Source organism: Mesorhizobium sp. ISC15 (assembly GCF_037162615.1).
GTDB lineage: Bacteria > Pseudomonadota > Alphaproteobacteria > Rhizobiales > Rhizobiaceae > Mesorhizobium > Mesorhizobium mediterraneum.
In genome coordinates, this window is record NZ_JAVSPX010000001.1 from 3088234 (window position 1) to 3542689 (window position 454456).

At 62.1% G+C, this 454456-nt stretch carries 438 protein-coding genes, 5 tRNA genes and 4 pseudogenes (2 of these 447 running past the window's edge); 225 read left to right on the forward strand and 222 right to left on the reverse strand.

Annotated features, from left to right (window positions below; translation table 11 throughout):
- A protein-coding gene (locus RPG13_RS14770; protein WP_337125391.1) for an NAD-dependent epimerase/dehydratase family protein crosses the window boundary here: on the forward strand, nt 1–1847 show its 3' portion. 700 nt of this gene lie to the left of the window's left edge; 1847 of the gene's 2547 nt are visible here — the last part of the coding sequence; its start codon lies off the left edge, out of view; it ends in the stop codon at nt 1845–1847.
- A 64-nt stretch (nt 1848–1911) separates the two neighbouring features.
- Here the strand turns inward: RPG13_RS14770 and RPG13_RS14775 are convergent, their stop codons facing one another.
- Nucleotides 1912–2235 carry a hypothetical protein gene (locus RPG13_RS14775; protein ID WP_095486598.1) on the reverse strand — a complete coding sequence of 108 codons (324 nt, stop codon included), beginning with the start codon at nt 2233–2235 and terminating at the stop codon, nt 1912–1914.
- A 267-nt stretch (nt 2236–2502) separates the two neighbouring features.
- Between RPG13_RS14775 and RPG13_RS14780 the strand changes: the two genes are divergently transcribed.
- Entirely contained in the window at nt 2503–2814 is a 312-nt protein-coding gene (locus tag RPG13_RS14780) for a hypothetical protein (RefSeq protein WP_158302613.1), read from the forward strand.
- 10 nt (nt 2815–2824) lie between these two features.
- Here the strand turns inward: RPG13_RS14780 and RPG13_RS14785 are convergent, their stop codons facing one another.
- Entirely contained in the window at nt 2825–3079 is a 255-nt protein-coding gene (locus RPG13_RS14785; RefSeq protein WP_095486599.1) for a DUF982 domain-containing protein, read from the reverse strand.
- Between the two features lie 251 nt (nt 3080–3330).
- On the opposite strand from RPG13_RS14785, the gene RPG13_RS14790 reads away from it, so the two are divergent.
- Both RPG13_RS14790 and RPG13_RS14795 read left to right on the forward strand, forming a co-directional pair.
- Entirely contained in the window at nt 3331–3774 is a 444-nt protein-coding gene (locus RPG13_RS14790) for a hypothetical protein (protein WP_158302614.1), read from the forward strand.
- A 69-nt stretch (nt 3775–3843) separates the two neighbouring features.
- The gene (locus RPG13_RS14795; RefSeq protein ID WP_095486600.1) at nt 3844–4368 is read left to right on the forward strand and encodes a metallophosphoesterase; all 525 of its coding nucleotides are present in this window, start codon (nt 3844–3846) and stop codon (nt 4366–4368) included.
- Nucleotides 4369–4396: 28 nt separating this feature from the next.
- Here RPG13_RS14795 and RPG13_RS14800 read toward each other — a convergent pair whose 3' ends face one another.
- On the reverse strand, nt 4397–5425 hold the full coding sequence (locus tag RPG13_RS14800; protein WP_206072972.1) for a ribonuclease Z: 1029 nt from the start codon (nt 5423–5425) through the stop codon (nt 4397–4399).
- A 265-nt stretch (nt 5426–5690) separates the two neighbouring features.
- Here RPG13_RS14800 and RPG13_RS14805 point away from each other — a divergent pair, with 265 nt between their 5' ends.
- The 6 genes from RPG13_RS14805 (at nt 5691) to RPG13_RS14830 (ending at nt 9632) form a co-directional block, all read left to right on the forward strand.
- Nucleotides 5691–6845: a DUF3182 family protein gene (locus RPG13_RS14805; protein ID WP_095486375.1), complete on the forward strand. Its 1155-nt coding sequence runs from the start codon at nt 5691–5693 to the stop codon at nt 6843–6845.
- Between the two features lie 99 nt (nt 6846–6944).
- Nucleotides 6945–7316 carry an STAS/SEC14 domain-containing protein gene (locus RPG13_RS14810; protein ID WP_158302615.1) on the forward strand — a complete coding sequence of 124 codons (372 nt, stop codon included), beginning with the start codon at nt 6945–6947 and terminating at the stop codon, nt 7314–7316.
- Nucleotides 7317–7356: 40 nt separating this feature from the next.
- Nucleotides 7357–7578 carry a hypothetical protein gene (locus RPG13_RS14815; RefSeq protein WP_095486377.1) on the forward strand — a complete coding sequence of 74 codons (222 nt, stop codon included), beginning with the start codon at nt 7357–7359 and terminating at the stop codon, nt 7576–7578.
- Nucleotides 7579–7893: 315 nt separating this feature from the next.
- Entirely contained in the window at nt 7894–8112 is a 219-nt protein-coding gene (locus RPG13_RS14820) for a hypothetical protein (RefSeq protein ID WP_095486378.1), read from the forward strand.
- A gap of 195 nt (nt 8113–8307) precedes the next feature.
- Nucleotides 8308–8835: a YciE/YciF ferroxidase family protein gene (locus RPG13_RS14825; RefSeq protein WP_095486379.1), complete on the forward strand. Its 528-nt coding sequence runs from the start codon at nt 8308–8310 to the stop codon at nt 8833–8835.
- Nucleotides 8836–9041: 206 nt separating this feature from the next.
- Entirely contained in the window at nt 9042–9632 is a 591-nt protein-coding gene (locus RPG13_RS14830; protein ID WP_095486601.1) for a LysE family translocator, read from the forward strand.
- An 84-nt stretch (nt 9633–9716) separates the two neighbouring features.
- Here RPG13_RS14830 and RPG13_RS14835 read toward each other — a convergent pair whose 3' ends face one another.
- A complete protein-coding gene (locus RPG13_RS14835; protein ID WP_095486380.1) occupies nt 9717–10031 on the reverse strand; it encodes a hypothetical protein in 315 nt (104 codons plus the stop codon).
- A gap of 327 nt (nt 10032–10358) precedes the next feature.
- On the opposite strand from RPG13_RS14835, the gene RPG13_RS14840 reads away from it, so the two are divergent.
- The 4 genes from RPG13_RS14840 to RPG13_RS14855 all read left to right on the forward strand — a co-directional run bounded on the left by RPG13_RS14840 (nt 10359) and on the right by RPG13_RS14855 (nt 13509).
- Nucleotides 10359–11657, forward strand: coding sequence for an Nramp family divalent metal transporter (locus tag RPG13_RS14840; RefSeq protein ID WP_126103042.1), 1299 nt, complete (start codon nt 10359–10361; stop codon nt 11655–11657).
- 159 nt (nt 11658–11816) lie between these two features.
- Nucleotides 11817–12425: a gamma carbonic anhydrase family protein gene (locus RPG13_RS14845; protein WP_337125392.1), complete on the forward strand. Its 609-nt coding sequence runs from the start codon at nt 11817–11819 to the stop codon at nt 12423–12425.
- Between the two features lie 283 nt (nt 12426–12708).
- On the forward strand, nt 12709–12984 hold the full coding sequence (locus RPG13_RS14850) for a hypothetical protein (RefSeq protein ID WP_206437525.1): 276 nt from the start codon (nt 12709–12711) through the stop codon (nt 12982–12984).
- A gap of 27 nt (nt 12985–13011) precedes the next feature.
- On the forward strand, nt 13012–13509 hold the full coding sequence (locus tag RPG13_RS14855; protein WP_337125393.1) for a hypothetical protein: 498 nt from the start codon (nt 13012–13014) through the stop codon (nt 13507–13509).
- Between the two features lie 88 nt (nt 13510–13597).
- On the opposite strand, the pseudogene RPG13_RS14860 reads toward RPG13_RS14855, so the two are convergent.
- Nucleotides 13598–15646, reverse strand: a pseudogene (locus RPG13_RS14860) (catalase); the annotation flags it as partial.
- A gap of 415 nt (nt 15647–16061) precedes the next feature.
- On the opposite strand from RPG13_RS14860, the gene RPG13_RS14865 reads away from it, so the two are divergent.
- Complete coding sequence (locus RPG13_RS14865) at nt 16062–16625, forward strand: sigma-70 family RNA polymerase sigma factor (protein ID WP_095486602.1); 564 nt, start codon at nt 16062–16064, stop codon at nt 16623–16625.
- 681 nt (nt 16626–17306) lie between these two features.
- Here RPG13_RS14865 and RPG13_RS14870 read toward each other — a convergent pair.
- The 19 genes and pseudogenes from RPG13_RS14870 to RPG13_RS14960 all read right to left on the reverse strand — a co-directional run bounded on the left by RPG13_RS14870 (nt 17307) and on the right by RPG13_RS14960 (nt 35903).
- Nucleotides 17307–18263, reverse strand: coding sequence for a class I SAM-dependent methyltransferase (locus RPG13_RS14870; protein ID WP_337125395.1), 957 nt, complete (start codon nt 18261–18263; stop codon nt 17307–17309).
- Nucleotides 18260–19249, reverse strand: coding sequence for a GNAT family N-acetyltransferase (locus RPG13_RS14875; RefSeq protein WP_095486385.1), 990 nt, complete (start codon nt 19247–19249; stop codon nt 18260–18262). The genes RPG13_RS14870 and RPG13_RS14875 overlap by 4 nt, the downstream gene beginning before the upstream one ends.
- An 8-nt stretch (nt 19250–19257) precedes the next feature.
- Complete coding sequence (locus tag RPG13_RS14880; RefSeq protein WP_095486386.1) at nt 19258–20322, reverse strand: glycosyltransferase; 1065 nt, start codon at nt 20320–20322, stop codon at nt 19258–19260.
- A complete protein-coding gene (locus RPG13_RS14885; protein ID WP_337125396.1) occupies nt 20319–21170 on the reverse strand; it encodes a PIG-L deacetylase family protein in 852 nt (283 codons plus the stop codon). The genes RPG13_RS14880 and RPG13_RS14885 overlap by 4 nt, the downstream gene beginning before the upstream one ends.
- Before the next feature lie 7 nt (nt 21171–21177).
- Complete coding sequence (locus RPG13_RS14890; RefSeq protein WP_337125397.1) at nt 21178–22110, reverse strand: beta-xylosidase; 933 nt, start codon at nt 22108–22110, stop codon at nt 21178–21180.
- Nucleotides 22103–22863: pseudogene (locus RPG13_RS14895) on the reverse strand (TIGR04290 family methyltransferase). Before RPG13_RS14895 ends, RPG13_RS14890 begins: the two are co-directional and overlap by 8 nt.
- A gap of 2 nt (nt 22864–22865) precedes the next feature.
- Nucleotides 22866–23672, reverse strand: a complete 807-nt coding sequence (locus RPG13_RS14900) for a sugar phosphate nucleotidyltransferase (protein WP_337125398.1) — start codon at nt 23670–23672, stop codon at nt 22866–22868.
- Nucleotides 23672–24769 carry a CgeB family protein gene (locus tag RPG13_RS14905; protein WP_337125399.1) on the reverse strand — a complete coding sequence of 366 codons (1098 nt, stop codon included), beginning with the start codon at nt 24767–24769 and terminating at the stop codon, nt 23672–23674. The genes RPG13_RS14900 and RPG13_RS14905 overlap by 1 nt, the downstream gene beginning before the upstream one ends.
- 13 nt (nt 24770–24782) lie before the next feature.
- Entirely contained in the window at nt 24783–25379 is a 597-nt protein-coding gene (locus RPG13_RS14910) for a histidine phosphatase family protein (RefSeq protein ID WP_292217398.1), read from the reverse strand.
- Entirely contained in the window at nt 25376–26479 is a 1104-nt protein-coding gene (locus RPG13_RS14915; protein WP_126107195.1) for an inositol-3-phosphate synthase, read from the reverse strand. Before RPG13_RS14915 ends, RPG13_RS14910 begins: the two co-directional genes overlap by 4 nt.
- A gap of 160 nt (nt 26480–26639) precedes the next feature.
- Nucleotides 26640–26858: a hypothetical protein gene (locus RPG13_RS14920; protein WP_164759012.1), complete on the reverse strand. Its 219-nt coding sequence runs from the start codon at nt 26856–26858 to the stop codon at nt 26640–26642.
- 100 nt (nt 26859–26958) lie between these two features.
- Entirely contained in the window at nt 26959–28005 is a 1047-nt protein-coding gene (locus RPG13_RS14925; protein ID WP_095486606.1) for a UDP-glucuronic acid decarboxylase family protein, read from the reverse strand.
- A 23-nt stretch (nt 28006–28028) separates the two neighbouring features.
- Nucleotides 28029–29138: a CgeB family protein gene (locus RPG13_RS14930; RefSeq protein WP_126103028.1), complete on the reverse strand. Its 1110-nt coding sequence runs from the start codon at nt 29136–29138 to the stop codon at nt 28029–28031.
- Nucleotides 29135–30229 carry a CgeB family protein gene (locus RPG13_RS14935; RefSeq protein ID WP_337125400.1) on the reverse strand — a complete coding sequence of 365 codons (1095 nt, stop codon included), beginning with the start codon at nt 30227–30229 and terminating at the stop codon, nt 29135–29137. The genes RPG13_RS14930 and RPG13_RS14935 overlap by 4 nt, the downstream gene beginning before the upstream one ends.
- Nucleotides 30226–31356 carry a CgeB family protein gene (locus RPG13_RS14940; RefSeq protein WP_095486608.1) on the reverse strand — a complete coding sequence of 377 codons (1131 nt, stop codon included), beginning with the start codon at nt 31354–31356 and terminating at the stop codon, nt 30226–30228. Before RPG13_RS14940 ends, RPG13_RS14935 begins: the two co-directional genes overlap by 4 nt.
- A gap of 2 nt (nt 31357–31358) precedes the next feature.
- Entirely contained in the window at nt 31359–32459 is a 1101-nt protein-coding gene (locus RPG13_RS14945) for a glycosyltransferase family 4 protein (protein WP_126103027.1), read from the reverse strand.
- Nucleotides 32444–33736: a TIGR04295 family B12-binding domain-containing radical SAM protein gene (locus RPG13_RS14950; RefSeq protein WP_095486396.1), complete on the reverse strand. Its 1293-nt coding sequence runs from the start codon at nt 33734–33736 to the stop codon at nt 32444–32446. The genes RPG13_RS14945 and RPG13_RS14950 overlap by 16 nt, the downstream gene beginning before the upstream one ends.
- Complete coding sequence (locus RPG13_RS14955; RefSeq protein ID WP_337125401.1) at nt 33733–34800, reverse strand: NAD-dependent epimerase/dehydratase family protein; 1068 nt, start codon at nt 34798–34800, stop codon at nt 33733–33735. The genes RPG13_RS14950 and RPG13_RS14955 overlap by 4 nt, the downstream gene beginning before the upstream one ends.
- On the reverse strand, nt 34797–35903 hold the full coding sequence (locus RPG13_RS14960; protein WP_095486398.1) for an NAD-dependent epimerase/dehydratase family protein: 1107 nt from the start codon (nt 35901–35903) through the stop codon (nt 34797–34799). The genes RPG13_RS14955 and RPG13_RS14960 overlap by 4 nt, the downstream gene beginning before the upstream one ends.
- Nucleotides 35904–36180: 277 nt before the next feature.
- On the opposite strand from RPG13_RS14960, the gene RPG13_RS14965 reads away from it, so the two are divergent.
- Nucleotides 36181–36453, forward strand: a complete 273-nt coding sequence (locus RPG13_RS14965; RefSeq protein ID WP_095486399.1) for a hypothetical protein — start codon at nt 36181–36183, stop codon at nt 36451–36453.
- A 190-nt stretch (nt 36454–36643) separates the two neighbouring features.
- Here RPG13_RS14965 and RPG13_RS14970 read toward each other — a convergent pair whose 3' ends face one another.
- The gene (locus tag RPG13_RS14970) at nt 36644–37240 is read right to left on the reverse strand and encodes a response regulator (protein WP_164759014.1); all 597 of its coding nucleotides are present in this window, start codon (nt 37238–37240) and stop codon (nt 36644–36646) included.
- A gap of 1 nt (nt 37241) precedes the next feature.
- Complete coding sequence (locus tag RPG13_RS14975; RefSeq protein WP_126103023.1) at nt 37242–37439, reverse strand: hypothetical protein; 198 nt, start codon at nt 37437–37439, stop codon at nt 37242–37244.
- A 161-nt stretch (nt 37440–37600) separates the two neighbouring features.
- Here RPG13_RS14975 and RPG13_RS14980 point away from each other — a divergent pair, with 161 nt between their 5' ends.
- Nucleotides 37601–40702 carry a CheR family methyltransferase gene (locus RPG13_RS14980; protein ID WP_337125402.1) on the forward strand — a complete coding sequence of 1034 codons (3102 nt, stop codon included), beginning with the start codon at nt 37601–37603 and terminating at the stop codon, nt 40700–40702.
- Nucleotides 40699–41058, forward strand: coding sequence for a response regulator (locus RPG13_RS14985; protein WP_127203692.1), 360 nt, complete (start codon nt 40699–40701; stop codon nt 41056–41058). Before RPG13_RS14980 ends, RPG13_RS14985 begins: the two co-directional genes overlap by 4 nt.
- Nucleotides 41059–41076: 18 nt before the next feature.
- Here the strand turns inward: RPG13_RS14985 and RPG13_RS14990 are convergent, their stop codons facing one another.
- Nucleotides 41077–41472, reverse strand: a complete 396-nt coding sequence (locus RPG13_RS14990) for a GFA family protein (RefSeq protein ID WP_127203693.1) — start codon at nt 41470–41472, stop codon at nt 41077–41079.
- A gap of 5 nt (nt 41473–41477) precedes the next feature.
- Complete coding sequence (locus RPG13_RS14995) at nt 41478–41711, reverse strand: hypothetical protein (protein WP_095486403.1); 234 nt, start codon at nt 41709–41711, stop codon at nt 41478–41480.
- A gap of 451 nt (nt 41712–42162) precedes the next feature.
- Between RPG13_RS14995 and RPG13_RS15000 the strand changes: the two genes are divergently transcribed.
- Together RPG13_RS15000 and RPG13_RS15005 are read left to right on the forward strand one after the other, a co-directional pair.
- On the forward strand, nt 42163–42381 hold the full coding sequence (locus RPG13_RS15000; protein ID WP_095486404.1) for a hypothetical protein: 219 nt from the start codon (nt 42163–42165) through the stop codon (nt 42379–42381).
- A gap of 874 nt (nt 42382–43255) precedes the next feature.
- Nucleotides 43256–45775 (forward strand): caspase family protein, encoded by a 2520-nt coding sequence (locus RPG13_RS15005; RefSeq protein ID WP_245465499.1) that lies wholly within the window; start codon nt 43256–43258, stop codon nt 45773–45775.
- Nucleotides 45776–46254: 479 nt separating this feature from the next.
- Here RPG13_RS15005 and RPG13_RS15010 read toward each other — a convergent pair whose 3' ends face one another.
- Nucleotides 46255–46833, reverse strand: a complete 579-nt coding sequence (locus RPG13_RS15010) for a DUF6931 family protein (RefSeq protein WP_127288957.1) — start codon at nt 46831–46833, stop codon at nt 46255–46257.
- Nucleotides 46834–47028: 195 nt separating this feature from the next.
- Here RPG13_RS15010 and RPG13_RS15015 point away from each other — a divergent pair, with 195 nt between their 5' ends.
- A complete protein-coding gene (locus RPG13_RS15015) occupies nt 47029–47559 on the forward strand; it encodes an OmpA family protein (protein WP_127288959.1) in 531 nt (176 codons plus the stop codon).
- 54 nt (nt 47560–47613) lie between these two features.
- Here the strand turns inward: RPG13_RS15015 and RPG13_RS15020 are convergent, their stop codons facing one another.
- The 8 genes from RPG13_RS15020 to tagH (RPG13_RS15055) form a co-directional block, all read right to left on the reverse strand.
- Nucleotides 47614–49266 (reverse strand): caspase family protein, encoded by a 1653-nt coding sequence (locus RPG13_RS15020; RefSeq protein WP_337125403.1) that lies wholly within the window; start codon nt 49264–49266, stop codon nt 47614–47616.
- A 216-nt stretch (nt 49267–49482) separates the two neighbouring features.
- Nucleotides 49483–51816 carry a M23 family metallopeptidase gene (locus tag RPG13_RS15025; protein WP_337125404.1) on the reverse strand — a complete coding sequence of 778 codons (2334 nt, stop codon included), beginning with the start codon at nt 51814–51816 and terminating at the stop codon, nt 49483–49485.
- Nucleotides 51813–52319, reverse strand: coding sequence for a DUF1036 domain-containing protein (locus tag RPG13_RS15030; RefSeq protein WP_337125405.1), 507 nt, complete (start codon nt 52317–52319; stop codon nt 51813–51815). The genes RPG13_RS15025 and RPG13_RS15030 overlap by 4 nt, the downstream gene beginning before the upstream one ends.
- 11 nt (nt 52320–52330) lie before the next feature.
- A complete protein-coding gene (locus RPG13_RS15035) occupies nt 52331–54865 on the reverse strand; it encodes a serine/threonine-protein kinase (RefSeq protein WP_337127020.1) in 2535 nt (844 codons plus the stop codon).
- Between the two features lie 10 nt (nt 54866–54875).
- On the reverse strand, nt 54876–55637 hold the full coding sequence (locus RPG13_RS15040) for a PP2C family protein-serine/threonine phosphatase (protein WP_337125406.1): 762 nt from the start codon (nt 55635–55637) through the stop codon (nt 54876–54878).
- 158 nt (nt 55638–55795) lie between these two features.
- Nucleotides 55796–59359: a type VI secretion system membrane subunit TssM gene (tssM, locus tag RPG13_RS15045; RefSeq protein WP_337125407.1), complete on the reverse strand. Its 3564-nt coding sequence runs from the start codon at nt 59357–59359 to the stop codon at nt 55796–55798.
- A 22-nt stretch (nt 59360–59381) separates the two neighbouring features.
- Nucleotides 59382–60896 (reverse strand): type VI secretion system protein TssL, long form, encoded by a 1515-nt coding sequence (tssL, locus tag RPG13_RS15050; protein ID WP_337125408.1) that lies wholly within the window; start codon nt 60894–60896, stop codon nt 59382–59384.
- 410 nt (nt 60897–61306) lie between these two features.
- Nucleotides 61307–62365 (reverse strand): type VI secretion system-associated FHA domain protein TagH, encoded by a 1059-nt coding sequence (gene tagH, locus RPG13_RS15055; RefSeq protein ID WP_292671234.1) that lies wholly within the window; start codon nt 62363–62365, stop codon nt 61307–61309.
- Between the two features lie 201 nt (nt 62366–62566).
- Here tagH (RPG13_RS15055) and RPG13_RS15060 point away from each other — a divergent pair, with 201 nt between their 5' ends.
- From RPG13_RS15060 to RPG13_RS15070, 3 genes are read left to right on the forward strand one after another with little or no spacing between them, the layout of a single operon-like run.
- Entirely contained in the window at nt 62567–64894 is a 2328-nt protein-coding gene (locus tag RPG13_RS15060) for a type VI secretion system Vgr family protein (protein WP_292503583.1), read from the forward strand.
- Between the two features lie 9 nt (nt 64895–64903).
- Nucleotides 64904–65329, forward strand: coding sequence for a DUF6484 domain-containing protein (locus tag RPG13_RS15065; protein ID WP_128284646.1), 426 nt, complete (start codon nt 64904–64906; stop codon nt 65327–65329).
- Nucleotides 65329–65670: a hypothetical protein gene (locus RPG13_RS15070; protein ID WP_128284645.1), complete on the forward strand. Its 342-nt coding sequence runs from the start codon at nt 65329–65331 to the stop codon at nt 65668–65670. The genes RPG13_RS15065 and RPG13_RS15070 overlap by 1 nt, the downstream gene beginning before the upstream one ends.
- 59 nt (nt 65671–65729) lie before the next feature.
- Here the strand turns inward: RPG13_RS15070 and RPG13_RS15075 are convergent, their stop codons facing one another.
- Genes RPG13_RS15075 through tssA form a run of 17 tightly spaced genes read right to left on the reverse strand, consistent with a single transcriptional unit; the run spans nt 65730 to nt 85691 of the window.
- The gene (locus RPG13_RS15075; protein ID WP_128284644.1) at nt 65730–66569 is read right to left on the reverse strand and encodes a hypothetical protein; all 840 of its coding nucleotides are present in this window, start codon (nt 66567–66569) and stop codon (nt 65730–65732) included.
- Between the two features lie 3 nt (nt 66570–66572).
- On the reverse strand, nt 66573–67508 hold the full coding sequence (locus RPG13_RS15080) for a DUF4150 domain-containing protein (protein WP_128284643.1): 936 nt from the start codon (nt 67506–67508) through the stop codon (nt 66573–66575).
- Nucleotides 67508–68530 carry a 3-oxoacyl-ACP synthase gene (locus RPG13_RS15085; protein ID WP_128284642.1) on the reverse strand — a complete coding sequence of 341 codons (1023 nt, stop codon included), beginning with the start codon at nt 68528–68530 and terminating at the stop codon, nt 67508–67510. The genes RPG13_RS15080 and RPG13_RS15085 overlap by 1 nt, the downstream gene beginning before the upstream one ends.
- Entirely contained in the window at nt 68527–69630 is a 1104-nt protein-coding gene (locus RPG13_RS15090) for a DUF2169 family type VI secretion system accessory protein (protein ID WP_128284641.1), read from the reverse strand. Before RPG13_RS15090 ends, RPG13_RS15085 begins: the two co-directional genes overlap by 4 nt.
- A complete protein-coding gene (tagF, locus tag RPG13_RS15095) occupies nt 69630–70172 on the reverse strand; it encodes a type VI secretion system-associated protein TagF (RefSeq protein ID WP_245467675.1) in 543 nt (180 codons plus the stop codon). The genes RPG13_RS15090 and tagF overlap by 1 nt, the downstream gene beginning before the upstream one ends.
- A complete protein-coding gene (gene tssM / locus RPG13_RS15100) occupies nt 70154–73690 on the reverse strand; it encodes a type VI secretion system membrane subunit TssM (RefSeq protein ID WP_337125409.1) in 3537 nt (1178 codons plus the stop codon). Before tssM (RPG13_RS15100) ends, tagF begins: the two co-directional genes overlap by 19 nt.
- Nucleotide 73691: 1 nt before the next feature.
- A complete protein-coding gene (gene icmH, locus RPG13_RS15105) occupies nt 73692–75014 on the reverse strand; it encodes a type IVB secretion system protein IcmH/DotU (RefSeq protein WP_128284639.1) in 1323 nt (440 codons plus the stop codon).
- Nucleotides 75015–75018: 4 nt separating this feature from the next.
- A complete protein-coding gene (tssK, locus tag RPG13_RS15110; RefSeq protein WP_337125410.1) occupies nt 75019–76353 on the reverse strand; it encodes a type VI secretion system baseplate subunit TssK in 1335 nt (444 codons plus the stop codon).
- 39 nt (nt 76354–76392) lie between these two features.
- The gene (gene tssJ / locus RPG13_RS15115) at nt 76393–76845 is read right to left on the reverse strand and encodes a type VI secretion system lipoprotein TssJ (protein ID WP_023801306.1); all 453 of its coding nucleotides are present in this window, start codon (nt 76843–76845) and stop codon (nt 76393–76395) included.
- Between the two features lie 3 nt (nt 76846–76848).
- Nucleotides 76849–78306: a type VI secretion system-associated FHA domain protein TagH gene (gene tagH / locus RPG13_RS15120; RefSeq protein WP_337125411.1), complete on the reverse strand. Its 1458-nt coding sequence runs from the start codon at nt 78304–78306 to the stop codon at nt 76849–76851.
- Entirely contained in the window at nt 78303–79370 is a 1068-nt protein-coding gene (gene tssG, locus RPG13_RS15125; RefSeq protein ID WP_337125412.1) for a type VI secretion system baseplate subunit TssG, read from the reverse strand. The genes tagH (RPG13_RS15120) and tssG overlap by 4 nt, the downstream gene beginning before the upstream one ends.
- Nucleotides 79334–81208, reverse strand: a complete 1875-nt coding sequence (gene tssF, locus RPG13_RS15130; protein WP_127203712.1) for a type VI secretion system baseplate subunit TssF — start codon at nt 81206–81208, stop codon at nt 79334–79336. Before tssF ends, tssG begins: the two co-directional genes overlap by 37 nt.
- A gap of 1 nt (nt 81209) precedes the next feature.
- Entirely contained in the window at nt 81210–81965 is a 756-nt protein-coding gene (tssE, locus tag RPG13_RS15135; RefSeq protein ID WP_337127021.1) for a type VI secretion system baseplate subunit TssE, read from the reverse strand.
- Nucleotides 81952–82413, reverse strand: coding sequence for an Hcp family type VI secretion system effector (locus RPG13_RS15140; RefSeq protein WP_127203713.1), 462 nt, complete (start codon nt 82411–82413; stop codon nt 81952–81954). Before RPG13_RS15140 ends, tssE begins: the two co-directional genes overlap by 14 nt.
- A 47-nt stretch (nt 82414–82460) precedes the next feature.
- A complete protein-coding gene (gene tssC, locus RPG13_RS15145) occupies nt 82461–83966 on the reverse strand; it encodes a type VI secretion system contractile sheath large subunit (protein WP_095486432.1) in 1506 nt (501 codons plus the stop codon).
- Between the two features lie 3 nt (nt 83967–83969).
- On the reverse strand, nt 83970–84509 hold the full coding sequence (gene tssB / locus RPG13_RS15150) for a type VI secretion system contractile sheath small subunit (protein ID WP_095486433.1): 540 nt from the start codon (nt 84507–84509) through the stop codon (nt 83970–83972).
- Between the two features lie 6 nt (nt 84510–84515).
- A complete protein-coding gene (gene tssA, locus RPG13_RS15155; protein WP_337125413.1) occupies nt 84516–85691 on the reverse strand; it encodes a type VI secretion system protein TssA in 1176 nt (391 codons plus the stop codon).
- 334 nt (nt 85692–86025) lie between these two features.
- On the opposite strand from tssA, the gene tssH reads away from it, so the two are divergent.
- Nucleotides 86026–88788 carry a type VI secretion system ATPase TssH gene (gene tssH, locus RPG13_RS15160; protein WP_337125414.1) on the forward strand — a complete coding sequence of 921 codons (2763 nt, stop codon included), beginning with the start codon at nt 86026–86028 and terminating at the stop codon, nt 88786–88788.
- 126 nt (nt 88789–88914) lie between these two features.
- Nucleotides 88915–89133, forward strand: a complete 219-nt coding sequence (locus tag RPG13_RS15165) for a hypothetical protein (RefSeq protein WP_292644887.1) — start codon at nt 88915–88917, stop codon at nt 89131–89133.
- Between the two features lie 220 nt (nt 89134–89353).
- On the opposite strand, the gene RPG13_RS15170 is transcribed toward RPG13_RS15165, so the two are convergent.
- Nucleotides 89354–89581 (reverse strand): DUF2934 domain-containing protein, encoded by a 228-nt coding sequence (locus tag RPG13_RS15170; protein WP_337125415.1) that lies wholly within the window; start codon nt 89579–89581, stop codon nt 89354–89356.
- 144 nt (nt 89582–89725) lie between these two features.
- Between RPG13_RS15170 and RPG13_RS15175 the strand changes: the two genes are divergently transcribed.
- The 3 genes from RPG13_RS15175 (at nt 89726) to RPG13_RS15185 (ending at nt 92497) form a co-directional block, all read left to right on the forward strand.
- Nucleotides 89726–91012 (forward strand): SDR family oxidoreductase, encoded by a 1287-nt coding sequence (locus tag RPG13_RS15175; RefSeq protein WP_337125416.1) that lies wholly within the window; start codon nt 89726–89728, stop codon nt 91010–91012.
- Nucleotides 91012–91485: a DUF2269 family protein gene (locus tag RPG13_RS15180; RefSeq protein WP_337125417.1), complete on the forward strand. Its 474-nt coding sequence runs from the start codon at nt 91012–91014 to the stop codon at nt 91483–91485. The genes RPG13_RS15175 and RPG13_RS15180 overlap by 1 nt, the downstream gene beginning before the upstream one ends.
- A 76-nt stretch (nt 91486–91561) precedes the next feature.
- Nucleotides 91562–92497 carry an NAD(P)/FAD-dependent oxidoreductase gene (locus RPG13_RS15185; protein ID WP_337125418.1) on the forward strand — a complete coding sequence of 312 codons (936 nt, stop codon included), beginning with the start codon at nt 91562–91564 and terminating at the stop codon, nt 92495–92497.
- 31 nt (nt 92498–92528) lie between these two features.
- Here RPG13_RS15185 and RPG13_RS15190 read toward each other — a convergent pair whose 3' ends face one another.
- Nucleotides 92529–93140, reverse strand: coding sequence for a TetR/AcrR family transcriptional regulator (locus RPG13_RS15190; protein WP_292503538.1), 612 nt, complete (start codon nt 93138–93140; stop codon nt 92529–92531).
- A gap of 97 nt (nt 93141–93237) precedes the next feature.
- Between RPG13_RS15190 and RPG13_RS15195 the strand changes: the two genes are divergently transcribed.
- Both RPG13_RS15195 and RPG13_RS15200 read left to right on the forward strand, forming a co-directional pair.
- Entirely contained in the window at nt 93238–94665 is a 1428-nt protein-coding gene (locus RPG13_RS15195) for a coniferyl aldehyde dehydrogenase (protein WP_292644899.1), read from the forward strand.
- Nucleotides 94666–94706: 41 nt separating this feature from the next.
- On the forward strand, nt 94707–95168 hold the full coding sequence (locus RPG13_RS15200) for a GFA family protein (protein ID WP_126107191.1): 462 nt from the start codon (nt 94707–94709) through the stop codon (nt 95166–95168).
- An 85-nt stretch (nt 95169–95253) separates the two neighbouring features.
- On the opposite strand, the gene RPG13_RS15205 is transcribed toward RPG13_RS15200, so the two are convergent.
- Nucleotides 95254–95577 carry a hypothetical protein gene (locus tag RPG13_RS15205; protein ID WP_128242032.1) on the reverse strand — a complete coding sequence of 108 codons (324 nt, stop codon included), beginning with the start codon at nt 95575–95577 and terminating at the stop codon, nt 95254–95256.
- A gap of 170 nt (nt 95578–95747) precedes the next feature.
- On the opposite strand from RPG13_RS15205, the gene RPG13_RS15210 reads away from it, so the two are divergent.
- From RPG13_RS15210 to RPG13_RS15220, 3 genes are all read left to right on the forward strand, one after another.
- Entirely contained in the window at nt 95748–96569 is an 822-nt protein-coding gene (locus tag RPG13_RS15210) for an SIR2 family NAD-dependent protein deacylase (RefSeq protein ID WP_128242031.1), read from the forward strand.
- Nucleotides 96570–96744: 175 nt separating this feature from the next.
- A complete protein-coding gene (locus RPG13_RS15215) occupies nt 96745–96993 on the forward strand; it encodes a hypothetical protein (protein ID WP_126107189.1) in 249 nt (82 codons plus the stop codon).
- 166 nt (nt 96994–97159) lie between these two features.
- The gene (locus RPG13_RS15220) at nt 97160–97474 is read left to right on the forward strand and encodes a hypothetical protein (RefSeq protein ID WP_095486444.1); all 315 of its coding nucleotides are present in this window, start codon (nt 97160–97162) and stop codon (nt 97472–97474) included.
- A 19-nt stretch (nt 97475–97493) separates the two neighbouring features.
- Here the strand turns inward: RPG13_RS15220 and RPG13_RS15225 are convergent, their stop codons facing one another.
- A complete protein-coding gene (locus RPG13_RS15225) occupies nt 97494–99239 on the reverse strand; it encodes a thiamine pyrophosphate-dependent enzyme (protein ID WP_337125419.1) in 1746 nt (581 codons plus the stop codon).
- A gap of 523 nt (nt 99240–99762) precedes the next feature.
- Between RPG13_RS15225 and RPG13_RS15230 the strand changes: the two genes are divergently transcribed.
- Both RPG13_RS15230 and RPG13_RS15235 read left to right on the forward strand, forming a co-directional pair.
- Nucleotides 99763–99924, forward strand: a complete 162-nt coding sequence (locus RPG13_RS15230) for a hypothetical protein (protein ID WP_095486446.1) — start codon at nt 99763–99765, stop codon at nt 99922–99924.
- A gap of 242 nt (nt 99925–100166) precedes the next feature.
- Nucleotides 100167–100412, forward strand: coding sequence for a hypothetical protein (locus RPG13_RS15235; protein WP_292503526.1), 246 nt, complete (start codon nt 100167–100169; stop codon nt 100410–100412).
- A 341-nt stretch (nt 100413–100753) separates the two neighbouring features.
- Here the strand turns inward: RPG13_RS15235 and RPG13_RS15245 are convergent, their stop codons facing one another.
- The 3 genes from RPG13_RS15245 to RPG13_RS15255 all read right to left on the reverse strand — a co-directional run bounded on the left by RPG13_RS15245 (nt 100754) and on the right by RPG13_RS15255 (nt 103621).
- Entirely contained in the window at nt 100754–101518 is a 765-nt protein-coding gene (locus tag RPG13_RS15245) for a hypothetical protein (protein ID WP_337125420.1), read from the reverse strand.
- Nucleotides 101519–101623: 105 nt separating this feature from the next.
- Complete coding sequence (locus RPG13_RS15250) at nt 101624–102313, reverse strand: phosphoribosyltransferase (protein WP_095486450.1); 690 nt, start codon at nt 102311–102313, stop codon at nt 101624–101626.
- A gap of 207 nt (nt 102314–102520) precedes the next feature.
- Entirely contained in the window at nt 102521–103621 is a 1101-nt protein-coding gene (locus RPG13_RS15255; protein WP_292710663.1) for a branched-chain amino acid ABC transporter substrate-binding protein, read from the reverse strand.
- 189 nt (nt 103622–103810) lie between these two features.
- On the opposite strand from RPG13_RS15255, the gene ku (RPG13_RS15260) reads away from it, so the two are divergent.
- Both ku (RPG13_RS15260) and RPG13_RS15265 read left to right on the forward strand, forming a co-directional pair.
- Nucleotides 103811–104611 carry a non-homologous end joining protein Ku gene (gene ku / locus RPG13_RS15260; protein WP_126102992.1) on the forward strand — a complete coding sequence of 267 codons (801 nt, stop codon included), beginning with the start codon at nt 103811–103813 and terminating at the stop codon, nt 104609–104611.
- 84 nt (nt 104612–104695) lie between these two features.
- Complete coding sequence (locus tag RPG13_RS15265; protein ID WP_337125421.1) at nt 104696–105694, forward strand: ATP-dependent DNA ligase; 999 nt, start codon at nt 104696–104698, stop codon at nt 105692–105694.
- 33 nt (nt 105695–105727) lie between these two features.
- On the opposite strand, the gene ligD is transcribed toward RPG13_RS15265, so the two are convergent.
- Both ligD and ku (RPG13_RS15275) read right to left on the reverse strand, forming a co-directional pair.
- On the reverse strand, nt 105728–108274 hold the full coding sequence (ligD, locus tag RPG13_RS15270) for a DNA ligase D (protein WP_095486454.1): 2547 nt from the start codon (nt 108272–108274) through the stop codon (nt 105728–105730).
- Nucleotides 108275–108277: 3 nt separating this feature from the next.
- The gene (gene ku, locus RPG13_RS15275; protein ID WP_095486455.1) at nt 108278–109147 is read right to left on the reverse strand and encodes a non-homologous end joining protein Ku; all 870 of its coding nucleotides are present in this window, start codon (nt 109145–109147) and stop codon (nt 108278–108280) included.
- A gap of 173 nt (nt 109148–109320) precedes the next feature.
- Here ku (RPG13_RS15275) and RPG13_RS15280 point away from each other — a divergent pair, with 173 nt between their 5' ends.
- Nucleotides 109321–109548, forward strand: a complete 228-nt coding sequence (locus tag RPG13_RS15280) for a hypothetical protein (protein ID WP_095486617.1) — start codon at nt 109321–109323, stop codon at nt 109546–109548.
- Nucleotides 109549–109622: 74 nt separating this feature from the next.
- On the opposite strand, the gene RPG13_RS15285 is transcribed toward RPG13_RS15280, so the two are convergent.
- Nucleotides 109623–109838 carry a KTSC domain-containing protein gene (locus RPG13_RS15285; RefSeq protein ID WP_095486456.1) on the reverse strand — a complete coding sequence of 72 codons (216 nt, stop codon included), beginning with the start codon at nt 109836–109838 and terminating at the stop codon, nt 109623–109625.
- Between the two features lie 140 nt (nt 109839–109978).
- Here RPG13_RS15285 and RPG13_RS15290 point away from each other — a divergent pair, with 140 nt between their 5' ends.
- From RPG13_RS15290 to RPG13_RS15305, 4 genes are all read left to right on the forward strand, one after another.
- Complete coding sequence (locus RPG13_RS15290; protein ID WP_337125422.1) at nt 109979–110626, forward strand: alpha-ketoglutarate-dependent dioxygenase AlkB; 648 nt, start codon at nt 109979–109981, stop codon at nt 110624–110626.
- Entirely contained in the window at nt 110623–111060 is a 438-nt protein-coding gene (locus tag RPG13_RS15295; protein WP_126102989.1) for a GFA family protein, read from the forward strand. Before RPG13_RS15290 ends, RPG13_RS15295 begins: the two co-directional genes overlap by 4 nt.
- A 135-nt stretch (nt 111061–111195) precedes the next feature.
- Nucleotides 111196–111855, forward strand: a complete 660-nt coding sequence (locus RPG13_RS15300) for an MgtC/SapB family protein (protein ID WP_441338310.1) — start codon at nt 111196–111198, stop codon at nt 111853–111855.
- Between the two features lie 155 nt (nt 111856–112010).
- Nucleotides 112011–113285 carry a DUF763 domain-containing protein gene (locus RPG13_RS15305; protein ID WP_126102988.1) on the forward strand — a complete coding sequence of 425 codons (1275 nt, stop codon included), beginning with the start codon at nt 112011–112013 and terminating at the stop codon, nt 113283–113285.
- Nucleotides 113286–113333: 48 nt separating this feature from the next.
- Here the strand turns inward: RPG13_RS15305 and RPG13_RS15310 are convergent, their stop codons facing one another.
- Complete coding sequence (locus tag RPG13_RS15310; protein ID WP_095486461.1) at nt 113334–113777, reverse strand: PPC domain-containing DNA-binding protein; 444 nt, start codon at nt 113775–113777, stop codon at nt 113334–113336.
- Between the two features lie 217 nt (nt 113778–113994).
- On the opposite strand from RPG13_RS15310, the gene RPG13_RS15315 reads away from it, so the two are divergent.
- Genes RPG13_RS15315 through RPG13_RS15325 form a run of 3 tightly spaced genes read left to right on the forward strand, consistent with a single transcriptional unit; the run spans nt 113995 to nt 117933 of the window.
- On the forward strand, nt 113995–114627 hold the full coding sequence (locus RPG13_RS15315; RefSeq protein WP_337125423.1) for a (2Fe-2S)-binding protein: 633 nt from the start codon (nt 113995–113997) through the stop codon (nt 114625–114627).
- Nucleotide 114628: 1 nt separating this feature from the next.
- Entirely contained in the window at nt 114629–115657 is a 1029-nt protein-coding gene (locus tag RPG13_RS15320) for an FAD binding domain-containing protein (protein ID WP_095486463.1), read from the forward strand.
- The gene (locus RPG13_RS15325) at nt 115654–117933 is read left to right on the forward strand and encodes a xanthine dehydrogenase family protein molybdopterin-binding subunit (RefSeq protein ID WP_337125424.1); all 2280 of its coding nucleotides are present in this window, start codon (nt 115654–115656) and stop codon (nt 117931–117933) included. Before RPG13_RS15320 ends, RPG13_RS15325 begins: the two co-directional genes overlap by 4 nt.
- A 54-nt stretch (nt 117934–117987) precedes the next feature.
- Here RPG13_RS15325 and RPG13_RS15330 read toward each other — a convergent pair whose 3' ends face one another.
- The 3 genes from RPG13_RS15330 to RPG13_RS15340 all read right to left on the reverse strand — a co-directional run bounded on the left by RPG13_RS15330 (nt 117988) and on the right by RPG13_RS15340 (nt 121676).
- Nucleotides 117988–118848: an NmrA family NAD(P)-binding protein gene (locus RPG13_RS15330; RefSeq protein WP_126102986.1), complete on the reverse strand. Its 861-nt coding sequence runs from the start codon at nt 118846–118848 to the stop codon at nt 117988–117990.
- An 18-nt stretch (nt 118849–118866) separates the two neighbouring features.
- A complete protein-coding gene (locus tag RPG13_RS15335; RefSeq protein WP_128284619.1) occupies nt 118867–120579 on the reverse strand; it encodes an HAD family hydrolase in 1713 nt (570 codons plus the stop codon).
- A gap of 125 nt (nt 120580–120704) precedes the next feature.
- Nucleotides 120705–121676 carry an SDR family oxidoreductase gene (locus tag RPG13_RS15340; protein WP_095486618.1) on the reverse strand — a complete coding sequence of 324 codons (972 nt, stop codon included), beginning with the start codon at nt 121674–121676 and terminating at the stop codon, nt 120705–120707.
- Between the two features lie 405 nt (nt 121677–122081).
- On the opposite strand from RPG13_RS15340, the gene RPG13_RS15345 reads away from it, so the two are divergent.
- Nucleotides 122082–123614, forward strand: coding sequence for an FAD-dependent oxidoreductase (locus tag RPG13_RS15345; RefSeq protein WP_292625980.1), 1533 nt, complete (start codon nt 122082–122084; stop codon nt 123612–123614).
- A 12-nt stretch (nt 123615–123626) separates the two neighbouring features.
- Here the strand turns inward: RPG13_RS15345 and RPG13_RS15350 are convergent, their stop codons facing one another.
- The 4 genes from RPG13_RS15350 to RPG13_RS15365 all read right to left on the reverse strand — a co-directional run bounded on the left by RPG13_RS15350 (nt 123627) and on the right by RPG13_RS15365 (nt 127400).
- Nucleotides 123627–124397, reverse strand: coding sequence for a TIGR01458 family HAD-type hydrolase (locus RPG13_RS15350; RefSeq protein WP_337125425.1), 771 nt, complete (start codon nt 124395–124397; stop codon nt 123627–123629).
- 99 nt (nt 124398–124496) lie between these two features.
- On the reverse strand, nt 124497–125447 hold the full coding sequence (locus RPG13_RS15355; RefSeq protein WP_337125426.1) for a dihydrodipicolinate synthase family protein: 951 nt from the start codon (nt 125445–125447) through the stop codon (nt 124497–124499).
- Nucleotides 125437–126432, reverse strand: a complete 996-nt coding sequence (locus RPG13_RS15360) for a Gfo/Idh/MocA family protein (protein WP_292625983.1) — start codon at nt 126430–126432, stop codon at nt 125437–125439. Before RPG13_RS15360 ends, RPG13_RS15355 begins: the two co-directional genes overlap by 11 nt.
- Nucleotides 126429–127400 (reverse strand): Gfo/Idh/MocA family protein, encoded by a 972-nt coding sequence (locus RPG13_RS15365; RefSeq protein WP_292625985.1) that lies wholly within the window; start codon nt 127398–127400, stop codon nt 126429–126431. Before RPG13_RS15365 ends, RPG13_RS15360 begins: the two co-directional genes overlap by 4 nt.
- 129 nt (nt 127401–127529) lie before the next feature.
- Between RPG13_RS15365 and RPG13_RS15370 the strand changes: the two genes are divergently transcribed.
- From RPG13_RS15370 to RPG13_RS15410, 9 genes are all read left to right on the forward strand, one after another.
- Nucleotides 127530–128261 (forward strand): FadR/GntR family transcriptional regulator, encoded by a 732-nt coding sequence (locus tag RPG13_RS15370; protein ID WP_245329942.1) that lies wholly within the window; start codon nt 127530–127532, stop codon nt 128259–128261.
- A 40-nt stretch (nt 128262–128301) separates the two neighbouring features.
- Nucleotides 128302–129888 (forward strand): ABC transporter substrate-binding protein, encoded by a 1587-nt coding sequence (locus RPG13_RS15375; protein ID WP_442921340.1) that lies wholly within the window; start codon nt 128302–128304, stop codon nt 129886–129888.
- An 86-nt stretch (nt 129889–129974) separates the two neighbouring features.
- A complete protein-coding gene (locus RPG13_RS15380) occupies nt 129975–130934 on the forward strand; it encodes an ABC transporter permease (protein WP_126102977.1) in 960 nt (319 codons plus the stop codon).
- Nucleotides 130934–131824 (forward strand): ABC transporter permease, encoded by an 891-nt coding sequence (locus RPG13_RS15385; RefSeq protein WP_095486474.1) that lies wholly within the window; start codon nt 130934–130936, stop codon nt 131822–131824. The genes RPG13_RS15380 and RPG13_RS15385 overlap by 1 nt, the downstream gene beginning before the upstream one ends.
- Nucleotides 131825–131841: 17 nt before the next feature.
- Nucleotides 131842–132759, forward strand: coding sequence for a dihydrodipicolinate synthase family protein (locus RPG13_RS15390; protein ID WP_126102976.1), 918 nt, complete (start codon nt 131842–131844; stop codon nt 132757–132759).
- 2 nt (nt 132760–132761) lie between these two features.
- The gene (locus tag RPG13_RS15395) at nt 132762–133769 is read left to right on the forward strand and encodes an ABC transporter ATP-binding protein (RefSeq protein ID WP_292710724.1); all 1008 of its coding nucleotides are present in this window, start codon (nt 132762–132764) and stop codon (nt 133767–133769) included.
- A 2-nt stretch (nt 133770–133771) separates the two neighbouring features.
- Nucleotides 133772–134737, forward strand: a complete 966-nt coding sequence (locus RPG13_RS15400; RefSeq protein ID WP_337125427.1) for an ABC transporter ATP-binding protein — start codon at nt 133772–133774, stop codon at nt 134735–134737.
- Nucleotides 134738–134870: 133 nt separating this feature from the next.
- Nucleotides 134871–135314 carry a type II RES/Xre toxin-antitoxin system antitoxin gene (gene parS, locus RPG13_RS15405; protein WP_245458070.1) on the forward strand — a complete coding sequence of 148 codons (444 nt, stop codon included), beginning with the start codon at nt 134871–134873 and terminating at the stop codon, nt 135312–135314.
- A complete protein-coding gene (locus tag RPG13_RS15410) occupies nt 135314–135781 on the forward strand; it encodes an RES family NAD+ phosphorylase (protein ID WP_126102973.1) in 468 nt (155 codons plus the stop codon). The genes parS and RPG13_RS15410 overlap by 1 nt, the downstream gene beginning before the upstream one ends.
- A 44-nt stretch (nt 135782–135825) precedes the next feature.
- On the opposite strand, the gene RPG13_RS15415 is transcribed toward RPG13_RS15410, so the two are convergent.
- From RPG13_RS15415 to RPG13_RS15450, 8 genes are all read right to left on the reverse strand, one after another.
- Complete coding sequence (locus RPG13_RS15415; protein ID WP_337125428.1) at nt 135826–137472, reverse strand: ABC transporter ATP-binding protein; 1647 nt, start codon at nt 137470–137472, stop codon at nt 135826–135828.
- Nucleotides 137469–138392: an ABC transporter permease gene (locus RPG13_RS15420; RefSeq protein ID WP_126102971.1), complete on the reverse strand. Its 924-nt coding sequence runs from the start codon at nt 138390–138392 to the stop codon at nt 137469–137471. The genes RPG13_RS15415 and RPG13_RS15420 overlap by 4 nt, the downstream gene beginning before the upstream one ends.
- A gap of 3 nt (nt 138393–138395) precedes the next feature.
- Nucleotides 138396–139310: an ABC transporter permease gene (locus RPG13_RS15425; protein ID WP_126102970.1), complete on the reverse strand. Its 915-nt coding sequence runs from the start codon at nt 139308–139310 to the stop codon at nt 138396–138398.
- An 83-nt stretch (nt 139311–139393) separates the two neighbouring features.
- Nucleotides 139394–140905 (reverse strand): ABC transporter substrate-binding protein, encoded by a 1512-nt coding sequence (locus tag RPG13_RS15430; RefSeq protein ID WP_127203742.1) that lies wholly within the window; start codon nt 140903–140905, stop codon nt 139394–139396.
- A 93-nt stretch (nt 140906–140998) separates the two neighbouring features.
- A complete protein-coding gene (gene kdgD / locus RPG13_RS15435; RefSeq protein WP_126102968.1) occupies nt 140999–141904 on the reverse strand; it encodes a 5-dehydro-4-deoxyglucarate dehydratase in 906 nt (301 codons plus the stop codon).
- Between the two features lie 62 nt (nt 141905–141966).
- Nucleotides 141967–142719: a FadR/GntR family transcriptional regulator gene (locus tag RPG13_RS15440; RefSeq protein ID WP_126102967.1), complete on the reverse strand. Its 753-nt coding sequence runs from the start codon at nt 142717–142719 to the stop codon at nt 141967–141969.
- Nucleotides 142720–142940: 221 nt separating this feature from the next.
- Nucleotides 142941–143390: a thioredoxin TrxC gene (gene trxC, locus RPG13_RS15445; protein ID WP_337125429.1), complete on the reverse strand. Its 450-nt coding sequence runs from the start codon at nt 143388–143390 to the stop codon at nt 142941–142943.
- A gap of 32 nt (nt 143391–143422) precedes the next feature.
- Nucleotides 143423–144985 (reverse strand): bifunctional aminoglycoside phosphotransferase/ATP-binding protein, encoded by a 1563-nt coding sequence (locus RPG13_RS15450; protein WP_442921341.1) that lies wholly within the window; start codon nt 144983–144985, stop codon nt 143423–143425.
- Nucleotides 144986–145273: 288 nt separating this feature from the next.
- Here RPG13_RS15450 and RPG13_RS15455 point away from each other — a divergent pair, with 288 nt between their 5' ends.
- Nucleotides 145274–146110: a universal stress protein gene (locus RPG13_RS15455; RefSeq protein ID WP_337125430.1), complete on the forward strand. Its 837-nt coding sequence runs from the start codon at nt 145274–145276 to the stop codon at nt 146108–146110.
- Between the two features lie 224 nt (nt 146111–146334).
- Here the strand turns inward: RPG13_RS15455 and RPG13_RS15460 are convergent, their stop codons facing one another.
- Both RPG13_RS15460 and RPG13_RS15465 read right to left on the reverse strand, forming a co-directional pair.
- Nucleotides 146335–146592 carry a hypothetical protein gene (locus RPG13_RS15460; RefSeq protein ID WP_095486487.1) on the reverse strand — a complete coding sequence of 86 codons (258 nt, stop codon included), beginning with the start codon at nt 146590–146592 and terminating at the stop codon, nt 146335–146337.
- 420 nt (nt 146593–147012) lie between these two features.
- The gene (locus RPG13_RS15465; RefSeq protein ID WP_095486488.1) at nt 147013–148587 is read right to left on the reverse strand and encodes a family 16 glycosylhydrolase; all 1575 of its coding nucleotides are present in this window, start codon (nt 148585–148587) and stop codon (nt 147013–147015) included.
- Between the two features lie 1446 nt (nt 148588–150033).
- On the opposite strand from RPG13_RS15465, the gene RPG13_RS15470 reads away from it, so the two are divergent.
- Nucleotides 150034–150762, forward strand: a complete 729-nt coding sequence (locus tag RPG13_RS15470) for a class I SAM-dependent methyltransferase (RefSeq protein ID WP_095486490.1) — start codon at nt 150034–150036, stop codon at nt 150760–150762.
- A gap of 413 nt (nt 150763–151175) precedes the next feature.
- Here RPG13_RS15470 and RPG13_RS15475 read toward each other — a convergent pair whose 3' ends face one another.
- From RPG13_RS15475 to RPG13_RS15495, 5 genes are read right to left on the reverse strand one after another with little or no spacing between them, the layout of a single operon-like run.
- Entirely contained in the window at nt 151176–152057 is an 882-nt protein-coding gene (locus RPG13_RS15475; protein ID WP_126102962.1) for an NAD-dependent epimerase/dehydratase family protein, read from the reverse strand.
- A gap of 7 nt (nt 152058–152064) precedes the next feature.
- Nucleotides 152065–153681 (reverse strand): GMC family oxidoreductase, encoded by a 1617-nt coding sequence (locus RPG13_RS15480; RefSeq protein ID WP_126102961.1) that lies wholly within the window; start codon nt 153679–153681, stop codon nt 152065–152067.
- Entirely contained in the window at nt 153666–154859 is a 1194-nt protein-coding gene (locus tag RPG13_RS15485) for a glycosyltransferase (protein WP_206072975.1), read from the reverse strand. Before RPG13_RS15485 ends, RPG13_RS15480 begins: the two co-directional genes overlap by 16 nt.
- Nucleotides 154847–155383 carry a glycosyltransferase family 2 protein gene (locus RPG13_RS15490; protein ID WP_128284077.1) on the reverse strand — a complete coding sequence of 179 codons (537 nt, stop codon included), beginning with the start codon at nt 155381–155383 and terminating at the stop codon, nt 154847–154849. The genes RPG13_RS15485 and RPG13_RS15490 overlap by 13 nt, the downstream gene beginning before the upstream one ends.
- The gene (locus RPG13_RS15495) at nt 155380–156648 is read right to left on the reverse strand and encodes a glycoside hydrolase 5 family protein (RefSeq protein ID WP_095486494.1); all 1269 of its coding nucleotides are present in this window, start codon (nt 156646–156648) and stop codon (nt 155380–155382) included. Before RPG13_RS15495 ends, RPG13_RS15490 begins: the two co-directional genes overlap by 4 nt.
- A 379-nt stretch (nt 156649–157027) precedes the next feature.
- Between RPG13_RS15495 and RPG13_RS15500 the strand changes: the two genes are divergently transcribed.
- From RPG13_RS15500 to RPG13_RS15550, 11 genes are all read left to right on the forward strand, one after another.
- A complete protein-coding gene (locus RPG13_RS15500) occupies nt 157028–158599 on the forward strand; it encodes a glucosamine inositolphosphorylceramide transferase family protein (RefSeq protein ID WP_095486495.1) in 1572 nt (523 codons plus the stop codon).
- Between the two features lie 747 nt (nt 158600–159346).
- Complete coding sequence (locus tag RPG13_RS15505) at nt 159347–160153, forward strand: glycosyltransferase family 2 protein (RefSeq protein ID WP_095486496.1); 807 nt, start codon at nt 159347–159349, stop codon at nt 160151–160153.
- Nucleotides 160153–161298, forward strand: a complete 1146-nt coding sequence (locus RPG13_RS15510; protein WP_126102958.1) for a glycosyltransferase family 4 protein — start codon at nt 160153–160155, stop codon at nt 161296–161298. The genes RPG13_RS15505 and RPG13_RS15510 overlap by 1 nt, the downstream gene beginning before the upstream one ends.
- 8 nt (nt 161299–161306) lie before the next feature.
- A complete protein-coding gene (locus RPG13_RS15515; RefSeq protein WP_337125431.1) occupies nt 161307–163271 on the forward strand; it encodes a hypothetical protein in 1965 nt (654 codons plus the stop codon).
- Nucleotides 163264–164016 (forward strand): hypothetical protein, encoded by a 753-nt coding sequence (locus tag RPG13_RS15520; RefSeq protein WP_337125432.1) that lies wholly within the window; start codon nt 163264–163266, stop codon nt 164014–164016. Before RPG13_RS15515 ends, RPG13_RS15520 begins: the two co-directional genes overlap by 8 nt.
- 14 nt (nt 164017–164030) lie before the next feature.
- Nucleotides 164031–165308 carry a glycosyltransferase family 4 protein gene (locus tag RPG13_RS15525; protein WP_337125433.1) on the forward strand — a complete coding sequence of 426 codons (1278 nt, stop codon included), beginning with the start codon at nt 164031–164033 and terminating at the stop codon, nt 165306–165308.
- Nucleotides 165299–166633, forward strand: coding sequence for a lipopolysaccharide biosynthesis protein (locus RPG13_RS15530; RefSeq protein ID WP_095486501.1), 1335 nt, complete (start codon nt 165299–165301; stop codon nt 166631–166633). Before RPG13_RS15525 ends, RPG13_RS15530 begins: the two co-directional genes overlap by 10 nt.
- A gap of 13 nt (nt 166634–166646) precedes the next feature.
- Nucleotides 166647–166970: an acyltransferase family protein gene (locus tag RPG13_RS15535; protein ID WP_095486502.1), complete on the forward strand. Its 324-nt coding sequence runs from the start codon at nt 166647–166649 to the stop codon at nt 166968–166970.
- Nucleotides 166971–166979: 9 nt separating this feature from the next.
- Nucleotides 166980–168161 (forward strand): GNAT family N-acetyltransferase, encoded by a 1182-nt coding sequence (locus RPG13_RS15540; protein WP_095486503.1) that lies wholly within the window; start codon nt 166980–166982, stop codon nt 168159–168161.
- A 96-nt stretch (nt 168162–168257) separates the two neighbouring features.
- Nucleotides 168258–168587, forward strand: a complete 330-nt coding sequence (locus RPG13_RS15545; RefSeq protein ID WP_095486621.1) for an NAD(P)-binding protein — start codon at nt 168258–168260, stop codon at nt 168585–168587.
- Nucleotides 168580–169749 (forward strand): FAD-dependent oxidoreductase, encoded by a 1170-nt coding sequence (locus RPG13_RS15550; protein WP_158302621.1) that lies wholly within the window; start codon nt 168580–168582, stop codon nt 169747–169749. Before RPG13_RS15545 ends, RPG13_RS15550 begins: the two co-directional genes overlap by 8 nt.
- A 183-nt stretch (nt 169750–169932) precedes the next feature.
- Here the strand turns inward: RPG13_RS15550 and RPG13_RS15555 are convergent, their stop codons facing one another.
- The 4 genes from RPG13_RS15555 to RPG13_RS15570 all read right to left on the reverse strand — a co-directional run bounded on the left by RPG13_RS15555 (nt 169933) and on the right by RPG13_RS15570 (nt 175897).
- Nucleotides 169933–171768, reverse strand: a complete 1836-nt coding sequence (locus RPG13_RS15555) for a polysaccharide biosynthesis/export family protein (RefSeq protein ID WP_158302622.1) — start codon at nt 171766–171768, stop codon at nt 169933–169935.
- Nucleotides 171769–172462: 694 nt separating this feature from the next.
- Nucleotides 172463–173302 carry a LuxR C-terminal-related transcriptional regulator gene (locus tag RPG13_RS15560; RefSeq protein WP_292621769.1) on the reverse strand — a complete coding sequence of 280 codons (840 nt, stop codon included), beginning with the start codon at nt 173300–173302 and terminating at the stop codon, nt 172463–172465.
- A 723-nt stretch (nt 173303–174025) separates the two neighbouring features.
- The gene (locus RPG13_RS15565) at nt 174026–174682 is read right to left on the reverse strand and encodes a Crp/Fnr family transcriptional regulator (protein WP_337125434.1); all 657 of its coding nucleotides are present in this window, start codon (nt 174680–174682) and stop codon (nt 174026–174028) included.
- 1138 nt (nt 174683–175820) lie between these two features.
- A tRNA-Pro gene (locus RPG13_RS15570) sits at nt 175821–175897 on the reverse strand.
- A 204-nt stretch (nt 175898–176101) separates the two neighbouring features.
- Here RPG13_RS15570 and RPG13_RS15575 point away from each other — a divergent pair.
- Entirely contained in the window at nt 176102–177622 is a 1521-nt protein-coding gene (locus tag RPG13_RS15575) for a phosphomannomutase/phosphoglucomutase (RefSeq protein WP_127289068.1), read from the forward strand.
- Nucleotides 177623–177730: 108 nt separating this feature from the next.
- On the opposite strand, the gene RPG13_RS15580 is transcribed toward RPG13_RS15575, so the two are convergent.
- The gene (locus RPG13_RS15580) at nt 177731–178609 is read right to left on the reverse strand and encodes an NmrA/HSCARG family protein (RefSeq protein ID WP_337125435.1); all 879 of its coding nucleotides are present in this window, start codon (nt 178607–178609) and stop codon (nt 177731–177733) included.
- Between the two features lie 97 nt (nt 178610–178706).
- Here RPG13_RS15580 and RPG13_RS15585 point away from each other — a divergent pair, with 97 nt between their 5' ends.
- The gene (locus RPG13_RS15585) at nt 178707–179618 is read left to right on the forward strand and encodes a LysR family transcriptional regulator (protein WP_292645028.1); all 912 of its coding nucleotides are present in this window, start codon (nt 178707–178709) and stop codon (nt 179616–179618) included.
- A gap of 9 nt (nt 179619–179627) precedes the next feature.
- Here RPG13_RS15585 and betB read toward each other — a convergent pair whose 3' ends face one another.
- The 4 genes from betB to betI are packed head-to-tail and all read right to left on the reverse strand — an operon-like array spanning nt 179628 to nt 184944.
- Nucleotides 179628–181091, reverse strand: a complete 1464-nt coding sequence (gene betB, locus RPG13_RS15590; RefSeq protein WP_337125436.1) for a betaine-aldehyde dehydrogenase — start codon at nt 181089–181091, stop codon at nt 179628–179630.
- Between the two features lie 52 nt (nt 181092–181143).
- Nucleotides 181144–182796: a choline dehydrogenase gene (gene betA, locus RPG13_RS15595; RefSeq protein ID WP_337125437.1), complete on the reverse strand. Its 1653-nt coding sequence runs from the start codon at nt 182794–182796 to the stop codon at nt 181144–181146.
- On the reverse strand, nt 182789–184357 hold the full coding sequence (betC, locus tag RPG13_RS15600; protein WP_337125438.1) for a choline-sulfatase: 1569 nt from the start codon (nt 184355–184357) through the stop codon (nt 182789–182791). The genes betA and betC overlap by 8 nt, the downstream gene beginning before the upstream one ends.
- The gene (gene betI, locus RPG13_RS15605; protein WP_337125439.1) at nt 184354–184944 is read right to left on the reverse strand and encodes a choline-binding transcriptional repressor BetI; all 591 of its coding nucleotides are present in this window, start codon (nt 184942–184944) and stop codon (nt 184354–184356) included. Before betI ends, betC begins: the two co-directional genes overlap by 4 nt.
- A gap of 225 nt (nt 184945–185169) precedes the next feature.
- Here betI and RPG13_RS15610 point away from each other — a divergent pair, with 225 nt between their 5' ends.
- Both RPG13_RS15610 and RPG13_RS15615 read left to right on the forward strand, forming a co-directional pair.
- A complete protein-coding gene (locus RPG13_RS15610) occupies nt 185170–186336 on the forward strand; it encodes an acetyl-CoA acetyltransferase (protein ID WP_337125440.1) in 1167 nt (388 codons plus the stop codon).
- Between the two features lie 130 nt (nt 186337–186466).
- On the forward strand, nt 186467–187471 hold the full coding sequence (locus RPG13_RS15615; protein WP_095486515.1) for an asparaginase: 1005 nt from the start codon (nt 186467–186469) through the stop codon (nt 187469–187471).
- 9 nt (nt 187472–187480) lie between these two features.
- Here the strand turns inward: RPG13_RS15615 and RPG13_RS15620 are convergent, their stop codons facing one another.
- Nucleotides 187481–188857: a TIGR03808 family TAT-translocated repetitive protein gene (locus RPG13_RS15620; RefSeq protein WP_337125441.1), complete on the reverse strand. Its 1377-nt coding sequence runs from the start codon at nt 188855–188857 to the stop codon at nt 187481–187483.
- A 119-nt stretch (nt 188858–188976) separates the two neighbouring features.
- On the opposite strand from RPG13_RS15620, the gene RPG13_RS15625 reads away from it, so the two are divergent.
- Nucleotides 188977–189450: a GreA/GreB family elongation factor gene (locus RPG13_RS15625; protein ID WP_095486516.1), complete on the forward strand. Its 474-nt coding sequence runs from the start codon at nt 188977–188979 to the stop codon at nt 189448–189450.
- Here RPG13_RS15625 and RPG13_RS15630 read toward each other — a convergent pair.
- From RPG13_RS15630 to RPG13_RS15645, 4 genes are all read right to left on the reverse strand, one after another.
- The gene (locus tag RPG13_RS15630; RefSeq protein WP_337125442.1) at nt 189447–189836 is read right to left on the reverse strand and encodes a type II toxin-antitoxin system death-on-curing family toxin; all 390 of its coding nucleotides are present in this window, start codon (nt 189834–189836) and stop codon (nt 189447–189449) included. The genes RPG13_RS15625 and RPG13_RS15630 overlap by 4 nt on opposite strands.
- Entirely contained in the window at nt 189833–190054 is a 222-nt protein-coding gene (locus RPG13_RS15635; protein ID WP_292621793.1) for an AbrB/MazE/SpoVT family DNA-binding domain-containing protein, read from the reverse strand. Before RPG13_RS15635 ends, RPG13_RS15630 begins: the two co-directional genes overlap by 4 nt.
- A gap of 71 nt (nt 190055–190125) precedes the next feature.
- Nucleotides 190126–192249, reverse strand: a complete 2124-nt coding sequence (gene scpA / locus RPG13_RS15640; protein WP_292621794.1) for a methylmalonyl-CoA mutase — start codon at nt 192247–192249, stop codon at nt 190126–190128.
- Entirely contained in the window at nt 192246–193688 is a 1443-nt protein-coding gene (locus RPG13_RS15645; protein ID WP_337125443.1) for a methylmalonyl-CoA mutase subunit beta, read from the reverse strand. Before RPG13_RS15645 ends, scpA begins: the two co-directional genes overlap by 4 nt.
- A gap of 261 nt (nt 193689–193949) precedes the next feature.
- Here RPG13_RS15645 and RPG13_RS15650 point away from each other — a divergent pair, with 261 nt between their 5' ends.
- The 5 genes from RPG13_RS15650 (at nt 193950) to RPG13_RS15670 (ending at nt 199513) form a co-directional block, all read left to right on the forward strand.
- A complete protein-coding gene (locus RPG13_RS15650; protein ID WP_337125444.1) occupies nt 193950–195488 on the forward strand; it encodes a helicase HerA-like C-terminal domain-containing protein in 1539 nt (512 codons plus the stop codon).
- A 176-nt stretch (nt 195489–195664) separates the two neighbouring features.
- Complete coding sequence (locus RPG13_RS15655) at nt 195665–196525, forward strand: FAD binding domain-containing protein (RefSeq protein WP_337125445.1); 861 nt, start codon at nt 195665–195667, stop codon at nt 196523–196525.
- On the forward strand, nt 196525–197001 hold the full coding sequence (locus tag RPG13_RS15660; protein WP_126107184.1) for a (2Fe-2S)-binding protein: 477 nt from the start codon (nt 196525–196527) through the stop codon (nt 196999–197001). The genes RPG13_RS15655 and RPG13_RS15660 overlap by 1 nt, the downstream gene beginning before the upstream one ends.
- Nucleotides 197002–197003: 2 nt before the next feature.
- Nucleotides 197004–199268 carry a xanthine dehydrogenase family protein molybdopterin-binding subunit gene (locus RPG13_RS15665; RefSeq protein WP_337125446.1) on the forward strand — a complete coding sequence of 755 codons (2265 nt, stop codon included), beginning with the start codon at nt 197004–197006 and terminating at the stop codon, nt 199266–199268.
- Nucleotides 199268–199513: a MoaD/ThiS family protein gene (locus RPG13_RS15670; RefSeq protein ID WP_095486524.1), complete on the forward strand. Its 246-nt coding sequence runs from the start codon at nt 199268–199270 to the stop codon at nt 199511–199513. The genes RPG13_RS15665 and RPG13_RS15670 overlap by 1 nt, the downstream gene beginning before the upstream one ends.
- Nucleotides 199514–199824: 311 nt before the next feature.
- Here RPG13_RS15670 and RPG13_RS15675 read toward each other — a convergent pair whose 3' ends face one another.
- Complete coding sequence (locus tag RPG13_RS15675) at nt 199825–200415, reverse strand: CGNR zinc finger domain-containing protein (RefSeq protein WP_095486525.1); 591 nt, start codon at nt 200413–200415, stop codon at nt 199825–199827.
- A gap of 118 nt (nt 200416–200533) precedes the next feature.
- Between RPG13_RS15675 and RPG13_RS15680 the strand changes: the two genes are divergently transcribed.
- Entirely contained in the window at nt 200534–201439 is a 906-nt protein-coding gene (locus RPG13_RS15680; RefSeq protein ID WP_337125447.1) for an alpha/beta fold hydrolase, read from the forward strand.
- Between the two features lie 98 nt (nt 201440–201537).
- Here RPG13_RS15680 and RPG13_RS15685 read toward each other — a convergent pair whose 3' ends face one another.
- The 3 genes from RPG13_RS15685 to RPG13_RS15695 form a co-directional block, all read right to left on the reverse strand.
- Complete coding sequence (locus tag RPG13_RS15685; RefSeq protein WP_095486527.1) at nt 201538–202362, reverse strand: L,D-transpeptidase; 825 nt, start codon at nt 202360–202362, stop codon at nt 201538–201540.
- 271 nt (nt 202363–202633) lie between these two features.
- Complete coding sequence (locus tag RPG13_RS15690; RefSeq protein WP_164547004.1) at nt 202634–202933, reverse strand: HAD-IA family hydrolase; 300 nt, start codon at nt 202931–202933, stop codon at nt 202634–202636.
- Nucleotides 202896–202974: transfer RNA gene (locus tag RPG13_RS15695), tRNA-Phe, on the reverse strand. Before RPG13_RS15695 ends, RPG13_RS15690 begins: the two co-directional genes overlap by 38 nt.
- A 268-nt stretch (nt 202975–203242) precedes the next feature.
- Between RPG13_RS15695 and RPG13_RS15700 the strand changes: the two genes are divergently transcribed.
- From RPG13_RS15700 to RPG13_RS15720, 5 genes are all read left to right on the forward strand, one after another.
- On the forward strand, nt 203243–203389 hold the full coding sequence (locus tag RPG13_RS15700) for a hypothetical protein (RefSeq protein ID WP_164547003.1): 147 nt from the start codon (nt 203243–203245) through the stop codon (nt 203387–203389).
- 61 nt (nt 203390–203450) lie between these two features.
- A complete protein-coding gene (locus RPG13_RS15705) occupies nt 203451–204329 on the forward strand; it encodes a branched-chain amino acid aminotransferase (protein WP_337125448.1) in 879 nt (292 codons plus the stop codon).
- A 121-nt stretch (nt 204330–204450) separates the two neighbouring features.
- Complete coding sequence (locus tag RPG13_RS15710; RefSeq protein WP_095486529.1) at nt 204451–205047, forward strand: superoxide dismutase; 597 nt, start codon at nt 204451–204453, stop codon at nt 205045–205047.
- Nucleotides 205048–205246: 199 nt separating this feature from the next.
- The gene (locus RPG13_RS15715; protein ID WP_292503309.1) at nt 205247–205690 is read left to right on the forward strand and encodes a c-type cytochrome; all 444 of its coding nucleotides are present in this window, start codon (nt 205247–205249) and stop codon (nt 205688–205690) included.
- 9 nt (nt 205691–205699) lie between these two features.
- Nucleotides 205700–206650: a cytochrome c gene (locus RPG13_RS15720; protein ID WP_337125449.1), complete on the forward strand. Its 951-nt coding sequence runs from the start codon at nt 205700–205702 to the stop codon at nt 206648–206650.
- Between the two features lie 7 nt (nt 206651–206657).
- Here RPG13_RS15720 and RPG13_RS15725 read toward each other — a convergent pair whose 3' ends face one another.
- The gene (locus tag RPG13_RS15725) at nt 206658–207047 is read right to left on the reverse strand and encodes an SET domain-containing protein (RefSeq protein ID WP_095486532.1); all 390 of its coding nucleotides are present in this window, start codon (nt 207045–207047) and stop codon (nt 206658–206660) included.
- Between the two features lie 162 nt (nt 207048–207209).
- On the reverse strand, nt 207210–209351 hold the full coding sequence (locus RPG13_RS15730; protein WP_337125450.1) for a S9 family peptidase: 2142 nt from the start codon (nt 209349–209351) through the stop codon (nt 207210–207212).
- 120 nt (nt 209352–209471) lie between these two features.
- On the opposite strand from RPG13_RS15730, the gene RPG13_RS15735 reads away from it, so the two are divergent.
- Nucleotides 209472–209840, forward strand: coding sequence for a hypothetical protein (locus RPG13_RS15735; protein WP_095486534.1), 369 nt, complete (start codon nt 209472–209474; stop codon nt 209838–209840).
- Between the two features lie 434 nt (nt 209841–210274).
- Nucleotides 210275–210700 carry a MucR family transcriptional regulator gene (locus RPG13_RS15740; RefSeq protein WP_023800837.1) on the forward strand — a complete coding sequence of 142 codons (426 nt, stop codon included), beginning with the start codon at nt 210275–210277 and terminating at the stop codon, nt 210698–210700.
- A 149-nt stretch (nt 210701–210849) separates the two neighbouring features.
- Here RPG13_RS15740 and RPG13_RS15745 read toward each other — a convergent pair whose 3' ends face one another.
- Both RPG13_RS15745 and RPG13_RS15750 read right to left on the reverse strand, forming a co-directional pair.
- Nucleotides 210850–211278 carry a SufE family protein gene (locus RPG13_RS15745; RefSeq protein ID WP_095496748.1) on the reverse strand — a complete coding sequence of 143 codons (429 nt, stop codon included), beginning with the start codon at nt 211276–211278 and terminating at the stop codon, nt 210850–210852.
- Nucleotides 211279–211391: 113 nt separating this feature from the next.
- On the reverse strand, nt 211392–211760 hold the full coding sequence (locus RPG13_RS15750) for a DUF5330 domain-containing protein (RefSeq protein WP_128241967.1): 369 nt from the start codon (nt 211758–211760) through the stop codon (nt 211392–211394).
- A 533-nt stretch (nt 211761–212293) separates the two neighbouring features.
- On the opposite strand from RPG13_RS15750, the gene RPG13_RS15755 reads away from it, so the two are divergent.
- The 3 genes from RPG13_RS15755 to RPG13_RS15765 all read left to right on the forward strand — a co-directional run bounded on the left by RPG13_RS15755 (nt 212294) and on the right by RPG13_RS15765 (nt 215237).
- Nucleotides 212294–214033, forward strand: coding sequence for a sensor histidine kinase (locus RPG13_RS15755; RefSeq protein WP_337125451.1), 1740 nt, complete (start codon nt 212294–212296; stop codon nt 214031–214033).
- Nucleotides 214008–214781, forward strand: coding sequence for a peptidoglycan-binding domain-containing protein (locus RPG13_RS15760; protein WP_128241965.1), 774 nt, complete (start codon nt 214008–214010; stop codon nt 214779–214781). Before RPG13_RS15755 ends, RPG13_RS15760 begins: the two co-directional genes overlap by 26 nt.
- Before the next feature lie 108 nt (nt 214782–214889).
- Complete coding sequence (locus tag RPG13_RS15765; protein WP_128241964.1) at nt 214890–215237, forward strand: DUF1491 family protein; 348 nt, start codon at nt 214890–214892, stop codon at nt 215235–215237.
- Nucleotides 215238–215388: 151 nt separating this feature from the next.
- Here RPG13_RS15765 and RPG13_RS15770 read toward each other — a convergent pair whose 3' ends face one another.
- From RPG13_RS15770 to RPG13_RS15790, 5 genes are all read right to left on the reverse strand, one after another.
- On the reverse strand, nt 215389–216405 hold the full coding sequence (locus tag RPG13_RS15770; protein ID WP_128241963.1) for a hypothetical protein: 1017 nt from the start codon (nt 216403–216405) through the stop codon (nt 215389–215391).
- 409 nt (nt 216406–216814) lie between these two features.
- Nucleotides 216815–217363, reverse strand: coding sequence for a DUF1254 domain-containing protein (locus RPG13_RS15775; RefSeq protein WP_095486540.1), 549 nt, complete (start codon nt 217361–217363; stop codon nt 216815–216817).
- Entirely contained in the window at nt 217356–217940 is a 585-nt protein-coding gene (locus tag RPG13_RS15780; RefSeq protein ID WP_095486541.1) for a DUF1214 domain-containing protein, read from the reverse strand. Before RPG13_RS15780 ends, RPG13_RS15775 begins: the two co-directional genes overlap by 8 nt.
- 112 nt (nt 217941–218052) lie before the next feature.
- Nucleotides 218053–220212, reverse strand: a complete 2160-nt coding sequence (locus tag RPG13_RS15785) for a transglycosylase domain-containing protein (protein WP_337125452.1) — start codon at nt 220210–220212, stop codon at nt 218053–218055.
- 195 nt (nt 220213–220407) lie between these two features.
- Nucleotides 220408–221046: a TetR/AcrR family transcriptional regulator gene (locus RPG13_RS15790; RefSeq protein WP_128284095.1), complete on the reverse strand. Its 639-nt coding sequence runs from the start codon at nt 221044–221046 to the stop codon at nt 220408–220410.
- Nucleotides 221047–221207: 161 nt separating this feature from the next.
- On the opposite strand from RPG13_RS15790, the gene RPG13_RS15795 reads away from it, so the two are divergent.
- Nucleotides 221208–222761 carry a trimethylamine methyltransferase family protein gene (locus RPG13_RS15795; RefSeq protein ID WP_292722128.1) on the forward strand — a complete coding sequence of 518 codons (1554 nt, stop codon included), beginning with the start codon at nt 221208–221210 and terminating at the stop codon, nt 222759–222761.
- Between the two features lie 17 nt (nt 222762–222778).
- Here RPG13_RS15795 and RPG13_RS15800 read toward each other — a convergent pair whose 3' ends face one another.
- From RPG13_RS15800 to RPG13_RS15815, 4 genes are all read right to left on the reverse strand, one after another.
- A complete protein-coding gene (locus RPG13_RS15800; RefSeq protein ID WP_292722125.1) occupies nt 222779–222943 on the reverse strand; it encodes a hypothetical protein in 165 nt (54 codons plus the stop codon).
- Nucleotides 222944–223044: 101 nt separating this feature from the next.
- Nucleotides 223045–223434, reverse strand: coding sequence for a hypothetical protein (locus tag RPG13_RS15805; RefSeq protein ID WP_337125453.1), 390 nt, complete (start codon nt 223432–223434; stop codon nt 223045–223047).
- Between the two features lie 84 nt (nt 223435–223518).
- A complete protein-coding gene (gene groL / locus RPG13_RS15810; protein ID WP_292722122.1) occupies nt 223519–225132 on the reverse strand; it encodes a chaperonin GroEL in 1614 nt (537 codons plus the stop codon).
- Between the two features lie 107 nt (nt 225133–225239).
- Complete coding sequence (locus RPG13_RS15815) at nt 225240–225578, reverse strand: co-chaperone GroES (protein ID WP_095486547.1); 339 nt, start codon at nt 225576–225578, stop codon at nt 225240–225242.
- Between the two features lie 246 nt (nt 225579–225824).
- Between RPG13_RS15815 and RPG13_RS15820 the strand changes: the two genes are divergently transcribed.
- The 15 genes from RPG13_RS15820 (at nt 225825) to RPG13_RS15890 (ending at nt 241418) form a co-directional block, all read left to right on the forward strand.
- Nucleotides 225825–226073 carry a hypothetical protein gene (locus RPG13_RS15820; RefSeq protein WP_095486548.1) on the forward strand — a complete coding sequence of 83 codons (249 nt, stop codon included), beginning with the start codon at nt 225825–225827 and terminating at the stop codon, nt 226071–226073.
- A 12-nt stretch (nt 226074–226085) separates the two neighbouring features.
- Nucleotides 226086–226352, forward strand: coding sequence for a DUF1488 domain-containing protein (locus RPG13_RS15825; protein WP_095486549.1), 267 nt, complete (start codon nt 226086–226088; stop codon nt 226350–226352).
- Between the two features lie 109 nt (nt 226353–226461).
- The gene (locus RPG13_RS15830) at nt 226462–226872 is read left to right on the forward strand and encodes a DUF3168 domain-containing protein (RefSeq protein ID WP_095486550.1); all 411 of its coding nucleotides are present in this window, start codon (nt 226462–226464) and stop codon (nt 226870–226872) included.
- Nucleotides 226873–227047: 175 nt separating this feature from the next.
- Nucleotides 227048–227347: a hypothetical protein gene (locus RPG13_RS15835; protein WP_095486551.1), complete on the forward strand. Its 300-nt coding sequence runs from the start codon at nt 227048–227050 to the stop codon at nt 227345–227347.
- A gap of 69 nt (nt 227348–227416) precedes the next feature.
- On the forward strand, nt 227417–228082 hold the full coding sequence (locus RPG13_RS15840; RefSeq protein ID WP_023800820.1) for a response regulator transcription factor: 666 nt from the start codon (nt 227417–227419) through the stop codon (nt 228080–228082).
- A complete protein-coding gene (locus tag RPG13_RS15845; protein WP_337125454.1) occupies nt 228066–229517 on the forward strand; it encodes an ATP-binding protein in 1452 nt (483 codons plus the stop codon). Before RPG13_RS15840 ends, RPG13_RS15845 begins: the two co-directional genes overlap by 17 nt.
- A gap of 153 nt (nt 229518–229670) precedes the next feature.
- Nucleotides 229671–230111 carry a hypothetical protein gene (locus RPG13_RS15850; protein ID WP_337125455.1) on the forward strand — a complete coding sequence of 147 codons (441 nt, stop codon included), beginning with the start codon at nt 229671–229673 and terminating at the stop codon, nt 230109–230111.
- A 116-nt stretch (nt 230112–230227) separates the two neighbouring features.
- Nucleotides 230228–231379, forward strand: a complete 1152-nt coding sequence (ccmI, locus tag RPG13_RS15855) for a c-type cytochrome biogenesis protein CcmI (protein WP_337125456.1) — start codon at nt 230228–230230, stop codon at nt 231377–231379.
- Between the two features lie 3 nt (nt 231380–231382).
- Nucleotides 231383–231826 carry a cytochrome c maturation protein CcmE gene (gene ccmE / locus RPG13_RS15860; protein ID WP_095486555.1) on the forward strand — a complete coding sequence of 148 codons (444 nt, stop codon included), beginning with the start codon at nt 231383–231385 and terminating at the stop codon, nt 231824–231826.
- A 5-nt stretch (nt 231827–231831) separates the two neighbouring features.
- Nucleotides 231832–233823 carry a heme lyase CcmF/NrfE family subunit gene (locus RPG13_RS15865; protein WP_337125457.1) on the forward strand — a complete coding sequence of 664 codons (1992 nt, stop codon included), beginning with the start codon at nt 231832–231834 and terminating at the stop codon, nt 233821–233823.
- A complete protein-coding gene (locus tag RPG13_RS15870; protein ID WP_292706422.1) occupies nt 233820–234287 on the forward strand; it encodes a cytochrome c-type biogenesis protein in 468 nt (155 codons plus the stop codon). The genes RPG13_RS15865 and RPG13_RS15870 overlap by 4 nt, the downstream gene beginning before the upstream one ends.
- A gap of 128 nt (nt 234288–234415) precedes the next feature.
- Nucleotides 234416–235951 (forward strand): Do family serine endopeptidase, encoded by a 1536-nt coding sequence (locus RPG13_RS15875; protein WP_337125458.1) that lies wholly within the window; start codon nt 234416–234418, stop codon nt 235949–235951.
- Between the two features lie 355 nt (nt 235952–236306).
- A complete protein-coding gene (locus RPG13_RS15880) occupies nt 236307–236981 on the forward strand; it encodes a response regulator transcription factor (RefSeq protein ID WP_164547000.1) in 675 nt (224 codons plus the stop codon).
- Nucleotide 236982: 1 nt separating this feature from the next.
- A complete protein-coding gene (locus RPG13_RS15885; protein WP_292621857.1) occupies nt 236983–238458 on the forward strand; it encodes a sensor histidine kinase in 1476 nt (491 codons plus the stop codon).
- A complete protein-coding gene (locus RPG13_RS15890) occupies nt 238458–241418 on the forward strand; it encodes a bifunctional [glutamine synthetase] adenylyltransferase/[glutamine synthetase]-adenylyl-L-tyrosine phosphorylase (RefSeq protein ID WP_337125459.1) in 2961 nt (986 codons plus the stop codon). The genes RPG13_RS15885 and RPG13_RS15890 overlap by 1 nt, the downstream gene beginning before the upstream one ends.
- 95 nt (nt 241419–241513) lie before the next feature.
- Here RPG13_RS15890 and RPG13_RS15895 read toward each other — a convergent pair whose 3' ends face one another.
- Together RPG13_RS15895 and pepN are read right to left on the reverse strand one after the other, a co-directional pair.
- Nucleotides 241514–243835 (reverse strand): PAS domain-containing sensor histidine kinase, encoded by a 2322-nt coding sequence (locus RPG13_RS15895; RefSeq protein ID WP_337125460.1) that lies wholly within the window; start codon nt 243833–243835, stop codon nt 241514–241516.
- A gap of 330 nt (nt 243836–244165) precedes the next feature.
- Nucleotides 244166–246811, reverse strand: coding sequence for an aminopeptidase N (pepN, locus tag RPG13_RS15900; RefSeq protein ID WP_337125461.1), 2646 nt, complete (start codon nt 246809–246811; stop codon nt 244166–244168).
- Between the two features lie 152 nt (nt 246812–246963).
- Here pepN and RPG13_RS15905 point away from each other — a divergent pair, with 152 nt between their 5' ends.
- Together RPG13_RS15905 and RPG13_RS15910 are read left to right on the forward strand one after the other, a co-directional pair.
- Nucleotides 246964–249270 carry a xanthine dehydrogenase family protein molybdopterin-binding subunit gene (locus RPG13_RS15905; protein ID WP_337125462.1) on the forward strand — a complete coding sequence of 769 codons (2307 nt, stop codon included), beginning with the start codon at nt 246964–246966 and terminating at the stop codon, nt 249268–249270.
- A 44-nt stretch (nt 249271–249314) separates the two neighbouring features.
- Nucleotides 249315–250217, forward strand: a complete 903-nt coding sequence (locus tag RPG13_RS15910; protein ID WP_128242049.1) for a DMT family transporter — start codon at nt 249315–249317, stop codon at nt 250215–250217.
- Here the strand turns inward: RPG13_RS15910 and RPG13_RS15915 are convergent, their stop codons facing one another.
- The 3 genes from RPG13_RS15915 to RPG13_RS15925 all read right to left on the reverse strand — a co-directional run bounded on the left by RPG13_RS15915 (nt 250218) and on the right by RPG13_RS15925 (nt 252696).
- The gene (locus RPG13_RS15915) at nt 250218–251030 is read right to left on the reverse strand and encodes a helix-turn-helix domain-containing protein (protein WP_128241948.1); all 813 of its coding nucleotides are present in this window, start codon (nt 251028–251030) and stop codon (nt 250218–250220) included.
- A 93-nt stretch (nt 251031–251123) separates the two neighbouring features.
- Complete coding sequence (locus tag RPG13_RS15920; RefSeq protein ID WP_337125463.1) at nt 251124–252014, reverse strand: uracil-DNA glycosylase; 891 nt, start codon at nt 252012–252014, stop codon at nt 251124–251126.
- Between the two features lie 37 nt (nt 252015–252051).
- On the reverse strand, nt 252052–252696 hold the full coding sequence (locus RPG13_RS15925) for a hypothetical protein (RefSeq protein ID WP_127205172.1): 645 nt from the start codon (nt 252694–252696) through the stop codon (nt 252052–252054).
- Between the two features lie 349 nt (nt 252697–253045).
- Between RPG13_RS15925 and RPG13_RS15930 the strand changes: the two genes are divergently transcribed.
- Together RPG13_RS15930 and RPG13_RS15935 are read left to right on the forward strand one after the other, a co-directional pair.
- Nucleotides 253046–254725: an electron transfer flavoprotein-ubiquinone oxidoreductase gene (locus RPG13_RS15930; protein ID WP_337125464.1), complete on the forward strand. Its 1680-nt coding sequence runs from the start codon at nt 253046–253048 to the stop codon at nt 254723–254725.
- Nucleotides 254726–254867: 142 nt separating this feature from the next.
- Complete coding sequence (locus RPG13_RS15935) at nt 254868–255470, forward strand: DUF922 domain-containing protein (protein ID WP_128284099.1); 603 nt, start codon at nt 254868–254870, stop codon at nt 255468–255470.
- 4 nt (nt 255471–255474) lie between these two features.
- Here the strand turns inward: RPG13_RS15935 and RPG13_RS15940 are convergent, their stop codons facing one another.
- The 5 genes from RPG13_RS15940 to RPG13_RS15960 form a co-directional block, all read right to left on the reverse strand.
- Nucleotides 255475–256533 carry an endonuclease/exonuclease/phosphatase family protein gene (locus tag RPG13_RS15940; RefSeq protein ID WP_128284100.1) on the reverse strand — a complete coding sequence of 353 codons (1059 nt, stop codon included), beginning with the start codon at nt 256531–256533 and terminating at the stop codon, nt 255475–255477.
- A 102-nt stretch (nt 256534–256635) separates the two neighbouring features.
- The gene (locus RPG13_RS15945; RefSeq protein ID WP_245329932.1) at nt 256636–258096 is read right to left on the reverse strand and encodes an AMP nucleosidase; all 1461 of its coding nucleotides are present in this window, start codon (nt 258094–258096) and stop codon (nt 256636–256638) included.
- A 171-nt stretch (nt 258097–258267) separates the two neighbouring features.
- The gene (locus tag RPG13_RS15950) at nt 258268–258462 is read right to left on the reverse strand and encodes a hypothetical protein (protein WP_095486571.1); all 195 of its coding nucleotides are present in this window, start codon (nt 258460–258462) and stop codon (nt 258268–258270) included.
- A gap of 35 nt (nt 258463–258497) precedes the next feature.
- Complete coding sequence (locus tag RPG13_RS15955; protein WP_164759165.1) at nt 258498–258650, reverse strand: hypothetical protein; 153 nt, start codon at nt 258648–258650, stop codon at nt 258498–258500.
- Between the two features lie 318 nt (nt 258651–258968).
- Entirely contained in the window at nt 258969–259313 is a 345-nt protein-coding gene (locus RPG13_RS15960; RefSeq protein ID WP_127289149.1) for a DUF2147 domain-containing protein, read from the reverse strand.
- A gap of 468 nt (nt 259314–259781) precedes the next feature.
- Here RPG13_RS15960 and RPG13_RS15965 point away from each other — a divergent pair, with 468 nt between their 5' ends.
- On the forward strand, nt 259782–260048 hold the full coding sequence (locus RPG13_RS15965) for an SEL1-like repeat protein (RefSeq protein ID WP_027152750.1): 267 nt from the start codon (nt 259782–259784) through the stop codon (nt 260046–260048).
- Nucleotides 260049–260093: 45 nt separating this feature from the next.
- On the opposite strand, the gene RPG13_RS15970 is transcribed toward RPG13_RS15965, so the two are convergent.
- Nucleotides 260094–260543 carry a hypothetical protein gene (locus RPG13_RS15970; RefSeq protein WP_127289151.1) on the reverse strand — a complete coding sequence of 150 codons (450 nt, stop codon included), beginning with the start codon at nt 260541–260543 and terminating at the stop codon, nt 260094–260096.
- Between RPG13_RS15970 and RPG13_RS15975 the strand changes: the two genes are divergently transcribed.
- Nucleotides 260512–261633 carry an ABC transporter substrate-binding protein gene (locus tag RPG13_RS15975; RefSeq protein ID WP_292645084.1) on the forward strand — a complete coding sequence of 374 codons (1122 nt, stop codon included), beginning with the start codon at nt 260512–260514 and terminating at the stop codon, nt 261631–261633. The genes RPG13_RS15970 and RPG13_RS15975 overlap by 32 nt on opposite strands.
- A gap of 114 nt (nt 261634–261747) precedes the next feature.
- Here the strand turns inward: RPG13_RS15975 and RPG13_RS15980 are convergent, their stop codons facing one another.
- From RPG13_RS15980 to RPG13_RS16020, 9 genes are all read right to left on the reverse strand, one after another.
- Nucleotides 261748–263715 carry an acetyl/propionyl/methylcrotonyl-CoA carboxylase subunit alpha gene (locus RPG13_RS15980; RefSeq protein ID WP_337125465.1) on the reverse strand — a complete coding sequence of 656 codons (1968 nt, stop codon included), beginning with the start codon at nt 263713–263715 and terminating at the stop codon, nt 261748–261750.
- Nucleotides 263716–264242: 527 nt separating this feature from the next.
- Nucleotides 264243–264611, reverse strand: coding sequence for a hypothetical protein (locus tag RPG13_RS15985; protein ID WP_337125466.1), 369 nt, complete (start codon nt 264609–264611; stop codon nt 264243–264245).
- A 119-nt stretch (nt 264612–264730) separates the two neighbouring features.
- Nucleotides 264731–265258 (reverse strand): O-acetyl-ADP-ribose deacetylase, encoded by a 528-nt coding sequence (locus RPG13_RS15990; RefSeq protein WP_292216942.1) that lies wholly within the window; start codon nt 265256–265258, stop codon nt 264731–264733.
- A gap of 2 nt (nt 265259–265260) precedes the next feature.
- Nucleotides 265261–266868, reverse strand: coding sequence for a carboxyl transferase domain-containing protein (locus tag RPG13_RS15995; protein WP_095486577.1), 1608 nt, complete (start codon nt 266866–266868; stop codon nt 265261–265263).
- Between the two features lie 4 nt (nt 266869–266872).
- Complete coding sequence (locus RPG13_RS16000; protein WP_095486578.1) at nt 266873–267256, reverse strand: type II toxin-antitoxin system VapC family toxin; 384 nt, start codon at nt 267254–267256, stop codon at nt 266873–266875.
- The gene (locus RPG13_RS16005) at nt 267253–267540 is read right to left on the reverse strand and encodes an AbrB/MazE/SpoVT family DNA-binding domain-containing protein (protein ID WP_245329935.1); all 288 of its coding nucleotides are present in this window, start codon (nt 267538–267540) and stop codon (nt 267253–267255) included. The genes RPG13_RS16000 and RPG13_RS16005 overlap by 4 nt, the downstream gene beginning before the upstream one ends.
- A 187-nt stretch (nt 267541–267727) precedes the next feature.
- Nucleotides 267728–268891, reverse strand: coding sequence for an isovaleryl-CoA dehydrogenase (locus RPG13_RS16010; RefSeq protein ID WP_292621887.1), 1164 nt, complete (start codon nt 268889–268891; stop codon nt 267728–267730).
- 77 nt (nt 268892–268968) lie between these two features.
- Complete coding sequence (locus tag RPG13_RS16015) at nt 268969–269619, reverse strand: TetR/AcrR family transcriptional regulator (protein ID WP_337125467.1); 651 nt, start codon at nt 269617–269619, stop codon at nt 268969–268971.
- A gap of 697 nt (nt 269620–270316) precedes the next feature.
- Nucleotides 270317–271429, reverse strand: a complete 1113-nt coding sequence (locus RPG13_RS16020) for a pyridoxal phosphate-dependent aminotransferase (protein ID WP_337125468.1) — start codon at nt 271427–271429, stop codon at nt 270317–270319.
- A 144-nt stretch (nt 271430–271573) separates the two neighbouring features.
- Here RPG13_RS16020 and RPG13_RS16025 point away from each other — a divergent pair, with 144 nt between their 5' ends.
- Complete coding sequence (locus RPG13_RS16025) at nt 271574–273253, forward strand: tetratricopeptide repeat-containing sulfotransferase family protein (RefSeq protein WP_337125469.1); 1680 nt, start codon at nt 271574–271576, stop codon at nt 273251–273253.
- Between the two features lie 555 nt (nt 273254–273808).
- On the opposite strand, the gene RPG13_RS16030 is transcribed toward RPG13_RS16025, so the two are convergent.
- The gene (locus RPG13_RS16030; protein WP_285804286.1) at nt 273809–274984 is read right to left on the reverse strand and encodes a porin; all 1176 of its coding nucleotides are present in this window, start codon (nt 274982–274984) and stop codon (nt 273809–273811) included.
- Between the two features lie 311 nt (nt 274985–275295).
- On the opposite strand from RPG13_RS16030, the gene RPG13_RS16035 reads away from it, so the two are divergent.
- The 4 genes from RPG13_RS16035 to RPG13_RS16050 all read left to right on the forward strand — a co-directional run bounded on the left by RPG13_RS16035 (nt 275296) and on the right by RPG13_RS16050 (nt 278597).
- Nucleotides 275296–275475 (forward strand): hypothetical protein, encoded by a 180-nt coding sequence (locus RPG13_RS16035; RefSeq protein ID WP_095483127.1) that lies wholly within the window; start codon nt 275296–275298, stop codon nt 275473–275475.
- Nucleotides 275437–275527: transfer RNA gene (locus RPG13_RS16040), tRNA-Ser, on the forward strand. The genes RPG13_RS16035 and RPG13_RS16040 overlap by 39 nt, the downstream gene beginning before the upstream one ends.
- Before the next feature lie 589 nt (nt 275528–276116).
- Complete coding sequence (locus RPG13_RS16045) at nt 276117–277301, forward strand: porin (protein WP_337125470.1); 1185 nt, start codon at nt 276117–276119, stop codon at nt 277299–277301.
- A gap of 240 nt (nt 277302–277541) precedes the next feature.
- Nucleotides 277542–278597, forward strand: coding sequence for a tyrosine-type recombinase/integrase (locus RPG13_RS16050; protein ID WP_337125471.1), 1056 nt, complete (start codon nt 277542–277544; stop codon nt 278595–278597).
- A gap of 269 nt (nt 278598–278866) precedes the next feature.
- Here the strand turns inward: RPG13_RS16050 and RPG13_RS16055 are convergent, their stop codons facing one another.
- Together RPG13_RS16055 and RPG13_RS16060 are read right to left on the reverse strand one after the other, a co-directional pair.
- Nucleotides 278867–279760, reverse strand: a complete 894-nt coding sequence (locus tag RPG13_RS16055; protein WP_337125472.1) for an alpha/beta fold hydrolase — start codon at nt 279758–279760, stop codon at nt 278867–278869.
- Between the two features lie 271 nt (nt 279761–280031).
- The gene (locus RPG13_RS16060; RefSeq protein ID WP_337125473.1) at nt 280032–282071 is read right to left on the reverse strand and encodes a lytic transglycosylase domain-containing protein; all 2040 of its coding nucleotides are present in this window, start codon (nt 282069–282071) and stop codon (nt 280032–280034) included.
- 246 nt (nt 282072–282317) lie between these two features.
- Between RPG13_RS16060 and dapA the strand changes: the two genes are divergently transcribed.
- Genes dapA through RPG13_RS16075 form a run of 3 tightly spaced genes read left to right on the forward strand, consistent with a single transcriptional unit; the run spans nt 282318 to nt 284464 of the window.
- Entirely contained in the window at nt 282318–283199 is an 882-nt protein-coding gene (gene dapA, locus RPG13_RS16065) for a 4-hydroxy-tetrahydrodipicolinate synthase (RefSeq protein WP_127295277.1), read from the forward strand.
- Between the two features lie 25 nt (nt 283200–283224).
- Nucleotides 283225–283704 carry an SsrA-binding protein SmpB gene (gene smpB, locus RPG13_RS16070; protein ID WP_023719895.1) on the forward strand — a complete coding sequence of 160 codons (480 nt, stop codon included), beginning with the start codon at nt 283225–283227 and terminating at the stop codon, nt 283702–283704.
- 16 nt (nt 283705–283720) lie between these two features.
- A complete protein-coding gene (locus RPG13_RS16075) occupies nt 283721–284464 on the forward strand; it encodes a glycoside hydrolase family 25 protein (protein WP_337125474.1) in 744 nt (247 codons plus the stop codon).
- Here RPG13_RS16075 and RPG13_RS16080 read toward each other — a convergent pair.
- Together RPG13_RS16080 and RPG13_RS16085 are read right to left on the reverse strand one after the other, a co-directional pair.
- A complete protein-coding gene (locus tag RPG13_RS16080) occupies nt 284433–285110 on the reverse strand; it encodes a uracil-DNA glycosylase (RefSeq protein WP_442921342.1) in 678 nt (225 codons plus the stop codon). The two genes, RPG13_RS16075 and RPG13_RS16080, sit on opposite strands and share 32 nt — an antisense overlap.
- A complete protein-coding gene (locus tag RPG13_RS16085) occupies nt 285107–285688 on the reverse strand; it encodes a LabA-like NYN domain-containing protein (RefSeq protein ID WP_095483134.1) in 582 nt (193 codons plus the stop codon). Before RPG13_RS16085 ends, RPG13_RS16080 begins: the two co-directional genes overlap by 4 nt.
- 320 nt (nt 285689–286008) lie before the next feature.
- Between RPG13_RS16085 and rpoZ the strand changes: the two genes are divergently transcribed.
- From rpoZ to RPG13_RS16150, 13 genes and pseudogenes are all read left to right on the forward strand, one after another.
- Nucleotides 286009–286410 carry a DNA-directed RNA polymerase subunit omega gene (gene rpoZ / locus RPG13_RS16090; RefSeq protein ID WP_095483135.1) on the forward strand — a complete coding sequence of 134 codons (402 nt, stop codon included), beginning with the start codon at nt 286009–286011 and terminating at the stop codon, nt 286408–286410.
- Between the two features lie 111 nt (nt 286411–286521).
- Nucleotides 286522–288750: a RelA/SpoT family protein gene (locus tag RPG13_RS16095; RefSeq protein ID WP_095483136.1), complete on the forward strand. Its 2229-nt coding sequence runs from the start codon at nt 286522–286524 to the stop codon at nt 288748–288750.
- Between the two features lie 46 nt (nt 288751–288796).
- A complete protein-coding gene (gene pyrE / locus RPG13_RS16100) occupies nt 288797–289375 on the forward strand; it encodes an orotate phosphoribosyltransferase (RefSeq protein ID WP_095483137.1) in 579 nt (192 codons plus the stop codon).
- Nucleotides 289376–289388: 13 nt separating this feature from the next.
- Nucleotides 289389–289769: a VOC family protein gene (locus tag RPG13_RS16105; protein ID WP_206072912.1), complete on the forward strand. Its 381-nt coding sequence runs from the start codon at nt 289389–289391 to the stop codon at nt 289767–289769.
- Between the two features lie 264 nt (nt 289770–290033).
- Nucleotides 290034–290606, forward strand: a complete 573-nt coding sequence (locus tag RPG13_RS16110) for a DUF2062 domain-containing protein (RefSeq protein ID WP_095483139.1) — start codon at nt 290034–290036, stop codon at nt 290604–290606.
- Nucleotides 290603–291016, forward strand: coding sequence for a holo-ACP synthase (gene acpS / locus RPG13_RS16115; protein ID WP_337125476.1), 414 nt, complete (start codon nt 290603–290605; stop codon nt 291014–291016). The genes RPG13_RS16110 and acpS overlap by 4 nt, the downstream gene beginning before the upstream one ends.
- A gap of 77 nt (nt 291017–291093) precedes the next feature.
- Nucleotides 291094–291843 carry a signal peptidase I gene (gene lepB / locus RPG13_RS16120; RefSeq protein WP_095483289.1) on the forward strand — a complete coding sequence of 250 codons (750 nt, stop codon included), beginning with the start codon at nt 291094–291096 and terminating at the stop codon, nt 291841–291843.
- Nucleotides 291844–291847: 4 nt separating this feature from the next.
- The gene (gene rnc / locus RPG13_RS16125; protein ID WP_095483141.1) at nt 291848–292573 is read left to right on the forward strand and encodes a ribonuclease III; all 726 of its coding nucleotides are present in this window, start codon (nt 291848–291850) and stop codon (nt 292571–292573) included.
- On the forward strand, nt 292570–293502 hold the full coding sequence (gene era, locus RPG13_RS16130; RefSeq protein ID WP_095483142.1) for a GTPase Era: 933 nt from the start codon (nt 292570–292572) through the stop codon (nt 293500–293502). The genes rnc and era overlap by 4 nt, the downstream gene beginning before the upstream one ends.
- A gap of 42 nt (nt 293503–293544) precedes the next feature.
- Nucleotides 293545–294466 (forward strand): annotated as a pseudogene (locus RPG13_RS16135) (aminoglycoside phosphotransferase family protein).
- Nucleotides 294467–294507: 41 nt separating this feature from the next.
- Nucleotides 294508–295284, forward strand: coding sequence for a DNA repair protein RecO (recO, locus tag RPG13_RS16140; protein WP_292650312.1), 777 nt, complete (start codon nt 294508–294510; stop codon nt 295282–295284).
- A complete protein-coding gene (locus RPG13_RS16145) occupies nt 295281–295799 on the forward strand; it encodes a PaaI family thioesterase (RefSeq protein WP_292650314.1) in 519 nt (172 codons plus the stop codon). The genes recO and RPG13_RS16145 overlap by 4 nt, the downstream gene beginning before the upstream one ends.
- 63 nt (nt 295800–295862) lie before the next feature.
- A complete protein-coding gene (locus RPG13_RS16150) occupies nt 295863–298601 on the forward strand; it encodes a DUF2339 domain-containing protein (protein WP_337125477.1) in 2739 nt (912 codons plus the stop codon).
- 3 nt (nt 298602–298604) lie between these two features.
- Here the strand turns inward: RPG13_RS16150 and RPG13_RS16155 are convergent, their stop codons facing one another.
- Both RPG13_RS16155 and RPG13_RS16160 read right to left on the reverse strand, forming a co-directional pair.
- Nucleotides 298605–299033, reverse strand: a complete 429-nt coding sequence (locus RPG13_RS16155; RefSeq protein ID WP_292503348.1) for a type II toxin-antitoxin system VapC family toxin — start codon at nt 299031–299033, stop codon at nt 298605–298607.
- A complete protein-coding gene (locus RPG13_RS16160; RefSeq protein WP_292216872.1) occupies nt 299023–299277 on the reverse strand; it encodes a type II toxin-antitoxin system VapB family antitoxin in 255 nt (84 codons plus the stop codon). Before RPG13_RS16160 ends, RPG13_RS16155 begins: the two co-directional genes overlap by 11 nt.
- Before the next feature lie 280 nt (nt 299278–299557).
- On the opposite strand from RPG13_RS16160, the gene RPG13_RS16165 reads away from it, so the two are divergent.
- The 5 genes from RPG13_RS16165 to RPG13_RS16185 all read left to right on the forward strand — a co-directional run bounded on the left by RPG13_RS16165 (nt 299558) and on the right by RPG13_RS16185 (nt 304048).
- Nucleotides 299558–300076, forward strand: a complete 519-nt coding sequence (locus RPG13_RS16165; protein WP_095483148.1) for an RNA polymerase sigma factor — start codon at nt 299558–299560, stop codon at nt 300074–300076.
- Nucleotides 300073–300864, forward strand: coding sequence for an anti-sigma factor family protein (locus tag RPG13_RS16170; protein ID WP_292503349.1), 792 nt, complete (start codon nt 300073–300075; stop codon nt 300862–300864). The genes RPG13_RS16165 and RPG13_RS16170 overlap by 4 nt, the downstream gene beginning before the upstream one ends.
- A gap of 226 nt (nt 300865–301090) precedes the next feature.
- Nucleotides 301091–302197 carry a peptidase C39 family protein gene (locus RPG13_RS16175; protein WP_337125478.1) on the forward strand — a complete coding sequence of 369 codons (1107 nt, stop codon included), beginning with the start codon at nt 301091–301093 and terminating at the stop codon, nt 302195–302197.
- Nucleotides 302194–303657, forward strand: coding sequence for a RimK family protein (locus RPG13_RS16180; protein ID WP_337125479.1), 1464 nt, complete (start codon nt 302194–302196; stop codon nt 303655–303657). Before RPG13_RS16175 ends, RPG13_RS16180 begins: the two co-directional genes overlap by 4 nt.
- Nucleotides 303658–303757: 100 nt before the next feature.
- Nucleotides 303758–304048: a DUF3303 domain-containing protein gene (locus RPG13_RS16185; protein ID WP_245329753.1), complete on the forward strand. Its 291-nt coding sequence runs from the start codon at nt 303758–303760 to the stop codon at nt 304046–304048.
- Nucleotides 304049–304149: 101 nt separating this feature from the next.
- Here the strand turns inward: RPG13_RS16185 and RPG13_RS16190 are convergent, their stop codons facing one another.
- From RPG13_RS16190 to ygfZ, 3 genes are all read right to left on the reverse strand, one after another.
- Nucleotides 304150–306282, reverse strand: coding sequence for a putative bifunctional diguanylate cyclase/phosphodiesterase (locus tag RPG13_RS16190; protein ID WP_337125480.1), 2133 nt, complete (start codon nt 306280–306282; stop codon nt 304150–304152).
- Nucleotides 306283–306347: 65 nt separating this feature from the next.
- Complete coding sequence (locus RPG13_RS16195; RefSeq protein WP_337125481.1) at nt 306348–306980, reverse strand: HD family hydrolase; 633 nt, start codon at nt 306978–306980, stop codon at nt 306348–306350.
- Complete coding sequence (ygfZ, locus tag RPG13_RS16200) at nt 306980–307840, reverse strand: CAF17-like 4Fe-4S cluster assembly/insertion protein YgfZ (protein ID WP_337125482.1); 861 nt, start codon at nt 307838–307840, stop codon at nt 306980–306982. The genes RPG13_RS16195 and ygfZ overlap by 1 nt, the downstream gene beginning before the upstream one ends.
- 82 nt (nt 307841–307922) lie before the next feature.
- On the opposite strand from ygfZ, the gene RPG13_RS16205 reads away from it, so the two are divergent.
- Nucleotides 307923–309254 carry a dihydroorotase gene (locus RPG13_RS16205; RefSeq protein WP_337125483.1) on the forward strand — a complete coding sequence of 444 codons (1332 nt, stop codon included), beginning with the start codon at nt 307923–307925 and terminating at the stop codon, nt 309252–309254.
- Nucleotides 309255–309285: 31 nt separating this feature from the next.
- Here the strand turns inward: RPG13_RS16205 and RPG13_RS16210 are convergent, their stop codons facing one another.
- From RPG13_RS16210 to RPG13_RS16225, 4 genes are all read right to left on the reverse strand, one after another.
- Complete coding sequence (locus RPG13_RS16210) at nt 309286–310089, reverse strand: hypothetical protein (RefSeq protein WP_164759169.1); 804 nt, start codon at nt 310087–310089, stop codon at nt 309286–309288.
- A gap of 130 nt (nt 310090–310219) precedes the next feature.
- Nucleotides 310220–310477 (reverse strand): hypothetical protein, encoded by a 258-nt coding sequence (locus RPG13_RS16215; RefSeq protein WP_077381793.1) that lies wholly within the window; start codon nt 310475–310477, stop codon nt 310220–310222.
- A 332-nt stretch (nt 310478–310809) separates the two neighbouring features.
- Nucleotides 310810–311187 (reverse strand): TIGR02301 family protein, encoded by a 378-nt coding sequence (locus tag RPG13_RS16220; RefSeq protein ID WP_127205193.1) that lies wholly within the window; start codon nt 311185–311187, stop codon nt 310810–310812.
- Nucleotides 311188–311235: 48 nt separating this feature from the next.
- The gene (locus tag RPG13_RS16225; RefSeq protein ID WP_095483156.1) at nt 311236–311655 is read right to left on the reverse strand and encodes an NUDIX hydrolase; all 420 of its coding nucleotides are present in this window, start codon (nt 311653–311655) and stop codon (nt 311236–311238) included.
- 124 nt (nt 311656–311779) lie between these two features.
- Between RPG13_RS16225 and RPG13_RS16230 the strand changes: the two genes are divergently transcribed.
- Nucleotides 311780–312541 (forward strand): SOS response-associated peptidase, encoded by a 762-nt coding sequence (locus RPG13_RS16230; protein WP_127205192.1) that lies wholly within the window; start codon nt 311780–311782, stop codon nt 312539–312541.
- Between the two features lie 64 nt (nt 312542–312605).
- Here the strand turns inward: RPG13_RS16230 and RPG13_RS16235 are convergent, their stop codons facing one another.
- Entirely contained in the window at nt 312606–312761 is a 156-nt protein-coding gene (locus RPG13_RS16235; RefSeq protein WP_095483158.1) for a hypothetical protein, read from the reverse strand.
- Between the two features lie 395 nt (nt 312762–313156).
- On the opposite strand from RPG13_RS16235, the gene cysS reads away from it, so the two are divergent.
- The 9 genes from cysS to RPG13_RS16280 all read left to right on the forward strand — a co-directional run bounded on the left by cysS (nt 313157) and on the right by RPG13_RS16280 (nt 321045).
- On the forward strand, nt 313157–314629 hold the full coding sequence (cysS, locus tag RPG13_RS16240) for a cysteine--tRNA ligase (RefSeq protein WP_292712310.1): 1473 nt from the start codon (nt 313157–313159) through the stop codon (nt 314627–314629).
- A gap of 178 nt (nt 314630–314807) precedes the next feature.
- Nucleotides 314808–315215, forward strand: a complete 408-nt coding sequence (locus RPG13_RS16245; protein ID WP_095483161.1) for an endonuclease domain-containing protein — start codon at nt 314808–314810, stop codon at nt 315213–315215.
- A complete protein-coding gene (locus RPG13_RS16250) occupies nt 315212–315598 on the forward strand; it encodes a VOC family protein (RefSeq protein WP_292712311.1) in 387 nt (128 codons plus the stop codon). The genes RPG13_RS16245 and RPG13_RS16250 overlap by 4 nt, the downstream gene beginning before the upstream one ends.
- Before the next feature lie 6 nt (nt 315599–315604).
- Nucleotides 315605–316096, forward strand: a complete 492-nt coding sequence (locus RPG13_RS16255; RefSeq protein ID WP_128244193.1) for a GFA family protein — start codon at nt 315605–315607, stop codon at nt 316094–316096.
- Nucleotides 316093–316569: a GFA family protein gene (locus tag RPG13_RS16260; protein WP_095483292.1), complete on the forward strand. Its 477-nt coding sequence runs from the start codon at nt 316093–316095 to the stop codon at nt 316567–316569. Before RPG13_RS16255 ends, RPG13_RS16260 begins: the two co-directional genes overlap by 4 nt.
- Complete coding sequence (gene pip, locus RPG13_RS16265; RefSeq protein WP_337125484.1) at nt 316566–317522, forward strand: prolyl aminopeptidase; 957 nt, start codon at nt 316566–316568, stop codon at nt 317520–317522. Before RPG13_RS16260 ends, pip begins: the two co-directional genes overlap by 4 nt.
- Nucleotides 317523–317721: 199 nt before the next feature.
- The gene (gene cimA / locus RPG13_RS16270; RefSeq protein ID WP_292712314.1) at nt 317722–319338 is read left to right on the forward strand and encodes a citramalate synthase; all 1617 of its coding nucleotides are present in this window, start codon (nt 317722–317724) and stop codon (nt 319336–319338) included.
- 83 nt (nt 319339–319421) lie between these two features.
- Complete coding sequence (gene rarD, locus RPG13_RS16275) at nt 319422–320342, forward strand: EamA family transporter RarD (protein ID WP_292712316.1); 921 nt, start codon at nt 319422–319424, stop codon at nt 320340–320342.
- A gap of 16 nt (nt 320343–320358) precedes the next feature.
- Nucleotides 320359–321045, forward strand: a complete 687-nt coding sequence (locus RPG13_RS16280) for a glutathione S-transferase family protein (protein WP_292712317.1) — start codon at nt 320359–320361, stop codon at nt 321043–321045.
- A 9-nt stretch (nt 321046–321054) separates the two neighbouring features.
- On the opposite strand, the pseudogene RPG13_RS16285 reads toward RPG13_RS16280, so the two are convergent.
- Nucleotides 321055–322055, reverse strand: a pseudogene (locus RPG13_RS16285) (transporter).
- A 219-nt stretch (nt 322056–322274) separates the two neighbouring features.
- Here RPG13_RS16285 and RPG13_RS16290 point away from each other — a divergent pair.
- Nucleotides 322275–323627, forward strand: coding sequence for a PQQ-dependent sugar dehydrogenase (locus RPG13_RS16290; protein WP_337125485.1), 1353 nt, complete (start codon nt 322275–322277; stop codon nt 323625–323627).
- Between the two features lie 103 nt (nt 323628–323730).
- Here RPG13_RS16290 and RPG13_RS16295 read toward each other — a convergent pair whose 3' ends face one another.
- The 4 genes from RPG13_RS16295 to RPG13_RS16305 form a co-directional block, all read right to left on the reverse strand.
- Nucleotides 323731–324576 carry a hypothetical protein gene (locus tag RPG13_RS16295; RefSeq protein ID WP_128244184.1) on the reverse strand — a complete coding sequence of 282 codons (846 nt, stop codon included), beginning with the start codon at nt 324574–324576 and terminating at the stop codon, nt 323731–323733.
- Nucleotides 324537–324626 carry a DUF6471 domain-containing protein gene (locus RPG13_RS34970; protein WP_245493167.1) on the reverse strand — a complete coding sequence of 30 codons (90 nt, stop codon included), beginning with the start codon at nt 324624–324626 and terminating at the stop codon, nt 324537–324539. Before RPG13_RS34970 ends, RPG13_RS16295 begins: the two co-directional genes overlap by 40 nt.
- Before the next feature lie 24 nt (nt 324627–324650).
- Nucleotides 324651–324968 carry a hypothetical protein gene (locus RPG13_RS16300; RefSeq protein ID WP_128244185.1) on the reverse strand — a complete coding sequence of 106 codons (318 nt, stop codon included), beginning with the start codon at nt 324966–324968 and terminating at the stop codon, nt 324651–324653.
- Nucleotides 324969–325158: 190 nt separating this feature from the next.
- A complete protein-coding gene (locus tag RPG13_RS16305; RefSeq protein WP_292650336.1) occupies nt 325159–325770 on the reverse strand; it encodes a TIGR00730 family Rossman fold protein in 612 nt (203 codons plus the stop codon).
- A gap of 157 nt (nt 325771–325927) precedes the next feature.
- Here RPG13_RS16305 and RPG13_RS16310 point away from each other — a divergent pair, with 157 nt between their 5' ends.
- The 4 genes from RPG13_RS16310 (at nt 325928) to RPG13_RS16325 (ending at nt 330089) form a co-directional block, all read left to right on the forward strand.
- A complete protein-coding gene (locus RPG13_RS16310; protein WP_337125486.1) occupies nt 325928–327337 on the forward strand; it encodes an Ig-like domain-containing protein in 1410 nt (469 codons plus the stop codon).
- A 63-nt stretch (nt 327338–327400) separates the two neighbouring features.
- Nucleotides 327401–327727 (forward strand): ArsR/SmtB family transcription factor, encoded by a 327-nt coding sequence (locus tag RPG13_RS16315; RefSeq protein WP_127292570.1) that lies wholly within the window; start codon nt 327401–327403, stop codon nt 327725–327727.
- A 21-nt stretch (nt 327728–327748) separates the two neighbouring features.
- On the forward strand, nt 327749–329635 hold the full coding sequence (locus tag RPG13_RS16320; RefSeq protein WP_337125487.1) for an ABCB family ABC transporter ATP-binding protein/permease: 1887 nt from the start codon (nt 327749–327751) through the stop codon (nt 329633–329635).
- 106 nt (nt 329636–329741) lie between these two features.
- Nucleotides 329742–330089, forward strand: coding sequence for an antibiotic biosynthesis monooxygenase (locus RPG13_RS16325; RefSeq protein ID WP_095483173.1), 348 nt, complete (start codon nt 329742–329744; stop codon nt 330087–330089).
- Nucleotides 330090–330092: 3 nt separating this feature from the next.
- Here the strand turns inward: RPG13_RS16325 and RPG13_RS16330 are convergent, their stop codons facing one another.
- Nucleotides 330093–330965, reverse strand: a complete 873-nt coding sequence (locus RPG13_RS16330; RefSeq protein WP_337125488.1) for an SMP-30/gluconolactonase/LRE family protein — start codon at nt 330963–330965, stop codon at nt 330093–330095.
- Nucleotides 330966–331213: 248 nt separating this feature from the next.
- On the opposite strand from RPG13_RS16330, the gene RPG13_RS16335 reads away from it, so the two are divergent.
- The 3 genes from RPG13_RS16335 (at nt 331214) to RPG13_RS16345 (ending at nt 333261) form a co-directional block, all read left to right on the forward strand.
- Nucleotides 331214–331912, forward strand: coding sequence for a phosphatidylserine decarboxylase (locus RPG13_RS16335; RefSeq protein WP_337125489.1), 699 nt, complete (start codon nt 331214–331216; stop codon nt 331910–331912).
- A gap of 3 nt (nt 331913–331915) precedes the next feature.
- Nucleotides 331916–332731: a CDP-diacylglycerol--serine O-phosphatidyltransferase gene (gene pssA, locus RPG13_RS16340; RefSeq protein ID WP_095483176.1), complete on the forward strand. Its 816-nt coding sequence runs from the start codon at nt 331916–331918 to the stop codon at nt 332729–332731.
- Nucleotides 332732–332997: 266 nt separating this feature from the next.
- Nucleotides 332998–333261, forward strand: a complete 264-nt coding sequence (locus RPG13_RS16345) for a hypothetical protein (protein ID WP_095483177.1) — start codon at nt 332998–333000, stop codon at nt 333259–333261.
- A gap of 3 nt (nt 333262–333264) precedes the next feature.
- Here the strand turns inward: RPG13_RS16345 and RPG13_RS16350 are convergent, their stop codons facing one another.
- On the reverse strand, nt 333265–335487 hold the full coding sequence (locus RPG13_RS16350) for an AMP-binding protein (protein ID WP_128244190.1): 2223 nt from the start codon (nt 335485–335487) through the stop codon (nt 333265–333267).
- 230 nt (nt 335488–335717) lie between these two features.
- Here RPG13_RS16350 and RPG13_RS16355 point away from each other — a divergent pair, with 230 nt between their 5' ends.
- Nucleotides 335718–337493 carry a tetratricopeptide repeat protein gene (locus RPG13_RS16355; RefSeq protein ID WP_337125490.1) on the forward strand — a complete coding sequence of 592 codons (1776 nt, stop codon included), beginning with the start codon at nt 335718–335720 and terminating at the stop codon, nt 337491–337493.
- Here the strand turns inward: RPG13_RS16355 and RPG13_RS16360 are convergent.
- Nucleotides 337468–337875: a tautomerase family protein gene (locus tag RPG13_RS16360; RefSeq protein WP_095483179.1), complete on the reverse strand. Its 408-nt coding sequence runs from the start codon at nt 337873–337875 to the stop codon at nt 337468–337470. The genes RPG13_RS16355 and RPG13_RS16360 overlap by 26 nt on opposite strands.
- 106 nt (nt 337876–337981) lie before the next feature.
- On the opposite strand from RPG13_RS16360, the gene RPG13_RS16365 reads away from it, so the two are divergent.
- Complete coding sequence (locus tag RPG13_RS16365; protein WP_095483180.1) at nt 337982–338845, forward strand: LysR substrate-binding domain-containing protein; 864 nt, start codon at nt 337982–337984, stop codon at nt 338843–338845.
- Nucleotides 338846–338975: 130 nt separating this feature from the next.
- Here RPG13_RS16365 and RPG13_RS16370 read toward each other — a convergent pair whose 3' ends face one another.
- Nucleotides 338976–339881 carry a DMT family transporter gene (locus RPG13_RS16370; protein ID WP_095483181.1) on the reverse strand — a complete coding sequence of 302 codons (906 nt, stop codon included), beginning with the start codon at nt 339879–339881 and terminating at the stop codon, nt 338976–338978.
- Between the two features lie 617 nt (nt 339882–340498).
- On the opposite strand from RPG13_RS16370, the gene RPG13_RS16375 reads away from it, so the two are divergent.
- Complete coding sequence (locus tag RPG13_RS16375; RefSeq protein WP_095483182.1) at nt 340499–341005, forward strand: OsmC family protein; 507 nt, start codon at nt 340499–340501, stop codon at nt 341003–341005.
- Between the two features lie 15 nt (nt 341006–341020).
- Here the strand turns inward: RPG13_RS16375 and RPG13_RS16380 are convergent, their stop codons facing one another.
- From RPG13_RS16380 to RPG13_RS16445, 14 genes are all read right to left on the reverse strand, one after another.
- Nucleotides 341021–341227, reverse strand: a complete 207-nt coding sequence (locus tag RPG13_RS16380; protein ID WP_095483183.1) for a hypothetical protein — start codon at nt 341225–341227, stop codon at nt 341021–341023.
- 126 nt (nt 341228–341353) lie between these two features.
- On the reverse strand, nt 341354–341983 hold the full coding sequence (locus tag RPG13_RS16385) for a hypothetical protein (RefSeq protein WP_095483184.1): 630 nt from the start codon (nt 341981–341983) through the stop codon (nt 341354–341356).
- Nucleotides 341984–342065: 82 nt separating this feature from the next.
- Nucleotides 342066–342818, reverse strand: a complete 753-nt coding sequence (locus RPG13_RS16390) for an SDR family NAD(P)-dependent oxidoreductase (RefSeq protein ID WP_095483295.1) — start codon at nt 342816–342818, stop codon at nt 342066–342068.
- A 220-nt stretch (nt 342819–343038) separates the two neighbouring features.
- A complete protein-coding gene (gene purF / locus RPG13_RS16395) occupies nt 343039–344508 on the reverse strand; it encodes an amidophosphoribosyltransferase (protein WP_095483185.1) in 1470 nt (489 codons plus the stop codon).
- A gap of 79 nt (nt 344509–344587) precedes the next feature.
- On the reverse strand, nt 344588–345256 hold the full coding sequence (locus RPG13_RS16400) for a CvpA family protein (RefSeq protein WP_095483186.1): 669 nt from the start codon (nt 345254–345256) through the stop codon (nt 344588–344590).
- Nucleotides 345257–345283: 27 nt separating this feature from the next.
- Nucleotides 345284–346687 carry a DNA repair protein RadA gene (gene radA, locus RPG13_RS16405; RefSeq protein WP_127205922.1) on the reverse strand — a complete coding sequence of 468 codons (1404 nt, stop codon included), beginning with the start codon at nt 346685–346687 and terminating at the stop codon, nt 345284–345286.
- 250 nt (nt 346688–346937) lie between these two features.
- The gene (locus RPG13_RS16410) at nt 346938–348428 is read right to left on the reverse strand and encodes a replicative DNA helicase (RefSeq protein WP_095483188.1); all 1491 of its coding nucleotides are present in this window, start codon (nt 348426–348428) and stop codon (nt 346938–346940) included.
- A 206-nt stretch (nt 348429–348634) separates the two neighbouring features.
- The gene (locus tag RPG13_RS16415; RefSeq protein WP_337125491.1) at nt 348635–349606 is read right to left on the reverse strand and encodes a small ribosomal subunit Rsm22 family protein; all 972 of its coding nucleotides are present in this window, start codon (nt 349604–349606) and stop codon (nt 348635–348637) included.
- Between the two features lie 3 nt (nt 349607–349609).
- Entirely contained in the window at nt 349610–349933 is a 324-nt protein-coding gene (locus RPG13_RS16420) for a YnfA family protein (protein WP_095483296.1), read from the reverse strand.
- 85 nt (nt 349934–350018) lie between these two features.
- A complete protein-coding gene (locus RPG13_RS16425; protein WP_095483190.1) occupies nt 350019–351308 on the reverse strand; it encodes an SAM-dependent methyltransferase in 1290 nt (429 codons plus the stop codon).
- A gap of 177 nt (nt 351309–351485) precedes the next feature.
- Nucleotides 351486–352070, reverse strand: a complete 585-nt coding sequence (gene rplI, locus RPG13_RS16430; RefSeq protein ID WP_095483191.1) for a 50S ribosomal protein L9 — start codon at nt 352068–352070, stop codon at nt 351486–351488.
- A gap of 213 nt (nt 352071–352283) precedes the next feature.
- Nucleotides 352284–352532: a 30S ribosomal protein S18 gene (gene rpsR / locus RPG13_RS16435; RefSeq protein ID WP_006203718.1), complete on the reverse strand. Its 249-nt coding sequence runs from the start codon at nt 352530–352532 to the stop codon at nt 352284–352286.
- Nucleotides 352532–353026, reverse strand: a complete 495-nt coding sequence (gene rpsF / locus RPG13_RS16440; protein ID WP_029354402.1) for a 30S ribosomal protein S6 — start codon at nt 353024–353026, stop codon at nt 352532–352534. Before rpsF ends, rpsR begins: the two co-directional genes overlap by 1 nt.
- Nucleotides 353027–353330: 304 nt before the next feature.
- Entirely contained in the window at nt 353331–355256 is a 1926-nt protein-coding gene (locus RPG13_RS16445) for an LTA synthase family protein (protein ID WP_292216769.1), read from the reverse strand.
- Nucleotides 355257–355523: 267 nt separating this feature from the next.
- On the opposite strand from RPG13_RS16445, the gene fabD reads away from it, so the two are divergent.
- The 7 genes from fabD to gmk all read left to right on the forward strand — a co-directional run bounded on the left by fabD (nt 355524) and on the right by gmk (nt 362062).
- Nucleotides 355524–356465 carry an ACP S-malonyltransferase gene (gene fabD, locus RPG13_RS16450; protein WP_095483193.1) on the forward strand — a complete coding sequence of 314 codons (942 nt, stop codon included), beginning with the start codon at nt 355524–355526 and terminating at the stop codon, nt 356463–356465.
- A gap of 59 nt (nt 356466–356524) precedes the next feature.
- Nucleotides 356525–357262: a 3-oxoacyl-[acyl-carrier-protein] reductase gene (gene fabG / locus RPG13_RS16455; RefSeq protein WP_095483194.1), complete on the forward strand. Its 738-nt coding sequence runs from the start codon at nt 356525–356527 to the stop codon at nt 357260–357262.
- 189 nt (nt 357263–357451) lie between these two features.
- Entirely contained in the window at nt 357452–357688 is a 237-nt protein-coding gene (locus tag RPG13_RS16460; protein ID WP_006203723.1) for an acyl carrier protein, read from the forward strand.
- A 34-nt stretch (nt 357689–357722) separates the two neighbouring features.
- The gene (gene fabF / locus RPG13_RS16465; RefSeq protein ID WP_126107137.1) at nt 357723–358985 is read left to right on the forward strand and encodes a beta-ketoacyl-ACP synthase II; all 1263 of its coding nucleotides are present in this window, start codon (nt 357723–357725) and stop codon (nt 358983–358985) included.
- Nucleotides 358986–359087: 102 nt separating this feature from the next.
- On the forward strand, nt 359088–360314 hold the full coding sequence (gene mltG / locus RPG13_RS16470; protein ID WP_126107136.1) for an endolytic transglycosylase MltG: 1227 nt from the start codon (nt 359088–359090) through the stop codon (nt 360312–360314).
- 177 nt (nt 360315–360491) lie between these two features.
- Nucleotides 360492–361382, forward strand: coding sequence for a YicC/YloC family endoribonuclease (locus RPG13_RS16475; protein WP_095483201.1), 891 nt, complete (start codon nt 360492–360494; stop codon nt 361380–361382).
- Between the two features lie 5 nt (nt 361383–361387).
- Nucleotides 361388–362062, forward strand: coding sequence for a guanylate kinase (gene gmk, locus RPG13_RS16480; protein WP_164759298.1), 675 nt, complete (start codon nt 361388–361390; stop codon nt 362060–362062).
- Between the two features lie 36 nt (nt 362063–362098).
- On the opposite strand, the gene rsmA is transcribed toward gmk, so the two are convergent.
- The 7 genes from rsmA to RPG13_RS16515 form a co-directional block, all read right to left on the reverse strand.
- Nucleotides 362099–362938, reverse strand: coding sequence for a 16S rRNA (adenine(1518)-N(6)/adenine(1519)-N(6))-dimethyltransferase RsmA (gene rsmA, locus RPG13_RS16485; RefSeq protein WP_337125492.1), 840 nt, complete (start codon nt 362936–362938; stop codon nt 362099–362101).
- 22 nt (nt 362939–362960) lie between these two features.
- Nucleotides 362961–363989: a 4-hydroxythreonine-4-phosphate dehydrogenase PdxA gene (pdxA, locus tag RPG13_RS16490; protein WP_127292620.1), complete on the reverse strand. Its 1029-nt coding sequence runs from the start codon at nt 363987–363989 to the stop codon at nt 362961–362963.
- A gap of 12 nt (nt 363990–364001) precedes the next feature.
- Nucleotides 364002–364937 (reverse strand): peptidylprolyl isomerase, encoded by a 936-nt coding sequence (locus tag RPG13_RS16495; protein ID WP_337125493.1) that lies wholly within the window; start codon nt 364935–364937, stop codon nt 364002–364004.
- 250 nt (nt 364938–365187) lie between these two features.
- Nucleotides 365188–367482 (reverse strand): LPS-assembly protein LptD, encoded by a 2295-nt coding sequence (locus RPG13_RS16500; protein WP_442921343.1) that lies wholly within the window; start codon nt 367480–367482, stop codon nt 365188–365190.
- A 128-nt stretch (nt 367483–367610) separates the two neighbouring features.
- Nucleotides 367611–368693, reverse strand: coding sequence for an LPS export ABC transporter permease LptG (lptG, locus tag RPG13_RS16505; protein ID WP_095483301.1), 1083 nt, complete (start codon nt 368691–368693; stop codon nt 367611–367613).
- 16 nt (nt 368694–368709) lie between these two features.
- Nucleotides 368710–369912, reverse strand: coding sequence for an LPS export ABC transporter permease LptF (gene lptF / locus RPG13_RS16510; RefSeq protein ID WP_095483204.1), 1203 nt, complete (start codon nt 369910–369912; stop codon nt 368710–368712).
- Nucleotides 369909–370226 (reverse strand): hypothetical protein, encoded by a 318-nt coding sequence (locus RPG13_RS16515; protein ID WP_126107128.1) that lies wholly within the window; start codon nt 370224–370226, stop codon nt 369909–369911. The genes lptF and RPG13_RS16515 overlap by 4 nt, the downstream gene beginning before the upstream one ends.
- A 28-nt stretch (nt 370227–370254) precedes the next feature.
- On the opposite strand from RPG13_RS16515, the gene RPG13_RS16520 reads away from it, so the two are divergent.
- The 3 genes from RPG13_RS16520 to RPG13_RS16530 all read left to right on the forward strand — a co-directional run bounded on the left by RPG13_RS16520 (nt 370255) and on the right by RPG13_RS16530 (nt 373512).
- Entirely contained in the window at nt 370255–371430 is a 1176-nt protein-coding gene (locus RPG13_RS16520; RefSeq protein ID WP_337125494.1) for a flavin-containing monooxygenase, read from the forward strand.
- A gap of 101 nt (nt 371431–371531) precedes the next feature.
- Nucleotides 371532–373043 (forward strand): leucyl aminopeptidase, encoded by a 1512-nt coding sequence (locus tag RPG13_RS16525; RefSeq protein WP_337125495.1) that lies wholly within the window; start codon nt 371532–371534, stop codon nt 373041–373043.
- Between the two features lie 19 nt (nt 373044–373062).
- Nucleotides 373063–373512 carry a DNA polymerase III subunit chi gene (locus tag RPG13_RS16530; RefSeq protein ID WP_292216748.1) on the forward strand — a complete coding sequence of 150 codons (450 nt, stop codon included), beginning with the start codon at nt 373063–373065 and terminating at the stop codon, nt 373510–373512.
- Nucleotides 373513–373641: 129 nt separating this feature from the next.
- Here the strand turns inward: RPG13_RS16530 and RPG13_RS16535 are convergent, their stop codons facing one another.
- Nucleotides 373642–374478 (reverse strand): haloacid dehalogenase type II, encoded by an 837-nt coding sequence (locus RPG13_RS16535; RefSeq protein ID WP_337125496.1) that lies wholly within the window; start codon nt 374476–374478, stop codon nt 373642–373644.
- 154 nt (nt 374479–374632) lie between these two features.
- Between RPG13_RS16535 and RPG13_RS16540 the strand changes: the two genes are divergently transcribed.
- From RPG13_RS16540 to RPG13_RS16590, 11 genes are all read left to right on the forward strand, one after another.
- Nucleotides 374633–376129, forward strand: a complete 1497-nt coding sequence (locus RPG13_RS16540) for an SLC13 family permease (protein WP_158302505.1) — start codon at nt 374633–374635, stop codon at nt 376127–376129.
- 32 nt (nt 376130–376161) lie between these two features.
- Nucleotides 376162–377406 carry a glycerate kinase family protein gene (locus tag RPG13_RS16545; protein WP_095483305.1) on the forward strand — a complete coding sequence of 415 codons (1245 nt, stop codon included), beginning with the start codon at nt 376162–376164 and terminating at the stop codon, nt 377404–377406.
- Between the two features lie 287 nt (nt 377407–377693).
- Nucleotides 377694–378434, forward strand: a complete 741-nt coding sequence (locus RPG13_RS16550; protein ID WP_095483207.1) for a FadR/GntR family transcriptional regulator — start codon at nt 377694–377696, stop codon at nt 378432–378434.
- Complete coding sequence (locus tag RPG13_RS16555; protein ID WP_095483208.1) at nt 378431–379606, forward strand: PLP-dependent transferase; 1176 nt, start codon at nt 378431–378433, stop codon at nt 379604–379606. The genes RPG13_RS16550 and RPG13_RS16555 overlap by 4 nt, the downstream gene beginning before the upstream one ends.
- Nucleotides 379607–379633: 27 nt before the next feature.
- Nucleotides 379634–380893 carry an ABC transporter substrate-binding protein gene (locus RPG13_RS16560; RefSeq protein ID WP_292216737.1) on the forward strand — a complete coding sequence of 420 codons (1260 nt, stop codon included), beginning with the start codon at nt 379634–379636 and terminating at the stop codon, nt 380891–380893.
- Nucleotides 380894–380996: 103 nt separating this feature from the next.
- The gene (locus RPG13_RS16565) at nt 380997–381932 is read left to right on the forward strand and encodes a carbohydrate ABC transporter permease (protein WP_095483210.1); all 936 of its coding nucleotides are present in this window, start codon (nt 380997–380999) and stop codon (nt 381930–381932) included.
- A gap of 18 nt (nt 381933–381950) precedes the next feature.
- The gene (locus tag RPG13_RS16570) at nt 381951–382784 is read left to right on the forward strand and encodes a carbohydrate ABC transporter permease (RefSeq protein ID WP_292216732.1); all 834 of its coding nucleotides are present in this window, start codon (nt 381951–381953) and stop codon (nt 382782–382784) included.
- Nucleotides 382785–382794: 10 nt separating this feature from the next.
- Nucleotides 382795–383895, forward strand: coding sequence for an ABC transporter ATP-binding protein (locus tag RPG13_RS16575; RefSeq protein ID WP_337125497.1), 1101 nt, complete (start codon nt 382795–382797; stop codon nt 383893–383895).
- 260 nt (nt 383896–384155) lie between these two features.
- Nucleotides 384156–384773 carry a hypothetical protein gene (locus tag RPG13_RS16580; RefSeq protein ID WP_337125498.1) on the forward strand — a complete coding sequence of 206 codons (618 nt, stop codon included), beginning with the start codon at nt 384156–384158 and terminating at the stop codon, nt 384771–384773.
- A 3-nt stretch (nt 384774–384776) separates the two neighbouring features.
- A complete protein-coding gene (locus RPG13_RS16585; RefSeq protein ID WP_095483214.1) occupies nt 384777–385622 on the forward strand; it encodes a 23S rRNA (adenine(2030)-N(6))-methyltransferase RlmJ in 846 nt (281 codons plus the stop codon).
- Nucleotides 385623–385754: 132 nt separating this feature from the next.
- Entirely contained in the window at nt 385755–386207 is a 453-nt protein-coding gene (locus RPG13_RS16590; RefSeq protein ID WP_095483215.1) for a hypothetical protein, read from the forward strand.
- Here the strand turns inward: RPG13_RS16590 and RPG13_RS16595 are convergent.
- Nucleotides 386177–386518 (reverse strand): transcriptional regulator, encoded by a 342-nt coding sequence (locus tag RPG13_RS16595; RefSeq protein WP_167391031.1) that lies wholly within the window; start codon nt 386516–386518, stop codon nt 386177–386179. The genes RPG13_RS16590 and RPG13_RS16595 overlap by 31 nt on opposite strands.
- A 261-nt stretch (nt 386519–386779) precedes the next feature.
- Between RPG13_RS16595 and RPG13_RS16600 the strand changes: the two genes are divergently transcribed.
- On the forward strand, nt 386780–386965 hold the full coding sequence (locus RPG13_RS16600; protein WP_126107113.1) for a hypothetical protein: 186 nt from the start codon (nt 386780–386782) through the stop codon (nt 386963–386965).
- Nucleotides 386966–387047: 82 nt separating this feature from the next.
- Here RPG13_RS16600 and RPG13_RS16605 read toward each other — a convergent pair whose 3' ends face one another.
- Nucleotides 387048–387866 carry a hypothetical protein gene (locus tag RPG13_RS16605; protein WP_337125499.1) on the reverse strand — a complete coding sequence of 273 codons (819 nt, stop codon included), beginning with the start codon at nt 387864–387866 and terminating at the stop codon, nt 387048–387050.
- Between the two features lie 30 nt (nt 387867–387896).
- Between RPG13_RS16605 and RPG13_RS16610 the strand changes: the two genes are divergently transcribed.
- Nucleotides 387897–388493: a glutathione S-transferase gene (locus RPG13_RS16610; protein WP_095483306.1), complete on the forward strand. Its 597-nt coding sequence runs from the start codon at nt 387897–387899 to the stop codon at nt 388491–388493.
- 25 nt (nt 388494–388518) lie between these two features.
- Nucleotides 388519–389121 carry a Pr6Pr family membrane protein gene (locus RPG13_RS16615; RefSeq protein ID WP_337125500.1) on the forward strand — a complete coding sequence of 201 codons (603 nt, stop codon included), beginning with the start codon at nt 388519–388521 and terminating at the stop codon, nt 389119–389121.
- Nucleotides 389122–389258: 137 nt separating this feature from the next.
- Here the strand turns inward: RPG13_RS16615 and RPG13_RS16620 are convergent, their stop codons facing one another.
- Entirely contained in the window at nt 389259–389909 is a 651-nt protein-coding gene (locus tag RPG13_RS16620) for an outer membrane protein (RefSeq protein WP_126107111.1), read from the reverse strand.
- Between the two features lie 407 nt (nt 389910–390316).
- Between RPG13_RS16620 and RPG13_RS16625 the strand changes: the two genes are divergently transcribed.
- The 5 genes from RPG13_RS16625 (at nt 390317) to RPG13_RS16645 (ending at nt 394623) form a co-directional block, all read left to right on the forward strand.
- Nucleotides 390317–391093, forward strand: coding sequence for an SDR family oxidoreductase (locus tag RPG13_RS16625; RefSeq protein WP_337125501.1), 777 nt, complete (start codon nt 390317–390319; stop codon nt 391091–391093).
- Nucleotides 391090–393180, forward strand: coding sequence for an excinuclease ABC subunit UvrC (gene uvrC, locus RPG13_RS16630; protein WP_337125502.1), 2091 nt, complete (start codon nt 391090–391092; stop codon nt 393178–393180). The genes RPG13_RS16625 and uvrC overlap by 4 nt, the downstream gene beginning before the upstream one ends.
- Before the next feature lie 97 nt (nt 393181–393277).
- Nucleotides 393278–393874 (forward strand): CDP-diacylglycerol--glycerol-3-phosphate 3-phosphatidyltransferase, encoded by a 597-nt coding sequence (pgsA, locus tag RPG13_RS16635; protein ID WP_126107108.1) that lies wholly within the window; start codon nt 393278–393280, stop codon nt 393872–393874.
- A gap of 1 nt (nt 393875) precedes the next feature.
- The gene (gene moaD, locus RPG13_RS16640) at nt 393876–394133 is read left to right on the forward strand and encodes a molybdopterin converting factor subunit 1 (protein WP_127292655.1); all 258 of its coding nucleotides are present in this window, start codon (nt 393876–393878) and stop codon (nt 394131–394133) included.
- A 1-nt stretch (nt 394134) separates the two neighbouring features.
- Nucleotides 394135–394623, forward strand: a complete 489-nt coding sequence (locus tag RPG13_RS16645; RefSeq protein WP_337127025.1) for a molybdenum cofactor biosynthesis protein MoaE — start codon at nt 394135–394137, stop codon at nt 394621–394623.
- A 34-nt stretch (nt 394624–394657) separates the two neighbouring features.
- Here the strand turns inward: RPG13_RS16645 and RPG13_RS16650 are convergent, their stop codons facing one another.
- Genes RPG13_RS16650 through RPG13_RS16665 form a run of 4 tightly spaced genes read right to left on the reverse strand, consistent with a single transcriptional unit; the run spans nt 394658 to nt 397231 of the window.
- A complete protein-coding gene (locus RPG13_RS16650) occupies nt 394658–395155 on the reverse strand; it encodes a DoxX family protein (RefSeq protein ID WP_337125503.1) in 498 nt (165 codons plus the stop codon).
- A 2-nt stretch (nt 395156–395157) separates the two neighbouring features.
- Nucleotides 395158–395958 (reverse strand): HvfC/BufC N-terminal domain-containing protein, encoded by an 801-nt coding sequence (locus tag RPG13_RS16655; RefSeq protein WP_337125505.1) that lies wholly within the window; start codon nt 395956–395958, stop codon nt 395158–395160.
- Nucleotides 395945–396874: an MNIO family bufferin maturase gene (gene bufB / locus RPG13_RS16660; RefSeq protein WP_337125506.1), complete on the reverse strand. Its 930-nt coding sequence runs from the start codon at nt 396872–396874 to the stop codon at nt 395945–395947. The genes RPG13_RS16655 and bufB overlap by 14 nt, the downstream gene beginning before the upstream one ends.
- Nucleotides 396875–396907: 33 nt before the next feature.
- On the reverse strand, nt 396908–397231 hold the full coding sequence (locus RPG13_RS16665; protein WP_337125507.1) for a BufA1 family periplasmic bufferin-type metallophore: 324 nt from the start codon (nt 397229–397231) through the stop codon (nt 396908–396910).
- A gap of 282 nt (nt 397232–397513) precedes the next feature.
- Between RPG13_RS16665 and RPG13_RS16670 the strand changes: the two genes are divergently transcribed.
- Complete coding sequence (locus RPG13_RS16670; RefSeq protein ID WP_337125509.1) at nt 397514–398275, forward strand: YbaY family lipoprotein; 762 nt, start codon at nt 397514–397516, stop codon at nt 398273–398275.
- Nucleotides 398276–398337: 62 nt separating this feature from the next.
- Here the strand turns inward: RPG13_RS16670 and ndk are convergent, their stop codons facing one another.
- The 3 genes from ndk to RPG13_RS16685 all read right to left on the reverse strand — a co-directional run bounded on the left by ndk (nt 398338) and on the right by RPG13_RS16685 (nt 400410).
- Nucleotides 398338–398760 carry a nucleoside-diphosphate kinase gene (ndk, locus tag RPG13_RS16675; protein WP_337125510.1) on the reverse strand — a complete coding sequence of 141 codons (423 nt, stop codon included), beginning with the start codon at nt 398758–398760 and terminating at the stop codon, nt 398338–398340.
- 85 nt (nt 398761–398845) lie between these two features.
- The gene (gene bluB, locus RPG13_RS16680; protein ID WP_337125511.1) at nt 398846–399481 is read right to left on the reverse strand and encodes a 5,6-dimethylbenzimidazole synthase; all 636 of its coding nucleotides are present in this window, start codon (nt 399479–399481) and stop codon (nt 398846–398848) included.
- A 236-nt stretch (nt 399482–399717) separates the two neighbouring features.
- Nucleotides 399718–400410, reverse strand: coding sequence for a glutathione S-transferase family protein (locus RPG13_RS16685; RefSeq protein ID WP_337125512.1), 693 nt, complete (start codon nt 400408–400410; stop codon nt 399718–399720).
- A 165-nt stretch (nt 400411–400575) separates the two neighbouring features.
- Between RPG13_RS16685 and RPG13_RS16690 the strand changes: the two genes are divergently transcribed.
- On the forward strand, nt 400576–401088 hold the full coding sequence (locus RPG13_RS16690; RefSeq protein WP_337125513.1) for a DinB family protein: 513 nt from the start codon (nt 400576–400578) through the stop codon (nt 401086–401088).
- Nucleotides 401089–401189: 101 nt separating this feature from the next.
- Here RPG13_RS16690 and RPG13_RS16695 read toward each other — a convergent pair whose 3' ends face one another.
- The 3 genes from RPG13_RS16695 to RPG13_RS16705 all read right to left on the reverse strand — a co-directional run bounded on the left by RPG13_RS16695 (nt 401190) and on the right by RPG13_RS16705 (nt 403994).
- Nucleotides 401190–401492: a DUF982 domain-containing protein gene (locus RPG13_RS16695; protein ID WP_337125514.1), complete on the reverse strand. Its 303-nt coding sequence runs from the start codon at nt 401490–401492 to the stop codon at nt 401190–401192.
- 155 nt (nt 401493–401647) lie between these two features.
- A complete protein-coding gene (locus tag RPG13_RS16700) occupies nt 401648–403729 on the reverse strand; it encodes an ATP-dependent helicase (protein WP_337125515.1) in 2082 nt (693 codons plus the stop codon).
- Between the two features lie 94 nt (nt 403730–403823).
- The gene (locus RPG13_RS16705) at nt 403824–403994 is read right to left on the reverse strand and encodes a hypothetical protein (protein ID WP_337125516.1); all 171 of its coding nucleotides are present in this window, start codon (nt 403992–403994) and stop codon (nt 403824–403826) included.
- Nucleotides 403995–404125: 131 nt separating this feature from the next.
- Between RPG13_RS16705 and RPG13_RS16710 the strand changes: the two genes are divergently transcribed.
- From RPG13_RS16710 to RPG13_RS16730, 5 genes are all read left to right on the forward strand, one after another.
- The gene (locus RPG13_RS16710) at nt 404126–404314 is read left to right on the forward strand and encodes a hypothetical protein (protein WP_337125517.1); all 189 of its coding nucleotides are present in this window, start codon (nt 404126–404128) and stop codon (nt 404312–404314) included.
- A gap of 360 nt (nt 404315–404674) precedes the next feature.
- Complete coding sequence (locus RPG13_RS16715) at nt 404675–406552, forward strand: ABC-F family ATP-binding cassette domain-containing protein (protein ID WP_337125518.1); 1878 nt, start codon at nt 404675–404677, stop codon at nt 406550–406552.
- Between the two features lie 48 nt (nt 406553–406600).
- Nucleotides 406601–408709, forward strand: a complete 2109-nt coding sequence (locus tag RPG13_RS16720; RefSeq protein ID WP_337125519.1) for a molybdopterin-containing oxidoreductase family protein — start codon at nt 406601–406603, stop codon at nt 408707–408709.
- A 57-nt stretch (nt 408710–408766) separates the two neighbouring features.
- A complete protein-coding gene (locus RPG13_RS16725) occupies nt 408767–409465 on the forward strand; it encodes a DUF2270 domain-containing protein (protein WP_127295481.1) in 699 nt (232 codons plus the stop codon).
- A 370-nt stretch (nt 409466–409835) separates the two neighbouring features.
- Complete coding sequence (locus RPG13_RS16730) at nt 409836–410108, forward strand: DUF680 domain-containing protein (protein WP_095483239.1); 273 nt, start codon at nt 409836–409838, stop codon at nt 410106–410108.
- A 186-nt stretch (nt 410109–410294) separates the two neighbouring features.
- On the opposite strand, the gene RPG13_RS16735 is transcribed toward RPG13_RS16730, so the two are convergent.
- From RPG13_RS16735 to purM, 5 genes are all read right to left on the reverse strand, one after another.
- Nucleotides 410295–410810 carry a SixA phosphatase family protein gene (locus RPG13_RS16735; RefSeq protein ID WP_126107539.1) on the reverse strand — a complete coding sequence of 172 codons (516 nt, stop codon included), beginning with the start codon at nt 410808–410810 and terminating at the stop codon, nt 410295–410297.
- A gap of 71 nt (nt 410811–410881) precedes the next feature.
- A complete protein-coding gene (locus tag RPG13_RS16740; RefSeq protein ID WP_127206489.1) occupies nt 410882–411175 on the reverse strand; it encodes a type II toxin-antitoxin system RelE/ParE family toxin in 294 nt (97 codons plus the stop codon).
- Nucleotides 411168–411458 carry a type II toxin-antitoxin system ParD family antitoxin gene (locus RPG13_RS16745; protein WP_095483242.1) on the reverse strand — a complete coding sequence of 97 codons (291 nt, stop codon included), beginning with the start codon at nt 411456–411458 and terminating at the stop codon, nt 411168–411170. Before RPG13_RS16745 ends, RPG13_RS16740 begins: the two co-directional genes overlap by 8 nt.
- Before the next feature lie 58 nt (nt 411459–411516).
- Nucleotides 411517–412227: a phosphoribosylglycinamide formyltransferase gene (purN, locus tag RPG13_RS16750; protein ID WP_337125520.1), complete on the reverse strand. Its 711-nt coding sequence runs from the start codon at nt 412225–412227 to the stop codon at nt 411517–411519.
- Nucleotides 412224–413288 (reverse strand): phosphoribosylformylglycinamidine cyclo-ligase, encoded by a 1065-nt coding sequence (gene purM / locus RPG13_RS16755; RefSeq protein WP_127206491.1) that lies wholly within the window; start codon nt 413286–413288, stop codon nt 412224–412226. Before purM ends, purN begins: the two co-directional genes overlap by 4 nt.
- A gap of 622 nt (nt 413289–413910) precedes the next feature.
- On the opposite strand from purM, the gene RPG13_RS16760 reads away from it, so the two are divergent.
- The 5 genes from RPG13_RS16760 (at nt 413911) to RPG13_RS16780 (ending at nt 417228) form a co-directional block, all read left to right on the forward strand.
- Nucleotides 413911–414468 carry a CDP-alcohol phosphatidyltransferase family protein gene (locus RPG13_RS16760; RefSeq protein ID WP_127295487.1) on the forward strand — a complete coding sequence of 186 codons (558 nt, stop codon included), beginning with the start codon at nt 413911–413913 and terminating at the stop codon, nt 414466–414468.
- Nucleotides 414440–415639, forward strand: coding sequence for an AI-2E family transporter (locus RPG13_RS16765; RefSeq protein ID WP_095483246.1), 1200 nt, complete (start codon nt 414440–414442; stop codon nt 415637–415639). The genes RPG13_RS16760 and RPG13_RS16765 overlap by 29 nt, the downstream gene beginning before the upstream one ends.
- Before the next feature lie 5 nt (nt 415640–415644).
- Nucleotides 415645–416349 (forward strand): DnaA regulatory inactivator HdaA, encoded by a 705-nt coding sequence (gene hdaA / locus RPG13_RS16770; RefSeq protein WP_292505181.1) that lies wholly within the window; start codon nt 415645–415647, stop codon nt 416347–416349.
- A 241-nt stretch (nt 416350–416590) separates the two neighbouring features.
- Complete coding sequence (locus RPG13_RS16775) at nt 416591–416848, forward strand: type II toxin-antitoxin system Phd/YefM family antitoxin (RefSeq protein ID WP_095483249.1); 258 nt, start codon at nt 416591–416593, stop codon at nt 416846–416848.
- On the forward strand, nt 416845–417228 hold the full coding sequence (locus tag RPG13_RS16780) for a type II toxin-antitoxin system VapC family toxin (protein ID WP_337125522.1): 384 nt from the start codon (nt 416845–416847) through the stop codon (nt 417226–417228). Before RPG13_RS16775 ends, RPG13_RS16780 begins: the two co-directional genes overlap by 4 nt.
- A 267-nt stretch (nt 417229–417495) precedes the next feature.
- On the opposite strand, the gene RPG13_RS16785 is transcribed toward RPG13_RS16780, so the two are convergent.
- Both RPG13_RS16785 and RPG13_RS16790 read right to left on the reverse strand, forming a co-directional pair.
- Nucleotides 417496–417624: a hypothetical protein gene (locus RPG13_RS16785; protein WP_280953346.1), complete on the reverse strand. Its 129-nt coding sequence runs from the start codon at nt 417622–417624 to the stop codon at nt 417496–417498.
- Nucleotides 417625–417675: 51 nt separating this feature from the next.
- Nucleotides 417676–418677 carry a GlxA family transcriptional regulator gene (locus tag RPG13_RS16790; protein WP_292216649.1) on the reverse strand — a complete coding sequence of 334 codons (1002 nt, stop codon included), beginning with the start codon at nt 418675–418677 and terminating at the stop codon, nt 417676–417678.
- 128 nt (nt 418678–418805) lie between these two features.
- Here RPG13_RS16790 and RPG13_RS16795 point away from each other — a divergent pair, with 128 nt between their 5' ends.
- Entirely contained in the window at nt 418806–419633 is an 828-nt protein-coding gene (locus RPG13_RS16795) for an alpha/beta fold hydrolase (RefSeq protein ID WP_127206505.1), read from the forward strand.
- 131 nt (nt 419634–419764) lie between these two features.
- Here the strand turns inward: RPG13_RS16795 and RPG13_RS16800 are convergent.
- The 3 genes from RPG13_RS16800 to RPG13_RS16810 all read right to left on the reverse strand — a co-directional run bounded on the left by RPG13_RS16800 (nt 419765) and on the right by RPG13_RS16810 (nt 422325).
- Nucleotides 419765–419841 (reverse strand) — tRNA-Pro (locus tag RPG13_RS16800).
- A 166-nt stretch (nt 419842–420007) separates the two neighbouring features.
- The gene (locus RPG13_RS16805) at nt 420008–421195 is read right to left on the reverse strand and encodes a ZIP family metal transporter (protein ID WP_292216645.1); all 1188 of its coding nucleotides are present in this window, start codon (nt 421193–421195) and stop codon (nt 420008–420010) included.
- On the reverse strand, nt 421192–422325 hold the full coding sequence (locus tag RPG13_RS16810) for a multicopper oxidase domain-containing protein (protein WP_292216641.1): 1134 nt from the start codon (nt 422323–422325) through the stop codon (nt 421192–421194). Before RPG13_RS16810 ends, RPG13_RS16805 begins: the two co-directional genes overlap by 4 nt.
- Nucleotides 422326–422624: 299 nt before the next feature.
- Between RPG13_RS16810 and RPG13_RS16815 the strand changes: the two genes are divergently transcribed.
- From RPG13_RS16815 to RPG13_RS16845, 7 genes are all read left to right on the forward strand, one after another.
- On the forward strand, nt 422625–422930 hold the full coding sequence (locus tag RPG13_RS16815; RefSeq protein WP_015318428.1) for an ETC complex I subunit: 306 nt from the start codon (nt 422625–422627) through the stop codon (nt 422928–422930).
- A 49-nt stretch (nt 422931–422979) separates the two neighbouring features.
- Nucleotides 422980–423056 (forward strand) — tRNA-Arg (locus tag RPG13_RS16820).
- Nucleotides 423057–423330: 274 nt separating this feature from the next.
- A complete protein-coding gene (locus tag RPG13_RS16825; protein ID WP_095489320.1) occupies nt 423331–423870 on the forward strand; it encodes a YybH family protein in 540 nt (179 codons plus the stop codon).
- Between the two features lie 371 nt (nt 423871–424241).
- Entirely contained in the window at nt 424242–424526 is a 285-nt protein-coding gene (locus RPG13_RS16830; RefSeq protein ID WP_095489319.1) for a DUF982 domain-containing protein, read from the forward strand.
- Between the two features lie 130 nt (nt 424527–424656).
- The gene (locus RPG13_RS16835) at nt 424657–424866 is read left to right on the forward strand and encodes a hypothetical protein (protein ID WP_095489318.1); all 210 of its coding nucleotides are present in this window, start codon (nt 424657–424659) and stop codon (nt 424864–424866) included.
- Between the two features lie 487 nt (nt 424867–425353).
- Complete coding sequence (locus RPG13_RS16840) at nt 425354–425653, forward strand: DUF1236 domain-containing protein (protein ID WP_095489317.1); 300 nt, start codon at nt 425354–425356, stop codon at nt 425651–425653.
- A 47-nt stretch (nt 425654–425700) separates the two neighbouring features.
- Nucleotides 425701–425901 carry a hypothetical protein gene (locus tag RPG13_RS16845; RefSeq protein ID WP_095489328.1) on the forward strand — a complete coding sequence of 67 codons (201 nt, stop codon included), beginning with the start codon at nt 425701–425703 and terminating at the stop codon, nt 425899–425901.
- Between the two features lie 58 nt (nt 425902–425959).
- On the opposite strand, the gene RPG13_RS16850 is transcribed toward RPG13_RS16845, so the two are convergent.
- The gene (locus RPG13_RS16850; protein WP_158302709.1) at nt 425960–426124 is read right to left on the reverse strand and encodes a hypothetical protein; all 165 of its coding nucleotides are present in this window, start codon (nt 426122–426124) and stop codon (nt 425960–425962) included.
- Nucleotides 426125–426555: 431 nt separating this feature from the next.
- Here RPG13_RS16850 and RPG13_RS16855 point away from each other — a divergent pair, with 431 nt between their 5' ends.
- Nucleotides 426556–426765 (forward strand): hypothetical protein, encoded by a 210-nt coding sequence (locus tag RPG13_RS16855; RefSeq protein WP_095489315.1) that lies wholly within the window; start codon nt 426556–426558, stop codon nt 426763–426765.
- A 293-nt stretch (nt 426766–427058) separates the two neighbouring features.
- On the opposite strand, the gene RPG13_RS16860 is transcribed toward RPG13_RS16855, so the two are convergent.
- Entirely contained in the window at nt 427059–427295 is a 237-nt protein-coding gene (locus RPG13_RS16860; protein ID WP_126107085.1) for a hypothetical protein, read from the reverse strand.
- A gap of 266 nt (nt 427296–427561) precedes the next feature.
- On the opposite strand from RPG13_RS16860, the gene RPG13_RS16865 reads away from it, so the two are divergent.
- The 3 genes from RPG13_RS16865 to RPG13_RS16875 all read left to right on the forward strand — a co-directional run bounded on the left by RPG13_RS16865 (nt 427562) and on the right by RPG13_RS16875 (nt 429974).
- Complete coding sequence (locus RPG13_RS16865; RefSeq protein WP_095489314.1) at nt 427562–427867, forward strand: hypothetical protein; 306 nt, start codon at nt 427562–427564, stop codon at nt 427865–427867.
- A 156-nt stretch (nt 427868–428023) separates the two neighbouring features.
- On the forward strand, nt 428024–428314 hold the full coding sequence (locus RPG13_RS16870) for a hypothetical protein (RefSeq protein ID WP_095489313.1): 291 nt from the start codon (nt 428024–428026) through the stop codon (nt 428312–428314).
- 433 nt (nt 428315–428747) lie between these two features.
- Nucleotides 428748–429974, forward strand: a complete 1227-nt coding sequence (locus tag RPG13_RS16875) for an anion transporter (RefSeq protein ID WP_337127026.1) — start codon at nt 428748–428750, stop codon at nt 429972–429974.
- A 32-nt stretch (nt 429975–430006) separates the two neighbouring features.
- Here the strand turns inward: RPG13_RS16875 and RPG13_RS16880 are convergent, their stop codons facing one another.
- A complete protein-coding gene (locus RPG13_RS16880) occupies nt 430007–430591 on the reverse strand; it encodes a TetR/AcrR family transcriptional regulator (RefSeq protein ID WP_095489311.1) in 585 nt (194 codons plus the stop codon).
- A gap of 90 nt (nt 430592–430681) precedes the next feature.
- Here RPG13_RS16880 and RPG13_RS16885 point away from each other — a divergent pair, with 90 nt between their 5' ends.
- Nucleotides 430682–431497, forward strand: coding sequence for a crotonase/enoyl-CoA hydratase family protein (locus tag RPG13_RS16885; RefSeq protein ID WP_127205420.1), 816 nt, complete (start codon nt 430682–430684; stop codon nt 431495–431497).
- Nucleotides 431498–431573: 76 nt separating this feature from the next.
- Here RPG13_RS16885 and RPG13_RS16890 read toward each other — a convergent pair whose 3' ends face one another.
- Nucleotides 431574–431963, reverse strand: coding sequence for a YkvA family protein (locus RPG13_RS16890; protein WP_095489309.1), 390 nt, complete (start codon nt 431961–431963; stop codon nt 431574–431576).
- Between the two features lie 106 nt (nt 431964–432069).
- The gene (locus RPG13_RS16895; RefSeq protein WP_337125528.1) at nt 432070–432567 is read right to left on the reverse strand and encodes a MarR family winged helix-turn-helix transcriptional regulator; all 498 of its coding nucleotides are present in this window, start codon (nt 432565–432567) and stop codon (nt 432070–432072) included.
- A gap of 169 nt (nt 432568–432736) precedes the next feature.
- Here RPG13_RS16895 and RPG13_RS16900 point away from each other — a divergent pair, with 169 nt between their 5' ends.
- The gene (locus RPG13_RS16900; protein ID WP_292506265.1) at nt 432737–433537 is read left to right on the forward strand and encodes an SDR family NAD(P)-dependent oxidoreductase; all 801 of its coding nucleotides are present in this window, start codon (nt 432737–432739) and stop codon (nt 433535–433537) included.
- A 45-nt stretch (nt 433538–433582) separates the two neighbouring features.
- Here RPG13_RS16900 and RPG13_RS16905 read toward each other — a convergent pair whose 3' ends face one another.
- The 5 genes from RPG13_RS16905 to RPG13_RS16925 all read right to left on the reverse strand — a co-directional run bounded on the left by RPG13_RS16905 (nt 433583) and on the right by RPG13_RS16925 (nt 437771).
- Nucleotides 433583–433912: a cupredoxin domain-containing protein gene (locus RPG13_RS16905; RefSeq protein WP_292506264.1), complete on the reverse strand. Its 330-nt coding sequence runs from the start codon at nt 433910–433912 to the stop codon at nt 433583–433585.
- Nucleotides 433909–434433, reverse strand: coding sequence for a DUF4142 domain-containing protein (locus tag RPG13_RS16910; protein ID WP_127295199.1), 525 nt, complete (start codon nt 434431–434433; stop codon nt 433909–433911). The genes RPG13_RS16905 and RPG13_RS16910 overlap by 4 nt, the downstream gene beginning before the upstream one ends.
- Before the next feature lie 98 nt (nt 434434–434531).
- Complete coding sequence (locus RPG13_RS16915; protein ID WP_292506262.1) at nt 434532–435203, reverse strand: RNA polymerase sigma factor; 672 nt, start codon at nt 435201–435203, stop codon at nt 434532–434534.
- Between the two features lie 121 nt (nt 435204–435324).
- On the reverse strand, nt 435325–436413 hold the full coding sequence (locus tag RPG13_RS16920) for an HPP family protein (RefSeq protein ID WP_095489304.1): 1089 nt from the start codon (nt 436411–436413) through the stop codon (nt 435325–435327).
- Between the two features lie 188 nt (nt 436414–436601).
- On the reverse strand, nt 436602–437771 hold the full coding sequence (locus RPG13_RS16925) for a cystathionine beta-lyase (protein WP_292224737.1): 1170 nt from the start codon (nt 437769–437771) through the stop codon (nt 436602–436604).
- 443 nt (nt 437772–438214) lie between these two features.
- Here RPG13_RS16925 and RPG13_RS16930 point away from each other — a divergent pair, with 443 nt between their 5' ends.
- The 5 genes from RPG13_RS16930 to RPG13_RS16950 all read left to right on the forward strand — a co-directional run bounded on the left by RPG13_RS16930 (nt 438215) and on the right by RPG13_RS16950 (nt 443262).
- Nucleotides 438215–439243 (forward strand): amino acid ABC transporter substrate-binding protein, encoded by a 1029-nt coding sequence (locus tag RPG13_RS16930; protein WP_095489302.1) that lies wholly within the window; start codon nt 438215–438217, stop codon nt 439241–439243.
- A gap of 63 nt (nt 439244–439306) precedes the next feature.
- Complete coding sequence (locus RPG13_RS16935) at nt 439307–440494, forward strand: amino acid ABC transporter permease (RefSeq protein ID WP_128286258.1); 1188 nt, start codon at nt 439307–439309, stop codon at nt 440492–440494.
- Nucleotides 440495–440498: 4 nt separating this feature from the next.
- Nucleotides 440499–441656, forward strand: coding sequence for an amino acid ABC transporter permease (locus RPG13_RS16940; protein ID WP_126107075.1), 1158 nt, complete (start codon nt 440499–440501; stop codon nt 441654–441656).
- A 21-nt stretch (nt 441657–441677) separates the two neighbouring features.
- Nucleotides 441678–442481, forward strand: a complete 804-nt coding sequence (locus RPG13_RS16945) for an amino acid ABC transporter ATP-binding protein (RefSeq protein WP_095489299.1) — start codon at nt 441678–441680, stop codon at nt 442479–442481.
- A gap of 103 nt (nt 442482–442584) precedes the next feature.
- Complete coding sequence (locus RPG13_RS16950; protein ID WP_126107074.1) at nt 442585–443262, forward strand: TIGR02117 family protein; 678 nt, start codon at nt 442585–442587, stop codon at nt 443260–443262.
- 246 nt (nt 443263–443508) lie between these two features.
- On the opposite strand, the gene RPG13_RS16955 is transcribed toward RPG13_RS16950, so the two are convergent.
- The gene (locus tag RPG13_RS16955; protein ID WP_126107073.1) at nt 443509–444738 is read right to left on the reverse strand and encodes an FAD-dependent monooxygenase; all 1230 of its coding nucleotides are present in this window, start codon (nt 444736–444738) and stop codon (nt 443509–443511) included.
- Nucleotides 444739–444754: 16 nt separating this feature from the next.
- Nucleotides 444755–445000, reverse strand: a complete 246-nt coding sequence (locus RPG13_RS16960; protein WP_029354249.1) for a zinc-finger domain-containing protein — start codon at nt 444998–445000, stop codon at nt 444755–444757.
- Between the two features lie 319 nt (nt 445001–445319).
- On the opposite strand from RPG13_RS16960, the gene RPG13_RS16965 reads away from it, so the two are divergent.
- From RPG13_RS16965 to RPG13_RS16975, 3 genes are read left to right on the forward strand one after another with little or no spacing between them, the layout of a single operon-like run.
- A complete protein-coding gene (locus RPG13_RS16965) occupies nt 445320–447521 on the forward strand; it encodes an RNA degradosome polyphosphate kinase (protein WP_126107072.1) in 2202 nt (733 codons plus the stop codon).
- On the forward strand, nt 447521–449053 hold the full coding sequence (gene ppx, locus RPG13_RS16970; protein WP_126107071.1) for an exopolyphosphatase: 1533 nt from the start codon (nt 447521–447523) through the stop codon (nt 449051–449053). Before RPG13_RS16965 ends, ppx begins: the two co-directional genes overlap by 1 nt.
- Before the next feature lie 48 nt (nt 449054–449101).
- The gene (locus tag RPG13_RS16975) at nt 449102–449689 is read left to right on the forward strand and encodes a hypothetical protein (protein WP_126107070.1); all 588 of its coding nucleotides are present in this window, start codon (nt 449102–449104) and stop codon (nt 449687–449689) included.
- A 53-nt stretch (nt 449690–449742) separates the two neighbouring features.
- Here RPG13_RS16975 and RPG13_RS16980 read toward each other — a convergent pair whose 3' ends face one another.
- From RPG13_RS16980 to fumC, 3 genes are all read right to left on the reverse strand, one after another.
- The gene (locus RPG13_RS16980; protein WP_126107069.1) at nt 449743–450156 is read right to left on the reverse strand and encodes a DoxX family protein; all 414 of its coding nucleotides are present in this window, start codon (nt 450154–450156) and stop codon (nt 449743–449745) included.
- 175 nt (nt 450157–450331) lie between these two features.
- Nucleotides 450332–450754: a DoxX family protein gene (locus tag RPG13_RS16985; RefSeq protein WP_126107068.1), complete on the reverse strand. Its 423-nt coding sequence runs from the start codon at nt 450752–450754 to the stop codon at nt 450332–450334.
- 141 nt (nt 450755–450895) lie between these two features.
- Nucleotides 450896–452293, reverse strand: a complete 1398-nt coding sequence (gene fumC / locus RPG13_RS16990) for a class II fumarate hydratase (protein ID WP_126107067.1) — start codon at nt 452291–452293, stop codon at nt 450896–450898.
- Nucleotides 452294–452638: 345 nt separating this feature from the next.
- On the opposite strand from fumC, the gene RPG13_RS16995 reads away from it, so the two are divergent.
- Both RPG13_RS16995 and RPG13_RS17000 read left to right on the forward strand, forming a co-directional pair.
- Nucleotides 452639–453646, forward strand: a complete 1008-nt coding sequence (locus RPG13_RS16995; protein ID WP_126107066.1) for an NAD-dependent epimerase/dehydratase family protein — start codon at nt 452639–452641, stop codon at nt 453644–453646.
- A 163-nt stretch (nt 453647–453809) separates the two neighbouring features.
- On the forward strand, nt 453810–454456 hold the 5' portion of the coding sequence (locus tag RPG13_RS17000) for a hypothetical protein (RefSeq protein WP_292224763.1). The gene runs 286 nt beyond the window's last position; only the first 647 of its 933 coding nucleotides appear in the window; it begins with the start codon at nt 453810–453812; its stop codon lies beyond the right edge, outside the window.

The window sequence follows — 454456 nt, forward strand, 5'->3', positions numbered from 1 at the left end:
CCGAACTTCCGGCCGAGACCGTGCTTCTGATCGGCGAAGAAGACACACCGTCATACGAGGAGATGCAGAAGCGCATCGGCCGGCTCATCCACGGCGAGGACTGGCGAACCTTGGCGCTGCCGAAGGAGCTGACGAAGCTGGGTGCCTGGTTGCAGACGGAGGTGCTCGATCAAGACACCGACATCAAGCCATGGATGATCGAGAACTCGGACGATCATTACGAGATCGACATCTCGCGGGCCAAAGCTCTGTTGGGCTGGGCGCCCAGACATAGCTTGCTGGCTACATTGCCGGAGATGATCCGCCGGCTGAAACAGGACCCAACGGATTGGTACGCGGCCAACAAGCTCAATCCGCCCGTTGTCGCGGCTTCGGGTCCCGAGATCGAGCAGGCCAAAAGGCGGCTCAAGGGACCGCTCGAACGAAGCAAGCAAGACGTAGAAGCGGCGACAAAACGGCATCGGTTCAGGACGCTCTGGGCGCCGATGACCAACGCTGCTCTCGGATTGTGGCTGGTCACGTCGCCCATAACGGTTGGCCTGTTCGATCCCGGCGCAGCCGCAATACCTCCCGCTCTGGGACATGCTGTTGCGGAGCCCGAATTCCGCAACGCCGGTCTGGGTGTCAGCGAAATCGTTTCCGGCCTGCTCGTGACGGTCTTTGCGCTGCTGGGCATGTTCCAACGCTGGCGCTGGGTGCAGTGGATCACCGCGTTGCTCGGTCTCTGGGTGATGCTTGCGCCGTTGCTGTTCTGGACGACCAGCGCCGCCGCCTATGCCGTCGACACGCTTGTCGGCATGCTGATCGTCGCCTTCGCGGTGATGATCCCGCCGACCCCAGGTATCAGCCGTCGCGCGCTGGCGGCCGACGACGACCGCCCGCTGGGCTGGACCTATTCGCCATCCACCTTCACGCAGCGGATCCCCATCGTGGCGCTGGCCTTCGTCGGCCTATTCGTTTCGCGCTATCTCGCCGCCTACCAGATGGGCCACATAGATGGGCTATGGGATCCGTTCTTCGGCCCCGGCGGCGCACCGGTGCGCAACGGCAGCGAAGCGGTGGTGACGTCATGGGTCTCGCAAGGTTTCCCAATAGCCGATGCCGGGCTCGGCGCCTTTGCCTATTGCCTCGATATCCTCGCCGGCGCGATCGGCGACCGCCGGCGCTGGCGCACCATGCCGTGGATGGTGCTCCTCTTCGGCTTGCTGATCGTTCCGCTCGGCGTGGTCAGCGTCTCCTTCATCATCATCCAGCCACCGCTGATTGGTGCGCTGTGCACGCTCTGCATCCTCCAGGCCGCCGTCACGGTGGTGCTGATCCCCTACTCGGTCGATGAGGTGCTGGCGACCATCCAGTATCTCTGGGGCGCCACGAGGGCGGGCGAGCCGTTCTGGCGTACCTTCTGGAGGGGCGGACCTGCGCTGTCGGAGAACCAGACGCCTGACACCGACCTAGACCGTCCGGCTTCCGCGTTGCTGAAGGAATTTGTCACCGGCGGCGTGAACTTCCCGTGGACGCTGGTTGCGAGCACGCTGCTCGGCGCCTTGCTGATGACAACGCCATTGATCTTTGGCACGCAACCGCCGCTCTATTTCAGCGATCACGTCGTCGGCTGTCTCATTGTCATGGTCGCAGTCACGGCCATGGCCGAAATTGTCCGGCCGCTGCGCTTCCTCAATGTAGTGCTTGGTGCATGGATCGCGGTGTCACCCTTCGTGTTTGCCGGCGGTGGAACCATCGCGATCGCGGCGGACGTTGTGATCGGTCTGGCGCTGATCGTGCTCAGCTTGCCGCGCGGCACGCGCAGCGACCAACATTATGGCGGTTGGGATCGAGCGATTGTGTGAGCAATTCGACTTCAGCACCTGGCGATCTGAGCCGATATCGTCACGGGTGCAGTGACCAGGTCCGTCACGACGAGGCTTTGACCCCGAGCTTGCGAGCCTTATCTTCGAAGTCATCTTTGATGTCCTCGATTGTCGGCAGATGCAGGCGCCGCAGCTGAGAGTGCACCTTCTTGGCGGCGTCGGAGCTCAGGTCGCGTTTGAAATTGACGACGACCTGCTGAGCGGAGTCGTAATTGCGATAGCGCTCGATCTCGGCCTTGGTCGCCTGCTGCACGTGCTCCAAGGTTTTGCGATCGGCATCGGATTTTCCACCCGGTTTCGCTCGCATGACCGGATTGAAGGCCTTGCTGATGACGAATTCGGCCAGTTCCTGCTGGGCGTTAGCCATGATCATTTCTCCCTCGAAATTGGCTGTTTGGCCTTAACCCACGCGGAAATTGAAAGTTCCCTCAGGGACGGTTTTGTCGCGGCCGGGCGCTACATTAATCGCAGGCTTGGAAGCGCTTGGTTCAGCCGATATCTGGTGGCTGTTAGTCCGCAGCAGGTTGGATGGAACCAAGCTGCAAATCTGCCGTTGGCCTCATCAACGAAACACGTGCAGAAGGCGAGACGCACTACGCAAGGTTTCGCGCAACCAAAATCGGGGAGCCGGAGTATGACCAACATGCCAGACGAAACAATTGGCGGAGATCGGATAGGCTCAAGCACAGACAATACCGAGCACGCCGATGAGCGCAGTCCCGATGGTCATCAGGGCAGAAAGGACAAGCGACAAGATCAAGCCGCCGAGCGGGACAAAAACCCTCCGCAAGAGGATCCGGCAGAAGGTTCGCGCGACACGGTGGAGCACGAACTGGACAGACAGAAACAATCGGAGGCACCTCGCGGCGAGGTGAAGCGCGCGCGTGACGATCTGCAGCAGCAGGTCGAGGAAGAGATCGAGCTGCCTCAACGAGGCTCTGCCTGACGGCGCCCATCTAGATTTGTTCGCCGAGCAGGATTCTCGCATCCTTGGCCGCGACGATGAACGCCTGGCGCGCGACCCTCGGCGGCTTTTCGCCGCGAATAACGGCAAGGCAGGCTTCGATTGCAGCGAGTCGCGTCTTGGAGGCCGGCGCCGGCCAGTCCCTCAGCAGCACTTCAGCCGCGTCGGAGACCGACAAAACAACCCTGTCGCGATCGATCCGGCCAGGTTGAACAACAATCGGCTTTCTGAAACGTCTCGTACGCACGACACTCTCCAAAGTGGCAATATGTTAGCCGCGTCTGATCTTCTTGGCCACCTCAAATGTTGATTGCTGTCGGACTTGCTGCTGCCCTGTCCATGCGAGGCTTTGCGACCTCACCACGCCGCGCAGTTTGGCGTAATACAAGGTCACCCCGCGAAGGTGATCTCCCAGCCATATTGTCGGCTGGATTTGGCTATCAGTTGCCAGCTTAGGAGCAGACCCGACGCTGTGCTTCAAGGGGGCCAGGCAGTGTTATGAAATCATTGACTGCAATTGGGGGCTGCTTGGCTCTGTTCGTGTCGGCATGTACCTCATCCGATGAACAACAACTGGGTATCTCGAGCCCGCCGGTGAAATTGGCGGAGCCGCGGGTCGTGATCGAGGCCGACCCTGCGCCTCCGTTCACATATTGGGCACCGGAAGGCTCCACGATACGCAACCATCCGCGAAATCCCGCGATTTGGGTCGCGCAAGTCGCCGGCCAGCCGCAGCGATACTATTACGGAGATCAGTGTCAGGCGTCCCGTTACCAGCATCTTCTGGGTCGACCGCTCACTGAAATGCCGGATCCGCCGAAGGAAGCTGTCTGGAGCACCCACTGCTCGACATGCGCCCGCACCTCCGATCTCGGCTGGGCCCGGATGAACATCAGCTACGATGAGGACACTCGGATAATTGTCGAGATTGCCTGCGGGTGACCGACGATCTTTAGCTTGCCCATCGTCGCGTCGCGTTGGGGAAGACAGGCTTAAGCCATGAGCTGCTCGATGATCTATTTCACGGCCGACACACATTTCAGCGATCCCCGCATATTGCGTATCGATCGTCGCCCGTTCGGCTCGCTGGCAGAACACGATCGAACGCTGATCTCGCTCTGGAACGAAACCGTCAGCCCGGACGACGAGATCTGGCATCTCGGCGATTTCGCGAAGGGATCGGCCGAATTCGTTTCATCGCTCCTGTCGTCTCTTCATGGCCGGAAGCACTTGATCATAGGCAACAACGATGGCGCAGCGACTATCGGCGCCGCAGGTTGGGCCAGCACACAACATTATAAGGAGCTGACGATAGACGGCAGGTTGCTGATCCTTTGCCACTATCCTTTTCGCACCTGGAATCAGATCGGCAAGAAATCGATCGATCTGCATGGCCATTCCCACGGCAAATTGACCCCGGTTACACGCCAGTACGACGCCGGCGTCGACAGCTGGGATTTTCGACCGGTCACCCTTTCCGTCATCCTTGCCCGCAGGCGTCGGCGAACGGCCCGCCGCGATATTCAACGCAAGTGATCAAAAACGCGGATCATCCGGCTGTTGCTTACATGTTGGTATTCATTGTCCCCGAGTGAGGAATGCTTCCGGCGGCTAGATTTGCTGCGAACTCCGCATGCAGTTCATCTTCGTGTCCGAGATAACGAGGAGAAAAGTGCATCGGCACAGCATGTTCAACACCCGCAAGCCGGGCGATAGTGCCGGCTTCGGCCGCCGTGAGGTGCCGCTTCGCGGCGGCCAGCCGCCGATCTTCCTGCAGGAAGCCCGCTTCGATAAACAGTTGGTTCGCGCCGTGCGCAAGCGCAACGACAGGCGCGAGATTTGCCTCGTTGAATGCGAGATCGGTCGCATAGACAATCCTCTGTCCGGGACCGGTTCTCAGGGCTCCGGCACCGAGGAGTTCGCCGACCGAGATATGCCGATCCGCGGTCGGGGCGAGTATCGTTTCGGGATCAGCTCCGCGCCGGACCGCACGCTTGGCTTCGTTCAACCAAGCTCCGACAGGCAAACCCAACGCTTCCAGTTGTGGTTTTTGCACATTGACCTGGATCTTTTCCTGAAACGCGAATGCAAGGCACGGAACGCCGTGGTCGAGCATTGCTGCTTCGACACGGAAATCGGGATCATCGAGCAGGATATTTCCCTCAGCTGGGGTTGAGGCCGTATCCTGCCGTGCGAAGCCCGATCGCGCCCGAAAGAGGCGGGAATGACGAAATCCGGCCGGCGTCCAGTCGCAGGCCGCTATCATGAAGTCGTGGGACTGTTCGTCGAGGAGATTCCACGTGTATGCGTTGAGCTTGGCTTGCACGGCCTCGGTCAACCCAGGCGGGCCGAAGAAATGCACTGTTCTATTCCTGTATAGAAATAACCGCAGGAGCCGATCGAAGCCGGCGAAGTGATCCATGTGCATGTGTGATACGAATACGTGGCTGACGCGCAGGATTTCGCGCGGCGAAAGTGGCGACAGATCACCAATGTCGAAGAGCATCGCCCGGTTGCCGAATCGGAAATCCAGAAGAAGCCCCGCATCCGAGAAGGGATCGTTGACCAGGCGCGGCTGAACCAGCAACGTCACGGAATTCACCCGATACCGTTTTCGAATTTCGCCACTAGGCGCTCACCTTCAGACACGACCTGAACCTGAGGTCTATCCTCTCTAATCGTGCGCTCTGGGTAGCGGTTCCCATGGATATCGTTCGAAATGATGCAGAAGGCGGCGAGCCGGCCAAATCAGACTGAACGTTTTTGCCACCTTCTGCGTTGTCTCGGTTCGGAGCGAGGAGCAGACCGCAACGCGGGCAACCCGCGGTCACAACGAGGTAGCACCAAGAACGAGCGACATGACCGAGCACAAAGGCACTCAGCCGAGCGAGGCAAAGGGGACGGTGATCGCATTCTCAGCGCCGGGCTGCGAGCCCCTCTACGCTCACGAACGGGAAGCCGTGGCTGCCGTTGCCCGCACGATTGCGACCCTCAAGGGATTTGCCTTCCGGCGGGGCCTAGGCAACAGCATCGGCAATGGCGGCGGCTTGTATTTCGTGCCCGACGACAGCTTGCTTGTCACCGATGCGGCACGGCTGGGTATCGGCGGACCGCAAGACCTCTTCGGCGGCGTGGTGCCTTGGCGTTTCGCAATGACCAAGGCCATAACCCATGAACTGGTGGACGGCTTGGCCGAACGACCGAAAGCATGGTCAACCGGCTTCGGCAGAACTGTCAGCGCAGCAGTATTGCCTGGCTACACGGTGTTTTCGCGGCACGATGCGCTGCGGGCGGCCGAACGTCTGCTGAGGCTCGGGGTTGCCCGGCTTAAGCCGCCGCTTTCCTCGCGAGGCCAAGACCAACACATTGTTCTGACGGTTGCTGACGTCGAGAGGCTGCTTGAGCGGTACCGCTCCTCCGACTTGGACGAGTGCGGTCTGGTGCTCGAAGCGGACCTCCGCGACATCGTCACGCTGAGCGTCGGCAGAACGGAAATCGATGAGATCATTGTCGCCTATTACGGCACTCAAAGGACGACCACCGATAATGCGGGACAATCCGTTTATGGCGGATCCGATCTCATTGTAGTGCGCGGCGGATGGGAAGCGCTCGAAGACCTTCAGCTTCCTCGCGCACTGGCTTTGGCAACGGTGCAGGCGAGGGCCTATGACACGGCGATGGCTGACTATCCTGGATTTTTCGCCTCGCGGCGCAACTACGATATCGGCCAGGGCGTCGATTCGTCGGGCATCTGGCGATCCGGTGTGCTCGAAGCCAGCTGGCGCATTGGCGGCGGCAGTACTGCCGAGCTTGCAGCAATAAAGATCATGAAGCAGGACCCGGACATCCAACTCGTCCGTGCGTCCGCAGTTAAGGAGTTCGGCAACAACAGCCGGCCACCGGTGAACGCGGACGTTCACTTTCACGGAGAAGATCCCGATGAGGGCCCCATCACGCGCTATACTGTCATCACGCAAGCGATCCGGGAGCCGGCCAATTGCGCCGGCTCATGAGTGTCAAATTAGATCGCAAAACGCTTAAATCAGGGAACATCCATGGGCGGCTTGAGTTGTTCGGGATAACCCGTGAAGCCAATTCGAAAGGAGGAAAAAGTGATCGAGGTTATTTCTGCTCCTGAGAACGTCGCCGCATTTCGCGTTGCCGGTACCGTGACCGCGCAGGACTACGACAAAGTCATCCCGGCCATCGAGGAGAAGCTGAGCGAACATGAGGAGATCGGCGTCCTGGCGGACCTTACGGATTTGGAGGACATGACGGGCGACGCTTTGCGCCGCGATCTGCAGTACGGCTTGAGCAAACTTGGCGAATTCCACCGCTTCCAGCGTGCCGCAGTGGTGTCCGAAAAACAGTGGATCAAGGCAGCTACGGAGATGACGGGCGCGCTTTTCCCGCAGATCGAGGCGAGGGTGTTCCCGAAGGACGAAAAGGCCCAGGCTCTGGAGTGGGTAGCAGGTGTCCAATAGCAGCATCTAGCTGATCTTCAGACCGCCTTAGGGAGTCGCCATGCCAACCACCTACAACAAGCGGCAGGATTCGGAAGGCCTGTGGGAAGTCTATGACGGCGAGAGCGAGGAAGCCGTCATAGTTGACGGCATGCCGCTTTCCGGGCTGGATGAAGTTGAAGCCAACGAAGCCATTAGAAGGCTCAAGCGGGGCGAACTGACGTCCGACAATATTCCCCCGACGGCTCAGTCCGGGTGGCCTCCGGCTAAAGACGGCATATAATGGGTTCAGGTGTCTTGATCCCTCCGTCGTCTTCGAACAGAGAGCGGACCGATTCAGTGTTGCAAAATCGCGAACCGCGTAAGCCGTTGTCCAGAACCGCACTGGCAGCAATCGCACTTATCTGCGCGCTAATTCTTGCTGCGTTTTTCATAGGCTTTGAATATTCGGCTCCTAATGCAGGCGCGCTCGTTATTCCCGGAGGATCGCAACAATCGCCGTAATGCCCCCATCGCTGTACGTTGCTTGCCGAGTTCGTCGGGCCAGCACGAGCGAGGTTGCAGGGACCACATTTCCAGTGCATTCTCGCCATCGTCCATGACCAAGCAGTATCTCAACCATCAGTTGGAGTGCCCTTATTGCCTGACAATAAGGCTGAGGATTCCGGCCGACGCCGGTCCTGACGACCGGATCTTTTGCGACGACTGTGGCGAGTTCCTGGGAACCTGGGACGATCTGCTTACCGATTTTGAGAGGCAGGGCGGGCAGGATGGGGTATTCCGTCTCGACAAGGGCCGCATCAGGCGGATCGATTGAGCCGCAAGCGAGGCAACCATCGCCTCGGCGGCCTCTGCTCACCAGCGTAACGCTTGCAGCGCCTGACCATGCGACGCGAGTCGCCGGAAAATTTCTGGCGATGCTGAATTGATGTGGAACTTGTTGCTGGCCGGTGGGGTTATCGGACGCCTTCACGTTTAGGAAGGCTAGCTCCAACCCCAGCGGGAGAAGACCATGGCCACTGCGAAGAAATCCACGAAAGCGACAACCAAGGGTCTTGAGGACCTGTTCCTCGACGGGCTCAAAGATCTTTACTATGCCGAAAAGAAGATACTAAGGGCCCTGCCGAAAATGGCGAAAGGTGCTGAGTCGGAAAAGGTGACTGCCGCCTTCGAAAAACATCGCATGGAAACGGAAGGTCACGTCGACCGCCTCGAGGAAGTGTTCGAGAAATTCGGCAAGGCAGCACGCGGCAAGACCTGCCCGGCGATCGACGGCATCATTGAAGAGGGCTCCGAGATCCTCGAAGACTATGAAGGTGCTCCTGCGCTCGACGCCGGACTGGTCGCAGCGGCGCAAGCCGTCGAGCATTACGAGATCGCCCGGTACGGCACTCTGATCGCCTGGGCAGAACAGATGGGAAAGGCCGACGTTGCCGCCCTTCTCAAAGCGACGCTCAAGGAAGAGGTCGCAACGGACGAAGCGCTGACGGGTCTAGGCGAGGGGGGTGTCAACCAACGCGCTCTTCAAGCGGCCGCATAATTGCTTGTGCCACCGGGTTGCGGAGCCCCGGCAGGGATCGCCAGGGCTCCGCTCCGAAGAGGCGGGTATCGGGCTTGCCATCCGGAATTCTTGAACCGGCCTGACTGACCGTCAGTTGCAGGAAAGGCACTGCGCAGTTGTCAGGCGGAGAGAGCAGGATCATGGATCCCGTGTTGTGGATAGCTTTCCTGGGGACCGTAATCTCGATGCAGGCCCCGCCCGGCCCCGACAGCATGCTTGTGACAGCACGCGGAATTGCTCACGGACGAAGTACGGCGTTTTTCACGGTGCTGGGCATGACCGTCGGAGCGGGGCTTGTTCAATTGCCTCTCCTCGCGTTAGGCGTGTCTTCATTGGTTGGGGCGTCGCCCCTCGCATTCAGTCTGCTCCTATGGTCCGGCGCCGCTTACCTGTGTTGGCTCGGAATAAGCCTATTGCTCTCGTCAGCCACGGAAGTTGCCATCGAAGAGCATAGAAATCTTGGTCCGCTAGCGGCTGCACGAGAAGGAATGATCGCCAACCTCATAAATCCCTGGCCAATGATGTTCATGGTTGCGTTCCTGCCGCAATTCGTTGACCCGGCTCGAGGATCGGTGACGCTGCAATTGCTGTTGCTGGGTGGGACACAGAAAATCACAGGTGTATTGGTGCTGGGCGCGTACGCGCTCGCGTCCGGTGCGGTTGGCGAGTGGATCCTGAAGCAGCCAAAGATACGGCTCTGGCAGCAGCGCATCGCCGGCTGTTTTATCATTGGCCTGGGCATTCGCATGGCCGTGAGTGGCGGAGCGACCCGTTAAACTAGCCGACCCCGCGGCTATCGTATCCCTCTTGCCTTCACAGTCGCTAACCAAAAGGCGGGCGATTGCCCGCCTTCCCATGGTTCAGTTCTTCGACTCGCCGCCGAGCTTTTTGACATTGCTGCAGAATTCAGGGTGGGTGTTGGCGGCGTTGGGGTTTGCCATCTCCTCATCGCAGACTTTTGTCATTGCCATGCGGTCCTCGTCCGTCAGCGCTTTCCACGCCGTCGTGAACGCGTCGTCCGACCGCAGAGTCTTCATGCTGGAGTCCGTGTAGAACGGCTCCATCTTTGCAGGGTCATCCAAGGCAGACGTGCCTGTGTCGGCGCCTGCCGCAAGAGAAACGCCGCTTACCAAAGAAAGCGCCATCGCGCCTAAACAGATCATCTTGTAGTTCATGGCAAGACCCTTTCCGTTGTTTAAAGGTCGCTAATGCAACCGCCTGCTGGCAAACGGCGTGTTTCAGAAAAGGTTCCTATCCCACCTGCTGGCAGGCCGCCCGATCGGCGCTTTCTACAATCAGCGAGGCGTCCTGTGCATCCGGCTCTGCCCGCCACCATTAATGCGGCATGCCTGCCAACGGAACAAAGCGCCTGCTTGACTGTTCGATTCCAAACACGAGAGCCGTCCGATGATCGCCTGCTGCAGCTTGTTGCCATAGAGGATGATTAATCCGATGGATGTCTCCATTGGCCTCCACGTCACGCCAGCGGCAGTGCGTGCCCAATGAGCGAACTGGCTCGCAAGGACCCCGGCCGAAAAAAGCCGCGACGGGAGGGTAGCGGCATCGGCCGGGCCCTTGGGCTCGGGCTGATCACCGGCGCGGCCGACGACGACTGCTCGGCCATCGGAACCTACGCCAGCGCCGGGGCCAGGTTCGGTCCCGACCTGCTCTGGACCGCGCCACTTACCCTGCCGATGATGTACACTGTCGTGTATCTCTCATCGAAGCTGGGCCAGGTCTCCGGACGCGGGCTCTTCCAGGTCATTTCCGACTTTTACCCGCGATGGCTCTTGTGGTCGGTGTTGGTGGGCGTGCTGATCGGCAACACCATCGAGGCTGCCGCGGATCTCGGGGCGATGTCTGCGGCTCTCAATCTGTTCGTCCCGCTGCCGGTTCCGTTGATCGTGGTTGGCGTCGCCGCCATTATTTTCGCTCTGCAGGTTTTCGGCTCCTACAAACTGATCCGAAACGCCTTCCGGTGGCTGGCGCTGACGCTGCTTGCCTATGTGGTTTCCGCCGTCCTCGCGAAACCGGACGCATTGTCTGTTCTGTACGGCACTCTGATCCCAAAAATCGAGTTCAGCCGTGAGTACCTGTCCATCCTCGTTGCCATCATCGGCACGACGCTCTCGGCATATCTCTATACCTGGCAGTCCAACCAGGAGGTCGAGGAAGAGATTGCAGAGGGCAGGACGACTCTCAAAGAGCGGAAGGGAGCGACGGAAGGCGAACTTCGCCGGTCTCGCCGCGACATCTTGATCGGTATGACGTTTTCCAATTTGATCATGTATTTCATCATTCTTTCGACGGGATCAACCCTCTATGAGGCAGGTCAGACCCAGATTGAGACAGCCGCCCAGGCAGCCGAAGCGCTGCGGCCGCTTGCCGGTGATGCGGCAGGAATTGTCTTCGCAGCCGGCGTGATCGGCGTCGGCTTTCTGGCCGTTCCAGTCATGACGACCGGCGCCGCCTTTGATCTTGCGCAGGCGATGGGTTGGAAGCACGGCATGAACGACAAACCTCGCCAGGCTCCCAAATTCTACATCGCGACCGGAGTGATCACACTGTTGGCGGTGGGGCTCAATTTCATCGGCTTCAACCCGATGAAAGCCCTGGTCTGGTCCGGTATTGTGCAGGGTTTTTCTACTCCGCCTCTGTTGCTGCTGATCCTCATCATGACCAACAACCGCAAGATCATGGGCGACAAGGTGAACAGCCCCGGCACAAACGTCCTTGGCGGCGTGACGACATTGGCGACCTTTGCTGCGTCAGTCGGGCTAGTGGCGACCTGGTTCATCTAGCGATACGCCGGCATCGCGCGATCTGTTGAAGAAGCGCTCGACCAAGTTTCGCAATCAGCAAACCCAACGGCTGAAGCAGATCGGCTGGGCGCAGCGGAACTCGCGCTGCTCTCGCCCGTTAGCTTTTTTCAGTCGACATCCTTCGCACAGGAGCCCGCCATGCTTATCGAGCACCAGAGCAAGCGGCCGAACATCGATCCAACCGCCTATGTGGCTCCGACAGCGGTGATCTGCGGAGACGTGGCGATCGGTCCACACACGCACGTCTCGTTCGGGGCGGTGATCGAGGCGCATGGCGCGCCGGTACGGATCGGCGCCCAGTGCGTCGTCCGCGAGAACCTCAACATCCGCAGCACGAGCCGGAACGCCGTCGAGATCGGCGATAATGTCCTGATCGGGCCGCTCTGTTCACTCAAGGGCTGTATCGTCGCGGACGAGTGCTTCCTGGCAACGGGCGTCAAAATCTATCAGGGCTCGGTCATTGGGCGACGCACAGAGGTTCGCATCGACGGCGTGGTCCACGTGCGCAGCGTCCTGCCGCCGAACTCGCTCGTCCCGATCAAATGGGTGGCGGTCGGCGATCCCGCTGAGATGTTCCCGCCCGACAAGCACGAGAAGATCGACGCCGTCCTCGCCAAGATGAACTTTGCCGAAGAGGTCTACGGGCTGCAGCGACAGTCCGGCATCGGCGTCGACATGGACATGAAGAAGGTCACCCAGCGCGAGGCGAGCGGGCTCGCCGATCATCGCGACGACCGGGAGCTATAGCCAGGAGCAAGGATCACGACGGAGCTTCCGCCGTTCCTTCACCTCGGCTCCGCCGCCCTGCCAGCAACGGCAACAGCCCGGCCAGCGCCGATCCAGACGATCGAGGAAAGGAGTCTGAATATGCGCCCAGCGACCCGTCAACGATTTCGCCTCTCCGGCGGCACGGAGTTGTCCTTTATCACGGCCGGTGACGCGTCGACGCCGGCGGTGCTGCTCCTGCACGGCTTTCCGGGCTCGGCAGGCTATTTCGTGGGGTCCTCCCCAACTGTCGCAGGCCGCATACGTGATCGCCGCGGATCTACCTGGCTTCGGCGAAGGCGAAAGTGCAGGCGAGCGTGAGTGCCGCTACCCCCTAGATCTTTGTGATGTCGAAGTGATCGGCGTCCGTCTCGCCTACGAAGACCTGGGCGATGGCCCGGCGATATTGTTCATCGATGGCTTCGACGACGTGGCTCGACATTCGACCGCACGATGTGGCTCGCGCGATAGGCGGCGGTTTACTGACGAGAGCGATGCATCGGAGCCGGTGAATGGAACATCTGCCGACAATTGCCGTTGATATGCTCATCAGGCGAAAGGGCTGCATATGTCAAAACTTCAGGCGGCAACTCCAGAGGATTTGCAACGGCTCAAGCTCGAGGCGTCGGCCCATTTTGGCCCGAAAATGCTCAAAGACGCATTATTGCGGCTTTGCCAGGCTTGCGGAAGCGATAGCCTTGATCGGTTCGAGAAAACAATGATCGATCAGATCGAGGCAATGCAAGATGATGATAAAGCCAACTTCGAAACACTGAAGGAATTTGCTATCGAACAGCTTTATGCCTGTGTTCGAGAAGTCAAGTCTTCACCTGACATGAAACAGCCACTGGAGGAAGCAGAAACCCGACGGACATCTGGTCGGTCGCAAAAGCCGGAAACCCTGGAAGACCAGCTGCAGGCCGGCCTCGAGGATTCTTTCCCCGCAAGCGACCCGCCTGCTGTGGTGTCTACAGCGATCCCCGGCGGATCGAAGAAGCTGGTCGGGACTGACGAAGTCCTGAAAAAGCAGCGAGAGGAGGCGGCTAAGAACAACAGCCGCTCATAGACAGTCGGTCCTAGTGACGGATGCTTTCGCCCACTTGGTTCTACGGCTCCAGTCAAGCATGCGAACAGACGGCCAGCATGCACCGGCGTCAGAGCTTGACGGCCGCCTCCCGCGCCCACAGCCGCAACTTCCGGCAGGCTTGGACGAACTTCTCAGCCGTCTTGTTTGATTCCAGCCTTATCAGCCCTTCATCCGCATCCGCATCGACGCCTGCCTTGGCCAGCAGCGCCTCGGCTCCCGATGTGAAACCGATGAATTTGCAATGAGCGAACGCATCGGAAACGAAGTCCTTTGCGGCGGCTTCCTTGGCCAGCAGTTCGGCGCCCGGCTCCGAGAGCATAAGCACGACCGCGTCGAACAGGACCGACGGACCGCCGTCGATCATGTGTCTCGCTTCGATCTGCGTGCCATCGGCCGCATCTACGCCGCCGACCTTTGCGGCGACGACCTCCATCACCGCGCCTTCCTTTTCGACCGCGGTTCGGAGTTGCTCGAACAGCGCAGCATCCACGCCGTCGCTGACCAGCACGCCGACCTTACGGCCTCCGAAGCTCTCCGGCCCGTTATTGATGATGCTGAGCGCCGGCGAGGGCTCCAGGTCGTCTCGCGGCGGCACCGCAGCGTCCGCCGGACTTGGCATCTTTCGTATGCCAAGCTTGTCGGCAACGGTGGCCGCCAGCGCCTCGTCGATGTTCAGCAGATGGGAAACCATTCGCTCGCGGATTGCCGGTGTCTGGACCTTGCTCAATTCGAATGTCAAAGCCATGACGATGTGGCGTTGTTCCGGAGGCGTCTGGCTGTTGAAGAACAGCCGCGCCTGGCTGTAGTGGTCGGCGAAGCTTTCCGCCCGCAGCCGCACTTTCTGGCCCTGCTCGGCATCGGCAAAGGAACGGTAGCCGCGCTGGGGATCCTCGCGCGGACCCATGCCCCACGAATTTGGCTCATAATTTGCACGGCCTACCGGATTGCGCATAGCCATGTGTCCGTCCTGCTGAAAATGAGCAAACGGGCACTTCGGTGCGTTGATTGGAAGGTGGGTAAAATTCGGGCTGCCGAGCCGCTTCAGCTGGGTGTCGAGATAGGAAAAGTTGCGTCCCTGCAGCAGCGGGTCATTGGAAAAATCAATGCCGGGCGGCACGTTTTGCGTCATGAACGCCACTTGTTCGGTCTCGGCGAAGAAATTGTCGGGCATACGATCCAGGACCAATCGTCCCACCGGGATCGGCTTGAGGATTTCTTCGGGAATGATCTTCGTGGCGTCGAGGACATCGAAATCGAAGCTGTCCGCAAAGTCCTGATCGAAGAGCTGCACGGTAAGTTCCCATTCCGGGAAGTTGCCGGACTGGATCGCCTCCCACAGGTCGCGGCGATGAAAATCCGGATCGGCACCATTGATCTTGACTGCCTCGTTCCAGACCACCGACTGCATGCCGAGCTTTGGTTTCCAGATGAATTTGACGAAGGTGGATTCGTCGTCGGCGCTGACGAAGCGGAAGGTGTGGACGCCGAAGCCCTGCATGAAGCGGAAGGAGCGCGGGATCGCACGATCCGACATGATCCACATGATCATGTGCATCGATTCCGGCATCAGGCTGATGAAATCCCAGAAATTGTCATGCGCGGTCTGGGCCTGCGGGAAGTCGCGGTCCGGTTCCTGCTTGGCGGCATGGATCAGATCGGGAAACTTGATCGCGTCCTGGATGAAGAAAACCGGGATGTTGTTGCCGACCAGATCCCAATTGCCTTCCTTGGTGTAAAGCTTGACGGCGAAACCGCGCACGTCGCGGGCCAGGTCGAACGAGCCCTTGTTGCCGGCGACTGTCGAGAAGCGCACGAAAACCGGCGTCTTTTCGCCAGCACGCTGGAAAATGTCGGCGCGCGTGTATTTGGCTAGCGATTCATAGGTTTCGAAATAGCCGTGTGCGCCGTAGCCGCGAGCATGAACGACCCGTTCGGGAATCCGCTCGTGATCGAAATGGAAAATCTTGTCACGAAAGTGGGAATCCTCGATCAGCGACGGGCCACGCTCGCCGATCTTCAGAGTGTTCTGATCGTCGGAGACAGGCGTTCCGAGCGCAGTGGTGAGGACAGGCGTCTCGCCTTCCGCCAGTTGGTGAAGCTCACCGCCGTTTCGCCGCTCGACATTCTGGTTGCGACCGTTTGCGGGCCGTCTTTCTGAACGCTGCCGGGACTGCGCCATGACTGTTGCTCCTCGATGAATGAAGGCCGGAACCACCGGCTCAGGGCGTCGAACTTCCGGCGCGCCGCTTTGTTCCCGCAAAAGGACTGGCGCCTTTGCTTGCGGAACAATGGCGAATTGACGTCGCTGTCTGTCCAATGGAGCGACCTTGGCCGTGTTCCGGGCGGGCGGCACTCACCCGCAACAGGAGTTCAGCCGCGCAGTTACGCGATGTGCGTCCGCGCAATCCGAGATTTTCTAGCGACTCATTTCGATGTCCGGAACGATCCAAACCTTCATGCATTTAGCTAGGTCTTTGTTCATCAACTCGTTCTTGCTGGGAGCTGGACCATTGTCCTCCAGGGGCTATGCCTTGGCCAACCAGGAAACGGATGAAGTTTCCATCGTTGACCTGATACCTGCCTTGCGAGCCTTCGCCCGCACCTTCTGCCGTGTTCCTGACGATGCCGATGACCTGGTCCAGGAGACGTTGACCAAAGGGCTCGCCAACATCGACAAGTTCGAGCCTGGGACACGCATGAAGTCATGGCTCTTCACCATCATGCGCAACACCCACTACACGCGCGTCAAGGCCGCCGACAGGGAAAAACCCGGCCTGCTCGACTGTGCCTCTCTGATCCCGATTTCGGAAGCTACACAGGAGTGGTCCGTTCAGAGCAAGGAAGTCTATGGCGCGGTCCAGAAACTGCCGGAACATCAGCGCGAGGTCCTGATGCTGATCGGGGTTCTTGGCGTCAGCTATGAAGAAACTGCCGAAATATGCGGTTGCGCGGTGGGGACGGTAAAGAGCCGCCTTAACCGAGCGCGCGCCAGCGCGCTGGAATATCTCGGCGAAAGTTCGTTGCAGACATTGGTAGAAAGACGCAATCACCTGTCCGAGGTACAAGGAAACTTGGCAGTCGACAGGCGTCGATAGCTAGTCCTCTTTCTTTGCTTTGCATCGACGCTTCTCGACAAGCGCGTTCTGCAATTGAACCGCAAGGTTGGTCAACCGCTCGGGGACCTTCTCCTGCTCGATGGCAATCAGCAGAGATGCGATCTTCCGGTCTATTGCCAGCCGGAGTCGCGGGCTGATCGTATCGTCGCTCGAGCGAGACATCGTGTTCTCTTAACGAATTGATCCCTTCACCAGTGTGGTGTCAGCAATCAGAGTTTGCAAGGATTCACGCGCCGTTCTCACAGTCAGCGCTGACCCTTGCACAGCATTGTTTCGAAGCCGCTGGTATCGTCGGGAAAGCCTGTGCGTTCCCTTCGATCCTCCCCGGCAATAAGCCCAGGCGCGCTCGACAAATTCGACTCTCGCGACCTCAGCTGGTCGCTGGTCATAATCGCGTCTGCGATTGCAACATTCGGCCTTACGCGAGCCGATCCGCGGCATGATACTGATCGGAGTTGATCCGATTGCCATCGAGCCTGCGTTGCTCGGTGTGCTGCTTCTAGGCTCTGGTGGATGCAACCGCTTTCCTCGGCCTAGTCTTGAGCAAACCGGTCATCGCGCCGTCGCCGGAGCCTTTGTTCTGACGGCCGAGGTGATGTCCCTTGCCGCCGTATGCCACCTAGTCCTCCTTAGGATTGTGGGCACTTACAGGCGCCTTTTCTATGTGACGCCCGAACAGTTATTGAGCCGTAATGTTCCCTCGGATGCAGCAAGAAGAAAGGCATTGCCATCCCACAGCCGGAACGGCTTCTCGCTGTCAACGACGACCTGCATGCCGTGGGCTCCGGCGAGGCGGTGAACATCGGCACGATCCAGCGCCGGCGATCCGCGATAGGAGTAATTCAGAAGTGCTGCCATGCCCGACGTCTTCAGAACACGCGCGATTTCCTTGAAATACCGCTCCGCCAAGCCTGCTAGCGCCAGGTAGGGGAAGCTGTCGACAGCCAGCACGCAATCGAAGCTTGCATTGCCGAAGTCCGCAAGATCGAGACCGGAGGTCGGCCGCACTTCCACATTGCGCAGGCTGGCACATCGCTGACGAGCGATCGAAATCATCTTTGAGGATATGTCGATGCCGACGATCCGGTGCGCCGAGCTCGAAAGCGCGCTTTCGAAACGCCCGATGCCACAACCAATGTCCAATATGTCCCGGTCGGCGCCAGTGAAGCCTTGTGTTTCCAGCCATGCGACGATCTCGTCGGTAGTGGCGGTGAGCTTCTCCTCGTCACCCAACGAAGACAGCTGAACGCTCGCCGCCAGGGAAATCGCCGCTGCGGCATCGAAGCCGGCGGCCAGCCGCCTGACGACAGCGGCATCCGTTTCCCATTCACCGCGTTCGTGGCGAACGGCCGCGCCTGTTTCGCGCAGCATGGCAAAGATGTCAGGCCTGCGACGAAGCAGCTCGGCGATCCGCTCCAGTCTGTCCCCGTTCCGCAGGTCGGCTGAACACATATCCAGCGCCACATCAGCGAGTTCCGCAGCATCGAGCCCGGTTTCAAAGCGAAGCGCCAGTCTGGCAACGACGGCTTCGACGCAGGCGCCGTCGGCCATGCACTCTTCGAACACCATTCTTGCCGTCGACGCCTGTAACGACGGTTTTCGTCCAGTCGTGCTCATTGAGCCATGCTCCGCGTCCAGACCTTTCGCATCGTCCATTGGTCGACGGCACCCCAGCCATATTTGTAGGTCTCCTGGCCGCGCAGGAAATCGAACTCCCGCGCCCCTTCGCGGGCCGCCTCGGAAATCGCGTGACCGATCAGGATTGCGCCGGGACTTTCCTCGGCATAGGCCGGATCAAAACCGCCAAGGTAGGCGTAGGCGCGGTGGCGATGGTGAAATCCATAGTAGGCGCCGACGACCGCGTCATCGATAGCAACAAGCCAGCATCGCACAAGACCCTGTGCGGCAAGCAGGGCAAGCGCCTGCCGATGGAATTCTTCCGCAGCCGGATCGGCCAGCACGCCGTCACCATGCCCGGCCCAACGTGCGCCATGAAGGCGGATCAGGTGCTCGAAGAATGCTTTGGGACTATCTTGCACCGGCATGACGGAGACGCAGCCGCGCCTGCCTGCGGCTCTATGCGCGCGGCGCAGCTGGCGCCTTCGCCGCGCCGGAACGCAGACCGCAAGCGCATCGGCTCCAATGATCGAGAGCACGGGACAAGCGGCGTGATCGACGAGTTGACCCGCCTCCAGCGCAGGGTGCGTAATAGTGAGACCCGCAGCACCCGCCGGCAAATCCGGCAAAATCCATTGCGACCAATTGATCGCGAGAGCCTGGTCGGCGATTTCGGCGGCGACAGTCGCTTCGATGCCGGGGAAACACAGGACATCCAGATAATCGCTCAACGAAATCCCGACCGGAAGCAGTCTCGGCCCGGAAGGTGTGTGTTCCAGATAAAACGGCGCCAATCCCACCAGATCGTCGCCACGCCAGACGGCGATCGTAGCCAGCTCTCCGGGCGCAAACGTGCGCCACCACGGCACGAGCCAGGCGGGGCATTGGAACGGCGTCGCCGTCCGGCTATGCGCCCAGAGTTCCCACCAGCGCGGCGCCAGGGCCTCAAGGGCGGCCGCATCGTCGATGATCTCCGAGCGGAGCATGGATGCACTCACTGCGCCGCCGCGAGGCGCCTGCGGCCGCCACCAAGCCCCGCCAGCGCATGGTAGGCGTCCATGTAAGACGAAATCATGCGGTCGAGCGAAAAGCGCCGCCGCGCCTCGGCCCGGCATGTCTCGGCATCCAGGCCGGATGCTGCGATAATGGCCTCCGCCATCTCGTCGACGTCATTCACCAGAAAGCCCGTCTTGCCGTGCTCGACCACGTCCGGCAGCGCGCCGTTTGGAAAGGCGACAACCGGTGTGCCGCAGGCGAGGGCCTCCATCGCGACAAGCGAGCTGGTCTCCGCGGCAAGGCTGGGAATGACCAGGCAACGGGCGGCGTTGAGAAAGCGCCGTTTGGCGGTGAAGCCGAGCGGACCGAGGAAGCGGCGGTGCTTGTCAAGGCGAGGCTGGACTTCGTGACGAAGGTACAGCGTATGCGTTTCATAGGGGTAGACCTTGCCGCCGATGACCAGCGGCACGCCAGCCTGCTTGGCGGCGTCCAGCGCCAGATGGATGCCCTTTTCCGGGCAGATGCGGCTGAGAACCAATGCAAAGTTGCGCTTGGACTGCGGGCCGCTCAGCGCATCGATATCGACGCCGTTTGGAATGGGTGCAACGAGCTTGGTGCCCGGCGGTGCTGTCTTCTGCTGCGCCACTGAGACGGCGTGGAGCCATAGATCGTTGCGCACCGGGCGCAGAGCATCGGCCGGATACCAATCCAGCGGCAGGTGCAGGCTTACCAGTGTCGGGCCATGGTCAGGCAGATAGGCATGAAAATCGATGCCGTGCAGATGAATCACGTCGATCGACCAACGGGAGCGTGCCGCGTCTATCGCGGCGCGGTGGGAGCGCTGTGCCCGTGTTTTCGCCGCATCGTCGAGCACACCTGGTTCAGCAGGTGTCTCGATGAGGACGCCCGACGCTCTGGAGCCCTGGCAGCCGATCACGATGGAAATGTGCCCCGCGCGCACCAGTGCCTGGTCGAGCATCGATAGCACCTGCTCGGCACCGCCAACCGCATCCAGGCCGACTGGCGCGAGAGGGTAGGCGACGTTCAGGACGGTAAGGGTCATGGCCGGTCGAGCCGAAGCTCCTGATACGCAGCCGCCGCGGCGTGAAGCCAAACCGCCGGCTCGAAGCCGAGCGGCAGCGCCTCGTAATAGAGCTTGCCGTTGTTCGGCAGGGCCAGGAAATCATAGGCGGGCGCCACCCGGAAACGTTCGGCGCGCGCCGTAAACGGCGCCAGCGTCCGTTGCTGTGTCCGGTGGCAGGCCAGCATGCACTGCTTTCGTTCGAAAGCCGCTTCCGTAAGGTGCAGTTCGATGCACTCACTGCCGGGTCGGCTGTTGAAATCCTGAAGGACCACGCCCTCAGGTCCGGCGCAATAGAACGCCATTTCGACGATGGCCGGCGCCTGGCGTCCGTCGCGGCGCAGCAAATGGCAGGCCGCATGGACCGCAAAGGCGGTCGCGTCGTGATCGGGGTGACCGCCTTCATAAGGATGCGTGCAGACGAAGCTGATGTCGCAATCGGCCAGCAGGCAGGTCAGTTCCCGTGCGAGCGAGCTAAGGTTTCCGGCGGCTTGCTTGTCGGGATAACCGAGGCTGATCAATCCGGTCGGCGGAAAGCCCGCCGCCGAGAGCGCCGTCTCCAACTCCCTGTGGCGAGCTGCGGCGTAGTCCTGCCAAGTCTCGAAGCCGTACGCCCGCGCGTCGTCAAGATCTCGCGGCGCCCCGTCGGTGACATGAACGATGCGAGACCCGCGCAATCCGGCAAGATGCCCGCCGATGCCGATGCTCTCGTCGTCAGGATGCGCGACGACGATCATGATTTCAGCACCGTCCGATGAGTATGGTGCGGTACCTAGCAACAGGGCCGCGAATTCGGCAAGCGTTCCGGACCCGTCAGGTTGGTGTTGCATGACACACTCATGCTGCCGAAGCTCGCACGGACCTGACCGGCGAGACGGCCATGCCGGGAGCATAGCGACGGATCATCGTCGCACAAAACTCCGCGAACTCCTCCGGCACCAGCGGCGGACTGGTGTGATGCGGCATAACTCCGCGATGCTCTGGAGTGAAGCAGAAGGTGACGGTCACGTCGAAATCGGCCAGTGCTCCCATCTGCCGGTCGTACCAATCCAGCGCATTCGGCCTGAAACTGTCGGCCCAGGAAAGCCCGGTGCGCAGACTGGTGACGCCCAGCCGCTTCATCCAGGCGACGGCGTCGTCCAGCCGGGGATCTTCAAAATGGAACCACTGCGCCAGTCCCATGGCCGGGGCATAATGCAGGAATTCCTCGAGCGCGGGTTTGGGCGTGCCGTCTTCGCGTAGCAGGCCCATGTAGAAGTGGCGATAGTAGGAGGAGCCTTCCGCCTCGCGATGACGCGTCGTTGCCCCCCATTCGCGCGGAAGATCGTAGAGGCTGTACCATTGTACGCGCGAGGCATTGCCGAGCAGCAGTTCGGCGCTCCTACGCAAACCCCACCGCTGTACCTCCTCGGCCCCGAAACTCGACACACCAACTTCGCTGACCCACACGGGAAGATCGGTGACGGTCGAAATCTCACCGATCTTCTGCGGCCATTCCTGGATCTGCCAGAGGTTCCAGTCGAGCGGGAAACCGTGCACGCCGACGGCATCGACGTGATCGAGCACGCCATACTGCTTCATGAGCGCCATGAAATCGGCATCGATCGGCGAAATGCCGCCCAGGATCTTGGTCACGGCGGGGTTTTCCGATGCGATCGCATCGGCGGCCAGTGTTGCCATATTGGCGAAGCGGCTCCAGTCGGGGTCGAGTTCGGGATCCCAATGGGACTTGTTGTTCGGCTCGTTCCAGATCATCGCAGCTTCAATCATGAAGTTGTCCTTTCGACGGGTAAACGGCGCCGCCACCGGCTGGCTCATCGGCGGCGCGGCAGAAATAAACCTCCTGCTCCGGGTGCAGCACGATCTCGAAACCGGCGCTGCGCAGCATCGCTTCGGTGCAGGCGCGATTGGGAATCCACCAGTTGGTCGGGTCGTCGGCGTAGCGGTGCTCGACGAAATGCAGCTTCGGAAACTCCGGTCGGTCGAACAGATCGTGTGTCCAGAAGGATAATTCTCATCGAGTGCAGGCACTTCGATGCTGCCGCGCTGCATGGACTGGAAGATCATCAGGTCGCCGGCAACGTGCTGCCGGATCAGATCGAGAGCGAGCAGGGGGTGGCGCAGGTGATACAGCACGCCCATGAACAGGACGATGTCGAATTTCTCTCGCAGGGCGCCGACGTCGTAGACCGACAGCTGCTGGAATTCGATGTCACAGTCCGCGATTTCGGCGGCGAAGCGCGCCTGCGCCAGATAGGCTTCATCGAAATCGATGCCGAGGACACGGCCCGCGCCGCGTCGCTTCATCTCGATCGAGTAGAAGCCGGCGTTGCAGCCTATGTCGAGCACGGCCTTGCCGGACAGATCGGCAGGAATGGCGTCGGCGAACTTGCGCCATTTGATCAGCGGGTAGTTGCCGAGGAAATGGTCGGGGGCGGTTTCGACGCCCGCCAACTCCATGTTGTGGAACCAGGGGCCAAGGGCATCGATGCGGCGGCGGATTTCGGCGTTCGAATGCAGCATGGCTAGCCTCCTTCGCCTGGATGGCTTGGTATTTGCGACTGCCCTGGCAGCACGAACATGAGGTCTTTCGGATCCTCCAACGTGGGGTTGTTGTTCTCAAGCAGCCGAAGTGCCGTGCGGTAGCCGTTGAATGTGCCGACGTCGACATAAGCGGTGCCTGCCTTGACGCCGTAAGCCTCGCCGCCGGCCGCCAGATAGGCGTTGATCAGCGTGCCGACGTATTCGTCATGGCGATCCCGCTCGCGCCAGAGCATCGCAAGCTGATGAAAGATGCGGCCAGGCATCTTGAACGCACCCCAAATCCAGTTCGTTTCGGCGTCTTGTTGCTTGACCTGGATTTCATTCACCCGGCTGTCGTTGTCGAGAATGACGGCATCGAAAAATTCCGGACGGTCGACTGGGAACAGCAGGAAAGACAGGCAATCGTTCCGCAGGGCGCAGAAACCGTCCTCGGGAAGCCAGATCGTATCGGGCAGACCGATCAGGACCGTCTCGTCCGGCGCGACGAGCGGCGCAGCGCGGAAGATCGCATCGCAAAGACCGACAGGGGTGGGCTGCACGACAAACAGTGCTGCGGCATCGCCATAGCCGGCGGCATAATATTCGAGGATGTCCGATTTTCCCGATCCGATGACGAAGCAGATCTTGTCGACGCCGTTGCGCACCATGCGACGCACCAGATATTCGCTCACCGCGCAGGGACGCTCGGTTTGGCCGTCGATGCGGCTGCCGACCGGCAGGAGTTCCTTCGAGAAGCCGAGTGGCTGAATGCGGCTGCCGCGGCCGGCAGCAGGCACGATGCCCAACATCAGATTGCTTCCTTCAACGGCTCGCCCGCCGTCTGCAATGAATCTGACAGGAGGCGGTCCAGTTCCCTGGCGCGCTGCGCAGAGGTGTGCTCGTCCAACACCCGCTCGCGCGCACGGCGCCGGATTGCGTCAACTTCGCTATCGGACAAGCAGACTGCCGCGACCACTTCGTCGGTGGTGTCCGCCAGGATGATCTCGCTGCCGGGTTGGAAAAAGCTGCTCAGGCCGGGCCAGGTGTCACTCACCATAGCTGCGCCGCAGGCCGCCGCCTCGAACAGCCTGCCCGAAGGACACCAGCCCCTCTTGGCCATTGCCTCGCGGGTCACGTTCAGCGTCAGACGCGAGGAGGAGAAGAAAGCCGGATGATCCGCAGGCGGAAGGTGCCTGACAAAAAAGATGTTTTCGCCCCACGGAAATTCGTGCGGGTATTGGGCGCCGCCGATGACGAAGCGATGGTCCGGCAGGCCCGCTGCCGTGCGCACCAGCAGCTTTTCGACGCCGGCCTGGCGATCTGCGGCATAAGTTCCGAGATAGGACAGGTCCCCGGCAAATTCGGCCCGGGGCTGTGCCGGTCGGTGTCGCTCGGGATCGACATGGCCGTAGAGAGGCAGGACACGGCGGGCACCCAACAACGTTTTGAGCGCGTCGATTGCGGTTCCCCCGGTATAGCTCAGGACAAGATCGAAATCGCGAAGGCCTTCGGGCCCGTAATATGCCGGCCGTTGACCTTGCTCGATCCGGGCGAGTGTGACCGGGGTGTCCAGATCGTAGAAAACCCTCAGTCCGCGAGAGGCCTGCTGCGCCAGGCGCGATGCCTCCACGGCGTCGGGGCAATAAGATGTGACGATGACGACGTCCGATTGCCCGATCGCCTGTTCCGCGACATGGCGGATGTCTTCCCAGTCCGGATAGAGAACGACATTGCCGCCATCGAGATGGTCAAGGTCGCGCGCCCCGGCATAATAGGGAGTGTTGCGTTCGAAGAAGGTGACGGACCAGCCCAGCCCGCCGAGCGCCCGGATAAGCCCACGCCACAGAGTCGCGTGTCCGTTTCCCCACGAGGAGGTGACGGTGAGACCGAAAATGACCATTCGCATCCGGCAGTCCTCGTCAGGCGGCTTCGTTTAATCGGATCAGCTTGGAGCCCCAGTCACCGGATACGATCGTGGTGATCGAAGCGGGGTCGATGTCGAAGCGAAAACAATCTCCCAGCGGCAAGCCGAGCACCTTGCAGACGGCGGCCTTGATCACGTCGGCATGGCTGACCAGCGCCACGGACTGGTTCTGGTAACGTTTGCGAAGCTGCTGCATCAGCGAGAAGACACGTTGCTGGACGTCCAGCATGGTCTCGCCACCGGGCGTCCTCGCCTGCTGACGTCGGCTGTTCCACACCCGCCAGTCGGCGTCCTGGCTCAACTCTTCGAAGGTCTTTCCCGACCACGCGCCGAAGTCGATCTCATCGAGCTCTTGGCAGATTGTGATCTTGTCGGGACTGCAGGCGATTGCGATCGGTTTTGCGGTTTCCAGTGTTCGTTCGCGCGGGCTGCAACAGATGGCTGCGAGTGGCTCTGACGCCATATGGCTGGCCAGGCGCGAGGCTTGTGCCTTGCCGGTTTCGCCAAGGCAAACTCCGGCCATACGTCCGGCAAGATAGTCGCCGACATTGTCGTGCGCCGCATGGCGGATCAAGAAGAACGTCGTCGTCATTCCGCGGCATCGAGCATCGGCTCGTCCCTTCCGGCGATGAAAGAGAGCGTGCGCAGGCGTGCCTCGGCATCGGTGAATTGCTCGGGCGGCGACTTCATGAAATAGCTGCAGGGGCCGGTCAGCGCTCCCGCGATGCCGCGGTCAAGCGCCAGCTTGGCGCAGCGCACAGCGTCGATCACGACTCCGGCCGAGTTGGGCGAATCCCACACTTCCAGCTTGAGCTCTGCATTCAGCGGCACGCCGCCGAACGTCGTGCCTTCGACGCGGATGTAGGCCCATTTTCGATCGGTGAGCCAAGGCACATGGTCGCTGGGGCCGACATGGATGTTGCCGGCCTCCAGGGGAACGTCGAGCTGGCTGGTTACGGATTGTGTCTTCGAGATCTTCTTCGATTCCAGCCGCTCGCGTTCCAGCATGTTGAGGAAGTCGGTGTTGCCGCCGAAATTCAGCTGATAGGTGCGGTCGATGCGGACGCCGCGCTCGCGGAACAGATTGGCGAGCAACCGGTGCACGATTGTCGCGCCGACCTGGCTTTTGATGTCGTCGCCGATCAATGGCAGGCCACGCTGTTCGAAGAGTTGGCGCCATTCCGGCCGCGACGCAATAAAAACCGGTATGCAGTTGACGAAGGCGCAGCCGGCCTCGAGCGCGCACTCGGCATAAAAACGCGTAGCCTCTTCCGAGCCGACCGGCAGATATGAGACCAATACGTCAGCGCCGCTTTCCCGAAGCAGCGCGCTGATATTCGCGACCGGCTCTTCTGCCTCCTCGATCTCATCGCGCAGATACTTGCCGATGCCGTCGAGCGTTGGTCCGCGCTCGACGCGAACGCCGGTTGCTGCGACATCGGCAAAGCGGAAGGTATTATTGGGTGGATTGTATATGGCTTCCGCCACATCTCGCCCAACTTTGCCCTTAGCGACGTCGAAAGCACAGACCACTTCGATGTCATCGACGTGATAGCCGCCGAGATCGGCATGCATAAGGCCGGGTATCGGCTCATTACCTCTGGCGTCCCGATAATATGAGAGGCCCTGGACAAGGGAAGACGCGCAATTGCCGACGCCGGCTATTCCAATCCGTACCTTTTTCGATCCCACGAAACTGCCGCCATCGCTGTTGAAGGTAAGTTCCTCGCGCCGAACTGCCAGTTGCCAGGAATGTTCCTTGCGACCTGGAAAAATCACGAACGTCACGGCGAGATGACAACTGCGCGCTGTGTTTGAGGCTGAGCCGATCGATGCCTGGGCGCCGCAAACCTCAGTCGAGCCTTCGCAGCATATCCGCTTCTTTTTCCAGGATGGTGACCACCTCCTCGCGTTCAAGATGCGTCATCATCAGGCTCACACAGCATTCAAGGTAGGTGATTGAGGCACGTCTCAGAAAGGCAGCCGTTTCCCTTGCGGCCATTTGCTCGATGTCCTTGGCGGATCGTTTTCGATGCACGGGTCCGTTCTCCATGCCGGTATCATCGCCCAACGGCGAGCTCGGCTGGATGTTCCCCCAATGAGAAAAAATGAAGCCCGTGTTGGTCGCGGTATCACCACGACCATACCCGAGCGCACAGCCCTTCCTGACTTCAGGCGGGCAGGTTTTGCAGTCGGCCCGAAGCGGACCTCACGCTTGTTGCAATCGGGGAAATTCGATCCTCGCTCCGGCTGGCTTCAAGCTCCGTAAAGTAGCTGATCGTCTGCATCAGGCCTTGCCTGAGCGGCACCTTTGGCGACCAATTGAGAAGGGTTTCTGCTCGGGAAATGTCCGGTTGCCGCCGGCGAGGGTCGTCTTGCGGCAGTGGCAGGAATTTGAAGGCCGACTTGCTATGGGTCATATCTCTCACCAATCCGGCCAGTTGAAGGACGGTGAATTCCCCGGGATTGCCCAAATTGACCGGTTGGCGCGGATTCGAATCGATATTCATAAGGCGGACCAGACCGTCAACCAGATCGGAGACGTAGCAGAACGATCTGGTCTGCAGCCCGTCGCCGAATATCGTCAGTGGTCTCCTCTCGAGGGCCTGCATCACCAGGTTCGAGACGATCCGGCCGTCGGCAGGATCCATCCGCGGACCATAGGTGTTGAAGATGCGGGCGACCCGGATGTCGGCCATTTCGGTTCTCAAATAGTCGAAGCACAAGGTTTCTGCGGTTCGTTTGCCCTCATCATAACAGGCGCGCGGACCGGTGCAGTTCACGTGACCGACATAGTCTTCCCTTTGCGGGTGCTGTTCGGGATCGCCATACACTTCGCTTGTCGATGCCTGCAGAAAGCGCGCACTGTTTTGGGCGGCGAGCTCAAGCAGATTTAGCGTTCCGATCACGCAGGTTCGGGTGGTGTGAACCGGATCGGCTTGGTAGCGCGGCGGTGACGCGGCGCACGCAAGGTTGAAAATGCGGTCCACAGGCTCAGTAAGATCCAATGGTCGGCAGATATCCTGCTCGATCAAGCGGAAACGAGGACGGTCCACGATCGAGATGATGTTTTCCATCCGACCGGTAAGGAAATTGTCCACACAGATCACACGATACCCGGCCTGAAGCAGTGTTTCGCAAAGATGCGAACCGAGGAAACCCGCGCCGCCGGCGACAAGCGCCGTCCTGGTCCGTTGCGTCCTTCTTGATTGCCGCATCTCTATTTTCTCCTGTCTGCCAGTCATGCTGCACTTTCAATGTCCAGATCGAGGGCCGGACGTGCCGATCTTGGCCGCGCCAGCAGCGAAACGAATTCACGGGCTCTCGCGGCGCCGGTATGTGCTGCCAGGATCGTTTCGCGTGCCCGCTTGGCCATAGCCAGCCTGGCGCGGTCGGACTGCCTGGATAGGATGTCGATCACGTCTTCGGCTTGGCTGGCCGTGTTGATCGTGGCTGTCGGAAAGAAGCTATCCAGACCTGTCCAGCGATCGCTGATGATGGCCGTGCCACAGGCAGCCGCCTCGAAGAGACGTACGCTGGGAGACCATCCAGCCGCTATCATGGAGCTGCGCGTGACGTTCAACGTGTAGCGCTGGCGGCTGTAGAAGGCGGCGTGGTCCGCCGGCGGCAAGTGCTCGATGCGATCGACATTGCTCGGCCAGACGGTCTCGGACGGGAATTGCGAGCCGGCCACGACGAAGCGGCGGTCCGGCATGCGTCTTGCCGGTTCAAGCAGGAGTGCATCCAGGGTCGCCTGCCGGTCCGAGCTGTAGGTGCCGAGATAACCAAGGTCCCAGCAGATCGGATCGGCCGTTCGGCGATGCCGCTCCGGGTCGACGGAGCAGTAGAGCGGCTCGGCGCGCCGTGCACCGAAGTCCGCCGCCAAACGGGCGAGCGTTGGCCCGCCGGCGAATGAGAAATAGACGTCGAAATACGGAATCTGCCGTCGGCATATGTAGTCGCAATCATCCGCGGCGAGCTTTGCCAACGTGACTGGAGTGTCGATGTCGTAAAAGCAGAACTGGCCCGTGCACAGGGACGCAACGATGTCGACGACTGCGCGCCCCTCCGGGACGAAGGACCCAACCACCACGATATCGGCCTGCTGCAGGCAGCGAGCATAGGTGCGACGAAGATCGTTCGTCGTTTCGTAGTAGCGCAACGTGCAGAAGTCCGGGTCGCGCAGATCGCGATGGCTTGCGTACCACGGTACGTCGCGCTCGAGGAAGGTGACGCGATGGCCGAGCTCGTGCAGGCCCTTCAGCAACCCGCGAAAGGTCGTGGCGTGGCCGTTTCCCCATGAAGAGGACAAAGACAGGCCAAGAAAGACGATATCGAGCCGCTTGGTCATTCCGCTGCCTCCACGGTGGGGCGCTCGAAATGGCGCCTGAAGACAGCGTCGGCCACAGCTGCCCTTAACGCGTAGGTATGCTCGGCGAGAACACGCCGAAGCGCAGCTGCGCCGATCGCCTTTGCCCGCCGGGGTGTGAGGGTCCGCATGATTTCGGCGACATCGTCGCCGTCGCGCGCCACCAGGATCTCTTCGCCAGGGACCAGGAACAATTCGACGCCGAGCCAGGCGTCGGTGATGAGGCATGCGCCGGCACCCGCAGCCTCGAAGACGCGTGTGGCAGGTGAAAAACCATTGGCGGCCATGCTGTCGCGGCTGATGTTCAGCACCGCCTTGGATGTGACGTTGAACGCATTGTGATCGCGCGTGCCGACGTGGCCGAGCCATGCAACATTTGCCGGAAGCTGCTTGTCACCCCAACCCGATCCGCCGAGCAGGAAACACTGATCGCGCGAACGGCTGGCCGGATCGAGGAAGAAGGCTTCGACGCGCGCTTCACGGTCCGGCAGGCGGTTGCCGAGAAAGGCGAGGTCGCAAGCGAACCGCCCATCCTTCGCGACAGGATGATGCGTTTCGGGATCGAGCGCATTGTAGATCGGCACGCACTCGGCCGCCCCCAGCGCACGATAGGCCCATACGACCGGATCTCCGCCGCCATAGGTGAGGACAAGGTCGATCTCCCGCAACGCGCGGTGCAGGGGATGGTCCGGCTCGTCGCGCAACTGGCCCAGAGTGGCCGGTGCGTCGACATCCCAGAACACTGTCAGCGCATCGGAGCGGGCATGGTCGAGCACCGCGCGCAGCAGCGCCTCGTCCTCGAAGCCTACCCCGCTCGCCTTGACGACGATGTCGGCTTCGCCGGCGCTTGCTGCCACCTGCATCAGCGCATGCGGGGTCGCCTCGTAGATGACGACATGGCACCAGTCCGGTGCCTCGATATCGCGGTTCTTCTGCCTGTCGTAGACGTCCGGTTCATAGAAGGTGATCTCGTAACCGAGCTGGGAAAGAGCCTTGAGCAATCCGCGATAATAGGTCGCCGCGCCGTTCCAATAGGACGACAGCAGGCTCGATCCATAAAATGCAATCTTCATACGACTGTCTCCTCTACGGCGATGGAATCGATGGCTTGGCGGCTGCCGCATTCGGCGAGTACGTCGAACAACTCGTCCGCCCGGTGCCGGCACGTGTGTCGCGTCCGGATGGTTTCGAGGCCGGATTTCACGAGGGAGGCGGCCAGGTCAGCATCGTCCAGCACGTCGCGAAGATGACGGCCCATCTCGGCTCCGTCGCGCGCGAAAAGGAAGTCGATACCTGGCCTGAAGAGTTGTTCGACGTCGGCCCAAGGCGCCGAAACGAGCGGGATGCCGCAGGCGAGCGCTTCGAACATGCGGATCGTCGGGATTCCGGGCAGGCTCTCCCGATAGGGACGCCGCGGAATATGGACGGTAACGCGATGCGCCGCGAATGCCTTGGGCACGTCGGCATTGGCAATCCAGCCTTCGTAACCCAGGCCGGCGGCGGCAAGATCGGCGAGCGCTTCGCGTGGATAGCGCACGCCATGGACAGTGCCGCTCAGGCCAAGTTGTTCCACCGGATCGATCAGGAATTCCTTGATTTCGGCACTGCGCTCGTCGTCGCCCCAGTTGCCGATCCAGATCACGTCGGATGTAGGGTCGATCTCCGGGTGCGGTTTGAACAGGCATGCATCCGCCGCTTCGTGCCAGGTGAAGGCACGTTTGCCCCAGCCGGCGCGAAGATAGCTTTCCCGCAACGCTTCGCCGAAGGCGAGCACGCCGTCATAATGCTCCAGCCGCAGAGCCGAGATCGCCTGCGTCGCCGAGACGGCGCGATGGTGGGTGTCATGGAACAGAAGCGTGAAGCCGCCTCCGTTGGCCTTGGCCCTGCCGATGCGCGCGACGAGCGCCGGGTCCGTCCATTCGTGCACGATCACCACATCGGCGTCGGCAATCCAGGTTTCATGATCGAAGGAGGCGTCGTAGGTTACCGGCATCAGCTCCGGAAAATCCTTCCTGAAGCGCTCGATCGCGAAGGGCCCTTTCTCTGCCAGCAGGTTCGAACGGCTCCAGCCGTCCGCCGGCTCCAGCGCGATCGCCTGGTGCCCGCGTGCAACGAGCTCCCGCATGATGCCGCGCAGGAAATGTGCGTTGCCGTGGTTCCAGTCGGAAACGACGGAATGGGTATAGAACACAAACCGCATCATCAGCGTTCCGCAACGGCCAGGGCGGCCCGATCGTAGATGTCGTGCATGGCGGCCGCTTGTCTTGCCGGTGAAAACTTGCGCGCCCGGCGTGCGGCGGCTTCGCCGAGCCGGCGCCTATACTGGGCGTCGTATGAGAGATAATCGATGCATCTGGCGAGATCGCGTGGATCGTGGGCGTCGTAGAACATGGCCACGCCGTCCCACAATTCGCGATAGGTTGGGATGTCGGCAAGCACCAGAGGTGTAGCCGATGTGGCTGCCTCCAGCGCGGCAAGGCCGAAGGGTTCGTAGACGGACGGCGACACGAAGATGCCGGCCCGCGCCATCAACAGACGCACCTCATCGTGGCAGACAGAGCCCAGAGGGATGACGCTGCTGAAATTGGCGCGTTGCCCATCGGCGCTCTGCAGCGGCCCGGCAGCGAAGACCGGCCATTTCGTCAGCGATGCCGCTTGGTCAAGCGTAGCTGCGTTCTTTCCTTCATCCCACCAGCGCGCGGCGGCGAGAACCACCGCTTCCCGCCTCTCTGCTTTTGGACCCTGCCGCGTGCCATTGCTGACAACGCTCAGGCCGGCGATCGGCCCGTAGCAGGCTTCGAGCATGTTGGCATGGCTGCGGCTGGGGGCGATTACCGCATTTGCCCAATCGAAACCGCGTCTGTTGCGATCCTTCTGCCAGCCCCATTCGCCGTCCACAGTCTGTCCCCTGACGGCGTGGAGCCACGTCACAACGCATGAATGCGAGACCGCTACGACCGGGCACGGCACATCAAGTCCCACGGCCTGCGTCGGCGCATTGACATGGACGAGGTCGATTGCGTAATCACGAACAAGTGCGCGCAGTTCCTGCGGCAACATTTCCAGATCGTGCTCATTCCGGGTCATCCAATCCGGCGGTGTCTTGAGCCACGCCAGGGCCGCGAAAGCCTGCGCCTCCTTCGCCTGCTCCTCGGACGGCTCCGGGCCTAATCCGGCGAGCACGATGCTGTCGCCGCCGTGGGCCAGCTCCCGCGCCAGATCAAGCGCATAGCGCCAGACACCGCCGACAGCATCGACGGTCATCAGGATTCGCCGCGAGCGCCGGATCAGTGACTGCAACATGTAGCCTCCAACTCGGCCAGTGCACGAGGACGCTTCTCCTGGATGTCGCTGAATGTCCGGAACGAGGCCAGGTAATGCTCATGGGCGCGCTCCCAGGCGAGATCGTCGGGCTCGCCCCAGATCTCGCGATAGCTGGGCGAACTGGGGTAGGGATAGAGCGGCACCGGTTCATTGGCCCACACACCGCGGTCGATGAGGTGCTTGCGCCAGTGATCGACCAGAGCGGGATCATCCTCGACCACGCCGATCAGATTGGCCTGGACGAACGGAACGTGACGTCGTGCGTTGACCAGCAGCGCAGCCAGTTCCTCGGTGCCCAGCCGGCAACGCTTCGCCAGCATGGCCCGGCCCTCCACGGTCAGGCTTTCGAGGCCGGCCTCGATCGAAACACAGCCGGCGGCACCCAGCAATTCGAGGAGCTCCGGCTTCCAAAGATCGATGCGGGTTTGCACGCCGAACTTGACGTTGCGGTCGACCAATGCCTCCAGCAGTGCCTTCTGCGGCAGGAAGATCTCGTCGATGAAGTAGATGTAGCCGACGCCCTGTCCGATCAGGCGGTCGATCTCCGCCATGACCGCATCGTGGTTCCTGCGGCGGTAGGCGTCGCGGAAATCGATCTTGGCGCAGAAGCTGCAATTGTAGGGGCAGCCGCGCGAGGCCTCGACCTCCGCTCCGAAACCCACCTGGTTGTCGTCGAACCGGTGATGGTGGTGCGAATGGGCGGCAATCCAGTCGGACGGCCATTTGAGAGCCGGATGACCGACAAAGGAACTGGCGTGGACGCCGCCATTGCCGACGAGTTTTCCCTCGTGGAGATGAGCGGTGTGGGGCACCGCGCTCCAATCGTCACGGCGGGCGAGTTCCGCGACGATTTCTTCGCATTCGCCGCGCACGACGACGTCGACACCGAGCTTGCGCAGCGTCGGCGCCGGCGTCGCCGAGCCGTGCGGTCCGACAGCGACGGTGCGGCCGCCGCGCCCCGCGAGGCAGTTGAGGAATTCGGCAGGCACGCGCAGCTCGGGCGGCGCGCAACGCCAGAACAGATAGGTCGGCGCCGTGCTGACGACGGTCATGGCCGGTGCGAAGGCGGCGACGCGATCGGCAAGTGCCGCGTTGTCCAGCTTCTGGATTTGCCCGTCCAGCATCAGCACCTTATGGCCGTCGGCCTCCAGCAGGGCTTTCGAGTAGCCCAGTTCCAGCGGCAGATGCGGCTGGCGGCAGCCGAAATAGATACTGTCCTCATATGTCCAGAACGGATTGACCAGGGCGACTTTCATGCCACGTACCTCGCTGCTTCAGGTTCGAGGCGATGATGCTGCAGCCAATCGGCGAGGTCACGGATACCGTCGCGCCACGAGACATGCGCTTTCCAGCCGAGCGTCGCTTCTATCTTGCGGGTATCGGCGACAAAGAAGGGCTGGTCGCCGGTACGTTCCCGGTCGTAGAGGATCGAAAGCTTGCGACCGGTCAGTTCGCCGATCTCCTTGAGCAGCATGCGCAGGCTGACGGCGTTGTTCGGTCCGCCGCCGAGATTGAATGCTTTGCCCCTGATGTCCTCGATCCGGGCAAGTGCCCCGCGATAGGCCGCAACCGCATCGGAGACATGAAGGATGTCGCGCACTTGCTTGCCGTTGCCGTAGATCGTGATCGGCTGGCCGGAAAGCGCGCTGAGCAGAAAATGCGCGACCCAGCCCTGGTCTTCCGTGCCGAACTGGCGCGGTCCATAGATGCAGCTCATGCGCAGGACCGCCGTAGGCAGGTCGTACGACCTGGCATAGTCGAGCACATATTGATCCGCCGCGCCTTTGGAGCAACCATAGGGCGTGCAGAAATCGAGGCCGCAGGTCTCGTCTATGCCGTTGGCTCGGATGCCGACATCGCAGGGCACGCACCGGTCGTCTTCTTCGCGCACGGCGACGTCGGGCAGGCCGCCATAGACCTTGTTGGTGCTGGCGAAGATCACAGGGATGCGCTTGCCGCTCCGGCGGGCCGCTTCCAGGATGTTGAATGTCCCGCGAAGATTGATGTCGAAATCTTCGCTTGGCTGGACGAGGCTCGTGGTGACGGCGGTCTGGGCGGCTAGATGGAATATCGCCCTGGAATGCGCCACAAGCGGCGCCAGAACGTCCGCATTCCGGACATCGGCGGTTTCCACGGCAAGTTGATTCCCGTGCTTCTGGGCCAGCCAAGCCAGATTCTGCTCAACGCCTGGACGGCTGAGATTGTCGATGACCAGTACCGGCATTCCATCCGACAACAGGCTGTCGGCGAGGTTCGAACCGATGAAGCCACTGCCGCCGACGATGGTAACCGGCGCTTCGCGAAAACCATCGGGTCTCATGACACCAGTCCCCGCTCTTCGAGTTCCCGTCTCATGTCGGCGCCGCGGTCGATGGCGACCGTATTGCGCACCCACGCGACGAACTCATCGAGTGAATGCTCCAACAGCTGCCGCGGCTCAAATCCAAGCAATTCACGCGCCTTGGAGATGTCGGCGAAGCAGTTGCGGATATCGCCGGCACGCGCTTTGCCTAGGATTTCAGGCTGACGGTCCGGCACACCCATTGCGTCGGCGAGCAGCCGCGCGACCTCGCTGATGGCATAGGCACGCCCGCTGCCGATGTTGATGACGTGGCCGCGCGCCTGGCGTTGTTCCAATGCCAGGCGGAAGGCGTGGGCAATGTCGCGCACATGGACGAAATCCCGTTTCTGCTCGCCATCTTCGAAGATCATCGGCCTCTGGCCGTTGGCGAGCCGTGAGGCGAAGTTCGCCAAAACGCCGGTATACGGGTTTGAAAGCGCCTGTCCGGCGCCGAAGACGTTGAACAGGCGCAGCGCCACTGCGTCGACGCCATAGGCCTCGCCGAAGATCAGCACGGCGCGCTCCTGGGCATATTTCGTCAGCGCATAGATCGAGGCGAGATCGACCGGCTTTTCCTCGTCCGTCGGCAGCGGCGACAGGCTTTCATTCGCCGCCGACAGCGGGTTCCATTGGCCGCTTTTGATGTCGCTCGGCTGGCGCCGTGCATTGTCGACGCGCCGACCGTCCGGCGTGCCGTAGAGGCCCTCGCCATAGACGCTCATCGATGAGGCGACAACGATCCGCTCAACCGGATGTTTGATCAGTGCTTCAAGCAGTGTGGCGGTGCCGAGGTCGTTTGCGCCGACATAGCGGGCGATCTCGTACATGGACTGGCCGACGCCGACCTCGGCCGCCAGATGGATGACGGCGTCGACGCCCTGGAGCGCCTCGGCGACAGCGTCGCGATCGCGAACATCGCCCTTGATCAGTTCGGCTCCCGCCGGCAGGCTGATCGCCTCGCCGCCGTGCACCTGTTCCAGCAGCGCATCGAGAATGCAGACGGCATAACCATGTTCGACGAGTTCCTGGACGACGTGGCGGCCGATGAAACCGCAGCCCCCGGTAACCAGTATGCGTTCCACGACAACTCCTTGTGCAGATGGCCTTGGCGCCCCGAACTGTTTGACAAAAGGTTTGTTCCCTCTCCTTCAACAAAGATGGTTTGGGGTCCCTCACACCGAGGTGAACGCATCGCGAACAGGCCTTGGGCCTGCGCTGGAACATTGCAGCTCGTTTGGGGTTAGGCGCTCATCTGGCCGTAATCGGAAGCAGCAGACAGGTAGTTAGTTGTCATCGAGCGAGACGCGCACACCAAGCTAGGCCTGGCCGGGACGCCCACAGGATCGAAAGGAGATTTCAATGTCTGAATCGAAGACAACCACCAATCACGACGAGATCCGCCAGTGGGCCCAAGATCGGGGTGGCCGACCTGCGGTTGTACGAACCAGAGGCGAGGGCGGCATCCTGCGGATCGATTTTGGCGAGCCTGAGGAGGAGTTCGAAGCCATCGAATGGGACGAGTTCTTCCGGATTTTCGACCAGAACGATCTGGCCTTCCTCTACCAGGACGAAACCGGCGGCGGAAAAACAAGCCGGTTCAACAAGTTCATCGAGCGTAACCAGAGCGGCTGATAGGGCTTTTACGTCAATGGTCCCTCGGTAGCTCTTAGGTCACCTTGCGTTTTGATGGAGAGGTTCACTCCAGATCATTGTGTTTGCATGCTTTTTCGGAGCCGTTTGTCAAATATGGAGCGGTCTTATTCGGACTCAACAGTACAAATCAGAGAGATCAGGGCCTCGGTCGTTGCCGATCGGTCGCGCTTCAGTGCAACAGGCTCGTTCCGCTCGATCTTGCGACACTTCGCATAATACCGTTCAGCCAATCTTCGGTCGACACGCCGACCCGCCTTCTGTCGATCTCGCCGATGGCGCTCTCCAGCGTTCGCTCGACCAGCCGGTCGGAAGCGCCCACGTCGCCAAGAAGCAGACGCGCCGCGAGCCTGAGCTTCGGCAGAAGTGAAAATACATTGTCGGACAAGTTCACGGGAGGGCGACCCGCCAAGGCGGATCGTTCCGGAGGAAACAAGGCGTCAAAGATTGCGTAGCTATCCGACGATTTTCGAAGATTGCTGGCGTGACGCAGACGTTCCGGAATGACGATGTCCTCGTCACCGCTGAAAAAGACGAAAGGCACGCCGCGGCGCATCAGTTCGTCGGCGATCGGAAACACCCGCCGGCCGTTGAGATTGACGTCAAGGATCGCGGCCTCAGCCGTATCGGTATGCGTAGACGCCTGCTCGACTGTCGCCGCAGGGCCGAGGACGACCGCGCCCATATTGCCGAAGTATCTCGCAAGATCGCCGGCCAATAGCCAATCGTCTTCGACGATCAGGATGTGCAAACCTTGCAGGTCGCGCACCTCATCGACCTTTCTTCGAGCGAGATTTCCGATTGTCAGTGGGGGCTTGTTCAGAATGTTGCTGCAAGGCTGCCTGCAATCGTTTGGCCAAAACCAGCATGCGCGGCGGAATGGATTCGTTTCCCGGCAAACCCAGCAAATCCGAAGAGTGCAACAGCGTTTGTTTTGTCAGCTTTAGGTCAGGTGTGCGTTTTGACATTGAAGTTTCCACAAAAGTCCCGACGTTAACGCCGTCTGCACGGACTTGTTCCGGCCCTCTTGCACGTTGTATGCTGGCGTTCAGCCCGGTTGCGGGTTTTGGGTCGATTGGCGGCTTTGTCGTCTAGGCTGTTCAACCGAGGGCTTGCGGTGACATCCCAGATGAAGAGATTTCCCATTGTGGGCGTCGGCGCGTCAGCCGGCGGCATTCCCGCAATGGAGGGTCTGTTCAAAGGCATCAGCGGCCAGCCCGGCATGGCGTTCGTCATCGTGACCCATCTCAGTCCCGGGCGCGAAAGCCTGCTTCACGAGGTGGTCGGGCGTTATACGCGGCTGCCGGTTGTCGTCGTAGAGGATGGCACCACCGTCCTATCCGACCACATTTACGTGATGCCGCAAAACGTCGTTCTCACGATCGAGAAGGGGGTGCTGCATCTGCGGCCGTCGAACGTGTTCAACCGCGAGCGCAAGCCGATCGACATCTTCTTCAGCGCGCTTGCCGAGGACCAGGGCGAATATGCGGTCGGGGTCATTTTGTCGGGCGGCGATTCGGACGGCACGCTGGGCGCAAAGGCGATCAAGGAACGCGGCGGACTGACGGTCGCCCAGGCCCCCAACGGCTACGGTCCGCGCAACCCCGACATGCCGAAAAGTGCGATTTCCAGCGGACTGATCGATATAGCGGCGCCCGCGGAGCGCATCGGTGCGAAGCTGGAGGGATTCGCCCGCAGCTTCGATCTGCTGAACGGGATTGCCGACGACGGCGGCGAGCACGGCACGGGAGACATCGGTCGGCTGCGCGAGGAAATCTACGGCATTCTGCGCGGTCATTCCGGCCACGACTTCTCCGGGTACAAGTCCAAGACATTCCTGCGTCGCGTAAAACGGCGCATGCAGATCGCACAGCTTCAGTCAATTGCTGACTATGTCGAATGGCTGAAGAAAGACCCTCGCGAGGTGACGGACCTCTTCCGCGATCTTTTGATCAACGTCACCGATTTTTTCCGTGACCCCGACGCTTTCAAGCTGCTTGAGGAGAAGATCGTACCGCAGCTTTTCGAGGGCAAGACTGCCAGCGATGCGGTCAGGATCTGGGTGCCTGGCTGCGCCACCGGCGAGGAGGTGTTCTCCATCGGCATGCTGATGCGCGAACACATGGAGACACTTTCGGTTGTGCCGCGCGTCCAGATATTTGCGACTGATATCGATGAGCCGGCGCTCGCGGTGGCGCGCGCAGCGCGTTACCCGGCGGCATTGCTGCAGGGGCTCTCGCCCGAACGCAAGCAGCGTTTTTTCAGCAGCGACGGCGACAGTTATGTGCTTACCAACGAGGTACGGGAGCTGTGCGTCTTTTCGCCTCACAGCGTCGTCCGCGACCCGCCCTTTTCGCGCATGGACATGGTTTCATGCCGCAACCTCCTGATCTATTTCGGCTCGAACATCCAGAACCGGGTCATTCCGATCTTTCACTACGCGCTGAAGCCGGGCGGTTACCTTTTCCTCGGCACGTCCGAAAGCGTGGGTCAGCACGACAACCTCTTCGCCACGGTCGACAAGAAGCAGCGCATTTTTCAGGCGCGGGAACATGCCTCGCCCCATATAACGCTGCCGACGCTGATCGGCGACGCCCGTTCGGGCGCCTTCCTGGCCGAAGGCACGGGGTCCAAGAAGGGAACCGCCGGCTACCCGCTTCGGCAGGCGGTCGAGGCACAGGTGCTGGAGCGTTTCGCGCCGCCGCACGTCCTGGTCAATGGCGATGGCGACGTCGTCTACTATTCGGCCCGGACAGGCAGATATCTCGAAGCGCCGCAGGGCATTCCGAGCCGGCAAGTGCTGACTTTGGCTCGCCGCGGGCTGAGGCTCGACCTGCGTGCGGCCTTGCGGGAAGCGGCCGCGACGCGCCGCACCGTGGTGCGTGAGAATGTCGTCGTCGATGAGGACGACGAACCGGTCCAGTCGATCAAACTCACTGTCGAGCCCCTGGCGGAACTCGGCAAGCGTGAACAGCTTTATCTTGTCCTGTTCGAACCGTTCGGGCCAGCACAGGCGCGGTCGGATGTGGGGCGCGAAGACCGTGATATCGAAGGTGCTGCCGATCTCGAGCGGGAGCTGCGCGAGACGCGCGAGCGACTGCAATCGACGATCGAGGAGTACGAAACCGCGCTGGAAGAGGTGAAATCGTCGAACGAGGAACTCGTCTCCGTCAATGAGGAGGCGCAGTCGACCAACGAGGAGCTTGAGGCTTCGAAGGAGGAGATGCAGTCGCTCAACGAGGAGCTCAACACCATCAATTCAGAGCTGACCAACAAGATAGAGGAACTCGATCGCGCCAACAGCGATTTGCGGAATCTGTTCGAGAGCACGCAGATCGCAACCATTTTCCTCGACCGCAATCTGGTGGTGCGGACCTTTACTCCGGCGGCCTCACCTTTCTTCAGCCTACGTCCCTCCGACGTCGGCCGGCCACTGACCGAGCTTTCGAGCCAGCTCGACTATCCCGAGCTAAAACAGCACATCGATGCCGTGTTCGAAACCGGAGAGACCCTGAAACATCATCTGGCGCGTGACGACCAGGGCCGGTTTCACATGGTTCGTATCAATCCGTATCGCGACAAGGACAATAGAATCCAGGGCGTCGTGGTCACATTGGTCGACGTCACCACCTTGGCCGAGGCGGAAACGCAAAACCAGGTGCTCATTTCGGAGCTGAATCACCGCGTCAAGAACATGCTGGCGGTCGTCGCCAGCATCGCCAACCGCACCCGCGAAAATTCGGAATCGAAGGAAGAGTTCGCCGAAGCGCTGATCGGTCGCTTGCACGCCATGTCGCGGGCTTACGGTCTGCTGTCGAAGGAGCGCTGGAAAGAAGCCTCGATCAGCGAACTGCTGCGGCAGGAACTCGAACCTTTCGGCAGTGACCGGTTCGAGCTTGACGGCGCTGAAGAGAAACTTAGCCCGCAACAGGGCCTTTCCCTCAGCATGGCCATTCATGAGCTGGCAACCAACGCCGCCAAATATGGCGCGCTGTCGAAGCAGCAGGGCAGGGTGGCGCTGAAGTGGTCGGCAGACGGCGACGTTTTCAGGCTTGCCTGGCGCGAGAAGAACGGGCCGCCCGTCAGAAAGCCAGAAGTAAACGGCTTCGGGCTTTCCCTGTTGCAGGGCGAGATCGGCTACAGGCTAGGCGGAAACGTCGAGACCGCCTTCAATCGTGACGGCCTTGAGGTCCAGATCACATTTCCGATGATGGGCAAAGAGACGCCGTGAGCGATCCGCTGCGCGTTCTGGTGGTCGAGGATGAATGGCTCATCGCCGAGGACATCGCTGCGTGTCTGCGCGCTTCGGGACATCAGGTGATCGGCCCGGCCCCTTCGGTGGCGGCGGCCCTGCGTCTTATCGGCCAAAATCATGTCGACGTGGCGCTGCTGGATGTTCAGCTGCATGGCGAAACAAGCCTGGCGATCGCAGAAGAACTGCAAACCCGCCACATCCCGTTCGCGTGTCTGACCGGATTTGGGCCGCGCGATGTTCCATCAGCCTTCGCCAACTTCAAATTTGTTCGCAAGCCGGCAGATCAGGCTGCCATTCTGGGCGCCTTGGCTGAATTGGTCAGGGTGGCCTAGCTTGTTTCAGGAGACTCGTCATGGATCGAAGGGCGGAAAGCGATCACCGGCAAATTGCTCCGCCCAAGGCAATGCCATGAGCCAGTTCTCACGGCGCGGTACCCACAGTTCGTAGTCGGGAATGAGGTTGCTGGGAGCCATATCGAGCGAGCCGAGCATGATCTCGGCCTCGTTGTCCCGCAGCCAGGCGATGTGCGAACCGCATTGCGGGCAGAAACTGCGTCTGGCGAACGTGTTCATTTGTCCGCTGCCTTCATAGGCTGACATGGGCCAGACGCCAAACGGCGTGAAAAAGCTGCCGCTGGCGCGGCGGCAATCCTGGCAGTGGCAAATTCCGACCCGCAACGGTGGGCCGCTCACCTTGAAGCGAACGGCGCCGCACAGACAACCGCCGTCCCGTTCGACCCCTGCCATCGCCTTCAGTCCAGCGGTTTGTCTGTCGGCCGCGGCGTGGTGCCCGACTGGCGCGGCCCGCCGGCATTGCGGTTCACCACCGGATTATCCAGCGGAGCGGTCGATGGCTTCGATGTTCCCGCGGTTTTTGGCGTCGGCGGTTTCGCTCCCGCGTCCGTTTCGTTGGCATCGCGTCTTGGATGCCGCAAGCCGTCGGCATTCACTTGCCGGATTGCCGGCTTCGATGTGGTGTTTGCCATGGGATCTCCTTCCTGCTGCGGCGGAAAGAACGGATGGTTTCGTTCTTAGCCCACAGCTCGTACATCTCAACCGCCGGCAAGGTGCGAAGTTCCACGGCCTGGAGCTTCAGGTGTCCTCTTCGGTGCCAACGTATGCTGCAGGGTAAGCGGTGTACCGCTCGCACGTTTACAGTAAATCTTAAATTGGATGCTGGCGAGGAATCGCAGCCTTGATGGCACAGCAACTATGCGCCAGACGTGGCGGCCCAAAAGCGGCGGCTGACGATCTGCCGGCCTCTCGCCGCCATCAGTCATTTGCTGTGGTGATCTCATAATCGCCCCCGGCAATCCCGCCATCCCCGCGCAGGATTAAGCCTTGTGCACGGCAATGAGTCCAGCACCGCCGATTTCCACCTGACTGGCCGGAACCATTTTCGCTACTGGCTGTTCGGCTCGCAGGAAGGAGCCGGACATGGAGCGACGTAACGCTATACTTTCGCTGGTGATAGCAGCGGTCATTATCGTCGGCTTTCTCATTGGCTTTCTGTACGCTGATATGGGCTGGCGCACCTCGCCACTCAAAAGAGCGCCTGAGCAAAACCAAGGTGGAAACGCACCAGCCGATACCTCGCCTGCAGCGGGCATCAAGAAGAATCCTCAAGAGAATACCGAGATGCCGGATCAAAAATAACGGGGATCCTTTGGGCGCAGGCAGCGCCGGTTCGATGCGGACTTGAGGTCACTCTCGAACAATCGATCTCAGAACCTGCAGTGTCGGCTCCTTGTCCGCGCGTCCGATCCATACTTTCCGCACCGCGCCTGCAAGGTCACCGAAATAGGATGGCAGATCTCGACGAGCGAACGCTCGGCTGACGCCTGATTTTCCCTTTGGAGAAGGAGCCCGCCAACCGGCGACGCTTTTGCCTATCAGCCATCCGCCTTCAGCGCTTCATCTTGCGGATAGTGCGACCTCAGCGTATCCCTCAAGGAACTGTCAACTGGCCTTGGGAGCGGTGCTCGGGACCAGGAATCCACTCTTTAGCAACTCCAGGGCGTCGAGCGCGTCCTCATCCAGCAAATTTGTCAGAGCCACCCCATCTGAGAAGACAACCTTGTGGTCGTCTATATCGTAGACTTCCCAAAGCCCATCCTTGATTCTTCGAATGGCGTGCCGGTGCTCCATAAGCACACGCTAATTGAGTCTCGGAAATGGTGGGTAGGAAAAATCAGGGATAGGCCAACATTAGTAGTGGAAAACTCAGGCGCGCTCTGCCGCGTGGTGCGTGGACTGAAGGGGGCCGCCGTCGGGCCTGGTAGCGGATCCGAATAGCCAGGTTGAGAAACCGTCTGACAATCATTGCGGACACTCGGCCTCTGATGTAATTTAGAACTTGATCACGTGAGGAATATGCCCGCTGTCGCGACGGCTTTTCTCTCTTTTCTGTCTCGGCAGATAGCATGCTCTCTAACGGACCTTGACACTGCAAGCTGATTCTTGTGGTCGCCAGGTAACAGCGGTTAAGGGATTTGCCATGCTCCGACGTTGCGGATTCGTTGCAGCCGTCATGCTCGCAAGCTTCACGACTTTCGAGGCTTCTGCCGTCGAACGAAGGGTCGCTTTTGTAATCGGCAACTCCGATTACCAGGAAATCTCGGCCCTCAAGAACCCGGCTAAAGATGTGGTGGACGTATCCGATACGTTTCGGCAGGCTGGTTTTGATGTTTTCGTCGCGAGCAATCTTACAAAGCTGCAGTTTGAAGATCAGTTCCGCAACTATCTTGCCGCCGTGGATGGCGCCGATATCGCTGTCGTCTACTATTCCGGCCACGGCTTTCAGATCGGCGGCGAAAATTTCCTGATCCCAGTAGACGCCTCGTTGAAACAGGCGGCCGACGTGGAGGTCCAGGCAATCAAGCTAAACGACGTGCTGCAGCAGATGCGTTCGAAATCGAAGATCCAGGTGATCATCCTCGATGCCTGCCGCAACAATCCATTCCCTCGCAAGGACTATTGGCTCAGAGACCAGCTTCTTGCCGCCAGCGGCACCGGCCTTGCGCAAGTAAGAAGCTCGCTGAACACGCTGATTGCTTTTGCCACCGAACCCGGCGCGGTTGCCTATGACGGCGCCGGCGACCTCAGTCCTTTTTCGTCAGCGTTTTCTCGTCGCGCACTGGCCCCCAACCAGGAGATCCGCACGGTCATGTCGGCCGTCCGCCGGGATGTGGTTGAGGCTACCAAGGGCTTGCAGGTCCCCTGGGAGAACTCTTCGCTTATCGACGAAGTCGTTCTGATGCGTCGCAGCAGCCGCCCATCGCTGCCGCCGGTGCTGGAGAAGGTCGTGCTGTCGGGCGCCGGCCCCGTCGATCTGGATCTTCCGGAACCGGTCGAGGTCGACGGCGGGACAATCACCGTCAGCATCGACAGACCGCCCACCCTGGGGCGCCTGATGCTGGACGGCAAGGTTGTCGAGGCGGGAGAACTGATCCAGGGCAAGGATCTGCCGCGCTTGCAGATGGATGTCCCCAAGGGAATTGGCGAGCCAGAAGAGATGGATATGCTGGCCTACGCCGCACGCGACAATTGGGGCGGCGAAGCCAAGGGCATGCTGGTGTTCCGGGTCAAAAGCGGCGAAGGAACCCAGGGCGAACAGGTGATGGCTTCGCTCGAAGCCGAGCAGAAGCAGCAGGTGCTCCAGCGCGGCATTCATGTCACCGGTGCCGCCGAGGCGATCGAGAGCCGCGAGATCGATGTTCCGGTCGGCGTGGGCGCGGTTGCCCTGAGCCTGGATCTCCCGACAGACGATGCGGCGGTCAGCTTGAGAGTTGCGAACTATCCGGCAACGGGAACGCTCTCCCTGCCGGATCGGGCCCTGTCGCCCGAATCGAGCTTGACCGTCGGTGAAGTCGAGGTGCTGCGCTATGAACCCCAGATCGGAGCCAGCGCGCCGGTCGAGGTCGCCTTCGAAATTCGGGCGGACAGCGGAGCATCCAAACCAGCCAAAATGACACTGTCGCCAAGCGTCGATCCGTGCGACTCGGCTGCCGGCGAACCTCTCGATCTTCAAGGCGTCGTCCCCGGCCTGCTGCCAAATGAAATCGGCGCCGAGGCGGTGAAGCTCTGCGAGGCTGCGGTGAAGGCGTATCCCGATGTCGCGCGCTTCCGCTATGAACTGGGTCGCGCGCTGCTTGCAGCCGGCAAGGTGGACCAGGCGAGGAAAGCCATACAACAGGCCGCCGACAGGGGACATGTGCGCGCTGTGTTCGAGCTCGGCTACCTCTACGCGACGGGAACGGGCGTGGCTGCCGACCGGAAAAAGGCCAACGCCTTCTACGCGGCCGCAGCCGACAAGGGCGATCCTTACGGGATGACGTCATGGGGCCGTGCCTTGTTCCACGGCTACGGCGTCGAGCGCGACACCGGAAAGGGGTTGGACCTGCTGCTCAAGGCGGCATCGATGGGGCACACATATGCCATGAACGATCTCGGCGCGATCTTCACCGAAGGCCGCAACGGCGTGACCGCAGATCAGGCCCGCGCCGTTGCCTTCCTGGAAGCTGGCGTCCAGCGGCAGGACATGTATTCGATGAACTTGCTCGGTCGCAATTACCTCAGCGGCCGGGGCGTCGAGAAGGATCCGAAGGCTGCGCTGGCGCTTTTTCAGAAGGCCATTGACCTCGGCCAGCCCTATGCGCCTGGCAGTCTTGCGCGCATGTACCGTGATGGCGTTGGCGTGGAGCAGAACCTTGATGAAGCCCAACGTCTGTTTGAATTGGCAACCTCGCGCGGCGACCAGTCCGGCGCCTACGATCGCGCGGCTCTCGAGATGCAAAAGGGCGACAAGGCCGACCAGGCCGTCGCCGTGCGTTTCCTGGCATTCACAGTTGCGCTCGATCTTCGCAATGAACTGCCTGACGCCCGGGCGACGTTGGCGCAATTCGGGGCCAAGCCGAAAGCGGCGGCGTTGAAGCAGCTGCGTGGGGAACTCAAGTCGAAGATTCCGTTGAGCGGCTCTGTCGACAAGCAACTGGTCAAAGTGGCAAGGGCGGTCTGGGAACAAGCCAATCCGCGTCGGGATTTGTTCTGATCAACAAGGAGGCAATGGTGGGCAGAAATCGGAAGCAGGCAACAATCGGGATAACTCTGTCCATCGCCTTGGCGGGGGTCATGGGCTGCACATCCTGGCAACCCCTTCAACCGACGCCGCTGGTGGCGACGCCCGCACCGGCGCCGAAGGTCGTTCGCAGAGCCGCGGCGCCGCGGAAGGTCGTCAACCCGGCTCCCAAACCGGTGGCCGCCAAGAAAGTGGTCAAACCGGTCGCGGACGAGCCTGCTGCCGCACCTCCCGTAATCATTCCTTCTTTGGGAGGGAGCGGCGGAGGAGGCGGCGGCGGCTGGTCCGGATAAACATTGAATGGCGGCTGCAGCTAAGCCAAGCAACTGATTCAGAGCATTCTGCACCCAGTGGAATCACTTGGCGCCGCAGGAATGCGGCTTAATCAAACAGATAGAGCCGGATGCTCAGTTCAATTTGAATGTATCCCGCTCGCGGATGCGGGCTAGGGTCTAATTCGCATCCGCTGATTGGCGCGATGCCTCTGTCTGTGCCATCTCGATGCCCATTTCGACAAACGCGGAAAGAACTGAAAAGCGGTCCTCCAAGGCAACACGTGCCAGTCCGGCCAGAACCCCCGCACTCACCGCGCGGGCGGCAGGCGATGGCTGCAAGGCCGATACCGCTGATGCGTCTATAGCCGAACCGTTGCCATGCCGTCCTGCAGCCAGGGCAATCCAGGCAGCCGGCGTTGTTGGCGGCATCGCCGCGGCCTTGCTCACTTCTGGGCGATGGTGAGGGCTATCCGGTTCGCTGACCCAGTCACGAACAAGCGCGAGCAACTCCTGATCCCTGTGGTCGAGCAGAACGGTGAGATGGCTCAGGCACTCGTGGGCCCACCACACCGCAGCCCGCTCGGGAAGCAGATAGGCACAGAACGTAATCGCCTCCTCGGGCACGCGCCCGGCAAGGAGGGCGCGGCAAAATTCGATTGAAGGCTGTTCGGTCGGACGTGCCACCATGTCCCTGGCAACAGCGGGGTAGGCCATGAAAAGGTCCCGTGCCGTTTTGAATCGAAGCTCATTGGCCATGGCCGCCACGCTTTCACTTAGGGAACAATGGACACTGAAGCCCTGGACAGGGCGCGGGTCAAGTCTCAGTCCGTAGCAAGATGGAACTGCCGTCCACTCCCCGTATGCTTGACGTTTATTGACAGACAATCGCTTCGGAATTTGGTATACTCCGCAGCCGAAGAAATCGGATGTTTCAAGACAGGAGTAACCGTTATGCAGTTGGGCAGTTTAGCCTTGGTGTTGACGGTCGCGCTTTTTTCGACCCACGCTTCCGCTGATCCGCTTCAGAAGTCAGAAGACATCGTGAAGTTTTTTTCCGGGGCGAGCGAGTTCGGCCCGGCGCGTGGAATCTGCGTCGGCACCGAAGACGAGTGCAAGAGCAAGAAGAAAGAAGCGCCGGCCGAAAAAACCAGCCTCGATATGCTGATCAATTTCGGCCTGGATTCTGCCGAACTCGACGCGACTGCGCGTGCTGAACTCGACGAGTTCGCCAAGGCGCTGAAGGACAGCCGACTGAGCGCTCTCGACTTCGTTGTTGAAGGTTACACCGATGCGTCCGGCTCGGCTCACTACAACGAGGGACTGTCGGAACGAAGAGCCCGATCGGTAACAACCTTCCTGACCTCCAACGGCATCGACGCTGCCCGCATCAAAGCGACAGGCTTGGGCGAAACGAACCCGCGCAATCCCAACCCATACGATCCGGTAAACCGCCGGGTGGAGATGCGGATAAGGACTGAGTAGGGGGCCGGTACGCCAAGGCACCGCTCACGTCGACAGGCTTGAAACGGTGGCTTGTCAGTTGTTGTTGTTGAGCACACCGCCCACGGCCACACCTGTGCCGAAAATCAGCGCCTTGGTCAGGAAGTCGTTGTTGTCCGGCGGCGGTGGATTGTCCTGTCGAACCACCTCGCGGTTGCGCCTCGTCTGAACGACCTGCTGCCTGCGCGGCTTCTGTGCCACCACCGACTTTTTTGTGCGGGCCTTCTGTGCCACCGGCTTTTGTGTGCGGACCTGCTGCACCTGTTTTTTCGGCTGTGCTGCACGAGCCTGATCGGCAGCGTATCTGGCGCGCACCGACTCCATCATTGGATCCGTCTGGATCACCAGGAACGCCAGTTGCTCGCGTGTCAAAAAATTGGTCTGCAGTAGACCATTTTTCGCTTGCCAGATGCCGATCGCCTGGCGGGTCTTTGGACCTATGTTTCCATCGATGCGGCCAAGTTCGTTGCCCAAGGCTTCGATGCGCAACTGCAGATCGATACGGCCCTGGCGATCGAGACCGATCGCACTTTCCGTCAACTCGGTGCCCGGGGCCCGCTTCACCTCATCCGAAACGCCAACCGAGGTGCGAACGGCTGAACCGGAATTTGCGTTCGCTTCGTCCTCATCGACTGCCGCCACCTGCCGATCTTCGGCTTTCGGTTGGTTCAACTGGTCGATGTTCAGCCGTGCCACCGTGGCGAAGCGGCCATTTGGAAACTGTTCGAGATAGGCTTCGTAGAACGGAATGGTATTGCGCTTCGAGGCTTCATCCCACAGACGCTGCTCCACCTCCCAGGAAGGAGGCTCACTGGTCACCGGGGCAGGAGCCGGTGCGCTGCCGGATGCGCCAGCGACAGGTTTTGTGGCAGGCGCCGCATCCACTGCGGACTGTCCCAGGAAGACCTCGCGTCCCAGTGATGCGTTGTGCCAAGGTCTCTGGCGACCCTGTGTCGTTTCGGTCACCTGGCCGCGCACGCGCGTCAGCGCGCTCTGGATTTCAACGCCGGGTTCGGTCAGGTGCCTGGCGAGCGCGGTGGAGTAAGGACTGTTGACGCCGTTGCCGTCGAAAGCGATGGCGCCTGGATCGGTTGCATACGCAATCAGGATTCCGCCGGTTCCAACGCCGTCCGATTTTGCGTCGATCGGCGCCAGACCGGAGCCAAACGAGGCGGAACGGCTCTTCGGCATAGAGGCGGCCAGCGTCCTTGCCAGTGGATTGTCGCGGCAGGCATCGAGGATAATGACGCCGATCGCCGGCTCGGGCGGTAACGCCGCCATGAAGTCATCGATCTGAATTGTGCGGGTCTTGAGATAAGCGGGCGATGTCAGCTCGGCGTCTACCGGAATCAGAAAATTCCTGCCGTCGACCTGCATGCCGTGGCCGGCATAAAAAATGACGGCGAGGTCGGCGTCGTAGGATTGCTCAGTAAACCGGCTGATGAGGCTGTGCATGCCTGCATTGTCTTGATCGACGCCCTCGATCACTTGGAAGCCGGCATTGCGCAGCGTGGAAGCAATGAGATGCGCATCGTTGGCGGGATTGGGCAATGCAACGGCATGCACGTATTTGCTGTTGCCGATGACCAGCGCCACGCGTTTGGCATCAGGGGCAGCAGCCTCGGCGCCAAGCGACGATGCGATGATAAACAGGATCAACCCGCTCAGAACGACGGCAAATGCTTTCATCGACCAGCCCTCCGCCCCGCCAGGGCGCACCATTGATGTCTGCGTATGCTAAATTCATCAGCGACATAGTCGCTTCTGCCAAATGGCTCTTGGGCGTATGTGATCTCGACCACAGTTTTGGTTCACAAAGGGCCCGAAAAAAGTTGGTTATAGTAACACCTGGCAGCAGGAACGCCAATGGGTCTACGGCGAGCTTGCACACCGCGAGAAGCAGGTTCAAAGGGTATTTTGCGTCGGGCTTATGAGGGCCGTGATCGCTTGCTTGTACTTTTCGAACTCCGGCGATGTCTGCCGGACTTCCGTCGTTGTCGTTGTCTGTTGACTCACCTCGGTCGTCGCCGGGCTTAGCTTCCTGCCCATCTTCCTTTCGGCCCAGCCCACGACATAGCTGGCAGTCTTGCCAGTGAGGAACCGGTTGGCTTGAATGACGGCCGACCCGAGCACCGCGCTCAATTGCGCCGAACCCGGCGACGACAACACTTGATGGGCGCCTTCCATTCCCAGGAAATGACAGAGATAGAGCCGGCCGGCTGTGATCTGGTGGCCGCGCGCCCGAAGATAGGCTTCGCCTTCGCGCGCCAGATTGCTGACCATCTCGCGTGAGATGGTGGCGTCGTAACGCAAAGCGAGCAGGTCGGCGGTTGACAGTGTCCGCGCAAGTTCGGGGCGATAGGTGTTCATCATCCTGATCCAGGTCTTCGTTATGAACTGACCGGCGCCGGTTGCCGAAGAATTTGGGTTCTTGGCGCGGGCGCTGCCGCCACTTTCGACTTGAACGATACGGTCGGTCAGTGTTTCGACAGCGGAAGCGTCCGTTGCGATTGCCGTAACCGTACCCAGGGGATTGATCGCCTCGCCATTGCGATAGAGTTCGAAATGCAGGTGCGGCCCAGTCGAAAGACCAGTCGTGCCGATGTAACCAATGATATCGCCTGCCTTCACCTTCGCGCCGACACCGCCCTTGATCGCGAATTTCTGCATATGCGCATAGCGCGTCTCGCGCGCGCTTCCGTGCGAAATCTTCACTAGATTGCCGTAACCCCCTCCATCGCCCTGAAAGACGATTTCGCCGTCGAAGGCGGCTGCAATAGGCGTACCCAGAGGTGCCGCCCAATCCACACCCTTGTGGATGCGAACGGTGCCGAGGATCGGGTGCTTGCGTGGGCCGAAGGTGGACGTCATGACCCCGTTGACCGGGGTGACCATGCCGTTGGTGACTGTCAGCGAGCGGACCTGATCGTCGCCGCTAACGCAAGCAAACTGGCCGTCGGTCTGCTGGAAGACGAAACAGTCGAGGCTTTTTTCGGTACCCTGGACGCCCACATATAACACCCGCCCGGCCGACTCTTCCTTGCCGCGCGGCCTTTGCGAATAGATCAGGACCAGATGCTGGTCTTCGCTGGCGAAGGCATCCAGATCCTGTCCTCGCGAGAGATACATGATCGCTTCTCCGATCACGCCGGTGGGGACTTTATTGCGTGCTGCTGTCGAGTAGATTGCGTCGAGTAGTCGGTATTGCCTTTTGTGGGTGCCTTGTGCCTGTGCGCCCGAGTAGTTGAACAGATCTTCGCGGACCCAGGGGTCGACACCAGACACAAACGCACCAGCGGCATTGCGCGTCAGCGTACCGACAAATACGTTCTTGGCGTAGATCGAAACCTGCATGAGGGACATGGTTGTCGTCTCGCGCGTCGGCCTGAAACCGCGCATCGCGACGACATAACCTGGCTCAAGGCTTTCCCGATTGAAAAGCGCCTTCAAGGCTTCGCCTGCCAGCTTGGCGTCCTCGGCGGAGAAATGTGCATCCAGGGCAACGCTGTCCAAGCTGCGGTCGTTGAGAATCTTTACGAACGTGTCCTCGGTAGCCTCATATCGCTGATATTCGCTGGTGACATTTGCAACGCTTGTGTTGTTTTCGATCTGGGTTTTCTGGAACGCGGGAAGGGCTGCCTCGCCTGCATCGATTGTTTCGCCCCAACCTGCTTCGGGGTCATCGGCGTCCACCTGCGGGTCCGAAGCAACCGGAGCCTCGTTTAGAACGGGCGGTGGCTGAAGGTCGTTTTGCAGATCGTTGGATGGCGCCGCCGCAGTCTGTCGCTGTGCCTGGAAGAATGCGAAATCTTCTTGTGTGGACGGTATCGTTGTCATGAACTTTTCGCTGGCGCTAAGCATCACGTCGGACAGAATTTCGATCTGGGGAGAAACTCCAGCCTGATCGAGTTCTGCCGGGCGCGGGATAACTTGGCTTTTTGTTGCGGCGCCGGTGTCGGGCGCAAGGGTGATCCACATCGGGTCGCCTGCGAGATCGATAATGGCAGGCACATAGACCGAAGCATCGGCTGGCACATCGTCGGTTCCCTCGACGGCGTGCAACTCCTCATCTTCATCGCCAAACGACCAATAGTCCGCGGTGAGATAGAAGCCGACAGCGATTGACAACAGGACAATCACAGCAAGACCGGCAAGGAGTCTGCGCCAGAGCCTGCGTCTGCGCAGAGCGGCGCGCGCCTGCTTTTTCAACCTGAAGCTTGTGTCGATACTGTGCGTCACGGATTGCTTCCGGTCAGGAAAAAGGTCCACCGCACCTGTTCAAGCGTATCGACTTCGAGGAATCGTGCGGCGATATGGCCGCGCTGCCAGCATTCATCGATGCCACGTATCGAGAAACGCCGCCGGTCGACGCACATTTCGGTAGACCCGGTCAGGGTCGCATGACCAAAAACGTCCGTCGCATAGATGTAAATGTAGCGGTTCGTGAGTTCCTCGCGGATGACGTTCACGCACTGATTTGCGCCGATGGTCCACCAGCCATCGGTCTGGTCCGCATTGTCGACCTTTTGGCCGACAGCGAGATTGACGACGTCGAGCGTCTGATTGCAGACGGTGAATTCGGCGCGCGCTTCGTGAGACGACAGGAGAGCCAGCAAGGTCGCACCCGACATCACCACAAGTTTGATACGGCCTCTCCGGGCAAGCAGGCCGCGAAGCCAGTCACGCTGATTTTGGGGCGGGACAGCGGTCAGGAAGGAAAAACGCGAGCGGCGGAGGTTCATCGGCGTGCATGCTATCCGCCGAGCCGGAAGTACTCTGCAGTCGCGGAGAACTCAGCCCGATTGGTCTCGATCTCTTCGAGAATCTTGGGCAACAGCAGCGCGGCTGGTGTCGGCGTGGAGAACACCGCAGCCTGTATATGCTGTGGACCCGTGATGACCATTATGATCTGCGGCACGACCTTGCCGGCCGCCTTGTCGGCTGCGCCGAGATCGATCGGAATGTTGAAGGTGGCCTTGTCCGCTTGCGCCAAGATACGATCGTCGAGGTTGAATGCCATGCCCCTGTGGTCGATCAGCAGCACGCTGGAAATCAGGCCACCTTGCGTCACCAGCGTGCCGCCGATCGGCGACCCGCTCGGCACCGTCGTTCGATCGAGAACAAGCTGCGGCTTGTCAGCCGGCATCTGGTCCAGAAAGTGCAGAAAGTTGGTGACTTCGCATTGGGCCGGTTCAATGAGGCGGACGCTGATGTCCGGTTCGACATGGAATCTTGCCTGGAAATCGGACAACATTCGTTCGAATGGCTGGACGCCTGTGCCAAACCCTTCGATCGCGGCCGTGGTCTCGGTTGCCGATGTCAGCGTCGCATAGAAACAGTCGCCGCCGTTGAAGTTGCGCACCCAGGAGACCCGTTGCGCCATCGCATCGACGGGAGGGACCGGCGGAGCTTCCGGTTTGGGCAAATTCAAGGCGACGGCGGCGTCACCCGGCGGCTTGCCTGCCCGCGGTTCGGCCTGCTGCGCCGGTGCGTTCGCAGCTTCCGTCTCGCTTTCAGTGGGTTCTGACCCTTGCGCGGCCTTGGACTCTGCCGGCGGGCTGGCCGGTTGCTCGGGCTTCCGGCTCTCCATCACCTCGGGCTGGACCGCTGGGGGCGGCGAGGCTTTCTCGGCCAGCGGCACTGGCACGACCTCGGCGAGCGGCGGGGCCACTTGCTGGCTGTCGCTGATCGCGGTATCCGGCCGAATTGCCGGCGGTGGCTTTTCGAGTGTCGGCTGCGTCTCGGTTGCCGACGGCTCCGGGGTTTGCTTGGTTGGTGAGAGGACTTCGGCGGGCTGTGTCGGCTCCAACCTTTGATTCGCCGCGGCGTCTGCCTGATTTTCAGCTGACGGCTGCGCCTCGGCTGCCGACGGCTCCAGGGTTTCCTCGGTTGGCAAGGGGACCTCGGCGTGCTGCGTCGGCCCCGGCATTCGATCCGCTGCGGTATCAGCCTGATTTTCAGCTGGCGGTGCAGTGGCCTCTGTTTGCGACTGCTGAGGTGGAGCTACGTTTCCCGGTTCATCGCCCGGCGGGTTCGCAGCCTCGTCCCGTGGGGCCGGCTTTGATGTTTTGGGTGCCAAAAGCGATGTGTTGCCGGCGGTTGGCGTGGAAGGCGCCATCAAGCCACTCAGATAAATGCCTGCACCGGACGCTACCGCTAACGTCGCCAAGGCAGCGATCGCGATGGATCGGGTCTTGGCGGACTTTCCATGGACATTAGGCAAAACCGCCCTCGGAGGACCGGCAACTGCCGAAGGCCTCGGTTCGGACAGATGCGCCGGCCGGACATGCGGAACGAAGACCCGCTCGCCGGGAGCCGCCGGAGGCTGACTTTGGACCTTGGGGCCAGGCGCGGCGGTCTCCCCCGTCCGCGGCAAACCAGTTCCGTCGCGAGGGGTGATCGACGTTGGGCGCGTTGTGCCCTCGTTATCCGTGTCGTCACGCGTCATCCTGGCAATGTCCGCCATGCTGATTGGCCGGTCTCCCGGGTCCGGCTGCAGCATGGCTTCAACAATTCCACGAAAATCGGCATCGATGTCTGATAGGTCCGGAACGGTCCGGCGTTTTTCCACGATCTCGAACTGCGAGCCGCCCATGTCGATCGGTTTGCCGCGTAGAGCAGCGGCCAGCACCAACCCCAGGCTGTAGATGTCGGATTGCTCGCTGACATCGCCGCTGTAGAGCCCGAGCTGTTCGGGAGAAACGTAGTTGTACTTCCCCGCGAACTTTCCGCCGATCAGGGTCTCTCCGCCGACGGTCGCCGATCGCGCAATGCCGAAATCGATGATCTTTGCGCGTTCGACCCGGCCTCCTGGCAGGATGATGTTATCCGGGGAGAGGTCGCGGTGTATTGCCCCCGCCTGGTGCACCGCGCTCAAGCCGGAAGCGAGGCGATGGCAGAGCTTGCGCACGTCTTCCGTCGGCATCGGGCCACGTCGCATGATATCGAACAGCGATTGGCCGTCGACGAATTCCATAGCAAGGTAGGGGCGTCCGATCCCCGGATCGATGGTGAAGACGTGATATCGCACGACCGCGTCGTGCGACAGGTGATTGAGGATCGACGCTTCCTTGCGGAACAGGGACAGGATCGTCTGATCGCGGGCGAACTCGGGCAAGACGATCTTGATCGCGACGTGGTCGCCGGTCTGGATGTTATGGCCACGGTAGACCTCGCCCATGCCACCGAATGCGATCCGCTCGTCTAGTTCATAGATCCCGCTGAGTTGCGTTCCTACGGCGGTGTTGGCCACGTTAGGCGATATCCGCGTCTTGTCGTCGGCGCCCATCTGCCTCAACCTACCGCTCTGGAAGGATCGGGACGAGCCCATGGCGCCCGTCTCCGATCTTCACGAGCACGATCGTGACATTGTCTGTTCCCCCGCGCGCCAGTACCGTTTGCAGTAGGTTTTCGCATGCCGCCTGAGGTGTCGCCGACACCGCCGCCGCCTCGATCTCGGCGTCTGTGACATGCGCTGTCAGCCCGTCGGTGCTCAACACAAATATATCCCCCGGCATGATTTCGCCTTGCTGGAAGTCAACGACGATCTCGTCGCTGACACCGACCGCATGCGTGATAACATTGCGGCGCGGCCAGGTGAGCGCTTCGGCTGCGCTGATCATGCCCCTGTCGAGAAGTTCCTGGACTTCGGTGTGGTCCTTCGAAATCTGGGAGATCGACGCGTTGCGGATCAGATAGACGCGGCTGTCGCCCGCCCACAGGCAGGCAAACCGCCCATCCATCGCCAGCAGGGCGGCGACGGTGGAGCCAATGGTTACTCCGCGAGATTCCGATATCCTGCGGATTTCGGCGTTGGCGCGGCTCAGCCGGTCCTCGAAGCGCGCGCGAAGATCCGGTGCAGAGCTTGCAATGCCGATCGTTGCCAGATGATCGACGATGCTGGCCGAAGCGACTTCCCCAGCATCATGTCCACCCATTCCATCGGCCACCACCCACAGGCCAGTTTCCGGCTCGACCAGATAGCTGTCTTCATTGAGCTCACGGACACAGCCTCTGTGGCTGACGCCGAAGCTTTCAAAGGGAAGGGCGACATTGTTCAATTTGCCACCAAGCGCTTCACAAGCGTCCTCTGCGGCGCACTGTCAGGCGCTCGCTCGCGCCAGTTTGCCACAGGCTCGAACATTAAAATATCGAAATCAACGTCCGCGCGTCTGTTGCCGATGGACAGCGCCACCGTATCGGGAAGCTCAATGTCATCTCAAAACGCCTTTGGACAGCTGAACCCCGAAAGCGCAGGAAGGAAGAGAGGGTTGGGGTCCGAATTGGTCTGGATCGTATAGGCGACATCACGTCCGCCGATCACGAAGCGGGCTTCCGTGTTGCCGCCTGTGCTGGTGATATCAGCCTTGTCCAGCAGACGCTTCAGCGCCCACGGACCGTCGAACTTGATCGCAGACTCACGGCCCGGCATTTCCGGCGTAAGACTCAGGCTCGCGGACGCGGAAGCCATGCCGCTCGGCCAGGTCACCGTGCTTGGCGCGTTGCCCGCCTGGTTGCTTTGGACAATCTGGCCATCGACGTCGAGGACCGCCATATCGGCATCGCCATGCAGTGAAAACGGCGTAAAGGTGACGCTGACCGAGGGCACCGAGCCACCTGAAGGAAAGAAGGCGTTGCGGATTTCCGCGGCCAGCTGGAAGTTTTTCAAGGTCGACTTCGACAGGTCGCGCCCGAAGCGCGCATCCTGTTTCCAGCTCCAGTCCTGGCCGGTCATGTCGATTAGCGATGCGAGATTCTGTGCAAAGAACCGGTCCATCAGCCCGCCTGGAGCGAACAGTTTCGCAAAATCCGCCATCGCAATATCCTCCGGGCCATTGCCGGCGAAAGGATAACGGCCCGCAACCACCTCCTCGCAAGTGCGCGTGACCGTCTGGTCGAGCATCTGATTCAAATTTGCTAAGGAGGTTTCTGCGACATTGCCGTCAAACTCGTCGGCGGTCGCAGTGACCATTCGGGCGAGTTGCTTGGGCAGACGCGAGACATTGGCGCGCAGGGTGGATATCTGCAGCTGCAGATTCATGTTGACGCGTTCCGTTTGCGAAGGGACATCGGCCGCCAGTTGCAGGCTCTGGTAGATATCGCGGAAATTCTGGGTCAACGCATCGATTGGGCGGCGTCCGGCGGGACCGTTCACCAAAGCCTGGAATGATCTGAATTGCGCTTCGATATTCGCCCCAGGATTCTGGTTTTGCGCGCTAGCTGTCCCTGTGCCGGCCCGGCTTTGCGATTTGCCGCTGGCGATTTGAAGGCCGATGCGGGCCAATCCCCTGGCGACATCTGCAGCGTTCTGTGGCTGGTTTTGAAGCACGCCAGCTTCGGCCTCGGAGCCAAAGCCGTTGCCGGAACCAGCTTCTCGGGTCAGAGCTGTTTCGTCGGCGATCGCTGTAAAAAGCTGGTCGATTGGCGAGGTCGGTGACGCGGCGGCGGACAGCGCGATATAGCGCGGCTTGTCCTTCAGCATCGCCTTGAACTTCAATTTGTCGAGAACGCCGTTCCACGCCGCGGCGAACTCCCTCCCATAGCGCTCGACAAGTTCGGGACCGAGCTTGAGCAACTCCTGATCGATGCCGCCTTGCTCGCCGCCGCCGCCGAGTACCCACTGGTCGTCGACCAGCATCTGCGCAATGCGCGAGAGTTGTTCGAGATAGAAGTTGTTGAAGCCGCCATAGGTGTAGATACCGGGAACGCGAAGCCCTGACAGATCGCCACCATCGACACGCTCGAACAACAACTGCGCTTCCGGGCCGCCTTTCACGGAGACAGAAAAATCGTCCAGCGCTGCCGCGTATACCGCCGACTTGACCAAAGCCGAGGCACGATCGGCAAGGCTCATGCGTCCGAGCGAGCGTTGAGCGGATTCGACAAGTGGCTGGTTGCGTTCGAAAACCGGATCATAGGCGTCGTCCAAGGCAAGCATGGCCCGCAGATGCTTTTCGAGTTGCGCCCGTCCCTCGCGGTTGTTTTCGCCCGGATACCGGTTCTGCTCCCAATCCTGCCTCATCCAGGAAACGATCAACTCGTCGTCGACCTTCGGCGCCTTGCCGCCCAGCATCAGGTAGATCTTCAGCGGTTCATAGAGCGCGGCGGGATCGGCCATCTTGGCCTGGATCGTCCGTTCGGCCTGAAGCAGCAGGCGCGAGCGGAACATACGTTCCAGCGCCTGCCGGTAAGCTGTTTTTGATGCCGAAAGAAGTCGTTCCCGCTGACTGAGGCCGAATGTCTCCTCGATCGGTGTCGGCAAGCCAATGGTGTCGAACCCAGCCGGCAGATCGCGCAACTGGTCGAGCGGGCCAATGACGTTTTCGAGGTCGATATCGGCGACCGTCGTGCTTTTGAGTAGCGGGTCCGCCGTCTCGCGATACCGGCTTACGGCTTGTGTTGTAGAGGCGATCAGCGACCTGTTGGCCGTAAAGCTCAGGGCCAAGGTGCCCAGAGCCGCGGCAGCGATCAATGCTATTGCGCCAAAGCCACCATATCTGGCGATCGCTGCACGCCTTTCAGCCGATTTGTCGTATGAAACCCACCCGGCTTCCGCGAAAATGACGCCGGTCAGAAGATCATGCAAAAAGAAGCTTTTACCGGTGCCGGAAAGATGGGCTTGAGAAGCGCTGCCGAAACTGCGGCCGATTGCGCCCAGCACCTGATCGATCGGCGTACCCTCCTGCGTGCCTGACGAGAAATAGAGTCCACGCAGGCTGACGTTCACCTGGCTGCGGGCCGGATCGAATATGCTGGCGATGAAACTGGCAATACGGCCTTTCAGCGCGCCAAACTGGGCTGGAAAGCCAAAGATGGATATGCGTACGGCCGGATCGGCCTCTTCCTGCAGGCGGTCTGCCATCTCGTCTGCCAGGCGTGTTGCCAGTGCGTCGAATTCGGCCGGTGCCTCACCGACCATGTTCTTGCTGCGATCGGCGGTCTGGAATGTCGCGCCCCACACTTTGCGGCGGCGCTGCTCGTCGAAATCGCCAAAATAATCCATGAAACCGGAGACAAGGTCGGCTTTGGTGAAGAGCAGGTACACCGGGAACTGGATTTTCAGTGTTTCGTGAATTTCGCGCAGACGGCTGCGTATCTCAACGACATGGACGTCAAGCTGCTGATCATCGAGGCTCATGAGATCGGCAAGGCTGATGGCCAGAATAACGCCGTTTATCGGTTGCCTGGCGCGGTATCTCTTTAGCACCGACAAGAAGGCGAGCCAGCTCTTCTTGTCGCTCTGCGCGTTGGAATCCTGCGTCGTGTAGCGTCCGGCGGTGTCGATCAGCACCGCCTGGTCGGTGAACCACCAGTCGCAGGATCGCGTGCCGCCAACGCCGGCGACCGGCTGGGCGTCCCCCGAACCGGCAAGCGGAAAATTCAGACCCGAATTGACCAACGCCGTTGTTTTGCCGGCACCAGGCGGGCCGATGACGATGTACCAAGGGACCTCGTAGAGGAAATTGCGCTTGCCGCTCGACCGCTTGAGCGCAGCGATGGCCTCATTCATACGAGCCTCGAGCACCTGCGAGTCGTCATCCTTGTCGTCGTTGCGGGCAGCAATAGTCTCGAGCGCTTTTTGCGCCTTTCGCATTTGCCAGAAACGAAATCCATAGAAGAGCGTCAAGGTCGCAACGATCACGCCGATGATCGTCACGCGCAGCCAGACGGGTGCCAGCGGGCGGGTATCGGCAAAGCGGATCAATGGGCCGGCAAACCAGACGGCTGCCGCGAACCCGGCCAACGCGATGACGCTGAATATCCGCAGCAGCCAACGCGTCATGGGCGCTTCCAGATGGCCGTGCTCACAATGTCTCCTCCTTGGGGATCATCACATCGACACGGCGATTCTGGGCGCGGCCTTCCGGCGTCGCATTGTCGGCGATCGGCTCGTCCTCACCCTTGCCCTCGACCGTGATCCGCGAAGGCTTGCTGAACCTCGGCGCCATCATCGCTTCGACAGCCTTCGCCCGGGCGACCGAAAGGTCGAAGTTGGATTTGAACGCGCTCGATTTTCGCGGCTTCACATTGTCCGTATGGCCGACGATCCTGATCGGGCCGGGCTCGGGTTCCAGCGCGGCGGCGATGTCTGCGGCAATCGGCCCAAACTCCGGGTTCACCTCGGCCCTGCCGGACTGGAACAACAGGACGTTGTTGATCTCCACCACAATGAACATGCCCTGCGTGCCGACGGCCAGCCCACCGCGTGCGATATCCTTGGCCAGTGCGGCACGGATGCGATCGATCTGGTTGGTGGCGGCGGGCTGGGTAACTTTCATCGGCTCAGCCAACGGCACCACGCTGGCGCGTTCGATGGCGATCGGCGTCGATGGATTGAGCGCCAGCAACCCGCCGGCAAGGGCGTCGCCCTCGTTGGTGATGAGGACCCGCAAAGCGAAGAATGTCGCTGTCAGCAGCGCCGACGCTGCGGCCGCAATGACCCAGAGCGGCAACCGGGCCGACGACTGTACGCTTGACACCGCCAAGCTCTGCCAGTGGGGCGAGATGTCTTCGTCGGCGCGCGCCCTGAAATAGCGAAGCGTTTCGTATACGTCGCGTCGAACGCGCTCGAGATTGTTGTCCTCGCGTGCGAGGCCCCGATACTGGCCTTCGAACCCAAGCGACAGGCAGGCATGCATCAATTCAAGCAGGTCGTAGTGTGCCTCCGGCGCGGCCAATATCTTGTTCAGTGCTTCGTAGAAGCCCGCGCCGGTGGGCACAGCGTGAAAGAACTGCGACAGCATGCTGTGCTGCTCCCAGGCGTCTCTCTTGGGCCAAGGCAGGTTGCCGATGAGGTCGTCAGCGGTTCCGCAAAGGGCAAATTTTGCGATCCGCGCATCTTCTTCGGGAACGCCGGCTTTCTGCATTGTCCGGTCGAATTTTTCGATCGCCTCGGCGACATGTTCCGCTAGTTGTTCCGCCTGTCTTTCGACGGGCATGAGCCTGAGCTGGCCAAACAGCATCAGCAAAGGCGCGGCCGCGGCGAGGATCTGGTTTGCTGCGGAATATCTGACGCCGTCCGTAGCATTCAGCAGGATTTCCTGCTGGATGGCTGGCTTCGGCATCGCCGCAAAGGAACCGGTTCCGGTCGCGGCGCCGGAATCTGCACCCTGATAAATCACGGTTCCGGATGTCCAGCCCGGCGGCGTGTGCTGACCGACACCCGGATCGAAAACAGTTGAATCCTTAGCCCGCGAGGGACCGGGCTGCCCACTGTCAGGAATAGGCCCCTGAGGAGTTGGCGCTGATCCTTCCGCGCGGCGCGGCGCGCGAATGACGGTCTTGCCCGCTGGACCGAACGGATCGTCCTTCGAGCTCATCGCCAAACGTCCGTCCACACCTGGTTGCTGCGTGTGCGCCAGAACCGGGTAAAACGGTCCCTGGTCAGGCACAGGAAATGCAGGCGCTGCTGATGAGGGCAGTGTCTGGAGGAAGGTCGGCTACAAAAGGCTATCCCGCCGTAACATGACATTTGCCGCAGACCCCCGGGTCAATCAGCCTTACCCGCTGGCGAACTGTCGTATGTGATCGTAATCTCAGAAGCTGTCGATTGGAACAGGATGCAGTGCTGCGAAAGGATTTTTCTTCCGCCAACTACAGCGCCGTGTCCTTTGGGCTCGCAAAGGACGCTCTAATGCTTCCAGTTGGCGTGTGGTCCGCTCCGCAACCGAAGATCAGCATAGCAAACCGACTCAATTTCCGGGAATGCGCCAGGTTCAGTCTTCCCGACCTATTTTTGCTTGTCGGCTTTGGCATAGGCTTCGCTGAAATAGGCCAGGAATATGTCCAGCATTCCGTTTTCGTGTGTTTCTTCCATGGTCCGCCATTTGGCAACGAAGGCGTCCCAAGCCAAGCTCTTCTTCGAAGTGAATGACGCTGGCGGAAGTTTCTTGCCGATCGCCTCGGGAGAGAGGTCGTCAAGCAGTCGGGAGAGCGCAGCTTGCATGGCTGCGTAGGTGGCAAATTCGTGCGTCTTGAGGTCGCGGAATGCATCTTCGATACTATGCTTGGCATCAAGATAGCCGGCTCTGCGTCGTGCAAACATGATTTCAAGGATGTCGTCGGTTCCCGGGACGAACTTCAAGGGATTGTTATCCGCAGCACTTATCATCGTCCGATGTGTGCTCTTGGCCAGTATTTTCGCAGCCGCACGTGCCTTCAGCAACAAGGCCAGTTCCTCGACAACCGTCCGCAGCACCGCGCCGATTTCGGCAGCTACTTCATGCGGATCACGCGATTGAAGCAAGTCCGGCGCGATCCCGGCTCCGATCGCGATTTCCCGCAGCACCTCGTCTCTCGTCGAAGGGAGAGGCGCGGGCGGCGATGACGTCGGCACCGGTGCTCGCTGTCCGGGTCGTTGATCTACCGGATTGAAGAAAGGCTCGCCTCCGAAGTCCAGCGGCCGACCTGACGTGACTGGCATTTCTCGTTGCGTCGAACCGTGCCTGCTTTGAGGATGACCCGCCGTGGTGCGCTCCTCGTCAATCGATACCAAGATGACGTAGCGGCCGATCAGCAACCGGTCTCCATGGTCAAGCCGATGCGGGCCGGCCATGCGATGGGTCGACCCGTTTATGAAGGTTCCATTGCGCGAGACATCGTGCAGCCAAAACGCGCCTGCCTCGTATCGAACGTCGCAGTGTCGGCCGGAGATGAACTTGTCGGGATCGGGCAAGGTCCAGTCGCAGGCCTCGCGCCCGATTTCGAAGCTGCGATCACGAGCTGAGTAGCCGGTCGAAATACCGGCCGGCAGGGAATCGGCATTGTTGATCTGCAGCCTGATGAACATTCAAAAATCGCCGTCGATCGCCTGTCGGGACACTCACCCAGGACTTCCATTATACCAGCAAAATCACGAGCGCGGCGTTACGAAGCTTTCAAGACGATGATTCGAAAGGTACCAAGCCGCAGCACCGGTCCGGTCCCCTTTGGTCGCTGGAAGACATGTGCTAGGCTCAAGCAGAAACGAGCGGCGGGAGGGGCAAGACCCATGCCGAACGAACGTGCCACGGTTGTGCAGACGCCGGTTGGCGCTGAGCTGTTGACCTTCACGCATCTTGTCGGGCGCGATGAGATCAGTCGTTGTCTGGCCTACACGGTCGGGTTCGTGAGCAGCAGCCCCGACATCGATCCGCTGAAGATGCTGGGCGGTGCTGTTTCGATCGAAGGTGAATCCGATCCGAAACGCTGGTTCAGCGGCCTTGTGTCCGAGTTTCGGCTGACCCGGATCGAGGACCGTCTGGCTTACTACGAAGCAGCCGTCAGGCCATGGCTCTGGTTTCTCGGCAATACGACCGACTGCCGCATTTTCCAGAACATGAGCGTCATCGAAATCGTCGAGGAAGTTTTCTCGAAATACAGCACGGCAAAATTCGAGAAGCGCCTGCAAGGGTCCTATCCGCCGCGCGAATACTGCGTCCAGTATGACGAGACCGACCTCGATTTCGTGCAGCGTCTGCTCGAGCACGAAGGCATCCTGTATTTCTTCGAGCATGACGAGGGCAAGCACACGCTTGTACTCGCCGATGCCATGAACAAGCTGAAGCCGGCGCCGGGCTATGAAAAGGTGCCTTATCACTTTGAAGGGCAGGGCTCCCGGCGCGATGTCGAATACATCACGGAATGGATTCCGGGCAGCTCGGTGCGGCCGGGCGCCTATGTCCACACCGACTATGATTTCGAGAAGCCGGGCGCCGACCTGATGGCCAAGTCGGCCCAGCCGTTCGGTCACAAGCTGGCCGCGGGCGAGAATTACCGCCAACCTGGCGCGCATCTTGAAGTCGGTCGCGGCGACAGCCTGGCCGCGATCCGGCGCGAGGAAATCCAGGCCGTGCACCAGCGCATTGCCGCTGTCGGCACCGTGCGCGGGTTGTATTCGGGCTGCACGTTCAAGCTGGACGGTTTTCCGCGCGAAGACCAGAACCAGGAGTATCTGGTGGTCAGCGCCGAATACAGGCTGTTCGATCCGGGTTACAGAGCCCATGCCGACGTCGAGAGCGAGAACTTCAAGGTGATTCTCGGCGTAGCGCCGACCGCCTTGGCCTATCGTCCGCCGCGGATCACGCCACGGCCGATCATGCGCGGCCCCCAGACGGCGACGGTGGTCGGTCCATCAGGCGAGGAGATATTCACCGACAAATATGCACGGGTGAAGGTCCAGTTCCACTGGGACCGTCTGGGCAAGAAGGATCAGAACAGCTCCTGTTTCGTGCGGGTCTCGCAGACCTGGGCCGGCAGCGGCTGGGGCTTCATCCAGATACCGCGCATCGGCCAGGAGGTCATCATCGATTTCATCGAAGGCGACCCGGATCTGCCGATCATCACCGGCAGGGTCTACAATGCCTCCCAGATGCCGCCCTACGGACTGCCGGGCAGCGCCACGCAGTCCGGCTGGAAATCCGACTCCTCCAAAGGAGGCGGCGGTTACAACGAGCTGATGTTCGAGGACAAGGCCGGCTCCGAACTGGTCAACTTCCAGGCGCAGAAAGACCACAACCTTCTGATCAAGAACGACCGCACCAAGCTGGTCCAGCACGACCAGTCGGACCGCATAGACCACGACGCCAAGCACTCCGTCGGCCACAACCTCGACGAGGACGTCGGCAACAACAAGACGGTCAAGGTCGGCGTCGACCAGACCACGGATATCGGCAACAACGACACCGAGACGGTTGGGGTCAACCGCTCGCTGACGGTGGGGTCGAATGAGACGATCGGCATTGGGTCAAACTCCACTGAAACGATCGGCATCGCGCACACACAGACGGTGGGCGCGGTGCAAACGATCACTGTCGGCGCGGCTAGGGTCGACAGTGTCGGGGCATCCGAGACCCGAACCGTGGGTGGCCCGCAATCGAATACAATCGGTGCGACACGGTCGGTGACGGTTGGGGCGGCGCAGGACCACAGTATAGGAGCGAGCGACAGCTGGACGATTGCGGCCGGCCAGAGCGTTCAGATCGGCGCTGATCAGAGTTTCAAGATCGGCGGTGGACAGACTTCAGAAATCGGCAAGGGCCGCAGCACCAAGGTTGCCAAAGATGATGCGACACAGGTGACCGGTTCGCGCGCACTTAAGATCGGCAAAGGCAGCGTCGTCGAAATTGGTGAAGACGGCGCGATGAAAATCGGCAAGGATCTCGTTATCGAGGCCGGCGACTCCATCATCATCAAATGCGGCTCGGCGGCGATCGCGATGAAGAAGGACGGCACGATTGCGATTGAAGGCAAGGACATCACCATCAAGGGTTCTGGCAAGATCAACGTCAAAGCCTCCAGCGACATCACGATGAAGGGCTCGGAGATAAAACAGAACTAAGGACGGGCGATGACAACGACAAAGAAGCGAATTGAAGGAGTTGTGATCGGCATTTTTTTGGGCTTCGGAGAAGATTCACCCCTCGTGGTCTTTCCCGGCAATCCACAGGAAACTGCTGTTTCAGCCCGAAGCCTTGCTGAACTCACTTCGGACATGATCGGCGCCGAAGTGGCGCTTCTTTTTCAGGATGGCGATCCTGGGCGGCCTCTCATTGTCGGCCGTATTGTTGATCCTGCACGCAACTCAAATGTTCCGCAGATTGTTCGGGACGGTGAACAGGTGCGAATTACCGCGAACGAGCGCATCGAGCTTCGCTGCGGCAAGGCCACGATCATCATGGAGAAGGACGGCCGCATCACCATCCGCGGCACCTATCTGACAAGCCATGCCAGCGCTGCCAACCGCATCCGCGGCGGTTCGGTCAACTTGAACTAATGCCCGCGCCCGTTCTCCGTGAAATCATCCGTCAGCACGCTGAGATGGCAGCGTTCCTGTGGACCGTCTATGATCGCCACCTGCTCTATCCGGAAGAAAACCCGGACATGGATGAAGAGCGCGTCGCACGCCTTGTCGAGAGGCTTGAGGCGCATCTTGATGGCTTGAGGGTCGCAGGCAACATCGGACGCGAAATTGCACAAGAGCGTTATGCCGAATATCCGGAACCCGGAGAATTGTTCGTCATACGCATGCTGTCGGCGGCAGACTCGCTGCGGATCGTAAATCTGGACCCTGCGAAAGTTCGGGCGTGGATTTCCGCCAACCAACAGTTGTCTTGAACAAGCAACCCTCAGCTGTTCTGCCTGTCTCCAACGTCCTCGACGGGACTGTCGGCGGCCTACAGAGGCACCAAGCCTGCGAACTGAACCGAGGTCCATCGCTTGCCGTCGAATACGTGTGCGGCTTCATCGTCAAAGGTGACACAGAAATCTTCGTTCGAGGAGAAGTAGTAGCCCGGACGATCGTAGAGAGCAGAGAAAGTGCCATCACCGGCAATCTCGTCGATGGCCTCGGCCTCGAGTGAAGTCAGGAGCCGGCCTTTGAAAGCGTGAGCATCCTGCAGGCTGGGGCGATCTTCGGAAATATCCCTCCAAGCGCCTGAACTGTACAGGAAAGCGACCCCCTCGTCTCCAACGACCACGCCATTCTCCGGGGTGGTGAAGGCGATCCCATGCAGATCTACATTTGTCGGGAGGTGCTCAACGGTGGCTGTGCCGCCGGCATAGGTGATCACCCGGCCGGTAGACGCGGCAAACACATATGTATCCGCCTCCCTGCGCGCGACCGAATATACGTCCTGTTTGCCTCGGAACGGAACCCGCTGCCAGGCGCCACGCCGGTTCTCAAAGATGAGGCCATCCTCGCCCATAATGAACTGTGGTTCGTCCGCGAAACCCGTCAGTTTGATCGTCCCGAGCAGATCGACGCTGCCGAAGGGCTCGACCGTATCGCCGATCGAGAGGATTTGACCATCCCAGACCGCTCCGAAAAGCCGGGCCGCACGGTTGGCCCAAATAGACGCCACCCATTCGCGTATCTCGGCGACCAGGCGTACCTGCGGGGCGCTGCGCCCGCTGAAGTGATAGATGCGGGAAAGGTGGTTGCCGGGTCCATTCTCTTCGTAGAAAAGGCAGTAAAAGCTGTCCCCCACGGCGATCTGAGCGTCGATACATTCCATTTTTCACACCTTTGGTACGTCGCATTGAACTTCATCGAGCCGATCCTGACTGCGCTTCCTGGTGGCCCATTTGAAATAGGTGTCGCAAATGGCCTTGAGGCATTCCTGCGCGTCCGGGCTGGCCGCCAGTTTTGGCAGACTCTCGGCTGTATGTTGGAGTTCGGCGTCGCGGGCGGACGCGTAGCTCTGGGAGCAGGGTCCAGCCTTGCCGGCGCTCACCGCTCGCCGCTGCGCCGTTGCCCGCTTGATCTGTTTGCGCGATTTCTTGCCGTGCTGGGTGGTTTTCTTTTTGCCATCGTTCAAGCAGATACACGGCGCGTCACCTTCGGTGTAACGCGGGAACGCGCCTATCGGCCCGCCACCCCGCACCGGCTCAAAAAAAGCATTCTGGATGACGTGATCTGATTGCTGTTTGCCCTTCGTGCAGTGATTGTCTGCTTCGTCGTAGGGGTGCACATGAATATCGATCGAAGCCAGCAAGGTAAGGCAGTTCTGACCACCAACAGTCAGCGCCGCGATATGGATCCAGGGTGGGGTATTGCCGATAGGGGAGGCGTGGTTGTTGGTAGCGAGATCCGTCATGCGGATGACCGGCTCGCCATCGAATTTCACGTTGTTGGACCAGGAGTTGAAGTACTCCTTGCCGGTGTTCTTCGAAGTAATGACGCCCTTCTTGGCGGCAGCGCCGGCCTCCGTACCGCTCGTTTTGGAAAGGTCGGACTTGTTTTTGATGTTCACCGTCTTGCCGCCGATCTTGACGGTGCCAGTGCCTTGTTCGGTGTCGTCGGCCAGGCCAAAACTAGGATAGGGAATGGGAACGCCCGGCGGTGTGGCCGGGTTCTCCGGTGGCGTAAAGCAAACGTCGGGAAAAGCCGCGATGGTCTTGGCGTTTACGTCCTTGCCTGAAATCTCAAGGCCATTTGCGAAGACATTACCCATCAGGCAACCCTCGCCGCGAGAAGCGCAGCACCGCAGGCACCGGCGTCGTTGGAGGACTCGATGAGAACGGGGTTTCCCGCCGCATAGCCTTTGCGTGCCGCGGTCCAGGCCATGCCGATCATCAACGGAACCACGGCGGCGCCGATATTGCCGAGCGATTCACCCGGCGACCAGATATCCTGAAAATCGTGACGGCCGCGCAAGAGCCGCAGAGCTGCCAGCGCGCTCTGCTTGAACCAGTATTGCTCGCCGATCAGGTCGGCGATGCGGTAGCCGAGCCGGTTCATTTCAATGCCAGTTTCCCGGAAAGCTGTATTGTAGGCCGCTGTCATGCCGTCGCCTCGCAGCGGTAGATCCTGCGTGTTGTAGATCGATGCTGCCTCGCGCGAGAGACCAAGCCCATGCAGGCGAAAACCGCCCCGTTCCGACCGTGTACACAAAACCGCAGCGGCTGCTTCGCCCGGGATAAAGCCGTTCGGATTTTCAAGTGTCAGAAGGCGCTTGTTCTTTTGATAGTGTTCAATTGCCGGTGCCGTCAGATAGCTGTCTACTCCGGCAATCATGACGTAAGGGGCTTCACCCGACCCGATTATCCTGCGTGCCTGGTCCAGCGCGACATGTCCGGAGGGACGATCATGCGCGACCACGCGGGAACGTACATGGGGTTCTATTTCAACGATCTCTGCAATGCGGCGCAGGAGTCTGGGGCTGTCACCCACTGGCCGGCCCGGCCGATCCTCCTCAGCCAGACAAAGGATAAGAGCGGTCTGGCCGCGCGCCTGAGGAATTGCCTCGAAGGCCTCGCAGATTGCGCCGGCTGCGAGATGGGCGATGCGCTTCTCGCCGATCCAGTTTCGCGGCAGCGATACCGGCGCACCTATCAGCCATTCACCGTTTGGCCCGAGGAAACGAGTTTCCTGAAAACCGTCGAGCCGAGCGCGCATTGCCGCACAGGCGGACGGCGCGTCAAGGCCAACGGCGGTTACCATGCCAATCGACGCGATGTCGATCGCTGTGCTCATGCGTCTTCAGCCTCGTCTTGGGGAACAGTCAGGTTGGCCCGGACGAAGGCACGTCCAGTGGCGCGCGCTCGAAGCATCGACTCCGTCGGTGGGCCGATCCAGCATTCGCTGAAATCGAGAATGGTCCGATGGATGCGCTGCGACACGCGCCACACCAGCGAGAAGCGACGGTTCTCCGGGTCGAAGAGGACTGTGTCTGGGTAGATGTTTGCGTCGAAAGACTTTTCTCGCCCTTTGAACAGTGTCATCGGCAATGCAGTCTGTGGCAGACGAAAGCTCACCCGGCCTTCAGGCGTAAGGTTGACCAGTTGCACCTCTTCGACGCCTCTCGGCAGGTCGATCTGCTGGTCGGGCGGCGCCATCTGGAAATAGCGTTCATCAAAATCAGGGGGCAGGAAGGGGAATATGTTCTTCGTCCAGTTGTCGTCATAGGTGCCGCCGTATTCGATCCGGCCGGGCCAACCGCGGCCCATTGGCCCGAAACTCATCGGCTTGTAGTCGCCAAAGGGCGAGCGGATTTCTTCGCCGACAGCTTGCGTATTCGGTAGCCGCAGGCCGGGAATGAGGCGCTGGTTTTTGGTGCGCGACCAGCCGGTTCCGACGGGATTGTATTTATAGCTGGCGGGGAGCTTGTCCTCCGGATCCAGTCGGTCGACGCCACCCCAGGCAACGTCGTAGGAAATCGGCATGCGCAGGAAAGGCTGTGGTGCGGTGGCAGTGAATACTGGCCCGATGGCGCGCCATTCACGCGTGCCCACCACCTCGAAAAGCTTCGACCAATTGCCCACCTTGATGCCGACCGGTACGCGCTCCGCCGGACGTCCTCCGGGCGCGTACGCAAAGCCATTGGCAATCACGTCACAGCGCGGCTTGCGGAAAGCGAAATCTGTTTCCCACAGCGTGGCCGAATAGCCCGGCGCGCCGGTGTGCGTATCGGCCATGACTAGGGGAACCTGTTCCGCCGATTTTTGCACCAGTTCGCCAGGTGTCGCGGGAAAGTCGAACGTGCCTTTGACCACCACGACGATCCACTCATGGCCGGCTTTGTCCATGCCCATGGTGAATTGATGCGGATACCCCATCTGGTTCCAGATCTGCATCAGCTGGTCTCCCAGCTTGCGGCAAAGATCTGCTCCAGTGTCGCTTGCGGCGATAGCGGATCAACATCGAATATGTCCGAGCGGGCGGTCCACATCACCATATCGCTGACGATCTCGTCGCCTGCCTCGACAGGCGGCACCGGCAGTGCGGCCAAAGCGCCATCCAGTTCGTCAGGCGTCAGCTCGCCCTGCTGGGCGGCGATGGCCGCATCTTCGATCCCGGAAAACCACGCATCGGCGCGAGCCAATTGAATAGAAGCGTCAGGAAGCTGCGAAACGACGCTGAGAGGGAACTGCCGGCCGACCCTGTCGGCGCTCTGCAGAATAATGCCTGCCGATGCGCCGAAGGAAGCCGGGCCGGCCAGGAAGCGCAGCGCGGTGGTGCGCGGCCAGGTTTCCGAGCCGATCAGCGGCACGATGTGCTGTGCCAGCCAGCGGTCCCAGACGCGCACAAAATCCCCCGGCAGCCGCCGGCTGACGAAATCGCCGGTTGCAGGCATTTTGCCGTAAAAGCCAGGCAGGATCATATCTGCGGCGGACATGAGAATTTCTTGAACATTTGCAAATTGTAAGGGTTCTCGACGCTCGCGGCCTTGAGCTCGAAGTCGGCGTACATGCCTTTCGTCCCCAGGCGCAGGCTGTAGACATCGGACAGTGAGGTGCCGGTGAAACGGCCGCTGCGCAGCATCCTCAGCCACGCCCAGCTCCCGGTCTCGTTGAGCATGATTTCGGGCGAGCCGTCGATCGGCTGGAAGGCGAGCGAGATGACGCCGGTGCCGTCCTTGCCGGGCCAAGTCATCGGTTGCGGCCGCGTCGCGTTGTTGTAATAGACGAGGGTCTGGCCATCGAGGTTGAGCGTCACGCGCGTGACGTTGGGAGACAGGTCCTTCGGTTCGAGCGTGAAGCTCATCACTGGGCCGGTACCGCCTGGAAAGAGATCGTCTCGGATCCGCCTGGCCTGTTCGAACGCCGCCAGAGCCGCCGCGTCGAGCCCAAAATCGGCGCGCCATTTCCATGGCTGGGTGGCGGTGTCGACATAGCTGATCAGGTGATCGTTGATGAAGGCGTCGATCATCCCGGCCGGCCCGAACAGGCGGGCGAAATCGCGGACATTGACGTCCACGGCGCTTTCGGGGCTGAACGGATAGCGGTCGTTGAGCGCCGCCTGGCAGAATGGCAGGATGTCGGCGCGCCAGATGGCGTTAAGCTCCGAGGTGACCGCCTTCTGGGTCAGGCCGCTGGTGTCGCCGGCGATGCCGCCGAGCCAGTCGTCGACCGGATCGGGCAGGATCTGCGCTTGCCTGGCGACCGCTCCGGTCAGTTCGGCGAGGCCGCCCTGTTTCTTGATGGCGTCCTGAGGGTCGGGATTGGCCGTGACCGTCTGCAGTACGTTCGAAAGTGCGGTCAGCGCCACCACCGCGGCGTCGAGCGCCGGCGGCTGGCCGTCAACCTCGGCGATGGCGCCCTTGAGCGGCTTGAAGTGTTCGGCCACCAGATTGCCGGTAAGGTCCACCTCGTTGGCGGAGCCTGCGCGCGGCAGCAGTTTTGCCCCTGTCTTGGCCAGCTTGCCGAGCTTGCCGAGTTTGCTGAGCAGTTTCGAGCCGCCCTTGGCTGCTGCCTTGTTATCGGCCGGCGCTTCATCGGATCGGGTAAGCTCGGTCTCCTGAACGACCGCCGTAAGCAGGCGCTTCAGCGCGGAATCGGCACTCGAAAGGTCCTTGAGGTTCTCGCTGGCGACATTCAGGTCGGCCAATGGCGCGAGCCTGATATCGCGCAGGATGCTGTCCCAATGTGCGATGTAGTCTTCGTAATAGAGTTTTAGAATATCCTCCGACAGCGCCGAGACCGAGGTTTCGGAATTTTCCGAACAGCCTCCGGCGAAGACCGCGCGATCCAGCGCCGCCTGCGCGGCGACATCCTCGATCCGGTCGAGAATGGCATCGTGGAAGCCGGAATGGGTGAACGCCCCCGAAATGCCGACGCGCAGCGTCTTGTCGGAACGCCGTGCAAAAACCTTGGCGCCATTGGGACCGGCGAAATTCGCCGGGATCCATTCCTTGAGGCTGGCCACCGCCGGATCGGCCAGCAACTGTCTGTAGCCACGCGCCGGCAGCGAAATCGTGCAAACTGTTTTCAGCGCCTCGGCAACCAGCGCCTGATCCGGGGCGATGTAGCTGTCGTCGACCGCCATGCGACGGATCGCGGCAAGCTGGTGCTCTTCCGCGTCGGCGGTCGGAAAGGGTGCCGCCGGTGCGAATTCCGGCAAATCACTGACCCACCAGTTCTGGACAAAATCAGCGTCCATCTGCGACAGGCCCGTCATCATGCGATAGGTCTTTAGCGCCCCCAGCATGAAATCCGGATCGCGGATCTGCCGCCACATGGTCGCCTCGAGCAGAGCGACCATGTGCGGCTCGAGAACGTTGCGCAGAGCGTGGTCGTAAGTGTCGGCCTGCGCCCGCAGCAGTTCAGCCGAGGCCGATGGCCCCAGCAGATCCTGGGCACTGCTCGGCGGTGCCGTACGGGCATTTGCGACCTCGGCCATCGCGTTGAGCGCGCCATCGATGGCGGGCCGCTCCACCGATGCCGGGTTCGCGGCTGCCGCGGTCAGTGGCGCCTGCAGCGCTTCGAACTGGCTCGCCTGCGCTGTGATCGCATTGCGGTTGTCATAGTAGGACCAGGTGAACATCGCACCGGCCAACAAGGCCACGGCGGCACAGGCGGCGGCGGCGCCACGCCAGATCCAGGCGCGGCGGCGCTGCGCCAGCGCATCGAACGTTCCTAGGCCTGCTTCCCGGAAGATGACATCGGTCAGCAGATTCTTCAGGAAAAAGCTGCGTTTTTCAACGCGCGGCGCCGGCATGGCCCGCCGCGGTGGAAGACCGAAGGATGACGACAGCGCCGCGGTCAGCCGGTCGATAGGCGCCCCTTCCTGGGTCGCTGACGTCAGATAGAGGCCGCGCAGCCAGGCAGCTTCTTCGTACCGGCTTTCACCGAACATTGCCTCGATCAGCACCTGGATAGGTTCAGACAGGCTTGTGAGCTGGGCGGGAAATCTGAAGATCTCGGCGCGGGCAGCGAGTTTGTCCTCGTCCTCCAGGCGCGGCACCAGCCGCCGCTCGAGTTGCGTCGCAAGGGTGGCGATTTCCCGCTCTATTGTCTTTGCGTCGACACGCGCATCCAGCGCGAAGGTCGTGCCCCACACCTGCTCGCGCGAGGCCGTCGATAGCCCCCCGAAGAAAGCCTCGAAACCCTTGATCAGATCGGCCTTGGTCAGCATCAGATAGACTGGAAGGCGGATTTCGAGCCGGTCGTTGAGCTCGGCCAGGCGACGGCGGATCTTGCGGCCATGAGCCTTGATGGCTTCGTCGCCCTCTGAAAGCACGTCGATAGACAGCGCGACGATCACGCCGTTGAGGGCACGGCGGCCGCGGTGCTTCTTCAACAGGTCGAGGAAGCCCAGCCATTCAGCCGCATCGACGTCCGGCTGGCTCTCCTGCTGCACATAGCGGCCCGCCGTGTCGATCAGAACCGCGTTTTCGGAGAAAAACCAGTCGCAGTTGCGCGTGCCGCCAACCCCCTGCAGGTCGTCGGTGAGATCGATCGGAAAGTTCAGGCCGGACTGGCGCAAGGCAGTGGTCTTGCCGGTGGCCGGCGGCCCGACGATCACGTACCAGGGCATCTCGCGCAGGAACTTGCGTCCGCCGAGTTTGCGGCGCTTCAATTCGCCCAGAACCTCGGCGAACTTGGCACCGACGGCGGCGACGTTCTCTTCGCCGGGGCTAAGCGGTTTTTCCACCACAGGCGCAGCGATTTCGGCGACGAACATGCGGTTGGCTCGAATCGCCCGGCGCTGCGCGACGATCAGCCAGATCAGCCAGAAGATGACCAGCAGCGCAATGATGACGATGCGCACATTTTCCGAGGCGAAGGGTTCGTAAACGCCAACCCTGACGATCGGGCCGAACACCCAGATGACCAGAGAAAGCAGCGTGATGCCGATCAGCGTCCAGAGCCAGCGCGATGTCAGAACCGCCCAGAGGAAGCGCAGGATGAACATCTCACAGCCTCTTTTCGACCAGCACCTCGACGCGGCGGTTCAAGGCCCGTCCCGCGCGCGTGCTATCGTCGGCCACTGGATTGGTAGCTGCACGTCCTTCGAAGCGAATGCGGTCCTGCGGCACACCGTTCTGGACCAGCATGTCGGCAATCGTCGCTGCACGCGCTTCGGACAACCTCTGGTTGGTGGAAAGCGGATTGGACCGTTGCAAAGGAACACTGTCGGTATGGCCGACCACGGTGATATTTCCGATCAGTTCCTGATTGGCCAAGATCACTTTGGCGATCGAACCAATCAGCGGCTCGAAGCCTTCCGTCAGTGTCGGCCGCGACGACTGGAACAGTTCGGGGTTGGAGGCCTGAATGATCAGCCTGGCCAGCGAAACGCTCTCGGTGCCGCTTAGCGCGGCCCTGAGATTCGCCGGCGCTCCGGCCTGAAACTCCGGCACCAGCGCGAAATCCACGGCCTCCGGCGGCGGCGCTTCGACCTGAGGCGATGTGCGGCTGATATCGCCGCGCGTGGGTGGCGGCAGAGCACGAACGAGCGTAGAAAGCTCGACTGCCTGACTGCTCAGTCCCATCGACAGCCCGAGATAGATTGCCGTGGCGATAACCGCCGCACCGAGCGCCATTACCCAGATCGGAACGATGAAGCGCTGCGGCTCGTCGGATGCGATCACGCCTTTCCAGTTCGGCGACAGTGGCGCGCCGTCGGCGTCGGCATCGCGCAGGAAGCGCGCCGCAGCAACGCGAACGGCATTGAGCGAGCGGTCGCCCGACCGGCCGGGCACACGATATTTGCCGCGGAAGCCGAGCGCCAGGCAATGATATTGCAATTCCAGCAGTTCACGATCCCGGTTCGGGTGGCGCTCCAGTTCGTCGAGACGCGTGAAGAACTGCGTGCCGGCATCGACATCGCCTCGAAGCATCACCACAAGCGGCTGGCGCGGCCATGCGCTGGCACCGCCCCATGGCGTGTTCAAGGCCAGATCATCGAGCAACGCCGCCACCACCCAGGCTGCCTGGTCGGCGCGCTCCAGCGAGGATCCCGCCGACATTGCCGCGTCGCGTGCCCGAACCAGCTCTTCGAGCAACCGGGTGCGCATCGCCTCCGGGTTTTCCGGTGGCAGCGCGCTTTCAAGCTCCGGCGCGAACTCGAGCAAGGGCGCGAATGCGTTGACAAGGGTGTTGGGATGCGTACGCGACCGTTTCATTGGCGCGCCCGACAGGAGTGGCGTCATCGGTCGCGGCATCGGCGCGCCGGTCAGCCGTATGCGAGTGCGTTCGCGATCCTCCGACAGTCCGAAAGGATCATCCCGGCTCATGATCTCACCTGTTTACCGAATAGCAGTCCACCTGCGGCTCGCTCGGCAGCACACCCGACACGCCAATAACGAAGCCGGGGGCATCGAGCAGCGAGGCCCAGTGCTCGCTTTTCTGATCCAGTTCAAGGCACAGCCGATCGCCATCGTAGGGGATTTCGCGGGGCTGGGAATGAAGCGGTTTCAGTGGAATGCCGGGTAGACGGGATTTCCATAGACCCTCGAACTGATCGGCCGAACCGACAGTCGCCTGGTTGACGAAAATCTTACGCAAGGCATCTTCCGACAGCTCGGAACCGACCCGGATAACGATCCGGCTGGCCACCAGCAGCTTCGGGTTGTCGATGCGGATTTTCCAGACGTTGGTCGAATGCCGCATGACCGGCAGTGCGCGGGATTTAGGCTCGATGTAACGCAGGCTCAGGATGAGTGAGCGCAAGGCGTCCGCCAGCGCCGAATATGCGGGGCCGGGCGCCATGTGATCGTAGGCGGGCAACTCGCTCAGCCGTCGCGCGCTCGAGCCATAGGTCGCCATCGAACCGGCAAGACCGGCAAGCTCCAGGTAAAGCTCGGCCGGATGGAAAACATCCTGCGCCAGCATGTGCGCCAGTCGTGGACGCGCCGCATTGGCGAGATTGAGCATCAAGAGGTCTTCGACGCTACGCCCTGGCCCACCCATGACCATTTTGCCATGCGCCTCGGCGATTTGGTCGAGGCCGGTGACGACTTCCAAAAGCAACTGCCGGTACCAGGCCACTGCTCCGGTAACCAGTGTCGGCGGCAGGAACGTCTCATCCAGGGAGACGCCGCCATCGGCTCGAACCCCTTTGATGTCGGCTATGGGCAGGGCGGTGTAGCCACCAACCGATTTTCTGGGTGCAAGCAGCAGCGCCTGCGGACGTGCGATTTCGATTTCTTCAGGATCTGAACCGCCCTGGACGGCGTCGCGGACCGAAACGATCCGCCCATGATAGCGCGCGCCGGTGGATGCGGCGTGTGCCGGATCGAAGCCGACACCGCCAGCAGGCTCGAGCGGCAGCGCGACCAGCACCGGTCCGGCGCCAGTGTCGGCGGTGACCGGCAGCGGTCGTGGCGCGTCCATCATGTCTGGGATGGAGAAGGGGGTTCCATCCGGAAAGATGCCCCGTGCCGACAGGATCGAGACCTGGCCGGCATCGAGCATTGCCTGGTCCAGCGTCAGCTGCTGAAAGCCGAATGTATGGAGCTGCCCGGCCTGCAACGCGCCGCGCACGGTCGCTTCGAAAAAACGATCCTGCTGCTGAAAATGCTGGGTCCGGAGAAACAGGCCTTCGGACCACAGCACTCTGTTTGCATCGCTCATGCCGCTACTTCCTGCATCGAGCACCCCTTGCCCTGGCCGCTAGGCGGAAATGCCGCCGCTGCCAAGCGTGACGTTGACGGTAACTGTTGATCCCGACGACACCGATTTGGTTGTACGCCAGGTCCGGCCGCCGGGCTCGCGAACGAGGGCAACGAAGCCCAGCGCAGCCGCGTCCGGCTCTACGGTGATGGTTTTAGATGCGGTTTTTCCCGGCCCGACGGAGATCTGGTCGGATCCAATGAGATCGCCTGCGAGTGCGGAGCCGGCATCCCCCTGCAGCGCGAAATAATCGGCCGAGTTGAATTTACCGGTGCTGCGCAGCCGCATCACGAGGACCGTCACGGGCCGGTCGCCGCCACCTGGTCCCGGGTTCATGCCGGCCGCGCCGGTCAGGTTGACGGTGACCGCGGATGGTTTTGGCGGACCGCTCTGACAAGCCGCAAGCAGCCCGGTTGCGCCCAGGGCAACGATAAATTCGCGTCGATCGATCATTTTTCACTCCTCCTCATATGCATCCCGAAAATCAGCGCCGATTTCGCCGAGGAAGCTCGATTCCGCACTCTGGGCGATTTCACGATGGCGTTTCTGGTATAGCTCCCACAGCTTGGCGCTGCGCCCGCCAGAAAGCAGGGTGCCGATCGCTGAACTTGATTTGAGCTCTTCCTCGATCGCTGCCGGGTCAAAACGGTCAATCATCCGCCGCAAGGCCGACTGCACGCCTCGCCATGCGCGCACGTGATGTTGCGCGAGATCGCGGACCGCATCCGCGATTGCCGCTTCGCCGGCCAGAAATCCGGGGCTGCGCTCCGCTATGATGGTCACAATGGCGTCGTCGACCGTCGGCAGAAACTTGAGCGGATTGACTTCAGAGGCCCCCACCACCGTCTGGGCGACGCGAGCGTTTCCCTTTTCCTCGGCCCGCTTGCGCAGCAGCTGCATCAGGCCTTCCATCATGAGCCGATACTCGCGACCGAACTTCTCCATTTCCGCGACGCTGTCGCGTCCGGGAAAATCGGCTTCCTCAATGCCCATGCCGCGCAAGAACGCGGTGCGAAGGGCCGTATTCGCCTGTTGTGCCGCTGCCAGGGAGGGGGCGGGTTTGGGAGCAACGCCAGCACGTGGCGGAGAAGGGATATCTGCCGCCTGGCCAGGCAAATCCCAGGGATTGGCCGATTGCGGTCTTCCGGCGAGATGTTTGCGTTGACCGGTCGAGCTGGCGCCGTTTCTCAAATCGGGCGACGCGGCCGGCCCGAAACCGAAATCGTCATCGAATTCGGATGACCTTTTTGAAGCGGCCTCGGTTGCGCCGGACGGCACCGAATCGAGGCTGAATGGGTCTGCGGGGCCTGGCGCACCACTTGGTTCAGAATAGACGGCGCCATTCGGCGCGGGCGTTGATACCGGGTCGAGGCTGAACGGGTCGTCGAAGGCCTGCGAACTGCGCTGGTTGGCGCGCTCAAACGCTCCTGGAATCGGCTGCTCGAACGGGTCCGGCAGATCGGCGGGACGCGGTCGTCGCGGCTCTTCTTCGACCGTGGCTGAAAAGAAATCATCGCGGCCGATGCTTACCGGCGCTCGTGATGCTGGCGGCGACCGTTCCGGGACCGATTGGCTGGTTGCTGGTGCTTGACCGACCGGCGTCTGCAGATCGACGCATACGATGTAATCGCCCAGTCTCAGCCGCATGCCGTTTTGAAGACGGACCGATGTGCCAGCGCCGAGCGGACTGTCAGAGTCGTTTATGAACAACCCGCTGCTTGATGTGTCGGTGACGAAATATCCATCCCGCCCGCCGGTGATCTTGCAATGGGCGCGTGAAACGAACATGTCGGGATCGTCGATCTGCCAGCCTGCGTCCGCGCTGCGGCCGATCACCAGCTCACCCTCGTCCAGTCGGGTCTGCCGTACCGCCTGGGTCCGTGGTCCTTGCTCCAGAGTCAGCAGCAGACTCATGCCGCGACCCCCGCCATTTCCGGCCGCCATCCGACAATTGTCCGCAGCCGCATATCGTCAGCATCGCCCCTTTCAGCAGGCCGCGCAAGCCAGGTGGTTCGGCCGAGCTGTACCGCTCCGATGCGGGGCTGCGGCACGGCTTCACGCGCGAGCACGATCCGCAGATCGACGTCGAGCGATTCCCCAACCATGTCGCGAACGGCCTGTTTGAACATTTTCAGACGTTGACCGCCCGGCAGGAACGTTTTGAACTCCTCATACCCGAGCGGGCCGACGCGGAGTTCGATCCTGCTTTGGCGGCTGAAAACGCGCGGGCCGATCGTCGCCCCGCGACCCAGCACTGCATAAGCTTGTGCAAGGCGGGTCTGGAGCGATGCTGGGATGGTCATCCAGGTGGCAACGAACTCCTTGATCTGCACCGGCACCTTGAACGCTTCCGCCAGGAACAGCGTCAGCCGCTCCGGGCCGTCGACCTGGCCGGCGAGCGATGCTGCCTGGCGAAGCTTCACGGCGTCGAGATCGGGATTGTGGGTGCCGGGCAGTCCGATTCCCGCCATGGCTTCAAGCATGGCCCTTACCCGGCCGCCGACCGCACGTTCGACCTGTACCGCCGGATGCGCATCCGCCCAGGCCCGATAGTACAGGGCGATCATGCGGTGCTGGAGAATATTGACGAAGTCCACGAACGTCGTGTCGCTGGTCTGCCGTGCGTCAGCGCCGGTGAACCAGCGCTGCGACAGACGATCGAGTACCCAGCGTGTCAAATGAAGCGGCATGGGGCCTTCCGGTCCCATCAGCCCGAGATTCGCGATCGTGACCCGGGCCGGCGTCTTGTCCTTCGCTTCGCGGAATTCAACCACGTCCTTGGCGGAAAAGCTCAGACGCACGTGCTGCCCGAGCCTTGCCGGCTCGCGATCCGCGTGGCCGGAATAGCCGAACAGCCCACCCCTGCGTTCGAGCCGGCGCAAAAGCTCGAAAAAGTCGAACGTATCAGACAGCCCCTCGACCCGGTTCAGGTCGAGTTCGCCTAGATCAGGTGGCGATTGCCGGGCGTCATCGGCCATGGCACATCCTCCTGCTTCTGCAGCAGCCGCGTGCGGGTCCGCACAAAGCCGTTTATTCCTGCGTGGCGGGCAAACAGCCGCGCAAGCAAGGCTGAAAGCAGCAATGTGCTTTGCCCTGCCAGGACCGACTGGTCCACATGCAATGTCACTTCCGTGCCCCTTCCGAAGCACATCGGCCCATCGATCTGCAGCCGTTCGATGACGGACCGCGAGTCAATACGAACGATCGAGTGCACATTGCGTGCGAGGCTCGGATCTCCCCGGTCGGCATAAAGATCGAGCAGCGCATGCAGCGGATCGACACCACGACCTTCCTTGGCAAGGCTGAGAAAGTTGAGCGCCAGCTGCGCCACGAGCCGCCAGGCGAGATTGTCGGCTCGGGATTCGCCTTCGGCGCCCGCGGGCAGGGCGGCCGGGATAGCCGGCTGGGGCGGACGCAGCGCACCGAGAAGCCGGACCGTTTCGACCGGATCGCCTGTCTCCAGCGTCAAGGTAGGGTTGTCGTCGAGGATCGGCAGATCGCGGTTGGTGCAAAGCGCCATGATGTCGACACGCTTCAGCGGTCGGTTCGCCGGGCTTCCGACCGGCCGTGAAATCGATAGAAAAACGTCGTCTCCAGTGTATGAGGTGCGGGTCAACCCGTCGCGCCGTTCATCTTCGGTGGCCCGGCGAGGGCGCCGTTCGGTGGAAAAGACCCAGCCATTGTTGCGATTTTGCCCCAGGCTGAAGAGCTCCGGAATTTCGGCGTCGGTGCCCTCGGAATCGGCGTCCTCGACGCGGGTCACCCGATAGATTTCGAAGTCCCGCGCCCGCGTGCGGTCGGCATGCAGCACTTGCCGCGTTCTGCGGGGATCAAGCTCGATGACGTTGCAGTCACGCTCGAAGAGGTTGATGATCGGCGTCGCAAAAAGTTCGAAATCCGCCGGCGTCACATCGGCAAGTTCGGGTGCTGGACGCCGGAACATGAAGATGATTTCGATCCCGGCGTCGCATCTGCGCACGACCGGTTGCAGTCCTGAAACCCGCACGTAGTGAAAGCGCTCGGGCATCATGAAATATTCACGCAGCAGACGGTACCCTTCGAATGTCGGCCGGGTACGAGGCATCAACGCCTCGTCGTCGCTGATGCCGACCATTTCGGGTGCCGGCAACGGCGATAGGGGGTTGGCCTTGCCTTCGGCTCGTGCACCAACGGCCGAGCAGACGCCGAAAATTGCGTCAAACAGCAATGGCGCTTTGGTGCGCCCAGCAAAATAGAAATCGAGCCGGTCAAGCGCCAGTTCGTCGAGCTTGCCTTTTCCGGCCCGACCAAGCGTGATACGCAGCGCCGCCTCGCCGCCTACGCCGCCGATCGGTGTTATGCCGGCCGCTGCCAACCCGCTGCGATCCTGGAAATAACTAACCGACTTGATGGTTATCGGCCACAGCGTCATTTCCTGCGCTGTGGTGAAGGTGCAGCGCGTCGACAGGCCGGGTTGCAGACCGGACACCAGCCGCGTGTTCCGCCTGACGACATGGCCGGCAACCATCGACTGGACCTGCTGTCCGGGTTTCAGCACTGCCATCGCCGTTGCCGGCGCCGGCGTAACCAGATCGGGATAAAGGACATCCAGGACGCTGCGTGAAAACCTCGAGCGCTCGGCATCGACTTTCAACCGGGTGCGCGCAGCGAGAAAGGCGACGCCGTCAAGCAGCCGCTCCACATACGGATCCGGGCAGGGGACCGTATCGAGCGAGAGATTGCGCGCCACCGCCGGATGCATGTCGGCAAATTCTGCCGCGAGTCCGCGAATATGGGACAGTTCCTCCTCGTAATATTCTACGAAGACGCGATCCATCTCAGCTTTCCCTAAATTCGGTCCGGGCCAAGCCGTTATCGAGATTGATTGTGGTGCGCAGGCGCATGCGTTCCGGCGTCGGCGTCATGATCAGCACAGCGTCTATCTCGATCTTCAGGCCCACACTTTTGTCACCAAGGGTCACCGTTACCTTTGTTGCGCTTTCCTTGAGACGTGGCTCGAACGTGGCAAGGATGGAACGGATCTCGCGCGCCAGGGTTTCGCGATCAAAGTCGCGAGACGAACGGCCCGAAAACGAAGGCACGCCGTAATTGACCACACTTCGACGCACCTCCGGAAAATCGGCAAGCGACGGCGGATTTTCCGCGGACTGTTCGTTTTCAAGATCTGAAAGAAGCGGAACGGCTTCGAAGCGCTCGGTATTGAAGAGAGCTTCGATGTCACGTCGCACGGCCTCCCTGAGGACGCGGGCCGACACTACCACGCCGCGGCTTTCGATCTCCGCACGGTGTTGGGTTTGAAAGATCAGGCGGTGCAGACGCCGCTTCTGATCGGATGTGAGCTCGGCGTCGGCGTCGATGATCCGCGTGGTACTTGCGACGAGGATGTCCAGCCGGTCCGCGCCAAGCTCGTCGAGCAAGACCTGGCGCAGCCCGTCTATTTCCGAGGTCACGCCCGGCAGATCATTGACGAGGCGGTCCCAAAAAGAGGGCTGGACCGCTTCGCGTTTCGCTCGCGAACTGCCGGTAACCTGCAGCTTGTCCGCGCCGGGCCGCCGGGCCTCACTTGCCGACATAGACATCCATTTCGATTTCGTCGTCCTTGTCATAGACGAACTTAATCTTCTTGTAGGCGAAGCTGACCTCCTCCTGGATCAGGTCTTCCTCGTCCTCGGCCTGCGACATGTCGTATTCCATGATCGAGGCGTCGGTCAGGGTGACGACCAGGTAGTCGCTGGTCTCGCCATCTATGGTCCGGCGTGCGGAGAACACCACTTCGTCCAGCGCCTTGTTGTCGAACAGCGCCTTTTTCAGATAGGGCGAGGACTTGTCATAGTGCTTGGTGAACTTGATCATGCCGAGGGACACACGACCGCGGCGTGAGAGCGAATTCGGATCGTATGGCGCGACAATCTTGTAATCGACCCCATGGACTTCGATTTCATCTTCGTGGCCGTCTCGAACGCTTGGCCCTTTGATGTCCGGAACCTTTAGAAAGCCGTCGATCTTCACTGATGTTGGCATTGTCTTTCTCCAGCGCTTTCAAACAAAACAGATGATGTTGCTGCAAATTAAGACTTTACGGACGGTAGTTCCGACACCAGCCGGAGCGACGCGTTGATGCCCTCCAGCTGGTAATGCGGGCGCAGATAGAAGCGAGCATTGTAGTAGCCCGGCCTCCCCTCCACGCTGTCCACCTGGACCTCCGCGGCAGCGAGCGGGCGCTTGGCGCGCGCCTTGTCGTCGGCAAAGGCCGGGTTGGCCAACACGTATCGGTTGATCCACTCGGTCAACCAGATCTGCATGTCCGACCGCTCCTTGAACGACCCTATCTTGTCGCGCGCAATGGCCTTGAGGTAATGCGCAAAGCGCGAAACCGGGAAAAGATAGGGCAGGTTGGCGCTTAGCCGCTCGTTTGACTGTGCGTCGGGATCGACCAGCCGCCCGGCACGTGTCTCGTCGTCTTGCAACGAATGCGCGCCGATGAACGCCGCGAGATCCGTGTTCTTCCGGTGCAGGATGGGCATCAGGCCGAGCTTGGCGAGTTCCGCCTCGCGCCGGTCGTCGATGGCGACCTCCGTCGGGCATTTCATCGCGATCGATCCGTCATCGGTCGGGAAGCTGTGCACCGGCAGGTTGAGCACCGTGCCGCCGTTCTCGACGCCGCGGATCTGTGTGCCCCAGCCGTAGAGCTTGTGGCTGCGGTTGATGTTGACGCCCATCGGGAAGGCGGCATTCATCCAGACATATTTGTTGTGATCGCCCTCCACCTCCTCCTCGAAGGTGAAGCCCTTCACCGGAACGGTGTCGGTGCCGTAGGGCAGCCGGGCCAGCACGCGCGGCATGGTGAGGCCGATATAGCGCGCGTCCTCGCTCTCGCGCAGCGATTGCCACGAGGCATAGGCCGGGTTCGATACGATCATCTGCAGGTCCTGCGGGTTCGGCAGTTCCTGCCAGCTGTCCATGCGGAACAGGCGCGGCGAAGCGGCGGCAATGAACGGCGTATGCGCGGAGGCGCAGACACCCGACATATTGCGCAGCAGGCCGACGTCGCGCGGATGGTTCGAGAATTCGTAGGCGCCGACCAGGCAGCCGATCGGCTCGCCGCCCAGCATCGAATACTCGTCCGTGTAGACCTTCTTGAAGATCGGGCTTTGATCCCACATCTGGCCTTCATAGTCTTCCAGCGTGTCGGCGAGCTGCTCTTTGGAAATGTTCATCACCCGGATCTTCAGTTTCTGATCCGTTTCGGTGTTGTTGACGAGATACCACAGGCCGCGCCATGTACCTTCCATTTCGCGCACTTCCGGCGCGTGCAGGATCTCGTTGACCTGCGTCGTCAGCATCTTGTCGATGCCTGCGATCAGCGACTTGATCGACTTGATCGCGTTGGACGAGATGGTCGTGGTGTCGGAACGGGACTGCGCCGCCAGCGCGAGATTGCGGACGAGTTGCTGCAGCTTCTCGCTGTCGTCCTTCTTGACCTTGAAATCCTTCTCGAGGAGCCCGCTGAATTCTCCGAGGTCGATGGCTTCCGCCTCGGCGGTGACGGCTGCGGTCTTTTGCTGTTCGGCCATGACTTACTCCTCAACCTTATCGTCGTCGGATAATGCCTGGTTGGCGATCTTGCCGAGCAGCGGCTCGTTGTTCAGAAGTTGCGCGATGCGCTTTTCGGCGTCGACACGGCCATCCATGAAGCCAAGCAGTTCCTCGAGCTGACGACGCATCTTGAGGATTTCGGCCAATTGCGGAACCTGCTCGGCAATCTTGTCCGGGGCGAAATCGCCCATCTTGGTGAAGGTGAGATCAAGGGCCAGTTCCTCGTCGCGCTCGGCACCCTCTGCCTGCGGCAGCGTGTTCTTCACCCGGGCTTTGACGCGCGGTCCGAGCGCCTCCATGAAACGGGGGAAGCGGTTCGCGTCGGTCTCGACAAAGGAGCGGTCCAGTACCGACTTCATCGCTTCCCTGGTCTGTGAAGCGCCGGAAAGGTCGGCCATCACGCCCATGACGAACGGCAATTCGATCGTCGTCGGGCTGCCGTAGGTTTCCACGTCATAGGCGATCTGCACGCGCGGTGCGCGATTCCGTTCGATGACCTTCGCTTTGCTTTCGGCTGCCATGGCTCGTTACCTTTCATCCTTCTGGGCCGTCTTCTTGGCATCGGGAACGCCGGCAAGAAGCCGGAATTCCTTCAGTCCCGACGGGGCGAGATCTTCCATCAGTTCAACAAAATCCATATGCACCATCCGGCGCACGCGGCGGGCGAGGTGCGGGATCGGGCTCGACGGTTCGGTGCGGTCGTAGAAGGCGACGACGAGGTCGAGGCATTTCACGACGTCGTCGCGTGAGGAAATCCGATCAGGGAGCCCGGTGCTCGGTTCCACGTAACCTGCCATACTTGCCATAGGATCGGCTCCGTGACCGTTTCGAGCAGGCATTTCGGGATCTGCTGTCGTGGGGGCCGGCTTCGCCGCGCCGTTCGTCGCAGCCTCGATTACCGAGTTCCGTTCGAGGGTCGACAGCAAACGCTGCAGAAACCGTTTCAATTCGGGGACAGCGGCGCCGCCGCCCTCTAGACGAGCGTTGAGAGCCGTCTCGACCGCATCAAGAGCCGTGATCGCCGCTTGGGCGTCGGCGATGAGCGCCATCATCTCCGCATTGGCTTGATCGGCCTGTGCCGCGCATCCACTATGCACCCGGTTCAGAAGTTGACCATGCGCGCTGACCAGCGTTGCCTTTTCGGCCGCATTCAATCCTGAAGCCGCTTCCAGAAGCATGACACGTTCGTCGAGCGCGCCTTGTTCCAGATCGTGTCCGCTGATCGGTCCGATAGTGCGCGGGGCAAAGAACGTCATTTGCCGCACGTCCGCCAACAACCCGTCCTGGCCATTCTGGAGGTCGAGCAGCGCGTTGATACGACGCAAGGCGGCGTCACGTGGTGAAGCATTTGGCCGCAGGGCCGGATGCATGGTTTCCCAATGCTGATCCAAGGTCCGCGCAATAAGGATCAGACCATGCGCGAGCCCGGCGAGCCCCTGCTCATTGGCCAGCGCGCGTGTGACAATGACAAGCAGGCGCAAATCCCGGCCACGCGCACGCAATTCCTCCGCCTTGTCGAGGACGGCAGGCCAGTCGACCGGAACGGTGCTCTCCGCCGAGGGCTTGTTGTGCCCGCCGTGGACGACCTTGACCTGGGGCTCGGTGAGACGCTCCAGCTCATGAAAGGCTGGATCGTTGCGCAAATCCTCCCCTGACGGATTTTCACCGTCCAGCGGATTCAGCCAGAGTGCGAGATCAATCACACCAACCCCCAGCAAGCGGCCCCTGAGACCCATGCGTAACCAACGTTATCACACTGCGTCACTTTACCACAATTTAGTTGCTGCTCAAACTTAATGGGAGCTTGCAAGCCAGGCCCCGGAGTCCGAAATCGGTGGCGCAGTTATCGAACCGTTTATGTCAATGCATCGCAAAGAAGTGGGCATTCCATGGCTGTTTGTAGCCGATGGCGTGGGTGTTGCTGGGACGGAAGAAGTCCACTGAATCGAACACCCAGTCGCCCCGTCGATAACGCGCTTTGTCAAGTTGCTGCTTATGTGGCAGGTTATTGACTGGCAGATCGCAGGAGCAAGTTCGATGGAACAGCGCCGGTCGTCGCAGAGCTTTAAACGCAAGGAACTGGTCGGCAAGCTCAACCCCGTCTGTTTGCGCGCCTTCAAGGCTGCGGCCGACACCGCCAAGCTGCGCGGCAATCCTTACGTCGAGCTCGTTCACTTCGTCGAACAACTGGTGCTTTCCGAGCGCTCTGATGTGCGACTGATACTGGCCGACGCCGGGGTGGATGCGAGCCGGCTCACGGCCGATATGACCCGCGCCGTCGACAAGCTGCCTTATGGCGCCACTTCGATCGAGGAATTTTCCGATCATATCTTTCACGCCATCCAGGAAGCCTGGAGCCTGGCGGGGCTGGAATTCAGCGTCGAGGAAGTGCGCAGTGCGCATATCCTGCTCGCCTGCCTGAAGACGCCGGTGCTGGAAGGGCTGCTATCAAAGATCAGCGGCGAATTCGACAAGATCGATGCGCAGGCCGTCATCGCGCGGTTCGCAGATGTCATGGAGGGTTCTCTCGAAGCTGGCGCCTCGACTGCGGTTCCCGCCGCCGAAACACCGCGGCGGGCTCCGGGCGGCGATTCAGCGCTGGCGAAATATGCGACCGACCTGACCCAGCGTGCCCGCGACGGCAAGATCGATCCGGTCGTCGGGCGCGATCCCGAGATCAGGCAGATTGTCGATATCCTGATGCGACGCCGGCAAAACAACCCGATCCTGACCGGCGAGGCCGGGGTCGGCAAAACTGCGGTCGTCGAGGGCTTTGCCTTGCGCATTGCCGAGGGCGACGTGCCGCCGACGCTGCAGGGTGTCAGCGTACGCATGCTCGACGTCGGCCTGATGCAGGCGGGCGCAAGCGTAAAGGGTGAATTCGAAAAACGGCTGAAGGCGGTCATCGACGAGGTCCAATCCTCAGAGACGCCGGTCATCCTCTTCATTGACGAAGCTCACACCTTGATCGGCGCGGGGGGCGCGGCAGGGACCGGTGATGCGGCCAATCTGCTGAAGCCGGCGCTGGCGCGCGGTGAGCTTCGCACGATCGCAGCAACGACCTGGGCCGAATACAAGCAGCACATCGAGAAGGACCCTGCGCTCACTCGTCGCTTCCAGGTCGTCAAGATAGATGAGCCGTCGGAAGCGGTGGCTGTTCTCATGCTGCGTGGTGTAGCCGGTGTCCTCGAGCAGCATCACAAGGTGCAGATCCTCGACGAGGCGATCGAGGCGGCGGTCAGCCTGTCCCACCGCTACATCCCGGCGCGGCAACTGCCCGACAAGGCCGTGAGCCTTCTCGACACCGCCTGCGCCCGTGTCGCCATTTCGCAGCACGCCACCCCTGCCGAGGTGGAGGACATTATGCGCCGCCGCCAAGCGCTGGAGGTCGAGCGCGGCATCATCGGCCGCGAGGCAGCGATCGGAATTGGCGTAGCCGACCGGCAGGCTCGGGTCGAAGCGGGGCTTGCCGAGACCGAACTCACGCTTGCTGCCGCGCAGGAGCGCTGGGATCGGGAAAAGGCGCTGGTTGGCGAGATACTCGAATTGCGCGCCAGGCTGCGCGGCGAGGGTGTGCCGCTCGATGCGGTGGAGACTCCGGAGGCGGTCGAAACAGCAAGTGCGAATGCGCTTGAGATCGAAACGCCTGAAACCGAAACGCCCGAAAGCGATGCGGATGCAACGGCCACTGCCGGTCCTTCTCCACCCGATCCAGCTGCCGATCTCGCGCGGCTGCGGGAACTGATGGCCGAACTGGCCGAAGCGCAGGGTGAGACGCCGCTAATCCTGCCGTCAGTCGACCGCAACGCTGTGGCTGCCGTGGTCCAGGACTGGACTGGCATTCCCACTGGCAGGATGCTGTCGAGCCAGACCGAAAAGGCGCTGCGGCTCGCCGTGACCTTGGCCGAGCGCGTGGTCGGTCAAGATCACGCCATGGAAATGATTGCCAAGCGCGTGCAGACCAGCCGCGCCGGGCTCGGCGCGCCCGAAAAACCAGTGGGGGTCTTTCTGCTCTGCGGTCCATCGGGCGTTGGCAAGACCGAGACCGCGCTGGCCCTGGCCGAGACGCTCTACGGCGGCGAGCAGAACCTCATCTCGATCAATATGTCCGAGTTCCAGGAGGCGCATACGGTCTCTACCTTGAAGGGCGCGCCGCCCGGATATGTCGGCTACGGCAAGGGCGGCATCCTCACCGAGGCGGTCCGGCGAAAGCCTTATTCGGTGATCCTGCTCGACGAGGTCGAAAAGGCGCATCCGGACGTGCACGAGATTTTCTTCCAGGTTTTCGACAAGGGGATGATGGACGACAGCGAGGGCCGACGGATCGATTTCAAAAACACACTGATCCTGCTTACTTCGAATGTCGGCTCCGAAGTCATCATGGACCGGACCAAAAGCGGCACCGTACGGGCGGGGCTCGACGATCTGGACACAGCGTTACGCTCCCCGCTGTTGAAGGTTTTCCCCGCGGCTTTCCTTGGCCGGGTGGTAACCATCCCCTACTACCCGCTCTCGGACACGATGATCGAAGCGATCACCCGCCATCAGTTCGCCAAGATCGCCCGCCGGCTGCGTTCAAGCAACGATGCCGAGTTGGTGATAGGTGACGGTGTCATGGACCTGGTCAAGGCCCGCTGCACCGAGATCGAATCCGGCGGCCGCATGATCGATGCCATTCTGACGAACACGCTTCTACCGGAGTTAAGCCGCGGGGTGCTGAACCGGTCGCTCGAGGGCGAAAAGATGACGAAGGTGACTGTCGGAGCCTCCGAAGGAGGTTTCACCTATTCCTTCGAATAGCTCAGGAGCACTTCTGTCGCTCTAGCCCCAGCATTTCGGTCGGAGAAGCAGCTTTGTTACCGGCCACCCGGGGAACAATTCGTCAGCCTATCGATTGAAGCAGAGAAGCTGGTTTGGAGCAGATGAATGGGCATTTTTTCCGACCTCGACAAAAAGCTGACGGACAATCTTTACGCGCACGGCAACGACCTCATCGATCCTGCTGCGGATCTTCCCGAGAAGATCGAGGAGCGGGTCGAACTCTTGATGCCGTTCGTTCAGCCCGAGGCTCGCGAGTTGGTCCGTTCGCAAATCCTTGGGCTCATTCATGAGTACAGGAGTGAGGATCCGGCGCCCTCGAACTAAGGCGAGGATCGCGTTAATTGCGAACCTAGCAGGTCCTATTCGGAATGGAGTACCGTCGTCATCCGTCTTGGTCTATTGCGTGGGGCGCAGGTTGAGTGCCGTCACTGGTCCGGCCGGTCTGGTCGACCCATAGCCAAACGATGAAGAGTACCGCCAGTACGATCACGCTCAAGGCGATGAGACGAGGCATGGCATTTTCCTTTCCGTGCCGAACAACCGGTCAAGATTTCGGCTTGCCGTCAGCTCCGGGAATTGGCGTCGCCCGTGCAGGATCGGAGCCGGCTCCAGCGGTCGGGTCGGGAACGACCGGGCCACGTTCTGCTTCGGAACCCTCAGCCTCGATCTCTTGCACGGCCTGATCCCAATGCTCGCGCTCCCGACCTTGCGGTCGGCCTTCACGCTCCCAGATTTCATGGGCTCGCCGCCTGATACGCTCTTCCCTGTCCATGATAGGCCTCCTGAAGCTGTCCTAATCCCGCGATCAATGGTTTGTTCCGCGCTGCCGGACAGTTCTCGCGCGAGAGGGCACGTCGAACATTCGCAAGCTAGAGGGTAGAATGAACAATACCCTCCGCACCGGAGATCGGGTCCGATGAGAATTCTCGTTGTTGGCGCTACCGGCCTGATCGGCGCTTCGGTCTGCGCCCGTCTCGTCTCCGAAGGGCATGAGGTGATCGGCATCGTCCGTAGCCCTCGGGCAAATGTGGCCCGCGACTACCAGACATTGGTGCTGGACGTGGCGACCGCGCTCCGTCCTGAAGATTGGCTGCCGCATCTGGCCGGCATCGATGCCGTCGTGAACTGTGCCGGCGTTCTGCAGGACAGCCCTCGCGAAAAGACCGGGCAAGTTCATCGTGATGCGGCGGCGGCTCTTTTTCTCGCCTGCGCGAGGGCCGGTGTTGCCAAGGTGATCCACTTCTCGGCGATGGGTGTGGATCGGGCACAGCCTTCGTCGTTCTCGGCGACGAAATATGCCGGCGATCAAGCCCTCATGGCACTTGACCTGGACTGGATAATCCTTCGCCCTTCCGTGGTGCTCGGCCGGCCCGTGTTTGGGGCCAGTGCATTGTTTCGCGGTCTGGCCTCGCTGCCCGTCCTGCCGTCAATGCCAGATACCGGCCGGCTACAGGTCGTGCAACTCGAGGATGTGGTCTCGACGGTCCTCTTCTTTCTCAATTCCGGCAGTCCGTCTCGTATGGCACTGGAACTTGCAGGTCCCCAACAGCTGACCATGGACGAGATTGTCGGCACTTTCCGCCGCTGGCTCGGCTGGGCTCCGGCAGCCAGGCTTGTGTTGCCGGGGTGGGTTGCGCGGCTTCTATACCGCCTCGGCGATCTTGCCGCGATGCTCGGCTGGCGACCTCCAATGCGCACCAATGCCGCCAGGGAGATCACACGAGGGGCGCTCGGAGATCCCTCGGACTGGATTTCCTTGACCGGCATACAGCCACAGAGCTTGGCGCAATTCCTCGCGCTCAATCCGGCAACGGTACAGGAAAAATGGTTTGCCGGGCTTTATTTTGCCAAGCCTGCGATCTTTGTCGTCCTGCCCTTCTTCTGGATCATGACGGGGATTGTGTCGCTGACCACTGGCTTCGGCAACGGCATCAGCCTCATGCAAAGCACGGGGGCTGGTATGTTGGCGGTGCCGACCGTGGTCGCCGGCGCTCTCGCCGACATCGTCGTCGGCGCACTCATAGCCTGGCGGCCAACGGCGCGAAAAGGCATCTACGCTGGTATTGCGCTCTCGCTGTTCTATCTGATCGTGGGCACTTTCCTGCGCCCGGACCTGTGGAACGAACCGCTTGGGCCATTCCTGAAGGTCTTGCCGATCATCGTCCTTCATTTTGTTGCCCTGGCGATCCTGGAGGAGCGCTGATGCTCTATTTCGTGCTGAAGTACCTGCATGTCATCGGAGCCAGCGTGCTGCTTGGCACCGGCGCCGGCATCGCCTTCTTCATGCTTCTCGCCCACAGGACCGGCAACACGGCAACGATTGCGGCAGTGGCGCGCATTGTGGTGATCGCCGATTTTCTCTTCACGGCGACCGCCGTCGTGGCGCAGCCGATAACCGGCGTGGCGCTCGCCTGGCAGGCGGGTTACCCGCTCTCCGAAGGCTGGATCGTGCTTTCCATCGCGCTCTACATCGTCACCGGTGTGTTCTGGCTGCCGGTGGTATGGATGCAGATGAAGATGCGCGATCTGGCGTCTGAAGCCGCCAAAGCGGGGGCCCCGCTGCCGGCTCAGTATGTCAGGCTTTTCTGGCTGTGGTTCGCCTTTGGCTTTCCCGCCTTTGCTGCCGTCCTCGGGATTTTCTGGCTGATGATCGCGCGGCCGGCTATCGATTGGTAGCGCTTGCCGCGGCAGCTGTCGTGCGGTTTCGATTTTCGGCGCTGGAACATCTTTCCAATGAATACGTTCGGCGCGGATGGATCAAGCCGTACGCAAACGCCGACATTCAGCCTCATCCGCGACTGACGCGGATGTTCTCATCATTGGTGGCGGACCTGCCGGACTGGCGGCCGCGATCTACCTCGGCAGGTTCCGCCATCGGGTCGTCGTGGTGGACGCGAATGAGGCGCGCGCCATGCTGATTGGGGAAAGCCGCAACTGTCCGGGATTTCCGGAAGGCATCAGCGGCGCCGATCTTCTGCACCGGCTTCGTGCGCAGGCCGACAAATACGGAGCGACACTGGTGCAGGGTCAGGTGTCGTCGATCGAGCCGACCGTAGGCGGGTTTGGCGCCGAGACAAACACAGGGCGGATCGTCGCCCGCAAGATATTCCTGGCGACGGGTATCGTCGACCTTGTGCCTGCAATTCCGGGTCTGCGCGAGGCCATCGCCAGAGGCAGCGTACGCCTATGCCCGGTTTGCGACGGCTACGAGGTCATCGATCACCGGATCGCTGTCATCGGAGAGGAGGCGAAGGCACTGCGAGAGGCCATGTTCCTCAAGCAGTATACGCAGCACGTCACAATGCTCGCTCGCTATCTTCCCGATTTTTCCGTCAGCACACGGCGCGTGGCGATGGAAGAAAACATTGCCATTTGCGATGCGTTCGAAAGGTTTGTTCCTGCCGACAGCGGCTACGACGCCCTCCTCGAGGATGGCGAGGTGCGCCATTTTGACGTCATCTATCCGGCGACGGGATGCCAGGTGCGTTCCGAACTCGCGCTGGCAATGGGCGTCAAATGCTGCGACGACGGCTACGTCGTCGTCGACAAGCATCAGCGGACCTCGGTCGAGGGGGTGTATGCCATCGGCGACCTCGTCAAGGCTTTGAACCAGATCGCAGTGGCTTTCGGCCAGGCTGCGATAGCCGCGACCGATGCTCACAATGATTTTGCCCTCGGGTACGAATAAAGGGGCACAGATGTATGGCAGGCGGCTAGTGTCATGTTGCTGGGTTTCCCAGCCCTTCCACCAGCGTGCTCAAGGCCGCATCCAAGGGGGCCGATCCCACCTTCTCGGGCACCAGGAGCCCATCGATCGCAAGCATGGTCATGCCGTGGATGAGCCCCCAGCCGGCTGCCGCCTGACCTTCTATAGGCCGCTTGCGAATGCTCCCCGCGGCCTGGCCGCGCCGGAGGATTTCGAGGAGAATATCGAATACCGCCAGCGCCCGCTCATTGAGATGCATTCCCACCGCTTTCCCCTCCTCCGCGCTAAACATCAGGCGGTAGAGAGCCGGGTTGTCCGTTCCGAACGCGACGTAGGCACGAGCTATCGGAGCAATTTCGTCGGGCAGAGTTTTGGCCGCCTTTGGCGTCGCAGCCGCTAGGGACGCGCGCAACCGGTCGAACCCAATCATGGCGATCTCCGCAAGCAGCGCCGCCTTATCGGGGAAGTGCTTGTAGGGTGCCGCGTGGCTTACGCCAGCCCGGCGGGCGACTTCCCGCAGCGTGAACTGCCAGCCTTTCTCCTCCCGAAGCATATCCAACGCCGTCTCGATAACCGCACGACGGAGATCACCGTGGTGATAGGGGCGGTTGGGTGCATCCTGCATGGTACCTCAAAGTTTCTTGTGAATACATTGTTGACAGTGGCTACTTAAGGGGCTATGTCGAGGGCGTAAGTTTCTCCTGTCTACATCGGAGTGGACCATGAACGCAATCGCAAAAATTACCGACGCTGATCGGCTGGGCAGTCTCCTCGCGGCCCAGCGCGCTGCCTTCCTGCATGACGGAGCGCCTTCGCTGGCGCAGCGACGCGCTGATCTGGCCAAGTTCAGGGCCTCGATAATCGGGCACCGCAAAGCGATCGAAGATGCCATCAATACCGATTTCGGGCATCGCTCGAGGCACGAAACGGCGATCATGGAGGTTGCAGCGGTCGCCGAGGGCACGAAGTATCTGATCCGCAATCTCCGCAAATTCATGGCGCCGACCCGCCGCCACGTTGCTCTGCACATGCGGATCGGCAACGCCCGCATCGAATATCAGCCGCTTGGCGTCGTCGGCGTGATGTCGCCGTGGAACTATCCGATCAACCTCGCGCTGATGCCGGTCGTAACGGCCATCGCCGCCGGAAACCGGGTGATGCTGAAACCTTCGGAGTTTACACCCGTCACCAATTCGCTGCTCGCGAAGATGCTGGCCGAGGTCTTCCCCGAGGACCAGTTCGCGATGGTGACCGGCGATGCGGCCGCAGGGGCGGCATTCTCTGCCTTGCCCTTCGACCATCTCGTCTTCACGGGCAGCACCGCGGTGGGCCGGTCGGTGATGAGGGCCGCTAGCGATAACCTTGTACCGGTCACCCTTGAGCTGGGCGGCAAATCACCGGTCATCGTCGCCAAAGGCCACTCCCTTGACCAGGCGGCGGCGTCCATTGCTTTCGGTAAGCTGCTCAACGCCGGTCAAACGTGCATCGCCCCCGATTACGCACTCGTCCACGAAAACGACGTAGACTCGTTTGTCGGGACGTATGGGCGGAAAGTGGCGTCCTTCTATGCGGACGGGCCGACGAGTGAACACTATACTTCCATCATCAACGAGCGGCACCACGCCCGGCTTCAGGGCCTGATCGAGGATGCTAGTGCCAAGGGAGCGCGGATCATCGAGGTCGGCAATCGGCCCGGTGAGGCGTCTGTGCGCGCCAACACGCTGCCGCCAACCGTCGTCCTCGGCGTCACAGAAGACATGCGCATCGCTTATGAGGAGATCTTCGGCCCGATCCTGCCGATTTTTCCCTACCGCGACATCGAAGAAGCGATCGCCTATGTGAACGTCCGGCCCCGGCCGCTCGCGCTCTACTATTTCGGAGCCGATGATGAAGACCGACGCATGGTGCTGAGCCGAACAACCTCAGGCAACGTCACTATCAACGGGACGATCATGCACATCGCCCAGGATGACTTGCCCTTCGGCGGCGTCGGGGCCAGCGGCATGGGCGCTTACCACGGCGTCGAGGGTTTCCGTACCCTCAGCCATGCCAAGGGGATCTATGAGCAGGGTCGCTGGAACCTCTCCAACCTGCTCCACGCCCCGTTCAGACAGCCGATCGATACCATCCTCAACGTGATGCTCCGGTGATCGGCATGCCGTCATCAAATCCAGCTCAGGAGCATCAGCACATGACCACTGACACGTCGTTGCCGCTACGCGGCTCCTGCGAATGCGGCGCCTGCTCGTTCGAGGTGCATACTGCGCCAAAGGGCAGATTCCGGTGCCACTGTCTGATCTGCCAGGCGTTCAACGGCAAACCGTTCGCGGATGTGGTCGCCGTTCGTGGCAAGGATGTCGTGCTGAAAAACGCCGGCAACATCTCATTCAAGAAATACCGCCCGCCGCCGAACTTCAATCGCGGGGTCTGCCGGACCTGCGGCAAGCCGGTTGTGGAGGTTGCCGGCTTCGGGCCGTTCAAAGTGATGTTCATCCCGGCCAGCAATTTCGAGCCCGAGGCCCGGCTGCCGCCGGTTCGGATCGACATATTCTATCATCGTCGCGTGCTGGACATGCCCGATAGCGTGCCCAAATACAGCGGCTATCTCGCCAGCGAGTTGGCGGTCGGGAAAATGATTATGAGTGGCGTGTGAAGCGCCGAGTCGATTTATTTGAGTGCCATCCATGTGATGGCCTCGGCGCTGTTCGAGGGCCGATAAGCTCTGGAAACGTGCCTCGTTAGCGCAGCATGGCCGCTATCACAAAGACCGCGGCCGCTACGAGAACGACTGCGGCAATCACCAACAGTGGCCAGCTCCTGCGAGGCTGAAGATCAGGCTCGCTTTCTACCGGCCGCATTGCGTCGGCGAAGCTGGCTTCATTCGTGAACTCTGGCTGTCGACGAGAACGAGCCTCGGCGACAGGATTTGGCACATCTGCCGCTTCGGCGTCGGTCTCTTCAGGTGCGGCGGCAGGGTCGAACCCCGGGGTTTTATCCTGCGTCGCCCCGGCCTGGATATCGCCTCTCGCCTTAGCAGGCGTCTGATCTGGTTGTGCGGCCATCACGGGTCTCCCTGGCAACCAAACTTCGATCTGCCTCAGCGGTTCCAGTCTGCGCCCGATTTGTTGAACTCACACCTGATTTGCTGAACACATTTGGCGGTGATCCTGGCCTCTCCGGAACGGAGGACGCTTTTGACAGTTGTGTTGGATCATTGCCTGGTGAGTTGGCCATGCCGTCTGCCCTCGAGCAACTGGCTCAATCCGTGAAAGAGCGACGAGCGATCTTGTTCGTTGGGGCGGGAGTATCGATGAGCGTCGGCCTGCCATCCTGGGAGAAGCTCATCGAACATATGGTGGATGAACTCGGCCTCGACCGCGACACGGTCGACACGCCTGAATCCAGCTACCAGGCGCTTGCCGAATATTACCGGCTAAAGCATGGCAGTCTCGGCCGCTTGCGCAGCTGGATGGATCGCGAATGGAGCGTCTCGCGGGACAAAGTGAAGGGTTCGGCGATCCACAAGCTGATCGTGGCGCTCGATTTCCCGATCATCTACACCACCAATTATGATCGGAATCTTGAGGTGGCGTTCGAAATCCACGACCGCCCGTTCGTAAAAGTGGCCAATGCCAAGGACGTCGCCAAGGCGAGCGACGAGGTGACCCAGATCATCAAATACCACGGCGATTTCGACGACGACGCATCGCTGGTTCTGGCGGAGTCCGAGTATTTCGAGCGGCTGTCGTTCGATTCCCCGCTGGATGTAAAATTTCGCGCTGACGCGCTGGGGCGCACTATCCTGTTCATCGGTTACAGCATGTCGGATATGAACATCCGTCTGTTGCTGTATCGGCTTTGGGAAACCTGGCGCCGGTCCGGCTATGAGAAGAACCGTCCGAAATCGTTCGTGTTCATGCCGCAACCGAGCGTCGTCCAGGAAGCGGTCCTCGGACGCTGGGGCATCGACATGCTGACCGAGCAGGCCGATCGGCCGGAGGATGCCCTGGTGGCATTCCTGAGCAAGCTCAAGGACGGGATAGACCAGATCTAGCGCGTATGCGCGCAACACCGGTGGGCAATTCTGAAAGGCGATGTGATGCACCGCGCTTGAAGCCAAATGGTTGACGGCAAGTTCGGAATGCTCACTCTATTCGGCCCGGCCGGGAACATTGTCGATCGCTGCGGCGTTCATAGCCGGGAAGGGACGCTGTTTGCGGAGGCCTATGATGGGCCACTTCGATATGATCGATCTCATTTCTGTCATCGACGCCTGCACGACCGGCCGCGCCGCAGGGCGATTGGTGTCGATGGCCAAAGCCGTGGAAGAGTTGCGGGTGCTGACCGGTGATTTCATCTCGCCGGACGAAACCGTGGCCAATGCCCTGTCGCCGGTGGCGCTAGGGCGCGGCTGCGCGGTCCTGTTCGACGAGCAGCCGGGCGCCGACATCCTGCACACGCCATGGCAAGAGGCCTGACTGGCGAGACGCCTGAGCGTTGCCGCGCCAGCGGGCGCGGCATCCGTTTGACGGCACGGTGCCGCGCGCGTCGCATATGGCGTCCGTCTGGAGCGCTAGCGGCGGTTGGAACCGGACCGTCGCAGGAATGTTTAACCGCCATGCATGAGGCAATCGGAGAGACGCTATGACTGAAAACGAGACCCGTTATGAACATGGCGCAACCAAGTACCCGGCCAAGAAAGATGCGGACGCGTCGGATCAATTCTCCCAGGAGGCGGCCGGCAACAAGAAACCTGCCGGCGGGATGGGCCTGACACGGTCAAGGGACGAGGTGGAGGACAAAACCCATCAGTCCGAAGGGAAAAATCCGCCCGGACAGTCCACCCCCAGTGCCTCGACAGAAAAGACGTCCGGCGCCGGGCCATCGATCGCCGAGCGTTCCAAGGATGCCAAGGCTCCGAAGAGCGGCCGCCAGCCAGGCGCCTACGTCAAGGACTGACCGGCCAGGGAACCTGCAGTCAGCCCATCATCGTCTTCAGCGGCTCCTGAGCGAGGTTCGCCTCGATCTCCTTGCGGCCCGGCGTTTGCCGCAGCGCTGTGCGCATGTTCTTGCGATATTCGTCCGGCATGCGCGGCGGTAGCATAGGTTCATACGCGTCGACGACCGCCTCTATGATCACCGGACCTTCCGCGGCAAAGGCGGCGTCAAGAACCCCATCGACGTCCTCAGGCCGGGTGACGCTGTAGCCGATGCCTCCCATAGCTTCGGCGGCCATGGCGAAGTCGACTGGCTGGAGCTCGCAGGCAAATTGCGGGTTGCCGAGGAACATCATTTGCTCCCAGGCGATCTGGTTGAGCATGTTGTTCTTGATCACCAGAAGCTTGAGCGGAATCTTGTAACGCACGGCAGTGGAAAATTCGCCAAGCTGCATTGCCAGCCCGCCATCGCCCACCACCGCGAAAACCGGCCGGCCGGGAAAGGCAATCCCGCCGGCAATCGCATAGGGCAGCCCGCAGGCCATCGATGCCAGCGAGCCGGAGACGGCGAAATCCTGCCCTGCCGTGATATTGATATGACGGGCGGCGAGTTCGGTGTTCTGGCCGGAATCGGTAGCCAGGATGGCATTGGCCGGCATTCGGTCGCCGAATGCCTTGACGACGCGTTGCGGCTTGAGCGGCACATCGTCCCTGCTTTCCGCCTCGGCCATCATCTTGCGCCAGCGCTGTAAGCTCTGCTGCGCGCTTTCGAGAAAGGATCTGTCCTGCTTTGGCTTCAGCCTTTCGTTGAGCAATTGCAGCGTGATGGCCGCATCACCGACGAGACCGGCCTCGACGGGATGGCGAAGGCCGATGCGCTGCGCATTGCGGTCGATCTGCACGCCACGTGCCTTGCCGGGCTTGGGGTAGTACTCGATGTAGGGGAAGGTCGAGCCGACGATCAGCAGCGCCTCACATTCCTCCATGATCTCCTGCGAGGCCAGCGTGCCCAATATTCCTATTCCGCCCATGATGTGCGGGTGATCGTCCGGCAGGACGGCTTTGCCGAGCAAGGCCTTGGCAACAGGCGCGGCGAGAAGCTCCGCCGTTCTCTCGAGTTCGGCCTTCGCATGCAGCGCGCCGCGCCCGGCGAGTATCGCCACCTTTGAGGCCGTGTTGAGGATGTCCGCTGCAAGAGCGAGCTGGGCTTCGTCGGGTCGCTTGTCCCCTTCGAACCACCGTTCGGGCGTATGTTTTGGAAGGTTGCGGAGCGAGCGCTTTGCCGACGTCTGCTCCTGCACGTCGCTGGCTATCGAGAGATGGGAAACGCCGCGTCCCGCAAGCGCGGAACGACAGGCGAGGCCGGCAACGTTTTCCATATGCGCTGCGTCGGTCACCTGAGTGTTGAAGATGGCGACGTCGTTGAAAACGCGGGTGAGATCGACATCCTGCTGCGTGAACGTCTCGATCAGGTCGTGGAATTGCATGCCGGTTATGGCAAGGACGGGCGCCTGGTCGAGCTTTGCATCGTAGAGACCGGTGAGCAGGTGCGTGCCTCCTGGCCCAGAGGTGGCGAGGCAGACACCGAGCTTGCCGGTCCACTTGGCATAGGCTGTCGCCATGAAAGCCGCGGATTCCTCGTGCCGCACCTGTACGAAGCGGATCTTGTCCTGCCTTGTGCGCAGCGCCTCCATAATGCCGTTTATGCCGTCCCCCGGCAGGCCGAAGATCACGCGCACGTCCCAGGCGATCAATGTGTCGACAAGGATCTCGGCAGTGTTGGGCATGGTTGCCTCCTGTGTTTGGTATGCTTTTGTCCTGGGCCTGCGGCTTTACGCTCTCGCTGCGGCGTCGGGCGTCAGACGTGGATATTGGCGATCAGTGCCGAACGACGGAGATGTCTTGTTGTTCCATCGGAACGACAGCCGCTGCGAGCCGGGCAGCTGAAGCGGATCGGAAGTTGCCCGGCGAGACCAAGTCGCGCCGTCAACGGCTACTCGCAGACTGTGAGGGATGGCGCCGAAACAAAAAACCCGCCTCGGCGGCGGGTCGCTGGCGCAAATCAGCACCATGGCCAAATTACTAGCATAACTGCCGTCACAAAGCAACGAACCGCGAGCTCGCAACGCAGGCAATCGCTTCGGTTTTGGCCCGTTCCTCATCTTATCCTTGGCCGAATCTTATCCTTGGCCGAGTGCACGTTCTCTGCTTGCGCCTGTCGAGCGTCGTCCGCAGCGAACATCGTGCCATTTCACAGAACCCAGGAACGGTTATGGCGCCTTCTCGGTTGTGAGGGAAAGGAGATGGTCCATGTTTGAGAACAGCATGTGGTTGCTCGTCGTTGCAGGCGGGCCCCTGATACTGGCAATCCTGCTCGCCTACGCACTCGTCACGCGACGCCGCCGCGGTCCCGCAGAACGTAGGGAGAGCAAGCAGGCGACCGAGCGCTTGTACCGCGAGGAGGAAGACTGACGGACCATGGCAGGTGCGGATAAGCAACTGGAGCCGATATGCAATGGACAGTTTTATTTGACCGCCATTTCGGAACGATCCCGCCACCCTGCCATTATCGCCATAAGGACAGGCTCGGATTATGGCGGCCTCCGATTGGTCCGCTTCGGCAAAGACCGTGGCGCCTGTAATCACCAGGAAAGCGACGATTGCCGCCAGCGATCTGGGCATCAAAACGAACGCAAGGCACTTTGGAGGAACCAATGGCTGGACGCAGAACCCATGAGCAGCAATTGCGCATCATTGAAAAGCGGGAGAACACGAAGGGCGCCGGCAAGGATTTCGACGCAGAGGCGGATTTGAAGCGATCAGCAGCGGAACGTGAAGCGCTGCGCAAGGGCTCGGAAATCAGGCCTGAGACACCCGATCTTGTCGATCCTGACGACCGCAACATCCTTCGCGGCGAAAATCAGGAGAGCGTTCATCACAAGAACCGCCCCGACGACTGAGTCCCGAGGACTGACCCCCGACGGCTAGCCACTGCGTCGTCTCACACGAATTGGAGAAAGCCCATGGCAAAAGGTAGCAAGAAGCACATCGGAGTGGGTTCGCAGGGGAAGGGTTCTGGTACAGGTGCCATGACCACGACCCCCAAGGATAAGATCGAGGAAAACCAAGTCCTGTCCAACCGGGACAAGGCCCAGCACCAAAGGAACGCGGTCTGGATTCCAAGCAGGTCGCGACTGAGCAGCGCCAGGATCACGCTGCCAATCGTTTGCGGGACTGACGGCTGATCCGCCGTGTGGCGCGGTCGTCTGCCCTCCAGGGGAGGGCACGGTAACCGTGCGGTTCAGGCCCATTCGCCACTGAAAAGCGGCTCTAGCGGATGGCGAGATTTGGCCATTTTGAGTTCGCGCAGCATCTCTGAATGGCGCTCGTCCTCCTTCTCGACGTCGAGCTCGACATTGTATGCCTTTTCCGGATCGGTTCGCGCGCCGACAAGTATGAATTCGGCGCCCTGCACGTCGAGCAGCGTTATGTCCTCGCGAGCGAATCTGCGGCCGCGGAATTCCCGCTGAAGCCTGTCTGGATAGTCCGGCTCCTGAGCCTGTCCCAATCCAAAACCGGGAGGGCTGGGCTTTTCGGGATTCTTCACCGAAAGCGCGAAGCTTGCCTGCGGTGCGATCTTGAAGGCGCGTTGCACCTTGGATGGTCGCTCTGGAAGCTCGAGTGCGTAGCTGAGATGCAATTGTCCATTGAGCAGCGCGACAAGATAACGGCCTTCGCCCGCCGGGCGTGCTGCGGGCAGGCGCTGGCGGCCGCGCGTCTTGGTGTCATACCTCTCTTCGCGAAGGTCCTTTTCCAACGCGGCGGCGGAACCTGCAATCGCGCCGACGAAACCCCAGTTACGCTCGTGCTCATGCGCATCCGGCAGCCGCTTGCGCCCGACAACGAGAAGCCGCACCTTCGTCGCGTGCTCCGGCCGCAGCATGACGAAGAAGCGCTGCACGTCGGAAAGACTTTCTGGATCGGTTTGGCCCACCCTGGGCCGGTAGAGAAAGAAAATATCGCCGCGCTCGACGATCTCCATCTGTTGTCGGTCCTTGCTGACCATGGCGTGCTCCTTCGGCTGGTGGCGATGAGCTAGGGCTGGCGTCGCAGAAATGCGGCTAAACAAACGGTTAGAGCGGGATGCGCGGTCCAGCTAAGGCATCCCGCTCTAACCGGCTGATCGCATCGACGATTTCCTCTCGAACTGCTCTGCCTGCTGCAGCAGCCGGACCACCTCCACGTCCGTGGTCTGCGCGAAATCCTCATAGTACTGGCTCACGGCGCCGAACGGCTCGGGCGTGGCGAGACAGACCACTTCGTCGACATCGGCATTTATCAGATCCAGCGTGTCCTGGGGTGCTACCGGAACGGCCAAGACAACATGCGCGGCGCGATCCTTCCTTAGCGCCTTGAGCGCCACTCGGACCGTTCCTCCGGTCGCTATGCCGTCATCGACAACGATGACTGTCCGGCCCAGCACCGAAGCCGCGGGCCTGCTGCCGAGATAGAGCTTTCTGCGGCGCTCGATTTCAAGCAGTTGCCGTTGTTTCTCCGCCTCGACGTATTCGTCTGACGGCTGGATCAGAGCCATCGCCTCCTCGTTGAGGACGAGCTGCGGATTCTCCCCGTCGACGACCGCGCCGATGCCATATTCGGAATGGCCCGGCGCGCCGATCTTGCGCACAAGCAGCACGTCGAGCCGGGCACGGAGTGCCTTCGCCACTTCGAAGCCAACCGGCACTCCGCCGCGCGGCAGCGCCAGCACCAGCGGATCGCTTGCCGCAAACCCGGTCAAAGCGGCGGCAAGCTGGCGCCCCGCATCCGTTCGATCCCTGAATTTTGGCGCGTCGAAGATCATTGTCTTCACCTTTCCAAGGACGGGACCTGGGATCAGTGCAGAGCTCGTGTCTAGATGTTCGCGGTCTGCTGCGTCTTGTCGAAAACATCCGGGCCGGTTGCACTCATCATCCTCGCCCAAAATTCACCTTGCTGGCGAAACGGCGATCGGAGGCAATTGTTTCGTCTCACCTTGGTAAAAATTGCCGCGGCCGTCGTGAAGCCGCGTCTATCGGGCCCTTTGCATCTGCGGGATTTCGGCAACTTGTCGAAATCGGCCATTCTCCACCACATGGAGCGCCGTGACGGCGGCCAGGTTGTCGCCTTTTTTGTCCCACTGCACGGGATCGCCATACGCAATGCCTTTGAAGCGTAGCTTTCGCATCGCAGTCAGAACGTCGCGCCGGCTCGGATTTCCTTTGGATTCAGCGATCGCGTTTTTGATTGCGGCGATCAGCACGCGGGCTGAATCGTAGGAATTCACGGCATAGTTGCCGATCGGTCCAAACCGCGCGGCATAGCGCGCGGCGAAATCGCTTGAACCAGCGACCCTACCCACTTCGGGCGTGGCGGACAGCACGAGAACGCCTTCACCCAATGTCGCCGTTTCGCCCGCAGGCTCAAGGAAATTCACCGCGTCCCAACAGCCGTCACCGCTCGCAAAAAGCTGATGGAGACCCGCGCGCCGCATCGCTCGCAGAATGAAAGCACCCTCGAAACTCCCGCCGTAGAACAACAGATCGAAATCGGCCCGCAGGGATGCGACCAGCGGGTCAAAATCGCGACTGCCTTCGCGAACCGTTCGCCGCTCGGCGATGCGGCCTCCGAGCGACAGAAATGCCCGCGAAAAAGCGATGCCCATGCTGTGGCCGTACATGGTTTCGGTTTCGGCCAGGACGGCGCGGCGCTTGCCCAAGACGTCGTAGAGATGACGGGCAATGGCTGCTCCGGTCTGGTCGTCCCGGTTGGTGAAGCGAAAGACATTCGGAAGAGAGCGCTCGGTGAGCGCCGTGTCGGAAGCGATCGGCGTGATCATCGGGAGGTCGTGGGCGGCATAGATCTCCGCTGCAGCGATGGTGACATTGCTGTTGTAGTGACCAACGACGCCAAGCAGATCCGGCTGGTTGCAAAAGTCGTCCGCGACTTGCCGCCCGGTATCGACCTTTCCCTGATCGTCCGCACTCTCAACCATGATGGGAAGGCCTGCAATGCCGCCGTCCGCGTTCTGCTCCTCGACCGCGAGCTCGATCGCCTGCTTCATCTCGGCGCCGAGCGCTGCCGCGTTTCCCGACAATGGGGCGCCGATTGCGATCCGGATCGCTTCCGACATTGAAATGGTCCTTGCTGAGGCCGAGCTGTTTGTCTGTTCCGAACTGCGCTTGCGCTCATCGGTTCCGTCTCGAGCCGGAAAAATGATGGATTCTTGCTGGCGAGTCTTGGGCGCGCGAAAAAAACGCTGCTGGAACAATCGATCGCCCTGGCGCGTTCGACTGTTTTACACCTGCCCCGGGGGTCCTTGATGGCGCCACGTCCTTTTTGGAAAGGCTATCTGAAGCTTTCGCTGGTGACCTGTCCGGTCGCGATGACGCCCGCAACCACCGAGAGCGAAAAGGTCCGGTTCCACACGCTCAATCGCAAGAGCGGGCATCGGGTCGTCAGCCAATATGTCGACGCCGTTAGCGGCAAGCCCGTTGCTGAAGACGACGAGGTGAAGGGGTATCAGCGCGGTGAGGACGAATACGTGCTGCTCGAGGACGATGAGATCGACGCGGTCGGGCTGGAGAGCACGCGCACCATCGACATCGATATGTTCGTCAATGCCGACAGCATCGGCTGGATTTGGTACGACAAGCCCCATTATCTCACTCCTGACGACCCGGTCGGAGAGGAGGCATTCTCGGTCATTCGCGACGCCATGCAGTCGACAGGGACAGTCGGAATATCGCGACTGGTCATGTATCGCCGCGAGCGCGCCGTCATGCTTGAACCACGAGGCAAGGGCATCGTGCTGTGGACACTGCGCTATGGCGACGAGGTTCGCGATCCCGAGGACTATTTTGGCAAGATCAGCGAAGCCAAACCCGACTCGAAAATGATGGATTTGGTCTCGACCCTGATCGATGAGCGAACCAAGCAGTGGGATCCCGCCATGACCGGAGATCCCGTCCAGGCGCGGCTGCTGGAGATCATTGCCTCGAAGAAGAAGGGCAAGAAGCGCCCGGCCAAAGCCAAGGCCGAGCAACCGCCGCCCAGCAACGTGATCAACATCATGGATGCGCTGCGCAAGAGCATCGGCTCGGAGGCCGGAAAGCGAAAATAGGCGTCTGAGAGGAGGCTGGGTCGGGGACAAAGGCAGCACGATGAAGGTCATCCCCCGCAATCCTGCTTTCGACAGCACCCGCCGATGACCCGCGGTTTCCCCCTGCCGCTCGATACGCCTCCGATGGAAGCCAAGGCGGCTGATGCGATTCCCGAAGGAGAGGGATGGCAATACGAGCGCAAATGGGACGGTTTTCGCTGCCTGGCATTCCGGCAGGATGACGCCGTGGAGTTGCGCGCGAAGTCAGGCAAGCCGCTCGGACGCTATTTTCCCGAACTAGTCGCGACATTGAAGGAACTGCCGTCGCGCCGTTTTGTCGTCGACGGTGAAATCGTCATCTCGGTCGACGGCAAGCCATCGTTCGACGCCCTCCAGATGCGGCTTCATCCCGCCGAGAGCCGGATCCGCAAGCTGTCCGCGGAAACCCCGGCGCACATCGTCCTGTTCGACATGCTCTGCGACCAGCACGGAACCGTCTTGTTGGCCCGGACACTGGAAGAACGACGCGCGACGCTTGAAGCTTTCGTCGCCTCGGCAAACCGCGAGAACATCGTGCTCTCACACTGCACGCGCGATGTGAGGGAAGCCCGCTCCTGGCTGGGGGATGCCGGACATGGGGAGACGGACGGGGTGGTCGCCAAGCGGCTGGACGATCCATACCAGCCGGGCGTGCGCGCGATGGTGAAGGTAAAGCGGCTGCGGTCGGCCGATTGCGTGGTCGGCGGCTTTCGCTATCTCAGCAACAGCCGGCAGGTCGGTTCATTGCTGCTGGGCCTGTATAATGAGGCCGGCAAGCTCGACCACGTCGGCTTCACCTCGACCATCGCCAAGGACGACAGGGCTGAGCTTACCCGCAAACTCGAAGCCATGCGCGAGCCACCCGGCTTCACCGGAAAAGCGCCGGGCGGGCCGAGCCGCTGGAGCACCGAGCGCAGCGGCGAATGGGAGCCGGTCCGGCCCGAATTGGTGGTCGAAGTACGCTTCGATCATGTCACCGGCGACCGTTTCCGGCACGGCACCAAGTTCCTGCGCTGGCGGCCGGACAAGGCTCCGGAGCAATGCACGTTTGAGCAGATCGCCTGAGTCCCTGCGGCGCGTGCTCTCCGTATACGGTTTTCAAGCCGCTTTCTTGCGCCGGCTTCCCGGTTCTTCGATCGGCGCTGCTGCTGCTCGAAAATCCTGCCAGGGATCCGACGACAGCGAGGCAAGCCGGGTTGGTGTGTTCTCGACCGTAAAATAGGCCGGTCCGATGCCGGGGCCGAGTTCGTCCCAGGCAAGCGGCATCGACACCGACGCACCCGGTCGTGCTCTTGTCGAATAGGGGGCGACTGCGGTCGCACCGCGCTGGTTGCGCAGATAGTCGACGAGAATTTTTCCGCGTCGTTTGGACTTGGTGATGGTCGAGACGTAACGGCCTGGGCTGTCGGACGCCATGGAGTCGGCAATCGCCTTGGTGAAGGCCTTTACGACAGGCCATTGCGCTTTCGGCTTCACTGGCGCCACGACGTGAAGGCCCTTGCCGCCGGAGGTCTTGATGAAGGGGACAAGCCCTGCATCCTTCAGCCGGTCGCGCGTCTCGACGGCGGCTTCGATCACCGCCTCCCAGCTCACGCCCTCGCCAGGATCGAGGTCCATGATGATCGTGTCTGGACGCTCCCAATCGCTCACCAACGAGCCCCAGGGGTGGATCTCCAGCGCCGCCGACTGGACAAGGCCGATCAGCCCATCGAGATCATTGATGCTGATCAGCCGCTCGTCGGGCGGGTCCTTGGGATCGTGGACCAGCACGATGTTGGGATTGAGACCCTTCCAGGCATGCTTCTGGAAGAACTGCTCGCCCGAAATGCCGCTTGGGCATCGCACCAGCGCTAACGCCCGGCCGACGATGTAGGGCGATGCATGGCGCCAGACTTCGGCATAATAGTCGGCGAGACCTTCCTTGGTCACGCCCTGGTCAGGCCAATAGAGGCGGTCGGGATGGGTGAGCTTGACGGTCCGGCGCTGAGGTTTGGGTGCTGCCTTGTTCGTCTTCGGCGTTTCGCGGATGATCTCCTTCGCCGGTTTGTCTTCTCGCAATCCGCGGAACGAGGCGTGGCGCAGATTGCCGTCGGCGGTCCAGGCCCGGAACTCGACTTCGGCGACGAGTTCAGGCCTGACATAGCGGGCTTGCCGAGCCTCCTCGGCGCTCAGCCGCTCATCGAACGGGCTTGACGGAATGCGTATCCGCTCGAGCTTCTTGAACAGGTCCTGTGCGACTGCTGCCGTGTAGCCGGTGCCGACGCGTCCGACATGATGAAGCTTACCATCGTCATAGACACCCAGGACGAGCGAGCCGATCGCATTGCGCGAGGTTGTCGAGGGGACGTAGCCGGCCACGACAAATTCCTGTCGCGCCGAGCATTTCGATTTCACCCAGTTCTTGCTGCGGCCCGCGCGGTAAGGCGCATCGCGAAGCTTGGAGACAACACCTTCCAGGCTCAGCCGGCAGGCGTGTCGCAGGACCAGCGTGCCATCCTCCTCAAAATGTCCGCTGTAGCTGATGATGCCGTTATCACTACCAATGACCTTTTCCAGCAATTGCTTGCGCGTGATCAACGCAACGTCGCGCAGATCGTACCCGTCGAGATGAAGCAGGTCGAAGACGTAGAAGCGAAAGCGATCGCTGCGGCCCTCGCTGAGGTCGGCTTGCAACGCGGAAAAATCCGACGCGCCGGCGGATGTCTCGACCACGAGTTCACCATCGATCAGCGCCGTCCCGACAGGTATATCGGCCAGCGCCGAAATGACCGCCTTTCCGAACTTCTTCGTCCAGTCGAGACCGCTGCGCGTCAACAGTTTGACGCGCCCGGCTTCGATCCGTGCCTGCAGCCGGTAGCCGTCGAATTTGATTTCGTGCAGCCAGCGTTCTCCGGACGGCGCGGACGAAACGAGGGTCGCCAGCGTCGGCTCGACGAAATCGGGAAGCGCTGCCTTCTTGGCACCCTTGATCTTTGACGGCTCCGGAACGCCAACGGTGGCGGGCTGCTCTTCCGGGGGAGCGGCCCTCGTGCGGCCGCGGTGCTTGCCAATGCGCCCCGTCTTCGACGACCAGCCGGGCGCTTCTCCGGCGACATCCTCGATCTTGCGGCCGGTGGCGACGGATTCCGGCCGCTCGTCCAGAATGTCAGGATCGCCTTCCGTGCGCGCGGCGTCATCGTCGCCCTTGATCAGCAGCCAGTTCTCGCGCTTCTCCCGCGGCTTTCCGGCCATCCGCACAAGATGCCAGCGGCCGCCAAGCTTCTCCCCGTGAAGTTCGAAATCGAGATGGCCTTTTGCATAGCCGCGATGCGCGTCGCCGATCGTCGTCCAGGTGCCTCTGTCCCACAGGATGACGGTGCCGCCGCCATATTCGCCCTTCGGGATGGTGCCTTCGAAACCGCCATATTCCAAGGGATGATCCTCGACATGAACGGCAAGGCGCTTCTCGCCGGGGATCAGGCTCGGCCCTTTGGTGACGGCCCAGCTCTTCAGGACGCCGTCCATTTCCAAACGGAAATCATAGTGGAGCCGCGTCGCATCATGCTTCTGTATGACGAAGCTGTTCCCCGTCCTCGGCGCCTTGCGGCCCTGCGGCTCCGGGGTGACGGAAAAATCGCGCTTCTTGCGGTAGGTCTCGAGCGCCATCGGTCAGCCGGCCTTCCGACGCGGCGCTGTCTGCTTCGGCTTCGCGTGACGAGCCGGCTTTGATTTTGCCGCGGGTTTTCTGGTCGAGGGCGGCTTGCCGCCACCGCCGGCACTCTGGCGCAGCGCGTCCATAAGATCGACGACCTTTTCCCGCTTGGGCTGCTTCGGAACTGCGATCTTCTTGCCTTCGAGCTTTGCCTTCACAAGCTCGGCCAGCGCTGCCTCATAACGGTCGTCGAATTTGGTCGGATCGAATTTGCCCTTCTTGGTCTTGATGATGTGTTCGGCCAGTTCGAGCATCTCACCCGTGATCTTCATGTCGGGCACGTTGTCGAAGGCCTCCTCTGCCGAGCGCACCTCGTAGTCGAAATTCAGCGTCGTTGCGACCAGCCCTTCGTCATAGGCCCGGATGAGCAAGGTCCGGACGCGCCGGAACAGGACGGTCTGGGCGATCGCGGCGACTTTCTTCCTGCGCATGCCTTCGCGGATCAGCCCAAATGCTTCTTCCGCGTGTTTGTCCGGCGGGGCCAGATAATACGGCTTGTCGAAATACACGTCGTCGACATCGGAACAGCCGATGAAGGCCGAGACGGACAACGTTTTGTCGCTCTCGGGGACGGCGGCTGCGACCTCATCGGGTTCGAGCACGACGTAGTCACCCGCGCTGATCTCATAGCCTTTGACCTGATCGTCCTTCTCGACGGATTTGCCGCTATCGCTGTCGACGAACGCGCGATGCACCCTATGTCCCGTGGCGCGGTTTACCGTGTGGAAGGCGATCCGTTCTGAAGTCGAGGCAGCCGTATAGAGCGCCACCGGACAGCTAAGTTCTCCAATTTTCAGGAAGCCCTTCCAATTTGCTCTCGGCGCCAAGACAACAGCCTCACTGTCACAAGCGTTTGCACTGGAAATGCAACGTGGCGGCGCGCAGATTTGTTCCTTGGTGCCTACACGGCGATGATCGGATGCCTGGCCTACAGACAAACCGTTCCGCTGCAACCAAATTCATGACCCGCCGTTGTCGAGCAGGAAGGGAGCGGTTGGCCATGACGAGACTATCATTGACGAGACTGTCGTTTTTGTCGGCTCTGGTTGCGGCTCTGGCTTTAGCGGGCTGCAGCAACGAGGCCGAACCGACACAGGGCAGCACCAGCAGCACTGAACCGACTCAGAGCAACACCAACACCGTCGAGCAAAGTCCCGAGGTCGACAAAGATCCTACGCCCAAGTCGTCGACGGGCGGCGATCAACCCGGTACGCCGCCGGCGCAATGAAACCGGTCAACCGACCGGTTCTACGAGGAAGCCGTCTCTTCCCGGATGCATTCTCGACGCAAGGGCGCCGGGTTTCAACCCGACCGGCTCTGCTCGACCAAATGGTAGCTATACCGATCTCGAATGAACGCGTTGAAGAAGCGGCCTTTTGACGGGGCTTTGCGGAATTCAGTGTAAGTCTGCGGCGGCACGTCGTCGTAATCGTAGCGATTCCCACTTGGAACAAACCATACGGAGAGGGTCCTCGTCGCCGGATCGTAATTGATGCTTTGGATAGCAGTTGAAGGCATTTCCCAACACTCGACGCGTCTGGGCAATAACCCGCCCCGGCGATCCAGGTTCCGCCTCGTAAAGATAGGAGGCGATGATCCGGCCGGCTCGGCGCCTCCAAGACCTTGCCGCCACCGGGCGGCTTCACCAATTAGGATTGATGCCACCGCTCAAAACCAAGCAACCGGAAATCGCCGGCCAAGGCGACCTGTTTGGCGCGCCCGATTTTCGTACGCTCGACGATCTGCCGGAGGGATTTCACTACCAGCCGGAGTTGATCACGGCGGAGGAAGAGGCTGAGCTGGTGCGGCAGCTCGAAAGTCTCGCCTTCCAGCCTTTCGACTTTCATGGCCACCTCGCAAACCGGCGCGTCGCCGGTTTTGGCCTGCGCTACGATTTCGACCAACGCAAAGTCGTCGCGGCGCCGCCGATCCCGGCTTTTCTGATGCCGCTTAGGGAGAAGGCGGCAGCATTTGCGCGGCTGCCCGTCGACGCTTTCGTGCAGGTCTTGATCAACGAGTACCGACCCGGCGCCGGTATCGGATGGCATCGCGACAAGCCGCATTTCGATGCCGTGGCCGGCGTTTCCCTTCTTGCGCCATGCAGCTTTCGGCTGCGCCGGAAGAACGGCACGAGATGGGATCGCGAGACCATCATCGTCGAGCCAAGGTCTGCTTACCTGATGACGGGCCCGGCGCGCACCGAATGGGAGCACAGCATCCCTCCGGTTGCCGCGCACCGCTATTCGATCACCTTGCGGAGCCTGCGGCCGCAACGTTCGCTTCCGTCGAAAGGGGTGGTTCGATGACAAGGATCGAGACCGGCTCCTGTTTTTGCGGTTCGATAACGGCTGAGATGCATGGCGACCCGTTCTGGATTTGCTCCGATCACGACGACGATTGCCGCAAGGCCATAGGGAGCCCGCTGACCGTCTGGGTCGGCTATCGACCGGCGCAATTCAGATTGCTGACCGGCGCGCCGAAGACGTTCTCAAGGACTGAAGGCGTGCTCCGCACCTTCTGCGCCGATTGCGGCACATCCATAGCCTATCTCGACCAAGGGCTTCCCGAAGAACTCTATCTGACGATCGGCTTCTTCGACCACCCCGAACGCTTTGCGCCGCAGGCTCACGCCTATTGGGACATGAAGCTGCCGTGGGTGGAATTTCCCGACGATCTGCCGCGTGTGGAAAGATATTCAAGGCGGCGCGATCCGGCGATCGGAAATCCAGCCGATCGGTAACCGGCAAAACGCCGCCGATGGAACCCGAATGACCCTAGCCGAATTGAATTGCGATCAGCTCGTAATCCAAACACCAGCGGCGATCAGGGTTTACCGATGTCTCTTATCCCAGTTTGGCAAGACATCGCCGCGCGCTTGCTTCTGACCGTGCTCGCCGGTTCATTGATCGGCCTCGACCGGGAGGCGCGCGGACAGGCGGCCGGCCTCAGGACAACGATCCTGGTCGGGCTGGCGGCTGCGATCGCAATGACACAGGCCACTATTCTGCTGGGGGTTGGCGGCAAAGATCCGGATTCCTTTGCCCGGATGGACGTTCTGCGCTTCCCCCTGGGCGTGTTGACAGGCGTCGGCTTCATCGGCGGTGGTGCTATTCTTCGCCGCGGCAGTCTTGTCAGCGGCGTCACCACGGCAGCGACGTTGTGGATGATGACAATGATCGGATTGGCTTTCGGGGGTGGCCAATACGCCTTGGGCGCGGCCGGGACGGCGCCGACGCTGGTCATTCTGCTCGTGTTGAAATGGGTCGATCTGGTGATACCGCGCGAACACCATGCTGTGTTGGCGCTCACCTGGAAGGCGGCGGATCATGAAGAGCTTGACGCAATCGTCGGCCCTTCCGGTTATCGGCCACGCCTGGTTGGAATGGAGCGGCGCCCGGATCGCGACAACCCCGTGATGTCGTTCGAAATCAGTTGGAGGCGGCCTGACAGGGCACCGCCGCCGACGGATTTGTTGGCATTGGTCGGTGAGCATTGCGAGATCGAGAAGTTTGATCTCCTCAGCGAAGCGCGATAACCGCTGCATTGATTGCTAAGTGAGCCGGGATTGCCAGGTGGGCCGGGCACCAAGGCCGGCAGCATCGGCTGCACGAAACGGGCATGATCGCTTCTTCACGCTGCTTTCGATACCTATCTGTCGAGTGCAAGGCGTATATCGGGAATAGGCAAGATTTGGCACAACGATCGGGAAGCGCAGACCTTCCACTTCATGGCGGACGCGTGCCGAAATGGCTTGGCGACCGTATGACGCGCCTTGGCGCGGTCATGTGCGAGGCGATCATTCACCATTACGGTCGCGAGGAGCTGCTGCGCCGGTTGGCGCATCCCTTCTGGTTCCAGTCGTTTGGCGCCGTCATGGGGATGGACTGGCATTCCTCCGGCATCACCACCAGCGTCATCGGCGCCCTGAAACGCGGGTTGGCTCCGCTCTCCGGCGAGCTCGGTATTCACGTGTGCGGCGGCCGCGGCGCGCATTCGCGCAAGACCCCGCACGAGCTTGCGGTCATCGGCGAGCGCGTCGGCCTCGACGGAACAGGCTTGGCAACGGCCAGCCGGCTCGTCGCCAAGGTTGACAGTGCCGCTGTTCAGGACGGCTTCGATCTTTATCTGCACGGCTTCATCGTGACCGATGACGGCGACTGGGTCGTGGTGCAGCAGGGCATGAACGGCGACAGCAAGGTGGCACGCCGCTATCACTGGCTGTCCGAAGGCCTGAAGAGTTTCGTCGACCAGCCGCATGCCGCCATCGAGGGCGCCAACCAGGGCGAGATCGTCAACCTGACCGACCGCCGCGCCGACGCTTCGCGCAAGGGGCAGCTGGAGCTCCTGCAGGATCTTGGACCGGATCGCATCCTGAGGGAATTCGCCGCGCTTGAGCATGACGTGGCTGCCGCGCCGGAGCCCGACCAGCTGATGCTGCCGCACCTGGTCATGCCGGCACACCACGACGTTCGCGAAAGCGATGTCGTCATGCGCCGTCTTCATGGGAACATGGCGGCGGCTGCGGAGCGTGGCCCCGCTGATTTCTCCGAGCTTCTCCTAGTCCCCGGCGTCGGCGCGCGCACGGTGCGGGCGCTGGCGCTGGTGGCCGAGGTTCTGCATGGCGCGCCATGCCGGTTTTCCGATCCCGGCCGCTTCTCGCTGGCGCATGGCGGCAAGGACAGGCATCCGTTTCCTGTGCCGCTGAAGGTCTATGACGAGACGATCGGCGTGCTGAAGTCCGCCGTCCACAAGGCCAGGCTCGGCCGCGACGAAGAAATAGGTGCCTTGAAGCGGCTGGACGACCAATCGCGGCAGGTTGAGCGCTATGTCACGGGCCCCAGCCTGAAGGAAATTATTGCCGGAGAGTTCGACCAATCGCATCTGCTCGGCGGTCGCAGCGTGTTCGGCTGGGAGCCCGCACCCGAGGCGCCCGCGGACGTCAGGCAAGTCAAACAAAAGGGATAATCGGGCCGAATCGCAATTCAGCGGACCTGGCCTGATCCGCATTCGGCTTCAGGCGTCCAGGTCGATCAAGGCGATACCGAGTTCCGGGCGTTTCCTGCGGTGCAGATGCCCAGGCGCTTCCACCAAAGTGACTTCGAGTGTCGGCTGAACGATGCCTTCGAGCAGATGTCCGCCCTTCGTGCTGCCGTCGCGCAACCCGAGCACCGCGTGAACGTGAAGGCTGGGCTTGCCGTCGTCGCCGATCGCAATATCGCCGATCGCGCTGAGCACCTCGCACTGTTCCAGCACCGGGATTTTCCGATAGGTCTTTTCCCTGGGGTCGAACCAGCCGACAGTCGCCCTTTCGAAGGCGCCGAGCGCGGTCAGCGAGGCGCCGCCGATGTCCTGATCGACCGCGAAAGAGGTAAGCGCTGCGAACGCTTCCTCGCCAGGATCAAGCACCACCACGAATGTCCTTTGTCCGGCGCTTTCGGCGACGAGCTGCGATTTCATGGTTTCACTCCAGACGCCATGTCGGCTTTTGCGTTGTCGTCTTTTCAGTCGACTGAGTTTGAACGAAATGACGGCTGGAGAGTTCCGAATGCCAATTCGAAGCTGGCGATTGGACCGCGCGTCTGGAGGAGACGCGATCACAGGCGCGTGAGGGAGGGAACCTTGGCTTCAGCGGATGGTTTGGCCGGCTTGAGACGCAGCCAGCCTGGAGCCAGCCATGTCCGATGCCAAATCCCCCAGCAAACCCACATTGCCCGTCCTCAGCCGACGCGGCTTCATGACCGGATCCGTTTCGGCGGCCGCGGCTGCGCCGCCGCTGGCGAAGTCGGTGAAAGCGGCTGAACAATCAACCGCAAGTTTGGCCGGGCCGCGCGATCTGTCGACGATTTCGATTCGCATCAACAGGCAAGCCTACAATCTCGCCCTCGACAATCGCACGAGCCTGCTTGACGCGCTGCGCGATCATGTCGGCCTGACGGGCACAAAGAAGGGTTGTGACCACGGCCAGTGCGGGGCTTGCACTGTGCTTGTCGATGGCAAGCGTGTGCTTTCCTGCCTGAGCTTCGCCATCATGAATGAAGGTCGTGAAATCACGACCGTGGAGGGGATCGCTTCCGTCGACGGGAGTCTGCACCCGATGCAGCAGGCTTTCATCGACAATGATGCTTTCCAGTGCGGCTACTGCACGCCGGGCCAGATCATGTCAGCCATCGGCTGCGTCAACGAGGGCCACGCCGGTTCGGAAGACGACATCCGCGAATATATGAGCGGTAATCTATGCCGGTGCGCCGCCTATCCGAACATTGTCGCCGCCATTGTCCAGGCGCGAGACGAGACCAGGAGGGCCTGAGATGCGCCCCTTCGCTTACGAAAGACCGACCAACGTTTCCGCGGCCGTCGCCGCCGCCTCGCATTTTACTGATGCGCGCGTTCCCCCGACACAGGCCAACGCCCAATTCATCGCCGGCGGCACCAATATGGCCGATTACATGAAGCTTGGCGTGGCGCAGCCCGAGCGCCTGCTCGATCTCAACGGTCTGGCCGAACCGGCCTTGCGGCAGATCAGGATCAGCGACGACACCATCCGTTTCGGCGCGCTGGTTCGCATGGGCGAGGCGGCAGACAGGGCCGAGATCAAGCGCCGTTGCCCGCTGCTTGCCGAAAGCCTGAAATTGGCGGCCAGCGGCCAGATCCGCAACATGGCCAGCCTGGCCGGCAATGTGCTGCAGCGGACGCGGTGCGAGTATTTTCGCGAGACATCCTGGCCGTGCAACAAGCGCGAGCCGGGATCCGGTTGCGCTGCGCTGGAAGGCTTGAACCGGCAGCATGCGGTCCTCGGCACCAGCGACACCTGTATAGCTACCTATCACGGCGATTTCGCCCAGGCCCTGATCGCGCTCGACGCCGTCATCGAAGCCGAGGGGAGGAAGGGCTTGCGCAGGATACCTTTCGCCAAGCTGCACCACCTGCCCGGCGATACGCCCAACATAGAGACAGATCTGGCAGCCGACGAAGTCATCGTAGCCATCGATGTTCCAATCAGGGCCTGGAGCCACCGCTCGCGCTTCCTGAAGATCCGCGATCGCGAATCCTATGCGTTTGCGCTGGCCTCGGCGGCCGTCGCTCTCGATATGGACGGTGACAAGGTCAGGCAAGCACGCATAGCGCTTGGCGGCGTGGCGACCGTGCCTTGGCGCGCAAGGGCGGCTGAAGAGGCATTGCACGGCAAGGTGCTCGATCGCGATGCAGCCGAGGCCGCCGCCGAGATCGCATTCGCCGAGGCGAAGCCAAGGGAACACAATGCATTCAAGGTGCCACTCGGCAAACGCACTCTGGTGCGAGCCTTGCTCGAAACACGCGACATGAAGGTCCCATCATGAACCAAGCTGCCCCCGCGCCGAAAGAGAATATGGGAAATCCCGTTCCCCGGATCGATGCCCGCCTGAAGGTTACCGGCCAGGCTGGTTACCCAGCCGACCTTGCGACCGCGAATGTCGCCTATGGCGTGCTTGCCACCAGCACCATCGCCAAGGGCAGCATTTCCGCCCTCCGGCTCGAGAGGGCCCGTGCGGTGCCCGGCGTCCTCGATATCGTCAGCGTCGGTGATATGGATGAGGTCGACAAGCCAGAATTCGGCAATGCCGGCGCAAGCTCGATCGCTCCGCTGCACGACAAGACCATCTTCCATGACGGCCAGATCATCGCTCTGGTGGTTGCCGAGACATTCGAGGCGGCGGCGGAGGCAGCTATGCTGATCCGCGCCGACTATGCGCAAGAAACACCCAGCGCCAGCTTCGATTCCCGGGGAACCAGGATCGAGCCTGCCGCCGGCAAAAGTCCGATGTACAAGGAGAACCTTAAAGCCGGCGATTTCGACGCGGCCTATGCTGCGGCTGCGGTGAAGATCGACCAGAAATACTCGACGCCGACCCAGCACCACAATCCGATCGAGCTGTTTTCCACGACGGCGTGGTGGCAGGGCGACCAACTCACCGTGCACGAGCCAAGTCAGAACGTCACCGGCTGGAAGACCGAACTGGCACGGCAACTGAAGATCGACCCGGCCAATGTACGGATCGTCAGTCCCTATATCGGCGGTGCTTTCGGCTCCAAGGGGCCGATGACCGCCCGCACGGCGATCGTGGCGGTCGCGGCCCGCCGGGTCGGCCGGCCGGTGCGCTGCGTGGTCAGCCGCATGCAGGCTTACGACACACAAACCTATAGGGCGGAGACCCGGCACCGCATCCGTATCGGCGCGAACAGGGACGGCCGCATCACCGCCTTCGGTCACGAAGGCTGGGAAGTGACCTCGCGACTCGATCCCTATGTCGTCGGCGGCACCTCGGCGACCAGCCGCATGTACAATTACGGCTCGGTGCTGACCCGCGTCTCTCTTGTGCATGCAGACCGCAACACACCCGGCTACATGCGTTCGCCGCCCGAGACGCCCTACGTCTATGCGCTCGAAAACGCCATGGACGAAATGGCTGTGGAACTCGGCATGGATCCGGTCGAATTCCGCCGCATCAACGAGCCGGAAAAGGAACCGATCGGCGGCAAGCCGTTCTCCAGCAGATCGCTGATCAAGTGCTATGACCAGGCCGCGGAGGCCTTCGGCTGGTCAAAGCGCGAAGCGGCAGTAGGCTCGATGCGTGATGGCGACTGGCTGGTCGGCATGGGCTGTGCGACCGCCATCTACCCGACCGCCGCAGCACCCTGCGCAGCCCGTGTCCGCCTGACCGACGACGGCCATGTTCGTGTCCAATCCGGCTCGCACGAGATCGGCACCGGCGTGCGCACCGTAGCGGGGCAGATGGCGGCCGAACGGCTTGGCGTCGATATCGACAAGGTGAGCGTCGAGATGGGCGACAGCACCTTGCCGCCGGCGCCGGTCTCTGGCGGCTCGATTTCGACCGCAAGTGTCTGCTCGGCGGTTCTGAAAGCCTGCGACGCGATTCGCGAAAAACTCTTCACCGCGGCTGTCGGGGAGGGCGGACCACTGGCGGGGTCCGGCAACGCAATGCTGGAAATGGAAAAGGAGGCCGTCGTCACCGATAGCGGCAAGTCGGCCAGACTGTCCGACGTCTTCAACGCGATGCAGATCGGCGCGCTCGAGGAATATGCCGAGTTTGCGCCGAAAGGCTCGTCGCCGGAGGCCTTGAAGAAGCTCTATGCCGGGCAGGCGGAATTCCACGGCGGCGATCAGGACGAGGATTCGGTGAAATACGCCTATGGCGCAGAATTGGTTGAAGTGCGCATCAACAGCTACACGAGGGAGATCCGGGTACCCCGCATCGTCGGCGCCTTTGCCGCCGGCCGCATCATGAATACGCGCACCGCGCGCAGCCAGTTGATGGGCGGCATGATCTGGGGCATTGGTCAGGCCCTGCACGAGGCGACCGAAATCGACCGGCGCCACGCCCGCTACGTCAACCGCGACCTGCAGGACTATCTGGTGCCGGTCAACGCCGACATAAAGCAGCTTGAGGTGATCCTCGTCCCGGAAGTCGATCACGCGGTCAACCCGGCCGGCGTCAAGGGATTGGGCGAACTCGGCAATGTCGGAACGGCAGCCGCCGTCGCAAGCGCGGTGTATCACGCCACCGGCAGGCGTATCCGCGATCTGCCGATCAGAATAGAGAATTTAATAGTATAGTTTGTTCCGGTAACGGGTTGAAAATACAGAGCTAGTCATTGTTGCTTTGCTGCGCTATTTGCGTCGGGCCACCAAATCGGAAATGTAGCGTTGCAGGGTAACAGTGCCACGCTCGGGATCGGCGGGCAGTTCAAGCTCGTCCAGAGTGAGGGCGGTCATGCGCGCATACGACTCGGCAGCGGCCCTGGAAAAGCCCATGCCCTCAAAGGTCTCTTGCCATTTTTCACGCGGTGCCGTCACGACCTGAATGTCTTTTCGTAACTCGTCGCTCAGACCAGCCGCGACATCGGACGCAGTATAGCGCGCCGGCCCTTCGACATAGTGGGTACCTGTCTGTTCGATCGGCTCTTTCAGCAGGCGGGCAGCGACGCGCCCAAGGTCGTCCGGTGCCACCATTGGCAATCTGAAGTCCGCCGGAAAAAAGGTGTTCACCACACCATCCTGCTCCGCAGTCTCAAGAGAGAAATCCCAGTTGCTCATATAATATGCCGCCCGGATGATGCTGGCAGGGATCGGCTGGGCGCGCAGTTTCTGCTCCAACCCGTAAAGGATGTTCAGGTCGCCACATCGGTCGCCGGGCTGAGCGCCGTAGGTTGATTGCGCGACGATCTTTCGCAATCCAGATCCTTCAAGAGCTGCAGTGATGGCGGCAACGGTCTTGCGCTCTTCAACGTCGGTGTCGGTCGATGGGTCGGCCGACGGATTGAGCAGAAACAGCCGCTCGCCTTGACGAAAGACCTGACGAAGGACCTCGCTGTCGTGGACATCCGCCACTGCGATCTCGGCGCCACGCCGGGTCCAGTCAGCGCCTTTCGATGGGTCGCGAGTTACGATGGTGACCGCTTCGCCCTGCTGTAGCAGCGACATGGCTGCAGCAGAACCAACATGGCCGGTGCCTCCGAGAATGATGTGCATGGCCGATCCTTTCGCTTCCTATTCCTCCGGGGCGGTGGCAGGAGCCGTATACCGGCGACGTACTGCATCCAGAACGTGCTTGCGGCTTTCCTGCGCCGAGAGCATTTCGTCCTTCTCTGCCTCGGCGGCTTCGCGCGCCAGCTCCTTGTCCCTGATCTGATGGCGAAACCATTCGGAATAGTCGCCGGCACGCAGGTGATGCTCCCAAGTCCCGTCGTCGATGCCTTCGGCGATCTGAGCGAAGATCATCAGGTTATGGGCCCGCAGGTTCATCGCGTTGTCGGGACCTCTGAAATAGAAGCTGCCGGCCTCGTCTAGGTGACCTTCTGCATATTTGCGGCTGTGACGCTTGAGTGACTGGCGCGGCTCGATCGCCTTGACCATGGCAATTTTCTTGCGGGTTTGAGGCCGCCAGAACAACACGCGCTCGCCTTTTGGCGACGGAATATCCTTTGGCGGCTTGGTATCCGTCTCATGGCAAAAGGCCTTGATGACATTCTTGGCCTTGGGACCGAGCGCAATGACGGCAGTGACCAGGCGCAGGGCATCGGTCGAAATCGCTTCCGGATGAACGGTGATCAGGACGGTGCCCGGCAATTCCAACGATAGGACGGCGCGTGTGTCGTCGCGCTTCTTGGGCAGAAGATGATGTGCCTCGTCGATGACCAGCCAATGTGGCCTCGCCGTACGGTAGCGGAAACTGCCAAGGCCGGGGAGCAGATCGGCAAAGAAGTCCGGTCGCTCGTTGACCCGTAACGCCAGCCCATTGACGACCACGCTGGTGTCCGGCTTCTCGATCAGGTCGAGCACTTGTGCCTTTGTCGGTGCGCTCGAGCCATCGCCTATCCGGACGGCACCTTCGAGGCCATCATAGTCGCCTTCCGGGTCGAAAATGCAGAACTGAAAGCCGTTCTCGACGAAGCGTTCCGTCAGCGCGGTGGCCAAGGTGGATTTGCCGATGCCGGAGCTTCCGGCGATCAGAACCGTGTCGGTCGGCGTCAGATAGACTTCGTCGCCGCCGACCGAGCCGAGAAGAATGCCGTCGCGGCGTTTTCGGACAAGTTCCCGATCGCGCTTTACCAGTTTCTCGATCAGTTCCTCGACGCCTTTTCCACGCGCGCCGCGCGTCACCAGGTCTGCTGTATCCTTGACCGCCACAAGTGCATTGTCGACGGCGACGCTGCAGCCGCAGGCCTGCAGGAAGGCGTGGTCGTTTTCAGCATCGCCAATACCGACCACATTGTGTGGTGAAAGCCGCAGGTCCTCAAGTGCAGCGGCCAGCCCGGTTGCCTTGTTGATGCCGCTCGGCAGGATCATCACCGCGCCCTTATTGAAGATGATTTCCAGTTCCAGCCCAAGTTTTTTGATCACTTCAAGAACTGTTGCCTGGTGTGGTTCCCAGGTCGCAACGATCGACCGTCCGACTGAAAGCGGCTTGACGCCGTGCTTTTTTAGCTTGGCGACGAACTTGGGCGCCGGTGCCGGTGAAATCACACGTTCTTCCTCGCTGGCAGGCGTGTAGATCAACGCCCCATTTTCGGCGACGACCTTGTCGAACAGGCCGATCTCGGGAAAAACGCGCTTGAGGTCGGGCAGTTCTCGTCCTGTGACGAGAATGAGCTTGCGGCCACTTTTCTTGACCCGTTCGAGAGCCGCAACCGTCTTTTCAGCTACGATCCCCTCGTGCGCCAGCGTGCCGTCATAGTCTGTTGCCAAGGCGATGAAATACATTTGTCGACCATTTCATGTCTGAGATCGCCGCTACCACCGCCACACGCGAGGTCGCACGACGAGATGCCATTCCGCAAAGGCGTGATCGAGCCGAGCGGACAAGTGTTGCGGCGCAGGATACCCACTCAGTAGCCGCCGATAATCGGCAGTATCTCGCCGGTGATGTAGCTCGAGCAGTGCGGCGAGGCGAGGAACACATAGGCGGGCGCGATCTCCTCCGGTTGCGCCGGCCGTTTCATCGGCGTGTCTGCGCCAAATTTCGACACGTCACCGGCCTGCTTGTCCGATGGGTTGAGCGGCGTCCACACCGGGCCCGGCGCCACGGCATTCACCCGAATTCCCTTTTCGATAAGATTGCCCGAAAGCGCGCGCGTGAAGGCATGAATGCCGCCCTTGGTCATCGAATAGTCGACCAGTTGCTTTGAGCCCTCGATGCCGGTTATGGAGCCGCTGTTGATCATCGCCGAGCCGGGCTTCATATGCGGCACGGCCTCCTGCGCCATGTGGAAATAGCCGTAGAGGTTGGTCTTCAGCGTTGTGTCGAAATGCTCTTCGGTCAGCTCGCTGAATTCGCTGGAATGGATCTGGAAAGCGGCGTTGTTGACCAGCACGTCGATCCGGCCGAATTCCTTCACCACTTCAGCCACCGCATTGTGGCAATGGTCGCGTTCGCTGACGTCAGCCTTGATCAGGATGCAGCGCCGGCCTTCGGCTTCGACGGCCCTCTTTGTCTCTTCGGCATCCTTGTCCTCCGACAGATAGACGATCGCTACATCCGCGCCTTCGCGCGCATAGAGCACGGCCACTGCGCGGCCGATGCCGGAATCGCCGCCGGTAATGACAGCCACTTTGCCGTCGAGCTTTTTCGATCCGATATAGAATGGCGCATCGTAAAGCGGCGCTGGCTCGATCGCCCATTCGTGCCCCGGCTTCGGCTGGTGCTGCTCAGGAAAGGGCGGCTCGGGATATTTGCGTGCTCCGGCCTGCATGGCGCCTTGTTGCTTGCCGCTCGATTTCGATTTGTCCTTGGCATCGATCCGACGCTGGATATGGCGCTGCTTGGCGGCCTCGCCGGCGATTTCCGATTTCATCTGCATGGCTGCCTCCTTGGCTTGAAGGATGAACAACGCATGTCCGGCGAAAAAGTTTGCGCGACGGCGTCATTCTTCAGTCCGCGATGCGTTCGACAAGCGACCATTGCAGCCGCGGCAACGAGTGATGAGCGCCACCTTCGACAAACCGCCGATGAGAATCGCCCCCCCCAAATTTGGCAGCAGGCGCCGAATGTTCTTGATCGCAGCGAACCCAAAACGCCAGGAATCGACGGCGCGTACTGCCCAACTGGCAACGAATGATGCGGCCGGACGTTTGGGCACAAGCGGTGTCCGAGAACCTGAAGGCGCTGGCCAAGCAGAAGGTATTCCGAGGCTGGTGACCTGAAGATTTCCCGCTTCTCGGCGTACAGGCGATTTTGTCAGCGGATCGCGCCAAGGGAGAGGAAAATGGCTGAAGGTCATACCAAACCAAACGGGCCGGATCTGGTCGAGGGCATCGCGTTATCCGACCTTCCCGATGGCGGAAAGCTTCTCGGCCATTGCGGCGATGAGCAGGTGCTGCTGGTGCGCCGCGGGGCCGAGGTCTTCGCCATCGGGGCGACATGCACACATTATGGCGGGCCGCTCGTCGACGGTCTGGTGGTGGAAGACACCGTCCGGTGTCCCTGGCATCACGCGTGCTTCGATTTGCGTACAGGCGAGGCCTTGCGTGCCCCTGCTTTCAGTCCACTCGCGTGCTGGTCGGTGGAACAACGCGATGATCGGATATTCGTGGGCGAGAAGCGCAAGCGGACGGTATCCAAGCCGCGCAATGGAAGCTCCGGCCAGGTTCCAGAGAAAATCGTCATTGTCGGCGGCGGCGCGGCCGGTTTCGCGGCGGCAGAAAAACTGCGGCGCGAACACTATCAAGGCAGCATTGTCATGCTCAGCAACGACGAAGCGCCGCCCGTTGATCGGCCCAATCTTTCCAAGGACTACCTCGCCGGCAAAGCACCGGAGAGTTGGATTCCGCTCCGCGGAGAAAGCTTCTACTCGAAGAACGATATCGACCTGCGTCTCAACGCGAACGTCGCCAGCATCGATACACGTTCTGGCGAAATTGTGCTCGCGGACGGGACACGGACTCCTTACGACAGGCTACTCCTTGCGACCGGAGCCGAACCGGTTCGCCTGACCATACAGGGCGCCGACCAACCACACGTTCACACGCTGCGCTCGTTCGCAGATTGCAAGGCGATCATCGAGCGAGCCACGACTGCGCGCCGCGCCGTCGTGCTTGGCGCCAGTTTCATTGGTCTGGAGGTTGCCGCGGCCCTGCGCTCGCGCGAGATCGAAGTTCATGTCGTGGCGCCGGAAAAACGGCCCATGGAACGGATCCTGGGTCCGCAAATGGGCGACTTTATCCGCGCCCTCCATGAGGAGAATGGTGTCGTATTCCATCTCGAGGACACCGCGAGCAGCATCGACGGCAGCAAGGTGAAACTCAGCAGTGGCGATACGTTGGCGGCGGATTTCGTCGTCGCCGGCATCGGCGTGCGACCGCGGACAGGGCTTGCCGAAACGGCGGGGCTCATCCTTGACCGCGGTGTCGTCGTGAACGCCTTTTTGGAGACGAGCGCACCAGGCATCTTCGCGGCCGGCGACATTGCGCGGTGGCCAGATCCTCACAGTGGCGAGAACATTCGGGTCGAGCATTGGGTGGTTGCGGAGAGGCAGGGGCGAACCGCGGCCCTCAACATGCTCGGCCATCGCGAGAAATTCGTCGCCGTTCCGTTCTTCTGGAGCCAGCATTACGACGTTCCCATCAACTACGTCGGCCATGCTGCGCAATGGGACGAGATCGTGGTCGATGGAGACATCATTGCCAAGGATTGCCTGCTCCGCTTCAAGCGCGAAGGGCGCATGCTGGCTGTCGCTTCGATCTTCCGCGACATCGAAAGTCTAGGGGCCGAGGTGGAAATGGAGCGTCAAATGACCTAGCGAAGCGCGCTGTTATCCGCGGTGCGCAATGATCCAGTCGGTTGCCGCCGCGAGATCGGCGACGGTTGCGGTCGGGCGCGGATCAAACCGTTTCTCGTCGCCCTGCCGGTATTTGCCTGTCCGCACCAGCAATGCGCCCGAAACTCCGGCGCGCAGGGCGCCAGCTATATCGGCCTCGGCGTCGTCGCCGACCATGATCGCCTGATCCGGCGGACAGTCCATGCTTGCCAGCGCCGACAGAAAGAATGCCGAAGAGGGCTTGCCGAGGACAGTTGCGCGTTTCAGGGAGGCAAATTCCAATGCCGCGACGAATGGCCCTGCATCGAGGCTGAGCCCGCCGTCGGCGTCCCGAAACGTCCGGTTGGTGGCAAGGGCCAGCAATTCGGCCCCCGCACTCAGTTCGCGAAACGCGTCATTCAACGCCGCATAGGTGAAGGCGTCTCCGGCATCGACGACGATGACGGCGCGCTTGCCGCGATCCGGCAGCTCGTCAAAATCCGGCGCAAGGCCGGGGTGAACCAACAAGTATGGCGCACGGCCATTGCGAAGCAGCCATTCGCGAGCAGCGTGCGCCGGCGTGAAAACATCTGCCTTGGTAACGGTGAGTCCCATCGCCTCCAGACGTTCGAGAACCCCCTGTTTCGACGAGCGCGTGGTATTGCTCACGAAGCGTACGGCCAAACCGGCCTGGCGCAAACGCGCGACAGCGTCGATCCCGCCTGATATGGCGGTCTCGCCATCATAGATGACGCCTGCGAGGTCAAGCAGTACACCTCTTGTCATCGGTCCAGCATGATCACGAGTCCGCCGTGCGTCAAATCCGGAACAAGGCCATGGTTGGTTCCTTTTGGATCAGGGCAGGCGCACTCGATTAACCGCCGCTCACTCCCACCATTCGGGGAAGGCCGTGCGTGCGGCTTCGGCCAATGTCGCGATCGCCTCGTCGGGAACCGAGCTGTAAGGCCAGAGCAGTCGCGAGCCAAGCGGCGCCCAGCCGCCGGCTGCCGCCATCGCTTTGTCGAGCGCCGCATCGCTGACATCGTAGCGAGCGCGAAAAGGCAGAACGTGCGTGGCGAGAAAGGCCTGTATGCGCGTCTCGACCTTGGCAGCGGCTGCCGCATCCGTGCGGATCATCTGCCACCACGTCACCGCGCCCTTCGGGTTGAGGCAGGCGACGTTGGAATAGCTGCCGTGGGCGCCCTGGGCAAATCCCGTCGCCAGCGTATGGCCGGGCACGAAGACCGAAAATCCCGGCAGTTCGCGGCGCATGTCGGCGTACCAGTTGGCGTCGCCGCCCGGCAGCTTGGCGCCGACCAGCGATGGCACGGCTGCATGCAGCCTGGCGATGCCTTCGAGCGTCAGGCGGCGCTTGGCGTGCGGTGGATTGTAGAGCACCGGCGTGTCAGGCGCAGTCTCGCAAAGACCGCCGACGAAGCGCATGACCTCATCGTCGCTGGGCGGCCACCAGTCAGGCAAGGTGAATTGCATCGCCGCCGGGCGGAGCGCCGATGCCCGCGTCAGCCGCTCGCGCGCGACGCGCGGATTGGACTGGCTGATGCCGATCTGGAAGGGCAGGCGCGCGCGAGCCGCTGACGCGGCCACCAGGTCGCAAAGCCGATCGAACTCAGGCTCGGTCTGGCAGTGGAACTCGCCGGCCGTGCCGTTGGAATAGATGCCGTCGACACCGGCCGCGCAAAGCCGCGCGATCGTCTCTTCCGTCGCCTCCCAGTCGATTGCACCGCGGTCGTCGATGGCCAGCATCACCGCGCCCCAGACGCCGCGCGGCGCCTGTGCAGGCAAATGGGTCAGATGGTCGTCCAGCTCAGCGCGCACCGGCGATCTCGTGCTCGCGCCGGGTTTCGTTCGACGAGAAGGCGGCCTCGATGATGCCGATGATCTTGCGTCCATAGGCACCATCGACCGGCACCGGCTTGTCGTTTGCAAGGGCATCGCCCATCGCCGTCCATTCGCGCACCAGCGCGTTGTGCATCCAGTTTGGCTCGAACGAGCCGGGCAGGTCGGTCCAGACCGCATCGCGCCCCAGCATCGTGCCTCGGTCCATGTCGATGCGCAGCGTTCCCTGCTCGCAGACCAGGTCCATGGCGTAGCCGGTCGCGCCATTGCGGTAGCCGATGCTCTGCACCTGGCCGAGCCCGCCGCCGGCGAAACGCAGTCCGAGCAGGGCGGTGTCGTCGGCTTCCTGGTCATGGAACTTGGCGCCGAGCATGGCGCTCACCGACACGACATCGTCATCCATCAGCCAGACCAGGCGGTCGAGCGCATGAATGCCGGCCGTCAACAGCATGCCGCCGCCGGTTGCCTTGCGCAGATGCCAGTCGCGGCGATTGTGCTCCATCCACAGCTTGATGATCCAACTCGATCCGATGAGCGGCCGGCCGAGCGTTCCTTCCTCCAGCATTTGCCTAGCCGCCATGCAGGGCAGGGCGAAATGCATGAGATGGGCCACCATCAGCTTGACGCCGCCGGCGGCCACAGCGGCATTGATCGCATCGCAGGCCGCCGCCGTCGGCGCCATCGGCTTTTCGAGCATGATGTGCTTGCCAGCCTTTGCCGCTCCGATCGCCATTTCGGCATGGAGATGGTGAGGGCTGGCGATCAGGACGGCGTCGACATCCTTATCGTCCAGCAGCTTGCGCCAGTCGGTGTAGCCGCGACCACCATGTTCGGCGGTGAAGCCGGCCAGGGCATCGTTATTCCCGCGGCACGATGCGACGAGGCGCAGGCCGTGCACTTCCTTGATTGCCCTTGCATGGGCCCCGCCGAAATCGCCCGCTCCGATAATGCCTATTCCAATCATCGTCCTGCCTTTTCATATGCGGCGTCGATCAGCGACATCGCCGCAACATAGTCATCGATCGAAATTGCCGGCGGCGCTTTTCGGGCCAGCCGGTCGAGCGTGTCGCCCATGCATAGCCGATACCGCGTCGCCGGCAATTCGATCGGCAAGTCGACGATAACGCCATCGTCGAGCGTCGCACAGATGGCGCGGTCGCCATAGTCGATGAGGGTCGCATTCGCACTGACGATGCGCCATTCAAAGTCGCCGCCGGGGCGCATCGACGCGAAAGTATATCCCGCCTCGACGACGAACAACGCTCCGGCAGCGTCTTCCAGCACAAGCAGCGCATGGTCCTCGACCGGGGCGCGGTGAATGCGGTTCTCTATCGAAACGGCTTTCAGCCTAAGCCCGCCGGTTGCCAGGCTGAGCGCGGCGTCGATGCCGTGTATGCCGAGGTTCCTCAGCGCGCCGCCGCCACCGATCGCCGGATCCACGACCCAGGCGACACCGTCGGCCGCATAGCGCTGCGGCGGGCCATTGACCAGCCGGAACTGGCAATGCGCAACCGCACCGGCGCGGCCTTGCTGGCGAAGCCTTTCAAAGCCAATGACGGCCGGCCCAAAGCGGTTGGGCAGGGGAACACTGACAAAGGCCTGGTGCTGCCTCGCCAGGTCGCGCAGCGCGGCCAACGCCCCGGTGCTGCTCGCCGCCGGCTTTTCCAGGATCAGCGGTATGCCACCTTCGATGACGGCCCGCGCCCGCGCGGGCACCGTCGAAGGATGACCCATCAGCAGGATCACATCAGGCGGGCTGGAGAGGATTTTCGCAAAATCCGCAATGAACGGCAAATGATGACGCGCCGCGAAGGCGCGCGCATGCTCCGCGTCCTCATCCCAAATGCCGGCAATTTCGGCGCCACAAGAGTGTGCGGCGTCGAGATGCATTTCGGCGTGCCAGTGGCTCGATCCGGCCAGGACAATCTTCATTTCAGTGACGAATCCTCTTACTTGCAGGATATCCTACAAGTCGCTATGCTACAAGCATCGACCGCTTTGTGACGCGCCATCGGGCGCAATTGCAGCGGCGCTGGGAGCAAAATGCCGGAACCCAAGTTGATCTCAGAACCCAAGCCGATCTCGGAACCTAAGTCGATCGAGCCGTTGACCAGACCGCCGCTGCTTCACGTCAGCGTGCAGGAGAGCCTCAGGAAATATATCCAGAGCAACAAGCTCAAGGCGGGGGATCCCTTGCCTCCGGAGACCTTCCTGGCGCAGCGGCTCGGCGTCGGCCGCAACTCGGTGCGCGAAGCTATCAAGGCGCTGGAGTCGATCGGCATTCTGGAGACGCGCCGCGGTATCGGCGTGTTCGTCAAGGAATTCTCGTTCAAGCCCTTGCTGGATAATCTGGCATATGGCCTGCAGGATTCGTTGCGCGACGTGGAGGAGCTGCGCGAGATCCGCCGCGTCCTTGAAACCGGCCTCATCGCCAAGACCATCGAGATGATCAGCGCCGAAGACATCGCCGCGCTGCGCCAGCTGACCGAAAGCATGCGGCGGCGCGCCGAGCGCCAGGAGAGCTTTGCCGAAGAGGACCAGCAATTCCATCAGCTGCTGTTCCGCTGCCAGAACAATCACATGCTGAGCGCGCTGATCGACATCTTCTGGGTGGCGTTCAACAAGGCCTCGAACTTCACCAGCCTCGACAATCCGACACCGCTGGCGACGTGGCGCGACCATCACGAGATCGTCGAGGCCGTTGCCGCCAAGGATGTCGACCGGGCGCGTCAGCGCCTCGACGACCACTACAGGGGGATTCAGCAAGTGATCGCCAAAAACCGAACGACCTGACCCAACGCCGAACTACCTGACAATGCCAAGGGAGGAAACCATGCGCATCAAGACTATCGCTCGTCATCTGGCCGTCATCGGGCTGCTGCTCGGCGGCATCGGCCTGCACACCAGCGTCCAGGCACAGGGTGCCAAGACCATAACCGGGGGCTTCGACGTCGGCCCCGGCGGCTTTCCCAAGAACTTCAATCCGCTGGCTGCGACCGGCGGCTTTACCTGGCTCAGCACCTATTTTGAACCGCTGGTCATCTACAACGCCGACCTGACCGAACTCGAAGGCGATCTGGCCAAGGACTACAGGGTCAGCGACGACCAGCTGACCTATACGTTCAACCTCGTCCAAGAGAGCTGGCACGACGGCAAGCCGTTCACATCCAAGGACGTCAAGTTCACGCTTGAGCTCGCCAGGAACAAAGCGTCCGGCAGCCTGTTTGCCGCGCGTCTCGGCGACATCGCGTCGGTCGACGCGCCGGACGATCGCACCGTCGTCGTCAAACTGTCGAAGCCCAACGGCTCGTTCCTGTCCATTCTCTCGCAGGTGATGATCCTGCCGGAGCATGCCCTGGCCGCGATCCCACCGGAAACGCTGGCCACAAGTACTTGGTGGTCCACCACTCCGGTCGGCACCGGCCCCTTCAAATTCAATCGCTATGTCAGCGATCAATATGTCGAGCTGGCCGCGGATGACGACTATCGCGGCGGCAAGCCGAAGGCCGCCGTGCTCATCAACCGGTATTTCGAGAGCCCGGCGGCCGCCGTTGCCGCGCTGCGCGCCGGCGAGATCCAGTTCACCTATGTCGAGCCCGACGACGCGGTATCTTTCAAAAGCGACAGCAATTTCAAGGCGATCGAGGGCGCTTCTTATGTAGTCAACTACATCGGGCTCAACCAGAAGGTCGAGCTCTTCAGGGATGTTCGCGTCCGCCAGGCGATCATGTACGCGATCGATCGCAATGCCATCATCGAGAGCCTCTATGGCGGGGCGGCCAAACCGGCCAATTGCGGCTACGTCGCGCCGCATCTGCTTCCCGAAGGCCTCGAGACCTATGCTTACGATCCGGCAAAGGCCAAGGCTCTGCTTGCTGAGGCGGGCTGGGACAAGATCAACGGCGATAAGCCCATCACCTTGCTGACCTATTACGGCTCGCCGCAAGCGGCCAATGTGATGGCCGCCATACAGTCGATGCTGGCCGAGGTCGGGATCAATGTTGTGCCGCGTGTCGTCGATACGCCGACCTATAACGGCATCGTCTACAAGGAAGGCACGCCGGACTGGAACGCGTTTGCGATGGTCTATGCCGGCCTGCAGAACGGGCCAAATCCGGCTGGCATCAGCCCGGGTCTCAACAAGTCCCAGATTCCGCCGGCAGGCTTCAACACCATGCGCATCGAGTTCGACGACCTGAGCGCTGCATTGGACGCCGCGCTCGGCCAGACCGACCCGGCCAAGATCGATCAATCCTGGCAGGAAGTCTGCAAGGTGATGAACAAGGATCTGCCCTGGGCGACATTATGGGTAGCCAATCGCTATGGCGTCGCCTCCAACAAACTGCGTGACTTTGTCTGGACGCCGGCGCCTGCCGGCGGTCCTTTCGCGGCTCACCCGGAACGCTGGGACATCCAGTAAAAAAACGCCTGGCGGGCCACTCCAGGCCCACCTTTGCAAGGAGCCGGCCTGATGCCGGCTCCGCTCACCATCACCACGGACAGCCAATGCTGAGTTTCATTGCCCGCCGCAGCGCTACAGGACTGCTGATGCTGGTCGCTCTGAGCGTCCTCATCTTCATCCTTTTGCGACTGGCGCCCGGCGATCCGATCGACGCGTATATCAACCCGTCCAGCCCGATGTCTGCTTCCGACCTCGAAGTCCTGCGTGACCGGCTTGGGCTCGACCAGCCGCTTCCCGTGCAATACCTCGCCTGGCTTCGCGCCGCGCTCAGCGGCGACTTCGGCTATTCGATCCAGCGCAGCGGCGTTGCCGTGCTGCCGCTGGTCATGGAGCGCATCGGCCCGACCGCGCTCTTGATGGGCACCGGCCTGGCCATCGCCATCGTGCTCGGCATTTCCGCCGGCATCTTCAGTGCCGTCCGCCGTAACGCGCTGCCCGACATCGCGCTGTCGGTGGTTTCTTTCATCGGCATCTCCAGCCCGGCTTTTCTGACGGCGCTTCTCGGACTGTACTTCTTCTCGGTGTTGCTGCGCTGGGCGCCATCAGGCGGCATGCAGACCGCCGGCGCACCTTTTTCCATATCGGACGTGCTCGCGCACCTCGTCCTGCCCGCCTGCCTGCTGTCCATCGGACACGCCGCGCTGATCATGCGCTACATGCGCGCATCGCTGCTGGAAGTGCTCAACCAGGACTATGTGCGGACCGCGCGCGCCAAGGGAGTGCGCGAGTTCTGGGTGATCATCAAGCACGCGACCCGCAATGCGCTTCTGCCGGTTATCACCCTGATCGGGTCGACGGTCGGCATCGCGATCGGCGGCGCGATCTTCCTCGAAAGCGTGTTCAATTGGCCGGGCATGGGCCTGCTGCTGGTCAACGCCGTAGGCACACGGGATTACCCGGTGATCATGGGCGCCACTCTGGTAATCGGCATTTGCGTCATTCTGGTCAATCTCCTGACCGACATCGTCTATGCCGTCGTCGATCCGCGCATTCAGGTGTCGTGATGACGATCACCGCGCCAGATCCGACAGCTGTGCCGCAAACCAAAGGACCGCTCCGCCGCGCGCTCGACCGCTTCTTTGAAAATCGTGCGGCGCGCGCCGGTCTGTTTATCGTTATCCCTATCCTGCTGGCGGTTTCGACCTATCATTTATGGTGGCCGTTCAGCCCCAACGCGATCGATCTCAGGGCGATCAACAAGGGACCGTCGGCCATTCATTGGCTAGGCAGCGACGGCGTCGGCCGCGACGTCATGGCCCGGTTGCTGCAAGGCGGGCGGATCTCGCTGCTGGTCGCCGTCTGCTCGGTCGCCATCTCGATCGTCATCGGCTTCCTGGTCGGCGCCGTCGCCAGCTTCGGCGGCCGTGTTGTCGACGGCACGGTGATGCGCTTCGTCGATCTCGCAATGACGCTGCCGCCGGTGATCTTCCTGCTCGTGCTCGCTTCGATTGCCGGCACCGGCATCGCGCCGACCATCCTGGTGATCTCGCTGCTCTCATGGCCGGTGCTGTCGCGCATGGTGCGCGCCCGGCTGCTCGAGCTGCGCGAGCGCGACTTCGTCGTCGCCGCCCGTGGCATGGGGGCGGGGCTGCCGCATCTCCTGTTCCGTCACGGCCTGCCGAATTGCATCGACATTCTTGTCGTCTACGCCACTTTGCAGATCGCCAACGCCATTCTGCTCGAAGCCGGCCTCTCTTTCCTCGGCCTCGGCATCGCGCCGCCCGAAGCCAGCTGGGGCAACATGCTCAATCTCGCCCGCTCCACCGTCGTGCTCGAGCAATATCCCTGGCAATGGATGTTTCCCGGCGCCGTGCTCGTGCTCACCGTTCTGGCCATCAACTTCATCGGCGACGGCCTGCGCGATGCATTCGATCCCCGTTCCGATCTCAACTGAACCTGAAGGTTTTCAAAATGCCCCTGTTTACCGGTGTCGTGCCACCTGTCGTCACCCCGCTCCATTCCGATTTCAGTGTCGACTTCCCGTCGTTCACGCGGACCATCGAGAACCTGCTCGCCGGCGGCGTTCACGGGCTGTTCGTGCTCGGCTCGACCAGCGAGGTGGTCTTTTATGACGGGGCCGGCCGCAGGGCCATCATCGAGCACGCCGTCAAGGTCAACAATGGCCGCGTTCCGATCTTCGCCGGGGTCATCGACCCGACGACCGATCGTGTCATCAATCACGCCAAGATAGCCAGATCGGCCGGCGCCGACGCCGTCGTGGTCACCGCGCCCTTTTATGCCCGCACCAGCCAGCCCGAGATCGGCGATCACTTCCGTTATATCAAGGATGCGGTCGACATCCCCATTATCGCCTACGACATTCCGGTCTGCGTCCATGTCAAGCTGGAGCGCAAGACCACCGTCGGCCTGGCCAGCGAGGGGGTTATCGCGGGGATCAAGGATTCCAGCGGCGATGACGGCAATCTGCGTTATGTGCTCAAGGACATGGCCAACGATCCGAATTTCTTCGGCATGACCGGATCCGAGATCCTGGTCGACAGCGTGCTTGCCATGGGCGCGCATGGCGTCGTGCCGGGCCTCGCCAATGTCGATCCGCACGGCTACGTCAAGCTGTGGAACCTGATGCAGGCGGGTCAGCACGTCGAAGCCCGCGTGGAACAGGAGCGGCTGTTGAAGCTGTTCGAGATCGTCTGGATCTCGCTCGGCAGGACAAGCGCCGGCTCGGCCGGCGTAGGCGCCTTCAAGACAGCGATGAAGAGCCTCGGCATCATCGCCTCCAACACCATGGCGCGGCCGCAACGCAGCTTGAACGACGAGGAAACCGCAAAGGTCGAAATCATCCTTCGCGACGTCGGGTTGATGCGCTGACCGTGGACGCTCCGATTCTCTCGATTTCCGGTCTGCGGGCCGTGTTCCGTATCGCCGGACGCGACATCGCCGCCGTGCAGGACGTCGATCTGACGATCGGATCGGGTGAAACGGTCGCGCTCGTCGGCGAATCCGGATCGGGCAAATCCGTCACCAGCCTGTCGATCATCGGCCTGCTGCCGAAGAAGATCGGACACATCGCCGAGGGCTCGATCGCGCTGCGGCGCAGGGATGGCACTGTCACCGAGCTGACCGGCCTCGATCCCGAGTCGCTGCGCAAGGTGCGCGGCAACGACATCGGCATGGTGTTCCAGGAGCCGATGACCAGCCTCAATCCGGTCTACACGATCGGCGAACAGATCGCCGAGCCGATCCGCATCCATCTCGGCAAGTCGCATCGTGATGCGGCCGCCGACGCCGTGCGGCTGCTGGCTCAGGTCGGCATTCCCGATCCCGATCGGCGGGCGCGGCAATACCCGCATGAGCTGTCGGGAGGGATGCGCCAGCGCGCCACCATCGCCATGGCCCTGTCCTGCAATCCGACCTTGCTGATCGCCGACGAGCCGACCACCGCGCTCGACGTCACTATCCAAGCCCAGATTCTCGACCTGCTGGCCGAGCTGCAAGCGCAACGCGGCATGGGCATTCTGTTCGTCACGCACAATCTCGGCGTCGTTGCCGAGATCGCCGACCGGGTCGCGGTGATGTATGCCGGGCGCATCGTGGAATCGGGTCCGGTGAGCGAGGTGTTCACCCGTCCGCGTCATCCCTACACCGCCGGGCTGATGCGTTCGGTGCCACGGCTTGGCCAAGCCACCACGCTGAAGGCAGCAGGAACGCCGCTTCCAACCATCGCCGGCAATGTTCCATCGCTGGCCTTGCTGCCCAAGGGCTGCTCCTTCGCGCCGCGTTGCGCCCTGGCTGTCGATGCCTGCCGCACTGCTGTACCGCCATTGTTCGCGGCGACGTCGACCCAGAAAAGCCGTTGTTTGCGCTGGGAGGATCTCTGACAATGGATGCCCCCTTCCTTTCGGTCAGGAACCTGACCAAGCATTTTGCGCCGACGGCGTTCTCGCGCGGTCCCATCGTCAGGGCGCTGGAAGATATTTCCTTCGATATCGCGCGCGGCCAGGTGGTCGGCCTCGTCGGCGAATCCGGGTCGGGCAAGACCACGATCGGCCGCTCGGTGCTGCGTCTCATCGAGCCGACGTCCGGCGAAATAAGATTTGACGGCGTCGATATCACTAAGTTGAGCGCCGGCCCGCTGGCTCGCCAGCGCCGCAAGATGCAGTATATTTTCCAGGATCCGTTTGCCAGTCTGTCGCCGCGCATGACCATCGGGCAGATCCTGACCGAAGGCCTGGATATTCAGGGCATCGGCAACAGGCGCGAGCGGCGGGCGAGGGCGGAGAAAGCACTTGCTGCGGTCGAGTTGCCAGTCGATGCCTATGACCGCTACGCCCACGAATTTTCGGGCGGGCAGCGTCAGCGCATCGGCATCGCCCGGGCGCTTACGCTCGAACCCGAATTCATCGTCGCCGATGAGCCGGTCTCTGCCCTCGATGTCTCCATTCAGGCGCAAATCATAAATCTTCTGCGCGACCTGCAGATCCGGCTCGGTCTCACCATGCTGTTCATTTCGCATGACTTGGCCGTCGTCGAATATATCTGCGACACGGTGATCGTTCTCTATCTCGGGCGCATCATGGAAGTTGCACCGGCGGCCGCGCTCTATGCTCGGCCACAGCATCCCTATACGCGCGCGCTGCTGTCGGCCATTCCGTCGCTCGACCCGCTGGCCAAGCAGACCCGGCAGGTGCTGAAGGGCGACATCCCAAGCCCCGCAAATCCGCCAACCGGGTGTGTTTTCCGAACCCGTTGCCCGGTCGCCATAGACGCTTGTGCCGGCATCGTCCCGCCGCTGCGGGCAACGTCAGATGGCCATCTGAAGGCCTGCATTCGCGACGACATCGCCTAGGCAAGCTGGCGTGACGTTCCAGCAGTCGGGATCCTCGTTTCCGCGAAGCGGCACCGAAATTACTTTGCGGTCCGGCTTGCAATCGCGGCAATCTGCCCTAACATATCAGGCATGTTGCCGCTGAGCTTTTGCCATGTCCATGCCTGTCACAGTGATTAGCGAAATCGCCCGCAAGCTGGGAGGAGCCCCGGTGCTCGGGACGGAGGTAACTTCCCAGGCAGACCTTGCCATGATCGTGCGACGCCGACTGCCGCTTGCCGCACTGAGAGGACTTTCGCTCGCTGGGCTGAGCGATCAGGAGATCGAAAAGTTTGTCATCCCGCAACGGACCAGGCGCCACCGGGCGGAAAAGGATCAACCGTTGACGGTAGACGAGTCTGATCGGGCGGTGCGGCTCGTACGGATTCAGTCATTTGCCGAAGAGACGTTCGGAGATGCTGAAAAGGCCAACACATGGCTGCGCAGAGGCTTGGCCGAACTTGGCGGTGAAACGCCGTTGACCATCGCGCAGACTGAGGCTGGCGCGCGTGTTATCGAGACCATTCTTGGAAAAATCGCCTGGGGTGCCGCCGCCTGATGCGGCTTTGGCGGCTGTCAGGACTTCGATACGCTACGGCTATCGATGGCGGCTACGGGCTGTTGTTCGATGGAAGATGGAACACAGTCGGTCATCCCGTCACATACAGTGCCACGTCGCCTTCACTTTGCGTGCTGGAGAAGCTGGTGCACGTCGAGGATCCAACGCTGCTTCCGAGACTTGCGATGGTGTCGTACGACGTGCCCGATGATATTGGCGCTGACCGATACGATCTCATTAATCTCCCGGGCGATTGGCGACAACGGGAGGCATTTACGCAACGAGTCGGCGATGAGTGGCTGAACAGCGTCAGCGCTGCTCTGTTCTTTGTTCCGTCAGCCATTGTCCCGATCTCGGACGGACCAGATCACAATGTTCTCATCAATCCTCGTCATCCTGCCGCGGCCCGAATCAAAATCGCACGTGTCGATCCGTTCGAGCTTGACGTTCGGCTATTCAAAGGGTGACTGCGGGTTGGTATCGGCAAGGCGTTGCTCGCGCTAGGCTCGGACTATTGAGCTTGCGTAAGCCATTTGGGTCTGGGAACAGCCTGCAACAGGCTTTGCGTATATTCGTGGCGAGGCGCCCCGAAGAGCGCCGAGGTTTGGCCTTCCTCGACAATCTTTCCATCTTTCATAACCATGATCCGATCGGCGAAATGGCGCACGATCGGCAAATCATGTGTGATGAAAATATATGAGAGGCTGAGCCGCGTCCTAAGGTCGGCCAGAAGGTCGATCACCTGCGCCTGGATAGAGACGTCGAGCGCCGAAACCGCCTCGTCGCAGACGATCAGTTCCGGCTCGCTCGCAAGCGCGCGCGCAATGGCGATGCGCTGTCGCTGGCCGCCGGAAAACTGGTGCGGGTAGCGGTCGGCGTGTTCCGGCAACAGCCCCACCAATTCCAGGAGCTCTGCCACTCGAGCCTTCCACCTGTTCTTCGGCAGAATATCGCGGTGGATCACCCAGGGTTCGGAAATGATGGAGTAAACGCGCATGCGCGGGTTCATCGATCCGTATGGATCCTGGAATACCATCTGCACCTTGCGCCGAAACGCCATAAGACGCTTCTCGTTCATTTCGAAGATGTTCTCGCCGGCGAAGACGGCCTTGCCCGCGCTTGGCGCGTTCAGCCCCAACAGCATGCGTGCGACGCTCGATTTGCCGGAGCCGGACTCGCCGACGATGCCGAGCGTTTCGCCTCTCCTGACCTCGAAGCTTATGTCATCCACCGCCTTGAACGTCCGCTTGCTGCTGAAAGCTCCGGAAGCAAGCACATAGTGCTTGGTGAGATGTTCCACCTTGAGCAGGGTTTTGCCGGCGATCGTCGTCGAACGCCTGTTCGGCGCCTCCGCTGCGTTGCCGTGGGGCAGGGCGGAGATGAGGCGGCGCGTGTAGGCGTGCTGCGGATTGCTGAAGACCTCCTTGGCGATGCCTGTCTCCACCACCTTCCCGCCGTTCATGACGATAATCCGGTCCGCCATGGACGAGGCGAGTTCAAGGTCGTGGGTGATCATGATCAACGCCATGCCGGTCTCACGCTGGAGATCGCGCAGCAGATCGAGGATCTGCGCTTGCACACTGACGTCCAGAGCGGTCGTCGGCTCATCGGCAATCAGGATGTCCGGTTTCAACGCGATCGCCATGGCGATCATCACGCGCTGGCGTTGTCCGCCCGAGAACTGATGTGGATAGAAGTCGACGCGGTTTTCCGGCTCTGGAATGCCCACACGCCGAAGCAGTTCTATCGTCTTGGCGCGTGCGTCCTTGCCGGCTCCCGCGCCGTGGCTCTCATAGACCTCCTCGATCTGGCGCCCCACCGTATAGACGGGGTTCAGGTAGGCGAGCGGATCCTGAAAGATCATCGCAATCCTGCGGCCGTTGATGCTTCTGCGCGCCTCCGCGCCAAGGCCCGAGAGTTCGACGCCATCGAAGAGGCAGGAGCCGGCCACGATATCACCTGGCGGACAGTCGATGAGATCCATCACCGTGCTGGTGCTGACGCTTTTTCCCGAACCGCTTTCGCCGAGGATCACGAGAGTCTCGCCACGGCTGACGTGGAAAGAGACATTGTCGACCGCGCGTACCGGCTCATCGTCCGAAAGGAAATCGACGGTCAGTCCGTCGACTTTGAGAATGGGATTGGTCGCGTTGCTCATCGGGCGGCTTTTCGCAATGTCTGAAGACGCCAGCGTTGCTGCGGATCAGCGACGGTGCGCGCCCAGTTCGAGAGGATGTTGAGCGACAGCGTCGTCAGCATGATTGCAAGACCCGGCCAGAATGCGATCCACCAGGCTGTCGCGAGATAGCCGCGGCCGTTTGCCACCATTGCACCCCAGGTGAAATCCGGCGGCTGAATGCCGAGGCCAAGGAAACTCAGCGCCGATTCCGAGAGAATGACGGTCGCGAAATCAATGGCGGAAATCGTCACCAGTGTCGGCAGGACGAGGGGGGCGATGTGCCGGACGATGATCCGGGCCGGCTTCGCGCCCATGGCTCGCGCCGCGCTCACAAACATGCGCTCGCGCAACTCCAGCACTTCTGCGCGCGCCGTTCTGAGATAGATCGGCATGCGCGTAACGGCGAGAACGATCACCAGGTTGGTGATGCTCGGGCCGAGCGTATAGAGCACGATGAGCGCCAGCAGCAGCGAGGGAAAGCTCATGACGACATCGGCCAGGCGCAGAATGAGATGGCTGTACCAGCGCTCCGAATAGCCCGCTATCAGGCCGAGCGTTCCACCAACCAGCATGGACGCGAATACCGCCGCCGCGGCAATGCCGAACGTATTCTGCGCGCCGACAATCAGCCTGGCCAGGATGGGACGGCCGAGGGTATCGGCGCCGAGGACATAGATCCAGCCGCTGGCCAGCGAGAACGGGGCGAGGTTTCGCTGGCGCAGCCCCAGCCGCGAAGCAGCGTCGCCCACCAGCCACGGGCCGAGGACCGCAGCGAGCACGATGATCGTCAGGAAGATAGCGGCGGCGAGCGCAAGCTTGTCGCGCTTCAGATAGGCGAGAAGCACGCTGCCGCTGCCTGGAACCGCCGCTGGCTTGATGTCGGGGGTGATGATCGTCATGGCTCAGTACCGGATGCGCGGATCGAGAACCGCGTAGAGCAGGTCGATCGCGATGTTCAGGATGAAGATGGCGGTTGCCGTCACCAGAATTGTCGACTGGACGACGGCAAAATCGCGCTGGATGATCGAGTCGATCATCAGCTTGCCGATGCCGGGCCAGCCGAATATCGACTCCACGACGACGGCGCCGTTGACGAGACTGGTCGCCAGGTCGCCGGCGACCGTGACGACGGGCAGCAGCGAGTTGCGAAGCGCATGCCCGAAGATGATCTTCTGTCGGGGCAGGCCTTTGGCCCTTGCGGTCTTGATGTATGGAGAGGCAAGCGCGGACAGCATCGTTCCGCGCACGACCTGCACCAGGAGACCGAAGGGGCGAAGCATCAGCACGAAGACGGGCATGATCCAATGGGCCCAGGTTCCGGTGCCGGATGTCGGCAAAAGCCCGAGCCCCACAGCGAAGACAAGGATGCCGACGATGGCGACCCAAAAATCCGGCGCGCTTGCGCCGGCCAGAGAGACGAGGCTGGCGACACGGTCGAACATGCTGCCCGGTCGCGCGGCCGCAAGAGAGCCGACAAGGATAGCCAAAGCGGTCGACAGCGTGATCGCGACGGCGGCAAGCTTCAGCGTTTCCGGGAACGCCTCAAGCGCGACCTGCATCGCCGAGCGGTTCTGGCGTAGCGATTCACCGAAATCCAGCTGCAGAAGATCGCGCAAATATTCCAGAAACTGCCAATAGATCGGCTGATCGAGGCCGTTCAACCGCGCGAACGCGGCCCGAGCTTCCGCAGTCGAGTCCAGAGGCAGGTACAAGGCGGAAGGGTCGCCGGTGAGCCGTGTCAGGAAAAAGACCAGCGTCAACAGACCTATGACCGACAGGATGCTGTGGAACGCCCGGCGTCCAAGATAGGTAATCATTTGGGATGCCCTTGGACGGATATCGACGGAGGCAACAGGTCAGGGGCGCAGGATCACGATCGGACCCAGCGCCCCCGTATCACTCAGTCTTTTTTGATAGCGATATTGGCCAGCGGTATTTCGCTGTTGGTGGTGATATCGGGCTTCCATTCCAGCCTGGTGCCAACGCGGGTATAGCCGATCATGTGGAACATCGGGATGTCCGCCACCACTTCGTTGCGGGCCTTGCCGAAGATCGCCTTGAAGCTGTTGGTGCGGGCTTCGCCGGTCGCAGCCAGGGCCTCGTCTATCTCCTTGTCGAACGCCGGATCGGCCACGGTCGAGTAGCTCCCGCTCGATCGGTAGAAGATCGGAACCGTGAAGGCCGCATCGCCCTTGTTGTTGTCGTGCATCATCTGCAGGAGATTGGGGCCGCGCTCCGGCGGGAAAGGCTTTTGCAGATAGCGCAGCCAGTCGGCGACATCGAGCATGGTAAGCTTGACGTTGAGGCCGGCATCCTGCCACATCGTCATCATGGCCTCCATCGCTTCCGCGCCGTTTGGATAGATGCCGTTTCGCCCGATGAGCTTGATCTCGGTATCGACCGCGACACCTGCCGCGCGCGCCTCTTCGATGAGCTTTTTCGCCTCTTCCGGATCGTACGGCCAAGGCTCGAGCGCATCGTCATGCCCGTTGATCCCGGAGACGACCATCTGCGACGCACGCTTGACGTCGTCGCCGAACAGCTGCGCAAGGCCTTCCCAGTCGATCGCGAGGTTGAGCCCCTTGCGGACGCGCAGGTCATCGAGCGGCGGCTTGGCGGCATCGATACGGATCGCGGTGGTCTCGGAGTTCAGGTAGGCGAAATCCGTCTCCGGATTGCTGGCGTCCTGGATGGCAATCGACGGCGTCAGGTCGGCTTCCCCGGTTTCCACCATGGCAGCTCTGATCGAGGATTCGGGCCGCCAGACATAGGTTGCCTTCGTGATCTCCGGCTTCTTGCCCCAATAGCCGTCGAACGCGTCAAGCACTACGGTTTGCGGGGAAAAGGTCGACAGCTTGAATGGGCCGGTCCCGACCGGATCGTTCACCGCCTTGTCGACCGGTGTCTTCGGCGAGACGATCATGACCACGCTCAACAGCGTCGGCATGATGGGCTCGGGCCTGTCCGACTTTATCTCGACGGTTAGATCGTCGACCGGCGTCAGCGTTAGCTTGGCATCGCCGAACTTCGCTATGTTGCTGCAAGTGATCTTGCCGCTGATCATCCTGTTGATGGAGAACGCAACCGCATCCGCGTTGAGCTCCGTTCCGTCCTGGAACTTCACGCCCTCGCGCAGCTTGATCCGCCAGGTCGTCGGGTTCACGCTGGTCCACTCGGTCGCCAATTTCGGCTGAGGTTGTCCGGTGATCGGATCGATGACGGTCAACGATTCAACGACGTTTTGGCTGAGTATCTGGCCGACATTTGTGATGATGGTGCCGCAGGGCTCCAGATTGGCCGGCTGCTCCGGCAGGACGATACGGATGTCCTGCGCCGCATCTTGTGCGACAGCCGATGGCGCGGCAGCAGTCATCAATACGACAGCTGCAATCGTATGAGCGCTTCTATTCATGTCTCTCCTCCCTTTGATATTCCGTTTTGGCTGTCGGGCGCAGGGCGAACCTCCTCGTCCCGTTCGCCCGACAATTTGCCGATCTCCCGGCGACTAGGCGGCGATCCTCTCGATCAGTCCGCGCAGCATGTCTTTTTCCTGCGGCTTCAGATCCGTCAGCGGCGGACGGAGCGGGCCGGGGGTCCGTCCTATGAGCTCGACGCCTGCCTTGATGATCGACACTGGATAACCTTGTTCGCGATCGCGCAAAGCCGCGAAGGGGAAGAAGAAGCTGTGCAGGATTTCTTCCATTGCGGCGCGATCGTTTGTCCGCATGGCCCTGTAGAAGCGCTGTGCCAATTCCGGCACGAAGTTGAAGACCGCAGAGGAATAAGTCGTCACTCCGGCGCCGTTGAAGCCTTCGGCAAAGAGCTCATGCGTGGGCATGCCACCGATGTAGCAGAGCCGATCGCCAAGTTTGGCGGTGACGTGGCGGACAAGATCGATCTTGCCCGTGCCGTCCTTGAAGCCGATGAGGTTTGGGCACGCGTCGGCAAGGCGAGCAACCGTGTCGGCATTGGCGACCGAGTTCGCACGGTTGTAGATGATGACGCCGAGGCCGGTGGATTCGCACACGGCTTTGACGTGCCGGAATATCCCTTCTTGGGAGGCTTCCATCAGATAATGAGGCAAAAGCAAAAGACCGTCGGCTCCCGCAGCCTCGGCGCGGCGAGCAATTTCCGTGGCGAGCGCCGTGCCGTAGCCACAGCCGGCGATGATAGGCACATCTCCCGAGGCATCCTTGGCCGCGCGGGTAACGTCGGCGACCTCTTCCGGCGACAGGGAGAAGAACTCGCCCGTGCCCCCGGCCGCGAACAGGGCAGCGGCACCGAACCCCGAGAGCCATGCCACATGCGCGCGATAGCTTTCGAGATTGAGGCTGAAATCCTCGTTGAAATGTGTGACCGGAAACGACAGCAGCCCTGAAGCGACACGCGACTTGATTTCATCTGGCGACAAAAGAACTCATCCCACAATTGATATGATGTCATCTAGATTCATATGATGAGTATCGGGGCGAGTCAACCGCCGGTTTTGTCCTGGTTTGCCGAGCGTCGGACGGTGAGGGCGCGATAGCGCTTTATCCCCGTCACCAGATGGCGGCGCATCGCCTCACGCGCCTTTTCCGGGTCGCGGGCGAGAATCGCATCCGCGATTTCCCTGTGCTCCTCCAGAATCGGATGGTCGCGATTGGGCAAGGGGTCGACGCCGCCCATCATCGTCTTGAACTTCACCCGCGGGATCATCCGCCGGCCGACATGTTCGAGGAATGCCTTGAACCTTGCGTTGTTCGTTGCGGTGGCGATCGCCATGTGGAACTGGAAGTCCGCCTCGTCGGTGGGTTGCCCTTGCGCCATGAGGTCGGCGAATCTTTCGACCTGGGCCTCGATTTCGGCCTCCTGCGCCGGCGAACTGCGGGCTGCGGCAAGGCCGGCTGCCTCGACTTCGATGCCGATGCGAAGCTCGAGCTCTTCGATGATATCCGAGATCTTGTTCGTTTCGTCGGTGAAGAGCTTCAATCCCTCGTCGACAGGTTTCGGGCCGAGAACGAAGACGCCGGCGCCTTGCCGCGATTCCACCAGCCCGTCGGCGCGAAGCGCGGCGATGGCCTCCCGGACCACAGTGCGGCTGAACCCGAACCGGTCAATCAGCGCAGGTTCTGTCGGCAATTTGTCGCCAGGTGCATAAAAGCCGGCTTCGATCTGCCCGCGCAGCGCATCTGCAACCTGAGAGACGAACGACCTGCGGGACGTTCGATGTTCTGCCTGCTGCATGGGTCCTCCAAACTTTTGCCGGGTCGAGACATTGCATACTCCCGGCGCAGGGCAAAAGCGAGGTCATCATATGAAAATTTGCAGTCCGAGGTCGAATGTACTTAGGTCATCATATGGCTTCTGCGCTCCGCATATGGGCCGTCAAGTCGCCTAAAGCGGTTTTCGTCGGCACCTTTGCTGATACGGCCACGGCGATGAGCGGACCCATGGCGTGGCGGCTTTCAGGCTGCGGCCGTCGGCCGGTGATCGCGGACCCACCTGACGATCTGCCCCGCCGTCATCGCGCCGGATGCGCGCGCAACCTCCTGTCCGCCATGGAAGAGGATCATGGTCGGGATGCTGCGAATGCCGAGCCTGGTTGCAACCGCCTGCTCATTGTCGGAATTGAGCTTGATCAGGCGAACATGCGGCTCCAGTTCGTTTGCTGCCGCTTCATATGCCAGCGCCATCATCTTGCAGGGGCCGCACCACGGTGCCCAGATGTCGACGACGACGGGGAGGCTGCTTCGCGTGACCTGGCGATCGAAAGTCGGTGCATCGACGTCTGCCGGGTGACCCGAGAACAGCTTGGAGCCGCACTTTCCGCATTTCGCGTCCCTGGCATTGCGTGCCGGCGGCAGGCGATTGACCCCGCCGCATTTGCCGCAAACCACCAGATTTTCCTGCGCCATGGCCATTCACCTGCTGAAGTCGATCGCCGCCGTCAGGATGCCGTCTTGAGTGAAGCACGCTGCGCAGAAGCTGCCGCGTCCGAAACACTCGCCAACTCTGCGGCGATGTCGGCGAGCTTTCGATCGGCGTCGACCTTGCGCCAGGCGGGCGGGGTGGCATTTCGCTGCAATTGCCGCGACAAGATGTCGACGGTTGCGTCGGAAGGACCGCCCCTGCGTTCGCTCACCCGCTGCCAAAGAACGAGCGGATCCGCCTCCAGCCAGAATCCGGCGAAAGTGACGCCTCTATCACTTGCCGCCTTCTCGATGCGGTCGCGATCGGCCGGCCTGTCAAAGACGGCATCGGCGACCACCGAACCGCCTTCGGAAAGGATCAAGTCGGCGCGCCATGCCATTTCGCGGTAGACGCGGTCGGACACTTCCGGTCGATAGGCCCTGTCCGGCAGTTTCGTCTCGACTGGCACCCCATGCATGGCTTTGCGGATGCGGTCGCTCTCGACAATGCGCGCGCCGGGCGGCGCGCCGACATGTGCGGCGAGGGCTTCGGCAACGGCCGTCTTGCCGGAACCACTCAAGCCGCCGATCGCGATCAGCCGAGGAGGCCTTGCCTGGAGAAGTGTTCGGGCAAGCTCGAAATAAGATCTGGCTTCGGCAATCAGCCCGCCGGAATCGGCACCGCCTTCCTCGATCTGGGTTGCGGTGACATGCGCGCGCACGGCAGCCCGCACCGCCATGAAGAACGGCAAGAGAATGAAGCCGTCCTCGTCGTCTGCTTCGTCGAGATAGCGGTTCACCACCAGGTTGGCGAGTTCCGGAAAGCCGCGATGCCAAAGGTCCATCAGCAGGAAGGCCAGGTCGTAGAGCACATCGATGCTGGCGATCTGGTCGTTGAATTCGATGCAATCGAAGAGGCGGGGCTCTCCATCGAAGAGACAGATGTTGCGCAGATGCAAATCGCCATGGCATCGCCGGATCTTACCTGCGGATTCCCGCCGGTCGAGCAGTTCGCAATGACGGGCGAGGGCGGTGCGGAAAATCCCGGTAAATGTCTTGATCTCGGCTTGTTCGAAAACATTGCTGGTGGCAAAGCCGGCTTCGTTTATGGCGAGCACGCCTGCCAGGTTCGAGGATCCGCTGCCCTTGTGGACCTCCGGCGCCTCGCGATGATAGCGCACGATCATACACGCGACCGCTGTCATCAGCGCAGGCGTCAGCTCGCCACCGACTGCCATTCGATCGAGCAGCTTCGACTGATCGAAGCGGACCATCTCGATCGCCGCATCGACCAGTTTGCCGCTTCCGTCGAAGGCGAGCTTGCCGTCGGTCTCTCGCGTGATGCGCCGCACACCCAGATAGAGGCCGGGCGCGGTCTTGGAGTTGAGCTCCACCTCTTTCTCGCAAGCGGCGAGCCGCAGCACCGGGGTCGAGAAGTCGACATAGGGCAGCTTCACGGCTCGCTTGATCTTGTAGGCGCTCTGGCCAACCAGGAAGATGCGCGAGATGTGGGTTTCGATCGCTTCGACCGGCCCGGTCTCGCCATATGTGGCAGGGTCCATCAAAATCGCGGCCACGGATTCCTGATCCTCGACGATCATCGCATGCCTCTTTGTTTGTATCGAACCTTTGGAATCCGACGAGTGTGTTCGCTGAAATTCCGCACCATCGGGGCCTTGCTGCCGCAGCGTCTGGGTATAACCAGCCAAGTCACGGATGCGTTCCCTAGTGCGACTCTCCCGGCGCCGATCGCATGTTCCGGCACGCGTGGGCGCGTTAATACGGATCGAATGATGCGCGGCGACGTTCTTCACTCAGCGCAAGGAACGCGCCGAGCCGTCTCGCTATTACGACGATTGGACTTTGACGCAAAATCGGGAGCAGCCGCCATGGCTTTCAGGACGATACTTACCGTTATCGGGCCGAACACGGGAGACAACGATCTCAAACTTGCCGCCGACCTGTGCAATGAAATCGGCGCGCATCTTGCTGTTCTCGTCGTTGCCATCGCTGCGCCGCCACCCGTCGGAGAGTATGCCGCAGTGGTTTCAGAAGCCTGGCTCGAGGCACGTCAGGCCGACGAGAATCTGTTGAAGAAGCGAGCCGCTGCCGTGTCGGCTTTTCTCGCCGGCAGGGCGCCTTCGGCCGACGTCTCCAGCGAATATCCGGAAGCCGGCTGGGCTGACGACACCATCGGCCGCCGCGCCCGCTACGCCGACATCACGGTTATTGGACCGGAGTTGCTTGCCAACGAGACGCTGAAGAGCAAAGGGATCGAAGGCGCATTGTTTTCGTCGGGAAAGCCTTTGCTGCTCATCCCCCAGGGATCGCGGCCGACACTGAAGCCGAAACGCGTGCTGGTCGCCTGGGACGCCCGTCTGGAATCATCGCGTGCCGTCCGCGAATCCCTCGACATGCTGGCAGGCGCCGATGAGGTGCACCTCGTCATGGTCGATCCGGTGGAGGACGAATACCACCATGGGGCGGAACCTGGAGCCGACGCCGCTGCCTATCTCGCGCGGCACGGCGTGAATGTCACGGTCGACCGGCTGCCCAGCTTGAACCATTCAGTCGTCGAGGTGCTTCGCAGGCACGCGGTCGACATCGCTGCCGACCTGATGGTGATGGGCGCCTATGGTCATTCCCGGTTGCGCGAGCGCATCTTCGGCGGCGCCACCATCTCGATGCTTGAAGATCCGCCGATGCCGATCCTTATGGCGCATTAGCAATTTAAGGACTGAAGACGGTGGGCCGACGCGATCCGCCGCGGGAAGAATCCGTCACGCCAGCTGCGGAACATTGGTCAGTCCGCCGGCCAGTGGCGAGCGAATCTCGGGAAAACGCTAAGTATTTGTTTTTTCTGGTCGGAGTGGCAGGATTTGAACCTGCGACCCCATCGTCCCGAACGAGTGTGTCGGCCAGCAAAAGCCCGGATTTCCGGCATTCCTCATCACGGCCGGCGGCTCCTGTTCACCTTTGTTTCCGGCTTATCTGTGGGGATGTGAGGAGTGACGGGAGCGTTCGCCTTCTGTGCCCCGGGCATTCGGACGACGTTTTTCGGTAGATTTCGCGAGCGCGCCTTGGAGACGATCGCTTCGGCGGCATCCGCCTGGAAGTCGGGGTGATGGTGGCTATAGGTCTGGATCAGCATCTCGACGGTCATGCCGAGGAAGCCGGCGGCCGCCCAAGGGTCCGAGCCTTGCTGCATCAGCCGGGGTCGCGGCCGTGTGGCGGAAGATGTGCGGGGTGACGCCGGATCGACGCCATCGACCAGCACGCGCCCAGCCGCGGCAGGCCAGCTCGCTTCGACACACCATACGTCAGAGGGGCATTCTTGTGGATGTTCATTCGGACCGTCCGGTGAGTGCTGAAGCTTGGTAACTCCAGTCTCCTCGGTTCGGTCCGAATGGACAACCTACAGAAAGCTCACAACTAGAGCCTGTTCCATCCCTGCATCGGGATGGAACTCCATCTCTTTTATTTGAGCATGATCTCCTCCGAAGACCGGGCTCCCGCTTTTTGCTACCCTGACCTACGGTTCGGGATCATGGCTTTGAGGTGTTGCTTATCCAGTCCTTGTTTGGCCACGGCGAACCCTCGCGGGATGTTGTTTCCCCGTGTAGGTCCTTCAGGTCACAAAGAATGCGCCTGCCGTAAGCGACAGAGCTGGAGAAAGGGTGGCGAACTGTGTTTGAGCTGCGCCGCCGATCCCGTCGCTGTCGAACGAGAGCGCCCCAGTCGAACTGTTGTAGATGATGTGGTCGGAGCTATCATGCGCGGCCTTGCCGGTAAAGAAAGCGTCCGATGAAAGCCCTCCCAACTTAAGCCCGGCAAAAATCGCGTCGTCGAGGTGGACTTTGTCCTGGGACTTGTTGAAGTCGGTGACCCTATCAATATTGCCGGCTCCAAGAGCGGTTTTGAAAACGAACGCATCGTTGCCGCCAAAGCCGCTCAACTTATCGGCACCGCCGCCGCCGTTGATGACGTTGGCGCCGGCATTGCCCTGGATGGTTTGGGCCAACTCGTTGCCGGTCAGGTTGATTGCCGTGGTGCCGGCGTCCCTCGTGGTGCCAAGGACTTCAACCGACGAGCCGGCTGAGAGCGCATAGCTCACAGAGGCCCACACCCTGTCTTGACCTTGGCCAGAGGCCTCGACCACCTTGTCGCCCGCGTTGTCGACATAGTATTCGTCGTTGCCGAGGTAGCCTGTCATCGTGTCGGCACCAGTTCCCTGAAGTACATCGGCGCCGCTGGTGCCGTACAAGGTGCCATCGCCGGTGCCGCCGGAAGGAGGGACAGTCCCAGACCCAGTCTCGGTCCCAGTCCCGGTCCCAGTCCCAGTCTCGGTCGAGCCAGTGGTCGGGGGAGTGACGTTCGCGCCCGTTACAGTGTCGCCGCTACCTGCCTTTTGATAGAGCTGCACCTCGTCGATCTGCATCTGCATCGACGAAGGGGTCGAGCTATCGAGAGTCGTATGCCATCCGGCCGCGTTCGAATTCGCGACCCCATTATTCATGATCAATTCCATCGGTTCATCCGGGATCGGGGCCTGTGCGCTGGTCACTTGCGCCATCTGGTGCCCATCGAGATACCAGGTGATCGATTCACCGGGCACCCAGTTGATCCCATACGTGTGGAAGCCGGCCGTGAGGTCGGTGCCGGTATCGATGCTGTTGCCGACCCACCCTGACGGCGAGTGGAGGTGCCAGGAGAACATCTGGTCTGCCGGCCCCGAACCGGTAAATCCACCCTCCTGTATATCGATCTCGAAATTGTCGCCGCTGCTGCCGGCGCCTTCGCCGGGCAACATCCAGAGGGCCGGCCATGCGCCATCGCCGCTCGGCGCCTTCATGCTGATCTGAAGATAGCCGCCATTGAATTCGAAGTTGCCGTAGCTGCTGACCGCGCCGGACGTGACCGGGTATGTCTGTGTCGTCCCCTGATTTATGCCGCTGATGGGCTGCTTGATCGCCGTGAGATCCAACTGCCCGTTGGTCACGGACACTTGGCTCGGCACATCGTAGTCGGCATAATACTGCGAGCCTGCGTTGCTTCCTCCTGATCCATTGCTATTCCATGGCCAGCCGTTGGCGGCATTGCTGGTGATGTAGGTATTCCAGTCGCTGTCGAGCGCCGTACCGGAGAAGGTTTCCTCGAAGACGAGATCGCTAGAGGCAAAGCCTGCGGGTGCGGAAAGAGTCATTCAGTGATCCTCTGTGGCGTTGAAAACAGCCGCGCATCGCCAAGGCGCACGACATATCGCATGCTCGCAGTTCGGCACCGCGAACGGATTTCAAAGTAGCGGAGATTTGGAAGTCCTCGCCCAGACATTATTGTCGAGCGAACTTAACGTTGAACTCGCCATAGAAGGTGAGTTTTGTCGACGGGAATGCTCATCAGGCCCTCGTCCTCGAAACCATAAACGGTGTCGCTGCAGACGGGCGCAAGGGGGTCAACGGATCGAGCCGTAGCCGGACAAAAGTCGAGCGCAGCTGTTCCGGCAGAAGTATCGCCGGGCTTGCAGTTTAGTATAATCACAGTAGAATCCTTAGTCGTTCCTGTTTTTTGTTTTCATTACGCCCACACCCCTAAGTCAAGCGCTGGTATTTCCGCTTTCTGGCTTACTCACGCACCGTCTTGTATCTACGTGAGTTGATCACTCGAGGACGATGTACGTAACCCAACCTGCCATATGCGGCGAGAATGAGGCTGGGCGAAAACTTATTAACACCTTCTAATGTAGGGGTGTGTCGAACGGCCGCACCGAAACAGCCTTCCGGACGTCCTACGAAAAACCGTGTCCGTCGGCTGAAATGTTGCGCTGGTTTGGGCGCCAGTGGTTCGAGCGGGTCGTTCGCATATGAGATCGTCGAGAAGGACGGCCGGGATGTCTTGCGATGCTGCGTGGCGGACGAGCCGTCGGAGCTATGGCTGGAGCTGCCGATCCCGATGTTCGACCGTGCCGTTTGCGCGGCAGATGCGCTTGGCCGAGGTCCGCCGTTGCGGCGTTGACTACGCTCCAGTCTCTACACGTGTTGCTGAGCGACGTCGCCGGCGGCACGGGGCGGCGATGTCCCGCATCATCCGCTTTCAATGATCGAAGATGGAACCTGGCACCGTTATCGAGCGCAGCCCAATGCAGGCTAGATTGACGCACCCAGAATTGGCCGTTTTCGTTCAGGACGCACAGCGATAATGCGGCATCGCTTGTCCCTGATCGGCGACAACATTCTACCGGCAGCGTCGCTGTGGAGTGAAGAGTTTGGTTCTTTCTTATGAGCTACCTCAGATGGGCCGCGTGCTTGAGGGTGCCTCCCCCGGAAGCTTCGCAGCCGGCGGCTTGACTGGATCGAGGGTGTCGTTACATTTGTTTTGTTTTTATCCGGTTGCGCCCACTTTCTGAGGTGCGCGGTCCCTAACGTGCAGCCCGGGCAAGGGAGGAACTCTAGAACTCTGGAGCGACCTCAATGCCGTCCTAAGATCCGTTCATTCTCAAAATGTGAAATTCGATCAACTGGAGCGACTTAGGATTCCCCTTCTGGAACTGGCATTGGGGCCATGCAGAGATTTCGATCGCTGGTTGTTTTCATTCAAAGCAACAAAGCTATTGTTAGGTCGAAGTATTCGAAGAGGCAACTCAAGCGCACTGATGTGGGCAGAGATGATTTCAAGTAACGATCTCTATACCGGAAAAGACTATGCTGCTGCCAATCCGACTTGGCATGACGAAGATGGCGGTGTTAAGGCCGCGAACATCGCCAAGATCGTGCGCGCCAACAAAATCAGTTGCCAGAAAATCGTCGACACAGGTTGCGGGACGGGAGGCGTTCTGAATGCCCTTCTTCAACACGATATCTTCCGTGACTCAGTGGCTACCGGCTACGACATCGCTCCCTATGCTATAAATTTGGCGAAGCAGCGAGAAAGAAAAAACCTAAGATTTCACTGCGGCGACTTCCTGCAAACCAACGAAAATTACGATCTTCTTTTGTGCATCGATGTTTTCGAGCACATAGATGACTATATGGGCTTTCTTCGGAGGCTCAGAGGACGTTCAAAATACTATGCGTTTCATATTCCTCTCGATATCAGTATTGTCGGCCTTCTGCGCGGTCAGCACCTTAAGCAACGCAAGGAGGTCGGTCACCTGCATTACTTTGATCAGGCAACAGCTCTAGCGACTCTGCGCGACACAGGCTTTAAGATTATTGACGCACAGTACACTAGGACGGAAGATATCTTGCTGATCCATCCCGAATGGCGAACCACGACAGCCATCCTCGGTAACGCCGCACGGCGCATTGTCCGGACTATTGCCGGAGAGGATCTGTCGGTGCGCTTACTCGGCGGCGCCTCACTGATGGTCCTCACTAGCTGAGGTGGTGTTAGGCGTCAGAACAACCGACTCCAAGTGGTGGCAGCAAGGGAGATGGCGAGACTCGAGGGCGAGACGCTGCAGTATCGTATTTTGCTCGACGCCGGCGATCTTCAGCAATGTCGGGTGTTCCCGAGATCGGGTCGGCTTGCTCCTTGCGATCGCGCCGACCGCATGAATTCGCTATTCGCGGAACCTCGCCACGGTGCTTGCGCAGATGCCCATACGACCTCTTGCGCTGATACTTCAGCATGAAGCGACGTGGCAATTTGTAGTCTCGGCTGGTACTCAAACTCGTCCAGCGCGAACTGACCTTTTGTGTGCGTGGAGGCTCACGAAGGCAAAGTTGACAGTGGTCCCCGGAAAACGTCAAACTGCTACGGTCACCCGCAAGGCCGGGCGGATCTCGCATACTTTCAACGTTGATCGCCGTCCAGCGAGAAGCTCCGAAACTCGATTCCGAGTTGCTTGAGCCGCTCTACACCGGGAACCTCTGCCGCCGGGTGCACGAGCCCAAGGATGGAGTCGGATCGGAAGGGGAGGGGGACACGCAGGGCCTCAGCTGCCTTGAGGACGCCACTGACAAGCTGCCAGGGCACTGGGACGGCGCGCAGTGTTCTGCCTTGTGACGCGGCGATCTCTTTCATGAGCCGTCGGAACGGCACCGGTTCGGGGTTGGCCAGCCCTACCGGTTCCGGCAGGGGCATGTCCGACTCGGCAATACGCACCATGGCGGCTGCCAGGTCCGCCTCATGCACAGTGAACTGATGGGAGCGCGCCCCGATGAGAGGTGTGACCGGCAGGTTGGTGAGCTTGCGGAGCGCGCCCGCCATCCCGCCCCAACCGGGGCCGTACACCAGTCCGAGGCGGGTGGAGACACCTCCCAGACTGCTGGCGGTGCGCTCGCAGGCCAGCTTCGCCTGGCCGTACAACTGTCGGGTTCCCTTATAGGCGGACATCGAGGAGATAAAAATAACCCGGCGAACCCCTGCGTCGGCGGCATTGCGGAGGAGCTGCTGCGAGCCGGACACATTGACACCCCACACATCGCCGGCGCTGACGAGAGTCAGGTCCCATGCACCGTGGATGAGCACATCTAGGTCGCTGAATGCGGCCCCCGATGGCGGGCGCTTGATCTCGTATGGGCGCCACTCGGCGATGCCGACCATTGCGGCAGCAGATTCGGAGGTCACCCGGTTCGAACGGGCGAACGCGATGACCTCATGCCCTTCTTCGGCGAAGGCGGCACGCAGGATAGTCCCGACATATCCGTTGGCTCCGGTGATACCGACCCGCATTAAACCCTCACCCCGTCAGCTCCATCGCTTCGCAGGCGATGCGATGAGAATTGGCCATCACAGTCAGGGTAAAGGTAGTAGCTGGAACATTTGGGAAAACCGACCCGTCGATAAGATGGATCCGGTCCCAGCGCGCCAGCCGCCCGAGGCGGTCTGTCGTCGCCCTCCCAGTATTCCGCTCACTGGCGTGGGGAAAGCTGCCGCCAAAGTGGTAGCTCTTGGCCCCGCCCGACCACAACATCTGCGGTGTGACTGGCCACAAATCAAGGTAAGGTGCCGCCCTGCGGATCCGCTTTATTACGTCAGGCAGCATCGGAGGCACGTCTTTGCCCTTGACCTTGGCCTCGCTGAAGCCCTCCGAAGTGAGGGTGATCTGGGGTAGCTCATCAGGAGCTGCGGACATCTGGGCGGTGACCCGGACCTTGGGTGATGCCCAGGACGGCAAGTAGCCCAGGCCTACCGTCAACCGGCTCAGGAGCCGATCCGTCGCGAAGGCGGCGGCGGGATGTTGGAGGAAGCCGGGCAGCGCATCGTAGTATGCCTGGTTGAACGGATAGAAGTGAATTTGTGAGACATCGAAGCCCTCGTCGTCCTCGCCGATGACCATGTTGAACTGGTTGAGTGTGAACTCGCGCCTTGTACGTGGGTCGGGGGTCGGCTTCATGGACATCATTGGAAGGACGAACTGAGCCGATTCCGAAAGATGTACCGGCTGGTCCGATCCGAGCGAGCCCAGGATCAGCCGGGTGGTCCCGATTGGCCCGCAGCCCACGAAGACCCGGTCGGCTGTGAATCGCTGGATCCGGCCGCTGGACAGCTCCCGGGCGTGTACGACGGCCGTGTCGCCCTCCTGGTCGACTCGCACCGCGAGCAGCCCGCTGCGGTAGTCGATCCTCCCGCTGCGCCTGAAGCGATCGAAGCTGTGCGAGGCCGAAAAGATCAGCGACCGCGGGCACCCAGTCATGCATAGGCCGCAGGGCTGGCATCCGGGCGCTGAGAAGGCGAGCCGGGCGCGGCCTATGGTTATTCCCGTGGAGCGCACACGATCGCGGTGCCGGTCGTAATTGGCCAGGACCATCTGCGTCCGCGGTGCCAGGGGCGGAAGCGGGTCCGGGGATCCGATGAGCGGGAACCACTCCTCGAGATCGTCGGACTCTCCAGCGAAAGGAATGTGACCCAGGATCGTCCTGTAGTGCTCTTCCATGTCCGAGAAGTCGAACGGCCATCTTCTGAACGTGGCGGCGCTGAAGGGCATGATCTGGGCCCCCCAGACATTGCTAAACCCCCCGTAGGCGCTTGAGATGACAGCTGAGTTGACTCTACCCTCGCAGTGCACGCCGTCGAGCTGGCCCTTGTTGACAAACGGGAAATCGGATCCGTAGCTTCTTTTTTCTGGCAGCGAATCGGACTGGACCTGCTTGGGTTGCAGGCTGACCCGGCGGACGTCCTCCTCATCCCAGTCGTCGACACGCAGCTTGGACAGCCTGGAGATTACCTCCTGCGTCTCCGCGTCCAGCACGGTGCCCGGATCGAACACGGTTATCTTCTCGTCTGGCTTCTCGGACAGCGCCAACACGGCGGCGGCTGCAGCTGGACCCGAACCAATGATTATCGAAGACGGCATTTACTTCCCTCGCCCACCGGCTGCGCGGCTGTGTCCAGCATCTGCTTGGTTGCCTGTTGGCCCTGCCGGCGCAATCGCCGCGCCAACTCGATCCGGCCGGCGACGTGGCCTGCCGCGGCCAGCCCCACGCCAGCGATTATCGCCGCGGACCGGGCCAGCCCGTGGGCGTCACCCTTGGCCGCTTGCGAAATACCCCGCGGTACGCCCTTGGTCAGCGCGTACCAGACGAAGCGGGCCTCTGCACCCAGTGTGGCGGCGTCGCCCATCTGGGCAAAGGCCTCGACCTTCCCCTTGTTGACGAAGAAGCAGCGGCGCCAGAAGTACTTCCAAGTCGGCCGTGAGGCGGGTACAAAGTGGCGGACGGTCGCCGCCGGTTCGTAGATGACCGCCTCACTGCCCTTGATATGCGCCACGCGGTGGCACATGTCCATGTCGTCGTGATTGTCGGAGTGGAACCCTCCCACCTGCTCGAGGAGGGTCCGCCGCACCGACATGTTGGCTCCTATGAGGTGAGCCAAAGGGCCTCGGCTGGTCGGAAGGCCGTCATAAGCGCATCCGAACACCCAGTCGAACTGCACAGGGAACCAGGCCGGGCGGCCAGCCTTGAAAACCGGTATGGGACGACCGCCGACGGCCCCGATGCGCTCATCCTGATACGGGTCGGTGAGAATCCCGAGCCAGTCCTTGTCGGCCGCTGCATCGTCATCCAAGAACGCCAGAATGTCTCCGGCAGCTATCTCGGCTGCCGTGTTTCGGGCCGAGCCCAGGTGCCCGTCGTACTTGTTCTGGATCACCCGTATCGGAGGGGTGGATGCGGCGAAGTGAGCCCAGTACGCGGCACAACGGTGGAACAGGGTCTCATTATGGTCGATGCAAACGATGATCTCACAGGGTTGCAAGGTCTGCTCCTGAACCGAGGCCACCGACTGAAGCATCAGCTCCCATCTGTCCTCGGTGTAGGCACAGATAATCACCGAGATCGTGGGGGGGCGCGGGACCTGCTGGCGTTCGCTGGTGACGCCATCCTCGGTCTGCCCGGTTTTCGATCCAGGCTGACCGGTTGTGGCAACGGCAACGTCATTACCGCGGCGGGCGAGACCGATACTTAGGTTCCGGACGTGGCCCCGCTGGCCAACGCCAATCGGCGTACAGGATTGCGCAAGCATCAGAATACGCATCTAGGAATTCTCCCGACTTGAGCTGCCAATGTCTGCCCCAAGCTCTTCGATAGACGGTGCGATGGTCTTGGTTTTTGAAAAGCCAGACTTCCACGCGCTGGATTCGGCTTACCCGGAAGCCGGTTCTCAGCATAAAGAAACCACGAGGGCCGAGGTTTGCGCCACAGAGGCTCGAGGCGGCCGCCGACGCCAAGCACGCGCGGGTCGGCGTAGGGCATCAGCAACTCGTCCAGCCAGCGCTCATCGGCGATCGCATCGTCATCGAGAAACGCCATGACCGGCGCGGACGCCAATCCGGCTCCCGTCGTGCGACCGCCGCACAGTCCACGCACGTTGGTATTAGGTGTGACGACGACACCCTCGATCCCGCGCCGGGCGCGCTCCAAGAGCGCCTCATCGTTGTCGACGACGAGGATGATCTCGCGGGCCGGGCAGGTCTGGCGGCGCACCGACGCGATGGCCGCGTTCAAATCGTCCCAGCGATCGAGTGTGTCGGCGCAGATCACGACGGAGGCTTCGGTCATGGCAACTGCCGGCTGGTTTCTGAGGCCGGGCTGGTTTCGCGTGTCTGCGTCGCCCGAGCCGTGGCGGCTTTGAGGATGCTCCAGAGCGGACCTCCGTCGTTGTGAATATCGAACTTGTCATATTCGTCGACGGGATAGCGTCCGCTGTCCTGCCGCGACACCAGCCGCCACACCATCCAGCCGGCGCAGTTGCGCTCGCGCGTCAGCGTGTCGAGCCACATCGCGTAAGCCTGGGCAAAGTTCTGATTGGAGCGGGCATAGCCGAACTCCTCCAGAAGCACCGGCTTTCCGGCGCGAACTGCCAACCGGCAGAACTCGGTGATCAAGCTGTCGAACTGCTGGACGGTGAGCTTGTAGTAGAGCGGGTAGCCGTGCCAGGTCCCGAAATCGAGAGTCGGGATCGTCAGATCCGATAGCTTCGACTCGACGTTAGCGTGCCCTGAGGTGACGAGATGGTTGGGATCGAGCGACTTCACGTAGGCCGTCATTTCGGTGGTCCAAGCCAATCGTAAGGCCTCCGGCTGCGCATTGCCTTCGTTCATTAGCTCCCAGGCCATGATGGTCGGATCATCCCGGTAGGCGAGCCCGGTGAGCGGGTTGACTCGCTGCACGACGTGGCTGACCCAGGTCCTGTAGTCGCGCTTCGTGCGCGGATCCTGGAAGAAAAACTCCGACTTCTCTTTGCTGAGGTCGGTGTTGTACTGGCTCTGCACGCCTGGGGCGTCCCGGCTCCCATACCAGGCCCGCATCTGCTGGGCGCCGCCTGTGAAGGCCCAGAAATCCAGGACGGCGATGATCAGCCTCAGGCGTCGCTTGCCGGCCTCGGCGATGAGGAAATCAACCTTCTGCATGCCGTCGGCGCCGTCATTGACCGCCATCCTGTTTTGGCTCGGGTCCCAGTAGAGCAGGTACGTGCCCTTGACCGCGAGATTGCTGGCTTCGCCTTCAAGCCGCCAATCCCAGATCGTAGGCTTGCTTCCGTCGAGCGACCCGATCACCGGCTGGAGGAAGGTGCGGACCACATTGGCGCCCATCGCCACCGCGTCATCGAGAACGCGGGTGACCTCATCCGGCGACCCGTAGGTCAGATAGTGGTTGTTTACGCCGGTCACGAAGAACGGCCTGCCGTCCAAGGTGAAGTTCGTTCCGGAAGTCTTGATGAAGGACGTTGCCGACGGATCATCCGCGGCGCTCACGACTGCCGGAACGGACAGCAACGCGCACACCAGCACCCGCAGTCCGGCGTTGCGCAGCCTATTTTTCACTCGTTGCCAGCCGACAATCACCCGGGCATGTGGCTCTCGCCGGGCGCCGAGTGCAACAGCCCCGAAGGATTACCTCCTCTGACCTCGCACAGCCCGGGCGTCGTTCGGGCATAGTGGTGCTTGGCCGATTCCGGTCGCTCGAGTATAGACCCGTGCTGTCAGACATCGCTCCCAACCAAGAGTTCGGCTCCTCGTATTGGCGAGTCCCCGCGGTAGTAATAGGTCGGAAGTATTCTCGCGCTGTGGCACGCGCCATCGCTTTCCATCTACCTCCCTGGCCCGCAGGCCCGCGGCGGAGTCTTGGTAAGGCGGATCGCCGCAGGCGGTTCTCGTCAAGCTGTGAGCCGGCGTCCTTTTGAAATCCGCGGTCAGAACAACAATGCGCATTTGCCTGAGTCTCGATCCATCGCGGCTACTTCGGTGGCACCTCTGGCTGGCAGAAGCGCTTGCTGAAGTGCCCGGCAACGAGGTCTCCTGCGCTTTGGCGGCCGGTCGCCGCCCGCTGCCGTTGACCTGCCGTCTGCTGCTCGAACTCGAACGACTGGTCTATGGCTTTCGCGGGAACGGCGCCACTGACTCCGTCGAGGCGGCGCTGCGGTCCCTGCCGCCGCCTCCGTCCGACCAAGTGGACGTGGTGATCGATTTGAGCGGAGAGGAGACGCGCCCGGCGGGGCTGCGCGTGCTGACGCCGCTCTTCAACGGCGTACCCGGCGAGATCGGCGTCATGGCGGCCGTGGCGAATGATCAGGACCTTCTCGTCGACCTGCACGACACGGCGCGCCCGTTGCGGCCGTGGATGGCCCGTCCGGCCAGTGTAGACCGTGGAGTGTTCTCAGCGAGTCTCGACAGCGTCCTCTCCTGCGCTGTGCTGCTGATCCTCAAAGTCTTGCGCGAGGAAACCGGTTCAGCTGCGTCCGGTGTCCCCGGTTCACGGACGGCCGTGCCTTCGCTTGGCGCATTTTCGGCCCTTGCAAGGGCGACCGGCACGGTTGCATCGAAGGCGATCGGGCTTTTGGACGTCCTGGCGAGGGGCGGCAGGATGTGGGGGATTGGCTGGCGCTTCGATGAATCGGCGAGCCTGCTCGACAAAGGCGAAGCGACCTTCCGGGTGCTCACCGGAAATGCCGACAGCTATCTTGCCGACCCGTTCCCGTTCCGGCACCAGGGGCAGGATTTCATCTTTGTCGAACAGTACCTCTACTCGAAGAACCGGGGGTGCATTGCGGTCGTGACAGTGAACCGGGACGGGACCGCCGGCGCATCCCGGATCGTCGTGGAGGAACCGCATCACCTCTCGTACCCGTTCCTGTTCGAGCAGGATGGGCAGATCTGGATGATCCCCGAATCGGGGGCGGCCAGGAATGTCAGCCTCTACCGGGCAGTGGAATTCCCTTACCGGTGGACGCGGGAGGCCTGCCTCATGGAAGGCATTGAGGGCTACGATACCACGCCGCTCTGCCATGCGGGCGGCTTTTGGTTTTTCGTCAGCCCAAGGCTGTGGAGGTCCACGTCCTGGGATGCCCTCAGCCTCTACCGTGCCGAGAGCCTGACCGGGTCTTGGATGCCCCATGCCGCCAACCCCGTCCTGCTCGATGCCAGGCTCAGCCGCCCCGCAGGCGCCGTCATCCGACACGGCGGACGCACGCTACGCCCGGTCCAAGACTGCGCGCGCGGTTATGGCGGCGCGGTGACGTTCTGCCAGATCGATGCGCTCGGCGTGTCGGAGTTTGCCCAGACCCCGGTCGGTCGCATTTGGTCCGGAGCGTTGGGGTGTCACACCTACAACCGCCGGTCTGGCCTGGAGGTGATCGACCTGTTCGGGCATATCCGGGGTTTGCGAGAGGTCACGACCTCCTATCGTTTGCTGGTACCCGACGCGCCGGTCTCGGGACCGCGTGGGGTCTCGGGACCGCGTGGGCAGTCCCTCTCTTGGCCGGTCTCGTCCGGCTAGCTACCCGTAGCCAGGCGGTCGAGCGCAAGGTACCCCGCCTGCGAAGGGCCGGGCGCGCTCGACCCTTCTCGGGCACAGAATAAGCTCGGAAATCACGGCCGAGTGAAGGAGCGAGCCCACCTGCACATCGCAGCTTCTGGCCAGTGGCAATGTCAGCGTTGCGCTGGACGTTCATTTCTTCGCCCCGACGGCTCGCTCAGTAGAAATTGTCGCTTGTGAGCTAGTGCCGGCCGCGGGTCGATGGATGTCCTCGCTGGCGTTGAAGGTGGCCCCAGAGGTCTAAACGGGTTTGGCAACGCTGCCAACACAGCTGCTGAAGATGATCGGTGCCGCTGCCGTGCTATCCGCGCTGGTGGTATGGGCTGGAAATAACCTGAAGGGATACCCCAAGAGAGCTAATCATCTATTGTCTTTTCCTAACCATCCATCGTCCTTCCATTTAAGATATGCATCAGTAATGCTCGCATAACAAACTAAGATTAGGGGGCTGCAAGCGTACCGATCTTCATCTCATCTTCATTTTATTATGGCCGGGAGTCCGCATATGGTTGGATCAAGCACATCCGTGGATGTGGCGGTCATTGGATCTGGCCCCCACGGCTTGTCGCTGGCCGCGCATTTGCGTGCGCGCGATGCGGAGCACCGGACGTATCACCCGGCCCATCATCTCGCCCGATACCTATCGGCAGTCCTGGCGCGCTTCCAGCCCGCCCCCTGGGTCCCATCGTACGACCTCAAAGCGCTGCCATGAACGCCCGTCTTTCCAGCATTGTCGCCCCCATCGGTGCCGCATCGCCGCCTGACCCGATCGATTTCGCGCTGCGGCGATCGTTGACTCTGCCTCGAGTCAGCTTCGTCGTCCCGACGCTCAATGAAGCCGAGAACCTCCCTTGGCTTCTGCCGCGCATCCCCAACTGGGCGCATGAGATCATTATCGTGGATGGTCGTTCGACCGACGACACGGTCGCGGTCGCGCGCCGCCTGCGCGAGGACGTGAAGGTTGTCATGGAGCCCCGTCGGGGCAAGGGCGCTGCACTGCAAGCGGGATTCCTGGCCGCCACAGGCGACATCATCGTCATGCTGGACGCCGACGGCTCCATGGTCCCGGAGGAGGCGATCGTCTTTGTAAGTGCGCTGATGGCCGGCGCGGATCTCGTCAAGGGTTCACGTTTTATCCAGGGCGCCGGCACCGACGATATGTCCCTGGTCCGGATGTTCGGCAACAGGGGGCTGACCCTTTTCGTGCGGCTGCTCTATGGCGGTTGGTACTCCGATCTATGCTACGGATACATAGCCTTCTGGACCAAACACGTCGCCACGCTGGACTGCGATTGCGATGGGTTCGAGATCGAGACGCTCATCAACGTGCGGGCCTTGAAGAACCACCTCAATATCGTAGAGGTGGCGAGCTTCGAGGCTCAGCGCATCAGCGGTGTGAGCCATCTGCGCGCCATGCCGGACGGCTGGCGCGTCCTCAAAACCATCCTGCGCGAGAGGATACACCAACAGCGCAGGCGGAGCGCGACAGCCTGTGTTGTCGGTGGACAGACCTGATGCGAATCCTGATGGTTGCCGCCCGCTGCTACCCCCTCATAGGCGGCATCGAAACTCACATCCAGGAAGTCGGCCCCCGCTTGGTAACGCTGGGCCACGCCGTCGACGTGCTCACCACCGATCCCTCGGGGGAGTTGCCGGTTGAGGAGGAGGTGCGCGGCATGCGCGTCCGGCGCGTGCGGGCCTGGCCGAGGGAGCTGGACCTCTATTTTGCGCCCCGCATTTATACCGCGATCCGGCGCGGGACTTGGGATCTGATCCATTTCCAAGGTTACAACACCTTCGTGGCGCCGATCGGACTGTTCGCGGCCGTGCGCGGGGACCTGCCGTTCATCCTGACCTTCCATAGCGGCGGGCATTCCTCCCGGCTGCGCAACACCGTGCGCGGCACGCAGCACGCGCTGCTCCGGCCTCTGGTGGCCCAGGCCGCGCGGCTGATTGGCGTCTCCGAATTCGAAGCCAGCTTCTTCAGCGGGAGGATGGGCGTGCCACGGGAGCGGTTTGTCGTTATCCCGAACGGCGCCGCGATGCCAGCTCCGAGCCCCGGCATCAAGGTCGATCCGCACCTGATCGTCTCGGGCGGCAGGCTGGAGCGCTACAAGGGCCATCACCGGGTGATTGGGGCCTTGCCCGAACTGATCCGCAGGGTGCCAGACGCGCGACTGCACGTCGTCGGTACAGGCCCGTATGAGAGAGAGTTGCGGCGCCTCGTCGCGATGCTAGGCCTCGAGAAGCGGGTCACCATTGCGGGTATCCCCGGATCCGAGCGGCAGAAAATGGCAGACCTTCTGGCGAGGGCTGCGCTGTTCGTGCTGTTCAGCGACTACGAAGCCCATCCGATCGCCGTAATGGAAGCCCTGTCGCTGCGCCGTCCGGTCCTTGTCAGCGACACGTCCGGTCTGCGGGAGCTGGCCGCCAAGGGCCTGTGCCGGGCGATTCCGCCCAACGCCGGTCCGAAAGAGTTGGCCGCCGCCATGGCCGACGAGCTAAAGGCCCATCGGGAGGTCCCGGATTTGGCGCTACCGGACTGGGATGCCTGCGCTCAAGTGCTGAGCGACGTTTATTGTGATGTCCTGAGCAGCCGATCCGTGGTCCGCTTGCCCCCCGGCGGCGTGATGTCGTGGCCTCCTGCGACGGGGGTATGAGGCTGATGATGCCGGCTCATTTCACCGCGGGAACCAGGATCAACCCGCTCCGGGCCGGGATACGATTCGTCTCGGCCGTTATCGGCCCCGACCTTCGCGACGGCGGCGCCGATGCCCCGTCGCAACGCGCCAATTCCGGGTGGATCGCGGTTCTATGCCTGACGATCGCCACGGCTCTACTCCTGGTCGTGGCCGGGCACGCGGCCGGGCGCCGGGGCTATGACGTGGCGCCGCTGCTCTTCTGGTCCGGTGTCGTCCTCCTGGTCGTTCCGACCAGCCTTCGCATCACCTGGCCGATGGTAGCCCGGGGTGAGCGCTTGTTCCTCCTGTTTCTGCTTGCCGAAGCCCTGTTCTACTACAAGACGGTCTATTCCCCGACGAGCTTCATCAATCACGACGAGTTCTTGCACTGGATCGCAGCCGACGATCTTATGACGGCCCGCCGGCTATTTCTGTCCAACCCGCTTTTCCCAATCGGGCCAACGTATCCCGCCCTGGAAATCCTGACGACGGCGATCGTCAATCTGACGGGCTTGCCATTGTTTGCGGCGGGGACTCTATTGTTGGCCGTCCTCAGGGGCACGTTCATCGGTGCCCTGTTTCTGTTCTTCGAAAGCATCACCGGATCGCCGCGCATCTCGGCCATCGCCTGCCTGGCCTATATGGGCTGCTCAACCTTCGTCCTGTTCGAGTCGATGTTCTCCTACGAGAGCCTCGGCATCGTGCTGTGCGTGCTGGCCTTCGCGGTCGAAGCAGCGTCCAAGGATCTCGTCGGGCGACCGAGACTGAAGGCGCTCGGGCTGATTGCCTTGCTGTTGGCGAGCCTCGCGGTCACGCACCACCTCTCGGCCACTTTCACCGCCACCTACTTCGGAGCGCTGGCGGCCCTCGAGGCTTTGCGCCGGCAGGGGCCCTTGCGGATTGGGGCCAGGACCGCCGCGGGCTTCACGGCGCTTCTGGCTATAGCCCTGCCGTCCCTTTGGGTGCAGGCCCGTGGCATCCCTCTCACAGGCTATCTCGGCCCGATGGTCGAATCCGGCTTCGACACATTGCTCGGGAAGATCCTGGGCGCGCCCACTCCACGGTCGGAGTACCCCGGAGCGCCGGACAAGGCCCTCTACATGCGGCTGACCACCTTGCTGGCGATCCTGCTGTTGGCACTCGGCCTGGCAACGGGATTCTTTCGGTCGCTGGCCATGGCAGCGCCGAGTGGTGCGCGGTCGGGTTGGCGTCCGATCCGGGACATTCTCAAACGCCGCTGGCGCGACAGCCGCCTCGTGCTCCTCGCCTTGCTGGCTTTCGGGCTCCCAGTCTCGGTGGCCTTCCGACTGACCATCGCCGGATGGGAAATCGGCAACCGCATGGGAACGTTCGTGTTCATCGCCGTCGGGCTGGTCGTCGCGGTGAGCATCGTCCACTTCTGGCAGGGCCGCACGCCACGCGGGTGGCGCCGCATCGCACCGGCCGTCGCTCTGGCGGTCATCGTCCTGGGCGGCGTCGCGAGCTCTACGATTAATCCGATCCATGGGCGCTACAGGGTGGCGGCAGATCAGGCATCAATCGAGCCCATGGGGATCGAAACGGCACGCTGGGCCAAGGAATGGCTCGGTGCCGGCAACCGCTTCACCTCCGACCGCATCAACCGCCTTCTGCTTGCGAGCTACGGCCGGCAGGACGTGAGGGTCAGGATCATCGAAGGCGTCTATTCCGCGCGCATATTCGAGGCCGAGACATTGGGGCCCGACGAGTTTTGGGCCTTGGCGCGAAGCGACATCGATTTCCTGATGATTGACCTACGCCTGACGACGGCTCCCCCGGTGCTCGGCTTCTACTTCGAGCCGTGGCAACGGCAGGGAACGCCGCTCTCGGGCGCAGAGCTGCTCAAGTTCAATGACATCAAGGGCGTCACCCGCATCTACGACAACGGCTGGATCGTCATCTATGACGTGAGAGGATTGCATGAGAATGTGTAGCAAGCTGGACCTTCTGGCCGCGTGCCTGTGGGCGGGGGCCGCGGTGGCGGCTGTTGCGGTCAGCGACAGCTTGCTCATCCGTACTGCCCTGGGCGCGCCCATGGTGTTCCTCGTCTCGGGCCACACGGTGCTGCGGGCCATTGGCGTGAGGACCGGCTCCGCGTTGCAACACTTCGTCTACGCGGTCGGAGCAAGCCTCGCCGCCGGCATCGCCGGGGGATTTGCCCTGAACGCCGCGGGCTCCCTTACGCCGCTCGGCTGGGCGCTGTGGTTCTGGGCCGTGACGGCCGCCGCGGCACTGGTGGCCGCCGGCCGCCGCGACACTCCCGATCTGCCAGCCTGGCCGGCTCCGGCGCGGGTCCGGCTCTGGCAGGGGGCCGCGTTCATGCTAGCGCTGCTTGTGGCGACCGGAGCCTATGCGCTGGCCGTCCGGGACGAAGCGGCCTACCGGGAATTCAAATACACCGCGTTCTGGTTGTTGCCGTCGGCAAGTGGCGAGTCCGGCCGGATCACCGTCGGCATCAGGAGCGCCGAGACTCAACCTCAGCTGTTCGACCTGGAAATCACCCTCGACGGGCAACCGTTCGCCATCTTCCGATCGCTCACCATCGCGCCGGGCGAGACCTGGGCGCGGGAGATCCCGGTGCCCGTCTTAGCCACCCCGCAGAAGGCAGATGCCCGGCTCTATCGGCCGGAAGACAACCGACTCTATCGCAGCGTTTCGACGCTGGTGCCGCACATCTGAAACGGAGCCCGACCATGCGCATCCTGCTACTGTCGCAGTTCTATCCTCCGGTGATCGGGGGAGAGGAGCGGCACGTCCGCAACCTCGGCGCGGCGTTGGCGCAGCGGGGCCATCACGTGAGCGTCGGCACCTTTATGCATCCCGGATCGCCCGAAACAGAGCTGGACGGCGCGGTCCGCGTGCACCGCCTGCGCGGCACACTCCAGCGCCTGTCAGACCTCCACAGCGATCCCGAGCGCCGCCACGCACCACCCTTCCCGGATCCCGAACTGGTGCTAGCCCTGAGGCGGCTGGTCGCCCGGGAGGAGCCGGACATCGTCCACGCCCATAACTGGATCTACGCGTCCTTCCTGCCGCTCAAAGTTCTGAGTGGGGCACGCCTCGTGGTTACGCTCCACGATTACGGCCTTGTCTGCGCCAAGAAGAACTTCATGCACTTGGGCACCCATCTCTGCGGTGGCCCAGCACTGGCGAAGTGCCTGCCCTGCACTGCCGGGCATTACGGGGCCGTGAAGGCAGCCGTGACCACGTTTGGCAACTGGGGGTCGAGCTTCGCCGCCCGGCGTGTGGTGGACCGTTTCATCGCGGTGAGCCACGCGGTGGCGCGTCACAACGGCCTGACCCAAGGCCGCGCGCCCTACGAGGTCATCACCAATTTCGTGCCCGACGATGTCGAGGTGCTTGGCCCGGAAGATCCCTGCCTGCGGGAGCTACCCGGGGATGGATTCATCCTGTTCGTCGGCGATATGATGCGCCTCAAGGGCATTGACGCTCTCCTGCAAGCCTATGCCGACCTCGAGCGCGCGCCTCCGCTGGTCCTGATCGGGCGCCCGCTCGCCGATACACCGACTGAGTTTCCGCCGAACGTCCATGTGTTCACCATGTGGCCTCATTCCGCCGTCATGCACGCATGGCGGCGCTCACTGTTCGGCGTGGCGCCATCGGTCGGGCTGGAACCCTGTGCGACCGTCATCATGGAAGCGATGGCGTCCGGCAAGGCCGTCGTCGCAACCGACGTCGGCGGCATGCCCGATATGATCGATCACGGCGAAACGGGGCTTCTCGTGCCGCCCGGTGATGCGTCAGCCTTGGCCCACGCGATGCAGACACTTCTGGAGGACCGCGCCTTGCTTGCCCGACTGGAGGCGACAAGCCTCGCCAGGGTTGGGCGCCTCAAGGCCGGAGCGGTCGTGACCCGGATCGAGCAGGTCTACCGGGACGTCCTGCGCCCAGCCGCCAGCAGGTCCGCGGTGCCGGCGCACCAAGGTTCGGGAGAGCCATCATGCCGGTAGGCCTCGTCGGGACGGCCACTATTCGCGCCCGACGAGAGCTTCGAAAGAGCGCCGCGCTCGTTCTGAATTCCGGCGCTCTGGCGATCGGAACGATTGCAGCGGCCGGTCTTGGGTTTGTCTATTGGTGGCTCGCCGCCCGGCTGTTTCCGCCGGAGGTGATCGGCAAGGCCTCCGCCCTCCTGTCCGTGATGGGCCTCGTCGGTCTGCTGGGGGAGGCCGGGCTGGGGACCTTGCTGATGGGCGAGATCGTCCGGCATCCCGGCAAGGAGCGCGGCCTCGTGGCCGCAGCAGCGTCCGTCGGGGTGGCGCTGACGGTCGGCCTGGCCTTGTTGTTTGTCTTCGAGGAGGCGCACCTCAATAGCTCGACCGGGCTGATCGGCGGCTGGTTCGTGGGCGCTGCGTTCGTCCTCGGCTGCGGCCTGACTGGTCTCAGCATGGTGGGCGATCAGGCGCTCGTCGGCCACTTGCGGAGCAGCGGCAAGATGATCCGGCAGGTGCTGTTCTCCGTGGTCAAGCTGATGCTGATCGCCGCCCTCGCGGCTGCCGGCTACGCCTCCAATGCCGCGATTCTTCTGTCGTGGGTGGCCGCGCTGCCGGCGTCCTGGATCGGCTTTGATCTCCTGACCCGGGGCGGTGCGCGTCGCCTCGTTGGGCGCCCCGATTTCCGGCTGCTCCATACGCTTCGGCGCAAGGTATTCGGTCACTACGCGCTCGATGTGGCCGCACAGGCCCCGGGCGTCATCATGCCCTACCTTGTGCTGGTTCTCCTGTCGCCGACCACCAATGCCGCCTTCGTGCCGTTGTGGATGCTGGTCTCCATGGCCTCATTGATTCCCGCAGCCATGGCCACGGTGCTGTTCCCCGTGGTCAGAGCAAGCCCGAAACAATCCAGGCACGATATCCTTTTGTCGCTGACGGCGTCATTGCTCTTCTCACTGGTCTGCGCCGCCTTCATCTTCACCTATTCGCAGGAGATCCTTGCGGTCTTCAATCCCGTCTATCCTGAGATCGCCGGTTCGAGCCTGCGCTTCCTCGGCTTCAGCCTGTTGGGATCAACGCTCAAATTTCATGCCTGTACGCTGGCGCGGTTGCGCGACAGGATGCGCAAGGCATCTCGCTGGTTCGCGCTTGGCGGATTGCTGGAGCTGTGCTTCGTGGTCGCGGGGGCGAAGCTTGATGGACTTCAAGGCCTGGTCCTAGGCTGGACGCTCGCCGTCAGCATCGAGGGTGCATGTGCGGCCCTGATTTTGGCCTTCGCGATGAAACTGGATTCTGCCGCCGGCCCCGCGCACGAACGACCGACCGCGTCGCCGCTCCAGACTTGAGGAGACACCGATCATGGCGCTGGGTTATCGACCGCAATTAGATGGCCTGCGGGCCATCGCGGCCGGACTCGTCGGCGTCGAGCACTTCGGCGGGCCGCGGGTCAGAACGCACTTCCCCATCGGGGCGGGAGCGCTGGGGGTCCAACTGTTCTTCGTCCTGAGTGGCTTCCTGATCACGCGCAACTTGCTGTTCAGACTGGAGCAAGCCCCTGCGGGCGAAGTCATCCGCAGGTTCTTCCCTATAATTCGATCGGCGACCCGGACAAGGCACGCTAGCTCTTGGGATTTCAACCAGAACATCTCTAGCAGCAGACTGGCTAAAACCTTTGTTACATAGGCACACCCAATGACGACGGCGAATATTGCTCTGCAAATCTTCACCGATATGGACGCGGTGGAAGCTCAGTGGAGAACATTAGAGCAGCATGCGGATTGTACCGTATTCCAATTGTTTGATTGGCAGATGGAATGGTATCGCCACATCGGCTCCAGAGAGAAACTGATTCCGGTGATCGTGCTGGGTCTCGACGATACGGGCGCGGCGATTTTTATTCTGCCATTGGCGATCGAACGCCATGGTCTGATCCGCCGGCTTGTCTGGTTTGGATCGGAATTGTGCGATTATAATTCGCCCATTCTGGCGATAAACTTTAGCGATCACGTGAAACCTGGGCAATTCGGCCGCCTGTGGAAAGACATAATTCGGGCGATTCAAAACTATCCTCAACTTCGTTTCGACGCTGTTGAACTTTACAATATGCCTAGTGTTGTCGGCTCTCAACCTAATCCCTTTCTCGACTTGCCAGTCTTGCTGGCTAATTGCGCCGGACATGTCGCAACCCTCCCGGAAGCGAACTGGGATCGGTTTTATGCGTCAAAGTTTTCGAATTCGACGCTGCATACCCACCGGCGCAAGGCCAAAAACCTCGCCAAGCAAGGTGGCGGGGCGGTTCGCTTTGTAGACGTGCAAGATCAGGCCGAGATCGAGTGCACCATTGCAAAGCTGATCGAACAAAAACGGAGCAGCTATGCCCGAATGGGTGTTCATGATATGTTCGAACGTCCGGGTTTTCGCGAATTTTATTTGGCGATTGTCGCCAATCCTCGGTTGCGCGAGGTCATCCATGTCACGCGGCTGGATTTGGATGGGATTCCGGTGGCGACGGGTCTGGGTCTCCAGTTAAATTCCAGTTATTCACTGGTGATGTCGAGTTATCAGGAGGAGTTCGCCAAATACAGTCCCGGGCGTCAGCATATTCAGGAAATTATGCAATATGCCATTGGCCAAAAGATGCAGAAATTCGATTTTACGATCGGCGACGAGCCTTATAAGCTCTCATGGTCCGATATAAATTCGCTTTTGTTTTTCCATTTTGATAGCAGAACTTTGCGCGGTCGTATTGTCATTGCGATGAAAATGGCAATCAATTATGTGGATACATGGTATAATCAAACGCCGTTATTAAAGCCACCGCTGCGGCAGGTTCTTCGTAAGACGAGACGATCCTTGCATCGCATGTTTCTCTGACCGGGCGATCACGAGTTTTTGATCTCGGCGCGGGATGCAATCATCGAGCTTCGCGAAAGAGTATAGTATAATGCGATTACTTTGTGGGAGACGATGATGTATAGCGCAGATATTGGGATTGTCGGCGGCGGTCTGGAGGGTTCTATCGCCGCCGCGACGCTCGGGCGAGCCGGATTCTCGGTCGTCCTGATCGACGCGCATCATCCCTGTCCGGAGGATTTTCGCTGCGAGAAAATTGGGATTGTTGCCGCGTCAACGCTGTTTACCGAACTGTGGATTGCGCGGTTTGGTCGGGTGATAAACAAGCGCCCCTGGTTTGGTTTTGCAGCAAAAGACGGAGTCTTGAATTTTCTTCGACACCGTTTGGTTCGCCGTCACGATCGTGCTGTCAATGAAGTGGTGGGCGAAGGAGCGGGAATTGAATAATATTGATGTAGCGGTCCTCGGGGGTGGTACCGCCGGCTCGTTAGCCGCTGCGATGCTTGGCCGGATGGAGATTTCGACCATCCTTGTTGATATCCATCAAGTCTATCCAGGGGAGTTTCGCTGCGAAAAACTCGATGACGATCAAGTCGACTTGCTCAAAAAAACCGGGCTGGCGGATGCCGTATTGGCGGCTGCGACACCGATGACTGAGATATGGGTGGCCCGTCACGGTTATGTCATCGGTAAAAAGCATGGGAAACACGGCGAGCCCTGCGAATATGGGGTGGCTTATCAGGATTTGGTAAATGTTATTCGCCGCCAGATTCCAGATAGTGTCCAATTCATCTGCGCCAAAGTGACCAAAATAACGACGAGTTCCGACCGGCAGGAAATTACCCTGTCAAATGGTGACACATGGTCGACCCGATTGATTGTGGTGGCGACCGGCTTAAACAATGTCGTCCGGGGTGCGATCACGCGATCCGAGATCAGCAAATGCCACTCGATCAGTGTTGGTTTTGATCTCACCTCTAAAGCTGGTTTCAAATTTCAAGCTTTAACGTATTTTGCGGAAAAGCCAGGGCCTATGGGTTACGTGAGCATGTTTCCGATTGGTTCAAGAATGCGCGCCAATGTGTTCGTCTACCATGGTGATATACGCCATCCGTGGTGTCAGGAAGTGCGCACATCGCCGTTATCTGCATTGTATGCGGCAATGCCCCGATTGAAGCGTCTCCTCGGTGATGCTGTCGTGTCAAGCGATATTCAAATTCGACCCGTTGATCTTTACGCCGCGCAGAATCACGAACAGCAACCCGGTCTGGTATTGGCCGGTGACAGTTTTGCTACCAGCGATCCGGCGGCGGGTACCGGTCTCAATAAAGTGCTGACCGATGTTGATCGGTTATGCCATCATATTCCGACATGGTTAGCCACGCCCGGAATGGGCGTCGAGAAAATTCAGACGTACTACAGTGATCCCGTCAAAGTTGCCTGTGATGAATGGTCGCTTGCTGAAGCATCTTACAACCGATCACTGGCGTCCGATACAACGCTATTATGGCGTATTCGTCGGATGGGCAGGATTGGTCTCGACATGATGGGAATCTCGATCCCACAACTTCGCTTGGCGGCAAGCGGAGTTCGTTGGGGAGCAGGCTGAACTTGGCGGTATCGACAGCGTTGTTGGTCTTCATGCCGCGTCTGCCGCCTGCGCGGGCCGAAGCCGCTTCGTCGCGGCGAAGGCCCGTCAGGCTGGCGCCGATCAGGGCTTTCGACGTTTCCAAGACCAGGCTTAGAAAGTAGTGACCGCATCAACTGGCACGCATCACTGGCAGAAGCCATATCAATTCGGATCGATCCTCTCCTCCCTCACCACGCGGGCAGGGTCGACGTCGCTTGGGTTGCACGCGGCAGGCAAGCTCTCGCAGGTCGGCGACAAGGTCGGGACCGACGAATCGGCCGGTTCTCTTGGCTCGCTTTCGCCCACGATGATGTTGACGAGGTCGCCTGGCTGCAACAGGGTCATCCCAACGGTCTCGATGCTGACCGGCCCGGCTGCCGATTGCCGCACGATTTGATAAATTACGCTGTTTGCGTCCTTCGCAAATTGGGCGCGGGTCACCGGCAACGTGTAAAGGATGCCTTCGCTGGCGTTCAACTCGCGCACATTGGCCGCGATCTGGCTCTCCGCGGTCTCGATCTCGACCTCCAGATCGTTCCTGAGGTCGGCCCGGGTCCGCAACACCTCAGACTCTAACCAAGCGAGGCGCTGGTTGGCGCTCGCGTACTGGTTAAGGGCGTCCTGCCGACGCTGTTCCGCGTCGGACAACTCACTCTGGATCTGAGCCATCACCGTCATGCTAAGAACTTTGCGGTCCACGAGCGTGCGCATGCTGTTGACGCGCTCCTGGCGCAGCTTGACCAATTCGTCGAGCGACTCCATGCGCCTATAAGCGACAACATCCTGCCTGGCCGCCTCCAGCGCCCGCAGGCTCGCGCGCTCGCGATCCTTGCGGGCCGTGGCGACGGCCTTGCGCCGGTCGCTCTGCTCGTTGACGAGGTTGGCAGCTTCGGTCGCGCCGGCCAGCTCCAGCAACTGGCGCGGGATAGTGGGTGCCGTGCCGTCGCGCTCGGCCTTCAGCACCGCCGCGCGCGCGAGCAACTTCAACATCGCATCGATCGCCGCGCTCCGCTTCTGGGTCTCACGCACGGTTTCGATCTTCTGCCACGGTTCGCTCTCGGCCCGGTCGAGTCCGCCGGCCAGCGCGATCGCATGCAGGATCGTCATGCCGGCCGCATACTTGAACGAGCCTGGATTCTTGACCGGCCCCAGCACGTAAATGGGTGGGCGCTCCAGCGGCAGGATGTTCACCAGTCCCTCGCGGCCCAGCAGTTGATTGAAGGTTTCCACCAGGTCGGCCTGTACCTGTTGCGTCGACCGGTTGGCGACCGGAATGGAGCCAAGCAAGGGCACGGAAATCGTGCCGTCCTCTTGGATAATATATTCGCCGCTCAGTTCCGGACGCTGCAGGATGCCGTGCAAGGCAGAGGACGCGCGCCCCCACTTGTCTTCCTCGACGTCGACGCGCTCGTAGAACGTGACCTTGAGGCGGTCGCCGATGCCAAACAGGGCTCCGGTTGGCACGCCTGGCGCATTGCTGAGGGTTTTGGAGCCCTCGGCACTGGTGGGGACGGCAGGGACGACGCTCCGCTCGACCAACGCCGCGGCGGACGCATCCGGTCCCGTGCTGAGAGTTTTGGGGGGCTCGGCACTGGTGGGGACCGCAGGGACGGCGCTCTGTTCGACCGGCGCCGCCGCAGCCGGTCCCGACACGATCGCGCGAGAGGGTTCGGCCGTGGCTTGGACCGGTTGTCCTTGCCAGCTATCGATAGCAGCAGACACCTTCTGCACCACGGCTCCGGAGGCATCCTCGACCTTCTGCATCACGGCTCCGGAGGCATCCGCGACCTTCTGCACCACGGCTCCGGAGACATCCGCGGCCTTGTGCACCACGGCGCCGGAGACATCCTCGGCCTTCTGCATCACGGCTCCGGAGATATCCTCGATCTTCTGCATCACGGGTCCGGAAACAACCTCGACGGCCGGCCAGTTTCCGATCGCGGCCCCTCCCAGGGCGGCGACCCCGCAGAGCCCAAAGGCAAGCAGGATGGCCTTCATTCCCCTGCGGCGAGCCGCCCGTGACGAAGGAGCGACGGGGTCGGAATTGTATTTTGTATCCATGGCCATGGCGCGTGGCTTTCAATGGCGGCCATCCCGTCCCGAACTGGTCAAGCACGGGTCGACGGGCACGGCTCTGCCTTATCGTGACCCTTCGCCGTTAGCGGCACAACTATCCCTTTGTGGGCACTCCTTCCGGATAGAACTCGTCCAATGGCCAGATTGCTGCGTTGCAGGAGAACTTCTTTGATGGCAAACGGGACAAAAGCGATCGAACGCAACGAAGAGGCGGAAATCTTGGTTTACCGACGCAGCGCCTCGAACCGTCTGCGGCTCCGGCATGCATTGGCAGGATGGTTGCGCTGTTTGCAACTTGATCATAGAGGTGAGGTAACCATAGCGGACCTGGCCCCGCCTCATATTCCTTTCGTCAGCTCTCACGCCCTCGGCCGAAGCCCGTGCCGCTTGGACAACGCTACCGCGTCGCGCACATCCCGCCGACGCAGGAACAGACGACAACGCTTGCCGCATGATTTGAGGAAAACCGATCGGCGACGGCCCGCTTCCAATACAAACGTCGCACCTCCTTCGCTGCCACCGCCGAGGGTGATTTGAACCTGGACGTTCTTGATCGCGGAGCCTCGTATCAGGGTGAGGCTTGGCAAGCGAACGCACCAGCCCGAATGCCGATATATCAAGGCAGGGAAGCCGGTCTCATTGAATGAATATTGTCGAGAAAGTGGTACCCCTTTTGTGCCTTAAGTAGATTTTGCGGATGGTGAGACGGTTGAGTTGCTATCTTTTCGTTCCCTGACGGGCCATTGCCAGACGCGGGAGTAAGCATGCCATGATTCATCGCCCAAACTGCAGCCTGTGTACGGTTGCGGACCCGGATCTTTCGGAGGATGGCCTTGACGTGTACCTTCACCGTAGCTTCGGCAATGTTGATCTCGCGCGCGATGGCTTTGTTAGACTCCCCTTCGATTAAGCGACGTAGAATACAGTTTTCCCGATTCGACAAAATTGATAGTTCTTGATCCTCATGCTCCAATTTAACAACCACCTTTGTTAACTCATCAGCTACCGCGTCAGGTTTCAGATCATGCCTTATATCTTGAATAGCCGTTGAAGTTTCGGCAGGTAACACCGTCTGCCCAAGCATAACCAATTCGAGAGCTTTGATAAAGGTGTCGTAAGCAGCGACTTTTATCAAATACCCGTCTGCCCCCGCACGAAAAGCTGAAACTATATCGGTCGATCGACAGTGATCGGCTAGCGCGACGACATGGCTGGTCGGATAAATCGCTTTGAATTCTGCAATTTGTGCGAATTCAGCGCCCGCATCAGTACCGCCGACATCTATGATGAGCAAGATGGGCCGGTGCTGGGCTAGCGGCTTCTGCAGAAGATCGTGAACACAAGCCGCCGAGAAAAGGACACGAAACTTTGCCGCATTCAGGATTCGACTAAGGCCTTCTCGGAGTAACTCGCTCGGCCCGACAAGTACTGTTATAAAAGATTGTCTTGCCATCATTGCCTCTCAATCCGGCGCGATTGAGGTACACGCGTCGAGTAGGGCACTCCACGCGCCAACCGCACTCGATGCCCCCGGTTTGAGTCTCTTGCAGTTCCTCACTCCCTCCTTGGCGAGAACAGGTTGGGCAGTGTAAGGTCTATTTATAAGCAGTCTCTAACATAGGTTGCTTTTTCGGTAAATTTTGCCGGCAACGGACGCCAAACTGGAACCCTAGGCGCTGCAATCTGCCTGAAGACGCAAGTGTGGGACGGCTTAGCCATCTCAAGCCTTAGGAGTTGAACGAGGATGGTGCCTGCGGCGATTGCAGCGATAGGCGAGGATTCCTGAAGGGGTGGTTGGCATGGTCAGGTCGCAGCGCTTTGATATCGTTGCCCAACGCTTTAGGTGTGAGAACACCCGATGGATCTGCTGCAGTGTGTGAACTTGCACTTATTCGGCGGCACGCTCTCGCCGCGCGATAGGCCGTGTCGCCGTCGGTCATGATGGCCGGGCCTTTTTGCATATTGCTCAACACGAACGAGGTTAGGTTCCGCTCGGCCCGTCCTTCACCGCACGCCGGATGCTGATACCGTGTGGTCGAGATATATCACTGCCCGCCAGGCTGCGCACGACCAGTCGCCCGGAAACATTTGGCTGGAACCGGTCCAGCAACGGCGGAGGGTCGTCTTCCAGCGGAAAACTTGCTAATGGCCCGTGCGCTGCCGCTCTAGGAGATAGCCGTTACCTGAGATACTCGTTGTCGAATCCGGCTATTTCGACCAGCTTCTTGCGGTTGATCACCTGTACATGGCCCGCCTTGAAAGAGACGAGATCGGCCCTGCGGAGTTCCCCCAACGTTCGGTTGACGTGAACGGTGGTCATTCCGAGAATGTCGGCCAAGTCGTATTGCGTAAGGGGACACTCATATCTTCCATGGGCCGACAAGCCAACCATGGAGAGCCTCTCCTCCAACTCGAGCAGGAAATGGGCGGTGCGGCTCATCGCGGTCCGCCGCCCGGTATTCATGAGATGTTCGGCAAGGATGGCGTTCAGGCGGGCCAGGGAGCAGACGATCTTCTTCCCGAGACGGCCTTCCGACAAGACGGCCTCGACAAGTTCCTTACTGGAAATTTCATAAACAGTTAGTTCGGTTATGGACGCCAGCGAGGCTAAACGTGGTCCGTCCACAGAACGGAAACCGACAATGTCCCCCGTGAGGGGAGTGTCGATGATCTGCCGTTCTCCGTCCGGTAGCCCGTGGTAAAGGATGGCCCAACCCGATTTTACGATGAATATCTCATGGTTGTCGTCATCCTGGCGGCCAATCTCCGAATGGGGTTTGTAGATTTTTGCGGTAACACCGAGAAAATCGTCATTTCCCCAATCGTTCTTCGACAATGTCGCCCCTATCGGATGCAAGCGCATGAACTGCCATAGTGTCTGCATGAAGATTCGCGAGTTTGCCCCTGTTTCCGCACAATAATTGCCCCCGGACGAGTTCGACAGAACGATCTCCTACCGTAGGGGCAGGCTGGCCCACTGTCCTCGTCTGTTTGAATGAGGCAAATTGCGCTTAGATCAAGGTGTTGCAAGCATCAGGCGGTTAAGGCTCCCGGCTTGTCTCGGGTTACTCGCTCTTTGCTCGCTCGGCGGCGTGGCGGTTGCCGGCGCGCTCGATGCGGCCGATAATTTTCATCATGAAAACGCTGACGCCGATGCCTGAGTTCAAACGCAGCGTTCATGGCATGCCGCAAGAAAAGCGCACGCTTCTTCGCTGTGCGGTCGATGAACGAATGCGGGAAGAGGAATGCTGACGCTGACGCGTCCGGCCTGACCACTTGCCGCACTACGGGCTACGAGTTCCTGTTCGGGCTCGATCATGTGTTTATCCCCTATCGATTTATTCCATAGGTGGATAAAGCTGAGGCGGCGCACTATCCGGCGACCGTTGCTCGATCTTGTCCTATTCCATTCGCGGTTCCATCGCCTCAGTTCTAAGGAACGGGGCGACGCGAAACGAGACTGGTCCACTCGATGAGAGGGCGGCGGGACTGAGGACGCAGCGGAAACAACGAAACAATCCGCGCTGTAGTCGCGAGGCGGTCATATCGCTGCGATATGGAGGCGCAGAGGGGCAGGCCGTAGCTCGAAGTATGGATGTTGTCTTCGGGTCAGTTCGAGACGTCGGACCCACCGGATTGAATTTTTGCATTCTCGCGCGTCTTACCAGAACCGGTCGGACCGCTTCCTGCCCATTGAAGTCATTCGACAGCTATCGGCGGTTGCGAGCTTTTGGCGCGCAGCAGACTAGTTTGGATGGCGCGGCCTCAGAGAGCACCATCTGCAAAATCGCGAGTGGTTAATGTGGTCTTGGCTTCGGTCGGTGCGGAAACAAGCCGATCCGGGCTGGCGGGTGCAATGGCATAGATAGCGCTTGACAATCATGCGTCTGCCAGCTGCACCGAGGTGCCTAGATGCTGTTTCCGGTTTTCTGTGGGGTAGGCGGTATTCGGGCTGCCTAAGTCATTGTTTTTTCTGGTCGGAGTGGCAGGATTTGAACCTGCGACCCCATCGTCCCGAACGATGTGCGCTACCAGGCTGCGCTACACTCCGTGACCAGACCGCGGGCTTATAGCCGCCGCACTTCGTTCCTGCAAGCGCCAATGGCAGCGCTTCTGTCGCATTTCTTCCGCTTTCGCTTTAACGTCATACAGGTTTCAGTTTCCTGGGGGATAAACACGGCTTAAAGGCTCGTGTTATAGGCATCGGCCACCTGCGTTGAAACCATTCTGATTCCAGCCGCTTGGAGTTGCTGTCTTGCCCCTGAAGATCGTTAGCGAAGCCCGTCCCAACACCTTCGAGTTTGAAACCTCGGCGCTTATCAAGGCGTCCGGCTTTCGTGAGTATGATGCGCGCTGGTGGTTCGGCCATCCGGGCTCTGCGGAGCCGCCGGAGCTCAACCTGATCGGTGTCCAGGCGCTGGGCATGGGGCTCGGCACGCTGATCCGGCGCCTGGGCGCCGGGCCGGATATCGTGACCGGGCATGATTTCCGTTCCTATTCGCTGGCGATAAAGCTGGCGCTGATTTCCGGGCTGATGGCCGCCGGCGCGCGGGTCAGGGATATCGGGCTGGCGCTGTCGCCGATGGCCTATTTCGCCCAGTTCGCGCTCGATACGCCGTCCGTCGCCATGGTCACCGCCTCGCACAACGAAAACGGCTGGAGCGGCGTCAAGATGGGGGCGGCGCGTCCCCTGACCTTCGGTCCGGAAGAAATGAGCGCATTGAAGACGATCGTGCTTGCCGGCGACTTCGACCTTGTCGGCGGCGGCTCCTATGACTTCGTTGCGGATTTCCGCAAAACCTATCTGGACGACCTGACCACTGGGAAACGCATATCACGAAAGCTCAAGGTGGTCGCCGCCTGCGGTAACGGCACCGCCGGCGCCTTCGCGCCTGAAGCGCTGGAGCGGATCGGCTGCGAGGTGATCCCGCTCGATGTCGAGCTCGACCATACATTTCCGAACTACAACCCCAATCCCGAAGACATGAAGATGCTGCACGCGATCCGCGACAAGGTCTTGGAAACGGGAGCCGACGTCGGGCTCGGCTTCGACGGCGATGGCGACCGCTGCGGCGTGGTCGACAATGAAGGCAACGAGATCTTCGCCGATAAGGTCGGCGTCATGCTCGCGCGCGACATCGCGCGACTGCATCCCGGCTCGACCTTCGTCGTCGACGTCAAGTCGACCGGATTGTTCAACACCGACGCCGCCTTGCGCGCCGATGGCGCCGTCACCGATTATTGGAAGACCGGCCACTCCTACATAAAACGGCGCGTGGCTGAGCTTGGCGCCATCGCTGGTTTCGAGAAATCCGGTCATTTCTTCTTCAATCCGCCGATTGGGCGCGGCTATGACGATGGTCTCATCACAGCCATCGCCATCTGCCAGATGCTGGATCGCAGCCCGGGCAGCAGCATGGCCGATCTCTATCGCGCCCTGCCGCTGACCTTCGGCACGCCGACCATGTCGCCACACTGCGCCGACGAGCTGAAATACGGTGTGGTCGAGCGGGTCGTTTCCGATTTCCAGGCCATGAAGCAGGACGGCACTGTCTTCGCCGGCCAGAAGATCGCCGAGCTGATCACAGTCAATGGCGTGCGCGTCGTTGCCGAGGACGGCACCTGGGGCCTGGTGCGGGCGTCATCGAACAAGCCGGAGCTTGTCGTGGTGGTGGAGAGCCCGGTGTCGTCGGAGCGGCGCCGGCAGATGTTCGAAGGCGTCGATGCAGTGCTGCGCCGCAGCCCGGAAGTCGGCGCTTACAATCAGACCTTCTAGGTAGCGCCTCATCGCATCCAGGGTGAGAGGACCATGCAAGGGAAGCGGTCCAGCTTGTCGCTGATCCGCTTCCGCCGGGCATCATCGCAAACGGGAACTCAGTCGGGCTTAAGATGCCTGCTCAAGAGCGTTCCAGTCGAACTTCCGCGCCCAGTCAGCAAAACTGTGCCAGCGGACCTCCGGGAAATCTCGGTGCAAAGCCGCGATATCGACGTCGTAGCCGACGCGGTCGAACCACTCGAACATCAGCGCTACGTCCTCGCTTTGCTGGCGGGCCACCGCGATCGGAATTTCCTGATAGTTGATCGGGCGGCCGATGGCCTGCGAAAGGATCTTGGCCTGGTCTTCGCCGGACAACTCGTCTCCGGCGAAATCGAAACGCTTGCCGAACACGCGCTCGCGCCGCTCGACCAGGGTGGCAACAAAGGCGCCGATGTCCGCCAGGGCGACCAGCTGGAGGGGGCGTTTGGCGGGCACTGCGAAAGCATGCGTGCCTTGGCTGAGCGCGCCGATCGACCACGGCGCGACGAAATTCTCCATGAAAGCAACCGGGGCGCTGATTGTATAGGGAAGGCCGAGCCGTTCGACATGCTGCTCGACGAGATATTTGCTTTCGAAATGCGGGATGCCGGTTTTCTTGTTGGCGTCGGCAACGGACGAATAGATCAGATGCCCGACGCCGGCAGCCTTGGCTGCATCGGCGGCTAGAATCCCCTGGCGGGTCTCCTCTTCCATCCCGGCCTCGTAGCTGTTGCCCATCAAGAACATGGTGTCGACGTCTTTTGCAGCCTTCACAACGGAGGCCGTATCGCCGAGATCGCCGGTCACGATCTCGGCGCCTGCCGACGCCAATTGCCGCGCGGCATCGCTGTCCGGCCTGCGCGTCAATGCCTTGACGCGATGTCCGCTCGACAGCAAGGCACGCGCGACTGCGCCGCCTTGCTGGCCTGTGGCGCCGGTGACTAGAACTCTTCGTTTAGTGGTCATGTGGTTGCTCCTTTTTTGCGGTGGAGCAAAATTAAGGTCTGTCACATTGATGCACAATTGCATATAATTGGAAAACTTTGTCCCATGTGCGGATACAATGATCGATCTCAATGACATCGTGGTGTTCGCTCGCGTCGTCGAAGCTGGCAGCTTCACCGCTGCCGCGCGGCTGCTTGCCATGCCCAAGACGACGGTCAGTCGACGCGTTGCCGCGCTCGAGCGTGAGGTTGGGGTCCGCCTGCTGCAGCGCACCACGCGCAGCCTCAATGTGACGGATGCCGGGCGTCTGTATTATGAGCAGAGCAGTCAGGCGCTGCGGACGATCGAGGAAGCAAATCTGCGCCTTGCGGAAGCGAAGGCGGAGCCATCGGGCACGATTCGCATTTCGGCGCCCGTTGGCTTCGGGAGCCATTTCCTCACAGCTGCCGTGGTCGACTTTCTGGCAATGTATCCGAAGACCAAGGTCGAGCTCCGCCTGACCGACGACAAGCTCAACCTGGTTGAGGACGGTATAGATCTCGCCTTCCGAACCGGCATCCTTCAGGATTCGACGCTGATTGCCCGCAAACTCGGCTCCACGCGCAGGCTGCTCTGCGCCAGCCCGGACTATCTCGCAAGGCACGGGATGCCGAAACGCCTGGCGGATCTTGCGCACCACCAGTGCGTCATCGCAGGCCCTTCGACCTCGGGCAGCCATTGGGTGCTGGACGGGCCACACGGTCAGGAGACGGTCACGGTGGCCGGGCGCTTCGCCGCTAATGAAATGCAGGCGGTCGTTGCGGCCACGCTCGCAGGCTTCGGCATCGCCCAATTGCCGCACAGCATCGCCGAGCCCCTCATCAATGGGGGGCGGCTGAGCCGCGTTCTCCGGGACTACACGACGCCGGCTGGCGGGCTGCATGTCCTATATCCGAGCAGCCGGCATCTTTCGCCCCTGGTCAAGGCATTCATCGAGCTTGCATCCGACCGGATTTCCAGTCTGGCAAATACTGCGGCTGACCAGCAGTAGCCGCGTGCCTCAATACGGGCTCGCCACATCCCCGGTCTCGACATAGACCGACTTCAGCTGCGAATAGAGCGCCAGCGCGGCAAGCGAGTTTTCCCGCCCGATTCCCGACTGCTTGAAGCCGCCGAAGGGAATTTCGACCGGCGTCAGATTGTAGGCGTTGATCCAGCAGGTCCCGGCCTGCAGCTCGGCGATAACGCGGTGGGCGCGCGGCAGGTCGCGCGTGAACACACCCGCGGCAAGGCCGAACTCGGTATCGTTGGCCCGGTCGATCACCTCGTCCTCGCCGTCGAATTTGAGCACGCTCATCACCGGCCCGAAAATCTCCTCGCGCGCGATGCGCATCGTGTCGGTGACGCCGGTGAAAACCGTCGGCTCGACGAAGAAGCCGTCCTGGAAACCCTGCAGCGAAGGCACATTGCCGCCGCAGGCGAGCACAGCGCCATCCTGCTTGCCTGCCTCGATATAGCCGATGACCTTTTCGTGCTGCGCCTTCGAGACCAGCGGTCCCATCTGCGTTTCCGGGTCGAGCGGATCGCCGATGCGGATCTTCTTCGTCCGCTCGACCAGCCGTTCGACGAAACGGTCGTGGATGCCCTTCTGCACGAAGACCCGCGTGCCGTTGGAGCAGATCTGGCCGGTCGAATAGAAATTGCCGAGCATGGCGCCGCCAATGGCGTTTTCGAGATCGGCATCGTCGAAGACAATCAGCGGCGACTTGCCGCCGAGCTCCATGGTGGCGTGCTTCATCTTCGAGCCGGCGAGCGACAGCACCTTGCGCCCAGTCGGCACCGAGCCCGTCACCGAGACTTTGGCGACGACATCATGCCCGACGAGGCCGGCGCCGACATCGCCATAGCCTTGCACCACGTTGAAGAGCCCGTCGGGGAGGCCGGCCTCGGTATAGATTTCGGCGAGCGCCAGCGCCGATAATGGCGTGTTCTCAGACGGCTTGAACACCATGGCGTTGCCCATGGCGAGTGCGGGTGCCGATTTCCAGCCGGCGATCTGGATCGGATAGTTCCAGGCGCCGATGCCGACACAGACGCCCAGCGCTTCGCGCCTCGTATAGGCGAAGGGTCCGCCGAGATCGAAGGACTCGCCATTATAGGCAGCGACCGCGCCACCGAAATATTCGAGGCAGTCGGCTGCCGATGGCGCATCCGCCACCAGCGTCTCCTGGATCGCCTTACCGGTATCAAGCGTCTCGATGCGCGCCAGGTCGGTGTTGCGCGCGCGCAAGATGTCAGCGGCGCGGCGCAGGATGCGTCCGCGCTCGACCGGCTTCAGCCGCGCCCAGGCCGGTTGTGCTGCACGCGCCGCTTCGATCGCGAGTTCCAGCACGTTCGACGTCGCCGAACGCAGCATCGCGATGGTCTCGCCGGTTGCCGGATAGATGACCGGCAGCGGCGCACCCTGCTCGTCGTCGATGTAGCGTCCGTTGACATAGTGCGATGCCGTTGGTTGGGCGCGCATAGCTGTTCTCCAATCGTCTTCGCCAGAGCGGAGCAGTCCGCCGGATCATGGCCTATCTGTCTGACACCTGCCAGCGCGGATTGATCCATGGTTCCTGGTTGGACGGCGCCAGCGGCGTGCGGCCAAGAATGTGGTCGGCGGCCTTTTCGCCTGTCATGATCGACGGCGCGTTGAGATTGCCGTTGGTGACGCGCGGGAAGATCGAGGAATCGGCGACCCGCAACCCTTCGACGCCGATGACACGGCATTCCGAATCGACGACGCTCATCGGATCATCGGCGCGACCCATCTTGCAGGTGCCGCAAGGGTGGTAGGCGCTTTCGGCATGGTCGCGGATGAAGGCATCGAGATCGTCGTCCGACTGCACGTGCGAGCCCGGCGAGAGTTCCTCGCCGCGATAAAGATCGAATGCCGACTGGCCGAAGATCTCACGCGTCAGCCGGATGCAGTGGCGGAACTCGGTCCAGTCGTCCGGATGCGACATATAGTTGAAGCGGATCACCGGCTTCGACCTGGGGTCGGGCGAGCGCAGCGTGACAGAACCGCGCGATTTCGATCGCATCGGCCCGACATGCGCCTGGAAACCGTGCGCCTTCGCCGCCGCCTTGCCGTCATAGCGAACCGCCGCCGGGATGAAATGATACTGGATGTCGGGATAGTCGACGCCGGCGCGCGAGCGCACGAAGGCGGCCGCCTCGAAATGATTGGTTGCGCCGAGACCTGACTTGAAGAACAGCCATTGCGCGCCGATCATTGCCTTGGAGAAGGGGTTCAGCACCGAATTCAGCGTGATCGGCTGCGTCGATTCCTGCTGGATATAGAGCTCCATATGGTCCTGCAGGTTGCGGCCGACGCCGGGCCGGTTAGCCACCACCTGAATGCCGTATTCCCTGAGATGTTCGGCCGGGCCGATGCCGGACAGCATCAGGATCTTGGGCGAATTGATCGAGGAGGCGGCAACGATCACTTCACGTCGCGCCTTGACCACCTGAATCCGTTTGCGCGTTTCGATCTCGACACCAGTGGCGCGTTGATTCTCGATGATCACCCGCCGGGCGAAGCCCTTGACCAAGCTCACATTTTTCCGTCTCAGCGCCGGCCTGAGATAGGCGCTCGCCGCCGACCAGCGGCGGCCGCCGCGAATGGTCTGCTCCATTGGCCCAAAGCCTTCCTGCTTCGCGCCGTTGTAGTCGTCGGTCAGCTCGAAGCCGGCCTGACGGCCTGCCTCGACGAAGGCGCCGTAGAGTGGGTTGGTCCTTGAGCCGCGCTGCACGGACAGCGGGCCGCCGTGGCCGCGCCAGCCATTCTCGCCGCCATTGCTGTCCTCCATGCGCTTGAAGTAGGGGAGCACGTCGGCAAACCCCCAGCCAGCCGCGCCCTGTTCGGCCCAATGGTCGAAATCGCGGGCGTGGCCGCGTACATAGACCATGCCATTGATCGAGGACGAGCCGCCGATGACCTTGCCGCGCGGCGTCGCCAGCACGCGGCCGCCGAGATGCGGCTCCGGCTCGCTGGCAAAGCCCCAGTCGTAGAGGCTCATGTTGAGTGGGATCGACAGCGCCGACGGCATCTGGATCAGCGGCCCGACATCGCTGCCGCCGAACTCGATGACGATCACCGAATGCTTGCCATCCTCCGACAGGCGGTAGGCCATGGCCGAGCCGGCCGAGCCGGAGCCGATGATGACGAAATCCGCCTCAAGCATGGTTCATATGCGCCATGAAATCAGCGAGCGAGGGTTCGCCTCGCGGAAAGCGCTTCTGCTCTTCGAGCAGGTCAAGGTTCATGTGGTTGCGCATGTAGCGTTCCGAAGCTTTCTGCAGCGGCTGGAATTCCCAGGGGTAGTGAGTGCCGTTGCGCAGCGCCGGGTAGACCACCCAGCGGCGCGCCTGGCTGGTGCGCACGGCGGCGTCGAAGGCCGCCATGTCCCAGCGCGCCCGGACCTTTTCGGTGAAACCAGCAACCAAAGCGGCATGTGCCGGGTCGGCGGCGAGATTGGTCAGCTCGAGCGGATCCGATTCAAGATCAAACAGTTGCGGCGGATCGATCTCGCAATGGATGAATTTGTAGCGGCCCTCGCGGATCGCCACCATCGGCGCGTTGGAGCCTTCGGCAGCATACTCCATCAGCACCGGCGCAGTGCGTTCCTTACCGTCGAGCAGCGGCAGCAGCGACTGGCCGTCGGTCCATGGCGCAATCGCGCTCATGTCGATGCCGGCGAGGTCGCAAAGCGTCGGCGTGACATCGAGATTGGAGACTGGGGTCTCGATCAGCTTGGCGTGTATGCCCTTGCCGGCGATCATCAGCGGCACCCGCGCCGAGCCCTCGAAAAAGCACATCTTGAACCACAGGCCGCGCTCGCCGAGCATGTCGCCGTGATCCGAGCAGAACAGGATGATCGTATCGTCGAGCATTCGCGTGCGTTGCAGCACCGACAGCAACTCGCCGACCTTGTCGTCGAGATAGGAGATGTTGGCGAAATAGCCGCGCCGCGCGCGGCGGATCTGCTCCGGCGTGATCTTGAAGCTGTCATGGTCGCTGGCCCGGTAGAGCCGCTGCGAATGCGGATCCTGCCTGTCGTAGGGAATGAAGCCCACCTCGGGCTCAAGCGCCGGGCAGTCCTCGTAGAGATCCCAATAGCGCCGCCGGGCGACATAGGGGTCGTGCGGATGGGTGAAGGAAACCGTCAGGCACCACGGCCGGCGCGAAGCGTCGTCGGAGACGCGGGCGAAATCATAGAGCTTCTGCACCGCGTGGAAAGCGACCTCGTCGTCATACTCCATCTGGTTGGTGATCTCGGCGACACCGGCACCGACCACCGAGCCGAGATTGTGATACCACCAGTCGATCCGTTCACCGGGCTTGCGATAGTCCGGCGTCCAGCCGAAATCGGCCGGATAGATGTCGGTGGTCAGCCGCTCCTCGAAGCCGTGCAACTGGTCCGGCCCAACGAAATGCATCTTGCCGGACAGGCAAGTATGGTAGCCGGCGGCGCGCAGATGATGCGCATAGGTCGGGATCGACGAGACGAATTCGGCAGCGTTGTCATAGACCTCGGTGCGTGACGGCAACTGGCCGCTCATGAACGCGGCCCGGCCCGGTGCGCAGAGCGGCGAGGCGGTGTAGTTATTCTTGAAGCGCGTCGCGTGCGCCGCCAGTAGCTTCAGATGCGGCGCGTGCAGGAAGTCCGCCGGCCCATCCGGGAACAATGTGCCGTTGAGCTGATCGACCATGACGATCAGGAAATTGGGTCGCTTGGACGTCACTGCGCGCTCCGCCGGCTTAGTTTCGTTTCGAGATAATCCTCGATCAGTGCGATCGCAGTCGCGGCATTGGGCACGCCGTCCTTCAGCGCGCGCCTGATATACAGCCCGTCGATCAGCGCAGCGGTCGCCTCGGCGACACGGTCGGCTTCGCTTCTCGGCAGGATGCCGGTCAGCCCGCTCAACAGATTGGAATGCAGGCGCCTCGCATAGACCTTAAGCAGGCGGCGAAGTGCTGCCGATTTCTGCGCCTCGACATAGAAGGCGAGCCAGGCCGCAATCGTCTCCGGCTGGAACTGGGCGTGGGAGAAATTGACGGCGACCACCGCCGAGACGCGCTCGCGTGCCGTGCTGGCCGATCGAAGCGCGCGCCGCATGTCGGCGGTCAGCTCGGCCAGGATATGCCGCATCGTTGCCAGCAAAAGTTCGTCCTTGGCGCCGAAATAGTGATGGGCAAGCGCCGAGGACACGCCGGCGCGCCCGGCGATTTCCGACATCGTCACATCAAGCGAGCCGCGCTCGCCGATCGCTGAGATCGTCGCGTCGATGAGCGCCCTGCGGCGCAACGGCTCCATTCCGACTTTCGGCATTCTTGCTCCGGCCCTGTTGCGACAAGATTATTTTTTATTGACGGATCAATCAACAAAAATCCAGCCTGATTTTGTGGCAAAGGTCAGGCGCTATGACCAGATATCAAGATCAAGCGATTGTGTGGTTCTGGCCCCTTCACGAAGTCGGCGGAACGGTTCATGCTTGAACAATGCTGAGGCGCGCCGTGACATCGCGTAGCCCGGGCCTGCAGGATGGAGATTGCCATGACAGCATGCATCGTCGGCTGGGCGCATTCGCGCTTCGGCAAGCTCGAAGGCGAGACGCTGGAGAGTCTGATCACCAAGGTCGCAACCGAAGCGCTCGATCATGCCGGCATCGGTCCGGACGAGGTCGACGAGATCGTGCTTGGCCACTTCAATGCCGGCTTTTCCGCGCAGGATTTCACCGCAAGCCTGGTCCTGCAGGCCGACGACCGGCTGCGCTTCCAGCCGGCAACCCGCGTCGAGAACGCTTGCGCGACTGGTTCGGCGGCGGTCAGGCAAGGCATCCGCGCCATCGACGCCAATGCGGCCCGTATCGTGCTCGTGGTCGGCGCCGAGCAGATGACGACAACGCCCGGCCCAGAGATCGGCAGGAACCTTCTCAGGGCCTCGTATCTGCCCGAGGAGGGCGACACGCCGGCAGGATTCGCCGGCGTTTTCGGCAAGATCGCGCAAGCCTATTTCCAGCGCTATGGCGACCAGTCGGACGCGCTGGCGATGATCGCCGCCAAGAACCACAAGAACGGCGTCGACAATCCCTATGCGCAGATGCGCAAGGATTTCGGCTATGAGTTCTGCCGGCACGAGAGCGAGAAGAACCCATTCGTTGCCGGTCCCCTGAAGCGTACCGACTGTTCGCTGGTCTCGGACGGCGCCGCAGCCCTTGTCCTTGCCGACACGGCGACGGCGTTGAAGATGCGCCGCGCGGTCGCCTTCCGTGCCAACGAGCATGTGCAGGATTTCCTGCCAATGTCGAAGCGCGACATCCTTGCCTTCGAAGGCTGCGAGCATGCCTGGAACCAGGCGCTGAAGAAGGCGGGCGTGACGCTCGACGATCTGTCCTTCGTCGAGACGCATGACTGCTTCACCATCGCCGAGCTGATCGAATATGAGGCGATGGGCCTGGCGAAACCGGGTGAGGGCGCGAAACTGGCGCTGGATGGCGAGACGGCGAAGGACGGCCGGCTGCCGGTCAATCCGTCCGGCGGGCTGAAGGCCAAGGGTCATCCAATCGGCGCTACCGGCGTGTCGATGCACGTGCTGAGCGCCATGCAGCTCGTCGGCGAAGCCGGCGGCATCCAGGTGCCGGGCGCCAAGCTCGGCGGCATCTTCAACATGGGCGGCGCCGCAGTCGCCAACTACGTTTCCATTCTCGACCGGATCAGATAAAAGCGGCCCGCATTACAGCGCCCCGCGCCCCGTTAGGGCGCGCAAGGGACGCTGTAACACTTTGATTTTACGCGTGATCCTTTTCGAAAATCGATTCCGATTTTCGAGGTCATGCGTTAGCGGGGAAATCATGACAAATCCGGTTCTGGTCGAAGTTTTGCGCGGCGCTGTGGTCGAGAGCGCGCATCGTGGCGCCGTTGCGGTTTTCGATGCCGACGGCAACTCGGTCTGGGAAATCGGCGATACGGCCCGCCCGGTATTTCCGCGCTCAGCGGTCAAGGCTATCCAGGCGCTGCCGCTGGTCGAAAGCGGCGCCGCCGACGCGTTTGGCTTCGGCGACCGCGAACTGGCGCTTGCCTGCGCCTCGCATTCCGGCGAGCCGGCGCATGTCGAACTGGCGCGGGCGATGCTGGCGAAAGCCGGACTGGACGAGGCGGCGCTGGAATGCGGCGCGCATTGGCCGTCCAGCCATGATGCGACGGTTGCGCTGGCCAGCGCCGGCACCTTGCCAAACGCGCTGCACAACAATTGCTCAGGCAAGCATGCGGGCTTCCTCTGCACCTGCGTTCACGCCGGTATCGCCCATCGCGGCTATGTCAAATCAGGCCATGCCTCGCAGGAGATGGTGCGCGATGCGATGCAAGCGGTGACCGGGGCCGCCCATGACATCGATCATTGCGGCACCGACGGCTGCTCGATCCCGACCTATGCCGTGCCGCTACGCAGCTTCGCGCTCGGCTTTGCCCGCATGGCGACCGGCGTCGGCTTTGAACCCGTGCGCGCCAAGGCGGCAAAGCGGCTGCTTTGCGCCTGCATGGCCGAGCCCTTTCTGGTCGCCGGCACGGGCAGGGCTGATGTTGCGCTGATGGAGGCCGCACCCGGCCGGATTTTTGTGAAGGGAGGGGCCGAAGGCGTCTATTGCGCGGCTTTGCCCGAGCTTGGCCTTGGCGTGGCGTTGAAATGCGATGATGGCGCTGGCCGCGCGGCGGAAGTCATGGTCGCGGCATGCATGGCTAGGCTTTTGCACGCCGACAGGGCGCTGGCGGCGAAGCTGATCGAGCAGGCAAATCCACCCATCCAAAGCCGGGTTGGCGCCAAGGTTGGCGCTGTCAGGCCCACCGCCGCATTGAGCTGAGAACGGCATTCAGCTCACCTGATTGCGCTCGATGGTCAGATGCGCATAGCCGGCATTGCCTGATGAGGCGAGGTCGCCGGTCACCGGCTCGGCCCAGCGGTGGCCGACGATCGCGCCGTTTTGGGCGCCGTCGATGACATTGTCGGAGATGACCGCCGTTCCGGCGCCCTCGACCACGGTGACGGCGATGGCGGTTCCGGCCTTGCGGATGACGTTTGCGGTAGCGACCACATTGCGCATGAACGGCCCCCAGCCGATGTGCATGCCGTAGAGCGGCGCATTCTCGACGACGTTGCCGGAGACGGTGGTATCGGCCTCGACGTTGATACCGATGCCGAAACCGGGCGGATCGGCAGGATAGGGGCCGCTGGTCGAGAGATTGCGCACGATGTTTCCTGAACATACGCCCATACGGCCGCCTTCGTTGAAATTGACGATCGAGATGCCGTTGGCGGCGCCGTCGACGATGTTGTTGCTGAGGATCGCCCCCTCGAACGAGAATTCGGAATACACGGCGGTCTCGCCCGACCGCGAGCAGGTGTTGCCGGTGATGTGCAGATTGCTGGCGCTGTTGGCGCGGATCGCCGAAAACGCGCAGTCCGAGACGATATTGCCCGAGATGATGACGTTGCCGGCGCGGAACGCATTGATGCCGTTGCCGTTCTGGCCGGTTCCGCCGCTACGCGCCTGAATACGCTCGACGCGGTTGCCGCTGACGATCGTGCCGTCCTCGGCCGCTTGCCAGCGGTGCACGAGGATGCCGCCATTGGCGCAGTCGGACACAGTGTTGCCTGATATCGCCAAGCCGGTGGCTTCGACCGAATAGATGCCGGCGTCGGCAGCGCCTGATATTTCCGAGCGCTCGATGCGGCCCGAAGCGTGCTCGATCGCCAGGCCGTTCTTGCCGCTGCCTGATATCTGGCAATTGTCGATGACGAGGTGAGCGACGCGGCGCAGGTCGAGCAGTCCTTGCGCGTAGTCGCCCATCCAGCGGTTGGTGCCGTCGAACACCAGCCCGGTGAATTCGATGTGCTCGGCCTGTTCCGCCATGAGCAGATGGCCGTTGCCGCCATAGACGATCCGCGATGCACCCGGCACCCCGGAAAGTCTGATACGGCTAGGCAGCGAAAGGTTGGATACGACATAGGTTCCCGGCGGCAGGAACACCGGCATGTCGCGATCGCTTGCGTCGCGCAGCAGCCTGGTGAAGGCCTTGCTCTGGTCGTCAAGTGCGCCGGGCCGCACGCCGAGGTCGGCAGCGTTGATCGAGCCGCGCATCGAGGCATTGTCGACGGCGGGCAGGCTGGCCGCCGCTGCCTTGCCGAGCGAGAGGCCCATGACGGCAAAGCCGGCGGTCTGCGTAAGCAATTTTCGTCTGTTCAACATCGGCACAGTTTCCCAGCGTTCGGCCATCGCACCGCAGGAATCGTGCCAGGCCGGATCGGCCCCGGCCCGGTTTGCGGCAATGGCTTGTGAAGTCGCCGCGCGAGGCATAAGTTCGATTAATGAGCAGAGCCTTCACGCGCGAAGAGGATAGCGAAAACGCCATTGCCGGCATCGGCGAGCGGCCGATCAGCCATCACCGCAATCTGGTGACGGAACGCGGCCTGGCGATGATCGACTCCGAACTGGCTGCCCTGCGCGATGATTTGGGCAGGGCGGAGAAGAGGGCCGACCGCGAGCGCATCGCGCTCATATCGCGCGACCTGCGCTACTGGACCGCGCGGCGTGAAAGCGCCGAGCTTTCCCTACCGGAACCGGGCAGCGACCTGGTTCGCTTTGGCATGGGCGTCACGCTGGAAGGCGATGACGGCAGGAAGGTACACTGGAAGATCGTCGGCGAGGATGAGGCCGATCCGGCCAAGGGCACAATTTCACATGTTTCACCGATGGCCCTGGCCTTGTACGGCAAGAGGATCGGCGAAATTGCCGTGGTGAACGGCAAGGAATGGGAGATCGTCAAGCTCTCCGACAATTAGTCCTCGACCTTGATGACATGGTCGCGGAAGAATGCCGCCGCGCCGGCCTCGTCGATCTCGCCGGCGGCAACGCCCATGACGAATTCGTAGACCGTGCCGTTGTCGGCCGTCAGCGTATAGCCGTTGACAATCAGGAACGCGCCGGCGGCGACGATGGCCGTGGGCTTGTTGCCGTCGACAAAGGCGTGATTTCTGGCGATGCCGAAGATATAGGCCGCAGCCAGATCCTCGATCGATGGATCACCATAGTTCGCCTTGTTCTCGGCGCGAGCGAGCGCCGATTCAAGAGCATTCTCGTCTCTCAAACCCTGCGCGCCGCCATGCCGACGCAACTGCTCCGCGTGCATCGCTTCCTCGGCGCGCCGGCTCAGGAATTGCCAGCTCATTCAGCGAGCTTCTGAAGCGCGACCTTGTATTTGTCCATCACCTCGCGGGCAGCTTTCATTTGCCGCTCGAAGCTATCGTCCACCGGCTTCAGCGCAAGGCCGTCACCTGTTTCAACGATTTGAAGCTGGTCGCCAGCCTTCAGGTTCAGACGCTCGAGAAGTTCCCTCGGCAGGATCACGCCTTCGGAATTACCGATCTTGCGGATGGTCGTGTTCATAGCGCTGCACCTTGTTGCAACACAAATTATAACGCAATCCGCTCTCAGTTACAACGGATATTATAACAGGCTCAGCCCACTTGCAGAAGCCGATCGATCAGCCGTTCCGCCGCTTCTGGGATGACGGTGCCCGGCGGGAAGATTTCCGCGGCACCCGCCTGCAACACCGCATCGTAATCCTGCGGCGGGATGACGCCGCCGGCGACGATCAGCATGCCGTCGCGCCCGAGCTTCTTCAGCGCACCCTTAAGTTCGGGAATGAGCGTCAGGTGCCCCGCTGCCAGCGACGAGGCGCCAACGATATGCACGTCATGCTCGACCGCGAGCCTGGCGATCTCTTCCGGCGTCTGGAACATCGGCCCGACGGTGACGTCGAAGCCGAGATCGGCAAAGGCGGTGGCGATGACCTTCTGGCCGCGGTCATGGCCGTCCTGTCCCATTTTGGCCACGAGAATGCGCGGCTTGCCGCCGGATTTCTCCTCGAACGCCACGATCTTGTCCTGCAGCCGGTCGACCACCGGATTGTCGCCAAGCGCCTTGCGGTAGATGCCGGAGATCGTCTGGACCGAGGCGACATGGCGGCCGAAGACCTTTTCCAGCGCCAGCGAAATCTCCCCGACCGTGGCGTTGGCGCGCGCGGCGCGGATGGCGAACTCCAGCAGATTTTCGCCGCCCTCCGCAGCGCGGCTCAGCGCATCCAGCGCGCTCTCGACCGCGCCGACGTCGCGCGTGCCTTTCAGCCTTTGCAGCTTCGACAATTGCCGGGCCCTGACTTCGGCATTGTCGATCTTCAGCACGTCGACCTCGATATCAGTCCCGGGGCGGTGGGCGTTGACGCCGACCAGTATCTGCTCACCGGAGTCGATCCGTGCCTGCGTGCGCGCTGCGGCCTCTTCGATGCGCAGCTTGGGTATGCCTTTTTCGGTTGCGGCGGCCATGCCGCCCAGGCTCTCGATCTCTTCGATATGGGCAAGCGCGCGCGCCGCCAGATCATGCGTCAGCCGTTCGAGATAGGCAGAGCCGCCCCACGGGTCGATGACACGGGTGGTGCCGGATTCCTTTTGCAGGATCAGCTGGGTGTTGCGAGCGATGCGAGCCGAATGATCCGTCGGCAGCGCCATCGCCTCGTCGAAGGCGTTGGTGTGCAGCGATTGCGTAAGACCCTGCGTCGCCGCCATTGCCTCGATCATGGTGCGGACGATGTTGTTGTAAGGGTCCTGCGCCGTCAGCGACCAGCCCGAAGTCTGGCAATGGGTGCGCAGCGACAGCGAACGCTCGTCCTTCGGCAAGAAGTTCTTCAGCATCAGGCTCGACCACAAAAGGCGGGCTGCCCTCAACTTGGCGACCTCCATGAAGAAATTCATGCCGATCGCCCAGAAGAATGAAAGGCGCGGCGCGAAGCGGTCGATATCGAGACCCGCCGCGACCCCGGCGCGAGCATATTCGATGCCGTCGGCGATCGTATAGGCGAGCTCGAGATCGGCGGTCGCCCCTGCCTCCTGCATGTGATAGCCGGAGATCGAAATCGAATTGAACTTCGGCATGTGCTGCGACGTGTAGGTGAAGATGTCCGACACTATCCGCATCGAAGGCTTGGGCGGATAAATGTAGGTGTTGCGCACCATGAACTCTTTCAGGATGTCGTTCTGAATGGTTCCGGCGAGGTCCTTCTGCGCAACGCCTTGTTCTTCCGCCGCCACGATGTAGAGTGCCATGATCGGCAGCACCGCGCCGTTCATCGTCATTGACACCGTCATTTCATCAAGCGGAATGCCGTCGAAGAGCTGGCGCATGTCGAGGATGGAATCAATGGCGACGCCGGCCATGCCGACATCGCCGGCAACACGCGGATGATCGCTGTCGTAGCCGCGATGCGTGGCGAGGTCGAAAGCGACCGACAGCCCCTTCTGGCCGGCCGCAAGGTTGCGCCGGTAAAAAGCATTCGACTCTTCCGCCGTCGAGAAGCCGGCATATTGCCGGATCGTCCAGGGCTGCTGGACATACATGGTCGGGTAGGGGCCGCGCACGAATGGCGGCAGGCCCGGATAAGTGTCGAGATGCGGCAATCCCTTGAGGTCGCCCTGGTTGTACAGATGCTTGATGGCCAGTCCTTCCGGCGTCATCCGCTGGCCCTTTACCTCCACCGGCGCCCGGCGCGGCGCCGACCAGCCGATCTGGCTGAAATCCGGGATCATGGCGCTGCTCCGATCGATTGGTCGATGCGGACCGGAAATAGCGGCTCGCACACTGCCACGCCCTCGGTGACGGCGGGCCGCCGCTCCGCCGCCAGCGTTTCGACCGGACGTTCGGTCTTCGACGGGTGAAGCGTGGTGCCGATGATGGCCCGCTCGCCCGCCTGATAGGCAGCATTGCGGCGGGCGGAGGCGGCCTGAACCCGTTTCTGGATGTGTCCTTGCTGCAGGCTGGACAGCACGCCACCTTCCGCCTCGATCCGCTGGAATTCTTCCCAGGCCGCTTCGCAGAGTTCGGCGGTCAGTGCTTCGACGGCGCCCGAACCGCAAGCAGGGTCGACGACATGATCGATATGGCTTTCGTTGGCCATGATCAGTTGCGTATTGCGGGCGACACGGCGGGCAAAGCCCGCCGGCAGGCCATGCGCTATCGTATGCGGCAGGATGGAGATCGAATCCGCCCCGCCGGCCGCCGCGGCAAAACCGGCAATGGTGCTGCGCAGGATGTTTGTCTCCGGGTCTGCCAAAGTCATCATTCGGAAGGACGTCTCGGCATGGATGTTGGCGGTAGAGGCGGAGATCGAGCATGCCTCCTGAACACGCGCCCACAGCCTGCGCAGGGCCCTGACCTTGGCCATCGACACGAACTGGTCCTGGTCGACGCTCAGCGCAAAGCCGATATGGGGCGCCGCATAGACAAGCGGCTGGCGCGCCTCCTCGAACATCCGGAGATAGGAGACCGCCGAAGCCATCATGGTGCCCAGCTCCTGCGCTTCGGTGGCGCCGGCATTGTGGAAGACGCGCCCGTCTGCCTCCAGCAGAACCCCGGGCACGCCCATCGAGAAAAAATGCGCCAGGGACTGCGGCATCGACGCCTGCAGGGCTTCGATCGACATGCGCAACCGGCCGGTTCCGGCAAATATCGCCGCCGGATCGATGCCGAATGAAAGGTTGAGCTTTGCCGGGTCTGACCGGCGCTTGCTCAAAAACGCAACCAGCCAGTCGGCCACGGCGCGGCTCCAGGGATGGGCGTCGATGCGGACCTGAATGCGATTGAGCGGCACGCCGTCCAGCACGGTCTCCAGCGCCTCGGCAGTCCTCGGCAGACCGTAGCCGAACGCATTCGGCGCGCCTTCGAAGACTAGCGACAATCCGGTGGCGCCCTGTGCGACGTCTTCCAGGGCTTGGGCCTTGGCGCGATCGATATCCGGATCGTCGATACGCTGGCTGACGATCCAGGGCGATCTGGGATTTGCCCGCGCGAGAGGCTCTGCGGTGACCGAACGATCATAGAGCGGCTCGATGCGGATCGCATCGTCCGTATGGGACACGAGCTTTTCCTCGAAGGATCCGCCGGCCAGGGCTTTTTCCGCAAGGGCCAGCCACCGCTGCCGGTCAGGGTTCGGAAGTTCGGCATCGTGGTTCAAGGCACCGGCGCCCATCCGCTCTCCTCGTCTTATCGGCCGCATCGGCCTGGAACGTCAGTCTACGGTTCCCAGTCGCAGATCACAATGCAACACGCTTCCTGCGACAGTGAACCGTCAACCGATTGCCAAACATGCGCAAAATCCGCAAGCTCCAAAAAACTCAATTTCGACCATGGCCATTGTCGCTGCGCAATGGCGTCATTATACCTGCGGCGAGCCCGGTTACTTTCAATAGATCAGGGCGTTCAACACTTCAGGTTTGCGGAGACCCGACACATGGCTGACGACACCAGTATTTTCATAGGGGCCAGCCGCAAGCCTGATGACAGCTACCAGCGCGCCGAAAATCTGCTGCTTCAGTATGGCAATCGCCACGGCCTGGTCACCGGTGCGACCGGCACCGGCAAGACCGTGACCTTGCAGATTCTGGCGGAAGGTTTCTCCAATGCCGGCGTGCCGGTCTTCTGCGCCGACATCAAGGGCGACCTGTCCGGTATCACCATGATGGGCACGGCACAGGATTTTCTGGTCAAGCGCGCCGAGCAGGTCAAGCTCGATCCTTATGAATTCCAGGAGTTTCCGGTCATCTTCTGGGATCTGTTCGGCGAGCAGGGCCATCCGATACGCGCCACCGTCTCGGAAATGGGGCCGCTGCTTCTGTCGCGGCTGATGAACCTCTCCGAGGCACAGGAAGGCATCATGAACATCGCCTTCCGTATCGCCGACGAGGAGGGCCTGTTGCTGCTGGATCTGAAGGATCTGCAGGCGCTTCTTGCCAACATTGCCGATCGCGCCCAGGAAATCGGGGCTCGCTATGGCAATGTCACCAAGCCTTCGGTCGGCGCTATCCAGCGCACCTTGCTGGTCCTGGAGCAGCAGGGGGCGACGAATTTCTTCGGCGAGCCGGCGTTGCGGATCGCCGACATCATGCGCACCACCCGCGACGGGCGCGGCGCCATCAGCGTGCTGGCCGCCGACAAGCTGATGGCGAATCCCCGGCTCTATGCGACATTCCTTTTGTGGCTGATGTCGGAGCTGTTCGAGGAACTGCCTGAAGTCGGCGACCCCGACAAGCCAAAGCTGGTCTTCTTCTTCGACGAGGCGCACCTTCTGTTCGACGATGCGCCGAAGGTGCTGATCGACCGGGTCGAGCAGGTGGTCCGCCTGATCCGCTCGAAGGGCGTCGGCGTTTACTTCGTCACCCAGAATCCGCTGGATATCCCTGAAACGGTTCTGGCCCAGCTCGGCAACCGGGTGCAGCACGCGCTTCGCGCCTACACGCCGCGGGAGCAGAAGGCGGTGAGGACGGCCGCCGAGACGTTCAGGCCCAATCCCGACTTCGACTGCGCGACCGTGATCACACAGCTCGGCACTGGCGAGGCGTTGGTCTCGACGCTGGAAGCGAAGGGCGCTCCTTCGATGGTCCAACGGACGCTGGTTCGCCCGCCGTCGTCACGACTTGGTCCGATCACGCCTGACGAGCGCCGCAAGCTGATCACTGAGAGCCCGGTTGCGGGGCAGTACGACCAGACCATCGATCGCGAATCGGCTTTCGAGATGCTGCAGAAAAAAGCCAAGGACGCTCTGGACGCAGAGGCGCAGCAGCAGGAGAGCGGCCGCTCGCGCTGGACCATTCCAGGCTTCGGCAATGACGATCCCGCCCCCCAGACCACCGGCCGAGCACCGGCGCGGCGCGCATCCAATCGCCAGACGGTGGCGGAGGCGGCGATCAAATCGGTGGTTCGTTCGGTCGGCTCGTCCGTGGGACGGGCGATCGTGCGCGGCATTCTCGGCAGTCTCGCCAGGGGGCGCTGAGAGCATCGGACCCAAAAAGGTGGGAATCGGCCGGGCGCCGAGTCTGAAAAATCCCGTCACGGCACACGTCATTTCAGGTTGGCCCTAGCTGAATTGCCGCAAATGCAGAACCGGGTGGCCATTGTGAGGAGACTCCTTATAACGGTTGATGAGATTGCGATAACCAAGGGGAGACGATGCGTTACATACGTCCGCTTTCAATCGAAGACGCCGTTGGCCAGTTGACCGGCTCGTCCGGCACAGCCGCCATTCTCGCCGGAGGCAGCGACCTGCTGGTGAGGATGAAAGGCGGCTTCATCGAACCCGAGCTGATCGTCGACATCAAGGCGATCGATGGGCTCAGCGAAATCAGGGAAACGGCGGAGGGCTTCAGCATTGGTGCCGCGGTCCCCTGCGCTGCATTGGGAGAGAACGCGGCCCTGAAGACAGCATGGCCTGGCGTCGTCGAAGCGGCTAAGCTGATCGGCTCCAAGCAGGTACAGGGGCGCTGCACCATCGTCGGCAATCTCTGCAACGCCTCGCCGGCCGCCGATAGCGTGCCGGCGCTGGTGGCCGCCCACGCCAGGGCGTTGGTTATCGGGCCCGGAGGCAAGCGCACAATCCCAGTGGAAACCGTGCCGACCGGGCCGGGCAAGACGTCGCTCGCCAAGGGAGAGATCATCGAGGCGATCCTGCTCGACAGGCGCGCGCTGCGCTCCGGCGATGCCTATCTGCGTTTCATTCCACGCACGGAGATGGACATCGCCGTGGTCAGCGCCGGCGTGAACCTGACGCTCGATGAGCAAGGTGTCGTCAAGGCGGCCCGCGTGGCCCTGGGCGCCGTGGCCGCGACGGTGCTGCTGGTCGAGGAGGCCGCCGAGGCCCTCATCGGCAGGAAGATGGACGAAGCAGCACTTGAGCGGCTCGCCAAGGTCTGCGCGGGGGCCTGCCGTCCGATCGACGACAAGCGCGGCACCGTCGAATTCAGAAGAAAAGTTGCGGGTGTGCTGGCCAGGCGGGCCGCCATGACCGCCTATGCACGTGCAGGAGGCAAATGATGGCCGGCGTAGCAGTCTCAACGACAATCAACGGCGACAATTTCGAATACCTTTGCCAACCGGACGAGACGCTGCTCGATGTGCTGCGCGACCGCCTCGGCCTGACCGGTGCCAAGGAAGGCTGCGGCACCGGCGATTGCGGCGCCTGCAGCATCATCCTCGACGACCGGCTGGTGTGCTCGTGCCTGGTGCTTGGCGCGGAGGCCGAGGGCCGGCGCGTCGAGACCGTCGAAGGCATGGCGCATGGCGACACGCTGCATCCGCTGCAGCAGAAGTTCCTCGAACACGCAGCACTGCAATGCGGCATCTGCACGCCGGGCTTCCTGATTGCGGCCAAGGACCTTTTGGCCAAGAACCCCGACCCGACCGAGGAGGAAATCCGCTTTGGCCTCGCCGGGAATCTCTGCCGCTGCACCGGCTATGACAAGATCGTGCGCGCCGTCCAGGACGCTGCCAGCGTGATGAAGGGAGCCTGACGATGAATTTCGATCCACGTTTCGCGGGGCGCAATTTCACATCCGTCGGCACTCGCCCCATCCGTCCCGACGGCGTCGACAAGGTGACGGGCCGCGCCCGCTACGGCGCGGATTTCAACATGGCCGGCCAGCTGGTCGGGCGTGTTCTCAGAAGCCCCCACGCGCATGCCACGATCAGGAGGATCGACACGTCGAAGGCGGAGAAGCTCCCCGGCGTCAAGGCGGTGATCACCGCCGCCGACCTGCCTGACCTCACCGATGGCGATGCCGCCATGTACGACATCCTCGACAACTGCATGGCGCGCAAGAAGGCGCTCTATGACGGCCATGCGGTGGCCGCGGTCGCAGCGGTCGACGCCCGCATAGCGAGGCAAGCGCTGAAGCTGATCGAGGTCGACTATGAGGTGCTGCCGCATGTGACCGATGTCGACGAGGCGATGAAGCACACGGCACCCCTGCTCAACGACGCGATCTTCACCGAGGGCCTTGAGGAGAAGCCCGTCAAGCCTTCCAACGTCACCAAGCGCACCCAGTATGGCCATGGCGACATTCATGAGGGTTTCGGCCAGGCCGATTTCGTCGTCGAACGTTCCTTCAAGACCGAGCAGACGCATCAGGGCTATATCGAGCCGCATGCCTGCGTGGCCAATGTCAGCTCCGACGGGACCGCCGACCTCTGGGTCTGCACGCAAGGGCATTTCGTCTATCGCCAGCATTGCGCCCAGTTGCTTGGCATGGAAGCCTCGAAGCTGCGCGTCACCTCGTCGGAGATCGGCGGCGGTTTCGGCGGCAAGACTCATGTCTGGGCCGAGCCGGTGGCGCTGGCGCTGTCGCGCAAGGCTGGCCGGCCGGTTAAGTTGGTCATGACGCGCGACGAGGTGTTCCGCGCCTCTGGGCCGACAAGTGCCACCTCGATCGACGTCAAGATCGGTGCCCGCAAGGACGGCACGATCACCGCAGCCGAGGCGACCTTGCGCTATTCCTGCGGCCCCTATGCCGGCATGTGGGCCGAGATCGGTGCCATGACCGCGTTTGCCTGCTACAGGCTCGAGAACGTCAAGACGGTCGGCTATGAAGTTCTGGTCAACCGGCCGAAGACCGCCGCCTATCGCGCGCCGTCAGCGCCGATGGCTGCCTTCGCGGTGGAGAGCGCAATCGACGAACTGGCCAAGGAGATCGGCATGGACCCGGTCGAATTCCGGATCAGAAACGCCGCGCAGGAGGGCACCAGATCGTCCTACGGCCCGGTATATGGCCCGATCGGCATCGGCCCGACGCTCGAAGCGGCGAAGAACCACCCGCACATGAAGGCTCCGCTCGGCAAGAACCAGGGCCGCGGCATGGCTTGCGGGTTCTGGTTCAACTTCGGCGGCCAGACCTGTACGGACCTCAACATCGGCATGGACGGCTCGGTCTCGCTTGCCGTCGGAACCGTTGACGTCGGCGGCTCGCGCGCTTCGCTGTCGCTGGTGGCCGCGGAAGAACTTGGCATCGCCTATGAGCAGGTCAAGGCGGTGGTCGCCGATACTTCCAGCCTCGGTTACAATGATATGACGGACGGCAGTCGGGGCACCTTCTCGTCCTCTATGGCGACGATCTCGGCCGCCCGCAACGCGATCAAGGTCCTGCGGGAACGCGCCGCGCAGATGTGGGACATTTCCGTCGACGACGTGGCCTGGGAACAGGGCCATGCGGTCGCCAAGGGCGAGAAGCACGGCAACCTCGGAAAGCTGTCGCTGAAGGAGATCGCGGCCGAGTCGGGCAAAACTGGAGGGCCGATTGCCGGCCACAGCGAACTCGTCGCCGATGGCGCGGGCGTCTCCTTCGCCACCCATATCTGCGATATCGAGGTCGATCCCGAGACCGGCGCCACGAAGGTGCTGCGCTACACCGTCGTCCAGGACGCCGGCAAGGCGGTGCACCCGACCTATGTGGAGGGACAGTACCAGGGGGGCGCCGCGCAAGGCATCGGCTGGGCGCTCAACGAGGAGTATATCTACGGCAAGGACGGGCGGCTTCAGAATGCTGGCTTCCTCGACTACCGCATCCCGGTCTGCTCGGACCTGCCGATGATCGACACGCAGATCCTCGAGATCCCCAACCCCAACCACCCTTACGGGGTGCGCGGCGTCGGCGAGACATCGATCGTGCCGCCGCTGGCGGCGATCGCCAATGCGGTGTCGAACGCCGCGGGCGTGCGGATGACGCATATCCCGATGTCGCCGCCGCGCATCCTGGCGGCGATCGAGGCCGAACGGGCAGGCTGATGGTTGAAGTGACGCTCTGGGGATCGCTTGGCGCGGCCGCCGGAGGCAAGAACAAGGTCGACATCGAAGCAAAGGACATAAGGGAGCTGTTCAGGAAGCTGGCTGAACAGTATCCCGGCCTGGAGCCCTTGATCGATCGCGGCATCGCCGTCGCCATAGACGGGACGATCTATCGCGATACCTGGTCGAAGGAATTGCCAGAAGGTGCTGAAATTTTCCTGCTGCCGCGTCTTGCCGGAGGATGACTGGACAACCGTGTTGACCTGCCATGTAGGCTCGAGAAACCTCGGTTATTCACGAGAGTTCTTGGTCAGTTCAGCCGGCGAGTTCGGCTCCTTTTTGATGACTGCTTCTGGGCCGAAGCAGGATTGGCAGCTTTGAGGCTTGATTTCTTGGAAGCGGACCTTCAGCCTTCCGCGGGCCTTGACGTGGTCCGAACCTGAGCAGCCAGAGCGCATTTGCGCAACTGGACGCGGTAGCGCCAAGATAGATGTGGCGGCCGACGGCATCCGCTGTGGTCTTGTCTCTGCCGCGACATCACGATGAAGCCGTTCGGTTAGGCATGCTCCCTGTGGCGCGACACCTTCTCGCGGTTTCCGCAAGTCCGCATGCTGCACCAGCGGCGTTTCCCGCCTCGCGACGTGTCCAGGAAAAGCCAGCCGCAGCGCGGACAGGAGCGCAGCCTTTCCCGCGACAGGGTGAAGAAGGCTTCCACCGACAGCACGGCCAGGAAGGCCGTGACGGCGGCCGGGTTCCGCCACTCGACCAAAGTGAGTTCCGGTCGCGCGTCGGTCGGTAAGATGGACCCGGCGGCAAGCCCGCTTGCCGCACCGGAAAACAGGAAGCTCAGCGCCTCCATCGCGGGGGGCCGGCCCGCGGCGATCGCCCCGAAGACCCGGGCCGACGCCTCCCGCACCGCGTGGACCCGTTCGATGAGCGGTTCGCCCGTTATGCTGGCGACCGCTTCTGCCTGGCGAGCATCTGCAAGCCCCGATGCCTTGAACCAGTTTCCGATGTCCCGGGCGGATTTAAGCAGTTCGTTATCCTGCTCGGGCACCCGCCGATTGAACACGGCGTTCGCCAGGTCGAGGGCGGGATGCCCGCCAATGAAGTGCTCCTGCACCCATTGCGTATGTGCGTTCGCCACGGAACCTAACCTCGTCTGACCTGTTATCCGGTTACAAGCACTGTAACCGCTATAATACGGAAATCCGGTTTCGAGGCCAGGGCGATGTCACGTCCGGCACGAGAAGGAGGAATGAGAGATGCAAAACCATCACCACAAGACCCGCCACGAGACCATCAATGTCAAAGGCCTGGACATCTTCTACCGGCATGCCGGCGACCCGGCGAGGTCGGCGATCCTGCTGCTGCACGGCTATCCGACCTCGTCTTACATGTATCGCAACATCATCGAGCCATTGGCGGAAACCGCCTATGTCCTTGCGCCGGATCTGCCTGGTTTCGGCTACTCCTCCGCGCCATCCGCCGATGCCTACGACTACAGGTTCGAGAACATTGCCGACACGATCGACGCGTTCCTCGCTGCGCTGGACCTCGAGGGATTCTTCCTGTTTATCCACGATTTCGGCACCCCGGTAGGCTATCACCTCGCAACACGCCGGCCGGACCGCATCCGTGGTCTGATCGTCCAGAACGGCAATGCGCATGAGGAGGGGCTGGGGCAGGGATGGGACGCCCCGAAGGCGTTCTTTGCCGACCCGACCGAGGAGAACAGGGCCAAGCTCCCCGACTGGATGAATTTCGAGACGACCCGATACCAGTATGTCGGAGAGCAGCCGGAGCGCCTGGCGTCTCTCTATCCTCCCGAGGGTTGGCATCTCGACTGGGAGCGTCTGTCGCGGCCCGGAATCATCGATATCCAGTTCAAGATCTTCTCCGATTACGGGTCGCACATTGCGCGTTTCCCGACCATCCGGGCCTACCACTCCGAGCATCAGCCGCCGTGCCTTCTGCTTTGGGGTAGGCACGATCCCTTCTTTGATATCAACGAGATCATGGCATACAACCGCATCCTTGATGCGCTGGAGATCCACGTCTTCGAAAGCGGACACCAGCTTTTGGAAACCCATCATAGAGAATGCGCGGCTCTTGTGAGCCGCTTCATGCTCGACGTGGACGCCGGCGTGTTTCGAGATTCCGCCAATTGACGGCGGCAGAGAACTCGGCGGGGTGCGTGAATGCTTTGGCGTGTCCGGATCGACAGTGAGAAGGGCGAATGTCCGCTCCTCCAGCACTTTCGACCAGCTCAGAAAATCGAGTCCGAGATTGTTCTGGCCGCGCCGAGCAGGATCGATCCTTCCGGCACGCCGTCATCGATCGGAATGGCCTTCCGGTTTGCTGGGGCATCCATCGGTTCACCGATACCGGAGGTAACGATCACCGGCGCCTTGCCGGGCACGCGGTCGTAGAGATCGATAATGTCCTGATTTATCAAGCGAACGCAGCCAGATGACACCGATTTACCTATGGAGTTCCACTCCGGCGAGCCGTGCAGGCGGTAAAGTGTGTCCTGGTTGCCCTGGAAGAGATACAGCGCACGCGCGCCGAGCGGGTTCGTGAGGCCGCCGGGCATGCCGCCATTGTCGGCGCTGTATTTTGCGAGCTCAGGCTGCCGGGCAATCATTTCGTCCGGCGGGGTCCATTTCGGCCATTTCTGCTTCCATTGGACGACGGCGTCGCCCGACCATTCGAAACCGGCACGACCCAGTCCGACGCCATAACGGATGGCTTGTCCGCCCGGACGCACGAGATAGAGGTGGTGGCCGGCCGTATCGACGACGATGGTGCCGGGCCGTTGGCCGGTCGGATCGGGAACGATCTGACGCAGAAATTGCTCGTCGATTTTCTCGAACGGTATGCCGGGGAGGTCGAACCCACCGTCGCTGACCGGAGCGTACATTGTTGCATAGTCCAGGAGCGGCGGCTCGACACTGACTGGCGGCGGAGGCTGAACCGGCTGCCCTCCCACCGTGGTGCAGGCGGAAACCGCAATCGAGGCGGCGCCGAGCGCAGCGGCGTTGAGAAAGCCGCGACGGCTCAGGCGATAGGATTCGATTTCGGTTGTGGACATGGTTGCCTTTTTTTAGGTCTCAAATCGAAACAAAACATGAATACGCCGATCACTACGGCGCCAGCCCTACCAATGCCCCGGCGCGATAGGCGGTTCCGATTCTGGCCTGAGGGTGGACAAACAAAGGCAAAGCTGTGACGGCGCCGCCGCTGTTGCACCGAGGCAACAGGCCTACGGCGCCGCGTCCATTTGGACGCGTAAAGGACGCTGTGGCACTTTTACTTTGCCCACGATCCTTTCCAAAAATCGATTCCGACTTTGGGGTCATGCGCTAGCCTCCGGCCAACAGGCCTTCGAGCGAGGGCAGGATCAGGGCCGGCGGAAAGTCCCGGTATTCCTCGGGCTGGTTGGAGCGGTTGATCCAGACTGTCCGGAAGCCGAATTTGGTCGCGCCTGCGACGTCCCAGCGGTTGGATGACTGAAACGACACCGCGCCCGGATAGAGGCGCCAGCCTGTCGTGATCATGTCGTAGACCGACGGATCGGTCTTGAAGCGCCTGACGGCATCGACGGAATAGATGTCGTCTAGAACCTGGTCGAGCGCGGCGGATTTGACCGCCGCTTCCAGCATTTCAGGCGAGCCGTTGGAGAGGATCGCCAGTCTCGCGCCCGATGCCTTGAGCGCCTTGAGCACGGCCGGCACCTCCGGATAGCAGTCGAGCCGCCAATAGGCGTCGAGCAGCTTGGCCCTGAGCCCCTTGTCTGCGGAGGGAACCTTACGCAAGGCGAAATCGAGCGCCTGCTCGGTGAGTTGCCAGAAATCGGCGTAGGCGCCCATCAGCGTCCTCACCCAGGAATATTCCAGCTGCTTGGCGCGCCAGATCTCCGAAAGCAGCTGGCCGTCCGGCCCGATCTGGTCGGCATGACGGCGTACGGCGGCATGCACGTCGAACAGCGTGCCGTAGGCGTCGAAAACGTAAGCCGCATGGTGCATGATGACAGTTTTGCGGCGAGGCAGGGCAAGGCGCAAGCACAGATTGCAGTTCACATAGCGCTGGCCTCAACAAATCTCAGCGATGCCCGTTGACGGCAGACGCCAAAGCATCTTCCATTGGCGACACAGGACAGCTCTGAAACGGAACCAAGCGATGACACTGGCGACTGCGGCGCAATCCGCGACATGGACCTTCGTGGACGGCGACTGGCACGAAGGCAACGTCGCCATTCTGGGGCCGCGCAGCCATGCCATGTGGCTCGGCACCAGCGTGTTCGACGGCGCCCGCTGGTTCGAGGGCGTCGCCCCCGACCTCGATCGCCACGCCGCGAGGGTGAACGCCTCGGCGATCGCGCTCGGCCTCAAACCATCCATGAGCACCGAAAAAATCGTCGGGCTAACCTGGGACGGGCTGAAGAAGTTCGATGGCAAGACGGCGGTCTATATCAGGCCGATGTACTGGGCCGAGCATGGTGGTTACATGGGCGTGCCGGCCGATCCGGCCTCGACCCGTTTCTGCCTTTGCCTCTACGAAGCGCCGATGATCTCGCCAGCGGGCTTTTCGGTCAGCGTCTCGCCGTTCCGGCGCCCGACCATCGAAACCATGCCGACCAATGCCAAGGCCGGTTGCCTCTATCCCAACAACGGCCGTGCCATCCTCGAAGCCAAGATGCGCGGCTTCGACAACGCCTTGGTGCTCGACATGTTGGGCAATGTCGCCGAGACCGGAACCTCGAACATTTTCCTGGTCAAGGACGGCCATGTCCTGACGCCGGCGCCGAATGGCACGTTCCTGTCCGGCATCACCCGCTCGCGGACGATGACGCTGCTTGGCGAGTACGGGTTCAAGACCACCGAGAAGACGCTGTCGGTGCGCGATTTCCTCGAAGCAGACGAGATATTCTCGACGGGAAACCATTCGAAAGTCGTGCCGGTCACCCGCATCGAGGACCGCAATCTACAACCCGGGCCTGTAGCCAAGAAGGCGCGCGAACTCTATTGGGATTGGGCGCATTCGACTTCGGCCGGATGACTGGCTAAAGCTGACTGGCTAAAAAGCGAACCGGCGCTTCATTCCGGAGTTGCTCCACATCAATCCAGACCTATGTTAGTCCGGTATCGACACCGGATTTTTTCCACGAGGAGTACGACCGATGGCTTTTGAACTGCCCGCCTTGCCCTATGACTACGAGGCCTTGCAGCCTTACATGTCGAAGGAGACGCTGGAGTACCATCACGACAAGCACCACAAGGCCTATGTTGACAACGGCAACAAGCTGGCTGCCGAAGCCGGCCTGGGCGATTTGTCGGTCGAAGACGTTGTAAAACAGTCCTTCGGCAAGAATGCCGGGCTCTTCAACAATGCCGCCCAGCACTACAACCACATCCATTTCTGGAAGTGGATGAAGAAGGGCGGCGGCGGCAACAAATTGCCGGGCGCGCTGCAAAAGGCATTCGACAGCGACCTTGGCGGCTACGACAAATTCAAGGCGGACTTCATCGCCGCCGGAACCACTCAGTTCGGTTCGGGCTGGGCCTGGGTTTCGGTCAAGGACGGCAAGCTGGCGATCTCGAAGACCCCGAACGGCGAGAACCCGCTGGTCCATGGCGCGACGCCGATCCTGGGCGTCGATGTCTGGGAGCACTCCTATTACATCGACTATCGCAACGCCCGGCCGAAATATCTCGAAGCTTTCGTCGACAGTCTCATCAACTGGGACTACGTTCTCGAGACATACGAAAAGGCGTAAGCCGTTCGAGTTGCAGAAAAGCCCCGGAAACGGGGCTTTTCTTTTGGCTCGAGATCGGTCGCTCATTTCCACACAAGAACGACTGTCGCAAAAATTCACACAAGCGTGAGGCGAATTTCCGGAATTTTTAAGCCACCTTTGCCGTTATCGATCGGTACCGACCTTTACCCGAAAACGTCTTCACCAAGGAGCCAGTTGAATGAGAAAGCTTATCCTCGCCATCTCGATGCTCGCCTTCGCCGGTTCGGCGGCGTTTGCCGATCCGATCCAGGACCGGCAGGCCCTGATGAAGGAACGTGGAAAGATCGCCGGCCAATTGTCGAAAGTTGTCAAGGGCGAGGCCCCTTACGATGCCGCCGCCGTGCTGACGGCATTGCAGGCGCTGCAGGCCAACGCCGAGAAATTCCATGCCAATGTCGATACTTTTTTCCCGGCGGGCAGCGATACCGGCGACACCACGGCTGCTCCCAAGATCTGGGAAGATATGGCCGGCTTCAAGGCTGTTGAAGATAAATATCTCGCCGACGTCAAGGCTGCGGCTGCCGCCGCCCCTGCCGATGCCGATGCCTTGAAGGCGCAGTTCAACACCATAGGCGGTGATTGCGGCACCTGCCACCAGACTTACAGGATAAAGAAGGGCTGATAGCGGGCGATGCGCCTGCTGAAAAAACTCGTCGGCGCCGCTCTTCTTCTAGGCGCCGCCGGCGCAGTTGCCGGCTGGTTCCTGTCGGCGCCGGTCAGGCTAGACACTGAGACCCTGGCGCAGCTCGGCCCCGGCGATGCCGCCAGGGGCAAGCGTATTTTTTATGCCGGCGGCTGCACGTCCTGTCATGCGAAGCCAGGCTCGCAAGGCGATGCGCGCCTTCAACTGGCCGGCGGTCTCCAACTCAAGACGCCGTTCGGCACTTTCGTGCCGCCAAACATTTCGCAGGATGCCAAGGACGGTATAGGCGCCTGGTCGGTGGAAGACCTCGCCAACGCCATGCTGAAGGGTGTGTCGCCGGGCGGCGAACATTTTTACCCCGCGTTTCCCTATTCATCCTACGCGCGCATGAAGCCGACCGATATTGCCGATCTCCATGCCTTCATGAAGACGCTCCCCGCTGTCACCGGCAAGGCGCCGCCCAATGCGCTAGGATTCCCGTTCAACATCCGTCGCGGCATCGGGCTGTGGAAACGTCTCTATTTGGGCGATCAGCCGGTGGTTTCCTTTCCGGACGGGACGCCGCAGCCGGTGCTGGCAGGTCGCTATCTGGTCGAAGGGGCTGGCCATTGCGGCGAATGTCATACGCCGCGGGATTTCATCGGTGGCAGCAAGAAAAGCCAGTGGCTAGCGGGTGCTGCGGCCGCCGAAGGCAGCGGCATCGTCCCGAACATCACTTCGGGCGAAGGCGGGCTCGGTGACTGGTCAGAGACCGATATCGCCTACTATCTCGAAACCGGCTTCACGCCGGATTTCGATTCCGTGGGTGGCGCTATGGTCGATGTGCAGAGAAACATGGCCGAGCTGACGCCCGAGGACCGCGCGGCGATCGCAGCCTATCTGAAGGCCATACCGCCGCATCCCAACGGCTATCCGGCACGCAAGCAGCCTTCGAGCTAATGTTCGATTACGGGTGGCGATCGCCCAGGAAATCGAAACCGGTTTCGAAGAAATGATTGTAGTCGCAGGTCAATTCCTCGCCGGCCGCGATATCGCGCAACGCATATGTCTCCTCGGGCGAGGCGACGTCGCAATTCGGGTCATCGGCATGGTTCATGTAGCGCGCGTCGTCGGCTTCGAAGACGATGTAGTTGGGGTCGCGCCGGTCGGGATAGGAATAGCGATCGAGATAGGCTTTGATCGGCCCGGTTTCGCGCTCATAGGTCTCGACAGGGATGCGCCGGTCGTAATTGGGATCGAGCTTCCAAAGCAGTGTGCCACGGGGAATGTGGTTCTTGGCAAAAACACCAATGCCTTGGATAGGCGATTTGTCGAGATAGACGTCGACGAGCAACATGGCAGACCCTTTGGAGTGACTGGGTGATTTTGGTTGGCGCGGCCGCGAAAAGCCGCGCATTGGGTAGCGCGCGGCCATCGCAATTGCGAGCAGAAAATCAGTAGCGCATGACCCGGAATCGGAATCGAATTTCCGCTGAGGATCATGCGCAAGATCAAGCTCCTACAGCGCCCTTTGCGCGTCCATAAGGGCGGTCGGCGCTGTGGTGGCCTTGCCCGCTACCTTCAGCGCAAAGGCATAGGTGAAGGCGATTTCCTCGAGCCTGGAAAACCGGCCGGATGCGCCGGCATGGCCGGAGTCCATGTTGATCTTGAACAGCACCGGATTGTCGCCGGTCTTGCGGTCGCGCAGCCGCGCTACCCATTTGGCCGGTTCCCAGTAGGTGACACGCGGGTCGGTGAGGCCGGCAAGCGCCAGGATCGGCGGATAGTCGAGCGCGGCGACATTGTCGTAGGGCGAGTAGGCTGCGATCGTCCGGTAGTCTTCCTCCGAGACGATCGGGTTGCCCCATTCGGGCCATTCCGGTGGCGTCAGCGGCAAGGTCGCGTCGAGCATCGTGGTCAGCACGTCGACGAACGGAACCTCGGCGACGATGCCGCCAAAACATTCCGGCGCCATGTTGGCGATCGCGCCCATCAGCATGCCGCCGGCCGAGCCGCCCTGGGCGACAATGCGGTCATGGGCCGTGTAGCGCTCGGCGACGAGGTGGTGTGCGACTGCGACGAAATCGGTGAACGTGTTCATCTTGTGCGCCCGCTTGCCGTCGTCGTACCAGCCGTAACCCTTTTCCTTGCCGCCGCGGACATGGGCAATTGCGTAGACGAAGCCGCGATCGACCAGTGAAAGGCAGTTGGTGTTGAACGCGGCCGGCACCGTGATGCCGTAGGATCCGTAGCCGTAGAGCAGGCAAGGCGCTGATCCGTCGAGCGGTGTTTCGCGGTGATGGATGAGCGAGACCGGCACCAGTTCGCCGTCGGCGGCGGGCGCCATCAGCCGCCGCGTCACATAATGGTCCGGGTCGTGACCGGACGGAACTTCCTGGGTCTTCAGCAGCACACGTTCGCGGGTGCGCATGTTGTAGTCGAAGACCTGCGCCGGCGTCGTCATCGACGAGTAGGAAAAGCGCATGATCTCGGTGTCGTATTCATAGGATCCCGACAGGCCGAGCGAGAAGGCTTCCTCGTCGAAAGAGATGAGGTGTTCCTCGCCGCTTTTGCGATCGTGCACGACGATGCGCGGAAGGCCTTCCTTGCGTTCAAGCCTGACCATATGGTCCTTGAAGCCGATCACCGAGAGGATCAGCCGGGCCGCTTCGTGCGGCACCAGTTCCTGCCAGTTAGCACGCACCGGGTCGTTCGCCGGCGCCGTCATGATCTTGAAATCCTTGGCGCCGTCGGCGTTGGTGAGAATGAAGAAGATGTCGCCGCCTTCTTCGAGGTCGTATTGCAGGCCGGTCTCGCGCGGCGAAACCAGCTTCGGTTCGGCGAACGGCTCGCTGGCGCTCATCAGTCGGTACTCAGACGTCTCGTGATCGTTGATGCCGATCATGATCCACTCGTTTGAGCGCGTGCCGCCGACATTCATGAAGAAGCCTGGATCGGTTTCCTCATAGATCAGCCGGTCGTTCTCATGACTGTCGCCAAGGGTATGGAACAGCACCTTGGAAGGACGGTGGTTGGGATCGAGACGGGTATAGAAAAATCCGTCGTTGCCTGCGTCCCACACGCCGCCGCCACCTGTGTCCGGGATCCTATCCGGCAACTCTTCGCCGCTGGCGAGATCGCGCACGCGAAGCGTGAAGAATTCAGAGCCCTTGTCGTCGAACGCCCACAGGAGCTTGCCGTGATCGGCCGAATGGTCGACGCCGCCGAGGCGGAAATAGGCCTTGCCCTCGGCCTCGAGGTCGCCGTCGAGCAGGATCTGCTCGTCGCCGCCATCGCGCGGTGTTCGGAAATAACGCGGCTGCTCGCCGCCAAGCTTGAAAGATGACCCGTAGGCGTATGGCCCATCCTTCATCGGCACCGAAGAATCGTCTTCCTTGATGCGGCCCTTCATCTCCTTGAAAAGCTGCGTCCGCAACTGGGCGGTGTCGGCCATCAACGCTGCCTGATAGACGTTCTCGGCGTCGAGATGGGCGCGGATTTGGCCGTCGAGCAGGGACGGGTCCCTGAACATCTCTTGCCAATTGTCGGCTCTCAGCCAGGCATAGTCGTCCGTCCGGTTTACTCCATGATGTATATCGAAGACCGGTCGCTTCTCTGGTTGTGGCGGGCTGACAGTCGGAAATGCTGGGGTTCTGGTCATTGCGTCTCGCTGTGGAAGTTACTTGAATGGAGAATGAACACGCCGATCAGCGCAGGTTCAAGAGCCGGAATATATGTTTTGCGCCGAGCTCCAGAAGATGAGCCGGAGCAGAGAGAAAAAATGAAATTCCGTTTTCACGCTGCCGCGGCTTTCGCCGTCGCCTCGACTGTTTTGGCCTTTACCGGCCAATCTCATGCAACCGTGTTCGCAGCTTGGCAAGTGACCAACGTTCCGTTTGGCGACACACTCAACGTGCGCAAATATCCAGCCGGGTCATCGCAGAAGCAGGCCGCCTATCCCAACGGTGCCGTTTTGCAGATGACCGGCAAATGCACCGGCGGCATAAACCTGCTCGACATCGCCAATCAGCCGGCCTCGCAGCAGGTGGAAAAGGTCCGCTATCGCTGGTGCGAAGTCTGGCACGATCCGGCCCAAAGCGGCAATTTCGTCACCGGCTGGGTCTATGGAAAGTACATCACGCCACAATGAAGGCCCGGTGCCGGTCCGCAGCGCCGATTTCCGGCTTGCTCGCAGACAGCAGGGATAAATCGCAACCTATGGTTTCGTGGACTCTGAAAACAACCAAATAGCTTACGCTACAACCAAGCATAGCCAAGCATTCAGATATTTTTACTGTCCATCACGGATGTAACGGCAGCTTGACGCTGCGTCAGCCGCCACTGGTCTGACCAGAAAATATCGCAAAGTTACAGAGTGCACGAAAGATTGAAGCTGATCGTGGAATATTTTATTAACATCGATGAATATAGCACAAGAAGCGAATTGACTTACTTGGTGCACTGGCTCATTAGAATGCTGCGACGCGAATCGCAGAGGCTCTTTCCTGCAAAAATTTCGCGCGGTGCCCGACCTGCCAAAAATAGGGCGCGGATAGAAACAACTCTCGTTGGGGCCATGAAGCCATGGATATTATCGAAACACCTTCCAGAAATAGTGATGCGCTGATCGAATTGACGGCCGATGTCGTAGCCGCCTATGTCAGCAACAATCCGGTGCCGGTCGGCGAGCTGCCGAGCCTTATCGCCGATGTCCATGCCGCCCTCGGGCGCGTGGGCGGCGCCAGTGAACAGCCTCCTGCCGACAAGCAGAAGCCGGCAGTAAACCCGAAGCGCTCCGTCCATGACGACTACATCGTCTGTCTTGAAGACGGCAAGAAGTTCAAGTCGCTGAAGCGCCATTTGATGACCCACTACGGTCTGACGCCCGACGAGTATCGTGAAAAATGGGGCCTGGACGCAAGCTATCCGATGGTTGCTCCCAACTATGCTGCCGCCCGCTCACAGCTTGCCAAGAAGATGGGTCTCGGCCGCAAGCGCAAGGGGCGCTGATACCGGCTGTCTTTCCCAACCTGGGTTAGACGATCAACGGCGCCTTCGGGCGCCGTTTTGCTTTTGTGGGGCATTGCTGGAGCAATCGATAGGCGTTGCGCCATATGCGAGGGCTCGCCATCATGCAGGCCAATCCCGCTGTGGCCTAATCAGGCGGTCTGCCTCAAGGCCGCCTCGGCGTCGCGCTTGATGCGCTTGACCATAGAACGAAGACCATTGGCGCGTTGCGGCGACAGGTGCTCGTCGAGGCCGAGTGCCTTCAGCGTGGCTTCCGCGTCGGTTTTCTGGATCTCGCTGGCGGGTCGTCTCGAAAACAGCGCCAGCATGATAGCGACGAGGCCGCGCACGATATGGGCGTCCGAATCACCGGCGAAGGTGACGACTGGGTCGGGCCCCGGTCCATATTCAGTGGTCAGCCAGACCTGGCTGACGCAGCCAGGCACCTTGTTGGCGGGGTTGCGTTCCTCATCGGGAAACGGCGGCAGGGCCTCGCCCAGCTCGATCACATAGCGATAGCGGTCTTCCCACTCGTCGAGCAGGGAGAAGTCATCGCGGATCGTTTGGATCGTCGTCGTCATCGCACCGGATATAGTCATCCGGCGACGCTGCGTCACGAAAAAAGAGGAAATACCCTAGGCGTCGAGAGGGCGGAGGGCCTGAGGTGCAGCGACAGATGCGGCTGAAAAATATCTCAGTTTTTCGCCGGCAAGTCGACTTTCATCGGCAAGTCGACTCTCGCGGGCAAGACGATGTCCTCGGGCACGCTGCCGGTCGTTGTCGCCGTGTCGGGTTCGGCGGTCTTGTCGTCCAACATGGCGGCCGCGATCTTGGCGGTCTCCTTGGCTCTGGCGGTGATCGTGTGCATTGCCGACTTCCCGGTCTCGCAAACGTCGGGCTTGCGCTCGCATATGCCGGCAATGTCGCCGACCGCTTCGCGTGCCGCAAACAACGCTTGGATCGGCCCGACGCTTTGGTAGCCTGTCTCGCCGGAGCCGACATTCAGCGGCAGCGCCAGAAGCACCAGCGAAAACCAGAAAGCCATTCTTATCAGAAAGCCCATCTGTATGCCCTCATCCATGACCCGATCATGCATTCGTGCGGCATGACCTCTTTATGGGTACGATAGTGGCATAGACGCGCAAAGGACGGCTTGCCTGGTCAGCGAAAATTTTCCTCAAATTTTAGGCAAATTCGAAACGAAGCATTTTGCAACGCGTTTGCCTCAAATCCCGCCGATTATCTTCACTTAAGGTTAACCATCTATCTGGCTGTTTGCTATCGATATTTCCCAGAAGTGTGGCGTGCCGGCGGCGACTGTCAGAGGCAGAAGGACGATCCGCTCGGATAACGCTCCATTTACTATGGCTGCAATTGCCCAGATTTTGCTGCGACGGTCTCCCAATATTTGCCTCAGGCCGGGCATTGGTCGGTCACGCCTTATCCATTCCTTAAACGCTGGATGCGAGTTTCAGATCAACAAAAGCAACCTGCGAAGCAGGGCTGTTCACGACCGGGTGCGAGTGCGTTGAGTTGAGTTCGATCGGGACCAGATACGTTGAGTTGCCCGGCGCGATGTCAGCCGGTTGCGAACGTATGGTTCATCCGTCCATCCTCGGACAGAACGATCGTCGGTGCCAGCGCCGGTTTATCGGTGTCATGCTGGCCGCTCCGTTCTTCGCCGCAGGTGCAGCAGTCACGCTGGTCACCTCGGGCATGGGCGCGGCCGTGACCATGGCTGCGATCTTTGTGACTTTCGGCCTTTGCTGGTTTGCCGCTTTGCTGGTGGCGGCATCGGGTAAGATGGCGTTCGCCTGCCAGGTCGCCCTGGCTATGGGCAGTCTTGCCCTTGCCGGTGTCATTGCCGCGGCGGGCGGTCTGGCCTCTCCGGTCGCCATGCTTGTCGTGGCGCTGCCGTTCGAAGCCTGGTGGATCGGCGCATCTCGTCGCGCTGCATTGTGGGGTGCCGTATCCGCATTTGTCGCTATCGCGCTGCAGCCTTTTGTCGGTTCTGTCTTCCCGTTCGGCGCGGCAGAAATCGCGGCGTGGCATTGGTTGCTGCCGCTGGCCTGGGCGCTCACTTTCATTCCGCGTATCGCAGCACTTGGCAATCCGGCCAGCGCGCAGCTCGATCCGGCGACCGACGAACGGCTCGAGAACATTATCGACGCCGTTGTCCTGCGGGTCGGCAGGCATGGCGAGATTCTGGATGCGTCGGCAAAAGCGCGCACGATCCTGAAGCTGCAGCCGGAGCTGCTGTTCGGTACCGGTCTGTTCGATCGTATCCATCTGTCCGATCGTGTCGCATACCTCAGCGCGCTGGCCGACATGCGCGATGGCGCGCCGGCGCGCCGGCTCGATCTTCGCGTCCGACTGCCGCAAAACGGCAACGGCCCGACGGCGGACAATTACCGGCCGTTTTCCCTTGAGCTGATGCGGGCGAAAGAGCAGCAGGACGTCTTCACGCTCGTCTTGCGCGAAAACGACGAAGTCGCCGGATTGCGCGAAGAGCTTGCCGCTGCGAACGAGGCGGCCGCGTCTGCCGAAGTGGCGAAGGGACGGTTTCTGGCGGTCGTCAGCCACGAGCTTCGCACGCCGTTGAACGCCATCATCGGTTTCTCCGACATGCTGCTGCATGAGATGTTCGGCATCTTCAAGGATCCGCGCCAGAAGGAATATGTCGGCTTGGTCAAGGAGTCCGGCCAGCATTTGCTTGCCGTCGTCACCTCGATACTCGACGTGTCCAGGATCGAATCGGGCACCTACGCGGCCGAGCCGGAACCGTTCCGGTTCGTGGAAGCGGTCGAAATGTGCCAGTCCATGATGCGGCTGCAGGCCGAGGCTAAGAACATCGATCTGCAGGCTCAGATCGCACCGGATGCCGGCGAGATAAACGCTGACCGTCGTGCCGTGCAGCAGATACTCATCAATCTCGTCTCCAATGCCATCAAGTTCACGCCCGATGGCGGCGATGTCATCGTCGGCGCCAAGCGGATCGGCTCGCGACTGCATTTCTGGGTCAGGGACACCGGCATTGGCATCGCCGAGGAAGACTTTGCCAATCTCGGCAAGCCATTCATGCAGATCCAGAACGACTATACGCGCCGCTTCGAGGGAACCGGGCTCGGCCTGTCGCTGGTGAAAGGCCTGGTGGCGCTGCACGACGGCACGATGTCGATCGAAAGCATGCCGGGCGAGGGTACCACAGTAACGATCAGCTTGCCGGTGAACGGACCGAAGGGACGTTCGACGGACAAGCCCGGCGTGCTGCCGATGCCTGCGGCCAAGGCGGAGACAAAAGGGGACAGGCATGGCTCGCTCCGCAAAACAGCCTAAGGCGGTCAAGCGCCGCGGCAATGCCTTCCAGGGTGGCGCGGTCGCCGTCGGCAGCCTGATCTCGCGCAATCCGATTCTGGTCGGCGGTTCGACCGCCTTCCTGGTGACGCTGTTCTACGTCTCGGCGAATGCACTGTGGTATCAGCCTTTTCCTCATGCCGGCGCGTTTTTCGCGACCAGGAGCATAGAGGGCTTTCCTCGCGCAGACGCCGACGAGCCAGAGACCACCATCAACATCGTGCGGCCGGGCCCGGCTCCGGCACCGATCAAGAGCGATCCGGTCGTCGAGCAGGTCCAGGGAATCTTGAAGGATCTGGATTTCTATTCCGGCACGGTCGACGGCATTTCCGGCCCCAACACGCGCAACGCCATACAAGCCTATCAGCAGAAGGTCGGGCTCAACGCTTCCGGCGAGATCGACAGCGTTCTGCTCGATCAACTAGGCGCCACGCCAACCGCCTCGACGGTCGTGCCGCATCCGGTTCCCCGCCCGCACGACATGGCTGCGATTCCCGTTTCCGCTTCGGCGCCGGCGGATGCGTCGGCGCAGGCACCCGACGCTCGCATTATCAAGATCCAGGCCGGTTTGAAGGCATTTGGCAATGACGACATGCAGCTCGATGGCGTGGTCGGGGCACGCACCAAAGCAGCGATCAAGGAGTTCCAGTCGCTGTTCGGGTTGCCGGAGACCGGCGAGCCCGACGAGGTCGTCTACGTCAAGATGCGCGAGATCGGCCTGACCAACTGACAGTCGACGCCTGACGGTCGAGCCGTTCGCCAACCCGATGGGCAAAAACCGATTTCGGTTTTCGGACCTTTGCTCTAAGTACCGTGCGATGTCGTCCAGAATCCTGCCATGCGCGTAACCACCGATCTGTGGGTGTCTGCCCTGTTGCGCCGGGTTTTCAGCGCCGGGGGCTTCGCCGCCGTGGTCAAGCGCGGCGCGACCGAGGCCGGCGCGGTCTTCGTGCTGGCACGTGGCCGCCAGGGCGAGGTTGCCTTGTTTGGACCGGCGCCGCAGACGAGCTACGATTCGGCCAGACCCGACGACCGTTTCTTCGGTTTGCTCGGCGCCGGCGACGATGCCGCCGTCTTTGACGCACGACTGGAAAGGGAGAAAAAATTCGATCCCGACATCTGGGTGGTCGAGATCGAGGCCGGCGCTGTTCCCGTCGAGGAGCTTATTTCCGTCAAGTCGCTCTAACGATATGCATGAAAGACAAAGGCTTAAAGCGTTCGCTTGAATCTCTTCAGACGCGCCGCGCCTTGATGTATGTCGCCCAAAAGTGCGCAGCGGTTTTGGGATAACGACATGCATAAAAACAAAAAACTTAACGCGCGTCGCATGAATCCCTTCAGACGCGACGCGCCTTAAGGCTGATGGCAGCATTGTCGCTGTCCGCCTTGCGGATGTCGGCGTTTGTCGCGACGGGCCCGGTACTGCGAATGGCCTTCGACAGTGCCTCGGCCTTCCAGCCGCGAACCCTGTCCAGCGCTGCGTCGCGATGCAGCAGGCGGTACCGGTCGAGGAAAATGCGGATGGCCTGCGGATGCGGAAACTCTGTGGGGTAGACGGCGACGGTGATCAGGAACGCCCTATCTTCCCCGAGATCGAGCGCGCGCAGGGCGGCTAGCAACGATGTGTAATTCTGGTTCGCGGTGAGCGACCGCGCCGTTGAAAAACCGATTTCGAGCGCGTCGGCCAGTGCTGTCTGGAAAAATGCGGCGTTCCCGGTTAGCGCCGTCTCGCGCAGTTTGACATAGGTTTCTGAGCCGGTGAACGGATTGATGGTTGCGCCGCTCTCCACGTCGGCACGCATCATCGACCGCAGCCGGCGCCGCGCATTTTCGGCGGCGGGGCCGGGCTCCTGCTGCCTGTCGGCATCAGGCGCGGCGACTTCGGCGCTTTCAGGCGCCGTCTTGGCGATCGTCTCGGGCTGCCGCACGCTCACCAGCGTCGGCTTTTCAAGCGCCTTGATCAGGTGGGCGATGGTCGGGTTCAGGTCCTTGCGGCGCGCAATGGCGCGCGCATGCGGCAGGCCGTGCCGCCCGATCAGCGCGATGAGATCGATGTTGCTGAGCGCGCGCGAGCGGATGAGCAGCGGGGCGGCGATGTCGACCGGCTCCTCGCAAAGCCGCCGGACCAGCGCCGTGGGCGCATATTCGCACTCGGAAAGGGCGGCAGCGACGTAGCGGCGCGATTCGACCGACACATTGGCGAAAAGTGGAAGCGTCAGATCTTCAAGCTGTGCGATCTCCCGGCGCGAAGGGCGGGTGAGCGAACAGAACGCCGACACCGCGGCACGGAACAGCCTTTCAGCCTTTCCCGATTCAGCCCGTATAGCGATTTGCCTGAAATCCGAAGCTGACACGAAGGATACGCCTGACACTCGACACAATCTGGACCATGCTCGACCGGGACTGTGTCGGTTTCGCATTTCCCAAGAACAAAGATCAAGTTAGCGGCGATCCGTTAGCGTTCCGTTAACCTACTGCCGTCCTTAATCAGATTGGAGGCGTTGCGTTGTGCTCCGGGGCAACCGAGAGGAATGCACGAACCATGGGCATGGTACTGTCTTTCGTGCCGCGAACGGCGGCAACCAATCGAGCAGAACGAAACACCGGAATACCGGCGGCGGTGATCATTTTCCCCGGCGTCCGTTATGAGCAACGGCCACTGACGGGCGAGACCCGGACAGGCGCCGGTCTGGACAAGCCGGGCTCGATGCCAGGCTCGTCAGGGACGCTGCCTGTTCCGCACCACTGAGTTTCGGGATCCCTTTAGAAATCCTGTAGCTCGCAGGAACTCTGCTCGAGAAACCGTGACACGACCGGCTTCCAGCTGTCGTCGGGCACGAAGGAGCGGATGACGAACATGCCTTCGTCGATGGGCGCCTCGACGAAGATTGCCCCTTGCAATTCCTCGGGAAGATTCTTGCGGATCTCGATCATCTGCGCCGGCGTCAGCACGATACTGTCCAGCACTCTTCCGGTCGCACTGTGGTCGTTGAAGGAATAGATGTTGTGGCCGCTTCGGTCATAGACCGATACGGACCAGAACGGGACGTTTCCGGGTGCCTTGATCCGCACCATCCCTTCGGACAGATCGAACCGGCAAGCCGCCGCGTAAAACAGTGGATCGACGGATTTTACCACCGGCGTGCCGCCGGCCTCTGCGTCCAGCCTGGTCATCCTATAGAGGTCCGAGGCCATGGCCAGACGCGACCAGGCATCGCGTTCGGAAAATTCCGGGACGAGCAGCAGCACGATGATATGCACGACACCGGCGCCAAGCAGGCCGAGCAAGATCGCGTGCAGCAGCCTACGCATTGCAGCCGACCTTCAGGATCTGCGGTAGCGTGATATCCGAAAGACCCGTGCTGCTGGCGATCGGCGTGTCGTAGAATGTCAGCACGAAATACATCCGACCGGAGCCGTCGGAAGGCAGCCAGTTGCCGGGCGCGGGGCGGTGGCCGACGGAAATCACCACCGAATTGTCGGGCTGGCGCAGCACCTGGTAGGATTGAAGTGCCGCAAGCCTCGGCTTGTCGGTCTCGATCACGCCGAGCGACTGATCGGCGGCATAGAGGGTCCAGAACCGGGCCGTTGGAAATCCGCCTTCGATTTCGTAGGCGCATTGACGTTTCAATTGCTCGCCGCCGGAATCGCGTTCGGCGACAAAAGACAGGCCCTCTGCCTGCCCGAGCGCCAGCACACCCTCGCGCGCCACACGGGCTTTCGAATAGGGGTCCGCCGCCTGCGTGCCGATATCGGGAAACGCCGTCCATGGGCCGATCCGGATCGCGCCGATGCCATCCTGCGTCTTGAGAGCGTGCCAGACGCCGCCGCCGCCGCCGCCGATGGCTATGGCAAGCGCGAGGAGCGTCAGGAATGCGTTTTTGAGCATGAGGAGCCGCGGGAAAGAGGAGTGCCGCTCGGGGATATCGCGGGGCAGGGGGCCATGGCAAGCGGACCTCTGTGGAATTGCCTGCGCGAGCATGACCCGTCGTGTGCGGGCGTCAAAGCGCCGACAGGGTCTCCGGCGTCGCAGGTGCCTTGAGGACGGGCGCCGACTGGAACAGCCTCGTGATGTCCTTGAGCGCCCACGTGGTTTGGCTGGACAGCACCGGCGGGCGCTCGGCGGCGGCGTCCGCCGCTGCCTGCTCGGCGTTCTTCTTTTCCGCGTCCTCGGCCTTGGCGGCAATTTTTTCGTCGACGAAGGGATGATCGAGACCGGGGATCGGCTTGAGATCGATATTCTGGTGCGCATAGACCATAAGCCGCTGCCACACCATCGCCGGCAGCGAGCCGCCGGTCATGTTGTTGGTTGGGGTGAAGTCGTCATTGCCGAGCCACACGGCAGCCGTGTAGTTGCCGGTGAAGCCGACATACCAGGCATCACGGTAAGATTGCGTGGTGCCGGTCTTGCCGGCCGAAACGATGTTGGGAAGGGCAGCGCGCCGCGCCGTGCCCATCACCGGCACCGCCGCCAGCATGGTGTTCATATATTTCAGCGCCTGTTCCGACAGCACACGATGCGGCGGCGGCGCATCCTTGGCGAAATCGTAAACCATCTCGCCGGTATGGGTGACGAGCTGGGTGATGCCATGCCGGGAGCCGACAAAGCCGTTCTGGGCGAAGACGCTATAGCCTGTCGCTTGGTCCATCACGGTCATGCCCGAAGTGCCGAGCACCATCGTCTTGTGCGATTCGAGCGGCGATTCGACGCCCATGGCTTCCGCCATCGCCTTGATCGGCTTGATGCCGAGATAATCTTTGGCCAGCCGCACCGGCACGGTGTTGATCGATTTGGCCATCGCCGTGATCAGCGTGACCTTGCCTGCCGACCCGCCATTGTAATTGTGAGGCGACCAACTGCCCCAGGAGATCGGCCCGCCGGAAACGACGGAGTCCGGAGTGAAGCCGTGCTCCATCGCCGTTGCATAGATATAGGGTTTGAACGATGAGCCGCTCTGGCGCAGCGCCTTGGTGGCGCGGTTGAACTGGCTGGCACCGTAGTCGCGGCCGCCGACGATCGCCCTGACTGCGCCATTGGTTTCGATGACGACCATGGCGCCTTCGGTGACGTTGTATTCCTTGCCGAACTGGCGGAGATGGAACTCCATCGATTCTTCCGCCGCCTTCTGGATGTTGGCGTCGAAAGTGGTGTGAGCGACCAGCGAATGCTGGCCGGACTTCGCCGCGATCTTCTTGACCTCTTCGAATGCCCAGTCGAGGTAGTAATCCGGGCTTTTCTGCTCGCCGCGGTCGACGATCTCGGCCGGATGCAGCCGCGCCTGCAGCACCTGACCCTCGCTCATGAAGCCGGCCTCGACGAGATTGGACAGCACCACATTGGCCCGCGCCCTGGCAGCAGGCAGGTTGATGTGCGGCGCGTATTTGGTCGGTGCTTTGAACAGGCCGGCCAGCATCGCTGCTTCGGCGAGGTTCAGATCCTTGACGCTTTTTCCGAAATAGAAATCAGCGGCCGCTTCGATGCCGAAGGTGCCGCCGCCCATATAGACGCGATCGAGATAGAGCTGCAGGATCTCCTTCTTCGACAGATTGGCCTCGAGCCACAGCGACAGGAAGGCTTCCTTGATCTTGCGTTCCAATGTCCGTTCATTGGTCAGGAACAGGTTCTTGGCCAGCTGCTGGGTGATGCTCGAGCCCCCTTGCACCACGGAATTCGCCCGCACATTTGCGAAGATCGCGCGCGAAAGGCCGAGCGCATCGATGCCGTAGTGATCGAAGAAACGCCGATCCTCGGTGGCCAGCACCGCCTTGATGACCTGGTCGGGCATCTCGTCGACCGGCACCGAATCGCGCTGGATGATGCCGCGCTGGCCGATCTCGTTACCGTAGCGATCGAGGAAGGTGACGGCGAAATCACCCTGGGCCCGCCAGTCGCCGGCGGTCTCCTGGAAGGCTGGCAGCGCAAGCGCCAGCATGACGACGATGCCGCCGGCGCCGAGCGTAAAACCCTCGCTCAACAGTTCGATGATGCCGCGGCGCCAGCCGGAGACGCGGAAGCGCCGGAAAAAAATGGTGGCCGCTTCCCAGAACCGGCGCGCCTTGAAGCCGATCTCGTAGAGCGAGGAATCGAACCACGCATCCGCAGCCAGCAGTCTTGCGGCAATCGGACCTCTTCTCTTGCGTGGTTTCAAAGGACTGGCCATTCCAGGATCCGGCTGCGGCTACGCCTCCCAGTGAGAAACTGCACGGGGGCAATTTCAGGGCGACGCGCCTACCAAGACTATTCGTTCATTTTGGCGCCGCTCACAAGGGCGAGGTAGACTTGCGCGTTACAGTTTTTAGATAGGAGTTTGAGGGGCCACCTCCACCGCTTTGCAGGCGCGCATCCGCTTTCAATATTACCGCGCCGCGATAAAGCGCATGAAATGCGCCACGTCGGCGTCGCTTGGCTCCTGGCCGGTGAAACTGCGCAGGTAGGCGGCGAGATGACTGACCCTCGCCTCGACCGGCTCCTTGAGGTCAAGCACATAATAACCGATCTGCATGTAGTAGAGCACCCGGGCGCGGATGAAGGCATCCTCTTCATCATAGCCATGCCGGCGATACATGTCGCGGATCGCGCCCAGGCGGTCATTGTCGGCCTGGTCGATTGCCCGGCGCACGTCATCGGAGCGACGCGCCCATTCCCGGATGGCGAAGTCAAGCCTAGGATCGAACAGGCGCTCGTCCGCCCAGCATTCGAACACGTTCATGACACCGATGATGATGCTTTCGGCGGGCCGCTGCGCGCGTTCGACGATCGCCTTGGTGTTGGTATCCCGCCAATGGGCAAGCAACTGGTCGAGCAGATCCTGACGGCTATCGAAATACCAGTAGAAGCTTGAGCGCGAAACGCCGAGCTTCTGGCCGAGCGGCAGCACGCGCACGCTTTCGATGCCGTCTGAAATCAATGTCTGGAGCGCAAGACTGATCCAGTCCCAGCGCGTCACCTTGATGTTGCCGGGCGCCGGCTCGTCCCGCGGAGCAATCATGATCATGGCCGCACAATAGGCATGGGGGAGAGCTGCATACAACCATACTAGACACATATGTACAGTGCAAGTATCCTGCCGCCTCTAACGAACGGCCGGCGCGCGTCATCGCGGCCTCTCCCTACGATCCCCAGGGCAAGGCAATACGGCAATGAGGAGTATCCGCCATGGTCGATGACGCCGCACGCAACCTCAGGCGCGAACGCAGGCGCGGACGAACCGGCGAGGCTGGCAGCGAGAGCAGCCGCCGGCCGGACTATCGTTCGCTGAAGAACCCGTTCCTGCCGCAGCCTGTCTTTTCGGCCGACCACCTCGCCGCGATCCACGACACGGCGCTGCGCGTGCTCGAGGAACTCGGTGTCAAGGTGCTGTTGCCGGAAGCGCGTCTCATTCTTGCCCGTGCCGGCGCTTTGGTCGACGAGGACAGTCAGATGGTGCGCCTCGGCCGCGACATCGTCGCGGCGGCGCTGGCCTCGGCGCCGAAATCGATCCGGGCGCACGCCGGCGACCGTGCCCGAGACCTGATGCTCGAGCTCGGCTCGATGACGTTCCTGGCGGGATCCGGCGCGCCGAACGTCACCGATCTAGAGCGCGGCCGGCGGCCGGGGACGCTTGCCGCTTTCGAGGATCTCATTCGGCTGGTGCAGCATTTCGACGTCCTGCATATGCTGGGGCCTTGCATCGAGCCGCAGGACATCGACAACCGTTTGCGCCATTATGCCGTCAACCGGGCTCAGCTGACGCTGTCCGACAAGTTCCCGTTCATTTTCGCGCGCGGCACGCCGCAGGTCGAGGACGGGTTCGAGATGCTGCGGCTGGCGCGCGGCCTGTCCGAGGTCGAATTCCGTTCGGGGGCCTATTGCTACACCGTCATCAACACCAATTCGCCGCGTCAGCTCGACATTCCGATGGCGCAAGGCATCATCGACTTTGCCAAGGCGGGGCAGGTGTTGATCATCACGCCCTTCTGCCTGGCCGGCGCCATGGCGCCGATCACGGTGGCCGGCGCGCTGACGCTGCAGCATGCCGAAGCGCTGGCCGGGCTGACGCTGGCCCAGATCGTGCGGCCAGGCGCGCCGGTCGTCTATGGTTCCTTCTCGTCCAACGTCGACATGAAGTCGGGGGCGCCGGCCTTCGGCACGCCGGAGCACGTCAAGGCGACGCTCGGCGCCGGTCAGCTTGCGCGCTTCACCGGCCTTCCCTGGCGGTCCGGCGGCGGCAGCGCCGCCAACATTTCGGACGCGCAGGCAGCCCACGAGACGCAGTTCGCGCTGTGGGGCTCGGTGCTTGCTGGCGCGACGGTATGCATCCACGCGGCTGGCTGGCTCGAAGGCGGCTTGAGCGTCTCCTTCGAGAAGCTGATCACCGATATCGAGGCGCTGCAGACGGTCGCGGAACTCTGCGCGGCGACGCCGGGCGACGAAGATGCGATCGGCTTCGAGGCCATCGCCGAAGTGCAGCCGGGCGGGCATTTCTTCTCGGCCGGACATACAATGGCGCGCTACCGCACCGCATTCTACGAGCCGCTGGTCGCCGACTGGTCGAATTTCGGCAACTGGACGCAGGCCGGGTCAAGAACCGCCACGGAGCGCGCCACCGGTATCTGGAAACGGTTGCTTGCCGACTTCCGGCCTCCGGCCTCGGCCGCCGCTACATCAGGCGTTCTCGATGAATTCATAGCACGGCGTACCGAAGAGGGCGGCGCGGCACCGGCTTCGTGATGAGTTCAGCACGCGCCTCACATGGGGCGCTTGTCCGCAGTCTTTTTCGGGTCGCGGCGTATCGTGCCGGCATCGGCTTGTCTGTGCTTGTCGGCGGCAAGTCTACGAATGCGATCGAAGCGACTTTCCTCAACCGCTTTGATTGTCGCTACGGCATTTGGCTTCGGGACGAACGCAATCATGGATCGATCTCCTTGCCGGCGGGCCGCGCGCCGGGGAAGATGCCCCGGCGGCTTTCTTTCAGGCTCTCGTGAAGAGCGTATTTCTCGAGAGGTCGACGAGTTTAGGTGGCGAGCGCAACCGCGCAGCTTGCGGCCCCCAGCCTGTCGGGAGAGGTTTTTCCGGGCATGGTCGCCCAGCCGCCTGTCTCAACGAACTGCCGCTTCTTGTAGCTGTCGGTCAGGGCCTTGAACTCTACAAGCTTGGCGGCCGCATCGGGCGCTGCGTTGAAGCGATCGACGCAGACCGCCGAGGCCAGCTCGCCGCGCGCCACGTCGCCGGCGGTTGTCGCCGCCGCGCGCGAGGTGCCACCGGTCACCCAGCCGCCCCAGTTGAAACCGACGATCAGCGTGGCGACGAAGGTTGCCGCGCATGCCCACAAAAGCGTGGATTTGGCCGGCTGGTAATCTTCCCATCGACGCGCGAGAGATGGCTTGCTGCTTTGTATGGCCACGGAACAGTTCCTCCTGGTTGATGTCGGGATCGGTCGCCCGGCCTTTCAGGGCCAGGCCTTGCAGGGCCTATTTCCGGCAGTTGGTCAGTAACCGCCGCCAGCCGGGCTTGCATCCTTTGCCGGGATGTCGGTGATCATCGCTTCCGCGGTGATCAGCAATGCCGCGATCGAACCGGCATCCTGGAGCGCGGTCCGCACCACCTTTGCCGGGTCGACGATGCCGACCTTGATCATGTCGACATAGATCTCGTTCTGGGCATCGAAGCCCTGATTGTGATCCTTGCTGTCCGTGAGCCTGCCGACAACGATCGAACCTTCGACGCCGGAGTTCTCGGCGATCTGGCGGATCGGCGCTTCGAGCGCTCTCGACACGATCGAAATGCCCGCCGTCACATCGGCATTGGCTCCGGTCAGCCCGTTCAGCACGGCCTTGGCGCGCAGCAGAGCGACACCGCCGCCGGGAACGATCCCTTCTTCCACCGCCGCGCGCGTGGCGTTCAGCGCGTCGTCGATACGGTCCTTCTTTTCCTTGACCTCGGACTCGGTCGCACCACCGACGCGAATGACCGCGACGCCGCCGGCGAGCTTGGCTAGCCGCTCCTGCAGCTTCTCCTTATCGTAGTCGGAAGTGGTTTCCTCGATCTGCCCCTTGATCTGCTGGACACGCGCCTGAATCGTGGCCTTCTCGCCTGCACCGTCGATGATCGTCGTCGTGTCCTTCTCGATCAGCACGCGCTTTGCGCGGCCGAGCATGTCGATGGTGATGTTCTCGAGCTTGATGCCAAGGTCTTCCGAGATCATCTGGCCGGCAGTGAGCACGGCGATGTCTTCCAGCATCGCCTTGCGGCGATCACCGAAGCCCGGCGCCTTGACTGCCGCGACCTTGAGGCCACCGCGCAATTTGTTGACGACCAGCGTCGCCAGCGCTTCGCCTTCGACGTCCTCGGAGATGATCACCAGCGGTTTGCCGCTTTGCACCACGGCTTCGAGGATCGGCAGCATCGCCTGCAGATTGCCAAGCTTCTTTTCGTGGATGAGGACATAAGGGTCCTCCAGCTCGACGCGCATCTTCTCGGCATTGGTGACGAAATAGGGGCTGAGATAACCACGGTCGAACTGCATGCCCTCGACGACGTCGAGTTCGGTCTCTGCGGTCTTGGCTTCCTCGACAGTGATGACGCCGTCATTGCCGACCTTGTCCATCGCCTTGGCGATCATGGCGCCGACGGTGGCATCGCCATTGGCGGCAATGGTGCCGACCTGCGCGATTTCACCGGAAGATTTGACCTTCTTGGCGCGTGCCTGGATTTCCTTGACGACGGCGGTGACCGCAAGGTCGATGCCGCGTTTGAGGTCCATCGGGTTCATGCCCGCGGCAACGAATTTGGCGCCCTCGCGCAGGATGGAAGCGGCAAGCACCGTGGCGGTGGTGGTGCCGTCGCCGGCGAGATCGTTGGTCTTCGAGGCCACTTCGCGCACCATCTGGGCGCCCATGTTCTCGAACTTGTCGGCAAGCTCGATTTCCTTGGCCACCGTCACCCCGTCCTTGGTAATGCGCGGCGCGCCATAGGCCTTGTCGATGATGACGTTACGGCCCTTGGGGCCGAGCGTCACCTTGACGGCGTTGTTGAGGATTTCGACACCGCGCAGCATCCGGTCACGCGCATCGGTGGAGAATTTGATTTCCTTGGCAGACATGTTTTTTCGTCCCGTTCAATTGGTTGTGGCAAGGCGCTGGCAGCACCCGCCTGAATCAAAAACTTGGAGCATCTTCTGCGCGTCCAAGAGGACGCGCGGCGCTCCAATCAGGCGGCTTTCTTGGCAGCCACGATCTTGTCGGTGATGCCCATCTCGCTCTTGTCGATGATGCCCATGATGTCGGCCTCCTTCATGATCAGAAGGTCCTCACCGTCTATCTTGACTTCGGTTCCCGACCATTTGCCGAACAGGATGAGGTCGCCGGCCTTGACATCGAGTGCGATCAGCGCGCCGCTTTCGTCCCGCGCGCCTGGCCCGACGGCGATCACTTCGCCTTCCTGCGGCTTTTCCTTGGCATTGTCGGGGATGATGATGCCGCCCTTGGATTTGGTATCGCTTTCGGCGCGCCGAATAACGACGCGATCGTGGAGTGGCCGGAATTTCATGGGAACTTCTTTCTGGGGCCGGCTTAGGCGGCCACGCCCTTGTATAGGCGTTTTGGCACTCGATAGATAGGAGTGCCAAAAAATATTAGTCCTTTATCGGAAACTATTGACAGTATTATTTAGCAGTTTCATTCCCATGAATTCGATGAGCATAAAATAATCCTGGAATTGATTTTTTCTATCCGAGTACCTATTTTAGATGAGAAACTCACTTTCATAATCTCAGTCAAGAAGGAGATTTTATCGATGGCGGAATTCAGTCAGAATATAATGGAAAAAGCTGAGGCGCGCTTCATGGAAAAGCAGAAGAAAACCGCGGAGCGAAACCAGGCAACGGCCGAATATGTTTCGGAAGCCAAGGCCAGGATCATCAAGACGGCAAGGCTGCGGGCGCTGCGGCTGGCCAAGGAAGAGGCCGACCGCGCCGCGGAGGCCCTCAATCCCGTCGCCCCCAAGAAAAAGCGGGCGGCAGTCAAGAAGGCGGGGGCCGCTTAACGGCGTCAAGTCATGAGCCTGACATTTCCAAACCAAAGCCGCAGCTACGACGAAGCGAGCCGACGGATCCGCTTCGTCGGCTATGACGGCATGTCCCAGATTTCTTTCTTTGTCGATGCAGATGCCATCTCGACGGCACCGTCGGGGACGGCGACAGCCGAAGCCACATATCTCGCCGCCTTCGATGCGGCTGTCGGTCCCATACATGACGTCGCAAGGAATGCTTATGCCCGTACCGGCAAGAGCATGTACGTGCTGACCGCAGCCGATTTTCGATAAATCCCGACCGTCCCGTGATCTGGCGCCAGAACGTCAACGCGGCTACGCTGCAAGCAGGAATCGCTGACGGTGAAGGCCTGTTCAGTCGTGACGGGCGAGGGAGAAGACGATGACCGCGCCGGCGGCCGCGCTGCAGAAGGCCTTGTTCGAAACGCTGAACGGTGATGGTTTCCTGTCAGCGGCATTGGGCGGCGCTAAACTGTTCGACCATGCCCCGGAAAATGTCCCGTTTCCCTATGTCACCTTTGGCCGGACCAGCGTCTACGACTGGACAACGGGCATGGAGAACGACGCCGAGCAGCTTTTCACGCTGCATTTCTGGTCGAAGTCCGAGGCCAGGAAAGAAATGCTCGATGTGATGGACATGGTCAGCGCCCGGCTCCAGGATGCGGCGCTCGCGCTCGACGAGCATCACCGACTCAATCTCAGGCTCGAATTCACCGAGGGCCGTTACGACGAGGACCTTTCGGCCTATCACGGGCTGCTGCGTTTTCGCGCCGTGACGGAAGAAAACGCCTGACGCGCTTTCAATATGGCTGCAACACAGTCTAGACTGGCGCTTCGATGAATTTTGCCGGGTTGGGGCGGCGAAATCATAAGGTCGGTTGTCTCGCGTTTCAGGGGTGGGATAGGCATGTGTTGCAGGCGTTCACTGTTCATTTCACGTTCAGCACCGATGCGTTAGAACGCTGACCATGAAAACGCTTCGTTCCCACTTCCGAACCGCGACATTGGCGCTATCAGCGGCCGCTCTGTTCGCATCGCAGGCGACGGCGCTGCCGGTCGTCGTGCCCGAGCAGAACCGGCCGGTCGTCCTGGCTGCCTCCGACTGCTACGCGATCGGTCAGCAGGTCGCCGAGCAGAATGGCGGCACGCTGGCCAAGGCATCACAGTCGACGCGCGGTGGCCAGCCGGTCTGCGTCATCGTCGTGCTGGTTCCAGGCAAGGATGGACAGCGCCCGCGCCGCACAGAGATCGTCGTTCCGCAGAATTGACCCGCCGTTTCCCAGCGTGCCGGAATCGGCCTATATCTGACCAATTCTTCAACAGGTGTTGATCCCAGCATGCGCGTACTGGTCGTCGAAGATGACAAGGATCTCAACCGGCAGATATCAGACGCGTTGGTCGATGCCGGCTATGTCGTCGACCGGGCCTTCGACGGTGAGGAAGGGCATTTCCTTGGCGATACCGAGCCCTATGACGCCGTGGTGCTCGACATCGGCTTGCCGCAGATGGACGGCATCAGTGTGGTTGAGCGCTGGCGACGCGGCGGCCGCAAGATGCCGGTCCTGATTCTGACGGCGCGTGATCGCTGGAGCGACAAGGTATCCGGCATCGACGCCGGCGCCGACGATTACGTCACCAAGCCGTTCCACATCGAAGAGGTGCTGGCCAGGGTTCGCGCGCTCATCCGGCGCGCGGCCGGCCATGCGTCGTCCGAGTTGACCTGCGGGCCGTTGCGGCTCGACACCAAGGCCTCCAAGGCCGATGTCGACGGCGTGCCGCTGAAGCTGACGTCGCACGAATTCCGCCTGCTTGCCTATTTGATGCACCATATGGGCGAGGTCGTGTCCCGCACCGAGCTGGTCGAGCATCTTTACGATCAGGATTTCGACCGCGATTCCAACACAATCGAGGTCTTTGTCGGGCGGCTTCGCAAGAAGATGGGCATCGACATGATAGAAACCGTTCGCGGCATGGGCTATCGAATGCGTGAGCCGGAGGCGTAAGGCGGAACCGCTCAAACAGACTGCAAGAACGCCGCTTTCGCTGCGGTTCTGGCCGCGTTCGCTGGCGTTCCGGGTGATCGCCTTTTCCACGGTCTGGGCGATACTCACCCTGGTCGTCATCTTCACGCTGATCACGACGCTCTATCGCCAGGCGAGCGAGCGCGGTTTCGACAGCTTGCTGTCGGCGCATCTGTTCAATCTGATCGGCTCGGTCGGCGTGTCCGAAGGCGGTTCGCTGACCGGCGCTCCCGACCTTGGCGATCTTCGGTTCTCGGAGCCGAATTCCGGCTGGTACTGGTCGGTGGAGCCTGCGTCGGAAGGCGTGCGCGGCGATCTGCACTCCTCCTCGATGACCAAGACGATCCCGTCGCCAAGCGTCGCCGAGGTTCCCTTCAATGCCAGCTTCCAGCGCAGCTATGCCACCGAAGGCATCAATGGCGAGGAGCTGGAAGTGTTCGAGAGCGAATTCGTTCTCGACGCGAAAAATCGCGCGGCGCGCTTCCGTGTCATGGGCAACCAGACCGAGCTCGAGCAGGAGATAGGCGCCTTCCAGCGTCGCCTTCTGACCTATCTTTCCCTGTTCGGCGTCGGCATGATCGCCATCAACGCCATCGCCATCCTGCTGGGCCTGCAGCCATTGCGCCGGGTCAGGAACGCTCTCGCCATGGTGCGGGAAGGAACCGCGCAAAGGCTAGACGGCCGCTTCCCGGCCGAGATCGAGCCGCTTGCCAACGAGACCAACGCGCTGATCGAAAACAACAAGCGTATCGTCGAGCGCTCGCGCACGCAGGTCGGCAACCTCGCCCATTCGCTGAAGACGCCGCTGGCGGTGCTGATCAACGAGGGGCGGGCGCTTGGCGGCGCCAAGGGCAAGCTCATAGCCGAGCAGGCCGCCTCGATGCAGAAGCAGGTTGACCACTATCTGCAGCGCGCCCGCGTCGCGGCGCAACGCGACAGCGTCGTCTACCGTACGCCGGTGGCGCCGCTGGTCCAGCGCATGGTGCGCGTGCTGCAAAAACTCAACCCGCAGACAGCTCTCTCGCTTTCGCTGCCGGCAGTCGATATCGTCTTTGCCGGCGAACGCGAGGATCTGGAAGAATTGCTTGGCAATTTGCTCGACAACGCCATGAAATGGGCAAAGAGCACGGTCGCCGTGTCGGTGGCACCAATCTCCGACAAGACGAGTGGCGCCGGCAAGGAGGGTGCCGTCAATCTGTTCGAGATCAGTATCGAGGATGACGGCCCGGGCATTCCCGAAGACAAGGCGCGCGAGGCGCTGAGGCGCGGACGGCGGCTCGACGAGACCAAGCCGGGGACCGGGCTTGGACTTGCCATTGTCGCCGACCTCGTCAATGAGTATGGAGGCGTTCTGGCTCTGGAACGGTCCGGCATGGGCGGGTTGAAGGCAGTGGTTCGATTGCGGAGCCTTCAATGATGCTTGATCGCCGGTGCGTGATATGGCGGCATGTCGATTGGTCCCGGAGCGTCGGCCGCGGCCAAATTTCGGACAAACATCAACACTAATGGCCACACCGACTTCCCCGATGGCGCGGCTCCCAGCTCTAACTCAAGAAAACCGGTTGTTGGCATGAAGATTCGCGTCGCGCTCGTTTCCGCACTGCTGGCCGTTTCCGGCTGCACGACGCTGGGCAACAGCCCGGCCCCCACGGTGGCGCCACAGCCTGCCGCCACGCCGCCAACTGACGGCAAGATCGCGACGACGATCATTTCCGCCATGGGCGGCGGCCTCGTCAGCGGATCGATCGGTGCCGGCTTGAAGGATTCCGAGAAGCGCAAGGCGCTGGAGGCGGAATACAAGGCGCTCGAGTACACGGCGAGTGGCCAGAAGGTGACGTGGAAGAGCGATCGGTCGGCGCATTATGGCGAGGTTGTTGCCGCCCAGCCCTATCGTGTCGGCTCGCAGGACTGCCGGCAATACACCCATACGGTCTTTACCGGCGCCGCCGGCGCCACCGCGCGCGGAACCGCTTGCCGCAACGCCGATGGCAGCTGGACGCCGCTGACGTAACGACCGGCCGGATAGGTCCGGTTGGCATCAATCAAGGACATGCGACGCACCTGCCGTCAAAGCGTCGCAGGATGCCTGTGTTGGCAGGGCAGGGCTCTGCCGTTATTGGAAGAAGCATGCTGTTCTGGGTCATAGCTGCCATTCTCACGCTGGGTGCAAGCCTGGCGGTTCTGCTGCCGCTGGCCGGCGGCCCGAAGGATGGTTCGGCGAGCAGCGATCATGACCTTGAAGTTTATCGCGACCAGCTGTCGGAGCTTGACCGAGACGTGGCGCGCGGCCTGATCCAGCCGGCGGAGGCCGAAGAGGCGCGTGCCGAAATCGCTCGCCGCATCCTTCGCCTGGACAATGCCGGGGCCGGGGCCGATCCGGCCGACAAGGCAGCGGCGCGGCAGCCGTCGATGGCGACCAGGCTGGTTGCGACGGCCGCGGTCCTAGTGGTTCCGCTGGTCAGTTGGGGCTTGTACAGCCAGTTGGGCTCGCCCGATCTGCCGTCGCAGCCGCTCAGCGAGCGGCTGGCCAAGAATCCCGCCGACAGTTCGGTGGACGAGCTGGTGGCACGCGCCGAGGCTCACCTTGCCGCCAATCCGTCCGATGGCAGGGGTTGGGACGTTCTGGCGCCCATCTATCTGCGCATGCAGCGCTTCGCCGATGCGGTGACGGCCTATCGCAACGCCATTCGCCTCGACGGTGACAGCGCCGCCCGCCAGGCAGGCCTCGGCGAGGCGATCGCCAATGCAGCGGGCGGCATTGTTTCGTCCGACGCTCAGGTCGCTTTCGAGGCGGCGCTGAAGCTCGATCCGGCAAATCCGAAGGCGAGCTTTTATCTGGCGATGGGCATGGCGCAGGAAGGCCGCATTGAGGAGGCGACAGCTGGCTGGCAGAAAATGCTAGCGGCCTTGCCGCAGGACTCAGCCTGGCGCGGCGCCGTCGAGCAGGCACTGGCCGAATCCGCCAAGCGGAGCGTCGCTTCGGGAGAGCCTGCAAAAGGCCCGGGCGCCGGGGATGTCGATGCCGCCTCGTCGATGTCGCCGCAGGACAGGGAAGCGATGATCAACACCATGGTTGCGGGACTTGATGAAAAACTTCGTCAAAACCCGCGCGATGCGGAAGGATGGATGCAGCTTATTCGTTCCTATGTCGTGCTGGGCAAGGCCGATCAGGCACGCGACGCGCTCAATCGCGGTATCGCCGTTTTTGGCTCCGATAGTGAGGAAGCGAAGAAATTCACCGCCTTTGCCGTCTCGCTTGGTCTGACGGCGACGGAGTAAAACATGACGCGCAAGCAGAAAAGACTGTCGGTGATCGCCGGAGGGTTGGCCTTTCTCGGTGCCGCCACCGGTCTGACCTTCTACGCGCTCGGCCAGAAGGCCTCCTACTTCTACATGCCCGCCGATCTGACCACCGCCAGCCTGCAGCCCGGGCAGCGTATCAGGCTCGGCGGCCTCGTCGAAAAAGGCACGATCGAGCGCGGCCAGGGGGCCACTGTCGCCTTTTCGGTGACCGACAATCAGAAGCAGGTGAAAGTCACCTACACCGGCATTCTTCCCGACCTTTTCCGCGAGGAGCAGGGCGTCATCACTGAAGGCACGTTTCGCCCGGACGGCGTCTTCGTCGCCGACAGCGTGTTGGCCAAGCACGACGAGAACTACATGCCCAAGGAGGTGGCCGACGGTCTCAAGGCCAAGGGCGTGTGGCAGGAGAGCAAGAGTGAGTAACAGCCTTGGTTGAAACCGGACATTTCGCGCTGGTCCTGGCGTTTGCGCTGGCCTTGGTGCAGACGCTGGTACCGCTGTTCGGCGCGCGCATGAACAACCAGAAGATGATGGCCGTCGGCGGTCCGGTCGCGGTGACCGGCTTCGCCTTGACCGCTCTGTCCTTCGCGGCGCTGGCGATAGCCTACGCAACGTCCGATTTTTCGGTGGCCAATGTCTGGGACAACTCGCATTCGCTGCAGCCGCTGATCTACAAGATCACCGGCACCTGGGGCAATCACGAAGGCTCGATGCTGCTCTGGGTGCTGATACTGACCTTCTTCGGCGCACTCGTCGCTGCTTTCGGCAGCAATCTTCCTGCGACGCTTCGAGCCAATGTGCTGGCCGTGCAAGGGGCGATCGGCGCCACTTTCTTCCTGTTCATCCTGGCGACGTCCAACCCGTTCGCCAGGCTCAATCCGGCGCCGATCGAGGGCCGCGATCTCAATCCGATCCTGCAGGATCTCGGTCTCGCCATCCATCCGCCGCTGCTCTATCTCGGCTATGTCGGCTTCTCGATCTGCTTTTCCTTCTCGGTCGCCGCCCTCATCGAAGGCCGCATCGACGCGTCCTGGGCGCGCTGGGTGCGGCCATGGACGCTAGTCGCTTGGATGTTCCTGACAGGCGGCATCGCCATGGGCTCCTACTGGGCCTATTACGAACTTGGCTGGGGTGGCTTCTGGTTCTGGGATCCGGTCGAGAACGCCTCCTTTATGCCATGGCTGGCGGGCACGGCGCTGCTCCACTCGGCGATCGTCATGGAGAAGCGCTCGGCCCTGAAGATCTGGACGCTGCTGCTGGCGATCCTGACCTTCTCGCTGTCGCTGCTCGGCACCTTCCTGGTGCGCTCCGGGGTGCTCACTTCGGTCCACGCCTTCGCCACCGATCCGACGCGCGGCGTGTTCATCCTCTGCATCCTGACACTGTTCATCGGCGGATCGCTGGCGCTGTTCGCCTTTCGCGCGTCGAGGCTGACGGCCGGCGGCCTGTTCCATCCAATCTCGCGCGAAGGGGCGCTGGTCCTCAACAATCTGTTCCTGACCACGGCCACCGCCACCGTGCTGATCGGCACGCTTTATCCGCTGGCGGTCGAGGCCGTTTCAGCCGACAAGATTTCGGTCGGCGCGCCGTTCTTCAACCTGACATTCGGCCCGCTGATGGTGCCGCTTCTGGTCGTGGTCCCGTTCGGGCCGCTGCTGGCCTGGAAGCGCGGCGACATCTTCGCCGTCGCCCAGCGCCTGATGGTCGCCTTCGCCGCAGCGCTTCTGGCCGTGCTGGTGACGGCCTTGTTCATCGACGGCGCGTCGGTGTTCGCAGCACTTGGCGTCGGCCTGGCCTTTTGGCTGATCTGCGGCGCGCTCACCGATATTGCCGTCAAGTCCGGCTTTGGCACTGTCGCGCCCGGCACCATGTTCAGGCGCTTCGCCGGCCTGCCGCGTTCGGTCTTCGGCACCGCGCTCGCCCATCTCGGCCTCGGGCTGACGACGCTCGGCATCGTCGGCACGCTTTGCTTCGGCACCGAGAAGATATTGTCGATGCATGCGGGCGAGACAGTGCAACTGTCCGGCCACACGCTGCGTTTCGAAGGGCTCTATCCGGCCCAGGGGCCTAATTACAGCGAGGATCGTGGCCGCTTTGCCCTGCTCGACGCCGATGGAAGCACAACCGCCGTAATCACCTCGTCCAAGCGCTCCTATCCGGTCCGACAGATGACGACGACCGAGTCCGGTATCAAGACGATTGGGTTCAGCCAGCTCTACCTCTCGCTTGGCGACGAAGGGACCGACGGCTCCGTCGTGGTGCGGCTTTGGTGGAAGCCGCTGGTGACGCTGATCTGGGGGGGCAGCCTGGTCATGATGGCAGGTGCTGCGATGTCGCTCATGGACCGGCGCCTGCGCGTCGGGGCACCGTCGCGCCGCCGCAAGTCGACCGGCGCAGTGCCTTCCGCGAGCCTGCCATGACCGCAAGATTTTCACTGGCCTCGCTGATCCTGTTGCTGACGCTGTTGTTTGCCGGCGCCGCACTCGCGGTGAAGCCCGACGAGGTTCTGGCCGACCCGGCGCTCGAGACGCGGGCGCGGACGCTTTCGGAAGAGCTGCGCTGCATGGTTTGCCAGAACCAGTCGATCGATGAATCCGATGCAGACCTTGCCCGCGATCTGCGCGTGCTGGTGCGCCAGCGCCTCGTCGCCGGCGACACCGACCAGCAGGTGATAGACTATATTGTTTCCCGGTACGGCGAGTTCGTGCTGTTGAAACCGCGCTTCAGCCTGCGCAATGCTTTACTCTGGGGCACGCCGATCCTTCTGCTCCTTGCCGGCGGCGCCGTCATCGTGCTCGGCGCCCGCTCGCGCCGCTCAGCGCCAACCAATGCGTTGACCGCCGAGGAACAGGCGGAGCTGGACACTATTTTGCACCGGGACTGAAGGCGGCGGCCCCCGCAAACATTACGAAAGTTTCATGCACCGGAAATGGCGCCGTAATGTGCGCCCCTCTATTTCTCTTGCCCGAGGATGCCGACCGAAGCGCATCCCTTGAAGAGGATACGAGACCCATGAATATTGCCCCCAGTTCATATCCCCGCACCCGCAAACGCCTGATGGCTGCCGCAGCTTCAGTGGCCATTGCCGGCGCGATAGGCTTCGGCGCGGTTGCCACCGTGACAGCCCCGGTCCTGGCCGAGGCCGTGCGTGTCGAGGCGCCGCAGGTCCCGAGCTTCGCCGATGTGGTCGAGCGCGTTTCGCCGGCGGTCGTCAGTGTACGCGTCAAAGCCAAGATAGAATCGACCGCCGACGACGGCTCCGACCTGCCCGACGGCTTCGGCAATCTTCCCGACGATCCGCAATTGCGCCGCTTCTTCAGGGAGTTCCGTGGCTTTGGCGATCAGGGGGGCCAGGATGGAATGCGGCGCTTCGGACGCCGTGATCAGAACCGCCAGCCGCGGCCGGTCGCCCAGGGGTCCGGTTTTTTCATCTCCGATGATGGTTACCTCGTCACCAACAACCATGTCGTCGGAGATGGCTCGTCCTTCACGGTGGTGATGCATGACGGCAAGGAACTCGACGCCAAGCTGGTCGGCACAGACCCGCGCACCGATCTCGCGGTGCTCAAGGTCGAAGGCGACGGCAAGTTCACCTATGTCGACTTCGCCGATGATTCCAAGGTTCGCGTCGGCGACTGGGTCGTGGCCGTCGGCAATCCGTTCGGCCTCGGCGGCACGGTCACCGCCGGCATCGTCTCGGCCCGTGGCCGCGATATCGGCGCCGGCCCCTATGACGACTTCATCCAGATCGACGCCTCGGTGAACCGCGGCAATTCGGGCGGCCCGACCTTCAACCTCAACGGCCAGGTCGTCGGCATCAACACCGCGATCTTCTCGCCGTCCGGCGGCAGCGTCGGTATCGCCTTCGACATTCCTGCCTCGACGGCAAAGGCTGTCGTGCAGGATCTGATGAAGGACGGCACCGTCCAGCGCGGCTGGCTTGGCGTCGAGATCCAGCCGGTCACCTCCGAAATCGCCGAATCGCTTGGGCTGAAGTCCGATAAGGGCGCGCTCGTCTCCAGCGCCCAGAACGATGGTCCCGGCAAGAAGGCCGGTATCACAGCTGGCGACGTCATCACTCAGGTGGACGGCAAGGACGTCGCTTCGCCGAAGGAGCTCGCCCGCCTGATCGGCGCCTACCAGCCCGGCAAGCCGGTCGACGTCACGGTGTGGCGTGACGGCAAGAGTGCGACCGTCAAGGTCGATCTCGGCACGCTGCCTTCAAGCGACAAGGAGGCTTCGGCCGACCAGCAGCCTTCCGCTCCGCCAAAGGCCGACACGCTGGCCGATCTCGGCCTCACCGTCACCAGATCCGACGATGGCAAAGGGCTTGTGGTGACCGATGTCGACCCCGACAGCGATGCCGCCGATCGCGGCATCCAGCCCGGCGACGTCATCACCTCGGTCAATTCGACGGAGGTCAATGGCACCGACGATGTTGCCAAGGCCATGGCCGACGCGGCGAAGTCTGGTCGCAAGGCGGTGCTGATGCAGATCACCCGCGACGACAGCAACCGCTTCGTCGCGCTGCCCGTCGCCAAGGGCTGACGTCCAGACTTTTCCGATGCGGCGGTTTCAAACACCCCCGAGCCGCCGCACGGGAAAGCACGGGGCTTGAATACGCTAGTCAGTCAGTCATCGTGTTCCGCCCCAGCGGCAGCGGGCTCCCATCGCCCGCTGCCGCTCGAACAGAGCATGACGACATGCTCAAACAACGAAGCATGTCGCCCAAAAGCCCGCCTCGGTCTTGATCCGAGGGTGCCGGTGACTTTGAGACAACGACATTCCAAAACAAAGACTTACGGCGTATCCTTGAATCACTTTGTTCGCGATACGCTCTGGTGAGGCCACGATGCATATGCCGGCCACTCAATCTTCCAGCGAAATCGCGTATAACGGTCCCATGAAGATTCTCGTCATAGAAGACGATCGCGAAGCGGCCGATTACCTCCAGAAAGCCTTCACTGAGGCCGGACACACCGCCCATGTCGCCGGCGACGGCGAAACCGGCTTCGCGCTCGCGGATTCCGGCGACTATGACGTGATGGTCGTCGACCGCATGTTGCCGCGCCGCGACGGCCTGTCGGTCATCGCCGGTCTGAGATCAAGAGGCAACACGACGCCGGTCCTGATCCTGTCGGCACTCGGCGAAGTCGACGACCGGGTCACCGGCTTGCGCGCCGGCGGCGACGACTATCTGACCAAGCCCTATGCCTTTTCCGAGCTTCTGGCCCGGGTCGAGGTGCTGAACCGCCGCGCCAGCGCCAGGGAAGCCGAAACCGTCTACCGGGTTGGCGATCTCGAGCTCGACAGGCTCTCGCATTCGGTGCGGCGCGCGGCGCGCGAGATCACGCTGCAGCCGCGCGAGTTCCGGCTTCTGGAGTATCTGATGCGCCATGCCGGCCAGGTGGTGACGCGCACCATGCTGCTGGAGAATGTCTGGGACTACCATTTCGATCCGCAGACCAACGTCATCGACGTTCACGTCTCGCGGCTGCGCGGCAAGATCGAGAAGGGCTTCGACAAGCCGATCCTGCACACGGTTCGTGGCGCCGGCTATATGCTCAAGAGCGGGTAGCATGGCTCTTTCCATGCCGGCCATCATGAGGACGACGGCAGCGCGGCTTTCGGCGCTCTATCTCCTGCTGTTCGCCATCTGCGCGGTGCTGCTCGTCTTCTACATGACCTCGCTGTCGGCGCGCATGCTGACCGGCCAGACCCAGGACACGATCAACGACGAGGTGCTCGGCCTCGCCCGGGCCTATCAGCGCGGCGGCTTGCCGCTGCTGGTCCGCGTGGTCGAGCAGCGCTCCCGCCAGCCCGGCGCCAATCTCTATTTGATCGCCGACACCAACGGCCAGATCCTGACCGGAAACGTGCAGAGCCTGGAGCCCGGCGTTCTCGAGGCCGAAGGCTGGACGACAGAGCCGTTTTCCTACCGGCGCTTCGGCGAGGCCGAGCTCGAGCGGCAACGCAATCCGGTCGCCGACCCGAACGACACCCAGTCCGGCCAGAACGAAGTGCAAGTGGAGGGCGAGAAGGGGCATAACGCCATTGCGCTGGTGTTGCGCCTGCCGAACCAGATGATCATGCTGGTTGGTCGCGACCTCGGCGAGCCGGAGCGGTTCCGCGCCGTCATCCGCCGCGCGCTGATGCTGGCGCTGGGCATGATGGGGCTTGGCGGGCTTCTGATCTGGTTCTTTGTCGGACGCGCGGCGCTGAAGCGTATCGACTCGGTGTCGGAGGCGAGCCGCCGCATCATGGGCGGCGATCTTTCCGGCCGGCTGCCGGTCACCGGCGCAGGCGACGAGTTCGACCGCCTCTCCGAAAACCTCAATTCCATGCTGGCCAGGATCGCCACGCTCAACGAAGGGCTGAAGCAGGTCTCCGACAACATCGCCCACGATCTGAAGACACCGCTGACCAGGCTGCGCAACCGCGCCGAGGCGACGCTTTCCGGTAAGTACAAGGCCGCCGACTACCGGCAGGCGCTGGAAGGGACCATCGCCGAGTCCGACCAGCTGATAAAAACCTTCAACGCCATCCTGATGATCTCCAGGCTGGAGGCGGGCTATTCCTCCGAAAGCACCAGCCGGGTCGATCTGGCTGCGTCCGTGCGCGATGTCGTCGAGCTCTACGAGCCGGTGGCGGAGGAGGCGGGGGTGACACTTGAGACTTCGGTGCAGGATGCCTTCGCCGTCGAAGGCAATCGCGAGCTGATCGGCCAGGCGCTGTCGAACATCGTCGACAACGCGATCAAATATTCTACCGACTCGACAGCCAAGCCGTCCGTCCGCGTGGCGCTCGATCGCGTCGGCAGGGAAATCAGGCTCTCCGTCACAGACAACGGCCACGGCATCCCCGACGATGCCGATCGCGCCAGGGCGACCGAGCGTTTCGTGCGGTTGGAGAAAAGCCGCTCGCAGCCGGGTTCCGGCCTGGGCCTTAGCCTCGCCAAGGCAATCATGACATTCCACAACGGACGACTTGATCTTCTGCCCGGCGATCCCGGATTGTCCGTCGTTATGAGTTTTCCCGAAAGGGAGGATCGCTGATGGCGGTGAGGGCGGCTGCGGAACAGCCCAACTGGCTCTTGAAGCCGGCGGCAAAGCTCGTTCCTCTGGATCAGAGCCGCGCCCGGCAGGAATTGTCGGGGATCGCTTCCGCCGCGCAGGAAGAGGGACTTACCCGGCTGGCAAAATTCCTGCCCGGTAAGGGCGCCGTCCAGGACTTCCTCGCCGCAGTGTTCGACCTGTCGCCGTTTCTGCGCGACACAGTGCGCCGCCGCCCGCAGATCCTGGATGCACTTTTCGGGGAGACCGTCGAAACCCGACTGGCCTCGATCGGCGCCGCGATCGACAAGGCCGCGCGGGCGGAAGCCATCTCCGAAAGCAGCCTGATGATGGAGCTGCGGCAATGGAAAGCGGAAGCGCATGTCCTGATCGCGCTGGCCGATCTTGCAGGCGAGGCCGAAACCGCCGTCACGGTACGGCGGCTCAGCAGTCTCGCCGACGCCTGCACCCGCGCTGCTGTCGACTTCCTGCTTCGCGACGCGCACGGACAAGGCAAGCTCAAACTGCCGGACCCCGAGGATCCGGCGCGCCGGTCGGGTTGGATCCTGCTCGGCATGGGCAAGCTTGGCGCGCATGAGCTGAACTTCTCCTCCGACATCGACCTCGTCGTTTTCTTCGACCCGCAGGCGCCTGCCGTCGTCGATCCGCTCGATGCGACGGAGCTGTTTTCGCGCCTGACGCGCCGGCTGGTCCGCATTCTCCAGGACCGCACCGAACACGGCTATGTCTTCCGCACCGACCTCAGGCTTCGTCCCGATCCCGGTTCGACGCCGTTGGCGATCCCGGTCGAGGCGGCACTGCGCTACTACGAGGCGCGCGGCCAGAACTGGGAGCGCGCCGCCATGATCAAGGCGCGACCGGTGGCCGGCGATCTCGCAGCCGGTGCTGCGTTCCTGAAGGACCTCCAGCCCTACATCTGGCGCAAATACATGGACTATGCGGCGATTGCCGACGTTCATTCGATCAAGCGCCAGATCCACGCCCACAAGGGCCACGGCGAGATCGCCGTGAAGGGCCACAACGTCAAGCTCGGCCGCGGCGGCATTCGCGAGATCGAATTCTTCGTCCAGACCCAGCAGCTCATCGCCGGCGGCCGCTTCGCCGAGCTGCGCGGCCGCGAGACCGTGCCGATGCTTGGCCAGCTTGCGGCACGCGGCTGGATCACTGCCGATGCGCGCGACGCGCTCGCCCGGCAATACTGGTTCCTGCGCCGCGTCGAGCATGCCATCCAGATGGTCGCCGACGAGCAGATGCATATACTGCCGGAAGATGACGAAGGGCTTGAACGCATTGCGCGTATGCTCGGCTTTGCCGATGCGGCGGCCTTTGCCGGGGCGTTCCGCGCTGCACTCCATCAGGTCGAACGCCACTACGCAGCGCTTTTCGAGACCGCGCCCGAGCTTTCGGCGGGCATCGGCAATCTGGTCTTTACCGGCGATGTCGACGATCCCGACACGTTGCAGACCCTGCAGAGATTGGGATTCCAGCGGGCGAGCGACATCTGCCGCGTTATCCGCGGCTGGCATTTCGGCCGCTATCGCGTCACCCGGTCGGCCGAGGCGCGCGAGCGGTTGACCGAACTGACGCCGGCGCTGCTGCAATCCTTCGGCCAGACGCGCCGGGCGGACGAGGCGTTGATACGCTTCGATGAGTTTCTTGCCGGCCTGCCCGCCGGTATCCAGCTTTTCTCGCTGCTCCAGTCCAATCCCGCTCTGCTGAAGCTGATGGCGACGATCATGGGCGCGGCTCCCCGGCTGGCCGCTATCATCACGCGCCGCCCGCACGTGTTCGATGGCCTGCTGGATCCGGCCCTTTTGACCGAGCTGCCGGACCGCGCCTATCTCTCGGCGCGTCTCGCCGCCTTCCTCGAAGGCGACAGGGCCTATGAGGACGTGCTCGACCGCTTGCGTATCTTTGCTTCCGAGCAAAAATTCCTGATCGGCGTCAGGCTGCTTGCCGGCTCGATCGATCCGGTCCGCGCCGGCCGTGCCTTTTCCGATCTGGCCGATCTTACCATCGACGCGGCGCTGCGGGCGGTCATCGCCGAGTTCGCGCTGCGCCATGGCCGCGTCGCTGGCGGCACTGTTGCGCTGCTCGGCATGGGCAAGCTCGGCAGCCGCGAACTGACGGCCGGCTCCGACGTCGACCTCATCCTGCTCTATGATCACGACACCGATGCCGAAGAATCCGACGGCGACAAGCCGCTCGCCCCGTCCCACTATTACTCCAGGATGACGCAGCGGCTGATATCGGCCGTGTCCGCGCCGACCGCCGAGGGCGTTCTCTACGAGCTCGACCTTCGCCTGCGGCCGTCCGGCAACAAGGGGCCCGTGGCGACCCATGTCGATGCCTTCAAGAAGTACCAGCGCCAGGACGCCTGGACATGGGAACATATGGCGCTGTCCAGGGCTCGCGCGATCGGTGGCGATCATGCGCTGTGCACCGAGGTCGAAGCCGAGGTGGCGGCAGTGCTTGCCCTGCCGCGCGACGGCGCCAAGGTGATGGCCGAGGCGTCCGAGATGCGCGCGATGATCGAGAAGGAGAAGCCGCCGCGCGATCTCTGGGACATAAAGCTGATCCCGGGTGGTCTCATCGACCTCGAATTCATCGCGCAGGTGGCGGTGATCACGGGCAAGGTCGAAGCCGGCCGCCGGGTCATCGGGACAGCGGAAGTCCTGTCGAGGCTGGCGCCGGATTTCGCTGAAGCCCAGGTCAGGCAGGAGCTTTGCGATGCCTATGCGCTCTATCTGGCGCTGACCCAGATGATACGGCTCTGCCTTACTGGCGTGTTCGAACGCGACGACGTTCCGCCGGGGCTTTCGGATCTGCTCCTGGCGGTCACCGACCTGCCGGATTTCGGTGTGCTGGAAGCGCATCTCAAGGAGACGTCGCAAAAGGTCAGGAAGGATTTCGACCTTCTGCTTCGTGCGAAGCGACCATGAGGGCGTAACGCCAAACGGCTGTTTCAGCGAGAGCATCGGGGGTGCTGTCCCCTCCGGCGTTCCCGAAAGTTCCAACGCTTCACGATAACTGAGGGTCAGGCGGCGGCCCTGACCGGCTGCGTCGACTTCTTGATCGGAATGCGCACCGACACGATCGTGCCGGTGCCTTCGGTGGAGCGGATTTTCAAGGCGCCGCCCTGAAGCTCGGCCAGCGAGCGTGAGATGGCGAGGCCAAGGCCGGACCCGGCATGGCTCTTGGAAAACTGGTTCTGCACCTGTTCGAACGGCCGCCCGAGCTTGCTCAGCGCCTCCTTCGGGATGCCGCAGCCATTGTCTTCGATCGTCAGGACCAGAGCGCTGGATGTGTTGCGGGCCCTTACCGCAATGCGGCCGCCCTGGCCGGTGAATTTCACCGCATTCGACAGAAGGTTTATGACGATCTGCTTGATTGCCCGGCGGTCGGCGAAAAGTGTCAGTGAATCGGGGATGCGTGTTTCGACAGTGATCGACTTTTCCGCTGCCTGCAGCGAGATGACGCGCACCGTTTCCCTCATCAGCGGGCAGAGGTCGATTTCCTCCTGATCCATCGAGAATTGGCCGGCCTCGATCTTCGACATGTCGAGGATGTCGTTGATGACGCCCAGAAGATATTTGCCGCTGCCGTTGATGTCGGTGGCATATTCCTCGTAGCGCGGCGAGCCCAAGGGCCCGAACAGCGCCTGTTCCATCAGCTCCGAGAAGCCGATGATCGCGTTGAGCGGCGTGCGCAGTTCGTGCGACATGTTCGCCAGGAACTCGGATTTGGCCCGGTTCGCGGCCTCGGCGCGCTCGGTTTCCTTCATGTATTCGCGATTGAGCTCGACCAGTTCGCGCGACCGCTCTTCCTCCGCCCGGCGGGCAAGGCTGAGGTCGTGGATCGTCGCCATCAGCCGGCGCTCGCTGTCTACCAGCTTCTCCTGGTGCAGCTTGATCTGGGTGATGTCGGAGCCGACCGAGACGGTGCCGCCGTCCCTGGTTCTGAGCTCATTGACCTGCAGCCAGCGGCCATCGGCAAGCTGCCGCTCGAAGGTCACGCCGCCTTGCTGCCCGTTGGTGTTGGCAAGCCGGCGCTCCGAAGCGAAGGCAAGCATGCGTTCTTCCAGAACGGCGCGCGAGGCGCCCGGCATCACGTCGCGATCCGACAGGCCGTTATCCTGCTGGTACTTGGAATTGCACATGATCAGACGCTGGGCGGAATCCCAGAGCACGAAGGATTCGTTGATGTTTTCGATGGCCGTTCGCAGACGAAGATCCGCGGCCTCGGAGCGCAGCGCCAGGTGCCGCTGCTCGGTGACGTCGACGGCGATGCCGATCAGTTGGATCTCCGGCGCTTCCGGGTCGATCACCTGCGCCCTTGCGCGCATCCACACCCATTGTCCGTCGGCATGGCGCATCCGGAACACCTGGTCGATGTGATCGATCTCGCGTGCGACGATCCTGTTGGCAAGCTCGAACAGGTCGCCGTCCTCGGGATGGATGATCTCGTCGACCTCGCCGAACGACAGCATCGTGTCGCAGGGCTCGTAGCCCAGCATGTCGTACATCGAGCGCGACCAGTACATCTTGCCACGCACCATGTCCCAGTCCCACAGGCCGCAGCGGCCGCGCACCAGCGCCATGTCGATGCGCTGGTGCGCTTCGAGATAGATGCGGTCGGCGGCCTGGGCGCGCGCCGCCTGGCCGAAATAAGCGTAGAGGATGATGATCAGCACGCCGGCTGTAAGCACGAAGAGGGTGACGTTGAGCGAAACGGTCTTGCGCCACGTGTCGAAGACCGCTTCCTGCGGAACGAGCGCTGCGGCAGCGCCTTTCCCGCCACTTGCCAGGCTCACTGCCGCATACCAGTCCTGACCGCCGATGCTGACCTCCATGACGCCGGCGCGGTCGCCGAACATGAACAGCGGTTGACCGCCTTGGACGATGCCGTCGAGCGGTCGCCCCTCCCAGCGCGTCGATAGCGGTGTCACGGCAATGATCTTGAGCGCGCCGTCAGTGACCGCAAGCACGTGGCTTCGGCCCATGGCGCCCTGACGGCTAATGCCCTCCAACAGGTCCTGCGTCGCGCCCGGCGCCATCTTCGCATCGACGCTAATCGAACTGGCCAGTTGGCCCGCCGCGAGCGAGAGGATCGCCTTGGCGTCGCGTTCCACGTCGTCGCGCTCGTTCATCAGCGACAGGAACCGCAGCGCCGCGATGACGAGCAGGAAAATGATGATCAGGGCCGGTATCGATCGGCGCAACAATGGCTCGGCTGCCAGGAGCCGTCGGTAGGCGGGTTCGGCGATGAGCCGCGCATTGCCGGCGAGACCATCGCTTCTCGCCTCACGCCGCTCAAAAGCCGTCCCTCCGGGCGCGCCGCACGCGTCCGCCTTCGCCATAAATGGCTCTCCCCGATTTTGAATCTGCTTGACGATCCGGCGACGCCGCACTTCCGAATCTTCAGCTAAAGAATCAAAGGTGATTCGCCTTGTCCAGAGGCGCGGCGAAAAAAGATTAAAAATCGACTAAAATAATGGCTAAAGCCGCCGATCTCCCTCCCCCTTGAGGGGCGGGTGGCCCGTAGGGCCGGTAGGAGTCGTCGGCGAAGCGCTCCATCTTTGAATCAACGGTCGAGGCAGGTGGATCGGTCGAGGCCGCGCACTGCCGCAGCGACCCCACCCGTCCATCCGCCTTCGGCGGCTGTCCAACCTCCCCTCAAGGGGGAGGGATCACGCAAGAGTGCGCTCGACGATGTCCCGCAAATCAGCCGACAGGTTCTCGACATTGGCAATCGATAGCAGCGCTTCCCTTGCCTTGGCCTGCCGGGCAGGTTCGAGCGAGCGCCATGATCTGAGTGCCGTCGCCAGCCTGGCGGCCAACTGCGGGTTGCGCTTTTCGACCTGCAAGACCGTTTCGACGAAAAACCGGTAGCCTTCGCCGTCGGCGCGATGGAAGCCGGTCTGGTTGGCGCTGGAAAACGTGCCGACAAGCGAGCGCACCCGGTTCGGGTTGGCCATAGAGAAGGCCGGGTGGCCGGTCAGGGCGCGCACCGCATGAATGGTTTGCGGGCCTGGCACGCTGGCCTGGATCTGGAACCACTTGTCCATCACCAGAGGATCGGTCGCATATTTCGCTCCAAAGTCAGCCAGTGCCTTGACCGTCTCGGGCGAACCGCTGTGGCGGAGCGCAAGCACGGTCAATGCAGCGGCGCGGTCCGTCATATTGGTCGCGGACTGGAAATGCCGGGCCGCAAGCGCCGCGCTTCCCGGCAGCAGCGAGAGATAGTCGAGCAGGATGTTGCGCAGCGCCCGCCGCCCGGCGCTCGCCGCATCCGGACTGAAAGCGTCCTTGTCGGCCAGTCGATCGTAGAGGCGGGAGAATATCTCGCGGTTGGTCTCGGCGATCGCGGCCGTCAGCGCCTCGCGGGCCGAGAGGATGGCATCGGGGTCGATGTTCTTGCCGATGTCACGGGCGATATCGGCTTCGCTCGGAAGCGCCAGAGCCAGCGCTCGATAGGCCGGCTCAAGTGTCTCGTCGCCGGCTATCTTGCCGGCAAGATCGGTCAGCCGTGATGCGAAATTGGGCTGCTTGCCGCCAAGGACCTGGCGGAAGGCGGATATCAGGGAGTCGGTCAAAAGCGTGTTGAACGCCTGCCAGCGCGAGAAGGTATCGTCGTCATGGCCGGCAAGGAAGAACTGATCGTCGGCCTTCTGCTCGACGGAAAGCGTCACCGGCGCCGAGAAGCCGCGGTTGAGCGACATAGCCGGGCGCTCGGCAACGCCCGAGAAGCGCACCATGTGCCGGCGCTTGCGGATGTGGATAACGCCGTCCTCGACGGAAGCTCCCTCGACGCCGTTATAGGCTATCGGTTTGCCATCGGCGCCGACCAGGCTGAAGGCCAGCGGAATGTGCATCAGCCGCTTGCGGCTTTCGGACGGCGTCGGCGGCACCGACTGCTCGATCTCGAGCGTGAATTCCTGGGCTGCCGCATTGTGCGTCGAACTGATCGTCAGATTGGGCGTGCCCGCCTGATGGTACCAGAGCGAAAATTGCGACAGGTCCCGGCCGGACACATCCTCGAACACCTTGATGAAGTCCTCGATCGTCGCAGCCTCGCCGTCATGGCGCTGGAAATAAAGGTCCATGCCGGCCCGGAACGTCTCGGCGCCGAGAATGGTGCGGATCATGCGCACCACTTCCGAGCCCTTTTCGTAGACCGTCGCCGTGTAGAAATTGTTGATCTCGCGGTAGCGGCGCGGCCGCACCGGATGCGCCAGCGGCCCCTGGTCTTCGGGAAACTGATGCGCCCTGAGCGTGCGCACTTCGGCAATGCGTTTTACCGCTCGCGAGCGTTGGTCGGCCGAGAATTCGTGATCGCGAAAAACCGTCAGCCCTTCCTTCAGGCAAAGCTGGAACCAGTCGCGGCAAGTGATTCTGTTGCCAGTCCAATTGTGGAAATACTCGTGCGCGATGATCGCCTCGATATTGGCGAAATCGGCATCCGTGGCGGTCTCCTGGTCGGCCAGCACATATTTGTCGTTGAAGATGTTGAGGCCCTTGTTCTCCATCGCGCCCATATTGAAGTCGGACACCGCGACGATGTTGAAAATGTCGAGGTCGTATTCGCGGCCGAACGCCTCCTCGTCCCATTTCATCGACCGCTTCAGGGCGTCCATGGCGTAGCCGGCGAGCCGCTCCTTGCCCGGCTCGACATAGATGCCGAGATCGACCTTGCGACCGGATAGCGTGATGAAGCTGTCTGCGACTTTGCCGAGCGCGCCCGCCACCAGTGCGAATAGATAGGACGGCTTGGGGAAGGGGTCGTGCCAGACCGCATAGTGCCAGCCGTCGGCAAGTTCGCCGCTGCCCGCCGGGTTGCCGTTGGAAAGAAGCAGTGGCGCCTCGTGGCGCCGCGCCTCGATGCGCACCGTATAGACGGACAGGATATCGGGGCGATCGAGAAAATAAGTGATGCGCCGAAAGCCCTCGGCCTCGCATTGCGTGCAATAGACGTTGCTGGAGCGATAGAGGCCCATCAGGGCTTCGTTGTGTGCCGGCGCCAGCTCGGTTTCGATCAGGAGCTGGAAGCGGGGTGCTGCGGGCGGCGTGGTGATCGTCAGCTGATCGGGCGTGGCAAAAAAATCCATCGGCGCGAGTGTCCGGCCGTCGATTGCGATGCGGCTGAGCGTCAGGCCGTCGCCATCCAGCACCAGTGGCACTGACGCCGCCACGCCGTCGCGGCGTTCGACCGTCAGTTCGGCGGTGACGCGCGTGGCTTCTGGCGACAGGCGGAAAGTCAGGCTGGTTTCCGGAATGAGATAGTCGTTGGGGCGATAGTCTTCGAGCTTGAAGACCTGGCCGGTGTCAGTGCGCATTCGGTGGGGTTTCCTGTCGATTCCCGCAGCGGCAAGTGGGTCCGCTGGTCTAAAAATTTGAAGCCCGCGCTCTTTACACGAAACCGTCACTCGACAAAACTGGCGCAATGCCTATTTCAGGCACTCGTTCTCCACATCATCGCGAGGTATCCATGACCGTGGTCACACCGAAATTCGGCATGGGCGCATCTGTGCTGCGTCGCGAGGACCAGGCCTTCCTCAAAGGTCTCGGTCGCTATACGGACGACATCCAGCCGGCCGGCCTCCTGCACGGCTACGTCCTGCGCTCGCCGGTGGCCAAGGCAAGCTTCACCATCGGTTCGACCGAGGCGGCCAAGGCGGCACCTGGCGTCCATCTGGTGCTGACTGGTGCGGATATTGCTCATCTCGGCAAGCTGAAATCCGGCGTCATGCAGAGGCAGCCGGACGGCACCAAGGCGCCGACCCGCGACATTCCGGTCCTTTGCCGCGACCGGGTCAATTATGTCGGCGACGCTATTGCCTTCGTCGTCGCCGACAGCCGCGCGCTGGCGCAGGACGCGGCCGAATTGATCGAAGTCGATTACGATGGCGAGGATGCCGCGTCCGGCACCGCCACGGCGCTTGACGAAGGCACGCCGCTGGTCTGGCCGGAACTCGGCTCCAACCGCGCCTTCAGCTACCACATCGGCGACAAGGCGAAGACCGCGGCAGCATTCGCCAGGGCGGCGCATGTCACTCGCATCGAATTCATCAACAACCGGCTGGTCTGCAACTACATGGAGCCGCGCTCGGCGATCGGCGAGTGGAGCACGCAAGAGAACCGCTTCGTGCTGACCACGGGCTCGCAGGGCGTGCATTCGATGCAGTACATCCTGGCCGATGTGTTCAAGATCAAGAAGAACCAGCTGCGCGTCATCACGCCGGATGTCGGCGGCGGCTTCGGACCGAAAAGCTTCGTCTATCGCGAGCATCCGCTGGTGCTCGAGGCTGCCAAGCGTCTTGGCCGCCCGGTCAAATGGGCCGGCGACCGCACCGAGCATTTCCTCACCGATGCGCAAGGCCGCGACAATGTCGTGACCGCCGAGATGGCGATGGACAAGGACGGCCGCTTCCTCGGCATGAGGGTCGATCTCCTCGCCAATATCGGCGCTTACATCTCGCAATACGGCCCGTTCATCCCCTATATCGGCGTCACCATGTCGACCGGCGTCTACGATATCCAGGCGCTCGATGTTTCGGTGACCGGCCTTTACACCAATACCTGCCCGGTCGATGCTTATCGCGGCGCCGGCCGGCCGGAAGCGGCATTCCTGCTGGAAAAGCTCGTCGACGCCTGCGCCCACGATCTCAGCCTTCCCGTCGAAGAGATCCGCCGGCGCAATTTCATTCGGCCTGCGCAGTTTCCCTATCGCACCCAGACCGACCGCCTTTATGATACCGGCGAATTCGCAGGCCATATGGATCGCGCCATCGAGCAGGCGGAGTGGCAGGCGTTCCCGGAACGGCTGGCGCAGTCGAAGGCTGAAGGAAAGATCCGCGGCATCGGCATGGCGACCTATATCGAGGCTTGTGCCTTTCCGGGCTCTGAGCCGGCCTTTGTCGAACTGAACGGCGACGGCACGGTGACGCTGAAGATCGGCACCCAGACCAACGGGCAGGGGCACGCGACCGCCTATGCGCAATTCCTCTCGGAAAAGCTTCATCTCGATATCGACAAGATCCAGGTCCGCCAAGGCGACACCGACGAGCTGAAGGCCGGCGGCGGCACTGGCGGCTCGCGCTCGATCCCTCTTGGCGGTGTATCAGCTTCTCGCGCGGGTGAGGATCTGGCCAACAAGATCAAGCGCATCGCCGCGGATGAACTGGAAGCCTCGGCCGGCGACATCGAATTGTCCAACGGCGTCGCCCGAATCGTCGGCACCGACCGCACGATCGATTTTTCGAGCGTCGCCAAGGCCGCCAAGAACCCGGACGATCTCAAAGGCTTTGGCGAGTTCGTGCAGGACGAATGCACCTATCCGAACGGCACCCACATCTGCGAGGTCGAGATCGATCCCGACACCGGCACGACGGAGATTGTTCGCTATACGATCGTCGACGATTTCGGCGTCACCGTGAACCCGATCCTGCTGGCTGGCCAGGTGCATGGCGGCGTCGTCCAGGGCATCGGCCAGGCGCTGACCGAGAACACGGTCTATGACGAGGACGGGCAGCTGTTGACGGCGAGCTTCATGGATTACGCCATGCCGCGCGCCGACGATTTACCGTTCTTCCATTTCGAGACCCGCAATGTGCCATCGACCACCAATGCGCTCGGCATCAAGGGGGCCGGCGAGGCCGGCACGATCGGAGCGACGCCGGCCGCGCTCAACGCGGTGACGGATGCGCTGTATCGCGCCTACGGCATCAGGCACATCGACATGCCGGCAACGCCGGCGCGCATCTGGGCAGCGATCCAGGAAGCAACTGCTAAGTGAGCCCTACAGATCATCCCGGCGGACACAACACGCTGACCGGGATCATGCTCAAGATCGTGTCGGTGGCGGTCTTTGTCGGCATGTCGTCCTGCATCAAGGCGGCGGGCACGGTGCCGGCGGGCCAGATCGTCTTCTTCCGCTCCTTCTTCGCCATCTTTCCTATCATCATCTTCCTGGCCTTCCAGGGAAAGCTTGGCACCGCATTTTCCACCAAACGCCCGCTCAACCACATTGCGCGCGGCGTTGTTGGCGTCTGCGCCATGGGCCTCGGCTTTTTCGCGCTGACGCGTCTGCCGCTGCCCGAGGCGATCACGCTGAACTACGCACAGCCGCTGCTGGTGGTGGTGTTCAGTTCGATCTTCCTCGGCGAAGCGATCCGCGTCTATCGCTGGAGCGCGGTTGCGGTCGGGCTGGTGGGGGTGGTGGTCATCTCATGGCCGGAACTGACGCTTCTTAGCTCGGGCGCAGCACTCGGCGATCAGGAGGTGCTCGGCGTCATCGCCGCCCTGGTCGCGGCCGCGATCTCGGCCGTAGCCATGCTGCTGGTGCGCAATCTCGTCCAGAGCGAGCCGACGGCAACCATCGTGCTGTGGTTTTCGGTGACGGCGAGCGTCCTGGCGTTGCTTTCGCTGCCGTTCGGCTGGCAGGCGCTGACACCGGTGCAGGCAGGCCTTCTGGTTGTGTCAGGCTTTTGCGGCGGGGTCGCTCAGATACTGATGACGGCAGCCTATCGCCATGCTGAGGCCTCGGTCGTGGCGCCCTTCGAGTACACGTCTATGATACTCGGCATAGCCGTCGGCTATCTTGCTTTCGGCGACGTCCCGACGGTTCATATGCTCATCGGCGGCCTGATCGTCGTTGCCGCCGGCATCTTTATCATCTGGCGCGAGCGCCAGCTTGGCCTCGAACGTGCGCGCACCCGACAGGCGACCCCGCCGCAAGGATGATCAGAACGGCTCGGCCCGCTCCTTCGCCAATCGCACCAGCACCGTCCTTGTCTGCTCATCGGCAGGGAAAAAGGATTCGATCGCCAGTTCCGACAGCGTCACGTCGAGCGGCGTGCCGAACACGGTGATCGTGCTGATGAACGACAGCACAGCATCGCCATGGGCAAGCCGCAGCGGGTGCACGATCGCGTTCGGCTCGACCGGCACCGGTCGTGCGCCGTTCAGGCCGGACGGATAGGTCCGAAGCTCGCGTTCCAGTTCGACCAGGACCGGGTCGCCTGAGGCGTCGTTCTGGTGTTTCAGCCGGTCGAGAAGATGCGCGCGCCATTCGGCGAGGTTGACGATGCGCGGCGCGACGCCACCCGGGTGCAGGCTGAGTCGCAGCACGTTGACCGGGGGCTTCAGCAAGGAGGGCTCGGCGACATTGGCCAGGAACGGGCCGATGGCGGCATTCGCCGACACCAGGTTCCAGTGCCGGTCGACAGCGAGCGCTGGGAAGGGCTCGTGCCCCTTGAGCACGATCTCGACGGCCGCCATCGCCGGCGCCAGCGAGGCATCGGTGAGCGAGCGCTCGCTGAAGCTAGGGGCAAAACCCGCGGCCAGCAGGAGCTGGTTGCGCTGCCTCAGCGGGATCGAGAGCTGCTCGGCCAGATGCAGCACCATGTCGCGCGAAGGTGCCGCGCGACCGCTCTCCACGAAGCTCAGATGCCGCTGTGAGATTTCGGCTTCCATGGCGAGATCGAGTTGGCTCATGCGCCGGCGCGTGCGCCATTCGCGAATGAGGCTGCCGGCGGAGGTCTGGGTTGCTGTCATGAGCGCATGACTAGGCCGCTAGCGGATGCATTTCAATTACCTGGCAGGTTATGGCGCTTCTCCCGGCTTTGCGGGGCGAGGAAACGCTGGTCGTCAACCCAGCGCCCGCAGTTTCGCCTTCACCTCAAGGAAATCCCGCCACGCCAGCTTCTTGTGCGCGGGGGTTCTCAAGAGATAGGCCGGGTGAAGGGTCGGCATGGCGGGAATGGCAATGCCGGAGGCGGTCGTGTGGACGCGCCAATTGCCGCGCAGCCGCAGGATCCCCTCGGTGGCGTTGAGAAGCGTCTTTGCCGAGGGGCCGCCAAGGTTGACCAGCACCTTCGGATTGACCAGCTCGATCTGCCGTTCGATGAACGGCCGGCAAATCTCGGTCTCGTGCGGTGTCGGCGTGCGGTTGCCCGGCGGCCGCCAGGGGATGACATTGGCGATGTAAGCCGATGTGCGGTCGAGGCCGATCGCAGCCAGCATCCGGTCGAGCAACCGGCCCGAGCGGCCGACGAACGGCAATCCCTCTATGTCCTCGTCGCGGCCGGGCGCCTCGCCGACCAGCATGACAGCGGCATTCGGATTGCCGTCGGCGAACACCAGGTTCTTGGCGGTGTACTTGAGATTGCAGCCGTCAAACGCCGCCATGTGCTGGCGAAGCTCGTCCAGGGTTGCGGCCGTCATTGCCAACTGGCGCGCCAATGCCGCTTGCGCTTCGTCGGGCACCGTCGCTGTGCCCGACGGCGCGCGCACCGCCGGTGCCGCAGCTTGCCTTTCGCCCATTTCGGCGCGTGAGACGCTGGTCGAGCGTGGCAGTGCGGCGCCTTTTTCACCAGTTGGCGGCGTAACCGTCGCTGGCGCCCGCTCAGGTGGCCTTGACGCAGCCTCGGCAAACCTGTTCACCGGCTCGTCTTCGAGCGCTTCATCGACGCCCGCGCTGGCGTAGAAGGTCAAAAGGTCGGCGATATCAGGTCGGTTGTCTCGGGGAACGGCAGTCATGCCTTCACATTCGGCCGCGCGGCAGGAATTTGCAAGTTCAGCTCGACGGTATACGGGGATCCTGCACCAGATAGAACGTCCAGCGCGGTGTGTAGTCGGTGATCAGGTAATCGAATTTTGCTGTCTTCAGCGGGTCGATCTTGCCGCTCTTGAACAGCAGCCGGTCATAGGGTTCGAAGTCGCGATCGAAATCGGCAAAGCTGCTCGACCAGATGTTGTCAGGCGTCTTGTTGCGCTGGTCGAATGACAGGCCGTCGCCGAACACGCTCGGCCGGTGGAGCACCTCCTGGAGCTCGAACTGGAACTCGACCCAGGCCTGGCCGCTGTTGTTGAGCACGTCGATGCGCATATACATGAGGCCGTTGGCAAATTGGCCCGCGGTGCCGAACGGCTGGATCGGCTTTGTCGTGCGGATAGTCAGTGTAACCGGCGTTGCCGAATTCAGCTCTTCGGTGATGACAAGCGGGTCCTCCTTTGTCCCGACGCCCGAGGCGCTGGTGATGCGGAAGCCGCCGAGCTCGTCGGAAAAGGAGTAGGCTCCGGCCGCCCAGACCCTTTGCGGCTCGGCATGGGCGCCAATGGGCGCCAGCGGCAAAAGGGCCAAAACGAGCGCCCGGCAAATCCGTCCGGGCGAGGAAAAAAAGCGCGTCGATGAAAAGCCAGTCGGCCCGTATATGCGCATGGCGCGAAGTATGGACGATAAGCAAGCCGTCGAACAATTAAAAACGTGAGGGCGACGGCTCTCCTTGGAAATGAGCCTGGCCCAGATCGATGTTCGGGTGGACCCCAAATCGCGATTTTGTAGTACGATGCGCGACTTTTTGACGAAATCGGCATTGTCACGTCAGCGCCGGTTTCGCGTCGCGATTTGATGCGCTATGCAGCGGATAAGCCAGCAAGATGCGCAAATGCGCTCGCATGACCCCAAAAAGTGAAATCACTTTTTGGAAAGGATCATGCGAAAATAAAAGTTGCCAGAGTGTCCTTTGCGCGTCCAATGGGCGCGCGGCACTCTGGGCAGTGAGGGGTTGATGAGCGATATCGAACGCGAAAGCATGGAATTCGACGTGGTCATCGTCGGCGCCGGTCCGGCCGGCCTCGCCGCCGCGATCCGTCTCAAGCAGGTCAATCCCGAGCTTTCCGTCGTCGTCCTGGAAAAGGGCGGCGAAGTCGGCGCCCACATCCTGTCCGGCGCCGTCGTCGATCCGATCGGCATCGACCGGCTGTTGCCGGGCTGGCGTGACGAAGAGGGGCATCCGTTCAAGACACCGGTCACGGCAGACCATTTCCTGGTCCTCGGCCCCGCCGGTTCGTTCCGTCTGCCCAACATCCTGATGCCGCCGCTGATGAACAACCACGGCAACTACATCGTTTCACTCGGCAATGTCTGCCGCTGGCTGGCGACCAAGGCCGAGGCGCTGGGCGTCGAGATCTATCCGGGCTTTGCCGCCGTGGACCTTATTTACAGTGACGAAGGCGCGGTCACCGGCGTTGTCACCGGCGATATGGGCGTCGAGAAGGACGGCACGCATGGCCCGGGCTTCGCGCCGGGCATGGCGCTGATGGGTAAATACGTGCTGATTGGCGAGGGCGCGCGCGGCTCGCTGGCCAAGCAGCTGATCGCCAAATACCATCTTTCCGACGGTCGCGAGCCCGGCAAATATGGCATCGGCCTCAAGGAGCTCTGGCAGGTCAAGCCGGAGAACCACCGGCCAGGCCTTGTCCAGCACTCCTTCGGCTGGCCGCTCGACATGAAGACCGGCGGCGGCTCCTTCCTCTACCATCTGGAGGACAACCAGGTGGCGGTCGGCTTCGTCGTCCACCTCAACTACAAGAACCCCTATCTGTCGCCGTTCGACGAGTTCCAGCGCTTCAAGACCCATCCGGCGATCAAGGGCACATTCGAGGGCGGCAAGCGGCTGGGCTATGGCGCCCGCGCCATCACCGAGGGCGGCTGGCAGTCGGTGCCGAAACTGTCCTTCCCCGGGGGCGCGCTGATCGGGTGTGCCGCCGGCTTCGTCAACGTGCCGCGCATTAAAGGCTCGCACAATGCCGTGCTCTCAGGAATGCTGGCGGCCGAGCATGTCGCCGAGGCGATCGGCGCCGGTCGCAGCAATGACGAACTGGCTTCTTACGAGGCGGCATGGCGGGCGACCGACATCGGCAAGGATTTGAAGAAGGTGCGCAACGTCAAGCCATTGTGGTCGCGCTTCGGCACCGTCGTCGGCGTCGGCATTGGCGGCCTCGACATGTGGCTGAACACGCTGTTCGGCTTTTCGCCCTTCGGCACGCTGAAGCACGGCAAGGCCGACTATGCGACGCTGGAACCGGCCGCCAAGCATAAGAAGATCGTCTATCCGAAGCCGGACGGCGTGCTCACCTTCGACCGCCTGTCGTCGGTGTTTCTCTCCAACACCAACCACGAGGAAAACGAGCCTGTCCACCTGCTGGTCGCGGATATGGATCTGCAGCAGCGTTCCGAGCACGATGTCTTTGCTGGGCCCTCGACACGCTACTGCCCGGCCAGCGTCTACGAATGGGTCGACAAGGATGGCAACGCCGCCGCCGATCCCGAGGCGAAGGACGTGCGCTTCGTCATCAACGCGCAGAACTGCGTCCACTGCAAGACTTGCGACATCAAGGACCCGAACCGAAACATAACCTGGGTGCCGCCACAAGGTGGCGAGGGACCTGTCTACCAGAACATGTAGCTTATCAAACGGCAGTCCGCCAGAATCGCCGCGTCGGTCTCGACCGTCAGTCGGTGAGGCCCGCTACATTTGCGGCCTCTAAAAAACGTTGAAGCGGCGCGGCGCTTGTGGTTCCCTTCCTTCCTAACCCGGAGAGATGACCATGCGCGTGGCGATCCTGACGTGCCTTGCAGCGATTGGCGCCTTGTGCGGCTTCGCACCATCGGCATCGGCTGACACGAAGGTGCTGGTCAAGACCCGGACCTACGACATATCAGGAACCACGGGCGCCGCCCTGATCGAGGCCATGGACCGCAAGGGTCCAAAGAGGCACGGCTTCATGACACACGCCATCGCGCTGACCGCCTATACCGTAAATTGGGACCTTGAGGTTCGCAGGGAGGGTGATGTCTGCCATCTGCGGCAGGCCAATGGGACACTCGATCTCACCTACACCTTGCCCCGCATGGCCTCAGCCGCGACGCCGGCGCTTCAGAAGCGCTGGAAGCGGTTTTTCGCGGGCGTTCGTGCCCACGAGCATAGCCACGGCCGCATCGCCAGGACAATGATGCGGGCCACCGAGAAATCGATCACTGGATTGGAGTTCGCCGACAACTGGTTGTGCAGCAAGACGCACCGCGAGGCGAGGCGCCGGATCAAGGACGTCTATGCCGAATACGAGGCGAAACAGAACGCCTTCGACGCGCGCGAGCATCGCGACGGCGGCCATGTCGAGCACCTCGTTGGTGCCCTGCGCAAGCAGTAGGCGCTCAGCTTCGAAACTTGCCGTTCTGTGTCACGGATGCGGTCGCGGTTTCATCTTCGTCGACCGGCTTTTTCTCTTCCGGCCTAAGCGAGAATTCCACCATCACCGGAAGATGATCGGAGCCTGTGCCTTCCAGCCTCGACACCGAATGGACGAGAACCGCGCCCTTGCTGAAAACCTGGTCGATCGGCAGTCCGGCGAAGCGCAGGAAGTCCGGCAGCTTGATATAGAGCCAGGTCGGCCCCGGCGAAGGCGCCATGGTCAGCTTGCCAAGATCCGCGACGCGCCGGACGGCGGCACTCCACGGCACTGCGTTGCAATCGCATGCCAGGATCGACGTCTCGCCAAGCGAGGCGAGTTCCTCCGACAATCCGCCGATCTGCCGTGATTGGTTGCGCGGCCATGGCCAGGTGAGGTGCATGGCGGCTGCGTCGACGTCGGTTCCGCCGAAATCGACCGTCGCGATGGCCATCGCACCGCGCCTGTCGCAGCGCGGTTGCGTACCGGCGGCAAACGGTCGTCTGGATAGCAGCGCAACGCCGAACACGCCATTGGGGTAGGGGCAGAGGATCCGGTAGGGATAGGCGCTGGCAATATAGCCAAGCTCGGTCGTCCACATCTCCGACACTTCATCGAGAGTGATCACGTCCGGATTGGTCCGGCCGATCAGCGACAGCACTTTCTTCGGCGTCGGATTGTTGAACCGCAGGTTCATCTGCAGCAGGCGATAGACCGGCTGGTCATCGGGGTAGACCGTCTGGTCACCGGGGTTAACTTCGTAGGCTGCCTGGACCGGCCACAGGCGGGGCACGGGCAGCGCGTTCGACGTGGTGGCAAAGGCAGCCACGGCAAAGAGCAGCGCTGTGGCCGCCTGCAGGCGAAATGAAGTCACGAGCAGCGGCAGCGCGCAAAGCGCCATCAGCACGGCAAGATGGACGCGGAAATGGGCGAAGGAATCGAAGGCCGGATGCAGCGTTCCGAAAAACCCGGCCACCAGCGCAACCGAGCAGCCGAGCATTGCGACGAATGCCACCGACGCCATCATGTTTCGAACGCGTGCCATCTACTTTGCTTATCGGCAGAAATGCAGCCAATCAAGATGACGAAATGCCCTGCCGCGATGTTATCATGCCGGCCATGCTCAGGCCGATGAAGCCGATCGGTCCTACTGGAACGCCGTTTCCGAAAAGCTTCTGAGCTTGCGCGAATGCAACCGTTCCATCGGCATCTCGGCCAGCTTTTCCATCGCCCTGATGCCGATGGTCAAATGCTGTGCCACCTGCCGCTTGTAGAACTCGGTCGCCATGCCAGGCAGCTTCAATTCGCCATGCAGGGGCTTGTCGGAGACGCAAAGCAGGGTGCCGTAGGGCACGCGGAAACGGAAACCATTGGCTGCGATCGTAGCCGATTCCATGTCGAGCGCGATCGCTCGTGACTGCGACAGCCGCTGCACCGGCCCACGCTGGTCGCGCAGCTCCCAGTTGCGGTTGTCGATGGTGGCGACGGTGCCGGTGCGCATGATACGTTTGAGGTCGTAGCCGGAAAGGCCGGTGACTTCGGCGACCGCCTCTTGCAGCGCCACCTGGATTTCAGCCAGCGGCGGGATCGGCACCCAGACCGGAAGGTCATCGTCCAGAACATGGTCTTCCCGCACATAGGCGTGCGCCAGCACATAGTCGCCCAGCGCCTGGGTGTTGCGCAGGCCGGCGCAATGGCCGAGCATCACCCAGGCATGCGGCCTGAGCACCGCAATGTGGTCGGTGATAGTCTTGGCGTTGGAGGGGCCGACACCGATATTGACCATGGTGATGCCGCCATGGTTCGGCTTCTTCAGATGATAGGCCGGCATCTGCGGCAGGCGCGGCGGCGCCACCCCAGCGCCAGGCGCGTTTTGCCCAGCCTTGGTGACGACGTTTCCCGGCTCGACGAATTCGACATATCCGCCGCCGCCCTTCGCCATCAGCTCATGCGCACGGGCGACGAACTCGTCGATATAGAACTGGTAGTTGGTGAACAGCACGAAATTCTGGAAATGCTGGGGACTGGTCGCCGTGTAGTGCGACATCCGGTGCAGCGAATAGTCGATGCGTTGCGCCGTGAACGCCGCCAGTGGCCTGGCTTCGCCTAACGCCACTTCGAACGTGCCGTTGGCAATCTGGTCGTCGGTGCCGTCGAGATCCGGCACGTCGAACAGGTCACGGATCGGCCGCCTGATGCGCTCGGCTGCGGTGCCGTCGACATGGGAGCCTTCCAGGAACGCGAAATGCAGCGGGATGGGCGTCGTCGATTCCGAAACCGTGACTGGAACGCCGTGATTGCGCATGATCAGGCTAAGCTGTTCGGTGAGATAGCGTTCGAAAAGGGCAGGCTGGGTGATGGTGGTCGAGAAATGCCCAGGCGTCGGCATATGGCCGTATGCCTGCCGCGAGTCGATCTGGGTGAACGAAGTCGTGGTGACGCCGACCTCGGGATAGAAGGCCCGGTAGCGCTTGTTGTTGTCGCCGCCTGCAGCGAGCGCCGTAAACGAATCGCGCAGGAATTTGGTGTTGCGGTCGTAAAGGACCTGCAAGGCCGCGACGGCCTTTCCGGCATCATTGAAGCTCTGTCGGCCAAACGGCTCCGGCATCACGACTGAGTCTATGGCTTGGGGATAGATTCGCTTTTCCATGACCCAATATAGAGGCTTGGCCATGCGGTTGGGAGGGGTATGCCGCCTTGAACGCGGTCAAAACATCGTTTTTCTTTTTCAGTGATTTCGATGAAGGTCGATTGGGATTTCGATGAAGGTCGATTGGCTCTAACCACGCCGCAGGCTGATCAACAGCACAAAGCCGACGCCGTTCTTCTTCAACGCCGGCGCTTCGATCGTCGAGCCGGCATCGGCGCGCATCGAGGGCACGGCCAGAACCGGTGCCGAAAGCACGGCCAGGATAAGCGCCGCCCGAGGCAGGAGTCGAAGGGTTTTCAGGGCGTTGGCGACGATGCGGTTCATGGCTTTTGCTTTTGTCTCTCGAGGTCTTTGTCGGTTCAGGGGCGAAAATGGTTCACGCAACCGAACCGGCAGGAATTGGCCTGGTCCCGCGAGCGGGCCGGACGGCCTGCCTCGGCGACGAGGATGGCGAACAACATTCCGAACAGGCTCAGCAGCAGGCAGACGATGGTGAAGCGGCGAGCGAGCATTGCGTGGTGTCTCCTTAACACGCACGAAAATGCCCGAGCCCGACTGAACCGGCTCTGATGCCAGCGTTCATCTGCGGTTCAAATTCATTGACGAGTTGTTGAGTGCCCGCCGCCCACCGCGCCGTCGCCGGCCACGAGCGTCGCCGCAGTCTTGCTGCTGCCCCCGATCTTGCTGGTGACACGGACGAAGGACGCGCAAAAATTGCTGTTAAGTGCAGAAGGCGCGCGGCTCGCACGATCGATCCGTCCCAAACAGACGGCGAAAGCAAAAACGGGGCCTTCGCGGCCCCGTTTTCAAATTTGTGGCAGCGGAAACGATCAGAGCTTGTGCCAGGTCTGGCTCCTGCAGATCAGCCCGCCGAGCACGCAGCCGCTCATCTTGAGCGAGGCGCCTGAGACCGAGGCCTTGCCTGAATAGGTCTTGTCGGTCTCCGGGTCGGTTATGGTGCCCGTATATTTGTTGGCGCCGGACACCTTGAACGAACCGATGCGCTTGCCGGCAAACTTGCCTGATTTGAGCGTGATGGAAAATGCGCCGCCGCCGCCAGCAATGGCGGCAGTCGAACCGGCTTGCGTTTTCCAGTTGCCTTCGATCGGATCGCCCCAAGCCGTGCCGGCCATGATCAATGTGGCCGCAAGGGCCATGCTGATTTTGCGAAACATGTTTCCTCCCTGTGGGCTTCCGGTCGGATGTTCCGCCCGCCGGTCTGCCCTTTACGCAAACGTAAGCTAATCCACCTCCCGGCAAAACAAAAGCGGTGCCGCTGGGGAAGACTTCAGGATTTTCTGGCCGCCCGAGACGGTCTCGTCGGCGAAAAATGAAACGACGGGTATGCTGGCTTTGTCTCCCGTGGTTAGCGGAGTCTTGATTTGCGCCTCGCAAATTTTCGTCAAATTTAGCCCAAACCGGCGAAATTGCTGACTTTGCATCCTTAACGAATTCCCGCGTTTACCTCTTGTTTTAGCTTTGTTTTCCTCAAATTAAGCACGCCACTTAACGACGGATTCAAGCCTCCGGTTCATTCTCGAAAGCATCGAAAGAGCGGCCGCCCCAAGGGTTATCAACAGATAACAAGGGACAGAAGGAGGCAGCTCTCGGGAGCCTGACAGGGGCTAGAACAGGGGATTGAAATGGCACGTTTTGAAATGCCTGAAGCCGGCTTCGGCGCCATGGGGGCAACTGCCCAGGCCGACATTCTTTTCGAACTGGGCATGATGTATGCGACCGGCCGCGATTGCGAGACCGATGTCGTCGCCGCTCACAAATGGTTCAACATCGCCGCGATCAAGGGCTCGGTCCGCGCCGCGGAACTGCGCTCGGAATTATCGGCCGCCATGTCGAAGGTCGAGATCGCCAGGGCGCTGCGCGAAGCCCGCGAATGGATGACGATGCACTAAGTTGGCCCTGAGTTCATCGGGCCCTGAGTTCATTAAGCATTGAGATCACCGACAGGGACGCTTCAGGTCGAGGCCGCGCAAGACGGCCGGACCGGCAAGAACAAGGCCGCGCAAGACGGTCTCACCAACAATGACAAGAACGCGGCAGGCTGGATACGGCCAAGCTGCGCGACGGACAGGGAAGGCGAGCGGTTTTCGGGCGCGGGAGCGTTCGGGGATGGTTCGATCGACAAAAGCCGCGACCGGCCGGAACAAGGCCGGCGCGGCTTTTGCGTTTTCGGGACCATGATCCCAAAAAGTGGAAACCGGTTTTTGGAAAAAGATCATGGTCAAACAGAAACGTTGCAGGCCCAATCGAGTGCCGCCGATGCGTCTAGACAGGCTTGGCGAAGGGTGAAATTCTCCCGCCCACTCTGGAAGAGGCGCGGCCGGGGCGGCCGCGCGAGAGTGGAGGAATATCACCATGAAAAAGTTGGGTATTTTGAGCGCGGCCATAGTAGGCCTGATGATGAGTGCACCGATTGCCTTCGCTGACGACATCACCTTTTCGGTGGTCGGACCGATGACCGGTCAGCTTGCCACCATCGGCGACCAGTTCAAGCAGGGCGCGCAAGCCGCCGCCGACGCGATCAACGCGGCCGGCGGTGTCGACGGCCGCCAGATCAAGCTCGACGTCCAGGATGACCAGTGTGATCCGAAACAGGCGGTTTCGGTCGCCAACCGCATCGTTGCCAACGGCGTCAAGTTCATCGATGGCCATGCCTGCTCGGGCTCGAGCATTCCGGCCTCGGCCGTCTACGCCGAAGCCGGCGCGCTGATGATGAGCCCGGCTTCGTCCAACCCGGTGCTGACCGACGCGGCGGCGAAAGCCGGCTGGCCGACGATCATGCGCCTCTATACGCGCGACGATGCCCAGGGCGCTTTCATCGGCCCGTGGATCGCCAAGAAATATGCCGGCAAGAACGTCGTCATCATGCACGACAAGAGCGCCTATGGGCAGGGCGTTGCCGACGCCGTCAAGGCAACGATGAACCAGAACGGTCTCAACGAGATCCTCTACGAGGGCATCAACGCCGGTGAAAAGGACTACGCGGCGCTTGTCACCAAGCTGAAGGACCTGAAGGCTGACGTCATCTATTTCGGCGGCTATCACCCCGAAGCCGGCCTCATCCTGCGCCAGTCGGCGGAACAGAACCTGAAGTATCAGTTGATCATGCCGGACTCGATTGCCACGCCGGAATTCTGGCAGGTTGCCGGTCCGGCCGGCGAAGGCACCATGTTCGTCTTCCCGTCGGATCCGCAGGCGAAGCCCGAAGCCAAAGAGGCCGTCGAAAAGATCAAGGCGGGCGGCTTCGTGCCCGAGGGCTTCACGCTGTTCTCCTATGCCGTGATCCAGGCCTTTGCCGAGGGCATCAAGCGCGCCGGCAGCGACGACCCGGCCAAGGTTGCCGAAGCTTTGAAGAACGGCGAGCCGATCAGCACCGTCGTCGGCTCAGTCATTTTCGACGAAAAGGGCGACCTTAAGAACGTCAGCTACGACATCAACCAGTGGCACGACGGCAAATACGCGCCGATCCAGCCGTAACAATTGGCGTCGCCTTCGGTAAACGAAAATGGCCGGGTCTGACCCGGCCATTTTCATTGGGCATGCGATTGTGGCGCGAGTCGTCGACGTCGCCTTATGGATGAAGGGCAGCGGTCAGCCGTGGGCTTCCTCGGCAAAGCGAACCAGCACCGTCCCGTCGGTGACCTGCGCGCCCTCGACAGCGATTTCGGCGATCGTCCCGTCATGAGTAGCGGAAATGGTGTGCTCCATCTTCATCGCTTCCAGAATCAACAGCGGCTGGCCTTTGATGACGACCTCGCCCTTGGCTGCACGCACCAGCTTGACCAGACCCGGCATCGGCGCCCGCAGGCTGTCTGAACCGGCGGCGATTTCGTCGGCCCTTGCCAACGGGTCCGGCACCGCGAAGCTGTAACCGACGGCGCCTTCGAACACGGTGACGTTGCCTGGCCAGCGGGCGAGGCGAGGGGCGGCGCGAAGATCAAGCGGATTGGCGCTGTCATAAGGCGGGTCCAGTGCCACTTGGAAGCGCCCGTCCGGCCGCATTACCGACACAAGCGCGACGATCTCGTCCTCGCCGTAGCGCAGCCGCGTGCGCCGCGGAACAGTGTGGAAATGCGCATAGCCGGCAAGCGACGACCACGGGTCGTTGGACGGCGCCTGAGCCCCGGCCCCGGATGCCGCAAATGCAGCTGCGGCGACGATCTCGCTGCTCGGCGGCGGGACTGCGGTCAGTGCTTGCTGATGCCTGCCGATCAGACCGGTATCGACATCGCCTGCCGAAAAATCCGCGTCAGCGGCAAGAGCCGCGAGAAAGGCGGTGTTGACGGTCGAGCCGGCGATCTCGGTCCGCGAAAGGGCTATGCCCAAGGCTTCGAGCGCCGCCTGCCTGTTCTTGCCGTGCACCACCAACTTGGCGATCATCGGGTCGTAGAAGGGCGAGATGACATCGCCCGCCCGCACACCGGTCTCGATCCGCATGCTGGCGCCTTCGGGCGCAGTATCCGGAAATTTCAGGTGATGCAGCGTGCCCGTCGCCGGCAAAAAACCCTTTGCCGCGTCCTCGGCATAGATGCGCGCCTCGAAGGCGTGACCGGAGAGCGTGATCTCGCTCTGCGTTTTCGGCAGCTTTTCGCCGGCGGCCACCCGCAACTGCCATTCGACCAAATCGGCTCCGGTGACCATTTCTGTGACGGGATGCTCGACCTGCAACCGGGTGTTCATTTCCATGAACCAGAAGCGGTCGGCCTTCAGCCCTTGCGAGGCGTCGACGATGAACTCGATCGTGCCGGCGCCGGAATAGTTGATCGCCTTGGCGGCCTTCACCGCCGCCTCCGTCATCGCCTTGCGCAATGCCGGTGTCATGCCGGGGGCGGGGGCTTCCTCGATCACCTTCTGGTGGCGGCGCTGCGCCGAGCAGTCGCGCTCGTAGAGATGCACGACATTGCCGAAGATGTCGCCGAACACCTGGACCTCGATGTGGCGCGGCTTCTCGACATATTTCTCGACCAGCACGCGGTCGTCGCCGAAAGCGGCCTTGGCCTCGCGCCGCGCACCCGACAACGCCTCGGAAAAGTCGTCGGGATGTTCCACGCGCCGCATGCCCTTGCCGCCGCCACCGGCGCGCGCCTTGATCAGAACGGGATAGCCGATCTCGCGTGCCTTGGAGGCGAGCAGCACGATCTCCTGCGCCTCGCCGTGATAGCCGGGCACCACCGGCACCCCGGCCTTCTCCATCAGCCGCTTGGCCGCGTCCTTCAGCCCCATGGCGCGGATCGAGGCGGCCGACGGGCCGATGAAGACGAGCCCGGCTGCCGTCACCTGGTCGACGAAATCAGGGTTTTCCGACAGAAAACCGTAGCCGGGATGGATGGCTTCCGCGCCGGTGGCCAAAGCCGCCGCGACAATCTTGTCGCCGCGCAGATAACTTTCGCCGACAGGCGAGGGACCGATATGCACAGCTTCGTCGGCCATCTCGACATGCAGGGCCCCGGCGTCGGCGTCGGAATAGACGGCAACGCTACGCACGCCCAACTTGCGTGCCGTGCGGATCACCCGGCAGGCGATCTCGCCGCGGTTGGCGATCAGGATTTTGGCGAACATGGGACCTCCAAAGCCAGAGCTTGCCGCCAACGGCGCGAATGCTCCTTCACGCGAGCTGTGGCAACACCCTGCTTTGCAGTCCGGCCATTGTCAAAGTATCGGTAAGCGAGGACCGCTTACTTGGAGGCTGCGACCTCGCACCCCCCGCCTGTCGTGACCTTGTAACTGTTGCGGGTGGCCTGACAGGATTTCAATGCCAGATCTTCGGCAGCTTTCTGTGACGGTGCATTCAAGCGCGAGCCGCAGATGATGTACAACGAAGTCACCCGCATATATGGGGTGGTCGCATAGGCTGAATGGCCGCTGGCCGCTACATAGGCGTTGTAAGCCTTGGTGCACGGATCCTTCGCGTTCCGCGGCAAAAACGGGTGGAAACGGGTGTCGCCTTTGCTTCCCGCCAGCGATTCCGCCGCTCCGATGCCAGGTGCCGTGAGTATAAGAAATCCTGCAAGTATCGATGTGATTGTTCTCTGGACGTATCTCGGTCTCATTTTTCCCCTTGGAATGAACTGAGCCAACAGGCATTGCTACTTGGAGGCGGCGATGCCGCAGGTTCCCGCGGTCGTGACCTTGTATTGCTTCCGGGCGGATTGGCAGTCCTTCAGGGCCAGCGTCTCTGCAGCCTTTTGCGACGATGCAGTCGCACGTGCGCAAACCACGAACTCGGTCGCCCAATTAAATGGAGTCGACGCATAGGCCGAATGGCTGCCAGTCGCCACATAGGCCTTGTATGCCTTCTGACAGCCTCCCGTTGAGCCGGGCGCGAAATACACAGGGTAGCGGCTGTCGCCTTTGCTTCCCGCCAGCGACTCAGCTGCGCCAACGCCAGGCGCCGCCAATATAAGCAACCCTGCAAGTACCGACACAGTTGTTTTCTGAAAAAACTGCAGTCTCATCTTCGCCCAATCCCCATTGTTATTGGGAATGAGCAATAGCCGCGATTCTTTCGTCTGGCCAGATCGGTGAATGAAAATAAATCTGAAGACTATGAATGAATTTTCTTACCTATTGCGGATCACGCTCCGCCAAGCAGCAACGCCTGCTGATATAGTTCCGCCGTTTGCTGGTCGAAGCAGCAGAAAATGACAGTTTCCGGAACCGCGTTCTGGCCGATGAAGGCACGCACGGTGCCAACGGCGATCTGCGTCGCCTGGTCCTTTGGATATCGGTATACACCGGTCGAGATCGCCGGAAATGCCACCGTCCGGCAACCCTTGGCGGCGGCAAGTTCGAGCGACCGGCGATAGCAGGAGGCCAACAACTCGGCTTCGCCTTTGCCGCCGCCTTGCCAGACCGGCCCGACCGTGTGGATGATGTAGCGTGCCGGCAGCCTGTAACCCTTGGTGAGCTTAGCGTCGCCGACTTTGCAGCCACTGAGTGTTCGGCATTCCGCCAGAAGTTCAGGGCCGGCCGCTCGATGAATGGCGCCGTCAACGCCACCGCCGCCCAAGAGCGAGGTGTTGGCGGCGTTGACGATGGCATCGACCGCCAGCTTCGTGATGTCGCCGATATGAACGCGAATCCTCTGATCGCTTTCGCTCATCGTCACATCCTGAACACGCCGAACCTTGTCTCCTCGATCTCGGCGTTGAGCGCGGCGGAAAGGCTGAGCGCCAGCACCTCCCGCGTCTTGGCCGGATCGATTATGCCGTCGTCCCAGAGGCGGGCTGACGAATAGAGCGGGTGGCCCTCATGCTCGTATTTCATCAGGATCGGCTTCTTGAATTTTGCCTCCTCCTCTGCGCTCCATTCCCCGCCTTTGCGCTCGATACCCTCACGCTTGACGACCGCCAGCACGGTGGCCGCCTGCTCGCCGCCCATTACCGAAATGCGGGCATTCGGCCACATCCACAGGAAGCGCGGCGAATAGGCGCGTCCGCACATGCCGTAATTGCCGGCGCCGAACGAGCCGCCGATGATCATGGTCACCTTCGGCACGCGGGCCGTGGCGACGGCCATCACCAGCTTGGCGCCGTCCTTGGCGATGCCGCCGGCCTCGTATTTTCGCCCCACCATGAAACCGGTGATGTTCTGCAGGAAGATCAGCGGGATCTTGCGCTGGCAGCACAGCTCGATGAAATGCGCACCCTTCAGCGCGCTTTCGGAGAACAGCACGCCGTTGTTGGCGATGATGCCGACCGGCATGCCGTTGAGATGGGCAAAGCCAGTGACCAGCGTGGTGCCGTAATTCTGCTTGAACTCGTCGAACTCGGAGCCGTCGACGATGCGCGCGATCACTTCGCGCACGTCATAAGGCTGGCGCAGATCCGTCGGCACGATGCCGTAGAGCTCATCGGCTGCATGAAGCGGCGGAATCGGATCGCGAAGTGCCAGCCCGATCTCCTTCTTTCGATTCAGGTTCTTGACGATGCGGCGTGCGATCGCCAGCGCATGCTCGTCGTCCAGCGCATAGTGGTCGGCAACGCCGGAAAGCCGCGTGTGCACATCGGCGCCACCCAACTCCTCCGCGCTGACATCCTCGCCGGTGGCGGCCTTCACCAGCGGCGGGCCGCCGAGGAAGATGGTCGCCTGGTTGCGCACCATGATCGTCTCGTCCGACATCGCCGGCACATAGGCGCCGCCCGCCGTGCACGAACCCATGACGCAGGCGATCTGCGGTATGCCTGAAGCCGACATGTTGGCCTGATTGTAGAAGATGCGGCCGAAATGGTCGCGGTCGGGGAACACCTCGTCCTGGTTGGGCAGATTGGCGCCGCCGCTGTCGACCAGATAGACGCAAGGCAGTTTGTTTTGGAGCGCGATCTCCTGCGCGCGCAGATGCTTCTTCACCGTCAGCGGATAATAGGTGCCGCCCTTCACCGTGGCGTCGTTGACGACGACCATGACTTCGGTGCCTTCGACACGGCCGATGCCGGCGATGAGGCCGGCCGATGAGATGTCTTCGCCATACATCGACCACGCCGCGAACTGGCCGATCTCGAGAAATGGCGAGCCGGTGTCGAGCAATTGCGATAGGCGCTCGCGCGGCAAAAGCTTGCCGCGGCTCTGGTGCCGTTCGCGCGCTTCGTCCGAGCCGCCACGCTCGACGGTTGCCGCCTTTTCCGCAATGTCAACGACCAGCGCCCGCATGCGCTCGGCATTGGCGCGGAAGGTGTCGGAGGCGGGCGAGATCTGCGAGGTGAGGGTGGTCATGGCGTTACCGGATCAGTTCGATCTTGCAGCCGATATCCAGGTCGCCCCAGTCGCGATCGGCGGTGACGGCAATAGCGTTCTCGCAAATTGCCAGTGCGAGGCAGGCCCGGTCGCCCAACGACAAGCCGCGATGTCGCGTCAGCTCGCGAAGCTGCCCGGCTGCGATGCCCATCGCTTCGTCGAAGACGGCGACCGGCATGCCGAGGCTGGCGAGGTCGTCCGCGGCCTCCTCCATGCTGCGTCCCCTGTCGATCAGCTTGGCGATGATTTCGGCCGCATTGACCGAACTGCATTGTGCGTCCGGCGCGAAACCCAAGGCGATATCGGTGCCTTTCTCGTTGAGCAGGATCGCAAGCGCCGCGGAACTGTCCATGACGTAGGGTTTCACTTCGCTCCCTTCCTCGCCGTTCCTTCGGCATGAAGCCGGTCCAAACGCTCATCGCTTCGGCGCTGTTCTTCGCGCCGCTCCTTGAGAAATTCGTCGACGACGCTTTCGCCCGGCTTTTTCAAAGCCGACAATTCCGCCTGGACGCGCCGCAGATTTTGGAGCCACGACCTTACCCGCAACTCGCCGTTCTCGACATGAAGGATCAAGTCCTCACCAGGCTTCACGCCCATTTCCTCGCGCATCGCAGCCGGGATAACGAAGCGTCCGCCTTCGCCAAGTTTCACGCGCTCGCGTTTCGCTGGAACCCGGAGCGGAGCCTTCCGAGATCCGGCCTCGAATTGCGTTTGCGGATTTTCGTCAAACCCAGCTTTTCTCGTTCCGCTCGCCATTGTCGCCTCGTTCCAGAAACGTGCCATTATTTCGAATATATGGCACGTTGTGCTATAAATGGCAATTTTCAAGATAGTGCCACTATATTCCCTCTGCCATGATTTCCCGCCCGATCAGCCAGCGGCGGATTTCGCTGGTGCCGGCGCCGATCTCGTAGAGCTTGGCGTCGCGCAAAAGCCGGCCGGTCGGATAGTCGTTGATGTAGCCGTTGCCGCCCAGCAGCTGGATGGCGTCGAGCGCCATCTGTGTCGCCTTCTCGGCGGCGAACAGCACGCATGCGGCGGCGTCCTTGCGGCTCGTCTGGCCGCGGTCGCAGGCGGCGGCGACGGCATAGACGTAGGCGCGTGCGGCGTTCATCACCGTATACATGTCGGCGAGCTTGCCCTGCACCAGTTGGAACTCGCCGATGGGCTGCCCGAACTGTTTGCGTTCGTGCACGTAGGGGACCGCCACATCGAGGCACGCCGCCATCAGCCCGATCGGACCGCCGGCGAGCACGGTGCGCTCGTAATCGAGGCCCGACATCAGCACTTCGACGCCGCGCCCTTCCTCATGCAGCACATTGTCGAACGGCACCTCGACATCCGAAAAAACCAGTTCGCCGGTGTTCGAGCCGCGCATGCCGAGCTTGTCGAGCTTTTGCGCCACGGAAAAGCCGGCCATCGACTTTTCGACGATGAAGGCGGTAATCCCGCGCGAACTGAGTTCCGGATCGGTCTTGGCATAGACGACCAATGTCTCGGCATCCGGGCCGTTGGTGATCCACATCTTGGTGCCGTTGAGCACGTAGCGGTCGTTGCGCTTTTCGGCGCGCAGCTTGAGCGACACGACGTCGGAGCCGGCGCCGGATTCCGACATTGCCAGCGCGCCGACCTTTTCGCCGCTGCACAGCGTAGGCAGATATTTTTCCTTCTGTGCCGGCGTCGCCCAACGATTGATCTGGTTGACGCAGAGGTTGGAATGGGCGCCGTAGGAGAGGCCGACCGAGGCCGAGGCACGCGAAATCTCCTCCATTGCGACCACATGGGCGAGATAGCCCATGCCGGTGCCGCCGAAATCCGGATCGGCGGTGATGCCGAGCAGGCCGAGCCCACCGAGTTCGGCCCACAGATGCGCCGGAAATTCATTCGAGCGGTCGATCTCGGCGGCGATCGGCGCGATCTTTTCCTGGGCGAAGCGCCGCACCAGGTCGCGCAGCGCCTCGATGTCTTCGTCAAGCCCGAAGTTGAGTGTGTGCGTGTACATGCCGTTCCTCCCGGCGCATGGCCCCGAAATCGAATTCGATTCCGATTTCGGGAAGGACCATGCGCAAAATCAAAGTGCTACAGCGTCCTTGCGCGTTCGAAGGCGCGCACGGCGCCGTAGGTCGTAGTCGCGCCATGGGCTGCCCCAACCAGGCGCATCGTCATTGAAAGATATGTGGCGGTTACTTCCGAGATCGATAGCCGCTCGCCTGGCCGGAACCAGACGATGACGCCGGTCATCATCTGGATCAGCGCCATGGCCGTCAGCCCGGTGTCTTCGACGCTGAAGACGCCCGCTTCTGCGCCGTCGCGCAGAATGGCGCGCAGCTCCTTTTCATAGGCCGTGCGCATGCGCAGGACCTGCGTCAGGCGGTCATGCGACAGGCTGCGCAACTCCATGTTCGAGACATGGGTGGAGTGGCGCCGCTCGATGTGGAAGGCGATGTGGTTTTCGACATAGGCGGCAAGCCGCGTCGCCGGATCAGCCGCGGCCGGGCGCGCCGCGTCCCACGCCTCGATCAGCCCTTCCATGTGCTCGCGCATCAGCGTGAACAAGAGGTCTTCCTTGGTCGGGAAATAGCGGTAGAGCGCGGCCGCCTGCACGCCGACCTCGGCGGCCAGCTGGCGCATCGACATCGCCTCGTAGCCAAGACGCGCGATCAGGCTGACCGCCGCCTCGCGGACCGCTGCTTCGGTCTTTTCCCCGTCGGAACCGGTCGTGCGCGCCATGGTCACCTCATCGAGAGGTGCAATAATAAAACGAACGTTCAATTAATTCAAGATCTGAATGCATTGCAGGATAGGGATCGTGTTTTTTTGAATGGTTGACTAAGTCAAATAATATGGTGATGATCTGGGTGTAGAATTTCCTGAGAAGGAGCCCGACATGCCGGATGTGCGGGATGCGATGGTCACCGAAATCCGCCATTTCAACCGGTTTTACACCAGCTTGATCGGGCTGCTCGACGAGACCTTGATGCAGAGCACCTACACGCTAACCGAGGCGCGGGTGCTGTTCGAGCTGGGTCACCGGGCGGGCGTCGGCGCTGCCAACCCGAGCGGCGAGGCAGGGTTTCTTGCGCAGGCATTCCATCTCGATCTTGGGCCGGCGGCGTCCTCGATTGCCGGCGAACTCCGGCTGGACCCGGCCTATGTCACGCGGATCCTCAGAAAATTCGCCGCCATGGGCCTGACCGAACTGCGTGCCGACCCGGGCGACCGGCGTCGGCGCATCCTGTCGCTGTCCGCGCGGGGAAACTCGGAGCTGGCCACGCTTCAGTCGGCGGCGGATCGCGATCTCACCCGGCTGACGGCTGGCCTGGCCGACAACGAAGCCGCCGAGCTTTCGCACATCTTGAAGCGGGTCATGTGCCTGCTCGGTGACGGGGGGAAACAGCGGCAGGCCGAAACGACGACTTTGCGATCCTCAGTTCCCCCGCGCCGCCGCCAGCGCACCGGGCAGCTCCTCGGCAAAGATGTCGAGCTCGTGGTCGAGGCCGACGCTGACCCGGATGCAGCGGTCGAGCACCGGCACCATCGGCTTGCGGATGAACACGTCACGCGACAGCAGCGCCTGCAGCACACTTAGCGCGAAGGCGCCGTCGCCGCCGCAGTCTATGGTGACGAAATTTGTCGCCGAGGGCAGCGGCTTCAGGCCGTTCGCCTCGGCTATCTCTGCGATGCGCCGGCGGCCGGCAGCGACCCGCGCCACCACGCTTTGGAGATAGTCCTGATCGGCAAGCGCCTCGACGCCGGCGATCTGCGCCATGCGGCTGACGCCGTAATGGTTGCGGATCTTCTCGAAATCGCGGATCACCTGGGCGTCCGCCACCGCATAGCCGCAGCGTATGCCGGCCAATCCGTAGGCCTTCGAGAAGGTACGCATGCGGATGACGTTCGGCCTGGAGATATCGATCGACGGCAGCGCCGAGGCCGGGCCCATCTCGCCATAGGCCTCGTCGAGCACCAGCATGGTGGTTTCTGGCAGGGCTTCGATGAAGCGGACGAGCTCGGCCGCCTCCCACCAGCTTCCCATCGGATTGTCTGGGTTGGACAAATAGACCAGCGGCGCGTTTTCCTTGGCGACCGTAGCCAATAGGCCGTCCAGGCTTTCCCGGTCGTTCTCGTAGGGAACCGCGACCAGCCGGCCACCGACGCCGGCAATATGGAAGTTGAAGGTCGGATAGGCGCCGAGCGAGGTGACCACCGCATCGCCTGGCGCCACATACATGCGCGCCACGAGGCTGAGCAAACCGTCTATGCCTTCGCCGACAACCACGTTTTCGGCGCTGACGCCGAGATGCGCGGCGACGGCCACCTTCAAATCGTGATTGTCGGGGTCGCAATACATCCACATGTCGCGGGCGACACCGGCCATGCGGGCGATGACGCGCGGCGACGGCCCGAAACTGCTCTCATTGGCGCCGATGCGGGCGCGAAACGCGCGGCCGCGGTCCCGCTCCTGCGCCTCCGGGCCGACAAACGGCACCGTCGAGGGAAGCGCGCTGATGATTGGCGTGAGGGGAGGGCGCTGGCGCATGGCAAAGGCTCGCTCGAAAAAAAGGGGCTTCTTGCTAGCGCGGCACCGTTGGCCGCGCAAGCTCCCGCCTTGGCTGCAACCACCATGCTGGATTCCCCCCGCTCTTTTTGCTACCGAGATATCTCTTTTTGCTAGCGAGATATTATGAACAATCGACTCCCACCTGCCTGGTCCAAGCACCTCAAGCCCGGCCCCGCGCCAAAAGCGAAGGCGCCGATAATGAAGCCTATGGTGAATCTGCAGACAGGAAGCGCTCAATCGCGTGCGCAGGCCGACGACGCGCTGCTGAAACAGGCGTATATCCATCAGCAGGCAAAACGGCGCGACGAGGCACAGGACTTATGTCTTCGTGTCCTGGCGCGCACGCCGAACCATCCCCTCGCCCTGTACATCTTGGGCACCGTCTGCCTGGGCTTTGACGACGAGATGGCTTTGCGATATTTCGCACGCGCAGTCGGAGAGGAACCTAGAAACGCCTACTACCACCTCAGCCTGGGCGAGGCCTATGTGAAGGTCAGCGAATATTCGCCGGCAATCAAGCATATGCAGTACGCCTTGAAACTGCAGCCTGACCTTATCGAGGCACTTTGTGCACTGGGGCGCACTTACATAGCGTTTGACAAACCCGACATGGCATTGCCGCTTTACGAGAAGGCGCTGAAAATCAACCGCAATCATCCCAAGGTTCGCGCCGGTCTGGCCAGCGCGCTCAGCAGCCTGGGGCGCATGGATGAAGCCGCCGCCTATCTGAAAGAAGCAATCGAACGTCGCATCGATATACCGGCTGCCTACAACGACCTTGTACAGACGAAAAAGTTCACCGAAGAGCCCGAGGAACTCCAGTCCATCCTTCGTGAACTCGATAATCCGAAGCTTAATCCCGGCGGTGCTCAGAAGCTCCATTACGCCGCCGGCAAGGTGCTGAACGACCTCAAACGCTATGGAGATGCATTCGAGCATTTCAACAAGGCGAAACAGGCCTCCGGCTACGAGTTCGATATCGACTTGTATCGTCGCTGGATCGACTCATTGATTGAAACCTTCACGCCGGACCTTTTAGCTGCCAGGGCCGGCCATGGAAATCCTTCCGAAGTGCCTGTGTTCGTGGTTGGCATGCCCCGCTCGGGGACGACGCTCACGGAACAGATCTGCGCCAGCCATCCCGATGTTCATGGAGCGGGGGAGCTTAGCAAACTAAGGCGGGTCGCGAATGCGATCGGCCTCAAAACCTCATCGGCTGGAAATTTGAAACAGCCGGTCATGTCGATCACGAAAGACCTGTCCAGAACCCTGGCCGAAGAGCATCTGTCCTATCTGAGCGAGCGGGCGCCTGCTGCGCTTCGCGTGGTGGACAAGATGCCGCACAATTTTGAAATGATCGGCCTTATCGGCCTTCTCTTTCCCAACGCACGCATCATTCATTGCCGTCGTGACGCCATCGACAATTGCGTCTCCTGTTTTGTCCTGAACTTCAGCGAGGGGCACAGCTACAACACCGACCTGAAAACACTAGGCCTGTACTATCGCGAATATGACCGCCTGATGCGGCATTGGAACGAGGTTTTTCCTGGTCTTATCTTCGAGAATCGCTACGAAACGCTGGTTGACGACCAGGAAGCACAGTCGCGCCGCCTCATAGATTATCTCGGGCTGCCTTGGGATGATGCCTGCCTGCGCTTTTTCGATAGGGATGGTTCGGTCAACACGCCCAGTCGCTGGCAGGTTCGTCAACCGATCTACAAATCGTCCGTCAAGCGCTGGAAGAATTATGAAAACGAAATTCAGCCGCTGATACAGTCGCTGGGCGATCTTGCAGAGATTTGACTTGAGGTAGGCGGTCCGCGTTGGGGGGGCACGAGACTCTGGATCGCATAGGTTTGCTGCCAGCCGACCTTCAGCCGCCAATCCCCAACGATTAGCTAAATGCCACTATACCTTCTTCCCTCCCAAGCGAAGCGAACGCCTATCCTGTTCTCTCCAAGCGCTGCTGCGGTGCAGAATCTTTCGAGACGCTGGAGGGACAGCGCCCCCCTCTGTCCTGCCGGACATCTCCCCCACGAGGGGGGAGATCGGCAGCTTCGCTGACAGAGCCTGTTCATCAACGTTGGACGTTGGCGAAAGCGGTGATGACGGCCGATCTCCCTCCTTGTGGGGGAGATGTCCGGCAGGACAGAGGGGGGCGCGAAGGATCGCTACGGCTTTCATTCTGAGCCGCTGCATTCTTCGGCTGATGTAACGGCGTGAATCCAGGGTCTCCGCGACGTCGCTTCGCTCCTGCTCCGCCTGGCGACGCCATGCATCACGCAATTTGACAGCCACGCCGATACGAAAAAACCCGGCGGTTGCCCGCCGGGTTCGAGTTCAGTCAGACGATGCTGATTAGAACGAGCGCTGGAAGCGGAGCTGGCCGCCAAAGCTGTCCTCGTCGTCCGCACCGGTCCAGTTGGAGAAGCCGGCCTCGCCGAACTCTCCGGCGTGCAAGTAGGAGGCTTCCGCCGTGATCGTCAGGCCGGGGACGATGTCATAGGCGATGTTCGCCACGACGCCGAGGTTTTCGCCCTCGTCATACGAGATCTGGGTGTTGAACGAGGTCTTCTCGTTGATGGTGTAGGTGCCACCACCCCAGACTGCCCAATTGCCGCTCCACAGCTTGTACATGCCGCGGCCGCCGGCGGGGAATCTCCAGTCCGGATCCGTGAGGTTGTCGTCCGTGCCGTAGCCGGCCATGATGAACAGCGACAGGTTCTCCATCGGCGTGATGTCGAGGCGAACCTTGCCGGCCACCTCTTCGTAGGCGCTGTCGTAAGCAACGACGCCGGTGATCGCGCCCCAGCCCTGCGTCCACTTCACGCCGCCGACGACATGCGGAACGTAGCTGTCGATCGTGAAGGGGCCGTAGCCTTCTTCGAGCGAGACGACGGCGGAGAAGCCGTTGCCGGCGTCGAAGTAGTACTGGACGACGTTGGTGTCGAAGCCGCCATAGGGAACCAGCGTATCGTTCATGACGTTGCCGGCGTAGCCGATGAACGTATCGAAGGCCGATTCGTCCTTACCGACGCGCAGACCACCGAGCTGGATCCAGGCGAAGTTCAGCGAAACGCCTGTGTTGCCGGCCTCGTTGGGGAAGAAGTCCGGGTTCCCATCTGGGTCATAGCCAGCAAAGTCGGCGCGGCCTTGGCTGTTGCCGAAGTTGAAGCGGGTCTCGGTGTAGGTCTTCAAGGTGCCGAGTTCGGTCTCCTGGCCGGTCCAGGTCTTCAGCGTGAAGCGAGCACGCTTCCAATAGGTGTCGTTCTCGTCGCCGTCCTCGTGGTCGCCGGACGTCGCACCAGTGAATGTACCGACGTCGCCGACGCCGATGTCGTAACGGACATAGCCGCCGATGCGCAGGCAGGTTTCGGTGCCGGGGATGTAGAAGTAGCCAGCGCCGTAGACGTCGCAGATGCGGACGTATTCAGCGGGTTCCGGCTCGGCGACGACGACGGCGTCGGCGGCGCGCGCACCGGAAACTGCGACCAGCGCCGCAGCGGAGCCGAGAAGAAGGCTCTTGATGTTCATTTTCTGACCTCCAGTCAAAAGTTAAAAAACGGGTCTGGGTATTCTTTGCTGAAGGACAGCGTTCCCTGCCCCATCCCCACTACCGAAAAAGATGCGCACCGCGCCGCTCCTTCGAACTCGACATTACCCATGAGGCGGCGGCGTTCAACCACCATCGTACCGGCAAAAGGGCTGTGCGGGTGCTATCCCCAAACGTTGTTGCACAAATGACACGATTTGGCCTCACTCAGAAAGCTCCCGTTAACCATCGCCTCGCTTGCGAGCCCTTGCAATCCGGCCGATTCCGGCGATAGCCCGTCGGAATTGCGACGATGCGCCGAGTCGCCGGCCAACGGATTGCCGCAGAATCGCCGCATCGCGAAAGCGCCGTTTCGACAGAAGCCGGTTTTTTCAATGATAATGGCGCAGGCTTGTTGATTGTGCCGGCGCTTTTCTTTATCCACCGGCGCAACGGAGAGGTGGCCGAGTGGTCGAAGGCGCTCCCCTGCTAAGGGAGTAGAGGTCAAAAGCTTCTCGTGGGTTCGAATCCCATCCTCTCCGCCATTCTGATTTGCGCCTCGCGCTTCGCAGGGCAAGTCCGGCGAATTCTTCTCGTGACTCCCTTGCAAAGCCTGGTTTCGAAGCCTTCCCGGCCTCGTCATCCCAGGGCGAAGCAGGAGCGAAGCGACGTCGCGAAGACCCTGGGATCCATGCCATGACATCAGCCAAAGAATGCAGCGGCTCAGGATGGCCGTTCGACGAGTGCAGTCGCCAAGGGGTGCGCTGAACTGAAACAGAGCTTGCACCGTTGCGACACGTAAACATCGCGGCATGGATCCTGGGGTCTGCGCTGCGTCGCTTCGCTCCTTGCTCCGCCCCAGGATGACGAAGGGAGAAATGCCTCGGCCAATCTCCAGAGTGTGCGATCGCCACCGACAAAGGGGGCCAATCTGTCAAAACTTCCTGTGTCAAAGAGCTAATTAGCAGCGCCTTTTTTGGCGCGCTCTTCGCCCAAGAACGTCTGCGGGGATGTTTTCCACGACCGGCGCAAAATCCCACGATTCTCCGAAAAATGCAGCAATAACAATTCGCTACCGTAGAAACAGCCGTCGCCGATCCGCTGTTTTGTTCGATTCTGACTGGAGGTCAGAAAATGAACATCAAGAGCCTTCTTCTCGGCTCCGCTGCGGCGCTGGTCGCAGTTTCCGGTGCGCGCGCCGCCGACGCCGTCGTCGTCGCCGAGCCGGAACCCGCTGAATACGTCCGCATCTGCGACGTCTACGGCGCTGGCTACTTCTACATCCCCGGCACCGAAACCTGCCTGCGCATCGGCGGCTATGTCCGTTACGACATCGGCGTCGGCGACGTCGGCTCGTTCGACGGTGCGACGTCCGCCGATGTTGAGGACGGCGGCAGCAACGACACCTATTACAAGAAGGCCCGCTTCGCGCTGAAGACCTGGACCGGCCAGGAAACCGAGCTCGGCACCTTGAAGACCTACACCGAGACCCGCTTCAACTTCCAGAACAACAACCGTGATGCGGGCGCGGTCGGTGCCCTCAATCCTGCCGGCAACACCGGTGCTTCGCTGAACTTCGCCTGGATTCAGCTCGGTGGTCTGCGCGTCGGTAAGGACGAATCGGCCTTCGATACGTTCATCGGCTACGCCGGCAACGTCATCCAGGATACGCTGGTTCCCTACGGCGGCTTCGACACCAACGTCGTCCAGTACTACTTCGATGCCGGCAACGGTTTCTCCGCCGTGATCTCTCTCGAAGAAGGCTCGGGCGGCGGCGTTGATGGTTTCTACGGCGTCGGCACGATCGACAGCTACGTTCCGCATGTCGTCGGCGGCGTGAAGTGGACGCAGGGTTGGGGCGCCATCACCGGTGTCATCGCCTATGACAGCAACTATGAAGAAGTGTCCGGCAAGGTTCGTTTGGACATCACCCCGATGGAGAACCTGTCGCTGTTCATCATCGGCGGCTACGGCACCGATGACAACCTGACGGACCCGACCTATGCCTTCGCAGCTGGCGGCCGCGGCTTCTACAAGCCGTGGGATGGCAACTGGGCAGTCTGGGGTGGTGGCACCTACACCTTCAACGAGAAGACCTCGTTCAACCTGCAGGTCTCGTATGACGAAGGTGAGAACCTCGGCATCGCAGCCAACGTCGCTTATGATGTCGTTCCGGGCCTGACGATCACGGCCGAAGTCGACTACGTCAATGCAGGCAGCATCGACGATGCCGATGGCCTGAACCACAACTGGACTGGTATCTCTGATGGCGACGACGACGCCATCGGCGGCATGCTCCGCTTCCAGCGCTCGTTCTAAGGGCTGGTTGCATACAAGTGAAATCCAGCCCGGGCGCACCAACGCCCGGGCTGTTTTTGTTTCGTGACTGGAACAGGGTCAAACAGAAGGAACAGGGGGTAACGGTAGCTGAATAGAGTCCGTGGGGCGATTTCGTGGGATCCGTTGATGGCGGATGAAATCACAACTACGTGATCAAAACTCTTGAAAGGGCGCTTCCAAGCGGATAGGTCTGAATCTATCCATTCGGGGGTGTGGCGAATGATGACGAACGATGCGATTCAAGAGGATGAACCCTCTGATCATTTTTCGGTTTTTTCTTCTCAAGTTTCCAAGATAAAATACAGTTACAACAAGGTAAGAGAAGTAAAGTCGTACAGGGTTGGAGAGCTTTTTTTAGCATACCGGGACATACTTTGGGATGATGGGCGGCATAAATACAATGTCAGCTCCTTCATCGGCGAGATAGACGAGATTCTCCTCGGAGAGCGTTTCAGCGCCTTTGACCAGAGTACCCTGGACAACCTTATCGGCACCTTGCGCCAGCGCGGTAACAGCAACGCAACCATCAACCGGAAGATGGCTGCCCTCAGCAAACTGCTGCGCAAGGCTCACAAGATGGGGGATATCCACAGCCTGCCCGAGTTCCGCCGCCAGAAGGAGCGGGCGGGACGGATTCGCTTCATCGAGAGGGATGAGGAAGCCCAGCTATTCGCCGCCATAAAGAGGCGCAGCGAGGACGCTTACCGGCTTTCGGTCTTTCTCGTCGACACCGGTTGTCGCCTCGGCGAGGCGCTGGGTTTGATCTGGAACGATATCCAGGAGCATCGCGTCAGCTTCTGGATCACCAAATCCGGCCGCAGCCGCACCATTCCACTCACCGCCCGGACCAAGGAGGTGATCAAGCTGCCGGTCACCGAGGGCCGTCGACCCAAAGGTCCTTTCACCAAGCTCAGCCAGGCGCAATTTCGCGCCATCTGGAACGATGCGAAGGCCGAAGTCGGCCTTGGCGCCGACGAACAGGTCGTGCCGCACATATTGCGCCACACCTGCGCCTCGCGTCTCGTCCAGGGCGGCATCGACATCAGGCGCGTGCAGATGTGGCTTGGCCACCAGACGCTGTCGATGACCATGCGTTACGCGCATCTTGCCACGAACGACCTCGACGGCTGCGTCGTCGTGCTGGAAACCCCTCGGTGCAATGGATCGGACGCGGAACGCCCTCTGTCTTCTTCTTATTCGGCGATGGATGAGCAGAAGAATAAGTCGGCTGAAAAGCCTTCGAAGATCGTCAAGAAAAGAGCAAAATCCCAATAATATCGCCGATCTGACCTAAGTGCGGCTCTCCCTTCTCCCCTTGTGGGAGAAGGTGGCCGAGCGAAGCTCGGTCGGATGAGGGGTGTTCCAGGGAACGCCAACGCCTCATTTCTTCCAACACCCCTCATCCGTCTTGGCGCTGCGCGCCAATCCACCTTCTCCCACAAGGGGAGAAGGCAAGACAGGGCGGCGCCGACTTCGACAATCTGTCGCTTCCACGTCGGGACCGGCGTAAAACTCTCAGGGTGATCTTATTGATCCTGGAGGTTTTACTTTGAGTCGAAGTGTTGTTCGGCCGTATCCAGAAAAGCGGCGATGGCGCCGGGCAGGCCGCCGGTCTCGAGGAAAGGCGCATGGCCCTGGCCCTCGACCGTGATCGTTTCGATATGGGGAACACGCTTTCGCATCTGTTCGAGCGTCTCAGTGGACAGCAGCTTCGAATTGGCGCCACGTATGGTGAGCAAGGGCACCGCCGCCAGCGCCTCGAACTGCGGCCACAGTGCCGGCAACGGCTGGGTGAGATCGAGACCCGCCAGCGTGTCGACCAGCTTCGGGTCGAAATCCGGCACCAGCCCGTCATCCGTCTCTCGGTAGAGGGCCGATACCATGCGGTCCCAATCCACCTCAGTCAGGGCTGGAAAGTCGCTGCCATGCGCGCCGCGCAGGGCGCCGACCGCCTCGGCATGGGTTTTCGGCTTTGGCGCGCGCTCGAGATAGGAGCGGATATGGGCGAGGCCGCCGGCCTCGACCACCGGGCCGATATCGTTGAGAACGATGGCCCTCAGGACGGCCGGTCGCATCGCGCCGAGCACATGGATGATCAGCCCGCCGCGTGACGTGCCGATGAAGCCCGCCTCCTCGATATCAAGCGCCGCCAGTCCGGCGAGGATATCACCGGCTTCGACGCCGACATTATAGTGGCCGATATCGGGGTCGTAGGCGGATTGCCCGCGCCCGCGATAGTCGAAGGCGATGATTTTCCGCGGATTTTTCGCTCGTCGCGACAGGTGCAGTGCCAACTCATGAAAGTCGCGGCTATTGCGGGTGAGGCCGGGCAGGCAGGCGACCGGCCAATGGGCGGAGTTCGCTTCGCCGTAGATACGGGCGTGGAGTTGCAGCCCGTCCGGCGAGGCGTAGAAGAAGTCGGAAAAACCGCTCGACATTTGGACTCTATTCCTCGCCGTTGCCGGATCATCCCGACTGCTACAGGCGAGGGCGGGAGTGGTCAAATCGACTCAGCCGTCGGCGGGACAGCACCCCTCTCTGTCCTGCCGGACATCTCCCCCTCAAGGGGGGAGATTGGATGTCACTTCGGTTTTCGCCAATCTCCAACGCGGAAGAAAAGGCGCCGTCGGCGAAACTGCTAATCTCCCCCCTTGAGGGGGAGATGCCCGGCAGGGTAGAGGGGGGTGCTTCGCTCGAACGCTAGACGGTTCAACTCCGCCCGTTCACCAGATCGCCCACAATGTCGTACTTACCCGAAATACGCATCTTGTAGACCTCGTAATTCTCCATCACGCGCTGGACGTAACTTCTTGTTTCCGTGTAGGGAATCCGTTCGATCCAGTCGACGACAGCGTCGATGTCCTTGCCGCGCGGATCGCCGTATTTCGCCACCCACTGGGCGGCGCGGTTGGGGCCGGCATTGTAGCCGGCGAAGGTCAGCACGTAGGAGCCGTCGAAGCGGCCGAGCTGCTCGCCGAGGAAGGCGGCGCCAAGCGTCGCATTATAGCCGGCGTCGGTGGTCAGCCGCGCTTGCGAGAAAATCATTCCGGCCTTCTTTGCCAATTGCCTGGCGGTCCCCGGCATGAGCTGCAGCAGCCCGCGCGCGCCGGCGCTGGAGACGGCGCCGATGTTGAACTCGCTTTCCTGGCGGGCGATCGCATAGGCCAGCGCCTTGCCCGAGCCGGAAATGTTGGCGGTGTCGGGAATGACGCCGAGCGGATGCGACAGCGCGCCGACATCGATGCCGCGCGCGCCGGCGATCTTGCCGACTTTCAGCGCCAGGAAATGATTGCCCTGCTTTTCCGCCATCATGGCCAGCAGCGCCAGCTCTCCGGGACTGCTTAACTGTCCGGCGAGGTCGCGGTAAAGCGTGTCGGCATAGCGCTCATAGCCCGCCTCCTGCAGCCGCCTGATGGCGCTGACAGCTTCGCGGCCGGCGAAATTGCGGCGGTCGGTGGTATCAGGCGAGGGATAGGCGATGTTGAGCACCTGCCGGCCGACGCGCTCGCCGGCGAGCTGGCCGTAGAACGTCGTGCCATAGGCGGCGGCGCGGATGAAATGATCCTTCGCATTGCCGGGACCACCGGCTTCGGCTGCACGGCCGAGCCAGTAATAGGCGCGCGACAGCGATATCGGCCCCTGAGTGAGATCGGCGATCCGCACGAAATGCTTGGCAGCGGTATTGGGGTCGTTGAGGCCGCGCAGCGCGTACCAGCCGGCATGGAACTCCGCATCCGCCGCATTGGCGGCACTTTCGGCGGCATGTGCTGCGACGATCCTGTAGGCGGTCTTCATGTCGCCCTGGTCGACCAGTTCGCGCGACAATACTCGACGCTCGGCCCACCAGGCATCCGGGTCGACCAGCGCGCTGCGGTCGGTCGGCGCCTTCATCATCACCGCGACGGCGTCGGAAAGCTTGTCTTGCTTGCGCAGATATTGGGCTTGCGCAAAGAAATAGCCGGCCGAACGCTGCGCGGCGGGCACGGCCTTCAGCAGTTTGGCCGCGTTCTTGTCGCCCCTGGCCGCCGCCGCCCAGGCGTCGGCCAGTTGCTGGGCGCCGGCAAGGCCGGCGACGCGCAGCGCGGAATTGACCCGGTCGGCATAGAACATGCGCTCCATGCGGAAGCGGTGGTCGGCTGCGGGGATCAGCTTGCCGAATTCCTGGATGATGTCAGCTTCGTCCTTGGCTTCCAGCTTTTCGGTGCGCCAGAAAGGCGACAGCACCGAGCGCGCCGCCTTGACATCGCCCCGCGACACATACGAGCGGGCGAGGATCACCACGCCCTCGACTGTTTGCGGCTGGCTGCCGCCGAATGCCTGCACCACGATCTCAGGCGCGGGGTTCTCGCGATAGAGCGCGCGCTCGCTGTTCTTGCGCAAGGCGATCATGCCCGGCCAGTTAGGCAGCATCTTCGCAGCATCGGCGATGTCGCCGCTTGGCACCTTGTCGCCGCCATAGAGCGCGATCGCCCAGGCAAGGATGTGCCGGTCGAGCGACTTGACCGGCAGAGCCTCGCGCACTTGACGCGCTCCGGCAACGTCGTTTGCCGCCAGCGCGTCAAGGCCGCTCTTCAGCCTGGCGACGCTGGCGGATGGGGATCTCGTATCCTGCAGGCCCGTACCCTGCAGGTGGGGCATCGGAATGGCCGACGTGACCTGCACATCGATCTTGCCGGCGGCCACGCCGCTCGGCATCAGCAGGAGGATTGCGCCAAGCAGCGCAAAAAAATGAGGCTGCCTGGTCGGCATGGTCTTCATCATTTCCTGTCTACACATTACCAACAGGCACAGATCAACTGAAGCCTAGTTGGCTGCTATGAAGAGGCCGTAAACAAAGCGCTACCAAGGTCGTTCAAATTGCGCTTGCTGGCACTACTGCCATGCTTGCCGCGCAACGGTGTCGAGACTATGGTGCGCCGCTTCGCTTTCGGCTAGAAGGCGCGCACGACAAACCCGAGAAGTCAAAACCTGAGAAGTCCCAAGGAGTTGGACGACATGCTGAGAGGCTCGCTTACCGCGCTCGTGACACCGTTCGAAAAGAGCGGCCGTTTCGACGAGAAAGCCTTTCGCGCCCTCGTTGCCTGGCAGATCGCCGAAGGCACGACCGGTTTGGTTCCTGTCGGCACGACAGGCGAGTCGCCGACCCTGTCGCATGACGAGCACCGCCACGTCGTCAAGGTGTGCATCGAGGTGGCCAAAGGCCGCGCTCCGGTCGTCGCCGGCGCCGGCTCCAACAACACCGAAGAGGCGGTTGGCCTGGTGCAATATGCCGAGAAGGCGGGCGCCGACGCGGCACTGGTCGTCACGCCTTATTACAACAGGCCGACGCAGCGCGGCCTCTATGAACATTTCGCCGCCGTCGCCAGGGCGACCAGCCTGCCAATCATCATCTACAACATCCCGCCGCGCTCGGTGATCGACATGATGCCCGAGACGATGGGCCGGTTGGCTCACGACTTCAAGAATATCGTCGGCGTCAAGGACGCCACCGGCAAGGTCGAGCGGGTTTCCGAGCAGCGCGCGACCTGTGGCAAGGATTTCATCCAGCTTTCGGGCGAGGATGCCTCGGCGCTCGGCTTCAACGCCCATGGCGGCGTCGGTTGCATCTCGGTGACGTCGAATGTCGCACCTAGGCTGTGCGCCGAATTCCAGGAGGCGACGCTTTCCGGCGACAGCGCCAAGGCGCTGGATTTGCAGGACCGCCTGCTGCCGCTGCACAAGGCGATCTTCATTGAACCGGGCGTGTCCGGCGCGAAATATGCGTTGTCGAAGCTCGGCAAGGTCGAGAACGTGCTGCGTTCGCCGCTGGTCACCGTCGAGCAGTCGACCGCCGAAAAGATCGATGCGGCGATGAAGCACGCCGGCTTGATTAATTAGGGATGAGGCGCCACCTCTCCGCATCATGAATCAAGTCAGAAAAGCCGATCCCAACAACAAGACCGTTGCGGAAAACCGCAAGGCGCGGTTTTCCTATGAGGTGCTCGACACGATCGAGGCCGGCCTGGTGCTGACCGGCACCGAGGTGAAGTCGCTGCGCCAGGGCCAGGCCAACATCCAGGACAGTTACGCCTCGGTCGAGGGCGGTGAGATCTGGCTGATCAACTCCTATTTGCCAGAATATCTGCAGGCCAACCGCTTCAACCACGAGCCACGCCGGCGCCGCAAGCTGCTGCTCAACAAACGCGAGATGGCCAAGCTGTCGCAGAGCGTCGATCGCGAAGGCATGACGCTGGTGCCGCTAAAAATCTACTTCAACGACCAGGGCCGGGCCAAAGTGCTGCTCGCCGTTGGTCGCGGCAAGAAACTGCACGACAAGCGCGAGACCGAAAAGCAGCGCGACTGGTCGCGCGAGAAAGGCCGGTTGCTGAAGGAGCGTGGGTAGGCTGGGAACCACTCTTTTGAAGAACCGGATCGTTCTTTGGGGTGCGGCCAGCCTGATCCTCGTGTGCGTCGTCGCGGCCGTCGGCTATTTCTACTTCCAGACGTTTTCTCCGGACCGAAGCAAATATCCGGTCAGAGGTATCGACGTTTCCCATCATCAGCGGCAGATCGACTGGCGCCGTGTTGCCGCCGACGATGTCGCCTTCGCCGTCATCAAGGCGACCGAGGGCGGCGACCATGTCGACGACGCCTTCGCCGCCAATCTGCGTGAGGCGCGTGCGGCCGGGCTGGCGGTCGGTGCCTACCATTTCTTCACCTTCTGCAGGCCTGGCGCCGATCAGGCGCGCAATTTCATCTCCGTCGTGCCGCGCGATCAATCGCTGCTGCCGCCGGTGGTGGACATAGAATTTGTCGGCAATTGTCCGCGGCGGCCATCGCCCGAAGAATTGAATGTCGAACTCTCGGCTTTCCTGCGCCCTGTCGAGGCAACTTTCGGCAAGACAGCGATCCTCTATGTGACCGACGAGGCTGCGCGGGTCTATGCCGGTCAGATCGTCGGCCGCCCGCACTGGGTTCGTTCGCTGGCGCTGTGGCCAGGTCATGACGACTGGATCTATTGGCAGTACCACGACAGGGGTCGCGTCGACGGCATCAGTGGCGATGTCGATCTGAATGTCCTTCAGGGCGGGCAGGAGAAATTGGCCGAGCTGTTTGCGCCACCGCCCGAATCTATCTCTCCAGAAACGCGGCTATATCCCTGAACACGTTGACGAACATCGTTTCCGTCAGCACGCCGGTGTTGGTGTTGTAGCGCGAGCAATGATAGCTGGAGAACAGCGTGACGCCATTGGGTTGCTGCTGTCCGCCGTGGCGGAAGGGATAAGCGGCAACACGCCCACCCAGCGCCCGCACGGTCGACTGGTGCGCGATCGAGCCCAGTGCCAGCACGGCGCGCAGGTTTTTAAACCGCGCGATCGTCGGCACCAGGAACGTCCGGCAGGTGGCAATCTCGGCGCCGACCGGCTTGTTGTCCGGTGGCACGCAGCGCACCGCATTGGTGATCGCCGTGCCGACAAGCTCCAGCCCGTCATCGGGCCGCGCCTTGAATTGACCGCGCGCAAAGCCGTGCGCGATCAGCGTGTTGTAGAGCAGGTCGCCGGCGTAGTCGCCGGTGAAGGGACGCCCGGTGCGGTTTGCCCCACGCAGGCCCGGCGCCAGTCCGACGATCAACAGTTCAACGGCATCCTCGCCCTCCGGCGGCAGGAAGGTCGGCACCGGCGCATTGAACCAGGACGGCTCGCGCTGCCGCCATTGCGCGATAAAATCATGCAGCCGCGGGCAGAGCGGGCAGTCGCGATCAGGCTCGGGGGATGCGACCAAGGGAGCGGTCAAGACCGCCGCCGTCAATAGTCGTCCTCGTCGACTTCGGCCGGCTCGGGCCGGCGCACCGGCCGCTCGGACGGATCGCGGCCGACCTCGCTCTTCAGCGTCATCAGGTCGATGAAATGGTCCGCCTGGCGGCGCAGATCGTCGGAAATCATCGGCGGCTGTGAAGCCATGGTGGAGACGATCGAGACCTTGCGCCCGCGCCGCTGCAGCGCCTCGACCAGCGTGCGGAAATCGCCGTCGCCGGAAAAGATGACATAGTGGTCGACGACATCGGCAAGTTCCAGCGCATCGACCGTCAGCTCGATGTCCATATTGCCCTTGATCTTGCGGCGGCCGGTCGAGTCGGTGAACTCCTTGGCCGGCTTGGTCACCACCTTGAAGCCGTTATAGTCGAGCCAGTCGATCAGCGGCCGGATCGAGGAATATTCCTGATCCTCGACCAGCGCGGTGTAGTAGTAAGCACGCAGCAGGTAGCCGCGCTTCTGGAAGCTCGACAAAAGCTTGCGGTAGTCGATGTCGAAGCCGAGCGCGCGCGACGTGGCGTAAAGATTGGCTCCGTCGATGAAAAGAGCGATTTTTTCACGAGGGTCGAACATGGAAAATATTCCTTTTCGAAAATAAGCGGCCGTCTAAATGCGCGTGACTATCGGTCGGCTTGAAATAACCGGCTGACCTTCGTCATTCGAGATAACGCCGGTTTTACGGCAATCCAAGGATATGATGCTGCATAGCAAGCAATTGTGATCGGTGCCGTATCGTCGCAGGCGACGCGCGCCCAGACCACGCCTTGGCCGGCCCCGGACTTGACCCGGACCTGGCCCCGGACTGATATTGCCAAAAAGCTTGTATTTTGGCGGCGTTCAGGTTATGGACCGCGCCTGTTTTCCATTAAATCCAGGCATGAAAGGGGCAGCTCATGGCCCGCGTAACCGTTGAAGATTGCATCGACAAGGTCGACAACCGCTTCGAGCTCGTGCTCCTGGCCGGCCACCGTGCCCGTCAGATCAGCCAGGGCGCGCAGATCACCGTTCCTCGCGACAACGACAAGAATCCGGTCATCGCGCTGCGCGAGATCGCCGAAGAGACGCTGTCGCCCGACGATCTCAAGGAAGACCTGATCCACTCGCTGCAGAAGCATGTCGAGGTCGATGAGCCGGAAGCCGATGGCGAGGCGATCGCCGACCAGACCGGTGCCGCCGCTGTGGCTACCGATGCCGACGACACCGAGGACAACATCACCTTCGACCGCATGACCGAGGAAGACCTCCTGGCCGGCATCGAAGGTCTGGTACCGCCGGAAAAAAGCGACGATTATTAATCTTCGCAACGACTGCCGACACTTTCGCGTCGGCGGTTTCGTGGTTATCTATGACATGCGCCGTACGCCAGTGCGGCGCATGATTCATTTCAGCACTGCGAGATCCCGCCCATGATGCGTCAGTATGAGCTTGTCGAGCGCGTCCAGCGCTACAAGCCTGACGTCAACGAGGCGCTGCTCAACAAGGCCTATGTCTACGCCATGCAGAAGCATGGCCACCAGAAGCGTGCCTCCGGCGACCCTTATTTCTCGCATCCGCTCGAAGTCGCCGCCATCCTCACCGAAATGCACATGGATGAGGCGACCATCGCGGTTGCGCTGCTGCACGACACGATCGAGGACACCACGGCGACCAGGGCCGAAATCGACGAGCTGTTCGGTCCGGAAATGGGCAAGCTGGTCGAAGGCCTGACCAAGCTGAAGAAACTCGACCTCGTCTCCAAGAAGGCCGAGCAGGCGGAAAACCTGCGCAAGCTCTTGCTGGCGATCTCGGAAGACGTTCGCGTGCTGCTGGTCAAGCTTGCCGACCGCTTGCACAACATGCGCACGCTCGACCATGTGCCTGAAGCCAAGCGCCTGCGCATCGCCGAGGAAACGATGGATATCTATGCGCCGCTGGCCGGGCGCATGGGCATGCAAGGCATGCGCGAGGAGCTCGAGGAGATCGCCTTCCGCTTCATCAATCCGGAAGCCTACCGGGCTGTCACCGCGCGGCTTGCCGAAATCTTCGAGCGCAACAAGGATGTGCTGTCCGAGATCGAGAAGGCGCTGTCCGCGCTGTTCGAGAAATATGCGATCAAGGCCGAGGTCAAGAGCCGCCAGAAGAAGCCGTGGTCGGTGTTCCGCAAGATGGAAGCCAAGGCGCTGTCCTTCGAGCAACTGTCCGACATTTTCGGCTTTCGCGTCGTCGTCGATACTGTCGAGGACTGCTACCGGGCGCTCGGCGCCATCCATACGACATGGTCGATGGTGCCAGGCCGCTTCAAGGACTACATCTCGACGCCGAAGCAGAACGACTACCGTTCGATCCACACCACCATCGTCGGGCCGTCGCGCCAGCGCGTCGAGCTGCAGATCCGCACCTACCAGATGAACAAGATCGCCGAATATGGCGTTGCCGCGCATTCGATCTACAAGGACAGCGGCGGCAAGGTGAACGGCACCGCCCATGCGATCTCGAAGGAGACCAACGCCTATGCCTGGCTGCGGCGCACCATCGAGCAGCTTGCCGAAGGCGACAATCCCGAGGACTTCCTCGAAAACACCAAGCTGGAACTGTTCCAGGACCAGGTATTCTGCTTCACGCCCAAGGGCATGCTGATCGCGCTGCCGCGCGGCGCCACGCCGATCGATTTCGCCTACGCCGTGCACACCGATGTTGGCGACACCTGCGTCGGTGCCAAGGTAAACGGCCGCATCATGCCGCTGATGACCGAGCTGAAGAATGGCGACGAGGTCGAGATCATCCGTTCCAAGGCGCAGGTGCCGCCGGCGGCGTGGGAATCGGTCGTCGTCACCGGCAAGGCGCGCTCGGCGATCCGCCGCGCCACCAAGAATGCCATCCGCAAGCAATATTCGGGTCTCGGCATCCGCATACTGGAACGCGCCTTCGAGCGGTCCGGAAAGACTTTTACCAAGGAGAGCCTGAAGTCGGTGCTGCATCGGCTGGCGCGCAAGGACATCGAGGATGTGCTGGCTTCGGTCGGCCGCGGCGAACTTGCTTCCACCGATGTCATGAAAGCGGTGTTTCCCGACTACAAGGACGAGCGCGTCACGCTGGCCGCGCCCAAGCAGCGCGAGGAGGGCTGGTCGAAGATCCGCAACGCCGCCGGAATGCTGTTCCAGATTCCGGGACGCGCGGCACGCAAGGATAAGGACCAGCCAAGGGACGGCGCCGTGCCGATCCGTGGCGTCCGCGGCGACCTGCCGGTGCGCTTCGCGCCGGAAGGTGCTGTGCCCGGCGACCGCATCGTCGGCATCGTGCAGCCGGGAACCGGCATCACGATCTATCCGATCCAGTCGCCGGCGCTGCAGGCTTTCGACGACCAGCCCGAACGATGGATCGACGTGCGCTGGGACATAGACGAGCGCACCAAGGAGCGGTTTCCGGCGCGCGTCTCGGTCACCGCCATCAACGCGCCGGGCTCGCTGGCCGACATCGCGCAGGTCGTTGCATCCAACGATGCCAACATCCATACATTGTCGATGGTGCGCACCGCGCCTGATTTCACTGAAATGCTGATTGATCTCGAAGTCTGGGATCTGAAGCACCTGAACCGGCTGCTGTCGCAGCTCAAGGACAATTCGAGCGTCAGCGATGCAAGGCGCGTGAACGGCTAAAAATCACTAGCGTGCTGGAGACAAGCGTGTTGGAGACAGGGCAGAGATGAACACCGACGAAGTGCTGGGCATTTTCCGTGAAGCCGGTGCCGTTTTGGAAGGGCATTTCATCCTGACGTCGGGTTTGCGAAGCCCGGTCTTCCTGCAGAAGGCACGGGTCTTCATGCATGCCGACAAGACCGAGCGCCTGTGCAAGGCGCTGGCCGAAAAGATCCGCGCAGCTGTGTCCGGCAAGATCGACTATGTCGTCGGCCCGGCGATCGGCGGGCTGATCCCGGCCTACGAGACTTCGCGCCATCTTGGCGCACCGGCGATCTGGGTCGAGCGGGAAGGGGGCGAGTTCAGGCTCCGCCGCTTCGAGATCGCCAAGGGTTCGCGCGTCGTCATCGTCGAGGACATCGTCACCACCGGACTGTCGATCCGCGAGACCATCGATTGCCTGCGCGCGCTTGGCGCCGAGGTCGTTGCCGCCGCCTGCATCATCGACCGCTCGGCCGGCAAGACCGATGTCGGCGTGCCGTTGATAGCGCTCGCCGAATATGAGGTTCCGGCCTATCCAGCCGATAGCCTGCCGCCCGAGCTCGCCGCCATTCCGGCGATCAAGCCGGGCAGCCGCAACATATAACGGAGGCGCTGCCGTGATCGCCGGCATCGATCATTTCGTGCTGACGGTTCGCTCCGTCGATGACACCTGCGCCTTTTATCAGCGCGTGCTCGGGTTCAGGCGTCTCGACACACCGAACCTGCCGACGGCACTGCTTTTCGGAACGCAGAAGATCAACGTGCATGAGGTAGGGCGCACCTTCGAGCCCAAGGCGAAAGCGCCGACTCCGGGCACCGCAGATTTCTGCCTGGTCGCCGCCCGTCCGCTCGCCGAGATATGCGCCAGTCTGGAGGCCAATGGCGTTGCCGTCGAAGTCGGGCCGGTCGAGCGGATCGGCGCCCGTGGCCCGATGATGTCGGTCTATTTCCGCGACCCGGACGGCAACCTCGTCGAGGTCAGCGACTATGGGCTGTAGATAGCTTGCGGGTTGCTGCTGATCTCCGCGCCGAACTCGCCTCCTCAAATCCGCCGCGATTGTACTGTGTTCGAAACGGCGAAACGCCGGCGCCGCAAGGTCGCTGCAAGCGGGCGCCCGACGAGTTCCGGTTGTTCTGCGGCCGGCGTATCGCTATATCAAGGTCGTTGTTGCCTTTCGACGGCCGCAAAGCGCAAGATGTGGCTGTCACGCCCGGCCCGGGATGGTCAGAGCGGCAGCTTTGGATATCAGGACAGGAACAGAGTGCTTTTTCGACGCCGCAATCCTGATGGTTTTCTCGAGCGGGTGCGTACCTATCTGTGGCCACGCCGCTCTTTCTCGCGTTCGCTGCGATACTTTTCCAAGCGCATCCTGCGGCTGAAGGCCACTCCGCACGCCGTGGCCGCCGGTGTCGCGGCGGGCGTGTTCGCATCATTCTTTCCGCTCGGCTTTCACTTCATCATCGCCTTTGCCGTCTCTTGGCTAATCGCCGGGAATCTGGTCGCGGCAGCGCTCGGCACGGTTGTCGGCAATCCGCTGACCTTCCCGCTGCTGTGGGGCGCGTCGTGGGAGACCGGCAAGCTGGTCCTGCACGAGCGCCTGCCGGCGCATGGGCCGCCCGCGCATCTCGGCGAGATGCTGCACAATCTTTCGTTTTCGCAATTGTGGGGACCGGTGCTGAAACCGATGACCGTCGGCGCCGTGCCGCTTGGCCTGATCTTCGGCCTCTTGTTCTACGGCATCACGCGCTGGGGCATGGCCACCTTCCGCGAACAGCGGCGCATGCGCCTGGCGGACAGAGCTGGAACGGCCGGACGGGAAGTTCCTGCCGAATGATCATTGGCATCGGCAGCGACCTGATCGATATCAGACGCATCGAAAAATCGCTGGAGCGCCATGGCCAGCGCTTCATTCAGCGCATCTACACCGAGGTCGAACAGGCCCGCTCCGAAAGTCGCGGCGCCCGCGCCGCCTCCTATGCCAAGCGTTTCGCCGCCAAGGAAGCCTGCGCCAAGGCGCTGGGCACCGGTATGGCGCAAGGTGTTTTCTGGCGCGATATGGGCGTCGTCAACCTGGCCAGTGGCAAGCCGACCATGGCACTGACCGGCGGGGCGGCGGCGCAACTGGACAAAATCCTGCCTGAAGGGCACAGAGCGGCAATCCACCTCACCATCACCGACGACTTTCCGCTTGCTCAAGCCTTAGTGATCATCGAGGCGTTGCCCGTCGAAGAAGCGCCATATTGATTGCATCTGACCACCGGCATGACGTTGCCCAGCGCGCGCCGAGACTCTATACCAACCAACGCATAATCGAGGACGACATGAGCGTGGCTGAAAAATCCCAGAAGAAATCCGGCGGGCTTGGCGAAACCGTCAGCGTCATCGTCCAGGCGCTTTTGCTCGCTCTGGTCATCCGCACGCTCCTTTTTCAGCCATTTTCTATCCCGTCCGGGTCGATGCGGCCGACCTTGCTCGAAGGCGACTATCTCTTCGTCACCAAATGGTCCTATGGCTTCTCCCGCTATTCGCTGCCGTTCGGGCCGGACCTCTTTTCGGGCCGCATCTGGGGCGCCGAGCCGAAGCGCGGCGACGTGGCGGTGTTCAAGTTCCCGCCGGACCCCTCCGTCGACTACATCAAGCGCGTCGTCGGCCTGCCGGGGGACAAGATCCAGGTCAAGGACGGCCAGCTCTTCATCAACGGCGTTGGCGTGCCGCGCCAGAAGGTCGGGCAGATCGACAATCGCGACATCACCGAGGAGAGCGGGCCGGTCGACGTCTATCGTGAGACTTTGCCGAACGGCGTCAGCTATGACACGCTCGACCTGACGCCGAACTCGATCGGCGACAACACCCGCGAATTCGACGTGCCGCCCGGCCACTATTTTATGATGGGCGACAACAGGGACAATTCCTCGGACAGCCGCTTCACCGTCGGTTTTGTGCCCGACGAGAACCTGGTCGGCCGCGCCAACCTCATCTTTTTCTCGATCGGTGGCAGCGCCAGCCCGCTCGAAATCTGGAAATGGCCGTCGCTGATGCGCGCGTCGCGCCTGCTCCATTTCGTCAATTAGGATCATGGCCGCGACAAAACGGTTGACCGCGGACGCGCTCGCCAAAGCGCTCATGGAGCGCACAGGCCACGCCTTTGCCGACCACCAGCGCTTGCAGCGTGCGCTGACCCATGCCAGCGCCCGCAGCAGCCATGCCGGCATCGACTATGAGCGTTTCGAATTCCTGGGTGACCGCGTCCTCGGCCTGGTCGTCGCCGACATGCTGCTGGCGGCGTATCCGGACGCTGCCGAGGGTGAGCTTTCGCTCAGGCTCAATGCGCTGGTCAATGCCGAGGCGCTGGCGGAGATCGCCGAGGAGATCGGCCTGCCGGAGCTGATCCGTGCCGGCTCGGACGTGCGCGGCCTCGACGGACGCAAGCGCGTCAATCTACGCGCCGATGCGCTGGAATCGCTGATCGCCGTGCTCTATCTCGACGGCGGGCTGGAGGCAGCCAGCGCCTTCATCCACAAATACTGGCGGCCGCGCTCGCAGGCCATCGGTGCCGCCCGCCGCGATGCCAAGACCGAACTGCAGGAATGGGCGCATCAGGCGGCAGGCGCCGTGCCGGTCTACATAATTGACAGCCGCGAGGGACCGGACCACGATCCGCTGTTCACCATCAGCGTCAAGGTCGGCGCCTATCCGCCGGCGACCGGCAGTGGGCGCTCCAAGCGCGAGGCCGAGCAGGCCGCCGCCACCGCACTGCTGTTGCGCGAAGGCATCTGGCTAAATAAGGGGAGCGCGGCATGACCGCCACCGACGACGTCCCGCCGGCAACAGAAGCCGCCGTCACACACTCCGGCTTCGTCGCGCTGATCGGCGCGCCCAATGCGGGAAAATCGACGCTGGTCAACCAGCTGGTCGGCGCCAAGGTGTCGATCGTCACCCACAAGGTGCAGACGACGCGCGCCATCGTGCGCGGCATCGCCATCCACAACAACGCACAGATCGTTTTCGTCGACACGCCGGGCATTTTCAAGCCGAAGCGGCGATTGGACACGGCAATGGTGACGACCGCCTGGGGCGGCGCCAAGGACGCCGATATCGTGCTGTTGCTGATCGACGCCGAGCGCGGCATCAGGGGCGACGCCGACGCCATCCTCGAACGGCTGAAGGATGTCCGCCAGCCGATGGTGCTGATCCTCAACAAGGTCGACCGGGTCAAGCCCGAGGCGCTGCTGGCCCTGTCCGCGGCAGCCAACGAAAAGGTGCCCTTCAAGCGCACCTTCATGGTCTCGGCGCTAACTGGGTCGGGCTGCAAGGACCTGCTCGACTATCTCTCGGAAACCCTGCCTGCCGGCCCCTGGTATTACCCGGAAGACCAGATCTCCGATCTGCCGATGCGACAGCTGGCGGCCGAGATCACCCGCGAAAAGCTCTATCTCAGGCTGCATCAGGAACTGCCCTATTCTTCCCACATCGAAACCGAGAAATGGGAAGAGAAGAAGGACGGCTCGGTGCGCATCGACCAGACCATCTATGTCGAGCGTGACAGCCAGAAGAAGATCGTCCTCGGCCACAAGGGCGAGACGATCCGTGCCATCGGCCAGGCGGCACGCATGGAGATATCAGGTATCCTCGAACAGAAGGTGCACCTTTTCCTGTTCGTCAAGGTGCGCGAGAACTGGGGTGACGACCCCGAGCGCTATCGCGAGATGGGGCTGGAGTTTCCGCATTAGAGCATGTTCCCGAAAAGTGGGAACCGGTTTTCGGAAAAGATCATGCTCAAGCAAGAAGTCACTATCGACACAGCTCTGGTGAGCCGGCTGGTCGCCACGCAATTTCCCGCTGGAAGGATCTTGCCGTCAGGCCGGTTGCGTCAGGCGGATGGGACAACAGGACCTTTCATCCTGGAGACCACATGCTCGTGAGGTTGCCGAGTGCAGCGGCCTATGCCTTGCAGGTGGAAAAGGAACATCGCTGGCTGCCACGGCTTGCGCCCCTGCTGCCGCTGCCTGTCCCGATTCCGCTGGCGATGGGAGCCCCGGCCGACAATTATCCCTGGCATTGGTCCGTCTACCGCTGGATCGAAGGCGAGACTGCGACGCTGGAGCGTATTGCCGACCTGCCGCAGTTCGCGGCCAGCCTGGCCCAGTTCCTGTCGCCCTGCAACGGATCGATCCCGCCGGTGGGCCGGCGCCAGGGCAGCACAATTTTTTTCGCGGCGGATCACTGAGCGTTTATGACGGTGAAACCCGGCAAGCCATTGCAGTCCTCACCGGCAAGATCGACACACGTGCCGCGAGCGCGGTATGGGAAGCAGCGCTTGCCGCGACATGGCACGGCGCGCCCGTCTGGTTCCACGGTGACGTCAGTTGGGGAAACCTGTTGGTCAGGCAAGGCAACTTGAGCGCGGTGATCGACTTCGGGACTTCCGGCGTGGGCGATCCCTCATGCGATCTGGCGATTGCGTGGACACTCTTCGAAGGGAAAAGCCGAGAGGTGTTTCGCGCGGGTCTTCAGGCCGATGAGGCAACCTGGGCACGGGGCCGTGGCTGGACGTTATGGAAAGCGCTGATCACGGTCGCCGGACATATAGGCATCAATCCAGTCGAAGTTGAAAAGTCGCGACGTGTGATCGATGAAGTGCTTGCCGACCACCAGCGCGCGGACCGCCGCGGAGGGCACCCACACAGCGCCTGAAAAACTTGATTTCGCCACCGAAGCGGTGACAAGCTCCGTTCATGGAATGGCGCGACGAGGGAATCATTCTCGGCACCCGCAAGCATGGCGAAACCAGCGCCATTCTTGAGGTCATGACCCGTGCGCATGGCCGTCACCTCGGCCTCGTGCGCGGCGGCCGCTCGCGCAAGCAGCAGCCCGTTCTGCAGCCCGGCAACCGTGTCGATCTGTTGTGGCGGGCGCGGCTTGACGAGCATCTTGGCACCTTCCAGGCCGAGGCGATCGAGATGAACGCCGCCCGGCTCATCGACAGCGCCGTCGCAATCTATGGGCTGCAGACCATGGCCGCGCATCTGCGCCTATTGCCCGAGCGCGACGCCCATGGCGGCCTCTATGAGACGCTGGCCGTGATGATCGCCCACCTCGACGATGCGGATGCCGCCGGCGAGCTGGTGGCGCGTTTCGAGTTGCTGATTCTCGACGAACTCGGCTTCGGCCTCGATCTCAGCCAGTGTGCCGCGACCGGCGCCAGGCAGGACCTTGCCTATGTCTCACCGAAGTCCGGGCGTGCGGTGTCGCGCGCGGCAGGCGCGCCATGGCGCGACAAGATGCTGGTGCTCCCCGCCTTCCTGCAGCGCGGCTCCGGCCTGCGCGCCGATCCGGCGGCGATCGAGGACGCCTTCCGGCTGACCGGCTTCTTTTTTACCCGCCATGTCTACGAGCCGCGCGGCATCGAGGCTCCCGGTGCCCGCGCCGGCTTCCTCGCCGCCTTGCGCAAGCACCTCGCGCCCGGCAAAACCCTGATCGAAGAATCCGCCGCCGGAGAAATCACCAGATGAGCGAAGTGGTGCTCTATCCCGGCCGGGTCTCGCCGCTCGGCCTCGGCACCATTCCGCATGCCGACATCCTCGAATACACCGGCCTGGAATTGCTCCAGCGCATCATCGACAACAAATACCCGGCGCCGCCGATTTCCTTCCAGCTCAGTTTCGACCTGACCGAAGTGTCGGAAGGACGCGCGGTGTTCCGTGGCGTGCCGAACGAGCGCTATCTCAACCCGCTGGGTGGCGTGCATGGCGGCTGGGCCGCGACGCTGCTGGATTCGGCTCTTGCCTGCGCGGTGCAGACGCTGCTCGACAAGGGCGAGGCCTATACGACGGCGGAGTTCAAGGTGAACCTGACACGGCCGATCACGCCGAGGACCGGCGAAGTGGTGTGCGAGGGCAGGGTGGTGCATAAGGGCCGCACCCTAGCGGTCTCGGAAGCGACGCTGAAGGATGCCAACGGCAAGCTGCTGGCTTTCGGCACCGAAACATGCTCGATCTTTCCGGCCGCCAATCTGGCGGCGCGCTGACCCGGCCGGCCGTCTGGCCGCCGCATTTGTCAGTAATTACTGGCCTGGTTTGGGGGAACCGCCATGTTCGAAAGCCTGATCGGCCTAGTCGCGATCATCGCGCTGTTCGTCATTATCTCGCGCCAGCAGAGCCGCATCGGCCTGATCGAGCGCGAGCTTGGTGCGCTGCGCAGCCTCGTGCTTTCGGGCGCGCACGTGGCCCCGCCGCAGCCCAAGCCGGTAGAACAAGCCGCAAACGACAGCAAGCCAGCGGGCGCGGCAGTTGCGGCAGTGACCGACATTGCCCCGCCATCGGCGGGCGAGGCTGAGGGAAAGCCGTCCACAGAGGTGGAAGCCGGCGAGACTGCATCCGGACCGTGGGCTGCGGGCGAAGCGGCGCCGGCTGGATCTGCACCTGCGCAACCGGCCGCAGCGACGGCGAAAGCGGCTCAAAAACCCGACATTGAAACGGCGCTCGGCACCCGCTGGGCAGTCTGGGTCGGCGGCATCGCGCTGGCGCTGGGTGGCTTGTTCCTGATCCGCTACACCATTGAGGCGGGTATCTTCGGTCCCGGCGTGCGGCTGAGCATGGCAGCGATGCTCGGGCTGGTGCTGGTTGCCGTCGGCGAGTTCATCCGCCGTACCGGCTTCAGGGTGCCGGTGCAAGGCGTCGCCGGTGCCTACATTCCGGCGATCCTGACGGCGGCCGGTGCTTTCATCCTGTTCGGCACGGTCTATGCCGCGCATGGCGTTTACGGCTTCATCGGGCCGGCGCTTGCTTTCACGCTGCTCGGCGCTATCGGCGTGGCGACCATCGCAGCAGCCCTCGTCCACGGCCAGGCGCTGGCCGGCATCGGCCTGCTCGGCGCGGTGGTGACGCCGATGTTGGTCGCTTCGCAGGCGCCCAATCCCTGGGCGCTGTTCGGCTATCTCGCGATCGTGCTCGCCGCCACCAGCGTCATCGCCCGCCTGCGCGACTGGAAATTGTTGATGGCGGCAGCGTTCGTCGGCACCGGCCTCTGGACCGTTCTCTACATGACCGATGCGCCGGGCGCCAACCTGCCTGTCATCCTCTTTATCAATGCGGTGACCCTGGCCGTGCTTGCCTTCGTCTGGCTCGGCCGTCGCGGTGGCGAAGCTGAACCCGCGGGGGGCTTCGACTGGCCGTCGATCGCACCGGGCTTCTTCGTCGGCCTTTCGGCAATGGCGCTGTTCGTTGACCCGGCATACGCTGCCAGCGATGCTCTGCCGGGAGCAGCCCTTATCACAGCCCTGGTCGCAGTGGCGCTCTATAGGCCGCTGGCGCTGGCACTTCTGCATGCCGCAGGGCTGGCGACGGTGCTGGTCTATCTCGGCATCATTCCGCCAACCTCGATTGCTTCAGACCTTTCCGGCGGCCTGGGTATCGATGGTCTGACGGCGGCAATATCCGATACGCTGATGCTCAGGATCGGCATCGCACTCGGGCTTGTCTTCATCGGTGCCGGCTTCTGGGCGGCGCGCAGATTTGCAGCATCGGCTCACATCCGCGCCGCCTCATGGGCGGCATGGGGCGTTATCGCACCGCTGGTCATTTTGTTGGCGCTCTGGTTCACTTTCGGCAATCTCGACCGCGATCTTGCCTACGCGGCGGTAGCAGCCCTTCTGGTCGTGGTCTTCGCCGCCGGCGCAGAGTGGATCGCGCGGGGCGAGGAGCCGCCGCTGCAGGGCGCTGCGGCCGTCTCGTTCGCGCTTGGCGGGGCAGCAGTCGCCGCCTTGCTGATGGTCTACATGGCCTTTGGGTCCGGCTGGACCACCATCCTTCTGGGTGCTGCGGCCATCGTGCCGGCGCTGGCCACCCGCTGGCGCGCCTATCCGGTGCTTGGCTGGATTTCGGTTGGCGCTGTCATCGCGGTGCTCGGCCGTGTCGCCTTCGATCCGACAATCGTCGGCGCCGAATTCCTGTCGACGACGCCGGTGTTCAACTGGCTGCTGCCGGGATACGGCGTGCCGGCGCTCGCCTTCGGCTTTGCCGCCTGGCAACTCGCTCGCACCACCAATGGCCGCCCGCGCCTCGCCATGGAGGCGGGCGCTGCGCTGTTTGCGCTGCTCACAGTTGCCATATTGGTGCGCCACGCCATGCATGACGGCGTCATCGACACGGGTTCTGCGACGCTCGCCGAACAGGCGATCTACACGCTGATCGCCCTCGGCGCCGGCGCCATCCTGGTCGCCATCGACATGCGCTCGCCAAGCTCGGTGCTGCGCTATGGTTCGCTTGCCGCGGGCGTGGTCTCGTTCGCCTTCATCATCGTTCAGCATTTCCTGGCGCTGAACCCGCTGTTCACGGACGAATCAACCGGCCGGATCCCGGTGTTCAACCTGCTGTTCCTTGCCTATCTCTTGCCGGCCGTCGCCGCCGGGGGGCTCGCGCTCTATAGCAGAGACAAGCGGCCAAAATGGTACGCCGCGATGCTGGCGCTGGTGGCGGCACTGCTTGCCTTCGTCTATGCGACGCTGTCGGTGAGGCGGCTGTTCAAGGGCGAGTTCATCGGCCTGTGGAGCGGCCTCGGCCAGCTCGAGACCTACACCTATTCAGCCCTGTGGCTGATCATCGGCGTGGCGCTGCTCACCGCCGGTGTCTGGCTGAAGTCACAGGTGCTGCGCATCGCGTCGGCCGCGCTGATCTCGGTCGCCGTGCTGAAGGTCTTCCTCTTCGACATGTCGGAGCTGGAAGGCGTGCTGAGGGCGCTGTCCTTCATCGGCCTCGGCGCGGTGCTGATCGGCATCGGCCTGTTCTACCAGCGGCTGCTGACACGGGCGGCCAAATCCGAGCCTGGATAGTATTCAGGCCAGATCGGTTTGCAAAAAATCATTGCCCTTGTAGAGCAGGGGTACCCGGTAGGCCTTGGCACATGCATAGCTGAAGCAGTCGCCGAAGTTCAGCTTGGCGGGATGGCCGACATATCGACCGTAGTCGCGGGCGGCTTTGACTGCGAGTTCGCGAATGGCGGTATCCAGCGGAACTTCCACGGCCTTGAGTTCGGCCAGGAAGCCAATGACAATCGTTTGGCATTGATCGATCAAAGCAGGCGGTGTCGCGGCTTGATCGCCGCTTTCAGCTACAGATTTTCTGCGGGCTATCCCCAGGATCGCTTCAAACGCGGAACTCGGCGAGAAATAAAGCGTCTCGGCAGCTTCAATCCTTCTCAGCAGACGATCCGCATCTGCCTCTCTCAAAATCAGCGCAATAATGACGGAAGCATCAAGAAACATCGGGTTCCCCCCAGGCCTCGTCCATGAATTTCTTCATATCGAAGGTGGGGTCATCGGGACCAAGTGCGCTCGCGGCATCCTGATATTTTTTGATACGCTCACTCAGCGGAAGGACAGAGTTCGCTCGTTCAAGCTCGCGCTTGAGAGCGATCCGCACTGCTTCAGTCTTCGTGGGGGCCTTAATGGCGGACTGTAACTGACGAGCAAGGGCGTCAACCTCGTTATCGCGGATGTACAGTGACATATTCGATTTCTCCGGACGTATATTCCAAGTCGAATATACCAAATATATAGCTTCGAATATACATCCTTCAGGGTGCGCTTTCAACCTCAGGCTTCTCATTCATGGCGCACGGTGCCTTGATAGGTGACCCTCCAGCCCTGGCGGGAATAAACCGGTCCGCGCCAGCGTTATTGCATTGCTTGGGTGACCGGGGCGGCGGACCGCTTCGCGCCGGCCACTTGCGCCGCGCCGTGAAGGCGCGTTCAATCGGGATGAACAAGGCACCTCAGAACCAGCGGTCATGGACGCAAAGAAGGCAGCAATCCTTGGCGAAATACCGCGTCTGCGCCGTTATGCGCGCTCGCTGTTGCGCGACCGCGATTCCGCCGACGACCTGGTTCAGGACTGTCTCGAACGGGCGCTTGTGCGGCTCGACAATTGGCAGACTGGAGAAAGCCCCAGGAGGTGGCTGTTTACGATCATGCATCATTTGTTCATCGACCAGATGCGCAAGGTGAACCGGCGCGGCGAGGGAGCGATGCTGCCGCTGGAAGCGGGCGAGGCGCAGGCAGCACCTGCCGAGCAGGTGGAGAGCATCGCGTCACGCGAGATTATCGACGCATTGCAGGCGATCAGCCCCGACCGGCGCGCAGCACTCGTCATGGTCGCCATCGAAGGCTTTTCCTATGCCGAGGCCGCCAACATCCTCGGCGTGCCGGCCGGCACGCTGATGTCGCGCATCGCGCGCGGCCGTGATGAGTTGCGCGGGCTGCTGGATGACGCCGCGCGTCGCCGAGCGATAAGGATCGTCGAGAAATGACCCGGCACGATTTTTCCGAACGCGACATCCATATGGCCCTCGATGGCGAGTTGCCGGTTGACGAGCACGTGGCTTATGATGCTTGGCTCGATGCCAATCCCGAAATGAAGGCGAGGGGCGCCCGCTATGTCGCCGACCGCGCAGCGCTGCGCGCCGCCTTCGCTGGCGTGCTCGACGAGCCGGTGCCGGCGCGGTTGCAGAAGGTCGTGTTCGGTGAGGCGCCGGTCAAGGCGGCAGTATCGCGCTCGCGCTGGTGGCTTGCGGCCGCCGCAGCCGCGGTGCTGGCCATTGGCGGTGTTGGCGGTTACGTCGCAGGCATCGGCCATTTTGGTCTGGAAGACCCGGCCAAGGACCAACTCGCAGAGCAGGCGATCGCAGCCCATGTCATCTATGCCGCCGAAAAACGGCATGCGGTGGAAGTGCCCGCCAGCGACAAGGATCATCTGCAGACCTGGCTGTCCAATAGGGTCGGCCTGAAGCTGGTCGCACCGGATCTGGCGGCGCAAGGATTTCAACTCGTCGGCGGCCGGCTGTTGCCTGCAGGTGAGAACAAGGCCGCGATGCTGCTTTATGAAGACGACAAGGGCGAGCGCATCTCGCTGTTCGTCACGGCTGAATCGGCCGAGAAGGCCAAGGGCACTTATGGGTCGGAAGAAGGCGGCCCCGAGGCGATTTACTGGCTGGACAAGGGCTATGGCTGCGCCGTCGTCGGCTCGCTGCCGCGCGCGCAGATGACTGCGGTGGCGAAGAGCGCCTACAGCCAGCTTCTGGCCGGGCTGGCCAGCTGAACCGCGCCTGTTTTCCGAAGCTGGCCCACGGTCGAAACAGCGATCCCGTTCAAGCCCTTGCACTGATCTACAGGGCCACGTGTCCTCATGCGCCGGGCCGAAACTGTCACAATTCGGCCCGAATCGAGGTGCGATAGCGCTTGACGGATGCTGGCGCTTCGGCTGGTGTTATCGACGTTTCGACCAGGGCCTTCTCCACAACCCAATCGAGGTTTTCTGAGCCCGCATGCCTGCCGAGATTCGCACGGCCCGCGCGTCCGACGTCGATGACCTCGCCGTCATCGAGAAGGCTGTTTTTGCGACCGATCGCATTTCCCGCCGCTCCTTTCGCCAGTTGATCGAACGCGAAAGCGCCGAGCTGCTGGTCGCCGAAAACGACGGCCGCGTCGCCGGCTATGCGGTCGTGCTGTTCCGCAAAGGCAGCGGCGTCGCGCGGCTATATTCCATCGCCATCGGCCCTTTTTTCGGCGGGCTCGGCATTGGCCGCATGCTGCTGGCATCGGCGGAAGAGACCGCCTTCAAGCACGACCGCATGATGCTGCGCCTAGAGGTGCGCGAGGACAACAGCCGAGCCATCCGCATCTACGAGCAGAGCGGCTACCGCAAGATCGGCCGCGAACCGGGCTATTACGAGGACGGCGCCACGGCGCTGCGCTACGAAAAGACCTTGCGTGGCGACATTCCGGTCGCCACCAAGGTGCCGTTCTATCAGCAGACCTGCGAATTCACCTGCGGCCCATGCTGCCTGATGATGGCGATGGCCAATTTCGATCCCGGCTTCGTGCCCGATCCGGTCATGGAGATCCGCTTGTGGCGTGAGGCGACGACTGTTTTCATGATGTCGGGGCCGGGCGGCTGCGAGCCGTTCGGTCTCGCCGTTGCCGGTCACGAAAGCGGGCTCTCTGCCGAGATATATGTATCCTTCCATGGCGCGCTGTTCCTGCAGTCGGTGCGCAGCCAAGACAAGCGCCGGGTCATGGAACTGGCGCAGGTCGACTTTCGCTGGCGCGCGGAACGTTACGGCATCCCGGTGAATTACCGTCCATTCGCCATCGACGATATCCGCACCGCGATCGCAGAAGGAAAACTGGTGTTGGTCCTGATCAGCGGCTTCCTGATGTTCGGCAAGAAGGTTCCGCACTGGGTGCTGGCCATCGGCGACGATGGCGACCATATCCTGATCCACGATCCCTGGGTCGAGGACGAGAGACAGGAAACCATCCTTGATGCCGCCAACATTCCCGTGCCTTACGGCATCTTCATGAACATGGCGCAGTTCGGCCGCGACGGATTGCGTGCCGCCATCACCCTCGGAAAGCGCGACAGACAATGACCTGGGTCATCCTTACCGGCAGGCAGAGCGATCTCGATCAGGTGGCGACACCGCACAAGATCATCACCAACCGCGATTATCTTGCGCATCCGGCGCTGTTTCGCGGCCAGCGGCCGAAGGTCATCAACCTGTCGAACAATTACGGCTATCAGAGCCGCGGCTACTATGCCTCGCTGCTCGCCGGCTCGCGCGGCCACAAGGTGATCCCGACGGTTGAGACGATGATCGACCTGTCCGAGCGCAAGCTCTACGAGCACGCACTGCCGGAGCTGGAATTGGCGCTCAACAAATGCCGCAAGGATCTGGGCGGCGCCTTTCCGCAAAAGGTCTGCATCTTCTTCGGCATCGGCCCGTCGAGGATATGGGATCGCTTCGCCAAGCTTCTGTTCGACTGGTTCCGAGCGCCGGCGCTGGAGGTCCACGTCACGGACAGCGCCGAATGGGCGTCGATCCGCAAGATCGGCTTCCATCCGCTGGCCAGAATGACCGAGGAGGAAGAGAAGCGCTTCCTTCAGTGCCTTGAGACCTACACCAACCGCGAATGGCGCGACACCAAGGGCCGCACGCCGGCACGCTACACCTTCGCCACGCTGGTCGACCCACATGAGGAACTGCCGCCGTCGGAGATTTCGTCGCTGCGCTATTGGGCCAGGATCGCCGAAAAGATGGGCGTCGAAATCGAGCCGATTACCAAGAAGGATCTGGCCAAGCTCGCCAATTACGACGCACTGTTCATCCGCGAGACCACCTCGATCTCCAACCATACCTACCGTTTCGCCCGCCGCGCCCAGCAGGAGGGCATGCCGGTCATCGACGATCCGCTGTCGATGATCCGCTGCACCAACAAGGTCTATCTCAACGAGTTGATGACCTACAACAAGGTGCCGGTGCCGCCGACGGTGATGATCGCCGGCACGTCCGACCTTGAGGTGGCGGCGCAGACGCTGGGTTTCCCGCTGGTGCTGAAGATCCCGGACTCGTCGTTTTCGCGTGGCGTCAAGAAATGCGAGACCTTCGAGGAGCTGAAGATGCTGGCCACCGAATGGCTGGAGGATTCTGACCTTTTGATCGCGCAGAAATTCATTCCGACCGAATATGACTGGCGGGTCGGCGTGCTCGGCGGCCAACCGCTGTTTGCCGTGCACTATCTGATGGCCAAGAAGCACTGGCAGATCGTCAACCACAAGGCCAACGGCAAGCCCGACCAGGGCGGCATCAAGACCTTCACGCTGAAGGAGGCGCCGGCCCATGTCGTGGAGACGGCGGTGAGGGCGGCGCGGTGTATTGGCGACGGTCTCTATGGCGTCGACCTCAAGGAGACCAACGATGGCGTCTTCGTCATCGAGGTCAACGACAATCCCAACCTCGACCACGGCTGGGAGGACTCTGGCGAAAAGGACGAAGTCTGGGTGCGGCTGACGCAGTGGTTCCTGGAACGGCTCGACCGGCCTGGGCGATAATCCGAGTAGGGGACAAAAATGCTGTTTTTCGTGACCGAGGATTTTCGCGGCTGCGACCGCAAGGAGATCTATCGTCGCTTCCGCGACCAGGGCCGGCCGCATGACCCCCAAAATCGGAATCGATTTTGGGAAAGGATCATGCGCAAAATCAAAGTGCTACAGCGTCCTTTGCGCGTCCAATTGGACGCGCGGCGCTGTAGTGCCGGACGCGCTTCTCGTGCACCACAGCTGGATCGCGGCGGATATGAGTCGCTGCTTCCTGCTGGTGGAGGCCGATGACGTCACACTCCTGCAGCGGTGGGTCGTCGAATGGGCGGATCTGGTCGAATTCGAGATCGTTCCCGTTGCGACGAACAAGGACATGGTGGAGGCATTGAGCGGACACCTCTGACCCGGCGGGAACCTCCGGGCTCGCCGAGAAATATGTATCGAAGCATTGCGCTGATGGCGGGTGTCTGACGTCGAGCTGATGACTGGCTCGGCCTGTCGCACTCAGCCTGATTGCCTGATCGCCGCGCGCGACCCCAGCAAGCGAGCGATATCCGCCGACTTCGACGGTATGCCTATCAGGTAACCTTGGGCCTCGACACAGCCTTCCTTTCTCAGGAACTCGAGTTGCGCTTCGGTTTCGACGCCTTCGGCGGTGACGGTCGTTCCGAGCTGCGCACCGAGCCCGATGACCGTGCGCACGATCGCGGCCGTGTCGCGGTTGTCGATGTCGCGGATAAAGGAGCGGTCGATCTTGATCTTGTCGACCGGGAAGCGGCGGAGATAGCCGAGCGACGAATACCCGATGCCGAAATCGTCCAGCGCGATACGGACGCCGAGATCGCGCAACTGCCTGAGCGTCTTGAGCACTGTATCGCTCTCGTCCATCAGCACTGTTTCGGTGATTTCCAGTTCAAGCCGATTGGCCGGCACGCCGGAAAATGCCAGCGCGGAGATGACGCTGCGGGCAAAGGTGCCGCTTTTGATCTGCACAGCCGAGACATTGACCGCGATACGCAGCCCATGCGGCCAGCCCGCCGCAACCGTGCAGGCTTTCCTCAGGGCCCATTCTCCCAACGGCACGATCAGTCCAATCTCTTCGGCGACTGGGATGAAGTCGTCTGGCGGCACCAAGCCGCGTGCCGGCGAGTGCCACCGCATCAGGGCTTCGGCGCCGACGATTTCGCCAGAGGCGATGTTCATGATGGGTTGGAAATCGAGCTCGAATTCCCGCCGCCGCAGCGCTGCCTCCAGATCGGTTTCGAGCGCGCGTCGTGCCCGCACCATCGCATCCATGCCGGGCTCGAAGAAGCGATAGACGTTGCGTCCTTGGCTTTTCGCCCTGTAGAGGGCCATGTCGGCGTTTTTCAGCAGCGTGTCCGCATCCCTGCCGTCATCGGGGGAAAGGGCGATGCCCACGCTGATGCCGACATGCATGTCGCGGCTTTTGTCGCGAAAGGGTTTTCCGATGATGTCGACGATGCGTTTTGCCAGTTTTTCCGCATCGCCAGCACCTTTGGGATTGAACTGGATGATGACGAACTCGTCGCCTCCGAAACGAGCGACCACATCCGTTTCGTTGCGTAGGCAACGTTGCAGCCGCTCGGCCACGCATTTCAGCAGCCAGTCGCCCGCCGGGTGCCCCCAGGTGTCGTTGACGGCCTTGAAGCGGTCGAGGTCCAGAGAGAATATCGCCAGGTTCGTGGCCTCGCCCAAGGCCTGGTCGAGCCGTTCGCGGAACATCGAGCGATTGGGCAGGTTGGTCAGAGTGTCGTGATGCGCAAGGTGGGTCATGCGCTCTTCGACGCGCCTGCGCTCGGTGACGTCGTCGAACGTTGCGACCCAGCCGCCGCCACTCATCGGCTGCCGCACCACCAAAAGGGTCCTGCCATCGGCAAGATGGCGGTAGGTCGACCGCATTTCCCCGGCTTGAAGGCAGGCTGCGGTTTTCGAGATTTCGCCGTCGATATCGATTTCTGCATAGATACCCAGGCGGGCGAGCTGCTCGAGCGCGTCGCGGTGGCTCATGCCAAGCGGAAAATCGGCCGGCGTCACGTGGTAGAGTTCCAGGAAACGTTCGTTGCGGACGATCAGCCTGCCGTCGGCATCATACATCAAAAGGCCTTGCGACATGTTGGCCAGTGCTGCGTCGAAGCGGCGGTGCTGCTCCTTCAGCTCCTGCTCGGCACGCCGTTGCTCGGTAATGTCCTCATAGATCGAAACCCAGCCACCCGAAGCCAGCGGCCGGTGCGAGATGTTGATAATGCGGCCATCCGACAGCGTTTCTTCGTAGGTCGAGGGTTTCGCCCGGTCGATGTAGGGCTTGCGGATGGCGTAGAGTTCTTCGGCGCTGTGCGAGGCGACACCGATGTCGACGCTGTGCTGAAGGATGTCGAAAAACCGGATGCCGGGCTGCACGATCTCGGCGTTGAGGCAGAAGATGCTGATATAATTGCCGTTGCAGATGATCATGCGCTCGTCGGCATCGAACATGCACAAGCCATGCGACATGTTCTCGACGGCGGCCGAAAAACGATCATTCTGCTTACGCAGTTCGTCCTCTATCCGCGGCAGGCCTACGCCTTCGGCCCTCCGTCCGCGGACGGGCGAACCAGCCTTGACATGAGCGACGGACATGAGGCGTGCCTGCAGACCGTGATCGAACACGGCACTGTTATCCCTTCTGGTTAATTTACCGTTTTTCAGTCGGCGGGCTGCACCGTTTGGCGCCGTGATTTCTCGATGGTCGCATACCGTTTGAGGAACGCGTCTTGCGCCCAGGTCACCGAACGCGGGGTGAAATCGAAGCGGTCGGCATTGAACCCGCGCGGCCGGCCGAAGAATTCGGTCGCCTCGGCGGTCGAAAAGCCGGCAAGCATTGTCGCCTCGAAATAGGCGGCGATCTGGTCGGCGCGCTTGATCTCCTTGCGCAGCTCTGCATCTGGTTCGACCGGCAGCGAAAAGCGCAGGTGGATGGCGCGCTGCAGCCTCAGTTCGCACTCCTTGTAGCTGCCGCCCATCACCGATTTGAACGGTGAGATCATATCGCCGATGACATATTCCGGCGCGTCGTGCAGCAAAGCCGCCAGCCGCGCGTCGGCCGGGGCGTCCGGCACCAGCTCGCCGAAAAGCGCCTCGACCAGCAGCGAATGCTGGGCCACGGAAAAGGCGTGGTCGCCGCTGGTCTGGCCGTTCCAGCGGGCGACGCGGGCAAGCCCATGGGCGATGTCCGAAATCTCGATGTCGAGCGGCGAGGGGTCGAGCAGATCGAGCCGCCGGCCTGACAGCATGCGCTGCCAGGCGCGCGGCGGCGCGCCTGGACGGTCGGCCGCCATCAGGCCCCCTCCGCGCCGACGGGTTCCTGCGGAAAAGTGAACTTCGCCCAGGCGGGGATGGTGAGCGACACGAGGACATCATCCGCCATGATCGGTTGGCCGGCGTCGAGCGCTGCCTTGACCCGGTCGATGCGGGCGATGGCGAGGCCTGTCGTGCCCGCTGTGGAGCCAAGCGTGCCGACCGGCCGCCCGGCAACTGTCAGTTCGGTGCCAGGAGCGGGCAGGGGGCGTTCGGCCGAAACGATCAACACCCGCCGTCTGGCGGTGCCGCGATGCTGCATGCGCGAGACCACCTCTTGGCCGACATAGCAGCCCTTCCTGAGGCCGACGCCGCCGGTTTCGTCGAGCAGCACATCATGCGGAAAGGCGTCGCCGAGCTGGTAGTCGCTGCCGCTCTCGGCAATGCCATGGGCGATACGCAAGGCCTGCCATCCGGGAAGGTCGCCATCGTCTGCACCGCCGCCATGGAAGCGGCTGACCGCCACATCGAGGAACCGTGCATCGGCAATCGGCGTTGAATCAAGTTGTGAAGCGGTTGAATCATCTCCCCACGCAACAGTGACAAGTGCCTGATCGGTCTTGGCAATCTCGACCTTGGCGCGCAACTTGTAGAGCATCAGCCGGCGCATGAAATCGTCGGCGATGTCAGATCGGCATTCGAGGCGGAAGGTATTCTCGCCGGCCCGCGAGATCAGGAAGTCGAACAGTATTTTGCCTTGCGGCGTTAGAAGCGCCCCCGGCCTTGCCTCGCCAGCAGCCAGTGTGTCGAGGTCAGTGGTGAGGATGTTCTGCAGGAAATGCTCGGCATCCGGGCCTGACACGGAAACGAGTGCGCGGTCTTTCAACTGGGCAAAGGGCATGGGCGGAAAAGAACCTGATCTTGCAAAACGGTTGGCCTTTACGTAAGCCGCTCACACTCCCCCCGCAAGAGACCGGATTCGCATGGCCACGACCTACGACCTCATCCTGACAGGCGGCACCGTGGTCAACCATGATGGCGAGGGTCGGCGCGACGTCGGCGTGACCGGTGGGCGCATCGCGGCCATCGGTGACCTCGGCCAGGCGTCGGCCGGAGAGACAATCGACTGCCGCGGCCTGCACGTCCTGCCGGGCGTCGTCGACAGCCAGGTGCATTTTCGCGAACCGGGGCTCGAGCATAAGGAAGATTTGGAGAGCGGCTCGCGGGCAGCGGTGCTGGGCGGCGTCACCGCCGTCTTCGAGATGCCCAATACCAACCCGCTGACCACCAGCGAGGCAGCCCTTGCCGACAAGGTGCGGCGCGCCACCGGCCGAATGCATTGCGACTTTGCCTTCTGGGTCGGCGGCACCCGCGAGAATGCAGAGGACGCAGGCGATCTTGAACGGCTGCCGGGCGCTGCTGGGATAAAAGTTTTCATGGGCTCGTCCACCGGCGACCTTTTGGTCGAGGACGATGAGGGCGTTGCCTCGATCCTGAAGAACACGCGCCGCCGCGCTGCCTTCCATTCCGAGGACGAATTCCGACTGCGCGAGCGGCTCGGCGAACGCACCGACGGCGACCCATCCTCGCATCCGGTGTGGCGCGACGAGATCGCGGCACTGCGCTGCACCGAGCGCCTGGTGCGCATCGCGCGACAGGCCCGCGCCCGCATCCATGTGCTGCACATCTCGACGGCCGAGGAGATCACTTTCCTCGAACAGCATAAGGATGTCGCGACCTGCGAGGCGACGCCGCATCATCTGACGCTGAGCGCGGATGATTACGCTCGGCTTGGCACGCTGATCCAGATGAACCCACCGGTGCGGGCAGTGCGCCACCGCGACGGCATCTGGCGCGGCGTTGTGCAAGGTATCGTCGATGTGCTGGGTTCCGACCACGCCCCGCACACGCTGGCCGAGAAGGCAAAACCCTATCCGGCCTCGCCGTCGGGCATGACTGGCGTGCAGACACTGGTGCCGATCATGCTGGATCACATCAATGCCGGCCGGCTGACGTTGCAACGTTTCGTCGACCTCTCCAGCCACGGTCCGCAGCGCATCTTCGGCATGGCCAGGAAAGGCCGCATCGCCGCCGGCTATGACGCCGATTTCACGATTGTCGATCTGAAGCGCCGCGAAACCATCACCAATGCCCAGGCCGGCTCCAAGGCCGGCTGGACGCCTTATGACGGAAGGAAAGTGACTGGCTGGCCGGTCGGCACAGTCGTGCGCGGCCGGCGCGTGATGTGGGAAGGCGAGATCGTCACCCCCAGCCAGGGCAGAGCGGTGGAGTTTTCGGAGGCGCTGGCGGTCTAGGCGGGCTTGTGGGCAGGGAGGGTGATGCCGCTCAATCCCCTGCGACGAAGAACGTCCACTGTCCGGCGGGCGTGATGCCGACGCGGTAGAAGATGTAGGCGCCGAACTGCTTCATGCTGTCATAGTCGCCAGCGGTGACGATCTTGAAAAGCTCGACCCGCTGCCTGGCGTCGAGCTTGTCCAGCGGCAGCGCGAAGAAATATGGCCAGACATAGAGCTCCTGCGGCGTGCCGGCATCGACATGGACATAGCCGGCATTGAGCACCTCTTCCAGGATGGCGAGGATCTCTTGGCCTTCCGCGTCGCCCGAAAGACCTTTCAGGAAGGTGATCGGGTCGCCTTCGATCTCGCTCAGCGACAATTGAGTCATCGTGTCGCCCTTGCCGATCAGTGGCCGGAGCCTTTCGATGTCGCCGCTCTTGCAGGCCTCGACGATCAGATCGTGCATGCGCCTGACCGGCTCCGGCAGCTTGCCGAGATCATAGACGACCTCGGGCAAGGGTTCATCCGGATCGGCATGCGGATTGGCCATGCCACCATCGTTCGTTGGTCCCTCTGGTTCGACCTGTTCCGGCTCGTCGGGCTGCGTTGGCTGGCTGGCCGCGGGCGGCGGCGTGCCGAGCGGGTCGGGCATCGGCACCGTCGTTCCGGGCGGCGACATGTCGTCATCGGCGGGCGGCGCGACCGGCGAAGGAAGGTCCTCGCGCTTGATTTCACTCAGCGTATAGGCGGGGCTGCTTGCGAGGCAAAGCGTGAGCGGAGCCGCGGCGCAAAAAGCAGCGAGCCGGATGCTGAGGGCCAAGCCACGCGGCTGGCCTGACATCGAAAAATTCACCGCCTGCCTCTCCATGATTCCCGGGCCCTTAGAAGAGCCCCAGGCCCTTACAGGTGCCACAGGCCCTTACAGGTGCCCCGGGGCAATGATGCCCAAGCGGCACGTCCTCGTCAAAGAGCCTGATGCCGGTTCAGTGCCGCAGCCGTCCTGGTTCGAAGGCCCCGGCTATCACCTTTTCACGCATGCGGTCGAGCAGGGCAAGGGCTGAGGTCTCGCCATTGGCGCGCAGCATTTCGCCGAAGGCGGTTTCGAGGGCCGCCTCGGCGATGATTTCCGGCTCGATTCCGGCCGAAAGCCCTTCCGCCCAGGCCTCGCTGTGGCTTTCCACTGCGGTCAGGCGCTTTTCTTCCCTGACCAGCGCGTCGATGTCGTTGACGCCATGTTCCATTGCGATGTCCACCCCTTTTCAAGCGGCGATCCGACAGATGCGGATCAGGCTTGGGCTGTCCTTTTTTACACGCAGGTTAAGTAAGTACTTGTAAATACGACATTTCTAGGGTCGCTTCCGACAAGTCTCGTCGCGTTTTGTAAACCTGCGCTCGATCCGATTCAAAACTTAGCCGATTAGGCCGGCGAGCGGGACGAAAACCTTCAGTTTGAGTTAATTCCACATCCGCGCGGTAACGTTTCGTTAATACCGTTGCAGAAGTGCAACACAAGGATTGCACTAAGATGCCACCGGACACAAGCAGGCCGGACACAAGCAGGCAGGTGTCAAGGTCAGTTGCCGTAGCGCGAGGCGATGTCGCGCGACAGCGTCTCGCCTTCCTTCATGTAGCGGCTGATGGCTTCGGTCGCCGAGGCGGTGCACTGCGTGTAGGTGCTGCCGAACGAGCGGTAGCCGCGGTTGAAGCTGGCGATGAAGCGGGCGCGCCGCTCCGGGTCCGGGTTTTCCGAAGCAATCAGCTTCTCCATCTCGGCCCGCCACTGGTCGCCCTTCTCGCCGCATAGATTACGCAGAAAATGCAGCGACCCCAAAACCTCCGCCAGCCGCATCAGCCCCGGCTCGAACGGCGACTCGGCGGCCAGAGCCGGCTGCGGCCCGATCGCCGTGCTGGCGGCGAGGCAAGCTGCAAGGAAAAACGAGGCGCGGATCATAAGTCCTTGTGGCGAAACATACTGTCGCCTGCAAGGCGATTTTCGAGGCTATGCCCCTTCGTTCCTGAGCAATCCGTCGGCAACGGCAAACACCGAAGCGGCAAGCGGCAGCGCCGTCATTTCGCTGAGCGTATAGAAGGCGGCGGTCTCGGCGTCGTCGCTGGCCACGGGCTCGCCGCCGGCATAGGTGGCGCCGAACACCGTCAGCAGATAGTCGACCGGGTGCCCGTCGCTGTTGCCATCGATGTGGATTTCCCGAAGGAGGCGGTAGTTGTGCGCCTGCAATCCGGTTTCTTCCAGCAATTCGCGTTGCGCGGCTTCCTCCAGCGTTTCGCCGGCCTCGACCTTGCCGCCTGGAAACGCGTAAAATCCTTGCGAAGGCTGCCGCGCCCGTTTGACCAGCAGCACGGTGTCGCCGCGGACGATGGCGACTGAGACAGCCGGGAGTATTTTACGCATCTCGTCCATGGATCTCCGATCGTCATTTGCTGTGTCCGTTGTGGACCGGCGGGCGAGAAGAAGCATTAGCGGTTGCGCAACGCCGGTTCCATCGCCACCTTCGCATCCGACCAACTCAACGAGTTTTTAGCTTATGTGCGGACGCTTTGCCTTGACCGCCACGCCGGACCAGACCGCCGCTTTTCTCGGTCTGGCGGAGCTGGAGGATTTTCCGGCCCGCTACAACATCGCGCCGACGCAGCCGGTGCTGATGGCGATCGCCGGTTTGCCGAAGGCGCCAGGCTCGAATTTGCCCGACCGCCAGCCGATGCTGGTGCGCTGGGGGCTGATCCCGGCCTGGGTGAAGGACACGCGTGAGTTTCCGCTGCTGTTCAACGCCCGCTCGGAGGGAGCAACGGAAAAGGCCTCGTTTCGCACCGCTATGCGCCATCGCCGCGCTTTGGTCCCGGCCTCCGGTTTCTACGAATCGCGTCAATCAGGCGGCAAGAGGGGGCAGCCCTATTGGGTGCGGCCGAAGCATGGCGGGCTTGTCGCCTTCGCCGGGCTGATCGAGACCTATGCCGAGCCGGGCGGCTCGGAAATGGACACCGGCGCCATCCTGACCGTCAACGCCAATGCCGACATCGCCCATATACACGACCGGATGCCGGTGGTGATAAATCCGCAGGATTTCGCCCGCTGGCTGGATTGCCGCACGCTGGAGCCGCGCGATGTGGCCGACCTGCTCAGACCGGCACAGCTCGATTTCTTCGAGGTTGTCCCGGTTTCCGACCTGGTCAACAAGGTCGCCAACACCGGACCGGAGATTCAGGAAAGGGGCGTCGTGGGACCGGAGCCCGAGAAGGCCAGGCGCCAGAAGCCCGGCGCGGACAACGGGCAGATGACTTTGTTCTAGCTGCTATTTTCCTGGCACCTTTCGGCACCCTCATTGCCGGCGCATGGCGTCGGCTGACGTCACATCAGGCAGCGCGCGGCGATGTGATCTTCTGCGCCGGCTTTTTCTTCTTCGCGGTATGGAGAAGGGCGGCGACGATCGCGGCCGGGCCGATCGCCCGGTATTGGTTGGCGAGCGCCGGTTGCTTGGCGCTGCTGGAGTCCTGCTTGGTTCGGGGCATTTTTCTCTTCCCTGGTAACGTCTTCGTGTCCGCGTTTGCTGGTCGAATCCGACCAAATCGTGACATCTGGTGATCTAGCCGGCGAATGTTTCATGACTGTGCCGACATGTTTAATAAAATGTTTCACTGCGTCATAACCTGTGAATCAACGACTCTTTTGCCGAAAGTTGCGACTTGACGGCAACACTGGCTGAGGCGATAAAGCCGCTCATGAGAACGTCTTTCGCCATTTGTGGCATTTGCATTATTGGCTAGCCTCGCGCTGGTCCGGACGTTTTCGCCTATCTTCCTTCTAGAGTGGACAAACGCCCCGGCCAGCAGGCTGGCGCCTGCTTTGCGTCTCGGCGCAAGGAAGACTCCAGCTCGAACAAGAATATCGGACCGGAAGGCACGGAATGTCTGACGCATCGAAGGGCCTGCGCCTCTACAACACGCTGACGCGGACCAAGGAGGATTTCTTCCCGATCGATCCGCGCAATGTGCGCATGTATGTCTGCGGCCCGACGGTCTACGATTTTGCCCATATCGGCAATGCGCGGCCAGTGATCGTGTTCGACGTGCTGTTCCGCCTGCTGCGCCATCTCTACGGGCAAGCGCATGTCACCTATGTGCGCAACATCACGGATGTCGACGACAAGATCAACGCCCGCGCCTTGCGTGATTTCGGCGGCGAGATTGCCTCGGGAAAACTGTCGCTGAACGAGGCGATCCGTCGGGTCACCGAAAAGACCGCCGACCAGTTCCACAAAGATGTGGCGACGCTCGGCTGCCTGGAGCCGACGGTCGAGCCGCGCGCCACCGAGTTCGTCGCGCCGCGCGCCGACGGCAAGGCCGACATGATCTCCTTGATTCAACGCTTGATCGAACGCGGCCATGCCTATGTTGCGGCAGGCGAAGTTCTGTTCGACACGGCCTCGATGCCGGACTATGGCCAATTGTCGAAGCGCAATCTCGACGAGCAGCAGGCCGGCGCCCGCGTCGCCGTCGATGCGCACAAGAAGAACCCTGGCGATTTCGTGCTGTGGAAGCTGTCCTCGCCGGAAGAACCGGGCTGGGACAGCCCGTGGGGCAGGGGCCGGCCGGGCTGGCACATCGAGTGCTCGGCGATGTCGGCCGCCTATCTCGGCGAGGTCTTCGACATCCATGGCGGCGGGCTCGACCTGATCTTCCCGCACCACGAGAACGAGATCGCCCAGTCGCGCTGCGCCCACGGCACCGAAACGATGGCTAAGGTGTGGATGCACAACGGCTTCCTGCAGGTCGAAGGGCAGAAGATGTCCAAGAGCCTGGGCAACTTCCACTCGATCAACGAGTTGCTGGAGACGGAGACCTTTGGTGGCCGCAAATGGCCGGGCGAGGTGCTGCGGCTGGCGATGCTGATGACGCATTATCGCGAGCCGATCGACTTTTCCGTGCGCAAGCTGGAGGAGGCGGAAAACACGCTGCGCAAATGGAAGCGGGCAGCGGACCTTGCGCCGGCGGCGGCAAAGCAATTGCCGGTGGACGTGGTGGAAGCCCTGTCGGACGATCTAGCAACCTATTCTGCGTTCCAGGTGCTGACGCAGTTGGCCGGCGAGGCTGTGGATTTCAATGCTGCTGCTGGCGGCAACGCTGGCGCAGCGGGCAACGATGCTGCCGCTTCGCTGAAGGCGGCGCTGTCGTTCCTCGGCTTCGACGTCGCGCCGGCCAAGGTCGATGAAGGCGAGATCGCCAGGGCGATCGCCAAGCGCCTGGAACTGATCGCCGCCAAGAACTGGGCGGAGGCCGATCGCATCCGCGACGACTTGCTGGCACAGGGTGTTCAGTTGAAGGACGGCAAGGATCCAGTCACCGGCGAACGCGTAACGACGTGGGAGGTCAAGCGATGAGGATGGTGCCAAGCGCCCCCCTCTGGCCTGCCGGCCATCTCCCCCTCAAGGGGGGAGATTGGACGTCACTTCGGCTTTCGCCAATCGCCTACGTTGATGATTGGGCGCTGTCGGCGAAGCCGCCGATCTCCCCCCTTGAGGGGGAGATGGCCGGCAGGCCAGAGGGGGGCGCACTGCGATGACGCATTTCCCGGTACCCGCCAACAACCGCAGCAATGCGCGCAAGATGCGCGGGGCTATGACCGACGCCGAGCTGAAGCTTTGGAATGAGATTAGAGCGCACAGGCTGATGGGACTAGCCTTCAGGCGCCAGATGCCTATCGCCGGCTACATCGTCGATTTCGCCTGCCCCACCAAAAAGTTGATCGTCGAACTCGACGGCTCTCAGCACGCTCGGGCCGAAGCTTCAGCATCCGACGCTGCGAGAACAGCTAAGCTTGAGGCGCTGGGCCGGATCATCCTGCGCTTCTGGAACGACGACGTCATCCGCGATATCGACAATGTCTGCCAGCACATCGTGATCGAGGCCGGTCTGGCCCGTGCCGAAATGCCGGCCGACGAACATAGGAGGGAGGCAGTTCCATGATCGATCATCTCGGCATCACCGTTTCCGATTTTGACACCTCCAAGGCCTTTTACGACAAGGCGATGGCGCCGCTCGGTGCGTCACTCCTCTACATGGTGCCGCAGGAATATACCGGCGGCGCCAAGGTCGGGGGCTATGGCCGCGACCGGCCGGTGTTCTGGCTGCATGCCGGCAAGGACAAGCCGAAGGACCGCCAGCACGTCGCTTTCACCGCGCGCAGCCGCGCCGAGGTCGATGCCTTCCACTCAGCCGCCATCGCCGCCGGCGGCAAGGACAATGGCGCGCCGGGCCTGCGTCCGCACTATCATGCGAACTACTATGGCGCCTTTGTCTTCGATCCCGACGGCAACAATGTCGAAGCCGTCTGCCATGCCCCGGAGTGATCGACGATGAGCCTCGACAACAGACCGGTCTACACAGGCGGTTGCCAGTGCGGCGCCGTGCGCTTCCGTATCGAAGGCGCTCTGGGTGACGCCTCCGTGTGCCATTGCCGCATGTGCCAGAAGGCGAGCGGCAATTTCTACCTGCCGCTAGTGTCCGTGCGTGACGCAAAACTCGACTGGACGCGCGGTGAGCCCAAACGCTTCCGCTCGTCCAGTGCCGCATTGCGCGGTTTTTGTGCCGATTGCGGCACGCCGCTGACCTTCGAGGCGCCCGACGGCATCGCGCTCGCCATCGCCGCCTTCGACGACCCGGAGGAGATCGCGCCGACCATCCAATGGGGCATCGAAGCAAAACTCCCCTATGTGGATCACATCCACGAATTGCCCGGCGAGGACACGATGGCCGACGTCTCGTCGGCCTCCTATCTTGCCGATCTCGTCTCTTACCAGCATCCCGACCACGACACCGAACAATGGCCGCCGGAGGAAAGATCATGACCGAAACCGTTCGAACCGGCGGCTGCCAGTGCGGCGCCGTCCGTTTCCGTATCCGTGGAGCACTCGGGCGCCCGTCCATCTGCCATTGCCGCATGTGCCAGAAACAGTTCGGTTCCTTCTTCGGCGCGCTGGTGACGGTGCCGAAGGACGGCGTCGAATGGGTCCGTGAGGAGCCGAGTTATTTCCAGTCGTCTGTCAATATCGATCGCGGCTTCTGCGCCCGATGCGGCACGCCGCTGACCTACAGGCAGCCCGGCGGGCTCGAGATCGCTATCGGCGCTTTCGACGACCGTTCCGACCTCGCACCGCAGATCCAGGTCAATTACGCCGCGCGGCTGCCCTGGGTGGAGAAGATCTTCGACGCGCCAGTCCACGAGGATCCTGAGTACTACACCCGGCAGGAATCGATCATCTCCTTCCAGCATCCGGATCACGAGACGGCCAACTGGCCGCAGCAGGGCCTGAAATTATGAGCAGTGAACTCCGCAACCTCTATCCCGAGATCGCGGCCTTCGAGTCCGGCATGCTCGATGTGGGCGACGGCCATCAGGTCTATTGGGAGCGTTCCGGCACCAGAGGCGCCAAGCCGGCTGTGTTCCTGCATGGCGGACCGGGCGGCACCATTTCGCCGAAGCATCGGCGGCTGTTCGATCCTAAGCTTTACGACGTCGTCCTGTTCGACCAGCGCGGCTGCGGAAAATCGACTCCGAACGCCTCGCTCGAGGCCAACACCACCTGGCATCTGGTCGCCGACATCGAGCGCCTGCGCGACATGTGCGGCTTCGACAAATGGCTGGTGTTCGGTGGCTCGTGGGGCTCGACGCTGGCGCTGGCCTATGCCGAGACACATCCCGAGCGGGTCAGCGAATTGGTCGTGCGCGGCATTTACACGCTGACGCGCGCGGAGCTCGAATGGTATTACCAGTTCGGCGTCTCGGAAATGTTCCCCGACAAATGGGAACGCTTCCTGGCGCCGATCCCCGAGGCCGAGCGCGGCGACATGATGGCCGCCTATCGCAAGCGGCTGGTCGGCAGCGACCGCAAGGCACAGGTCGAGGCGGCCCGCGCCTGGAGCCTGTGGGAAGGCGAGACGATCACGCTATTGCCCGAGCCTGAAACCAGCGCCCCGTTTGGCGAAGACGACTACGCAGTCGCCTTTGCCCGCATCGAGAACCACTATTTCGTCCATGCCGGCTGGCTGGAGGAAGGGCAGCTGCTGCGCGATGCGTTCAAGCTGAAGGACATCCCCGGCACCATCATCCACGGCCGCTATGACATGCCGTGCCCGGCGCGCTATGCGTGGGCGCTGCACAAGGCGTGGCCGAAGGCGGATTTCCACCTGATCGAGGGCGCCGGCCATGCATATTCGGAGCCGGGCATCCTCGACCGGCTGATCCGGGCGACGGACAAGTTTGTGGGGAAATGATGATGCCTGCTTGTGCTCTACGGCGCCCCCCTCTGCCCTGCCGGGCATCTCCCCCACAAGGGGGGAGATTAGATGTCGCCGTCGCTTTCGCCAATCGCCGACGTTGCAGGAAGCGCGCCGTCGGCAAAGCTGCTGATCTCCCCCTTTGCGGGGGAGATGTCCGGCAGGACAGAGGGGGGTGCACAAGCACCTTGCGGCCATGAGAAAAGAAAGACTGTTCCTCTTCGACACCACTCTGCGCGATGGGCAGCAGACGCCCGGCATCGACTTTTCCGTCGAGGACAAGATCGCCATCGCCAAGCTGCTCGACGAGTTCGGCATCGACTATGTCGAGGGCGGCTATCCCGGCGCCAACCCGACCGACACCGCCTTCTTTGCCGAGCACCGCACGACTAGCGCCAAATTCGTCGCCTTCGGCATGACCAAGCGGGCAGGGGTGTCGGCTTCGAACGATCCCGGGCTTGCCGCACTTGTTCAGTCAAAATCGGACGCAATCTGCTTTGTCGCCAAGAGCTGGGACTACCATGTCCGCGTCGCGCTGGGCTGCACCAACGAAGAAAACCTCGATGCGATCAAGGCCTCGGTCGAAGCGGCGGTTCCCTCGGGCAAGGAAGCGCTGGTCGATTGCGAGCATTTCTTCGACGGCTTCAAGGCCAATCCCGATTATGCGCTGGCCTGCGCCAGGACCGCTTACGACGCCGGCGCGCGCTGGGTGGTGCTGTGTGACACCAACGGCGGCACGCAGCCCTCGGAAGTGCGCGCCATCGCCGAGAAGGTCATCGCCTCAGGCATTCCCGGAGACCATCTCGGCATCCATGCCCATGACGACACTGGCCAGGCGGTGGCGAATTCGCTGGCTGCCGTCGAGGCCGGCGTGCGCCAGATCCAGGGCACGCTGAACGGCATCGGCGAGCGCTGCGGCAACGCCAATCTGATCTCGATTGTGCCGACCCTGGCGCTGAAGCCAGCCTTTTCCAGCCGCTTCGAGACAGGCATTTCGGCCGAAGCATTGGCTGGGATATCGCGCCTATCCCGCGCCTTTGACGAATTGCTGAACCGTGCGCCGGAAGCGCAGGCGCCCTATGTCGGCGCTTCCGCCTTCGCCACCAAGGCCGGCATCCATGCCTCGGCGCTGGCCAAGGAGCCGGCCACCTACGAGCATGTGCCTCCGGAAGCGGTCGGCAACCGCCGCCGCGTCATGGTCTCGGACCAGGGCGGCAGGGCCAATTTCCTCGCCGAGCTGAAGCGGCGCGGCATCGACATGCCCCGGGACGACCACCGGCTCGACGCGCTGATATCAGTGGTCAAGGAGCGCGAGGCCGAGGGCTATGCCTATGAAGGCGCCGATGCCAGCTTCGAGCTTCTGGCGCGCAAGATGCTGCACGGCCTGCCGGAATTCTTCAGCGTCACCTCGTTCCGCTGCATGGTCGAGCGCCGCTTCGACGCCAACGGCCAGCTGAAGACGGTCTCCGAGGCGATCGTCAAGGTGCTGGTCGACGGCGAGGAAAAAATGTCTGTGGCGGAAGGGCACGGCCCGGTCAACGCGCTCGATATCGCGCTGCGCAAGGATCTCGGAAAATTCCAGGACGAGATCGCCGACCTCGAGCTTGCGGACTTCAAGGTGCGTATCCTCAATGGCGGCACCGAGGCGATCACCCGCGTGCTGGTCGAATCGCATGACGGCACCGGCGCCCGCTGGTGGACGGTCGGCGTTTCCGAAAACATCATCGACGCCTCGTTCCAGGCGCTGATGGATTCCATCGTCTACAAGCTGATGAAGAACCGCGAGATGGCCGGGCTGGTAGCGGCAGAGTAAGATTGAACCATCAGCGAAAGTCCATTGATCCATCAGAACTTTGCGATGGTCTTGGCACGGCGGCTGGCGCATAGCGTTGGGCCATGGCCACGCAAGCAATTCAGCTCGAAGCAGACTCAAAGGCCCGGCGTGGCTTTCTGCTGGCGCTGGGCGCCTATCTCCTGTGGGGGTTGCTGCCTTTTTACATGAAGGCGGTCGCGCATCTGCCGCTGGCCGAAGTCATTGCGCACCGCATCGTCTGGTCGGTGCCGATCGCCGCCGCCGTTTTGGTCTGGGCCGGCCGCACCGTGGACTTCAAGGCCGCAATCCGTTCGCCGCGCATCATTTCGATGGCGGCGCTGACGGCAGCGCTGATTTCAGTCAACTGGGGCATCTATGTCTGGGCTATCGCGGTCGACCGTACCATCGAGACCGCGCTAGGCTACTACATCAACCCGCTTGTCAGCGTTGTTGTCGGCGCGCTGCTGCTCGGCGAACGGCTCGACCGGCTGCAGATCGCGGCGGTGGTGCTGGCGGCGATCGCGGTCGCAGTGCTGACGATCGACGCCGGCAAGCTACCCTGGGTATCACTGGTGCTGGCGTTTTCCTTTGCCGCCTATGCCTTCTTCCGCAAGACGCTGCCAATCGGTCCGAGCCAGGGCTTTCTGCTCGAAGTGCTGTTGCTGTCGGTGCCGGCGCTCAGCTACATCATCTTCCTCATCGTCACCGGGCAGGACCATTTCGTCTCCAGTTCCCTGGACGATACGGCGCTGCTGATCGGCTGCGGCCCGGTCACCGCCATACCGTTGCTGCTGTTTGCCTTCGGGGCCAAGCTGTTGCGTCTCTCCACCATCGGCATCATGCAGTATATCGCGCCGACCATTGTGTTCCTGATCGCCGTGCTGATTTTCGGCGAACCCTTCGGCAGCACCCAGGCCATCGCCTTCGGCCTGATCTGGACGGCGCTGGCGATCTACTCCTGGTCGATGTTCCGAGGCCGCGAGATCCGGCCGGCAGTGCGTTAGGGCGAGGGGATTTTCGATGTACTTGCTGCACATAGCAAACAAGAATTATTCCTCGTGGTCGCTGCGGCCCTGGGTGCTGATGCGGACATTGGACGTCCCCTTCGAGGAGCGGCTGACACCGTTTCCGACCGGATCGAGCTGGAGCCTCTACCGGCCGTTCTCGCCCAGCGGCCGCGTACCTTGCCTGATCGACGACGGCTGGGCGGTTTGGGATTCGCTCGCCATCGCCGAATATCTGGCCGAGCGCCACGCCGGCGTCTGGCCTGCCGACGCGAAGGCGCGAGCCTGGGCGCGGTCGGCTGCGGCCGAAATGCATTCGAGCTTCACCGCCTTGCGCGGCTCCTGTCCGATGAACTGCGGTGTCCGCATCGCGCCGGTGCCGATCTCCGATGAGCTGAAGCACGACCTCTTCCGTCTCGGCGATCTCTGGGACGATGGGCTGCGCCGCTTCGGCGGACCGTTCCTGGCTGGCGATCGCTTCACCGCCGTTGACGCCTTCTTTGCCCCGGTGGCGTTTAGGGTTCAGTCCTACGGACTGTCTTTCGAGGGCGCAGCTGCCGCCTATCCGGCGCGATTGCTTGCTCTGCCGGCGATGCGCGAATGGTACGCGGCAGCCCTTGCCGAGACGTGGCGCGAGCCGAACCACGAAGCGGAGGTGCGCGCCGCCGGCACTGTCGTCGAGGACTTTCGCGCAACCTTGTAACGGTTGCCGCTACATCCCGCGCCCCAGCCGCCTGACGAACAGGTAGACGACCGCCGCGACTGCCAGCGATATCGCCGACGCCACCCAAAAACCCATCGGCGTGTCGACCAGCGGCAGGCCGCCGACATTCATGCCGAACAGGCTTGAGATGATCGTCATCGGCAACAGCACCGCCGTCATCACCGACAGCATGTAGAGCAACTGGTTCGACTGCGTCGTCAGCTTGGCCATCAGCTCGTCCTGCAAGAGCCGGGCACGCGCCTGCAATTGCTCGCCGTCATGATGCAATGTATGAGCGCGGTGCGAAAGCCGTGCCGCCATGTCGTAGATTGTGTCGGGCAATCGTTGCGATGCGAATGGTCGAGATGGCGGAACAGGCTGGTCAGCGTCGCCATCTGCCGGTGGATCACCACCAGATGCCGGCGTGCATCGACCAGCGCCTGCCGCTCATTGTGCCATGCATCGCAGACGATGCGATCCTCGATCCCGTCGAGCGTGTCGCCAAGGCCACCGAGTTCCGTCGCCATGCCGTCGAGCGACTGGCCCATGACAGCCTCGATCAGTTCGGCCGGAGAGCGGAACTTGCGCGAGCCGTTGTCGATCGCCTTACGGACGTTGTCGACCGACTGCAGCGGTTGCTTGCGGCCGCCGATCAGCATCGTGTCGTTGAAGGCGAAGCGGAAATGGCCGAGCCCACGCGCTTCCGCCGAATAGTCGTGGCGCAGGTCCGGCAGATCGCCGTAGAGCCAGTCGCCCTCAAGGTCGATATGGCAGCCATGGCCGGCCGACAGGAAGGCATCGCGCACCGGCGGCGGCAAAGCCTGATCGGCGGCGATCTCGTGGCGGGCACGCATGTCGGAAAGCTGATAGCTGCGCCATGTCCAGTGTGCGGCGGCCGGGTCTTTGGTTCGCGTGCCTTCGGCGGTGAAGTGATAGATGAAGAACAACCCATGCTCGTCGGGCAGGTACGGCGACAGGTCGGTGCCTTCCGGGTTGAGGGCGATGTTCATGGTCGCTTGGCCAGCTTTTTGAAAACAACGCCGCGCGGCCGCAGCGGCCGGTGATTCCTAGCACGGGCGCTCCCGGTTTCGTGTGACGGTTTCTTGACACTTTGACCGTGGTCCGAGGCGCACACACGAACGCCGCTGTTTGGAGGCAATTTGGAATAATACGTCGTTGACTGGCGTTTACGCAAAGAGCACGACGCAAATCCATGCGGAGGACGTCCGATGCATGCCGGCTTCCCACGAAGCATATTCATAGCGGTATTGGGAGCCGTCATGGCGAGTTGCGCCGGCTTTCCAGCGCAGAAAATGGAGGCAATAACCGGCTATGGCCCCAACCCCACTTTGCCGAAGCCAAGACCGACGCTGATCCCGACCGTCAACATCGCCGAGGCGAAAGGCTGGCAGGAAGGTGGTATGCCGACCCCCGCGACGGGGCTGACGGTGAGCGCCTTCGCCACCGGCCTTGACCATCCGCGCTGGCTGCATGTGCTTCCGAACGGCGACGTGCTGGTTGCCGAAACCAACGCCCCTGCCAAGCAGGATGAAGGCTTCAGCCTTAGAAAGGTCTTCATGGACCTGGCTATGAAGCGGGCCGGCGCCGCGACCCCAAGCGCCAACCGCATCACGCTCCTGCGCGACACCAATGGCGACGGCGTTGCGGATGTGCGCACCACGTTCGCGGAAGACCTCAATTCACCCTTCGGTATGACGCTGTCCAAAGGCAAGCTCTACGTCGCGAATACCGACGCGCTCGTCGCTTTCCCCTACTCCAATGGCCAGACCCGAGTCACCACGCCGCCGGAAAAGATCATCGACTTGCCGGCCGGAGAGCTCAACCATCATTGGACCAAGGACGTGATCGCAAGTCCGGATGGACGCAAGCTCTATGCCACCGTCGGCTCCAACAGTAACGTTGGAGAAAACGGCATGGCCGCCGAGAAGAACCGCGCCGCCGTCCTTGAAGTGGATTTGTCCACCCGCCGCACCCGGGTCTTCGCGTCGGGGCTGCGCAACCCGAACGGGCTCTCCTGGAACCCTGAAACTGGCGAGCTTTGGGTCGCCGTGAACGAGCGTGACGAGATCGGCGACGATCTCGTGCCGGATTACATGACCTCGGTTCGTGACGGCGCGTTCTACGGCTGGCCTTACAGCTACTACGGACAGAACGTCGACAAACGCGTCAAGCCGCAGCGCCCCGATCTCGTGGCGAGGGCGGTCAAGCCCGACTATGCCCTGGGTTCCCATACCGCCTCGCTGGGACTGACCTTTTCCAAAGGCGCGTCGCTCGGTCCGGCCTACGGCAACGGCGCCTTCGTCGGCCAGCACGGCTCGTGGAACAGAAGCGTGCACAGCGGCTACAAGGTGATCTTCGTGCCGTTCCGCGGTGGTAAACCGAGCGGTCCCCCGAAGGATGTGCTCACTGGCTTCATTGGGCATGATGGCAAGGCGATGGGCCGTCCGGTCGGCGTTGCTATTGATCAGACCGGCGCATTGCTCGTCGCCGACGATGTCGGCAATGTCATCTGGCGGGCCAGCCGGGCAAGTCGCCGACTTGCGGGGGCAGTAGGGCAGTAGGGCAGTAGGGCGGCCTTATGTAGCAAAGCACCAAGCCCCGACGACGGGAGGGGACCGTGAGCTAGGCGCCGTGTGGGCGCGAGCGGTATTGGCCGCATTCTTTCTAACTAGCGTAGTTCTCTTCGCTAGTTATAGAGAAAGTTTTCCCATCGGCGATCCCGTTGGGACCGGGATGATATTCGAACTTGAAAGCTGTTTCTCTCGGGTTGTCGAACGCATCGGAATAGTCGATTCTGCCATAAACGAAGAACCGGCCAGCGCCATTTTCCATGGTGCTTTTGGACATTTTCCAGACCATGTGGAAAATGAAAACCGGATGATTGAAGTCCTGTCCAGGTCCGATATCAAAGCCGCGCACCGTTCTGTCTTTGGTGAGATCAGAACGAGGATCATGGCCAACAAAATTCAGGTTGTAGCCGCTGGTAATCGCGATCTTGTGGGCTGGACTGGAACCGGCATTCTTGATCGAGATAATGATTGTAGGAGAGGCGGTGTCGGTGCCCTCTATCGATATATCGGTTACGCCGACATAAGCTCGCGTTTCGATAATTCCCAAGCGCCTAGTTTCAAGCAAGGTGTTGCGAACGTAGATAACGCCGGCAATGGTGGCGAGGAGGGTTACAAAGGAAACCGCCAAGACGCCGAACGCCCAATCAGCCATCGCCTGCTGAGCGGAAAGATCATATTCGGAGCGTTTGGATTCCTGCTCGGCGCGTACTTTTTCCTCTATGCATTTTCTGATCGCAGAAACGTCAGCGCCGACACACTCGCGCTCTATGGCGCTCTCGGTTTCGCTGGCATGGTTTGCGGCATTGTAATCTGCGCGCTGGTCATATTTGGCGTTTCTGGCTGATACATCCCAAATCGTAATCGCGCACAAAATCAGTAGCAGTCCAACAAAGAACCACGTTACAATTGTACGGACGCTACCCCTATCGCCGTCAGGCATTGTAAGAAAAACGCTGCTGTGAATTTGCCCCTAGAGAGCTTATTCCGCACGTTTACCTCCTCCTCGTCAACGTTCTATTCGGCAGCGTCGTCGCACGGAATGGCGTCATGAACGTCCGTGACGATGTAGCCTTTCGGCTCGCCGGCCACCGACTGGACAAGCACGTCCACCACAAAGGTACTGGTTAGTGGGTTTACCTCTTTGGTGATCTGCCCTTTGAGGTCGTTAATGGACTTTCGGAAATAGACAGGCAGTGCCTTGTCCGAAATTGAGGGGATAATGCCCTTGTCGCCTGTGCGGCCCTTCTCTTTGCCAGGGCCGCGATTTGCCTGGTCCATAAACAGCATCACCTCGCGCTTGATCTGGTTATCCGGGACGAGCGGCTGTCCCATGCCCCGGATTTTATGGGAACCCACTAGGTAGCGGCTATGGGAATGTTGGTGCTTTTGCTACATAAGACCGCAGTAGGGCAGTAGGGCAGTAGGGCAGTAGGGCAGTAGGGCAGTAGGGCAGTAGGGCAGTAGGAGAGTGCCTCATCATGAGCGCGGCATTCACTACATACTGCCCTACTGCCTTACTCCCCTAAAGCTTGTCGATTACCGACTGCACACCCTCGGTCGGCGCATCGACCGACGATCCAGCGACCATGATGGCGGCGACGATTGCTTCCGGATCGTCGACCACCAGCGGCTTGACCCGCTGCGCGGTGTGGATGAAGCCTTCGGCCATCATATGGTCGAGCAGCGCCAGCATCGGGTCCCAGAATCCCCCAACATTGCCGAAGACGATCGGCTTGCGATGATGGCCGAGCTGCGCCCAGGTCATGATCTCGATGATTTCCTCGACCGTGCCGATGCCGCCCGGCAGCGCCACAAAGGCGTCGGATTTCTCGAACATCGTGTGTTTGCGCTCGTGCATATTGTCGGTGATCACGAGCTCGTCGAGCCGGTCAAGCGCGGTTTCGGTGGCTTCCCTGTTGATCAGGAAGCGCGGAATGATGCCCGTCACCTTGCCGCCGGCCCGCAACGCGCCGTCGGCAACTGCTCCCATGATGCCCCTGGTGCCGCCGCCATAGATCAGACGCAGGCCGGACTTGGCAATCGAGCGCCCAAGCAGGTGTCCTGCCTTGGCATAGGTCTCATCGCGGCCCGGCGATGAGCCGCAATAGACGCAAACGGATCGAATCGTGTTCATGAGATGATTGGTGATTGGGTCTTTATTCGTGGTCAAGCCCGGGGCGGGCTTTTTCTTGCCGGCCCCGTTTTCGTGTCAGCCCGTTGTCTGCCCGTTTTTCTTGTCGGTATGGGCAAAACAGGCTAGACCGGCATTAGGTGGCTAAGGGCAGGGAAATATGGCAATTAATCCATTGAAGGCGTTTTTGTTCGCCGCCGGCGGCTCCGTCGCCGCGGCGGGAACCGCCTATGTGTCGGGCGCGCTCGATCCGTATCTCAATCGCACGCCACCGGCGGAAGTGGTATCGCTGACGCCGCCGGTCCAGAAGCCGGCCGAGCCAGGGACCGATGGGCCGCCTCCGCCCGCGCCGGCCACAGATGTGATGGCACCGGCAGCGCCGGCCACGGCCGATGCGATCGCGCCGACCTTCGATATCGTTCGGGTTGAAATCAAAGGCTCTATCGTCGTCGCCGGCAATGCCGCACCCAACGCCAAGGTCGAGATCCTCAACGGTTCGACGGTTCTCGGCTCGACCGTCGCCGGCGCCGATGGCGCTTTCGCCATCGTTCTCGACGATCCGCTGAAACCCGGCGATTACACGATCGCGCTGCGGTCAATGACCGGCAATGTCGTGACCCCCTCTGTGCAGACAGCCGTCGTCTCGATCCCCCAGAGTCCTGCTGGCCAGGTGCTGGCGATGATCGAAGAACCCGGCAAGCCCTCCGAATTGCTCACCGTTCCTGCACCCGAGAAGAAGCCTGAATCGCCTGCCGGCGACAAGGCGGCCGCTCCGGCTGCCGAGGACCCCGCTGCCGCGGCACCGGCCCCAGCCGCACCGGCGGCACCGGCCACTGTCGATGCCGCCCCCGCCGGTCCGGAAGTGCCGGTCGCACCCGCAACGCCAGCCGCAGGGCCAAAGATCGTCGTCGAAGCGATCGAGATCGACGGCAGCAAGATCTTCGTCGCCGGACTCGCCGATCCCGGCCGCAAGGTACGCGCCTATGCCAACGATATCTTGCTCGGCGACGCGAAGACATCGCCCGACGGCAATTTCCTGGTCGAGGCGACGCGCAACATTCCGGTCGGCACCTACACCATCCATGTCGACGCGCTCGATGCCGACGGGATCAAGGTGGTGGCCCGTGCCGCCGTGCCGTTCGAGCGCGAGCCGGGCGAGTCGGTCGCCGCGGTGGCGAAGCCGGCCGCGCCTGCAACCGACCCCGCCACGCCGGCTGCGGGCGCTGATGCGACGACGCCTGCGGCTCCTGCAGCCGAGGCTCCGGCCGATGTCGCGGCTGCGACGCCCCCGGCTGAAGTGCCCGAGACCGCAGCGCCGAAACTCGAACACGCCGACAGCGCCGTCATCATCCGCCGCCACGATACGCTGTGGCGGATTTCGCGGCGGGTCTACGGCCAAGGTGTTCGCTACTCGACCATCTACCTCGCCAATCAGGATCAGATCAGGAATCCCGATCGCATCTGGCCGGGGCAGGTCTTCAAGGTCCCGGAAACGTCGAAGGAAGGCGAGGCCGCCGACTTCAAGGCAATGGGCGACCAGATGACGACGGCCCCGAAAAAGGCCGATTAGAAATCCTTTTCTTCTTTCCGACCTCTTGCGGAAAGTTCGTTCATCGCTTATCGCCGATAGACGATGAATACTCCCCTGATCGAGAAGACCTGCGGCATCGCCGATAGTCGCGCCGTGGCCGCGAAGCTCGCCGCGCTTTCGCACCCGGCGCGGATCGAGATCCTTAGGCATCTTTCGGCCAGCCGCTCCTGTTGCTGCCGGGAGGTCGTCGACCATCTCGACCTGGCACAGTCCACCGTCTCCCAGCACTTGAAGATATTGGTCGACGCTGGGCTCGTCCGCTACGAACCGGACCGGCAACGCTCGCGCTATCAGGTCGACGGCGATGCGCTAGCTGATGTTTCTGCATCGCTGGCCGCGCTCGTCAAGTCCTGCTGCTCTGGCCGCTAAGAAATACGAAAAGGCATAGAAATGGCCGAAAAAACCGTCTCCGCCGATTCCGGCTCGACCTTCAGGACGTTGCGCAATCTGTGGCCCTACATGTGGCCGGCCGACCGTGCCGACCTTAGGGCGCGGGTGGCATGGGCGACAGTGCTTCTGGTCGTCGCCAAGCTGACACTGGTTGCCGGTCCCTATTTCTTCAAATGGGCTACCGATGCGCTGGCCGGCGACGCCAAGTCGGTGCCGCCATTGCCGACCTTCCTGCTGGCGCCGGTCATGCTGGTCGTCGCCTATAATGTCGTGCGGCTGGTACAGCTCGGTTTCAACCAATTGCGCGACGCGCTGTTTGCCCGAGTCGGACAATATGCGGTGCGCCAACTCGCCTTCCGCACCTTCATCCATATGCATCAACTGTCGCTGCGCTTCCATCTCGAGCGGCGCACCGGCGGCCTGTCGCGCATCATCGAGCGTGGCACCAAGGGCATCGAGACGATCGTCCGCTTCACCGTGCTCAACACCTTGCCGACCATTCTCGAATTCGCGCTGACAGCCGGCATCTTCGCCGTCACCTATGGCTGGAAATACGTGGCTGTGGTGGCGGTGACGGTCTGGCTCTACATCTGGTTCACCATCAGGGCGAGCGATTGGCGCATCGTCATTCGCCGCGACATGAACGACAGCGACACCGACGCCAGCACCAAGGCGATCGACTCGCTGCTCAATTTCGAGACGGTCAAATATTTCAACAACGAGAGCATGGAGGCCGAGCGCTTCGACCGGTCGATGGCGCGCTACGAGATATCAGCCACCAGGATCTGGACCTCGCTCGGCTGGCTGAACTTCGGCCAGGGCGTCATCTTCGGTCTAGGCACGGTCGTCGTGATGTGCCTTTCGGCGCTGGAGGTGCAGGCCGGCACGCAGACGGTTGGCGACTTCGTCTTCATCAACGCCATGCTGGTGCAGCTTTCGGTGCCGCTCAATTTCATCGGCTTCATCTATCGCGAAATCCGCCAGGGGCTGACCGACATCGAGCAGATGTTCGATCTGCTCGATGTGCCGCAGGAGATCGTCGACAGACCGGGTGCCAAGCCGCTGGCCGTCGGCGCCGGCAAGGTCGAGTTCCGCGACGTGCACTTTTCCTACGATCCCAACCGTAAAATCCTGAAAGGTATCAGCTTCGAGGTGCCCGCAGGAAAAACGGTTGCCATTGTCGGGCCGTCGGGCGCCGGCAAATCGACCATTTCGCGGCTCCTGTTCCGCTTCTACGACATCCAGGGCGGCAAGATACTGATCGACGGCCAGGACATCGGCGATGTGACGCAGGAGAGCCTGCGCGCGGCGATCGGCATGGTGCCGCAGGACACCGTGCTGTTCAACGACACCATCGCCTACAACATTCGCTACGGCCGCGTCGATGCCAGCGAGGAGGACGTCCGCAAGGCGGCCGAGCTCGCTCAGATCGGGCCGTTCATCGAGCGGCTGCCCGACGGCTACCGTTCGATGGTCGGCGAGCGTGGGCTGAAACTGTCCGGTGGCGAGAAGCAGCGCGTGGCGATCGCCCGCACCATCCTGAAGGCGCCGCCGATCCTGATGCTCGACGAGGCGACCTCGGCGCTGGACAGCCATACCGAACAGGAGATCCAGGCAGCACTCGATCTCGTCAGCCAGGGCCGCACCACCATCGTCATCGCCCACCGGCTATCGACGGTGATTTCGGCCGACGAGATCATCGTGCTGCAGGATGGCCAGATCGCGGAGCGCGGCACGCATGCCGCCTTGATGCGCAAGGCCGGTCTGTACGCCTCGATGTGGGACCGCCAGCGCGAGGCGACCGAGGCTGAGGAGCGGCTGCGCATTGCTCGCGAAAGCGATGAGTTCGGCGTTGTCGTCCGCCGCCGCCCCTCGGAGGTGAATTGAGGTGTCGAGAATGAGTTGAATTTTCCGCTTGACCTCAACCTAAGTTGAGATCGTAGACCGCCGATCGAAGGGGCACGGTGCGCCTGTTTGCGGTCGGAGAGCGGAAATGGAACAGCTAAATCAACAACATGGCAGTGGTAGCGTGTTCAGGGTCGACAAGTTCGTCGTCCCTAGCGAAGCCCGCGAAGAAATCATCGCCAAGGTCAGGATGACGCACGAATTGTTGCGCCAGCAGAAAGGCTTCGTTCAGGATTTCTTGCTCGAGCAATTTTCCGGGCCGGGGGAGTTCAACCTCGTGACCATTGTCGAATGGGAAAGCCAGGCAGCCATCGACAATGTGGTGCCGATCGTCAAGGCCGCGCATGAGCACATTGCCTTCAACCCGCAGGAGACGATAGCCCGGCTCGGCGTCAGGGCCGACATCGCCAACTATCAGCGGATTCCCGGCGTGTAGGCTCTACGGCCAGCCGGCACCCGGTGCCGGAGCCTCGATGCTGAGCAATTGGCCGGTGCGGGCATCGCTGATCATGTATTCGAAGCCGCGCCATTCGGCGGCGACGATGAACAGCGTCTTGCCTTCAGCGCCGCCGAGCATGCAGGCAAAGCAGCCGCGATCGGCGTCGACGCTCTCGAGCATTGCGCCGCCTTCTCTCACGCGCACGCAGTGCCGGTTGGGCACGTCGGCATACCAGATGGCGCCCTCGGCATCGAGACAGATACCGTCGGGAAAGCCGTTGCCGAGGTCGGCCCATCGCCGCCGGTTGGCAAGGCTGCCATCGGCGGCGATGTCGAAGGCGGTTAGCCTGTTGGCGTGGGATTCGGCGACGATCAGCGTCTTGTTGTCAGGCGTCACCGCCATCCCATTGGCGAAGGCGATCTTGTCCGCCACCTGCCGCACCGACCCGTCCGGCGCAATCAGCACGATGGTGCCGGGGCCGAAATGCTGGCCGGGAGCCGGCGCCGGCCCGCCGCCATTGACGTAGATGTTGCCGCGCCCATCGACGACGATCTCGTTCCAAGGGCTCTCTGAGAGGTGTCGCAGATCGGCGTGGGTGACCATTGTCCCGTCTGCTTCTTGCCGCAGCACCAGCCCTTCACGCCCGCAGACGACGAGCAGGCGCCCGTCCGGCAGCCAGTCGATCGAAAAGGGCAGGGTGGCAGGCACGGTGAGCATGATCTCGCTGCTGCCGTCGGCATCGACGGCGACGATCTGGCCGGTTCCCCAGTTGCAAAACCAAAGCCTGCCTTCATGCCAGCGCGGCGACTCGCCGAACGCCAGGCCGTTCATGACGATGTGCGCCTGTTTGGCTGCTGATTTCTGTGACGGCATTCGTTAGCTCCAGCTGTCGTTCGGCGGCCGCTTCGATAAAGGCACCGTATCTCCAAGGACGAGCTAGGCCGGGTCGCCCCGACAACAGTCACGGTTTTTTCGGACAGGCTCATTGGGTCCCTCCAACGCCTGCGGTCGACAAACGCTGACGGGACCTAGCCAAGCCGGCCAGCCCTCATTGCCGCGTTGCGGCCACGGGGGCTTTCCGCTATTGAGGCCGGACCTGAAACTAGGGCTGTTTCCAACCCATGGACCTCGTCGACACGATCAAGAAAACGTTCGTTCCGATCCATCGCGAAGGCTATCCGTTCATCGCGGCATTCGCCGCGGTGACGCTTTTCCTCGGCTATTTCTCTTCGATCCTGTTCTGGGTCTGCCTCATCCTGACCGCATGGTGCGTCTATTTCTTCCGCGATCCCGAGCGCGTCACGCCTGTCGACGACCGGCTGGTGGTGAGTCCGGCCGACGGCATCATCACTGCGGTCGGCCCGGCCGCGCCGCCGCGCGAACTTGGCCTCGGCGGTGGTGAAATGACCCGTATCTCGGTGTTCATGGATGTTTTCTCCTGCCATGTGAACCGCGCCCCTGTGCGCGGCCGCATCACAAGGATCGAGCATCGGCCGGGCCAATTCCTCAACGCCGCGCTCGACAAGGCGAGTGCCGACAACGAGCGCAACGGGCTGGTCATAGATAGCCCCAACGGCACGGTAGCCGCGGTGCAGATCGCCGGCCTGGTGGCGCGGCGCATCGTCTGCTGGGCCGAGACCGGCGGCACGATCGGCATCGGCGAGCGCTTCGGGCTGATCCGCTTCGGCTCGCGCGTCGACGTGTTCCTGCCGTCGACCGCGACGCCGCGTGTCGCCGTCGGCCAGACCGCGGTTGGCGGTGAAACCATACTGGCCGAATTCGGCGGCATTGCCGCAACGCCGCTCGTGCGGGTGTCCTGAGCCGTGGGCGCGCCGTTCAAGAAGTTCGAGGCACATGGCAGCGGCGGTCCGCGCATCCATGAAATCCCGATGCGCATGGTGCTGCCCAACCTTGTCACCGTGCTCGCCATCTGCGCCGGCCTGTCCGGCATCCGCTTTGGCTTCGAAGGCCGCTTCGAGCCGGCGGTGGTGATGGTGCTGCTCGCCGCCTTCCTCGACGGCATCGATGGCCGCCTGGCTCGGATGCTGAAGGCGACGTCCAAATTCGGCGCGCAGATGGATTCGCTGGCCGATATCGTCAATTTCGGCGTTGCACCCGCGCTGGTGCTCTATGCCTTCCTGCTCGACCAAGCCGGCTCGCCGGGCTGGATCGCCGCGCTCCTGTTCGCCATCGCCTGCGGACTCCGGCTTGCCCGCTTCAATGTGCTTGACGAGGACACGGACCGGCCGGTCTGGCAGACCGAATATTTCGTCGGCGTGCCGGCGCCGGCGGGCGCCGTGCTGGTGATGCTGCCGCTCTATCTGTCCTTCCTGCGGCTAGGCCTGGAGCCATCCCGCACTGCCGCCTTCATTGCCACCGGTTTCACCATTCTGGTTGCCTTCCTGCTGGTCAGCCGGCTGCCGGTGTATTCCGGCAAGAGCCTGAAAGTCCCGGGCGACAGGGTGCTGCCGATCATCCTCGGCGTCGTCCTCTATATACTGCTGTTGATGACCTACCCCTGGTACACGCTGACGGCGTCGGTCGCCGGCTATCTGATCTTTCTGCCGTTCAGCATCCGCGCCTATTCGAGGCGCGCCAAGCGCGAAGGCGAGAAGGTGCCGCCTTCAGACATCGGCTGACAGACGTATCGCCAATTCGCTCCGAAGGTTATCTGGAGCATTTTGCAGCCAAGTGGATCACTTGGCGTCGCAGAAATGCGGCTAAACAAATAGACGGAGCGGGATGCCCAGTTCAATTTGAACGCATCCCGCTCTAGCGGGAACCTGCCGGCATCTTGACCGTTCTGTCTCAGCGGGCGAGGTGCGCGACCTCGCGAAACGCCTCGCCGTCGACCTCTCAAGCTGCTGCGCCAGGCGCGGCACCTGAAGAAGTGCGAGGAGAAGAAATGGTTGTCGTCCTCATCGGTGCGTTGCTCATTGTCGCTGGCGTTGTGTACATGGCTGGCGCAGCCCTAGGGCGCGGGCGGCTCAGTGATCCGGCGCCTGTTCGCGCGGCGCCGGATCGCTCGACGCCAAATCTCGCAACGCCAGGCCCGACACTTGAGCCGCGGCGGCGCGGCCTCGGCTTCCTCGGCCTGTCGCAGAATTGGCCGGGCCTGCTGATGATGGCGGTCGGCGTCATCCTGCTGTTGTCGGTGGTGGCCCTCTAGCCCTTAAGCTGCCGCGCTGAGCCCCAGCCGGTCGATCGCCAGTTTGCGGGTCGAGACATAGTCGGTCTTGCCCGAACCCAGCACCGGGATTTCCTCGACCTTGACGATGTCGTTCGGCACCATCAGTTCGGCGGCACCTGCCTGTTTGCCGAATTTGCGCAATTCGTCGGGGTTGGCGTCATTGGCGGTGGTGACCAGCACGATGCGTTCACCGCGGCGCCTGTCCGGCACCGCCACCACGGCATGGTGCTCTTCCGGCCATAGCGACTGCACCAGCATCTCGACGGCACCCAGCGACACCATCTCGCCGGCGATTTTGGCAAAGCGCTTGGCCCGGCCGCGAATGGTGAGGAAACCCTCGCGGTCGACCGAAACGATGTCGCCGGTATCATGCCAGCCGTCGAGCGGCTGCAATTCGCCGGGCCGATCTGATGTCATGTAGCCCATCATCAGGTTTGGCCCATCGAGCCACAACCGTCCGGCGCCGCTAATGCCCTCGATCGGTTCGAGTTTCATGCGCATGGCCGGCAACAGCCGCCCGACCGTGCCGTCACGGCCGTGGATGGCTGTGTTGACGGCAACGACGGGCGCTGCCTCGGTCAAGCCGAAACCCTCGATGATCTCGGCCTGGAAGCGCTCCCGGTAAACGCGGCGTGTCTCCGGTTTCACCGCCTCGGCGCCGGCGACAATGAAGCGCAGGCTGGAGAAATCGCCGTCCTTGGCGGTGCGCGCATAATTGGCGAGGAACGTGTCGGTGCCGAACATGACGGTCGGCCTTGCATTGCGTGCGACCTCAGGGATCAGTTTGTAATGGAGCGGCGAGGGATAGAGGAACAGTTTTACTCCGGTGACCAGAGGCAGGATGGTGCCGCCCGTCAATCCGAACGAGTGGAACACCGGCAGCACGTTGAGCAGGATATCGGCCGGCGAGATGGTGATGCGGGCTTCGGCCTGCATGGCGTTGGCGAGAAGGTTCCGGTGCGACAGCACCACGGCCTTGGGCGTGCCTTCCGAGCCGGAGGTGAACAGGATCACCGCCGGCTTGGCTGCATTCTGCGGCTGCAGCGGCCAGCGCCACAGCAAGGCGGCGGCGAGCTTGTCCAGCACGGTCACGCTGGTGCGCACATCCTCCAGCCACAGCAGCTTGGCGCCGCCTCCTTCCACCGCCGCGACGATGTCTGCGAGGCTGGCCTTGTCGACAAAGGCGCGCGACGAGACCACGGTGCGGATCTCCGCCGTGCGCACAGCGGCGGTGACGCTGGCCGGGCCTGCGGTATAGTTGATCATCGCCGCCACCCGGCTCGCCGACAGCAGGCCAATGAGCGACAGCACGACGCCATTGGTGTTGGGCAGCAGCAGTCCAACCGCTTCGCCCGGCGCCGTCACAGCCTCGAAGCGGCGGCCGAGCACCCGCGCGCCGATGAACAGCTTTCTGTAGCTCAGTGCGCCGCTGATCACGTCTTCGACGATAGGATGCGAGGCGCCGACACGGTCGGCGGCGTCGCGCATGGCGAGGAACAGGCCGCGATTAAGATCGCTGCCGAAAAGCCGGGCTTCGGCGAAACGGTCGAACAGCGCATTGGTGTTCGAGGACTGATCAGCGTTTCGCGCCACCAGCTCGGTGATGGTCATCGGCTCCAGCACGCTGATCGACAGGCGGGGAAACCAGCGCCGCGGCGCCTTGTCCGCCGGCGTCAGCGATACCGGCAGAGTGCGCGCGCCGGCGACGAAGATCGGCACGATGCGGGCGTCGGCCTGCATGGCGATGCGGGTGACGGCGCGAAACAGGCGAAATGTCTTGATATCAGGCTCGACCGCATCCGGCAGATAGACGGCAAGGCGGCCCTTGCCCTTCAGCACTCGCACCAGCCGACGGCTGACGAAGACGTGCTCGGCATTGAAGGCGATGGTGCGGCCAAGCTCGCGCCATGGTTCGAGCCAGGGCGACTTGGCAGAGGCCTGGTCGAGGATATGCAGCGTGTCTTCCGGCAGCAGCGACAGCATCAGCGCCGGTTCGAAGCGCGACTGGTGCGAAATGACGTAGATGACCGGAACAGCTGCTTTGCGGGCGATCCTGATGCGATCATCGACGACCCGGTAGGCGAGCTTGAACGGCACATAGAGCAGCGCCTGGGTGAAGCGTAGGCCGAGGCGGAATTTTTCCACCACACCGATCAGCAGCCAAGCCGCGACGAGGCCCGCAAGCAGCGCCAGTGTCAGGGTCATGCCGCGTCTCTCCCAACAGATTCTCACGTCGCGGTTCTTTCCCGACCGCTTCAATGAGAACCTAGACGAAGTGGGCTCAACGTCAATGCGGAGGTCCTTTCTTCTCGCCGCCCGCCGTGCCCGACTCCGGCGCAACTACAGATACTGCCGCCGCATTCGGCACCACGCCTACACAGGCTTGCCCGGAGTAGGGCATATACGTTGCCGCTATTTGTCCGTTGGGGGGTGCGATGCACGACTATTATAACCTCGGTCGATACAGCCGGCCGGTGACGACAAGCTCGTCCGAGGCTCAGGTCTGGTTCGACCGCGGCCTCATCTGGCGTTACGCATTCAACCATGAAGAGGCGGTCAAGTGTTTCCGCAAAGCGGCCGAATGTGATCCCGGCTGCGCCATGGCTCATTGGGGCATCGCCTATGCCCTCGGCCCGTATTACAACAAGCCGTGGGCCGACTTCAACGAGGAGGACCTCAAGCAGACGCTGGTCGAGGCGCGTCGCGCGACGGAGGATGCGCTAGCGCTCGCCGACGGTGCGGCACCGGTGGAGAAGGCGCTGATACGGGGGCTGGAGCGCCGCTACCAGTCGGATCACGTGGCGGATAACGAAAACCTGCGCGCCTGGAGCGACGCCTATGCGGGCGCGATGCGGAAAGTCTACGCAGCGTTTCCGGACGATCCCGACGTCGCCGCGCTCTTCGCTGAGGCGTTGATGGACCGCACGCCCTGGCAGTTGTGGAACCTCGAGAGCGGCGAACCCGCTGAGGGCGCCGATACAGTCGAAGTCGTGGCGGTACTGGAACAAAGCCTACGCCTATCGGATGAGCGCGAGGTCGCGCACCCCGGCCTCATCCATCTCTATATTCACGCCATGGAGATGTCGCCGCATCCCGAACAGGCACTGCGCCCGGCCGATACTCTTCGCGATCTCGTGCCGGACGCCGGCCATTTGCGGCACATGCCCTCGCACATCGACATTCTCTGCGGCGACTATCACGCAGCGCTAGTCGCCAACGAGCGGGCGATCGAAGCCGACCGCAAGTATCTGGAGCGGGAGGGTCCCTTCAACTTCTATACCCTTTCGCGATGTCACGACTATCATTTCAAGCTCTATGCGGCGATGTTCCTCGGCCAGTACCGTCCCGCCCTGGACGCAGCCAACGAAATGCTTGCCACAATCCCGGAAGCGCTGCTGCGACAGGCAACGCCGCCGATGGCCTACTGGCTGGAAGGCTATATGCCCATGAAAGCGCACGTGCTGGTGCGGTTCGGCAAATGGCAGGAGATCCTGGACGAACCGCTTCCCGACGATCCAGACCTCTACCGGGCGACCACGGCGGTCTGGCGCGCATTGCCCATGCCGCACTCGGACAAACAGCCGTGGCCGAAGCGGAGCAGCGCCGCTTCGAGGAGGCGTTCGCCCGCGTTCCGGAAACGCGCATGTTCTTCAATTACCGCTACGTCGACATTCTGGCGGTCGCCGCGGAGATGCTTCGAGGCGAGATTGCGTATCGGAAGGGCGATCACGAAGCGGCCTTCGCGCATCTCCGCGCCGCAGTGGCGCGGGACGACGGCCGTCCCTATGACGAGCCTTGGGGCTGGATGCAGCCGACGCGGCACGCACTTGGGGCCTTACTCCTCGAACAGGGCCACACCCGAGAAGCGGCGCAGGTGTATGAGGCGGATCTGGGAATGGATCGTGGCTACAGACGGATCTCGCGGCACCCCGACAACGTCTGGGGCCTGCACGGCTATGTCGAAGCCCTGCATCGGCTTGGCCGGCACGAAGAGGCCGACGCCATTCAACCTCGCCTCGATCTGGCGATGTCGCGGGCCGACGTCGACATTCGTGCGTCGTGCTTTTGCCGTCTCGGCGACAACTGCTGCGCGTCATGATCAACGCACCGTTGCGGGTATTGCCCGTTTCAGCCGTGAGACGAACGTCTGCGCCTATCCCTCGCCGCAAGGAGGGATAGGCGCCCTCACGTCGCTTTCAACCTCCCGCTGATGAAGCGGAATTCCTGTGTCTTGCCGCCGTAGCCATAGGCGGCGGCCGGCACTTCGTGCACGAAGGCGTAGCTTTCTTCGTGCATCTCACCCAGCAAGCGGCCAAAGGCGGCGAAGATCGCCTTGAGATAGGCTTCCAGTTCGAGCTTGGTGTTGGTGCCGTCGACCACCTTGATATCGAGCCAGAACGTGTTGGCGCCATGCTCGGCCAGCGACTTGCCGCCGGCGAACCAGTGCTGCGGGTCGAGATAAGATATGGCGACCGCGGTGATGGTGGGGTCCTTGCGCAGATGCGTGGCGGTCAGCTCGGTCACCTCCCTGGCGATGGCGGCGGACAGAGCGGCATCGGGCCTGCCGGTGACGGTGACATTGATGATCGGCATTTCTTTTCTCCTGAGGGGCGTCTCGCGCCGCTGGGAAAACCATGTCACGGCTGCAGCGTCAAAAAAATCGAATTGTTTTGGATTTAGAGTTCGATATAACTGAATTATGCAGGCGCTCGACCCCGATCTCCTCAAAACGTTTCTCGCCTTCGTCGACGGCGGCTCGCTTGCTAAGGCGGCATCGATCGTTGGTCGCTCGGCGTCGGCGGTGACCACGCAGATGCAGCGGCTCGAGGATATTGTCGGCGAACCGCTTCTGGTGCCGCAGGGAAGAGGCCGCGGCCTTACACCGGCGGGCGAAGATCTGGTCGGCCATGCGCGGCGCATTCTTGCTGTGCATCGCGAGGCGTGGCTGGCTCTCAAGGGCGTGCGAGCCGATGGGCGCGTGGCCATAGGCACGACACAGGATTTCGCCGACAGCGGCCTGCCGGAACTGCTCAGGACCTTTGCCGCGAGCCACCCGCGCGTCAGGATCGAACTGCGCGTCGGCCGCTCCGCCGAATTGGCGCACGCGCTGCAAACCGGCATCCTCGATCTGATGATCGCCATGCGGCAGGCTCCGGCGCCGGACGAAGTCGGCGTGCTCCGCGAGCCGATGATGTGGCTGTGTTCGCAAAGAGGCTTGGCCACACGCCAGGACCAGCTGCCGCTGGCGCTGCTCGATCCGCAGTGCGGCTTTCGTGACGCGGCGATCGCGGCACTCGACACGACAGGCCGCCGCTACCGGATCGCCGCCGGCAGCGCCAGCCTGGCCGGGCTGCGCACGGCGGTGAACGCCGGCATTGCTCTGACGCTGCGGACGGCGCGCTTTGCCCATTCCGGCATCGTCGAGGCGCCGCGCGAATTTGGCCTGCCGTCGGTTCCCATCGCCGAGTTCGCGATCCGGCTGCGCGAGGACGCCGACCCGCCAGCGCAGGATTTGGCTGCGCTACTCAGCGACAGCCTTGCCTTGGCGGGCCCACCAAGCTGATCTGCAAAGAAAAAGCCGACCTTGCGGTCGGCTGGAGGTGAGACGGGCCGAGGGGTTTGGGGGGACTTGGGGGTGGCCCGTCAAACCCAACAATGCTTGAACCCGATGATGGTTCCACGATTTTGCAAATTTATTTCAGAGGCAGACTTTCCCGGGCAGAGCGCTGCCTCGCCGCTTGCCAGTCGCGCCCGGCATGGGCGAACACCGCGCAGAGCACGATGGCGCCGCCGATCATGCTGGCGGCCGGCGGGATCTCGGCCAGGAACAGGAAGGCGAACAGGATCGCGAACGGCACTTCAGCCGAACCCAGCAGGCCGGATTCGGCCGCTGGAATGAGCCGCGCGCCCTCCGTCCACAGGATCGAGGCCAGCGCGAAAGACGCGCCGAAGGCGACGAGCAGCACTGCGTCTCTGGTTGAGACGGCTAGCGGGTCGGTGACGAACCAGCCGAGCACGAACAGGAGGAATGCCGATACCGCACCGGCCCACACCACAGGCGTGTCACGGAAGGCGCGCACCATGATCATGTAGAGCGCGGCGCCGACCGTCATCAGTAGCGCCAGCCCGTCACCGAACAGATTGCCGGTGCCGAAGCCGGACCACACCATGATCGCCACACCGCCGAGCGATACGGTGGCGGCGGCAAGCGTTTGCAGGCGGAAGCGCTCACGAACCAGCACGAAGGCAAGCAGCGCGGTGACGAAGGGTGCGGTGGCGTAGATGATCGCGACATTGGCGACGAAGGTGAATTTGAACGCTGAGATGAAGGCGATGCTGGCCAGCGCACCCTCGATCGCCAGCAGCCAGCCGCGCCAGCCGAGGCGCAGGCTTTCACGCCTGCCGGAGCGGCGGCGGCGCCACAGCACATAGAGGGTGATCAGGATCGAGCCGACGAAGCCGCGCCAGCACGTGATGGTCAGCGGGTCGGCATGGATCGACTTGGTCAACACTCCGGTGAGGCCAAAGACGGCCGCCGACGCCGAAACCAGGATGATGCCAAGGGTGCGCTCGGCGGCGGTTTCGGTGGTGGCTGGCATGCTTAGGGATCCCGTCATGTCACCAGACTATGCTGCCTTGTCCTGACACCGTACTGTCAGCAGGGGGTGCCGCATCCTACAGTCGCTTGAGGAAATGTTCGTTGCCGATGATCAGCAGGCCGGCCGCGACGATCAGGGTTTCAGCGTACGCTACACGGGTGGAACCCTGCGCGGCGCTGCGCCAGCGGCGAGCTAGCGTTGGGGCAGGGCCTGGCGGCTCGGGTATCCCGTCCGGCCGATGCGGTTGAAGGGCGCTCCCGGGGCATGGAGCCGGGCCTTGGCCGCGCACCAGACAATACTGGAAGGCCGGCTGCGCCAGCTTTCCGGCGTGATAGAGAAGATCGGCAGACTACGGACGACCTCGCTCGAGGCGAGGCGCCAACCGCCGGGGAACTGGTGCGCTCAATGGCGCCGGACGCCAGACTCAGCGGGCTCGGACGGATGGCGTCATCGCGTGGCGGCCCCAGGTCGCATGAAAAGGCACCCGGTCTAATGACGCACCAATATCCGGACAGCTTGTCACTCTGATCCAAATGTCGTGAAATCGAGGTTTAGGCCGTAGAGTCTATTCGAGTATCGTGACGAGCGATGAAGATGACTGTCGAAAAGGGTTGGACATGGATGCCACCGGACTGAAGGCCATGCAGGCGCCGCTCAAGGACGCCTATCGCGACGACGCGTCGAGCGCGCTGGTCACGCTCAGGGCCAGGGGCTCGATCGACGACCAGTCGATCGCCTGCAAAGTTGAGACGGGCCGGGCGCTGGCCGTTGCCGGTCTCCATCCGGCTACCGGCGGTTCGGGGCTCGAACTGTGCTCGGGCGACATGCTGTTGGAGGCGCTGGTCGCTTGCGCCGGCGTGACGCTTAAGGCGGTGGCGACGGCGCTGGAGTTCAAACTCGGAGCCGCCACGGTGGAGGCCGAAGGCGATCTCGATTTTCGCGGCACCTTAGGTGTGGCAAGAGATGCGCCGGTCGGCTTCCGCGCCATCCGGCTGAATTTCATCCTCGACACCGACGAGCCACAAGAGCGCATCGACACTCTGCTCAAATTGACCGAACGCTACTGCGTGGTGTTCCAGACCATCAATGCCAAGCCGGAGCTGACGGTAAGCGCGCGCCGCTGAAACGCGCGCCGCCGGCTATTCACTTTCGCCCTCGTCGGCGAAGGGCGAGGCGCTCGGCACGCACTGCACCGACCAGCCGGCCGGCGTCGGCTGCTTCTGATATTCGGTGACGGCGGAGGTGCATTGTTCGCGGGTGTCGAACGTGCTGGGCAGCACCACCATGCCGCCTTGCGGGCCGGCAATCACCAGATACCAGACCAACGCTACGCTCGAAGCCGCCATGGGAAATTCCTCGTTTGTTGTGGGATTCGGGCGATCCTATCAACTCCGCGCGGTCGACGAAAGCGCGGCTGGCGCGGTGGTTCGCCACGGCATCACGGCGTGAGGTTCGACGTTTGTTTGAACAGCTCAGTTCGCGGCAAAGCAGTAGAACAGGCCGTCGCCGCCGGTGCTCTTCAGCGCCTCCTGACTGCAGCCGCCGCGTGAAGCGTGCGAGGAATTCCACGATTTGGCGGCGGCCGAATCGTCGAGACCGGCGCGATCGTGATGGCCCGTCATTGCCGCACCTTCTGCTCCGCTGAGCGTCCAGTCGCCGCAGGTCTGGTCGGCGATTTTCGTGCCGTCGGGCTTGGAGCCGGTCAGCACGTCGTGCCGGTTGGGCTTGTCGCCGCGGCCGTTGACCACGTTGCCCTTTTCGTCGAGCGCCGTCTGCTTGGTGATGGCGTTGGCATCACTGTGCAGCGACGCGACATCGTCGGCGATCTTGTCGCCCTTGGCGTTGAACCACGGTCCCTTGCCGATGCGATCGCGCGCATCGGTGTCGCTGGTCGAGAGATAGGCGCGCCATGTCTTGCCGGTCACGCCGGCGGCTTCAGCCAGCGACCCGCAATGCGCATCGGCGCCCGCCAGGCCGCCGAGATCGGCGCCCTTGCCCGAGCCGACGCTGGTGACGAAGAAGCTCATTGTCGTATCCTGTGAGGATGCGACGCCGACGGCTGCAAGCGATGCGGCGGCGGTGACGAGAAGCAGTCTGCGCATGGTGGTCCTCCGTTTTGCGAAAACTAGGCATTCCAACAACGTCGGTGGCGGCGCAATTCTTCCGCCAAAATACGCGGTGCGTCTACTCCGGCTGCCGGTAGGCGACAAAACGGTTGTGCTTGGCCTGGAAGATCAGCCCGGTTTCCCTAAGCGCAGGGCTGGCCAGCGGCACGATGCGTTTGGCGATCTCCGAGGGATGCGGCAGCGTTCCCGGATCCTCGCCGGGCACCGCCTGCGCCCGCATGGCGGTGCGGGTGGCGCCGGGGTCGGCGGCATTGACCCTGAGGGCCAAGTTTTCCGTCTCATGCGCCCAGGAACGCATCATGGTCTCGACCGCCGCCTTCGACGCCGCATAGGGCGCCCAGAAGGCCCGCGCCGAATGGGCGGCGTTGGAGGAAAGCACGATGGCGCGACCGGCATCGGAGAGTCTGAGCAGCGGGTCGACCGAGCGGATCAGCCGCCATGTCGAGGTGACGTTGATGGTCATCACCTTCTCGAAGGTCTTGGCCTCGACATGGCCGATCGGCGAGATCACGCCGAGCACCCCGGCATTGGCGACGAGAACGTCGAGCTTGCCCCAGCGTTCGTGGATGGCACCGCCCAGCCGGTCGATGCCGGCCATGTCGGCGAGGTCGAGCGGCACAAGCGTGGCTTGTCCGCCCGCCGCCTTGATCTGATCGTCGAGTTCCTCCAGTCCGCCGACGGTGCGGGCAACCGCGATGACATGCGCTCCGGCAGCGGCAAGTTCCAGGGCGATGAAGTAGCCGATGCCGCGCGAGGCGCCGGTGACGACCGCGACACGGCCGGAAAGATCGAGGGCAGGGGCGGGGATCATGCGAGAGCCTCCGTGAGTAGGCGTGAAAACACCCCCCTCTGTCCTGCCGGACATCTCCCCCTCAAGGGGGGAGATTGGCCCTCATCCGGCTCAGCGCCCGTTTTGCGACCGTCGCGATTGGCGAAAGTCGATAGTTCAGCCGATCTCCCCCCTTGAGGGGGAGATGTCCGGCAGGACAGAGGGGGGTAAACTGGGGAAGGCAAATGGTGGTCCGGCAACCCTACGACCCGCCCGCCGCCAAGAGCGACAGCGTGCGCACATTGTCCGAACCTTCGAAGTCGGCAAGCCGGGTCGGATATTGCCCGGTGAAGCAGGCGTCGCAGAATTGCGGCTGCTCGTTGTCGCGGCCGGCCTCGCCGACAGCGCGGTAGAGCCCGTCGATCGACAGGAATCCGAGCGAATCGACGCGGATAAATTCGGCCATCTCTTCCACCGACATGCGCGACGCCAGCAGCTTCGACTTCTCCGGCGTGTCGACGCCGTAGAAGCAGGAGGCGCGTGTCGGCGGCGAAGCGATGCGCATGTGCACTTCCTTGGCGCCGGCATCGCGCACCATCTGCACGATCTTCTGGCTGGTGGTGCCGCGCACGATCGAATCGTCGACCAGCACCACGCGCTTGCCTTCGATCATGCGGCGGTTGGCGTTGTGCTTGAGCTTGACACCCATGTGGCGGATCGAATCGCCAGGTTGGATGAAGGTGCGGCCTACATAGTGATTGCGGATGATGCCGAGCTCGAATGGGATGCCCGCGGCTTGCGAAAAGCCGATCGCCGCCGGAGTGCCGCTGTCCGGCACCGGCACGACGATATCGGCGTCGACCGGACTTTCGAGCGCCAGCTCGGCGCCAATGCGCTTGCGCACCTCATAGACATTGCGGCCTTCGACAGACGAATCCGGACGAGCGAAATAGACATATTCGAAGATGCAGAAGCGGGTCTTCTGCGGCTCGAAGGGAAACAGGCTCTCGATGCCCTTGGCGGTGACGACGACCATCTCGCCGGGCTTCAGGTCGCGCACGAAACGCGCACCGATAATGTCGAGCGCGCAGGTTTCGGAAGCCAGGATCCAGGCGCCGTCGAGATCGCCGAGCACCAGCGGGCGGATGCCGAGCGGATCGCGGCAGCCGATCATCTTCTTTGCCGTCATCGCCACCAGCGAGAAGGCACCCTCGACCTGGCGCACCGCATCGATGAAGCGCGAGTTGAGATCGCGTTCCCTGCTGGTGGCGACCAGATGCAGCAGCGTCTCGGTGTCGGAGGTCGACGAGAAGATCGCGCCCTGTTTCTGCAGCGCGCGCTGCACGGTCATGGCGTTGGTGAGGTTGCCGTTGTGGGCGACGGCGAAGCCGCCATCGGCGAGCTCGGCGAAAAACGGCTGGATGTTGCGCTGGCCGGCGCCACCGGTGGTGGCATAGCGCGTGTGGCCGATCGCGCGATTGCCTTGCAGGCTGTCGATGACGCGCTGCTTGGTGAAGGTGTCGCCGATCAGGCCGACATGATGTTCGACATGGAACTGGGTACCGTCATAGGAAACGATACCGGCCGCTTCCTGGCCGCGATGCTGCAACGCATGCAGGCCAAGTGTGACGATAGCTGCGGCGTCCTGCCGGCCAAAAATACCGAACACACCGCATTCGTCGTGGAAATGATCGTCAGCTTCGGCGGAAAGCACGTCGTCTGCGTCTGCCATCTTCAGCTCCGCTAAAGTCGCTATATAGTGTGATGACTGCTCGAGAGCAACGTAGAGTTTGCGGCTTTTCACATGATCGTCAGTTTGCCGGCGCCGGATTGGCCGGTGCATTGTCGGCCGGTGGCGCGTCGGTCTCGCTGCCATCGAGCGCCGGAGCATCGTCGCCGGTTGCCGGCGCGTCCGCTGCCGGTGCATCCGCCGCCGGTGGCGTCTCGGCGCCGGTCTCGGGTGCCGGCTGGCTAGGATTGAGCCTGTTGAGGATCGCGTTTTCCGGGTCCTCGGGCAGCAGGCTTTCGAGCTTGGCGCCGAGCGATTCGAGCAGCGGCCGCGACTTGGCGTTGGCGACCCAGCCCGGAGCCTTGGGACCGGCCAGCCAGTTGAAGAACAGCAGGGCCACCGCAACGACCAGAATGCCGCGCGCCGCGCCGTAGAGGAAACCGAGCGTGCGGTCGAGCGCGCCGATCCTGGAATCGATGATCCAGTCGGCGAGTTTCATGGTGATGACGGAAACGACGATCAGCGCGATGATGAAGACGATGCCGGCGGCGGCCACCATGGCAATCTTCTCATTGTCGACATAGGGCTGAACGTAAGGCAGGACCGGTTTGTAGAAGAAGAACGCCGCCGCTGCCGCCACTATCCAGGAGATGACCGAGAGGATTTCGCGCGAAAAGCCGCGAACCATGGCGAGCATCGCCGAGACCAAGGTGAAGCCGACGAGAATTCCGTCAAGCAGCGTAATCGGCATGTCTTTTGCCCCACTTCATGAGCCGCGTCATTCTTGCTCGTCGGCGCGGCTGCGCCGTGAGCCGGCTATGCGCGCCACGAGATCGGCAAGCTCGGTGGGCTGGAAAGCGCCGGCCCCTATCCCCCCGGCAAGTTCCTCGCTGCCTAAAGGCAGAACCGCGCTTCCAAAACCCAGCTTTTCGGCTTCCTTCAGGCGCTGCTGCGCATGCGCAACCGGCCTTACGGCGCCCGAAAGGCTGATTTCGCCGAAATAGACGCAATCGGCCGGAAGGGCAAGACCGGTGAGCGAGGAAACCAGTGCGGCCGCCACCGCCAGATCGGCGGCCGGCTCCGAGATACGGTAGCCGCCGGCAACATTGAGATAGACGTCGTGGGTCCCGAAGCGGACCCCGCAATGGGCCTCGAGAACCGCGAGGATCATCGACAGCCGGGCGCCGTCCCAGCCGACGACGGCGCGGCGTGGCGTGCCCAGCGACGACGGCGCCACCAGCGCCTGGATCTCGACCAGCACCGGGCGGGTTCCCTCCATGCCGGCGAAAACCGCAGCGCCCGGCGCTTTCGCATGGCGTTCGCCGAGAAAAAGCTCGGACGGATTGGCGACCTCGCGCAGGCCCATGTCAGACATTTCGAAGACGCCGATCTCGTCGGTCGGTCCGAAGCGGTTCTTGACCGTGCGCAGGATGCGGTAGTGGTGGCCGCCTTCGCCCTCGAAATAGAGCACGGCGTCGACCATGTGCTCGACGACGCGAGGGCCCGCGATCTGGCCTTCCTTGGTGACATGGCCGACGAGCACGATCGCCGCCCCTGTGGATTTCGCATAGCGGATCATCGCCTGGGCGGCGGCGCGCACCTGGGTGACGGTGCCGGGCGCCGAATCGGCCATGTCGGTCCACAAGGTCTGGATCGAATCCAGAATCACCAGATCCGGCCGCTTGCCGTCGGCGATGGTGGCGAGGATGTCCTCGACATTGGTTTCGGCCGCGAGTTCCACCGGAGTGTCGGCGACGCCGAGCCGCTGCGCGCGCAGCCTGATCTGGGCGACGGCCTCTTCGCCTGAGACATAGACGATGCGGTGGCCCTTTGCCGCGAGTGCCGCGGCCGCCTGGGTGAGTAGCGTCGACTTGCCGATGCCGGGATCGCCGCCGACCAGGAGGGCCGAGCCGCGCACGAAACCGCCGCCGGTGGCGCGGTCGAGCTCGCCGATGCCGGAGACGATGCGCGGCGCGTCCTCGATGTCGCCGGACAAAGTCGTGAGCACCACGGCGCGGCCCTTGCGGGCATTGCGGGTGTTGGCCGGACCCGAGCCGATGCCGCCGGACGTGCCTTCCTCGACCAGCGTGTTCCACTCGCCGCAGGCATCGCATTTGCCGGCCCAACGCTGATGCACTGAACCACAATTCTGGCAGATGAACTGGATGCGCGATTTGGCCAAACTGCTACCTTCCCGCCAATTGGCGAGCGCCGTGATCCTTCGCGCCCCCCTCTGTCCTGCCGGACATCTCCCCCACGAGGGGGGAGCTCGGATTGCGCTTCGGGCTTCGCCAACTTTCGGCGTTGCAGAAAAGAGGGCTGGCGTAGATGACAGCCAATCTCCCCCCTCGTGGGGGAGATGTCCGGCAGGACAGAGGGGGGCGCCGTAGAGCGCTGCTGTCCCGCATCTTTGGTGCGACGTCGGTCAAAAGCTACTCAAACCTCTCCGCAATATGATGCTCCTCGGCGAGGTCGGAGAAGCGGGTGAACTCGCCCTGGAAGGCGAGGCTGACTGATCCGGTCGGTCCGTGGCGCTGCTTGGCAACGATGACCTCGGCCTTGCCGCGCATCTCGTTCATCTCGTTTTCCCATTTGATGTATTCGTCTGTGCCGGGCTTCGGCTCGCGGTTCTTCAGATAGTATTCCTCGCGGTAGACGAACATCACCACGTCGGCATCCTGCTCGATCGAGCCCGATTCGCGCAGATCCGAGAGCTGCGGGCGCTTGTCGTCGCGGCTTTCGACTTGGCGCGACAGCTGCGACAGCGCGATGATCGGCACGGCAAGTTCTTTGGCCAGCGCCTTCAGGCCAGTGGTGATCTCGGTGATTTCCTGCACGCGGTTCTGCGAGGATTTCGCGCTCGATCCTTGCATCAGCTGGATATAGTCGATGACGATGACGTCGAGGCCGCGCTGGCGCTTCAGCCGTCGCGCGCGCGCCGACAGCTGGGCGATCGAGATGCCGCCGGTCTGGTCGATGAATAGCGGGATCTTCTGCATGGTCTGCGAGCAGGCGACCAGCTTTTCGAAGTCCATCTCGCTGATCTCGCCGCGGCGGATTTTTGACGACGGGATTTCGGTCTGCTCGGAAATGATGCGGGTGGCGAGCTGTTCCGACGACATTTCGAGCGAGAAGAAACCGACGACACCGCCATTGGCCGCCTTGAACGAGCCGTCGGCCTGTTGCGCCGGCACATAGGCCTCAGCGATGTTGAAGGCCATGTTGGTGGCGAGCGATGTCTTGCCCATGCCGGGGCGGCCGGCGATGATGATCAGATCGGACGGCTGCAGGCCGCCCATGCGGCGGTCGAGATCGCGCAGGCCCGTGGCGACACCTGACAGATGTCCGTCGCGCATATAGGCGGCGTTGGCCATGTCGACGGCGGTTTTAACCGCGTCGGTGAAGCTCTCGAAGCCGCCATCGTAGCGGCCGGTCTCGGCCAGCTCGAACAGGCGCCGCTCGGCATCCTCGATCTGCTCGGACGGCGACATGTCGACCGGCGCATCATAGGCGATGTTGACCATGTCTTCGCCGACGGTGATCAGCGCGCGTCGCGTGGCGAGATCGTAGATGGCGCGGCCGTAGTCGGCGGCGTTGACGACGGTGACCGCCTCGACAGCCAGCCGCACGACATATTGCGCAACCGTCATGTCCCCGACCTTCTCGTCGGCCGGCAGGAAGGTCTTCAGCGTGATCGGCGTCGCTACCTTGCCCATGCGAATGAGCTCGGCGGCGACCTCGAAGATTTTTCTGTGCAGCGGCTCGTAGAAATGACCGGATTTCAGGAAGTCCGAGACGCGGTAGAACGCATCGTTGTTGACGAGGATCGCGCCGAGCAGCGCCTGCTCGGCCTCGATGTTGTTCGGTGCCTCGCGATATAGCGGTGTTTCCGCCACGCCGAATTTTCGTGCTGCCTCTGCCATGATGTCCCCGGTTTCGATCCCGGTCTCTCGATATCAGAACGGGATAAGTCGGTGATGACTTATCTGCATCAGTCCCCATCCAATCGGCTTTGGTGCCCGCGATTCACAGCCAAGATCTTTCGGTGGAAAGAATCTTGATTGACTCGAATCAAGATGGCGAGCCTAGCCGTTCTCTAGAGAGAACAAAACAGGAAAATAGCTGCCAATCACTCCGGCAGCGCGTCGCCCCAGTCGAGCCGCCGCGCGGTCTTGAACATCTCGCCGTCGCGCTTGGTGAACAGTTTCTCGTCGACACTGCCGTCCTTTTCGCAAAGTTTCAGCAGGACCTTTCCCGAGCCGGGTTTCGGCGGTGCTATCACCCGCGCCTGCGGGGGGTGGACGGCCGGATGGCGGGAGGCGGCGACATAGATGAATTTCTCGTCCTCCCATGGCACGTCGGCGTCCTTGGCCAGCCGGTGCAGGCGCGAGCGCGCGACACGGCGCGAAAAATGGCACCAGTCGGGCGCCGCGAGCGGGCAGGGCGCCTCATGAGGGCAAGGCGCAAGCACATGCGCGCCCGCCTCGATCAGGTGCCGCCGCACGGCAAGTATGCGCTGCCATCCGGCCGGCGTGCCCGGCTCGACGACCAGCAGCGTGTCGTCGCTCAGGTGCCAGAGCCGGTCGATGAGTTTTGGCAGCGATGCCGGCGCGATCTCGTCCAGCACATAGGCGCAGGTGACCAGCTCGGCCGGCTTGAGGTCGGCAAGGTCGATGGTGACATCGCCGGCCAGCCAGGCGATCCTGGCCGTCATCGCCTCAGTGGCAAGCGCCTCGCCGATCCGGCGCACCGCGGCGCTCGCCTCGATCAGCACCGCCTGCTCGAGGTCGGGCCAGAGATCGAGCGCGGCCCAAAGCACCGTGCCAGGGCCAGCGCCGACATCGAGCAGGGTTTTCGGCGCATAGTCGGGCCGTGCCTCGCTGACCGCATCAAGGCTGGCACGGACGGCGGCGTAGGTCGCCGGCAGCCGCGTCGCCAGATAGGCCTTGACCGCCATCTCCTCGGCCATGTGCAGGCGGCCGTCGCGCAACTCGGCGCGGTAGCGGTCCGATAGCGTCTTTGCCGCCTGCTTCAATGTCGGCAGCGGCACTTTTTCGAGGAGGCGCTCGACGCCCTGCCGAAGCGGGATAGGCAGTTCCATAGCTCACGCCCCCCGAGGCGCGAGCAGGATGACCGAGGCGCCGACGATGCAGAGCGCGGACCCGGCAATATCCCAACGGTCGGGACGCACGCCTTCCACCAGCCACAACCATCCGAGCGAGGCGGCAATGTAAATGCCGCCATAGGCGGCATAGGCGCGGCCCGCCGCACTGATGTCTACCAGCGCCAGCAGGAATGCGAACAAAGCGAGTGAGGCCAGGCCTGGAGCCAGCCACAGCGGCGACTTTTCCAGCCGCCACCACGCCCACGCCGAAAAGCAGCCGGCGATCTCGGCAAGGGCAGCAACGATATAGATGAGATAGGTCATGAAAAAAGGTCTCGCGGCGATGGCGAGACCTTTTTCAGCGTGCGGGCCGGCAATGGCAAGCGGCAATGGCGAGATCGCCGGAAGTCTATTCCGTATCCGCCACCTTGCGGCGGCGCGCGGGCTTGGCGGCAGGGGCTTTTGGGCGATGCCCCATGTCGCGCATGTCCAGCGCCTTCTCGCATTTGGCCATGTAGTCGCGCGTCATCGGCAAGGTATCGTTCTTCTTGGCAATCTGGATCTGGAAGATCACCAGGTCCTGCCAGCGGAAGGCGGCTTCAGAGGCCGCCAGATAGAACTCCCACATGCGGCAGAAGCGCTCGTCGTAAATCGCCTTGGCCTTGTCGCGATTGGCAGCGAAGCGCTGGCCCCAGTGCTTCAGCGTATCGGCATAATGCAGCCGCAGGATTTCGATGTCGGTGACGACGAGGCCCGACTTCTCGATCGCCGGCATCACCTCCGATAGCGCAGGGATGTAGCCGCCCGGGAAGATATACTTGCGGATGAAGGCGCTGGTTGCCCACGGCACACCGGAGCGGCCGATCGTGTGCAGCAGCATGACGCCGTCCGGCTTCAAGAGCGTCGCCGATTTGTCGAAGAAGGTGCGGTAGTGGTTGACGCCGACATGCTCGAACATGCCGACCGATACGATGCGGTCGAAGCGCTCGTTGAGTTCGCGATAATCCCTCAATTCGAAATGCACGCGGTTTTCCAGACCTTGCGCATGGGCCCGGTCGGTGGCGACGCCATGCTGTTCGGTCGATAACGTCACACCTTGCACGTCCACGTCGAAGGACTTGGCGAGATAGAGACCGAGCCCGCCCCAGCCGGAACCGATGTCGAGCACGGTTTGGCCGGCCTTCAGCCTGAGCTTGGCGGCAATGTGGCGCTTCTTGGCAGCCTGCGCCTCATCGAGCGTCATATCCGGCTGCTCGAAATAGGCGCAGGAATACTGCATGTCCTCGTCGAGGAAGAGCCTGTACAGGTCGCCCGACAGATCGTAGTGGCGCTGCACGTTGCGGCGCGCGCGCGCCGCCGTGTTGATCTGCTGCAGGCGGCGGAAGGCGTGGCGCAGGCCCTCGATCGCTTTCGACCAGGTGGCATCGATGCCGCCGCTACCCATGTTCTGGAAGGCGATGCGCATGACCCCCAGCACGCCGCCCTCGAGTATGTCGAGTTCGCCGTCCATATAGGCTTCCGGCACCGCCAGCATCGGATCGAAGGTAATGGCGCGCTCGGCATGCGCGGTCTTGATGTGCATGTGCACCGGCTCGCCGCTGCCGTCGCCGAACATCACCGACAAGCCCTTGGGTCCGGTGACTTTGAGATTGCCGGTGCGCACCAGGCGGTCGAGAACGCGTTTCAGCAGAATATTCATGACCAAATGTCCCCTCTCGGTCAGACAGCCTGTCCTACTCTGCATCAACATATAGGGTTTCGAAAAGTTCCTGTTGGCACAAAAATGCCCGGGCGAGGCGCCCGGGCATTGGTCCAGAAATAACTGGAAGCCGACGAAATTGTTTAGAGCGCCGCGCTGACGCCCTGTGACGTGCAATCAGCCGTTGTCTTCACCGCCTTCGAACTCGGCATTGGGGTCGAAGAAGTTGTCAGGGCGCGCATTGTCATTGATGTCTTCGCCATAGATGGCTTCGGCGGTGGTCAGCATCTCGCCCTTGGCCTGGCGCTCGGCTTCGTCGGCCGTGCGGGCGATGTTGAGCGTGATGGTGACCTCGACTTCCGGATGCAGCGCGATCGCCACATTGGTAAGACCGATGGTCTTGATCGGCTGGTTGAGCAGGATCTGGTTGCGGTTGACCGAAAAGCCTTCCGCCGTCAGCAACTCGGCGATGTCGCGGGTCGACACCGAGCCGTAGAGCTGGCCGGTTTCGCCGGCCGAACGCACGGCGATGAAGCTCTTGCCGTCGAGCTTTTCCGAAACCTGCGTGGCCTCGGACTTGCGCTCGAGGTTACGGGCTTCGAGCTGGGCGCGCTGGCCTTCGAACTTCTTTTTGTTGGCTTCGTTGGCGCGCAGCGCCTTGCCCTGCGGCAGCAGGAAGTTGCGGGCGAATCCATCCTTGACCTTGACGGTGTCGCCCATCTGGCCGAGGCGGGAAACGCGCTCGAGAAGAATGACGTCCATGGTTTTGTTCCTTCGTTTGGGCGCCAAAATCACTGGCATCGACGCCGAATTGTCTGGAACAGGTCAGGAAGCAGAGGGCGTCGCCGCCAATGTCGCTGTCCTGCCTGTCGCGGCAGTTAGAGGTCTTCACCTCAACCCGGGATTTGATGGTAGACCCCGCGGCGCCCGTCGCCGTGGGAAAAAGCGGGCGGCGAACCGCCCGCTGAAAGAGTGTTAGCGAACCACGTAGGGCAGCAGGCCAAGGAAGCGGGCGCGCTTGATCGCCTTGGCGAGTTCGCGCTGCTTCTTCTGGCTGACGGCGGTGATGCGCGACGGCACGATCTTGCCGCGCTCGGAAATGTAGCGCTGCAGAAGACGTACGTCCTTGTAGTCGATCTTGGGCGCGTTGGCGCCGGAGAACGGGCAAGTCTTGCGGCGGCGATGGAACGGGCGCCGGGTCGGGATCTGGTTGATGTCGACCATTATTCTGCACCCCCTTCAACACCTTCGCGCGGACGGCGCGGGCCACGGTCTGCACCGGCGTCGCCACCGAAGCTGCGCGGCGGACGATCGCCACGGTCGCCGCGATCGCGGTCGCCGAACGAGCGCGGGCCGCGGTCACGGTCGCCGAAGCCACCGCGTTCCGAGCGCTCTTCGCGCTTCTGCATCATCGCCGACGGGCCTTCCTCATGCGCATCGACCTTGATGGTGAGGAAACGCAGCACATCTTCGGACAGGCCCATCTGGCGCTCCATCTCGTTGAGCGCGGCCGGCGGGCAGGTGATGTCCATCAGCGTATAGTATGCCTTCCGGTTCTTGTTGACCCGGTAGGTGAGGGACTTCAGTCCCCAGTTCTCGACCCGGCCGACGGACCCGCCATTAGCTGAGATGACGCCCTTGTACTGTTCGACAAGCGCATCGACCTGCTGCTGCGAGAGGTCCTGCCGGGCAAGAAACACATGTTCGTAAAGAGCCATATTGTTCTTTTGCCTTTCTTCGTTTCTCTCCCGGTTCCCGGCGGCAAAAGCCTCTGCAACTTCTCTGACCCGCCGATCCCTAAAGGAGGCGGGGAAGAAAGGAGCATGACGAGACGGTCGAGAGCGGAGACACGGGAGGCGGAAGCGCTTCTGGCCCCACACGAAGGTTTCGAAAAACCTCCGGCCCTCCGTTCAGCCCCCAGCAAGGACCGGCAGATTGCGGGCGTCTATACAGGAATCCGGCTGGATGGCAAGGGCGAGCCGAAAATCCGCCGCTGCAAGGACGACATGTCGCGCGGCAGCTTTAGCTTGTATGCGGGACCAGCTTCTTCACCGTTTCCGGGAAGAAATCGGGCGCTGCGTGGCGCTTGCCGAACATCATGTCGTATTGCAGCAGGCGGAAATCGCGAATGGCCGGGTCGATTTTCTTCTTGCGCGCCCAGTCCGGCGTGGCTTCGCCCGCCGGCGTCAACAGCAGATTGCGGTCGACGACACGGTAATGCTCGCGCATCTGGCCGAGGAAGCCGGTGTAATAGGGGTGGCTGATCCCGGCCGTGGTCAGGATATGGTAGGGCAGGAAGGCGGGGCTTACCGCGCCCATTTCCGCGGCCGGTCCGGTGCGGTTCGACCATACGATCAGCGGCGTCTGGTGATGCCGCAGCATCTGGTCAGGCGACTCCTTGCGCGGCGCGACATTGTCCTTTAGGAAGCCGGTTTCGACATAGACCGGACCGAGCGGCGGCAGATGGTCGCCGAAGAAGGCGATGACCGTCGGCCGCTGGCGGTTCTTCGCCCATTCGACAAGGCGCTCGAGGCCCTTGTCGGCGTCGGATGCTCCCTCTGTGAAGCTCAGCAGCGAATCCTTCGCCCATTGGCTGGTCGGCGCCTGCACCTTGTGGGTCGGATTGTAGTAGCGATTCGGCTCATAGGGACCGTGGTTCTGCAGGCTGACGGCGAAGAAGAAGAACGGATCGTCGGTGGCGTCGGCCTCGCGGATGATCTCGTCGGTCATCGCCGCGTCCGAGGCCAGCGGCCCGCGCTTTTCGAGATATGGCAGGTTTTCCTCCGACTTGAAGTCGTCGAAACCGAAATCCGCATAGACCGGCGTGCGGTTCCAGAACCAGCTCGTGCCCGGATGGATGGCGCGCGTCTCATAGCCTTGGCTCTTCAGGAACGTGGCCATCGACGGCACCGGCGCGCGGACATATTGCTGGTAAGGGATGCTGCCGGCCGGCAGGAAGGCATTGGAAAAGCCGGTCAGCGCCTCGAACTCGACATTGGCGGTCATGCCGCCGAATTCGGGCGAGAACATCGAGCCCGAGCGCAGCGTCCGCACATTGGGAATCGGATCGGGCGTGATGGTGACGCCGGGCAACTCGGTCGGATCCCAGAAGGATTCGCTCATGACGATGATGATATCGGGCTTCTCGGCCGGTACGGAGACCGTCACGTCAGGCCTGTCGATTGCCGCGATCGACTTGTCGGAATAGCCCGCAGGCGCCGAGACGTGGGCCATCGGCACGTTGAGCGCGAAGGCGAGCGCGAAGCCGTTGGAGGCGTAGTTTTCCTTCTGGTCCCACATGATCGGGATGATCTGCAACCGGTCACGCGTCCACGAGAAGGTCGCGTAATCCATGATTGAGACGAAGAAGGCGAGCAGCGGCACTGTCAATGTCAGCCGGGCAAGGCGGCCCTTACGGCTGAGCGCCGGTACCCGGCGGCGCCATAGTCGCCAGCCATAGACGAGCAGCGATAGGCCGCCAACGATGCCGACCGCCATAGCGATGGCGGTCCCCGGGCGTTCGCGCACCAGAAGCGGCATCAGCGCCACGATCTGGCGTGAATACAAGAAATCGGTCGGATAGAGCGGATCGCCGAGATAGAGCGATTTCTGATGGCCGACAAAGGCCAGCGCCAGCGTCAGCGGCGCGACGATCATCAGGCTCTGGTGGCTGCGGCCGAGCACGGCATCGAGACCGATGAGGATCAACGCGAAAATGATGATGGTGGTCCAGCCCGGCTTGAACGGCTGCAGGAAGAAGGCGACGGTGCCGGCAAAGTCGCCGCGCACGATCAGTTCGACCGCAAACACCAGAATGGCGGCAGCGAGCAGGCTGACGAGGCCATAGCGGATAACGGGCCATTTCCGGCCCGGCAGATAGCCGGTGGCCGGATCGCCTTCCAGAAACTGTGGCGCGGCCTTGCCGGCGCCTTTCCTAGTCCTTGCCAACTTACAATTCCCCCGACCATACACAAAAGCGTCATTGAGCTGTCATCGATATGTCACAAAAAGCTAGCGCCTGTGGCTGAAATAAGAAGAGCCAGCAAACGAATCGTGAGCGATTTTCATCATGAGTGATCGACAAAAAGCCTTTTGGAACAGGCACTCGGCCAGCGATGCCGAGCCGGAGCGGCCTGAGTTGGGCTGATGGCGGACTTGACTTGCCCGCCTGCCTTGCGTCACAGGCAGGAAAAATCAGCCGCTTAGGAGCCACAGATGGCCGTCGCATTCACCTTTCCGGGACAGGGCAGCCAGGCTGTCGGCATGGGCAAGGACCTCGCCGACGCCTTTCCGGAATCGCGGAAGATCTTCGAAGAGGTCGACGACGCGCTCGGCGAAAACCTGTCGAAGCTGATCTGGGAAGGGCCGGAAGAGACGCTGACGCTGACCGCCAATGCCCAGCCGGCGCTGATGGCTGTGTCGCTTGCCGCAATCCGGGCTATGGAATCGCGCGGCTTCTCGCTGAAGGACAAGGTCGCCTATGTCGCCGGCCATTCGCTCGGCGAGTATTCGGCACTTGCTGCCGCCGGTTTCGTCTCGATCGCCGATGCCGCCCGGCTCTTGCGTATCCGCGGCAATGCCATGCAAGCGGCAGTGCCGGCCGGCGAGGGCGCCATGGCGGCGATCATCGGGCTGGAACAGGCCGATGTCGAAGCCGCCTGCGCTGAAGCGGCCAAAGATTCAGTTTGCCAGATCGCCAACGACAATGGCGGTGGCCAGTTGGTGATCTCCGGCGCCAGGGCGGCGGTTGAACTGGCGGCGAAGCTGTGCACGGAAAAGGGCGCCAAGCGGGCGCTGATGCTGCAAGTTTCTGCGCCTTTCCATTCGGCACTGATGACACCGGCGGCCGAGATCATGCGCGAGGCGCTGGCCGGGGTGACGAAGAACGCGCCGTTCGTGCCTGTAGTCTCCAACGTGTCGGTCACCCCGTCCAGCGATCCCGACGCCATCGCCCGCCGCCTGGTCGAACAGGTGACCGGCCGCGTGCGCTGGCGCGAGACGGTGGAGTGGTTCGGCGCGAATGGCGTTGCGACGCTTTACGAGGTGGGCGCAGGCAAGGTGCTGTCGGGACTGGCTCGGCGCATCAACCGCGATATCGCCACAGGCGCTGTCGGCACGGCGGCGGATGTCGAGGCGGCATTGGCGGCGCTCGCATAACCGGCCACGATTTGACCCCACCCGTGTGAAGGGTGTTCTCTTAGATCAGGAGACAAGACATGTTCGAATTGACTGGCCGCAAGGCGCTCGTCACAGGCGCATCAGGAGGGATAGGCGAGGCGATCGCCCGGGTGCTGCATGCGCAGGGCGCCATCGTTGGCCTGCACGGCACCCGCGTCGAAAAGCTGGAGACGCTGGCCGCCGAGCTCGGCGACCGGGTCAAGCTGTTCCCGGCCAACCTTTCCAACCGCGACGAGGTCAAGGCGCTCGGCCAGAAGGCCGAGGCCGATCTCGAAGGTGTCGACATTCTCGTCAACAACGCCGGCATCACCAAGGACGGGCTGTTCGTGCGCATGGCGGACGCCGACTGGGATAGCGTGATCGAGGTCAATCTGACCGCCGTGTTCCGGCTGACCCGCGAGCTCACCCATCCGATGATGCGGCGCCGGCACGGCCGCATCATCAACATCACCTCGGTGGTCGGCGTCACCGGCAATCCCGGCCAAACCAATTACTGCGCTTCCAAGGCCGGCATGATCGGCTTTTCCAAGTCGCTGGCGCAGGAGATCGCCACCCGCAACATCACCGTCAACTGCGTCGCCCCGGGCTTCATCGAATCGGCGATGACCGACAAGCTCAACGACAAGCAGAAAGAGGCGATCATGGCGGCGATCCCGACACGGCGCATGGGCACCAGCGCCGAAGTCGCTTCCGCCGTCGCCTACCTTGCTTCCAACGAAGCTGCCTATGTCACCGGCCAGACCATCCACGTGAATGGCGGCATGGCGATGATTTGACAGTTGCGGGAAAACCCGCCTTTTCGCCTTGGACCCAGGCCGATTTTCGTGTAATGCGGCCCGCAACCCGGCGGTTCGGGCAAAAACCGGTCCGGTGCCGTTGCGTTTCCGGCAGGACCATCTTTCAGCTTGATTAGCGGCATTCTGCCCGCTAACGAAGACAGACAACCAAAAGACGAGGATGCCCAAATGAGTGACACCGCAGAGCGCGTCAAGAAGATCGTTATCGAGCACCTTGGCGTCGATGCCGATAAGGTGACGGAGCAGGCGAGCTTCATCGATGATCTGGGCGCGGACAGCCTCGACACGGTCGAACTTGTCATGGCGTTCGAAGAAGAGTTCGGCGTCGAAATTCCCGACGATGCGGCCGAAACCATTCTGACTGTTGGCGATGCAGTGAAGTACATCGACAAGGCTTCGGCCTGACGCTATTTGCAGTCATCACCGAGGAGGACCTGCGATGAGGCGTGTCGTCGTCACGGGCCTTGGGCTGCTTTCGCCGTTCGGCATGGGCTTCGAGCATAGCTGGAAGGAGCTTCTGACCGGCCGCAGCGCAGCCAAGCGCATCACCGAGTTCGAGGTGGAGGATCTTGCCTGCAAGGTCGCCCACGTCATTCCGCGCGGCAACGGTGATAACGCCACCTTCAATCCCGAGGCCGTTCTCGAGCCGAAGGAACTGCGCAAGATCGGCGACTTCATCCTTTACGGGATCGCGGCCGCCGACGAGGCGTTGAAGGATTCGGGGTGGACGCCGAAAACGCATGAGGAGCAGTGCGCCACCGGCGTGCTGATCGGCTCCGGCATCGGTGGCATCGAAGGCATCGCCGAGAACGCGATGATCCTGAAGGAGCGCGGACCACGCCGCATCAGCCCGTTCTTCATCCCCGGCCAAATCATCAATCTCGTCTCCGGCCAGGTTTCGATCCGGCATGGGCTGAAAGGCCCCAACCACGCCGTCGTCACCGCTTGCTCCACCGGCGCGCACGCCATCGGCGATGCCGCCCGGCTGATCATGTGGGGCGATGCCGACGTAATGGTCGCAGGCGGTGCCGAAGCGCCGGTGACGCGGCTGTCGATCGCCGGTTTCGCTGCTTGCCGTGCACTGTCCACCGACCGCAACGACGCTCCGGAGACGGCTTCGCGTCCCTATGATCGCGACCGCGACGGCTTCGTCATGGGCGAAGGCGCCGGCGTCGTCATTCTGGAAGAGCTGGAGCACGCCAAGGCGCGCGGCGCCAAGATCTATGCCGAGGTAACCGGTTACGGTCTGACCGGCGATGCCTATCACATCACTGCGCCGGCCGAAGATGGCGACGGCGCCTTTCGCTGCATGGTTGCGGCGCTGAACCGGGCCAAGCTGACGCCCGCAGACGTCGACTACATCAACGCGCACGGCACCTCGACCATGGCCGACACGATCGAGCTCGGCGCCGTCGAACGGCTGGTCGGCAACGCCGCGTCGAAAATATCGATGTCGTCGACCAAGTCGTCGATAGGCCATCTTCTGGGTGCGGCGGGCGCCGCCGAGGCGATCTTTTCGATCCTCGCCATTCGCGACAACATCGCGCCGGCCACCATCAATCTCGACAACCCGGAGCGCGAAACGGCGATCGACCTGGTGCCGCACAAGCCGCGGGCCCGCCAGATCGACGTGGCGCTGTCCAATTCCTTCGGCTTCGGCGGCACCAACGCCTCGCTGGTCTTCCAGCGCTACAATGGCTGACCGGTCTGTCGACCGGCGCGGTCAGCGCGTGTCGTCAATTTTGCCATATTCGCCCCTACTCTGCCCAAGGGGATTCGTTGCAAGATCAAACGGTAGGGCGCCATGAACACAAATCCGGCGGACAACGGGGAATTCGGGCAACGGTCCGCACCGTCGGGTCCGATCGTGCCGAAGACGGCCAGCGAGGCATTACGGCCTGAAGCCGGCACACCGCCGCCCAAGCGCTCGCGCGCTTCGCGCAGCCAGTTCGTCGTGTTCATGAACTTCGTCATCTCCTTGGTGATGCTGTTGGTTCTGGCGGCCGGCTTTGCATTGTATTTCGGCAAGCAGGAATTCAACGAGCCCGGCCCGTCGGCCAATGCCGACACCTTCCTGGTCAAACCGAGCACCGGCGTCCAGGAAATTGCCGAGCAGCTCGAGCGGCGCGGACTGATCAGCGACGCGCGCATCTTCCGCCTTGGCGTGCGTGCCTTTGGCAATGACGCCGCGCTGAAGGCCGGCGAATACGAGATCAAGCCGCAGGCCTCCATGCGCGACATCATGGAGCTGCTGAAGAGCGGCAAGTCGGTGATGTATTCGCTGACCGTCCCCGAGGGGCTAACCGTCGAGCAGGCGCTGCAGCGCATCGCCGATCAGGCAGCGCTCGACGGCGATATGCCTGCGACCATTCCACCCGAGGGCAGCCTTGCTACCGACACGCTGCGTTTCACCCGCGGCGCGACACGCCAGCAGATGGTCGACAAGCTTTTGGCGGATCAGAAGAAGCTGGTCGACGACGTCTGGCAGCGGCGCGCTCCCGATCTGCCTCTGGCCAGTGTCGATGACTTCGTCATCCTGGCTTCGATCGTCGAGAAGGAGACGGGCAAGGGCGACGAACGTTCACGGGTCGCCGCCGTCTTCCTCAACCGGCTGGCCAAGGGCATGCGGCTGCAGTCAGATCCGACCATTATCTATGGGCTGTTCGGCGGCAAGGGCAAACCCGCCGACCGCCCGATCTACCAGTCGGACATCAAGAAGCCGACGCCCTACAACACTTATCTGATCAACGGCCTGCCGCCGACGCCGATCGCCAATCCCGGCCGTGCGGCGCTGGAAGCGGTGGCCAACCCGTCGAAGACCGACGACCTTTATTTCGTCGCCGACGGCACCGGCGGTCACGTCTTTGCTGCAACGCTCGCCGAGCACAACGAGAACGTCGCCCGCTACCGGGCTCTCCAGAAGAAGCTTGCCGATGAAGCCGCCAAGGCCGGCGCTGCCAAGGCCGACGCCGCCAAAGTGGAAGGTCAGACCGATGCGCCGGTGGACGGCGATACGGGAGCGGCGCAGTAGCGCCGGACGGTTCCGGGATCGTCCCTCCGATTCGTTTGACGGCAGGGACGTGCCGATTTTTTAATCCGGAGCGCCTTGCGTCCGATTCGGCGCGAAAAGGCGCTCCAGCATTTTGAAACCGCATGATCTGGCCGGAATCGCTTCCGGGGTCATGCGCCAGGGGGTCGCAAGGGCAACATGAATTTGCAGAGCATGACCGGTTTTGCACGGGCTGTCGCCGAACATGACGGCACGTCGATCGCCTGGGAGGTCAAGTCGGTCAACGGCAAGAGCGCCGAGGTCAGGCTGCGGCTGCCGCAGGGCCTTGAGCGACTGGAGCCGGCCGTCAGACAGACGGTGCAAAAGCGCTTCTCGCGCGGCAATTTCCAAGCAACGCTGACCGTCGGCCGCGCCGCCGGCCAGCAGGCGCAGCCCGTGGTCAACGAGGCCTTCCTGAGGGATCTGGCGGAGTTGGCCAAGCGGCTGCAGGAGCAGTTCGGCGCAGCGCCGGCGACAGCCGACGGGCTGCTTTCGCTACGCGGTGTGCTCGACATCCCCGAAACCACCGAAACCGAAGAGGCGCGGGCGGCACTCGACAGCGCGATTCTCTCGGCGCTCGAAGTGTCGCTGGGCGGGCTGGAGCAGGCACGCCAGGGCGAGGGCGCCGCACTGCGCTCGTTGCTGTCCGGCCATATCGACGCCATCGAGGCGCTGACGCTGCGCGCCGAGGCCGATCCGTCGCGTGAGCCGGCGGTGATCCGCGAACGGATTGCCGAGCAGGTCCGGCTGCTGATGGATGCCTCCGCCAATCTCGACGCCAGCCGGTTGCATATGGAAGCGGCGTTCCTGGCCACCAAGGCCGACATCCGCGAGGAGATCGACCGGCTGAAGACGCATGTCGCGTCCGGCCGGGTGCTGCTGGCAGGCGGCGGCGCCATCGGCCGCAAGCTCGATTTTCTGGCGCAGGAATTCAACCGCGAATCGAATACGCTGTGTTCGAAGTCGAACGCCGCTACGGTCACCGCCATAGGGCTGGAGCTGAAGGCGGTCGTCGACCAGTTTCGCGAACAGGTCCAGAATCTGGAGTAACCCTGATGGTCGCCAAGGAGCCGATGGTTGCTAAGGATTTGGGCTCCCGTATTCGCCGACGGGGCCTGATGCTCGTGCTGTCGTCGCCGTCCGGTGCCGGCAAGTCGACGATTGCGCGCAATCTCCTGGAAAGCGATTCTAGCCTCGAACTGTCGGTCTCCGTCACGACGCGGCCGCGCCGCGGCAGCGAAATCGAGGGCGTCCATTATCATTTCCGCACCATGCGTGAGTTCGAGCGGCTGCGCGATTCCGACGAACTGCTCGAATGGGCCGAAGTGCATGGCAATTGCTACGCGACGCCGCGTGAGCCGGCCGAACTGGCGCTGGCACAGGGCCGCGACATGCTGTTCGACATCGACTGGCAGGGTGCCCAGCAGCTCAAGGAGAAGATGCGCGCCGATATCGTTTCCATCTTCATCCTGCCGCCCTCGATGAAGGAATTGAAGGCACGGCTGAAGCGCCGCGCCGAGGACCAGGAATCGGTGATCGAGACGCGTCTGAAGAACGCCCGCAACGAGATCGAGCACTGGAAGGAATATGATTTCGTCATCATCAACGACGATCTCGATCGTGCCTTCGCCGAAGTGCGCGGCATCGTCATCGCCGAGCGACTCAGGCGCGACCGCCGGCCCGGCCTGTTCGATTTCGTCTCCGGCCTGCTCGACGAGAAGACGGATTAGGCGCCTTCCTTCTCCCCGTAAACGAGGAGAAGAGAGCTACACTGCGTTGGTCAACCGCACGAATTCTTCGATATCAAGCGTTTCGGCGCGCCGCGTCGGATCGATGCCGGCGCGCGTGAGCAGGGCTTCGCCGCCGAGGCCCTTGACGCTCTGGCGCAGCATTTTGCGGCGTTGGCCGAAGGCCGCTTCGGTGACGCGGCTGAGCTTCTTGACCTCGGCGGGCAGGGGACTTGCCCGCGGCACCAGATGCACCACCGACGACACCACCTTGGGCGGCGGCGTGAACGCTTGCGGCGGCACGTCGAAAGCGATCTTTGCCTCCGTCCGCCAGCCTGCCAGCACGCCCAACCGGCCATAGGCATCGCTGCCGGGGCGGGCGACGATGCGCTCGGCCACCTCGCGCTGGAACATCAGCGTCATCGATGCGTAGAAAGGCGGCCAATCGGCAACGGTCAGCCAGCGCACCAAAAGCTCGGTACCGATGTTGTAGGGCAGGTTGGCGACGATCCTCACAGATCCGTTGCCCCCATGCGCCCCTTGGGCAAGCGCTGCAAAATCCGTCTTCAGCGCATCGCCGGCAATGATCTCCAAACGGCCCGGATAGTGATCCGACACCTCCGCGAGCGCCGCCAGGCAGCGCTCGTCGCGCTCGATGGCGATGACCCGACCAGCGCCGTGGGAAAGCAGCGCCCGGGTTAGGCCGCCTGGACCCGGACCGACCTCGATCACCGTGGCGTCCGTCAGGTCGCCGGCGGTGCGCGCGATCTTGCCGGTCAGATTGAGGTCGAGCAGAAAATTCTGGCCAAGCGCCTTTTTCGCCTGCAGCCCATGGCGTTCGATCACCGCGCGCAACGGCGGCAGCCCGTCGATGCTCATGCGACCGCTCTCGTGCAAAGCCTCATGCGATGGCAGCCTTCGTCCCGGTGTCGGCAAGCCTGCGGGCGAGCCTTAGCGCCGCGATCAGGCTGTCGGCCCGGGCTATGCCCTTGCCGGCGATATCGAAGGCGGTGCCGTGATCCGGGGAGGTGCGGATGAAGGGCAGGCCGAGCGTGACGTTGACCGCCTCGTCGAAAGCCAGCGCCTTGGCCGGGATCAGCGCCTGGTCGTGGTACATGCACAGCGCCACATCGTAGCCGGTTCGGGCGCGGGCATGGAACAGCGTGTCGGCCGGCAGCGGCCCGAAAGCATCGATGCCTTCCGCCCTCAACCTGTCGATCGCCGGGCGGATGATGTGCTCGTCCTCCGCGCCCATCGCGCCGCCTTCGCCGGCATGCGGATTGAGGCCGGCAATGGCAAGCCGAGGCTTGGCGATGCCGAAACGATGTCCGAGGTCGGCGGCGGTGATGCGGGCGGTCGCAACGATCAAGTCCGTCGTCAGCGCTTTCGGCACCTCGCTCAACGCAATATGGATGGTGACCGGAACCGTGCGCAACTCGGGACCGGCAAGCATCATCACCGGCATCGCTTCGGCGCCGGTGTGGAGCGTCGCCAGATGCGCCAGATACTCGGTATGGCCGGGGAAACGGAAACCGGCATCGTAGAGCGGCTTCTTGGCGATCGGGCACGTGACGACAGCCGCTGCGCGACCGCCAAGGCAGTCGTCAACAGCGCGGTCGATCGCCTCGATTATGCCGGCGGCGTTGGCTGGGTCCGGCCGGCCGGGGTCGTCGACGAAGCGGGCGACAAGCGGCACGACGGGCAGGGCGCTTGCAAAGACGCGCGCCGCTTCGGCTGGCATTGTCTCGGTGATTGGCACATCGGCGCCGAGCCGGCGCGCCCGGGCGGCAATCAGCACCGGATCGGCGAGAAGATAGAAGGGCGGCACACCGGCGCTGTCGCGCGCCTGCCAGGCGGCAATGGCGATCTCCGGCCCGATGCCGGACGGATCGCCGACGCTCAACGCCAGCGGAAGCTGTATCTCTGGCACGCCCAGGGTGTCTTAGCGCTCGACGATGCGGGCTTTCTTCCGCAACTCCTCGACGTACTTCTTGGAGAGCTCGTCGGCGTCCTTGCCGGTTGCGCCTTCGCTCTGGAACACCATCTGGGCGGCCTTGTCGTCGGACACTTCGCGTGACGAGCAGATGCCGATGAACTCGACCCCGCGATCCGTCTCGCGCGTGCTGGTGGCACCCCCGACCTTGGTGGCTTTGATCTGGTCGGCCCATTCCGGCGGCAATTGCGGCGCCAGCACCCGGCCGAGATCGCGAACGGTGACGTCGATCAGGCCCTTGGCAAATTCGCGCGAGGTGTTGCAGCCGTTGAAGCGGGCGCGCATGGCGTCAGCCTCGCGCTTGCGCTTGGACAGCGTAGCGCTGCGCTCGGCCGCCGGCACGACGAAGATGACTTGCTGCAGCATGTATTCCATGGCGGTCGGCTTGGCGCCGCCCTTGTCGAGCATGCGCCTGACTGCGTCCTGCTCGCTCATGGCGCCGCCGCCGCTCTCGGAGCGATGGCGCGCGGTCAGCGCCTGATTCCAGGCCATCTGGGAGCGGATGAACTCCTTGAAATGCTCCTTGCCGACGCCGGACTGCGCCATGACGCCATCGAGTTGCTTGAGTTGCATCTTGTTGGTCGTGGCAAAGCGCTGATAGGCGGCGTCGACCTGAGCGTCGCTGATGCGGATGCCGAGACGCTTGGCTTCGGCGACGCGCAGCGTCTGATCGATCATCTCGTCGGCGGCGTCGCCTTTCTTGCGCTGCAGGCGCAGGAAGGCAGCCCGATGCTGGATGTCGCCGGTGGTGATCGGTACGTTGTTGACAACGTATTTGATCTGACTGGCGAAAGCCGGCGGCGTCATCATGGTGATCGAGGCCGAGGTCGCCGCCACCAGCAGCGCGAACCCTGCCGAAAAGAGGTATTTCCTCATCGAAAGCATCCCAATTCTATCTCGGTTCCGGCCCAATTCTATCTCATTATGAGGGAGCTGAAACCCGTGCCTGCCCTATGCGGCGAAACGATGTCGTTAGAGCGACGTGCGTCCACTTGGGCGCACAAGGTACTCTCTAAACGCTTTGAATCTACGCATCGTGCTTTCCGAAAATCAATTCCGACTTTCGGGCCGATACGTTGGCCGCCTGTTCCGGCCGTCTGCTGCTGGCCAGCCGTCTGCTACTAGCTAGTGTCTGCTACTGAATGGTGTCGATGGAGCTTTGTGACGAGCCGAAATCGCCGAGCGTGCGGAACGACAAGTTGAAACCGATGTTCTGCGACACTTCCTTGGTTTCCAGGTCGCGGGATTCTGAGAACGTCATCAAATAGGTGAAGCATGAATCACTATAGGCAAAGCCGACCCCGTCCTTGACCAGGACACTTTGCTCCAGATCGTAGGTGCCGGTGCCGAAGACACGCCAGTTCTCGGCAAGTTGCGTCGAGGCGCCGAGCGTGACCTCATGGCGATCGGTCGTGAAGCCATAGAGCGGCTGCGCCTGGATGAAGGCATATTTGGCGCTGAGCGAAATCGGCAGGCCGGAATAGGCTGCTTTCACCTCGGCGCGGCGAACCTCAAGGCTCTGCTCGTCGAAACGGCCGCTGACCGAGCCGGAAACTCCGCTGGGGCTATTAAAGCCGACGAGGCCGACATAGTCGGAGGTCTCGGTCTCAAGACCGGAATCGGCTCCAACATTGACCAGGTCCGGCGAATCGAAGGAGTTGCGACCGCCCAGCTGGTAGGATTGGCCGAACAGCGCGTTGGTGCTCCAGCCATTGTCGTAGGCGCCGGAATAGCGCAGCCCGACATTGGCGCGCGTGCCGCCTTCCATGCGATCGTAGCCGGAGAACTTGTCACGCTCGAACAATGTCGTGGCGTCGAAGACGAAGCTCTGGGCGTCCTCGTTGGGGACAGCGAGGCCACCGACATATTGCTCGTTCGGACGCACGAACACCTGCGCCATCGGCTCGAAGATGTGGCTGGAGCTGGTCGACGAGAACAGCACCGGCCAGCGCATTTCCAGCCCGGCGGTCGCCATGTAGCGGGCGAGTGATGTCCGCATGTCATCGCTGGCATTTATCTCCGGGTTCATCGCCATCTGGTTGATGGCGGTGAGCGAGGCCGAGGACGCATTCACATAACCGACGTCGCCGCGCAGCGCCAGCAGCGGCGTCAGCAGCAGCCCGCCATCGGTGGTGAAGGTGCGCTTCCATTCCGCTTCGGTGGTGAGGCGGCCCGACTGGCCCTCGATGCCGCGGACATTATTGACGGATGCAGCGTTGTTCGGATCGGAAAGGATCCTATCCAGCCTTTCACGGCTGATGGCCTGTGCGTTGACATTGAACGACAATTGCCCGCCGCCCACAGCCATGTCGGGGATGTAGGCGTAGTCGAGCGAGGGCAGCACCCAGGGCTGCTTGCCGGCGCGCGCGGTCGGATCGTCAGGGAGCGTCTTTTCCTGGACCTCGAAGCGCATGGCGCGCACGTCGAAATAGTTGCGGCCGTTGAGGCCTGTCAGGTAGATCGAGGAGTGGTGCACGCTCTCGTTGAAGTCTTCGATGGCGTAGGTGCGCGAGAAGTTCTTGTCGGTCTGCAACAGGACATCCCAGCCGAAGTCCCAGCGCGGATTGATGGCGAACTGACCCTTGGTGCCCATCATGCCGCGGAACTTGTTCGGGTCGCCGGCCGAACCTGAATCGACATTGTTGCCGTGGCTGTCGATGAATTCGTCGGGGTCCTCTTGCCGGATGCCGGCGACCTTCAGGCTGTACTGGCCGTTGTTGAAGCGCTGGCGCCACTCGGCCTCGCCGAGGAAGCCTTGCTTGGTGTAGCCGCTGCCGGTGACGGTGAGGTCGTAGGTTGGTGAGAGCGCGAAATAATAGGGGACTTTGACGCCGACGCCGAGCTCGCTCTTGTAGGCAATGCCGGGAATCAGGAAGCCGCTCTTGCGCTTAACGGTAGGGTCGGCAATCTCGAAGGCCGGCAGATAGGCAAGCGGAAAGCCGAAGAACTCGAAATTCGAATTCTCGAAGCGAACCGTCTTCTTCTCGCCGTTCCAAATGATCTTTCTGGCTTTGATGCGCCAGGTCGGCGCTTTGTCTGGTTGGTCCTCGCATGGCTCGCAGGCCGTGTACACGCCGTTGTGGAACGTCGTCAGCACGCCGCCCATGCGTTCCGCGCTTTCGGCGGCGAAATATGCCTTGTCGACGGTTTCGACACGCAGCGCGTTGACGAAGCCATCAGCGAAATCGTCGGTGATGTCGACATGCTGCGAATAGATCTTGGTGCCGTCGCTGTTGATGACCTCGACATTGCCGCTGGCGACGAGGCGCTTGGTGTTGCGATTGTACTCGACCCGCTGGGCGACAAGGCGGTTGCCGCCATAGTCGATCTGGACGCCGCCGACGGCCGTTACTGTCTGGTTGTCGTTGTCATAGACCAGCGTATCCGCCGCCAGCAGCATTTGCGAGCCGGCGGGGACGTCGGCTGCCATGTCGCTGATATCCTGGGCAGAAGCCGGAATATTCGGGACGACGCAAGCGAGCAGGCATGCCAAGGCGCTCGCCCCATAGAGGCGCGCCAAACCGGCCTGCCTATGGATGCGCAAAACCGCCCCCCTCACTAGCCGTCTTCCTTGTACAGCAAGAAAGTCACCCCGAAGAACATAGCCACGACAACCGGAACCCATGCAGCCACGACTGTGGGTACGAATCCCGCCACGCCGAATGCCTTGACCAGCACCGTCACGACATAAAGCAGAAACCCAGCCAGGACGCCACCCAGAATCATCGTCGCGGATTGTCCCATCCTCGCAAATCGCATCGACACCGTTGCGGCAATCAGCGTCATGGCGACGAGAAGGAACGGCAGCGCCACCAGCGAATCAAACTGCATGGCAAAGGCATTTGCCTTGAGGCCGAAGGAGCGGGCAACCTCGATCTTGCTGGGCAGATCGTAGAAAGGGATGGTTTCCGGGCGCGCCAGCCGCTCTTGCACGAATTCGGGCTTGAGATTGGTCGACACCCGGTCGCTTGCCACCGATTGGATGTTGCCGTCCCGGAAAACCTTGACGTCCTGCAGTTCCCAGTAGCCATCGCGCAAAAAGGCGTGCGCCGCGTCCTTGCGTTCGACGATGTCGCCTTGCGGGCTGAGGATGAAGAAGACGGCATCGGCCATCTCGAGGCCCTGATTGAGAATGGCGCGCGCGCCGATGATGGTATCGCCGGTACTGGTTTTCTGCCGGATCCAGGGCTCGGCGTCGGCCGACACGGCGTTCGACTTGCCGGAGCGGAGCTGGGTTTCGATCTTTTCGGACCAGGAAAACGCATGCGCGGCGATCGGATTGATGACGCCGACCGACAACACGCCGAACAGCAGCGCCCCGATGCAGCACGGCAGCAGGAATTGCCATGCGGATACGCCGGCGGAACGCGCGATGACCAGTTCATATCTGCGATTGAGCGAGACCAGCGTCGCCATCGCCGAGAATAGCCCGACGAACGGCACCGTCTGCAGCATGATCATCGGCATCCTCAGCGCTGAAATGGCGAACGCCGTCCCGTAGGTGAAGCCCGGCAAGCCGGTCGTGCGACCGGAAAGCTCGGTGAAGTCGATCAGGAACACGAGCGCCAACAGGCCGATGAAGAACCAGATGGTGATCGTCACGTAGCGGAAGAAGAAGTATCTACCCAGGGTCCAGCCCATTAGCGTGTCCAGCCCATTAGCCGGCCCCTTGGCCAGAAGCGCCACGCCTGGCGAAGCGAAGCTTGATGGCGCTCCAGCCGTCACTGAAGCGACCGGCGAAATTCGTCATCCAGTCGGCCCAGGCGACCGGCAGCTCCATGGTCCGGTTGGAGACTATGAACCATGTCGCGACCGCGGACGCCACGATAGGAACGCCATAGACCATATAGGCATATTGCGGAACGTTGTCGGCTTTACCGGCGGCAAAGAAACCAAGCCAACGTACGAAAAGCGCAATCGCGATGGCCGTGATCAGCGGATGGATGCGCGCCTCGCGATGGGATCGCGCATCTCCCGCGACCGCAAGCGCGATCAGCGCGAAGACAAGTGAATAGGACCATTCGGAAAAACGCTGGTTGAGCTCGGCCAGATACCTGTTCGGCTTTTTTTGGAACGCCTTGTCGTTCGGACTGGGATTGAGCAGGTATTGGGTCGTCCGGTCCTTCGGCAAAAGCAACACGTCCGATGAGGCCGACATGAAGGCGGACAGGTCGAAGGCATAGGAGGTGAATCGGATGACCGAAAGATCGCCGGTCAGCGTTTCGCGATGGATGACGCCGTCGTTCATCATCAGCACCTTCTCGTCGCCGTTTTCGATGATGGCTCCGGTCTTGGCGTAGTAGATGAGGTTAACGCCTTCTTCGCGCGAATCGGCGACGAAGATGCCGCCGAGGCGGTTGTCCGGAAGCCGCTCGCCAATCTGCAGGAACAGGCCGTCGTCGATCTTGCGAAAGGTGCCTTCCTGGATGATCAGCGACAACAGATCGGCACGCGACGACGCCACCAGCTGGCGGTTTTTCTGGCGTGCATACGGATCGACGCCGTTGTCGACGGCGAACGACAAGACGCTGGCCGCCAGCGCCAGCAGCATGATCGGCCTGACGATGGTCCAGCGCGAGGCGCCCGCGGCGTTCAAGACGGCAAGCTCAGAATCGGAATTCATCGCGCTCAGCGTCTGAGCGACGGCGACCACCAGGGCGAAGGGCACGACGATCGGGATGATCGACGGAATGATCAGCGCAGCGACCTCGAAGAAGGTCAGCGCCGACTGGCCGCTGTCGGTGACGAGATCGATGCGGGCGAGCACCTGCGTCGTCCACACGATCGCCAGCGTCCAAATAAGCGCTGCCAGGAACACCGCCAGCGCGCGACGCATGATGTAGCGTTCAACGACCTTCATAAAGGCTTTTCTCGATTTTGCCGAACGGCATCATGCCTCCAGACAAAGTAGTCGTCCGGTGACGCCTGCACAACCGGTCCCGTTTGGCGGTTCGATCTGGTTTCCCGTCCCACATCGTTATTCCCGGTGGCCGGAGTGTCGGCGGCAATGGATAAGAAAGGGCGAACATCGATGGTTAACAACAGGTTGCGGCAGGAAAGCGGGGCCGTGCCGCGACGAATCGCCGTCGATTCCATCCGCCATATGGGATCTGATTCCGGCAAAGTCTTGCCAAATGCCGGAAAACGACCAAATGTCGCGCCGATCACGGTCATGGCCGCCGTGGCCGCGACGGGTACAGACATGGAAGCAGAAGTAACAGAATTGCGCGGTCAAACCGGCCAGGAATCGATTTTTCACGGTGCGATCGTGATCGGCGCCGGCGCGGCGGGGCTGGCCGCCGCCCATGCGCTGAAAAAGGCCGGCGTGCCGACGCTTGTCCTGGAAAAGGAAAGGCGGCTTGCCGAGCCCTGGTACCGGCGGCACGAACGGTTGCATCTCAATTCGCATCGCGATCTCTCGACGCTGCCTGGCGTCGACTATCCCGCAGGCACCCCCGCCTTTCCCCACAAAACAGCAGTCATCCGCCACCTGAACGATTTCAGCCAGGCGTACAATCTGCCGATCCGGCTTGGCGTCGCCGTCGAGGAGATCGCGTTCAACGGCGATCAATGGACCGTTGAGACCAGTGCCGGGCCCCTGCCGGCGCATCATGTCGTCGTTGCCACCGGGCGCGACCGGCAGCCGTTCATTCCGCAGTGGAAGGGCGCCGACGACTTTGCCGGCCGCATCATGCATTCGGCGGATTTTGGCAAAGCCGAGGATTATGCGGGAAAAAAGGTGCTGGTTGTGGGCGCTGGCAATTCGGGCTTCGACGTGCTCAATCATCTGGCGGGGGCGAACGCCGCCTCTATCTGGCTGTCGGCGCGCAACGGCCCCTCGCTGCTGCCCAAACGCATCGGCAAGATCGCCGTCCACAGGCTTTCGCCGTTCTTGGCGCGATTGCCTGTTTGGCTCGCCGATGCGGTGATGGCGGCAACGCAGCGCCTGGTTTTCGGCGACCTGACGAAGTTTGGCCTGCCGCCCGCGTCCTCGGGGGGCGCAAGCCGCCTGACCGACGACTACACTGCGATCGCCACCGACGACGGCGCCGTTCGCGCCATCAAGGCCGGTCAGGTCGTGATACTGCCGCAGGTAAGGGAATTTACCCGCGACGGCGTCATCCTCGACAACGGCAACCTGATCGCTCCCAATATCGTCATCGCGGCGACCGGCTACCGCACCGGGCTCGAACGCATGGTTGGCAAGCTCGGCGTCCTCGACGGCAGGGGCGTTCCCCTTTTCAACGGCGGCGAGACCGACCCGAAATTGCCCGGCCTGTGGTTTACCGGCATGCGGCCAAGCATTCGCGGTTGCTTCGCCAATGCCCGAATTCAGGCCAAGGCAATCGCGCAGCAGATCGTCAGGCAGAGGCGATGAACTGAAAAATAGGGTGGTGCTTCCAGTCGGAAACGGCCAAGTATCGGGTTTCGTCAAGGCACTCTCCCAAAACCCAACGCCGTTCCCGAAAGCAGGACATGATGACTTCGAGACCTTCGATCGCCTTCGCCAAATTCGCAGCGCCCAAAAAGGGCAGTGTCTTCGTGCTGGCGGCCAACGATGGCGGTCTCGGCGATGCGGCAAAGGCTTGCGATCCGGCAAAGACCCTGGAGCGGGCGTTCCCGGTGGCCGACTTTTCCGGCAAGTTCGCCAGCCTGGTCGAAGTGCTGGCGCCGGAGGGCACATCGCTCGACCGGCTGGTGGCGGTCGGCGCCGGCAAGGTCTCGGGGCTCGACGACCATGCCTGGCTGAAACTCGGCGGCACGATCGCTGCATCCTTGCGCAAGGCCACCGAGGTGACCGTCGTGCTCGATCTGCCGGATGCTGACGTCGGCGGCAGGCAAGCGGCACAGCTTGCCGCGGGCATCCTTCTGCGCAGCTATACCTTCGACAAGTACAAGACGAAAAAGGACAATAATGACGGCCAGCGCGATGGCAAGAAGGCCGAGCCCAAAAAGCCGGTCAAGGTGACCATCCACACCACCGATCCGGCGGCGGCGAAAAGGGCCTTCGCCGACGAGGTGGCGGTGATCGACGGGGTGCTCCTGGCGCGCGACCTGGTCAACGAACCGGCCAATATACTCGGGCCGGTGGAATTCGCCGCCCGCGTCAGCGAACTGGAAGCGCTCGGCGTCACGGTCGAGATCCTGGTCGAGAAGGATATGAAGAAGCTCGGCATGGGCGCGCTGCTCGGCGTCGCGCAAGGCTCGCCGCGTGGCGCCCGCATAGCCGTCATGCGATGGAACGGCGGCAAGGCCAAGGACAGCCCGGTTGCCTTCGTCGGCAAGGGTGTCACTTTCGACACCGGCGGTAATTCGATAAAGACGGCCTCCGGGATGGAGGACATGAAGGGTGACATGGGCGGCGCGGCCGCCGTGACAGGGCTGATGCACGCGCTGGCCGCGCGCAAGGCCAAGGCCAACGTCGTCGGCATCATCGGGCTAGTGGAAAATGCCGTCGACGGCCACGCGCAGCGTCCCGGCGACATCGTCACCTCGATGTCGGGTCAGACCATCGAGGTGCTCAACACCGACGCCGAAGGCCGCCTCGTTCTGGCCGATGCGCTGTGGTATTGCAACGATCGCTTCCAGCCGAAATTCATGGTCAATCTGGCGACGCTGACCGGCGCCACCATGGTCGCGCTCGGCCAGCACTATGCCGGGCTGTTCTCCAACGATGACGAATTGGCGAACAGGCTGACGAGCGCCGGGCAGGCGACGCAGGAACGAGTGTGGCGGATGCCGCTCGGCGCCGAATACGACAAGCTGATCGATTCGAAAAATGCCGACATGAAGAACATCGGCGGCCGCTACGGCGGCGCCATCATCGCGGCGCAGTTCTTGCAGCGCTTCGTCAAGGATACGCCCTGGGCGCATCTCGACATCGCCGGCACCGCGATGGGCGCGCCGTCCAGCGAGATCAACCAGTCATGGGCCTCCGGCTTCGGCGTCAGGCTGCTCGACCGACTGATGCGCGACAATTACGAGGGGTGAGGCCTTTCAAGGCGCAATCATGGCTGACGTCCTATTCTATCACCTGACCGAATCGACGCTGGAGGATGCGCTCCCCGGCCTGCTCGAGCGCAGCGTCGATCGCGGTTGGCGCGCCGTGGTGCAGACCGGCACCGAGGAGCGGCGCGACGCGCTGGACCAGCATCTGTGGATATTCAGAGACGATTCGTTCCTGGCGCACGCGACGGACCGCGAATCCCATCTGGCCGAGCAGCCGATCCTTTTGACCACCGGCCAGGACAATCCGAACGAGGCGCAGATACGCTTCCTGGTCGACGGCGCGGCGCCGCCGGAGCTTGGCAGTTATGAGCGCGCCGTGTTCCTATTCGACGGCCACGATGCGGCCCAGGTCGAGGCGGCGCGCATGCACTGGAAGACGATGAAGGAAGCCGGCCACGCGGTCACCTACTGGCAGCAGACTTCAGATCGGCGCTGGGAACGCAAGGCGTGAAGCTGCCGCCTTGGCTATCGTCAACCTGGGATCAGATCGCCGAGCAATCGGGTCGCGATGCCGAATAAAGAGCATCGGACCAAAAGTGGAAGAACCCTGAAAGGGTGGTTTGCTGATCGTTGAGACGCGCTACAGCTGAAGCCGTTCAGCCAATTCAATGAAGTCGTTGGCCACCAGGTCCCAGGCCTGATCAGGGTGCAAGTCCGTGGTCTGCGCTAATCCGTGCTCGGTCGGACGCGCGACAAAGGCTGTTCGCAATCCGCATGCCCGAGCCGCTGCAAGGTCGCCATTGTGAGCGGCCACAAGACAGATCTCATTTGGCTTCATTGCCAGGACGTCGGCGGTGCGAAGATAGGCTTCCGGCATCGGCTTGTACGCTCGCACGACTTCGGCGCCGAGGATCGCATCCCAGGGGATGCGGCTACGCTTCGCCATGTTGAGCATGAGGACGATGTTCCCGTTCGAGAGCGGCGCGATGATATAGCGGGCCTTCAGCCGTGTGAGGCCTGCCACCGCGTCCGGCCATGGCTCCAATCGGTGCCATGCCAGGTTCAGTTCGTCCAGCTCGGACGCCGGCACCGACGCCGGGTCGATCCCGAATTCTGGCAAAACAGCTTCCAGATTCTCCCGATGCAGCACGTCGAGCCGTGTAAAGGGCCGTCGGCCGCTGCGCACCTCCTCCATCGCTGGGGAGTAACGGCGGCGCCACGCATCCGCGAAAGCGGTAGGAATGGCCGTTCCGGCTCCATGCCGCTTCAGGAACGGTTCAGCTTCGCGCGCCACGCCGCTGCGCCAATCGACGACAGTGCCGAATACGTCGAATACCAAGGCACGTACACCATCCAATGGCATCACATTCGGCTCCTTGATCCGCACACTGCGTCTTTGGCATGGATCGGCCTGAGAAGTCGACCGCACGGTCCCGGTCGGAAACGGGCTGGTTCGCCAACTCAGCTTGCCCTTCATGGATTAACCGGCCGTCGATCTTCTGGCAGCACCGGTTCCGTGTTCTCGACCTCATCGCCGTCATCTACCTGTCAAAAAAGTGTCAGGTGAGCTGGAATAGGCCTCGGCTTGGCCCGTTAACCCGCCATCTCAACCGGAGATGGAAGGTGCTTCCATGCTGCATAGCGTTCCCACGACGAGGGCCACAGTCGGTGCATTCGCCGATGCCGAAGGGCGGCAGGCATGGTTGTTCCGGCCGCTATCACCCAGATTGGTCATCGGCTTGCTTTCCCTGCAAGCTTGCACCTTTGTCATTCTTTACGGATTGGACGGCCTGCCGATTGAAGGCCGACTGTCGCTCTCGGTCTTCGCCGGGGTCCTGATCGCCTGGGTAGTGCTCGGCCTGCCCGACATGCCTGTGGCGCTCGCCGGCGCGCTTGCCCTTGTTGTTTCGGGTGCGGTCGACGAAGAGGCCCTCTTTGCCACGCTCGGCAGCGAAATCATCTGGCTCCTGATTGCCGCTTTCGTCATGGCGTCGGTCATGCGCAGCAGCGGTACCGCCGAGCGCCTGGCAGGCGTCGCGCTGACGCGCTGCAGGACGGTTTCCCGAATGTTCTGGGGCGCGACGCTGGTCATTGCGCTGACCGCCTTCGTGATTCCTTCTACCTCAGCCCGCGCGGCGATCCTCATGCCCGTGTTCTTCGGTCTTTCGAGTGCGATCGGCAGACCATCCGTGACCAGAGGGCTCGCGCTTCTGTTTCCCTCCGTCATCTTGCTCTCAGCCTGTGCTTCGCTGACCGGAGCTGGCGCACATCTGATTGCCGCCGATTTCATGAGGCGTGTCAGCGACACAGACATCGGCTTCGCCCACTGGGCGCTTCTCGGCGGGCCGTTCGGGTTCGTCACGAGTCTGCTTGCCTGCGGCCTGATCCAACTTCTGTTTCTGTCCGCCGAAGACCGCAGGGCCGCGATCGGCACGCTACCGGTCAGGCACCGTTCAAATTCATGCAGCGATGCTACCGTGCTGACAATCATGGGCGCGACCGTCCTGCTTTGGGCGACGAACGCGCTGCATGGACAGAATATTGCCGTCATCGCGCTCGTCGGTGCCTTGCTTGCCGCTTCCAAGCCGGTGTCGGGGATTTCGCTTAAAGAGGCGCTTAAGGGTGTCGAGTGGAACCTGCTTCTGTTCCTCGCGGCCACGCTTTTGATCGGCGAGGCGCTGCTCACCTCCGGCACCGCACGCTACCTCGTCGACCAGACGCTTGCGGCGCTCGGCGGCCACCTGTCATTAGCCCCATGGATGGTCATCGCCATCGCTGCCGTGATCTCAAGCCTGGCACATATCGTGATTATGTCTCGCACTGCGCGCGCGAGCGTCCTCATCCCAGCGGTTGCCTTGCCGCTTTCGGCGTTCGGCGTCGATCCATCGGTCCTAATCTTCGTGACGACGATCGGCAGTGGCTTCTGTCAGACGCTGATGGTCTCGGCAAAGCCGGTTCTCCTGTTCGGTTCTGCGGAGACCCTAACCTTCACACAGGCAGACCTCCTCCGGCTGGCTCTGTTCCTCTTGCCGCTCTTCGTCGCTCTGCTCGTCGCCTTCTCCTTGTTCGTCTGGCCGCTCCTTGGCCTGCCGATCGAAACACTTTCCACAATGCCCGCCAAGGCATGACTTCCGCCTGCTATTTTAGAAAGGAAACCAAAATGTCGATGACGATCCTGATTGCGCCTTCCGGTTTCAAGGAGAGCCTGACTGCCGATGAAGCGACGGCGTGCATCGCTGCCGGAATTCTACGGGCGATGCCGGACGCGACCATTCTCAAGGCGCCGATGGTCGATGGCGGGGAGGGCTTCACCAACGCACTGGTCAATCTGACCGGTGGCACGCTGCACCGGTTATCCGTCACTGGCCCGGTGGGGGACCCGGTAGACTCCTTCATCGGATTCATGGGTGGTCAGCCAGTCCGCACCGCCGTGATAGAAATGGCCGCAGCGGCGGGCCTGCGTCTCGTTCCACGGGATCGCCGCGACCCGTGCCTGACGACAAGCTTCGGCGTCGGCGAGCTCATCGGCGCCGCCCTCGATGCCGGTGCCGAGCGAATCCTGCTTGGCTGCGGCGACAGCGGCGTCAATGACGGTGGTGCCGGCATGGCCGAGGCGCTCGGCGTGCGGTTTCTCGACGATAGCGGCCGCCCGCTCGCGCGAGGCGGGGCCGCGCTCCGGCATCTCGCTTCTATCGACATGACGGGCATCGATCCCCGCCTCGCGAAGGTGCGGATCGATGCGGCCGTCAACTGGCACAATGTGCTGCTCGGACCCAAAGGTGTTGCCCGCGTGTTCGGTCCCCAGAAAGGAGCAACGCCGGCGCAGGTCGAGGAGCTTGCTGCAGCGATGGAAGTCCATGCCAAGGCGATCGAGCGTGCGACCGGCATTCAGGTTGACACCGCTCCGGGTGCCGGCGCATCGGGCGGCCTAGGAGCAGCCGTGCTCGGCCTTCTTCTGGGCCGGCTCCATCCGCGCTACGAGATCGTGATGCAGTATCTTGACCTCGACGCGTTGATCGATCGCGCGAACCTGGTGATCACCGCCGAGGGAAGCCTGGATGGCCAAACGCCCTATGGCAAGGTGCCATCCGAGGTGGCGCGCCGCGCCAAGCTGCGCGGCCTGCCCGTCATTGCACTCGCCGGAACGATTGGCAAAGGTGTGACGCTCAACTTCGAGCACGGCATTGATGCCTTCGCCAGCATTCTCAAACGGCCGTGCTCACTGGAGGAAGCGATCGAAAATGCCGGCAAGCTGCTGACGCGAGCCGCCGAGGATGCCGTGCGCCTGATGAGCGTTGGTATAAGGCTCGCCCGACCTCCAGCCCGCATTGTGCGGCGCATGGCAGAAAACGGCCTGGTATGCCACAGCGGCGACACCGGACTATTGCGGCCTCATAGCGATTAAAGGCGAAAAGGGGCTTTAGAGATCCGTCCTACCCGGCGATTTGCCTTAGCGAATGCGAACTCCGACCCACGAGCGCCAGTTGCCTCTAACGTCGGCTTTCGAGATGCCATCTCGGCAGGGGGGAATGACCGACTAGGGTCACGGCTTCCGCTTAAACTTCTCCGCAGGAATGGCAGAGAAGGGTCGTGAGCCGAAATTCAACTGAGACACCGCCCAGCCCACTTGACGAAAGGTCGACCGCGCGCAAAACTGCTAAGATGTCAGACCAATTTTGGATCTAAGTGCCCATGCGAGCGCGCGGCGAACTGCCCGGGGCACCTGCCACGCGTGTGGCAATCGCCACGCTCCCGCCGCTGGATCGCGGCAAGCAGGTCATGGAGGCGCTGGCCGACTATGTCGAGCGCGCCGCGCTGAAGAGCGGTGACCGGCTTCCGACCGAACGCGAATTGATGGCCGCGCTTTCCGTCGGGCGTTCGACGATACGGGAGGCGATGGGGCGTTTCGAAGCGCTCGGCGTCACCGAGACCCGCAAAGGCAGCGGCACCTACCTGCTCAAGCCGATATCCGCCGGCACGATCCATTTGCCGCTGTCACTCAATACGGCAGAGCTGCGTGACGGTCTCTTGCACACCCTCGAGGTGCGCCGCGGCATCGAGGCCGAGGCAAGCATGGTTGCGGCGCGGCGGCGGACAGCCGACGATCTGCGGACGATCGAGCAAAAACTCATCGAGATGGAGCGCGTCCATCTTGCCACTGGCACGTCGGGCCCGGAAGACCTGGCCTTTCACCTGGCTGTCTACGACGCCACCCACAACCCGCTTTTCCGGCAGCTCCTGGGGCAGATGCGCGAAGCGTTCGAGCGCTTCTGGGACCATCCTTTCGACCGGCAGGATTTCGCGCGGCGATCGTTCCCGCATCACCGCGAGCTGTTCGATGCCATCGTCGCCAGGGACGCGGAGCTGGCGCGCGAAAAAACGCTGAAGATCCTCGAGATCGTGGAAGAGGATATCGAGGAAATGTCGAAATGAACGGTCCCGATTTTTTCGACCAGGCATCGCTGATCGCCGCGCATGACGAGGGCAACGCCTTCGATGCCGTCGTGCCGCCGATCGTGCAGACCTCGCTCTTCACCTTCCCGAACTATGACGAGATGCTCGAGACATACCGCGGCGAAAAAGTGAGGCCGACCTACACGCGAGGGCTGAACCCGACCGTGCGCATGTTCGAGGAAATGCTCGCAAAACTGGAAGGTGCCGAGGACGCTATCGGTTTCGCAAGCGGCATGTCCGCCATCTCGTCGGCGGTCCTGAGTTTCGTCGAGCCGGGCGACCGCATCGTCGCAGTCAGGCATATCTACCCGGACGCGTTCCGGCTGTTCGGGACGCTGCTCGCGCGCATGCGCATCGAGGTGACCTATGTCGACGGGCGCGACGAAGATGCCGTCGCAAGCGCCCTGCCTGGCGCCAGGCTGTTCTATATGGAAAGCCCGACCAGCTGGGTCATGGAAACGCATGACATCGGTGCGCTCGCTGCGCTGGCAAAGTCCCATGGCATCCCGACCATCATCGACAACAGCTGGGCCAGCCCGGTCTTCCAGCGGCCGCTGTCGCTCGGCGTCGATATTGTGGTCCACTCCGCATCCAAGTATCTGGGCGGCCACAGCGATGTCGTGGCCGGCGTGGTCGCGGGCTCGAAGGATTTGATCGGCCGCATCCGCGGCGAAGCCTATCCATATCTCGGCGGCAAGCTGTCGCCATTCGATGCCTGGCTCTTGATCCGTGGCTTGCGCACACTGCCGATCCGCATGCGCGCGCATCAGGCCTCCGGCCTCGAAATCGCACGGCGTCTGCAGGATCATCCGATCGTCGAGAAGGTCTGCCATCCGGGTTTGGCCAACCTGCTTCCCGCGGGGCTCACCGGCACGTCGGGCCTGTTCTCGTTTGTCTTCCGCGACGGCATCGACATCCGGACGTTTGCGGACCGCCTTAAGCTGTTCAAGCTGGGCGTGTCGTGGGGCGGCCACGAAAGCCTCATCGTGCCCGGCGAGGTCGTGCTGCAGCAGAAGGCCCAACCCAATTCCGCGATGGCGTTCGGCGTCCATCCGCGGTCCGTGCGTCTCCATGTCGGCCTCGAGGGAACCGAGGCGCTGTGGAGTGACCTGGAAACGGCGATCGACGCCGCTTCCGAAGAAAAGACCTGAAGCAACCAGACAAGAAGGGAACGGAAAATGAAGAAGCTTCTTATCGCGGCATTCGCTACCGTACTGATGTCGGGTGCTGCACTCGCTGACACGACGCTGAAGCTCGTGGAGGTGATCACCAGCCCCGAGCGCACCGAAACCCTGAAATCGATCGTCTCCAAATTCGAGGCTGCCAACCCGGGCACGAAGGTCGAGGTCATCTCGCTGCCCTGGGGCGAAGCGTTCCAGAAATTCGCGACGATGGTGTCCGCCGGCGAAATCCCCGACGTCATGGAGATGCCGGACACGTGGCTGTCGCTCTATGCCAACAACGGCCTTCTCGAGAGCCTCGAACCCTATCTTGCCAAATGGGAGCACACCTCGGGCCTCACCGATCGCGCGCTAGAGCTCGGCCGCGACGTGAACAATACCGCCTACATGCTGCCCTATGGCTTCTATCTCCGGGCGATGTTCTACAACAAGAAGCTGTTCCAGGAGGCTGGCGTCGCCGAACCGCCCAAGACGATGGACGAGTTCGTGGCGGCGTCGGAGAAAGTCTCCAAGCTTCCCGGCAAATATGGCTACTGCCTGCGCGGCGGGCCCGGCGGTCTCAACGGCTGGATGATGTTCGGCGCAACCATGGCCGGCTCCAACAAATTCTTCAACGACGACGGCACCTCGACCATGAACAGCGAAGGCTGGGTCAAGGGGCTGACCTGGGTCGTCGATCTCTACAAGAAGGGATTGGCACCGAAGGACAGCGTCAACTGGGGCTTCAACGAGATCGTCGCCGGTTTCTACACCGGCACCTGCGCCATGCTCGATCAGGATCCAGACGCGCTGATCGCAATCGCCGAGCGGATGAAGCCGGAAGACTACGGCGTCATGACGATGCCGAAGGGGCCGTCCGGCAAGACGTTTCCGACCATCGGCTACGCCGGTTGGTCGATGATGGCGGCAAGCCTGAACAAGGACCTCTCCTGGAAGCTGATCGAAACGCTCGAGGGGCCTGAGGGCAATGTCGAGTGGAACAAGCGCACCGGAGCGCTGCCGGTCCACAAGTCGGCCGAAAAGGATCCGTTCTACGCGAGCGAGCAGTTCAAGGGTTGGTTTGCCGAACTCGAGGACAAGGATGCGGTGCCGACGGTCATGCCGACCTATCTCGAGGAGTTCGCCTTCTTCAAGGACTCGATGGTCATCAAGACCAGTCAGCAGGCACTGCTCGGCGATATCACGCCCGAGGAAATGGCCAATCAGTGGGCCGACTATCTGACCAAGGCGCAACAGAAATACCTGGCCAAGAAATAAACGGCGGACCGCGAGCATCGGAGCCGCCCATCTCGCGCGGCTCCGATAGGTCTCGTTCATGGTCGATTGGAACGATGGCCAATTGGAACGAAAGCGTTAGCTGATGGTTTTTGACGCCACTGCCGGCCTCCCGGAATCGCGCCGCCAGTCGCTGGTCGACCGGATCACGCGCCACGCCGAGCCATATCTTTACACCGCCCCGGCGCTGATTCTGATCGTCACCATCATGCTGGCACCGCTGGTGCTTGGCCTGTCCTACGCCTTCCGCGACGTGCACTTGCTCAATCCCTTCTCTGGCGGCTATGTCGGGCTCGATCATTTTCGCACCCTTTATGACGACGACAATTTCTATCGGGCGCTGCGCAACACGCTGTGGTGGACCGGCGCATCCGTCTTGCTGCAATTCGTGTTCGGCCTGATCCTGGCGCTATTGCTCGACCGGCCGTTTGCCGGCCGCGCCATCGCGCAGGCGCTGGTGTTCCTGCCCTGGGCGGTGCCGACCTTCCTGACCGGGCTCAATTGGGCGTGGCTGTTCAATCCCGTCATCGGACCGCTGCCGCATTGGCTTTATGCCCTCGGCCTCATGAGCGAGCCAGCCAACATCCTTTCAAATCCGCAGCTTGCCATGTGGGGACCAATCATTGCCAACGTCTGGTGGGGCATTCCCTTCTTCGCCATCACGCTGCTGGCCGCGCTCCAGGCCATCCCGCGCGACCTCTACGAAGCGGCGGCGATCGACGGCGCCGGTGCGGTCAGGCGGTTCACATCGATCACCTTGCCGTTCCTTGCGCCGACCATCGCGATCACCGTGCTGTTGCGCACCGTCTGGATCTCGAATTTCGCCGACCTGATCATCGTCATGACCAGCGGCGGGCCGGCCGACCGCACGCAGATCGTCGCGAGCTACATCTTCACGCAGGCTTTCAGAGCGCTCGATTTCGGCTATGCCTCGGCCATTGCGCTGGTGCTGCTCGTCCTGCTGCTCGCCTATTCGATGCTGATCGTCATGCTGCGGCAAGTCCTGATGGACAGGGCCTGACGGATCGGGGATGACCACATGAACAGGTATTCGATCTTCGGCACCGCGCTGCACCGCCTGGCGATCCTCTGCTACGTGGTCTTTGCGCTGTTCCCACTGTTCTGGTTGTTGAAAGTATCGGTCACGCCGAACGACCTGCTCTATTCGGAGGGCGTGCGGATGTGGCCGTCGCGGACGAGCTTTGAACATTTCCGCTTCGTGCTGGCCCACAGCGCATTCCCGATCTTCTTCAGGAACAGCATGATCGTTGCCGGCTCGACGGCCGTGATCGTGACGCTGCTCGCGTCCCTCTCTGGCTATGCGCTGTCGCGCTTCACCTTTCGCGGCAAATACTGGCTGGTCGCACTGATGCTGCTCACCCAGATGTTTCCATTGGTGATGCTGGTCGCGCCGATCTTCAAGATGCTCTCGCCGCTCGGGCTGACCAACAGCCTGACCGGACTGGTCGTCGTCTACACCGCCTTCAACATTCCCTTCGCGACATTCCTGATGCAGTCGTTCTTCGACGGCATTCCCAAGGAGTTGGAGGAGGCGGCCAAGATCGATGGCGCCACGCAGTTCATGGCATTTCGCCAGATCGTCCTGCCGCTGACGCTGCCGGGCATTGCCGCGACGCTGGGTTTTGTGTTCACCGCCGCGTGGAGCGAGCTGCTGTTCGCGCTGATGCTGATTTCGGGCAACAGCGCCGCCACGTTTCCGGTCGGTCTGCTCACCTTCGTGTCGAAGTTTTCGGTCGATTTCGGGCAGATGATGGCGGCCGGCGTGCTGGCGCTGATCCCGGCCTGCCTCTTCTTCCTGTTCATCCAGCGCTATCTGGTCCAGGGCCTGACGGCCGGCGCGGTCAAGGGCTGAGCGAGGTTTCATGGCATCGATCGACATCCGCAACGTTCGCAAGAATTTCGGCATCGTCTCCGTGCTGCACGGCGTCGATCTGGCGATAGAGAACGGCGAGTTCGTGGTGCTCGTGGGTCCGTCCGGCTGCGGCAAGAGCACGCTGCTGCGGATGATCGCCGGGCTCGAGGAGGTGACCGAAGGCGAGATCCGGATCGACGGCGTGCGCGTCAATGAGCGGGCACCTAAGGACCGCGACATCGCTATGGTGTTTCAGTCCTACGCGCTCTACCCGCACATGAACGTTGCCGAGAACATGAGCTACGGCCTGCGGATCCGGAAGGCCGCCCGCGAGAAGATCACAGCTGCTGTCAGCAATGCGGCCAGGAAGCTTGAGCTGCAGCCGCTGCTTGCGCGGCGGCCGAAGGCACTGTCGGGCGGTCAGCGCCAGCGCGTGGCGATGGGACGCGCGATCGTGCGACAGCCCAAGGCATTCCTGTTCGACGAGCCGCTGTCCAATCTCGACGCGCGCTTGCGTGAGCAGATGCGGGCAGAGATCAAGAAGCTGCACCGCGATCTCGGCGCGACCTCAATCTATGTCACCCACGACCAGATCGAGGCGATGACACTGGCCGACCGGATCGTCGCCATGCATGAGGGCGTGGTGCAGCAGGTTGGCAGCCCGCTGGAGCTTTACGACCGCCCGGCCAACCTGTTCGTCGCCGGCTTCATCGGATCGCCGGCCATGAATTTTCTGTCGGCACGCTACCAGGTCACTGGGAGCAGGGCTGGCGCACGACTGCCTGATGGAACGCTGATTGCGCTGTCGTCAGCCTATCAACTCGAGGAAGGCGCGGCGGTGACGCTCGGCATCCGGCCGGAGCATGTCGAGATGTCGCCGGCCTCGGAGAGCAGCCTGAGGGCGACGGTCGACCTGATCGAGCCGACCGGCTTCGGCATCATTCTGCACCTTGGCCTGCATAGCCTGCCGTTCAATGTCTTCACGCTCGATCGGGCTGCGCTTACGGCCGGTCCGACGGTGACGGTCGCTTTCCCGCCGCAACATTTGCATTTGTTCGATGGGACTGGAAAGCGCGCATTGGAATCGGGCCTCCAGAAGAGGAAGAGCTGATCCTCCGTTCGGTTTCAGATCATTCGAATTTTCCCAAAACCGGTTCCCACCCTTGAGGCCGATGCTATTGTCTATCTTGGCACCGCCGAATTCGATACGACATTCGATCTCGGCCTCGACATGGGTCCTGGACGAGATGGAACGCGCCCGCGACGGCGCTAGACCATGATCCCGAACCGAAGGTCAGCGAAGCAAAAAGTGGGAACCGGTTTTCGGATAAGATCATGGTCAAACAACAAGAGGGCTAGGTAGTTGAGCGCATGCGCTTTCTGTTTCTTCTGATCCTGCTCGCCGGCACCGGCATCGGCGTCGTCTATCCCTGGGCGATGACCAATTTCTCCGGCCATGAGATCGGCACCTGGCGGGTCTACGACCAGGGCCGGTTCAAGCCGGTGACGGTGCCGCTGGCCGCTCGCGATGCGCCGGTGCGGGTGCTGGTCGACCTCACCGCCAGGACCGAACGCATCGTCGTCTCGCAACAGCGCACCGTGCTGACGCTGACCGCCGCCACCGGCGGCAGGACGGTGCTCGCCTCGACGCTGCAATTCACCCATTCGGAAAATCCGCGCCAGGTCAGCCCGCAACTGCCGGACAAGATCTTCCGCGACGAGGCAGGCCTGATCCCGACAGTCAGCCCCGGCCCTTACATCTTCACCGTTGGCGCCGGCGACGCCGAGGGCATCGAGATGCGGGCGGTGGACCTCTTGCTGCGCTCCGGCGTCGGCGAGATCGACAGCCGGGCGCGGCCGGTCGGGTTTTCGCTGATGGCGGCCGGCCTGATCGGATTGCTGTTGGCGCTGCGTTTCGGCGGCGGCGGCCGGCCGCAAAATCCGAATTCGCAGCCGCCACCGCCGCGCTGGGGCAGGGGCTCGAATTAGCTCGTGAATTATCGCCACGCCTATCACGCCGGAAACTTCGCCGATGTCGTCAAGCATGTCGTGCTGAGCCGGCTCGTCGAATATCTGAAACAGAAGGACAAGGCGTTTCGCGTCATCGACACCCATGCCGGCATCGGCCGCTACGACCTGTCGTCGACCGAAGCGCAAAAGACCGGCGAATGGCAAGGCGGCATCGGCCGGCTGGTCGATGCCGCATTGGATGTGCCGGCGGCAGCACTCCTGGCGCCTTATCTGGAAGCCGTCCGTTCGCTCAATCCCGAAGGCGGCGTGAAAAAATATCCGGGCTCGCCGCTGATCGCGCGTCATCTCATGCGCAAGCAGGACCGGCTGACGGCGATCGAACTGCATCGCCAGGATGCGGCGAAGCTGGGGGCGCTATTCCAAGGCGATTTCCAGACCCGGGTGATCGAGCTCGACGGCTGGCTGGCGCTCGGCGCGCATCTGCCGCCGAAGGAAAAACGTGGCCTCGTGCTGGTCGATCCGCCATTTGAGGCGGAGGGTGAGTTTGCCCGCCTGATCGAGGGGCTGCGCAAAGCGCACAAGCGCTGGCCGGGCGGCATCTATGCGCTGTGGTATCCGGTCAAGGACCGCAAGGCGGTCGCCGCCTTCCGGAAGGCGCTGGTGCAGTCGGGCATTCCGAAGCTGCTCGACATCGGCTTCGAGATCAGGCCGCTATCGGCCGAGCCCAGCCTCGACGGCAGCGGCATGGTGGTGGTCAACCCGCCGTTCACGCTGGAAGGTGAATTGCGCACGCTGCTGCCGGCGCTACATAGGCTTCTCGTGGTCGAACAGCCGGCGCACTGGACGCTGGAATGGCTGGCGGCATAGGGCGGCAGAGGTATTCGCGCGCCTGCCTCGGTTGAAGGCAATTTCAAACTAAGAAACCATCGTCTCTACAACCGCTTGACCGCGCGCAAGCGAATCCGCACAGTGCGCGCAAATCGACCATAAGAGGCTGCCATGACTCGCTTCGCCCAATCCGCCCTTGCCGCACTGATCGCCCTTTGCACGCCGCTCGGCACATCCCTCGCTGTCACTCAGGCAGCAAAGGCGGCCGACCTTGCCGTCTATACCGACGAAGACAGCGGCGTTTGCGGCGAGGCCTGGGTGCTGAACAAGATCACCAGCCGCTTCTCCTACCAGGTGCACCACGTGCCGAATCTGCCCGATGTGGAGATCACCGATTTCCAGCGCATCCACCAGCACCGCTATTTCCCGGCCAATGACACCTGGCCGATCGGCCGCCGTTATTGCGGCGCCACCGTCAGCCTCTCCGACGGCCACGCCCGCACCATCTGGTATCTGATCGAGGAAGGGCAGGGCTTTGCCTCGATCGGTGACAATGTCGAATTCTGCGTCTCGGGCTTCGACCGCTGGATGGTCTACAACGGCCGCTGCCGCGTCCTGCGCTGACCGCGTTTAACTGGCTGCTCCGCCTCATCGAGAATTTTGCGAAGGAACGCGACGTGACCGCGAAAGGCGCGTCGTCCAATTGACGTCGCCTTGACGCGCGTTCGCGGCCGGCGTCCGACGAACAGCTTTTCGACATCGATATATCCCGCCTTGGCAAGCGTATCGATATGCGCGCCGAGATTGCCGTCAGTCGCATCGACGATGGCCTTCAATCGGGTGAATTCCAGCGCTTCGCGCCTTTCCAGAGAATTCAGCGCCGCCATGATCCTGAGCCGCACGCTCTGGTGGATGATTTCGTCGGCAGCCATCATCGGGCCTGCTGTGGTGTCCGGCGTTCAGTCTCACTGATCTTGGCCAGCGCTGCTCGATCTTGCGCGAATGACATTGCGCTTCTCCCGCATACTGCAGAATACTCTGCGACATGGAGTAATCTGTCAATCTTAGCAAAAAGGGATGATGCGAGCGAAGGCCGTTGCCCTCATAGAACTCAGGCAAGCTCATGACGCAGAACGGATCGCGCTTTGCTTTTGTCGCTTGTGTAGACCGTCCGTTTGCACAAGACGACGAGATCAATGAAGCAGCGCATCATGGTGTTGCCGGTCGATGATCAACGAGCAAAAACGCTTGCTAACCTTCAGCGTTTCGTAGCGGGATTGGTTCCGGTAAAGCGGGCAGAATGTCTGTCGCAAACCCTCGGCAAAGGTCGAAGAGCAGCAGCGGCATTTTGTGAAATCAGCACGAGCTTGTGTCGCCTGTAACCAAAACTTAAACTGCAAAATTCATGCTGATGCTTCGCTGGCTAGCAAGCCGCGAGTCAGATATGCATTGCACGCCGGGTCACTAATGGCCGTCGGCACAACGGAAGGGGCATGACATGGCTAAACAGTCATCCAAAGCGCCGGCATCCAAGTCACCGGCAAAGAAGTCACCAGCAAAGAAAGCACCGGCAAAAGCAGCGGCGGCGAAAGTCGCAACCGCTGTGAAGAAAGCGGCACCTGCTGCCAAGCCGAAGGCCGCCGCGGCCAAGGCAAAAGCAGCGTCGGCCAAGAAGCCGGCCGCGAAAGCCGCGGCAAAACCGGCAGTGAAGAAAGCAGCGCCTGCCAAGGCCAAAGCGGCACCTGCCAAGGCCAAGGCTGCGCCGGCCAAGGCAAAAGCAGCTCCGGCCAAGAAGCCAGCTGCAAAGGCCGCGGCAAAGCCGGCAGTGAAAAAAGCTGCACCTGCCAAGACTGCACCGGCCAAGAAGGCTGCGCCCGCAAAGAAAGCGGCGGCAGCGAAGTCTTCCGCAGCCGTGAAGAAAGCAGCGCCTGCGGCCAAGCCGAAGGCGGCGCCTGCGAAGGCGAAGGCCAAGAAGTAAATCGCCTTTCTTCGCACACGGAGGGCAGTACTGAGGACAGTTGAGGGCGGGTGCCGGACAGGCGCCTCGCTCGCTGGTTCGGTGCTCGGGCGAGCAGACAGAGGCGGAGGGAAGACAGCTTTTCGCAGCTCCCAGGACTTCGCCCTATGGCGAAGTCCGGTGGGGCATTTCCTTGCGCCCGGAAGGACAGATCTGCTCACGTCTGCTCTGCTTATCGCGTCTAGATCGATGTTGAGACAACTGCTGCTTGCTGGCGGCTGGTTTTCCCGCTTTTGGCCGTTGATCGGCGGAAGCTGATCGGTCAACAGTGCCCGCTGGCAAACAGGAACCCGATCATGCCCAGACTGCTCTACGCTGCCACGTCCCCCTACAGTTCAAAGGTGCGCATGGCCGCGCTTTATGCCGGCATTGCCGTCGATCTCGTGCCGGTAAAAACCGAAGACAAGCCGGCTGAGCTGATCGGCGCCAACCCGCTCGGCAAGATTCCAACGCTGGTGCTCGACGACGGTCGTTCGATTCACGACAGCCGCGCCATTACCCAGCATCTCAATCGCGTGTCGAAGAACGCGCTGTTTCCGCGCAATCCCGACAAGCGCCTTGAGGCGGAAGTGCTTGAAGCGCTGGCCGATGGCATCTGCGACTGCGCGCTGTCAATGGTCTATGAGCGGCGCACGCGCCCCGAAGACATGGTGTACCAACCCTGGCTCGACCGCCAGTGGGCGAAAATAACCGGCGCGCTCGATCTGCTCAACGCCAATCCGCCAAAGCTGCCCAAGAAGATCACCGCCGGCCAGATGGCGCTGCGCGCCTGCCTTGGCTATCTCTCACTGCGCTTTGCCGGAAAATGGGAAAAGGGCCGCAGCCGGCTGGTCCGCTGGGCAGCGCGTTTCGACGAGAAGTTCCCGGAGCTGAAACCCTGCGTTCCGGGGTGAGTGCCTGAAGCGGGGCTGCCGACCGATGGGTGGCGATTTGATCTGTCGTTTACTTGCCCTGATCATTTGTCTTTCCGCTTGCGCTGGCATTGGGCTTGAACTCAGCACCTTGATGAATGGTGGCGCCTCGATATTCGGCTCGCTATGGGTGTTGATGGGATATTTCACGATCCTGACCAACGGTCTTGTCGCCGTTGTATTCGGAGCCGCCGCATTCCTCGGGGAGCGTTTCGATCACCCACGGTTGGTGGCGGGGGTTGCCGCCGTCATGGCCTTGGTCGGCGTGATTTTCGCGTTGCTGCTCCAAGGGCTGCGCACCTTGGCTGGCGCCACCGCTGAAGCAAACTTTCTACTCCATCAGCTCAACCCTGTTCTTGTCGTATTGTTCTGGCTGCTGTTCACGCGAAAGGGGACGCTCTCGTGGCGCGATCCGCTTCTCTGGGCGCTCTATCCCCTAGCCTATGCCCTGGCTCGTGGCGCCGCTGAAGGGAAATACGCTTACCCGTTCATAGATGTGTCCGCGAATGGCTGGGTCGGGGCGATGTCAAATGCCGTCGTGATCGCTCTCGGTTTTGTCGTAGCAGCCGAAGCCCTGGTCTTGATCGACCGAATGCTGGCCCGACGCTGACCTCGAGATCATGCGTGGTTGCGTCGACAGGCAAGATGCCCTCGCACGCAAGGTGACGTATCGGCGGCAAGGCAGGCGCCGGGCACAAAAAAAGCCGGGCACGAGGCCCGGCTTTTTCGTGTCGTGGCTTGGACGACTTAGAACTTCATACCGACGCCGAAGGTGACGCGGTTGTCGCTGGACTTGACCTTGCCAACACCGTCGAAGTCCTTGTCGCCGAAGTCGGTGTAGCGATACTCGACACGGCCGAACACATTGTCGGTGATCTTGATGTCGGTGCCGACGCCGGCCGTCCAGCCGAGCATGGTGTTTTCGTCGCTGACGCCACCGGCTTCGATCTCCTGGTTCTTCAGCGCGCCGCCGGCGGTGCCGTAGAGCAGGATCTCCGGGGTGACGGCGTAGCCGAGGCGGGCGCGCAGCGAGCCTTCGAAGCCGCCTTTAGCCTCGATGCCAGCATCGTCGCCCTCGATGCCGCTATAGCCGATATCGGCTTCAGCACCGTACACGAAGTTCTCCTGCTGCCACTGATAGCCGCCGAAGACGCCGCCGACGAATCCATCGGTGCCGACGTCGACGCCGACATCCGTGGCATCGGCATGGCCGCTGAAGCCGTAGCCGACGCTCACACCGGCATAGGGACCAGCCCAAGACGCGACGGGAAGTTCGGCGATCGGGGCGGGTGCCGGCGGCTCTTCCGAGATCACGTCAGCAGCATAGGCGGTTCCGCCGAGGGCGAAAAGCCCGAACGCCACCGCCAGCGGTCGCGCAAATTTAAGATTGGCTTGCATTGTTCTTTACTCCTTAAGCCACAGGCACAGGCTTGCTTTTCACGAGCGCCCTCAACCCGCCGGGGGGATAAACGGATCTGGCGCTCAACGGTTCCGAATGTCGTGTCGAAATACGGCTGAAGCGAACCTGAACTTGGGTCATTACCGGGCACGAATGAGGCCGAACTTTGACGTTGCATCTGCGCAACAGATGGTGTCAGGAGGCTTTGCAATGCCGCGCTGAACACGGCTTGGAGCAAGGAGTCCAGCACCCTATATTGCGGTCTGGCGGCCGAGTCCCCGGCCAGTTGCGAAAGACCGATCCGGCCACTTTGCCACAATGCTGCCCAAGGTACGAACGGCATTTAACGCTTGGCCGGCCATATTTCGCCGTCGGGCTGAAATCGAGGACATTGAGGATTGACAGGATGAGCAAGGCCGCTGGAACGGCACTGGTGACGGGCGGGGGCAAGCGGATCGGCAAGGCTATCGTCGAGGATCTTGCCGCGAACGGTTTTGCCGTCGCCATCCATTGCAACCGCTCGCGGGCCGAGGCGGAAGCGCTGGCCGCGCGGATCAATGGCGGCCATTTTGGCCAGGATGGCCGCGCCGCTGTGGTCGCCGCCGACCTGACCGATATGGCCGCGGTCGGCGACCTGGTCGGCCGCGCCGAAGCCGCGCTCGGACCTGTTACACTGCTGGTCAACAATGCCTCGCTGTTCGTGGACGATACGGTTCAGGACTTCGACTGGCTTGCCTGGGACCGTCACTTCGCCATCCATGTGAAGGCGCCGGCACTTTTGGCGCAAAAGTTCGCCCGCGCGCTGCCGGAAGGCCAGGAGGGGCTGATCGTCAATATGATCGACCAGCGCGTCTGGCGCCCGACGCCACGCTATTTCTCCTATGCGCTGTCGAAATCGACTTTGTGGACAGAGACGCAGATGATGGCGCAGGCGCTGGGACCTCGTATTCGCGTCAACGCCATCGGCCCCGGCCCGACGCTGAAGAGCGCACGCCAGGACGACAGCGATTTTGCCGCTCAGGTCGACGGCCTGATCCTGAAGCGCGGCCCGGAATTGCCTGAATTCGGCGCCACCATCCGCTATCTCTGGGGCGCGCGCTCGGTCACCGGCCAGATGATAGCGCTCGACGGCGGCCAGCACCTTGCATGGCAGACGCCGGATGTGACAGGCATTGTCGAATGAGTCCCATGGACCAGAAACACAAACGAGGCAGCGCCGCCGACGACCTGCCCCCCGATATCGACATCGAGGACGAGGCGACGGAGGAGAGCGTCGAGCCGTCAGCTCCCGGTCCCAGTGGCCCGGATGTCGCCTTCACCACCATCGATTGGACGCCGCATGCCGGCGATGCCGACGGCATGGTCGGCGCCGAAGTCATCCAGACACTGGTCAAACGGCTGCCCAACGCGCCCGGCGTCTACCGCATGATGAATGCCGCAGGCGACGTGCTCTACGTCGGCAAAGCCCGCAGCCTGAAGAAACGGGTGACCAATTACGCGCAAGGCCGTTTCCACACCAGCCGCATCGGCCGGATGGTGCGCGAGACGTCGACGATGGAATTCGTCGTCACCCGCACCGAGATCGAAGCGCTGCTGTTGGAAGCCAACCTTATCAAGCGCTTGCGGCCGCGCTTCAATGTTCTGATGCGGGACGACAAGTCGTTCCCCTATATCCTGCTGACCGGCGATCATGTCTCGCCCGGCATCTACAAGCATCGCGGCGCGCGTTCGCGCAAGGGCGACTATTTCGGCCCCTTCGCCTCGGCCGGCGCGGTCGGCCGCACCATCAATTCGCTGCAGCGCGCCTTCCTGCTCAGGAGCTGCACCAACTCCTTCTACGAGAACCGCACCCGGCCTTGCCTGCTGTTCCAGATCAAGCGCTGCGCCGGCCCGTGCACCGGCGAAATCTCGCATGGCGACTATGCCAGGCTGGTCGCCGAGGCGAAGGACTTCCTCTCCGGCCGCAGCCAGAAGGTGAAGACCGATATCTCCGCCGCCATGCAGCAGGCCTCGGAAAATCTTGATTTCGAGAGGGCCGCCATCTATCGCGACCGGCTGGCGGCGCTGTCGCATGTGCAGAGCCACCAAGGCATCAACCCGCAGACCGTTGACGAGGCCGATGTCTTCGCCATCCACCAGGAAGGCGGCCAGGTCTGCATCCAGGTGTTCTTCTTCCGCACCGGCCAGAACTGGGGCAACCGCGCCTATTTCCCCAAGGCCGATCCGGCGCTGGAGGGATCGGAAGTGCTGGGCTCGTTCCTGGCGCAATTCTATGATGACAAGCCGACGCCGCGCGCCATCCTGCTGTCGCATGGTGTCGAGGACCAGGAATTGCTGGCGGAGGCTCTCTCCACCCGCGCGGGTCGCAAGGTGGCGATCTCGGTGCCGCAGCGCGGCGAGAAGAAGGATTTGACTGACAACGCACTGCAGAATGCCCGCGAGGCGCTCGGCCGCCGACTGGCCGAAACCTCGACGCAAGGGCGGCTGCTCACTGGCTTCGCCGAGACCTTCGGCCTGAAAAAGCCGCCGGCGCGCATCGAGGTCTACGACAACTCGCACATCATGGGCACCAACGCCGTCGGCGCCATGGTCGTCGCCGGGCCGGAAGGCTTCGTCAAGAACCAGTACCGGAAATTCAACATCCGCTCGACCGAGATCACGCCGGGAGACGATTTCGGCATGATGCGCGAGGTGATGGAGCGGCGCTTTTCGCGGCTGCTGAAGGAACATGGCGATGTGCCGCAGAGCGAACTGCCGGCGGACGACGCCGTCCCGAGTGAACAGGAGGACGACATCGAGGACACCGGCGGTTTCCCGGCCTGGCCCGACGTCATCCTCATCGACGGCGGCCAGGGCCAGATGACGGCGGTGCGAAAAGTGCTCGCCGATCTCGGCATCGAGGACCGTGTCGTGGCAATCGGCATCGCCAAGGGACAGGACCGTGACGCCGGCCGCGAACGCTTCTTCGTCAGGGGCAGGGATTCGTTTTCGCTCCCAGTGCGCGATCCAGTGCTCTATTTCGTCCAGCGGCTGCGGGACGAGGTCCACCGCTTCGCCATCGGCTCGCACCGCGCCCGCCGCAAGAAGGAGATGGTCAAGAGCCCGCTCGACGAGATCAGCGGCATCGGCCCCGGCCGCAAGCGCGCGCTGCTCATGCATTTCGGCACTGCCAAGGCGGTTAGCCGCGCCGCGATCGAGGATTTGGTCAAGGTCGATGGTATATCCGAGCAGGTGGCGAAGCTGGTCTACAACCATTTTCACGAGAGTTGATGGATTGCTATTTTCGGTTGGTCCATCGACTATCGCCTGTTGACCCCCCACATTCGCTTCTGATTTGAGTACGCAGGCAGAAAGAGTTCCCAAAAATATGGCCCAGCGCGCATTCAACCTGCCCAACATGCTCACCTACGCCCGCATCCTTGCGGTGCCGCTGGTTGTGCTGTGTTTTTTTCTCGAAGGGCATCTGAAGTCGAGCGACTTCGCCCGCTGGTCGGCGCTGATCATTTTCCTGCTGGCCTCGATCACCGACTATTTGGACGGCTATCTGGCGCGCGCCTGGCAGCAGACCTCGAATATCGGCAAGATGCTCGATCCGATCGCCGACAAATTGCTGGTCGCCACTTGCCTGCTGCTGCTGGCGGCCGACACCGATAGCCATGCCGGCATCGCCGGCTGGTCGCTGTGGGCGGCGATCATTATCCTGTGCCGCGAGATCCTGGTCTCGGGCCTGCGCGAATATCTGGCGGCGCTGAAGGTCTCGGTGCCGGTGACGCAGCTGGCAAAGTGGAAGACCGCCATCCAGATGGTCGCCATCGCCTTCCTGCTGGCGGGACCTGCCGGCGACAAGATCTTCCCGCTGACCACGCAGACCGGGCTGGTGCTGTTGTGGATCGCCGCCTTAGTCACGCTTTATACCGGCTACGACTATTTCCGCGCCGGCCTCAAGCACATCATGGACGAGTAGGATGTCGACGAAGCTCATTTATTTCGCCTGGGTGCGCGAGCGCATCGGCAAGCCGGAAGAGGATGTCGAATTGCCCGCCAGCATCGAGACCGTGGCCGACCTGCTGCGCTGGCTGAAATCGCGCGGCGAGGAGTACGAGAACGCGCTGCAATATCCCGATGTGATCCGCGTCGCCATCAACCAGGAACATGTCGAGCACCGCGAGAAGATATCAGGCGCGCGCGAGATCGCGCTGTTCCCGCCGATGACGGGTGGCTGAAATGCTTGGCGCGGTGGTGCCGACGGTGCGCATCCAGGCGGAGGATTTCGATGTCGCCGCCGAGATCGCCAAGATGACGCAAGGCCGCGCCGACATCGGCGCCGTGGTGACTTTCTCGGGTCTCTGCCGCGATGAAGCGGGCAGGCTCGCGGCACTCGAACTCGAGCATTATCCCAGCATGGCCGAGGCCGAGATCGGCCGCATCGCCACCGAGGCGGTCGCCCGGTGGCCGTTGCAGGGCCTCACCGCCATCCATCGCCATGGCAGGATCGCGCCCGGCGAGAACATCGTGCTGGTGGTCGCAGCCTCCGCGCACCGGCAGGCGGCGTTCGAGGCGGCAAATTTCCTGATGGATTACCTGAAATCGCGCGCGCCGTTCTGGAAGAAGGAACACCATACCGATGGCTCGCAAGGCGGCTGGGTCGACGCCAAGGAGGCCGACGACGAGGCCGCAAGCCGCTGGAAGCAGGCCGTGCCGAAACGAAATTGATGCTTCGCGTCACCGCCAGAGGCGTGGAAGCCCATCAGCCCTTGTCGGCGCCGATCCAGTGATCGAGCGCAATCCGGCCGGGTCCCCACGCCATGATGCCAAGCGCCATCGCCGCCCAGGTGATGTGCAGCGGCCAGCCGTCCGGCACGGTGAGCTGTATGACCAGCGTCATCAGCAGCAGCCCGAATGCAGCCAGTCGTGTCGCCAGGCCGAGAACGAGGAGAATTGGCAGCAGGATTTCAGCAGATCCTGAGACGAATGCCACCAGCCCAGGTGCAGGAAAATCGTAAGGGCCGCCGGGCAGATGCAGCTTGAGTTCCGAGCTGAAAAGCAGCACTGCGACGTCATTCAACTGCAAAACACCGTCCCATTTGTTGATGCCGGACCGCCAGAACGGGACGGCGAGTGCGCAACGCAGGACGAGCTGCGTCAGCGACGGCGTGGCACTCGTGCGAAGGGCTCTATTCACCGTCTCGACGGGGGCGGCGATCCCTCGCGGCTCGGTGCTGGCGTTCTGCCCATGGTTCGTCATGGTCATCCTCCCTGGTGTGCCGCTGTGAAGGCGCCCGCTTGCAGCAGTCCGGCAATGTTGGCGGAAAGATCGAATTCGGCACGCTCCGCAAATGCCGCCGCGGCCGCCGCGCCGAGCGGCTCGCCCGTCATGAGACGATCCAAGAAAACTGCGCCGCCGGGCGGCAGGTGGCGAACATAGACTTCGAGGCCGGGCCGCGTGACCAGCGCATCTTCAGGGCCGCCCGCCTCGATCCGCCCGACAGGACCGTCGCTCCGGTTTGTCGCAAAGATCGTCACGACCGGATAGCGCGAGCATATGGCGCGCGTTGCCGGGTGCGGCACGAACACGGTATCGGCCAGTCGCTCGGGCGGGATCGACGCCAGTGCTCCGGAAGCCAACGGTTCCGCGTCAGCGGCATGATAGGCATCGAGCCAAGCCCGCTCCAGGCGCGCCACATCGGCCAGCCACGGCATCGATTGCGCGTATTCGTAGCACTCGATGAAATCGGGAAAGTCGCGGCCGTATTCGAACAGAAGCGGCGAGGTGGGCGGCGTTTCGCGAACATGAAAGCGCGCCATCGCGCGAAAGAAGTCCGGGCCGGTGATGCGCAGCGTCGCTGGAAAACTGGCGGCCAGCGCATCGATCAGGCTGACCGTGACGTTGTTGCGGTAGACCGCATATCGCTTGACCGCAGCCTTCCCGTTCGGCCCCGAGACAGCGTCAGGCGGGACACAATCAGGATCGAGCAAACCGGCGGTGAATGCCGCGGCATAGTCGAACCGGCGGCCGAGATCGCCCGATTGGAGCTCATCCTGCGGCATGGGCTTTTCCGAATATACAATGGCTGTCGGCATGACGATCGAGGATCGCTTGGGCGGCGGCGGCTTCCGCCTTGAGCACCGGCCAATCGGGAATGTCGCTGTCCCATTCGATCAGCGTCGGCAGCGGCCCGCATCGGTCGATAACGACATCGAAAAGCGTCCAGACCGCGTCGGCGACCGGGCCGTCATGGCTGTCGATGAGCAGCAGATCGCCCTCGTCATCTTCCTGCTCGGCGTGCCCGGCCAGATGGATTTCGCCGACATGATCGAGCGGGAAACTCGCGAGGTAGGAAAGGGCTGAGTAGCCGTGATTGGTGGCCGAAACGAAGACGTTGTTGATGTCGAGCAGCAAGCCGCAACCGGTACGCCGCACGAGATCGCGGATGAAATCTGTCTCGCTCATCGTCGATTCCGGGAAAAGCACGTAGGTCGAGGGGTTCTCGAGCACGATCGGCCGGCCAATCGCCTCCTGCACTTCGTCGATGTGATCCGCCACGCGCGAAACCGTTGCCGGCGTATAGGGCAGGGGAAGCAGGTCGTTGTAATAGGTGGTGTCGTGGGTCGACCAGGCGAGATGCTCGGAAACGAGCGCCGGCTCATAGCGGTCGACGAGCGTCTTGAAACGACCGAGATGGGCTTTGTCGAGCGGCCGCGGTCCGCCAATCGACATGCACACCCCGTGCAGTGAAACGGCATAGTCGCGGCGGATCTTGGTCAGCGCATCGTGCGGCGGGCCGCCGGCGCCCATGTAGTTTTCGGCGTGGACCTCGAAGAAACCGTCTTTTGGATCGTCGCCGAGGATCGCGGGTAGATGTTCATGCTTGAAACTGGTGCCGGCAAGGCCAGCGACCCGGTGCGCCGGAAAGCGCGAGGTTTTCGACATGCGCGACGCTGGGTGAATGGCCAGACCGTACATCTTCGTCTCCGCTTTCCGGGCAGGTTGCATTGCTTAGGACGGGATGTCGCGGGTCAGCTCCGTGGGCGAGCCCTTGCGGTCGCCGGGTACGTCCATCGTCGTGCAGGTGCCGCCATCGACAAACTTCCAGGCGTTGCCCTGGTAATCGACAGTCGAGGTGCCTTGGCAGGTCGTGCCAGGTCCTGCTGCGCAGTCGTTCTGCCCCTTCAGGGCGACGCCAAAGCACTTCTCCTTGCCGGCATCCATCGCTGCCTTGACCTCTGCCTCGGACAGCGGCGCGGCCGTCGCAAAAGAAGCAAGAGCCGTGGCAACGGCGCCGGCCAGAAATGCCGCGCTCACGGTTGATCTTGTTGACATGATTTCACCTCCGGTTGGGTTGTTGAGCGCGCCGTTCCTCAAGCGCGCATTGGTCAGTTCGGTCCCGAGGCTCGCTGTGTTACATCTTTTTGGGAACACGACTTCGTGATCGCCTAGGCCTGGCTCAAGCAAAATTTTGCCGGTCACGCCAAAAGAGACCGACGACAAGCCCGCAAGCCGCCGGAATGCACCGCCGTGCGAATAGTCCGTGTGGGCGCCACGGAACCACCGCAATCCTGCGGGACCTTCCAACCAGTTTGGTGCGCTATGGGGAGCAGGATCATGCTGGGCAGGATCGCCGAGTTCTTCATCTTCGGTGTCATGCCGCTGGTCGTTGGTATACTGGTGGTGCCTGAGTTGTCCGTTGCTGCCGAGAGGACCCTGAAGGGCGAGGTGATGTATCGCGAGCGCATCGCGCTGCCGCCCAACGCCGTGCTTTCCGTGCAGCTTGCCGATGTCTCGCTGGCCGATGCGCCAGCCACTGTCATCGGCGAGCATAAGGTCGCGCCGGCCGGCCAGGTGCCGATCAAGTTCGAGATCAGCTTTGATCCCCAGGTGATCCGGCCTGGCATGACCTATGCGCTGCAGGCGCGCATCACCGTCGACGACAGGCTGTTGTTCATCTCCGATAGGCGCCACCAGGTCGATCCGCTGAGCGACGCGCCGCAGACCATCATGCTGAAGATGGTGAGCGAAAAACCGGCATCGGCCCCGGTATTCGGGCAGAGCTGGCTGATCGAATATATCGACGGCATTGGTGTGATCGCCGAGCCGCAGGCGACGTTCAGGATCGACGAGGCCGGCAAGGCCGGCGGCAGCGGCCCTTGCAACGTCTACTTCGCCACCGCCAAGGTGGATGGGGCCAAGATCGAGATCAGCGACATTGGTTCGACCTTCAAGGCCTGCGCGCCGGAGATCATGGCCGAGGAAAAGGCGCTGTTCGAGGCGCTGGCCAAGGCGGCATCATATCACGTCGACGCCGGCAAGCTCATCATCGTCGACAAGGACGACCGCGTCATCCTGCGCTTCAATGCGGCGACCTGATCGCCGCAACGAAAAAAGGCCAGCATTGCGCCGGCCTTTTTGCATATGATGTGGTGATGGGCTCAGCCGACGATTTCGGTGTCCGAGAACCAGTATTTGATTTCCTGCGCGGCGGTTTCCGGCGCGTCGGAGCCGTGTACCGAATTCTCGCCGATCGACAGCGCGTGCACCTTGCGGATGGTGCCTTCGGCGGCATTGGCCGGGTTGGTGGCGCCCATCACGTCGCGGTTTTTGGCAATGGCGTTCTCGCCTTCCAGCACCTGAACGACGGTCGGGCCCGACGACATGGACTCGACCAGCTCGCCGAAGAACGGCCGCTCCTTGTGGACGGCATAAAAACCTTCCGCCTCGCGGCGGCTCATCCACACCCGACGCGAGGCGACGACGCGCAGGCCGGCTTCTTCAAGAATCTGGGTGATGGCGCCGGTGAGATTGCGCCGGGTCGCGTCCGGCTTGATCATGGAAAAGGTGCGTTCGAGCGCCATGGGGTCGTCCTTGTGATGAAAGTGGAATTGAGGGTGGCGGGCTCTATACAAGCCGCCCGGCTTGTTGCCAAGGGGAGGTGCTCGATCAGCGCGTTATGATGGTCGAAGCGCGCCGGACTTCCCAGCCTTCCCGTTCCAGTTCCGGTACGCTGTGGTTCTCGCAGGGGTAGCCGACGCAGAAGTAGCCGATCAGCGTCCACTCGGGCGGCGCGTCGAGGATCGTCGCCATCTCGGCCGGATCGAGGATCGAGACCCATCCCATGCCTATTCCTTCGGCGCGCGCCGCCAGCCAAAAGGTATGGATCGCGATCACCGCCGAATACTCGATGGTCGCGGGCATGGTCAGGCGGCCGAGCCCATGCCCCTGTTCTGTCGCGCGATCGGCGAAAACCGCGAACTGGCAAGGCGCCTCGTTCAGCCCGGCGAGCTTCAGGCGCGCATAGAGTGCGGCGCGTTCGCCGCCGAACGATGCGAGCGCCTCCGCATTGCAGCGCTCAAAGCAGGCCCTGACGGCGGCACGGCATTCCGCACTCTCGACCATGACGAAGCGCCAGGGCTGGCTCAGCCCGACCGAGGGCGCGATGCTGGCGACGTCAAGCAGCCGCTCCAGCGCGCCTTCGGGAAGCGGCGTCGGCTTGAATCGCCTGACGTCCCGCCGCCACCGGAAGAGGTCGACCAGCTGGGTGCGAAAATCGTCCGGGAATTCCGGGCCTGACGTCATGGTGTCGTGCTGCCTTTGGGAGGGAGTAGGGGAGTAGGGGAATAGGGGAATAGGGCAGTAAGGCAGTAAGGCAGTAAGGTAGTAAGGCAGTAAGGTAGTAAGGCAGTAAGGCAGTAAGGCAGTAAGGCAGTAAGGCAGTAAGGCAGTAAGGTAGTAAGGTAGTAAGGTAGTAAGGTAGTAAGGTAGTAAGGTAGTAGGGAAGTCACGGCGACGCGCATACCTACTGCCTTACTGCCCTATACAGCCGCCGCCACCTTGCGGCCGAGGCCATCATACAGGTCGAGGCAGCGCTCGAACCACTGCGCCACCGCATCGCTGTCGTCGAGCAACCGATAGGGCGAGGCGATGCGTGCCCATTGCAGTGCGCCGAAGACGATGTAGTCGGCAAACAGCGGTGATTGGCCGCCGATGAACGGCTGATAGCTGAGCGTCGAGCGCAACGGCTCCAGCGAGGCGCGGAAGGCGTCGAGCCCGGCGTCGCGGGCGGCCATCACCTCTTCCAGCCTCTTGCCGAAGCGCTGTTCGCGGTTCTGGCGGAAATAGGCGGCGTTCGCCTCATCCTGCATGGCGTGGAGGTCCATGATCGCCGCGGTGGTGACATAGGGGTGGATGGTCAGTTGCGACCAGCGTTCGATGAAGCGCGCCATCGCCTTGCCGCCGTCGCCGGAAAACAATGTCGGCCGCTCAGGATAGGCCTCGTCGAGATAGAGCGCGATGGCGAAGGAATCGGCGACCACCTTCTGGCCGTCGCGGATCACCGGAACGAGCTTTGAAACGCCGCCTTCGACAGCGGGTACTTCGAGAAAACGTGTCGGTACGGTTGAGACGTCGAGCCCTTTGTGGGCGAGCGCCATCGCCGTCTTCCAGCAATGCGGGCTGAACGGACGGGCAGCATCGCGTCCTACGAGGTCATAGAGCAGAATGGTCATTGGCGGCGGCTTCCTTGCGGTCTACTAGAACGAGGTGCGTCCACTTGGAAAGTACGCTCTAGCGCTTTTGAATCTACGCATCGTGTTTTTTCCGAAAAACGGTACCGATTTTTGGGCCGATGCGGTAGGCACCCGGAACGGGGTCTTGCGGGTCGGGAGAAAAAGATGAGACAGCACTTCATGATGTTTGCGGCCTACAATCAATGGGCCAATAGCCGCATCTACGATGCCGCGGCCGATCTCGACGAGGAAGAATTCCACCGCAATGTCGGTGCTTTCTTCGGCTCGATGATGGGCACGCTCAACCATATTCTGACCGCCGACCGCATCTGGATGAGGCGGTTTACCGGCGAGGGCGACGCGCCAGCCAGGCTCGACACGATCCTGCACCGCGCGTTGCCGGGCTTGCGGCTGGCGCGCGAGGCCGAAGACAAAAGGATCATCGACTGGGTCGGGGCGTTGAGCGACAAGGCTTTGTCCGGCCGCTTCTCCTACATGACCGTCTCCGATATGCGCACCGTATCGCAGAGACTAGCGCCGGCGCTCGATCATTTCTTCAACCACCAGACCCATCACCGCGGCCAGGCGCACACGATCCTGACCGTTCTGGGCCGGCCTTCGGTGTCACTCGACCTGACGCTGTTCCAGCGTAGCGACGAGGGGCGCGCCTACGCCTGATTTGGGATGATCCGGATCGATCATGATCGAATTGAAAGTAAACCCGTCGAAGATGAACAGCATCTCGACGGGTCATCGTCGCAAAGAGGCCTAGCCAGGCGTCAGGCTGCGTATCCGCCCTGGCCCCGGGCGACCGGCTTGACCGAGACCACCGGCTGGGTCGATGGCCAGAGAATGCCTGCCGTCACCGCGAAGGTGATCAAGGCATCGCGCGCTGCTTCGGGCGAGATATCGCCGGCGCGTGCCGCTTCGCAGGCCTTCACGGCCGCGCCATAGCTAAGGCGTCGCCGCGATGGCGGGAACTCGGTCAGGAACTCATGCATATCGAAGAGTGAAGCGATCATGCGCTTATGGCCGGCGCCGACGGATACGGCGACCGGGGTGAAGGGCATCCTGTCGTGCATTCTGGCCTCTCGAATTGGGTGGAGGTGACGGCGGACGCCGCTCTCCGATAAGTCGGACGCCCAGAAACGCGGATTGCGGCATCAGGTTCCATGTTGCCGGATTTACTTTTTCGCCACCAAGCTGAGTGGCATGAGTGCCGTGCCGAAGAGGCGGCCTATTTCCACATGTCACGCATGCGGGCGCCAAGGTCGACGCGCACTTGCGGCTGGCGGCGCGGATCGTCCTTGGCCTGGACGCTCGCCCATGATGTCTGTTCGAAGGCGCCGAGGATCGAGGCCGGGATGAAGCGGGTGCGCGAGGCGTAAACGTGGCGATCGCCACGCGCCGCCTGGCCGTGGACGAAGAAGCGCTGCGGCATGACCAGGTGCAGGCCGTCCTTGGCCCGCGTCATCGCCACGTAGAGCAGGCGGCGCTCCTCGTCGATATCCTCCTTCGAGCCGACGGCGAGGTCGATCGGGATGCAGCCGTCGACGGTGTTGAGCACGAAAACGTTCTTCCATTCCTGGCCCTTGGCCGAATGGATGGTCGACAGGATCAAATAGTCCTCGTCGCGATGCGGTGGCCCGGCCTCGTCGCTGGTAGCGTCCGGCGGATCGAGCGTCAGCTCGGTGAGGAAACGTTCGCGCGAGGCATAGCCCGAGGCGATCTGCTCGAGCTGCAGAATATCGGCTCGGCGCGTGGTTGCGTCCTCGTGGATGCGGTCGAGATGCGGCTCGTACCAGAGCCTGACCTGTTCGAGATCGGCCGGCCATTTTCCCGATCCCGTGCGAAGCTGCGAGAACAGCGCCACGAAATCTTGCCAGTCGTCGGCGGCTCGTTGCGGCGGCCGGTAGCGCGCCAGCCCCATCGCTTCGTCGAGCGACGTCGCCATGGTGTCGACGATCTGCGAAGCCGCCGAAGGGCCGATGCCGGGCAGGAGCTGCAGCACGCGAAAACCGGCGACGCGGTCGCGCGGGTTTTCGGCGAAGCGCAGCACCGCCAGCACGTCCTTGACATGGGCGGCGTCGAGGAATTTCAGCCCGCCGAACTTGACGAACGGGATGTTGCGGCGCGTCAGCTCGATCTCCAGCGGCCCGCTGTGGTGCGAGGCGCGAAACAGCACGGCCTGCGCCTTCAGCGCCGTGCCGGCCTCGCGCTCGGCCAGGATCGCCTGGCAGACGTAACTTGCCTGCTCGGCCTCGTCGCGAACGTTGACCAGCTTCGGTTTTTCGGCCGATTTGCGCTCCGTCCATAGGTTCTTGGTAAAGCGCTCTGAGGCCTCGCCGATCACCGCATTGGCTGCGGCCAGGACGGTCTCGGTCGAGCGGTAGTTGCGCTCAAGCATCACGATCTCGGCCGGCCGCGCGAATTGTTTTGGGAAGTCGAGGATGTTGCGCACTTCCGCCGCGCGAAACGAGTAGATCGACTGCGCATCGTCGCCGACCACCGTCAGCCCGGATCCGTCCGGCTTAAGTGCCGTGAGGATCGAGGCCTGCAGCCGGTTGGTGTCCTGGTATTCGTCGACCAGCACATGGTCGAAGCGTCCACCCAGATGCGCTGAAATCTCCGGCTCGCCAGCCATCTGCGCCCAGTAGAGTAGCAGGTCGTCGTAATCGAGCACGTTCTGCGCCTGCTTGGCCTCGACATATCGGGCGAACAGCGCCTTAAGCTGTTCTGCCCACCCCGCGCACCAGGGAAACACCGAACCCAGAACCTCGCCGAGCGGCGCCTGCGCGTTGACGGAACGCGAATAGATGGCCAGGCACGTGCCCTTGGTCGGAAAACGGCCTTCCGTCTTCGAGAAGCCGAGTTCGTGCCGGGCAAGATTCATCAGGTCGGCCGAATCCTCGCGGTCATGGATGGTGAAGGCCGGATCGAGGCCGATCTCCAGCGCGTAGTCGCGCAGCAGCCTGGCGCCGATGCCGTGGAACGTGCCGGCCCAGCTTAGCGCATCTGTGATGATGGAAGCGTCCCGGCCGAGCACCTCGCCGGCGATGCGCTCGACCCGCTTGGCCATTTCCGATGCGGCACGCCGCGAAAACGTCATCAGCAGGATGCGCCTGGGGTCAGCACCCCTGACGATCAGATGCGCGACGCGATGCGCCAGCGTGCTGGTCTTGCCGGAGCCAGCGCCGGCGATCACCAGCAGCGGCCCGGCGACCTTGCCATCGCCATGCTCGACGGCAAGGCACTGCTCGGCATTCAGCTTCGCGAGATAGGCAGGCCGGAAGGTCGAATCACGGGCAGCGAGGTTCATTGCCCATCAAGCATCGTTTCTGCTTTGTTCGCAACGGTTTCGACGCGAGAGCTGCGATCGACGCGTCCGAGACGCACCAGCCGATGAACTCGATCTAGCGCTCTGGCTCTACGCCCATCGCCGCCGACTGCCGCGGCAGCGACTTGTCGTCATCGGGAGGCGGCAGCAACAGCGGATCGAAGTCGTCGGGCACCTCGTCAATGATTTCCCTGGCTATGCGGTAGGCCACGTAGACGGCGGCTCCGGCTATGAGCAGACGGATCATGATTTTCTCCATTGGTGTGGACCAACCGAAGAGGCTGCGTTTTGTTCCCCCCGCTTTCCAAAGCCCTGAGCTCAGCCTGAGCGTGCAACCAAATCGACACCGTCTCGTTTGCCCGGTGACAGGAGGTTGCGATGAAGAAGTTCTCGATCTTGCTGGCCCCGACCCTGCTGGCTTTGGCCGCGGCCTTGGCTGTGGCGGCTTGCGACAACAACATCCCGCCGACGAAGGCCCCTGGCGCCGTCGATCAAAACCCGCAGGTCGACCCTGCACCCAAATCGACGTCAGGCGGTGATCAACCCGGCACGCCGCCGGCACAGTGAACGCTGGGGAAAAATGGCCGGCGCCGCTTGGGAGGAGATGGCGCCGGCCAGGCGGGTATCAGGTCCGCCGCACACCTAGACATAGCTGAGTCTTGCCCTTGCGTCATGGTGCGATCGCGGAACACGACCGCCTTGCCCCAGCAATTAACTGACAAATACGCAATTTCGGATGCGAGAAGTCGCCAGGCGCCATCATTTGGTCGTCGCAACAGGTTCCCGCCCCAATGCGGGTGACCTCTTGCCCGGCGAGCCGGCCGCGGCATCAAGCAACCTGCCGCGCCGGCCATTTTCACGCCCTTATGCGGCCAACCGGCGCTCAAGGCCTTGCGAAGCGCCGACGTCCCGTGCAAAAGCGCGGCCATGCTGATCATTAACGACCTTTCGCTCCGCATGGCCGGACGCCTGCTTCTCGACCATGCCTCGCTGACCTTGCCGGCCGGCAGCAAGGCAGGGCTTGTCGGCCGTAACGGCACCGGCAAGACCACCTTGTTCAAGGCGATCACCGGCGACCCCGCCTCCGAGACCGGCTCGATCAGCCTGCCGAAGAACACGCGCATCGGCCAAGTGGCGCAGGAAGCGCCCGGCACCGAGGAGCCGCTGATCGAGATCGTGCTCAAGGCCGACCTTGAACGCTCCGCGCTGCTCGAAGAGGAAAAGACCGCGACCGATCCGCACCGCATCGCCGACATCCATATGCGGCTGGCCGACATCGACGCGCATTCGGCCGAGTCGCGCGCCGCCACCATCCTCGCCGGCCTCGGCTTCGACGATGCCGCCCAGCGGCGGCCGGCCTCGTCCTTCTCCGGCGGCTGGCGCATGCGCGTGGCGCTGGCGGCAGTGCTGTTTGCCGAGCCCGATCTGCTGCTGCTCGACGAGCCGACCAACTATCTCGACCTCGAAGGCACGCTGTGGCTGGAAAACTACGTGTCGAAATACCCGCACACCGTGCTTCTGATCTCGCATGATCGCGACCTGCTCAACCGCGCCGTCAACTCGATCGTCCATCTCGACCAGAAGAAGCTGACCTTCTGGCGCGGCGGCTACGACCAGTTCGAGCGCCAGTACACCGAGCAGCGCGAATTGCAGGAGAAGGGCAGGGTCAAGCAGGAAGCCGCGCGCAAGCACATGGAGTCCTTCGTCGAGCGCTTCCGGGCCAAGGCCTCTAAGGCGAGACAAGCGCAGTCGCGTATCAAGGCGCTGGAGAAGATGAAGCCGATCGCCGCGATTGTGAACGACAACGTGCGGCCGTTCTCCTTCCCCGAGCCGGTGAAGACAGTGGCCTCGCCGATCATTGCGCTGAACAATGTGAATGTCGGCTATGTCGAGGGTGAGCCGATCCTGAAGAAGATGACGCTGCGCATCGATGCCGACGATCGCATCGCGCTGCTCGGCGCCAACGGCAACGGCAAGTCGACCTTTGCCAAATTGCTGTCGGGCCGCCTGAAGCAGGAGACCGGCACGATGACGGTCGCACCCGGCCTGAAAGTGGCGATCTTCGCCCAGCATCAGCTCGACGATCTCCGACCGAACGAAAACGCCTACGAGCATGTCCGCCGGCTGATGCCGGAAGCACCGGAATCGAAGGTGCGCGGCCGCGTCGCCCAGTTCGGCCTGACCACCGAGAAGATGAACACCGCCGCCAAGGACCTGTCCGGTGGCGAGAAGGCGCGTCTGCTGATGGGTCTGTCGGCTTTCGAGGGGCCAAACCTGTTCATCCTCGACGAACCGACCAACCATCTTGATATCGACAGCCGTGAATCGCTGATCCATGCGCTGAACGAATTTCCCGGCGCCGTCATCCTGATTTCGCACGACCGCCATCTGCTGGAGGCGACGGCCGACCGGCTGTGGCTGGTCAAGGACGGTGCGGTCAACCCCTTTGACGGCGACCTCGAGGACTACAAGACGCTGGTCACCGGTGTGTCCGGCGACCGCCGCGGCAAGCGCGAGGCCGAAAAAGCCTCGAAGGCCGACCGCCGCCGCGACGCGGCAGCGCGCCGCGCCGCCTTCGAGCCGCTGGCCAAGGAGATCCGCGCCACCGAAGCGCTGATGGACCGCATCCGCAAGCGCATCGACTTGATCGAGGACGAGCTCGCCAATCCGGCGGTCTATGAAAAAGACCCGTCGACGGCGACACAACTGGCCAAGGAGCGCTCGCAGCTTGCCCAGACGCTGGCCGCCCACGAGGAAAAATGGCTGTCGATGTCGGCGGAGTATGAGGAAGGCACGGCGGAGTAGCGCCATCTGGCCCTACACGCCACGCACCGAACCCGCTAATCTCACCCTATGAATCAGCACGCCAAGCTCAGGATCGGCCATTCGGCCTGTCCGCATGATTGCCCGTCGACCTGCGCGCTCGAGGTCGAGCTGCTCGACAGCAAGCGCATCGGCCGCGTCCATGGCGCCAAGGCCAACAGCTACACATCCGGCGTCATCTGCGCCAAGGTCGCCCGCTATGCCGACCGCGTCCATCATCCCGACCGCTTGCTGAAGCCGCTGATCCGTGCCGGCGCCAAGGGCGAGGGCCTTTGGAAGGAAGCGAGCTGGGAGGCGGCACTCGACCTCGTCGCCGAAAAATTCATCGCGGCCGAGGCAAAATACGGCTCGGAGACGGTCTGGCCCTATTACTATGCCGGCACGATGGGGCTGGTGCAGCGCGACGGCATCGAGCGGCTGCGCCACGCGAAAAAGTATTCAGGCTTCTTCGGTTCGATCTGCACCAATCTGGCCTGGACCGGCTGGATGATGGGTGCCGGCGCGTTGCGCGGTCCCGACCCGCGCGAGATGGCCAAGTCCGACTGCGTCGTGATCTGGGGCACCAATGCGGTGGTCACTCAGGTCAACGTCATGACCCACGCGATCAAGGCGCGCAAGGAACGCGGCGCCAAGATCGTCGTCATCGACGTCTATGAGAACGCGACGATGAAGCAGGCCGATCTCGGCCTGGTGCTGAGGCCCGGCACCGATGGCGCGCTGGCCTGCGCGGTGATGCATGTGCTGTTCCGTGACGGCATGGCCGACCGCGCCTATCTGGAAAAATACACCGACGACCCGCACGGCCTGGAAGCGCATCTTCAGTCGAGGACGCCGCAATGGGCGACTGATATCACCGGTCTTTCGGTCGACGAGATCGAGGCCTTCGCCCGCCTCGTCGGCACGACGAAGAAAACCTACTTCCGCCTCGGCTACGGCTTCTCGCGCCAGCGCAACGGCTCGGTCAACATGCACGCCGCAGCCTCGATCGCCGCGGTCACCGGCTGCTGGCAGTATGAGGGCGGCGGCGCGTTCCATTCCAATTCGGGCATCTTCAAGCTGAACCAGGAACTGCTGGAAGGCACGCGGATGCGCGATCCCGCGATCCGCCATCTCGACCATTCGCGCATCGGCCCGGTGCTGACCTGCGCTGAGGATGCGCTCTATGGCGGCCCGCCGGTGACGGCGCTGCTGATCCAGAACACCAATCCGGTCAATGTCGCGCCGGAGCAGCGACTGGTGAAGCAGGGTTTTTTACGCGACGACCTGTTTTCCTGCGTGCATGAGCAGTTCATGACCGACACCGCAAAACTCGCCGATGTCGTGCTGCCGGCGACGATGTTCCTCGAGCATGACGACGTCTACAAGGGCGGCGGCAACCAGCACATCACGCTCGGTCCGAAGCTGATCGACCCCCCGGAAGGGCCGCGCACCAACCATTTCGTCATCGAGGAACTCGGCAAAAGGCTGGGCGTTGGCGACAAGCCTGGCTTCGGCATGACCGAGCAGCAGCATATCGACATCATCTTGGGCAAGCGCGGCCTGGGCAGTTTTTCGAGCCTCAAGGAAGAAAAGTGGGTCGATTTGCAGCCGGATTTCGAGGCGGCGCATTTTATCAACGGCTTCGGCCACGCTGACGGAAAATTTCGCTTCCGCGCCGACTGGACCGGGCAGGCGGCGCCCAACCGGCCGCCGAAAAGCATGGGCCTGTTCGGGCCGGTGGCAAGCCTGCCGGAATTTCCCGACCACATCGACCTTATCGAGGTGGCGGACGCGGCGCATCCGTTCCGGCTGACCACCTCGCCGGCGCGCAATTTCCTCAACTCGACTTTTTCGGAGACGCCGGTGTCGAAGGCCAAGGAGGGCCGGCCGGAACTGCTTTTGCATCCGGACGATGCGGCAGCTTATGGGCTGGCCAACGGCGACCGCGTCGAGATCGGCAATGCGCGCGGCGAAGTCGTGCTGCACGCAAGATTGTTCGATGGCCTCAAGCGCGGCGTCGTAGTGGCCGAGGGCATATGGCCGAACAGCGCCCATGAGCGGGGCGAGGGCATCAATGTGCTAACCGGCGCCGACGCGCCAGCGCCTTATGGCGGTGCGGCTTTTCACGACAACAAGGTCTGGCTGCGCTCGGCCAATTGAAGCGTCGGAACGATATATCCCTCCAGCCGTTTTTGCGTGGCGGGTGGAGGCATGGTGATGGCAGATGTGTCGGCAGCGCCGGACCCCATTGGAAGAACGCTTTCGCCCGGCGAACTCGTAACCACGATGTCACACTTTCATCGCGCCGAGATTCTACGCATGACGGGGTGGCGCGACCGCCTGGACCGGACGAGCAATTGGGCGATAACGGTCGTCGCGGCGATGCTGTCCGTCTCGCTTTCGACGGCTAGCGCGCACCACGGCGTGCTGCTTTTTGCCATGCTGCTTGTCCTGTTGCTGCTGTGGATAGAAGCGCGGCGATATCGCTTCTTCGACGTTTACCGGGCCCGCGTGCGCCAGTTCGAACGGCACTATTTCGCGCAGATATTCTCGCCGCAGCCGGATTTTGCGTCCGATTGGCTATTGATCGTCGGCGAAAGCCTGCGCGCTCCAAAATTCCTCATTTCGCAACGAGCGGCGTTGGCGCGCCGTCTGCGTCGAAACTACATCCACATGCTGCTGATCCTGCTGATGGCCTGGATCCTCAAACTGTCGACACCCAGTCTTCTAACCGAGGGTGTCCGCATCGGCTTCGTCGGTTCGGTGCGCGAGGCCGTCACCGGCGCTGCCCTGGGGCCCATTCCCGGCGTGGTCATCGTCGTGCTGGTCGCCGCCCTCTATGCCGGCCTGCTGGTCACTGCCTTCCTGGCTGCTGGCGACGATGGCGAACTCTCCTTTGGTGACGTGCACGTCTAAGGCGGCAACGCAAAGCCGGTAGCTCTGCGAAATTTCATTTGCGCATCAGTGGAGGGATCGAACCGATCGGTTCGTTTCTGTTGACGCATCGTGCAGGACCGGGTGAACGCCGGCTCGGCGAATGCCTGCACCTCGCGGCGGACAAATTCGCATAACAAATTGAAAAGAATGCAAAAGATTGTGGCGAAGGAAGCCTTTTGGCGGATTTCAAGCACCCGATTCCGGGCTTAGCCGGAACATCTTCGTGATTGGAAATCGCGGCACTGCCAACCCACCTCACGCTAGTCCGAACGACGCGAGATCCTCCCAAGGCACGCCACTAGACGGACAACAACACTGAAAACATGGAAATACTGGAGTACCTGAAAAAATGACCAAGATTGCTCTTACCGCCGCTGCCGTCCTCATTGCTACAGGCAGCGCCTTTGCCGGCAGCGACCACTATGGTTCGGACGGCGTCAACCAGCCGGCTGCGCCGGTTGGCAATGCGCCTGTTGGAAATGTCGACAACACGCTCACGGGTTCGATCCGCAAGCTGCTCCCGACCGAGCATAATGCCGTCAACACCGATGCGACGCGCCAGTCCGGCTCGGATCAGTCCGTCGCGCCTCAATCTGGCCGGGGCAACTGGGGACGCCGCTAAGTCCTCAAGCTCCGGAACTCAAAGAGCGGCGGGTTTGGCCCGCCGCTCTTGCTTTTGCATATCGAGTCACCGTCAGCAGCGCCGCCCTTTTTGGGACGCACAAATGACGCTTTGATTTTTGCGCATGATCCTTTCCGAACTGAAAGTCAGCGCAGCAAAAATCGATTCCGATTTTCGGGCCATGCGCTAGCGCAGATCCTTCGGCCAAACGCAGTGTGTCAGCCGCGCCTCGTCGAGGGCCAGCCGTGCCCAGTCGCCGTCAAAAACGAAGCGGGCAAGCGCCGCCGTCGGAAATTTTTCTTCAAGCCTTTTGAGTGCCGCGGCATCCGATCCGGCGCCGGCAAGCCGGCGCGCGAATTCCTCCAGACCGGGATTGTGGCCAATCACCAGAAGGGTGCTTGTTACAGCATTTGCCTGCCGTACCTTGGCGAGAACGTCTGCCGCACTGGCCTCGTAGAGCGCCTGAACAAATTTGGCCGGCGTTTTCGCCGGCAATTCCGCCGAGACCAGCCGCCATGTGTCGCGGCTGCGCAGCGCTGGAGATACCAGCGCCACATCGGGCAGCCAGCCCTGCCTGGCCAGTTCGCGCCCGATCAGCGGGGCCGCCTTCAGCCCGCGCCCGGAAAGCGGCCGGTCGAAGTCGATGAGGTCAGGATCGTCCCAACTCGACTTGGCATGACGCAGAAGAAGGAGTTGTTTCATTGTCGCCATGCCAGCCTCTGCTCAGGGCGTGATGTCCGCCAGCTGCTGCCAATTGCAGTTGCCATGATCTTTCAAAATAGCGCCGAGACGTCGCGCGCGCCATGCACGACGCGAACGACCTCGACGCGTTGTTCTGCCAAGCGATAAAGCACGAGATAATTGCCGATCGTCAGCGCTCTCACCTCGGCGCCGATGTCCGGTCTCTTGGGGCCGGACTCAGGGAAGCTGGCCAATTGCAAGATGCGCGCCGCTATGGCGTCCAGAAAGCGATCCGCGGCAAGCGGGATGTCCGTCGCAATGCCAAACCAGATTTCGATCAGATCGTTTTCGGCGGCCGGGCTGCGGACAATGAGGATGTCAGCCATTCCGCTGTGTTTTTTTGGCAGCGTCGCTGAACCGGCTGTGCGCCTTCAGCTTGATGTCCTCGATGTCGAAAGGCGCGAACGGGCCGCTCTCCAGCCCTTCCGTCCAGGCTTTCCGCAGCCGCTCCGCTTCCGCCTCGCGCAAGGGCTGGCGAAGGCGCCATTCGCGGAGCGCTTCGCGGATTACTTCGCTTGCCGAACCGTATTGCCCGCTGGCCACTGCGCCCTTGACCATGTCCAGCAGTTCGGGGGAAAGCGCCACGCTGACTTTTTCGACTGTCGCCATCAAACTGTCTCCTTGTGAAGATGGTAGCAATATTTGCCACCATCTTCAAGGATGGCTCTCATGGCGTGATGCGCGCCAGATGCTCGAGATCGGTCTCCTCGCGCAGCGGATCGGGCGCCATCACCACCGAGGTGCTGTTGTCGGCATCGTCGGCGAAATGGGCAAGCACGGTACGGCCGCCTTCCATCCGCGCCTTGCCTTCGGCGACCAGCCCGAGCGCCAGCGGATAAAGCCGGTGCTCGGCCTTCAGCACGCGGGCGGCAAGCGTATCCTCATTGTCGCCGACCATCACCGGCACGGCAGCCTGGGCGATGATCGGGCCGTCATCCATATCGAGCGTGACGAAATGCACCGTGCAACCATGGATGCGAATGCCCGCGCGGATAGCTCGCGCATGCGTATCCAGCCCCTTGAAAGCAGGCAACAGGGCAGGGTGGATGTTGATCATCCGTCCCAGCCACTTCTCGACGAAGCGCGCGCCGAGGATGCGCATGTAACCGGCCAGCGTCACGATCTCGGCGCCGAACGAGACAAGTGCCGCGTCGATCGCTCCGTCATGCGCTTCCTTGCTGGTATGGTCGGCCCGCGAAATCACCTTGGTAGGGATGCCGCGCGCCGCGGGGATGCCTAGACCGGCGGCATTGGCCCGGTCGGAAATGACGCCGACGATCTCGGCCGGATAGTCCGGGTTGCTGGCCGCGGCGATCAGCGCCGTCATGTTGGAGCCGCGTCCCGAAATCAGCACCACGGTGCGTTTGCGCGTGCTCATAGGCCGATCGAGCCCCGATAGATGACGCCGGCGTTGCGGCGCGGCACGATGCGGCCGATCGGCGCCACAGTCTCGCCGGCCTCCTGCAGCACGGCAGCGACCTGTGCGGCCTGGCCTGAGGCGACGGCGAGGATCATGCCGACGCCGCAGTTGAAGGTGCGCATCATCTCTTCGGGCGCCACGCCACCGGTTTTCGCCAGCCATGAGAATACCGGTGGCACCTCGATGGCGTCGAGGTCGAGCTCGGCCGAAAAATCCTTCGGCAGGACGCGCGGGATGTTTTCAGGAAAGCCGCCGCCGGTGATGTGGGCCAGCGCCTTGATGCCATGCGTGCCGCGGATCGCCTTGAGGATCGACTTGACGTAGATGCGTGTCGGCTCGAGCAGCGCCTCGGCCAGCGTGGCTTCATCATTGAAGGGCGCCGGACCGGACCACGCAAGGCCGCTTGTCGCGACGATGCGGCGGACCAGCGAAAAGCCGTTCGAATGCAGGCCCGACGAGGCCAGTCCCAACAGCACGTCGCCCTCGACGATGTCGTCTGTCGGCAGTAGCTGGCCACGTTCGGCCGCGCCCACAGCAAAGCCGGCAAGGTCGTAGTCCTTGCCGTGATACATGCCGGGCATTTCCGCCGTCTCGCCGCCAATCAGCGCGCATCCGGCCTGTCGGCAGCCCTCGGCGATGCCGCCGACAATCGAAGCACCCTGGTCGGGGTCGAGCTTGCCGGTGGCGAAATAGTCGAGGAAGAACAATGGCTCGGCGCCTTGCACGACGATGTCGTTGACGCACATGGCGACGAGATCGATGCCGATCGTGTCGTGCTTGCCCGCATCGATGGCGATCTTCAGCTTGGTGCCGACGCCGTCATTGGCGGCGACCAGCACCGGGTCCGTGAAGCCGGCGGCCTTGAGGTCGAACAGGCCGCCGAAGCCGCCGATCTCGCCATCGGCGCCCGGCCGGCGCGTCGCGCGCACCAGCGGCTTGATCTTCTCGACCATGAGATTGCCGGCATCGATGTCGACACCCGCCTCGGCATAAGTGAGCCCGTTCTTGCGCTTGCTCATTTCTGGCGCCTGCTCATCTCTGTTTCCACTTGCTTGAGGGCTCTTCGCATGAACGCTTTTGCCTCGCAAGGCAAGCGAGCGATGGCGATGTTCAATTGGAGATCGGCCGAACCGGGCTCCCTACGCTCCAGCAGTAGAAAGAAATGCCCGCCAGCGCAGCGGCGAGGGCGCCGACGGTCGCTAAGGACCTGACCTCGTCGCTCGGGAGGGCCCCGTAGGAGAAACCGGCGGCGATCAAACTTGCCACCACAGTCCAGACACCCGGGTTTACAGCGACTGAGCGCCCGAAAACGAACACCATGGCGGCAGCCACCAGCCAGAGAGGCCAAGACGCCAGAAGGCCGACCACCAAGGCAAGAACGAAACTGATCAAAAGGTCATGCATCGACGCGTCGCGGTGTGGAGTTGTAAAAGATGCGAAAGCTAGGAGGCTTTCTGTTACTCCGGCCAAATAGCAAAGTGTGACACGCAGGGCGATTGTAAATCTCTGTGCCATCGTCATTCGCTAGGTTCGTTTTTTCGGTCTGGGGTGGAGCAGGTGAGCGAGGAGAGAGCGTCGCCACTTGCCGTAGCGTCCTATCTCCATCATGTATCATTAAAACAGAAACGACGGGACATGCGTTTGACCATCCCCAACATGATCACGATCATGCGTTTCGTGCTGGTGCCGGGCGTGGTGCTGGCCATGCTGCAGGCGCACTGGGACTGGGCTTTTGCCGGCTTCCTCATCGCCGGCATTTCCGACGGTGTCGACGGCTTCATCGCCCGCCATTTCAACCAGTTTTCGCGGCTTGGCGCCTATCTCGATCCGATGGCCGACAAATTGCTGCTGGTCTCGGTGTTCGTGGTGCTGGGCTTCATCGGTGAGTTGCCGCTGTGGCTGGTCGTCACCATGGTGTCGCGCGATGCGCTGATCGTCTGCGCCGTGCTTTTGTCCACCGTCATGGCCCACCCGGTCGAGATGAAGCCGCTGTTCGTGTCCAAGGCCAACACCGCCATCCAGATCGTGCTGGCGGCGGTGGTGCTGGGCGAACTGGCCCTCGCCCTCGATCTCGACCCGCTCAGGCCGGTGCTCATATTGCTGTCCGGGGTCTTGACCGTGGCTTCGGCCGCGGCCTATCTCGTGGCTTGGCTGAGGCATATGAGCGGCTATGGCGAAGGCTCCACACCGGACACCTGACCAGGACATCGACGCGGCAGCCGAGGCTGCGGCCGCCGATGCCGCCGCGTCTGGCGTGTTTCGCCGCCAAATCCGCTTCTGGCTAATCAGCGCCATCATCCTCGCGGTCTTCCTCTATGTCTTCAGCGGCATCCTTTTGCCGTTCGTCGCCGGCATGGTCCTCGCCTACTTCCTCGACCCGGTCGCCGACCGGCTGCAGCGGCTCGGCCTGTCGCGGCTGATGGCGACGGTTGTCATCCTGTTCGCCTTCATCGTCGTTCTGGTGCTGGCCTTCGTCATCCTCGTTCCGGTGCTGGCCTCGCAGATGGCTGATTTCGCCAGCAAGCTGCCGGAATACCTGACCCGGCTGCAGACCCTGATCACCAGCTTCGATCCGAGATGGCTGGAAGAGAAATTCGGCGTCGACGCCAATGGCCTGCGCGAAGGCTTGAATTCGCTGCTGACCTCCGGCTTCGGCCTCCTGACCACGGTGTTCACATCGATCTGGAGTTCCGGCGTGGCGCTAGTGTCGGTGGTCAGCCTGTTCGTGGTGACACCAGTCGTTGCCTTCTACATGCTGCTCGACTGGGACCGCATGGTGGCGATCGTCGACAGCTGGGTGCCGCGCGACTATGTCAAGACCGTCAGGGCCATCGCCAACGACATCAACACTGCCACCGCCGGTTTTGTGCGCGGCCAGGGCACGCTGTGCCTGGTGCTGGGCGCCATGTACGCCACCGGCCTGACGTTGACCGGCCTGAATTTCGGCATCCTGATCGGCCTGTTCGCCGGGCTGATCTCCTTCATTCCCTATGTCGGCTCGCTGACCGGGCTGGTCCTGGCCGTCGGCGTTGCCTTCGTTCAGTTCTGGCCGGACTGGACCATGATCGCGGCGGTGGCCGGCGTGTTCTTCGTCGGCCAGTTCATCGAGGGCAACATCCTGCAGCCGAGGCTGGTGGGAAAAAGCGTCGGCCTGCATCCGGTGTGGCTGATGTTTTCGCTGTTTGCCTTCGGCGCGCTGTTCGGCTTCGTCGGCCTGCTGATCGCCGTGCCGGCCTCGGCCGCCGTTGCCGTGCTGGTGCGTTTTGCCATCGCCCGTTATCTGGAATCGCCGCTCTACAAGGGCCACAGCACCGAACCTGTCCCGCCGCTGCCGGCGCGTCGCCGCGGGAGCGGTGGGCCGCGCAGTTGAGCCAGATGCCGGACAACAAGATCGACCCGCCGCGCCAGTTGCCGCTCGATCTCGGCCACGGCACCGGCTACTCGCGCGACGAGCTCGTCGTCTCCGGCACCAACAGCCAGGCGGTGGCGCTGGTCGATCGCTGGCCGGACTGGCCGTCGCCGGTGGTCGTGCTCGCCGGTCCGGCGGGCTCTGGAAAAACCCATCTGGCCTCGATCTGGCGCGCCCGCGCCGGGGCCGTGACAGTCGATGTCAGGCGCGTCGGCGACTGCATGGCGAGCCTCGGCGCGCGGCCTGCCCTGATCGACGACGTCGATGCCGGCGCGGTCGATGAAGAGGGGCTGTTCCATCTGATCAATGCGGTGCGCGGGGCCGGCTCGACCTTGCTTTTGACCGCGCGGCGCTTTCCGTCCGCCTGGGGCGTTAGGCTTCCGGACCTCGCTTCGCGGCTGAAAGCGGCGGCGACGGTCGAGATCCACGAGCCCGACGATCTCTTGCTGGCCGGCGTCATCACCAAACTGTTCGCCGACCGCCAGGTCGAGGTCGAGCCACATGTCGTGCAATATCTGGTGCGCCGCATCGAACGCTCGCTGGGCACCGCGATGCGGGTGGTGGAGCGGCTCGATCGCACGGCACTGGAGCGCAAGACGCCGATCACGAGGGCGCTCGCCGCCGAAACCGTCAGCGCCATGGATGAGGGGCAGGGCGAGTTCGAGATCTGATACGACAGGCTAGCCGGTGTCCCATTTCGGGAAACCAGTATTGGCATCTGTCTTGCAACGTCAGCCTTGCCGGCTAACCCCGGTCCTGATTGCGTATCAAATCAGGTTGTAGGCTCGCCGGGAGACGGGGCGGTTGGGGTTCTCCTCCCGGCGAGCTTGCCTTTGGCCGTTGTAATGGACCGTTGAATGGTCTATTTTCACTGCAAATATGGACCAGAGGATGGCCCATAGAGGAGTGGCGATGCAGGTATCCGTTACAGACGCCAAGGGACAGCTGACCGAATTGGTGCGTCGTGCCGAGGCAGGCGACGAAATCATTCTGACCCGTCACGGTCATGCGGCCGTGCGCCTGGTTCCCGTCAAGGCAGTGCCGGACAGGAAAAGCCGTCGGGCACTGCTGGAGGCGATGCGCGCATCCGGCGCCGCGAGGGCGAAGGCCGGGCCATCCGCCGCGCGAAGCCAGGATTTCCTCTACGGTGATGATGGCCTGCCTGAATGATCGTGGTCGATACCTCGGCGCTGATGGCGATCGTTCTTGACGAGCCGGAGGCTGATGTCTGCATCGCGGCGCTCGAGGCTGAAGACGACATTCTGATTTCCGCCGGCACCGTGGCCGAAGCGCTGATCGTCGCGGCGCGGCACAATGTCGGCGAAGAGCTGTCCGGCCTGATCGACGGGCTTGGTTTCGAAATTGCGGCAGTAACGCCGGCCTCTGCGCGTCGCATCGCCGAAGCCTACGCAAAGTGGGGTAAGGGCGTTCACCCGGCCGCGCTCAATTTCGGTGACTGCTTCGCCTATGAGGTGGCGAAGGAACATGCCTGCCGCCTGCTTTATATCGGCGACGATTTTTCGAGGACCGATATCGAAAGCGCTCTCTAAGCATGGGTTGTCTGCGTCACATGCCGCGACAAGGCGACAGGGTCGACGCTCCCACCTATGAGCTTTCCCTTGAAATAACGCCGGCGATATATTTTGACCGAGAGCCGTCCCACCCGCAGGCTGTGCATCGGCTGTTTTTGAACTGATGTTCGCAGGCGGGGTATCCATAGAGATGAAACGCGCATTCAGCACAAAGGCTGGCCATTGCACTGCTTTCGACGAAATATATGCTGCCGCATTCGTCGCAACTCGTGATTGATCGGTCAGTCATTGGCTCACCTCGCACTTCCGCTTCAGCCCGATCGCCTGGCGCGGCCACCGCAACAGCCACAGCGGCTTGGGCTTCCTCTGCATCATCGTGCGGTTGGTCGTGGCATCATAGACCTCATCAAACACACGCATCCTCCAGCGGCAGTCGACGCGGGGCAAGCACGGCTGGGCCACCGCTCAGCGCTCGCCGGCCACAAGCGCCGCTCGTTCCACGCCAAAACGCCTGCGGTAATCGCCCGGCACCAGGCCGGTTATCCTGGCGAACACTTTGCGGAAGGAGCCGGGATCGTCATAGCCGACATCCCAGGCGATCTGGTCGATTGATCGGGTCGTCGCTTCCAGCATCTCACGCGCCTTGCCGACGCGCAGGTGCTGGCAATACTCGGTCGGCTTGAGGCCGGTGGCGTTGCGAAAGCGCCGCAAAAAAGTCCGCTCCTCCAAGGCCGCATGCTCCGCCATAGTGGCAAGCGTCACATCGCGCGCGCCTCTCGCCTGGAGCCAGTGCTGCACTTTGAGGATGGCCTCGTCGCCATGGTTCAGCCTGGGAGCAAAGGGGCTGTAGAAGCGCTGCTCTCGTCCCGGCGGATCCACCAGCATGAAACGGGCAGTGTCCATCATGACGGTCGGCCCGAGCACCCGGTCGACGAGTTTTAGGCCGAGATCGGTCCAAGCCATGTAGCCGCCGGCGGTGATGATGTCGCCATCATCGATGACCAGCTTGTCGGCATCCAGTGCGATGTCGGGAAAGCGCATCGCCAGCGCGTCGCGATAGGCCCAATGCGTGGTCGCAGCACGGCCAGACAGCAGGCCGGCCTCGGCAAGCACGAAGGCGCCGGCGCAGACCGAGCCGAGCGTCGCGCCTGCCGCATGGCGGGCCCTGAGCCAGTCGGCGTAGGGCGCGGCCGCCCCGCGAGGAATCGGATCGCCTAGGGTCGGAGGCAAGATGACCATGGCAGGTCCATTGCCGGGGCCGGGCTCGCTGTCGAAGGTGCGGATGACCGTTTGGCTCGCCTCCTGCCACAGCCAATGGCTGACACGAAGCCTCTGCGCGTCCGGCGACCGTTCGGCGGCCAGCCGGTTGGCCAGCTGGAAGAGATCGGTCAGGCCAAGAACAGCCGCTTCCTGAACGCCGGGATACACAACGAGGCCGATTTCGACCGGATCACGCGCCGCAACCATCTGTCAGTTTTGCCATGTCCAATGTCTGTTTTGCCAATTCTCACCATGACCCCATTGCAGTAGCTTGTCCACAGGAGGAACGGACCTTCGCCCAACCAATTCGGCCAACCACATCAAGGAGTACGACGATGAGCACATTCACCACCAAGGACGGCACCGAGATTTTCTACAAGGATTGGGGCACAGGCCAACCAATCGTGTTCCATCACGGCTGGCCGCTCAGCGCCGATGACTGGGACAACCAGATGCTGTTCTTCCTCGACAAGGGCTATCGCGTGATCGCGCATGACCGGCGCGGACATGGCCGCTCGACACAGACGGCGACCGGCAACGAGATGGACACCTATGCCGCCGATGTCGCGGCCCTGGTTGCCCATCTTGATCTCAAGAACGCCGTCCATATCGGTCACTCGACCGGCGGCGGCGAGGTGGCGCGTTACGTTGCCCGCTACGGTGGCGAAGGACGCGTCGCCAAGGCGGTGCTGATCGGCGCGGTGCCGCCGATCATGGTCAAGACCGACAATAACCCCGGCGGCCTGCCGATCGAGGTATTCGACGGCTTCCGTGCCGCGCTCGTGGCCAACCGCGCCCAGTTCTACAGGGACGTGCCGGCCGGCCCGTTCTACGGCTTTAATCGCGAGGGCGCCAAGGTCTCGCAAGGGGCTGTCGACAATTGGTGGCGCCAGGGCATGATGGGCGGAGCCAAGGCCCATTACGACTGTATCGAGGCTTTTTCCGAAACCGACTTCACCGAGGACCTTAGGAAGATCGACGTGCCTGTCCTGATCATGCACGGCGATGACGACCAGATCGTGCCGATTGCCGACTCCGCTCTGCTTGCAGCCAAGCTGGTGAAGCACGGCACGCTCAAGGTCTACAAGGGCCTGCCGCACGGAATGTGCACCACCCACCCGGAGATCATCAATCCGGATCTCCTGGCGTTCATCCAGGGCTGACGCTTCGGAGCTCAGGGCGGGCACGCTCGAAAACCCGGGCTGCCCGTCGCTCGCTTCCGTGCTTCGCCAGTCGCAGATGCTGCCCGGCGCAGGTGCGCCGGCAGCATGGCCGATGATTTGCTCTGAATGAATGGTCGGAGTGGAGAGATTCGAACTCCCGACCCTCTGGTCCCAAACCAGATGCGCTACCAGGCTGCGCTACACTCCGAGTCCTTGCGGGCTATAGGGTTCCGGGCTTGGCTGCGCAACCCCTAAAAGACGAAAACGGAACAAACGGCAGACCCGTGCGGCGAGCGGGGCCGGAATTGCAGCCAGCCAAGTCGCGCGCAACGGTTTTACAGCAGCGCTGCCTCAGGACCCAGGCTCCTGTCCGGTCAGACCTTTATGAAAGCGGCCGTCGCGTACATGAAGGCGACGCCGGCCGCCAGGCCGCCCATGACCGGTGGCGTGAAGAAGGCATCGATGCCCTTCTGGTTGCGGCGCATCAGATAGGCGCCGACCTCGACGATGACCTGCAGGATCGCGCCGGCGCCGATGGCAAGCGCCAGCGCCGACCATTGCGGCGCATAGGCCAGGCTGCCGAGCCACATGCCGATAACCGCAGGCCCACCGGCGAGCAAGGTCAGGCCGGCGAACGCCCACAGCGGCGGCCGCTCCTTCAGCATCGGAGCGGCGATGCCGATGCCTTCGGTAATATTATGCAGGGCGAAGCCGAGCACCAGGAAGGTTCCGAGGCTTGCCGAGCCGGCCACGAAGGCAGCGCCGATGGCAAGGCCTTCGCCGAGATTGTGAAGACCGATGCCGAGCGCGATATAGGTGGCCAACGCCAGCCCTGTCGGGGTGCCGCGCCGCCGCCCGATCGCCATCAGGACAAGAAAGCTAGCCAGACCCGCCAGCACCACCATGACCGGCCCCTGGAACACAGCGGCTGCGGTTCCGACAAGCTCGAAGGATTCTTCGATCGTGTCGACCAGCAGAAAGGCGAGCAACCCGATGGTCAGCGCCAACAGGAAGTTCATGCCGCTCTGTCCGACACCGCGCAGCGCCGGATAGAACATGAGGCCAATGGCGACAGGCAGCACGCCGACGATGATGCCGACCAGTCCCTGCAGCTTGAGCTGTCCCGCAGTGGCGGTAGGCGTCGGCACGGCAACTTCGATCAAATGTTCGAAGGTGACGCCTGAGTTGGTTACCAGATTGACCGTGTGCGTTTCACCCAGAACCCACGGGAAAGGCAGATTGATCCACGCCGTGGAAGCACGCGCGATGGTGCCCGGCGGGTCCTGGGTGAATTGCCAGTAGGCGCCGTCGACCTGGACCTGGGCGATGGTCATCGGCTCGGAGCCGCCGGCCCTGACCAGAAGATGAAGGCCTGATGTATCGAGGACGACACGCTCGAAAGTCAGTTTCTCGACGGCGGGCGCGCCGTTTGACAATCCTTGTAGCGGATTGACGGCGATGATCCACGCCACCGCAATGGCGAGCGCGGCAAGGGGCAGGCCGATCCACAACCAGCGGCTGCGCGGCCTTGCCGGTGAATCGATGGTGACGACCTTGTTCATGCCAGCGCCTCGACGACGTCGAACATGCCCATCCAGCCGAGCTCCGTGAACTCGCTTTGATGCGCGTGGAACATGTAGAGGCCCGGTTCGTGCTCGGCGAAGGTGAATTCCAGGATGCCGCGCTGGGCCTGGCACTGGATGATGAGGTCGACCGTTTTCAAGGTCGGCGTCAGCGTCGTGCCCTGATCGAAATAGTCGAAGAAATTTCCATGCAGATGAAACGAGTTGATGGGATCGAATTCCACCACATTGACCAGATAGATGCGCACCGGCTTGCCTCGCACGATGCGGATCGGCGTCTTCGCATAGGCGTGGGCGATGGTGTTGGCGGCGTAGAATTCGTTCTCCTCATCGAAATTGGTGTCGAACCCGTTCATGACCATCACCAGCTCCTGCCAGCCGGCATTCTCGGGCGTGTCGAGAAGCCGCGACCGGGCGATCTCGGCATGGTCGGGATGGCGATCCGGGTCCGGGTCGATGACAAAGGCCCCATACATGCCCTTGTGGATGTGCCTCTTCAGCGGCAAGGCGTGGCAATGATACAGATGGCAGCCAAAGGGCCTGGCGTCGAATTCGTAGACGAACTCGCCACCCGGATCGACCAGCCCGGCGCCGGGAATTCCATCCATGCGGGCGGCATGGATGCCGTGGAAATGCATCGAGTGCGGATGCGAGCCGTTGTTCTTGAAGACGATGCGAATGCGCTCGCCTTCCTTGGCGCGCAGCGCCGGACCGGGCACGCGGCCGTTATACGTCCATGCCGGGAAGAACACGCCCGGTGCGATCTCGATCGTCTTGTCCACGGCCGTCACCTCGAACGTCCTGAGCGTGCGCCCATCGGGCAGAACCGAGACCGTCCCTCGCTCCCAGTCCGTCAGCATCGGGATCGGATCAAAACCGTTGGCGGCGTTGTCCACCTCCCCGACGGTGACCATCGCGCCATGAGCATTCATATGATGAGGTGCCGGATCGGTGGCGGCCACCGCCGCTATGTCATGACCGCTATGCTGGGCGGACTGACCGAGCGCGCTGCGGGCAGCAATCGCCGTGCCGCCCACGGCAGCAAGACTTCCTGTAAGGACGGAACGTCGGCTTATCCGATCGCGCAACCACATACCGACATCGACCATGCCAACTTTTTCCCTCGAATTCATTCGTTTGACCGATAATAGCGTCAGCTGTCAAATATAGCAATGGCTTAGTTCGGTCGCGGCATGCCCCGTGCGGCTGAACGCGCCAAGACGGTGCAACGGGCTTGGCAAGCTGCCTTGCAGCCGACGCCGTCACAGCAGATTGCGTAGTCCTCATTCTGCTTGGTTCAGGTCCGCGACAGGAGCGCAAAAACCATCGGCCTTGCCGCCGGCTGCATTGCGAAGTAATGACGGGAATACAGCGGCAGGTGCCGCTTGCACGTAGCAACGAGGTGACCATGTCCGCGCGCATTTTCAGCCCAGCCAAAACCGCGATGCAGTCCGGCAAGGCCAAGACCGGCCACTGGGTGCTGGAATTCGATCCCGAGATGCGCAAGAAAATCGATCCGCTGATGGGCTACACCACGTCGGGCGACATGCGCAGCCAGATCAGGCTCACCTTCGACACCAGGGAAGAGGCGGTGGCCTATGCCGAGAAAGAGGGGCTGGCCTTCCGTGTCGAGGAGCCGAAGGAAACCAAGCGCCGCCAGATTTCCTATGCGGAGAATTTCCGCTATGACCGCAGGACGCCCTGGACGCATTGACCGGCAAGTGCCCATCGCATAATTCAGCCGGCCTTGGCGTCGGCCCAGCGGTCCCGTAGCTCAGCTGGATAGAGCACCGGCCTTCTAAGCCGATGGTCACAGGTTCGAATCCTGTCGGGATCGCCAGTATTTTCAAAGAGAAAGTACCATATTCCCGACTTCGGGAGAATGGCATTCCGATCCGTTTACAGGGTTCCGCTCCATGCGGAAATGATGGCATCGAACCGACGCTGGCCGGTCGTATCGATTGAAATCCGGCAAGAAGTCGGCGCTGTCTACGGCACGCGCGACGTGATCCAAGGCATTTGGCTTTGAAAGGTTCCACGGCAGTCGCTTTCTGGCCTGTTGTCGAGAACGTCTGGCGCTTGCGCCATCATATCAGACAAGTCTAATGTAAGTCATGATCTGGCCATTGCGCGGGCGCGGCGGCGCGCTCGGGATGGGCACTATTCATCCGGTGGATATCACGCAAAGGGAGGACGAGATGAGACTGGTTAAGTCATTTGCATTTGCTGCTGTGCTGCTTCTTTCGTCAGCACTGTCTGTGGCCGCCCAGTCGGCTCGCGAGGACATCGAAGCGGCGCTGACGAAATTCACGGACGCCTTCAACAGCGGAAACGCGGCGGCGGTGGGTCAAATGTATACCGAGGATGCTGCCGTGCTGCCGCCCGACGGCAAGCGCGTCGATGGCCGCAAGGGCGTGGAAGAATTCTGGCAGGGCGCGATCAAAGGCGGGATGAAGAATCTCACCCTGAAGGCGCTGGAAGTGGAAGAGAGCGCGAACCTCGCCTACGAAGTTGGCGCATTTACGCTCGATGTGCCGAGCAAAGACGGCGCCCTCTCCACCGTAGCGGGCAAGTACATCGTCGTCTGGAAAAAGGGCGACGACGGGACATGGCGCCTGCATCGGGACATCTGGAATTTAGGTGCGGCCCAATAGGGATTGATATCCAGGCCTTCATCGACCGCCTTGGCGAAAGGCGCGGCGGGCTTTTTTGTCTCCGTATGGAACACTGGCACGGGCAAGACGTTCGCCTCCTGCAGCAATATTTCCTGTGCGCATAGAAATGCTGCGAGATCGGATTGTCCCCTCCGATCAGCCCGCGTCCTTCCCCTCCGTGGGGCGCGGGCTTCTTCGTTCATGGAACCGAAACGACCAAGGCTCTTCGGACGACCAGCCCCTGCGTGTTGGCACCGAGCAAGGCGTGTTCAGCCTCGATGGCATCGGGCATCGGCGCTCTGAATTCACGATGATGCAACCACTGCCATCTCTTCGCGTTTAACCGCCTTCAATCCTGGTGAGCGACAAAAATGACGGCGTTCATTCCGATTACAATCTACCTGAATCGCAGGCCGATGGTGGTCGCGTCGATAGCCGACGCTGCGAAAGCGCTTCGGCAACCATGGCCATCCATGGACAAGCCGTCCCGACTTGAAGCAATCCGAATGATCGAGGAATGCCTGGCCGGACATTGCAGTCACCAAGCTGCGTTCGCCGCCTTCGAGGCGGCTGCAACTGAACAGGGACTTCACAAGCAGAAGCCGCCAAGCGAAGGCCTCAAGAAATTCGACGGGGTTGCTGAAGATCTGATGTGATGTCGCCCTCACCGGTCACAGATCTTCCGCGAGGGCTCATCTCTCGCGTCTGCGATTCTGCAACGGGGCGCGGTTTTTTAGTGTATAATAATGTTGCACGAACAAAATCTCTGGGCGAAGGGGGTTTGTCATGCCGCTTCATGGAAGAGCAGAGGATTCGGGTGTTTTCAACCCGTCCGAGCTGGCGCTACTTGGCCGCGTGTTCAATCGTTTGAAGATTGACGGCCAATCGGAACAACAGCGCGAATCGCTCGCGTCCCGAATTATTGCCAATTACATGGCCGGAGTGGTGGACGAGGAAGAACTTTTGTCGGCTTCGAAACAAGCGCTGGGGCGGTAGGCCCGGGTAAAGCAAGCTAACCGAGTTAACTCTTCCAACCGCCGGTTGGTAGACGCGACGCAGCCGGCGCGCGTAGGATTTCCTACGATCCGGGCACACCCACCCCCGCCCACCCTGTGCCTGGTGAACAACTGATCGCCCGCCGTGCCGAAAGGTGCGGCGGGCTTTTTGACTTCCGTATGGAACACCGGCTCGGGGAGGACGTTCGGCTTCTGCAGCATCTTCTCCTGTGAACCAAGCTGCGAGATCGGTGTCCCCTCCCGATCAGCCCGCGTCCTTCCCCTCCGTAGGGCGCGGCGTGGCTTGGTCATCGCTTTCCCGATGACGCGATGTCCGGCCTATTGCACGAAGCAGGAGAGACTTAGGTCCTGTCTCGGATCAGACCGAAGCCCAACCAAGGAACGTTTGCGGCCACCTCAGGTTTGGGTGGACCGGGCGCGAAGAGGATACCGCCCAGCGCAAGAGATCTCACACGAAGGAGAAAGCTATGAGAATGCGTCTTTCCACGGCAGTCGCGGGGCTTCTGCTGCTGGCAGGCATCGGCGCTGCTGCCGCTCAGGACGTGATCATCGAGCCTGAGCAGGAGACCGTCATCAAGGAATATGTGAAGAAGCAGCCGCTCGCATCGGTGAAAATCCCTGGGGTAGAGCTCAATATCGGCTCAACACTGCCCGATACGGTCGAGCTTCATGAAGTTCCCGAGACCAAATACAGTTACGTGGTGGTCGACGACCGGACCGTTGTCGTTGATCCAGGCACACGCAAGGTCATCAAAGTCATCGAATAACCTAAGCGACTGGGAGGACAGCCCAGCAACGGAGGAATGTGATCATCGTGTCGAACCGTGAGATTGGAGCATCCAAGGCACTCCGAATGCGCGTGACCGACCTCAACAAGAGGATGCGCGGCGCACGGATTACCGAGAAGGAACTGAAGACCTTTCGAAAGGTCGCAGCCGTCATGGAGGACGGCAAGGGTAGAATCGATGCCGACGATTTGATTGCCGCATCCTTCGTCGTCGAGACGCTGGACTAACCAAGCCGCCTTTAAGATACCCAGAATGCGAGGCGCTGCAATGTCCCTCTCTCCCAGCCTATTCTCTGTTGGCCTGACTTTCCAATGCCCGCAGTGCAACTTCACCGTCATCAAGAACGGCAGCTGGTTTCAGGTCGTTTCCCATTACAAGTGTGAGGGATGCGGACGCGAGATCCGGATTACCTATCCCGACAAGATTGGTATCTTCCAGAAGCACGCGCACTTGGCCGCTCCCCCGCCAGGAGCGCGGTAGATGCGGGCTGCCCCGCGGGCGGCCGCGGTCAGGGTTGCCTGATGGCTGCCGCGCTTGTGGATCACCTTCGACACCTGCTCCGGCGTGATGCATAATCATCGTCCGCTGACACCTTGTGGCGATCGCGGAAATCCCTCGAGATAGGAATCCCAGCCGGTCATAGCCCGCACTCCTCCTCAGAGCGCGGGCCGACCGGTTTGCAGCTCCCGATCTACAGCGGGGGGACTAGATGGGGGGATAGGCCCACTGCTCCCCATCCAACTGTTAAGCAACCGCTTATGTTCCGGGCGCGGTTCTGATCTCGCCCCGAATGTTGTTGGGAAAGATGCCCGATTTTTCTTCCGTATTTCGCTTTTTCTGATTGTTTGTGTTGCATACGCCGCTTTGGGGGAAGCTTGCTTATGCCCGTTCGACGAACGGCCGAGGCTGTCGGGATTTTCAATTCATCCGAGGTGGCGCTGCTTGGTCGCGTGTTCGATCGCTTGAAGGTTGACGGCCAATCGGAACAACAACGTGAAGTTCTCGCGTCCCGAATTATTGCCAACTACATGGCCGGAGTGGTGGACGAGGAAGAACTTCTTTCAGCTTCCATACAGCCGCTGGGACGGTAAGCGGCTGCGCCGCCGAATCAAACAGATCCTTCCAACCGCCGGTTGGTAGACGCGACGGAGCCGGCAGCCTACGATTTTTCACGATCCGCGCACCGGGCAAGTCCCGACCCACCCCGCGCTCGGTGACCGCTTGATCGCCCCGTCGCTCTCCTGTGTGGCGGGTTTTTTTGTTTCCATATGGAAATACTGGCATTCGCGCTGATGGCCGGGCCGGGGACCCGCAAATACGTCGGCAGTGCCATCATCAGCGTCAATCACGAGGATTTTTGGGGCAAGGGCTAAAGCGGGACATCTCAGATCCCATACCTCAGGGCAATGAAGACCACCGGTGCAAAGATCAGGAAGATCGCCATTACTATAATCACGGCAAGGGCCAGGCGCTCTGTTCGCCTGACAATGGCAGCGACCTCGTCGTCGCTCGACGAAATGAGATCAACCACCGAGAAATCTGTTGGGTTAGGAGTTTGATTGTCATTTGCGGGTCGGCTTGCGACCTCATCGACATTCTGTCTGCTCTGGATAAGGGTCACAGTACTTTCCGCTGTTAGAGCGCCATATCGGGTGCCCGCCGATGGTGCACATACAGCGGGCACCCGGTGAACCACCGATGAAGGGACTTTGCTCGGCGGCCCAATACCAATGCAGTGGTAAGGTCCTGGTTGCCGGCCCTCAGCCCTCTGTCTTTGACCCAAAGACTTCAGTCTTGCCGCATCTCGGACCAAAGCCCAGCGGAGGAACGAAGTGCCCGCCGGTCCCGTTTGCCGACAGTGATCATTCAGAGATAGGAGAGGTAGTCATGGCTAACGGTCCAACCGTTGTTAACTCAGGCGGAAATGGCGCCGGCACTGCTGTCGCCGTCGTTCTCGCAATCATCGCAATCGTGGTCCTGCTGTTGTTCACTGGCGTTATCAATATCAATGGCGGGGGCACCGGGAAGGACGTCGACGTAAAGGTTGAAGCGCCAAGGGTTGAAGCGCCTACGGTCGAAGCGCCCAAGGTCGAAGCGCCAGCCTCGCCCGCTCCGGCAGAGCCGGCCGCACCTGCCCCAGCCGCACCTGCCCCAGCCGCGCCCGCTCCGGCAGCGCCTGCTAATGGCGGCTGATTGTGATATCGGATATCGGGCCCGGCGGGATGCTCTTCCGGGCTTGATGAAAACGTCTTGCATGGAGGCGAGCCGCTCTGCGAGCAGCGCAGGGAAAAGAAAGCCGTTCAACGGAGTTTCAATCCTTTGGCGGGGACCTGCAGAGGAAGATTGCGTATGAAGATGCTCGTAACCCTCCTGGCCGCCGGCATTGCAATGACTGGCTGCGTCAGCGTAGCGGCAGCCGATCCCTGGAAGGACGAGAGCGGGCATGGGCGCTGGGTGGGTCGCTACAACGACGATGATCACCAGACGCGTCGATATAGGGAGCGCGAACGCTACAGCTACAACGAGGAATTCCGGCGCGGGAATTGCAAGATTGAGCGCAAGTGGGAAGGCGATGAATACAAGGAAGAGGTGAAGTGCAAACGCGGCTTCAGGAGGCCGGCTTACATTTATCGTTATTGAAAACAGCGCCTTTCGGAAGGCCGGCCGGCCGGCGCGCATCATCGTCGCCAGCTCAGATGGGCGAGATCGGCACGCGCAAATATGTCGGCTCGGCCTTCATTAATTCCAGCCGCGATCCGCGAGCGGCTCTGAAACGCGATCCAAGTGCGCGCCGGGCCGCCACCGAAGGGCGTGAAGCGGCCAATCACGCAATGGGTCAAGCCGGTTCTGCGCCATGACGTAGGTAACAGGTCGCACCTGAGACATGGCGCGTGAACCCGTGTCTTTTTTCAGGTATCACCGATCGTCCGGACGCCTCGCAGATAAGATTCGCCGACGTCGCGGGCACCTCCTGTGCCTGCGTTCATTCTATGTCCGCAGTGAGGAGGGGGCGTTGGCGGCCCGTGTTCGCCAATGGCGGGGCAGGGCGGATCTGAACGGGGCTTTTCCACGAATGACACTGATGGGCGCGGCGGCGTTGCTGATCCTGATCCTGACCTATGCCGGCGTCGCCATCGGCAGGGTACCTGGGCTGCGCCTCGACCGGGCAGGCATCGCGTTGCTCGGCGGCGCGGCGATGATTGCCATCGGCGCGCTCAGCCTGGAGGACGCCTACCGCGCGATCAATTTCGACACCATCACGCTGCTGCTCGGCATGATGATCGTCGTGGCGCATCTGAAAGTGTCGGGCGCTTTCCGCGCACTCGGCGCCGTCGCCATCGAGCATGCGCACGCGCCATTCATGCTGCTGGTGATGGTGACGCTGCTGACCGGCGTTCTGTCGGCGTTCCTGGTCAACGACGCGATCTGCCTGGTCATGGCGCCGATCGTCGTCCACGTCACCCGTGTCATCAACCGCAACCCGATTCCCTATCTGATCGCCACCGCCACGGCGTCGAATTGCGGCAGCGTCGCCACCATCACCGGCAATCCCCAGAACATGGTCATAGGCGCGCTGTCGGGGATTTCCTATCCGGCCTTCTCGGCGGCCCTGGCGCCCGTCGCCCTGTTTGGCCTCGTCGCCGTCATCGTCATCGTGCGCATCGTCTACCGGGCCGAATTCGCGCGCAAGGCCGAGCTCAGCCCCGAAGTCTATCGCGGCCGCATGCTGCCGGGACAGGTGCTGAAGGCGGTGGTCGTCTGCATCGGGCTGGCGATCGCTTTCTTTGCCGACGTGCCGGTCGCCAAGGCGGCGCTCATCGGCGGCGCCATTCTTCTGGTGACCCGCGCCATCAAGCCGGCGCGCATCTATCGCGAGATCGACGGGCCGCTGCTGTTCATGTTCGCCGGCCTGTTCATCGTCGTCGCCGGCGCCGAGAAGACGCTGCTCAGCCCTGACATCATCGCCTCGGCCAAAAACCTCGGCCTGGACGATGTCTGGCGGCTATCCGGCTTCACCGCGGTGCTGTCCAACATCATGAGCAACGTTCCGGCCGTGCTGGCGCTGCGGCCATTCATACCCGGCCTGGAAAACCCGGAGCGCGCCTGGCTGATCGTCGCGATGAGCTCGACGCTGGCCGGCAATTTCACGCTGCTCGGCTCGGTCGCCAATCTGATTGTCGCGGAGCACGCGCGGGTCTCCGGCACAACTCTGTCGTTCGCCGCCTTCTTCAAGGTCGGCCTGCCGCTGACGCTGGTCACGCTGCTTGCCGGAACGGCGTGGCTGGCGCTTGGGTTTTAGCCGGCACGGATCGTCGCGGCAGCAATCCTTCGTCAGGCGCTGTCTTGGGATCTCGCCCGAACGAGCATGGCAGCGGCGTGTCCGGCTGCCTCGATATAGTCGGGGTTGCGGTGGATCAGCATGATCGAGAACGCGCCATCCATCAGAAGGACGATTTCGCGCGCCAGGGTTTGTGGCTCCAAAATGCTGCGGCCTGACATTTCGCCGGCCAGCCATTTTTCGAAATTCGCCTTGTGTCGCGACCCGACCTTCATCGCCGGGTGTCCGGGCATGGCGGCGAGCTCCGCGGCCGTTCGCAGGAAACCACATCCTTTCCATTTGGGATGGCGTGCCACGCGTGCCAGATTGGTGAAGATCGCCTCGACCTTGCGATCGGGACCGCCTTCGGCGGCGTCGAACCAGCCGGCCATCTGCTTCAGATTCGGCTGGTCGCGGCCATCGAGATAAGCGGCGATCAGGTCGTCCTTGCTCTTGAAATGATAGTAAAGCGTGCGCTTGGTGAGGCCTGCCTTTTCGGCGACGGCATCGACGCTGACGCGGCCAATCCCTTCAGCATAGAACAGCTTCGTCGCGGCATCGACAATACGTTTGCGGGTAGGGCTGAGCTCTTGGGGCATGGGGCAATGTATACCGACTAGTGAATATACAAGCAATCGAGAGCCTGATCCTTTCCTGTTCCTGCCACCGCATGCTGGAAAGGAAGCCAAATGACCGGACTTGTCCTGAGCGAGGTTCGCGACGGGGTTGCCGTCCTGACCCTCAATCGCCCTGAAAAACTCAACGCGCTGAACTACGCCCTGATCGACCGCCTGCTGGCCATCCTCGACGCTATCGAGGTCGATGGCTCCATCCGGGCAGTCATCCTCACCGGCGCTGGCGAGCGGGCGTTCTCGGCGGGCGGCGACATCCACGAATTCTCGGCAAGCGTGGCGCTTGGCGCCGATGCCGCCTTGCGCGACTTCGTCATGCGTGGGCAGCGATTGACGGCCAGACTGGAAGGGTTCCGCAAACCCGTCATCGCCGCGGTCAACGGTCTTGCCTTCGGCGGAGGTTGCGAAATCACCGAGGCCGTGCCGCTCGCCATCGCCAGCGAACGTGCCTCGTTCGCCAAACCCGAAATCGTTCTCGCAATGCCGCCGACGTTCGGCGGAACGCAGCGCCTGCCGAGGCTGGCCGGACGCAAGCGGGCCCTCGAGTTGCTGCTGACAGGGGAGGCGTTTTCGCCGCAGCGCGCACTCGAACTCGGCCTCGTCAACCAGGTGGTTCCACACGACGACCTGATGCCGGCAGCACTTGACCTGGCTCAGCGAATTCTGCGGCATTCACAGCTGGCGGTCGCCAGCATCCTCACCGCAGTTACGCGCGGCATCAACCAGTCCATCGCGGAAGGGTTGATGGTTGAGGCCGAACAGTTCGCCCGCATGGCGCCGACCGCCGATCTGCGCGAAGGGCTCGATGCCTGGATCGCGCGCCGCGAGCCAAGCTATTCCGGTTCGTGGACGCGCACTGCTGCGGGTGAGTGAGGCACAAGGGGACATATCGCTGGAGCCGGTTCCGGAGATATTCGAGGCGTTCGATTGCGGAGAAGCCCTGATCGGACTATTTGGCGCGGGTGGGCCAGAACGCCCAGATCAGCAAAGCCGCTAAAGCCAGCCAGAGCGCCACGACAAAGAACATTCCCGTCCTGCTTTGCGGGTGTTTTTCGAGCGCGGCAGCCCGCGCCCGAAACTCGTCCATTAGCGGCGGCGGGATAAGCCTTATCGCCAGGATTACGCCGAGCGGCACGATGATCAGGTCGTCGAGATAGCCGAGCACCGGGATGAAATCCGGGATCAGGTCGATTGGGGAAAGCGCATAGGCGGCCACCATCCCCGCCACGAGTTTCGCGGACCAGGGCACCCGAGGATCGCGCGCTGCGAACCACAGGGCGACGACATCAAGCTTGATGTCGCGCGCCCGGCGCTTTGCCGTTTCCAGCCATGCTTTCATAGGGTTACTTTAGCACAGATTGTCCGCCGACGTCCGAGCGGCGGTTGCTGGTCGAAGAAAGACCTAGACTAAGGCCCGTGGCGCATCCCAAACGACGCGCGGCGCTCTAATGTTCCGACGGTTCGGTGCCGCTCGCCGGCTTCTCGCCCGAAACATAGGCGTCGAGAAAGTCCTGCGAGGCGACATCGTCGGCGAGGCTCCTCAGCTTTTCGGCCGCGGCCGCCCCCAAAATCGCCTCGACGCGTCTGTTGGCCTCGACCCACACAACATATGCCTGCTCGTATCGCGCTTTTCCGAGCGGCGTCAGCACGGCATGCTTCGTTCGCCGGTCGTGGGCATCCTGGCGGACCTCGACCAGACCGTCGCGCACAAGCGGCCGCAACGCGTGCGTCAGCGCTGAAATCTGGATCGCCAGGCGGGCGGCGAGGACCTGCAGCGTCGGCCCGTCCTCGCCATAAACGGCCCCGAGCCCGTCGATCTGGCCGAGCAGAAGGGTTTGCGTTGACGTCAGCCCGGTTGGGACGAGCGCCACGTCATACAACTGGCCAAGCCGCCGCGCCGCACGACGCAGCGACGAATTGATGCAGACGAAATCGTTCGGCATGCCGGGCGCTTCCGCGTCGGGCTCGTCCCGACTTTCGAGCGATGCAAACGATTCGACCGTTTTTCCCATCTTCACAAAATAGTTGAGTGCTGAACCATTGCAATGGGGCAGAGACTTGGTTAGTTGGTTGAGCACTCAACATTTGAGTGCTAAACTTTAGGAGATAACCATGTCGAACTCAGCTTCCAAGCCGATCGCCGTCGTTACCGGCGCCTCCGCCGGCATCGGCGCCGTCTATGCCGACCGCCTCGCTGCCCGTGGCTATGATCTTGTGCTCGTGGCGCGACGCGCCGAACGCCTGAAAACCCTCTCAGCGGAGTTGTCGCGGGCCTATGGCGCCAAGGTCGAGGTGATCGGCGCCGACCTGACCAAAGAGGACGGCTTGGCGCGCGTCGAGAAGGTGCTCGCCACCAACCCCGCCATCACGCTGCTTGTGAACAACGCCGGCAACGGAACGCTTGGATCGACGATAAACACGTCCGACGAGAATGCCGCGTCGACGATCGCGCTCAACATCACGGCGCTGACGCGCCTGACCCGAGCGGCGCTGCCGGCATTCCTGTCGCGCAACGCCGGGGCGATAATCAATATAGCCTCGGTCATGGCGCTGCACTCGCTGCCGATCACCTCCCTCTACAGCGGCACCAAAGGCTATGTGGTGAACTTCAGCCGTGGCCTGCAGGAGGAGCTTGCCGGGACCGGCGTCAGGCTGCAGCTCGTTCTTCCAGCTGCGACCGCCACCGAATTCTACGAATTCGCCGGCATGCCGCTTTCAGCGTTCGACCCGGCAGTGGTGATGACCGCGGAAGACATGGTCGACGCGGCCCTGGCAGGGTTCGATCAGGGTGAAGCCATCACGCTGCCGTCAGTCCACGACCGTGCGCTGTGGGAAATCTACGACGCCGCCCGCGCCACCCTGTTCGCCGCGACACAAACCGGCGAACCGGCGCCTCGCTACAAGGCGGCTTGACGCCAGCGGACCGCCCTGCGCGCGCAGGGCGCTCCGCTGGCATGGCTAGGGCGACGCCACCGTCAGATGGCCTTTCATGTTGGGATGGAAGCGGCAGAAATAGTCGACCGAACCCGCCGTCTTCAGCGTCAGGCTCGCCGCCTTCTTCGGCGGGATCATAGCCTCCCAGCCGCCCTTGACGGTCGCCGTGTGGGCGAACACGTCCTTGTTGACCCACTCGATCGTGTCGCCGACCTTCGCCTCGATGCTTGCGGGCGAAAATACAAGCTTCTCGATCGTCACCTCAATCGTGTCGGCCTTGGCTGCTGCGGCACCAATGGTTAGCGCCAAAGCAACCCACAGATGCCGTTTCGACGCCGTCGGTGCTGTTCTCATTTCAGCTTGCCGGCGACATGTTCGGCATGCTGTTCATGGCCCTGGAATAGCTTCAGGCCGGTCTCCAGCAGGCTCTTCAGTTCGGCATTCTCGGCCGAGGGGATCAGCAGGGTTTTGAGCGCGCCGTTGACCTGCTTATGGTAGGCGACCTCGTTGGCGACATAGGCCTTGTCGAAGGCGGCGCCGTCGAGTTTGGCGAGCTTGGCTCGTTCCTCGGCCGCCGCCTCGGTCAGCGCCTTGCTGGTGGCGTTGTCCTCCGGCGTCAGTTTGAGCTTCTTGACCAAGTCAAGCGCTTGTTTGTTTACGGCTTCATGGTCTCGCACCATATCTTTGGCGAAATCTACAACCTCTTTGTTCTTCGATTTCTCCAGCGCTTGTTTGGCCGCCTCGACGTCAAGCACGCCGGCTGTGTAGGCGATGTGGGCGATCTGCGGGTCGGTCGGCTTGTCGGCGGCTTGCGCCAACGGCGCTGCGCTGAGCAGGAAAAGCGCTGCCAGTGCGGTGGTCGATCGAATAAACATGACGTTCTCCTTCGCCGGATGCGGTTGGCTCCGGGCATTTCAGTTGACGATGATTGGATGCCGGGCGGGGGCAAACGTTCCCGGGAATTCGGGAAAAATCAGTCTGTAAGGCCGAGCCGCTGCATCAACGCGGCGGTCAGCCGTTCACACCGGCGGCCGGCGAAGGGGAAGGCATTGAGCAGCACCGGGCCGATCTGATCGTCCAGCGCCTTGCGCACGAGGGCGCGGGCGCGGTGCAGGCGGCTCTTGACGGTTTCGGGCCGCACATCAAGCAGTTCGGCGGTCTCCTCGATGCTGAGACCCTCGATCACCCGCGCCACGAACACTGTCCGGTACACATCGGGAAGCCGATCGGTCGCCCGTTGGACAAGCTCGAGGATTTGCCGTTGCGCCATCGTCCGCTCCGGATCGTCGCTGGGATCGAGGGGAAATTTGATGATTTCGGCGTGTGGAGTTTGCGGCATGGCTACCGTTCGCCGTCTTTTGCGCAAGCGCCCAAGCGCCTCATTGATGACGATGCGCGACAGCCATGTGGCGAGCGAGGATTCCCCGCGAAAATCCCCGAGATGGGCAAAGGCCTTGACATAAGCCTCCTGCACGATGTCTTCAGCCTCGCTGTCGTTGCGAACGACGCTGCGGGCGATACGATAGAGTCGCTGGTTGTGCATCTTGATAATCGTGCGGAAGGCTCCGCCCTCCCGTGCCAGCGCGCGGCCGACAAGCTGCATCTCGCCAGCTGCGGCAGGCATGACGGTCAAGACAGCCGACATGACCGGTTTCCTCATCGCAAGCCAATCTCCTGACCGGAAGCAAATCCTCCGATCGAAACATTGGACGGCCTAGCCGGGAAAAGGTTCCCGACATTTTCCGGCAGCCGGCGGCCGGCAGCGACTACGCTACCGCTTCCGCCAGCAGCCTGTCTGCAGTTTGCGTGCGGGCCGTTGCGGCCAGCAGATCGGTCTGCGTGATCAGGCCGAGGATGCGCCTGTTGTCGTCTATGATGACGACGGCGTGGCTGCGGCCGTCGGTGAGCACGGGTAGGAGGCCCATGGCAGGCGCGCTCGCCGAGACGGTTGCCACGGCCTTTGTCACGCTTTTCACCGTATCCGAGGCCCACGCCAGTTCTCGCAGTCCGACGGCGCCAACAAGCCTGGCCTCCGAATCGACGACCGGCAGCGTCCGGATGTTGTGGGCGAGCAGCAAATGACGTGCCTGGTCGGCGCGAGCGTGTTCATCGACCGAAATTACATGGCACGACATGATGTCCCTGCACAGCAAGGTCCGGTGCGTACGCACCATCGCTTGCAACTCCACCTGCCGCAGCAGCCGTTCGAGATCGTTGCGGTCGATGTCGAATGTCTCCTCCAAGGTACCAAGCGCAGCATCGATGTCCTCGGGCCGGAAGCCGATACGCTCCTGAGCGGGTGGATCGATGGTGCCGTGGCTGTTTTTTGGCGCGGCCACCGTCACATGTGGATAGGTCCGTCGCGACAACTTGTGAAAGCCGTATCCGAGCGCGACGAGCACGATCGAGTTCAAGGCCACCGGCACGAAAGGAAACAGGAAGCCGGCACCGATGACGGCCGGTCCGCCGATCACAGCCGTCAGGGCGGCAGCCCCACCTGGTGGATGCAGGCAGCGGGTGAACGACATGGCGGCTATGGCCAATGACACCGCAATGCCCATCGCAAGGATGGGCTCATGCACGAAATACGCCACGAGCACGCCGACGAGCGCCGATATGGTGTTGCCGCCAATGATCGACCAGGGTTGCGCCAACGGGCTCGCCGGCACCGCGAACAAAAGCACGGCCGAGGCACCCATCGGCGCCACGAGCAGCGGCACATGCGGGCCGCTACCGAGCACCAGACCGCTGATCGCGCCGGTCAACGCAATGCCGATCGTCGCACCGATACAGGCGATGATCCGCTCGCGCAGCGTAGCGCCGGCAAGTATTGGGACAAAGAGGCGAAAGGCCATGGTACTGACAACTCTGGTGGCGAAACTGGGTTTGGGACGTGCCGCTTGCGGCTGATGGCCTCGCAATGAGGCCAGAATGTTGGATTTGAAAGCCAAACCGATCCGGAAAATCACAGCTTCGGGAAATAATCTTGCTGATGCGGCCGAGACCCGGCGTATGCAGGGCCGCTGCGGCGGCAGTTCCCCGCTTATGCCGCCTTCGCCGCGGCGAGACCGCGCGCAAGATCGGCCTTGAGGTCATCGACGTCCTCGAGCCCGATCTGCAGGCGCACCAGCGGGCCGTCATAAGGGCCCTTGGCGACGACGCGGTCGCCGAGGAAGACCGGCACGGCAAGGCTCTCATAGCCGCCCCAGGAATAGCCGAGGCCGAATATCCTGAGCGCGTCGAGGAAGGCATGCTGCTGCTTCTGGCCGCCGCCCGCAAGGACGATCGAAAAAATGCCGCTCGAGCCGCAGAAGTCGCGCTTCCAGAGATCATGGTCGGGATGGCTGGGGAGAGCGGGATGCAGCACGCGCGCCACGCCCGGCTGGCCCTCCAGCCAGCCGGCGATATCAAATGCGCTGCGCTGATGATGGTCGAGGCGCACGCCCATGGTGCGCAGGCCGCGCAGCACCTGATAGACGTCGTCCGGCCCGGCGCAGCAGCCCATCGTGTAGAACGTCTCGCAAAGCTGTTTCCAGCAGGCCTTGTTGGCCGATGCGGTGCCGAGCAGCACGTCGGAATGGCCGGCCGGATATTTCGTCGCCGCATGGATCGAGATGTCGACGCCATGGTCGAGCGGGCGAAAGTACAGCGGCGTCGCCCAGGTATTGTCCATCATGACGATTGCGCCGGCGGCGTGTGCCGCGCTGGCGATGGCCGGTATGTCCTGCACCTCGAAAGTGTTGGAGGCCGGCGATTCGGTGAACACGACCCTGGTGTTGGACTTGATCAGCGCCGCTATGCCGGCACCGGCATGCGGATCGTAATACTCGACGTCAACGCCCAGGCGCTTCAGCATCGTGTCGGCGAAATTGCGGGTCGGATGATAGACAGAATCGACGATCAGGACATGGTCGCCCGCCGACAGGAAGGCTAGCAGCGGCACCGTCACCGCCGCCAGGCCAGACGGCACCACAATTGTGCCGGCCGAGCCTTCCAGCCCGTCGATGGCGCTGGCAAGCGCGTCGGTGGTCGGTGTGCCGCGCGTGCCGTAGGTGTATTTCTGGCTGCGTGCCGCCATCGTCGCCGCATTCGGATAGAGCACGGTCGAGGCATGCACGACCGGCGGATTGACGAAGCCGAAATAGTCGTGCGGATTGTTGCCCGAGTGGGCAAGCCGTGTGTTGATGCCCATTTCGTTGCCGTCTTTTGTCATTCGCTTCGCCTCTGATCAAGCGCTAGCCATAGTGCGGCGGCATTGGCCGCGCAACCGCCCGACGCTCGCCAGGCGGCGGACTTCGGATATACCAATTGATCCATGGCAACTCAGGAATGCGCAGCCTTCCGAAGGCGAATTTCAAAGGCCCCAGCCCCGATTTGCGTTGGCCGGATTTTGCCGGCTTTGTTCGCACGGCTGACTAATTTCCAGGCGTGTTTGTCTGCAATTCGGGCATTTGCGGCAATTGGTTTTCAATCTCTTTCGGTTTCGGTCATTTTCCTTGACCTCACAGGAATAATCGCCTTCGATGCAGTTCGTGAATGGGAGGCAGCGCGTTGGTTGCGATGCGGGGTTCCGGGAATGGGCCGGAACGGGAAGCTGCATTCACACCGAAAAAAAGTCAGGTTCGCCTGAAAAAAACAGAAAAGGGTCTGTGGGTTATGAAACACATTGCAATCGGCATTCTGGGCGCCGCCGCGCTTGGATTGGTGGCTTCGGCCGCGTCGGCGGCCACGCTCGACGACGTCAAGGCCAAGGGCTTCATCCAATGCGGCGTCTCGACCGGTCTGGCCGGCTTCTCGGCGCCGGATGACAAGGGCGACTGGCAAGGCATCGATGCGGATTTCTGCCGCGCTGTCGCGGCCGCCGTTTTTGGCGATGGCACCAAGGTCAAATTCACGCCGCTCAGCGCCAAGGAACGCTTCACCGCGCTACAGTCAGGCGAGATCGACATCCTGTCGCGCAACACCACCTGGACCATCAACCGCGATACGGCACTTGGGCTGAACTTCGTCGGTGTCACCTACTATGACGGCCAGGGCTTCATGATCAACGCCAAGAAGCTGCCGGGCGTGAATTCCGCGCTGCAGCTTTCGGGCGCGGCGGTCTGCGTGCAGAGCGGCACCACGACCGAGCTCAACCTTGCCGACTATTTCAAGTCGAACAAGATGGAGTACAACCCCGTCGTCTTCGAGAAGCTGGAAGAGGTCAACGCCGCCTATGACGCCGGCCGTTGCGACGTCTACACCACCGACCAGTCCGGCCTTTACGGCATCCGCCTGACGCTTGGCGCACCCGCCGACCACGTCGTGCTGCCCGAGATCATCTCCAAGGAACCGCTCGGACCGGCCGTGCGCCAGGGCGACGACCAGTGGTACCACATCGTCAAATGGACCTATTTCGCGCTATTGCAGGCAGAGGAACTCGGCATCACCAAGGCCAATGTCGAGGAGATGAAGGCCTCGGACAATCCCGAGATCAAGCGCGTGCTCGGCCAGGAAGCAGACACCAAGATCGGCACCGATCTCGGCGTCTCCAACGACTGGGTCGTCAACATCGTTAAGGCAGTTGGCAATTACGGCGAAATGTTCGAACGCAATGTCGGTTCGGGCAGCCCGCTGAAGATCGCGCGCGGCATCAACGCGTTGTGGACCAAGGGCGGCCTGCAATACGCTCCGCCGATCCGCTGATCGAAATGTGATCCGGAAGGCAGCTTTCCTGCCTTCCGGTTTCTCTTTCCAGGGGATGGTCGAATGGCATCGCAGGAAATTCTTCGCGAGGAGCCAAGCCGCGGCTCCTTTATCAATGATCCGAAGGTCCGCGGCATATTCTTCCAGGCGGTGGTCGTCATCGTGCTGGTGGCGTTGGTCTGGTGGATCGTCCAAAACACCATCGACAATCTGACGCGCCTGCGCATTGCATCAGGCTTCGGCTTCCTCAGGGGCCGCGCCGGCTTCGACATCAGTGACAGCGCCATCGCCTATTCGTCGGATTCGACCTATGGCCGCGCGATTGTGGTCGGCTTCATCAACACGCTCATCGTTGCCGGCGCCGGCATAATCACCGCCACCATCATTGGCTTCATCCTCGGCATCGGCCGGCTTTCGCACAACTGGCTGATCCGCAAGATCTGCATGGTCTATGTCGAGGTCTTCCGCAACATCCCGCCGCTGCTGGTCATCTTCTTCTGGTATTCAGGCGTGCTTTCGGTGCTGCCGCCGCCGCGCGAAAGCATCAACCTGCCATTCGGCTCCTTTCTCAACCAGCGCGGCTTCTACTTTTTGCGCCCCGTCTGGGGCGAAGGCTCGTGGCTGATCCTGGTCGCTCTGCTTCTCGGCATTGCCATGGCGTGGTTTGTCGCCCGCAAGGCGCGTCAGCGGCAGATGGCGACCGGCCAGCAGTTCCCGGTGTTCTGGACATCGGCGGCTCTGATCGTCGGCTTGCCGTTGCTGGCCTACGCGCTGAGTGGCTTCCCGCTGAGCTTTGACTATCCAAAGCAATCAACCTTCAACCTGACTGGCGGCTTTCAGGTCAAGCCGGAGTTCCTGTCGCTCTATTTGGCGCTGTCCTTCTATACGGCGGCCTTCATCGCCGAAATCGTGCGGGCCGGCATCATGGGCGTCAGCAAGGGTCAGACCGAGGCAGCCGGCGCGCTCGGGCTTCGCCCGGGATCGATCCTGCGGCTTGTCGTCATCCCGCAAGCCATGCGCATCGTCATTCCGCCGCTGACCAGCCAATATCTGAACCTGACCAAGAACTCTTCGCTCGCCATCGCCATCGGCTACCCCGACCTGACGGCGACGACCGGCACGGTGCTGAACCAGACCGGCCAGGCGATCGAGTGCGTGCTGATCATGATGGTGGTCTATCTCGCGCTCAGCCTGTTGACGTCGGCGATCATGAACGTGGTCAACGCCAGAATGGCGCTGGTGGAGAGGTAGGGACATGCAGGAGCACGACCTTTCCTTTGTCCGCGTCGAAATGGCTCTGGCACAGTCGGCGCCGTCAAGCGAGCGCGGCCTGGGCGCCTGGATACGCAAGAACCTGATTGCTTCGGCCGGCGACACGATCATGACCATCATCGGCATCGTGCTGGTCGCGATGATCCTGCCGCAACTGATCAGCTGGGCCTTCATCAACGCCCAATGGACTGGCACGGACCGCACGTTTTGCGCCACGGTGGCGCAGGGCGGCATCCAGCCGGACGGCTGGTCCGGCGCCTGTTGGGCCTTCGTCAACGCCAAGTTCGGCCAGTTCATGTTCGGCCGCTATCCAATCGATGAGCGCTGGCGGCCGATCCTGGTTGCCATCCTGTTCGTGGCACTTCTGGTGCCGCTGCTGATCCCGAAGGTGCCGCGCAAGGGGCTGAACGCCATTTTGTTCTTCGGGGCGCTGCCGATCTTTGCCTTCATCCTGCTGGTTGGCGGCGTGTTCGGCCTGCCGCATGTCGAAACCTCGTTGTGGGGCGGGCTTCTGGTGACGCTCAGCCTGTCCTTCGTCGGCATTGCCGTTTCGCTGCCGCTCGGCATCGTGCTGGCGCTGGGCCGGCGATCGAAGATGCCGATCGTCAAGATGCTGTGCGTCATCTTCATCGAGACGGTGCGCGGCATCCCGCTGATCACCGTCCTGTTCATGGCCAGCGTCATGCTGCCGCTGTTCCTGCCGGCCGGCGTCAGCTTCGACAAGTTTCTCAGGGCACTGATCGGCGTGTCGCTGTTTGCCGCTGCCTATATGGCCGAAGTGGTGCGCGGCGGCCTGCAGGCGATCCCCAAGGGCCAGTATGAGGGGGCGGATTCGCTCGGCCTCGGCTACTGGCAGAAGATGGGCCTGATCGTGCTGCCGCAGGCGCTGAAGTTGGTCATTCCGGGCATCGTCAACACCTTCATCGGCATGTTCAAGGATACCAGCCTGGTTTCAATTATCTCGATGTTCGACCTGCTCGGCGTCGTCAAACAGAATTTTTCCGACGCCAACTGGGCAACGCCGCAGACGGCCAGGTCCGGCCTCGTGTTCGCTGCCTTCGTCTTTTGGCTGTTCTGTTTCGGCATGTCGCGCTATTCGATGTTCACGGAACGCCGGCTCGACACCAGCTACAAACGCTAAGAACAAAAAAGGGAACCTTCCATGGCCACAGAAAATGCAGTCAGCGCGGAAGAGATCAAGGTCAATGCCGCCAAGATGCAGGTTTCCACCACCGATGTCGCCATCGACATCATCGCCATGCACAAATGGTACGGCGAATTCCATGTCCTGAAGGACATCAACCTGAAGGTGATGCGCGGCGAGCGGATCGTCATTTGCGGCCCTTCGGGCTCCGGCAAATCGACGATGATCCGCTGCATCAACCGGCTGGAAGAGCACCAGAAGGGCAAAATCTTCGTCGACGGCAAGGAATTGACCAACGATCTGAAAAAAATCGACGAGGTGCGCCGCGAGGTCGGCATGGTGTTCCAGCACTTCAATCTGTTCCCGCATTTGACCATCCTGGAAAACTGCACGCTGGCGCCGATCTGGGTGCGCAAGACGCCGAAGAAGCAGGCCGAGGAAATCGCCATGCACTTCCTCACGCGCGTCAAGATCCCGGAACAGGCCAACAAATATCCCGGCCAGCTTTCCGGCGGCCAGCAGCAGCGCGTGGCCATCGCCCGCTCGCTGTGCATGAACCCGCGCATCATGCTGTTCGACGAGCCGACCTCGGCGCTCGATCCGGAAATGATCAAGGAAGTGCTGGAGACGATGGTCGGCCTCGCCGAAGAGGGCATGACCATGCTCTGCGTCACCCACGAGATGGGCTTTGCGCGCAAGGTCGCCAACCGGGTGATCTTCATGGATCAGGGCCAGATCGTCGAGCAGAATACGCCGGCCGAGTTCTTCGACCATCCGCGCCACGAGCGTACAAAACTGTTCCTGTCGCAGATCCTGCACTGATCGCTCTCGCGCAAATCGAAAAAGCCCGGCCGAAACCCGGCCGGGCTCTTTTGCGTCTGAGCTGTCAGCCGGCGATCGAGAGCCGATTGCAAGACCGTCGCCCATGAAGAAGCCATCCCTCATTGGGCGTTTTCTCGCCATTCCGGTGGTGGCGATCGTGCTCGCCGTGATGCTGGGCACGTTCATTCCACGGCCGCTCTTGCCGGCGGCGGCCGCAGATCCCATCGCCACCAGGCACATCCTGGTGCTGAAAAATCCGATCCACACCGATATCGCCATTCCGGTCGACGACGATGTGCGCAAGCGCTTCCATTTCCTGGTCGATGGCGGCATTCCCACCGACATGGCCGAGGTCCGCTACATCGTCTTCGGCTGGGGCGGCCGCGCCTTCTATCTGGAGACGCCGAGCTGGTCGGAGCTGAAGACCGTGCCGGTGATGAAGGCGCTGACCCTTGACGCTTCGGTGATGCATGTCGATGTCGCCGGCAACATTGCCGAGCCGCACCCCGACGTTGCCGGCTTCGACATCGCCGAGGAGCGTTTTGCGGCGCTGCTCGACTTCATCGCCGCGAGTTTCCAGCAAGGGCCGAACGGCCCGATCCTGATCGAGAACGCCGCCTATTCCAGGTTCGATCGCTTCTACGAAGCCAACGGCCACTTCAACGCGCTGGTCGGCTGCAACACCTGGACCGCGGCTGCTCTGCGTATCGCCGGCCTGCGGACAGGCTGGTGGAATCCGCTGCCGGCCACGCTGGACCTATCGATAAGGATTTACAATTGAGAGTTCCGGGCAATCAGTCGGCTTGGCATTGCTGAGTGGGGCAAAAGCGCCTCATTCCTTCGCGCCCCCCTCTGTCCTGCCGGACATCTCCCCCACAAGGAGGGAGATTGGCAGTTTCGGCGCTGCGCTTCATCCTGCAACGTTGGAGATTGGCGAAAGCCGAGGTGACGGCCGATCTCCCCCCAAAGTGGGGGAGATGTCCGGCAGGACAGAAGGGGGGCGCTGTCCCGCCAGCCTATCGAGCTTTCATCGCCGATCGCCAGAGTCCGGCGCCTGCCAGCCATAGAGCCAGTCCAAATCCGCCGCGAGCTTTTCGGGCGAGCGCAGCTTCAGGAACAGGTTGCGCGCGACCGCCACCGGCCCGGAAGCGTGCCAGGCAAAGCGGTTGACGGCGCCGCGGCGGGCGACTTTGGCGATGCGCGGCCGCCGCATTTTTTCCCAGGCAGCAAGCGCGCCCCATGGATCGGCGGGCGAGGCGGCGATAAAGCCGGCAAGGGTTGCGGCATCCTCGACCGCCATCGCCGCGCCCTGCGCCGCAAACGGCGTCATCGCATGCGCCGCATCACCGATCAGCGCGATACCGGCGGGCGTCGTCCATGGCTGTGCCTGGTCAACAGTATGGATCGGCCATGCCGTCCACAGGCCGGCATCCTCGGCAAGCCGGGCCAGTGCTGCCGCCGTGCCACGCATGGCGCCGACGAGGATTTCGGGGTCGGCGTGGCCCGACCAGCCCTCGGCGATGATCTCGCCCCTGGTGAAGGCGGCCAGATTGAACGCCGCGCCATTGCTGACCGGATAGGCGACGAGGTGGAAGCCGGGATGCAGGAAGGCGGTCACGCAATTGGCGGCGCCAACCGCCGCAACGGCTTCTCCCGCGACACTGTCTGCGCTGACCGTCGCGCGCCAGGCAAGCTCGCCCGAAAACCGGCTTTGGGCGGCAAATCCGCCGAAGGCACGGATCGCCGACCAGACGCCGTCGGCACCGATCAGCAGAAAGCCGTCGGCTTCGATGGTCTTGCCGGCAATCTCGACTGTTGCCGTGGTATGGTGCGGTCCTGCCGCGACGCCGCCGACGCGCGCTCCGGTGACGAGACTGATGTCCGGCTGTTCGGCAAGGCGCGCCATCAGCGCCTCTTGCAGATCAGCCCGATGAGCGACGAGATAGGGCGCCTGCCAGCGCCTTTCGGCTGCTTCGCCAAGCGGCACCCGCGCCAGCTCGCGCAGCGTGGCGGCGTCCTTGAGCACGACCGCCTCCGGCCGCACCGCCGCCGGCAACAGCCGGTCGAGCACGCCGAGCTGGCGAAGGATGCGCGTCGCGTTGGGTGAGAGCTGGATGCCGGCGCCGGCCGCTTCGAGGCGCGGCGCCTGCTCAAACAGCCGCACCAGATAGCCGCGCTCGGAAAATGCCAGCGCCGCAGTCAGTCCGGCGACGCCGGCTCCGGCGATGACGACCTGCCCGGACCGCGTGTCGTCCATAGGGATGACGTGCGCGTCAGGCGGCCTGGTCGATATACAGGCATCCCGCAGGCTGCGTTTCCGTCGCCTTCAGCTTTGGCGAATAGCGATAAAGCGTCGAGCAATAGGGGCAGACCTTTTCATTGTCGTCGCCCATGTCGAGAAACACATGCGGATGGTCGAAAGGCGGGTTGGCGCCGGTGCACATGAATTCCTTGACGCCGATGTCGATCGCCGCATAGCCCGCATCGTTCTGGAAATGGGGAATGGAACCGCCTGCCATCGTCGTCTCCTAAATTTGCCGCATGACCTCGGATCATGCGCAAAATCAAAATTCTACCGCGTCCTTTGCGCGTCCAAAGGACGCGCTGCGCTGTACCTGGATTGCATCTGGATCATTAGCTGTCTCTTTGCAAGATCGATGAAATCAAACTGTCGTAAAAGCCTGTCACAGGATAAGCTAAGCCGGTTAAGGCATGGCCGCGAAAATCGAATTCGGTTTCGCTGGGGATCATGCGTAGCTTAAAAGTGGTAGAGCGTCCTTTGCGCATCCGGAACGACGCGTGACGCTCTGGGCAGCGGGTGCGAAACGAGCAGGAACCATGAACGAACTAAAGCCGGTGCAGAGCGAATTCACCACTGTCGAGGTGGCGAGCCCAGAGGGCGGCAACCCGGACCGCTTCGTCAACCGCGAGTTTTCCTGGCTGCAATTCAACCGCCGCGTCCTTGAGGAGTCGCTGAACGCCAATCATCCGCTGCTCGAGCGTGTCCGCTTCCTGTCGATATCCGCCGCCAATCTCGACGAGTTCTTCATGGTGCGCGTCGCCGGTCTCGCCGGCCAGGTTCGCGAAGGCATCACGCTGAAGAGCCCGGACGGCCGCACCCCCGAACAACAGCTGGAACAGCTGCTGCGCGAGGTCGAGCGTCTGCAGGAGGATCAGCAGAATAGCCTTTCCGCGCTGATGCTGCTGCTCGACAAGGAAGGCATCGAGAGCATCAGCCGCGATGCGCTGACCAAGGACGAGAAGACCTGGCTCGAGGATCATTTCCAGGAGCAGGTCTTTCCGGTGCTCACACCGCTTTCGATCGACCCGGCGCATCCGTTCCCGTTCATTCCCAATCTCGGCTTCTCGATGGCCCTGCAACTGCGCCATCGCAGGAATGGCGAGGAGATGAGTGCGCTGTTGCGTCTGCCGGTGGCGCTGAAGCGCTTCATCCGCTTGCCGGACCGCAAGCGTCATGTCCGCTTCATTCCACTGGAAGAGGCGGTCGGCCTCTATATCGGCAAGCTGTTCCCCGGCTACGAAGTCAAGGGCTCCGGCACGTTCCGCATCATCCGCGACAGTGACATCGAGGTCGAGGAGGAGTCCGAGGATCTCGTGCGCCTGTTCGAGACGGCGCTGAAGCGCCGCCGCCGCGGCTCGGTCATCCGCATCGAATTCGACAAGCTGATGCCGGCCGAGCTGCGCGAGTTCGTCGCCGGCGAGCTTGGCGTCTCGTCGAGCCGCATCAGCGTGCTCACCGGTCCGCTGGCGCTCAGCCAGATTTCCGAGATCGTCGCCATCGCCCGCGACGATCTCAAGTTCACGCCCTATAATCCGCGCTTTCCCGAGCGCATCCGCGAGCATGGCGGTGACTGTTTCGCTGCTATACGCGAGAAGGACATCATCGTTCACCACCCCTACGAATCCTTCGATGTGGTGGTGCAGTTCCTGCGCCAGGCGATGGCCGATCCGGAAGTGGTGGCGATCAAGCAGACGCTCTATCGCACCTCGAACGACAGCCCGATCGTGCGCGCCTTGGTCGACGCGGCCGAGGCCGGCAAGTCGGTGACGGCGCTGGTCGAGCTCAAGGCGCGTTTCGACGAGGAAGCCAACATCCGCTGGGCCCGCGATCTCGAGCGCGCCGGCGTTCAGGTCGTGTTCGGCTTCCTCGAGCTGAAGACCCACGCAAAAATGTCCCTGGTGGTGCGGCGCGAGGACGGCAAGCTGCGCAACTACGTGCATCTCGGCACCGGCAACTACCACCCGGTCACCGCGCGCATCTACACCGACTTGTCCTTCTTCACCACCGATCCGACGATCGCCCGTGATGTCGCCCAGCTGTTCAACTTCATCACCGGCTACGCCGAGCCGACCGAGGAGATGCGGCTGGCCATCTCGCCCTTCACGCTGCGCAAGCGCATCCTCAAGCACATTTCGGACGAGATTGCCCATGCGCTGGAGGGCAGGCCGGCCCGCATCTGGATGAAGATGAATTCGCTGGTCGACCCGATCATCATCGACGCGCTCTATGACGCCAGCCGCGCCGGCGTCGAGATCGATCTCGTCGTGCGCGGCATCTGCTGCCTGAGGCCTCAGGTCCCGGGCCTGTCGGAAAACATAAGGGTCAAGTCGATCGTCGGCCGTTTCCTTGAACACAGCCGCATCTACTGTTTCGGCAACGGCCATGGCCTGCCGTCGGACGGGGCGGTCGTCTACATCTCATCGGCCGATTTGATGCCGCGCAATCTCGACCGCCGCGTCGAAACCATGGTGCCGATCACCAATCCAACGGTGCATGAACAAGTGCTCGGCCAGATCATGCTGGGCAACATCATGGACAACCAGCAAAGTTTCGACGTATTGGCTGATGGAACCTCTCGGCGCTCCGTGCTTGAGGAGGGCGAGGAACCGTTCAACGCGCAGGAATATTTCATGACCAATCCGAGCCTTTCCGGACGGGGTGATGCGCTGAAATCGCATGCGCCCAAGCGCATCGCGCAGTTCAAGCGCCGCAAGAAAAACGGCGCAGCGACCGGCTGATGATTTCAACGTCCCAGGGCCGGCTTCAGGACCGCCGACCGCTGTCCATCATCGACATCGGGTCGAACTCGATCCGTCTTGTGGTCTATGAGGGGCTGTCGCGCTCGCCGACCACGCTGTTCAACGAAAAGATGCTGGCTGGCCTGGGTCGCGGCATCGTGTCGACCGGAAAGCTGGACCCCGAGGCGGTGACGCGCTCGATGGAGGAGTTTCGCCGTTTCCGTGCGCTGTCCGAGCAGGCCGGCGCCGAGCACATGTATGTGCTGGCGACCGCGGCTGCCCGCGAGGCGGTCAACGGTCCCGATTTCATCCACCGCGCCGAAGATGTGCTCAAGACCGAGGTCCAGGTGCTGAGCGGACGCCAGGAAGCCCATTATTCCGCGCTTGGCGTCATTTCCGGCTTCCATCCGGCTGACGGCATCGCCGGCGACCTCGGCGGTGGCAGTCTTGAGCTGGTAGACGTCGACGGCGAGACGATCGGCGACGGCATCACGCTGCCGCTGGGCGGCCTGCGCTTGCAGGACATGGCGAAGAACTCACTGGCCCAGGCCGGAAAGATAGCGCGCGACGAGCTCGCGAAGGCAAAGCTCCTGAAAGGCGGGCGGGGCAGGCCATTCTATGCGGTCGGCGGCACCTGGCGAAACCTAGCCCGGCTGCACATGGAAATGACCAACTATCCGCTGAGCGTCATGCACCATTACGAGATCGGCATCGAAAGCGCCGCGAACTTCCTCAAGCAGGTGGCCAAGGGTGAGATCGAGAAGGTGAAGGGTATCGAAGGCGTCTCGAAGAACCGCCGTTCGCTGCTGCCTTATGGCGCCATCGTGCTGCAGGAGATCATGGCGGCAATGCAGCCGTCCAAGATCATCGTTTCGGCGCTGGGCGTGCGCGAGGGCTTTCTCTATTCGCTGCTCGACGAGGCCGAGCAGAAGGCGGATCCGCTGATCTCGGCCTCGGAGGAACTCGCCCGGCTGCGCTCGCGCTCGGTCGCCCACGCACATGAGCTTGTCGAGTGGACCGGCAAGACCTTTGCCGCCTTCGGCATCGACGAGACCGACGACGAGAGGCGCTATCGCCAGGCCGCCTGTCTGCTTGCCGACATCGGTTGGCGCGCGCATCCCGAATATCGCGGCAAGCAGTCGCTCAACATCATCGCCCATGCCTCCTTCATCGGCGTCGACCATCCCGGGCGCGCCTTCCTGGCGCTTGTCAATCTGTTTCGCCACGAGGGCTTGTTCAACGATGCCGCTCCGGAAATCCGGGGGCTGGCGACGCCGCGCTATCTCGAGCGCGCCCGCGCACTGGCCGCGGTGATGCGCGTCGTCTACGTGCTGACGGCGGCGATGCCGGGCGTCATGCCGCGGCTGAAATGGGAGAATCGCGGCAATGGCGTGCTTGCGCTGGTGCTGCCGGCCTCTTTGTCCGATCTTTACGGCGAGCGGCCTGCCGGGCGCCTGGCGCAACTGGCGAGGGTCACCAATCGCCGGCTGGTGCTGGCGGTCGAGGGCGGGTCTAGCGGTTCGGTGAAATAGACGCCGGCGTAGTCGCGTCGCGACAGTTTGAGGAAAGAAAGGAACGCCGTGAGCTTCAGGCAGGTTCTTCAGCTGTTGATTGCGGCGATTTTCGTCCTCTTAGCGGGCACCGCCAGTGCCCAGACGCTTTACACTCGGTCCGTCGTGGCCAAGGGGACGTTCGATCTGGATCGGCATTATCCCAAAGGGATGGGCGTCAGAACGCCGTTCAATTTTCATAGAATGTTGAGAACACCCCAGAACGGGGAGCGCATAAATTACTTTGTATTCAAGCCAAGCACGGACGTTCTCAAATTTATGAAATCGCTGTCGAAGAGCGATTTGTTTTCAAGGCTCGAGCCATGTTCAAGAGGTATTGACCAAGCTCTTTCCGACAGGGCTCAGACCATCGGCGGATCGATCAAGCCCATTTTGGGTCGGGCCGATCTGTTACCATACTTGAAGAGACAAGAACTGATCCAATCAGATGGCTATGTGTACGTCGCCATAGACAGCAACCTTAGAAACTACGTTAGGGCTCCAGACGATTTTGGATACGAGTGGGTGGCAATGGCGGTTAAGAAACAGCAGCTTTGTCTGTATATGGGGGTAGGGGAGATGGGTATCGCGCTCTTGCGTCGGTACCCGTCAATGTAAGCCGTCTCGCAGACTTCGTTTTTCTGGACACCAAGTAAACCGGGGGGATTTGCTCAGGCGCGGCTTGCAAGTAGCCGCCCGTCGATCGAGTAGGCCCCTGCGCCTGCCATCGCCAGCGCCAGAAAACCGCCTGATAGGGCGATGTCCTTCATCAGCATCTGTGAATGCATGAAGGTCAGCGTCGGATCGTCGCCGCCCTGGCCATAATGGCCGATGAAGCCTGCTGCGATGCAGAAGGCGGCAAGCAGGAGCGCCACGATCGGCGTCTTGAGGCCGACGAGGATGAGCAGTCCGGCGATAAGCTCGAACAGCCCCGTCGCCCAGGCTACGAGTGTCGGCAGCGGCAGGCCGAGGCCGGCAAAATAGCCTGATGTGCCGGCAATGTCGGTGAGCGCGTGGAAGCCGGACGGAACGAATAACGCGGCGAGCAGCAATCGGGAAGCCAGAAGCAGCGCATTGCGTGGCATTGGTCACCTCCGATGTCGACCAGGCCGGTTGGCCTGTTCCTCCCCGATGCCTCGATCTTAGCAGAAATTCGGGCCAGGCCACTCGGGCCCGGCCAATCGACAGTCTGGTAGATCGACAACGAAAAAGGGACGCGGAAAATTCCGCGCCCCTTGCTGCAACAGCTACTAGCTTGCGTCAGCCGCGCCTGGCGTCGACCGAATAGGCGCCGGCGCCCGAGGAGGCCAGCACGAGGAAACCGCCGGAAATCGCCAGGTTCTTCATGAAGCTGATCATCTGCATTTGATCGGCCCAGCCGGTGTGGGCGACCAGCGCCGTGGCGACAGTGAAGACTGCCAGCACCCAGGCGGTGATCCGGGTCTGGAAACCGATGAGGATGGCGAGACCGCCGAGCAGCTCGATCAGGCCGACGACAACAGCCGTTACGGTCGGCATCGGCAGGCCCATGCTGCCGAAGTAGCCTGCGGTGCCGGCGATCGCGGTGAGCTTGCCGAAACCGGAAAGCACGAAGATGACTGAAAGCAGGACGCGGCCAAGCAGGATGGTGGCCGAGGCGTTGGAAACGGTGCCGGAACCGGCAACGGACGTGTTGGTGGACATGGTGACTCTCTCCGGAAGGGGTTGTAGTGCCATCCAGATAGAGCAGGTCGACTGTTCACCAAAGACGCGGATTTGGTTACAGATCGTTCACCGCAGTAACGTTTTTGCGATCAGCTCAAGATCATCCCGGATGACGTGCCGTCATCCCGGATGCGTCATGTCCTCCGGCCGCACCAGGCGGTCATAGTCGGCTTCGCTGACCAGTCCGGTGGCCAGCGCTTCCTCGCGCAAGGTTGTGCCCTTCTTGTGCGCGGTCTTGGCGATCTTGGCGGCATTGTCGTAGCCGATGGTCGGCGCCAGCGCTGTCACCAGCATCAGGGAACGGTCGAGGGCGGCCTTGATGTTGTCTTCCCGCGCCTCAATGCCCACAACGCAATTGTCGGTGAAGGAGATGGAGGCGTCGGCGAGCAGCTGCACCGACTGCAGGAAATTATAGGCCATCAGCGGGTTGTAGACGTTGAGCTCGAAATGGCCCTGACTGCCGGCGAAGGTCACAGCCGCATTGTTGCCGAACACCTGGATGCAGACCTGCGTCAACGCCTCGCACTGGGTGGGGTTGACCTTGCCCGGCATGATCGATGAACCCGGCTCGTTTTCCGGCAGCGACAGTTCACCAAGGCCGGAGCGCGGGCCGGAGCCGAGCAGCCGAATGTCGTTGGCAATCTTGAACATGGCGCCGGCGCAGGCGTTGATGGCGCCATGCGAGAACACCATGGAATCATGGGCCGCCAGCGCCTCGAACTTATTCGGCGCGGTGACGAAGCCGATGCCGGTGATGTCAGCGATGCGCGCCGCCACCTTCTCGGCAAAACCGATCGGCGCATTGAGACCGGTGCCGACGGCCGTGCCGCCTTGCGCCAGTTCCTGGAGGCCGGGCAGCGTCATCTCGATGCGTTTGATCGACGAGGCGACCTGGGCGGCATAGCCTGAGAATTCCTGGCCAAGGGTGAGCGGCGTCGCGTCCTGCGTATGCGTGCGGCCGATCTTGATGATGTGGGCGAAAGCTTTGGTCTTGGCTTCGAGCGCCGCATGCAAATGCTTCAGCGCCGGCAACAGGTCGTGCACTATGCGCTCGGCGCAGGCGATGTGCATGGCCGTCGGATAGGTATCGTTCGACGACTGACTCATATTGACGTGGTCGTTGGGATGCACCGGTTTCTTGGACCCCATGACGCCGCCCAGCAGTTCGATCGCCCGATTGGAGATCACCTCGTTGGCGTTCATGTTGGATTGCGTGCCCGAGCCGGTCTGCCAGACGACCAGAGGGAAATGATCGTTGAGCTTGCCGTCGATGACTTCCTGAGAGGCTTCGATGATCGCTTTGCCGATAGCCGGATCGAGCCGCTTCAGCTCCATATTGGTTTCGGCCGCCGCCCGCTTGACGATGCCGAGCGCGCGAACGATCGACGCTGGCTGTTTTTCCCAGCCGATTTTGAAATTTCCCAGCGAACGCTGCGCCTGTGCGCCCCAGTAGCGGTCGGCGGCGACCTCGATGGGACCGAACGTGTCGGTTTCGGTTCTGGTCTCTGGCGCGCTCACTTGGTCTCTCCGGTCTGTCGAATTCGGCACCGGCGTATCGCGTTGCACAAATGGCTTCAAGCGGAGATTGCGGGCGGCAAGGATGCAAATCGGTTGAAGGAGAATCTTCTTTCTTCTCTCGCTATCGAGAAGGTGGATCGGCGCGTTGGCGCCGAGACGGTTGAGGTATGTGGAAGAAACTCCAACGCGGGCGATCCACTCGAACACCCTCATCCGAACTAGCGCGGCGCGGATAAAGTGCACTGGCAGGAAAAACTTATGGCTTTGGACTGAATGCGTGTATGGCGTCCTCCGAGAAAACAGTTCGGCTGTTTGTTGAATGGCCGAATGTCGAGGAGAAACTCCATGTCGCGGAGCGTGTTGGTGTCTGGAGGCTGCGGCTTCATCGGATCGCATTTGGTCGATCGCCTGTTGCTGCGCGCCGACCTGGGAAAGTTGGTTGTCGTCGACAATCTGTGGACCGGAGTGCAGCAGAACATTGAGCATATCAATGATCCGCGACTGAGCCTGGAAGTACAAGACGCCGAGAGCTTCGCATCGCACCAGCGCTTCGATGAAATCATGCACTTGGCGTCGCCTGCTTCTCCATCATGGTACATGCGCGAGCCGGTACGCACGATCAAGGCCAACATCGGGGGCGCGCTGAATCTTCTGACGCTACTCAAACCGGGTGGTCGCTTCTGCTTCACTTCGACGTCGGAAGTCTATGGCGACCCCTTGGTCTCTCCGCAGCCGGAGAGCTACAGGGGCTCGGTGGATTGCATAGGACCCCGATCGTCATACGACGAGAGCAAGCGCTGCACCGAAGCGCTGTTGTTTGAATCTCAGCGCATCAGCGGACTCGATATCCGTGTCGCGAGATTGTTCAACACATATGGACCGCGAACCCGTATCGACGATGGTCGCGCTATATCGAATTTTATCAGCCAAGCCCTGACCACCGGAATCCTGACGGTCTATGGCGACGGTCTTCAATCCCGCAGTTGGGGTTATGCCGAGGATATCGTCGACGGTTTGGAGCGTTTTTTCTGGCGCGACAACATATCGTACCGGGGCCCTTTGAATATCGGAAACGATTGCGAGGTGTCTGTGCTGGAGATCGCAAACTTCGTCTGTTCGCTCGTTCCAGGTTCCCGGGTCGAGCATCATCCGCCAGCTCCCCAGGATCCCACAAATCGATGCCCGGACCTGACTCTGGCCAGGCGTGTTCTTCCAGACTGGGGAGCGAAGGTCAGCTATCAAGAAGGCGTTAGGCTGACCCTTGAATGGTTTCGAGAACAGGTTTCTGAATGGCGCTCGGCCAACATGGTATCTTCGGCTGTGCCTGCGATGCGCCCTGTGAGCGGTGCGTGAAATCCTGCGCGACGATCAGGGAGACATTTATGCCGGCGATTCTCTTGGCACTGTGACCACCGCTGTGGTTTGAGCAAAGCGGCGATATCGATCATCTCGCCGGGAGTAAAAACGGCAAGGCAACAGCCGAGCCGATGCGCGGCTATGACAGGACATCCTATTCGTGAAATTGATTGTTGTGACACCGGCCGGTCGCGAGAAATATCTCCGCCTGCTCAGCCATTATGTACTGAAGAGCCCTGAAGTATACGAATGGCATTTGTGGGACAATTGCCGCAACGAGGTCGATCGTGCCTATCTCCAACAGCTGGCTGCGACAGACACGCGTTGCAGGATAAAAACGCTTCCTGATGCTGATGGCAGCAACAACGCGATCGGCGACTTCTTTCGCTTCTGCGACGATCCGGACGCTTTCTATTTACGCCTCGACGACGATGTGGTTTTTCTGGAAGATGGCTTCTTCCCTAGATTCATGGAGAGGGTAGCAAGCGAAAGGGGGTCGGCTCTGTGGTATGCGCCGTTGATCATCAACAACGCAATCTGCAACACGCTGATCAAGTATCTTTCCAGGGTCTTGGTCGACGGGCCACTTACGTGTCAGGCGGCATGCGAATTCTCGTGGGCCCACGCTAGTTTTCCGATGGCGCTTCACCCGGTCTTCATCGAAGCCGTCAAAGCCAACAGACTCGGCGATTTCCGCGTGCCGGACCGGGAGATCCGGCTGTCGCGCTTTTCGATCAACGCGATCGGCTTCTTTGGATCCGACATAGTGGAACTGGGTGATCTTTTTATTCCGCCAAAGAACGGTAG

Coding starts and splice junctions, on each gene's coding strand:
- RPG13_RS16960 (WP_029354249.1), bottom strand. CDS start 445,000: ATGGCAGGCGGTTCCATTCCCCATTTCCAGAACGATGCGGGCTATGCG.
- RPG13_RS16665 (WP_337125507.1), bottom strand. CDS start 397,231: ATGTCAACAAGATCAACCGTGAGCGCGGCATTTCTGGCCGGCGCCGTT.
- RPG13_RS15905 (WP_337125462.1), top strand. CDS start 246,964: ATGACCGTGGTCACACCGAAATTCGGCATGGGCGCATCTGTGCTGCGT.
- RPG13_RS16645 (WP_337127025.1), top strand. CDS start 394,135: ATGCTTGGCGCGGTGGTGCCGACGGTGCGCATCCAGGCGGAGGATTTC.
- RPG13_RS16610 (WP_095483306.1), top strand. CDS start 387,897: ATGCCCAGACTGCTCTACGCTGCCACGTCCCCCTACAGTTCAAAGGTG.
- RPG13_RS14875 (WP_095486385.1), bottom strand. CDS start 19,249: ATGCTCCGCTCGGAGATCATCGACGATGCGGCCGCCCTTGAGGCCCTG.
- RPG13_RS16955 (WP_126107073.1), bottom strand. CDS start 444,738: ATGGACGACACGCGGTCCGGGCAGGTCGTCATCGCCGGAGCCGGCGTC.
- RPG13_RS14995 (WP_095486403.1), bottom strand. CDS start 41,711: ATGGCAAACACCACATCGAAGCCGGCAATCCGGCAAGTGAATGCCGAC.
- RPG13_RS15295 (WP_126102989.1), top strand. CDS start 110,623: ATGACAAGGATCGAGACCGGCTCCTGTTTTTGCGGTTCGATAACGGCT.
- RPG13_RS15815 (WP_095486547.1), bottom strand. CDS start 225,578: ATGAAATTCCGGCCACTCCACGATCGCGTCGTTATTCGGCGCGCCGAA.
- RPG13_RS15375 (WP_442921340.1), top strand. CDS start 128,302: ATGCGCATCAAGACTATCGCTCGTCATCTGGCCGTCATCGGGCTGCTG.
- RPG13_RS15465 (WP_095486488.1), bottom strand. CDS start 148,587: ATGACTCTTTCCGCACCCGCAGGCTTTGCCTCTAGCGATCTCGTCTTC.
- ccmE (WP_095486555.1), top strand. CDS start 231,383: ATGACGCGCAAGCAGAAAAGACTGTCGGTGATCGCCGGAGGGTTGGCC.
- RPG13_RS15075 (WP_128284644.1), bottom strand. CDS start 66,569: ATGGAATGTATCGACGCTCAGATCGCCGTGGGGGACAGCTTTTACTGC.
- RPG13_RS15015 (WP_127288959.1), top strand. CDS start 47,029: ATGCAGTTGGGCAGTTTAGCCTTGGTGTTGACGGTCGCGCTTTTTTCG.
- rpsR (WP_006203718.1), bottom strand. CDS start 352,532: ATGGTCGACATCAACCAGATCCCGACCCGGCGCCCGTTCCATCGCCGC.
- RPG13_RS16010 (WP_292621887.1), bottom strand. CDS start 268,891: ATGTACACGCACACACTCAACTTCGGGCTTGACGAAGACATCGAGGCG.
- RPG13_RS15930 (WP_337125464.1), top strand. CDS start 253,046: ATGAGCGATATCGAACGCGAAAGCATGGAATTCGACGTGGTCATCGTC.
- ppx (WP_126107071.1), top strand. CDS start 447,521: ATGATTTCAACGTCCCAGGGCCGGCTTCAGGACCGCCGACCGCTGTCC.
- RPG13_RS15960 (WP_127289149.1), bottom strand. CDS start 259,313: ATGTTTCGCAAAATCAGCATGGCCCTTGCGGCCACATTGATCATGGCC.
- pepN (WP_337125461.1), bottom strand. CDS start 246,811: ATGCGCACTGACACCGGCCAGGTCTTCAAGCTCGAAGACTATCGCCCC.
- RPG13_RS16775 (WP_095483249.1), top strand. CDS start 416,591: ATGCAGGTATCCGTTACAGACGCCAAGGGACAGCTGACCGAATTGGTG.
- RPG13_RS16255 (WP_128244193.1), top strand. CDS start 315,605: ATGAGCCTCGACAACAGACCGGTCTACACAGGCGGTTGCCAGTGCGGC.
- RPG13_RS15280 (WP_095486617.1), top strand. CDS start 109,321: ATGACGAGACTATCATTGACGAGACTGTCGTTTTTGTCGGCTCTGGTT.
- RPG13_RS15935 (WP_128284099.1), top strand. CDS start 254,868: ATGCGCGTGGCGATCCTGACGTGCCTTGCAGCGATTGGCGCCTTGTGC.
- RPG13_RS15010 (WP_127288957.1), bottom strand. CDS start 46,833: ATGGCCAATGAGCTTCGATTCAAAACGGCACGGGACCTTTTCATGGCC.
- RPG13_RS15500 (WP_095486495.1), top strand. CDS start 157,028: ATGCGCATTTGCCTGAGTCTCGATCCATCGCGGCTACTTCGGTGGCAC.
- RPG13_RS15515 (WP_337125431.1), top strand. CDS start 161,307: ATGCCGGCTCATTTCACCGCGGGAACCAGGATCAACCCGCTCCGGGCC.
- RPG13_RS16900 (WP_292506265.1), top strand. CDS start 432,737: ATGTCGAACTCAGCTTCCAAGCCGATCGCCGTCGTTACCGGCGCCTCC.
- RPG13_RS14945 (WP_126103027.1), bottom strand. CDS start 32,459: ATGTTGCAGTCACTGATCCGGCGCTCGCGGCGAATCCTGATGACCGTC.
- RPG13_RS16415 (WP_337125491.1), bottom strand. CDS start 349,606: ATGGAACTGCCTATCCCGCTTCGGCAGGGCGTCGAGCGCCTCCTCGAA.
- rnc (WP_095483141.1), top strand. CDS start 291,848: ATGGCCGCGACAAAACGGTTGACCGCGGACGCGCTCGCCAAAGCGCTC.
- RPG13_RS16195 (WP_337125481.1), bottom strand. CDS start 306,980: ATGGCGGCCGACCGTCCAGGCGCGCCGCCGCGCGCCTGGCAGCGCATG.
- RPG13_RS16795 (WP_127206505.1), top strand. CDS start 418,806: ATGAGCACATTCACCACCAAGGACGGCACCGAGATTTTCTACAAGGAT.
- RPG13_RS15415 (WP_337125428.1), bottom strand. CDS start 137,472: ATGAGCAACGCGACCAATCCCATTCTCAAAGTCGACGGACTGACCGTC.
- RPG13_RS16390 (WP_095483295.1), bottom strand. CDS start 342,818: ATGATCCCCGCCCCTGCCCTCGATCTTTCCGGCCGTGTCGCGGTCGTC.
- RPG13_RS15830 (WP_095486550.1), top strand. CDS start 226,462: ATGACCGCGCCGGCGGCCGCGCTGCAGAAGGCCTTGTTCGAAACGCTG.
- RPG13_RS15700 (WP_164547003.1), top strand. CDS start 203,243: ATGCACGTCGAACAGCGTGCCGTAGGCGTCGAAAACGTAAGCCGCATG.
- RPG13_RS16565 (WP_095483210.1), top strand. CDS start 380,997: ATGGTTTTTGACGCCACTGCCGGCCTCCCGGAATCGCGCCGCCAGTCG.
- RPG13_RS14955 (WP_337125401.1), bottom strand. CDS start 34,800: ATGAGACCCGATGGTTTTCGCGAAGCGCCGGTTACCATCGTCGGCGGC.
- RPG13_RS15725 (WP_095486532.1), bottom strand. CDS start 207,047: ATGTTGCTCGTCGACGTCTATCTCGACAAATCGCCTATCCAAGGCATT.
- RPG13_RS14795 (WP_095486600.1), top strand. CDS start 3,844: ATGATCTATTTCACGGCCGACACACATTTCAGCGATCCCCGCATATTG.
- RPG13_RS15745 (WP_095496748.1), bottom strand. CDS start 211,278: ATGACGACGACGATCCAAACGATCCGCGATGACTTCTCCCTGCTCGAC.
- RPG13_RS16700 (WP_337125515.1), bottom strand. CDS start 403,729: ATGAACCTCGCTGCCCGTGATTCGACCTTCCGGCCTGCCTATCTCGCG.
- RPG13_RS16710 (WP_337125517.1), top strand. CDS start 404,126: ATGAAGAAGTTCTCGATCTTGCTGGCCCCGACCCTGCTGGCTTTGGCC.
- ligD (WP_095486454.1), bottom strand. CDS start 108,274: ATGGCGCTCGAGACCTACCGCAAGAAGCGCGATTTTTCCGTCACCCCG.
- RPG13_RS15970 (WP_127289151.1), bottom strand. CDS start 260,543: ATGGCCGCGCTCAAAATACCCAACTTTTTCATGGTGATATTCCTCCAC.
- RPG13_RS15680 (WP_337125447.1), top strand. CDS start 200,534: ATGCAAAACCATCACCACAAGACCCGCCACGAGACCATCAATGTCAAA.
- RPG13_RS15460 (WP_095486487.1), bottom strand. CDS start 146,592: ATGCAGCAAGGCTCGGACCCTTGGGCGGCCGCCGGCTTCCTCGGCATG.
- RPG13_RS16600 (WP_126107113.1), top strand. CDS start 386,780: ATGAAGCAGCGCATCATGGTGTTGCCGGTCGATGATCAACGAGCAAAA.
- RPG13_RS16540 (WP_158302505.1), top strand. CDS start 374,633: ATGCTGCATAGCGTTCCCACGACGAGGGCCACAGTCGGTGCATTCGCC.
- RPG13_RS15485 (WP_206072975.1), bottom strand. CDS start 154,859: ATGCGTATTCTGATGCTTGCGCAATCCTGTACGCCGATTGGCGTTGGC.
- RPG13_RS16515 (WP_126107128.1), bottom strand. CDS start 370,226: ATGACCGTGATCGGCGCGACATTTGGTCGTTTTCCGGCATTTGGCAAG.
- RPG13_RS16290 (WP_337125485.1), top strand. CDS start 322,275: ATGCATGCCGGCTTCCCACGAAGCATATTCATAGCGGTATTGGGAGCC.
- RPG13_RS15630 (WP_337125442.1), bottom strand. CDS start 189,836: ATGAGCTGGCAATTCCTGAGCCGGCGCGCCGAGGAAGCGATGCACGCG.
- RPG13_RS14925 (WP_095486606.1), bottom strand. CDS start 28,005: ATGCGGCAATCAAGAAGGACGCAACGGACCAGGACGGCGCTTGTCGCC.
- RPG13_RS15285 (WP_095486456.1), bottom strand. CDS start 109,838: ATGCCTTCAACTGCTATCCAAAGCATCAATTACGATCCGGCGACGAGG.
- RPG13_RS16280 (WP_292712317.1), top strand. CDS start 320,359: ATGTACTTGCTGCACATAGCAAACAAGAATTATTCCTCGTGGTCGCTG.
- RPG13_RS16160 (WP_292216872.1), bottom strand. CDS start 299,277: ATGTCACTGTACATCCGCGATAACGAGGTTGACGCCCTTGCTCGTCAG.
- RPG13_RS16615 (WP_337125500.1), top strand. CDS start 388,519: ATGGGTGGCGATTTGATCTGTCGTTTACTTGCCCTGATCATTTGTCTT.
- RPG13_RS16740 (WP_127206489.1), bottom strand. CDS start 411,175: ATGGCTGACATCCTCATTGTCCGCAGCCCGGCCGCCGAAAACGATCTG.
- gmk (WP_164759298.1), top strand. CDS start 361,388: ATGGTCGCCAAGGAGCCGATGGTTGCTAAGGATTTGGGCTCCCGTATT.
- fabD (WP_095483193.1), top strand. CDS start 355,524: ATGGCCGTCGCATTCACCTTTCCGGGACAGGGCAGCCAGGCTGTCGGC.
- RPG13_RS16220 (WP_127205193.1), bottom strand. CDS start 311,187: ATGATCCGCGCCTCGTTTTTCCTTGCAGCTTGCCTCGCCGCCAGCACG.
- RPG13_RS16225 (WP_095483156.1), bottom strand. CDS start 311,655: ATGGACGAGATGCGTAAAATACTCCCGGCTGTCTCAGTCGCCATCGTC.
- RPG13_RS16980 (WP_126107069.1), bottom strand. CDS start 450,156: ATGCCACGCAATGCGCTGCTTCTGGCTTCCCGATTGCTGCTCGCCGCG.
- purF (WP_095483185.1), bottom strand. CDS start 344,508: ATGGCAGACGCAGACGACGTGCTTTCCGCCGAAGCTGACGATCATTTC.
- RPG13_RS15310 (WP_095486461.1), bottom strand. CDS start 113,777: ATGAAATCGCAGCTCGTCGCCGAAAGCGCCGGACAAAGGACATTCGTG.
- RPG13_RS16060 (WP_337125473.1), bottom strand. CDS start 282,071: ATGCCGACCAGGCAGCCTCATTTTTTTGCGCTGCTTGGCGCAATCCTC.
- RPG13_RS16495 (WP_337125493.1), bottom strand. CDS start 364,937: ATGCTTTCGATGAGGAAATACCTCTTTTCGGCAGGGTTCGCGCTGCTG.
- RPG13_RS15650 (WP_337125444.1), top strand. CDS start 193,950: ATGGCTGACGACACCAGTATTTTCATAGGGGCCAGCCGCAAGCCTGAT.
- RPG13_RS16335 (WP_337125489.1), top strand. CDS start 331,214: ATGGACCTCGTCGACACGATCAAGAAAACGTTCGTTCCGATCCATCGC.
- RPG13_RS15690 (WP_164547004.1), bottom strand. CDS start 202,933: ATGCTGGAAGCGGCGGTCAAATCCGCCGCGCTCGACCAGGTTCTAGAC.
- RPG13_RS16020 (WP_337125468.1), bottom strand. CDS start 271,429: ATGCGCCAGCGCCCTCCCCTCACGCCAATCATCAGCGCGCTTCCCTCG.
- RPG13_RS15795 (WP_292722128.1), top strand. CDS start 221,208: ATGGTCGATGACGCCGCACGCAACCTCAGGCGCGAACGCAGGCGCGGA.
- RPG13_RS16525 (WP_337125495.1), top strand. CDS start 371,532: ATGACTTCGAGACCTTCGATCGCCTTCGCCAAATTCGCAGCGCCCAAA.
- RPG13_RS14910 (WP_292217398.1), bottom strand. CDS start 25,379: ATGACGACGACGTTCTTCTTGATCCGCCATGCGGCGCACGACAATGTC.
- RPG13_RS15940 (WP_128284100.1), bottom strand. CDS start 256,533: ATGGCACGCGTTCGAAACATGATGGCGTCGGTGGCATTCGTCGCAATG.
- lptF (WP_095483204.1), bottom strand. CDS start 369,912: ATGAAGGTCGTTGAACGCTACATCATGCGTCGCGCGCTGGCGGTGTTC.
- bufB (WP_337125506.1), bottom strand. CDS start 396,874: ATGTACGGTCTGGCCATTCACCCAGCGTCGCGCATGTCGAAAACCTCG.
- RPG13_RS16095 (WP_095483136.1), top strand. CDS start 286,522: ATGATGCGTCAGTATGAGCTTGTCGAGCGCGTCCAGCGCTACAAGCCT.
- RPG13_RS15975 (WP_292645084.1), top strand. CDS start 260,512: ATGAAAAAGTTGGGTATTTTGAGCGCGGCCATAGTAGGCCTGATGATG.
- RPG13_RS15365 (WP_292625985.1), bottom strand. CDS start 127,400: ATGAAGATTGTCCTGGCCGGATCGAGCCACTGGCACGCCGAAATGCAT.
- RPG13_RS16370 (WP_095483181.1), bottom strand. CDS start 339,881: ATGCCAGCCACCACCGAAACCGCCGCCGAGCGCACCCTTGGCATCATC.
- tssC (WP_095486432.1), bottom strand. CDS start 83,966: ATGGCCGAACAGCAAAAGACCGCAGCCGTCACCGCCGAGGCGGAAGCC.
- RPG13_RS16815 (WP_015318428.1), top strand. CDS start 422,625: ATGTCCGCGCGCATTTTCAGCCCAGCCAAAACCGCGATGCAGTCCGGC.
- RPG13_RS14790 (WP_158302614.1), top strand. CDS start 3,331: ATGAAATCATTGACTGCAATTGGGGGCTGCTTGGCTCTGTTCGTGTCG.
- RPG13_RS15380 (WP_126102977.1), top strand. CDS start 129,975: ATGCTGAGTTTCATTGCCCGCCGCAGCGCTACAGGACTGCTGATGCTG.
- RPG13_RS15390 (WP_126102976.1), top strand. CDS start 131,842: ATGCCCCTGTTTACCGGTGTCGTGCCACCTGTCGTCACCCCGCTCCAT.
- RPG13_RS15530 (WP_095486501.1), top strand. CDS start 165,299: ATGCCGGTAGGCCTCGTCGGGACGGCCACTATTCGCGCCCGACGAGAG.
- pgsA (WP_126107108.1), top strand. CDS start 393,278: ATGGCCCAGCGCGCATTCAACCTGCCCAACATGCTCACCTACGCCCGC.
- RPG13_RS16625 (WP_337125501.1), top strand. CDS start 390,317: ATGAGCAAGGCCGCTGGAACGGCACTGGTGACGGGCGGGGGCAAGCGG.
- RPG13_RS14880 (WP_095486386.1), bottom strand. CDS start 20,322: ATGACCCTTACCGTCCTGAACGTCGCCTACCCTCTCGCGCCAGTCGGC.
- RPG13_RS16320 (WP_337125487.1), top strand. CDS start 327,749: ATGGCCGAAAAAACCGTCTCCGCCGATTCCGGCTCGACCTTCAGGACG.
- RPG13_RS14950 (WP_095486396.1), bottom strand. CDS start 33,736: ATGAAAGTCGCCCTGGTCAATCCGTTCTGGACATATGAGGACAGTATC.
- RPG13_RS16425 (WP_095483190.1), bottom strand. CDS start 351,308: ATGAATATTCTGCTGAAACGCGTTCTCGACCGCCTGGTGCGCACCGGC.
- RPG13_RS15610 (WP_337125440.1), top strand. CDS start 185,170: ATGACAGCATGCATCGTCGGCTGGGCGCATTCGCGCTTCGGCAAGCTC.
- parS (WP_245458070.1), top strand. CDS start 134,871: ATGTCCATGCCTGTCACAGTGATTAGCGAAATCGCCCGCAAGCTGGGA.
- RPG13_RS15755 (WP_337125451.1), top strand. CDS start 212,294: ATGGTTCATCCGTCCATCCTCGGACAGAACGATCGTCGGTGCCAGCGC.
- RPG13_RS15920 (WP_337125463.1), bottom strand. CDS start 252,014: ATGACTGCCGTTCCCCGAGACAACCGACCTGATATCGCCGACCTTTTG.
- RPG13_RS15790 (WP_128284095.1), bottom strand. CDS start 221,046: ATGATCATGATTGCTCCGCGGGACGAGCCGGCGCCCGGCAACATCAAG.
- RPG13_RS15730 (WP_337125450.1), bottom strand. CDS start 209,351: ATGACCAGAACCCCAGCATTTCCGACTGTCAGCCCGCCACAACCAGAG.
- RPG13_RS16150 (WP_337125477.1), top strand. CDS start 295,863: ATGTTCGAAAGCCTGATCGGCCTAGTCGCGATCATCGCGCTGTTCGTC.
- RPG13_RS14825 (WP_095486379.1), top strand. CDS start 8,308: ATGGCCACTGCGAAGAAATCCACGAAAGCGACAACCAAGGGTCTTGAG.
- RPG13_RS15635 (WP_292621793.1), bottom strand. CDS start 190,054: ATGAACACGACCATCCGCAAGATCGGTAATTCCGAAGGCGTGATCCTG.
- RPG13_RS14990 (WP_127203693.1), bottom strand. CDS start 41,472: ATGGCAGGGGTCGAACGGGACGGCGGTTGTCTGTGCGGCGCCGTTCGC.
- RPG13_RS15995 (WP_095486577.1), bottom strand. CDS start 266,868: ATGACCACCCTCACCTCGCAGATCTCGCCCGCCTCCGACACCTTCCGC.
- RPG13_RS15800 (WP_292722125.1), bottom strand. CDS start 222,943: ATGATTGCGTTCGTCCCGAAGCCAAATGCCGTAGCGACAATCAAAGCG.
- RPG13_RS15750 (WP_128241967.1), bottom strand. CDS start 211,760: ATGGGCTTTCTGATAAGAATGGCTTTCTGGTTTTCGCTGGTGCTTCTG.
- RPG13_RS15335 (WP_128284619.1), bottom strand. CDS start 120,579: ATGTATTTCATCGCCTTGGCAACAGACTATGACGGCACGCTGGCGCAC.
- RPG13_RS15985 (WP_337125466.1), bottom strand. CDS start 264,611: ATGAGACTGCAGTTTTTTCAGAAAACAACTGTGTCGGTACTTGCAGGG.
- RPG13_RS16780 (WP_337125522.1), top strand. CDS start 416,845: ATGATCGTGGTCGATACCTCGGCGCTGATGGCGATCGTTCTTGACGAG.
- RPG13_RS16870 (WP_095489313.1), top strand. CDS start 428,024: ATGAAGATGCTCGTAACCCTCCTGGCCGCCGGCATTGCAATGACTGGC.
- RPG13_RS15195 (WP_292644899.1), top strand. CDS start 93,238: ATGAACGCAATCGCAAAAATTACCGACGCTGATCGGCTGGGCAGTCTC.
- RPG13_RS15715 (WP_292503309.1), top strand. CDS start 205,247: ATGAGAAAGCTTATCCTCGCCATCTCGATGCTCGCCTTCGCCGGTTCG.
- RPG13_RS16895 (WP_337125528.1), bottom strand. CDS start 432,567: ATGCCGAACGATTTCGTCTGCATCAATTCGTCGCTGCGTCGTGCGGCG.
- lptG (WP_095483301.1), bottom strand. CDS start 368,693: ATGGGCTGGACCCTGGGTAGATACTTCTTCTTCCGCTACGTGACGATC.
- RPG13_RS16030 (WP_285804286.1), bottom strand. CDS start 274,984: ATGAACATCAAGAGCCTTCTTCTCGGCTCCGCTGCGGCGCTGGTCGCA.
- RPG13_RS16650 (WP_337125503.1), bottom strand. CDS start 395,155: ATGACGAACCATGGGCAGAACGCCAGCACCGAGCCGCGAGGGATCGCC.
- uvrC (WP_337125502.1), top strand. CDS start 391,090: ATGAGTCCCATGGACCAGAAACACAAACGAGGCAGCGCCGCCGACGAC.
- RPG13_RS15005 (WP_245465499.1), top strand. CDS start 43,256: ATGCTCGCAAGCTTCACGACTTTCGAGGCTTCTGCCGTCGAACGAAGG.
- RPG13_RS15780 (WP_095486541.1), bottom strand. CDS start 217,940: ATGCTCAAAAACGCATTCCTGACGCTCCTCGCGCTTGCCATAGCCATC.
- RPG13_RS15665 (WP_337125446.1), top strand. CDS start 197,004: ATGAATTTCGATCCACGTTTCGCGGGGCGCAATTTCACATCCGTCGGC.
- RPG13_RS16935 (WP_128286258.1), top strand. CDS start 439,307: ATGGCATCGCAGGAAATTCTTCGCGAGGAGCCAAGCCGCGGCTCCTTT.
- RPG13_RS16365 (WP_095483180.1), top strand. CDS start 337,982: ATGCAGGCGCTCGACCCCGATCTCCTCAAAACGTTTCTCGCCTTCGTC.
- RPG13_RS16920 (WP_095489304.1), bottom strand. CDS start 436,413: ATGGCCTTTCGCCTCTTTGTCCCAATACTTGCCGGCGCTACGCTGCGC.
- RPG13_RS16205 (WP_337125483.1), top strand. CDS start 307,923: ATGGCCACGACCTACGACCTCATCCTGACAGGCGGCACCGTGGTCAAC.
- RPG13_RS16620 (WP_126107111.1), bottom strand. CDS start 389,909: ATGCAAGCCAATCTTAAATTTGCGCGACCGCTGGCGGTGGCGTTCGGG.
- betA (WP_337125437.1), bottom strand. CDS start 182,796: ATGCTTGAGGCGGATTTCGTCATCATCGGCTCCGGCTCGGCCGGCTCG.
- RPG13_RS15265 (WP_337125421.1), top strand. CDS start 104,696: ATGACCCGCGGTTTCCCCCTGCCGCTCGATACGCCTCCGATGGAAGCC.
- RPG13_RS14820 (WP_095486378.1), top strand. CDS start 7,894: ATGACCAAGCAGTATCTCAACCATCAGTTGGAGTGCCCTTATTGCCTG.
- RPG13_RS16360 (WP_095483179.1), bottom strand. CDS start 337,875: ATGCCGATCATCAATGTCACCGTCACCGGCAGGCCCGATGCCGCTCTG.
- RPG13_RS16810 (WP_292216641.1), bottom strand. CDS start 422,325: ATGGTCGATGTCGGTATGTGGTTGCGCGATCGGATAAGCCGACGTTCC.
- RPG13_RS15230 (WP_095486446.1), top strand. CDS start 99,763: ATGTTTGAGAACAGCATGTGGTTGCTCGTCGTTGCAGGCGGGCCCCTG.
- dapA (WP_127295277.1), top strand. CDS start 282,318: ATGCTGAGAGGCTCGCTTACCGCGCTCGTGACACCGTTCGAAAAGAGC.
- RPG13_RS15430 (WP_127203742.1), bottom strand. CDS start 140,905: ATGAATAGAAGCGCTCATACGATTGCAGCTGTCGTATTGATGACTGCT.
- RPG13_RS16185 (WP_245329753.1), top strand. CDS start 303,758: ATGACCCCCAAAATCGGAATCGATTTTGGGAAAGGATCATGCGCAAAA.
- RPG13_RS16835 (WP_095489318.1), top strand. CDS start 424,657: ATGCCGCTTCATGGAAGAGCAGAGGATTCGGGTGTTTTCAACCCGTCC.
- RPG13_RS16345 (WP_095483177.1), top strand. CDS start 332,998: ATGGTTGTCGTCCTCATCGGTGCGTTGCTCATTGTCGCTGGCGTTGTG.
- RPG13_RS16410 (WP_095483188.1), bottom strand. CDS start 348,428: ATGGCAGAGGCAGCACGAAAATTCGGCGTGGCGGAAACACCGCTATAT.
- RPG13_RS16995 (WP_126107066.1), top strand. CDS start 452,639: ATGTCGCGGAGCGTGTTGGTGTCTGGAGGCTGCGGCTTCATCGGATCG.
- RPG13_RS16950 (WP_126107074.1), top strand. CDS start 442,585: ATGAAGAAGCCATCCCTCATTGGGCGTTTTCTCGCCATTCCGGTGGTG.
- RPG13_RS15655 (WP_337125445.1), top strand. CDS start 195,665: ATGCGTTACATACGTCCGCTTTCAATCGAAGACGCCGTTGGCCAGTTG.
- tssM (WP_337125407.1), bottom strand. CDS start 59,359: ATGACGCGTTGGCTGCTGCGGATATTCAGCGTCATCGCGTTGGCCGGG.
- lepB (WP_095483289.1), top strand. CDS start 291,094: ATGAGCGTGGCTGAAAAATCCCAGAAGAAATCCGGCGGGCTTGGCGAA.
- mltG (WP_126107136.1), top strand. CDS start 359,088: ATGAACACAAATCCGGCGGACAACGGGGAATTCGGGCAACGGTCCGCA.
- RPG13_RS16145 (WP_292650314.1), top strand. CDS start 295,281: ATGAGCGAAGTGGTGCTCTATCCCGGCCGGGTCTCGCCGCTCGGCCTC.
- RPG13_RS15890 (WP_337125459.1), top strand. CDS start 238,458: ATGGCGGTGAGGGCGGCTGCGGAACAGCCCAACTGGCTCTTGAAGCCG.
- RPG13_RS15840 (WP_023800820.1), top strand. CDS start 227,417: ATGCGCGTACTGGTCGTCGAAGATGACAAGGATCTCAACCGGCAGATA.
- RPG13_RS15085 (WP_128284642.1), bottom strand. CDS start 68,530: ATGAGCACAGCGATCGACATCGCGTCGATTGGCATGGTAACCGCCGTT.
- RPG13_RS15720 (WP_337125449.1), top strand. CDS start 205,700: ATGCGCCTGCTGAAAAAACTCGTCGGCGCCGCTCTTCTTCTAGGCGCC.
- RPG13_RS16545 (WP_095483305.1), top strand. CDS start 376,162: ATGTCGATGACGATCCTGATTGCGCCTTCCGGTTTCAAGGAGAGCCTG.
- RPG13_RS15685 (WP_095486527.1), bottom strand. CDS start 202,362: ATGTCCACAACCGAAATCGAATCCTATCGCCTGAGCCGTCGCGGCTTT.
- RPG13_RS16055 (WP_337125472.1), bottom strand. CDS start 279,760: ATGTCGAGCGGTTTTTCCGACTTCTTCTACGCCTCGCCGGACGGGCTG.
- RPG13_RS14905 (WP_337125399.1), bottom strand. CDS start 24,769: ATGCGAATGGTCATTTTCGGTCTCACCGTCACCTCCTCGTGGGGAAAC.
- RPG13_RS15180 (WP_337125417.1), top strand. CDS start 91,012: ATGCTCTATTTCGTGCTGAAGTACCTGCATGTCATCGGAGCCAGCGTG.
- rsmA (WP_337125492.1), bottom strand. CDS start 362,938: ATGAGCATCGACGGGCTGCCGCCGTTGCGCGCGGTGATCGAACGCCAT.
- tssL (WP_337125408.1), bottom strand. CDS start 60,896: ATGAGCTCGAAGGACGATCCGTTCGGTCCAGCGGGCAAGACCGTCATT.
- RPG13_RS15670 (WP_095486524.1), top strand. CDS start 199,268: ATGGTTGAAGTGACGCTCTGGGGATCGCTTGGCGCGGCCGCCGGAGGC.
- RPG13_RS15505 (WP_095486496.1), top strand. CDS start 159,347: ATGAACGCCCGTCTTTCCAGCATTGTCGCCCCCATCGGTGCCGCATCG.
- RPG13_RS15545 (WP_095486621.1), top strand. CDS start 168,258: ATGTATAGCGCAGATATTGGGATTGTCGGCGGCGGTCTGGAGGGTTCT.
- RPG13_RS16460 (WP_006203723.1), top strand. CDS start 357,452: ATGAGTGACACCGCAGAGCGCGTCAAGAAGATCGTTATCGAGCACCTT.
- RPG13_RS16945 (WP_095489299.1), top strand. CDS start 441,678: ATGGCCACAGAAAATGCAGTCAGCGCGGAAGAGATCAAGGTCAATGCC.
- bluB (WP_337125511.1), bottom strand. CDS start 399,481: ATGACGTCAGGCCCGGAATTCCCGGACGATTTTCGCACCCAGCTGGTC.
- RPG13_RS15425 (WP_126102970.1), bottom strand. CDS start 139,310: ATGATTACCTATCTTGGACGCCGGGCGTTCCACAGCATCCTGTCGGTC.
- rpoZ (WP_095483135.1), top strand. CDS start 286,009: ATGGCCCGCGTAACCGTTGAAGATTGCATCGACAAGGTCGACAACCGC.
- RPG13_RS16855 (WP_095489315.1), top strand. CDS start 426,556: ATGCCCGTTCGACGAACGGCCGAGGCTGTCGGGATTTTCAATTCATCC.
- RPG13_RS15190 (WP_292503538.1), bottom strand. CDS start 93,140: ATGCAGGATGCACCCAACCGCCCCTATCACCACGGTGATCTCCGTCGT.
- RPG13_RS16315 (WP_127292570.1), top strand. CDS start 327,401: ATGAATACTCCCCTGATCGAGAAGACCTGCGGCATCGCCGATAGTCGC.
- RPG13_RS15645 (WP_337125443.1), bottom strand. CDS start 193,688: ATGGGCGCCGGTGCCTTGAACCACGATGCCGAACTTCCGAACCCTGAC.
- RPG13_RS15915 (WP_128241948.1), bottom strand. CDS start 251,030: ATGACAGCAACCCAGACCTCCGCCGGCAGCCTCATTCGCGAATGGCGC.
- RPG13_RS16355 (WP_337125490.1), top strand. CDS start 335,718: ATGCACGACTATTATAACCTCGGTCGATACAGCCGGCCGGTGACGACA.
- RPG13_RS16190 (WP_337125480.1), bottom strand. CDS start 306,282: ATGTCCGTCGCTCATGTCAAGGCTGGTTCGCCCGTCCGCGGACGGAGG.
- RPG13_RS14855 (WP_337125393.1), top strand. CDS start 13,012: ATGTCAAAACTTCAGGCGGCAACTCCAGAGGATTTGCAACGGCTCAAG.
- RPG13_RS14815 (WP_095486377.1), top strand. CDS start 7,357: ATGCCAACCACCTACAACAAGCGGCAGGATTCGGAAGGCCTGTGGGAA.
- RPG13_RS15320 (WP_095486463.1), top strand. CDS start 114,629: ATGCGCCCCTTCGCTTACGAAAGACCGACCAACGTTTCCGCGGCCGTC.
- RPG13_RS15165 (WP_292644887.1), top strand. CDS start 88,915: ATGGGCATTTTTTCCGACCTCGACAAAAAGCTGACGGACAATCTTTAC.
- RPG13_RS15290 (WP_337125422.1), top strand. CDS start 109,979: ATGCCACCGCTCAAAACCAAGCAACCGGAAATCGCCGGCCAAGGCGAC.
- RPG13_RS15620 (WP_337125441.1), bottom strand. CDS start 188,857: ATGTTGAACAGACGAAAATTGCTTACGCAGACCGCCGGCTTTGCCGTC.
- RPG13_RS15925 (WP_127205172.1), bottom strand. CDS start 252,696: ATGCGCATATACGGGCCGACTGGCTTTTCATCGACGCGCTTTTTTTCC.
- tagF (WP_245467675.1), bottom strand. CDS start 70,172: ATGTCCGCCGCAGATATGATCCTGCCTGGCTTTTACGGCAAAATGCCT.
- RPG13_RS16045 (WP_337125470.1), top strand. CDS start 276,117: ATGAACATCAAGAGCCTTCTTCTCGGCTCCGCTGCGGCGCTGGTCGCA.
- RPG13_RS16695 (WP_337125514.1), bottom strand. CDS start 401,492: ATGCACGACAGGATGCCCTTCACCCCGGTCGCCGTATCCGTCGGCGCC.
- RPG13_RS14900 (WP_337125398.1), bottom strand. CDS start 23,672: ATGTTGGGCATCGTGCCTGCTGCCGGCCGCGGCAGCCGCATTCAGCCA.
- RPG13_RS16805 (WP_292216645.1), bottom strand. CDS start 421,195: ATGAACAAGGTCGTCACCATCGATTCACCGGCAAGGCCGCGCAGCCGC.
- RPG13_RS16910 (WP_127295199.1), bottom strand. CDS start 434,433: ATGTTTATTCGATCGACCACCGCACTGGCAGCGCTTTTCCTGCTCAGC.
- RPG13_RS15555 (WP_158302622.1), bottom strand. CDS start 171,768: ATGAAGGCCATCCTGCTTGCCTTTGGGCTCTGCGGGGTCGCCGCCCTG.
- RPG13_RS15560 (WP_292621769.1), bottom strand. CDS start 173,302: ATGATGGCAAGACAATCTTTTATAACAGTACTTGTCGGGCCGAGCGAG.
- RPG13_RS16475 (WP_095483201.1), top strand. CDS start 360,492: ATGAATTTGCAGAGCATGACCGGTTTTGCACGGGCTGTCGCCGAACAT.
- RPG13_RS15205 (WP_128242032.1), bottom strand. CDS start 95,577: ATGGCCGCACAACCAGATCAGACGCCTGCTAAGGCGAGAGGCGATATC.
- RPG13_RS16520 (WP_337125494.1), top strand. CDS start 370,255: ATGGAAGCAGAAGTAACAGAATTGCGCGGTCAAACCGGCCAGGAATCG.
- RPG13_RS16570 (WP_292216732.1), top strand. CDS start 381,951: ATGAACAGGTATTCGATCTTCGGCACCGCGCTGCACCGCCTGGCGATC.
- RPG13_RS15210 (WP_128242031.1), top strand. CDS start 95,748: ATGCCGTCTGCCCTCGAGCAACTGGCTCAATCCGTGAAAGAGCGACGA.
- era (WP_095483142.1), top strand. CDS start 292,570: ATGACCGCCACCGACGACGTCCCGCCGGCAACAGAAGCCGCCGTCACA.
- RPG13_RS14805 (WP_095486375.1), top strand. CDS start 5,691: ATGACCGAGCACAAAGGCACTCAGCCGAGCGAGGCAAAGGGGACGGTG.
- tagH (WP_337125411.1), bottom strand. CDS start 78,306: ATGAGTCTGCTGCTGACTCTGGAGCAAGGACCACGGACCCAGGCGGTA.
- RPG13_RS16180 (WP_337125479.1), top strand. CDS start 302,194: ATGACCTGGGTCATCCTTACCGGCAGGCAGAGCGATCTCGATCAGGTG.
- cysS (WP_292712310.1), top strand. CDS start 313,157: ATGTCTGACGCATCGAAGGGCCTGCGCCTCTACAACACGCTGACGCGG.
- RPG13_RS15235 (WP_292503526.1), top strand. CDS start 100,167: ATGGCTGGACGCAGAACCCATGAGCAGCAATTGCGCATCATTGAAAAG.
- RPG13_RS16735 (WP_126107539.1), bottom strand. CDS start 410,810: ATGAAACAACTCCTTCTTCTGCGTCATGCCAAGTCGAGTTGGGACGAT.
- pyrE (WP_095483137.1), top strand. CDS start 288,797: ATGAACACCGACGAAGTGCTGGGCATTTTCCGTGAAGCCGGTGCCGTT.
- RPG13_RS14835 (WP_095486380.1), bottom strand. CDS start 10,031: ATGAACTACAAGATGATCTGTTTAGGCGCGATGGCGCTTTCTTTGGTA.
- RPG13_RS15525 (WP_337125433.1), top strand. CDS start 164,031: ATGCGCATCCTGCTACTGTCGCAGTTCTATCCTCCGGTGATCGGGGGA.
- RPG13_RS15350 (WP_337125425.1), bottom strand. CDS start 124,397: ATGACAAGAGGTGTACTGCTTGACCTCGCAGGCGTCATCTATGATGGC.
- RPG13_RS15360 (WP_292625983.1), bottom strand. CDS start 126,432: ATGATTGGAATAGGCATTATCGGAGCGGGCGATTTCGGCGGGGCCCAT.
- RPG13_RS14870 (WP_337125395.1), bottom strand. CDS start 18,263: ATGAGCACGACTGGACGAAAACCGTCGTTACAGGCGTCGACGGCAAGA.
- RPG13_RS15450 (WP_442921341.1), bottom strand. CDS start 144,985: ATGATCGTCGAGGATCAGGAATCCGTGGCCGCGATTTTGATGGACCCT.
- RPG13_RS15000 (WP_095486404.1), top strand. CDS start 42,163: ATGGAGCGACGTAACGCTATACTTTCGCTGGTGATAGCAGCGGTCATT.
- RPG13_RS16985 (WP_126107068.1), bottom strand. CDS start 450,754: ATGTCCACCAACACGTCCGTTGCCGGTTCCGGCACCGTTTCCAACGCC.
- RPG13_RS15345 (WP_292625980.1), top strand. CDS start 122,082: ATGGCTGAAGGTCATACCAAACCAAACGGGCCGGATCTGGTCGAGGGC.
- RPG13_RS16535 (WP_337125496.1), bottom strand. CDS start 374,478: ATGAAGGGCAAGCTGAGTTGGCGAACCAGCCCGTTTCCGACCGGGACC.
- RPG13_RS16420 (WP_095483296.1), bottom strand. CDS start 349,933: ATGACCTATCTCATCTATATCGTTGCTGCCCTTGCCGAGATCGCCGGC.
- RPG13_RS15220 (WP_095486444.1), top strand. CDS start 97,160: ATGACTGAAAACGAGACCCGTTATGAACATGGCGCAACCAAGTACCCG.
- RPG13_RS16825 (WP_095489320.1), top strand. CDS start 423,331: ATGATCTGGCCATTGCGCGGGCGCGGCGGCGCGCTCGGGATGGGCACT.
- RPG13_RS15440 (WP_126102967.1), bottom strand. CDS start 142,719: ATGCAGCAGGCAGAACATCGAACGTCCCGCAGGTCGTTCGTCTCTCAG.
- RPG13_RS16245 (WP_095483161.1), top strand. CDS start 314,808: ATGACGCATTTCCCGGTACCCGCCAACAACCGCAGCAATGCGCGCAAG.
- RPG13_RS16905 (WP_292506264.1), bottom strand. CDS start 433,912: ATGAGAACAGCACCGACGGCGTCGAAACGGCATCTGTGGGTTGCTTTG.
- RPG13_RS15765 (WP_128241964.1), top strand. CDS start 214,890: ATGCGCGTAACCACCGATCTGTGGGTGTCTGCCCTGTTGCGCCGGGTT.
- RPG13_RS16400 (WP_095483186.1), bottom strand. CDS start 345,256: ATGCCGATTACGCTGCTTGACGGAATTCTCGTCGGCTTCACCTTGGTC.
- ndk (WP_337125510.1), bottom strand. CDS start 398,760: ATGGCGCTCGAACGCACCTTTTCCATGATCAAGCCGGACGCGACCCGG.
- RPG13_RS15455 (WP_337125430.1), top strand. CDS start 145,274: ATGGCTTTCAGGACGATACTTACCGTTATCGGGCCGAACACGGGAGAC.
- RPG13_RS16050 (WP_337125471.1), top strand. CDS start 277,542: ATGATGACGAACGATGCGATTCAAGAGGATGAACCCTCTGATCATTTT.
- RPG13_RS15325 (WP_337125424.1), top strand. CDS start 115,654: ATGAACCAAGCTGCCCCCGCGCCGAAAGAGAATATGGGAAATCCCGTT.
- RPG13_RS14840 (WP_126103042.1), top strand. CDS start 10,359: ATGAGCGAACTGGCTCGCAAGGACCCCGGCCGAAAAAAGCCGCGACGG.
- moaD (WP_127292655.1), top strand. CDS start 393,876: ATGTCGACGAAGCTCATTTATTTCGCCTGGGTGCGCGAGCGCATCGGC.
- RPG13_RS16375 (WP_095483182.1), top strand. CDS start 340,499: ATGGATGCCACCGGACTGAAGGCCATGCAGGCGCCGCTCAAGGACGCC.
- RPG13_RS14930 (WP_126103028.1), bottom strand. CDS start 29,138: ATGACCAAGCGGCTCGATATCGTCTTTCTTGGCCTGTCTTTGTCCTCT.
- RPG13_RS16890 (WP_095489309.1), bottom strand. CDS start 431,963: ATGAAAGCATGGCTGGAAACGGCAAAGCGCCGGGCGCGCGACATCAAG.
- RPG13_RS16560 (WP_292216737.1), top strand. CDS start 379,634: ATGAAGAAGCTTCTTATCGCGGCATTCGCTACCGTACTGATGTCGGGT.
- betI (WP_337125439.1), bottom strand. CDS start 184,944: ATGCCGAAAGTCGGAATGGAGCCGTTGCGCCGCAGGGCGCTCATCGAC.
- RPG13_RS16885 (WP_127205420.1), top strand. CDS start 430,682: ATGACCGGACTTGTCCTGAGCGAGGTTCGCGACGGGGTTGCCGTCCTG.
- RPG13_RS14775 (WP_095486598.1), bottom strand. CDS start 2,235: ATGGCTAACGCCCAGCAGGAACTGGCCGAATTCGTCATCAGCAAGGCC.
- RPG13_RS16925 (WP_292224737.1), bottom strand. CDS start 437,771: ATGACAAAAGACGGCAACGAAATGGGCATCAACACACGGCTTGCCCAC.
- trxC (WP_337125429.1), bottom strand. CDS start 143,390: ATGGCGCAGGAAAATCTGGTGGTTTGCGGCAAATGCGGCGGGGTCAAT.
- RPG13_RS16530 (WP_292216748.1), top strand. CDS start 373,063: ATGGCTGACGTCCTATTCTATCACCTGACCGAATCGACGCTGGAGGAT.
- RPG13_RS15215 (WP_126107189.1), top strand. CDS start 96,745: ATGGGCCACTTCGATATGATCGATCTCATTTCTGTCATCGACGCCTGC.
- purM (WP_127206491.1), bottom strand. CDS start 413,288: ATGAGCAAGCGCAAGAACGGGCTCACTTATGCCGAGGCGGGTGTCGAC.
- RPG13_RS15990 (WP_292216942.1), bottom strand. CDS start 265,258: ATGAGCGAAAGCGATCAGAGGATTCGCGTTCATATCGGCGACATCACG.
- ku (WP_126102992.1), top strand. CDS start 103,811: ATGGCGCCACGTCCTTTTTGGAAAGGCTATCTGAAGCTTTCGCTGGTG.
- RPG13_RS16310 (WP_337125486.1), top strand. CDS start 325,928: ATGGCAATTAATCCATTGAAGGCGTTTTTGTTCGCCGCCGGCGGCTCC.
- RPG13_RS15870 (WP_292706422.1), top strand. CDS start 233,820: ATGACCGCAAGATTTTCACTGGCCTCGCTGATCCTGTTGCTGACGCTG.
- RPG13_RS16300 (WP_128244185.1), bottom strand. CDS start 324,968: ATGGGACAGCCGCTCGTCCCGGATAACCAGATCAAGCGCGAGGTGATG.
- RPG13_RS15955 (WP_164759165.1), bottom strand. CDS start 258,650: ATGCTCGCTCGCCGCTTCACCATCGTCTGCCTGCTGCTGAGCCTGTTC.
- RPG13_RS15175 (WP_337125416.1), top strand. CDS start 89,726: ATGAGAATTCTCGTTGTTGGCGCTACCGGCCTGATCGGCGCTTCGGTC.
- tssM (WP_337125409.1), bottom strand. CDS start 73,690: ATGTTCATCCTGCGCTTCCTCTGGGCGGTTCTGACATCGCGCTGGCTC.
- RPG13_RS16940 (WP_126107075.1), top strand. CDS start 440,499: ATGCAGGAGCACGACCTTTCCTTTGTCCGCGTCGAAATGGCTCTGGCA.
- hdaA (WP_292505181.1), top strand. CDS start 415,645: ATGCCGGACAACAAGATCGACCCGCCGCGCCAGTTGCCGCTCGATCTC.
- RPG13_RS15080 (WP_128284643.1), bottom strand. CDS start 67,508: ATGGGTAATGTCTTCGCAAATGGCCTTGAGATTTCAGGCAAGGACGTA.
- RPG13_RS16385 (WP_095483184.1), bottom strand. CDS start 341,983: ATGCGCAGACTGCTTCTCGTCACCGCCGCCGCATCGCTTGCAGCCGTC.
- RPG13_RS15385 (WP_095486474.1), top strand. CDS start 130,934: ATGACGATCACCGCGCCAGATCCGACAGCTGTGCCGCAAACCAAAGGA.
- RPG13_RS14940 (WP_095486608.1), bottom strand. CDS start 31,356: ATGCGGTTTGTGTTCTATACCCATTCCGTCGTTTCCGACTGGAACCAC.
- cimA (WP_292712314.1), top strand. CDS start 317,722: ATGAGAAAAGAAAGACTGTTCCTCTTCGACACCACTCTGCGCGATGGG.
- RPG13_RS15340 (WP_095486618.1), bottom strand. CDS start 121,676: ATGCAGATGAAATCGGAAATCGCCGGCGAGGCCGCCAAGCAGCGCCAT.
- RPG13_RS16230 (WP_127205192.1), top strand. CDS start 311,780: ATGTGCGGACGCTTTGCCTTGACCGCCACGCCGGACCAGACCGCCGCT.
- RPG13_RS14980 (WP_337125402.1), top strand. CDS start 37,601: ATGAAGAGATTTCCCATTGTGGGCGTCGGCGCGTCAGCCGGCGGCATT.
- RPG13_RS15785 (WP_337125452.1), bottom strand. CDS start 220,212: ATGGCCAGTCCTTTGAAACCACGCAAGAGAAGAGGTCCGATTGCCGCA.
- RPG13_RS15315 (WP_337125423.1), top strand. CDS start 113,995: ATGTCCGATGCCAAATCCCCCAGCAAACCCACATTGCCCGTCCTCAGC.
- RPG13_RS14830 (WP_095486601.1), top strand. CDS start 9,042: ATGCAGGCCCCGCCCGGCCCCGACAGCATGCTTGTGACAGCACGCGGA.
- RPG13_RS16350 (WP_128244190.1), bottom strand. CDS start 335,487: ATGACCCTGACACTGGCGCTGCTTGCGGGCCTCGTCGCGGCTTGGCTG.
- RPG13_RS15400 (WP_337125427.1), top strand. CDS start 133,772: ATGGATGCCCCCTTCCTTTCGGTCAGGAACCTGACCAAGCATTTTGCG.
- RPG13_RS16035 (WP_095483127.1), top strand. CDS start 275,296: ATGCGCCGAGTCGCCGGCCAACGGATTGCCGCAGAATCGCCGCATCGC.
- recO (WP_292650312.1), top strand. CDS start 294,508: ATGGAATGGCGCGACGAGGGAATCATTCTCGGCACCCGCAAGCATGGC.
- RPG13_RS15475 (WP_126102962.1), bottom strand. CDS start 152,057: ATGCGGGTCGGTATCACCGGAGCCAACGGATATGTCGGGACTATCCTG.
- RPG13_RS14975 (WP_126103023.1), bottom strand. CDS start 37,439: ATGTCAAAACGCACACCTGACCTAAAGCTGACAAAACAAACGCTGTTG.
- ygfZ (WP_337125482.1), bottom strand. CDS start 307,840: ATGCCCTTTGCCCAGTTGAAAGACCGCGCACTCGTTTCCGTGTCAGGC.
- RPG13_RS15330 (WP_126102986.1), bottom strand. CDS start 118,848: ATGCACATCATTCTCGGAGGCACCGGCCATGTTGGTTCTGCTGCAGCC.
- RPG13_RS16595 (WP_167391031.1), bottom strand. CDS start 386,518: ATGATGGCTGCCGACGAAATCATCCACCAGAGCGTGCGGCTCAGGATC.
- RPG13_RS15540 (WP_095486503.1), top strand. CDS start 166,980: ATGACGACGGCGAATATTGCTCTGCAAATCTTCACCGATATGGACGCG.
- pip (WP_337125484.1), top strand. CDS start 316,566: ATGAGCAGTGAACTCCGCAACCTCTATCCCGAGATCGCGGCCTTCGAG.
- RPG13_RS15060 (WP_292503583.1), top strand. CDS start 62,567: ATGCCGAACGAACGTGCCACGGTTGTGCAGACGCCGGTTGGCGCTGAG.
- RPG13_RS15980 (WP_337125465.1), bottom strand. CDS start 263,715: ATGTTCGCCAAAATCCTGATCGCCAACCGCGGCGAGATCGCCTGCCGG.
- RPG13_RS15245 (WP_337125420.1), bottom strand. CDS start 101,518: ATGGTCAGCAAGGACCGACAACAGATGGAGATCGTCGAGCGCGGCGAT.
- RPG13_RS15850 (WP_337125455.1), top strand. CDS start 229,671: ATGAAGATTCGCGTCGCGCTCGTTTCCGCACTGCTGGCCGTTTCCGGC.
- RPG13_RS16155 (WP_292503348.1), bottom strand. CDS start 299,033: ATGTTTCTTGATGCTTCCGTCATTATTGCGCTGATTTTGAGAGAGGCA.
- RPG13_RS16685 (WP_337125512.1), bottom strand. CDS start 400,410: ATGACCATTCTGCTCTATGACCTCGTAGGACGCGATGCTGCCCGTCCG.
- RPG13_RS16670 (WP_337125509.1), top strand. CDS start 397,514: ATGCTGGGCAGGATCGCCGAGTTCTTCATCTTCGGTGTCATGCCGCTG.
- RPG13_RS16705 (WP_337125516.1), bottom strand. CDS start 403,994: ATGATCCGTCTGCTCATAGCCGGAGCCGCCGTCTACGTGGCCTACCGC.
- RPG13_RS16725 (WP_127295481.1), top strand. CDS start 408,767: ATGGCAGATGTGTCGGCAGCGCCGGACCCCATTGGAAGAACGCTTTCG.
- RPG13_RS16015 (WP_337125467.1), bottom strand. CDS start 269,619: ATGGCGCGCACGACCGGTTCCGACGGGGAAAAGACCGAAGCAGCGGTC.
- RPG13_RS16260 (WP_095483292.1), top strand. CDS start 316,093: ATGACCGAAACCGTTCGAACCGGCGGCTGCCAGTGCGGCGCCGTCCGT.
- RPG13_RS15885 (WP_292621857.1), top strand. CDS start 236,983: ATGGCTCTTTCCATGCCGGCCATCATGAGGACGACGGCAGCGCGGCTT.
- RPG13_RS15140 (WP_127203713.1), bottom strand. CDS start 82,413: ATGCCAACATCAGTGAAGATCGACGGCTTTCTAAAGGTTCCGGACATC.
- RPG13_RS15895 (WP_337125460.1), bottom strand. CDS start 243,835: ATGGCGAAGGCGGACGCGTGCGGCGCGCCCGGAGGGACGGCTTTTGAG.
- RPG13_RS15250 (WP_095486450.1), bottom strand. CDS start 102,313: ATGATCTTCGACGCGCCAAAATTCAGGGATCGAACGGATGCGGGGCGC.
- RPG13_RS15410 (WP_126102973.1), top strand. CDS start 135,314: ATGCGGCTTTGGCGGCTGTCAGGACTTCGATACGCTACGGCTATCGAT.
- RPG13_RS15535 (WP_095486502.1), top strand. CDS start 166,647: ATGGCGCTGGGTTATCGACCGCAATTAGATGGCCTGCGGGCCATCGCG.
- RPG13_RS16655 (WP_337125505.1), bottom strand. CDS start 395,958: ATGCCGCAGGATGAGCTCCAATCGGGCGATCTCGGCCGCCGGTTCGAC.
- RPG13_RS16830 (WP_095489319.1), top strand. CDS start 424,242: ATGACGGCGTTCATTCCGATTACAATCTACCTGAATCGCAGGCCGATG.
- RPG13_RS14935 (WP_337125400.1), bottom strand. CDS start 30,229: ATGAAGATTGCATTTTATGGATCGAGCCTGCTGTCGTCCTATTGGAAC.
- RPG13_RS16305 (WP_292650336.1), bottom strand. CDS start 325,770: ATGAACACGATTCGATCCGTTTGCGTCTATTGCGGCTCATCGCCGGGC.
- RPG13_RS15875 (WP_337125458.1), top strand. CDS start 234,416: ATGAATATTGCCCCCAGTTCATATCCCCGCACCCGCAAACGCCTGATG.
- RPG13_RS16865 (WP_095489314.1), top strand. CDS start 427,562: ATGGCTAACGGTCCAACCGTTGTTAACTCAGGCGGAAATGGCGCCGGC.
- RPG13_RS15225 (WP_337125419.1), bottom strand. CDS start 99,239: ATGCCCAACACTGCCGAGATCCTTGTCGACACATTGATCGCCTGGGAC.
- RPG13_RS16555 (WP_095483208.1), top strand. CDS start 378,431: ATGAACGGTCCCGATTTTTTCGACCAGGCATCGCTGATCGCCGCGCAT.
- RPG13_RS16325 (WP_095483173.1), top strand. CDS start 329,742: ATGGAACAGCTAAATCAACAACATGGCAGTGGTAGCGTGTTCAGGGTC.
- RPG13_RS16170 (WP_292503349.1), top strand. CDS start 300,073: ATGACCCGGCACGATTTTTCCGAACGCGACATCCATATGGCCCTCGAT.
- tagH (WP_292671234.1), bottom strand. CDS start 62,365: ATGTTCATCAGGCTGCAGATCAACAATGCCGATTCCCTGCCGGCCGGT.
- RPG13_RS15625 (WP_095486516.1), top strand. CDS start 188,977: ATGAGCAGAGCCTTCACGCGCGAAGAGGATAGCGAAAACGCCATTGCC.
- RPG13_RS15030 (WP_337125405.1), bottom strand. CDS start 52,319: ATGAACCTCCGCCGCTCGCGTTTTTCCTTCCTGACCGCTGTCCCGCCC.
- rarD (WP_292712316.1), top strand. CDS start 319,422: ATGGCCACGCAAGCAATTCAGCTCGAAGCAGACTCAAAGGCCCGGCGT.
- RPG13_RS16250 (WP_292712311.1), top strand. CDS start 315,212: ATGATCGATCATCTCGGCATCACCGTTTCCGATTTTGACACCTCCAAG.
- RPG13_RS15965 (WP_027152750.1), top strand. CDS start 259,782: ATGGCACGTTTTGAAATGCCTGAAGCCGGCTTCGGCGCCATGGGGGCA.
- RPG13_RS15490 (WP_128284077.1), bottom strand. CDS start 155,383: ATGACCGAAGCCTCCGTCGTGATCTGCGCCGACACACTCGATCGCTGG.
- RPG13_RS15760 (WP_128241965.1), top strand. CDS start 214,008: ATGGCTCGCTCCGCAAAACAGCCTAAGGCGGTCAAGCGCCGCGGCAAT.
- RPG13_RS16235 (WP_095483158.1), bottom strand. CDS start 312,761: ATGCCCCGAACCAAGCAGGACTCCAGCAGCGCCAAGCAACCGGCGCTC.
- RPG13_RS15255 (WP_292710663.1), bottom strand. CDS start 103,621: ATGTCGGAAGCGATCCGGATCGCAATCGGCGCCCCATTGTCGGGAAAC.
- RPG13_RS16745 (WP_095483242.1), bottom strand. CDS start 411,458: ATGGCGACAGTCGAAAAAGTCAGCGTGGCGCTTTCCCCCGAACTGCTG.
- tssH (WP_337125414.1), top strand. CDS start 86,026: ATGGAACAGCGCCGGTCGTCGCAGAGCTTTAAACGCAAGGAACTGGTC.
- RPG13_RS15740 (WP_023800837.1), top strand. CDS start 210,275: ATGGATATTATCGAAACACCTTCCAGAAATAGTGATGCGCTGATCGAA.
- RPG13_RS16730 (WP_095483239.1), top strand. CDS start 409,836: ATGACCAAGATTGCTCTTACCGCCGCTGCCGTCCTCATTGCTACAGGC.
- RPG13_RS15090 (WP_128284641.1), bottom strand. CDS start 69,630: ATGCAGATCTGGAACCAGATGGGGTATCCGCATCAATTCACCATGGGC.
- acpS (WP_337125476.1), top strand. CDS start 290,603: ATGATCATTGGCATCGGCAGCGACCTGATCGATATCAGACGCATCGAA.
- RPG13_RS16575 (WP_337125497.1), top strand. CDS start 382,795: ATGGCATCGATCGACATCCGCAACGTTCGCAAGAATTTCGGCATCGTC.
- RPG13_RS16500 (WP_442921343.1), bottom strand. CDS start 367,482: ATGGCAGCCGACGTCCCCGCCGGCTCGCAAATGCTGCTGGCGGCGGAT.
- RPG13_RS16765 (WP_095483246.1), top strand. CDS start 414,440: ATGGCGAAGGCTCCACACCGGACACCTGACCAGGACATCGACGCGGCA.
- RPG13_RS15825 (WP_095486549.1), top strand. CDS start 226,086: ATGAGCCTGACATTTCCAAACCAAAGCCGCAGCTACGACGAAGCGAGC.
- RPG13_RS16875 (WP_337127026.1), top strand. CDS start 428,748: ATGACACTGATGGGCGCGGCGGCGTTGCTGATCCTGATCCTGACCTAT.
- groL (WP_292722122.1), bottom strand. CDS start 225,132: ATGTCTGCCAAGGAAATCAAATTCTCCACCGATGCGCGTGACCGGATG.
- RPG13_RS15200 (WP_126107191.1), top strand. CDS start 94,707: ATGACCACTGACACGTCGTTGCCGCTACGCGGCTCCTGCGAATGCGGC.
- RPG13_RS15580 (WP_337125435.1), bottom strand. CDS start 178,609: ATGACCACTAAACGAAGAGTTCTAGTCACCGGCGCCACAGGCCAGCAA.
- RPG13_RS16380 (WP_095483183.1), bottom strand. CDS start 341,227: ATGGCGGCTTCGAGCGTAGCGTTGGTCTGGTATCTGGTGATTGCCGGC.
- RPG13_RS16085 (WP_095483134.1), bottom strand. CDS start 285,688: ATGTTCGACCCTCGTGAAAAAATCGCTCTTTTCATCGACGGAGCCAAT.
- RPG13_RS16025 (WP_337125469.1), top strand. CDS start 271,574: ATGAACAATCGACTCCCACCTGCCTGGTCCAAGCACCTCAAGCCCGGC.
- RPG13_RS16580 (WP_337125498.1), top strand. CDS start 384,156: ATGCGCTTTCTGTTTCTTCTGATCCTGCTCGCCGGCACCGGCATCGGC.
- RPG13_RS16590 (WP_095483215.1), top strand. CDS start 385,755: ATGACTCGCTTCGCCCAATCCGCCCTTGCCGCACTGATCGCCCTTTGC.
- RPG13_RS15020 (WP_337125403.1), bottom strand. CDS start 49,266: ATGAAAGCATTTGCCGTCGTTCTGAGCGGGTTGATCCTGTTTATCATC.
- RPG13_RS15880 (WP_164547000.1), top strand. CDS start 236,307: ATGAAGATTCTCGTCATAGAAGACGATCGCGAAGCGGCCGATTACCTC.
- purN (WP_337125520.1), bottom strand. CDS start 412,227: ATGAGCACGCGCAAACGCACCGTGGTGCTGATTTCGGGACGCGGCTCC.
- RPG13_RS15910 (WP_128242049.1), top strand. CDS start 249,315: ATGCTCAAGATCGTGTCGGTGGCGGTCTTTGTCGGCATGTCGTCCTGC.
- RPG13_RS15950 (WP_095486571.1), bottom strand. CDS start 258,462: ATGAACCGCATCGTCGCCAACGCCCTGAAAACCCTTCGACTCCTGCCT.
- RPG13_RS16840 (WP_095489317.1), top strand. CDS start 425,354: ATGAGAATGCGTCTTTCCACGGCAGTCGCGGGGCTTCTGCTGCTGGCA.
- scpA (WP_292621794.1), bottom strand. CDS start 192,249: ATGATCCCGGATTTCAGCCAGATCGGCTGGTCGGCGCCGCGCCGGGCG.
- RPG13_RS16930 (WP_095489302.1), top strand. CDS start 438,215: ATGAAACACATTGCAATCGGCATTCTGGGCGCCGCCGCGCTTGGATTG.
- RPG13_RS15705 (WP_337125448.1), top strand. CDS start 203,451: ATGACACTGGCGACTGCGGCGCAATCCGCGACATGGACCTTCGTGGAC.
- RPG13_RS14965 (WP_095486399.1), top strand. CDS start 36,181: ATGTCTGAATCGAAGACAACCACCAATCACGACGAGATCCGCCAGTGG.
- RPG13_RS15510 (WP_126102958.1), top strand. CDS start 160,153: ATGCGAATCCTGATGGTTGCCGCCCGCTGCTACCCCCTCATAGGCGGC.
- tssF (WP_127203712.1), bottom strand. CDS start 81,208: ATGGATCGCGTCTTCGTAGAATATTACGAGGAGGAACTGTCCCATATT.
- RPG13_RS14890 (WP_337125397.1), bottom strand. CDS start 22,110: ATGATTGAAGCTGCGATGATCTGGAACGAGCCGAACAACAAGTCCCAT.
- RPG13_RS15470 (WP_095486490.1), top strand. CDS start 150,034: ATGTGGGCAGAGATGATTTCAAGTAACGATCTCTATACCGGAAAAGAC.
- tssB (WP_095486433.1), bottom strand. CDS start 84,509: ATGGCAGCCGAAAGCAAAGCGAAGGTCATCGAACGGAATCGCGCACCG.
- RPG13_RS15775 (WP_095486540.1), bottom strand. CDS start 217,363: ATGCGTAGGCTGCTGCACGCGATCTTGCTCGGCCTGCTTGGCGCCGGT.
- RPG13_RS15520 (WP_337125432.1), top strand. CDS start 163,264: ATGTGTAGCAAGCTGGACCTTCTGGCCGCGTGCCTGTGGGCGGGGGCC.
- RPG13_RS15585 (WP_292645028.1), top strand. CDS start 178,707: ATGATCGATCTCAATGACATCGTGGTGTTCGCTCGCGTCGTCGAAGCT.
- ccmI (WP_337125456.1), top strand. CDS start 230,228: ATGCTGTTCTGGGTCATAGCTGCCATTCTCACGCTGGGTGCAAGCCTG.
- RPG13_RS15820 (WP_095486548.1), top strand. CDS start 225,825: ATGGCGGAATTCAGTCAGAATATAATGGAAAAAGCTGAGGCGCGCTTC.
- fabG (WP_095483194.1), top strand. CDS start 356,525: ATGTTCGAATTGACTGGCCGCAAGGCGCTCGTCACAGGCGCATCAGGA.
- RPG13_RS16165 (WP_095483148.1), top strand. CDS start 299,558: ATGGACGCAAAGAAGGCAGCAATCCTTGGCGAAATACCGCGTCTGCGC.
- tssK (WP_337125410.1), bottom strand. CDS start 76,353: ATGAGCGATGCAAACAGAGTGCTGTGGTCCGAAGGCCTGTTTCTCCGG.
- RPG13_RS15185 (WP_337125418.1), top strand. CDS start 91,562: ATGGATCAAGCCGTACGCAAACGCCGACATTCAGCCTCATCCGCGACT.
- RPG13_RS16295 (WP_128244184.1), bottom strand. CDS start 324,576: ATGCCTGACGGCGATAGGGGTAGCGTCCGTACAATTGTAACGTGGTTC.
- RPG13_RS16965 (WP_126107072.1), top strand. CDS start 445,320: ATGAACGAACTAAAGCCGGTGCAGAGCGAATTCACCACTGTCGAGGTG.
- RPG13_RS16550 (WP_095483207.1), top strand. CDS start 377,694: ATGCGAGCGCGCGGCGAACTGCCCGGGGCACCTGCCACGCGTGTGGCA.
- RPG13_RS15420 (WP_126102971.1), bottom strand. CDS start 138,392: ATGACGATCATCACCCCCGACATCAAGCCAGCGGCGGTTCCAGGCAGC.
- RPG13_RS15070 (WP_128284645.1), top strand. CDS start 65,329: ATGCCCGCGCCCGTTCTCCGTGAAATCATCCGTCAGCACGCTGAGATG.
- RPG13_RS15065 (WP_128284646.1), top strand. CDS start 64,904: ATGACAACGACAAAGAAGCGAATTGAAGGAGTTGTGATCGGCATTTTT.
- RPG13_RS15615 (WP_095486515.1), top strand. CDS start 186,467: ATGACAAATCCGGTTCTGGTCGAAGTTTTGCGCGGCGCTGTGGTCGAG.
- rpsF (WP_029354402.1), bottom strand. CDS start 353,026: ATGGCTCTTTACGAACATGTGTTTCTTGCCCGGCAGGACCTCTCGCAG.
- RPG13_RS15035 (WP_337127020.1), bottom strand. CDS start 54,865: ATGGGCGCCGACGACAAGACGCGGATATCGCCTAACGTGGCCAACACC.
- RPG13_RS15945 (WP_245329932.1), bottom strand. CDS start 258,096: ATGCCGGAGCCGTTTGGCCGACAGAGCTTCAATGATGCCGGAAAGGCC.
- RPG13_RS14845 (WP_337125392.1), top strand. CDS start 11,817: ATGCTTATCGAGCACCAGAGCAAGCGGCCGAACATCGATCCAACCGCC.
- smpB (WP_023719895.1), top strand. CDS start 283,225: ATGAATCAAGTCAGAAAAGCCGATCCCAACAACAAGACCGTTGCGGAA.
- RPG13_RS16215 (WP_077381793.1), bottom strand. CDS start 310,477: ATGGAACATGGCGTCAACGACATCGACGCGCTGGTCAGGGAAGAAAAG.
- tssE (WP_337127021.1), bottom strand. CDS start 81,965: ATGTCGGCAAGTGAGGCCCGGCGGCCCGGCGCGGACAAGCTGCAGGTT.
- RPG13_RS16715 (WP_337125518.1), top strand. CDS start 404,675: ATGCTGATCATTAACGACCTTTCGCTCCGCATGGCCGGACGCCTGCTT.
- RPG13_RS16720 (WP_337125519.1), top strand. CDS start 406,601: ATGAATCAGCACGCCAAGCTCAGGATCGGCCATTCGGCCTGTCCGCAT.
- fabF (WP_126107137.1), top strand. CDS start 357,723: ATGAGGCGTGTCGTCGTCACGGGCCTTGGGCTGCTTTCGCCGTTCGGC.
- RPG13_RS15835 (WP_095486551.1), top strand. CDS start 227,048: ATGAAAACGCTTCGTTCCCACTTCCGAACCGCGACATTGGCGCTATCA.
- RPG13_RS15660 (WP_126107184.1), top strand. CDS start 196,525: ATGGCCGGCGTAGCAGTCTCAACGACAATCAACGGCGACAATTTCGAA.
- RPG13_RS16790 (WP_292216649.1), bottom strand. CDS start 418,677: ATGGTTGCGGCGCGTGATCCGGTCGAAATCGGCCTCGTTGTGTATCCC.
- RPG13_RS15710 (WP_095486529.1), top strand. CDS start 204,451: ATGGCTTTTGAACTGCCCGCCTTGCCCTATGACTACGAGGCCTTGCAG.
- rplI (WP_095483191.1), bottom strand. CDS start 352,070: ATGGACGTCATTCTTCTCGAGCGCGTTTCCCGCCTCGGCCAGATGGGC.
- betB (WP_337125436.1), bottom strand. CDS start 181,091: ATGCGCGCCCAACCAACGGCATCGCACTATGTCAACGGACGCTACATC.
- RPG13_RS14780 (WP_158302613.1), top strand. CDS start 2,503: ATGACCAACATGCCAGACGAAACAATTGGCGGAGATCGGATAGGCTCA.
- RPG13_RS16175 (WP_337125478.1), top strand. CDS start 301,091: ATGCCTGCCGAGATTCGCACGGCCCGCGCGTCCGACGTCGATGACCTC.
- RPG13_RS16880 (WP_095489311.1), bottom strand. CDS start 430,591: ATGCCCCAAGAGCTCAGCCCTACCCGCAAACGTATTGTCGATGCCGCG.
- icmH (WP_128284639.1), bottom strand. CDS start 75,014: ATGAGCCGGGATGATCCTTTCGGACTGTCGGAGGATCGCGAACGCACT.
- tssG (WP_337125412.1), bottom strand. CDS start 79,370: ATGGCCGATGACGCCCGGCAATCGCCACCTGATCTAGGCGAACTCGAC.
- RPG13_RS14885 (WP_337125396.1), bottom strand. CDS start 21,170: ATGCAACACCAACCTGACGGGTCCGGAACGCTTGCCGAATTCGCGGCC.
- RPG13_RS15170 (WP_337125415.1), bottom strand. CDS start 89,581: ATGGACAGGGAAGAGCGTATCAGGCGGCGAGCCCATGAAATCTGGGAG.
- RPG13_RS15480 (WP_126102961.1), bottom strand. CDS start 153,681: ATGCCGTCTTCGATAATCATTGGTTCGGGTCCAGCTGCAGCCGCCGCC.
- RPG13_RS16330 (WP_337125488.1), bottom strand. CDS start 330,965: ATGCCGTCACAGAAATCAGCAGCCAAACAGGCGCACATCGTCATGAAC.
- RPG13_RS16690 (WP_337125513.1), top strand. CDS start 400,576: ATGAGACAGCACTTCATGATGTTTGCGGCCTACAATCAATGGGCCAAT.
- RPG13_RS15735 (WP_095486534.1), top strand. CDS start 209,472: ATGAAATTCCGTTTTCACGCTGCCGCGGCTTTCGCCGTCGCCTCGACT.
- RPG13_RS16915 (WP_292506262.1), bottom strand. CDS start 435,203: ATGTCGGCTGTCTTGACCGTCATGCCTGCCGCAGCTGGCGAGATGCAG.
- tssJ (WP_023801306.1), bottom strand. CDS start 76,845: ATGATCGATCGACGCGAATTTATCGTTGCCCTGGGCGCAACCGGGCTG.